Origin of the sequence: Luteolibacter sp. LG18 (genome assembly GCF_036322585.1) — a bacterium.
In the GTDB taxonomy this organism is placed as follows: Bacteria; Verrucomicrobiota; Verrucomicrobiia; order Verrucomicrobiales; family Akkermansiaceae; genus Luteolibacter.
The window spans coordinates 3,339,186-3,800,558 of record NZ_AP024600.1; the positions used below are offsets into that span (position 1 = coordinate 3,339,186).

At 64.4% G+C, this 461,373-nt stretch carries 325 protein-coding genes, 5 tRNA genes, 3 rRNA genes and 1 other RNA gene (2 of these 334 running past the window's edge); 201 read left to right on the forward strand and 133 right to left on the reverse strand.

Annotated features, from left to right (window positions below):
* A protein-coding gene (locus tag llg_RS13555) for a transporter (protein ID WP_338285210.1) crosses the window boundary here: on the reverse strand, positions 1-7 show its 5' end (the start). It extends 869 nt beyond the left edge of the window; only the first 7 of its 876 coding nucleotides appear in the window; it begins with the start codon at positions 5-7; the stop codon falls past the left edge of the window.
* Between the two features lie 476 nt (positions 8-483).
* On the opposite strand from llg_RS13555, the gene llg_RS13560 reads away from it, so the two are divergent.
* From llg_RS13560 to llg_RS13620, 13 genes are all read left to right on the forward strand, one after another.
* The gene (locus llg_RS13560) at positions 484-2,949 is read left to right on the forward strand and encodes a S8 family peptidase (protein ID WP_338285211.1); all 2,466 of its coding nucleotides are present in this window, start codon (positions 484-486) and stop codon (positions 2,947-2,949) included.
* 302 nt (positions 2,950-3,251) lie between these two features.
* Positions 3,252-3,863, forward strand: coding sequence for a hypothetical protein (locus llg_RS13565; RefSeq protein WP_338285212.1), 612 nt, complete (start codon positions 3,252-3,254; stop codon positions 3,861-3,863).
* Positions 3,864-4,016: 153 nt separating this feature from the next.
* On the forward strand, positions 4,017-4,814 hold the full coding sequence (locus llg_RS13570; protein WP_338285213.1) for a hypothetical protein: 798 nt from the start codon (positions 4,017-4,019) through the stop codon (positions 4,812-4,814).
* Positions 4,815-5,190: 376 nt separating this feature from the next.
* Entirely contained in the window at positions 5,191-5,559 is a 369-nt protein-coding gene (locus llg_RS13575; protein ID WP_338285214.1) for a hypothetical protein, read from the forward strand.
* A 686-nt stretch (positions 5,560-6,245) separates the two neighbouring features.
* Positions 6,246-6,497, forward strand: coding sequence for a hypothetical protein (locus llg_RS13580; protein ID WP_338285215.1), 252 nt, complete (start codon positions 6,246-6,248; stop codon positions 6,495-6,497).
* Positions 6,498-6,815: 318 nt separating this feature from the next.
* Positions 6,816-7,073, forward strand: coding sequence for a hypothetical protein (locus tag llg_RS13585; RefSeq protein ID WP_338285216.1), 258 nt, complete (start codon positions 6,816-6,818; stop codon positions 7,071-7,073).
* A 62-nt stretch (positions 7,074-7,135) separates the two neighbouring features.
* A complete protein-coding gene (locus llg_RS13590; RefSeq protein ID WP_338285217.1) occupies positions 7,136-7,639 on the forward strand; it encodes an ankyrin repeat domain-containing protein in 504 nt (167 codons plus the stop codon).
* Between the two features lie 61 nt (positions 7,640-7,700).
* Complete coding sequence (locus llg_RS13595) at positions 7,701-8,207, forward strand: hypothetical protein (RefSeq protein WP_338285218.1); 507 nt, start codon at positions 7,701-7,703, stop codon at positions 8,205-8,207.
* 180 nt (positions 8,208-8,387) lie between these two features.
* Complete coding sequence (locus llg_RS13600) at positions 8,388-8,606, forward strand: hypothetical protein (protein WP_338285219.1); 219 nt, start codon at positions 8,388-8,390, stop codon at positions 8,604-8,606.
* A 15-nt stretch (positions 8,607-8,621) separates the two neighbouring features.
* Positions 8,622-8,846: a hypothetical protein gene (locus llg_RS13605; protein WP_338285220.1), complete on the forward strand. Its 225-nt coding sequence runs from the start codon at positions 8,622-8,624 to the stop codon at positions 8,844-8,846.
* A complete protein-coding gene (locus tag llg_RS13610; protein WP_338285221.1) occupies positions 8,843-9,079 on the forward strand; it encodes a hypothetical protein in 237 nt (78 codons plus the stop codon). Before llg_RS13605 ends, llg_RS13610 begins: the two co-directional genes overlap by 4 nt.
* Positions 9,080-9,103: 24 nt before the next feature.
* A complete protein-coding gene (locus llg_RS13615) occupies positions 9,104-9,376 on the forward strand; it encodes a hypothetical protein (RefSeq protein WP_338285222.1) in 273 nt (90 codons plus the stop codon).
* 118 nt (positions 9,377-9,494) lie between these two features.
* Positions 9,495-9,980: a hypothetical protein gene (locus llg_RS13620; protein ID WP_338285223.1), complete on the forward strand. Its 486-nt coding sequence runs from the start codon at positions 9,495-9,497 to the stop codon at positions 9,978-9,980.
* A 46-nt stretch (positions 9,981-10,026) separates the two neighbouring features.
* Here the strand turns inward: llg_RS13620 and llg_RS13625 are convergent, their stop codons facing one another.
* Positions 10,027-10,341 carry a hypothetical protein gene (locus llg_RS13625; RefSeq protein ID WP_338285224.1) on the reverse strand — a complete coding sequence of 105 codons (315 nt, stop codon included), beginning with the start codon at positions 10,339-10,341 and terminating at the stop codon, positions 10,027-10,029.
* Positions 10,342-10,466: 125 nt separating this feature from the next.
* Here llg_RS13625 and llg_RS13630 point away from each other — a divergent pair, with 125 nt between their 5' ends.
* Both llg_RS13630 and llg_RS13635 read left to right on the forward strand, forming a co-directional pair.
* Positions 10,467-10,952 (forward strand): GNAT family N-acetyltransferase, encoded by a 486-nt coding sequence (locus tag llg_RS13630; protein ID WP_338285225.1) that lies wholly within the window; start codon positions 10,467-10,469, stop codon positions 10,950-10,952.
* A 249-nt stretch (positions 10,953-11,201) separates the two neighbouring features.
* Positions 11,202-11,519, forward strand: a complete 318-nt coding sequence (locus tag llg_RS13635) for a hypothetical protein (protein WP_338285226.1) — start codon at positions 11,202-11,204, stop codon at positions 11,517-11,519.
* Between the two features lie 62 nt (positions 11,520-11,581).
* Here the strand turns inward: llg_RS13635 and llg_RS13640 are convergent, their stop codons facing one another.
* The 6 genes from llg_RS13640 to llg_RS13665 form a co-directional block, all read right to left on the reverse strand.
* On the reverse strand, positions 11,582-12,184 hold the full coding sequence (locus llg_RS13640) for a hypothetical protein (RefSeq protein WP_338285227.1): 603 nt from the start codon (positions 12,182-12,184) through the stop codon (positions 11,582-11,584).
* A complete protein-coding gene (locus llg_RS13645; RefSeq protein ID WP_338285228.1) occupies positions 12,181-12,315 on the reverse strand; it encodes a hypothetical protein in 135 nt (44 codons plus the stop codon). The genes llg_RS13640 and llg_RS13645 overlap by 4 nt, the downstream gene beginning before the upstream one ends.
* Positions 12,316-12,348: 33 nt before the next feature.
* Positions 12,349-12,741, reverse strand: coding sequence for a hypothetical protein (locus llg_RS13650; RefSeq protein ID WP_338285229.1), 393 nt, complete (start codon positions 12,739-12,741; stop codon positions 12,349-12,351).
* Positions 12,742-12,835: 94 nt separating this feature from the next.
* Entirely contained in the window at positions 12,836-13,645 is an 810-nt protein-coding gene (locus tag llg_RS13655) for a hypothetical protein (protein WP_338285230.1), read from the reverse strand.
* 153 nt (positions 13,646-13,798) lie between these two features.
* The gene (locus tag llg_RS13660; protein WP_338285231.1) at positions 13,799-17,497 is read right to left on the reverse strand and encodes a hypothetical protein; all 3,699 of its coding nucleotides are present in this window, start codon (positions 17,495-17,497) and stop codon (positions 13,799-13,801) included.
* Between the two features lie 93 nt (positions 17,498-17,590).
* Positions 17,591-19,156 (reverse strand): hypothetical protein, encoded by a 1,566-nt coding sequence (locus llg_RS13665; protein WP_338285232.1) that lies wholly within the window; start codon positions 19,154-19,156, stop codon positions 17,591-17,593.
* 409 nt (positions 19,157-19,565) lie between these two features.
* Here llg_RS13665 and llg_RS13670 point away from each other — a divergent pair, with 409 nt between their 5' ends.
* Together llg_RS13670 and llg_RS13675 are read left to right on the forward strand one after the other, a co-directional pair.
* Positions 19,566-21,035: a hypothetical protein gene (locus llg_RS13670; RefSeq protein ID WP_338285233.1), complete on the forward strand. Its 1,470-nt coding sequence runs from the start codon at positions 19,566-19,568 to the stop codon at positions 21,033-21,035.
* Positions 21,036-21,433: 398 nt separating this feature from the next.
* Positions 21,434-21,865 (forward strand): type II secretion system protein GspG, encoded by a 432-nt coding sequence (locus llg_RS13675; RefSeq protein WP_338285234.1) that lies wholly within the window; start codon positions 21,434-21,436, stop codon positions 21,863-21,865.
* Positions 21,866-22,392: 527 nt separating this feature from the next.
* Here the strand turns inward: llg_RS13675 and llg_RS13680 are convergent.
* The 3 genes from llg_RS13680 to llg_RS13690 form a co-directional block, all read right to left on the reverse strand.
* Positions 22,393-23,490, reverse strand: a complete 1,098-nt coding sequence (locus llg_RS13680; RefSeq protein ID WP_338285235.1) for a glycosyltransferase — start codon at positions 23,488-23,490, stop codon at positions 22,393-22,395.
* Between the two features lie 26 nt (positions 23,491-23,516).
* The gene (locus tag llg_RS13685) at positions 23,517-24,311 is read right to left on the reverse strand and encodes a hypothetical protein (RefSeq protein WP_338285236.1); all 795 of its coding nucleotides are present in this window, start codon (positions 24,309-24,311) and stop codon (positions 23,517-23,519) included.
* Between the two features lie 1,383 nt (positions 24,312-25,694).
* Complete coding sequence (locus llg_RS13690) at positions 25,695-26,549, reverse strand: rhamnogalacturonan acetylesterase (RefSeq protein ID WP_338285237.1); 855 nt, start codon at positions 26,547-26,549, stop codon at positions 25,695-25,697.
* A 588-nt stretch (positions 26,550-27,137) separates the two neighbouring features.
* On the opposite strand from llg_RS13690, the gene llg_RS13695 reads away from it, so the two are divergent.
* Together llg_RS13695 and llg_RS13700 are read left to right on the forward strand one after the other, a co-directional pair.
* Positions 27,138-30,755: a hypothetical protein gene (locus llg_RS13695; protein WP_338285238.1), complete on the forward strand. Its 3,618-nt coding sequence runs from the start codon at positions 27,138-27,140 to the stop codon at positions 30,753-30,755.
* A 109-nt stretch (positions 30,756-30,864) separates the two neighbouring features.
* On the forward strand, positions 30,865-31,653 hold the full coding sequence (locus tag llg_RS13700) for a hypothetical protein (protein WP_338285239.1): 789 nt from the start codon (positions 30,865-30,867) through the stop codon (positions 31,651-31,653).
* 684 nt (positions 31,654-32,337) lie between these two features.
* On the opposite strand, the gene llg_RS13705 is transcribed toward llg_RS13700, so the two are convergent.
* The gene (locus llg_RS13705; RefSeq protein WP_338285240.1) at positions 32,338-32,898 is read right to left on the reverse strand and encodes a hypothetical protein; all 561 of its coding nucleotides are present in this window, start codon (positions 32,896-32,898) and stop codon (positions 32,338-32,340) included.
* A gap of 384 nt (positions 32,899-33,282) precedes the next feature.
* On the opposite strand from llg_RS13705, the gene llg_RS13710 reads away from it, so the two are divergent.
* Positions 33,283-33,368: transfer RNA gene (locus tag llg_RS13710), tRNA-Tyr, on the forward strand.
* Between the two features lie 54 nt (positions 33,369-33,422).
* The gene (locus tag llg_RS13715; protein ID WP_338285241.1) at positions 33,423-33,665 is read left to right on the forward strand and encodes a hypothetical protein; all 243 of its coding nucleotides are present in this window, start codon (positions 33,423-33,425) and stop codon (positions 33,663-33,665) included.
* Here the strand turns inward: llg_RS13715 and llg_RS13720 are convergent.
* Genes llg_RS13720 through llg_RS13740 form a run of 5 tightly spaced genes read right to left on the reverse strand, consistent with a single transcriptional unit; the run spans position 33,662 to position 41,013 of the window.
* Complete coding sequence (locus tag llg_RS13720) at positions 33,662-35,572, reverse strand: cation-translocating P-type ATPase (protein WP_338285242.1); 1,911 nt, start codon at positions 35,570-35,572, stop codon at positions 33,662-33,664. The two genes, llg_RS13715 and llg_RS13720, sit on opposite strands and share 4 nt — an antisense overlap.
* A gap of 6 nt (positions 35,573-35,578) precedes the next feature.
* On the reverse strand, positions 35,579-36,694 hold the full coding sequence (locus llg_RS13725) for a protease modulator HflK (protein WP_338285243.1): 1,116 nt from the start codon (positions 36,692-36,694) through the stop codon (positions 35,579-35,581).
* Positions 36,691-37,611: a protease modulator HflC gene (locus llg_RS13730; protein WP_338285244.1), complete on the reverse strand. Its 921-nt coding sequence runs from the start codon at positions 37,609-37,611 to the stop codon at positions 36,691-36,693. The genes llg_RS13725 and llg_RS13730 overlap by 4 nt, the downstream gene beginning before the upstream one ends.
* A gap of 14 nt (positions 37,612-37,625) precedes the next feature.
* A complete protein-coding gene (locus llg_RS13735) occupies positions 37,626-39,362 on the reverse strand; it encodes a protease modulator HflK (protein WP_338285245.1) in 1,737 nt (578 codons plus the stop codon).
* 10 nt (positions 39,363-39,372) lie between these two features.
* The gene (locus llg_RS13740) at positions 39,373-41,013 is read right to left on the reverse strand and encodes an immunoglobulin domain-containing protein (RefSeq protein WP_338285246.1); all 1,641 of its coding nucleotides are present in this window, start codon (positions 41,011-41,013) and stop codon (positions 39,373-39,375) included.
* A gap of 247 nt (positions 41,014-41,260) precedes the next feature.
* Between llg_RS13740 and llg_RS13745 the strand changes: the two genes are divergently transcribed.
* Positions 41,261-41,716 carry an alpha-L-fucosidase gene (locus llg_RS13745; RefSeq protein ID WP_338285247.1) on the forward strand — a complete coding sequence of 152 codons (456 nt, stop codon included), beginning with the start codon at positions 41,261-41,263 and terminating at the stop codon, positions 41,714-41,716.
* 290 nt (positions 41,717-42,006) lie between these two features.
* Positions 42,007-44,862 carry an RICIN domain-containing protein gene (locus llg_RS13750; protein WP_338285248.1) on the forward strand — a complete coding sequence of 952 codons (2,856 nt, stop codon included), beginning with the start codon at positions 42,007-42,009 and terminating at the stop codon, positions 44,860-44,862.
* A gap of 302 nt (positions 44,863-45,164) precedes the next feature.
* Here llg_RS13750 and llg_RS13755 read toward each other — a convergent pair whose 3' ends face one another.
* Complete coding sequence (locus llg_RS13755; protein WP_338285249.1) at positions 45,165-47,948, reverse strand: hypothetical protein; 2,784 nt, start codon at positions 47,946-47,948, stop codon at positions 45,165-45,167.
* A 213-nt stretch (positions 47,949-48,161) separates the two neighbouring features.
* Here llg_RS13755 and llg_RS13760 point away from each other — a divergent pair, with 213 nt between their 5' ends.
* The 8 genes from llg_RS13760 to llg_RS13795 all read left to right on the forward strand — a co-directional run bounded on the left by llg_RS13760 (position 48,162) and on the right by llg_RS13795 (position 64,934).
* Complete coding sequence (locus llg_RS13760; RefSeq protein ID WP_338285250.1) at positions 48,162-48,728, forward strand: sigma-70 family RNA polymerase sigma factor; 567 nt, start codon at positions 48,162-48,164, stop codon at positions 48,726-48,728.
* Positions 48,725-50,320 carry a LamG-like jellyroll fold domain-containing protein gene (locus llg_RS13765; protein ID WP_338285251.1) on the forward strand — a complete coding sequence of 532 codons (1,596 nt, stop codon included), beginning with the start codon at positions 48,725-48,727 and terminating at the stop codon, positions 50,318-50,320. Before llg_RS13760 ends, llg_RS13765 begins: the two co-directional genes overlap by 4 nt.
* A 92-nt stretch (positions 50,321-50,412) precedes the next feature.
* Positions 50,413-56,064, forward strand: coding sequence for an autotransporter-associated beta strand repeat-containing protein (locus llg_RS13770; RefSeq protein WP_338285252.1), 5,652 nt, complete (start codon positions 50,413-50,415; stop codon positions 56,062-56,064).
* Between the two features lie 384 nt (positions 56,065-56,448).
* On the forward strand, positions 56,449-57,315 hold the full coding sequence (locus llg_RS13775; protein WP_338290184.1) for an AraC family transcriptional regulator: 867 nt from the start codon (positions 56,449-56,451) through the stop codon (positions 57,313-57,315).
* A gap of 193 nt (positions 57,316-57,508) precedes the next feature.
* Entirely contained in the window at positions 57,509-61,018 is a 3,510-nt protein-coding gene (locus llg_RS13780) for a hypothetical protein (RefSeq protein ID WP_338285253.1), read from the forward strand.
* A 22-nt stretch (positions 61,019-61,040) separates the two neighbouring features.
* Complete coding sequence (locus llg_RS13785) at positions 61,041-61,727, forward strand: hypothetical protein (protein ID WP_338285254.1); 687 nt, start codon at positions 61,041-61,043, stop codon at positions 61,725-61,727.
* Between the two features lie 2 nt (positions 61,728-61,729).
* Positions 61,730-62,137, forward strand: a complete 408-nt coding sequence (locus tag llg_RS13790; RefSeq protein WP_338285255.1) for a hypothetical protein — start codon at positions 61,730-61,732, stop codon at positions 62,135-62,137.
* Positions 62,138-62,405: 268 nt separating this feature from the next.
* Positions 62,406-64,934 (forward strand): hypothetical protein, encoded by a 2,529-nt coding sequence (locus llg_RS13795; RefSeq protein WP_338285256.1) that lies wholly within the window; start codon positions 62,406-62,408, stop codon positions 64,932-64,934.
* Between the two features lie 323 nt (positions 64,935-65,257).
* Here the strand turns inward: llg_RS13795 and llg_RS13800 are convergent, their stop codons facing one another.
* The 6 genes from llg_RS13800 to llg_RS13825 all read right to left on the reverse strand — a co-directional run bounded on the left by llg_RS13800 (position 65,258) and on the right by llg_RS13825 (position 79,174).
* A complete protein-coding gene (locus llg_RS13800; protein WP_338285257.1) occupies positions 65,258-67,447 on the reverse strand; it encodes a PQQ-dependent sugar dehydrogenase in 2,190 nt (729 codons plus the stop codon).
* Positions 67,448-67,466: 19 nt separating this feature from the next.
* Positions 67,467-70,184, reverse strand: coding sequence for a hypothetical protein (locus llg_RS13805; RefSeq protein WP_338285258.1), 2,718 nt, complete (start codon positions 70,182-70,184; stop codon positions 67,467-67,469).
* 530 nt (positions 70,185-70,714) lie between these two features.
* A complete protein-coding gene (gene gnpA, locus llg_RS13810) occupies positions 70,715-72,925 on the reverse strand; it encodes a 1,3-beta-galactosyl-N-acetylhexosamine phosphorylase (protein ID WP_338285259.1) in 2,211 nt (736 codons plus the stop codon).
* Positions 72,926-72,930: 5 nt separating this feature from the next.
* Complete coding sequence (locus llg_RS13815; protein WP_338285260.1) at positions 72,931-75,882, reverse strand: LamG domain-containing protein; 2,952 nt, start codon at positions 75,880-75,882, stop codon at positions 72,931-72,933.
* 38 nt (positions 75,883-75,920) lie between these two features.
* A complete protein-coding gene (locus llg_RS13820; protein ID WP_338285261.1) occupies positions 75,921-77,906 on the reverse strand; it encodes a hypothetical protein in 1,986 nt (661 codons plus the stop codon).
* Positions 77,907-77,911: 5 nt separating this feature from the next.
* Entirely contained in the window at positions 77,912-79,174 is a 1,263-nt protein-coding gene (locus tag llg_RS13825; protein ID WP_338285262.1) for a Gfo/Idh/MocA family oxidoreductase, read from the reverse strand.
* 132 nt (positions 79,175-79,306) lie between these two features.
* Here llg_RS13825 and llg_RS13830 point away from each other — a divergent pair, with 132 nt between their 5' ends.
* From llg_RS13830 to llg_RS13845, 4 genes are all read left to right on the forward strand, one after another.
* A complete protein-coding gene (locus llg_RS13830) occupies positions 79,307-80,215 on the forward strand; it encodes an AraC family transcriptional regulator (protein ID WP_338285263.1) in 909 nt (302 codons plus the stop codon).
* Positions 80,216-80,576: 361 nt separating this feature from the next.
* Entirely contained in the window at positions 80,577-84,443 is a 3,867-nt protein-coding gene (locus tag llg_RS13835) for an autotransporter-associated beta strand repeat-containing protein (protein ID WP_338285264.1), read from the forward strand.
* A gap of 773 nt (positions 84,444-85,216) precedes the next feature.
* Complete coding sequence (locus llg_RS13840) at positions 85,217-88,783, forward strand: hypothetical protein (protein WP_338285265.1); 3,567 nt, start codon at positions 85,217-85,219, stop codon at positions 88,781-88,783.
* Positions 88,780-89,484: a hypothetical protein gene (locus llg_RS13845; RefSeq protein ID WP_338285266.1), complete on the forward strand. Its 705-nt coding sequence runs from the start codon at positions 88,780-88,782 to the stop codon at positions 89,482-89,484. The genes llg_RS13840 and llg_RS13845 overlap by 4 nt, the downstream gene beginning before the upstream one ends.
* A 10-nt stretch (positions 89,485-89,494) precedes the next feature.
* Here the strand turns inward: llg_RS13845 and llg_RS13850 are convergent, their stop codons facing one another.
* The 5 genes from llg_RS13850 to llg_RS13870 all read right to left on the reverse strand — a co-directional run bounded on the left by llg_RS13850 (position 89,495) and on the right by llg_RS13870 (position 96,639).
* A complete protein-coding gene (locus llg_RS13850; RefSeq protein WP_338285267.1) occupies positions 89,495-90,166 on the reverse strand; it encodes an oxidoreductase in 672 nt (223 codons plus the stop codon).
* 9 nt (positions 90,167-90,175) lie between these two features.
* A complete protein-coding gene (locus llg_RS13855; protein WP_338285268.1) occupies positions 90,176-91,174 on the reverse strand; it encodes an AraC family transcriptional regulator ligand-binding domain-containing protein in 999 nt (332 codons plus the stop codon).
* 88 nt (positions 91,175-91,262) lie between these two features.
* Positions 91,263-92,108, reverse strand: coding sequence for an oxidoreductase (locus tag llg_RS13860; protein WP_338285269.1), 846 nt, complete (start codon positions 92,106-92,108; stop codon positions 91,263-91,265).
* A 177-nt stretch (positions 92,109-92,285) separates the two neighbouring features.
* Positions 92,286-95,243 carry a two-component regulator propeller domain-containing protein gene (locus tag llg_RS13865; RefSeq protein WP_338285270.1) on the reverse strand — a complete coding sequence of 986 codons (2,958 nt, stop codon included), beginning with the start codon at positions 95,241-95,243 and terminating at the stop codon, positions 92,286-92,288.
* Between the two features lie 193 nt (positions 95,244-95,436).
* Entirely contained in the window at positions 95,437-96,639 is a 1,203-nt protein-coding gene (locus llg_RS13870) for a substrate-binding domain-containing protein (RefSeq protein WP_338285271.1), read from the reverse strand.
* A 764-nt stretch (positions 96,640-97,403) separates the two neighbouring features.
* On the opposite strand from llg_RS13870, the gene llg_RS13875 reads away from it, so the two are divergent.
* Together llg_RS13875 and llg_RS13880 are read left to right on the forward strand one after the other, a co-directional pair.
* Positions 97,404-99,509, forward strand: coding sequence for an Ig-like domain-containing protein (locus llg_RS13875; RefSeq protein WP_338285272.1), 2,106 nt, complete (start codon positions 97,404-97,406; stop codon positions 99,507-99,509).
* Between the two features lie 236 nt (positions 99,510-99,745).
* Complete coding sequence (locus llg_RS13880) at positions 99,746-104,185, forward strand: DUF6531 domain-containing protein (protein WP_338285273.1); 4,440 nt, start codon at positions 99,746-99,748, stop codon at positions 104,183-104,185.
* A 23-nt stretch (positions 104,186-104,208) separates the two neighbouring features.
* Here the strand turns inward: llg_RS13880 and llg_RS13885 are convergent, their stop codons facing one another.
* Genes llg_RS13885 through llg_RS13895 form a run of 3 tightly spaced genes read right to left on the reverse strand, consistent with a single transcriptional unit; the run spans position 104,209 to position 106,610 of the window.
* A complete protein-coding gene (locus llg_RS13885) occupies positions 104,209-105,810 on the reverse strand; it encodes an IS66 family transposase (RefSeq protein WP_338285274.1) in 1,602 nt (533 codons plus the stop codon).
* A gap of 51 nt (positions 105,811-105,861) precedes the next feature.
* Positions 105,862-106,215 (reverse strand): IS66 family insertion sequence element accessory protein TnpB, encoded by a 354-nt coding sequence (gene tnpB / locus llg_RS13890; RefSeq protein WP_338285275.1) that lies wholly within the window; start codon positions 106,213-106,215, stop codon positions 105,862-105,864.
* Positions 106,209-106,610, reverse strand: coding sequence for a hypothetical protein (locus llg_RS13895; protein WP_338285276.1), 402 nt, complete (start codon positions 106,608-106,610; stop codon positions 106,209-106,211). The genes tnpB and llg_RS13895 overlap by 7 nt, the downstream gene beginning before the upstream one ends.
* A 92-nt stretch (positions 106,611-106,702) precedes the next feature.
* Between llg_RS13895 and llg_RS13900 the strand changes: the two genes are divergently transcribed.
* The 10 genes from llg_RS13900 to llg_RS13945 all read left to right on the forward strand — a co-directional run bounded on the left by llg_RS13900 (position 106,703) and on the right by llg_RS13945 (position 125,602).
* On the forward strand, positions 106,703-109,420 hold the full coding sequence (locus tag llg_RS13900) for an RHS repeat-associated core domain-containing protein (protein ID WP_338285277.1): 2,718 nt from the start codon (positions 106,703-106,705) through the stop codon (positions 109,418-109,420).
* A gap of 2 nt (positions 109,421-109,422) precedes the next feature.
* On the forward strand, positions 109,423-109,863 hold the full coding sequence (locus tag llg_RS13905; protein WP_338285278.1) for an SMI1/KNR4 family protein: 441 nt from the start codon (positions 109,423-109,425) through the stop codon (positions 109,861-109,863).
* A 185-nt stretch (positions 109,864-110,048) separates the two neighbouring features.
* Entirely contained in the window at positions 110,049-110,501 is a 453-nt protein-coding gene (locus llg_RS13910; protein ID WP_338285279.1) for an SMI1/KNR4 family protein, read from the forward strand.
* A gap of 113 nt (positions 110,502-110,614) precedes the next feature.
* Entirely contained in the window at positions 110,615-112,159 is a 1,545-nt protein-coding gene (locus llg_RS13915) for a putative Ig domain-containing protein (protein ID WP_338285280.1), read from the forward strand.
* Positions 112,160-112,222: 63 nt separating this feature from the next.
* Entirely contained in the window at positions 112,223-115,192 is a 2,970-nt protein-coding gene (locus tag llg_RS13920; RefSeq protein WP_338285281.1) for a two-component regulator propeller domain-containing protein, read from the forward strand.
* Between the two features lie 12 nt (positions 115,193-115,204).
* Entirely contained in the window at positions 115,205-115,831 is a 627-nt protein-coding gene (locus tag llg_RS13925; RefSeq protein ID WP_338285282.1) for a response regulator transcription factor, read from the forward strand.
* A gap of 71 nt (positions 115,832-115,902) precedes the next feature.
* Complete coding sequence (locus llg_RS13930) at positions 115,903-117,288, forward strand: polysaccharide lyase 6 family protein (protein ID WP_338285283.1); 1,386 nt, start codon at positions 115,903-115,905, stop codon at positions 117,286-117,288.
* 140 nt (positions 117,289-117,428) lie between these two features.
* On the forward strand, positions 117,429-121,913 hold the full coding sequence (locus tag llg_RS13935) for an autotransporter-associated beta strand repeat-containing protein (protein ID WP_338285284.1): 4,485 nt from the start codon (positions 117,429-117,431) through the stop codon (positions 121,911-121,913).
* Between the two features lie 189 nt (positions 121,914-122,102).
* A complete protein-coding gene (locus llg_RS13940) occupies positions 122,103-123,266 on the forward strand; it encodes a glycoside hydrolase family 88 protein (RefSeq protein ID WP_338285285.1) in 1,164 nt (387 codons plus the stop codon).
* 5 nt (positions 123,267-123,271) lie between these two features.
* The gene (locus tag llg_RS13945) at positions 123,272-125,602 is read left to right on the forward strand and encodes a beta-L-arabinofuranosidase domain-containing protein (RefSeq protein ID WP_338285286.1); all 2,331 of its coding nucleotides are present in this window, start codon (positions 123,272-123,274) and stop codon (positions 125,600-125,602) included.
* 102 nt (positions 125,603-125,704) lie between these two features.
* Here the strand turns inward: llg_RS13945 and llg_RS13950 are convergent, their stop codons facing one another.
* The 3 genes from llg_RS13950 to llg_RS13960 all read right to left on the reverse strand — a co-directional run bounded on the left by llg_RS13950 (position 125,705) and on the right by llg_RS13960 (position 129,579).
* The gene (locus llg_RS13950) at positions 125,705-126,799 is read right to left on the reverse strand and encodes a sugar kinase (RefSeq protein WP_338285287.1); all 1,095 of its coding nucleotides are present in this window, start codon (positions 126,797-126,799) and stop codon (positions 125,705-125,707) included.
* 93 nt (positions 126,800-126,892) lie between these two features.
* Positions 126,893-127,942, reverse strand: a complete 1,050-nt coding sequence (locus llg_RS13955; protein WP_338285288.1) for a LacI family DNA-binding transcriptional regulator — start codon at positions 127,940-127,942, stop codon at positions 126,893-126,895.
* 536 nt (positions 127,943-128,478) lie between these two features.
* On the reverse strand, positions 128,479-129,579 hold the full coding sequence (locus tag llg_RS13960) for a GntR family transcriptional regulator (protein ID WP_338285289.1): 1,101 nt from the start codon (positions 129,577-129,579) through the stop codon (positions 128,479-128,481).
* A 179-nt stretch (positions 129,580-129,758) separates the two neighbouring features.
* On the opposite strand from llg_RS13960, the gene llg_RS13965 reads away from it, so the two are divergent.
* The 12 genes from llg_RS13965 (at position 129,759) to llg_RS14020 (ending at position 161,390) form a co-directional block, all read left to right on the forward strand.
* Entirely contained in the window at positions 129,759-134,816 is a 5,058-nt protein-coding gene (locus llg_RS13965; protein WP_338285290.1) for a LamG-like jellyroll fold domain-containing protein, read from the forward strand.
* A 309-nt stretch (positions 134,817-135,125) separates the two neighbouring features.
* Positions 135,126-137,549, forward strand: coding sequence for a discoidin domain-containing protein (locus llg_RS13970; RefSeq protein ID WP_338285291.1), 2,424 nt, complete (start codon positions 135,126-135,128; stop codon positions 137,547-137,549).
* A 653-nt stretch (positions 137,550-138,202) separates the two neighbouring features.
* Positions 138,203-141,634, forward strand: a complete 3,432-nt coding sequence (locus tag llg_RS13975) for a LamG domain-containing protein (protein WP_338285292.1) — start codon at positions 138,203-138,205, stop codon at positions 141,632-141,634.
* A gap of 43 nt (positions 141,635-141,677) precedes the next feature.
* Positions 141,678-145,106, forward strand: a complete 3,429-nt coding sequence (locus tag llg_RS13980) for a hypothetical protein (RefSeq protein WP_338285293.1) — start codon at positions 141,678-141,680, stop codon at positions 145,104-145,106.
* 18 nt (positions 145,107-145,124) lie between these two features.
* Positions 145,125-145,826, forward strand: a complete 702-nt coding sequence (locus llg_RS13985; protein ID WP_338285294.1) for a hypothetical protein — start codon at positions 145,125-145,127, stop codon at positions 145,824-145,826.
* A gap of 19 nt (positions 145,827-145,845) precedes the next feature.
* Complete coding sequence (locus llg_RS13990) at positions 145,846-147,720, forward strand: sulfatase-like hydrolase/transferase (protein ID WP_338285295.1); 1,875 nt, start codon at positions 145,846-145,848, stop codon at positions 147,718-147,720.
* Between the two features lie 99 nt (positions 147,721-147,819).
* Complete coding sequence (locus llg_RS13995) at positions 147,820-150,411, forward strand: PSD1 and planctomycete cytochrome C domain-containing protein (protein WP_338285296.1); 2,592 nt, start codon at positions 147,820-147,822, stop codon at positions 150,409-150,411.
* Between the two features lie 21 nt (positions 150,412-150,432).
* The gene (locus llg_RS14000; protein ID WP_338285297.1) at positions 150,433-151,797 is read left to right on the forward strand and encodes a DUF1501 domain-containing protein; all 1,365 of its coding nucleotides are present in this window, start codon (positions 150,433-150,435) and stop codon (positions 151,795-151,797) included.
* Between the two features lie 248 nt (positions 151,798-152,045).
* Positions 152,046-152,624: an ECF-type sigma factor gene (locus llg_RS14005; protein WP_338285298.1), complete on the forward strand. Its 579-nt coding sequence runs from the start codon at positions 152,046-152,048 to the stop codon at positions 152,622-152,624.
* A 23-nt stretch (positions 152,625-152,647) separates the two neighbouring features.
* A complete protein-coding gene (locus llg_RS14010; protein ID WP_338285299.1) occupies positions 152,648-154,786 on the forward strand; it encodes a serine/threonine-protein kinase in 2,139 nt (712 codons plus the stop codon).
* Positions 154,787-154,886: 100 nt separating this feature from the next.
* Entirely contained in the window at positions 154,887-156,686 is a 1,800-nt protein-coding gene (locus tag llg_RS14015; RefSeq protein ID WP_338285300.1) for a glycoside hydrolase family 30 protein, read from the forward strand.
* 159 nt (positions 156,687-156,845) lie between these two features.
* Positions 156,846-161,390, forward strand: a complete 4,545-nt coding sequence (locus tag llg_RS14020) for an autotransporter-associated beta strand repeat-containing protein (protein ID WP_338285301.1) — start codon at positions 156,846-156,848, stop codon at positions 161,388-161,390.
* A 110-nt stretch (positions 161,391-161,500) separates the two neighbouring features.
* On the opposite strand, the gene llg_RS14025 is transcribed toward llg_RS14020, so the two are convergent.
* The 7 genes from llg_RS14025 to llg_RS14055 form a co-directional block, all read right to left on the reverse strand.
* Entirely contained in the window at positions 161,501-163,255 is a 1,755-nt protein-coding gene (locus llg_RS14025; RefSeq protein WP_338285302.1) for a glycoside hydrolase family 43 protein, read from the reverse strand.
* 66 nt (positions 163,256-163,321) lie between these two features.
* Positions 163,322-164,431: an endo-1,4-beta-xylanase gene (locus tag llg_RS14030; RefSeq protein ID WP_338285303.1), complete on the reverse strand. Its 1,110-nt coding sequence runs from the start codon at positions 164,429-164,431 to the stop codon at positions 163,322-163,324.
* Positions 164,432-164,459: 28 nt separating this feature from the next.
* Positions 164,460-165,974: a glycoside-pentoside-hexuronide (GPH):cation symporter gene (locus llg_RS14035; protein ID WP_338285304.1), complete on the reverse strand. Its 1,515-nt coding sequence runs from the start codon at positions 165,972-165,974 to the stop codon at positions 164,460-164,462.
* Positions 165,975-166,322: 348 nt separating this feature from the next.
* Positions 166,323-172,376, reverse strand: a complete 6,054-nt coding sequence (locus llg_RS14040; protein WP_338285305.1) for a LamG-like jellyroll fold domain-containing protein — start codon at positions 172,374-172,376, stop codon at positions 166,323-166,325.
* 109 nt (positions 172,377-172,485) lie between these two features.
* A complete protein-coding gene (locus llg_RS14045) occupies positions 172,486-174,036 on the reverse strand; it encodes a glycoside hydrolase 43 family protein (protein WP_338285306.1) in 1,551 nt (516 codons plus the stop codon).
* A gap of 51 nt (positions 174,037-174,087) precedes the next feature.
* Complete coding sequence (locus llg_RS14050; protein WP_338285307.1) at positions 174,088-176,085, reverse strand: autotransporter-associated beta strand repeat-containing protein; 1,998 nt, start codon at positions 176,083-176,085, stop codon at positions 174,088-174,090.
* 375 nt (positions 176,086-176,460) lie between these two features.
* Positions 176,461-177,483, reverse strand: a complete 1,023-nt coding sequence (locus llg_RS14055) for a LacI family DNA-binding transcriptional regulator (RefSeq protein WP_338285308.1) — start codon at positions 177,481-177,483, stop codon at positions 176,461-176,463.
* 118 nt (positions 177,484-177,601) lie between these two features.
* Here llg_RS14055 and llg_RS14060 point away from each other — a divergent pair, with 118 nt between their 5' ends.
* The 5 genes from llg_RS14060 to llg_RS14080 all read left to right on the forward strand — a co-directional run bounded on the left by llg_RS14060 (position 177,602) and on the right by llg_RS14080 (position 183,554).
* Entirely contained in the window at positions 177,602-179,266 is a 1,665-nt protein-coding gene (locus llg_RS14060; protein WP_338285309.1) for a ribulokinase, read from the forward strand.
* A gap of 7 nt (positions 179,267-179,273) precedes the next feature.
* Complete coding sequence (gene araA, locus llg_RS14065) at positions 179,274-180,794, forward strand: L-arabinose isomerase (protein ID WP_338285310.1); 1,521 nt, start codon at positions 179,274-179,276, stop codon at positions 180,792-180,794.
* Between the two features lie 5 nt (positions 180,795-180,799).
* Positions 180,800-181,495, forward strand: coding sequence for an L-ribulose-5-phosphate 4-epimerase AraD (araD, locus tag llg_RS14070; protein ID WP_338285311.1), 696 nt, complete (start codon positions 180,800-180,802; stop codon positions 181,493-181,495).
* Between the two features lie 156 nt (positions 181,496-181,651).
* Entirely contained in the window at positions 181,652-183,016 is a 1,365-nt protein-coding gene (locus tag llg_RS14075; protein ID WP_338285312.1) for a hypothetical protein, read from the forward strand.
* Between the two features lie 169 nt (positions 183,017-183,185).
* Positions 183,186-183,554 carry an AraC family transcriptional regulator gene (locus tag llg_RS14080; RefSeq protein WP_338285313.1) on the forward strand — a complete coding sequence of 123 codons (369 nt, stop codon included), beginning with the start codon at positions 183,186-183,188 and terminating at the stop codon, positions 183,552-183,554.
* On the opposite strand, the gene llg_RS14085 is transcribed toward llg_RS14080, so the two are convergent.
* Complete coding sequence (locus llg_RS14085; protein ID WP_338285314.1) at positions 183,542-184,594, reverse strand: LacI family DNA-binding transcriptional regulator; 1,053 nt, start codon at positions 184,592-184,594, stop codon at positions 183,542-183,544. The two genes, llg_RS14080 and llg_RS14085, sit on opposite strands and share 13 nt — an antisense overlap.
* 638 nt (positions 184,595-185,232) lie before the next feature.
* Here llg_RS14085 and llg_RS14090 point away from each other — a divergent pair.
* Genes llg_RS14090 through llg_RS14100 form a run of 3 tightly spaced genes read left to right on the forward strand, consistent with a single transcriptional unit; the run spans position 185,233 to position 188,847 of the window.
* Complete coding sequence (locus tag llg_RS14090; RefSeq protein ID WP_338285315.1) at positions 185,233-186,324, forward strand: ABC transporter permease; 1,092 nt, start codon at positions 185,233-185,235, stop codon at positions 186,322-186,324.
* 23 nt (positions 186,325-186,347) lie between these two features.
* Positions 186,348-187,343, forward strand: coding sequence for a substrate-binding domain-containing protein (locus tag llg_RS14095; protein ID WP_338285316.1), 996 nt, complete (start codon positions 186,348-186,350; stop codon positions 187,341-187,343).
* A 7-nt stretch (positions 187,344-187,350) separates the two neighbouring features.
* Positions 187,351-188,847 (forward strand): sugar ABC transporter ATP-binding protein, encoded by a 1,497-nt coding sequence (locus tag llg_RS14100; protein ID WP_338285317.1) that lies wholly within the window; start codon positions 187,351-187,353, stop codon positions 188,845-188,847.
* Positions 188,848-189,872: 1,025 nt separating this feature from the next.
* Here llg_RS14100 and llg_RS14105 read toward each other — a convergent pair.
* Entirely contained in the window at positions 189,873-191,543 is a 1,671-nt protein-coding gene (locus tag llg_RS14105; RefSeq protein ID WP_338285318.1) for a glycoside hydrolase family 43 protein, read from the reverse strand.
* A 345-nt stretch (positions 191,544-191,888) separates the two neighbouring features.
* Here llg_RS14105 and llg_RS14110 point away from each other — a divergent pair, with 345 nt between their 5' ends.
* The 6 genes from llg_RS14110 to llg_RS14135 all read left to right on the forward strand — a co-directional run bounded on the left by llg_RS14110 (position 191,889) and on the right by llg_RS14135 (position 199,414).
* Complete coding sequence (locus llg_RS14110; protein WP_338285319.1) at positions 191,889-194,069, forward strand: rhamnogalacturonan lyase B N-terminal domain-containing protein; 2,181 nt, start codon at positions 191,889-191,891, stop codon at positions 194,067-194,069.
* A 36-nt stretch (positions 194,070-194,105) separates the two neighbouring features.
* Positions 194,106-195,728 carry a rhamnogalacturonan lyase B N-terminal domain-containing protein gene (locus llg_RS14115; RefSeq protein ID WP_338285320.1) on the forward strand — a complete coding sequence of 541 codons (1,623 nt, stop codon included), beginning with the start codon at positions 194,106-194,108 and terminating at the stop codon, positions 195,726-195,728.
* Between the two features lie 19 nt (positions 195,729-195,747).
* Complete coding sequence (locus tag llg_RS14120) at positions 195,748-196,671, forward strand: alpha/beta hydrolase (protein ID WP_338285321.1); 924 nt, start codon at positions 195,748-195,750, stop codon at positions 196,669-196,671.
* Between the two features lie 8 nt (positions 196,672-196,679).
* Positions 196,680-197,498, forward strand: coding sequence for a sialate O-acetylesterase (locus llg_RS14125; RefSeq protein ID WP_338285322.1), 819 nt, complete (start codon positions 196,680-196,682; stop codon positions 197,496-197,498).
* A 13-nt stretch (positions 197,499-197,511) separates the two neighbouring features.
* Positions 197,512-198,252 (forward strand): SGNH/GDSL hydrolase family protein, encoded by a 741-nt coding sequence (locus llg_RS14130; RefSeq protein ID WP_338285323.1) that lies wholly within the window; start codon positions 197,512-197,514, stop codon positions 198,250-198,252.
* A gap of 184 nt (positions 198,253-198,436) precedes the next feature.
* A complete protein-coding gene (locus tag llg_RS14135) occupies positions 198,437-199,414 on the forward strand; it encodes a polysaccharide deacetylase family protein (protein WP_338285324.1) in 978 nt (325 codons plus the stop codon).
* A gap of 591 nt (positions 199,415-200,005) precedes the next feature.
* Here the strand turns inward: llg_RS14135 and llg_RS14140 are convergent.
* The 3 genes from llg_RS14140 to llg_RS14150 all read right to left on the reverse strand — a co-directional run bounded on the left by llg_RS14140 (position 200,006) and on the right by llg_RS14150 (position 203,721).
* Positions 200,006-202,351, reverse strand: coding sequence for a beta-galactosidase (locus tag llg_RS14140; protein ID WP_338285325.1), 2,346 nt, complete (start codon positions 202,349-202,351; stop codon positions 200,006-200,008).
* Between the two features lie 187 nt (positions 202,352-202,538).
* Positions 202,539-203,069, reverse strand: coding sequence for a hypothetical protein (locus llg_RS14145; RefSeq protein ID WP_338285326.1), 531 nt, complete (start codon positions 203,067-203,069; stop codon positions 202,539-202,541).
* Between the two features lie 34 nt (positions 203,070-203,103).
* Complete coding sequence (locus llg_RS14150) at positions 203,104-203,721, reverse strand: alpha-ketoglutarate-dependent dioxygenase AlkB (RefSeq protein ID WP_338285327.1); 618 nt, start codon at positions 203,719-203,721, stop codon at positions 203,104-203,106.
* An 89-nt stretch (positions 203,722-203,810) separates the two neighbouring features.
* Here llg_RS14150 and llg_RS14155 point away from each other — a divergent pair, with 89 nt between their 5' ends.
* The gene (locus llg_RS14155; RefSeq protein WP_338285328.1) at positions 203,811-204,449 is read left to right on the forward strand and encodes a hypothetical protein; all 639 of its coding nucleotides are present in this window, start codon (positions 203,811-203,813) and stop codon (positions 204,447-204,449) included.
* A 264-nt stretch (positions 204,450-204,713) separates the two neighbouring features.
* Positions 204,714-205,979: a substrate-binding domain-containing protein gene (locus llg_RS14160; protein WP_338285329.1), complete on the forward strand. Its 1,266-nt coding sequence runs from the start codon at positions 204,714-204,716 to the stop codon at positions 205,977-205,979.
* Positions 205,980-206,048: 69 nt separating this feature from the next.
* Here the strand turns inward: llg_RS14160 and llg_RS14165 are convergent, their stop codons facing one another.
* Positions 206,049-206,921: an AraC family transcriptional regulator gene (locus llg_RS14165; RefSeq protein WP_338285330.1), complete on the reverse strand. Its 873-nt coding sequence runs from the start codon at positions 206,919-206,921 to the stop codon at positions 206,049-206,051.
* A 153-nt stretch (positions 206,922-207,074) separates the two neighbouring features.
* On the opposite strand from llg_RS14165, the gene llg_RS14170 reads away from it, so the two are divergent.
* The 8 genes from llg_RS14170 (at position 207,075) to llg_RS14205 (ending at position 215,352) form a co-directional block, all read left to right on the forward strand.
* On the forward strand, positions 207,075-208,064 hold the full coding sequence (locus tag llg_RS14170) for an aldo/keto reductase (protein ID WP_338285331.1): 990 nt from the start codon (positions 207,075-207,077) through the stop codon (positions 208,062-208,064).
* A 13-nt stretch (positions 208,065-208,077) separates the two neighbouring features.
* Positions 208,078-209,571: an altronate dehydratase family protein gene (locus llg_RS14175; protein ID WP_338285332.1), complete on the forward strand. Its 1,494-nt coding sequence runs from the start codon at positions 208,078-208,080 to the stop codon at positions 209,569-209,571.
* A 208-nt stretch (positions 209,572-209,779) separates the two neighbouring features.
* Complete coding sequence (locus tag llg_RS14180) at positions 209,780-210,883, forward strand: tagaturonate reductase (protein WP_338285333.1); 1,104 nt, start codon at positions 209,780-209,782, stop codon at positions 210,881-210,883.
* A complete protein-coding gene (locus llg_RS14185; RefSeq protein ID WP_338285334.1) occupies positions 210,880-211,899 on the forward strand; it encodes a zinc-binding alcohol dehydrogenase family protein in 1,020 nt (339 codons plus the stop codon). The genes llg_RS14180 and llg_RS14185 overlap by 4 nt, the downstream gene beginning before the upstream one ends.
* A 67-nt stretch (positions 211,900-211,966) precedes the next feature.
* On the forward strand, positions 211,967-212,596 hold the full coding sequence (gene eda, locus llg_RS14190) for a bifunctional 4-hydroxy-2-oxoglutarate aldolase/2-dehydro-3-deoxy-phosphogluconate aldolase (protein WP_338285335.1): 630 nt from the start codon (positions 211,967-211,969) through the stop codon (positions 212,594-212,596).
* A 22-nt stretch (positions 212,597-212,618) separates the two neighbouring features.
* Positions 212,619-213,497 carry an ROK family protein gene (locus llg_RS14195; RefSeq protein ID WP_338285336.1) on the forward strand — a complete coding sequence of 293 codons (879 nt, stop codon included), beginning with the start codon at positions 212,619-212,621 and terminating at the stop codon, positions 213,495-213,497.
* 260 nt (positions 213,498-213,757) lie between these two features.
* Positions 213,758-214,588, forward strand: coding sequence for a 5-dehydro-4-deoxy-D-glucuronate isomerase (gene kduI, locus llg_RS14200; protein WP_338285337.1), 831 nt, complete (start codon positions 213,758-213,760; stop codon positions 214,586-214,588).
* Positions 214,585-215,352, forward strand: coding sequence for an SDR family oxidoreductase (locus llg_RS14205; protein WP_338285338.1), 768 nt, complete (start codon positions 214,585-214,587; stop codon positions 215,350-215,352). Before kduI ends, llg_RS14205 begins: the two co-directional genes overlap by 4 nt.
* Before the next feature lie 107 nt (positions 215,353-215,459).
* Here llg_RS14205 and tnpA read toward each other — a convergent pair whose 3' ends face one another.
* Entirely contained in the window at positions 215,460-215,894 is a 435-nt protein-coding gene (gene tnpA, locus llg_RS14210; protein WP_338285339.1) for an IS200/IS605 family transposase, read from the reverse strand.
* Positions 215,895-216,286: 392 nt separating this feature from the next.
* Between tnpA and llg_RS14215 the strand changes: the two genes are divergently transcribed.
* The 5 genes from llg_RS14215 to llg_RS14235 all read left to right on the forward strand — a co-directional run bounded on the left by llg_RS14215 (position 216,287) and on the right by llg_RS14235 (position 220,388).
* Positions 216,287-217,312, forward strand: a complete 1,026-nt coding sequence (locus llg_RS14215; RefSeq protein ID WP_338285340.1) for a tyrosine-type recombinase/integrase — start codon at positions 216,287-216,289, stop codon at positions 217,310-217,312.
* A 333-nt stretch (positions 217,313-217,645) separates the two neighbouring features.
* Positions 217,646-217,957, forward strand: a complete 312-nt coding sequence (locus llg_RS14220; RefSeq protein WP_338285341.1) for a hypothetical protein — start codon at positions 217,646-217,648, stop codon at positions 217,955-217,957.
* 42 nt (positions 217,958-217,999) lie between these two features.
* On the forward strand, positions 218,000-218,536 hold the full coding sequence (locus llg_RS14225; protein ID WP_338285342.1) for a hypothetical protein: 537 nt from the start codon (positions 218,000-218,002) through the stop codon (positions 218,534-218,536).
* Between the two features lie 161 nt (positions 218,537-218,697).
* Positions 218,698-219,942, forward strand: coding sequence for a hypothetical protein (locus llg_RS14230; protein ID WP_338285343.1), 1,245 nt, complete (start codon positions 218,698-218,700; stop codon positions 219,940-219,942).
* Complete coding sequence (locus llg_RS14235; RefSeq protein WP_338285344.1) at positions 219,939-220,388, forward strand: hypothetical protein; 450 nt, start codon at positions 219,939-219,941, stop codon at positions 220,386-220,388. The genes llg_RS14230 and llg_RS14235 overlap by 4 nt, the downstream gene beginning before the upstream one ends.
* A gap of 107 nt (positions 220,389-220,495) precedes the next feature.
* Here llg_RS14235 and llg_RS14240 read toward each other — a convergent pair whose 3' ends face one another.
* On the reverse strand, positions 220,496-221,047 hold the full coding sequence (locus llg_RS14240; RefSeq protein ID WP_338285345.1) for a hypothetical protein: 552 nt from the start codon (positions 221,045-221,047) through the stop codon (positions 220,496-220,498).
* A gap of 1,529 nt (positions 221,048-222,576) precedes the next feature.
* On the opposite strand from llg_RS14240, the gene llg_RS14245 reads away from it, so the two are divergent.
* From llg_RS14245 to llg_RS14265, 5 genes are all read left to right on the forward strand, one after another.
* Complete coding sequence (locus tag llg_RS14245; RefSeq protein ID WP_338285346.1) at positions 222,577-223,023, forward strand: Hsp20/alpha crystallin family protein; 447 nt, start codon at positions 222,577-222,579, stop codon at positions 223,021-223,023.
* 141 nt (positions 223,024-223,164) lie between these two features.
* Complete coding sequence (locus llg_RS14250; protein WP_338285347.1) at positions 223,165-223,506, forward strand: hypothetical protein; 342 nt, start codon at positions 223,165-223,167, stop codon at positions 223,504-223,506.
* 74 nt (positions 223,507-223,580) lie between these two features.
* Complete coding sequence (locus llg_RS14255) at positions 223,581-224,024, forward strand: hypothetical protein (protein ID WP_338285348.1); 444 nt, start codon at positions 223,581-223,583, stop codon at positions 224,022-224,024.
* 696 nt (positions 224,025-224,720) lie between these two features.
* Complete coding sequence (locus tag llg_RS14260; RefSeq protein WP_338285349.1) at positions 224,721-226,067, forward strand: hypothetical protein; 1,347 nt, start codon at positions 224,721-224,723, stop codon at positions 226,065-226,067.
* A 436-nt stretch (positions 226,068-226,503) separates the two neighbouring features.
* Positions 226,504-230,328 carry an SIR2 family protein gene (locus tag llg_RS14265; RefSeq protein ID WP_338285350.1) on the forward strand — a complete coding sequence of 1,275 codons (3,825 nt, stop codon included), beginning with the start codon at positions 226,504-226,506 and terminating at the stop codon, positions 230,326-230,328.
* A gap of 107 nt (positions 230,329-230,435) precedes the next feature.
* Here the strand turns inward: llg_RS14265 and llg_RS14270 are convergent, their stop codons facing one another.
* The 3 genes from llg_RS14270 to llg_RS14280 form a co-directional block, all read right to left on the reverse strand.
* Positions 230,436-230,654 (reverse strand): hypothetical protein, encoded by a 219-nt coding sequence (locus llg_RS14270; RefSeq protein WP_338285351.1) that lies wholly within the window; start codon positions 230,652-230,654, stop codon positions 230,436-230,438.
* Between the two features lie 550 nt (positions 230,655-231,204).
* Positions 231,205-231,834 (reverse strand): response regulator transcription factor, encoded by a 630-nt coding sequence (locus tag llg_RS14275; RefSeq protein WP_338285352.1) that lies wholly within the window; start codon positions 231,832-231,834, stop codon positions 231,205-231,207.
* 337 nt (positions 231,835-232,171) lie between these two features.
* Positions 232,172-235,087, reverse strand: coding sequence for a two-component regulator propeller domain-containing protein (locus llg_RS14280; protein WP_338285353.1), 2,916 nt, complete (start codon positions 235,085-235,087; stop codon positions 232,172-232,174).
* 81 nt (positions 235,088-235,168) lie between these two features.
* Here llg_RS14280 and llg_RS14285 point away from each other — a divergent pair, with 81 nt between their 5' ends.
* The 7 genes from llg_RS14285 (at position 235,169) to llg_RS14315 (ending at position 250,091) form a co-directional block, all read left to right on the forward strand.
* Complete coding sequence (locus llg_RS14285) at positions 235,169-238,642, forward strand: hypothetical protein (RefSeq protein WP_338285354.1); 3,474 nt, start codon at positions 235,169-235,171, stop codon at positions 238,640-238,642.
* Between the two features lie 79 nt (positions 238,643-238,721).
* Positions 238,722-240,785 carry an alginate lyase family protein gene (locus llg_RS14290; RefSeq protein WP_338285355.1) on the forward strand — a complete coding sequence of 688 codons (2,064 nt, stop codon included), beginning with the start codon at positions 238,722-238,724 and terminating at the stop codon, positions 240,783-240,785.
* 6 nt (positions 240,786-240,791) lie between these two features.
* Complete coding sequence (locus llg_RS14295; RefSeq protein WP_338285356.1) at positions 240,792-242,456, forward strand: hypothetical protein; 1,665 nt, start codon at positions 240,792-240,794, stop codon at positions 242,454-242,456.
* Positions 242,453-243,076 carry a ThuA domain-containing protein gene (locus llg_RS14300; RefSeq protein WP_338285357.1) on the forward strand — a complete coding sequence of 208 codons (624 nt, stop codon included), beginning with the start codon at positions 242,453-242,455 and terminating at the stop codon, positions 243,074-243,076. The genes llg_RS14295 and llg_RS14300 overlap by 4 nt, the downstream gene beginning before the upstream one ends.
* A gap of 121 nt (positions 243,077-243,197) precedes the next feature.
* Complete coding sequence (locus llg_RS14305) at positions 243,198-245,090, forward strand: hypothetical protein (RefSeq protein WP_338285358.1); 1,893 nt, start codon at positions 243,198-243,200, stop codon at positions 245,088-245,090.
* A gap of 370 nt (positions 245,091-245,460) precedes the next feature.
* On the forward strand, positions 245,461-248,949 hold the full coding sequence (locus llg_RS14310; RefSeq protein ID WP_338285359.1) for a hypothetical protein: 3,489 nt from the start codon (positions 245,461-245,463) through the stop codon (positions 248,947-248,949).
* 65 nt (positions 248,950-249,014) lie between these two features.
* Positions 249,015-250,091: a glycoside hydrolase family 43 protein gene (locus tag llg_RS14315; protein WP_338285360.1), complete on the forward strand. Its 1,077-nt coding sequence runs from the start codon at positions 249,015-249,017 to the stop codon at positions 250,089-250,091.
* 16 nt (positions 250,092-250,107) lie between these two features.
* Here the strand turns inward: llg_RS14315 and llg_RS14320 are convergent, their stop codons facing one another.
* A complete protein-coding gene (locus llg_RS14320) occupies positions 250,108-251,883 on the reverse strand; it encodes an alginate lyase family protein (RefSeq protein WP_338285361.1) in 1,776 nt (591 codons plus the stop codon).
* Between the two features lie 296 nt (positions 251,884-252,179).
* On the opposite strand from llg_RS14320, the gene rnpB reads away from it, so the two are divergent.
* The 8 genes from rnpB to llg_RS14360 all read left to right on the forward strand — a co-directional run bounded on the left by rnpB (position 252,180) and on the right by llg_RS14360 (position 262,687).
* Positions 252,180-252,564, forward strand: an RNA gene (rnpB, locus tag llg_RS14325) — RNase P RNA component class A.
* A gap of 404 nt (positions 252,565-252,968) precedes the next feature.
* Positions 252,969-255,449: a c-type cytochrome gene (locus llg_RS14330; RefSeq protein WP_338285362.1), complete on the forward strand. Its 2,481-nt coding sequence runs from the start codon at positions 252,969-252,971 to the stop codon at positions 255,447-255,449.
* 961 nt (positions 255,450-256,410) lie between these two features.
* Positions 256,411-257,948 (forward strand): 16S ribosomal RNA (locus tag llg_RS14335).
* Between the two features lie 187 nt (positions 257,949-258,135).
* Positions 258,136-258,211: transfer RNA gene (locus llg_RS14340), tRNA-Ala, on the forward strand.
* Positions 258,212-258,240: 29 nt separating this feature from the next.
* Positions 258,241-258,317: transfer RNA gene (locus llg_RS14345), tRNA-Ile, on the forward strand.
* Between the two features lie 229 nt (positions 258,318-258,546).
* A 23S ribosomal RNA gene (locus llg_RS14350) occupies positions 258,547-261,376 on the forward strand.
* A gap of 229 nt (positions 261,377-261,605) precedes the next feature.
* Positions 261,606-261,721, forward strand: a 5S ribosomal RNA gene (rrf, locus tag llg_RS14355).
* The 16S, 23S and 5S rRNA genes sit together here with 2 tRNA genes alongside, the layout of an rRNA operon.
* A gap of 573 nt (positions 261,722-262,294) precedes the next feature.
* Positions 262,295-262,687: an RNA-binding protein gene (locus llg_RS14360; protein ID WP_338285363.1), complete on the forward strand. Its 393-nt coding sequence runs from the start codon at positions 262,295-262,297 to the stop codon at positions 262,685-262,687.
* A gap of 73 nt (positions 262,688-262,760) precedes the next feature.
* Here the strand turns inward: llg_RS14360 and llg_RS14365 are convergent, their stop codons facing one another.
* The 4 genes from llg_RS14365 to llg_RS14380 form a co-directional block, all read right to left on the reverse strand.
* Positions 262,761-264,953, reverse strand: coding sequence for a sulfatase/phosphatase domain-containing protein (locus tag llg_RS14365; protein WP_338285364.1), 2,193 nt, complete (start codon positions 264,951-264,953; stop codon positions 262,761-262,763).
* A gap of 105 nt (positions 264,954-265,058) precedes the next feature.
* Positions 265,059-266,228 carry a hypothetical protein gene (locus llg_RS14370; protein ID WP_338285365.1) on the reverse strand — a complete coding sequence of 390 codons (1,170 nt, stop codon included), beginning with the start codon at positions 266,226-266,228 and terminating at the stop codon, positions 265,059-265,061.
* Positions 266,225-266,848: a hypothetical protein gene (locus llg_RS14375; protein ID WP_338285366.1), complete on the reverse strand. Its 624-nt coding sequence runs from the start codon at positions 266,846-266,848 to the stop codon at positions 266,225-266,227. The genes llg_RS14370 and llg_RS14375 overlap by 4 nt, the downstream gene beginning before the upstream one ends.
* A gap of 131 nt (positions 266,849-266,979) precedes the next feature.
* Positions 266,980-268,428 carry a phosphatidylserine/phosphatidylglycerophosphate/cardiolipin synthase family protein gene (locus llg_RS14380; protein ID WP_338285367.1) on the reverse strand — a complete coding sequence of 483 codons (1,449 nt, stop codon included), beginning with the start codon at positions 268,426-268,428 and terminating at the stop codon, positions 266,980-266,982.
* Between the two features lie 85 nt (positions 268,429-268,513).
* On the opposite strand from llg_RS14380, the gene llg_RS14385 reads away from it, so the two are divergent.
* A complete protein-coding gene (locus llg_RS14385) occupies positions 268,514-268,825 on the forward strand; it encodes a Dabb family protein (protein WP_338285368.1) in 312 nt (103 codons plus the stop codon).
* 180 nt (positions 268,826-269,005) lie between these two features.
* Here llg_RS14385 and llg_RS14390 read toward each other — a convergent pair whose 3' ends face one another.
* The 5 genes from llg_RS14390 to llg_RS14410 form a co-directional block, all read right to left on the reverse strand.
* Complete coding sequence (locus llg_RS14390; protein ID WP_338285369.1) at positions 269,006-269,917, reverse strand: metallophosphoesterase; 912 nt, start codon at positions 269,915-269,917, stop codon at positions 269,006-269,008.
* Between the two features lie 151 nt (positions 269,918-270,068).
* On the reverse strand, positions 270,069-271,913 hold the full coding sequence (locus llg_RS14395; protein ID WP_338285370.1) for an SLC13 family permease: 1,845 nt from the start codon (positions 271,911-271,913) through the stop codon (positions 270,069-270,071).
* Positions 271,914-272,071: 158 nt separating this feature from the next.
* Positions 272,072-272,671, reverse strand: coding sequence for a hypothetical protein (locus llg_RS14400; RefSeq protein WP_338285371.1), 600 nt, complete (start codon positions 272,669-272,671; stop codon positions 272,072-272,074).
* A 148-nt stretch (positions 272,672-272,819) separates the two neighbouring features.
* Positions 272,820-273,857 (reverse strand): sulfate ABC transporter substrate-binding protein, encoded by a 1,038-nt coding sequence (locus llg_RS14405; protein WP_338285372.1) that lies wholly within the window; start codon positions 273,855-273,857, stop codon positions 272,820-272,822.
* Between the two features lie 175 nt (positions 273,858-274,032).
* On the reverse strand, positions 274,033-274,899 hold the full coding sequence (locus llg_RS14410) for a hypothetical protein (RefSeq protein ID WP_338285373.1): 867 nt from the start codon (positions 274,897-274,899) through the stop codon (positions 274,033-274,035).
* A gap of 401 nt (positions 274,900-275,300) precedes the next feature.
* On the opposite strand from llg_RS14410, the gene llg_RS14415 reads away from it, so the two are divergent.
* The 8 genes from llg_RS14415 (at position 275,301) to llg_RS14450 (ending at position 283,143) form a co-directional block, all read left to right on the forward strand.
* Entirely contained in the window at positions 275,301-275,501 is a 201-nt protein-coding gene (locus tag llg_RS14415; RefSeq protein ID WP_338285374.1) for a hypothetical protein, read from the forward strand.
* 141 nt (positions 275,502-275,642) lie between these two features.
* Positions 275,643-276,044: a hypothetical protein gene (locus llg_RS14420; protein ID WP_338285375.1), complete on the forward strand. Its 402-nt coding sequence runs from the start codon at positions 275,643-275,645 to the stop codon at positions 276,042-276,044.
* Positions 276,045-276,067: 23 nt separating this feature from the next.
* Positions 276,068-276,550, forward strand: a complete 483-nt coding sequence (locus llg_RS14425; RefSeq protein ID WP_338285376.1) for a transcriptional repressor — start codon at positions 276,068-276,070, stop codon at positions 276,548-276,550.
* On the forward strand, positions 276,547-277,437 hold the full coding sequence (locus llg_RS14430) for an AraC family transcriptional regulator (RefSeq protein WP_338285377.1): 891 nt from the start codon (positions 276,547-276,549) through the stop codon (positions 277,435-277,437). The genes llg_RS14425 and llg_RS14430 overlap by 4 nt, the downstream gene beginning before the upstream one ends.
* A gap of 452 nt (positions 277,438-277,889) precedes the next feature.
* Positions 277,890-278,567 (forward strand): PEP-CTERM sorting domain-containing protein, encoded by a 678-nt coding sequence (locus llg_RS14435; protein ID WP_338285378.1) that lies wholly within the window; start codon positions 277,890-277,892, stop codon positions 278,565-278,567.
* 532 nt (positions 278,568-279,099) lie between these two features.
* Positions 279,100-280,041: a DUF6607 family protein gene (locus llg_RS14440; protein WP_338285379.1), complete on the forward strand. Its 942-nt coding sequence runs from the start codon at positions 279,100-279,102 to the stop codon at positions 280,039-280,041.
* Positions 280,038-282,314 (forward strand): TonB-dependent hemoglobin/transferrin/lactoferrin family receptor, encoded by a 2,277-nt coding sequence (locus llg_RS14445; RefSeq protein ID WP_338285380.1) that lies wholly within the window; start codon positions 280,038-280,040, stop codon positions 282,312-282,314. The genes llg_RS14440 and llg_RS14445 overlap by 4 nt, the downstream gene beginning before the upstream one ends.
* Before the next feature lie 4 nt (positions 282,315-282,318).
* Positions 282,319-283,143: a DNRLRE domain-containing protein gene (locus tag llg_RS14450; protein ID WP_338285381.1), complete on the forward strand. Its 825-nt coding sequence runs from the start codon at positions 282,319-282,321 to the stop codon at positions 283,141-283,143.
* A 120-nt stretch (positions 283,144-283,263) separates the two neighbouring features.
* Here llg_RS14450 and llg_RS14455 read toward each other — a convergent pair whose 3' ends face one another.
* Entirely contained in the window at positions 283,264-284,292 is a 1,029-nt protein-coding gene (locus llg_RS14455; protein WP_338285382.1) for a serine protease, read from the reverse strand.
* 168 nt (positions 284,293-284,460) lie between these two features.
* Positions 284,461-285,462, reverse strand: a complete 1,002-nt coding sequence (locus llg_RS14460; protein WP_338285383.1) for a hypothetical protein — start codon at positions 285,460-285,462, stop codon at positions 284,461-284,463.
* Between the two features lie 222 nt (positions 285,463-285,684).
* Here llg_RS14460 and mgtE point away from each other — a divergent pair, with 222 nt between their 5' ends.
* The gene (gene mgtE, locus llg_RS14465) at positions 285,685-287,613 is read left to right on the forward strand and encodes a magnesium transporter (protein WP_338285384.1); all 1,929 of its coding nucleotides are present in this window, start codon (positions 285,685-285,687) and stop codon (positions 287,611-287,613) included.
* A gap of 71 nt (positions 287,614-287,684) precedes the next feature.
* Positions 287,685-288,182, forward strand: a complete 498-nt coding sequence (locus llg_RS14470; RefSeq protein ID WP_338285385.1) for a hypothetical protein — start codon at positions 287,685-287,687, stop codon at positions 288,180-288,182.
* A gap of 463 nt (positions 288,183-288,645) precedes the next feature.
* Here the strand turns inward: llg_RS14470 and llg_RS14475 are convergent, their stop codons facing one another.
* The gene (locus llg_RS14475) at positions 288,646-288,915 is read right to left on the reverse strand and encodes a hypothetical protein (RefSeq protein WP_338285386.1); all 270 of its coding nucleotides are present in this window, start codon (positions 288,913-288,915) and stop codon (positions 288,646-288,648) included.
* 203 nt (positions 288,916-289,118) lie between these two features.
* Between llg_RS14475 and llg_RS14480 the strand changes: the two genes are divergently transcribed.
* The 5 genes from llg_RS14480 (at position 289,119) to llg_RS14500 (ending at position 292,938) form a co-directional block, all read left to right on the forward strand.
* Positions 289,119-289,652, forward strand: coding sequence for a hypothetical protein (locus llg_RS14480; RefSeq protein WP_338285387.1), 534 nt, complete (start codon positions 289,119-289,121; stop codon positions 289,650-289,652).
* 3 nt (positions 289,653-289,655) lie between these two features.
* Positions 289,656-289,964, forward strand: a complete 309-nt coding sequence (locus tag llg_RS14485; protein WP_338285388.1) for a hypothetical protein — start codon at positions 289,656-289,658, stop codon at positions 289,962-289,964.
* A gap of 156 nt (positions 289,965-290,120) precedes the next feature.
* The gene (locus llg_RS14490; RefSeq protein WP_338285389.1) at positions 290,121-290,624 is read left to right on the forward strand and encodes a hypothetical protein; all 504 of its coding nucleotides are present in this window, start codon (positions 290,121-290,123) and stop codon (positions 290,622-290,624) included.
* 124 nt (positions 290,625-290,748) lie between these two features.
* Positions 290,749-291,261 carry a hypothetical protein gene (locus llg_RS14495; protein WP_338285390.1) on the forward strand — a complete coding sequence of 171 codons (513 nt, stop codon included), beginning with the start codon at positions 290,749-290,751 and terminating at the stop codon, positions 291,259-291,261.
* A gap of 45 nt (positions 291,262-291,306) precedes the next feature.
* The gene (locus llg_RS14500) at positions 291,307-292,938 is read left to right on the forward strand and encodes an NAD+ synthase (protein ID WP_338285391.1); all 1,632 of its coding nucleotides are present in this window, start codon (positions 291,307-291,309) and stop codon (positions 292,936-292,938) included.
* Positions 292,939-293,098: 160 nt separating this feature from the next.
* Here the strand turns inward: llg_RS14500 and llg_RS14505 are convergent, their stop codons facing one another.
* Entirely contained in the window at positions 293,099-293,641 is a 543-nt protein-coding gene (locus llg_RS14505; RefSeq protein WP_338285392.1) for a hypothetical protein, read from the reverse strand.
* Positions 293,642-293,793: 152 nt separating this feature from the next.
* Complete coding sequence (locus tag llg_RS14510) at positions 293,794-294,747, reverse strand: alpha/beta fold hydrolase (RefSeq protein ID WP_338285393.1); 954 nt, start codon at positions 294,745-294,747, stop codon at positions 293,794-293,796.
* A gap of 65 nt (positions 294,748-294,812) precedes the next feature.
* On the opposite strand from llg_RS14510, the gene llg_RS14515 reads away from it, so the two are divergent.
* Positions 294,813-297,119, forward strand: a complete 2,307-nt coding sequence (locus tag llg_RS14515) for a right-handed parallel beta-helix repeat-containing protein (protein ID WP_338285394.1) — start codon at positions 294,813-294,815, stop codon at positions 297,117-297,119.
* 23 nt (positions 297,120-297,142) lie between these two features.
* Here llg_RS14515 and llg_RS14520 read toward each other — a convergent pair whose 3' ends face one another.
* Positions 297,143-298,597 (reverse strand): AlkA N-terminal domain-containing protein, encoded by a 1,455-nt coding sequence (locus tag llg_RS14520; protein ID WP_338285395.1) that lies wholly within the window; start codon positions 298,595-298,597, stop codon positions 297,143-297,145.
* 132 nt (positions 298,598-298,729) lie between these two features.
* Here llg_RS14520 and llg_RS14525 point away from each other — a divergent pair, with 132 nt between their 5' ends.
* The 5 genes from llg_RS14525 (at position 298,730) to llg_RS14545 (ending at position 303,591) form a co-directional block, all read left to right on the forward strand.
* Positions 298,730-299,230: a methylated-DNA--[protein]-cysteine S-methyltransferase gene (locus tag llg_RS14525; RefSeq protein WP_345789201.1), complete on the forward strand. Its 501-nt coding sequence runs from the start codon at positions 298,730-298,732 to the stop codon at positions 299,228-299,230.
* A gap of 80 nt (positions 299,231-299,310) precedes the next feature.
* The gene (locus llg_RS14530) at positions 299,311-299,973 is read left to right on the forward strand and encodes a hypothetical protein (RefSeq protein WP_338285397.1); all 663 of its coding nucleotides are present in this window, start codon (positions 299,311-299,313) and stop codon (positions 299,971-299,973) included.
* Positions 299,974-301,057: 1,084 nt separating this feature from the next.
* Positions 301,058-301,915: a formyltetrahydrofolate deformylase gene (purU, locus tag llg_RS14535; RefSeq protein WP_338285398.1), complete on the forward strand. Its 858-nt coding sequence runs from the start codon at positions 301,058-301,060 to the stop codon at positions 301,913-301,915.
* A 619-nt stretch (positions 301,916-302,534) separates the two neighbouring features.
* On the forward strand, positions 302,535-303,371 hold the full coding sequence (locus llg_RS14540; protein WP_338285399.1) for an energy transducer TonB: 837 nt from the start codon (positions 302,535-302,537) through the stop codon (positions 303,369-303,371).
* A 129-nt stretch (positions 303,372-303,500) separates the two neighbouring features.
* Positions 303,501-303,591 (forward strand) — tRNA-Ser (locus tag llg_RS14545).
* Between the two features lie 201 nt (positions 303,592-303,792).
* Here the strand turns inward: llg_RS14545 and llg_RS14550 are convergent.
* The 5 genes from llg_RS14550 to llg_RS14570 form a co-directional block, all read right to left on the reverse strand.
* Positions 303,793-304,065 carry a hypothetical protein gene (locus llg_RS14550; protein ID WP_338285400.1) on the reverse strand — a complete coding sequence of 91 codons (273 nt, stop codon included), beginning with the start codon at positions 304,063-304,065 and terminating at the stop codon, positions 303,793-303,795.
* Between the two features lie 43 nt (positions 304,066-304,108).
* Complete coding sequence (locus llg_RS14555; protein ID WP_338285401.1) at positions 304,109-304,543, reverse strand: DUF2752 domain-containing protein; 435 nt, start codon at positions 304,541-304,543, stop codon at positions 304,109-304,111.
* On the reverse strand, positions 304,540-305,466 hold the full coding sequence (locus llg_RS14560) for a bifunctional riboflavin kinase/FAD synthetase (protein ID WP_338285402.1): 927 nt from the start codon (positions 305,464-305,466) through the stop codon (positions 304,540-304,542). Before llg_RS14560 ends, llg_RS14555 begins: the two co-directional genes overlap by 4 nt.
* A 209-nt stretch (positions 305,467-305,675) precedes the next feature.
* A complete protein-coding gene (gene truB, locus llg_RS14565; RefSeq protein WP_338285403.1) occupies positions 305,676-306,410 on the reverse strand; it encodes a tRNA pseudouridine(55) synthase TruB in 735 nt (244 codons plus the stop codon).
* A 178-nt stretch (positions 306,411-306,588) separates the two neighbouring features.
* Positions 306,589-307,575, reverse strand: a complete 987-nt coding sequence (locus llg_RS14570; protein WP_338285404.1) for a bifunctional oligoribonuclease/PAP phosphatase NrnA — start codon at positions 307,573-307,575, stop codon at positions 306,589-306,591.
* Between the two features lie 216 nt (positions 307,576-307,791).
* Here llg_RS14570 and llg_RS14575 point away from each other — a divergent pair, with 216 nt between their 5' ends.
* Positions 307,792-308,313: a PH domain-containing protein gene (locus llg_RS14575; protein ID WP_338285405.1), complete on the forward strand. Its 522-nt coding sequence runs from the start codon at positions 307,792-307,794 to the stop codon at positions 308,311-308,313.
* Positions 308,314-308,475: 162 nt separating this feature from the next.
* Here the strand turns inward: llg_RS14575 and llg_RS14580 are convergent, their stop codons facing one another.
* Positions 308,476-308,982, reverse strand: a complete 507-nt coding sequence (locus llg_RS14580) for an ACT domain-containing protein (RefSeq protein ID WP_338285406.1) — start codon at positions 308,980-308,982, stop codon at positions 308,476-308,478.
* A gap of 193 nt (positions 308,983-309,175) precedes the next feature.
* On the opposite strand from llg_RS14580, the gene trpE reads away from it, so the two are divergent.
* Together trpE and llg_RS14590 are read left to right on the forward strand one after the other, a co-directional pair.
* Positions 309,176-310,678: an anthranilate synthase component I gene (gene trpE / locus llg_RS14585; RefSeq protein ID WP_338285407.1), complete on the forward strand. Its 1,503-nt coding sequence runs from the start codon at positions 309,176-309,178 to the stop codon at positions 310,676-310,678.
* A 90-nt stretch (positions 310,679-310,768) separates the two neighbouring features.
* The gene (locus tag llg_RS14590; protein WP_338285408.1) at positions 310,769-311,332 is read left to right on the forward strand and encodes an aminodeoxychorismate/anthranilate synthase component II; all 564 of its coding nucleotides are present in this window, start codon (positions 310,769-310,771) and stop codon (positions 311,330-311,332) included.
* A 27-nt stretch (positions 311,333-311,359) separates the two neighbouring features.
* On the opposite strand, the gene llg_RS14595 is transcribed toward llg_RS14590, so the two are convergent.
* Entirely contained in the window at positions 311,360-311,869 is a 510-nt protein-coding gene (locus llg_RS14595) for an N-acetyltransferase family protein (protein WP_338285409.1), read from the reverse strand.
* Between the two features lie 154 nt (positions 311,870-312,023).
* Between llg_RS14595 and llg_RS14600 the strand changes: the two genes are divergently transcribed.
* The 3 genes from llg_RS14600 (at position 312,024) to llg_RS14610 (ending at position 320,278) form a co-directional block, all read left to right on the forward strand.
* Complete coding sequence (locus llg_RS14600; protein WP_338285410.1) at positions 312,024-315,311, forward strand: hypothetical protein; 3,288 nt, start codon at positions 312,024-312,026, stop codon at positions 315,309-315,311.
* 5 nt (positions 315,312-315,316) lie between these two features.
* Positions 315,317-315,967, forward strand: a complete 651-nt coding sequence (locus tag llg_RS14605; RefSeq protein WP_338285411.1) for a hypothetical protein — start codon at positions 315,317-315,319, stop codon at positions 315,965-315,967.
* 195 nt (positions 315,968-316,162) lie between these two features.
* A complete protein-coding gene (locus tag llg_RS14610; protein ID WP_338285412.1) occupies positions 316,163-320,278 on the forward strand; it encodes a choice-of-anchor tandem repeat GloVer-containing protein in 4,116 nt (1,371 codons plus the stop codon).
* 452 nt (positions 320,279-320,730) lie between these two features.
* Here llg_RS14610 and llg_RS14615 read toward each other — a convergent pair whose 3' ends face one another.
* Both llg_RS14615 and serA read right to left on the reverse strand, forming a co-directional pair.
* A complete protein-coding gene (locus tag llg_RS14615) occupies positions 320,731-321,159 on the reverse strand; it encodes an exosortase system-associated protein, TIGR04073 family (protein WP_338285413.1) in 429 nt (142 codons plus the stop codon).
* Positions 321,160-321,329: 170 nt separating this feature from the next.
* On the reverse strand, positions 321,330-322,925 hold the full coding sequence (gene serA / locus llg_RS14620) for a phosphoglycerate dehydrogenase (protein WP_338285414.1): 1,596 nt from the start codon (positions 322,923-322,925) through the stop codon (positions 321,330-321,332).
* A 407-nt stretch (positions 322,926-323,332) separates the two neighbouring features.
* On the opposite strand from serA, the gene llg_RS14625 reads away from it, so the two are divergent.
* The 3 genes from llg_RS14625 to llg_RS14635 all read left to right on the forward strand — a co-directional run bounded on the left by llg_RS14625 (position 323,333) and on the right by llg_RS14635 (position 326,701).
* Positions 323,333-324,172: a hypothetical protein gene (locus llg_RS14625; RefSeq protein ID WP_338285415.1), complete on the forward strand. Its 840-nt coding sequence runs from the start codon at positions 323,333-323,335 to the stop codon at positions 324,170-324,172.
* A gap of 163 nt (positions 324,173-324,335) precedes the next feature.
* Positions 324,336-325,442, forward strand: coding sequence for a hypothetical protein (locus llg_RS14630; protein ID WP_338285416.1), 1,107 nt, complete (start codon positions 324,336-324,338; stop codon positions 325,440-325,442).
* Between the two features lie 140 nt (positions 325,443-325,582).
* On the forward strand, positions 325,583-326,701 hold the full coding sequence (locus llg_RS14635; RefSeq protein ID WP_338285417.1) for a hypothetical protein: 1,119 nt from the start codon (positions 325,583-325,585) through the stop codon (positions 326,699-326,701).
* A 3-nt stretch (positions 326,702-326,704) separates the two neighbouring features.
* On the opposite strand, the gene llg_RS14640 is transcribed toward llg_RS14635, so the two are convergent.
* Complete coding sequence (locus llg_RS14640; RefSeq protein ID WP_338285418.1) at positions 326,705-327,190, reverse strand: hypothetical protein; 486 nt, start codon at positions 327,188-327,190, stop codon at positions 326,705-326,707.
* Between the two features lie 106 nt (positions 327,191-327,296).
* Here llg_RS14640 and llg_RS14645 point away from each other — a divergent pair, with 106 nt between their 5' ends.
* From llg_RS14645 to llg_RS14685, 9 genes are all read left to right on the forward strand, one after another.
* On the forward strand, positions 327,297-327,785 hold the full coding sequence (locus llg_RS14645) for a hypothetical protein (RefSeq protein ID WP_338285419.1): 489 nt from the start codon (positions 327,297-327,299) through the stop codon (positions 327,783-327,785).
* 145 nt (positions 327,786-327,930) lie between these two features.
* Positions 327,931-329,631, forward strand: a complete 1,701-nt coding sequence (gene ilvD, locus llg_RS14650) for a dihydroxy-acid dehydratase (RefSeq protein WP_338285420.1) — start codon at positions 327,931-327,933, stop codon at positions 329,629-329,631.
* 58 nt (positions 329,632-329,689) lie between these two features.
* The gene (locus tag llg_RS14655; RefSeq protein WP_338285421.1) at positions 329,690-330,238 is read left to right on the forward strand and encodes a hypothetical protein; all 549 of its coding nucleotides are present in this window, start codon (positions 329,690-329,692) and stop codon (positions 330,236-330,238) included.
* 94 nt (positions 330,239-330,332) lie between these two features.
* Positions 330,333-330,944, forward strand: coding sequence for a hypothetical protein (locus tag llg_RS14660; RefSeq protein WP_338285422.1), 612 nt, complete (start codon positions 330,333-330,335; stop codon positions 330,942-330,944).
* Complete coding sequence (locus llg_RS14665) at positions 330,937-331,482, forward strand: hypothetical protein (RefSeq protein WP_338285423.1); 546 nt, start codon at positions 330,937-330,939, stop codon at positions 331,480-331,482. Before llg_RS14660 ends, llg_RS14665 begins: the two co-directional genes overlap by 8 nt.
* Positions 331,479-332,045, forward strand: a complete 567-nt coding sequence (locus llg_RS14670; RefSeq protein ID WP_338285424.1) for a hypothetical protein — start codon at positions 331,479-331,481, stop codon at positions 332,043-332,045. Before llg_RS14665 ends, llg_RS14670 begins: the two co-directional genes overlap by 4 nt.
* Before the next feature lie 39 nt (positions 332,046-332,084).
* Positions 332,085-333,794 carry a DUF3160 domain-containing protein gene (locus tag llg_RS14675; RefSeq protein WP_338285425.1) on the forward strand — a complete coding sequence of 570 codons (1,710 nt, stop codon included), beginning with the start codon at positions 332,085-332,087 and terminating at the stop codon, positions 333,792-333,794.
* A 20-nt stretch (positions 333,795-333,814) separates the two neighbouring features.
* Complete coding sequence (locus tag llg_RS14680; RefSeq protein ID WP_338285426.1) at positions 333,815-334,312, forward strand: hypothetical protein; 498 nt, start codon at positions 333,815-333,817, stop codon at positions 334,310-334,312.
* 85 nt (positions 334,313-334,397) lie between these two features.
* On the forward strand, positions 334,398-336,140 hold the full coding sequence (locus tag llg_RS14685; RefSeq protein WP_338285427.1) for a beta-1,3-glucanase family protein: 1,743 nt from the start codon (positions 334,398-334,400) through the stop codon (positions 336,138-336,140).
* Positions 336,141-336,291: 151 nt separating this feature from the next.
* Here llg_RS14685 and llg_RS14690 read toward each other — a convergent pair whose 3' ends face one another.
* The 24 genes from llg_RS14690 to llg_RS14805 all read right to left on the reverse strand — a co-directional run bounded on the left by llg_RS14690 (position 336,292) and on the right by llg_RS14805 (position 360,997).
* On the reverse strand, positions 336,292-340,899 hold the full coding sequence (locus tag llg_RS14690; protein WP_338285428.1) for an autotransporter-associated beta strand repeat-containing protein: 4,608 nt from the start codon (positions 340,897-340,899) through the stop codon (positions 336,292-336,294).
* A gap of 255 nt (positions 340,900-341,154) precedes the next feature.
* Positions 341,155-342,516, reverse strand: a complete 1,362-nt coding sequence (locus tag llg_RS14695) for a hypothetical protein (protein WP_338285429.1) — start codon at positions 342,514-342,516, stop codon at positions 341,155-341,157.
* Positions 342,513-343,058: a sigma-70 family RNA polymerase sigma factor gene (locus llg_RS14700; protein WP_338285430.1), complete on the reverse strand. Its 546-nt coding sequence runs from the start codon at positions 343,056-343,058 to the stop codon at positions 342,513-342,515. The genes llg_RS14695 and llg_RS14700 overlap by 4 nt, the downstream gene beginning before the upstream one ends.
* An 81-nt stretch (positions 343,059-343,139) precedes the next feature.
* Positions 343,140-343,697 (reverse strand): hypothetical protein, encoded by a 558-nt coding sequence (locus llg_RS14705; RefSeq protein ID WP_338285431.1) that lies wholly within the window; start codon positions 343,695-343,697, stop codon positions 343,140-343,142.
* Positions 343,694-344,566: a hypothetical protein gene (locus tag llg_RS14710; RefSeq protein ID WP_338285432.1), complete on the reverse strand. Its 873-nt coding sequence runs from the start codon at positions 344,564-344,566 to the stop codon at positions 343,694-343,696. The genes llg_RS14705 and llg_RS14710 overlap by 4 nt, the downstream gene beginning before the upstream one ends.
* On the reverse strand, positions 344,563-345,342 hold the full coding sequence (locus tag llg_RS14715) for a hypothetical protein (protein ID WP_338285433.1): 780 nt from the start codon (positions 345,340-345,342) through the stop codon (positions 344,563-344,565). The genes llg_RS14710 and llg_RS14715 overlap by 4 nt, the downstream gene beginning before the upstream one ends.
* Positions 345,339-345,875, reverse strand: a complete 537-nt coding sequence (locus llg_RS14720; RefSeq protein WP_338285434.1) for a hypothetical protein — start codon at positions 345,873-345,875, stop codon at positions 345,339-345,341. The genes llg_RS14715 and llg_RS14720 overlap by 4 nt, the downstream gene beginning before the upstream one ends.
* Positions 345,872-346,282 (reverse strand): type II secretion system protein, encoded by a 411-nt coding sequence (locus tag llg_RS14725; RefSeq protein WP_338285435.1) that lies wholly within the window; start codon positions 346,280-346,282, stop codon positions 345,872-345,874. Before llg_RS14725 ends, llg_RS14720 begins: the two co-directional genes overlap by 4 nt.
* A 60-nt stretch (positions 346,283-346,342) precedes the next feature.
* Positions 346,343-346,759: a hypothetical protein gene (locus llg_RS14730; protein ID WP_338285436.1), complete on the reverse strand. Its 417-nt coding sequence runs from the start codon at positions 346,757-346,759 to the stop codon at positions 346,343-346,345.
* Positions 346,760-346,773: 14 nt separating this feature from the next.
* Positions 346,774-347,925 (reverse strand): type II secretion system F family protein, encoded by a 1,152-nt coding sequence (locus tag llg_RS14735; protein WP_338285437.1) that lies wholly within the window; start codon positions 347,923-347,925, stop codon positions 346,774-346,776.
* On the reverse strand, positions 347,918-349,615 hold the full coding sequence (locus llg_RS14740; RefSeq protein ID WP_338285438.1) for an ATPase, T2SS/T4P/T4SS family: 1,698 nt from the start codon (positions 349,613-349,615) through the stop codon (positions 347,918-347,920). The genes llg_RS14735 and llg_RS14740 overlap by 8 nt, the downstream gene beginning before the upstream one ends.
* Positions 349,612-350,196 carry a hypothetical protein gene (locus llg_RS14745; protein ID WP_338285439.1) on the reverse strand — a complete coding sequence of 195 codons (585 nt, stop codon included), beginning with the start codon at positions 350,194-350,196 and terminating at the stop codon, positions 349,612-349,614. The genes llg_RS14740 and llg_RS14745 overlap by 4 nt, the downstream gene beginning before the upstream one ends.
* 12 nt (positions 350,197-350,208) lie before the next feature.
* On the reverse strand, positions 350,209-352,080 hold the full coding sequence (locus tag llg_RS14750) for a secretin N-terminal domain-containing protein (protein ID WP_338285440.1): 1,872 nt from the start codon (positions 352,078-352,080) through the stop codon (positions 350,209-350,211).
* Positions 352,081-352,114: 34 nt separating this feature from the next.
* The gene (locus llg_RS14755) at positions 352,115-352,858 is read right to left on the reverse strand and encodes a hypothetical protein (protein ID WP_338285441.1); all 744 of its coding nucleotides are present in this window, start codon (positions 352,856-352,858) and stop codon (positions 352,115-352,117) included.
* Positions 352,846-353,379 (reverse strand): hypothetical protein, encoded by a 534-nt coding sequence (locus tag llg_RS14760; protein WP_338285442.1) that lies wholly within the window; start codon positions 353,377-353,379, stop codon positions 352,846-352,848. Before llg_RS14760 ends, llg_RS14755 begins: the two co-directional genes overlap by 13 nt.
* Before the next feature lie 128 nt (positions 353,380-353,507).
* Entirely contained in the window at positions 353,508-355,292 is a 1,785-nt protein-coding gene (locus llg_RS14765) for a hypothetical protein (RefSeq protein WP_338285443.1), read from the reverse strand.
* A gap of 140 nt (positions 355,293-355,432) precedes the next feature.
* On the reverse strand, positions 355,433-355,870 hold the full coding sequence (locus llg_RS14770) for a prepilin-type N-terminal cleavage/methylation domain-containing protein (protein ID WP_338285444.1): 438 nt from the start codon (positions 355,868-355,870) through the stop codon (positions 355,433-355,435).
* A 56-nt stretch (positions 355,871-355,926) separates the two neighbouring features.
* A complete protein-coding gene (locus llg_RS14775; RefSeq protein WP_338285445.1) occupies positions 355,927-356,367 on the reverse strand; it encodes a prepilin-type N-terminal cleavage/methylation domain-containing protein in 441 nt (146 codons plus the stop codon).
* Between the two features lie 86 nt (positions 356,368-356,453).
* A complete protein-coding gene (locus llg_RS14780) occupies positions 356,454-356,894 on the reverse strand; it encodes a prepilin-type N-terminal cleavage/methylation domain-containing protein (protein WP_338285446.1) in 441 nt (146 codons plus the stop codon).
* Between the two features lie 63 nt (positions 356,895-356,957).
* Positions 356,958-357,377: a type II secretion system protein gene (locus llg_RS14785; protein WP_338285447.1), complete on the reverse strand. Its 420-nt coding sequence runs from the start codon at positions 357,375-357,377 to the stop codon at positions 356,958-356,960.
* 16 nt (positions 357,378-357,393) lie between these two features.
* Positions 357,394-358,674: an ATPase, T2SS/T4P/T4SS family gene (locus tag llg_RS14790; protein ID WP_338285448.1), complete on the reverse strand. Its 1,281-nt coding sequence runs from the start codon at positions 358,672-358,674 to the stop codon at positions 357,394-357,396.
* A 5-nt stretch (positions 358,675-358,679) separates the two neighbouring features.
* The gene (locus llg_RS14795; protein WP_338285449.1) at positions 358,680-359,567 is read right to left on the reverse strand and encodes a hypothetical protein; all 888 of its coding nucleotides are present in this window, start codon (positions 359,565-359,567) and stop codon (positions 358,680-358,682) included.
* Position 359,568: 1 nt separating this feature from the next.
* Positions 359,569-360,336: a hypothetical protein gene (locus llg_RS14800; protein WP_338285450.1), complete on the reverse strand. Its 768-nt coding sequence runs from the start codon at positions 360,334-360,336 to the stop codon at positions 359,569-359,571.
* 4 nt (positions 360,337-360,340) lie between these two features.
* The gene (locus llg_RS14805; protein WP_338285451.1) at positions 360,341-360,997 is read right to left on the reverse strand and encodes a hypothetical protein; all 657 of its coding nucleotides are present in this window, start codon (positions 360,995-360,997) and stop codon (positions 360,341-360,343) included.
* A gap of 407 nt (positions 360,998-361,404) precedes the next feature.
* On the opposite strand from llg_RS14805, the gene purM reads away from it, so the two are divergent.
* The 5 genes from purM to llg_RS14830 all read left to right on the forward strand — a co-directional run bounded on the left by purM (position 361,405) and on the right by llg_RS14830 (position 367,321).
* The gene (gene purM, locus llg_RS14810) at positions 361,405-362,400 is read left to right on the forward strand and encodes a phosphoribosylformylglycinamidine cyclo-ligase (RefSeq protein WP_338285452.1); all 996 of its coding nucleotides are present in this window, start codon (positions 361,405-361,407) and stop codon (positions 362,398-362,400) included.
* A gap of 22 nt (positions 362,401-362,422) precedes the next feature.
* Complete coding sequence (locus llg_RS14815; RefSeq protein ID WP_338285453.1) at positions 362,423-364,348, forward strand: amidophosphoribosyltransferase; 1,926 nt, start codon at positions 362,423-362,425, stop codon at positions 364,346-364,348.
* A 523-nt stretch (positions 364,349-364,871) separates the two neighbouring features.
* Positions 364,872-365,426 (forward strand): hypothetical protein, encoded by a 555-nt coding sequence (locus llg_RS14820; RefSeq protein ID WP_338285454.1) that lies wholly within the window; start codon positions 364,872-364,874, stop codon positions 365,424-365,426.
* Between the two features lie 482 nt (positions 365,427-365,908).
* On the forward strand, positions 365,909-366,859 hold the full coding sequence (locus llg_RS14825; RefSeq protein WP_338285455.1) for a hypothetical protein: 951 nt from the start codon (positions 365,909-365,911) through the stop codon (positions 366,857-366,859).
* Between the two features lie 210 nt (positions 366,860-367,069).
* A complete protein-coding gene (locus llg_RS14830) occupies positions 367,070-367,321 on the forward strand; it encodes a hypothetical protein (RefSeq protein ID WP_338285456.1) in 252 nt (83 codons plus the stop codon).
* Here the strand turns inward: llg_RS14830 and llg_RS14835 are convergent, their stop codons facing one another.
* Positions 367,322-368,317, reverse strand: a complete 996-nt coding sequence (locus tag llg_RS14835) for a LacI family DNA-binding transcriptional regulator (RefSeq protein WP_338285458.1) — start codon at positions 368,315-368,317, stop codon at positions 367,322-367,324.
* 221 nt (positions 368,318-368,538) lie between these two features.
* Here llg_RS14835 and ptsP point away from each other — a divergent pair, with 221 nt between their 5' ends.
* From ptsP to llg_RS14855, 4 genes are all read left to right on the forward strand, one after another.
* The gene (gene ptsP / locus llg_RS14840; RefSeq protein ID WP_338285459.1) at positions 368,539-371,010 is read left to right on the forward strand and encodes a phosphoenolpyruvate--protein phosphotransferase; all 2,472 of its coding nucleotides are present in this window, start codon (positions 368,539-368,541) and stop codon (positions 371,008-371,010) included.
* A gap of 20 nt (positions 371,011-371,030) precedes the next feature.
* Complete coding sequence (gene pfkB / locus llg_RS14845; RefSeq protein WP_338285460.1) at positions 371,031-371,984, forward strand: 1-phosphofructokinase; 954 nt, start codon at positions 371,031-371,033, stop codon at positions 371,982-371,984.
* Between the two features lie 357 nt (positions 371,985-372,341).
* Entirely contained in the window at positions 372,342-373,664 is a 1,323-nt protein-coding gene (locus llg_RS14850; protein ID WP_345789202.1) for a fructose-specific PTS transporter subunit EIIC, read from the forward strand.
* A 126-nt stretch (positions 373,665-373,790) separates the two neighbouring features.
* On the forward strand, positions 373,791-375,017 hold the full coding sequence (locus llg_RS14855; RefSeq protein WP_338285462.1) for a carbohydrate porin: 1,227 nt from the start codon (positions 373,791-373,793) through the stop codon (positions 375,015-375,017).
* Between the two features lie 129 nt (positions 375,018-375,146).
* Here llg_RS14855 and llg_RS14860 read toward each other — a convergent pair whose 3' ends face one another.
* Complete coding sequence (locus tag llg_RS14860) at positions 375,147-376,307, reverse strand: rhamnogalacturonan acetylesterase (protein WP_338285463.1); 1,161 nt, start codon at positions 376,305-376,307, stop codon at positions 375,147-375,149.
* A gap of 197 nt (positions 376,308-376,504) precedes the next feature.
* Here llg_RS14860 and llg_RS14865 point away from each other — a divergent pair, with 197 nt between their 5' ends.
* Entirely contained in the window at positions 376,505-377,632 is a 1,128-nt protein-coding gene (locus llg_RS14865; RefSeq protein ID WP_338285464.1) for a hypothetical protein, read from the forward strand.
* Positions 377,633-377,639: 7 nt separating this feature from the next.
* Here the strand turns inward: llg_RS14865 and llg_RS14870 are convergent, their stop codons facing one another.
* Genes llg_RS14870 through llg_RS14880 form a run of 3 tightly spaced genes read right to left on the reverse strand, consistent with a single transcriptional unit; the run spans position 377,640 to position 379,548 of the window.
* Positions 377,640-378,629, reverse strand: a complete 990-nt coding sequence (locus tag llg_RS14870) for a metallophosphoesterase (protein ID WP_338285465.1) — start codon at positions 378,627-378,629, stop codon at positions 377,640-377,642.
* A gap of 50 nt (positions 378,630-378,679) precedes the next feature.
* Positions 378,680-379,231, reverse strand: coding sequence for a DUF6036 family nucleotidyltransferase (locus tag llg_RS14875; RefSeq protein ID WP_338285466.1), 552 nt, complete (start codon positions 379,229-379,231; stop codon positions 378,680-378,682).
* Positions 379,213-379,548, reverse strand: a complete 336-nt coding sequence (locus llg_RS14880; protein WP_338285467.1) for a hypothetical protein — start codon at positions 379,546-379,548, stop codon at positions 379,213-379,215. Before llg_RS14880 ends, llg_RS14875 begins: the two co-directional genes overlap by 19 nt.
* Before the next feature lie 89 nt (positions 379,549-379,637).
* Here llg_RS14880 and llg_RS14885 point away from each other — a divergent pair, with 89 nt between their 5' ends.
* A complete protein-coding gene (locus llg_RS14885; protein WP_338285469.1) occupies positions 379,638-381,884 on the forward strand; it encodes a tetratricopeptide repeat protein in 2,247 nt (748 codons plus the stop codon).
* Positions 381,885-381,911: 27 nt separating this feature from the next.
* Positions 381,912-382,349, forward strand: coding sequence for a VOC family protein (locus llg_RS14890; RefSeq protein WP_338285470.1), 438 nt, complete (start codon positions 381,912-381,914; stop codon positions 382,347-382,349).
* 73 nt (positions 382,350-382,422) lie between these two features.
* Here llg_RS14890 and llg_RS14895 read toward each other — a convergent pair whose 3' ends face one another.
* From llg_RS14895 to llg_RS14905, 3 genes are read right to left on the reverse strand one after another with little or no spacing between them, the layout of a single operon-like run.
* Positions 382,423-383,064: a hypothetical protein gene (locus llg_RS14895; RefSeq protein ID WP_338285471.1), complete on the reverse strand. Its 642-nt coding sequence runs from the start codon at positions 383,062-383,064 to the stop codon at positions 382,423-382,425.
* Positions 383,065-383,070: 6 nt separating this feature from the next.
* The gene (locus llg_RS14900; protein WP_338285472.1) at positions 383,071-383,805 is read right to left on the reverse strand and encodes a L,D-transpeptidase family protein; all 735 of its coding nucleotides are present in this window, start codon (positions 383,803-383,805) and stop codon (positions 383,071-383,073) included.
* 30 nt (positions 383,806-383,835) lie between these two features.
* Positions 383,836-384,834 (reverse strand): SAM-dependent methyltransferase, encoded by a 999-nt coding sequence (locus llg_RS14905; protein WP_338285473.1) that lies wholly within the window; start codon positions 384,832-384,834, stop codon positions 383,836-383,838.
* 74 nt (positions 384,835-384,908) lie between these two features.
* On the opposite strand from llg_RS14905, the gene llg_RS14910 reads away from it, so the two are divergent.
* Positions 384,909-385,346, forward strand: a complete 438-nt coding sequence (locus tag llg_RS14910) for a hypothetical protein (RefSeq protein WP_338285474.1) — start codon at positions 384,909-384,911, stop codon at positions 385,344-385,346.
* Entirely contained in the window at positions 385,343-385,687 is a 345-nt protein-coding gene (locus llg_RS14915; RefSeq protein ID WP_338285475.1) for a hypothetical protein, read from the forward strand. The genes llg_RS14910 and llg_RS14915 overlap by 4 nt, the downstream gene beginning before the upstream one ends.
* Positions 385,688-385,885: 198 nt before the next feature.
* On the opposite strand, the gene llg_RS14920 is transcribed toward llg_RS14915, so the two are convergent.
* From llg_RS14920 to llg_RS14930, 3 genes are all read right to left on the reverse strand, one after another.
* Positions 385,886-386,674: an HPP family protein gene (locus llg_RS14920; protein ID WP_338285476.1), complete on the reverse strand. Its 789-nt coding sequence runs from the start codon at positions 386,672-386,674 to the stop codon at positions 385,886-385,888.
* A gap of 198 nt (positions 386,675-386,872) precedes the next feature.
* The gene (locus tag llg_RS14925) at positions 386,873-387,142 is read right to left on the reverse strand and encodes a PF20097 family protein (protein WP_338285477.1); all 270 of its coding nucleotides are present in this window, start codon (positions 387,140-387,142) and stop codon (positions 386,873-386,875) included.
* A complete protein-coding gene (locus llg_RS14930; protein WP_338285478.1) occupies positions 387,139-388,299 on the reverse strand; it encodes a class I SAM-dependent rRNA methyltransferase in 1,161 nt (386 codons plus the stop codon). Before llg_RS14930 ends, llg_RS14925 begins: the two co-directional genes overlap by 4 nt.
* Positions 388,300-388,744: 445 nt before the next feature.
* Between llg_RS14930 and llg_RS14935 the strand changes: the two genes are divergently transcribed.
* The 14 genes from llg_RS14935 (at position 388,745) to llg_RS15000 (ending at position 405,468) form a co-directional block, all read left to right on the forward strand.
* Positions 388,745-390,073, forward strand: a complete 1,329-nt coding sequence (locus llg_RS14935) for a DUF1501 domain-containing protein (protein ID WP_338285479.1) — start codon at positions 388,745-388,747, stop codon at positions 390,071-390,073.
* Entirely contained in the window at positions 390,070-392,481 is a 2,412-nt protein-coding gene (locus tag llg_RS14940; RefSeq protein WP_338285480.1) for a PPC domain-containing protein, read from the forward strand. The genes llg_RS14935 and llg_RS14940 overlap by 4 nt, the downstream gene beginning before the upstream one ends.
* Positions 392,478-395,279, forward strand: a complete 2,802-nt coding sequence (locus tag llg_RS14945) for a PSD1 and planctomycete cytochrome C domain-containing protein (RefSeq protein ID WP_338285481.1) — start codon at positions 392,478-392,480, stop codon at positions 395,277-395,279. The genes llg_RS14940 and llg_RS14945 overlap by 4 nt, the downstream gene beginning before the upstream one ends.
* A gap of 96 nt (positions 395,280-395,375) precedes the next feature.
* Positions 395,376-397,769: a c-type cytochrome domain-containing protein gene (locus llg_RS14950; protein WP_338285482.1), complete on the forward strand. Its 2,394-nt coding sequence runs from the start codon at positions 395,376-395,378 to the stop codon at positions 397,767-397,769.
* An 80-nt stretch (positions 397,770-397,849) separates the two neighbouring features.
* Positions 397,850-398,113 carry a hypothetical protein gene (locus tag llg_RS14955; RefSeq protein ID WP_338285483.1) on the forward strand — a complete coding sequence of 88 codons (264 nt, stop codon included), beginning with the start codon at positions 397,850-397,852 and terminating at the stop codon, positions 398,111-398,113.
* Positions 398,114-398,187: 74 nt separating this feature from the next.
* The gene (locus llg_RS14960) at positions 398,188-398,583 is read left to right on the forward strand and encodes an NYN domain-containing protein (protein ID WP_338285484.1); all 396 of its coding nucleotides are present in this window, start codon (positions 398,188-398,190) and stop codon (positions 398,581-398,583) included.
* Positions 398,584-398,645: 62 nt separating this feature from the next.
* Positions 398,646-398,933: a hypothetical protein gene (locus llg_RS14965; RefSeq protein ID WP_338285485.1), complete on the forward strand. Its 288-nt coding sequence runs from the start codon at positions 398,646-398,648 to the stop codon at positions 398,931-398,933.
* A 38-nt stretch (positions 398,934-398,971) separates the two neighbouring features.
* The gene (locus tag llg_RS14970) at positions 398,972-399,718 is read left to right on the forward strand and encodes a TIGR02206 family membrane protein (RefSeq protein WP_338285486.1); all 747 of its coding nucleotides are present in this window, start codon (positions 398,972-398,974) and stop codon (positions 399,716-399,718) included.
* Between the two features lie 43 nt (positions 399,719-399,761).
* Entirely contained in the window at positions 399,762-401,102 is a 1,341-nt protein-coding gene (locus tag llg_RS14975; protein WP_338285487.1) for a dipeptidase, read from the forward strand.
* Positions 401,103-401,135: 33 nt separating this feature from the next.
* On the forward strand, positions 401,136-401,513 hold the full coding sequence (locus llg_RS14980) for a GxxExxY protein (protein ID WP_338285488.1): 378 nt from the start codon (positions 401,136-401,138) through the stop codon (positions 401,511-401,513).
* A 98-nt stretch (positions 401,514-401,611) separates the two neighbouring features.
* On the forward strand, positions 401,612-403,279 hold the full coding sequence (locus llg_RS14985) for a glutamine--tRNA ligase/YqeY domain fusion protein (RefSeq protein WP_338285489.1): 1,668 nt from the start codon (positions 401,612-401,614) through the stop codon (positions 403,277-403,279).
* A 59-nt stretch (positions 403,280-403,338) separates the two neighbouring features.
* Positions 403,339-403,665 (forward strand): hypothetical protein, encoded by a 327-nt coding sequence (locus llg_RS14990; protein ID WP_338285490.1) that lies wholly within the window; start codon positions 403,339-403,341, stop codon positions 403,663-403,665.
* Between the two features lie 79 nt (positions 403,666-403,744).
* A complete protein-coding gene (locus tag llg_RS14995; RefSeq protein ID WP_338285491.1) occupies positions 403,745-404,158 on the forward strand; it encodes a VOC family protein in 414 nt (137 codons plus the stop codon).
* 71 nt (positions 404,159-404,229) lie between these two features.
* Entirely contained in the window at positions 404,230-405,468 is a 1,239-nt protein-coding gene (locus llg_RS15000; protein ID WP_338285492.1) for a M20 family metallo-hydrolase, read from the forward strand.
* Here llg_RS15000 and llg_RS15005 read toward each other — a convergent pair whose 3' ends face one another.
* The 6 genes from llg_RS15005 to llg_RS15030 all read right to left on the reverse strand — a co-directional run bounded on the left by llg_RS15005 (position 405,469) and on the right by llg_RS15030 (position 413,885).
* Complete coding sequence (locus llg_RS15005) at positions 405,469-406,272, reverse strand: DUF3108 domain-containing protein (protein ID WP_338285493.1); 804 nt, start codon at positions 406,270-406,272, stop codon at positions 405,469-405,471.
* Positions 406,273-406,347: 75 nt separating this feature from the next.
* A complete protein-coding gene (locus llg_RS15010; protein ID WP_338285494.1) occupies positions 406,348-407,376 on the reverse strand; it encodes a hypothetical protein in 1,029 nt (342 codons plus the stop codon).
* Between the two features lie 164 nt (positions 407,377-407,540).
* Complete coding sequence (rpoD, locus tag llg_RS15015; protein ID WP_338285495.1) at positions 407,541-409,595, reverse strand: RNA polymerase sigma factor RpoD; 2,055 nt, start codon at positions 409,593-409,595, stop codon at positions 407,541-407,543.
* A gap of 237 nt (positions 409,596-409,832) precedes the next feature.
* Positions 409,833-411,377 carry a PDZ domain-containing protein gene (locus llg_RS15020; protein WP_338285496.1) on the reverse strand — a complete coding sequence of 515 codons (1,545 nt, stop codon included), beginning with the start codon at positions 411,375-411,377 and terminating at the stop codon, positions 409,833-409,835.
* Positions 411,378-411,418: 41 nt separating this feature from the next.
* A complete protein-coding gene (locus llg_RS15025) occupies positions 411,419-412,876 on the reverse strand; it encodes a trypsin-like peptidase domain-containing protein (protein ID WP_338285497.1) in 1,458 nt (485 codons plus the stop codon).
* A gap of 76 nt (positions 412,877-412,952) precedes the next feature.
* The gene (locus tag llg_RS15030; RefSeq protein WP_338285498.1) at positions 412,953-413,885 is read right to left on the reverse strand and encodes a hypothetical protein; all 933 of its coding nucleotides are present in this window, start codon (positions 413,883-413,885) and stop codon (positions 412,953-412,955) included.
* A 136-nt stretch (positions 413,886-414,021) separates the two neighbouring features.
* On the opposite strand from llg_RS15030, the gene mqo reads away from it, so the two are divergent.
* Entirely contained in the window at positions 414,022-415,518 is a 1,497-nt protein-coding gene (mqo, locus tag llg_RS15035; protein ID WP_338285499.1) for a malate dehydrogenase (quinone), read from the forward strand.
* A gap of 112 nt (positions 415,519-415,630) precedes the next feature.
* Here the strand turns inward: mqo and llg_RS15040 are convergent, their stop codons facing one another.
* From llg_RS15040 to llg_RS15050, 3 genes are all read right to left on the reverse strand, one after another.
* A complete protein-coding gene (locus llg_RS15040; protein ID WP_338285500.1) occupies positions 415,631-415,891 on the reverse strand; it encodes a hypothetical protein in 261 nt (86 codons plus the stop codon).
* 52 nt (positions 415,892-415,943) lie between these two features.
* On the reverse strand, positions 415,944-416,924 hold the full coding sequence (locus tag llg_RS15045) for an alpha/beta fold hydrolase (RefSeq protein WP_338285501.1): 981 nt from the start codon (positions 416,922-416,924) through the stop codon (positions 415,944-415,946).
* Between the two features lie 68 nt (positions 416,925-416,992).
* Complete coding sequence (locus llg_RS15050; RefSeq protein WP_338285502.1) at positions 416,993-417,574, reverse strand: SLBB domain-containing protein; 582 nt, start codon at positions 417,572-417,574, stop codon at positions 416,993-416,995.
* A 152-nt stretch (positions 417,575-417,726) separates the two neighbouring features.
* On the opposite strand from llg_RS15050, the gene llg_RS15055 reads away from it, so the two are divergent.
* The 4 genes from llg_RS15055 to llg_RS15070 are packed head-to-tail and all read left to right on the forward strand — an operon-like array spanning position 417,727 to position 420,852.
* Positions 417,727-419,019 (forward strand): aminopeptidase P family protein, encoded by a 1,293-nt coding sequence (locus tag llg_RS15055; protein WP_338285503.1) that lies wholly within the window; start codon positions 417,727-417,729, stop codon positions 419,017-419,019.
* Complete coding sequence (locus llg_RS15060) at positions 419,016-419,744, forward strand: purine-nucleoside phosphorylase (RefSeq protein WP_338285504.1); 729 nt, start codon at positions 419,016-419,018, stop codon at positions 419,742-419,744. Before llg_RS15055 ends, llg_RS15060 begins: the two co-directional genes overlap by 4 nt.
* Positions 419,745-419,752: 8 nt before the next feature.
* Complete coding sequence (locus llg_RS15065) at positions 419,753-420,208, forward strand: hypothetical protein (RefSeq protein ID WP_338285505.1); 456 nt, start codon at positions 419,753-419,755, stop codon at positions 420,206-420,208.
* A 14-nt stretch (positions 420,209-420,222) separates the two neighbouring features.
* On the forward strand, positions 420,223-420,852 hold the full coding sequence (locus tag llg_RS15070; RefSeq protein WP_338285506.1) for a hypothetical protein: 630 nt from the start codon (positions 420,223-420,225) through the stop codon (positions 420,850-420,852).
* Between the two features lie 136 nt (positions 420,853-420,988).
* Here llg_RS15070 and llg_RS15075 read toward each other — a convergent pair whose 3' ends face one another.
* On the reverse strand, positions 420,989-422,449 hold the full coding sequence (locus llg_RS15075; RefSeq protein WP_338285507.1) for a PilT/PilU family type 4a pilus ATPase: 1,461 nt from the start codon (positions 422,447-422,449) through the stop codon (positions 420,989-420,991).
* Between the two features lie 114 nt (positions 422,450-422,563).
* Here llg_RS15075 and llg_RS15080 point away from each other — a divergent pair, with 114 nt between their 5' ends.
* The 3 genes from llg_RS15080 to llg_RS15090 are packed head-to-tail and all read left to right on the forward strand — an operon-like array spanning position 422,564 to position 424,170.
* Positions 422,564-423,295 (forward strand): L,D-transpeptidase, encoded by a 732-nt coding sequence (locus llg_RS15080; RefSeq protein ID WP_338285508.1) that lies wholly within the window; start codon positions 422,564-422,566, stop codon positions 423,293-423,295.
* A gap of 15 nt (positions 423,296-423,310) precedes the next feature.
* The gene (locus llg_RS15085) at positions 423,311-423,772 is read left to right on the forward strand and encodes a hypothetical protein (RefSeq protein WP_338285509.1); all 462 of its coding nucleotides are present in this window, start codon (positions 423,311-423,313) and stop codon (positions 423,770-423,772) included.
* Positions 423,769-424,170, forward strand: a complete 402-nt coding sequence (locus llg_RS15090; RefSeq protein WP_338285510.1) for a hypothetical protein — start codon at positions 423,769-423,771, stop codon at positions 424,168-424,170. Before llg_RS15085 ends, llg_RS15090 begins: the two co-directional genes overlap by 4 nt.
* A gap of 18 nt (positions 424,171-424,188) precedes the next feature.
* Here the strand turns inward: llg_RS15090 and llg_RS15095 are convergent, their stop codons facing one another.
* The 4 genes from llg_RS15095 to dnaX form a co-directional block, all read right to left on the reverse strand.
* Complete coding sequence (locus llg_RS15095; RefSeq protein ID WP_338285511.1) at positions 424,189-424,620, reverse strand: Minf_1886 family protein; 432 nt, start codon at positions 424,618-424,620, stop codon at positions 424,189-424,191.
* Between the two features lie 114 nt (positions 424,621-424,734).
* Positions 424,735-425,742 carry an endonuclease/exonuclease/phosphatase family protein gene (locus llg_RS15100; protein WP_338285512.1) on the reverse strand — a complete coding sequence of 336 codons (1,008 nt, stop codon included), beginning with the start codon at positions 425,740-425,742 and terminating at the stop codon, positions 424,735-424,737.
* 87 nt (positions 425,743-425,829) lie between these two features.
* Complete coding sequence (locus llg_RS15105; protein ID WP_338285513.1) at positions 425,830-426,135, reverse strand: YbaB/EbfC family nucleoid-associated protein; 306 nt, start codon at positions 426,133-426,135, stop codon at positions 425,830-425,832.
* Positions 426,136-426,240: 105 nt separating this feature from the next.
* A complete protein-coding gene (gene dnaX / locus llg_RS15110; RefSeq protein ID WP_338285514.1) occupies positions 426,241-427,878 on the reverse strand; it encodes a DNA polymerase III subunit gamma/tau in 1,638 nt (545 codons plus the stop codon).
* Between the two features lie 54 nt (positions 427,879-427,932).
* Between dnaX and llg_RS15115 the strand changes: the two genes are divergently transcribed.
* A complete protein-coding gene (locus tag llg_RS15115) occupies positions 427,933-428,403 on the forward strand; it encodes a GAF domain-containing protein (protein ID WP_338285516.1) in 471 nt (156 codons plus the stop codon).
* Between the two features lie 269 nt (positions 428,404-428,672).
* On the forward strand, positions 428,673-430,337 hold the full coding sequence (locus llg_RS15120) for a glycoside hydrolase family 75 protein (RefSeq protein WP_338285517.1): 1,665 nt from the start codon (positions 428,673-428,675) through the stop codon (positions 430,335-430,337).
* Between the two features lie 6 nt (positions 430,338-430,343).
* Here the strand turns inward: llg_RS15120 and llg_RS15125 are convergent, their stop codons facing one another.
* Together llg_RS15125 and llg_RS15130 are read right to left on the reverse strand one after the other, a co-directional pair.
* A complete protein-coding gene (locus llg_RS15125) occupies positions 430,344-430,952 on the reverse strand; it encodes a hypothetical protein (RefSeq protein ID WP_338285518.1) in 609 nt (202 codons plus the stop codon).
* A gap of 82 nt (positions 430,953-431,034) precedes the next feature.
* The gene (locus tag llg_RS15130; protein ID WP_338285519.1) at positions 431,035-431,442 is read right to left on the reverse strand and encodes a hypothetical protein; all 408 of its coding nucleotides are present in this window, start codon (positions 431,440-431,442) and stop codon (positions 431,035-431,037) included.
* 86 nt (positions 431,443-431,528) lie between these two features.
* Here llg_RS15130 and llg_RS15135 point away from each other — a divergent pair, with 86 nt between their 5' ends.
* The 4 genes from llg_RS15135 (at position 431,529) to llg_RS15150 (ending at position 435,763) form a co-directional block, all read left to right on the forward strand.
* The gene (locus tag llg_RS15135; protein ID WP_338285520.1) at positions 431,529-432,365 is read left to right on the forward strand and encodes an aminotransferase class IV; all 837 of its coding nucleotides are present in this window, start codon (positions 431,529-431,531) and stop codon (positions 432,363-432,365) included.
* A gap of 73 nt (positions 432,366-432,438) precedes the next feature.
* The gene (locus llg_RS15140; RefSeq protein ID WP_338285521.1) at positions 432,439-433,482 is read left to right on the forward strand and encodes a sugar phosphate isomerase/epimerase; all 1,044 of its coding nucleotides are present in this window, start codon (positions 432,439-432,441) and stop codon (positions 433,480-433,482) included.
* 97 nt (positions 433,483-433,579) lie between these two features.
* Positions 433,580-434,740, forward strand: coding sequence for a Gfo/Idh/MocA family oxidoreductase (locus llg_RS15145; protein ID WP_338285522.1), 1,161 nt, complete (start codon positions 433,580-433,582; stop codon positions 434,738-434,740).
* Between the two features lie 111 nt (positions 434,741-434,851).
* Positions 434,852-435,763: a ThuA domain-containing protein gene (locus llg_RS15150; protein ID WP_338285523.1), complete on the forward strand. Its 912-nt coding sequence runs from the start codon at positions 434,852-434,854 to the stop codon at positions 435,761-435,763.
* Positions 435,764-435,946: 183 nt separating this feature from the next.
* On the opposite strand, the gene llg_RS15155 is transcribed toward llg_RS15150, so the two are convergent.
* Both llg_RS15155 and llg_RS15160 read right to left on the reverse strand, forming a co-directional pair.
* A complete protein-coding gene (locus llg_RS15155; protein ID WP_338285524.1) occupies positions 435,947-437,215 on the reverse strand; it encodes a GDSL-type esterase/lipase family protein in 1,269 nt (422 codons plus the stop codon).
* Between the two features lie 246 nt (positions 437,216-437,461).
* Entirely contained in the window at positions 437,462-438,784 is a 1,323-nt protein-coding gene (locus llg_RS15160) for an SGNH/GDSL hydrolase family protein (RefSeq protein ID WP_338285525.1), read from the reverse strand.
* Between the two features lie 209 nt (positions 438,785-438,993).
* Here llg_RS15160 and llg_RS15165 point away from each other — a divergent pair, with 209 nt between their 5' ends.
* The 9 genes from llg_RS15165 to llg_RS15205 all read left to right on the forward strand — a co-directional run bounded on the left by llg_RS15165 (position 438,994) and on the right by llg_RS15205 (position 446,088).
* Positions 438,994-439,515, forward strand: coding sequence for a MarR family transcriptional regulator (locus llg_RS15165; RefSeq protein WP_338285526.1), 522 nt, complete (start codon positions 438,994-438,996; stop codon positions 439,513-439,515).
* 50 nt (positions 439,516-439,565) lie between these two features.
* Complete coding sequence (locus tag llg_RS15170) at positions 439,566-439,979, forward strand: hypothetical protein (RefSeq protein ID WP_338285527.1); 414 nt, start codon at positions 439,566-439,568, stop codon at positions 439,977-439,979.
* A gap of 24 nt (positions 439,980-440,003) precedes the next feature.
* Positions 440,004-440,489, forward strand: a complete 486-nt coding sequence (locus llg_RS15175) for a hypothetical protein (protein WP_338285528.1) — start codon at positions 440,004-440,006, stop codon at positions 440,487-440,489.
* 4 nt (positions 440,490-440,493) lie between these two features.
* Positions 440,494-440,982 carry a DUF393 domain-containing protein gene (locus tag llg_RS15180; RefSeq protein WP_338285529.1) on the forward strand — a complete coding sequence of 163 codons (489 nt, stop codon included), beginning with the start codon at positions 440,494-440,496 and terminating at the stop codon, positions 440,980-440,982.
* Positions 440,979-441,977, forward strand: coding sequence for a TIGR01777 family oxidoreductase (locus tag llg_RS15185; protein ID WP_338285530.1), 999 nt, complete (start codon positions 440,979-440,981; stop codon positions 441,975-441,977). Before llg_RS15180 ends, llg_RS15185 begins: the two co-directional genes overlap by 4 nt.
* 60 nt (positions 441,978-442,037) lie before the next feature.
* Positions 442,038-443,051 carry a COX15/CtaA family protein gene (locus llg_RS15190; RefSeq protein WP_338285531.1) on the forward strand — a complete coding sequence of 338 codons (1,014 nt, stop codon included), beginning with the start codon at positions 442,038-442,040 and terminating at the stop codon, positions 443,049-443,051.
* Between the two features lie 85 nt (positions 443,052-443,136).
* Positions 443,137-445,431, forward strand: a complete 2,295-nt coding sequence (locus tag llg_RS15195) for an autotransporter-associated beta strand repeat-containing protein (RefSeq protein WP_338285532.1) — start codon at positions 443,137-443,139, stop codon at positions 445,429-445,431.
* Between the two features lie 81 nt (positions 445,432-445,512).
* A tRNA-Thr gene (locus tag llg_RS15200) sits at positions 445,513-445,587 on the forward strand.
* Positions 445,588-445,602: 15 nt separating this feature from the next.
* On the forward strand, positions 445,603-446,088 hold the full coding sequence (locus llg_RS15205; RefSeq protein WP_338285533.1) for a hypothetical protein: 486 nt from the start codon (positions 445,603-445,605) through the stop codon (positions 446,086-446,088).
* Here llg_RS15205 and llg_RS15210 read toward each other — a convergent pair.
* The gene (locus tag llg_RS15210) at positions 446,085-447,182 is read right to left on the reverse strand and encodes a site-2 protease family protein (protein ID WP_338285534.1); all 1,098 of its coding nucleotides are present in this window, start codon (positions 447,180-447,182) and stop codon (positions 446,085-446,087) included. The genes llg_RS15205 and llg_RS15210 overlap by 4 nt on opposite strands.
* Before the next feature lie 469 nt (positions 447,183-447,651).
* Here llg_RS15210 and llg_RS15215 point away from each other — a divergent pair, with 469 nt between their 5' ends.
* Both llg_RS15215 and llg_RS15220 read left to right on the forward strand, forming a co-directional pair.
* Positions 447,652-457,053: a Calx-beta domain-containing protein gene (locus tag llg_RS15215; RefSeq protein ID WP_338285535.1), complete on the forward strand. Its 9,402-nt coding sequence runs from the start codon at positions 447,652-447,654 to the stop codon at positions 457,051-457,053.
* An 886-nt stretch (positions 457,054-457,939) separates the two neighbouring features.
* On the forward strand, positions 457,940-461,373 hold the start of the coding sequence (locus llg_RS15220) for a Calx-beta domain-containing protein (protein ID WP_338285537.1). 6,211 nt of this gene lie beyond the right edge of the window; 3,434 of the gene's 9,645 nt are visible here — the first part of the coding sequence; its start codon is at positions 457,940-457,942; the stop codon falls past the right edge of the window.

Consider the following 461,373-nt stretch of genomic DNA (forward strand, 5'->3'; position numbering starts at 1 on the left):
TCTTCATACAGGTTGCGTATGTTAGATCAGCCGGAAAGCCCCGCGGCGGGAAAGCCCAAAATGCCGCGCGCGGAGGGCCACTGGTCCGCCCTCTTCCTCCTGTAGCCGCGTTCGTGAGAACGTGGGCGGCGAAGATCCCCGAACACCCCCGCACGGCCAGTCCGCCAAGTAGCGCGAGGCTCCCGCCTTGCGTGCAGGGAAGACCCGCGAAGTTCCTCGCACGGCCAGTCCGCCCTTGAGTGGCCGGTTGCCAGTGGCCGGTGGTCAGTGAAGAGAGGGAAGAACCAGAGAAGCACTCTTCCTCTTCACTGGCCACCAACCACCAACCACCGGCCACTCAAAGGCCGACCCCACCCCCACACGACTCCGCGGCTACCTCCCCTTAACCCCATCTTCATCCCCGCCGCGCTACACCCTTCACCAATCCTCGACCTCGCCCGAAAAAAACATTACCTTCCCCGATGCCCGGGTCCCATCCCCGCCATGCCGCCCCCCGTCTCCAGAACCCACGGACTGCTCCTCGCCGGCCTCCTCGGCCTCGCGCTGCTCCTTTTCACCTGCTGGCCGCGCCCCTCCACCACGGCCCCCGGTGAAGGCACCGCGCCCGCGCCTCCGGCTCCCGCCGTTTCCGCAACTGCCGCCGCCCCCGAGGCCCTCCCCGAGCCCGGCCCGCCCCTCCCGCTCACCTGGCACCTCCCGGATGGCGGCCCGCCGCGCGCCTTCACCCTCGCCCTCGATGAAATCGTCCTCCGCGATGCCTCCGGCGACGATCACCCGCAGCCGCTCGATCCCCCCGCCACCGCCGCCACCTACCGCGCCCGCCTCGCCGCCCTCACCCTGGCCGGAAACACCCCGCTCCCCGTCCTCTACCCGGACGAGGCCGACCGCAGCCCCGGCCAGCGCCGCCTCCTCACCGCCGAGGTCCTCATCCTCGCCACCCCCGGCACCGACCGCACCCTGCTCCCCGGCCGCCTCCGCCTTCCCATCGCCTCCCTTCCCGCGGCCTCCCCCCAGGCCATCGTCCTGCGCGCCGCCAGCCCGCTCGCCGCGTTGGACGGCCTCGCCGCCTGGCGCGCCACCCCCGGAGTCGCCGCCGCGGACGTCCAGCTCGCCCGCCAGCACACGCCCCGCACCATGCCGAACGACACCCTCGTTCCCAACCAATGGCACCTCAAATACCAGAGCCAGTCCGGCGCCGTCGCCGGCACCGATGTCAACATCGAGTCCGTCTGGAACTACCCCTCCGGCGTCTCCGGCACCACCGCCTGGCGCGGCGCCGGCATCCGCATCGGCATCGTCGATGATGGCCTCCAGACCGCCCACCCCGACCTCTCCGCCAACTACGAGGCCACCTACAGCCACGATTGGAACGACAACGACGCCGACCCCAATCCCCACGCCGCCGACGACCACGGCACCGCCTGCGCCGGAAACGCCGCCGCCCGCGGCAACAACTCCCTCGGCGTCTCCGGCACCGCCCCCGAGGCCACCCTCGTCGGCATGCGCCTCATCGGTGCCGCCACCACCGATTCCGAGGAGGCCGATGCCATGTCCTGGAACAACGCCCTCATCCCCATCAAGACCAACTCCTGGGGCCCCTCCGACGATGGCAAGACCCTCGAAGGCCCCGGCCCGCTCACCCAGAACGCCCTCGCCAATGCCACCGCCACCGGCCGCGGCGGCCTCGGCACCCTCATCACCTGGGCCGGTGGCAACGGCCGCGCCAACAACGACAACGCCAACTACGATGGCTATGCGAACTCCATCCACGTCATGGCCATCGGCGCCTTCGATAGCCAGGCCCGCGTCTCCTACTACTCCGAACCCGGCGCCAATCTCCTCTGCGTCGCCCCCTCCAGCGGCACCTCGCCCGCCCTCGGCATCACCACCGTCGATCGCACCGGCAGCTCCGGCTACAACAACAAATCCAGCGCCAATGGCGGCGACTACACCTCCACCTTCGGCGGCACCTCCTCCGCCACCCCCACCGCCGCCGGCATCGTCGCCCTCATCCTCCAGCGCAATCCCAACCTCGGCTGGCGTGACTTCCGCGAAATCCTCATCCGCTCCAGCAAGAAAGTGAACCCCGCCGACACCGGCTGGACCACCAATGCCGCCGGCTTCCACTTCCACCACGACTACGGCGCCGGCCTCATCGACGCCACCGCCGCCACCACCCTCGCCGCCACCTGGACCAATCTCCCCGCCGCCGCCGCCCCCATCGTCTCCACCCAGTCCGGCCTCGCCCTCGCCATCCCGGACAACAACGCCACCGGCATCACCCGCACCTTCCTCCTCCCCGCCGCCACCGCGCTGCGCGCCGAGCAGGTCACCGTGAAGCTCAACATCACCCACACCTACCGCGGCGACCTCGCCATCACCCTCACCTCGCCCTCCGGCGTCGCCGACACCCTCGCCGCCAAGCACACCGACAGCGGCAACGACTACGCCGACTGGACCTTCTCCTCCCTCCGCCACTGGGGCGAATCCACCGCCGGCACCTGGTCCCTCAAAATCGCCGACCTCACCGCCAGCGACACCGGCACCCTCAACTCCGCCGAGCTCACCGTCCGCGGCACCGTCCCCGACTACCCCGCCTGGACCGCCAATTTCCCCGGCCTCCCCAGCACCGCCGCCACCGCCGATCCCGATGGCGACGGCCTCCCCAACCTCGTCGAATACCACCTCGGCCTCCTCCCCAACGCTGTCAATACGGCAGCCACCGTACTTGGGCGCACCGCCTCCACCGCCACCCTCACCTGGCGCCGCCGCAAGGGCACCGCCGCCACCGGCCACGCCGAATGGTCCGACAACCTCGCCACCTGGTCCACCGCCGGCATCACCGAATCCATCGTCGAGGACAACCCCTCCGACCAGCTCATCACCGCCACCCTCCCCATCACCCCCGCCATGCCACGGAAGTTCCTCCGCCTCCGCGTCACCCTCTGAATACATGGCTGGGAGTAGGGACATTCCTGTCCCGTTCTTCCTCTTTGTAGCCGCGTTCGGGAGAACGTGGGCAGGGCAACCGTCCGCCCGCCCTCCGGCTCCCATCCGCTCCGCCACTCCCGCCACTTCCTCCCATGGGTCCTATGGGTCCTATCCGCATTCTCATCTCCCCGCCGATCTTCCAAAACCGCCACCTTGCCCGGGTGGGAATCCCCTTGCGTCCCCATGGCCTCCGGAGTTGAATCAACGTGTGGTGAGGTTGATCAAACCTCTATCTCCTTTCCATCTCGCCCACGCGCGTCATGAAAACTCTCCCCCTCCTGCTCGCCCTCCTCACCCCCGCCTTCGCCGGCGTGACCGAAGACTTCGAGGCCCTGAAGCGCCAGCGCGACGACGCCAAGGCCCGCGCCATCGAACCCATCGACAAGCTCTTCGTCCAAAGCGCCGAGAAACTCGCCGCCAAAGCCATCCAGGAAAACAACCCCGAGGCCGCCGCGAAAATCCGGGGCGAGCTGGCAAGCCTCCAGAAACCCGGCTCCCCGGCGGCCGGTGCCGATGCCTTCCTCTTCGAAAACACCTGGAACTGGCTCGTCCCCAACAACCCCGAATGGAACGAAACCGGCATCCGGTTTCTGCCGGGCGGAACCTTCTCCACCCCCAACAGCGAAACCAAATTCGTCAAGTGGGAGAAGGCCGGTGCCGACACCATCACCATCCAATTCAACAACAACAAGACCTACACCGCCAAACTCTCACCGGGAGAGAAGAAGATCCTCATCGACAAGAAGGACTGGTGGGACGGCAAGCCGCGCCTCCTCGAGATCGACACCGGCAAGCCCCCGGCCGGGACCGCCAAGAGCCCCGAAAAACCCTCCTCCCCATCCTCCAGCGTCTTCGGCACCCCCGTCCGCTGAGGCGCACCGCACCCGTTCGGTCCCAGTTCCTCCTCTTCCTCTTGTAGCCGCGTTCGTGAGAACGTGGGCGGGGAAGACATCCATCCGCTCTTCCACCTATGGGTCCTATGGGTCCTATGGAGCCTACATACCCACCCCGCCTCCCCGCCGGACATGCAGCGATACCTCGAACTCCTCGAAACCATCGGCTCGCCCCGGCTCGCGGCCTGCGCCGCGGGGTTGGCCGGTGTCCCGCTGCCCGCCTACCGGGCTCCCGCGGAATGGTATGGCTTTCCCCCGGCCCTGATTCCGATCTGGAGCGATGGCTCCGGTCCGAACTACCTCGGAATCTGGAAACATTGGTTCACCCCGCGGCCCCCGTCCTTCGTGGAAACCTCCGTCGATGCCGGGCACCGGACCGTGGAAATCGCCCGCACGGAGGAGCAATTCCTCGCCTACATCGCCATCGCCTCGATGACCGTCCACGATGGCGTCCATGCCGGGCTCCAGGAGTTTGCCCGCCGCACCGGGATACCCAATCTCCAGGAGCTCGATGAGGGGACAGCCACCAGCGGGGATGACCCGGCGGCCTTCCCGCACCTCTCCACCTTCGCGTCCGCCATCCCGTTGGAATCCGCCTCGGCTTCCTCCTACGACGGAACGTTTCCTGTTCCCGGTTCCGCCTCCACGGCCATGGCGTCATCGTTCGAATTCAAGGAAACGCTCTTCCCTGTTCCCCCCCGGCTTCCGCCGTGGCTGGATCGCCACCGTGACAAACCCTCCTTGTTCGAGAGCTACCTCCGCGATGGCGGATGGCAAGCCGCGTGGCTGACCTTGAATTCCACCGGTTGGACCTACCGCGATGCCGCGCGCGCCGCCCGATCGCTGGCGGCCCGGAGCCCCGATGCACTCTGCCGGCGCGTGCTGGAAACCTGGTCCGCCCTCGCCGCGCAGCACCGCGGGGGCTACTAGATCAGATGTGGAGTGAGGCGATGCCTCCTGCCCTTTACCCACATCTTTCCGGGTCCTGAAGGGACCCCTCATCAAAGCCTGGGACGAAGTCCCAGGTTGGCCATTGGCAGGGGATCGCGTTCTGAAGGAACGCCTTATGCGGGGAGAGCGTCATCGGTAGGACGAACCCATCGGCGTCCCCCCCGCGGAACGCTTGAAGCTCGGAGAATCCCTCTCTGCCCCTTCCGGGGTAAAGAACACCGAATCTCCATTCGTCTGGAAAGATGTGGGTAAAGGGCAGACGTATCCAGGAGGGAAATAGCAAGTCGGAATCCTCCAATGTGATCCCCAAAAATTCATTTGTTGAATTGATCGGTGATAAAATACCTATTGAGTGATGAATGATTTCATTTCGGAATTGAAATACATTGGGGATCGCCAAGGGCTTGAGTGGTTCTTTGAACGAGCGCGTCATCAGCTTGATTTTGAGCATCAAATAGTGGCAGTCCTTCTTGGGTCAGGACGCGGCATTTTGGTGGTCGAGCCAGCAAGTGATGATGCACCTCATAATGCAATCATTTATGATGCTGTTGGTGCCATTCGGAGAAGGATGCAAAACCCGGAAGCTGGAAACGGGGCTATCTGTTTCTGTGATGCATATTACATCGGGGATGATTTGGCGCTTACAATAGCGTTCTCTTCTTGTCAGATGAGATGCTTCATTGACGAGGCTGGCGAAGTTTTGAAAATCGTTGAGTCGCGCTGATTTGAAAATAAAAAATGAACCCACGCGCCAACGCGGCCACGGTTTGCACCGGAGATGTGGGTAAAGGGCAGGAGGCATCGCCGCTTTCAGCGGAGGCGAGACATCGCCGGGGGCGGCACCTGCCTTCGTCAACCCGCTCCCTCGTTCCAGAAAACCACCCCCTCTCTGGTTCTCGCTCCTCTTCCACGGCTCCACTGCACCTCCCGTCGATTCAACCTGGATGAATGGCCCGCAGGGGGGAGGGAACCGCCGGGCCGGAGCCGATCCCGTGTTGATCGCGCATCGGGTGTCCCGGATGCCACGCGCCAGCTCAGACCCGCGGAGCGGGCACGGCATGCACCACGAGCGGGGCTTTGACGAACTCCATGCGATCCCGGTTGCCCTCCGGCCTCGATTCCGGAAGGATGGGGAAGCCTCCGGTCCGGAGCAACGCCATGTACTATCCTGATCTGGTGCCATATCAGTATTTCACGGTTCCCGAGGAGCCCTTGCCTCGGGCGGTCGGGTGGCTGGAACCGGAATATGCCTTCGAACGGGGTCCCACCTCCGAGGAGTTCAGGTCAAAGCTGTTCGAGCTGTGCAGTAATCCCGTCGAGCTCACCCGCGGCTTCCACAAATGCCCCTTTTGCCCGCGTCCGCCATTTCATCCACCCGAGGTCACCCACCATCACGTGCCAGGTCGGGGGATGGTGCCCACCCCTGAATACACACGGGCCATCATTCTCTCGATGCCGAAACAGGTCCGGGAATCCCGCGATGGCTGCGAGCATAGCCTCGGTAACGGGGAGATCCGCGTCCGGGGTGCGGATGGCGTCATCTACGGCGCGCCGACCTTGATCTACCACTACGTGGTCGCCCACGACTACCTCCCGCCCGCCGCCTTCATCGAGGCCGTCTGCCGATGGGAACCGCCACAGGACGCCGGGGCCAAACGCTGAGGGGCGACCGGGTCTAACACTCTCATTCGTTCCCACCGGCCCGCCCCATCCCCCGATCAGGGAAAAGTTCCAAAACAGGCCAGCCATTCCATGTCGGAAGAGTGAGCGATTTCGACGTCGCGCTCGCAAGCCATTGGGCATTCCGCAGCGTTCCAGTGGAACTGGATCCGCACCATTGTTGCCGGATCATCTGGAGCAGCTTGGTTTGTCTGACCTCGCTACGCAGATGAGCGCTCAAGCTGGCAGGCCGGTAAACTTCATGATATATGGAACGAAGAAATTCGCCGCATCACGGGTGCCGGGCATATTGTTCACGCGATGAATGCTTTTGATCTAGGGGCAAGCTTGGTCGATGCACGGAAACGGGTGGAAGCGACGCTCGGGCTGAGTTTGGCCGCGCACGAGAGTTCGCATCACTGTGGCGATTGCCGGCGTCTTGATCTGCCGGCAGGCGCGAGCTTCATCCTGCAAAATAACCGCGGCCCATTTGACGACGAGTGGACCGAAGCTGACTTTAAGAGCTTGCCGTTCCTGTCCTACATAATCAAGCATCCTTGCACGGATGACCTGCGCTAACCCTCGTCAATTCCGCATCCTTCATCACCCATCTCAGGCGTCGGATTATTCCATGAGGATCAATGACGAAAGAAACACTGATAGCAAAGGAAATGCGGTCGGCCATCAAGCTGGGTGATTTCCCACGCGTGCGTGACCTGACAGCTTTGCATCCTGAATGCATTCATATGCACACCCCTTTTGGTGGTTGGTTGCATGTCGCTGCTTCTTTCGGTCGGGATGAAATGGTCGATTACTTCATCGAATCCGGAGTGGATGTTAATGGCAGGGGCGGCATTTTAAATGGAGCGCCAATGAATGAGGCAGCTTCCGAGGGCTATTTGTCAATTGTGCAAAAGCTGCTGGATGCTGGTGGCGAGATGGACGTGACCGGACCTGACAGGAATCCCCTTTTTGGTGCGATTTACGGAGGTCACCTCGAGATCGTGAAATTGCTTGTCGAGCGCGGCATGGATCATCGTGTGCGATACACCGGCGAATCCATGAAGGACATGGACGCCTTGGCGTTTGCACGGGAGCGCGGGCAGACGGAGATCGCCAATTATCTGGCCGGACTGGAAAAGTAGCCGGATACGTGCGAAAAGAGCGGGACATTCCCGCCGCTGAACCCACCCGCCGACCCACGCCATGTACATCCCCGAATTGGAACCTTATCCGGACTGGGAACCGATCGAAGGGGAGCCCGATCCTCTGGCGGTTGGCTGGCTGCATCCGGATCATCCTGGCGCGCGCGGCCCCACCTCAGAGGAATTCCGGTCGAAGCTGTTCGATCTGTGCAAGCACTTCGTCCAGCCCACCCGCGGCTTCCACAATTGCCCCTTCTGCGAGCGCCCGCCACTTCATCCACCCGAGGTCACCCACCATCACGTCCCTGGCCTCGGCATGCAGCCCACGCCGGAATACATCAAGGCACTCACCCTTTCGATGCCGGATAAGGTGAGGGAATTCCGCGATGGCTGCGAGCAGAGCTTCGGTTCCGCGGAGATCCGCGTCCGTGGCGCGGATGGCGTCGTCTACGGCGCGCCCGATTTGATCTACCACTACGTGGTCGCCCACGACTACCTCCCGCCCGCCGCCTTCATCGAGGCCGTCTGCCAATGGTCTCCCCCGGAGGGAACCCGAGACGCCGGTTGACCATCCGCCCACGAGCTTTCCCCGCCGCGAACACCGCGGCGCGCGCGTGATTCCTCCGCGGTGTTTGCTCTGGACGGGTGCGTTTCCAGGCCCTACTCCCTCCGACGAGGGATGTGGAGGAACGGGACGTCCGCCGCCCGAATCTCTCCCCGGATGCTTCCACCCTGGGTTTGGAAAGGGATGAACACCGCGTTTACCGACCAACAGATCGAGACCTACCTGACCGGCGACGGTCTCAAGGTTGAGGATTACTGGCTTGAGCGGGATTCCGATGTAGTCACCATCTGCTATACCTTTGCTGGTCGTGAGATGTATCTCTTGATCGAACTTGACTCGTTGCATCAGGCCGTCGTCGAATATCTCGAACGATTTGGCGGGCGCCCACCGGGGTCGGACTGAACCTGCCACCCCACCATGGACTACCTCGTGTACCAATCCGATGCCGCGTTCCTGAGGAAGATCTGGACGCTCCCAGAGGAGGAACTGGTCCTGCGCTGCCCCGTGTGCCACGCCCGCGTCCTCTTCGCGCCCACCTGGGAACGGGCCCGCCGGCTGGGCGTCCATCCCGGCACCCACTGCTCGGCGGACCGGAAGCACCTGATGGTCCTGTTCGAGCTCGATGCAGAGCCAAGCCCGTGAAACACGTCGATCTCCACATCCTGGTGCTTGCGGTCATCGGTTTCTCGATCGCGGCCCTGCTCCGGCAGCCGCCCGTCTTTGCCGCGTGGCTGGTGGTGCTCCAGTTTCCGATCTTCACCCGCCATCCCATCCGGCGGGCAGGGGAGGGGAAACGGATCGCCTGCCAGGAGGCGGTCGTCGCGATCGTCGCCGCGGCCGCCTGGTGGAGCATGGGAGGGCCCGGCGAAAGGTAGGCCCGCATCACCGGGGAGACCTGGGTGGAGAAGAAACCGTCCATCGACAAGCGCATCCAAATCCCGGAGGCGGGCTATCAGCAGTTCCTCCGCGAGGCCCGGGAAACCGGCGTGCTGGAAATCCCGTCCCAGCTCGACCGGGTTGCCTACACCCATCACGATGACTGGGTGGGGCTGAAGGCGGATGCCGCCACGGAGGCCCATTGGTTCCAGACCGTGGGCGGCGTCCATCGGGACCAGCGGTTCGGCGTCCTGCTCCAGAAAGTGTTCATTGCCCTGCCGCGGTTGTGGCCGTAGCATCCCCCCAGCTCTCATCCCATCCTCCGGGCCCGTCCAAATGGCATTCTAGATCACCCGCCACTGCACCGTGACGGAGATCCGCCCACCGTGCTGGTGAAAGATGAATCGATACCCGATGAAGCGAAAGAGATTGGCTTGCCTGTTGGCGGTGGTGGCCCTGGTAGTCGTTTACGCGGTCACGGCTCACATTTCCGCCTCGTATGGAACCCGGAGCACGGGAGTAGATGGCGTCGGCATCCGGCTCTTCCGGCCGTTGCTGAGAGAGGTTTTGAATGTCCACTCGTCCGATCGCTACGCGTTGAAGATCGGCGGGAAGGATTATCCCAATGTGGAGGGGAACTATCCGTATTTCCTCAGCGTGCCGGAGATCGATTCGGTTGTGTTCCGTTTCGACCGAAACAACGATCGGGATTTCACGACCGTGGTGAGGAATTTGCGGGATGGCCGGGAGTTCCTTTTCCATCACGACCTGACGTACCTGCCCTTCGGCGATCCGTTGGTAACGGTGAAGAAAGCCGACCAGGAAGTCATCGTCGTGTCTTGCCGTGGAAAGGATTACACCCTCGATCTGGAAGCCGGCCGGATTCGGATCGATCTGTGAGAAAGTTTCCACAGGCCGCCATCCGCGCGGGAGCACCAGCCCTCCATCACCCCCGCTGGATCGTGATCCGGTTCGCCAGCCACCCGGACACCGTCACCACCAGCAGCCCCACATAGAGCAGCGGCGGAATGTCGGAAAACCAGTCCACCACCATCACCACCGGCAGGGTCCAGATGCCCCACCACGGATGTCGCCGCCTCTCCCGCTCCGCGAGCTCGCCGGGCGTCACCCGCTGCCCCTTCGCCCGCACCCGGTAGCCCACCCGCTCCGCCAAGAACACGCACACGAACCCGACCAGCACGAGAGAGACCACTTCCCCCACCGATGGCAGGGGCTGTGCCGCGACAATCCATTTGCTCATCTTCATCCATGGGCCTTTCCGGACCCGCTTCCATCCTGTCCCCGCGGCCCCTCAACGTCCAGCCCCTCCCCATTCCAATCCACCTTCGGGTTTCCATCCCTTCCTTTCCGCGCCACACTCCCGGCATGGACATCCGCCGCGCCACCGCCGCCGATCATGACGCCGTTTGGGAAATCTTCCGCAGCGTGATCGCCGCGGGGGACACCTACGTCTTCGATCCCGCCCTGCCGCGGGAGGACGCGCTCGCCTACTGGTTCGCCGTCGGCACCCACCCCTACGTCGCCGTGGAGGACGGGCGCGTGCTCGGCACCTACATCTTCAAGGCGAACCAACCCGGCCTCGGCTCCCACGTCGCCAATGCCAGCTACATGGTCTCCGCCGCCGCGCGCGGAAAGGGCGTGGGCTCCGCGCTCTGCGCCCACTCCCTGGAGGAGGCCGCCCGCGCCGGTTTCCTCGCCATGCAGTTCAACATCGTCGTCAGCACCAATGAGGCCGCCATCCACCTTTGGAAAAAGCACGGCTTCCGCATCCTCGGCACCGTCCCGCGCGCCTACCGCCACCGCCAGCTCGGCCTCGTCGACGCCCACGTCATGTTCCGCGAGCTCGCGTGAGGGCGGGGGACCCTCTTCCCGTGGCGGAAGTGGTGACACTTCAGGCTGGGTCAACCCGCACCCGCTCCTCAGCGTCCATCCGCTCCTTTACTCCCGACGCCCAACTTCGTAGACCTCGGTGCCTCCACCCGTGGTCGCGCGGGTGGCGTCCCCGGGGCGCTCGGCCGCTTGCTATCCGGAGTCCGGAGGTCAGTGGACCGAATGAAGGAGGATGATTGAAGCGCGCATCAAATCATGACGGGGACTGCCATGGAAATAATCGAAATGTTGCGGGATGACATGGTTGGCAGTGGATTCCTCGTCCAATGGATCACGCATCATCAAGGAGCCGGTGAATCGCTCCAGGATTGCGTGAATCGGACTCTTGGAGAGCTGCTGTCATCAGGGCAGGTCGAAATTGGGGTCGCTCAATCGGCTGAGCCCGATTACGTGGAGTTTGTGGCTTGGAGGGGCTCTGTTGAAGAGCGTGTTTCCAGGGCGATGGAAACGGTTCTCGCTGCGGCTGATCGGGACAAAGCATTCGCTTACTGGCTTTGCCTTCGAGAGAATGTTGACCGCTTTGAATAGCTGTTGCGGGCCGCGGAAGGGGGCGGTCGTTGCATTTGAACATTCCTCCTGGATGGACCCGCTCACCCCTCTTCCATCGCCCGCTGCGCGGTCGGGTACCAAGTCTCCGGCGGCCATGTGTACTTCCGGAAATCGCTCGTCATCGAGTCGAGAGAATCGAGCGGCGTGAAACTGAAATTCGAAAAGTCTCTCGCCTTGGCTAGCTCGACAAACCGGCGGCTGCAGAAAAATTCCCCGAACACCAGCACCCCGTTGTCCGCGCCGGGAACCCGCATGAAGTCGTCCCCGGGTATATCCCGGTTCATTCGCACGCGTTGGATGTGGGGGATGAAGCCATCCTTGCGGAAGAATACCTTGCAGCGTTTGTCGTTCTGCTTGTCCTGGGTTTCGAAGCGAAACACGTATTGTTCATCCACCTTCTCAAAGACGCGGTATGTGAGAAGTGGTGCCGCCCCCTCTACATTTACCCGGTAATAGGGCTGGGGAGGGAGGACTAGATCGCCCGTCATCGGTGCATAGGAGAAATCGACGGGGGTACAGGTTAGACCGGTCAGGTCTTGGGAAATAATTGCCTCGATCACCCGCTCGCTGAAGATGAGCGGCATGTGGGACACCGCCGGACTGAGGCAATCCGGCCACGTCTTCACCTTACGGGTCAGCTTCACCCTGGGCCGCTCCAGATCCGGGAGGTGGGGACGCCTTCCATGCGCGGCCCCCGCAGGGCGTGGATCGCATCGTAGGACGGCGCGCCCACCGCCCTGGCGCTGCCGATGAAAAAATCCGTCACCCTCTTCATTCAGGCTTTGGTTTAAACCGCTCCGCCATGTCGTCAACCGGGGTTGCCCGCATCGGGATCCTGCTTCGGGAGCAGCACTCCGACGATCATGCCGGAGACGATCGCCGCGGCGCACCCGCCGCGGATTTCCCGGAAGAGGCCCAGCATCACCAGCGGCACCACCGCTCCGATCGCTCCTCCCAGCAGGGCCTTCCGGCCCAGGGACCACCGCCGCAGGCGATCGGGAGCCCACACGTAAACGGGGAGGATCACCATCACGCAGGTCACCGCGAGCGCGATCCCGGTCCAGATGCCAACGAACCTGAGGGTGCGCCATGGGTCGATCGAGCCCCAGGTGTAGGCCATATCGCAGCCCAGCAGAATGCCGGCGCTCGCCCCCCAGGCCAGCAGCCCGCTCACACCCGCTCTCCCAACCGTTCTCGCCATGGCTCCTTCGATCATCGTCGCCGCCTTGAATAGCCGGAGGGGGAAGAGGAAGGCAATGCCCGGGATCGCCAGCCCGCCGTTCCAGTGATCCTCATCAGCCGCGGCCGCTGCCCGCACGGCGCTTCGCGAGCCATGCCACCACGAGCAGGACGAGCACGCCTCCGCCCACGGCCAGACCGGTGAATCCCCCGGGCGCGGCCGCTGGCTCATTCTCCGGAACTTGGTGGGCAGGAGCGGCTTTCCCTCCGGCCGGGGTGGCGTCCCTTGGCGTGCCCGCTGCTCCGGAGGAAGGAGCGGTGGGAGTGGCAGGGAACGGGGCCACGCTGTTGGCCGCGGTGATTTCCAGGGGTTTCGGTTCCGGCAGCGGCTGTCCCTCCACGGTGGGCTTGAACTCCGTGCCCCGGGCATCCAGCAGGCGGCCGTCCGGAGTGACCGTCGCCGGTTGCTCCGCTCCATGGCGGTCCGTCAGCACGATCTGGTCCGGGGCTTTCACCGCGAGCTTCCCGCCGGCCAGTCCCACGGCCCGTTGCAGCGGGGCGAACCCGGCGATCTCGATATCCTCGGTCCCGGCTCCCTCCGGGCGGTGGCGGATGAACCGCAGGAAGCCGAAGCTGTCCTCGATCAGCACCGCGACCGTGCCGTCCCTCGCATCGGCGGAGTCCAGGGTCCATGCGCCGCCATTCGTGATCCTGCGGCGGTTGGTCCAGAAGGTGGTCGGCTCCTGGCCGTCCCGCCGGTAGGCCAGGGTGAAGAGTGCCTCGTCCTGGTCGTCCTGGATGGAAAGCGTCACGGCGGCCCCGCCAGGCAACCGCTGCTCCTCGGTGCGGGCGCGGGCGTTCTGGAAGCCGCCGGCGAGAAGACCCAACAGGGCGGCGGGCAGGACGAGGAAGGGACGGAAGCGCATGAGGGAGGGGAGGATGGAAATCGGTCTAACAACGCCATCGGCGCGCCGGTTTGTTTACCCATGATGTCGCCGGATCGAACCACTCCGCCTCACCGCCCATCCCACCCCACCTCCTCGGTTTACCGCGGAGGTGAGGCCGGAGGTCATGGAATCTCAATCGAGCGATGTGGCCTTCAGCCTCACCTTGCCGCAGTCCAGGCGGCCGGACACGTTCGGCAGCGTGACCTCCAGGCGGAAGTCCAGATAGCCGCTGAAGGTGCCGTCCGACAGGGTGCCACCCTCGATGAACATTCCCTGGGAAAGGATGCCTTCAAGCCCGAGCGTGTAGGTGCCGGCCTCGATGGTGTAGGAGGGCTCCGGATCAGGGAGCGCGCCATTGCCGGGCGGGGTGGAGTTCAGCCAAGGGGTGATCTCGATGTCCAGCGGTTCCTGTCCGCCATCCGTCCACGGCACCGCGCTGGTGCTGGTGGCGGCCCCCCAGATCGCTTCCCGGTCCACCGCGATGCGCCCGAAGAGGTGCATCGCATGGAGCTGCTCCTCGGCGGCCAGCCGCAGGTGGATCTGGGAACCGGCGGGCAGCGTCGGCACGCGGACCTGGAGCGGGGTGATGTCCGGAAGATCCGCGGTGGTGCCGATCACGAAATTTTCCGAGGTCGGCGTGCCGGGAGTGCTGGACCAGACGACGGAGTCGTTCCCGGAGGACGCGGCATCGTCGTTGTCGAAGTTCGTGACGTGGTTGGCCCCCAGGGTTTCGGTCCAGTCCTCCTTGCCCGCCTCGTCCGCCGCGGTGATGGAGCTGTCCCGGTTGGTGTCCACCAGGAGCTCCACCGGGGTGAGCGTGGCGCTCAGGCCGATGGTGAGGTCGGTGCCGTCTCCCTGGCGGTCGGTGGTGAGCAGGCCGTCCGTATTGGTGGCGACCCAGGCAGCGGTATGAAGGTCATGCGTCGCCCGGATCGGGATGTAGGCGTTCTCCGGTTCGGTGCCGAGGCTGGTGGGTAGGCCGCCGACCTGCGCGGTCCAGTCATAGTCCGGCTGTTCACGGTATCCTGGCAGCGAGTCCCGGTGCTTGACGGTGATCGTGTAGGTGGCCCCGCGGCGGAGCTTGAGCGAGCAGGTGTCCACCTCGGAGAAATTGCGGCCCTCGAGGTCGAATTTCCGCGTGTCCCCATTGCTGCCCACGATCTCCATGCGCCAGCGCTCGGAGTGGCTGCCGCTGTCATCACCGATGGTGAACGGCATGTCGAAGACGGTGTCCGCGGACGGGGGCGTGCCGTCATCGGCATCGTCGTTCGGATCGCCGCCCACGGCGACTTCCGCGCCATCGGAAACGCCGCCGCCATCGGTATCCGCCACCAGTGGCTGGGTGCGGTGGATCATTTCCTCGAGGTTGTCCAGGCCATCGGCATCGGGATCGCCGGCGGTGCCGTTGTCGCCCGCCGCGCTGAGCGGATCGAGCCCGGTGGCCACCTCCCATTCGTCGCGGAGGAGGTCCCCGTCCGTATCCCGCTCGAAGGGACTGGTGCCGGCGGCGGATTCCGCGAGGTTGTCCAGGCCGTCCCCGTCCTCGTTGTCCAGCGGGTCCGCCATCAGGAGGTTCCCGTAGTAGCGGTATTCCCAGAGGTCGCTCAGGCCATCGGCATCGATGTCGGTGGTGGTGTCATCCGAGTGGGGATCGAAACCGTGGAGATACTCCTCCAGGTTCGTGAGGCGGTCGTGATCCGGGTCCAGTCCGGCATCGGCGCTGTCCAGCGGCAGGAGGCCGTGCTGGATCTCCCAGCCATCCGGCATGCCATCGGCATCGCTGTCCACCGAGGTGGGGTCGGTGCCGGCCTGGTATTCGGCCAGATTGGTGGCGCCATCGTTGTCGTAATCCCCCGCGGCATCGTCCACTTCCCAATCGAGGCGGCGGGTGGGCACGTTCGGGGATTGCGGGGTGGCGCGGCTCCAGGTCACCCAGCGGACTTCCCAGGCATCCGGCATCCCGTCGCTGTCCCGGTCCGCGAGGTTGTCGAGGGTGCCGGGCACGGTGGAGTAGCTCTGTGGATCGAACCCGAGCAGATACTCCTGGATATTGGTCACGGTATCGCCGTCGGGGTCCAGGTTCCTGCTCCCCGCATAGAGGGCATCGGTGGCGTTCCGGACCTCCCATAGGTCCGGCAGATCGTCGTCGTCCGTATCCGCCTTGGTGGGATTGGTGCCGACGGAGGGTTGGGATTCCTCCAGGTTGGTGAGGCCGTCGTTGTCGTAGTCCGCGGCGGCATCGTCCACGTCCCAATCGAGGCGGCGGGTGAAGACGTAGGCGTTCTGCAGCGGATCCCACGCCCAGCTGACCCACTGGACTTCCCAGCCATCGGGCATGCCGTCGTTGTCGCGGTCGACGAAATAGTCGGTGAGGACGCCGCCAGCGCTGTGGGTGTCCAGCGGGTGGGTGCCCAGCAGATATTCCCCGATGTTGGAAATGCCATCGAGGTCATAATCGTAGTCCCGCTCTGGATCGCTGGCCACCAGGTTCTCCGCCACCTCCCAGGCATCCGGCAGCATGTCGCCATCGGTGTCGCCCTTGGTGGGATCGGCACCGTAGGTGTACTCGTTCAGATTGGAGAGGCCGTCCCCATCGTAGTCCGCGGCGGCGTCATTGGTCTCCCAGTCGATGACGGGGGTGAAGACGTAGTGTTTGGTCACCGGGTCCCATTCGCGGTGGGCCCACTTGAGCTCCCACGGGTCGGGCATGCCATCGTTGTCGCGGTCCGTGAGGTAGTCGTTGAGGCCGGGTACGGTGGAGGAGTACATCGGATCGAGGCCGAGGACGTACTCCGTCAGGTTGTCGACGTGGTCGCCGTCCGGGTCCGCGTCCTTGTCGTCCACCAGCGGGTTGGTGAAATGGGTCACCTCCCACTCGTCCGGCATGCCGTCCGCATCGGTGTCCGCCAGCGTGGGATTGGTGCCGGCGACGTACTCGCCGGCGTTGTCGAGCCCGTCGGAGTCGTGGTCCGCGGTGGCGTCCGCGACTTCCCAATCCAGGGTGCGGGTGACCACCGTGCGCTGGAGCATGGCGCTCCAGGTGGCGGTGGCCCACTTCGCCTCCCAGCGGTCCGGCATGCCGTCGCCGTCCGTGTCACGGGAAGCATCCGGATTGCCTCCGGTGCTGGTGGACTGGGGATCGGTGCCGATGAGGTATTCGATGAGGTTGGAGATGCCGTCGCCATCCGGATCGCCGCTGGCATCGTTGCCGCCCGGATTGAGGCCGTGGGCGATTTCCCAGGAGTTTGGGATCAGGTCGCCATCGGTATCGGCGGCCGGCAGGGTTTCGAAACGGAGAGAGAAGACGGCCTTGAGCTGGCCCAGGGTGGCCGGGGCCTTGTTCGTGTCATCCTCGGTGGTGTCCGTCCACGGATGGTGTCCGCCGGTGGCCGGGATGCCATTGGCGGTCATCTCCGCGGCGAGCCAGGCCGGAGCATCGGCGTGGAGGGCATCGTAGAAGGGAGCGGAGAGCGCCTTGAGCTGGCCGAGCAGGAGCGGGGCCTTCAGGGCATCCTTCTCCGCCTGGGTGGCGGGGGCCGCCCAGGAGGGCACTGGCTTGCCGGTGCCGGTGAGTTGGGCGTCCACCAGGGCGGCGAGGTCCGGCCGCTGGGCCTGCAGGGCGGCCAGCGCGCGGTTTGCCATCCATTTGGCTTGGCCGACGTTCGCCACGCTCTTGTTCGCCGGGGTGGCGGCGGGGTCGATGGCGGGCTGGGTGCCCTGCGACCACCACGCCGGCGGCGCGGCGGTGGCGAGCATGGCGGGCATCAGCACGCCGATGGAGGCGGCGCGCAGCGTGAGACTGCGGAAGAACGTGAAGCGGGAACCGTACATGGGTAGACGGGGCAGGGAGGTGGGCGGGAAAACGGGTGGGCCGCCGGACATCGGGTCCGGCGGCATGGGTGGCATTCGGCGCTGGCTACGGGATCACTCGTAGATGCCCATCGAGATGTCACCCTGCGGCTGGTCGAGGATCACCTCGCCCTTCAGGCGGGTCTTGCCGCCCACCGTGACATTGCCCTTCAGCTCGCTGTGGCCCTCCGCCACCAGCGCCTCGCCGCTGGAGGCCGCGGTGGAAGATGGCACGGCGGCGGGCGTGGAGCTGACCCAGTACTTGTTCGTCAGCGTGGTGCGGCCGTTCTTCAGCGTGGTGATGGCGTTGGAGAACTGGTAGGGGGTGATTCCCGGCTTGCCGTTGCCCAGCTCGAAGAGGGCCTCGGTTTCCACCCACTCGTCGAAGGTGGAGGAGAGGATGTTGCCGCGGGTGAGGTTGCGTGAACCCAGCGAGGTGGCATACGCGGCGTAGGCTCCGACCTCGTAACCGGAGGCGAAGGCGTAGTTTCCGACCGCGACGCCGTAGTAGCCGCCAATGGCGGTGGAACCCTTTCCGAGGGCGTTGTTCGATTGGTATTCGTCCTCATCGAAGCCACCGATCGCCACCGAGTATTTCCCGCTGGCGAAACCACCGCTCATGCCGATGGAGAGGTCTCCCTGGGCAGAGCCCCAGCCTGTCGCGAACGCGTGGTGGCCGGATGCGCCGGATTCCCCGAAGGCGGTCGAGTAGTCTCCGGAAGCGGATCCTATCCCCGCCGCGAAGGCATAGTCTCCTTCCGCAGTGCCGCCGCTGAGGGCCACGCTGTAGACGCCGGAGCCGGTGCCAAAGTTGCTCTTCAGGTAATGGTTCGTACTCAGATAGCTCCCCACCGAGGTCGGCGTCAGCGCGCTTTCCGAGCCGATCGTCAGCGTGCCGTTTGGGATGACGACGTTGCCGTTCTTCAGCACCACGAGGGCGTTGGAACGTGCTCCATAGACACCGTTGCCGACGATGAGCGAGGCGCTCGAGACGGTGTTGTTGTAGGAGCCCAGCGTCACGGTGCTGGTCTGCCCGATGTTGCCCTCGCCGATGGCGATGGCCTGGTTGGCTGTGGTCTCATTGCCCGCACCGATGAGCACCGATCCCTGGATGGCATACCCGGAGGGATTCGAGGTGGTTTTGTGGAGCAGGTTGTTCTGCCCGAGGACGATATTGCCGTAGCCCCCGAGCGTGCCCGTGGTGGTGATGTTGTTGCCGCCCCCGGCTACGAGGGATCCCATTTCATAGGCGGCACTGTTGTTGGAGCCGAGGACCACCGTCCCACTTGTGGAAAACTGATGGTTGGTGTCACCGGCTAGGAAGGAGGACTCGCTGGTGCTGTTGGTCGTATTGCCGCTGCCGAACGCCGCGGTGGCCCAGCCCAGCAGGATGTTTCCCTCGCCCCCGGCGATACTGAGCCCAGCCGCCTCATTGCCGGAGCCTACCGCGAGGCTGGAACCGGTGGCCGTGTTACCGTAGCCGATCGCAGCGGATTGCTCGCCCACCACCACCGTGTTGCTGGTGCCCACGTTCACGCCGTCGATGGGGTCGACGGGAGTTGGAGGGGGGGGATCGTCGGCCTTGGCGGCGGCGGAGAACGCGATGAAGGCGAGGGGGAGGAGAAGGCGGCGGGGTTTCATGGGAGGTTGGGAAAAAGGAATATCTAAGCCGATTCGAGGCGGCTCGTTTAGATGGTGGTTTCCGGGTTGTGTCAAGTAATGCATAGTGAAATTCATGTGAATTCATGATGTGTGAAGGTGCAGGTGATGGTGCAGGTGATGGTGGATCTGGGTATCAAAATCGGACATATGTTGTCCCCCGCGTGATGCCGGGAAGACGGCAGTCCTCCCGGTGGCCCTTCAGACCGCAAAAACCCATCCCCGCCCTCCGGGAAACCCCTTACGTAAAGATCCGAGTCCGCGCCCGATTCACGGATCACGGGGTGGGGGATATACTCGGCGTTCCCGTGGGGGGACTGATGGCGTGGCGAGACGTCCGCCACCTGCCGCCCGACGATCCATTCCCCCAATCCAAACCCACCACACGGCCATGAACGTCCTCGACAGCGCCGGTGGCATCCGGAACCACCGCGGCGCCCGGTGGTTCTCCTCACCGGCCCGATCTCTCTTTTCGGCGGTCCTCGGTCTCCTGATCGCGTCCACCGCCATCGTCCACGCCCTCACCGGCGCGATTTTCACCACCACCCCCACCGGCCTCACCGTCAATGGCAACATCTATGACGACTGCGAGGACGTGTATCTCAATGGCGGCCCTCAGAACCAGAATGCCAGCGGCCTCCCGCCCGGCACCTACTACTTCCAGGTCACCGATCCCTCCGGCAGCGTCCTGCTGTCTTCCGATCCCATCGCCGCGCGCCAGATCATCGTCAATGCCAGCGGCCGCATCTTCGGCGTCCCGCTCGTCGGCGGCCCCTACCACCTGGAGGGCAGCCTGAATCCATTCAACGGCTCGAAGCCCGTCCAGCTCTGGCCCTTCAACGCCACGCCGAACCCCGGCGGCGAGCACAAGGTCTGGATCACCCCCGTCGCCAGCTACGTGGCGGACTGGGACACCAACCCGCTCGCCCCGAACAACACCTTCGGCTTCGTCAACAACGACAGCAAGACGGACAACTTCAAGTGCCGCCGCCACGATGACCAGGAGCCCCTCCAGAGCGCCATCGGCGGCTACAAATACTATGACGCCAATGCCGATGGCGACTACGACGCCGGCGAACTCCCCATCCCCGGCTGGCGCATTGTCATCGATGTCACCCTGCCGGACCAGACCCAGGCCACCGTGGTCACCTACACCGATGCGAACGGCCTGTGGTCGCTCGTCTTCCCGCAGGGCACCACCTTCCTCGCCTGCGAGGCCCATCCCATCGAGGACCACTGGTTCCAGTCCGGCCCCGTGCCCGCCACCGTCACCGGCCTCGCCACCGCCGTCTTCCAGCCCGGGGATGGCTTCTGCTGGCAGGGCAGCGTCGGCGGCAGTGACAACTTCGGCCTCTCGTTCTTCAACTTCTGCATCGGCGCCGGCGGCGGACACACCCTCGGCTACTGGAGCAACAAGAACGGCCAGGCGACCATGAACGACGGCGGCACGCTCAACCCCGAGCTCGCCCTGCTCGTCTCCAAGAACCTCCGCAACGCCAATGGCAGCCACTTCGATCCCGCGAACTACGCCGCCTTCCGTACCTGGATCCTCGGCGCCACGGCCACCAACATGGCCTACATGCTCTCCGCCCAGTTCGCCGCCATGGTTCTCAACGTCGAGGCCGGCTTCGTCAATGGAGCCGCCCTGCTCTACGACGTGGAGAACAACGAGGTCGTCTCCGTGTCCGATCTCCTCACCGAGGCGAACGGCGAACTGGGCCTCCATCCCATGACCACCGTCACCGGCCTCCACAAGGCCTACCGCCCGCTCCAGGAGGACCTCAAGGACCTCCTCGACGACGCCAACAACAACCTCAACTTCATCCAATCCGCCCCCTGCCCGTTCAGCTTTCCTCCGTAGGGTTTTGGGGGAAAAATCCGCCTGGCTTTGCCCAGCGGTGACGAAGGGCCCCGGTGAAAGCCGGGGACCCTTCCGATCGTTCAGTGTAGCTGAAAGCTCCGCTTTCAGAATGTAGGGGGAAGCTCCAGCTTTCCCTCTGTGGGGAGGGAGTTCGTTCGGCCTTCGGGCCCCCGCCAACTGGAGCTGGCGGAGACGATTCGAAAGCGGAGCTTTCGACTACTTTCATCCCCCCGATGGGAATTTCCGCCGGTCTTTCCAACAGACAAACGCCGCGCCGCGTGACGTTATCCCTGTGGACCTTGGGACCGGAGCATGATGGCGCGCCGCGCGTCGTGAATCGGCATCAGGGCCCCGCTTTTCCACCATCCATCCACCAGCTCCCGCCGCCTTCGCCGCACATGAACGTGCTCCCGTCCCTCGTCCGTTGGAACGGGCATCCGAGGCTCTGGCCGGGCGCGGGCTTCTGCGTGTTCGCGCTGCTGCTCTCCGGTGTCAGCGTCGGCATGGTGTGGGCCCTGCACCACCTCGTCTTCGTCGATGCCCTGCGCGAGCAGGCCGAGCTCGACATGGTCCGGCTCGATGGCGCGCTGGAGGACTACCGCCTCCGCACCGGCCACGAGATTCCTGCGGAAACCGGGCTCGCCGCGCTGCTGGAAACCCCGCCCGGACCGCCCGCGCCGGCGCGCATCCTCCCGCGCGATCCCTGGGGCCGGGACTACCTCTGCGTCGTCGCCGCGCGCGAGGACGGCACCCGCATCACCCTCCGCAGCCGCGGCCCGGACCCGCTCGATCCCGCCGATGACGTCGTCCACCCCTGCGCCCCGCGGTAGGGCCCGGAAGTAGCGCAAGTTTCCAACTTGCGAATGGGAAGACTCGCGAACTCCCTCGCACGTCCAGTCCGCCCTAGAGGGGCCAGGATTCAGGGGCTGGGGGCTAGGAAGAGAGTGAAGCACCAGAGCAGCACCTCTTCCTTCCTCTTCCTCTTCCTAGCCCCTAGCCCCTAGCCCCTAGCCCCTAGCCCCTAGCCCCTAGCCCCTAATCGGCGGACTGGACCTGCATGCGCCTCCGCGAATCCCCCCGGCCAAAAAAAGAGGCCGCTCCGGAAGGAAGCCCTTCCCCCGGAGACGGCCATGGGGTTTTTGGAGCCGCAGTCTCTAACTGATACGCATCGGTTCCGCCACCCCCTCATTCGGGTGGGAATGCTTTCGTAGCCGCGTTGTAGCTGAAAGCTCCGCTTTCAGAATGTAGGGGGAAGCTCCAGCTTTCCCTCTTCGCGGGGTGGGCGTCGATTGGCCTCCCCGCCCCCGCCAACTGGAGCTGGCGGAGACAATCCGAAAGCGGAGCTTCCGGCTACATCCTACCGCACGGTGTCCAAAATCCGCATCCACCTCTCCACGAAGGTCGCCTCGTCCCGGTCCGCCAGCAGGTGTCCGCACGCGCGGTGGAGCTCCGCGGCCTCCATCGTCCCGTGGCCATCGCACGCCATCCGCGGCCACGCCCGGCGCGCGCGGTCGATCGCCGCCGCCAGCCCCGCCACGTCGCCCGGCGCCGCCAGCAGCGCGTGGCCCGCCGCCACCTCCGCCACCGCCCCGGCGGCGAAGCTCGCCACCGGCGTGCCGCATTTCAGGGACTCCAGCAGCGGCAGGCAATACGTCTCGTGGCGCGTGCCCAGCACCGTCAGGTCCGCCGCCGCGTAGCGCCGCGCCAGCGCCTCCCGGGACTCCGGCGGACCGCTGAAGCGCACCCGCCCCGCCAGCCCGCTTTCCGCCAGGAACGCCCGCACCCGCGCCTCGTGCGCCGCGTCCGCCGTGTGCGGGCTGTGGATCACCTCCAGCTCCCACGCCGTGAAACCCTCCCGCTCCAGCATCTCCAGCGCCTGTAGTACTTCCAGCAGCCCCTTGTTCGGCACCAGCCGCCCCACGTGCAGCAGGCGGAAAATCCCGTCCGCCGCGCGCGCGGGGCGGGGGACCACCGGCAGGTCCACCGCCAGCGGCAGCCGCGCGAACCCCGGCCGCGTCACCCCCATCTTCCTCGCCTCCTCCCGCGAGTAATCCGTGGCGTGCAGCACCGTGTCCGCCCGGTCCGCCAGCCGGAATTTCCGGTGCGCGTGCGTGAGCCACCCGCGCGCCGATTCATGCGCCAGCGCCAGCGGCATCAGCCCGTGGAAATACACCAGCCGCCGCCCGCGCCGCGGCACCCACGGCACCAGGTTGAAAAGATCGTAGCTCGCCCCGAAGTGGAACACATGCGCGTCCGCCTCCCGGAACCGCCGCCATTCCCGCAGGTGCGCCCGCGGCCCCGCCAGCACCCGCACGTCCGGCCGCGCGATCCTACTGTCATCGCAGTAGATCACGCTCTCCATCCCCCGTGCCAGGCACGCCCCGTGCATCGCCAGCACCGCGTGGCCGATCGCGTCCTGTGCCGCCAGCAGGCCGGTGTAGTGGATGATTTTCAAGGGGCGGACGGTTTCCTGGTCCTGCCTCACCCGACCAATGCCGCCACCGCCGGCAGGAAGTGCTCCCGGTAGGTGATCGTGCGCTCGATCGCGCCCTCGTCCTTCAGCACGTTCGCCCGCCACTCGTAGCGCAGCACCCGGCCGCTGGACGCCGCCTCCGGGAAATCCCCCGCGGCATCCGCCAGCTCCTCCAGCGCCAGGTGCTCCGGCGTCACCACCAGGAATTCCGGCCCCGCCTGCTCCCGCAGGTTCAGATAGATGTGGTCGCGCGCGTGTGTCTTGTGCGCCAGCTCCTCCGGCGTCAGCCGGTACTGGAAACGCCGGTCCACGCATGCCTCCGGCACCCGCTGGATCTCGTAGCTCTCCGTTTCCGCCGGCTTCTGATAGACCAGCGGGATCTCGTAGAGCGGCACCTCGCCCAGCCCCTCCAGCGCCCGCAGCACGATCGGCCGCGTGATGTCGTGCACCGGATTGTAGAACTCGATCGCATCGCAGAACACCTGGTCCGGCTGGAGCCGCTCCAGCACCGCCCGCAGGTCCGCCGCCACCCGTGCGAAAAGCGCGTCATTCCGGTCCAGCAGGCCATCGTAGAACGACGCCTCGCTGTAGCCCAGATACGTCGCCCGCTCCAGCAGCCCGATGCGCTCCAGGCCCTCCTTCGACTGCCGCTCGCGCTCCTCGCCGCCGCCATCCGTGATCACCACCACATGTGGGCGGTGGCGTTGCAGCAGCCCGTAGATTGCCAGCTCGTGGGCCGGGTGGCCGATGACGATGACGCGGCGCGCGCCCTGCACGGAAAAAGGATCGGTCTTCGCGGACATGGGAGGATGGAAAGGGGAACCGCCGCGGATGCTGGCGGGCCCGTCCGTCCCTAGCAAGGCTTCGTAGCCGCATCTCTGGAGGTAGGGTCATCTCGCGGAGATGACCGGGCGGTGGGCGTTGTCCGCGAATGGAACTCCGCCCCCACAGACACAGGGAAGGGGACGTTCCACTGGCAGCGGACGTGACCTTTTCTCCCCGGTCGCCCCGGCGGTGCGACCCTACCTTTGCGGCCCGCCTCCGGAGGTAGGGTCATCTCGCCGAGATGACCGGGCGGTGGGTGTTGTCCGCGAATGGAACTCCGCCCCCACAGACACAGGGAAGGGGACGTTCCACTGGCAGCGGACGTGACCTTTTCTCCCCGGTCGCCCCGGCGGTGCGACCCTACCTTTGCGGCCCGCCTCCGGAGGTAGGGTCATCTCGCCGAGATGACCGGGCGGTGGGTGTTGTCCGCGAATGGAACTCCGCCCCCACAGACACAGGGAAGGGGACGTTCCACTGGCAGCGGACGTGACCTTTTCTCCCCGGTCGCCCCGGCGGTGCGACCCTACCTTTGCGGCCCGCCTCCGGAGGTAGGGTCATCTCGCCGAGATGACCGGGCGGTGGAGATCGTTCGCGAATGGAACTCCGCCCCCACAGACACAGGGAAGGGGACGTTCCACTGGCAGCGGACGTGACCCTTTCTCCCCGGTCGCCCCGGCGGTGCGACCCTACCTTTGCGGCCCGCCTCCGGAGGTAGGGTCATCTCGCCGAGATGACCGGGCGGTGGAGATCGTTCGCGAATGGAACTCCGCCCCCACAGACACAGGGAAGGGGACGTTCCACTGGCAGCGGACGTGACCCTTTCTCCCCGGTCGCCCCGGCGGTGCGACCCTACCTTTGCGGCCCGCCTCCGGAGGTAGGGTCATCTCGCGGAGATGACCGGGCGATGGGTGTTGTCCGCGAATGGAACTCCGCCCCCACAGACACAGGGAAGGGGACGTTCCACTGGCAGCGGACGTGACCTTTTCTCCCCGGTCGCCCCGGCGGTGCGACCCTACCTTTGCGGCCCGCCTCCGGAGGTAGGGTCATCTCGCCGAGATGACCGGGCGGTGGGTGTTGTCCGCGAATGGAACTCCGCCCCCACAGACACAGGGAAGGGGACGTTCCACTGGCAGCGGACGTGACCTTTTCTCCCCGGTCGCCCCGGCGGTGCGACCCTACCTTTGCGGCCCGCCTCCGGAGGTAGGGTCATCTCGCCGAGATGACCGGGCGGTGGGTGTTGTCCGCGAATGGAACTCCGCCCCCACAGACACAGGGAAGGGGACGTTCCACTGGCAGCGGACGTGACCCTTTCTCCCCGGTCGCCCCGGCGGTGCCATCCTACCTTTGCGGGCTCAAAAAACTCACTTCGCGATCGGATTGTCCTCCGGCTTCGTGTCCGCCTTCGCCTGGGCGGGCACGGCCATCGGCTGGAGCTTCGCCACGGCCTTGCCTTCCGCGCTCAGCCACGCGTCGAAGGGCGCGCCGGGCAGCGCCTTGAGGCCCGCCACCACGCAGCCGGCGTTGCGCTTCGCGCCTTCCTGCGAGGTGTGCGTGCGCGGGTCCGCGAAGTAGGCCGCGGCCTTCTCCTCGCCGTCCTGCTGGTAGGCCGCGCGCACCAGGTTGGTCAGGTCGATGAACGTCGCGCCGGTGGCATCCGCGCTTTCCTTCGCCCACTTCCCGTAGTCGATGAAATCCGGGGCGATGGTGCCGTTCTCCCACTTCTTGTGCGGGATCGGCGAGCACACCGTCACCGCCGCGCCCTTTGCCTTCGCCGTGGCGGCGTAGTTCCGCAGGTACCAGCCGTAGGTATGTACGGTTTCCGTCGTACCATCCGCCTTGGTCACGTCCCGGGTCTCCTCGCCGGTGCCCTTCAGCGTGCCGCGGTAGCGGCTCTTCTCGCCGGGGGAGCCCACGTCGTTGTGGCCGAACTGGACCAGCACCCGGTCGCCCGGCTTGATCCCCGCCAGCACCTCGTCCCAGCGCTTTTCGGTGAGGAACGTCAGGCTGCTGCGGCCGCCGATCGCCTTGTTCACCACCTTGACCTTCGCAGGATCGAAGAAGGCCGGGATCTCGTCGCCCCAGCCCTTCAGGGCCAGCTCGCCGTTCTTGCCGGTGTTGTGGACGGTGGAGTCGCCGATGATCCACAGCGTGGGGATCTCCGCCCAGGAGGCGGCGGCGGTGAGGACGAACGCGGCGAGGCAATGGAGCAGCTTCATGATCGGAAAGAGGTGGGGATTACGGATTTCAACCCCTGACCGGTGAGCCGGTTTCACGCAATGGCATTGTCCCCCCGGGTTGCGACTCATGGCCGCGGGAGGCGTGGGCGGATTTCCCCGCACTGCGGCGGGGCGCGGAAGGGGAATGGATGGCCATTTTCGCACTGATACGAATCAGGAGAAAACCGCGCAAACCCTTGATGTATGGACATTTGAAATCGATCGTCCACGTTGCGACAGTGGGGACCTGACCGATTTTGAGCGGTCTTCCCGAGGTCCGGAAATCGGGCCTGCACCCGCGTTTGCGACCCGCTTCCGCGCCCAACCCTTTCTAATTCAATCCCGCCTCCGGTGGCCAAATACCCCCGGTAGTTCAGAGAAAAAACGCGGTTCGTTCCTCAATCCGACGGAATCCTACACAAAGCGAACCCTTCGATACAAGCGATCCTCCGGAAGGGGGGTATGGTGTTTGCATCGTAATGGCGCGACTCGCTTAAACCCGATCTTCCCGGCGAGCTGCAAATCCACCGCATATCTCTTGTAAATGCATCGTCCCTGAAGCCCATGAAAACCATTCATCCAAATCGCGTGAGGCAATTAGCGCGGCGCAAGCGGGGATTCTCCCTGCTGATCTCCCTGCTGATGATGGTCTTGCTGGCGACGCTCGCCCTCGGCCTGCTCGGCCTGTCCTCGATCACGCTGCGGGCCAGCGCCGCGGACCAGGCGCGCCAGGAAGCGCGTGCGAACAGCCGCCTCGCCCTCATGCTGGCGATCGGCCAGCTCCAGAAGAACATGGGCCCGGACCAGTCCATCAGCGCCCGCTCCTCCGCCATCAATGGCCAGAAGGGCGAGATGAACGCCCTCGGTGCCTGGGAAAGCTGGCACTGGAAGCCCACCTCCGGCTCTCCCACCTACACGGACAAGGCGAAGAAGTTCCGCGGCTGGCTCGTTTCCACCCCCAGCGAGCAGGACCGCCTGAATCCCGCCTACACCGCCGCCAGCTACTCCGATCCGGTCTGGCTCATCAATCCCTCCACCGTCGGCACCCGCGATACCTCCACCGGTGAGAACGGCGCCGGCCTGCGCGCCCAGAAGGTCGCCGTGACCATCAACCAGCAGAAGGGCAACTTCGCCTACGCCGTGATGGATGAAAGCCAGAAGGCCACCATCAACCTCCCGGAAACCAAGCCCGCGGACAATGGCGCGAAGCTCGCCCAGCGCACCGCCCCGCAGCGCCCGCGCGTGGAAAGCGTGCTCCCGGAGCTGGCCCCCGCCACCGTCGGCGAACCGCGGAAGCTCGTCTCCGTGAACACCGCCTCCGCCGCCACCGGTGGCAAGCGCGACGTCGTCGCCCTCCAGGGCGATGTCACCGTCGATTCCCTCGGCCTGCTCACCAATGCCGCGGATGGCGGCCTGCGCGTCGACTTCACCACCCTCTTCGAAGGCAGCTCGAACGGCTTCGCCCTCAACTCCGTCCTCGGCGGCTTCGGCCCGTATGGCTCGGTGGTCAATCTCCAGCCCGGTATCACCGCCACGGACAGCGCCATGAGCTGGGAGTACCTCGCCTCCCACTACCGCCTCTACAAGGGCCCGAACTCGTTTGGCACCTTCTCCGGCGCCACCTCCGGCGAGCCCCTGTTCAAGTACAACAGCGACCCGGCGAGCCTGGCGAGCAACCTCAAGGTCGGAAACCCGAGCTCCAGCGGCTATGGCAACGGTGCCATCCCTTCTCCCGCCGTGGAGCGCCTGCTGCCGGTGATCTCGAAGTTCCAGCTCATGTACTCCGCGGTCACCCACTGGCCGCACATCACCGACCGCGTCAATTACTACAACACCTCCGGCCAGCCGCAGGGCTATCAGAACTACTACTGCCCGCACCTCGTCTACGATCCGGTCGTCACCCTCTACAATCCCTACGACGTCGCGCTGGAATTGCCGCAGCTCCGCGTCCGCATCTGGGATGCCCCCGTGCTGTTCGGCTTCCAGAAGAACGGCGTGAACCTCCGCAACGGCTTCGCCTCCGCCTACCAGCCGCTCAGCCGCTTCTACCTCGGCAATGAACGGAAGGACACCGCCGCCGATCCCGCGCGGAAGAGCTTCACCCTGCTGCTGCGGGAAATGAATGGCTCCTCTCCCGGCAAGGCCATCCGCCTCGCCCCCGGTGAGGTCCGCGTCTTCGGCACCTGGGTGCAGCCCGGCTGGACCTGGGGCGTCGAAACCGCCGGCCAATACACCGTGGGCACCTTCTTCGACTTCGATACCAACCAGGCCAACAACTGGAGCAACAAGGACAAGCGCACCAACAACCAGTTCGGCGTGGAAACCGTGCCCGGCTGGGATGCGCGCGCCGGCTTCCAGACCGACCACATCGCCTCCACCTACGATCGCCCCGCCGCCTCCGTTTACTCCTGGGACACCAAGAGCAGCGCCGGCACCGGCTGGGTGGTGATCAAAAAGGACGACACCCTCTCCGTCCACGCCGAGGCCGGCCGCCCGTTCCCCTCGGGCGTCTCCGACCCGGACTTCCAGTTGGACCTCTATGCCGGCGTCAATGCCACCGTCACCTCGGACACCCTGCTGCGCTCCTACAGCTTCAAGCTGAAGAACCCCGCCACCGAGCTCGCCCTCAATGGCGTGAAGCCGGTCGTCGACCGCCTGTTCAAGGCCGGGGACATTTTCCAATCGCCCACTGACCAGACCGTCGGAGGCAAGACCCCCTTCGCCATCTTCACCATGGCCGCCAAGACCACCGGTGACACCAATGACAACGCCCGCCCCTGGGTCAGCAACCACCCGGTGGTGGACGGCTCCATGCAGGACTCGAACAAGGTGGCCAACGCCCTCGATTCCTACGACCTCACGCTCAACCCCGTCACCGACTTCAACCAGTCCCCGGGCATCGAGATCGAGCCCGGCACCTACCGCGGCTTCTACGGCGCCAGCGTCAGCGCCGCCAAGGGCGTCTCGAACGTCCCGATGTTCCACGTGCCGGTGATGCCCACCACCAGCCTCGGCGATCTCGTCAGCGCGAACCTCGTTCCCGGCTCCGTCCTGCCGCGCGTCACCCACGCCTTCGGAAACTCCCGTGCCCATCCGCTGCTGCCCTCCGCTTCCGTGCTGACCAGCAATCCGATGGGCGGCAACCTGCTGGACCACTCGTACTTCCTCAATGACGCCCTCTGGGACCGCTTCTTCTTCTCCACCGTGGGGAACTTCAACAGCGGCATCGTCAACAGCGGCACCCGCGTGGCCCTCCTGAAGTCCTTCCTCAGCGGTGAGAAGCAGCTCCTCAACCCGCGCTACACCCCGCTCGTCTCCGCCTCCACCGATGTGAAGACGCTCTCCACCCAGCTCGACCAGACCGCCGACGCCGTCCTCTGCAAGAAGATCGCCGCCAACATCGGCGTCCGCGGTGCCTTCAACGTGAACTCGGACTCCGTCCCCGCCTGGATCGCCCTCATCTCCTCGCTCCGCGATGCCTCCATCCTCGGCTGGGCGAACAGCGACAAGACCACCTCCAGCAAGACCGGCTTCCCGCGCTTCGGCCTGCCCATCGCCGGTGCCGCCGAGGATTCCGCCCCGAACTCCTCCGTCAATGTCCAGGGTGCCCTCCGCTGGGCCGGCTTCCGCTCGCTCAATGACGACCAGATCAAGAAGCTCGCCACCACCATCGTCACCAAGATCCGCGAGCGCGGAAAGACCGACCAAGCCCCGTTCCTCACCCTCGGTGAGTTCGTCAACCGCCGCGTCGCCTCCACTTCGGACACCGGCTCCCTCGCCGGCGTGCTCCAGCAGGCCATCGATGAATCCGGCGTCAATGACTCCTACCGTAATCTCGACTCCCGCACCCTCACCAGCAGCGGCAGCCTCGTGGGCCTCGCCAACGGCGCCGCCCGCAGCGGCTACACCAACGAAGGCGCGCCCACCATGCTCACCCAGGGTGACCTCCTCAGCGCCCTGGCCCCGGTCATCACCGTCCGCGGCGATACCTTCCGCATCCGCGCCTACGGCGAGTCCCTGAACAAGGACGGCACCGTGGCCGCCCGCGCCTGGTGCGAGGCCGTCGTCCAGCGCATGCCCTCCTACGTCGATCCGAAGGACGCTCCGGAAATCCTCCCGGCCAGCACCACCGCCGCCGTGAACAAGACCTTCGGCCGCCGCTTCGAGATCGTCTCCTTCCGCTGGCTCGAACCCAAGGAAGTCTGATCCCTCCCCCGGGAATCCGCCCCGCCGCGGATTCCCGCCCACTCTATCTCTTCTCTTAAAGCATCGTCCCCGCAGCATCCCACCCCGCAGTCCCAAGTCCCTCGACCCGATGAAAGCCCTCGTCACACCACTCCTCGCCCTCGGTCTCGCCATCGGCACCGCCGGTGCCCAGCAGGTCAGCGCCAATGTCGCCCTCGGCTCGTCCGGCCGCGGCAGCGTCGTCCAGAACACCCTCGGCCAGACCGGCGAGGCCCAGCCCGGCATCCACGGCCGCTCGCTCCTCTTCCTCATCGAGTCCCTGCCGGAGAAGGTCTTCGCCTACGATGCCGCCGTCGCCAACTCGGACAAGCCGCTTCCCGGCATGCCCGTCCATGCGAAAGGCTACCTGAACCACGAGTTCGACAACCTCCCGATGGGCGCCAAGGAGATCGTCTTCACCAAGAGCGAGGACCCCGCCAGCGTCAAGGCCGCCGACCAGCGCATCGCCCGCGCCGTGGTTCCGGAAAACCTCAAGTCCGGCATCTTCCTCTTCCTCCCCGGCACCGGCAAGCCGGGCGACGACCTCGCCCGCGTCATGGTCCTCGATGACTCCGCCCAGAAGTTCCCCGCTGGCTCCCTGAAGGTCATGAACCTCAGCCCGCAGCCCATCCGCATCCAGCTCGAGAACAAGGACTTCGACTTCAAGATCGGCGAGCAGCGCAACATCGAGAACCCGCCGGTCAATGAGAACCAGATGTCCGGCATGCGCGCCTTCGGCTTCCAGGACAACCAGTGGCAGCGCATCGGCGCCAGCATGTGGCCGCACCCCGGCACCAAGCGCGTGCTCCAGATCATCTTCATGAACCCCGCCACCCAGCAGGTCGAAATCCGCGGCGTCCGCGATGTGACCAGCCTCTGATTTTCATTCACACTTTCATGGGTCCCCGTGCGATGGGGAAAAAGGCGTCCTGCAAGTCGCATGCAGGGCGCCTTTTTTTTTGCGCCCGCGTTCTGCCGCCACAAAGGTAGGGTCGCACCGCCGGGGCGACCGGGTCGAATAGCTGCGTCCGCTGCCACCGGCTCGCCCCATCCCTTCATCCGCTGGGACGGCGTCTTCCTTGCGAATGCCGTCCACCGCCCGGTCATCTCGGCGAGATGCCCCTACCTCCGGAGGCGCGCCACAAAGGTAGGGTCGCACCGCCGGGGCGACCGGGGAGGGGAGATGCATTTGCTCCCGATGGCGCGTCCCATTTCGTCCTCCAACGGGACGGCCACCCTCCGCGACTGCCCCCACCGCCCACTCATCTCAGCGACCGCCACTTCCTCCGGTAAACAGCGCCGCCAGATCCTGGAACGTCGCCACCCGCGCCGCCGCGTTCGCGTCCACCTCCATCACCAGGTCGATCTCCAGATCCTCGATCAACCCCGCCTCCGTTGTCCACGTAGCGGAAGTGGTGACACTTCCGGCAGGGCAACCTCACGCCCACCCACCAATCCCCAGTCCCTCTCCCACCTCCGCCCGCTCCTCTTCTCCTCCCGTCCCCCCACCAACCCACGCCAGGGTAGGGGAGTATCCACCCCGCCTGCGTTGTCACCAACGCAGCTACGCCCCTTTTCTCGACGTCTCGCGATTGTGGATCGTCCAGAACCTCCCCCAGAACCCCTCGACCCGCGGATCGAGATCGGGGTATCCCGCCACCACGCTTCCGAGCGCCTCCCATTCCCGCCAATCCGCCACCAGCCCGCCGCGCTGCGGATTCCGTGCGATGTAGAGGCAGGTGTCCTCGAAAGCATCCGGATTCCGCTCCGACTCATCCAGCACATGGTCGTATGCCTGCCGTTGGAGTTCCGAGCCTCGCGAGGCGAGCAGCTCGTTCCAGTGCCGACGGAAAAACTTCGCGGCCGTGCGCTGGTCGCAGCCATCGCCATGCCCCAGCCACAGGAAGTGCGCGTGATCCGGCATCAGGCAATACATCGCGCACGACAGCGAATGCCGTGCGGAAACATGCCCCAGCAGCTCGCGCATCTGGAGATGCATGCGTGTGTCGAGCCAGCCGGTTTTCCGCCCTTTGATCGTCATGGTCCAATGAACCCACGCCCGGCCTCTGTACCAACTGTCCGACAATCGTTTCAGGTAATCCGGCGGTTCATCGCGGAGAGGCATGATCCCATGCTCGGTTTCCGCGCTCTCCGCAGGCAAGCGTGAATGCGTCTTCGTCTTCGTCCACGTAGCGGAAGTGGTGACACTTCCGGCAGGGCAAACTCCCGCCCACCCACCAACCCCCAGCCCCTCTCCCACCTCCGCCCGCTCCTCTTCTCCTCCCGTCCCCCCACCAACCCACGCTAGGGCAGGGGAGTATCCACCCCGCCTGCGTTGTCACCAACGCAGCTACGCCACCGCACCCCGTTTCCCGCATCCCATTGGCCCTCAATCGCCACCTTGAATCGCGCGAAAAAATTCCGGAAAACCTTCCGGTTTCCACTTGCAAACCCGCAGCCCGCTCCCTAAACAGTCGGCCCCGCCGCGAGGCGGGAAACACAAGTGAATGGGTAGATGCCCGAGTGGCTAAAGGGGGCAGACTGTAAATCTGCTGGCTAACGCCTACGCTGGTTCGAATCCAGCTCTGCCCACCATCTTGTAAATCAACAGGCCCGGAGAAATCCGGGCCTGATTTGTTTCCGGGCGGCATGCCCGGCGTGACCTTCAACCGGCTCTACATCGTCACCGACCCGCTCGACCAGGTGGTGGCGCTGCAATACTGCTGCGAAGCGCCGCCGAACCACTCGGTGCGCGACATGGGCATCGGGATCTTCAACTTCGTGCAGTTCCGTCGCAAGGGCAGCACCACCGCGCGGGTGGAGTATGAGACCAAGCCAAAGGAATCCCGCCACGCCGCCGGAGGAAACTCCGGCGGGATGGCCGCCTTTTAGCTATTGTCGGCGGGGTCGAAGCGCAGGAGCCGGGCACTGTTGAAGATCACGAGGAACGCGGAGAATTCATGCAGGCAGGCCGCGGCGATCGGGCTGACCAGGCCGAGCGAGGACACGACGATCATCACCACGATCAGCACGAATCCCCACAGCAGGTTCTGGTTGATGATGCGCAGCGTGCGGTCGGAGAGCTGGATGAATCCGGCGAGGTGGCGGAGGTCGTTTCCCATCAGGGCGATGTCGGAGGTCTTGATGGCCACGTCGCTGCCGAGCGCGCCCATGGCGATGCCGAGGTCACCGGCGGCCAAGGCGGGGGCGTCGTTGACGCCATCCCCCACCACCATGACCTTCCGGCCCGCGGCCTTCAGGGCGCGGACTTCCTCCATCTTTTCCGCGGGCAGGCAGGAGGCGCGGTAGTGGTCCACGCCGGCCTGGCTGGAAATGGCGGCCGCCACGGCGGGGTGGTCGCCGGTGAGCATGACCAGCCGCTCGATCCCGAGATCGCGGAGCGCGGCGACGGTCTCCGGGGACTCGGGTCGCAGGGTGTCCGCGAGCAGCAGGCATCCGGCGTGGCGACCGTCGCGGGCGACATGCAGGGAGGAGGCGGAGGTTTCCGGGGCGAAGCCCGCGGGAATGGTCACGCCCTGCGATTCCAGCCAGCCGCGGCGGCCGGCGAGGATGCCGCCGCCGCCCACGCCGAGGCCGGGAAACTCGGTCACCTCGATGCCGCGGTCCCATGGGAGGCCGCGGCGATCCGCTTCCGCCAGGATGGCGCGGGCCACCGGATGGGTGGAACCGGTTTCCAGGGCGGCGGCCAGCGCGAGCAAGTCGTCTCCGGTGAAGCCCTCCGCCGGGTGCGTGCCGGTGACCTGGAGGCGGCCGGTGGTGAGCGTGCCGGTCTTGTCGAAGACCACGGTGTCGATCTCCCGCGCGACCTCGAAAAAGCGCGAGCTTTTCACGAGGATGCCCATGCGTGCCGCCACCGCCAGCGCCGCCACCATGGCGGAGGGGCTGGCCAGCACGAAGGCGCAGGGCATGGCCACGATGATGACCGAAATGGACCGCTGCACGTCCCGGGTGAAAAACAGGACGAAGCCCGCGATGATGAGCACCAGCGGCATGTAGTAGCGGGTGTACTGGTCGATCAGGCGCATGACCGGCGCGCGGGAGGATTTCGCCTCCTCGATGATCGAGGTCACGCGGCCGAGCACGGTATCGTGGCCGGTGGTGGTCACGCGGGCCTCGATCGCGCCGGTGAGATTGGTGGTGCCCGCGTAGATGCGGGTGCCGGGGGCGGCGTCGACGGGCAGGGACTCGCCGGTGATCGAGGCCTGGTCGAGCGTGGTGGTGCCGAGGAGGATCTCGGCATCCGCGGGCACGGTGTCGCCGGGTCGCAGGCGGATGGTATCGCCCGCCTGGAGCAGCGCGGCATCGATGGCTTCCTCGGTGCCGGAGGCGAGCATCCGCCGGGCCTGGGTGCGGGTGATCCGGGTGAGGGCCTGGATGGCTTCCTCCACGCCGAGGGTGGCCCGTTCCTCGAGGATCTGGCCGATGATGAGGATGGCGGCGACGAGGGTGCCGGTGGCGTATTGGGCGGTGGCGAAGCAGGCGAGGATGGCCAGCGCCACGAACTGGTCCATGTAGTACTTCGTGGCTTCGAAGCCATCGGCCTTCAGTGAGGTGAGGCTGTCGATGAGCACCGGGACGGCGGCGAGCGCCAGTCCGGCCATCGCCCACAGCTGGTGGAGATCGGCCTGCCCCGGTTGCAGCCATCCGGCGAGGCGGGACAATCCCAGCAGCGCCAGCCCGAGCGCGACGAGGATGGCGCGGACATGGATGGCCCCGGGCTGGAGCGCGGGGAGCGGGGCGGGGGAATCGGGAGCGGCGGAGGTGGCGGTGCCGTTCATGGGATCTCAGGGGTTCGCGGGGAGATACAGGTCGATGGTGCCGCGGTCGTCCGGCAGCACGGTGGAGGTCTTGATCTGGGAGAACACCGCCTCGGTGGTCTCGGCCCTGAGGCGGGTTTCGAGCACCTCCGGGGACTCGCGGTGGCGCTGTTCCAGGGCGGTGAAGGAACCGGCTTCCGCCGCGGCGCGGGTCACCAGGCGGCGGGCTTCCGCGTCCGCCTCGCTGCGGATGCGGTAGGCATCCGAACGGGCCAGCGGGAGGACGCGGGCGCGGTAGGTGCGGGCGTTTTCCAGCAGCGTGCTGGACTCCACGCGGGCGCTGGTCACCTCGGCGAAGGCGGCCACCGTGGCCTCCGGTGGTGTGAGCGTGTTCACCTCGAAGGCCACCAGCGTCACGCCGAGGCGCAGCCGGTCGAAGGAGCGCTGGGCCAGCGCCAGCACCTGGGAACGGAACTGCTCCAGTCCGTTGCCGAGCGCGTCATCCACGTTCATTCCCGCCAGCGTGCGGGTGGCGGCATCGAAGATCAGGGACTCGACCAGCTTGCCCATCTCCGCTTCCGGTGCGGCGCTCACCCAGGCGATGGGATCGGAAATGCGGTAGCGGGCGATCAGGCGGGCCTGCACCAGGTTCACGTCCCCGGTGACGGTGTAGCCGTGGTGGTAGGGATGCAGGCCGGGGCCGGGCGGCTTCGGGAAATCCGCGGCGGCGGCCTGGTCCGCGGACATGGCGGCACCTACGGCGTTTCCAGTAATCACCGGTCCGCCCGCGTTGCCGGTCTCGGCCGATGGCCCGACGACGACGCCGCCCGAGAGCACGGCGCGGTCCTCGTCCGGTGCCCAGGCGCGCAGGAAAAGCTCGTGCTGGGTGCGGGAAGACACGCGCACCACCCGGTCGATCGGCTCGGGCAGGGCGAACAGCAGGCCGGGCGGATGGACCTCCGGCTGGAGCCTGCCCAGCCGGTAGATCAGCGCGTCCTCGTTCGGCGCCACGCGGGTGATGCCGGAGCAGAGGTAGAACACGGCGAGGCCGCCGAGCAGCCAGCGCAGCACGCGGATGGTGGAGGCGAAGGCATTGAAAAGCGCCTGCCCTCCATCGGCCCGGGAACGTTGGCGGCGGTTCATGGCTTTCCGGTGATGAGGGCCGGGCGTTCCACCGCGGGGGCCCGCAGTTGGGTGAAGGGGGAGGTGTCCGTGTCGAGGATCAGCGTGGTGTTCGCCTTCGTGACCTTGCGGAGCGATTCCAGCTCGCGGGTGAACTGGTAGAAGCGCGGATCGCGGGCGTGGGCCTCGGCATAGATGCGCGCGGTTTCCGCCTCCGCCTGGCCGCGGGTCTCCTCGGCGTGGCGGCTTGCCTCCGCCAGCAGGGTGGTGCGCTCGGCATCGGTGCGGGCGCGCAGTTCCTCGGCTTCCTGGCGGCCCTCGGCCCGGTACTTCGCGGCGTATTGCCCGCGCTCGGCCCGCATGCGGTCGAAGACATAGGTGGTGTTCGCCTCCGGCAGGGCGATGCGGAGGAAGCCGGTCCGCTCGATGACGATGCCGAAGGTTTCCCGTGCCTGCGGTTGGATCGCGGCGGCGAGGCGTTCCTCGATCTCCGCGAGTTTCAGCTGCGCCGGATCACTGGAGACGAGCTGCTGGAAATCGTAGCCGCCCAGCAGCGCGTTGCGCGCGGAGGTGGCCAGCGAATCGAGCTTCGAGGGAGCGGCCTCCGGCGTGCCGAGCGCCTGGATGAACTTCAGCGGGTCCTCGATCCGCCACGCGATGAACAGCGGCAGGATCACGTTGCGCTTGTCCCGGGTGAGGGCTTCGGAAACACGGGTGTCATAGAAGCGCAGCCGGCGGTCGAAGCGCGTGACGGTATCGACCGGCCAGGGATACTTCGGGAACATGCCCGCCTCGGTCACGGTGCGGACCGGCGAGCCGAAGCGGGTCAGCACCGCGCACTCGTCGGACGAGACCGTGAAGCTGCACATCGCGAATCCGAGGAACGAGATCACCATCAGGGCGATCAGGACGCGGACGAAGGTTTGGAACGTGGACATGGGTGGTGGGCGGTTCAATTCCGGGCGGGTAGGACCGTGGTGCGGATCACCGGGTTCGGCGGGCGGACCACGGGGGCGGGCAGGCCGTTCGCGGCGGGCAGGGCGGCGGGGTTTCCCAACAGGAAGGTGCTGTGCCGGTGGGCACCGGCGGGAAGGATGTAGAGCTGGCGGGTTTCGGCGAGGGCGCCCTCCAGCGTGTCCAGCCGCAGGCGGGTGGTGAACACGGCGGGATGGAGGGCCCAGGTTTCGAGCGGCGCGAGGAACCGCGCGGCCTCTCCGGTGGCGCGCTGTTGTCGCTCGGTGGCGGCGGCGTCCGCCCCCACGGTGGCCTGCACCGCGGCGATCCGCGCGTCCGCCAGACTGGCCACGGAGGCGGTGCGGGCCTGGTCGATCAGCGAAAGGCGCTGCTCTTCCGCGCTGACCACGTCCTGGAATGCCGGGGCCACCTCCACCGGCGGGTGCACGTCCTTCAGGCCGACGAAGACGATCTCGATGCCCAGGTCGAGGCGGTCGCACGATTGCTGGAGCCGTGCCTTCAAGCGGTCCGCGACCTCGTCCCGGTCCGTGATCATGAGCTGGAAGGAATCGTGGCTGCCGGTGATGGCGAGCAGCTCGTGGTAGCCGAGCGAGGCGAGGCATTCGCGCGCGCCGGTGCCGTGGCGCAGCCAGGCCACGGCATCGCGGATGCGGTAGTGGACCGGCACGTTCACGGTGAGGAGTTCCTCGCCGCCGCCGACCAGCAGGTTCTGCTCGCCATCGAAGTGCTTCTCCGCCCACAGCACCGGGCGGGAGAGGTCGCGCTCGAAGCCCAGCGCGAGTTCCTCCACCCGGCCGGTGTTGACCAGCCGCACCTCGCTCCACGGCCACGGCGGATGGAACGCCAGGCCGGGAGCGAGCGCCCGCTCCCGGAACACGCCGCGGTCCACCCGCACCCCATGGCTGTCCACGGGGATGCGGGTGAGTCCCGTGGACAGCCAGAGGCCGAGCAGCACGAGGAGCGCGAGCGGCGCGGCCATTCTTTTCCCCAACAAAGCGAGCCAGGACTCCTCGATCCTCACGCCGAAGATCTTCTCCATGGTGGCGGCCAGCGATTGCAGCGGCCCGGAGTGGCCGAACACCGCGGGCAGCAGCACGCCGTGGCCGAAGGGGTGGTCCGCCCGCAGCCGCCGCGGCAGGTACATCCGCGCCACCGCGCGGACCACGGCCTCCGCCACCAGCGCGGCGGTGGCCAGCGCGAACGCCACCTCCACCTGGCGGACCCACACCTTCTGGAAAAACACCAGCGCCACCAGCGTGGCCACCGTCACCGCCAGGGCCGCGGCCACCAGCCGGGCGAGCGGCACCAGGGTGTCCAGCACCGGCCCGGGAACCTCTTTCCTACGATGGCTGCCGTAGGTGGCGAGGAAATGGACGACGAAGGTCACGATCGAAAGCACCACCGCGATCTGCCGCGCGCGGTCGTCCGTGAGATCCGCCGTGACCCCCTGGCCGGGCAGGTAGAAGCGCCCCGGCACCGCGATCACCGCGATCCCGCCCGCCGTCAGCAGCAGGCCCCGCAGCCACCCCGGAAGCCGCGGGAACAGGGATGCCACCGCGACCAGTCCCGCCCAGCCGAGCAGCATCGCGAGCGGGCGGAAGAACACCAGGCCGGCGGTCCGCGCCAGGTGGCAGCCCGCCGCCGCGCAGGTCACGAAGACGACCGCGCAGACGACGGGGAATGCCCCCGGAGCCTTGCTTTCCTTCTGGTCCATGGCCGCGGGGTCAATTGGTGGGAGGCGTCACCCGCAGGCGGGCGAAGAGCTTCGTCTGGGTGGTGGGGATCCTCACGGTGACGTAGCTGAGGCCCGCCGTCTCGGTGTCCTGGGTGGTGATCGTGACCCCGTTCGTGCCCGCCACCGCGGTGGTCCACGAGGCGGCGTCGCTGGACAGAGCGGTGTTGTACTCGACGGCCCAGGTGGCGGTCCCGGTGTCCTTCACGACGTAGAACGAATACACCAGCGCCGAGGAGCCGTTCACGGTGGTGAACTGCGAGGTGGGCTGGATGCCGGTGCCGGGCACCGAGGGATTCCCGCCCAGCAGGAACTCGAGCAGGTTCGGGATGCCGTCGTTGTCCGGATCGGCGGCGGCCGTGGACGAGGAGATCCCGTAGTAGGCGAGGAAGGTCTTGAACGGCTCGTTGACGGTGAGCGTGGCGGTGCCGCTGGTGTCGGTCCCGGCGGTGTTCGAGACGATGACGTAGAAGCTGCCGGCATCGCTCAGCTTCGCGGAGGCGATCGAGTAGGTGGCGGCGTTCGCGCCGGAGATCGAGCTGCCGCCCTTGTACCACTGGTAGTTCAGCGAGGTGCCGGTGGCCACCACCTGGAAGGCCACCGCGGCTCCCACGTCCACCGTCTTCGAGGCCGGATCGGTGGTGATGTCCGGGGCCGTCACCGGCGTGTTCACCGTGAGCGTGGCGGCATTGCTGGTGGCCGTGCCCGCGCCGTTCGTCACCTTGCAGGAATAGCTGCCCGCGTCCGAGGTGGTGGTGGAGGAGATCGTGTAGCTGGCGCTGGTGGCGCTGCTGATCGCGGTGGTGCCCTTGTACCACTGGTAGGTGAGCGGGGCGGTGCCGCTGGCGACGACGGTGAAGGTCGCGCTCTGGCCCGCGGTCACCGTGAGGCTGGACGGGCTGGTGGTGATGCCCGGCGCGGTGACCGTGTAGCTGACCACCAGCTGGCGGTCCGAGACGATCTGGCCGCTGTAGGTGCTGCTGCCCCAGGTGATGGTGCCGGTCGTCGGCGTGTAGGTGCAGCGGGAGAGATTCGAGCCGAGGCCGGAGACCACGTTGTCCGAGGGCGTGGCCGCGGCCTCGTCCGCGGGCATGAGCTGGGTGGTCAGGTACTCGGTGCCGCCGATCCGCACCTTCAGGTGGTAGTGGCGGATGCGGCCGGTGTAGAGGCCCGGCTTGATGGTGAGGAACGACCAGGCCCCGGAGGAGTCCGTCGTGCACTTGCCATACCCCTGGAAGTTCTTGTCCCGGTTCGCGAAGTTGTTGGTGCCGCTGGACGATGACACGTACCAGTAGATGCCGTTGTTGTCCGCCACCCACAGCTCGACCACCGCTCCGGCGATCGTCGCGCCGGAGGTGTTCACCAGCGTCCCCGAAACCTTCGTCACCGTGCCGGTGGCCTGGGTGCTGGAGGAGTAGATGTGGATCATGTCATTGTCCGTCCCTTCCGTGGTGAAGAGGTGCGGGGCGTAGTTCGAGCTGCTGGAGCTCAGGATGGTGTTGGCCGAGCTCATCGTGTAGTACGGCCCCTCGGTGGTGCTGGGGGTCACGGTGAGCCCGAAGGCCGGCATCAGCGGGGCGGAGGCGACCAGCGCCAGTCCGATGGCTTTCCTGCGTTGGGTGGATGGATTCATGGCAATGTACGAGCGAATGATTGGAAAAAGGATTCCGCGTGGCCGGGGACTGCCGGGCCCGCATCCCCCGGCCAAACAGCCTCCTTTGATTCACCTCCCATCGTAGGAGGCGCAGGATTAAGTTCGGGTTAAGCGGCGGAGAATTCGGATTCCGACGCGGCCGGAATCTCCAACTTGTTGGCATACGCAGCAGGTAACTATCCCGCCGTTCCCTGTTCCGAAGTGGCACAACGGCCAGCAGCGTGGGGTGATCTTCGGAAAGATCCTCAGCGATGAGCAGCAGAAAGCGTTGGTATGGGACATCGGGCGCGGCGTTCCCGGCACAGCGTTGCCGCGAGCGTGGCAGACGGACACCTGCATCGGCGGCTGGCACTACGATCGCAGTCTCTACGACCGCAATGGCTACAAGAGTGCGAAGGCGGTTGCCCACATGCTGGCGGACATTGTTAGCAAGAACGGCAATCTTTTCCTCAATGTTCCCGTGCGCGCCGATGGCTCGATCGACGAGAAGGAGGAGGGAGTGCTGGAAGGCATCGCCGCATGGATGGGGGTGAACCAGGAGGCCATTTTCGGCACTCGCCCGCGGGCGGTCTTCGGTGAAGGTCCCGCCAGTGATGGTGCGCCTGAGTTCCACCGCGCTGGCCTTCCTGCTCGGCGGCATCGACATGCGCGACGGATGCCAGCGGCCGATCGAGAGGGCTGACGATCTTCCGCTTCTTGTCGAGGTAGTGGGCTGCGGTGATGCGGATGTCGGCGTGGCGGAGGAGGCGGCTGGCCGCGGACCTGGTCCATGTCCCCGGCGTCGAGTGTTGTCCGATCGGCTTCATGTCTTCCTACGAGGCATCTACCACGGTAAACGGCAAGAGGGTGGTTTCGATCCATGGACCTCCACAGGGTTTCCGATGCTGCATCATCGGATGGAACCCAACGATTCCGGTGAGGCGGTGGGATGGCGGTAACGCCGCCGTTCCCAAACCCATCCAAAACCCACCAATGAACAAACGCTTCCTGGCGTCCGTGCGGACGCTTGCCGTTGTCCTGTGTCCATGGGCTGCGCCACTCGTGGCCGAGGCCTACACCCACCCGGGTCTTCCGCTCACCTCCGCCGATCTGGCCACGCTCAAGGCCAACCTCGGCCGCGATCCCTGGAAGAGCGGCTATGCCGCCCTCTCGGCGGACTCCCATTCCCAGCTTGCCTACGGGATGCAGGGACCGTTCGCCACCGTGAGCCGCAATCCCGATGTGAATCTCAACCCGTGGCGCAATGACATGATCGCCGTCTGGAACCTCTCCCGCATGTGGTATTTCACCGGCAACACGGCCTACGCCCAGAAAGCGCACGACATCCTCCTGGCCTGGGCCTCGACCCAGACGACGTTCGGTGGCGGGGAATCGCCGCTCGACATCGGAGACTACGCCTACCGGTTCGTGGGCGGTGCGGACATCCTGCGCGGCACCTGGCCGGGATGGACGGCGGCGGATACCACCACGGTGAAGGCCTACTTCGGGAATGTCCTCCTGCCCGCCACCAATCCGGTGGGGGAGAACCTGTTCGGTGCGGCCAACAAGGGCGCGCTCTCGTTGGTCGGCGGCGGTCTCCTCGCTCTGTTCAATGACGACACCGCCAAGGTCGATTCGATCGTCTATCAGTATCGCTCGCTCGCGCACATCGGCCTGCGGAATTCGAATGCCCTCGGCGAGCTCGGCGATTCCGGCCGGGACCAGGGGCACGCCCACGGGCAGTTCCTTTCGCTCGCGATGTTCGCGGAGGCGCTGTGGAAGCAGGGGATCGACCTTTACTCCGAAAATGACAGCCGCTTGCTCGCCGTGGGCGAGTACTATGCGCGGGCGAACTACCTCGCTCCCACGCCCTACCTGCCCTTTGGCACCACCGATGCCTACTACACCAGCGATGGCACCAACCGCGGATGGAACGGCGGCCGTCTGGCGCTCAACTTGATCCACGGCGCGTATGTCGTGCGGAAGGGGATCAAGGCACCCTACACCGAGTTGAGACGGCAGGGCCTACCCTTGGACATGGACAGCTTCATGTTCGAGAAAGCGGCGGATCCCTCCACCGCCTCCCCGCCCGCGGCGATCTCCTTTCCCGCGACCGCTTCCCTCACCACCGGCGTGAGCAATGCGGACATCGGCAACGCCACCCCCGCGGGTTCAGGTTCCTATTCCGGAGGCCTCTGGACCGTGCAGGGCGCGGGCAGCGACATCTGGAGCACCAATGACAACTGCCACTTCACCTACAAGGCGGTCACCGGCGATTTCTCGATCGTCGCGAAAGTCGAGTCCATCACCGGCCCGAGCGCGAGCGGGAAGGCCGGGGTGATGCTGCGGGAGAGCCTCACCGCCGGAGCGAAGCGCGCGTGGATGGCGGTGACGATGAAATCCACCGTCGAGCAGAACATCCAGGGGCTGGCCGTTTACGGCGGGACGAACTACGGCAACAAGTCGCTGGCCATCACCCAGTCCACCTACTGGGTGAAGCTCGAGCGGCTCGGCAACATGGTCACCGGCTACCTCTCGCCGGATGGCACCAACTGGGCCGCCACCGATGTGGGCCGCTACGACAGCATCCCCGACACGCTCTACGTGGGTCTGGTCGCCTGTTCGGTTTCCAATGGCACGCTCGGCACCGCCACCTTCAGCAACGTGCAGATCACCGGTGGCGACGGTGGGGCGCCGGTGGTGACTCCCTCGGCTCCCGTGGCGCTGCTCGCGGCCCCCGGTGCCTCCGCCGTGCCGCTGCGCTGGCAGCCGTCCTTCGGCGCGGCCAGTTATGCGGTGAAACGCGCGGCCACCAGCGGTGGTCCCTACACGACCCTCGCCTCCGGTATCGCCGGCACCAGCTACACGGACACCACCGCGGCCGCGGGCACGACGTACTACTATGTGGTTAGTGCCACGAATTCCGCGGGCACCAGCGCGAACTCACCCGAGGACGGCGCGGTGCCGGCGGCCCCGATGGTGAACGTGGCATTCCTCGCATCCGCCTCCGCGAGCGCCAATGGCTCATCCTCCACCGAAGGCGCGGCCCAGGGCATCGACCTCAATCCCGGCACGAAGTGGTATAACGGTGGAGCAGGCACCACCGGCTGGCTCCAGTGCGATTTCGGCGCGGGCGTCACCCAGACGATCAAGCGCTACGCGGTGAGCAGCGCGAACGATACCCCCGGGCGGGATCCGAAGGACTGGCAACTCCAGGGCTCCGCGGATGGATCGAGCTGGACGACGCTCGACACCCGCACCGCCCAGGCCTTCACCAACCGTTACCAGGCGATCAACTGCGCCATCGCCAGCCCGGCGGCCTACCGCTTCTACCGGCTCAACATCACCGCGAACAATGGCGACACCGCCGGCCTCCAGCTCGGGGAACTGGCCCTGCTCACCGATCAGGGCCGCACCGTGCCCGATGGCCTCTGCCGCCTCCTCAACCGCAGGAGCAACAAGGCGCTCGAGGTGCAAAGCGGTTCGACCGCCAATGGCGCGCCGCTCGACCAGTGGTCCTTCAATGGCGGTGACAACCAGAAGTGGACCCTCACCGATACCGGCAACGGCCAGTACCAGCTCATCGGGCTCGCCAGTGGCAAGGCCATCGATGTTTCGGGAGGCAGCACGGCGAACGGCGCGGGCCTGCTGATCTGGCCCTACAGCGGCGCCAACAACCAGAAGTGGACCATTACGCCCACCGGCGACGGCTTCTTCAAGCTCACCGCCGTGCACAGCGGGAAGGTGGCGGACGTGAATGCCGGCAGCACCGCCGATGGCGCGTCCATCATCCAATGGCCGTATGGTGGCGGTGACAACCAGCAATGGTCGGTCACCACCTCGCCCTGAAGCATCCGAATCCAGGCCGCGCCGTGATGCGGCGCGGCCATCCTTTCCGGGAACATGAAACGATGGCGCTTTTCACTGGCGCTGCTGTTGGGCGGGAGGGTGCTGTCCTGGAGCGCCCTTCGGGGTATGGGGCTCATGCCAAGGTGGTAAGGGAACCCCACGCGCCAACCAATGGCATGGCGAGTGCCACCCATTTGGGAACCGTGGCAGGAATGGCTTCTTGGGAACCGAACGCTCTCTGGCAGTGACTCCTTGAGAGATTTGGAGGGTGGACGATGTGGTGCAATGGAAGCGCCCGCTCCTCACTCGGTGAAGACGAGGCAGGTCCGGCCTTGGGCGGGGATCTTCACTTCCAGCACGGCTTCGTTCGCGGTGTTGAGGGTGAGCCCGCGGGGGGCGCCGCCGTCGATGGAGAGGTGTGCCGTCTTGCGCAGGCCGGTGTAGTGGAGCGGCAGGCGGATCTGGCGGGTGATTTCCCCGCCGAGTGGATTGTAGAGGAAGGCGAGGCCTTTTTCGCGGCCGGCCGGGTTGGCGTGGAGGATGCCGTCCCAGTCCTGTCCGTTCGGGCGGCGGAGGTGGAGGATGTCGCCGTTGTCGAGCACATCACGGTGCTGCTTGTAGAAGTTCACCCACTTCACCACCAGCGCCTTGGTCTCGGGGGTGTCATACAACTGCGGGCCGCGGTAGCAGGCCTGCACGCCGTAGCCGAGCAGGTTCGCGAAGCGGGCCTCGTAGTGCGGCAGGTGCTGGGCCAGCGGCTCGATCGTGGCGTCCGCGCCACCTCCATGGTACTGGGAGAGCGGCACGAACATCCATCCCATGCTCTGGGTCTTGTTCCAGGTGCCATCGTACATGTTCTGGCGCTCGATGATTTCCTGTTCGGCGCGTGGCAGGCTCCAGTTGGTTTCCCGGTAGCCCATGCCGCACTTGTTCGCCCCGGTGAGGAAGTACCAGTCCGGGACATTGAGGAAGACGCCGTCCCCGCGCAGGGTGCGGTATTGATCGGTGATGGCGCGCCACATCGTCCACTGCGAGTCCTCCTTGCCGTGGTGGAAGGGATGGTCGGTGGCGGCGCAGAGGTCGCCGGGGTAGGAGCCGTCGTTCTCGAACACGCCGAGTCCCGCGTGCCGCGTGAACTTGACGATGTTGTCGAGGTAGTCCCGCCCCCATTGGGTGCCGAGGCAGGGCATCACGCCGTAGCGCGGCGGGCTGCCCTGGGTGTTGTCCTTGGGATTGCGGGCGCCCCGCGAGGCGAGCAGGGAATAGCCGCCGAGCGCGATCTTCTTGCTCCGGGCATAGTCGGCCAGCTCCTTGTACTGGTTCCAGTAGGCCGGGTCGCGGCTCTCGAAGTTGAATCCGGAGCCGAATGACATGATGACCATCTCGAAGCCGGTGTCCGCCGCCTGGTCGATCGCCTCGCGGATCGTCTTCGGATCGGACTGCACCTTGTGGAACATCAGCGGGTTCTCATTCGTCCACGGGGCGATGAGGCGGTACATCTTGCGCCGTGCCAGCGAGCGGCGCTCGCGTTCGGTGGAATCCAGCAGCAGCTCGAACACACGGAACGATTCGAAGGGCCGGTCCCGCGTCACCTCCTGGTCCGGGCCGAGCGGCGGCTGGCAGCGCAGCAGGCACGGCGTCTGGCGGTCGTAGTGGACCTGGGTCGGATACTCCGGATCGGAAACGATCTTCACGGTCGGGTTGGCGTAGTCGGCGGCCATGTCGCCGAAGGCCATGTCGGACTCGACCCAGAGGTTGTATTTCTCCGTGACCGGCGCGGTGTTCACCGAGGATTCGGTTTCGGCGAGCTTCAGCTCGTCGGCGACGAACGCGTTGAGGCGTGCCGGCTTGTCGCCGTTCACGCCCACCGTCAGCCATTTCGAGAACAGCGGGATGCCGTCGTAGAGTTCGTAGTGGACGGTGATCTCAGGCAGGTCGGTCCTCGGTGCCAGCGGCTTCGCCGGTTCCGCGCCGCGGAGAGTGAGGTTGAGCAGGTGGCAGCGGATCAGGTTCGCGTTTGCATCGGCGCCTTCATAGTCGCCGCCCTTGCCACCGCGGCCGACCTTGCCGACGCGCAGTTTCACCGGTGGCTTCGCGAAGGGGACGGTGGCGATGGTGTCGTAGGAGTCCCCGGTCTGGGTGGCCTCGAACACCACCGTGTCCTGGCGCAGGGTGGCGCGCAGGCGCACCGGCTTCGCGCGGTCGAACTTGCCCGCGAGACCGGAGGTGGTGTCGAAGACCTGCTGGTTCGGGCGGAGGATGAAATGGACCGTGGTGCCATCCGCGGCGGCGAGCGCCAGCCCGGGTCCCCAGGCGTTCGAGTGGGTGTCGTCGCCGGCGTCCAGGAACAGCTCCACCGAGGTGGCCTTCTCCGGCCACGGCCGCTCCGCGAACACCGCGGTATCCGGCAGCGCCATGATTTCGCCGGACTTTCCTTCATTGGAGAACGACGAGCGCGCGTGGGCCTTGCTGGCGGTGAGGGTCCAGCCTGGCTTCGGTTGGGAAAAGCCGCCGAAGGTTTCCTCATACAGCACCTCGCCGGTGAGCGTCGTCGAGGGAACCGCGGGCGGGCTGTAACGCATCACCAGGTGCTTGCCCGGCGGCGGCCACGCGTGATCCTTCGCCAGCCACTCGGGACGTTTCTTCCACTCCAGGCGCTTTGAGACCGGCAGCTCCTGCCAGCCGGTGAATTGATAGGCCCCGGGCAGCGGCCGGAGACCCTTGATCCATTCGTCCTTCAGGTAGTTCTGGATGCGCTGGCCGGTCAGGCCGCCCACGGGATACTCGGTGCCGTTGATCGTGACCCGCGCCTCGGGGGCGACGGCGCGCAGCAGATGCTCGCCGCTGACGAGGTTTTCCAGCGAGACCGTGGAGGCATTCGGGGCCAGGCGGATGACGCGCCGTGCCAGACCGTTCTCCAGCGTCAGCGTGCCGGATGGGCTTTCGGTGATCCGCGCGCGGTAGGGGGCGGGATGGACCAGCCAGTCGGTGGTGGAATCCGCGGTGGCATCGGCGGATTGGGCCGCGGCGGGAAATGCCAGCGCCACGCATGCGGCGGCCAAACAGGGAATCGGGATGGAATGCATCGTCACCATTTCTCAAGGTTCAAACAAAAGAGACGGGGCCCATACGGAGGCGATCGTCCGACACTATCCGCGATTTTGCCCCGGCGGCCTCATGCCGTGTCGACAGCGGGGGCGCGGCGGGGGCGCGGCGGGCGGTTCCGGGGATTTGGAAAAAAATGTGAAATAGTCCGCTAAAACGACCTGGGGTAGGCTTATACCTTACAGAGGGCCATTATGCATTTCCCCCACGACGACGAGCAGACGCGCGAGTTCCTCTCGCTGATGGTGCCCCATCAGCCGAGCATCCGGAACTTCGTTCTGAGCATTCACCCGCAGCCGGGTGATCTCGACGATTTGATGCAGAACGTCGCGATCAGCCTGTGGGAGAAGTTCGCCACCTTCGACAGGACCCGCGAGTTCCTGCCGTGGGCCAATAGCCTCGCCTATTTCGAAGTGCTGCGGTTCCGCAAGAAGTGCAGCCGGGACCGGCTGGTGTTCTCGGGGCTGGTGCTTTCGGAGGACCTGGTGGCGATGCTGGCGGAGGAGGCTTCCTCGCGGAGCCTGGCGGAGCCGGTGCGCGCGGCGCTGGAAACCTGCCTCTGCAAGCTGGACGAGAAGTCCCGCGAGGTGGTGATGGCGCGCTATGCCAGCGGCAACTCGATCGCGGACCTCGCGGCCAGCCGGAAGGAGTCGGTGCACCGCCTCTACCGCATCCTGGAGAAAGTGCGCTCCCTGCTCGTCACCTGTGTCCACCGCCAGCTTTCGGCCAGCGGTGTGACCTCCATCCGATCGATTTCATGACACCGTCCCCCCGCCTCGATCAGTTGCTTTCCCGTCTCAGCGACGGCTTGCTGGAACCCGCGGAGGCCGAGGTGCTGGATGGCATCCTGCGAGGCGATCCCGCGGCCCGGGAACATTACCTCGTCCACATCGCCGTGCACATGGCCCTGGCGGATGAGGAAATGCGGCGCCGCATCGTCATGCTGCCCACAGCCCGGCGTCCGCAGCGCTGGCCATGGTTGGCCGCGGCCGCCGCGGTGGTCCTGAGTGCCGCCGCCCTGTGGTACCGGCCAGCACCCATCCGGCCCACGGAGCCACAGATGGCCGACCATGAGGTGGAGGTGGTGCCTGCGGCGGTGGCGATTGTTTCGGCCCAGGATGGGGTGAAGTGGAATCTCGCGGCACCGCCGGCGAATGGCATCGGCTTGCCCGTGGGAACGATCCAGACAACCGCCGGAGACCTTTCCATCTCCATCCTGGATGGGCCCGCCATCACGTTCCGGGGTCCGGCGGAGTTCCGCTTGGAAGGCCGTTCCCGGATCCGCGTGATCCGGGGGCAGGCGGCCTTCCGCAGCGATGAGCCACACCGCATGTTCCTCGTGGAGGTCGGGCACGGATCCGTGACCGATACCGGTGGGGAGTTCTCGGTGATCGCGGAAGAGGGGGGGGACGCGCGGCTCCATTGCTTTACCGGCCGGGTGAGGGTGTCCTCCACCGGAGATCAGGACGGGACTTTCGAGGATTGGGATGTTCAGGCCGGGCGCGGCCTGTTGGTCGCCGCCGCCATCCAGCGGACCGATGAGGAGGGGGACGAGTTTCCCCGGGTGCCTGCCGCCATTCTGCCCGGCCCTTCGCTCCGCTCGGAGGCCTACCCCCATGCGGTCATGGAGTCCTCGCCGCTGGCCTACTGGCGTTTCGAGAAGCTCGGGTCGGAAGGCTTGGTGGCGGATGAAACGTCCGGCGGCCATCCGTTGGCGCTTCGCGGACAGGCCAGGTTGGAGGGCTCCTCGCAACGGTATCTGTTCGTCGATGACAAGGATGCTTCCGGGTTTGCCGACAGTAACTCCGGCATCCAGGGGCTCGATACCCGGAAGGGCCGGAGCATCGAGTGCCTGCTCTACTCGAGTGGTGAATCGTTCGCCACGGCGGTCGCCCTGGAGTTGGACACGCCCATGCCGGACGAAGTCCCGCGGCGCGGCATCGCCAGCCACGCGCCCGATGCCTCCCTTCTGGAGATTTTCGGGAGGCAGAGAAATCCCCGGGACGCCACTCCCGGTCATGTGATCCGGGCGCTCTACCGCTCGCCAGCGGGATATGAGGGTGGAACCAATCTCACGTCATCGCAGGGGAATTTGCTCCACCGCTGGGTGCACGTCGCCGCCACCTTCGGTCAGGACGGGATCTACCTCTACATCGATGGCGAGCCTTCCCGCGAGATCATCGCTCCATTGCAACCGAAGGGTATCGCATTGCGCGCCATCGTCGGCCGGTTGCAACCCGGACCCCGGGACGCATTCCGGCAGTGGTCCGGCGGCATCGATGAACTCGCCCTCTATGACCGGCCGCTTTCCGCTGCGGAAGTGAAGGCCCACTACCAGGCCTCCCGTCGCTGAGGCCTGCCACGCTCCCCCATCCACGCCGGGCCGGTCCACCGTGCCCCCGGGTGACCTGTCTCTCCATCATTGCCTGATCGCATTTAGTACCCATGAAAAAGACCTACCGTTTCCTTCAGCTCTCCGTCTTCTTCGGAGCCACGCTTCTCCGGGCCCATGCCGCCGACGGCACCTGGATCGCCACGGCCACTTCCGGCAACTGGACCGATGCCTTCAGTTGGTCCGGCGGCACCATTGCGGACGGCTCCGGGTCCACCGCCTATTTCACCAGCGACATCAGCGCGGCCACGGCGGTGTCCCTCGGCGGAGTGAACCGCACCATCGGCAACATCGCCTTCTCCGACAACGGCGGCGCGGGCAGCGCCTGGAGCGTCAGTGGAAACGCACTCATCCTCTCGGTTCCCAGCGGTTCGCCGACGATCACCGCCGACACCACTGCCACGATCAGCTCGATCCTCACCGGCTCCGCGGGATTGATCAAGGCGGGCAATGACTCGCTCGTTCTGACCGGGGCGAACATCTACACCGGTGGCACCGCCATCAACGCCGGCACCCTGCAGATCGGCGATGGCAGCACCAACGGGACGATGAACGGTGCCTATACGATCGGCGCGTCCGGCATCCTCCGCTACTTCCGGACCGCCGACACCACGGCTCCGGCGTGGGCAAACATCCAGGGAGCCGGCGTGTTGTCCGTGATGACCAACCGTGCCAATAGCGGGACGACCAACGATTGGGGACAGGCCGCGCTGCCGGCCGGGTTCACCGGAACCGTTCGGATCGAGCGGGGCCGGATTTCCACCAACACCCAGACCTCGCTCGGCAGCGCTTCCGCCGTGGTCGTTCAATCCGGCGGACAACTTGGCATGTGGAACGGTGGGACGTTCCCCCAGAACTTCACCATCGTGGGCACGGGCTATGGGGAGTCCGGGTATGAGTCCGCCCTGCGTCTGGCAAACAGCGCTGTGAGCACCACCGTCAGCGGCACGGTGACCCTCACGGGCAATGCCGCCATCGGGGCATCGGGCACGGGTACTCTTTCCAACACGATCTCGGAGACGACCCCGTCCAGCCTGACCTTCGGCACCGGCAGCCAGGGGGGCACCATCATCCTCGGCGGCACCAATACCTACACGGGGGTGACGACCATCGCCAACGGGACCGTGTCCGTTTCCACCATCGGCAATACCGGTGTCAGCGGGAACCTCGGCACCAACGGCACCATCAACCTGGGTGGCGGTGGATCGCAGGGCATCCTGACCTACACCGGAGCGGGGGAGACGATTGACCGCCTCTTGAATTTCTCCGGCACCACCGGCGGCGCGACGGTGAACAACAACGGCGCGGGTCTGCTCCGGTTCACCACTCCCACCACGACCACCGGCTCCGGTGCCAAAGGCCTGGGATTCGGCGGCACCGGCAACGGCCAGCTCGATGGAGGCATCACCGCCCTCGGCGGGCTGATGAACATCACCAAGTCCGGCGCGGGGGCATGGACGCTCGTCGGCGATCTCAGCACGGCGGGCGGCTCGATGACCGTGAACGCGGGCACCTTGGTGCTTTCCGGAAACAACAGCTACACCGGTGTGACCCGGGTGAACACCGGTGGCACCTTGAGCGTGGGCACCCTGGCCAACAGCGGTGTGGCGAGCAACATCGGTGCGGCCACCAATGCAGCCGCCAATCTGGTCTTCGGCGGTGGCACCTTGATCTACACCGGGGGGACCGTTTCGACCGACCACTCCTTCACCGCCACGGCGGCCAGCACCCTGGAGGTGACAAGCGCGGCGACCACGCTGACCATCGCGAACACGCTCAACGCGGTCGGTGGTAGCTTCGTGATGACGAAGACCGGCGCGGGCACGCTCGTCTTCGGCGGCTCCGCGGACAATTCAAGCCTCTACATCGCTGTATCCGCAGGCAACCTCGAGCTTGCCAAGAGCGGCACCACCAGCCGCGCGGTGGCGGGGATCAACAGCGTGGCCGTCGGCACGACCGTCAAACTCACCGGCACCGGCGGCGATCAGATCTATGGCGGCAGTGCGGGCACCAACTACGGGGTGAACGGGCTGGCCGGGACGCTCGACCTCAACGGCCACTCGGAAAACACCAGCAATTTCAACGGCGTCGCGGGCGGCGTGCTGACCAACTCGGCCGCTGCCACGAGCGTCGTTTGGACGGTGGGCGAATCCAACGCGACCGCCACCTTCGCGGGGGTGGTGGAGAACGGCGCTGGCACCGTCGCACTCGCCAAGACCGGCACCGGGACGCAGACGCTCTCGGGGACGAACACCTACACCGGGGGCACGATCCTCAACTCCGGCACGCTGGCGCTGGATTACAACACGCAGGACAGTTCCAAGCTCTCCGACAGCGGGCCCCTGATCCTGAACGGCGGCACGCTCCAGATGGCTGGCGTGCTCGGTACTCATGTGGAAGCAGTGGGGCCCGTCACGATCAATGGCAATGTGAGCATCACGCGGAGCGGGTTCAATTCCGCCGTGCTGGCCCTCGGCAGCTACACCAACAACGGCGTGCTGAATGTCACGGCCACCGGACTTGCCACCACCACGGTGCCGAACAATGCCGCGGGCTACCTCGACAATGTCACCCTCGCAGGCAACCAGCTTGCCATGAACGATGGCACGCTCGGCGGTGGATTGGGCAACATCGTTGCCGCCAGCGTCACCTATGCGGATGTCAATCGCGCGACGGGCACGAAGACCATCACCAACAGCGCGGGCTCCATCGTTCGAATCATCGAAGGCTTGGGAGGAGCTTCTACAAACATCACACTGGGTGCTGCCACCACCGACATCGCGACCCTCTTCCAGACCGCCACGGGTGGCACCACGGTCGTCGATCTCGGGACCAATATGCTGCGTCTCGATGCGAACGGCCGTATTTTCTCCGGAGCTGGTGCCTCGGCGCTGACCCTCCAGAGCGGAACGCTCACGGCCGGTGGCGCGGACAACACCGCGGGAACCATCGACATTCACAACGGCAGCACGAACCTCATCCTCGTCACTTCCCCAATCACCAACAACGGCACCGGTGCCGTGGCGTTGCAGACGGTCGGCAATGTCACGCTCACCGGCGCGAACACCTATACCGGAGGAGTCACCGTCAACGGCGGCGTTCTCTCCGCGGGTAACAACACCAGCAATCTCGGCGCGACCGCGCTGGGCACTGGCACGGCCACCGTCAATACCGGCGCCACGCTCCAGTTCTGGGTGAACACCAATACCACGGGAACGACCTTCGCGAACAACATCACGCTCAACGGCGGCACGCTGCTCAGCCAGGACGGGCTGAACAACCTGAGCGGCAACATCGTGATCGGTGCCTCCGGCGGCACCTTCAAAAGCCAGTGGGACACGAAGAACCTCGTGATCAACGGGGGCGTCTCCGGCAGCGGGCCGGTCACGATTGACAAACTCACGGGCAACGGCGGGAGCAAGGTCATTTTCGCCGGAACCAACACCTACACCGGCACCACCACCATCAACGGCGGTGCGCTGCAACTCGCCAAGCGGGCCTCGCTTTACAACAGCACCACGGCCTCGTGGACGGCGGCCAACCTGACCGTGGCCTCCGGAGCGGTCGCCGTCTTCAATGTCGGTGGTAGCGGTGAGTTCACCTCGGCGGACATCGATACCCTCCAAGGCCTCACGAACGTGGGCGCGGTCACGGCCACCCAGGGCTTCAAGAGCGGCTCGATCCTCGGCCTCGACACCACCAACGCGGGCGGCACTTTCACCTACAACAGCGCCATCGCGAACCACGTCGGCACGGTGACCGATACCCTCGGGCTCACCAAGTATGGCACCGGAATCCTCACGCTCACCGCCGCGAACACCTACACCGGCGCGACCGCGGTCAATGGCGGCACGTTGTCTATCGGTGGGGCGGGCTCGCTGAATTCCGGTGCCTATCCCGGCACGATCTCCATCGCCTCGGGGGCCACGTTCAATCACGACTCGTCCACCGCGCAGACTCTCTCCGGTGCCATCTCCGGTTCGGGCGCGCTGACCAAGACCGGGTCGGCCACGCTCACGCTCGGTGTCCAGAGCAGCTACACCGGCGGCACCACCGTCAGCCAGGGCATCCTGGATCTCACCGGCGGCGGCGGTGCCAACGGCACCATCCGCGGCACGGCCACCGTGAACGCCGGCGCGACCTTGCGGCTGAGCACCGGGGATGCGACCGGCTCCGATGCGACGACCCGCCTCAGCACGATCAACCTGGTGGGCGGCAATCTCGACGTGAACTCGACCAGCAACCAGACGCTGGGCAGCGCCACGGTCAACATGACCGGCGCGAGCATCACCGGCATCGCGGGTTCGAACATCGATTTCTTCGCCGGAGCTTCGGCGTTGAAAACATTCGCCTCGTCCACAACCTCGGTCATCAGCGGCACGGCGATTTCCCCGATGCGCCAGGGCAACACCACCTTCACCATCGCACCGGGCACGACGCCCTCCGGCATCGATCTCGACATCCAGGGGGTGATCAAGAACTCGGCGGCCGGTGACGCGGCCACCGGCTTGTGGACCATCACGGGCGGTGGCACGGTGGCCTTCTCCGGCACCAACACGATCACCGGCAGCGCCACCAAGTATCTCACGGTGACGGGCACCGGCACCACGCTCATGGTTGGCAACGGCGGCGCGACCGGCACGCTCAGCAGCCTGACCGTGACGAACAATGCGATCGTGTCCTTCAACCGCTCCGACGCGGCCGGCAGCTTCTCCAACATCATCTCCGGAACCGGGCAGGTGAAGCAGGTTGGCACCGGCACCACCACCCTGACGGGGGTGAACACCTACACCGGTGCCACCACGGTGAGCGCGGGTGCCTTGCTCGCCAACAACGCCAGCGGCTCCGCCACCGGCACCGGGGCGGTCACGGTGAAGACCGGCGGAACCTTCGGTGGAACGGGCGCGGTCACCGGCAGCGTCACGGTGGAGTCCGGCGGCACGCTCGCTCCGGGAGCCGGAGGCATCGAGTCCCTGGGCTCCGGTGACCTGGGCCTGCTTGCGGGCGGCACGCTCGTCGCGGAGATCCGCTCGTCCGGCACACCGGGCGCGGACGTGGTGAATGTCACCGGCAATGTCTCGCTCGCGGGCAATCTGTCGCTGGTGGACATCGCCGCGACACCGGTCGCGCTGGCCGCCGGAACAAAGCTGACGGTGCTGACCTACACCGGAACCCTGACGGGGACCTTCGCGGGTATGGCCGAAGGCAGCATGGTGACGCTCGGCTCGAACAGCTTCAAGATCCGTTACGCGGACAACAAGGCCGTGACGCTGGAGATCCCGCTGGTCGGCTACGAGGCCTGGGCCTCGGCGCAGGGGCTCACCGCCGGGAACAACGGCCGGACCCAGGATCCGGATGGCGATGGTGTGAACAACGCCATGGAGTTCTATCTCGGGACCAATCCGCTCGCGAATGCGTCACGGAGCCTTCCGACGATGTCCGCAACCCCGACCCACTACCTCTTCACCTTCAAGCGGGATGACGTGGCGGAATCCCTCGCGACGTCCCAGAGCGTGGAGTTCTGCGACAATTTGCACGACTGGACCGGTATTCCGATCCCCGCCACGGACAGCGGTCCGGATGGCAATGGATTGAGCGTGACGGTCGTGGAGAATGGCAGTGCCGCCGATGATGTCACGGTCGCCATTCCGAAGACCTTCTTCGTCGGTAACGGTGCTTTCGCCCGCCTGAAGGTGAACTTGTGAGCGCGGGACCTGGCATCCGTGTCGTAAGGAACCCTCTCCACTGGTCCCGGAACCTTCGGGTGAATTCCTGATCCGTTCTCCGGGTAGTATGCAAAGAACGGGCGGTCGGGGGAAAAACCCGACCCTGGCCGCCCATGCTTTGCTGAAGGTCCTAGGGTTCGATCCGGTCATGTATTTCACGAAACAGCAGGATCCCAGGCCGGGTTTTCCGGTTTCCGCCGGTCCATTCATGGCCCGGCCATGGGTTCAAGCAGTGGAGTTCCCACGATAGCCATGATAAATACAGTTTTGAGATCCTATACGCCCTCGGTTTCCCGGGAGTCCGGCGGCGATCCGGTGCTCTCTTCGAATTGCCCGCGTGGCGATTCGCATGAGGTTTCAGACATGCTTTCCGCGGGGCGATCTCCAGTTCATGAGGTGAATCCCGGCACGCTGGTCCGGAGTTTCACCGCCCAGGGGCACCGTGCGTCCGGTCGATGGTCCGAATGGCACTACCACCGGGAATGGGAGCTGGTGTTCGTCCAGAGTGGCTCCGGCGTCAGATGCATTGGAAGTTCCGTGGAAAAATTCTCCACGGGGGATCTGGTGATCATCCCGGGGGATCTCCCGCACGCCTGGCATTGGCACGGCGGGAAGCCCCTCCGGTGCACGGTGCTGCACTTCTTGCCCCAGGCTTGGGGGGATGCCTTTTGGGAGATCCCGGAGGTCCAGGCATTCCGCATGCTCTGTGGGCGGGCGGCGGGAGGCGCGCGCTTCGCCGGGCGTGAGGTGGAGAAAATCGGGCGGGGGATGGAAGAGCTGTCGGCAACCGATTCGGCCACGCTGGCGTCGCTGTCCAAGTTGCTCGGCATCTTTTCTCAAATGACCACCCTCGAGTGCTTTCCTCTGAACGCGGTGGAAACACGAACCGGGGGACGGCAGAATCGCCTCCTGGATGACCTGCTGGCGTGGGTGGCGGCCAACTTGAAGGAGGATATCACCCAACAGGAAGCCGCCGACCGGGTGAGGATGAATCCGAGTTCGTTCTGCCGGTGGTTCAAGGCGCAGACCGGCTGCTCCTTCAAGCACTACCTGAACGAGATCCGGGTGGCGAAAGTCTGCGCCGCGATCGCCCGGGGTGGCCAATCGATCACCGAATCCGCCTTCGAGGCCGGGTATAACAACCTCTCGAACTTCAACCGGCGGTTTCTCAAAGTCACCGGAGTGACCCCGTCGGCGTTTCGGAAGCAAGTCAGGATGTCCCTCAGGTAATCGTGCCCGCCGCGGCAGATGGTTCCGGGACGCCCGGGGGAAATTTCATGAAATAGTCCGCTAAAACCGCGGAGGTACGGCTTATGTCTTGCAGAGGGCCATCATGCATTTCTCCCGCGGGTTACAGCTTTGTTTGGTCAGTTCAGTTTTCATGTATCAACCGTAAGATGGCCGTTGGTGCCTCCATTTCGAAATGAAATTCCCGAAATTCTCCCGGACCGGTTCCCACCGATCTGGATTCTCGCTCGTCATCACGCTGCTGATGATGGTGCTGCTTTCCACCATCGCGCTGGGGCTGTTGTCCCTTTCCAGTATCACGCTCCGCACGTCCACCCGCGGCGAGGCGATGCAGGTGGCCCGCGCCAATGCCCGCATGGCCCTGATCATGGCCATCGGCGATCTCCAGAAGAATCTCGGCCCGGACACCCGCATCAGCACCACCGCCGACCAGATCCAAGGCGATTCCGCGGATGAATCGAAGGTGCCGGCCGCCCAGCGCAATTGGGTGCGCGCGTACAAGTCCTGGGGCTCCGGCACCCCCGGTAATCCCCGTCCCGCTCCGGGGTTCCTGCAATGGCTGGTTTCGGGTAATCCGGAACAGCTCTCCGATCCCGACTTCGCCGTGTCCCCCGTGACCGGTGAGTCGATCGAAATCGCCACCGCCAACACGGTGGGCACTACCGGCCAGCCCGTGCGCGTGCCGCTGATCACCCGCAAGGACACCTCCGCTGGCAAAGGCAACGACCGCCTCGGCTGGTGGGTCAGCGATCTGGGTACCAAGGCCCAGGTGGCTCCTGCCGCCAAGGTTCCCACCGCCCTTGCCGAAGTCCGCGCCGGTCAGCAGGCCGCCCCGGCCTACGCTCTGAAGAACGCCGGCACCGGCATCACCAAGCCCTTCGCCAACGTCGCCGCCACCGATCCGAAGCTCGGCCGCCTGCCGACCTGGCAGAGCAGCGCGCTCATCGCAGACAAACCGGAGAACGTCCGCGGCCTCTACCACGATTTCACCACTCAGAACCGAGGCCTGCTCACCGATGTCCGCGCCGGCGGTTTCCGCCTGGACCTCTCGATGGAACTGGAGCGTGCCTCCGCACAAAAGCCCGACTCCACCGGCACCGCCCTCTATCAGGTCGGCGGCGAGACCGGCATCAACCTCCAGGAGCTCTGGAGCTACTACAACCTCTACAAGGATGTGAAGCGCGGTGGCACCTTCACCTACACCACCGGCGGCTCGATGCCCTCCGGCACTCCCTATCTCCAGATTGGAGCCAACCCCACCGAGTGCGCCGCGGACGAGAACTTCTTCCTGAAGCAGCCGGTCTTCGTCAGCTACCAGATGGCACTGTCGTTCAAGACCCTGCCGGTCACGGTCAGTGGGGCCACGGTGAACCGCCTTTATCTTTACGCGGATCCGATCGTCACCCTCTGGAACCCGCTGGACATGCCGGTGGTGCTCCCCGCCACGAATTTCCTGACCGTGAAGTACTGGCAGATCCCCTACGACATGGTGATCACCAAGAGCGGCACCACCTTGAATTGCCCGCTGGCCGCGTGCCTCTACGATGCCACCGCTACTTCCGATGGTGACTCGAACTTCCTCAGCATGCGCATGGGCGTTCTGCAGCAGATCGTGCTGAAGCCCGGCGAAGTCGTGAAGATGTCCCAGGTCGGCGCGGCCATCGCCCGTGCCGCCATTACCGGCGGCGTCCACAAGCTCGATGCCAACAAGGGCTTCAACTACGGCGGCGGCGTCTACATGCCGGTCCGCAACCGCGCCGGCCAGACGATCGATCTCGCCGCCACCGACTCGATCACCTATTCGCTCCAGCCGAACGAGTTCACCGCCGGGGCCACCCCGCAGAGTGGCCACACCGTGAACTCCAATGGTTATGCCCAGACCCGGCACTTCTCGCTGACCCACCACGAGGTGTTCGTCGGCGAGGACCGCGGAGCCTCCTCCATCAGCCTCGGCTACGGCAACATGGCCATCGACTGGGACTTCGGCGACCGCCGCCTCAAGGCCTCTGCCCCGACCCGTCTGGTCAACGACCCCAGCACCAAGGACATGGCCAATGTGGCCGACCGCCTCTACGCGAACATGCCCCGCCTCAGTGGCATTTTCCGGCCCATCTCCGGAGCCTCGGAGACCCGCAGCCTGTCCGCCAGTGCTCTTGAAGCCCAGAAGCAGCCCTTCGTTCTCTTCTCTTTCAACGCGAAGACCGAAAAAGGTGGCGACCGCGGCACCCGCAGCCTCGCCCGCTTCAACCCGAAGGCCCAGCATGTCGACTTCTACGACCTCAGCGACAAGGAGCGCGACCTGCTGCCCTACGAATACACCGTTGAACCGCTGCTGAGCTGGAAGAACACCAAGCTCGAAGTCAGCACCACCGGCAATGCATACTTTGGTGGGGGATTCGATGCCGCCAGCGGTTGCAGCACCGTGATCACCCACTCGATCCCGCGCGAACCGCTCGTCTCGCTCGCCGCCTTCCAGCACTCCTTCGCGAACGGCTTCGATGTCCTCAAGCCGCGCTACGGATACGCCACCCTCAACGCCCGCGAGCCGCTGCTGCCGCAGATCGCCCACGCGATCGGCAACTCCGCCGCCTGCCCGGTGCTCCCGGCCGGCAAGACCGAAGGTGCCCTCTCCGGCGGTCGCCCGCTGGCCGACCACTCCTACCTCGCCAACGAGATGCTGTGGGATTCCTGGTTCTGCTCCGGCATCGCACCCCAGACCACCGAGGGCTACACCCGCAGCCGCACCCAGAAGCAGGTCGCCCAGGAGTTCTTCACCGGCACCACCCCGCTGCCGGTGGCGGCCTACAAGGCGGAGCTCCGCGGCCAGCAGGCCACCCAGCTCGCCTCCACCTACTTCCCCGGCACCACGCCCACCATCGAGGCCAGCGTCGCCATCGCCAGCCTGATCCGCGTGGATGGCATGTTCAACGTGAACTCCACCTCCGTGGAGGCTTGGAAGAGCCTGCTCGGCGCCCTGCGTGACCGCCCGGGCGTCGTGGCCGACGCCAGCGGCAAGGAATCCCTCAAGACCGAAAGCGGCACCACTCTGGTGGGTGGCCTGCGCGTGCCGCAGGACATGGTCATCCAGCCCTCCGCCGACGTCCAGGCCCCCGACCAATGGTCCGGTCGCCGCACGCTCACCGACGAACAGATCGAGGCGCTCGCCCGCGACATCGTCCGCGAAGTCCGCAAGCGCGGCCCGTTCCTCTCGCTGGCCGACTTCGTGAACCGCCGCGTGGGATCCAATGAAGAGCTCGCCCGCAGCGGTGCGATCCAGAGCGCGCTGGACTTCGGCTCGAACACCATCAACAGCGACTACCGCCAGAGCCGTGCCGTGTCCTCCGCCGCCAGCGGCCGCTTTGCCTTCCCGAAGGCCGAGGATGGCCCGATCTCCACCGGTGCCCCGGGTGTGGTCAGCCAGGCCGACATCCTCACCCCGATTGCCCCGGTGCTCTCCGCCCGCTCGGACTCCTTCGTGATCCGCGCCTACGGCGACCGAACCGACGCCGATGGCAAGGTGATCGCCCGCGCCTGGTGCGAGGCCGTCGTCCAGCGCTCGCCCGAGTTCGTCGATCCGGTCGACGCCGTCGACAAGGACTACATCAAGATCAACGCGCTCAACCAGCGCTTCGGCCGCCGCTTCGAGATCGTTTCCTTCCGCTGGATTGATTCCCGTGAAGCCTGAGATCTCCCCGACCACTCTTGTCATGACCAAACGTCTGCTCGGATTCCTGCTGTTGATCGCCCAGCCTCTCGCCGCCCAAGCTCCCGCCACCTCCAAGAAGGAAGAAGGTCCACAGGTCCGTTTCCTGGCCGAACGCGTGCCGCCGAACCTCGGTGACGTGGTCATGCAGGTGGGGGACAACAAGTCCACGCCCTTCCCGCTGCCGGTCAACCAGCTCTCCGAGCCCCAGGCCGCGTCCGCCCGCGCCTTCACCCTGAAGACCGCGGACAAGGGCGCGCCCCTGTGCCCGGTGACCCTGCCGGAGGATGGCAAGTCCTTCGCCGTGATCCTCGTGCTGGCCCCGCCCTCCGGCTACACCCCGGTGGTGGTGCGCACCGACGATCCCGATTTCAAGTCCGGCGACGTGTTCTTCATCAACCGCTCGGCGCAAACCGTGCTCGGCAAGGTGGGCGACACCAAGGTCGGCCTGCGCCCCGGCGAAGCTCGCAAGGCCCGCCCGACCAACCCGGTGAACAACACCTACTACGACGTGGCCTTCGGAGTGCAGGAAGGCGACAAGAACCGCGTCATCAGCACCACCCGCTGGCCGATCGACAACCTCCAGCGAAGCTACGTGTTCTTCTTCACCACCACGGACGGCACCACCACCTTCCGCGCGGTGGACGAGTTCCTGCCTCCGCCGACGGAGAAAGCCAGAGCTTCAAATTGAACATGGTTCCCTCGCATCCCGGACCGGTGTGGCTCGTCCTCTCCATCTTCGTTCCCGAGTCGGCAGGGTATGGCGTGCGCGCCATCAATCTGGTGGCCTCCGATTTCAAGCCGGGTGCGACCATGCTGTTCAACACCGCCCCGACGGAGGTCGCCGTCAAACTGGACGGAGTCAACCCGGTCGCCGTGCGGCAGGGCTCGAGCCAACTGCTCACCGTCCCACCCGGGTTCAAGGAGAACATGATCTCCGTGCAGATCTACGACCGGAAGAGCGCGTCCGATCCATGGCGCATCGCCCAGAGCACCCGCTGGCCGGTGGACAACCGGTTCCGGTCCTATCTGTTCTTCTACAATCTCCAGGGTTCCAACCAGCTCTGCCTCCACGGCATCACCGAACGGATTGGGCCGTGATGGGCCAGGCGGGATGAGCCAGGGCCCGCGTGCTTCCGATTTCCTGGATACAATGCAATGAACGACGGTCATCCGCCTTTCTCCCCGTGGGAAAGGCGGATGACCACGTTTCAGGAGGTCGCGCGGGGATGTTAAGTGGGTATGTGCATTTCCGGATGCGGGTATCGAAGCGAATGGATGTGCGTTCGTAACAGGGGTAGTGTCGGAGATCCGGGCGGGCATGGGTTTGCCGGTCCGGGCTCCGGGCTCGAACCGGCTTCCTTCCTTCATGATCCCACGTGCTTCCATCCTGATACTCGCGACCTTGTCGCTCATGCCCCGTTGCCCCGGCGAACAGGTCCTCCAGACCCGCCATGCCGGGTTGAAAATCGATGATCGCGGGTTCGTGACCTCGCTGACCGCGCGGCCATCCGGAAAGGAATACAGCCCGGCGGGCCATCCCTCCGCGCTGCTCAGCCTGCATGAGGAGGGCAAGCCGAACACGGAGCTGCTGCAACCGCAGTCCGCGGTGTTCCGGGCGGACCGCCAGGAGGCCGTGCTGAAGTTCCCGAACGACGTGGTGGCGACGCTCAAGGCCGAGGCGAAGGACGGCTACTTCCGTTTCCAACTCGTCTCGCTTTCGAACCGCGGGAAGATCGACAACATCGTGTGGGGGCCGCTCAACACGACCATCAAGGGTCGGATCGGCGACATCATCGGCGTGGTCCGCGATCCCGACTTCGCCATCGGGATGTTCGGCCTGGATGACAACACGATCACCGGCGCGGTCGAGGAGGGGGATTGCTACGAGATGGGCTACTACATCCACTCGGCCGATCCGGTGAACCACCCGGTGCCCGAAACCTACAAGGAAGGCCAGTGGTTCAACATCGGTGGCGACGGGGTGGGGGACGTGGCCTTCTATTCGCACCCGGAGGAATACTTCAACCAGATCTTCGGCAGCGGCGCGAAGGTGCAGCCCGCCTTCGGTTCCTCGGTCTCCTACTACTCGCGGGACCGCCGCCGCTCCTACGTGCACCACTACTCGCTGTTGCCGGGATTCAAGATCCACGAGCGGAAGCACATGATGAGCGATCCGATTCCCGGCGTGGATTACATCGGCTCATCGGTGGCGCTCTACGCCTGTCCGGACGACCTCGGCATTGAAACGCTCCGCACCATCTTCCAGGCGGAGAAGCTGCCCTACATCACCGACCGCGAGGGCAAGTGGGTGCGCGATCCCGCCGCGGCGCGTCCCACGCTCTACTGGAACGGCCCGGTGGACAAGGCGATCGATTACGCGAAGGCGATGGGGTTCCGGGACATCTCGCGGGACACCGGCGAGTTCTACTCCACCCTGCCGACCACCTGGGTCGGAACGGTGAACCTCGGCGGCAAGAACATCTCCTACAAGGAGTTCGCCGCGATGTGCCACAAGGAGGGGCTCACCCACGGCGGCCTGCACACGCTGTGCATGTTCCTCCAGGGCGGGAAATCGAACTCGGTGACCCCCGTGCCGAGCGAGAACCTCCAGACCGTGTGCCGCACGAAGCTCGCCAAGGCCATTTCCGACACGGATACCGAGATCGAGGTCACCGAGCCCTCGTTCCTCGCCGAGATGGGGAACTGGCCGACGAACGGTGACGGCAAGAACTACATCCGCGTGGGCGGGGAGATGATGATGTACACGGGGATCAGCTCCTCCGCGCCTTGGATTCTCACCGGCGTCAAGCGCGGTCATGCCTCCAAGGCCCTGAAGCACCAGGCGGGGGACGAACTCGTGAAGCTCCAGCGGAACTGCTACAACGGCTTCGTCCCGGACATGAAGCTCATGCTTTCCTACGCGGACGATTACGTGGACCTCATGATCCGCAATGGCATGGACACCATCAACTACGACGGCTACGAGGTGATGTCCTATACCAACCACGGCTACTACGCCTTCAAGGTCTTCAACCGCCGCTTGTTCGAGGGCTACCACGCCAAGACCGGGAAATGGCCGCGGGTCACCGGCTCGAACGTCTTCGCCGGAGCGTGGGAATACATGAACGTCTGCGACCTGGGGGGCGGCAACAACATGTTCAACGCCGCCTCGGGTCGCCGCGCCACGGAGGGCAAGGACATTGGCAACGCGTTTTCAGCGAGCTGGTTCCCCGGCACCTTCGGCATCCAGAAGTTCCACCCGGATTGGTCGCTCTACGAGGCCGAGAACCTCATGGCGAAGGCCATCGGCTGGGAGGCCACCTTCGCGCTGAGCACCGACCAGAAGGCGCTCGAAAGCTGCGGCGAGCGTGAGCCGATCTTCACGGCCTACAATGCATGGCAGGAGGCACGGGGGCGCCAGCTCTTCAGCAAGGCGCAGAAGGAAGCGCTGCGTGATCCGGCCTCCAAGTTCCACCTCGTGAAGAACGGGACCGCTTTCACCCTGTATACCGTGAAGGAAACGAAGGTGACGGAGGAGGCCGGGAGCGGCGGGAAGCCGGTGGCGTTGTCAAACCCCGGCCCGGAGCAGGCCCTGCAATTCGCCCTGAAGCTGGAGGGAGCCGCGAACGGCTGCGTCATCACCCTGCCCGGCGGCGGCGAGATCCGGTGCACCGGCAAGATCGAAAAGGGGCAGTACATTCTCTGCCGCGGAAAGGAAGCGATGCTGGCCGATGGCAACCGCGTGAAGCTCGCCGACCTGCCCATCAAGGGCGGGGCCAACCTGCCGAAGGGGGACTCCAGGATGGAGGTCCGCGTGACGGCGGACGGCAATTCCGGCGTCCGCTTCACCCTCGCCCACTGGGTGATGGAGAAGTCCGAGAAGCTCGGCAAGTGACAGCGGACGGTTCATGCGCCATCCCCGGATCCTGTTGTCAGGGAGGCGATGCCGGTCAATCGGGTATCGTTCTTCCGGCAAGGCGGTGGAAGACCGTGGGGGAGATGGATGGCAGGGTGGTGCCTGCCTCCGGTGACCGTCGATCCAAAGCCCACCAAGCGAGGGTCGCCGGGGAGTGAAATGAGGCCATCATCCCTGCACCATCGGTTTGTGGTGCAGGATGTGCGGCGGTCGGGCTTCCGGCCGCCGCACAGGGATGGCTCCCATGGCGGAGCGGAGGATCAAGCAGGAGCCCCGTGCGGAACCAGGGCGGGAGACCGCGCTCAGCGGCTGGGGAGGCGGAGCTTGGCCGGGAGATGGCCGCCCGCTTCCGCGGAGATCTCCCACTCACCTCCCGCCGGGAGATCCGGCGTGAGGGCGGGCAGGGTGATCTCGCCTTCCAGGTTGCCCTTCACCGCGGCCATGCCATCGGCCAGGCCGAGGATGGCGCGGACGATGGTGTCCGCCTCGTCCTCGCCGATCGCCTGCGGCGGCATCGGGACCTCGCCCCAATCGCCGGTGCTGCCTTTCAGGACGCGTCCTTTCAGGTAGTCCACCGCATCGGGGCGGGAGTGGAGGCGGAGGGCGACATCGAGATAGCGCGGCCCGACCGAGGCCTGGTCGACCTGGTGGCAGGCGAGGCAGGACCGCTTCGTGACCAGCTCCCGGATGGCGGTGCTGAAGTCCGGGCCACCGGCATCATGGCCGGTGGGCGGGATGTAGCGGACTTTCACGGAAACATCCTTCGCCTCGGACGGGACCGGGGCGGTGACCTTGTAACGGAGCGCCGTCGAGGGGCTCAGCGACTTTGGCTGGCCGGGGAGTTCCAAGGCGAGGGCTGGCAGCGCCTTTTCGTGGGTCAGCGGGAAGCGTTTCACGGCGAGGGCACCCTTCGCATCGACGGCGACGGCGCGGAGTTCGGTGCCGGCACCGGGCTTGACCGAAACGGTCAGGGCCTGGCCGAGGTCCTTCTCATCGGTGCCGGTGGTGAGGAACCAGCGGAACGCGACCTTGTCCCCATCGGGATCGACGGGCGGCTGCGCGGTGAAGGTGCCGTCAGTGTTTGCGGCGGCGGTGAGTTCCGGCGGACGGTTGCCGGTGGCGGGACGGAGGGCGCGGATGCGTCCGTCCTTGTTGAAGTACCAATTGGTGCCGTATTCCAGCACCCACAGCGTGCCATCGGCGGCGGGCTTGAGGTCGATGGGATGCACCAGCTTCTCGACGAAGGGCTCCACGGACTTGAGGGACTCGTCCGGATTGAGGCGGGCCTTCCAGATCTTTCCACGGGCCCAGTCGTAGTTCAGCAGCGTGTGGTCGTCCTCCGCGGGGAGCAGGTTCCATTTACGATGGGAGTCGTAGTAAAACACCGGTCCGGCCATGGCATTGCGGGAGCCGGAGCCCAGGGCGGGGAACTCCTGGCTGGCGGCGTAGGGATACCAGATGAAGGCGGGCTGGGCGGGTGGCAGGGTGGCGAGGCCGGTGTTCCGGTCGCCGGGGTTCTTCGGTGCGGCGGCATCGGTCATGTCGCCGGGCTTGCCGGTGGCGAAGTCCATGACCGGATACGTCCGGTTGTCCGCGATCACGAAGGGCCAGCCGAAGTTTCCGGCCTTGCGGGCCTGGTTCACCTCGTCATAGCCGCGCGAGCCGCGGTTGCCGTCGCCATTCGCATCCGGTCCCACCTCGCCCCAGTAGAGGGTTCCCTTGCGGGGATCGATGGAGATGCGGAAGGGATTGCGGCAGCCCATCACGTAGATTTCGGGACGGGTTTTCGGCGTGCCCGGCGGGAAGAGATTGCCGGGAGGAATCTCGTAGCCGGTCTCGGTCGGGCGGATGCGGAGGATCTTGCCGCGGAGGTCGTTGGTGTTGCCCGCGCTGCGCTCGGCGTCGAAGTGCTCGCGTCCCGGGCGGTTGTCGAGCGGCGCGTAGCCGCCGCTTTCGAACGGGTTGGTGTTGTCACCGATGGCGAGGTAGAGCAGTCCATCCGGACCGAAGGCCATCGAGCCCGCGAGGTGGCACACCTTCTTGTCCCGCTCGATGGGGATCTCCAGCATCACCAGCTCGCTGGCGGGATCGAGGACGCCGTTCTTGAGCGTGAAGCGGGACAGGCGGTTGCGCGGGGTTCTCGGCACGCTGTAGTGCAGGTAGAGGCGCTGGTTCTTCTCGAACTTCGGATCGAGGGCGATGCCGAGCAGCCCCTCCTCGCGCGCGGAGGGGCTGTTCGAGTCTTTGGCGTGCAGCGTGGAAACGTCGAGCTGTCCGATCTCGAAAGTGCCTCCCGTGAGCGGATGGACCCGCAGGATGCGCCCCTCCCGCTCGATGACGATGAGCTTCTGGTCCGGGGTCACGGCCATGGCCATCGGATCGTGAAGTCCTTCCGCGACGGGCGCGGAAAGGTCGGAGGCGGGCGCGCCGCCCGCGGAGGCGGACGGCAGGGCCAACAGGGCGCTGGCGAGGAGCGGATGCGTGCGGTTCACGGGAGGTGGGAACGAGAGGTCAGCAGGCGGCGTATTTCCAGAGCTGGTGGAGCGGGGAGGGCGCGCCGTTGGATTTGGGCGAGGTATCGGTGAGGATGCGGAGGATGCGCGTGGCCCGCGGTGCCAGGGACACGTGGAACAGGGCGGCCTTGCCGATTTCTTCGCCCATATCACCCAGAGCGTTCGATTCCACGATCCGGCAGACCAGTTGCTGTGGTAACTCGATGTGGGTGCCGGCGGTCCGGTCGGTCACGTTCTGGAGGATCAGCATGAGGTGTCCGGAACCATCGTCACAGGGGGCGAACTGGAGCGGGACGATCGCGGGATTCTCGACCCGCAGGAAGCTGCGGGCCGGTGGGGCGGCGGCCATCACCGGATGGACCTCTACCGGGCTCGCGGTCTGGAGACCGGCGTGGGAGGAGAGCACCGGATCGAAGGCGCCGTGGGTGCGGAGTTCGTAGCGGAAGCGCATCGGCCCGGGTTGGCTGGGGCGGAAGTTCGTCATCCAGTAGTTGTTCACCGCCCAGCTCAGCAGCAGGGGCTTGGCGCGATCGCGGGCGAATCCCTGCGGGCGGCCGAAGCCGAAGTCGCCGAACTGGACCAGCGGCGCATCCGGGGTGGAGAGGGTGACCCCGGCGGTGGGATTGTGAACGCAGGCCCAGGAACCGGTGGTGACCCAGTTCTTGCACGAGCCTTCCAATTGCTCGGTGTCCCAGCGGGTGGGCACCCCGGCGGCATCGTAGTGGGCGGACCACTTCGGGAGATCGAGCGGGAAGGCGAAGTAGATCGCCTCGGCCGAGCGGCTTTCGTCCTTGGTGAAGGTGGCGGTGAGTTCCACCACCGGCGCCAGCGCGCTGAGCTTGATCCTCTGGATCAGCGCACCCGGCAGGTGGGCGAAGAAACCGCTGGAAGGCCGGGTGGCCCCGCTGTCGTGGCGGATGCCGGGAGCCTCGCGGCAGGTCACCAGCGAGATGCCGTCCGGATGCTGCTCCACGTGCAGGCTGATCAAGGCACCCGCGCCGCGGCGCTTCGCCTTCCAATCGTATTGCCAGCAATCGACATCGGCGTGGAGCAGGTCCCAGATGCTATGGTAATAGGCATCCCGCCCCAGCTCGCCGGTGGTGAGGTCATGGTGATCCGGATCGGGCTGCTCGTGGACGAGGCCGAAGAACGGCCACTCCGCGTCCGGATCGATGAACTCACGGCAGAGCTTCCTGTCATACAGGCTGGTGACGTGGCCGGTTTCCGGATCGAAGGTGAGGCGGTGGAAGTTGGTCTCGATTGTGGTTTCCGTGGCCCGCAGGCTGGGAGCCGCGGGCGCGGGCGGGAGGGTCTCGATCGGGAACGGGGTGAGGCTGCACGGAGCGAGCTGTAGCGGACCGGCGAGATAGGAGTTCGAATCATCCCACAGGCACTGGTCGACCTCGAGGCGGGCGACATTGCTGGAGCAGTGGCGCCAGCTTCCGTCCGCCCACGAGTGCGGGATGCGGACGAAGCACTCGCGCGGCTGCGCGGAGGGATTGAAGCAGAGCACGGACTTTGGTCCCGGGAGATTGGTGGGATTCCCGGAGAGGTGGTCCAGGGAATCGCGGACCAGCAGCCCGGTCTGTGAGCGGGCGCGCCAGGCGTAGGCGGCATCGAGCATCCACTGCTCGTCGATCGGATCGGACTGGCTCGATTGCACCGTGCGGTCCGGGCCCCAGGTGTGCTCGTCGAAGAGGATCAGGTTCCGCCACGCGTCGAGCGAGCGGACGGTGACGTCGTCCGATTTCGGGATGGAGGTCCGGAGCATGCCGGCGGAGAGCAGGCGGCGCGCGGTGTTCCGGTTCACGCGGGTCTCGGTGGCGGAGCTGGCGGAGCCGAAGTTCCAGTAGTCCGACCAATCGCCATGCACATCCGGGACCTGGATGCCGGGAGTGGCGTGGAAGTGTTCCACCAGGCTCTCCGGGGTGACGAAGCGGATGGCGGGGAAACGTCCCTCGCTGTTCCACCGGGCGATCATTTTCGCCAGCAACGGATCCGGCGGATAGTTGTCGCTGTAGACCGGATGGGTGGAGGTGAGCATCACGAAATCGGTGGGATGGCCGGCGGCCTCCAGCTTGCCGATGTAGGTGTCGAGCGCCTGCTGCATGATCACCGTCGAGCCTTCGGCATAGCGGCTTTCGCGGCCGAAGGTGTTGTAGTGCATCCCATTGTAGGTGAGCAGCGGGCGGCCGTCCGGGCTGTGCCAGTTCATCCAGCGGGGGCGCTCGTAGGGGAAACCGCCGCTGTGGACATTGATGCCCATGAGGAAGGAATCGATGCCGGAGTCCAGCAGGAGATTGGTGAGCGGCCACGGCACTCCATTGACATCGTGGCTGATGGCGGAGCGGATCGGCACTCCGAGCTCATCGCGGAGCAGGCGCACCGCTTTCAAGCCATGGGCGAACTGCGGGGTGTGGGCCAGCGGGGAGAGGTGCAGTGGCATCGCGCCCACCGCGATGCGGCCCGCCTTCGCGAGCGCGCGGAAGCGCTCGATCTGTGACGATGGCGCGCGGTTCAGCCAGTGGAGCACCGGCCAGGTGGTTTCACACGTCCAGCGGACGGCGGAGGCATCCGGTTGATCCGCGGTGTCCTCGCAGAGATCGATGGCCTGGTCGATGATGCGGCGCTGGAGCTCCCAAAAGGCGGGCTGGGGATGGGTGTAGCCGACGTCCGTGTGGGAGTGGTGGAGCAGGAGGATCTCGCGGATTTGCATGATGGTGGTGGGATCGCTCCGATCGGGTTGCCGCCGGTGGCCGGAGCATGCAGTCCTTGGACAGTAGCCCGCGCGCGGTTCTCCGGCTTTGCCGCAGTTGCAGAAAAATACATACGGATTTATGTCCTCCGGGGACGCGTTGGAGGTGGATGGTGGAGGCGATTCCGCGCCGGAGGGGGAAGAGGGGGAGCCGGTTTCAAAGGGTGGCCCGGTCAAACCGATACCAGTGTTTTGTGAAGTGGATGGGAGAAGGCGCGGGCAGGATGTGGAAGGGTGGAGCAGGCGATCGGCAAACGACGATGCCACCGTGATCCGCCCCTTCCTTCCTGGGTACATGCAACATGCGGGATGGTGGTCGGTGGGGGTGCTCCCGACCGCCATTCCATCCCGGGCCACGTCTTTCCTTGCGGATGAATTGGGGAATTTCCGCCCGGCATGGTTTCGCCGGACGTAAGGAGGAAAATCCCGCCGCTTCCTTTCCCGAGGGAAATGGAGCGGCGGGAACATCCCGAGGAACCGCGCAAGGCGGATCAGGTCGAGAACCAGACGCTGCCGAAGGGAGCGAGCTCGACCGAGGTGCCACGACCGCCGCCGTCCAGCACGGTGGTGGTGAGCGGGGAGGGGGAGTTGTTCACGATCACCAGCCGCCGGGTTTCCGGATACCACGCGCAATCGGTGTGCGGGTGGGTGGAATGCCAGCGCTCGAGCGCATCCTCCTTGTGGGCGGCCCACACCAGCGCGCGCAGCAGCAGGCGGTAGTTGTCCAAGGTGGCGGGGAGACCGGCGAAATAGACGGCGCGGCCCTGGCCGCAATCGCGGGCGGAGGCGAGGACATGGCCGCCGGGGCCGGTGGCGAGCACCTGGGTATCGTGGAGCACGGGCGCGACGTGGCTTTGGGCGGTGCCGAAGTCCAGCTCCAGCGGTTCGCCGCCAAGGATGAAGTGACCGGGGTCCGCGCTCCATTCGGCGACGGGCCGCTGGCCCGGGGACTGGCCGGTTTCCTGATCGACGCCGAGCACGTCCGCGAGCTGGAACACGCGTCCGTTCGCCAGGCAGGCGGAGGGTTCGCGCACGCCGATGAAGCCGCCGCCCTGGTGGACGAAACGGCGGATCGCCGCGACGATGGCGGGCTGCAACCAGTGGTCGCCACCGGACTGCGCGGTGCCGGTGTCGCCGTCGTTGATCACGACGTCCACGTCGCCCGGAATGCCGTGCGCGAGCACATCGTCGAACGACAGGAAGGCGACGTCCACCGGCAGTCCGGCCAGGCATTCCAGCAGGTAACTGCGGGCCAGCAGGAACATGTTGTCGCTGTAGGGGACGGCGAATTTCTGGTCGCGGCCCTCCATGGGAATCCAGGACCGGCACGCGCCCCAGGCATTGAGGATGGCGACCTTCACGGGAATCCGCCACGACCGCGTGCCGCCGGTGACCTCCAGCAGGGTGCGGAATTCCCGGGCGATGTCCGCGACGTGGTCGACGAAGGCCGGGAAACGGGCCGCGAGGCTGAGGTAACCGCCGTAGCCGATCCGGTCCACCAGCCCGCGCAGCAGCCCGCGGCGGACGTTCGCCCAGAACAGTTGCGAATCCCGCAGCGGTTGCCCGCCGTGGTCGTTGAAGGTGTCCGGGAACAGGTACGGGTAGAACCGTAGTTCCTTCACCTGCGGGCCGGGGGCCTCCGCGCACCGGCGGGCGACCACACCGCCCTCGCAGGCGTTGATGTGGATGTCGATGCCCATCTCCTGGAAGCCCGGCAGGTAGGGTTCCATGCCGATCCAGTGGTCTCCCCAGAAGATGGCGGCCTTCTTGCCCGCGCGGTGGATGCGGTCGGTGAGATCGCGGCCGAAGCGGACGATGAACGCGTGGATGTGGTCCATCCACTGGCGCTGGCGGACGGTGGGCACCCGGTGGGTGTTCCGGTAGTAGCCCGCGTCGACGAAGTCCTCGCTGGTGGGGCGGTAGCCGTGCTTCGCCTCGAAATCGAGCAGGGCGGGAATGCTGACGGTGTCGGCGTAGCCCTGGCCATCGAAGTAGCGGGTCTTGCCATCGGCCCCGCTGTCGATCGGGAAATGGTAGCACAGCGTGGTGAGGCGGACCACGGTGGTGGCCGGGTGCTCCTCCAGCCAGCGGTCGAACCACCGCATCAGGTGATCGTAACAGGCGGGGTGCCACGGATCGACGCTCATGATCGGATCGCACGTCCAGCCGTTGGTCAGATGGTTGTGCATCGAGGTCGAATCCCAGATCTGCTGGACCAGGAAGTTCACCGTGTACTGGTGCCAGGGCGTGATGTCCCGGAGCGTCACCGTTCCGGCGGCGGGATCGAACGACCACTGCGGGCCGGGGACCTTTTCGCCGGTGGTGCGGTCGTGCACCTCCCACCAGGTGGCGGGATCGTTGAGGGTGTCGATCCGGTACTTGCGCGCGTCGAATCCCGCCATCGGCACCAGCACCAGCGTGTCCGAAACCGCGGTGGCGGGATCGGAGCGGAGGAACTTCCGGATCAGGAACTCCGGGTGAGCGCGGACGAACTCCTGATCGGCGCGGGTGAGGCAGACGGTCGAGAAAATGTCGAAGCCCAGTGCGGTGAGGGACGGGGACAGCTCGGTGCCGTCGGAATCGCGGATGGTGTCCGCGCCCCAGCGGGTGGCGAGCTCGAGCACCAGGTCGTCCTGGCCCGCTTCCGTCGGCAGGGTGAAGCGACCGGTGGCGGGGATGTCGGGGATGAAAGGCTGGATCATGGGAGTCATTCGATCACGTGCCAGGTGTAGCCGTTCGGCGGGAGCTCGACGGTGACCTTGAGGTTGCAGTCCCGGTCGAGCGGGACGGTGCGCGCGTCACCGTCCTCATGGCGGATCGAGGCGGTGTCGCTCAGGCCGGTGTAGTAGAGGGGGACGCTGATCTCCTTTTTCACCGGCTGGTCGAGCGGGTTGAACACGATCAGCATGCCCTTCTCCTTGCCGCCGGGATTGACGTGCAGCGTGTAGTCGAGGTCGCGGCCGTCGGGACGGCGGAGATGGATGATGTCGCCGAGGATGACCTCGCGGTGGCGCTGGTACCAGGCCATCCATTTCAGCAGCATCGCGCGGCTTTGCGGGCCGTCGTAGAGCCTGTGCCCGCGCACCCACACCTGGGCGCCGGAGGAGAGCATCACGAAGAAGGTCCGCTCATACTTGTCGAGGCTCTTCTCCATGCCGCCCGGCAGCACGCCGGTGTTCAGGTTCACCCAGCCCATCTGCGCGGTTTTCTGCCAGGTGGCGTCGAAGATGTACTGGCGGTAGATGACGGTCTGGAGGGCGATGTCGATGTTGTCGGTGGCCTCGCGGTAGCCCATGCCGGTGCAGGCCTGGCCATTGAGGAAGTACCAGTCCGGCACGGTGAGGTAGAGGTTCCGGCGCTGGCCTTCGTGCAGCACCTTGCACATCCACGACCACTGGGCCCACTGGGAGTCGGCAAGTCCGCGGTGGTGCGGATGGTCGGTGGCGGCGCAGGGGTCGCCGTGGTAGGGGCCGTCCGGCTTGAAGGCGCCCATGCCGGTGGCCTCGATGGTCTTCCACATGTTGTCGTAGTACATGTCCGCCCACGCGCTGGCACCGCAGGCGCTCTGGCCGAACATGCTGCCGGGCTGCTTGCTGACCGGATCGATGCAGTTGTAGTTGTCCTCCTTCGATCCCCAGCCGTGGGAGGCCATCAGGAGCTGGTAGGCACCCACGCGGATGCCCTTGGTCTTCGCGTAGTCGCAGATGGCCTTCATCGACTGGACGTTGCCTTCGGAGGTGTCCGCGTAGTTGAAGCCGCCGGGGTGCTCGGGGGCCTGGAGTTGCTCGAAGCCGATCTCGGCCATCTGGTCCATGAGCGGGCCGAGGATCTTCATGTCACGCGTGACCGGCGCGTGGACCTCGAACATCTTCTCGTTCGTCTGTGGCGCGAGCTTCCGGTAAAAGCGGCGCAGGGCGAGCAGCTTGCGTTCGCGGTCGGTGGAGTCATTCAGGATCTCGAAGGTGCGGAAGGCATCGAACGATTCGCCCGGCTTCACCAGCCAGTCCGGTCCGGTGGGGGGCAGGCTGAGGAGCAGGGCGTTCTCCGGATCGTCCAGCACCCCATCCTCGGCCTGGTTGAGCGTGGCCATCGATCCCCACTGCGGATCACGGAGGAAGCGGGTGGTGCCACCGCCGTGATAATATTCTTCGAAGTCGGCCTTGGTGCCGCCGGTATGGATGCCGAGGGCGCTGCCGCTGGCACGGGAATTGGCCAGGGCGAACGAGTAGTCGCTCTCCACGTGCAGCATCGCCGAGTTCGTGGGCTGGACGGCGAGGTGCTCGCCTTCGAAGCGGGTGACCACGACATCCCGCCCGGTGCGGTTGATGAAGCGGAACGTTTTCATCATCACCGGAATGCCGTCGTAGATCTCGTAGCTGACGGCGACGCCCGCGCCCTTGTAGGGGCTTTCCTCCGGGGCGGTGAACTGGAAGGTGATGCGGCGGCCCTTCGCGGGCCACGCGATGTTTTCCGGGGCATTGCATTTTGGTCGCCACTCGTAGGGCTTCACGCACGCGCCGGTTTCGATGCCGGTGAGCCGGAAGCTGCCCGGCTTGGCATGGAGCATCGGCAGCCACGACGGGCTGAGGAACGCCTGGTCGGGCGCGCCGGTGAGGCCGCCGATCTCGATCCAGTTGCCATCGAGGCAAATGCGGGCCTCGGGTTTGACGGCGCGGATGAACTCGATGTCCCGGTCGACGCGGCGCATGCCGATGCAGCCGAGACTGCCATCCGCGATCAGGAAGGTGCGGTTGACGATGCCATTGGTGAGGAGCACCTGCGCGCTGCGCCCGTCCTGGGCGGGACGGATCTGGAGCGAGGACGGCTGGTCCGGGGGCGAGATCAACCAATCGGTGCCGGTGGGCTTTTCGATGAATGCCGGCACCGATTGGAGTCCGGGCGTTTTGACGAGATCGCTCACGAATTGGGTTTGTTTCGCGATCTCGGCCGCCTGGAGAACTTTCATTTTCCCTTCATCGAGGAGTAGGTCGGTGGGGGCGAACTTGCCCGGCTCGAAGGAGGAGACCCGCGCCTCGGAGATCCAGCCCTTGAACGGCTCTTTCCCCGGTGCGGTGGCACCCAGGGAGAAGTTCGGCTTGCCGCCGCCGACGTTGGGGAGCTGGCAGACCTTCACGCCATCGACCCAGCCGCTGCATTGCCCGCCATCCCGCACGATGGCGAGGTGGGTCCATTTCCCGGCGGTGACTTTGCCAAGCGTGGTGTCGCCGGTGCCTCCGACGAGGACCTTCCACTGGTCGCCGTTCTGGGCGATGAGGAAGCCGCTGCCGCCATCGCCATTGGCGAGGACGGTATGCCAGCCGCCGTCATTTTCCTTCGTGGCGTGGGCCCAGACCTCGATGACGAAGCGGTCGCCGGAGGCGAGGTTTTTCGGGGCGTTGTAGCATTGGTCGTCCGCCTCGAAGTTGAGCGAGGAATCGGACACCTGGCGCCGGGGCTCCGGGCTGTCCGACATGATCTTCGGAGATCCCTGTCGGGTCAGGATCGGGGCGTCCTTGATTTGGCCTGCCAAGGTGGGCGGAGCGGCGGTATCGCGGATGCCGCCCTGGCCTTGGAGATTGTAGTGGGCGAGTGGCTGGACTTCGGCGGTGGCGGCCTGGACGCAAGCGAGCAGCGCCGCGAGGGAACAAACGGACTTCATGGGGCAATGCGTGGGAATCGATTGGACAAAGGAAAGGGTCAGGCGGCGTCGGAGCGGTCGGTGGCCACGGAGCCATCTTCCGCCGTATCGGCGGAACCGGTGCGGAGCAGGTGGAACATGGTCTTCAGGTCCCTGATCCCGCCGATGCCGAGCCAGGCGGTGGTGAAGACCAGCAGGCCGAAGAGGGCGCAGAGGTAGATTTTCCAGAAACCCGCCCACTCGGCATTGCCGATCCTGCCGGCCACCGCGAAGGCGATCATCACGACGCAGGCGGCGAACCAGACGAAGATCCAGCCCATGAGCAGGTAGACCGTCAGCCGGTCGCGGGTGGTGAACTCCGGGGTGATGCCGCAGATGCGCTTCCACAGCGGGATGCGTTCATCCGAGGCGGCGGTGGACTCGCCGCGGTGCAGGAGCCGGTCCAGATCGAAGGACACGCCACGGCGGGTGGCGAGGGACACGCCCACGTAGGCCAGAGTCGAGACCACCATGGTGAAGAGCAGCCACCACTGCGGATTGAGCTCGAAGGCATGTCCGGCCACGGAGAACCGGAGCGGGGCGCCGAACCATTTTTCCCAGCCCTGCATGATGGCGAAACCGCCGAGGCCGAGCACGGCACCCACGCCCATGGCGGCATAGGCGCCGCGGGTGTTGCCCTTTTTCCAGTAGAGGCCGCCGATGAGGATCGCGCCGGAGCCGCCGAGCCAGAGCGTGTTACTGAGGGCGAAGTACATCAGGATGCTCTCCGTCTGGCGGTAGAGGCAGCCGAAGAGAATGGCGAAGGCGGTGACGCCGAACATCGAGAGCCGCAGCCAGCGCAACTGGCGCTCCGGAGCGGGCGCGGTCTTGCGGAAGGGCATCACCACGTCCTGGACGAAGATCGAACCGAAGGAGTGGATGAAGGCGCTTTTGCTCGAGATCATGGCCGCCACCATGATGGCGAGGAAGAGGCCTTTCCCGCCGACGGGCAGGATGAAGGCCAGCGCGGTGCTCACCGTCATTTGGCCGCGGACGGCCGCGCCGTGCTGCTGCTCCAGCACGTCCAGCCAGGCCTGGATCGAGTGGCCGAGCGTGGCGTGGGCCGGGTGCTTCAGCGCCGTCTGGGCGGCCAGCACCATCACCATGAAGAACAGGCACAGCGTGTGCCAGCGAAGTTGGGCCAGCACGTTGCCCATGCGGCCCTCGTGGGGCGTGCGCGCGGCGGCATCGAAGGCCTGGCCCTGGAAGTTCGAGAGGCGGGTGTAGAACATGCCGATCGAGCCGATCAGGAAGTACCAGAGGTTGAAGTCCCTTACGTTCGACGTGTGCACGGGATCGAGCAGCGAGGCATCGGCGGGAGCCTGGTTGAGCACCGCCAGCACTTCCTGCCAGTTCAGCCAGGTGAAGCCCACGACCAGCACCAGCAGGATGGCGGCGACGTTGATGAAAAGGCCCTGGCAGAAGTCCATCACCAGCACCGTGACATGGCCGCCGTGGAAGACGAACAGCAGCGTCACCGCCATCATCACCGCCATCAGTAGCGGAAACACCGGCATTTGCATGCCGCCGAGCGCGAGGTGCGCGGGCAGCCCGCAGAAGCACGAGATGAAGTGCGCGCTCACCGCCGGATAGATGCCGAAATTGATCATCCCGGCCGTCCACGCGACGATGCCCGCGGTGACACGCACGCCGCGGCTGTAGCGCATCTCCAGGTACTGCGGCACGGTCATGGCGCGGGTTTCGCGGAAGCGGTACACGGCCCAGCCGGAGACGGCCATTAACACGGCCAGCGGCGGCTGGATCATCAGGCCCCAGCCCATTCCCGGGAAGCCGCCGACGTAGTAGAGCTCGAACATGCCGACGATGTTGATCGCATCGATCCAGACCATGCCGGCGGCGATGGTGAGGAGGTAGCGTCCGGCGCAGCGGCCGCTGACGAGGAATCCGGAGACGCTCTTCGACTGGCGTCCGCTCCAGATCGCCATGCCCGCGAAGAGGACGAAGGCGGCGATGACAATGAACCAGTCCGGGCTTTGCAGATGCATGGAGGTCAATGGGGCGTGGGATGGGAAAGATAGATCGCCAAGCCGGTCCGGGCCGCGGTGTCCGCGGCGAAGGCGATGAGGTGGCCGGCCATGAAGTGATGGTTGTCGTACGGGCCGGGAGCGGTGAATTGTTCATGCAGGGTGGCGATCAGCGCGTCATCACCCCCACCGTGCCCCACATAGCCGTTTCCGCCTGGATCTTCCACCTCGATCTCTTCCACGCGGCCGTCGTGGTGGCGGAGTTCGAGACGGTGTTCGATGCCATCGGCGTGCATGGATCCCTGGAGGACGGCCTCGGTGCCGTGGATGCGGATGCGGCGGCCCTGGTCGAAGGCGGTCATCAACAGTTGCGCGGTGACACCGGAGGCGAAACGCAGCGATACGACCTGATGGTCCGGCGTGTCCTGATCGCAGTGGTAAACGCAGCGTCCCCAGTTTCCCTGGCGCAGCCACTCCAGGATGTCCGTGTCGCTGGCGGACGCCCAGCCCGACATCACCTGTGGCAGCCACGGTTGCTTCTTGTCGGTGAGGTAGCGTTGGGCCGCGTAGGCGCAGCCCCCGTTGGCATGGGGGCACGGATCGGTGCAGCGGGCGGTGGCTCCGGCCGGGGCATTTTCCGGGCGGAACCACTGGTTGCCCGCGAAGCTGGAGACCTCCACCCATTCCGAATCCACCAGCCAGGACAGGATGTCGGTGTCGTGGCTGCACTTCGCCACGATCATCGGCGTGGAATCGGTGCTGCGTGACCAATGGCCGCGCACGAAGGAGTGGGTGAAGTGCCATGGCTCCACGCCTTCGGTGGCCTGGATGCTCACCAGCTTTCCGAGCGCGCCGCTGTCGATCACCTCCTTCACCTTCCGGTAGAAGGGGGTGTGGCGGAGCACGAAGCACAGCACGATGCGACGGCCGAGCGAGTTGGCGAGCTCCACCAGCTCGTGCACTTCCACGGCGGTGCAGGCGGCGGGTTTTTCGAGGAGCAGATCGTATCCGGCGTGCAGGGCGAGCTTCGCCTGGCGGTAGTGGAAACGGTCCTGGGTGGTGATCACGGCCACGTCCCCGAGCTTGCCCGCGGCGAGGAGTTCCTCACCGGTATTGAATTCCATCACCGCTTGGTCCGGGACCAGTGCCAGGACGTCCGCGCGCTGGCTGGCCACCGGGTCGGCCACGGCGGCGGTGGATAGGGCGGATGGGTGGCGCGCGGCGGCCTCGGCATATGCCTTTGCCCGGGCCCCGCAGCCGATGAAGCACAGGCGCAGGGGTGGTGCCACAGTTCCTCCTGGAGAGGTTGCCGGGGGAGCGGGGGATTGGGCGTTCTGGAGCATCCGTCGATCCTACGAAGATGCGGGGTTCAAACACTGCTACAGACTTGCATAGGCTTGCATACGCATTTAACAAAGGGAATGCAAGGAACGAGTCTGAACGCTGGCTATGGACAGCCGAGCTGCACGGTGATCCCCGTCACCAAAACGCGGGCGTTCACAGCGCGCAGCTATTGCGAGCCCAGCTATCGGTTCCTGTGGCACTACCACCCGGAGTGGGAGATCACGTTCAACCGCAGCGGGCGCGGCACCCGGCATGTGGGGACCTCGGTGGAGAAATTCGGAGCGGGTGACCTGGCGATGTTGCCGGGGAATGTCCCGCACACCTGGTTCTCGAGCAAGAACCAGACCGAGGAGACGCGCTGCACGGTGATCCACTTCCTCCCGCAGGTGTGGGGCGAGGCTTTTTGGACGCTGCCGGAGGTGCAGGCGTTCCATGACCTGTGCCAAAGCGCGAAGCGCGGCGTGCGCTTCTCCGGCAAGGGCGTCGAGGAGGTGGGACGCATGATGGAGGCGCTGGCGGAGAACGATGCTCCCAGCCTGGAGACCTTCGCCGACCTGCTGCGGATTTTCTCGAAGCTCGCGGGCCTCACCGTCCATTCGCTGCATGCGGTCGACGAGGGGAAGTCGGCGTGGCAGAACCCGCGCCTCGACGACCTGCTCGCATGGATCGAAAGCCGCATGGCCGAGCCCATCACCCAGCAGGAGGCGGCGGAACGCGTGAGGATGTCGCCCGCGGCATTCAGCCGGTGGTTCAAGATGCACATGGGCTGTGTCTTCAACCGGTATCTGAACGAGATCCGGGTGGCCAAGGTGTGCTCCCAGATCGCCCACGGCCGCCTTTCGATCACCGAGGCGGCGTTCCAGGCCGGCTACAACAACCTCTCCAACTTCAACCGGCGTTTCCTGGAGGTCACGGGGCTGACCCCGAAGGCCTTCCGCACCCAGATCCAGGGCCAGCCGGTCATCGAGAGGATCCGCAGTCTCTGAGGTGTCTTTGGGTGATCCGGGGCTGAATCGACATTCAAAGAGGATGTCGGGTGCCTTTCTGCCAAAGCAATACGAAGGTCGATTCAATCCGGGTGGGCGAAGTGGGCTGTTGAATGGGTATTGGATAAGATGCGAGAAATGGTTTGGTTTGTGGATGTTTCGGATGGGTCCGGTTAACTGAGTATTGAGTTTATTTCAATGAAGTAGGAGTGGGGAAATGAGGAGGCGTGCATAGTTCACGATAAGCGGGACATCCATTCCCCACCTGTCGGGCAGGTGTTCCGCGGTCCAATTGCGTTGAACTCATCGCCTCCCATACTCAATGAAACCCCGCGTATTCCGTGATCTGATTGCCCCCCGAATGGTCTCCTCCGCATTCGGTTCCGCCCTCATGCTATGTGTCGCCAACGCCGCATCCTTGACCTGGGATGGCAACGGCTCCACTGCCCCGAACCCCAATGGCGGCACCGGCACCTGGGATGTGGGCACGAACAGCAACTGGTGGGATGGCTCCACCAACACGATCTGGCCCGCGAGCGGCACCGACAATGATGCGGTGTTCGACACCACCGCCGGCACCGTGACCCTGGCCTCCGGCGGCGTGACGGCGAACGATCTGACGTTCAATGTGACCGGTTACACGGTCACCGCCAATGCCCTGATCCTGAACGGCACCACGCCCACGCTCACCGCGGCCAATGGCGTGACGGCGACCCTCAATTCGCTGATCGTCGGCGGTGGCATCGTGAAGTCCGGTGCGGGCACGGTGGTCCTGGGCGGCGCCAACTCGGCGCTTTCGGGAGTCACGTTGAGCCAGGGAACCTTGCAGTCGAACAATCTCGCTTCGCTCGGCACCGGCACCGTGACGCTCGGTGACGCCAATACCGGAGCGAACGGCCTGACTCTCTTTTACAACGCCGGGAACACCTCCGCCGTCAACGTGGTGGTGTCGGCGAACGGCACCGGCACGGCGCTCATCAAGTGGTCGCAGGATGTGCTCGGATCGAGCGGCAAGACGACGAGCTCCGCCAACGATCTGCAGTTCACCCTGAACCGCGCGGTGACCTTCCAGTGCACCTCCGGCGGCAAGCAGATCACGCCGTTCATCACCGGTGGAGTCGGCGCGGGCAACACCGCGATCACCGTGAGCGGTGGTACCCAGGTGACCCTCACCGCGGCGATGAACGCGGCCAACAACGCGGTCCAGGTGAACAACTTCACCGGCAATATCCTGGTGACCGGCAACACCAAGCTCCAGCTCCAGAACCGGGCCTACCAGGTGGACAACGCGTCCTACTGGAACGGTGCGATCCCGGACACCTCGTCGGTGACCATCGATACGGGTTCCACCCTGTTCCTTGCCCATGGCAATGAAACCATCGATGGCCTGAACGGCAGCGGCACGTTGACCCTGGATACCCAACAGAACGGCCACGTGTTTTCGGTCGGCGGTGGCAATGGCAACGGGGTCTTCACCGGCAGCTTCTCGACCTCCAGCACCAAGACCGCCATCGGCTTCGCAAAGGTGGGCACCGGCACGCAGGAGTTGTCCGGTTCCGGGATCTCCTTCAACCCGCCGACGACCCTGACCAATGGCACGCTGAAACTCACCAACACCACCGGTTGGGCGAGCAACGTCGCGCTCAACGCCACCAACGCGGTCACGCTCCAGGTCAATGCCGCGCTGGCGGCGGATTCGTGGACGTTTTCCAAGCTTCTCACCGGCGGCTCCACCTCGGCAAAGATCGAGAAGACCGGGGCGGGCACCGTGGTGCTGAATCCGGCGGCGAGCAGCACGTTTGTCGGTGGCGCGAGCGACGCGCTGACCGTGACCGGCGGCAAGCTGTATGTGAACGCGCCGTTCACCACCGCACCAGCCGCCACGGTGGCGTCCGGCGGCCTCCTTGGCGGCAGTTCGACCGTGGCCACGGTTTCCGTGGCGGCGGGTGGCGCGGTCGAGGGCGGGCAGGCGGGCACCGGCGTGCTGACCGCGGACAACCTGGTCTTTAGTGGAACGGGCACCGTGGTGTGCAATCCCTCCGCCACCACGGCTCCCGTGGCGGTGACGAACACGCTGGCGACCGGCGGAGGCGTCGGCTCGGTGGTCGTCAGCCCTTCGACCATTCCCGCGGTGGACGGGGCGTACCACTTGGTCCAGTTCGGTACGTTCGGAGGTTTGGCCACGGACTTCCGTTTCTCCTCCCCGCCGCGGGCGATGACGATCCAGCAGAACGGCAACTTCATCGACCTGGTGGTGAGCAACGCCGGAGCCGGCTATCCGGTCTGGACCGGCACCGGCAGCGGCGAGTGGAGCTACGCCTCCGGCCTCTCCAACTGGAAACTGTCCACCACCAGCGCGGCGACCGATTTCCTCTTGTTCGACAATGTGCTGTTCGATGACTCGGTGGGCGCGGGCAACACCAATGTCGATGTCTCGGTGGCCGATCTCCAGGCCGGCACGATGACCTTCAACCACAGCGCCGTGAACTACACGCTCGGCGGCACCAAGGACATTGCGAGCGGAAGCCTCGTCAAGACGGGCACCGGCAAGCTCACCATCACCGGTGCCTACACCTATCCCGGTGGCGTGCTGTTCGGCGGCGGCCGCGTTTCGGTGGCCGCTGAAACCGCGCTGGGCACCGGCGCGCTGACCTTCGATGGCGGTATCCTGGAATACACCGGCGCGAATGCGACGTGGAGCCGCGGCGCCACGATCAACGCGGGCGGCGGTGCCCTCGATGTCACCAGCTCCGGAGCCACGGTGACCCAGTCCGGCGTGCTGGCAGGCACCGGTTCCTTCACGAAGCTCGGCGCGGGCACGCTGACCCTCACCGGGGCGAACGCCTACACCGGTGGCACCGTCATCGGCGGCGGCACGCTGGCGGGGACCGTCAATGGCCTGAACGGCGGCGCGATCAGCGTCGCCAGCGGCGCGACCCTGACCTTCACCGGGAACAGCCAGACCACCACCAGCACGGTGACCGGCGCGGGGGCGATTCTCCAGAATACCGCGAACACCGTCCTCATCACCGGCGACCACACCGGGTTCACGGGCACGTTCACGCACACCGCGAGCGGCAACAACACGCAGTTCAACTCGGCGGTGTCCGCCAGCGAGAACGCGGCCTACTCGATCACGGCGGGTGAGCTGATTTTCGCGGGCACCGGCGACTACACGGTGAAGTTCGGCTCGCTTTCCAGCACGGGCGGCAACATCCGCGGCTCCGGCAGCGGTACCGGCACGGCCACGCTGGAGATCGGCCACCTCGGCACCAGCACCTCCATCGCGGGCAACGTGAACAATGCCACCGCCAAGATCGTGGCGCTGCGCAAGGTCGGTGCGGGCACACTCACCCTGACCGGCTCGAACAGCTACAGCGGCGGCACCACCATCGCCGGTGGCACGCTGCGCCTCGGAAACGGCACCACTGATGGCATGCTCACCGCCGCCACCGGCGTGACGAACAATGGCGTGCTGGCCTTCAATTGGACCACGGCGCACACCGTGGCGAATGTCATCAGCGGCACCGGCAGTGTGACCAAGGATGGCGCGGGCACGCTCACGCTCACCGGCACGAACACCTACACCGGCGGCACCACCGTCAATGCGGGCAAGATCGCGGTCAATGGCTCCTCGCTCGCGGACAGCGGCACGCTCGTCATCACCGGCGGCCAGGTCGATGTCACCGGCACCGAGGTGGTGGACAAGTTGTTCATCGGCACCACCGCCGCGGCGGCCGGCACCTACGGTGCCACCGGCTCCGGCGCGGCCTTCATCGATGACGCGCACTTCACCGGCACCGGCGTGATCAGCGTGACCACCGCCGGCAGCCCGTACGATGGCTGGGCCGCGGGCAAGGGACTGACGGCCACGAACAACGGTCCCACCCAGGATCCGGATCATGACGGCGTCCCGAACCTGATGGAATACGTGCTCGGCGGCGATCCGCTGGTTTCGCTGGCGTCCATCCTGCCGGTGCAGTCGGATGACGGCTTCAACATCGTGCTCACCTTCTCCCGCAGCGATGCCTCGGAGTCGGAAGTGGCGTTGAATGTCCAGTGGAGCACCGACCTGTCCACGTGGACGGACATCCCGGTGCCCGCCACCACCTCGGCGGACGCCTTCATCCAGGAGAATGGTTCATCCGACGACACGGTCAGCGTGGCCGTTTCGAAGAGCCATGCGGTGAATGGAAAGCTGTTTGTCCGCCTGAAGGCGACGAAGTAAGGGATCGTTTGATCTCGTTGTGGAAGGCATCAGCCGCCGGATGGTGGCTGGTGCCTTTCCGCGTGATGGGCCCGGGTTGAATCGGCTCTGATGTGGAGTGCGGCGAGTCATCGCCGCTTTGAGCGGAGGCGAGACATCGCCGGGGGCAACATCTGCATTTGCCAACCCGTTCCCACGTTCCAGAATCACGTCCTCCCTGGTTGCCGCTCCTCTTCCGCAGCTCAGCTGCAAATCCCGTCGATTCTCTCCGGCACCCAAAGCGGCGATGCCTCGCCGCTCTCCAAATCCAGAGCCCTCCTTGGAGGATTTTCCACCCCGAATGAATGATGGCCGGGGAGCAAGCCCCCCGGCCATCCTCGTTCATTTATTGCATCATGTACCCAGGAAATCTTGTCCGTGAGCATCCCGCAGGTTCGCCCTTGGAATGATGGGAGAGTGTCATGGAATCGGGTTGCATGCATCCACTGGATTGATTCAATACGGATACCAATTTAACAAAGTGTCCGGTTTGAGGTCGTTCGGGTCTAGCGGTGTGGTGGGAGGTTGATTGCGGTTGGGATACCGATGGTTCTTGAGTGGCGAGCGGTATTGATCGTTTTTTGCTTTTTGGGAATGGGGGTGTGGGATGGAAGGCGGGTGTGGGGCGTTTAGTGGTATTGGATTGATGGATTTGGTGGTGCTGGTTTGATGGAAATCGGGGGGTGTGGAAGATAGTATCATAATGAAATCAAGCGCGGAGAGGTGCGGGGGGGGGATTTGGTTATCGTGGGAGCATGATTTCCCGGATATCTTCCCGGCTGTCGCGGGAGCGGCGTGGATTCAGCCTGATGGTGGTGCTGGTGATGATGGTGCTGCTCGCGGTGCTTGCACTCGGCTTGCTGCAATTGTCCGCGATCACCCTCCGCACCACGGAGCAGCAGAAGTGGCGGGCGGAGGCCCGTGCCAATGCCAGGGTGGCGTTGATGATGGGCCTGGCCCAGCTCCAGAAGGAGATGGGACCGGACCAGCGGGTGAGCGCTCCGGCGGGAGTCCTGGATACCGATCCCGAGACGCCGGAGGTGGATGGAGTTGCCAATCCCCGGTTCACCGGGGTGTGGCAGTCGGGCGAAGAGGTCACCGTGGACAACATGGATGCCCGTCCGAAGAACCGGACGGAGGCCTTCCGGTCCTGGTTGGTGTCCGCACCCGATCCGACCGATTTCAACTATGCGGCCAATACTTCGCTGGCGAGCGATGCCACCGCGCGGATCGCGGCGGGTGGGGGCTCGGTGAGCGATCCGGCGGACCAGGTGCGGGTGCCGGTGATCCGGAATGACCAGGGTGGATTCGCGTGGTGGACGTCCGACAATGGCCAGAAGGCCACGCTGCGTGCCCCCGATCCGGAAAAGAACGGCGGAGCCCGTGACGTGGCCGATACCCTGGCGGGTTCCCGGCGTTTCAATCCGCTGGGCCACCACGTCTCGGATCCGGTGATGCCGGACACCCTGGAGAAGCTCGGGAAGCTCCCGGACATGTCCACGATCGACGTGGCCGGTGCCACCCCGGGCAATGGCGACCTGGCGTCCCGGCGCTATTTCCACGACCTCACCACCCAGAGCGAGTTCCTCCCGGTGGATGTCACCTCCGGAAAGCTGAAGCGCTGCATGAACCTGTGGCTGGAGTGGCTGGAGGAGCAGGGGCAGGCGGAGGCGGCGCGGGCCGGCACCCTGGGGCCGAATGGCGGCGTGAACCGTGACTACCGCTTGTTCTCGTGGGACCAGCTCCGGAACGCGATGAGCTACTCGAAGAACCCGGCGATGCTGGCCTTCGATCCGAAGGGCCGCCCGCGGGTGACCGCCTACCGGCAGACCGGGTTCAGGGGTGGCCGCGATGACATCGAGGCGAATCCCTCGATCGAGCGGGACCGCTGGCGTCTCCAGCCGGTGCTGCTCAAGAACCTCTACGTGGTGAGCTACTCCACCGTGCAGATGACCGCGCCCACCGATCCGAACAAGCCGCTCGCGCTGCGCCTCCACATCTATCCGATCGTGGTACTGTGGAATCCGTACAACGTCGACCTGGTGGTGCCGGAGTACAACGCCGGTTCATCGCCCATTCCGGTGGTGTTCAACATCGATGCCGGCGGGCAGACCACGACGGTGGACTTCGTGAAGCGCAACGCGACGATCTATCCGGCCTTCGGCCCGGAATCGCCGCAGAAGTCCGCTTCCAACCTGGTGATCCCGGCCGGTGCCACCCGTGTGCTGTATCCCGAGAAGTTCGACCCGTCCCATCCGGAGTACCACCGCAACCGGTTCCCATACGACTTCTACTTCTGGATGCAGAACAAGGCGTTCGATTGCGGGGCGAATGGCAACTACGGTGGTCCGTTCTTGAACCTGAAGAACGCCGGCAACACCTCCTTCCAATCCAGTCCAGGCAGTGAAATCGCCGGAGGCGGGGGGGATTCGCTGCGGATTTCCGTGGTGCCGTCCGTCTCCACTCTCGGCAGCAATACCGGCGGCATCAGCCTGCAGATGGGGGGCGAGCACACGGACTGGCATGGCAACAACGGAACGGGGACGGATGATCTCAATACCGTGCTGCGGTTCGGCACCAGCACGGTGACGGGCTTCCGCTTCACCGCGACCAGCCCGCAGATCAGCGTGATCCCGGAGAGCGAGGTGCCGGTGCGCACCTTCGGGCAATTGCTGAACAGCCCCACGCCGCTGTTCATTTTCGAAACCTACCGGAAGCCGCTGGACGAGGAGCTTTTCCCCTCGAAGGACTGGTCGTTCTCGATGCCGTCCCATCCGGTCCACGCCAGCCCCTCGTCCCTGGCGACCGATCAGGTGACGCCGTGGTTCGAGGACGGGTTCACGTTCCGATTCAAGGCGGTGACCACGTGGATCGATGTCTCGAAGCGCATGCAGCTTCCTCCCAATCGCGATGACGAGATGTACTTCGGCACCAGTTATACCCCGGCGGGGCAATTGCGGGCGATCGCGCAGGAGATCCCGCTGGTGCCGCCGGTTTCGCTGGCGCAGCTGCAGCATCTGCCGCTGTTCGATTACCGGCCGGAGCCGAAGATTCCCGAGAATCCGTTCGGCATGAATGTGGACTTCAAGTTCCACCGCGGCCGGATCACCCAGTTCCCGCAGAACAACGCGATCGGGAACTCCTATGCCAGCCCGGGCATCCCGGCGCTCGCGATCACCGCGAAGGGCTGGCCCTACTGGGCTCATGACATCAGCCACCCGGACCCGGTCCGCTTCGACCGCTCCTACATCGCGAACAAATTGCTGTGGGACGGCTGGTGGTGCTCGTCGCTGTTCTCGCAGGATGGACTGTTCTTCCGGCAGTATGGCCGGTCGCGGAATCTCCAGGCGGTGGCCAACCAGTGGCTGCAGGGGAACCGCGCCCTGCCGGACGAGGCGTGCCAGCTTCGCACCGCGGAGCCTCCGGAAAGTGTCCTCGCCTCGCTGTTCGGCGCGGGAGGAAAGCTCAAGCCCGATGCCGCGGCGCGGTTGGCGGCCTTCGTGCGGATCAATGGCGGCTTCAACGTGAACTCGGTCTCGGCGAAGGCCTGGGAGCAATTCTACTCGCAGATGCTGTCCCGCCCGGTGGTGGTGATGGACTCGACCGAGGGCACCGAGAAGCCGGAGATTTCCCCGGCCCGCGAGGACGCGTTCACGGTCTCGCGCTTCACCTTCCAGGGCGGGCTGCCGGCCGAGCGGGCCAGCGGCAAGGAGATGGAGGACCGGTGGTGGAACGGCAGCCGCGAGCTGACCGCGGACCAGATCCGCGGCCTGGCCGAGGCGACCGTGCGCCAGGTCAAACGCCGCGGGCCGTTTCGTTCGCTGGCGGATTTCGTGAACCGCAGTCTCGCCGGGGATTCCACTCTCGCGTTGAAAGGCACCCTGCAAGCGGCGCTGGACGACACGCGTTCGAAGGTGAACCAACCCCTCGCCGGGATGTCCATGAACTACGCGTCCGGAGTGCCGCGGCCCCAGTATGCCTTCCCGGCGGCGGCGGAGGGTCCGCTGCGGCAGGGCATTCCGGGCTGGGTGACCCAGGCGGATCTCCTGCAGGTGGTGGGCCCCGCGCTGGCCCCGCGTTCCGATACCTTCACGATCCGCGCGATGGGTGAGGCCGTCGACTCGAAGGGCGAGACCCGGGCCGTGGCGTGGTGCGAGGGCGTGGTGCAGCGTGGCGCGGACTACCTGTCCCCGGCGGATCCGCCCGATCGGGCCGCGAAGGATCTGACCGACGCCTCCAACAAGATCTTCGGCCGCCGGATGGAGCTCGTTTCGTTCCGCTGGCTGACCGCCGAGGAAACCCGCGAAATCAAGAAAGCATGAACCCGATTCCGATTGTTGTCCGATGGTCCCTGTCCGCCTTGGCCTGCCTGTTGTGTGCAGCCGGCCAGGCACGGGCGGTGGAGGAACCCGTGGCGAGCATCCAGATGCTGGCCTTCAGCTACTCCGGGCCGGAGCGGTCCGTGCTGGTGGCGGACCCGAAAGGAGTCGCCCAGACCAAGGAGCCCGTTGCCCTGCCCACGAACCAATGCTCGCCGCTGCTGCGGGTCACCTCCCGGAATCTGGTGATCACCCCGGTGATGGAAGGGCAAGGCGGGAAGCAGGGGAAACCCGCGAAGGTGACGTTGCCCGAGGGTGGTCGTGAGTTCGTGCTGGTGTTCCTGCCGATCCCGGACGACCAGGGCGGTGGCTACCGGATCCAGGCGGTGGACCTGCCGGCGGAGCGCTTCAAATCCGGCAGCTATGCCTTCCTGAACTACTCGGACACGGAGATCTACTGTGGCCTGGACAACCAGAAGACCATCGTGGCTCCGGCCAAGGCGGGAATCCTTTCGCCCCAGCGGGCGGAGGGAATCGTCCGCGCGGCCTGCTACGAGAAATCCGGCGAGGGCTGGGGCCAGCAGCCGTTCTTCTCCGGCCGGGTGCCGGTGCAGGACGGGGTGAGGAATCTCGTGCTGGTGAGCCGTAATCCGCAGAACAACCGCATCGATTTCCGCGGGGTCGCGGACTACGTCACACCCTGACAGGCCGCGATCAGTAGCGTTGCAACTCCCCTGAGGAAAGGATCCGGGTGCCCTCGCTGGCGGGCACCTCGGCCAGCAGCGCGCGGGCGACTTTCTCCGCGGCGATCGGGCGGTAGTCACGCGGCAGCATCCAGCGGAGGGGTGTCATGATCGCCTGCGCGATCTTCTCGCCGGGGCGGCCGGGTTGGGCCAGCCGCTCGCGGTCTCCCAGCAGCAGGGAGGGCCGCGCGATCACGGTGGCGGTGGTGGCCAGGCCGGTGAGGGCGTCTTCCAGCTCGCCTTTGACGCGGTTGTAGAAGACCCGTGAATCCTTGTCGGCGGCCATGGCGCTCACCAGTCCGAACCGGCGTGCGCCCGCCTCGAAGGCGGCACGGGCCACCGCGAGGTTCGCATCGTGGTCGATGGCGCGGAATGCCTCGCGGCTGCCGGCGACCTTGATCGTCGTCCCCAGCGCGAGATACGCCTCATCGGCCGACGGGAGTTCCGGGAGCATTGCGAGATCGACGACATGCATCCGGAGCTTCGGATGTTGGAGAGGGAGGGGCCGCCTCGCGATGCAGTGGAGCTCCACCACCGATTCATCGCTGAGCAGGCCATTCAGCAAGTGCCCGCCGACGAGTCCGCTGGCTCCGGCGAGGATGATCCGGCGGTGCGCGCCGGGGATGGCTGGGGTGGGTGGCATGGGTGGAGTCTAGGAGGTGGCGAGTTTCCGCGCTTGTTCCGGAGTCTGCCCGGTCCAGTCATTGAAGGCGCGGAAAAAGGAACTCGGTTGCCCGAAGCCGATCAGGAAGGCGATTTCGGCCCCGGAGAGCCTGGTGGTTTTCAGATAGTGGCGGGCGAGCTTTTCGCGGGTCCGGTCGAGCAGTTGCTGGTAGGGCTGCTGTTCGTCGGCCAGCCGGCGCTGGAGCGTGCGCGGGCTCATGCCGAGCTTTCCCGCCACCGCGGCCATGGAGCTTTCGCCCGCGGGGAGCAATTCCAGCAAGGCCCCGCGCGCTCGCTCGGCGGTGGTCGCGGCTCCGGTCAGCGACCCGAGGTTCCGGCGCAGCTCGGGTTCGAAGAACCGCCACATCTTCTCGTTCACCGTCAGGAACGGCCGCGAGGCATCCTCCGGCGAGAAGACCAGGGTGAGGGACTTCGCCCGCTGCACGGCCCGGCCGAAGTAGCGGGTGTGCTCCTCCTCCGGCTCCAGCGGTTCGGGCGAGGCGACGTGCAGCGGATAGACGAGCGAGCGGGTGGCGAGGCGCGCCAACTGGACATGGAAGACCAGCTCCGCGGTCATGAGGCTTTTCGGCGGGGGCGTGCTGCCTTGGACGAACAGGATCTCCACCCGCGTCCCTCCGGTGCCCGGGGTGACGTGCAGTTCCACGGGGCCGATCAGCCGCTTGTAGCGCGCGAGGCGGCCCAGGGCGGTGGTCAGGTCCGGGCTGCACAAGGCGGCGAACAGGGGAGGATCGAACCACTCGACGGAAGCGGCCTGGCCGATGCGCAGGCCGAGCAGCGGATCCGCGGCCTCTTCTTCCAAGCCCCGCCAGAGCGCGAGGTAACCCTCGGCGGTGGTGGTGGCATCGGCCCGGACGAACAGGTCCTGCGGCAGACCGGCCCGCCGCAACACGCGGGAGGCATTGATGCCCAGGTCGTGCAACAGGAGCCGCCAGCCTGCATGCACCGGAAACAGATCGGATTTTCTCATGACAGGGAGGAGGCGCCGGAAAGGGATTCGCGGTCCCTCCGGAGTTATAGCCGCGGCACGGGCCCGCGCCAAGGGCGGGGAGGCCGGACTACTTCACCATCGACATGACCATGCGGTCGAACACCCGGTCGCCGAACCACTTGCGGATGAAGAGGGTCATCTTCGCGTATTGGCCGGCCGCGTAACGGGTCCTGGGGCGGCGGGCTTTGACGGCTTTGAGCACCACGCGCGCAATCACTTCCGGCGGCGATCCCGCGCCGTCGCGGGTGAACTTGTCGGTCGCGTCCGCGACGGTCCGCGTCAACTCCGCGTAGGAGGTCCGGGGCAGGTGCTTGCGCAGGCCCCCGGACATCACGCTGCCGAATTCCGTGCGGATGGTGCCGGGCTCGACCACCACCACCTGGATGCCCTTGGCGGCGAGTTCCAGCCGCAGGCAGTCCGACCAACCTTCCAAGGCATGCTTGGTGGCATGGTACCAGGCACCGAGCGGGGTGTAGACCTTGCCGCCCATGGAGGTGATGTTGATGATCCGGCCGGTGCCCCTGGCGCGCATCGCCGGGAGCAGGAGCTGGGTCAATCGGGCCAGGCCGAACAGGTTCACCTCGAACTGGCGGCGGGCGTCCTCGAGCGAGACGTCCTCGACGGCCCCGTAGAGGCCGAAGCCGGCGTTGTTGACGAGCACGTCGACCGCTCCGAACCGGGCTTCGATCTGCGAGGCGGCTGCCCCGATGCTGGCTTCCTCCGTGAGGTCCAGCCGGATGACGGTGGCCCCGAGTTGTTCGAGGCCGGTCATGGCTCCGGTGCGGCGGGCGGCGGCGATCACGTGGTGGCCGCTGGCGAGGAGCTTCTCGGCGATGATCTTGCCCATGCCGGAGGAGCCTCCGGTCACGAGGGCGACGGGTTGGCGGGTGTGGTGGGTGTGGTGGGTGTTCATGGCGGGCGCGGTGATGTCCCACCTTTATCCCCGGCGGGATCTCCGCGAAATCGCCCATGGCGCCAAACGAGTGCCAAATCACGCCATCCCATGGTCATCGGCTGCCAGCGCCGCATCCACGCGCGGACGCGGAGGGGAAACGCTGGGTCCGCGCCACCGCGCCACCGCGCCACCGCGTTACCCCTGTTCCCAATCCATCGGGATGCGCATTTCCACGGCGGTGCCTTCGCCGGGCGCGCTGGTGCGGGTACAGGTGCCGTGGACCTGCTCCAGGCGGCTGCGGAGATTGAGCAGGCCATCCGCGCCCACCGCGGCCGGGGTTTCGATGAACCCGGCGCCATTGTCCCGGATGACGATCATGCAGTGGCCGTCATCGATGATGACCTTCAGCGATACCTCCGAGGCCTTCGCGTGCTTGATGACATTGTGGAGGATCTCCTTCGAGGCGAGGTAGAGGTGGTGGCGCACGGTGGGCGGCATCGCCAGCGCGGGCACGGTCCCGGGCACGTCGAAGCGGCTGCGCAGGCCGGCGCTGCGGGCATAGTCCTGGACAAACGCGCCGAGGAACGAGACGAAGTTGTCGAGCGTGTCCTGGGTGGGATTGACCGCCCACACGATCTCATCGAGCGCGCGGGTGGTCTCGCGCGCGGTCTTGAAGATCTCCTTCAGATATTCGCCGGCGCGCTCCGGGCGGCGGGTCAGGTTCCGCTCCACGAGCTGGCTTTGCAGGGCCACCTGGGTGAGGCTGGCACCCACGTCGTCATGCAGGTCCCGGGCGATGCGGGCGCGCTCGTTGTCCACGGCCTGGCGGCGTTCGAGCGCCTCGATGCGGCGGGCGGAGCGCTTCCGTTCGGCCTGCCTCGCCAGGAACACGATCGAGCCGGCGAAGGCCAGCACCGCTCCGGTCATGAACCACCACGTCTGCCAGAAGTGCGGCGCGATCACGATCTGCACCGCGGCCGGGGTCTCGCTCCACAGGCCGTTGCCAGTGGAGGCCTCGACTTCGAAACGGAAAGTGCCCGGGCCGGGGTGGCGGTACTCGGCGGTGCGGCTGGTGCCGGCCTGGATCCAACCCGTGTCCAGGCCGTGCAGGCGGTTGCGGAATTTCAGGCGGTCCGGATCGCGGAAGAACAGGCCGGAGAACTCGAACTCCAGCCGCTCGATGCCCGGCGGCAGCTCGATCCGGCCATCCTTCACCGGGACCGGCGTGCCATTCGCGAGCACCTTTTCCAGATAGACCGTCGGGCGGGTGGTGTCCGGCTGGAAATCGTCCGGATAGAGTCGGAAGAAGCCGCGGATGGTGGCGAAGGCCCACGAGCCATCGTGGGTTTTCACGGGTGGCACGATGGTGCACTCCTCGGAGATGAGGCCGTTGGTCCGGTTGATGAGCAAGGGATGGAGATCGTCCACGGTGCCCGCGGCGAGGTTGGCGACTTCCTTTCCATCCACCACGGCGAGGCCCCGGTGGGTGCCCAGCCACAGGCGGCCCTGATCGTCCGAGGCGATCTGCGAAATGCTGTCGCTCGGCAGGCCTTCACGGCTGGTGACATTGATGAAACGATCGCCGAGACGCAGCGCGAGCCCGCCGCCATCCGTGCCCACCCACAGGTGCCCCTGTGGATCGCGGTAGAGCGTGCGGATCACCTCGCTGAGCAATCCGCTTTCCCGGCCGAGGCGGGTCCATTGTCCGCCGCGCATCCGGAACAGGCCATTGCCGCGGGTGCCCACCCACACGGTGCCATCGGGCTCCGCCAGCAGCGCCTTGATCGGCTCGCCGCCCCCGCCGTAGTCGACATGGGTCACCGAGTCGCCCTGCAACCGCAGGAGGTAGCCGTAGCCGGTGCCCAGCCACAGCCCGTCCGCCGTTTCCGCCATCGCCCAGACCGGGGCCTGGTGCGTGTCCGGGAGATCGTGGCGGCGGATCGGCTGGCCTGGCTCGGTGGGCCTCCACTCGTAGAGCCCTTTGGTATTGCCCATCCAGATCGCCCCGTCCGCCGCCCGGTATTCGAGGTTGGCGACGGTGCCTTCCATGAGATCCGGATCGCCGTTGAGGCGTGTGGCTTCTCCGTCCCGCCAGAGGAAGAAACCATTGCCCTGGGTGGCCAGCAGGAATTGACCGGGCTCGATCTCCAGCAGCCCGCCGAGATCGTTCGATACGCGGGAGGCGGGAACATTCACCGTGCCGAAGCGGATGGGCTGCTCGGCCATCCAATAGATGCCGTTGGAGGAAGTGAGCCAGATCTGGCCGTCGCGGGTGGCCCAGACGGTTTCCACCAAATCCGGGCTGTAGCCATTGGCGGCACGCGGGGCAATGAACGCCCCGTTCCGGAAGCCGAGGATGCCTTTCCGGAAGTAGGTGACCCAGATCGTGCCATCCGGGGCCGCGGCGATGGTGTTCACGGTTCCTTTCCAGCCGTCCGGCATGGGATGGGGCTGCCACTTGCCCTCCTCGCGGTGCCACAGGTGGCCGTCGCCAAAAACCCACGGACGGCCCGCGCCATCCAGGCAGAGGGCGGTGGTTTCCGTGGGGCCCCCGGGGTCGCCCAGCCAGCGGTTGTCCTGCCACTTCCGGAGCTGTCCCGAACCGAGGGCCCACAGGATGCCGTCCTTGTCCCTCGCCTGGGGCACGACGCGATCGGGGTTGGGTTCATTCTCCCCGGCGCTCACGATCCGGGTGCCATCGAAGTTAGCCACGCCGCCCAAGGTGGCCACGACGAGGTTCCCCGCGTGGTCGATGCCGAAACCGGTCACCCAGTCCGAGGGCAGGCCATCGGCCTTCATGTAGGTGCGTTCGATCCGGCCGCCCCTCAGGACGCTCGCGCCGCCCCCCACGGTGCCGATCCAGATCGCACCGTCCGCGGTTTCCCGCAAGGCGGTCACCACCGGGGCCTTCAGTCCATCCCGCAGGCCGTAGGTTTTGAACGTCGCACCATCGAAGCGCACCACCCCGGCATCAGTGGCGAGCCACACGAAACCATCCCGGGTTTGCAGGACGGAGCGGACGCGGTCGTGCGGCAGGCCGTCACGCGTGTTCCAATTGCGGAACAACATGTCCACCGGAACCACCGCGGGGCCCGCGGCGATGACCGAATGTGCCCCCATGAACAGGAGGAGCACCAGCAAACGGAAGGACATTGTGAAAAGATCGCAAAAGAACACGGTCCTTTGCAAGCCGGTCGTGGCGGCAACGTCCATGGGCAGTTTTACCAACCACCTGCCCCACTGCGGACGTGCAGGCTCCGGGCCTCCGTCACTTGGACACCGCCGGCGGAGGAGGGCGGGGGAGTAATGATTGCCTTCCCCTCCCTCCATGTATCTCCGGATCGACTCAGGGCGTGGGGGTGGAGTCTCGGTTGGCGGGGCTGGTTCCGGTCAGCTTGTGCATGCTTCTCCGTTTGGCATGGCTCCATTTCCGCGGTGACACGCCGTGGTATCGCTGGAAGAGCCGGCAGAGGTTCTTCGCGTCGCCCAGGCCGGTGCGCCGTGCCACCTCGTGCAGCGGGAGTTCCTCGTCGTCGAGGAGCTGCATGGCCGCCCCGAGGCGCAGGCGGGCGATCTCCTTCACCAGCGTGAGACCGGCCTCATGGAGCAAAGCCTTCTGGAGACCGCGTGGCGACATGCCGGCGGCCGCGGCGATCTCGGGGATCCGGATGGGCTTGGGAAGGTTCTCACGGATGAAGGTCAGCGCGCGGCTCACACCGGTGTGCGGACCGATGTAGAGCGAGGTCGAGGTGCGGGGCTCCACCTGGACTGGCTGCACCAACCGCGGGCGGTCCGGCTTTTTGCCACCATCGACGAGATCCGCCAGCAGCGCCGCCGCCGAGCGGCCCACCTCCTGGAGGTTCACGTCCACGGAGGAAATTTCCACCGGCGAAACCTCCAGCAGGTGAAGCTGGTTCTGGCTGCCGAGGATCGCCAGATCCCTGGGCACATCCAGGCCGATGGCCTGGGCCGCGGCCATCAGGTCCAGCGCGCAGCGGTCGTCATCCGCCATGATCGCCACCGGCAGCGGCAGCATCCGGAGGTTCCCGACCATCCACTCGTGGACCAGATCGCGCGGTGCGGGGTGGTTCCGGGACAGCTCCGGATGGTCCTTCATGAAATCGAGCACCACCGGCTCGCGGCCGGACCCGCGGATCGTGCGGACGAATCCCCGCTGCGTCGCCAGGGAATCGGCTCCGGTCGATTGGCGGCAGAACACGAATGTCGGGCGACCGACCGTCAGCAGGTGTTCCGCCCCCAGCCGGCCGGCGGCCTCGGCGTCATAGTTGACGGAGGGGTAGTGCGTGGTGGCGCGGGCGAGTTTCGGAAAGGTGGCGTCCAGCATGCGGACGACCGGACACTCCAGGCGGGCGAGCCAATTGGCGATCCTCTGGCTGCTCACGGTGGCGAGCACGCCATCGAATCCGGAGGCGGGCGGCAATTGCCCGTGGCGGACGCTGGAGAGGTCCAGGTCCCAACGGTTGTCGCGGGCCCACCCGGTGATGCCTTCCAGCAGCGCCGGATCCTGGATGCCGAGGGCGAGCAACATGACCCGCCGCCCGGAGTGGAACGTAGGGTGGGGGGCACGACCGCCGGGCCGTGGTCCACGGGCTAAATGGTGCATCGTGGCGGAGGGTTGGCGGTGGAGCGGAGTGGGCCCGCGAGCCGGTTGAAAAAGTGCCTGCCGATGGCAGCGGATGCCGGGCAGTCTGTGCAGGCCATCGCGTGGCGGGAGAGGAGGAGTTTCGGTTTCATCGTCAGGAGCAATGGGACCGTTGGATTATCTCCGGTGATGTGGCTCCAGCCAGTGGGCAGTCCTGCCCACTGGCTGGAGCGGTGTTTCGGGACGGCCGTGGGCGGGTGCTCCCATGGGCCCGATCCACTGGATTTGTCGTAGATCGTCGGGGCCATCCGCCCCGCGTTTCCGGCGGGCGGCGGGGTGGAGATTCCCACCCATCCCACCCCGGATGGTGAGGGGGCGGGCAGTTGCGATCCAGTGGCGGAATCCTCCCTGAGGCCGTCCGTGGCTCCTCGGACCGAAAATGCGATGTCACGTCAGTTTGATCATTTGGGTTGTGAGTTTTTCATGTGTCACGAATTCACGAATTTTTCACAAAACGCGAATTATTGGTCGAAAACATGTGATGTGTCTAAGTGTGGGCGTAGATAATCAATGGGTTGTGGTTGGTTGAGTGATTGGTGATCTTAAAATTCACAAATGAAGCGTTGACCTATCGAACGCCATGATGGCTTAACCCGCTCGTAAAATCGGCACCGCACCTAACCGTATCCTCGGTCTTCTATTGCTCGGCATTGGTTTTCGGGAGCGCCAATGCGATCACGGTTTCCACCCCGGTCTTCAATCCGCAAGAGGCTGATTCGGCCACGAAATTCACCGTGGTGGTGTCCTGCGCCACCTCGGGATCGGTGATCCACTACACGCTCAACGGCGCGGAACCCACTATCTATGATCCGGTTATATCTTCCGGTTCGACGGTGTTGATTGATCGTGATCTGACATTGAAAGCGAAGGCGTGGGTGACCTCGGATTCGAGCGCCACCGCGACCGCCGGATTCGCGGTGACCGGTGCCGTTTCCGCCGGAGCGGTACACGCCCAAGCATTGAAATCGACTGAAGCGGTTTATGCATGGGGTTCCCAGTATTACGGCAAACTGGGCAACAACGTCGTCACGAATTCGAATCTGGCAACCCCTACAACGCCCTCACGCTCTGCCGGAAATCCGATTGCGGATGCCTGGGCCATCGCCTCGGGCGTCAACCAAAGCATCATTCTGGACCACTCCGGAAATCCCTGGTGCTACGGATATGGCGTATCTGGTGAAATGGGAAACAACGACAACGCCACCCAAGGCTACGCCGTCCGGGTCGTGAAGAGCACAACCGCCGGTGATTGGTTGACCGGATGTATCGGTGTCGCCGCCGGCCAGTTCTTCAACGGAGCCCTGACTTCCGATGGGAAGGTCTATACATGGGGCTCCAATACCGGCACCGGGAGATTGGGCGGCGGGAACCCAACCGGTTCGCGCCTTTATGCCGGACTGGTGAAAAAACAGGTCTCCGGAAGCCCACAGGACCTCACCGGCATTACTCAAATCGATTTCGGTGACGGCCAAGGCTTGGCAAAGGATTCCAACGGCCATCTATGGAGCTGGGGCTCCAACAGCAACGGCCAGCTTGGGAACGGCGGCACCAGCGGCTACCAGGTCTACGCCGCTCCCGTGCTGTTGAACTCAACTCCCACCGAGCTTTCGGACGTTTGGGATATTTCATCAGGGGACCTGCACTCGGCCGTCGTCCGGTGGAACACGTCCGTCTCGGGCCTGCTGGGGAGCGTGTGGTGCTTCGGAAACCAGGCCAGCGGACGTCTCGGCAACGGTGTCACCACGAATTCCGACGTTGGATATCCCACCCAGGTTAAAATCGACAACGCTCCTACCTACCTCGGTAGCATCGTCCGGGTCAGCGCCGGTTCCTCGCATACCCTGGCAATGGACAACACCGGACACGTTTGGGCCTGGGGATACAACGGTTACGGGGCACTTGGGGACGGAGGCACGGCCAACAGCGCTTTCGCCGTCAAGGTCAAGAAGCCCGCTGTCGCGGGCCCTGGCACGACTGCAGGGGACGACTACCTCTCCAACGTGGTGTGGATCTCCGCCGGAGGCTCCGGTAACAACAACTTCAGCCTCGCCGTCACCAAGGACGGAACGATCTACGCATGGGGCATCGACACCTCCGGACAGATGGCGTCCGGAAGCACCTCCAGCGGTGCCCACTCCCTGCCGGTGGCGGTTCCGACCCTCAAACTGCTGCCGAATTTCCCCGAGATCAGCTTGGTTTCCACCGTCAACCAACCGAATGCCCCGGGTTCGGTCAGCCTCGTTGCAACCGTGACCGACCAGGATGGTCCCTCCGACATCCAGAAGGTGGAATTCTACCGCAACGGTTCGCTGGCGGGAACGGTGACCGCGTCTCCATGGACCTACACGCTGACCAATGTTGCGGCAGGCACCCACCACATTTATGCCGTTTCCACGGACCAAGCGGGCAACACCTGCTACTCGCTGCCTTCCGACATCACCATCAATTCCACCAACAGCGCCGACACCGACGGCGACGGGCTGCCCGACTGGTGGGAGATGCAATATTTCGGCGTCGATTCGGAGCATCTCTCAAGCGTCAACCCCGATGATGACACGGCGGATCACGATGGGGTGAGCAACCTCGACGAGTACCGGATGGGAACCAATCCCACGGTCTACAATGACTTCGGCCCCGGGACGACTGGATATGAGTCCTACGGCTACGATGACCTGGACCGCCTGATCCAGGTCACCGGCCCCCAACCGCGGTCCTATGGCCTCGATCCCGCCGGAAACATCGAAAGCGCCAACTGAACGCGAAGCATCATTTCTAGAATACAAATTTCATGAATTCGTTTTTCTTCCGCAAGCTGGTCTTCAATGCTTTAGCCAGCCTGGTTGTTCCGTGTGTCACATTCGCACAGAGTTCCGAGGATCCGGTCGTTGAAAACCCCACCGGTTGGAACATCGCAACCATTCCTTATCAGAGCTCGGGTGGGGAAAATGTCAGCGAATACTTCAGCGGTCAGAAGATCCATAGTTCTCTGGCCGTGGGGGAATCTTCTCCGAACCCGGCTCCCGCGATCGTGGAAATCGGCCCTGAACTCCGCGAACTGGCCAACGGTCTGCGGAATGATCCGCTCAGGATCTTCAACTATGTCCGCAACGAGATCGAGTCCCAGCTCTACTTCGGCCTGAAAAAGGGTCCGCAGGTCACCTTTCATGAAGGAAGTGGCAACGATCTCGACAAGGCGTTCCTTCTTGCCGCACTGCTTGAATCGGCGAAAGCCAATGATTCTTCCGCGAACATAGGCACCCTCAGTTTCGCCACAGGATGGCAGGAGCTTCCCTACTACACCGGTGGTCTGAATCTTCCCGACGTGTGTTCCTTGTGGCGGATCTCAGGGAGCGCCAATCCCAGCGGCACTAACGCCGGTCGCTATTTGTATCATCCCACGGTACCGAATCCAACCAGCCTCGCCTCGAAGCAGCTTGCTCTCGCTGCCAACGTTGCGACTGACCAAGGTTATTGGAATGCCTCCCGGCTCGTTGTTTCGAACGGCAATATCAAGATACGCCGCTTCTGGCTCCGCATGGGTTCCCAGAACCTGGACCCGTGGTCGGTGGTCTATCGCCAGGCGCCTCGCAGGGAATTGACCGAGTCACCTTGGGCGCAACCCGACCCGGCAGACCTCTTGCACGGAACCACCGCAGTGGATGACACCGACCCGGCAAACGAATCGACCCGTATCGGTCTCACATGGACCCCGACGCCGGGTGATTCAGTGGCCACCGAAATGCCTATTTCCTCCTCCTACAAATATGATCTCTGCGGCTTTCTCGGAAACAGGACCACCTTGGGCCTGCAGAATATCAAAAAACAGGAGAACCTCGGGAAAATTTCCGCGGACAATCTTCTTGGACGCTACAAACTCGTCAAAATCGCCTATTCGGCTTTGCCTGAAGCGGGGCTGACTTCCGATAGCAGTGGCTCGCTCCTGTCCGCGAAACTGGCCGCCCGCATGGAGATTTATCTGGGGGCGGGAAGCTACACGGTCTCCGGCACCACCACAAACAACACGTGGTCCGTCCTCACTCCGACCCTCAATGAACGGCGTGTATGGGTCGAGTTTGTCGGCACGGCGGCCCAGTTGAATGCGGAAGGATCGAGCGTTCCGCTTTCCACCTACACCTTCCCGACCGTCAACACCAAGAAGGTGATTCTTGCCACGAAGTTCGTCCTGCCGATGTCGGGATACCCTGCGAACGCCGAGGTTAAGGCCGATGTTCTTGTTGACCGCAGCTCCGATTCTCCTGCGGTTCAGCTAAGGGCCTACCATACGCTCTTCTACGGCTTCAATCCCAAGAAGGGCACCCTTCGTTATCGGCAGGAGAAGCTGGATGAACTCATGCATCAAGCGGAGCGCCGCTTTCCGGGCTCGGTTTCGTCCGATGCGGGGATCTTGTGGCTTCAGATTTCGGACCTGGATCTCCGGAAGGAAATCGTTCTCGAAATGCTCAACGTCCAGGGTCTCACCTGGCTTTCCCAGACTGCCTCCGCACGGCGCACTCTCGGCGATGTCTTCGACGCCAACCTTGAGAAATCCTTCTCACTGGGACGGATGAGCCAGAACAACGCCTACTTCGTCGACGCCTTCCTGCAATTGACCGCCGCCAGCAGCAGGCTCGGACAATACCAAGGGGCGGGTGGTGAGATCGCCGCGTCCATGGCCTCCATGCTCGTGGAGAGCGGTCTGGAGCACAGCTTGATCGAACAGGTGGGTAAGGTAAACACAAGTAACGGCAAGGACAAGCCTCCGTATGGAAAGTCCACCGTCAATCAACTCGGCTACAACACCGTTCCGATGTGGGTGTTGACCCAAGGATACATCCCCGGAACCGAGTCGGGCTTCTGGGGTGGATCGCCCAACAATACCCACAACCAGCGGGTAACTCTGAAGAACGATTTCACCGCCAGGCTGGTTGCTGCCGATAGCGCGATCGACAACACCCAACAGTCCCTCTGGAGATATCCCGCCATCTCCCTGCGAGGCTATAGCGACCAAGCCGAGGCGTTCATCTCCATGAACCAGATCCGGATGTCGGTGGGAGACAGCCAGGGTGGCTACTCTGTCGCCGGTGAGCTCATCGACCCGAATCTGATGTTGAAGCAGATCGTGACTCCCGCTGGCTACAACCAGGTCAGGGTTGTGCCCGGAGAGGTCACCATCAGCGAACCGACCTGCAAGGTCGTGGACAGCCATGGTGCGGATCCCGTCAACCTTTACAACGGCAGCTTCGATTATGCGGACGTCGACTTGAAAATGGGGAGCGGCGAATTCCCGCAGGGCCTCACGTTCCAGCGCTATTACTCTTCCGCGAACGCCCACCGTGCATCCGCCGGCATGGGCTTCGGATGGACGCACAATTGGAACCTGTTCATTACGGAAACCTCCGCCGCCGACCTTGCTCTTGGTGATGGTTCCGCCCGCCAGATGGTTCCATTCCTGGTAACGGCAAAAACCCTGAAGGAGTATCTCATCCCTCCTGCCTACGCCAGCGCCGGCGTGGCCGATCCTGCCACGCTCAACCCCGTCCGCTGGCACATGTGCGTGTGGTTGGGAAAGTGGGCCGCAGACCAGCTCACGCACAATGCCATCGTCGCTACTCTCGGCAACGAGTCCGAAACCTTCGTCCTCATGCCTGACGGCTCCTACGAGTCCGGCAGCGGATCAGGAATGGTTTTGAGCCGCGACGCCACCAGCCGGGAATTCACCTTGGTCCAAAAGGGCGGGAACACGATCGTCTTCAATCCCTTGTATTCGGGCTATTACTACAATCAGGGGCGTGCTAGCTCGCTGACCGGTCCGGACGGCCAAACCCTCAACTTTTCCTGGAATACGAATGGATTGCAGAAAGTAGAATCCACGGTTGGCGGCAAGAATCGCGGTATTTCTTTCACCTACGCCACCACCGGCTCGCATCTGATGACGAACGCCAAGCTGTATTACGGGACGGATTCCGTGTCCACCCTCTACGGCTATGACGGAAACGGGAACCTCAAGGAGCAGACCGATCCGGAAAACCTCACTCCCGTCCAGTCGGAGTATGCGAACTCCAACAACAAGACCCGCTATTATTATCGGGAGGATGAGGTCTCGTCTCCGTCCGACACGTTCCGGGCCCGGATGACCAAGGTGGTCAATCCCGAGAACCAGGTCACGGCCTTGAATGCCTACGACCAGATCGGGCGGGTCAGCAGCCAGTATCAGAACGGGGATACGGCTAGCCAACCGTGGCTCTTCTTTTACAACGGTATCCGTAACGAAGAGCAGGATCCAGCCAACGGAATCAAGCAGTACCTCTACAGCGATCGAGGCCAATTGTGGGGCGAGGTCGATGCGCTGGGCTACACCACCACCCGCGTCTTCGACGACGAGGGGCGGATCATCAAGGAGACCGATCCCGCGGGGGGCTGGGTGCAAACAACCTACGATGTCAACAGTAACCCCATCCTCACCAACCGCTATGCCAACTCCGGGCAAACGGTTCCCTGGACCACCGCGGCGACATTCGACTCCCTCAGCCGGCCGCTGAACATCACCGACGAGCTGGGACGAACCACGACGTTCACCTACTTCCCCGGCAGCACCAGCCGCTCCGCCCAGACGATGACTCTGGACGGCAAGACCACCACCTACACCTTGATGGGTTCCGGGTGGGCCAAGGGCATGCCCGCGACCATCACCGACCGCGACGGTTATGTGACCACCTACACCTACAATGAAGCCGGTTGGACCGCGTCCATTGTGGAGCGGAACGCCCCGGCCAAGACCTTCAGCAATTACAATATCTTCGGCTCCCCCGGCACGACGGTCGATGAAAACGGCCACACCGATACGGCTACCTACAACAACCGGGACCAGGTGATTTCGGCGACCCGCGTTGACCCGAACAATTCGTCCTACTCGCACGTCGGCCGCACGATCTACGACGCCTGCGGCCGCATCGTCCGGGAGGAAACGGATACCGGTCGCTCCGGTGGCAAGAAAATCGTGGCCACCACCTATTCCGCTTCCGATCTGAAACTTGTGGAAACGTCGGCCGGAGGGGACGGAGTAGTGGGCACGTCAGACGACGTGGCCCAGACGTGGACCTACGATGCACGTGATTTCCTGATGTCCGAAACGGACATCTATGGAAACACCACCACCCACGAATACTTCGCGAACGGCAAGGAGAAGAAGAGCAACCTTCCTGCCGACCCCGTGCATGGTGCCCGTGCGCACAACTACCTGGTCGACAACCTCGGCCGCGTGACCGACGCCTCGGATGTTCTGAACCGGAACACCCACACGGCCTACGGCGATCACGAGGTGTTCTCGATGTCCACCGGGGGAAGCATCCGCGGCTCCCGGTCCACGGCGACGGACCCGATGAACTTCAACATCGTCCGTTACAGCGTAAGCGCTCCATGCGGCCTCTCTTGACCGAGGATGCATGAAGCCGCTTTTCAGGACGCAGCTTGGATCGGCACGAGCACCTCGTTCGTAGGCTGCCAGTTCTTCGGGAGCAAGGCGTCGATTTCCGAGGCCTTCATCCCGGGCAGGCGTTCGAGAACGTCCCGCAGGTAGGCATACGGTTCGTGGCCGTGTCGCTTCGCGCTCTCGATGAGCGTGTAGAGGATGGCGCTGCGGTCCCCGGTGTCCTCGCCTCCGACGAACATCCAGTTCTTCTTGCCCACCGCCGTCGGACGGATCGCGTTCTCGGTGAGGTTGGTGTCGATTTCCGCTTTTCCGTGGCGGACGAAGGTTTCGAGCTTCTGCCACAGCGCGAGGGTGTAATCGATGGCTCGTCCCAGCGGACTCTTCGGCAACACGGACACGTTGGCACGCAGCCGCTGCAGGTCGAGGCGGAAGCCTTCGAGGATCGGGATGCTTTGCTCCCGACGTATGGCAGCCCGTTCCTCTGGCCCTGCCCGGGTTTGGCGTAGTTCCTTTTCGATGGCGTAGAGGCCGCCGATGGCTTTGAGCGGTCCGGCCGCGAGGGTCTGCCCGCTTTGATACGCTTCGTGGAACTTGCGCCGGGCGTGGGCCCAACAGGCGGCCTGCGTGATCTCCGGATGCCGGGCGGCGTAGGTGTCGTAGGCGCGATACCCGTCGCTCTGGAGGATGCCGCTGAACCCGACGAGCAGATCATTCAGGCAAGCGCTGCCGCGGCTGGTGCGCCACTGGTAGAGGACATCGCCGCCAGGGCGGTGCAGGGTCCAAAGATAGCCGAGACCGGTTTTGCCGGTGCCGGGGGCGAGGTATTTGACCGGTGTCTCGTCGGCCTGGAGGTAATCGCCCGCGAGCAGGTCTTCATGGATGTGCCGGTAGAGCGGCTTGAGCCAGAAGGCGGCGAGTTCCGCCCAGCGACACAGCGTGTTGCGCCCGATGGCGACGCCATGTCGACGGGCGAGGATCTGTTCCTGACGGTAGAACGGCAAGTGGTCGCAGTATTTCGAGACGAGGGCGTGGGCGATGAGCGCCGGCGTGGCCGTGAGGCCGTCCTGAAGCCGCGGCGGGAGTTTGGCGGTGACGGGGGCCGCATCGCGGTCGGCGACACGGACGTAGGTGGGCCGGATCAGGCGGCGGATGAAGATCCGGCCGGGCTGGTAGTCGAGTTGGTCGCTGCGTTCCTCTCCAATCCTGCGCCAAGCTTCCGGGCAGGCTTTGACCGGCTCGGGCAGCAGCACTTCCTCGACAACGGGCAGATGGTCGGGGATGCGCTCGCGGCGCGGCTTGCGATCAGGACGGGCGACGCTTGCTGCGCTGGCCTCCACCACCGGTGCGTCGCCGAAGGTCGGGGAGGCCGGGGCTTTTCCCGGCGGTTCACCCAGCAGGAGTTCGAGCTGGGCCGGGTCGAGCGCCTCGCTGCTCTTGCCGAAGAGTTTGCGCAACACCAGGTCAAGCTTCTGGCGCAAAAGGCCGATGAGTTCCTCCTGGTTGCGGAGCTGCTCGCGCTGGCTGTCGATCAGCTCGGCCTGGAGCTGATTCTGCTCGCGCAACAGCCCGAGGGTCTCCCGCAGGGAGGAGTTTTCCTCAAGTGGCTGTTGTTCGCGCTCGGGTGTCATCGGACGCGCACATGCTACGATGGATGGAGTAGTCCCCGGCAAGCCGGATGTTCACTCCCGCTCATACCACGGACGCATCCGCGCTCCCTTCAGGTCGATACCGTCGGTGAGCATGGCAAGGGCCTCCGGGGCGAGCTTGAGCTTGCCTCCGCGGCCATCCGACGGCTTCGGCCACGAGAAGGTACCCTTTTCAAGCCGTTTGGCGTGAACCCACAGGCCGGTGCCATCCCAATGGAGGAGCTTGATGCGATTGCGCGAGCGGTTCGAGAAGACGAAGACCGCTCCGCTGCGCGGGTCCTCGCCGAGCTGGCCTGTGACCAGCGCGTGGAGGCTGTCGAAGGACTTCCTCATGTCGCACGGCTCCAGCGCCAGGAAGACGCGCAGGCTGCCGGAGAGAGTCAGCACGGGCGGGTGGAGGTAAGATGGCGGAGCAGCTCCGCCACCCAGGCGAGGTGCTTGCGGTTGGCCACCTCGATGCGGGTGCCGTCGGCAAGCGTGACGCGCAGGGGCTCGGCGACGGCTGCCTGGACCGAAGGCTCCATGGGCGCGTCCACCACAACTTCGGCAAAGGAGTGTTGAACGGGTTCCGGTTCCTGCTGATCCCGGCGACGCTTCTGCACCCAGGTGGCGAAGGTCGGATACTTCAAGCCGTGTTGGCGGCAGAAGGCCATCGCCGACTGTCCGCCGCGCTCGAAGGCATCGAGCAGGGCCTCGCGTTGGGAGGGCTCGATCAGCACGCGGCCGCGGGAATCCGATCGGATCAAACCCGGCCCGCCACCGGGATCTACGATAGAGGTCATTCATGCCTATGTATCACCTCTATCGTAGGTCCGGGAACGGGGGGCGTGTGGAGCGCTTACGTTACAGCGACGCGGCCGGACGCCTGCGGAAAATGGTCGACCGCCGTGGCAAGGTCTACGAGTTCGATCACGACACCTTCGACCACGAGACGGCGACCCGCACTCCGGATGGCAAGGTCTTCGCCAAGACGTACACCGCGGAGGGACGGGTTCTCACGGACAGCCAGAATTCCACCCAATTGATTTCCTACAGCTATGAGTCCGGCACAGGCCGGGTTCACGGCACCACCTATCCGGATGCCTACGTCGAGAACGTCGAGTATGACGGCAAGGGCCAGCTCAAGCGTTCGGTGGAAGGCTCCAAGGAGGTCAAGCGCACCTACGACGTCTTCGATCGTGTCCGCACCTACACGAACAGCGAGGGGTGGACCATCGGCTACGAGTACTACAACGACGGGCTGATCAAGAAGATCTACTATCCGGAGAAGGACTCCAACCCCTTCGACAACCCCTGCTGGGTCAGCTACCAATACGATCAGACTGGCAAGCTGACGCAGGTCACGGACTGGAACAACAAGGTTACCAGCTACGCCTGGCGGCCCGATGGCAAATTGCTGACCGTCACCCGCCCGAACGGCACCAAGCGCACGCTGATGTATGACAGCATCGACCGTGTGGCCGGTTTCGAGGAGCGCTCCAACAACGCACTGCTTCTCTTCAACCGCTTCAATTACCGCAAGACGGACGACCTTTCCGGCCGCTACAACTACCCCAGCTTGCCAGCGAACCAGACGCTGACGCCGATCACCTCGGCCACCTACACGTCTGACAACGCCTTGCTCACCGTCAACGGTGTCGGCTGCCAGCATGATGGCCGGGGCAACATGACCCAGGGGCCTCTCAGCCTGGCATCTCCCGCCACCGCCCAGAGCCTGACCTTCGACTGGCGCAATCGCCTCACCGCGATCGGCACGGCCGCGAGCTACACCTACGATCAGGATGGCCACCGCGTGAAGATGCAGCGGGGCTCGGACGTCACGGAGTACGTCTTCGACCCCCACGGCGGAGCGCTGACCCGCATGCTGCTCCGGAAGGATGCCAGCGGCGCCACCGTGCGCTGCGTCTATGGCCTGGGTCTCGAATACGAGGTCGAGACTCCCTCGGGTGGCGGCACCGCGGCGATGCGCTTCCATCACCCGGACCACACCGGCTCCAGCGTCGTGATCACCGATGGCACCGGTGCCGTCACCGCGCGCCAGTCCTATGATCCCTACGGCCGTGTCATCCACTCCAGCGGTATCTGGAACAGCGCCTTCGGCTACGCGGGCTATCTGGGGGTGATGACCGATCCGGACGGTCTCGTGTGGATGCGCGCCCGCTTCTACAGTCCCGTTCTCGGTCGATTCATCTCCATGGACCCGTCCCGCTTCGAGGGCGGCATGAACTGGTATGCCTACGCCGGAGGAAACCCAATCCAGTTCGGGGACCCGACGGGGCTCGGCCCCATGTCCACCTTGGATGCGATCCAAACCGGGCTCTCCATTCTCGGGATGCTGCCGGTCATCGGTCCGGCCTTCGACCTCGTCAACGCGGGCATCAGCATGGCACGTGGCGACTTCGTGGGAGCAGCCGCCCATGCCTTTGCCGCGCTTCCGGGCATTGGGGACATGGCGGGAGCGGCCATGCTCGGCGGCCGGGCCATCGCCATGGAAATGCGGATGGGCGGTGAGATCGCCGCCGAAACCGCGAGTCTTGGCAAGAGCCTGCGCTGCACGGCTCCCACTCCTTGGAAGGGCGGCAGCGGATTCTGCTTCGTCGCCGGGACCCCCATCGCCACCGCGGAGGGCTCCGAATCGATCGAGAACCTGCATGTCGGTGATCGGGTCCTGACCACCTCGGGCAGCTACTCGGCCACCGAAGTCGATCCCGCCACCTGGCGCAAGATCACCGTGACCTTGGCCTGCGACGACCTCTCGAAAGAGCAGGTGAAGATGGAGCTTCTCCGCTCCAACCACTGGATCACGAACACCGGCTGCGCCTCCGGCAAGCGGATCTGGATGGAGATTGGCGACCTAGGCCTGCAGGGCTGGGCGGATGTCCACCAGATCGAAGCCTGCCCGCCCATCCAACCCGGCACCGGGCGGGTCGTGCTCAGCACGATGACGCGCACGGGGGCTTCAACGGTTGATCTCAAGCTTGAGAACGGTACCGAAATCGAAGCCACCCCCACCCACCCGCTCTACTCGATCACCCGTGGCGAATGGACGGCGATCTCGGATCTCCAGGAAGGCGAAGTCCTCGCCAGCAAGGATGGCCAGGCGATCGTCGACTCCGTCACCCCGGACCAGGCCGGCACCCAGGTCTTCAACCTTGAAGTCGAAGGTGACCACTGCTACTTTGTGGGACGTGATCAGCTTCTTGCACACAATCAATGCTTTGAATTAGAGGGTGTTAAGAGAGGTGCAAAGATTCCGAATCCCAGCACCTCGACAGGCGTGGGGTTTGGGGTTAATGATTCGGCAGCCCGTATTCAAGGACCATGGACCAAGAGCGATCTATTCAACGGTCTGTATGGTCGTTCCCCGAAAAGCCTAGGACGACCAGACCTTCACCATGCTCAGCAAATGCCGGGTTCCGCGATCCATGAGATAGAACCATCACTGCATCGCGGCAATGCTGCTCTTCACCCCAATAAATTCAATCAAGGGGTAACCAATGAAATGCGCATGCAGGATCGCCAGTTGCATTGGTGGTATCGTGCTCGCGAACAAGGCGCCGAAAAGCTCTACCCTAACCATGTCTACGATTGAAAATGACTAAATCGGAATTCCACCAAAAGCTCATTGAAGCAAAACAGCAACGGCCCAAGGTATTCGGGTCAACCACACCGGATCCACTTGCTTCCGATGATCAAATTGATACTCTAGAAAATATTATTGGATGCAAATTGGAGGGGTCTCATCGCGAATTCCTCCAAGAATTTGGAGGCGGCGATTTTGGATTTGGTGTACTATTTTGCGCCAATCCAGAAAGCGAATGGTTCCTCGTTTCACATCTCAATCAGAGGAGCCGCGATCTATCATTCATTCCGGTTTCAGATGATTTCGCGGGAGGGGTCTATGGCTTCTTGGCGAAAAACGGCAGATGTGAACCGCCTCTTCTTGTTCTGGATCATGAATCCGGTGATTTGATTAAAACGGATTTCCATAACGTTTTTGACTTTATGGATAGATATGCTCTTAGGCCTGCTTGATGCGCGAGAGTCCTGGTTATTCAGATGAATGATGGCCCGCTGGCGGAAATGACGGCGACATTTCACTAGCAGAATTCCAGTGTTATTCATATCAATCCTCAAACAATTCCATCCGGTATCAACCGCAAAGCGTTCGACTCTTTCCGTCGAGGCTATTGGAGGAATAGAGCAACTGATTTTTCACAATGAGTATACAAGGTTATCAATCCGCTAAATCCCTGATCGAAGAAGCTGGTGGTGACTTCGAGGGGGAAAAGGCCGAATCTTTGGTCGGAATGGCCGAACAAGTGCTGAATCTCAAATTCCCGCCCAGTTATCGCCGGTTCTTGCTGGAAATGGGGTGCGGAGACATCAATGGTTTGGAAATATACGGTATTATTGATGACGAGTTCGAGGACTCCTGCGTCCCCAATGGTATTTGGCTAACGCTGAATGAGCGCCGCAATATAGGCCTTGGTCTCGGCTACATCCTAATTGGGGATGGGGGTGATGGTAGTTACTATGCAATCGACGTCAGTAAGGTTGACGAGTTTGGGGAAAGTCCTGTAGTGAGGATTGCTGCCGACGGAAAGGAAGGCGAACCCGTGGCAAATAACTTCGGGGACTACCTTCTTCATGCTGTGGAAGAGGTTGTCTAGAAGTGCTTTGAAAGCATGTTGAAGGCGGATGGGCTCCCGCTTTTCCGGCCTACTCATCCGGGTAGCTGGGTAATTTTGCGATCCGGGGTACCATGGGAGACCATTCCATTCCCATGCAGTCGTCACGCTTTGCCCTGGTTCTGTTCAGCTTCGGTTCGATCGTCCTGCCGGTGGTTTCCGCCTCCGGGCAGGATGCCGCCGTGGCACCCATTCTCACTCCTCCTGCTCCCGCGCAGCCGCGTGTGAACGGACCGAAGGCATTCGGGGTCCGGCCCGGGGTGCCATTCCTCTATTCCATCCCGGCCACGGGGGAGCGGCCGATGACCTTCGCCGCCACCGGCCTGCCCGCGGGGCTCACGCTCGATCCCGCCACCGGACGCATCACCGGCAGCGTGAAGGAACGCGGGACGTATGAGGCGAAACTGCTGGCCCGCAACGCGAAGGGCACGGCGGAGAAGCCATTCCGGATCGTGGTGGGGGACAACATTGCCCTGACGCCGCCGATGGGCTGGAACAGCTGGAACTGCTGGGGTTCGAATATCGACCAGCAGAAGACCCTGGCCGCGGCGCAGGCCATCGTGCGCCACGGCCTCGACCGCCACGGGTGGAGCTACGTGAACATCGACGACGCCTGGCAGGGGAAACGGGGCGGGTCCTTCAACGGCATCCAGCCGGATCCGGCGAAGTTCCCGGACATGAAAAAGCTCTGCGATGACATCCACGGCATCGGCTTGAAGGTCGGGATTTATTCGTCGCCGTGGGTGACCACTTACGCCCGCCGCATCGGCGGCTCCGCGGAGAATCCGGAGGGCGATTGGTCGCCGCCGGGAAACGGGCCGAAGACGGTGAACAAGAAGATCCTCCCGTGGGCGATCGGGAAACACTCCTTCGCCACCCAGGACGCGCGGCAGTGGGCCGCGTGGGGGATGGACTACCTGAAGTACGATTGGAACCCGATCGAGGTGCCGGAGACCGCGGAGATGGAAAAGGCGCTCCGCGGCAGCGGTCGGGACGTGGTCCTGAGCCTGTCCAACAGCACGCCGTTCAACAGCATCGCGGAGCTCAGCCGCATCGCCAACTGCTGGCGGACCACCGGTGACATCAAGGACACGTGGGAGAGCATGAGCAAGAAGGGCTTCACCCAGGACAAGTGGGCGCGCTACGCCTCGCCGGGGCACTTCAACGATCCGGACATGCTCGTGGTCGGCCATGTGGGCTGGGGGAAGCCGCATCCCACCAACCTCACGCCGGACGAGCAATACACCCACATCAGCATCTGGTGCCTGCTCTCCGCGCCCCTGTTGCTCGGCTGCGATCTGGAGAAGATGGATGATTTCACGCTCGGCCTGCTCACGAACGACGAGGTGCTGGCGATCGACCAGGACGTGCTCTGCAAGCAGGCGGTGAAGGTGGCGGGCTCGGATCTCCTGCCTGTCTTCGCCAAGCCGCTCGAGGATGGATCGAAGGCGGTGGGGTTCTTCAATCTCGGGGATTCGGAAGCCGAGGTGGCGGTGACGTGGAAGGACCTCGGGCTGGGAGGAAAACAAACGGTCCGCGACCTGTGGCGGCAGAAGGACCTCGGGGTGTTTCCCGAGGGCTACCGGGCGAAGGTGGCGTCGCACGGGGTGGTGCTGGTCCGGGTGATCACGGAGCTGTAGAAAACGCGGTGCCATGCACGGGTTGTTGCTGACTCATGCCACCGGAGACCCTAGCGTGCCGTGATGGTGGGGATCCGGTGGTTGGCCGCGGTGGCGCTGGTGTCGGGCGGTGTGTCCGGCCCGGCGGCCCGCGCCGTGGAGCCGGAGGTGCCGTTTTCCTCGCGGGCGTGGGAGACCGATGACGGGTTGCCGCACAACAGCGTGAATGCCGTGGTGCGCCGGGACGACGGGTTCCTGTGGATCGCGACCCAGGGCGGGCTGGTGCGTTTCGATGGCCTGGAGTTCGTCCAGAGCCGGTCGCCGCTGCTTTCCGATCCACGGTCCTCGCGGGTGATCGATGTCATCGAGGAGAACCCGCGCGCGCTTCTGGCCGCCTGCGACACCTCCGGCCTGGTGCGCTTGGAGGAGGGAACGATATCGGTTCACCCGCTCAGCGGGATGCTGGGGGCCGGGCGCCGGATCCTTTCGCTGTTCCATGAAAGCGCGGATGTGTTCTGGGTCATGTGCGCGGACCGGGAGGTGTGGCGGTGGGATCACGGGAAGGTGGAGCGGTTTCCGGTTTCCTCCGGTGCGGCGCTCACGGCTCCCACTTCGTTCGCCCGGGCGATGGATGGGACGGTGCTGGTGACCCGTGGCGACGGGGTCGAGCGGTTCCGGGAGGGTGCCCTCACGCCGGTGGCCGCCGTGCCCGAGCGCGGAGTGGTGGTGGCGGCGGCGCGGGATGGCGGCGTGTGGGTGGCTTCGTCCGATCGCCTTTCAAAACTGGAGGGAGATGCCATCACCCTCTCCGAGCCGGTCATTCCCTGGGCCGCCACGCCTCCGGTGGTGATGCTGGAGGACCGTGAACGCGGGCTCTGGATCGGCACCCGCTTCCGCGGCCTTTTCCGCCGGGAGGGGGAGGTGATCCGGCCGATGTCCACCTCGCACGCGCGCATCACGTCGCTGGCGCAGGATGCGGATGACAACGTGTGGGTGGGCACCTCGGGCGGAGGGTTGAACCGTTTCCAGCATGCGAGGTTCCGGCTTCTCGGGGAGAAGGAGGGCTGGATGTCGGACATCGTCGGCAGCGTCAGCGAGGATGGAAAGGGCCGGCTCTGGTTTGGCAACACGAACCTCGGCCTGCGGCAGGTGGAGGCCGGACGTTTCCTGCCCGCGCCGCCATTCAATGCCTGGCCGCGCCGGGCGATGCCGGTGCATGGCGACCCCACGGGGGCGGTGTGGGTGGCGGTGAACAACCGGCTCGGCAGGCTCGATCCGGAGAGCGGGGAGATGGAATGGACCGGCATTCCGCCGCTGGGCTCGATTCACCTGCTCTTCCTCGATCGAGCGGGGCGGGTGTGGGCGGGCGGGGAGAGCGGAGGGCTGGTCTGCCGGGAGGCCGGAGGCGGCCAGCGTGTCTATGGGACGGCCGATGGGTTCACCGGCGCGCAGATCCGCTCGATGGCGGAGGATGCCGTGGGAACGTTGTGGATCGGCACGGAGCAGGGGGAGATCCATGAGTTCAAGGGGGGGCGTTTCACCCGCTATGCGGAGGAGCAGGGACTGCGCGGCAGTGCGGTCCGGTGTCTGGTGGCGGACGCGGATGGAACGCTGTGGGTCGGGACCGGTGGTGGCGGCCTGGCGGTGGGAAAAGGCGGACGGTTTGTCTGCCTCGGCGAGGAGCAAGGGCTGCCGGATGACGTGATCTCCCAGATGCTGGATGACGGCCAGGGCGCGCTTTGGTTTGGCGCGAGCCGGGCTCTTTACCGCGTGCGGAAGAGCGAGCTGCTGGATTGCGCGTCCGGCCGGGTGCCCCGTGTCTATCCGGTGCGGTTCGGGGAGGGAGATGATCTCGCGGGGTTCTCCGCGGCGGCGAATTACCAGCCCTGTGCCTGGCGCACCCGCGCGGGAACCTTGTGCTTCGTTTCCCGGAAGGGCCTCGTGCTGGCCGATCCCTCCGCGGGGGCGAAGGGCCCGCGCGCGCTCCAGGCACACCTCGACACGCTGGTGGTGGATGGCCGGGTGCTGCCACCCTCGTCCGCCAGCGTGCCGTCCTCGGTGAGGAAGCTCGAGTTCCGGTTCACCGCCCCCACGTTCACCTCTCCGGAGAAGGTCCGTTTCCGCTACCGGCTGGTGGGGCTCGATGCCGAATGGTCCGAGCCCACCGCCACGCGCTCGGCCTCCTACTCGCCGTTGAAGCCGGGCCGCTACCGTTTCGAGGTGGCCGCGTGCGACAGCAACCTGGTGTGGAGTCCCTTGGTCGCGGCGGTGCCCATCGAGATCGTTCCGGCGTGGTGGGAGACCTGGTGGGCGCGCGCGCTGGCGGTGATCGCGTGCGGGGCGATGCTCGTGCTCGTGGTCCGCCATTGGTCGCAGCGGCGGCTGCGAGCCAGGCTGCAACAGCTCGAGGCAGGGCGCCGCCTGCAGAACGAGCGGGCGCGCATCGCCCGCGATCTGCACGATGGTCTGGGCGCGGGCCTGACCCAGGTGGGGATGATGGCGGAGGAGCTCTCCGAGGAGGGCGGGGGGGTGGAGGAGATGAAATCCTACTCCGCCCGCATCGCCGGCCGCGTCCGCGATCTCGCCCGCGATCTCGACGCGGCGGTGTGGAGCGTGAGTCCGAAGAACGACACGCTGGCCGCGCTCTGCGCCTACATCTGCCAGTATGCGCTGGAATACTTCCGGGAAACCGGCGTGCGCTGCCATGTCCACGTTTCGCAGGAGATCCCGGAGGTGGCGCTTTCACCGGAGGACCGGCACCACCTTTTCCTGATCGCGAAGGAGATCCTGAACAATGTGCTGAAGCACGCCGGGGCCTCCCAGGTCACCCTCGCGATGGGGCCGGAGGACAGCCACTTCGTGCTGGCGTTCGAGGACGACGGGCGCGGGTTTCAGGCGAGCACCGCGCCCGAGCGCCACGGCATGGAGAACATCCGCGAGCGGGTGGCCGCCATGCGCGGCGAGCTGCAGGTCCAGAGTTCCGATCGTGGCACCACCTTCCGCATCCTGCTGCCGCCTTTCCCGGAGTCGGAAAACCCGCTATCTTCCCACTGAATCCGTCCAGCCATGCCCATCAGCGTCGCCATCATCGAGGATGATCCCGGTATCCGGGAAATGCTCACCCGCACCATCGAGCGTGCGGCCAGCCTTCGTTTCACGCGGGCCTTTCCCTCCGCGGAGGAAGCGTTGGCGGAGCTGCCGGAGCTCAAGCCGGACGTGGTCATCATGGACATCCAGCTGCCGGGCATCAATGGCGTCGATTGCACGCTGCGGCTCAAGGAACTCGTGCCGGGGACGCAGGTGCTGGTGTTCACCGTGTTCGGGGATGATGACCTGGTGTTCAAGGCGCTCGAGGCCGGGGCCAGCGGCTATCTGCTGAAACGCACGCCGCGCCAGGCGGTGATCGACGCGGTGCGGGATGTCTGGCACGGCGGCGCGCCGATGAGCGGTGAGGTCGCGCGCAAGGTGGTCGAGTCGTTCCGGAAGCCGCCGAAGGCGAAGCTGGAGGACGCGGAGCAGCTCACGCCGCGCGAGGAGGAGGTCTTGGCCCTGCTGGCGAAGGGCTACATCACCAAGGAGATCGCGGACCAGATCGGCATCAGTTTCGACACGGTGCGTTTCCACCTGAAACACATCTATCGGAAGCTCCACGTGCGCTCCCGCAGCGAGGCGCTCATCAAGTATCTGAGGTAGGCGCGGACGCCCGTTTCCTACTCATCCGTGTAGCTGTTCCTCCGGAGCCATCCGGCCGATGATCCGGCGTCATGCGTCCGTTTGTCCTGATCGTTTTGTTTGTTTCCACGTCCATCGCGCTCGCCCGCGATTTCACCGTTTCCTCCGCCGGGGACCTCGGCAAGGCCATGGCCGGTCTGAAACCCGGCGACACCGTCATTCTCGCGGACGGGGAATGGCGGGACCAGGATCTGGTCTTCCAAGCACAGGGGACCGAGGCGAAACCGGTCACCTTCCGCGCGGCCACCGCGGGGAAGGTGATCCTGGTGGGGAACTCGTCGCTGGTCATCGATGGCAGCCACGTGGTCGCAGGCGGGCTGTGGCTGAAGGAGTCCACCACCAGCGGCCGTGCCATCTTCCTGCGGGGCGACCACTGCCGGCTCTCGTCCTGCGCCGTCACCGGTGGCAATGCCCGCAATTTCCTCGATATTACCGGCACGGACCACCGCATCGACCACTGTTACTTCGCGGACAAGACCACCGATTCCCCGACCATCCAGGTGCAGGTGGAGGGCAGCCCGAACCGCCACCGGTTCGACCACAACCATTTCGGCCCGCGGCCGCCGCTCGGGCGGAACGGCGGAGAAACCATGCGCATCGGCTACAGCGGCCAGTCCATGCGATCGTCCGGGACGGTGGTGGAGGATAATCTCTTCGACCGCTGCGACGGCGAGATCGAGATCATCTCCAACAAGTCCTGCGACAACGTCTACCGCTCCAACACCTTCCGGGACTGCGCCGGCATGCTCACCCTGCGGCATGGCAACGGATGCCGGGTGGAAGGCAACTTTTTCTTCGGCGGCGGGAAGAAGGGCGCGGGGGGCATCCGCATCATCGGGGAGAACCATGTCGTGGTGAACAACTACCTCGACGACGTGGTGGAAGGGGCCTTCTGGATCACCGCGGGCATCCCGGAATCGCCGCTCAACGGCTACTTCCAGGCCCGCCATTGCACGATCGCCTTCAACACCGTGGTCGCCAGCCGGGGCGTGTGCATCCAGACCGATGCGGGCATGGGCACCTCGGGCCGCACCTTGCTGCCGGAGGACATTGCCATCGCCGGCAATCTGCTGAACCTGCCGCCCGGAAGCGTTCCGGCGCGGGGCAAGCAGGGACCCGGTTTCGTGTGGGCGGACAATCTGACCAACCTGGCCGCGCCGGGTTTCCGCACCGTGGAGCCGGGCTTGAGCCGCGGGCCGGACGGTGTCTGGCGGCCCTCCACGGGCAGTCCGTGCATCGGTGCCGCGAAGGGGTTGGCCGGGATCGCCGCCGACATCGATGGCCAGCCGCGCCCCGATCGTGCCGATGCCGGATGCGACCAGGTGTCCAGCGCGCCGGTGGTCCATCGAGCGCTTTCCGCGGCCGATGTCGGACCGGCCTGGATGAACCGTTCCGTGCCGGTAAAGGCCGCGCCATGATCGATCGCTCATCACGCGAGCGGTGGCTTATGAAGGCTACTCATTCGTGTAGCTAACACGCTCCCGACAGGCGGCGCACATTGGCAAGTATCCGGAGAGAACCCATCGCACTCCGGGCACTCCCAAACCGATAGCCCATCATGAGCCCACGTATTGCAGGCCGTCCGATCGTGACACGAGCCTCCCTCCTCGCCACCGCCGCCACCCTTTTCCTGGCCCCGCTTCCGGCCACCGCCGCCACCAAGACCTGGGACGGCGGCGGCACCAACGATACCTGGCTGAACGGTGTCAACTGGAACGCGAACACCGCTCCGGCCGCCAACGACACGCTGGTCTTCGGCGGCACGGTCCGCCTCACGCCGGTCAATGACTTCGCCGCCGGCACCGTCTTCACGGGGCTCTCCTTCGCCGCCGGCGCGGGGGCGTTCAATGTCACCGGCAATGGCATCGTGCTCAACCGCTCCACGATCGCGAACAACGCCACCAACGCCGTGACCGTGGGCCTGCCGATCACCATCGGCAGCGGCCTCACCACGCTCACCACCCCGGCCACCGGCGGCACGATGAACCTCTCCGGAGCGTTCGCCCGCTCGACCGGTTCCACCGTCGTCGTCAACCGCGTGGGAGGGAACATCAACCTCGCCGGTTCGGGACTCGCCAACGATGCCAGCGGCATCCTCGGCGGCTGGGCGGTGATCGGCAACGACTGGGCCAGCCTCGATGGCAGCGGCAACACGGTGCCGTACACCGCCTACACCAACATCCCGTCCGGTGCGATCACCACGGGAGCCAATCTGAACTACCGCTACACCGCGGATACGGCCAACATCACCGCCGCCGCGGGCACCGCCATCAACAGCCTGGTCACCACCATCGGCACCGGTCGCACGCTCACTCTCGCCGGGGCGCTCCGGCTGGGGGCCCGCGGTGGCATCTACCGGACCGGCGCCTCGTCCGCAAACAGCGTGATGCTCGTGACCGGCGGGAGTCTCACCGCCAGCGGCGGCGGTGAGATCACATTGCTGGACGCCACCACCACGGCGGCCAATTTCACCGCCACCAACAACAACCTGCGGATCGATTCCACCATGACCGATGACGGCGCGAATCCGGTGGCGGTCAACATCGTCGGCTACCTCGACATCCGCGGTACCAACACCTACTCCGGCGGCACGTTCATCAACCTCGGCCGCGTCCAGGGGAGCAACACCTCGGTGTTCGGCACCGGACCGGTCACGATTTACACAGGTGGGCAGGCGTTCCTGAACAACAACGGCACCTTCGCCAACAACTTCACCATCGCCGGCACGGGATCGACCGAGACCAGTGGCGGGCAGACGATGGGCGCGATCCGCATGAACACCGGGGCGACCACGCTTTCCGGGACCATCACACTCGCGGAGAATGCCCGAATCACCGGTGGCTCGGGTGGAACGAACGCCATCACCGGAAAGATCACCGGCTCCGGCCGCCTGGAGTTCACCGCCGCCACCGGCAACGTGGGGAGCATCACGTTGAACAACGCCGCGAACGATTGGAATGGCGGCCTGCTCCTCACCGTCGGCGGCGCGGGCCGCCAGGTGTATGTGAAGCTCGGCGCGGACGAGCAGATCCCGAATGGAGCGGGGAAGGGGAGCGTCACCATCGCCGGTGCCTCGGACATCGCGCGCCTCGACCTCTCCGGTCACAACGAGACGATCAATGGATTGAATGCGGCGGTGAACACCTTCAACCAGGTGAAGAACACCGCCGCCACGCCATGCACCCTCACGCTGGGCGCGAACAACGCCGCCGGCGACTTCGGCGGCACGCTCGATGACGCGGGTGCCGGGGCGGTCAGCCTGGTGAAGACCGGCACCGGCACCCAGATCTTCCGTGGCACCACCAACCACCTCGGCACCACCACGGTGGATGGCGGGCGGCTTGAGTTCGTGGGTGATCTCGCCGCCACCGGCCTGGTCACGGTGAACAGCGGGGCGACGCTGGCGGCGAATGCCCAGCTCTCGCCGGATGTCACCATCGCCACCGGCGGCCTGCTGGCCAGCAATCCCGCCGCGGGAGCCGGCATCACCTTGAAGAAGGATCTCAACCTCGCCGAGGGCTCCGCGATCCAGATCAACACCGCGTCCTTTCCCGCCGCTCCGGTGCAGGTGCTCGGCACGCTCAATCCCACCGGCGGCGAGGCCACCGTCTCGATCAACCTGACCGGCGTGGCACCCGCGGTCGGCCAGTATCCGGTCATCAGCTACGGCGCGCTGGGCGGCGTGGGCCTGACCGCGTTCAAGCTCGGCACGGTGCCGCTCCGTTTCCAGGCCCAGCTCTACAACGACACGGTGAACAAGGTGATCGTGATGGACGTGATCTCCAGCGGCGATTTTCCGGTGTGGTCCGGGGCGCTCGGCAACGAGTGGAGCACCGCCGTGCTGGCCGCTCCGAAGAACTGGGTCATGAACTCCAGCGCGGCGATCACCACCGATTACCTGGATGGCGAGATCGATCTTTTCGATGACACCGCCGTCCACGCCACGCCCGATATCAGCAACGGCCCGGTGAGTCCGCTGGAAGTCCGCTTCAACAACAACGTGCTCGATTACGTCGTCACCGGTTCCCAGGGCATCACCGGCACCGGCATTCTCGTCAAGAACGGCAGCGCCGTCTCCACGCTCGCGACCAACAACAGCTATTCCGGCCAGACCACGGTCAATGCCGGCACCCTCAGGATCGGTAACGGTGGAACTTCCGGCACGGCGGGCAGCGGACCGATTGCGAACGGTGCGACGCTTGAGTTTTTCCGGACGGACAATCCCACGGTGGCCAATGTGATTTCCGGAAGCGGGGTGCTCCGGCAGTCCGGCACCGGCACCCTCACCCTCTCCGGAGCGAATACCTACACCGGCGGTACGACGGTTTCCGCCGGAACCCTCCGCGCCAGCTCGAACGCCTCGGTGGGCGTGCTGCCCGGCGGCGTCGTCACCGTGGCGGATGGAGGTGCCTTCGACCTGGGCGGGAATGCCACCGCCAACAACGCCAACTTCGGGCAGAAGTCGTTCGTCATTTCCGGTGCTGGCCCGGCCGGTCATGGAGCGATTCTCAATGGCAGCGCCTTGAACCAACAGAACGCGTTCCAAAGGGTGACGCTCGCCGCGGATGCCAGCATCGGTGGAACGGGGCGCTTCGATATCCGTGCCACCCAGGTCGGCGGGGTCAACCAGGCCGTGCTGGATCCCGCCGGTCACACGCTCACCAAGGTGGACGACAATTACGTCTGCCTGGTGTCCGCGGATGTCGGCGATGGCAACATCGTGGTCAATGGCGGCACCTTGAGCCTGGAGACCACCACCAGCGTTCCGGACTACGGCACGGGCAAGACGGTGACCTTCAACGCGGGGACCAACGCCCAGTTCTATTCGAACACCGCGGCCGTTTCCACCATCACCCGTCCGTTCGTCTTCAATGGCGAGGGGTGCAAGATCGCGAACGCGAGCGCCGTGGCATCACTCGTCGGCAGCCCGATTGAACTGCGCGGCGATGTCGCCCTCACCACCTTGCTCACTGTGTCCCCGGGGGCGCTGACGCTGGGCGGCAACATCACCGAGGCCGGCGGGGCACACGGGTTGACGAAACTCGGCACCTGCACCTTCGTCCTGGCGGGCACATCTTCCTACACCGGACCGACCACCGTCTCGACGGGCACGCTGCTGGTGAACGGGGCTCTGGGTACGACGGCGGTGACCACCGCCACCGGCACCACCTTCGGAGGCGCGGGATCGCTATTGGGTCCGCTGGTCGTGGGCGGCACGCTCGCCCCGGGCAATGCCGGCATCGGCACCTTCACCGCGGCGGGCGTGACCCTTTCGTCCACCGCCACACTCGCCATCCAGCTCAATTCCGGCTCCTCCGCCATCGACACGCTGGTGGCCGGAAATCTCAATCTCGGCGGGGCCGCGCTCGCGGTGACCGATGCGGGAACGACCGTGCTGGCCACCGGCACCAAGCTGCTGTTCGCCCAATACTCGGGTGCCCTCACCGGCACGTTCTCCAACGTCGCCGACGGAGGCACGCTGGTGGTCGGGCCGAACACGTTTCGGGTGAACCTCCACGACACGGTCGCGGGCCAGGCCGCGATCACCCTCACGGTGCCCGCCACCGGATTCAGCCCGGGTTATGACAGCTGGGCCACCGCGATGGGGCTGGATGGCACCAACAACGGCCCTGACCAGGACCCGGATGGCGATGGCCGTTCGAACCTGCTGGAGTTCGCGCTGGCCGCCAACCCGCTCTCGCCCGCTCCCGATGGCAGCCTGGCCAACCGCGTGCTGGAGATCGACCCGGGCACGGGTGTCGAACGCGTGCTCACGCTCACCCTTCCGGTTCGCTCTGGCGCGGGTTTCTCAGGTCCGGGTGACCTGGTGTCCGGAGCGGTGGATCGCATCATCTACACCGTCCAGGGATCGGTGGACTTCACGGATTTCACGTCGATGAATGTCACCGAGGTGGTGCCCGCCGTGACCTCCGGTCTGCCGGGGCTGCCCGGTGGCTGGAGCTACCGCACCTTCCGCGCGCCGGGGAACGTGGCCACCTCGTCCCGGGCCTTCCTGCGGGTGAAGGTGGCTGCTGAACCATGATCGCTTTCGGGTTTTCCAGGGTAATGCAATAGAGAAGTGCCCGCCAGCCCCTCAGTCCATGGGGCTGGCGGGCATGGCTGGCTGGGTCGGAGATAAACAGTGAAACCACGGCGGCGTTTGTGGTGGCCGTGGTGGCGGGACTTAGATCGCGGCGTCTTCTTTCCGCCCCTTTCTCCAAGGCCCTCCGTCATGAGCACCGCCCATCTCACCCCCGCCAGCCAACTGTCCCCCGCGTGGAAACTGGCCTACGACACCCTGGTCGCGAAGACCCGCCGCAACATCGCGGGCATGGCCGCTCAGCCCACCACCTGGTCGTGGGACGCGGACGGCGATTATTCGAAGTGGAACGAGGGTTTCCACGAGATCGGGAACTGGACCAGCTCCTTCATCACCGGCATGGCGCTCATCGCGTGGGGTGAGACGGAGGACGACCACTTCATCCGTCATGTATTGGAGCTCGATCCCCACTACCGGGAAAAGCTCGGCCGCCATGCGGTGGACACGATGCACGATCTCGGCTTCCTCTACTCGCTGCACTCGGTGGCGCTCCACAAGCTCACCGGCGGAGAATCGCACCGCGTGCTCGCGCTGCGGGCCGCGGAGGTGCTCGCAGCGCGCTTCATCCCGGAGGGCCGCTACATTCGCGCGTGGGGGCGCATGGACGACACGGGCGGTGAGTGGGATGCCATGGCGATCATCGACTGCATGATGAACCTGCCGCTGCTGTATTGGGCCTCGGTGGAAACCGGTGACCCGCGTTTCAAGGAGATCGCCACCCGCCATGCGGACACCACGCTGGCCTGCTTCATCCGCGGCGATGATTCCGTGTTCCACGCCTACCGTTTCGATCCCGTGACCGGCGCGCCCACCACTGGGGAAAACTACTGCGGGCACGGCAAGGACAGCCATTGGGCGCGCGGCACGGCGTGGGCGATCTACGGCTTCGCGATGAGCCACCGCCACACCGGGGATGAACGTTACCTCGATGCCTCGCTGCGGGTCGCGCGCCGGTTCGTTTCGCTGCTCGATGCCGAGGTGGTGCCGGTGTGGGACTTCCGTCTGCCGGACGATCCCGCGCTGCACATCCGGGATTCGTCCGCGGCGTCGATCGCGGTGTGCGGCATCCAGGAACTGGAAGCGCTCGGCCACGCGGATGAAACGCTTTTGGCGGCGAAGCACGCGTTGCTCGACCGGCTGTGCACAGCGGACTACCTGGACACGGACCTGGCGGTGCGCGGCACGCTGAAGCACGGCCAGGTGGGCAATCCGGTGAAGGCTTACACGAGCTGGGGCGACTATTACCTGATGGAAGCGCTGGCCCGTGAGAGCGGCATGATGATCCCGTGGTGGTGACCTTTATGAGCCTTTCTTCCTTCTCCCTCGACCGGGTCCGCCTGACGGGCGGGCCGTTCCATGAACGCCAGGAACTCCACCGCGGCTACCTGCTGGGTGTGGAAGTGGACCGGTTGCTCGCACCGTTCCGCCTGCAAGCCGGGCTCGATCCCCGCGCGTCGCGCTATGGCGGCTGGGAGTCCCGGGACATCAGCGGGCACAGCCTGGGGCACTACCTCTCCGCGATCAGCCTGATGCAGGCGGCCACCGGGGATGCGGAGCTGCTGCGCCGTGTCCACCACACCGTGGCGGAGCTGGCGCTGTGCCAGGCGGCGAATGGCGATGGCTACGTGCTGCCGGTGGACAAGACCGCCTTCGAGGGCGTGCGCACGGGGAGGATCGAGGCCACGCCGTTTTCGCTCAATGGCGTGTGGGTGCCGTTCTACACGCTGCACAAGCTGCTCGCGGGATTGCGCGATGCCCATCGCCTGGCGTCGAGCCACGATGCGCTGGTGGTGGCGGCAAAGGTGGCGGACTGGTTGGACGGCGTGCTGTCCCCGCTCACCGCGGAGCAGATCCAGGAGATGCTGCGCACCGAGCACGGCGGCATGAACGAGGTGCTGGCCGATCTTTCCGCCGACACGGGAAACCCGCGCTACCTGCGGATGGCGGAGGGGTTTTTCCATCACCAGGCGGTCCTCGCGCCGCTGCTGCGCGGCGAGGACCGGCTCGATGGCCTGCACGGGAACACGCAGATCCCGAAGATCGTGGGGCTGGCCCGCGAGGCCGAACTCGGTGGCGATCCCGCCTACCGGGAGGCCGCGGAGTTTTTCTGGGACCGGGTGGTGAACCATCGCTCCTACGCCACCGGTGGCCACGGCGAGAGCGAGCACTTCTTCCCATTGGAACAATTCCCACGCCGTCTCACGCCGAACACCTGCGAGACCTGCAACACCTACAACCTGCTCAAGCTCACCGGCCACCTCTTCCGGCACCGGCCGGACGCCGCGCGGATGGATTTCGTGGAGCGGGCGATGATCAACCACCTGCTGGTGAACCTCGGCCGACAGCCCGGCGAGTTCGGCTATTTCCTCGGGCTCGGCTCGGTGGGCGTGAAGGTGTTCTCCACGCCCTACGATTCATGGTGGTGCTGTGTCGGCACCGGCCTGGAAAACCCCGCGCGCTACGGCGAGCAGATATACGCCCGCCACGCGGACATGCTGTGGGTGAATCTCTACCTGGGCAGCACGCTCGATTGGCGTGAGCGGGGCGTGATCGTCCGGCAGGACACGGTTTTTCCGGAAGAGGACACGGTGCGGTTTTCCTTCACCTGTGAGGAGCCGGTGCGCTTCGCCTTGAAGCTCCGCCACCCCGCGTGGTGCGCCGGACCGGAAATCGTGCTGAATGGGGAAAAGCTGGAAGTGGAATCACGGCGTTCATCGTACTTCACCCTCGACCGCGAGTGGCGCTCCGGCGACACGCTGGTGGTGCGGCTACCGATGGCGCTGCGGGTGGAGTTCCTCCCGCAGGTGGAGGAGGGGAGCGGGGCCTTCCTGTTCGGCCCCACCTTGCTCGCGGCGATCGTGCCGGACGAGGAGGGCGTGCCGAATCCCTCGAAACGCCGCTTCAGCGAGCACCTCGATGCCCGTGGCAAGACCGATGCGTTTCCCCCGCATATCGTGGCGGAGTCTTGGGATGCGGCCTTGCAGGGCATGAGGCCTACCGGCTTCGCGTCCTTCCGGAGCGAGGGCGTGGTGAAGCCCGCGGACCTGGTCCTCGTGCCCTTCCACCGCATCTACGAGGAGCAGTATGCGGTCTATTTTCCGCGTCTCACCGCCGCGGAGTGGGCGGAGCGGGAGAGCGGCATCCGTGCCGAACGCGAGCGCCAGCGGGCGATCGAGGCGGGCACGCTTGATTCGGTCACGCCCGGCTTCCAGCAGCCGGAAGTCGAGCACGGCCTGTGCGGTGAGAACAGCGCGATCGAGGATTTTTCCGACCGGAAATGTCGTCTTGCCCGCGATGGCGGATGGTTCTCCTACAGCTTGAAATGCGATCCCGTTGAACCGTTGTCGCTGGTGATCACCTACTGGGGCGGCGTTTGGCACAAGCGGATCTTCGAGGTCCGCGTGGACGATGAACTCATTGCCACCGAGGAACTGCTGGCGAACCGGCCGGGCGAGTTCTTCGACCATGTGCACGAGCTGCCCGCGCACCTGACCGCGGGCAAGAGCCGCGTGACCGTCCGTTTCCAATCGCGCCCCGGCGACATCGCGGGGGGCGTGTTCGACCTGCGCCTGATGCGCCGCGAGGTGGCCCCCGCGGCCTACCGCCAGGAGTTCGTGTTCAAGGACCACTGAGGTCCCGGTGGACATCACCGGCTCCCGATTGCGGAGATCGAAAAGAAGGGCCGCCATCGCGATGCAATGGCGGCCTTTGGAAATACCGGATGTCGGGGAGGATCAGCGCACCACGCGGGCGCCGCCGCCGGTGATCTGCTTCTCCACTTCCTTGCGGGTCGCCATCGAGGTGTCGCCCGGGGTGGTGGAGGCCAGCGCGCCGTGGGCCGCGCCGTAGTCGACCGCTTTCTGCGCGTCATTGAACTCGAGGAAACCGAACTGCACGCCGGAGGCGAAGCTGTCGCCGCCGCCGACGCGGTCGAGGATCTCGAGCTTGTCGTACTTGCGGCTCTCGTGGAACTTGCCGTCGTGCCAGAGGATGGCGCTCCAGTCGTTGATGGTGGCGGTGATCACGCCGCGCAGGGTGGTGGCGGCGACCTTGAAGTTCGGGAACTCCTTCACGGCGGTCTCGATCATCTTCTTGAAGGCGTCGGTCTCGATGTTGGAGATGTTGTGGTCCACGCCCTCCACCTCGAAGCCGAGGGAGGCGGTGAAGTCCTCCTCGTTGCCGATCATCACGTCGACGTACTTCGCGATCTCGCGGTTGACTTCCTGGGCCTTGGCGAGGCCGCCGATGGTCTTCCAGAGGGACGGGCGGTAGTTGAGGTCGTAGGAAACGACGGTGCCGTACTTGTTGGCGGCCTTCACGGCCTCCACGGTGAGGGCGGCGGTGGTTTCGGAAAGCGCGGCGAAGATGCCGCCGGTGTGGAACCAGCGCACGCCGAGTTCACCGAAGATGTGGTCCCAGTCGATGTCGCCCGGCTTCAGGTGGGAGGCGGCGGTGTTGCCGCGGTCCGGATTGCCGACCGCGCCGCGGATGCCGAAGCCGCGCTCGGTGAAGTTCAGGCCGTTGCGGACCTTGCGGCCGATGCCGTCGTCCTCGCGCCATTGGATGAAGTCGGTGGCCACGCCGCCCTGCATGATGAAGTCCTCCACCAGGTGGCCGACCTCGTTGTCGACGAAGGCGGTGACGACGCCGGTCTTGTAGCCGAAGACCTTGCGCAGGCCGCGGGAGGTGTTGTACTCGCCGCCGCCTTCCCAGGCGGTGAACTGGCGGGCGGTGCGGATGCGGCCCTCGCCCGGATCGAGGCGGAGCATCACTTCACCGAGGGAAATCTGGTCGAACGCGCATTCGGACTTGGGCTTGATCTGGAGCATGGTGGTGGGAGGTGAATCCTACACGTGTAGGGTTTTGTCAATCAAAAGGCCCCGGAGACGGGCATCCGGTCGCAAAACGGGGGCTGGCTGCCGCTATCCGCGGGCCGGGGCGGTGGAGTTCCGGACCACCAGCCGGGGCTGGACGGTGAGGCTGCGGCCGGGCGAAGGGGCGGCGCCGGGTTCCAGCCGGTCGAGCAGGCCGCGCACCGCGAGGTGCATGAGGCGGTCGGTCTGCTGGTCCACGGTGGTGAGCGGGGGATGGAAATGCTCCGCCACGGCGATGTTGTCGTGGCCGACCACCGAGACGTCCTCCGGCACGCGGATGCCTTCCTCGCGCAGGCGGTTGATGATGCCGATGGCGATGCGGTCGTTCAGGGCGATGATCGCGGTGGGCAGCTTGCCTTTCGCGGTGGCGATCAGCTTGGCGGCGAGCTCGCGGCCGTAGTCGAAGGATTGGCGGGTCTCGCCGGGGTGGAACACGGAGAGGAAGTCGCGCTCGAAATCGAGGCCCACCTTCGGCGCGTGGCGTTTCAGGCCGGGCATGCGCAGCGAACCGAAGCGGTCGAGCGGGTCGATGCCCAGCAGGGCGATCCGGCGGTGGCCGAGTTCCGCGAGGTGCTCGAGGACGAGCTTCATGGAGTGGGAGCGGTTGAGCGTCACCTTGTCGCCGGGCACGGCGTTCTCGGGGTCGACCCAGAAGGAGGGGATCTTCTCGCGCTCCAGCAGCTCCAGGACGGGATCGTCGGACGGCAGGCGGGAGAAGATCAGGACGATGCCATCGACATGCTGGGCCACGAAGCGGCGGAGCGCGTGGCGTTCCAGGTCCGCGCCGGCACCGGAAAGCTCGATGACGGTGTGGTAGCCCTGCTCGCGCAACTGCTGTTGTAGGGCGGCGGCGCGCATCGCGAGGATCGGGGAATCGAGGTCCTGGAAGCACACGCCGATGGTGGCGGTCTGGCCGCCGCGGAGGCCGCGGGCGAGGGCGCTGGGTTGGAAATCGAGTTCCTCGATGGCCTGGCGCACCCGGCGGACGGTTTCGGGCTTTACTCCCTCATGGCCGTTGAGCACACGGGACACGGTCCAGCGGGAGATCCCCAGATGTTTGGCGAGGGCTTCGGTGGTGTTGAGCCGGGAGTCGGGCATCCGGGGCGCAGGATGGGGAGGATAGGCACGGTTGGCAACGCGCGTGTGGGGGGAGTGTGGATTGGGGTAGCCGCGCTCGTGAGAGCGTGGGCGGGGTGGATTCACCCGTATCCTTGCGCGCCCAGTCCTCCCTCAATTTGCCCCTTTTCAAGCCCGGAGGGCGACGCTCCACCAGGCGGTGGCGCAAGCCACCGGTACGGGACGACATGAGTTCCAAGCCCTGTAGGGGCGACGCAAGCGGAGGCCAGATGGCATTCCCAATGGGAGTTCGCGTCCGACGTTTGAAGAGTTCCGGATTCTTCCGAACCGCTGGAATGGTAAGTTTGCAGAAATAGCGCAGGCAGCGTCGTCCCTGCCGGGACTTGAATCACTCCTGGATCTGGTCCGGTGGCTTGCGCCACCGGCTAGTGGAGCGTCGCCCTCCGGGCTCAGACACGACGGTTGCGAATCCAGGGCTCGGGTTGCATGGGCAATGGCGAATCCATTCAACCCACGCTCTCCCGAGCGCGGCTACGACGCCGAATGGCTGGAGCGAATCACGGGGAAGGGGCGCGTCCCTTTGGGGCGACCGCGCCGAGGGTGCCGCCGGGGATGAACTCGGGGGTCACGGGGATGTTCCGGGCCTTGCCGGGGCCATGGCGCATGAGGTCCAGCAGCATGCGGCCGATGTGGCGGCCCAGGGACTTTCCGCTGGTGTGATAACGCGCGATCGCCGGGTGGGTGTGGGCCAGGAAGTTGTCGTCCCAGAGTGAGATGACGCTCGCCTGCGCGGGAACCTTGATGCCACTGGCGAGGAGGTGGCAAAGCAGGGTCAACGCCATCTCGGGGGCCGCGCACAGGTAGGCGGTCGGATTCGGGCGGGTGGCCAGAAGGTTCCTCACCGCGCGGCTCATGGTTTCCGGACCGGTTTCATAGGTCGCCACGCGCGCGCGGATGCCGAGGCGACCGGCTTCGGCGAGAACGGTTTCGGCGGCGATGTGGTCGTTGAGGCTGGTGTGGTTTGCCTGGATGTAAACGAGGTCGCGGTGGCCGCGGGTGTGGAGCAGTCCAGCCGCGTGGCGGGCCGCGGCGACGATGTCGGAATAGATGCCGGGGAGGGGGAGTCCGTCATACACGCGTCCGGCGACCACCACCGGTGTGCCGCAGTTGGCGAACCACTTCTGGATCGGCTCGGTGGCGTAGAACAAGACCCACGCCGCGGTATCCGGGAGGGAGGTGAGCTGGGAGAGTTTCTTCGGCAGGCGGTCCTCGAAGAGCCGCGGGTGGACCTCGATCTCCACGCGGTAGCCGGAGGCGGAGATGATTTCGGAAATGGTCTCGTGGAGCGTGTAGTCGATGGACCCCATGCTGGCGGGAGCATAGGGGGTGAGCATGCGGATGGTGCGGGCCTCGCTGCGGGCCGGTTTCCGCGGGCGCTTGTGGATGACGTGCGGCCTGCCGCGTCCCCCGAGGGTGATCCAGCGTTCGGCGGCGAGCTGGGCGAGCGCCTTGCGGACGGTCACGCGGCTGACCTGGAACTCGCGGCAAAGTTCGGCCTCGCTGGAGAGGTGGTTTTTCCACCGGGAGCCGAGGATGCCTTCCCGGAGCAGGGCGACGAGTTGGTCGTGGATCGAGATCTTGCGGGGAATTTCAGCCATGGGCGGAGGCGGGTTGTATGCTCAGGATACACGTTGGTGGGGGGCTAACACCATTGCGAACCGGACCGGTGATCGCGAGTGTATGGCACTGTCCGGGCTACCGATGGCAAGACGATTTCGTCCTCTGGCCGGTGCATCCGGGCGGGATTCCGCCGTTGAACCCCATGGAACCCTTTGGAATGACCCGCACGATTGCGAGCCGGGGCCGGATGGCCGTCGCGCCGCTCGCCGCCCTTGTGTTCGCCTGTTTCGCGCCCGCCGCGCAGGCGCAGAATTTCACCCTCAACTCCGGCGTGCGTTCCAGCGTGATCGTGCCGCAGGGTGGATCGGGCAGCTACACGATCAACGTCGCGCCGACGGGCGGGTTCACCGGCAGCGTCACTTTCACGGCCAGCGGCCTGCCCACCGGGGTGACGGCGTCGTTCAGCCCGGCCTCTTCCACCACGACGACCACTCTGACGCTCACGGCGAACGCCACCGCGACCACCGGCACGAAAGACATCACCGTGACCGGGACCAGCGGCAGCCTGGTGAAGACCGTGCCGGTCGCCGTGATGGTCACCGCCGCGGACACCGCCGCGCCCTTCACGTGGTCCTCGTACAACCCGGACCTCAACTACGATTTCCGCACCAGCTATCCCTCGCTGCCGACTCCCACGGCGCTGCTCAATGATACGGCGAACATCGTGGATACGCGAACCTCCGGCTTCTGGAGCTTCCGCTATGGGCCGAACAAGAACGCGCTGGTGACCTCGGCGGCGTGGGTGCCGATGCTCAACCGCCTCAACAGCGACTTCGCCTACTTCCGCGACAATATGGGCTGGCCCGCGGACCTGCGCGCGCGCAGCGGCTACTTCAGCGGCGTCTATCTCTTCGGCTCCGGCCTGGGCACGGACACCGCGTCGAACACCGACCTCGGCGGTTGGCAGAGTGCGACCAACTACCAGGGCACGAACTGGCCGATGATCCTGATGTCGTATTACCCGGTCTATTCGTTCGACCCGAACTGTCCCTATAGCGACCGCGTGGCGCAGCAGGGGGCGACGGTGCACGAGGGCATCCACGCGGTGCTGGCGGATGCCCCGGGCTGCAAGAACGCGGCGTGGATACAGGAGAGCGGCAACACCTGGCTGCAGGGCGAGATGACCGCGCAGCTCACCGGAAACTACAGCGGCATGGGCTGGCTGAGCGCCACCTCGATGCTCGCGCCGTTCCTGCCGATCGAGAACTACAGCGGCTGGTTGCAGGATGGCAGCTTCGGCGGACCGTCCGCGGAAGGGGTGGATCAGGGCACTGGCTATGGTTCGACGTGGCGGCAGCTCTTCGGCGGGGTTCAGTACAGCGAGGCGTTCCCGCATTTCATGGGCGAGATCGTGTCGCCGGGCAGCGTGGCGTGGATCTGGCAGAACGCGGTGGGCCGCGTGCTGGAAGGCATCGCCACGGCCAACGGCGGGCTCGGCCAGGCGCAGACGCGGCGATTGATCATGGAGTACCGCGCACGCGCCGCGATCTGCGATCTGGGCAAGTGGTCGGGGGCCTACCAGAAGCTGCTCAATGACAACTGGAATGCCAGCCTCGGTCCGGAGTACACGCCGTATTGGATCGCCTGCGATCCGTGGACGGCGACCTGCTACCAGCCGACGACCAACAACGCCGGGGTGCTCACGCCGGTTTCGCGCACGCTGCCTGGATGGTCCGGCGCGAACTTCGTGCCGCTCACGGTGTCCGGCACCGGCACGGTGAGCGTGGACTTCCAGCCGCTGGGCAACAGCATGGCAATCACCGCGAACAGCGGCACCTCCAGCACCCCGGAGGCCACCACCGCCACCAGCAACAACATGACCTGCCAGCTCGTCTACCGCGCGGCGGACGGCTCGGCGGTCTACAGCCAGCCGGTGTCCAGCGGCACGTGCAGCCTGCGCCTCGACAAGGCGGTGCGGAACAACGTGGTCATCGCCGTCATTTGCAGCACCGATTACGTTTACAACGGCGAGTCCTCGCGGAAGACGAAGTTCGACTACCGACTGACGCTGGGCAGCGGTGTGACCGGCACCGCGAACGTGAACACGAAGTGGTACCAGACCGTGACCCAGCCGGGGCTCAAGGCGATCGCGGGCAATGGCGAGAACCACGTGTTCTGGAGCGGGGTGACCGGAGCCACCAGCTACACCCTGAAGCGAGCGACCGCGCCGGGCGGCCCCTACACCGATGTCGTCACCCAGGCCGGGCTGAACTACACCGACACCGGCCGCACCAATGGCACGCCGTATTACTACATCGCCACCGCCGCGAGCGCCACGCAGACCAGCGTGCCCTCGAACGAGGTGACCGGCACGCCCGTGGCCCCCGCGGTGACACTGGGCAACTTTGGCTTCGAAACGCCGGTGGTGGCCTCCGGGGCGGTGTCCCACAATCCGACCGGGGCCTCGTGGACGTTCTCCGGCATGTCCGGCGTGTCCGGATTGAACAGCGCGTATGTGATTGGCAACCGTGCCGCGCCGCAGGGCACGCAGGTGGCGTATCTTCAGAACACCGGCTCCATTTCGCAATCGATCACCGGGTTCACGCCCGGATCGTTCTACACGGTGAAGTTCCTGGCCTCGCAGCGGCAGAGCCTCTACCAGCTCGGCTCGACCTTCGACCTGCGGATCGACGGACGCACGATCAAGAGCTTCTACCCCAGCCAGCAGGGGTCGACCTACGGCGAGTTCACGGCCACCTTCACCGCCACGGCGGCGAGCCACGTGCTGTCGTTCGCGGGTACAAACGCGAACGGCGGCACCAGCATGGTGATGCTGGATCGCGTGATCATCGCGCCCGCCAGCTCCGCCGCCGCTCCTGCCGCACCGATCAATCTCAGCGCGGGCGTCACGCCCACGACGGTGAAGTTGACCTGGGATGACACGCCGCTCACCGCCAGCTACACGGTGAAGCGATCGACCACCAGCGGCAGCGGCTACGCCACCATCGTCAGCAATGTCACCGCCGCCAGCTACACGGACAGCACGGTGACCACCGGCACGGTTTACTACTATGTGGTCACGGCGACCAATTCGCAGGGCACGAGCGCGAACTCGAACCAAGCGGTGGCGCAGCCATCGGCGGACCTCCTGGTGCACCTGAAGTTTGATGAAACCAGCGGCGCCACGGCGGCGGATGCCAGTGGCAACGGTCGCAATGGCACGCTTTCCAACGCCACCTGGGCCGCGGGCAAGACCAACAACGCGGTGGTGCTGAATGGCACGAACGGCTACGTCACGCTGCCGACCGGGTGCGTGAAGGCGCTGAACGACACTACGATCTCGACGTGGGTGAAACTCAACTCGGTGAGCACCTGGTCGCGCATCTTCGATTTTGGCTCGGGCACCGGCACCTACATGTTCCTCACGACCCAGTATGACGCGGCCAAGCCGAGGCGTCCGCGTTTCGGCATCAAGGTGCCGGGATTGTATGAGCAGGCGATGGACAGCGCGGTGGCGATCCCCACCGGGACCTGGACGCACGTCGCGGTGACCATTTCCGGACCGGTGGCGAACCTGTATATCAACGGCGCGCTGGCGGCGACCTGTCCGGCGATGCCGTTGCGGCCGTCCAGCATGGGCAGTACCACCGCGAACTACATCGGCAAGTCGCAGTTCTCCGATCCGTATCTGAATGGCAGCGTGGATGACTTCCGGATCTACAACCGCGCGCTGAGCCAGAGCGAGGTGGCGGTGCTGGCGGGCACGACCTTCACGCCGTCGCACGCGGTGGCGTGGTGGAACTTCGAGCAGGGCACCGCGGACACCTACGTGCCCTACAGCCCGTCCTCCTCGAACCAGTTCGATGGCAGCATCAAGGACCAGTCGGGCAATGGCAACCACCTCTCGGCCTACGCGGCGAGCTGGGATTGGTACCGTGCCCAGGTCGCGACGGCCACCACGCCGCAGAACGGCGCGGCGAACACCCTGAGCATCCAGAACGCGAACGCCACCAACGCGCTCTCCGCGATCAACACGCCGCTGACCACCTGGAGCCCGCAGGCGTGGACGATCGAGGCGGCGATCCGTCCGGATGACGCGACCAATGGCTATCAGACCTTCATCGGCCGCGACAGCCAGGGGGCCTATGCGGGCAACACCGCGTGGTCCGCGCTGTATTTCTCGGTACGTCCGGCGGGGAACCTGATGATCCAGTTCACCGATGCGGCGGGCAACAACTGGAAGCTGGAATCGGCGGCGAACGTGGTGACCGACGCCAAGTGGCACGCCGTGGCGGCGACCAGCGATGGCAGCACGCTTTCGCTCTACCTGAAGAACATCACCAACGGCGACCCGGCCTACACCCTGCTCGGCACGCTGGACATTTCATCGAGCGTCAACCCCGCGATCTCGGTGGGATCGGGAGATGGGGCGACGTGGGACGCGGGTGTGTTCTCGGTGGGGCGCGGGCTCTACGCGGGCAGCTACACCGACCGCTTCAACGGCTACCTCGATGACATCCGGTTCTCCGATGTCGCGCTCGCGCCGGACCAACTCCTTTACAGCACCCCACCGCCGGTGCCGTCCGGGGTGTCGTCGTCCGCGGTCTCGACCAGCCAGATCAATGTCGCCTGGACCGCGACGCCGGGTGCCACCAGCTACAACGTGAAGCGGGCCACCTCGGGGGCCGGTCCTTTCACCACCGTGGCCAGCGGCTTGAGCTCCCCGGCCTACAATGATGCGGCGGCCACCGGCAGCGGCACGACCTACTATTACACCGTGAGCGCGCTCAACGCGATGGGGGAGAGCGCGGCCTCGGCGCAAACCAGCGCCTCGCCGCTCACCGCGAGCCAGGACTGGCGGCGGACCCAGTTCGGCACCACGGCGGACGCGGGCAACGCGGCCTCGCTGGCGAACCCGGATGGCGACGCGCTGCCGAACATCGTGGAGTATTTCCACGGCACCAATCCGAACGCCACCACCGCCAGCCAATTGCAGGCGCAGCGCTCCGGCAGCCGCTACGTGATGAAGTTTCCGCGCAGCACGGCCGCGGGCGACTTGATCGTCACGGCGCAGGGAGCCGACACGCCCGCGGGCCCGTGGGCCGATCTGGCGCGCAGCACGAATGGCGCTGCCTTCAGCGTGGTCACGGCGGGCGCGACCGCCACCGAGACCGGCACGGGAGGCAGCCGCAACGTGGAGGTTCGGGATCTCTACGACGTTTCCGATCTCGCCCATCCGAAGCGTTTTTTCCGCCTCAAGCTCCAGGCGAATTAGTGAACGGATTTCCCGGATACCTGTAATGCAATAGCGGCGTCCCCCGTGCATCCCTCGGTGCACGGGGGACGCTTGTTTTCGGCGGAAAGGGAAGGGGAGGTTTTTGTTAGGGTATCTTCCTGTGGCGGGGGATGTCTTCATAAAAGACATGTTGGAAATCTTCATGCAACTAGCCAATGGGATGATGGGTCTTCATAAGCGATCCTCCTACATGGGTGGAAATCCATGTGTGAAGAACCCAAAACCCAAATACCAAAAGTGAATCGAAATTCGCCCGGGTCGGACCACCGTCCCTCACGAAATGGAACCTTGAAGCGGTGCCGAGGAGCCCGCCAGCTACTCCTCATCCTTGGCGGCCTGCTGCCGGTGGCCGCCAACGCCGCCATGACCTGGCATTGGAACGCGACGCCATCGGCCTACGGTGACCAGATCACCGCTTCGATGGACGGCTGCGTGTCCAGTTGGAACAGCTACGCCACCTACAACTATGACATCGGTGTGATCTACTCGTCCGGCACGCCCACCGCGGACGCGGGTTATCTCGGACAGATCCGGTTCGGGGGATCGCGGAATTACCGCACCGCCATGCACGAGTCCTGTCACTGGCTGGGCACGGGCACCGGTGCGGGCTGGGATGGTTTTTTCCGGAACGGCCGCTGGACCGGCACCTATGCCTACAACCTGCGCTGCGCCTACGCCGGTCCCGGCGAGCGCATGAGCGGGGACAGCGCCCACTTCTGGCCCTACGGTGCCAACCAGGATGCGGAAGGCGTGGACGCGCCGCGGATGGTGGGCATCGTCGGTGGTTTCCGCCGCGACATGAACCTGGCGCAGGGCGACCAGACGATCGGCATCGCCTCCGGCACCTACCGGCTGCGGAACCGCCAGACGCTGGGCATGCTCGGCGGCAGCGCCACCGCGTCGTCCGGCACCGCGGCGTGGCAGGAGGTGAACGGCTCCGCGACCACCCAGCAGTGGGACGTGAGCTTCGTGACGGGCACCACCCATTTCACGATCCGCAATGTCCAGAACGGCTTGTATCTCGACTCGGCGGGCGGAGCTTCCGGCAGCGCGGTGGTGATGACCTCGCTCTCCGGCAGTCCGACGAATTCGCAGTTGTGGCAGATCAACGCCACGGACTCGTTCTTCTTCAAGATCGTGAACAAGGCCACCGGCCTGGTGCTCGACAACCTCGACCAGGCCGCCTCCGGCACCGGTGTCTATTCGATGGCATCCGGCACCGCCCGTGGTCAGGAGTGGACCTTCGTGCATCCGCTGGTGCAGTACGCGCCCGCCGCGGGAGTGATCTCGCAGGGGCGGCCGACGACCGCGAGCACCACCGAATCCGCGAACTATTCGTGGAAGGGCAACAACGGCGTGCCCGGCGACCGCTGGACTGCTTCCTCCGGCACGTTTCCGCAGTGGTGGCGCACGGACCTCGGTTCCGTGCAGCCGATCACCAAGGTGGCGGTGGATTGGTATGGCGATGGCACCCGCACCTACCGCTACCAGATCCAGACCAGCAACGACGATTCCACCTGGACCACCGTAGCGGATCGCAGCGCCAACACCCAGGCCGGGGCCACCGAGGACAGCCTGAGCAACGTCAGCGCCCGCTATGTGCGTGTGAACGTCGTCGGCGCGTCCGCCGGCTACGCCGCGTTCTACGAGTGCCGCGTTTCCAACCAGGTGCTGCCGCTGCAACTGGTCTCGCAACACCGGCCGACCACCGCCAGCAGCCAGCAATCCGGAAACCTTGCGGTGAACGCGAACGACGTGGACTCCGAATACACCCGCTGGACCGCCTCGACCGGTACGTTCCCCCAGTGGTGGCAGGTCGACCTCGGATCGGTGATGCCGGTGGATAAGGCCGTGATCGAGTGGTACGACCGCGGAAACCGTTCCTACCAGTACCGGATCGAAGGCAGCACCGATGGCACCAATTACACCACGCTGGTGGACCGGACCGGGAATACCTCCACCGACACCTCGGTCGATTCCATGAGCGGGGTCGCGCGCTATGTGCGGGTGGTGGTGACCGGTTCCTCCACCGGCTATGCCGCCTTCTACGACGTGCAGGTTTACAGCGCCTCGCCGAACCTGAAGACGTTCCTCGCCTTCAATGAAAGCAGCGGCACCACCGCGGCGGATTCCAGTGGCGGAGGGAACACCGGCACGCTCGTCAATGGCCCGCTGTGGGCCACCGGCGTGACCGGCAACGCGGTGATGCTGGACGGCGTGAACGACCACGTGACGCTGCCGACCGGGGCCGTTTCGACGCTCGGCGATTGCACGATCTCCACGTGGGTGTTCCTGGAAACGGTGGGCACCTGGTCGCGGATCTTCGACTTCGGATCGAGCACCACGGTGAACATGTTCCTCACGCCGAAGAGCAGCACCGGCAAGCCGCGCTTCGCGATCACCACCAGCGGCGGCTCCGGCGAGCAACGCATCGACGGTGCCTCGGCGCTGGTGGCGAACCAGTGGAACCACGTGGCGGTCACGCTGTCCGGCACCACCGGCACGCTCTATGTGAATGGGGCGGTCGCCGGGACCAACACCGCGATGACGCTCTACCCGGCGCTGCTGGGCAGCACCACGAAGAACTACATCGGGCGCTCGCAGTATGCCGATCCGTACCTCGATGGCAGCGTGGACAATTTCCGCATCCTCGACCGCGCCCTGTCGGCGGAGGAAGTGGCGGCGCAGATGAACCGCGACCTCGGGAACTGACGGCACCGTTCGTTTCCCGGATGGTTTGAACCAGCCCCTGCCGCGGCCCCCGTGCCCGGCAGGGGTTTTTCATTTTGGAGCCCCCGGAAAGATTTTCCTAAAATTCCACTTGAACTCCCACCTGAAAGTAGGCATTAGTCCGCCCGTCAGCCGCAAACGGGGTTCCCACGGGAGCTTCGGAGACCCGGCCACCCCTCGCAGAGGGGAGCACGTTGACAGGTGGTCCGGAATCCAGGCACGAGGCATTCACCTCGACCGGTTCCGGAGAGTGCAACCCATGCGAGTTCCGATCCCATGATCCATTTCCTGTCATCCCATCGCTTTCACGCTCCAGCCGTCCCATCGGTCCGTCATCGGATGATGGATGGCTGTTGTTGATGGGAAGACCCGTCGGCAGGGCATCCCGATCGCGGGGCCCGGCCAGACCGCCGTGGTGGCAACCGGACGTCCCGGATGAGCCGCCCCGGCTTCGCGGCGCATCGCGTTCGCTCGCCTCCTGATCCTCCAAAAAAATTTTGGCCTTTTCGGATACATTACCAAAAGGGGCGTCTAAATAATGTTTCTTCCGGCTTTCCGACTTTGCTTCTGAAATTTCGTTGGAAACGAATCTTTAAAACCTAATTGCAATCCTCCCGATTTCCATGATTTCCAGAATGATACGATCTTCTCATCGCTGGCTTCCGGCCACGCTGGGCCTTGGCTGGGCCGCCGCCCACGGGGCCATCCTGGTCGACCTCGACCCGGCCACGGCGCTCTATGACAGCAATGTCAAAGGCCTCGTCGATGACGGTGGCACCGCGGGCAGCAAGTCCGGCATCCCGGCCCTCGGCGATCCGGAGCACCTGAAAGGGGCGACCTTCAACATCGCCTTCACCCCGGTGGCGGCGGACCTGGAGCGGGTCACGCCCACCGCCGCGAAGACGGTGCTGCTGTTCGAAATCGGCGGCAGCTCGAACGGTTTCGGCCTCTACCTGATCGATGGCGTGCCGACGGTGCTCTCGAAGCAGGGCTCGAACGACCAGACGGTCCCGGCGAGCCTGAACGACACCACGCTGGCGGCGATCGCGGTGCAGAGCCCGATCGGCGCGCTCACGGCGGGCACGCCCTATTCGTTCTCCGCGTCCTGGGACCAGAAGGGCACGCTTGAGCTGAAGGTGCAGCCGGACAGCGGCAACGTGGTTTTCTCGTCCCATTTCATCAGTGGAACTCCTTCCAATTGGTCGGGGAATGACACGCTTTCGGTGGCGAAGATCACCAGCGTCGGGTCGGTGGGCGGTCTTTCGGGCAGCAATGCCGCCAACGTGCTGGGCCCGCCTTTCGACGTCCACAATGCCTACAGCTTCACCGGTTCGGTGAGCCGCGCGGTGTTCTGGAACGCGGCCTCGGTGACCGCCCCGGTGGCGACCGCGCCCGCCGTGCTCGGCTTCGAGGCCACCATCTTGCCCTCCACCGGGAAGGTGCGTCTGCACTGGAAGGTGACCGAAGGCGGCGCGCCGAACCCGACCACGCTGGTGCTGAAGGCCGGTGCCACGGTGGTGGCGACTCCGGCGTTCACCGACACCTTCGCGGACATCGATCCGGCGGGGGAGACCTCGTTCTCGATCATCGCCACCAATGCCACCGGAGTGACCCAGAAGGCCGCCACGCTGGCCGCGGAAACCGCGTTCTCCGCCGCGGTGCGCGCGGATGCGCCGGTGGCGTGGTTCCGTTTCAACGATGCCGCCGGTTCCCAACTGGTGGCGGATTCCGCGGACAACGCCACCCCGCACGACGGCCGGGCCTACGGCCAGTCCGCGAGCGGTGGCACCGGCTTCCTCGATGGCGCGGGCGTCTTCGACGGCAGCCGCGGCATCCTCACGAATTCGATCCTCGATCCCGGCAACCTGAGCTCCGGCTTCACCGTGGAGGCCATCGTCCGCCGCGGTCCGGGCGTGGTCGGCGCGAATCCGGTGGTCATCGGCCAGCGCGGCTCCACCGGACGCTTGTTCCTGGCCTCCCCGGCCGGCGGCAAGATCCTCACCGACATCGGCGGCGGCATCGAGAAACAGGCGGACGTTCCGCTTCACGACGATGCCTGGAGCCACATCGCCGTGGTGGTGGACGCCCTCCACACCGAGGTCCGCTGGTATGTCGATGGCGTCCTCGCCGGAAGCAGCGCCGACGGCCTGAACCCGGACGGCTCCACTTTCGACCCGAACTTCCTGCTCGAGGCCGCCACCGGCGACTGGATCATCGGCCTCGGCAAGGCCCTCACCGGAAACTACTGGAAAGGTGGTATCGACGACATCGCCGTCTACAACAGCGTGCTCGACGATCCCAACGGCGACGAGGACCACGCGGACTCCCGCATCGCCGCGCACCGCGACGCATGGTGGGGCACCACCGCGGGCATCCTGGAATACAATGCCTCGAAAACCACGGTCAGCTCCGGCGACCCGGTGCTGCTCACCGCCCGCCTCGGCGCGGACATCACCTCGGTGAGCATTGATCACGGCGTGGGCACCGTTTCCATCGTCCATGGCACGGCCACGGTCACGGTGAACCCGTCGGTCACCACCACCTACCAGCTCACGGCTACCGGCCCGGGCGGCAGCGTCACCGGCAGCCTCACGGTCACCGCCCTGCAATACCAGGCCCCGACGGTGAAGTCGTTCCACGCCACGAGGCTGGCCACCCCCGGCCATGTCCGGTTCCACTGGCAGGTGTCCGAGGGCGAGGCCCCGAACCCGGTGACGATCGAGTTCAAGGCCGGTTCGACCGTGCTGGCCACCTCCTCCACGCTGTCGTCCTTCACCGATGTCGACGCGGGCAGTGAAACCTCCTTCACGCTTTCCGCGGTGAACTCCACCGGCACCGCCACCGCGACCGCCGTGCTGGACGCGGAAACGAACTTCTCCGCCGCGGTCCGTGCGGATGCTCCGGTGGCCTGGTTCCGCTTCAATGAAGCCGCCGGTTCCCAGGTCTTCGTGGACTCCGCGGACAATGCGGCTCCGCACGACGCGAAGGCCTACGGCACCCCGGTGAGCGGCGTGGCCGGGATCGTTGATGGCGCGGTTTCCCTCGATGGAGCCAGCGCCGTGGTCAGCGATTTCATCCTGAATCCCGGCCAGCTTGAGAGCGGCTTCACCATCGAGGCGGTGGTGCGGCGCAATCCCGGCACCGGCACGGCGAACCACGCGATCGTCGGCCAGGGGGATCTCAACGGCACCGGCCGGATCCTGCTTTCGGTGACCGATGACGGCACGCCGCGCACGCTGCTCGGCCAGGCCGTGGCGAAGGATGCCGACGTCAAGTTGACCGCCGACACCTGGGCTCACCTCGTCATCGTGGCGGATGCTTTGAACACCGAGGTGCGCTGGTATCTCGATGGCGTGCTGATCGGTTCCACGCTCGATGGCACCAACCCCAGCGGCAGCACCTTCGATCCGAACTTCATTTTCGAGGCATCGGAAGGCGTCTGGAACATCGGCGCGCAGAAGTCGCTGACCTCCGACCTGTGGAAGGGCCGCATCGATGAGGTGGTGGTTTACAACGGCCTGCTCGACGACCCGGATGCCGATGGCAACACCACCGACTCCCGCATCGCCGCCCACCGCACCGCGTGGTGGCAGGACGCGAAGGGGCCGCTTTACGAGGGCGTTGCCGCCAGCACCATCACCGATGGCGGCTCGACCAACCTCACCGTGAAGGTGGGCGCGGACGTCACCTCCGTGAGCGTGGACCACGGCGTGGGCGAGGTGCCGCTGGTGAATGGCAATGGCGTCATCAGCCTGAGCCCCACCACCACCACGACCTACACCGTCACCTACACCACCGCCGCGGGCACCACCACCCACGCCTTCACGATCACGGTCAACGCCGTGCCGCTCAAGGTGACCTCGTCCACGATTGAGTCCGGTTCGTTGGTCCTGCACTTCACCGGCAAGCCGTCCACCACCTATCTCGTCCGCGGGGGGCTCGATCTCACCACCTTCGACCAGGACCACGGCACGGTGACCACGGAAGCCGATGGCACCGGCACCGCCACCGTGACGCTCGATCCGGCGAAGCCCCGCGGGTTCTTCCGCATCGAGACCCAGCCGTGAACCGTCCGGCCCCGCGCAGATCCCACCCACTTCCTCCGCTCCCATGAACTCCCGTCCGATCCTCCAGCCACGCCGGAATGGTTTCGCCCTCGTGGCGGTCCTCCTGATGGTGGTGCTGCTTGCCGTGGTCGGCCTCGGCATGCTCTCGCTCTCGACCATTTCGCTGCGCACGTCATCGCGGGAGAGCGCGATGCGGCAGGCGCGGTCGAACGCGCGGCTGGCCTTGCAGATGGCGGTCGGGCAATTGCAGGAGCTCGCCGGTCCGGACCGGCGGGTGACCGCGTCCTCGTCGATCCGCGCGGAAGGGGACCTGGGCCAATCCAATCTCACCGGCGTGTGGGAGGGCTGGAAGTGGAACGGGGAAGGGAACGTGCCGGATTGGAAGCAGGAGAAGGCGAACCGTTTCAAAGGCTGGCTGGTGTCGTCTCCCGATCCCGCAGCTACCCAAGCCGAGGAGTTCGTGAGCACCGCTGCTCCCGGCGAGACGGTGGACTTGGTGGCAGCCACGGCTGACCAGCGCGCGGTGAAGGTCCCGGTGATGCCGGTGGCGGGCGATCGCACCGGCGAATCCGGCAAGCTGGCGTGGGCCTCCTTCGATGAATCGCAGAAGACCTCGATCAACGTGCCGCACGAAACGAAGGCCGCGACCTTCGCCAGCCAGTATGACCGCATGGCCTCCGCGGCCCGGCCCGGCTATGCCGCCGTCACGGCCCGCGATTGGAAGGTGCTGGCCAGCCGCAATACCGACGTCCGCAAGCTGGTGACCACCGGCCAATCCGCCCTGGTGGGCATTCCGGAAAACAGCCGCGGGTTCCACGACATCACCACCGGCACCCGCGGCCTGGTCGCCAACGTCGCGGACGGCGGATTCGCGGGCGACCTGTCGCGCTTGTTCGATACCGAGGACCTGCCCTCGGACTTCGCCCGCCGTTTCCTCTACTCCGGCACCGATACGCCGAAGGTCGATCCGCCGGTGCGTTTCTCAGGGGCGAACCCGATGCCGAGCCCCGATCCGAGCTGGGCGCTGCTGCAATCCTACTACCGCGCCTACACGAAGATCAGCGGAGACACCCAGCCGACCATCGCCACCGCGGTCACCGCGCGCCCGGCTGCGGGCACGCCATCGTCCCAGACCCTGCGCCATGCCGCGTTCAATGAGGTCCAGATCGCGCCGGTGATCGCAAAGGCGCAGTTTGTCTTCAGCATCGGCTTCGGCTACTCGAACGGCCTGCAGGACATGTATGCGAACGGCACGGCCCGCTCGACCCCGGCCGACCAAAAGGACAAGTACATCACCTGGCTGGTGATCGATCCGGTGATCACGCTGTGGAATCCCTACAATGTCCGGTTGAAGTTCACCGGCGGCCGCGTGGATCTCCACCGTATCCCGCTCGGCTTCCGCCTCTACAAGAACGGCACGCTGCTCAACACCGAGCCGACCAGCTTCTCGAACGCCTACACGGTGGAGGACTTCAAGACCCGCGAGGACCGCTACTACCGCCTCAACATCCTCCCGGAGTCGGGCAAGAAAGAGCTGATCCTCGACCCCGGCGAGCACGTCGTCTTCACCGCCCACAACCACGTGAAGCACTACCGCCACGAGTACAACCTCACCGGTCTGACGCTCCGCCCGGGCTTCCATCCGCCCGCCGGAAACGACAGCGATCCGCAGGTCGGCGGCGTCACCACGATGAACCTGTTCGTCGACGGGAACGGCAAGGCCGATGGCAAGGACTATGGCAAGACCGTGCGCACCGTGGCGGTGAAGGCCGGCGATGAGATCCAGGTCGAGGTGATGCCGGTGCGCTCGGATGCGGACGGCCACAGCGAGACGGGCGGGAAGGTGACCACCGGATTCCTGCGCTACTACGCGGGCGGCCCGAATGTCACGCGCCTCACCGGCGGCATCGAGCTCGACTACGGCTCTCGCGAGAAGGAACTGCTGCCGTCGTTCTCGAAGGACGAGCTGCCGACCATCGTGGTGAACCCGGCGATCCCCACCAGCGCCGCGGCCGATGATTACCAGGGCATCCTGCCGCCGCCCGCGGTGCGCTTCAAGGAGCCATTCCTGATCGCCACCTTCCAGGAGAAGACCGAGCGGGATTCGCGCTTCCCGTCGCGCTCGTGGCTCCAGAATGGCGCGGGCAATCTGTATGCCTCCGCGGGCATCGACCAGAAGGAGGACTTCGAGCACCAGCAGTATGAGTTCCGCTGGGAGGCCATGACCGATTGGCCGCCGAACAGCCCGACGATCGAGATCAGCAACGATGGCAACCGCGGCTACGGCGGCTCCGGGGTCTATGCCCAGACCGGCACCGAGTTCGCCACCTTCTCGAGCCTGCCGCTGGCCCCGGCGCACTCGCTGGTCCAGCTCCGCCACGCGCCGCTCAATGTCGGTGGCCAGCTTCCGCTCACCGACCAGATCGTCGGCAACTCGTTCCTGCCGCCGCTGCTCGGCGAGAACCAGGTGACCGCGGATGCATCCGGCCGCACCTACCTCGACCACTCGTATCTCGCGAACAACGCGCTGTTCGATTCGTGGTTCTTCTCCTCCGCGGCGGACCATCCCGCGCTGGCCGGTGAAAGCGCGCGCTCCGTGAGGTCGCTGCTCTACGGTTTCTTCACCCGCGACCAGCCGCTGCCGAATACCCGCTTCCAGCCATGGACCGGCGGCGAGAAGGCCGACCAGCTCGCCACCCGCCTGGCCCAGCCGGAGTCTTACAAGGAGGTCGCCGCGCACCTGCTGATCGATGCGCCGTTCAACGTGAACTCCACCCGCGTCGCGGCATGGCAGGCATTGCTCGCCTCGAATTTCGGCGCGGCCGCACCGGTGTCGGAGGAGGGCACGCTGAAGCTCCACCCCGGCGATGGCCTGCCGGTCCTCCGCCATTCCCATGCCACCGCCGGCGATGCCGGGTCCGGGGCGGGTGCGGTCGCCGCGGATCACGCGAAGTGGAATGGCTACCGCCGTCTCGATGAAAAACAGATCGCCCGCCTCGCCGAGGAGATCGTGGCGGAGGTGAAGCAGCGCGGCCCGTTCCAATCCGTCGCCGAGTTCGTTAACCGCCGCCCGGGCAGCGGAGAACTCGCCCGCAACGGCGCTCTGGAGGCCGCCATCGCCCGCTCCGGCATCAACCAGACGGTGCTCGATACCGCCCACGTGCTGCCAGGTTCGCCCGATGCGAACACGGCGGATGGCGCGCCCGGAATCATCAACCAGGCCGACCTGCTCACGCCCCTCGCGCCGCAGCTCGTCGCCCGCGGCGATACCTTCCGCATCCGCACCTATGGCGAGGCGGTGAGCGGCGGGGTGAAGGCCCGAGCCTGGCTGGAGGCCACCGTCCAGCGCGTGCCCGAGTTCGTCGATCCCTCGGAGGCTCCCACCGCCACCGCCCCTTCTCCCGTGAACCAGACCTTCGGTCGCCGTTTCGAACCCGTGTCCCTCCGCTGGCTGAAGCCGGAGGAACTCTAACACCCGCATCCCGATCCCATGAAAGCATCCGTTGCCATCGCCGCGCTCGCGCCGCTCGTTGCCCTCGTCTCGCCGCTCCACGCGGCCCCGGAAGTCCGCACCGTCGAGGCATCGTTCTACTGCTTCCAGTATGCACCGGGTGCGGAAACGCTGGAGATCGTCAGCAGCGACCACCAGCAGCCGGTGCGCCTCTCCACCGCGAACATCTCGAAGCCCGTGATGCTTCAGGTGAGTGGCGACGAAGCCGTGATCCAGCGCCGGGTGGGGGACCAGCTCGTCCCCGCCGCGCGGGTGAAGGTTGCCGCGGACATCGCGAAGGCGCTCGTGGTGCTGGTGCCCGCCGCCTCCGGCAGCACCGAATCCTACCGCGCCCGCGCGATCGATTACAGCCAGGACCGATTCCCGCTCGGCACCTACCAGCTCCTGAACATCTCCGGCACGCCGGTGCGCGGCGCGATCGGGCCCAGCTACGCCGAGGTGAAACCCGGCGCCATCGGTGGCATCGCGCTGCAGGGTGAGAATGGCACCGTGCAGGGCGTGCGCTTCGAGTTTCTCGAAACCGGGAAATGGAGCCGCCTCACCGAGACCCGTTGCGCCGTGCGCCGCGACCGCCGCTGGCTGGTCTGCGTCTATCAGGATCCGTCCACGCAGCGCATGAACATGCGCAGCATCCCGGACCGGTCGTTCGCCCCGAACACCGCCGTTGCTCTGTCTGAATAATCTACCAACCAATCGACCTATGAAAACAACCCGTCTGTTTGCCGCCTTCCTCGCGGCCGGTACCTTGTCCGCCCATGCCGAGCGGAAGCCGAACATCCTCCTCATCGTGGCCGATGACCTCGGCTACGGCGAGCTTGGGACCCAAGGCTACACCAAGGACATCCCGACACCGAACATCGACAGCCTGGCCGCGAATGGCACGCGCTTCAGCAACGGCTACGTCAGCGGTCCGTATTGCAGCCCCACCCGCGCGGCCCTGCTCACCGGCCGCTACCAGCAGCGCTTCGGCCATGAGTTCAATCCCGGGCCACCTGCCGAGGCGAATGCCGCCGTCGGCCTGGACGTGAACGAGAAGACCATCGGCGACCGCCTGAAGGCCGCGGGCTACGCCACCGGCTGGTTCGGCAAGTCCCACCTCGGCACCGCGCCGCAGTTCCACCCGCAGAAGCGCGGCTTCGATGAGTTCTACGGCTTCCTCGGCGGGGCGCACAGCTACGTCAACGCGGGCAACGGCGTGAATGGCATCTTCCACGGCACCGAGCCGGTGAGCGATCCCGGTTACCTCACGGAGGCCTTCGCTCGCGAGGCCGCGTCCTTCATCGAGAAGAAGAAGGACGATCCGTGGTTCGTCTACCTGCCCTTCAACGCCGTCCACGCGCCGCTGGAGACGCTGGAGAAGTACGACAAGAAGTTCACCGCCATCGAGGATCCGAAGCGCCGGAAATTCGCCGCCTTGCTGGCCGGTCTCGACGACTCCGTCGGCACCGTGCTCAACAAGGTCCGCGACTTGAAGCTGGAGAACGACACGCTCGTCTATTTCATCAGCGACAACGGCGGTCCGACGCCCTCCACGACCTCCGGCAACGGACCGCTGAAGGGTTACAAGGCGCAGACCTCCGAAGGCGGCATCCGCGTGCCGTTCATCGTGCAGTGGAAGGGCAAGGTGGCCGCGGGCAAGACCGACGACCGTCCGGTGATCCAGCTCGACTTCCTGCCGACCTCGCTCGCCGCCGCCGGTGTGCCCGTCGATCCGGCGTGGAAGCTCGATGGCGTGAACCTGCTGCCCTACCTGAAGGACGGCAACACCGCCCAACCGCACGAGGCGCTCTACTGGCGATTCGGCCAGCAGATCGCGATCCGCAAGGGCGATTGGAAGCTGGTGAAGTCCGCCGGGGATGGTGGTGTGGCCGGTGCCGGCACTGCCTCCACCGAAGGTGCCCACCTTTACAACCTGGCGAAGGACATCGGCGAGAAGAACGATCTCGCCGCTCAGGAGCCGGAGAAGGTGAAGGAGCTGGCCGCGCAGTGGAACACCTGGAACACGTCGCTGGTCGCGCCGAAGTGGACCCCCGGTGGTCCGCGCCGCGCCGCCCGCCTCACCACCGCCAAGGCGGAGGAGAAGGACGATGACAACGCGCCCGAGCCCGCGGCCTCCGCGGCCGGTCCGTGGAAGTCCGGCGACTCGTTGACCGGTGCCCAGTCGCCCGACCTCACCGGCAAGCCCTTCGCCATCACCGCCGAGCTCGATGGCAAGGATCAGCCGCAGGGCGTGATCGTGGCCCAGGGCGGCAATGCCCAGGGCTACGCGCTGCACGTGAAGGACGGGAAGCTCGCGCTCTCCCTCCGCCGCGGCCGTGAGTTGACCTCGGTGGTGGCTACCGAGCCGCTGGCCGCCGGTGCCCACAAGGTGGAGGCCGTGGTGGCCGCGGATGGCGGGGCGACGCTCAAGGTCGATGGCAAGTCCGTCGGCCAGGGCAAGCTCGCCGGTTTGCTGGCCCGCAAGCCCGGCGAGGGGCTCACCGTCGGCAATGACGGCGAGGCCGCGGTGGGCGAATACACCGCGCCGCACGCCTACAACGGCAAGGTCGCCAACGTCACCGTGAGCGCCCGCTGATCCATTTGGCGGAAAAAATGGGCGGAGCCGGGTTCGTGGTGATCCCGGCTCCGCCCGACCTCCGCCCTTTTCTCTTCGATCCCCGATTTCATTCCGCCCATGTGGTTCCGTTTCCTTCCATCCTTCGCGCTGCTCACGTCCTCGCTGTCCGCGTCGGCTCCCGATCCGGCGGAGCTCGAGTTCTTCGAGAAGAAGATCCGTCCGATCCTTTCGGAAAGCTGCTATGGCTGCCACGCGGCGGACACCAAGGCCGCGGGCGATCTGCGCGTGGATGATCTCAATGGCCTGTTGACCGGCGGCAAGACCGGCCCGGCGATCGTGCCCGGTGATCCGGAGAAGAGCCTGCTGGTGCAGCGCCTCGTCCATCCCCAGGAGCGCCTGCGGATGCCGCGCGAGAGCGATCCGCTCAGCGCCGACAAGATCGAGGATCTCAAGATCTGGATCGCGAAGGGCGCGGCCTGGCCGCCTGAAAAGATCCCCGCCAGCATCGGCCGGGTCACCGAGAAATACGAGGGATTGAAGAAGAGCCACTGGTCCTGGCAGCCGCTCGCGCATCCGCAGGTGCCGTCTCCGAAGCGTGCCGATTGGGCGAAGGGGGATGTCGACCGCTTCGTGCTCGCGAAGCTGGAGTCCGAAAACCTGCCGCCGGTCGCGGACGCCGATCCCGTCACCCTGATCCGCCGCCTGACCTTCGACCTCACCGGCCTGCCGCCGTCGCCGGAAACCATCGCCGCGTTCCAGTCCGATTCTTCTCCCGCCGCCTACGAGAAGGAGGTGGACCGCCTGCTGGCCTCGTCCGCGTTCGGGGAACGCTGGGGCCGCCATTGGCTCGATGTCGCCCGCTACGGCGAATCGACCGGACCCTCGCGGAACATCCCGTATCCGCACGCGTGGAAGTACCGCGACTACGTGTTGGACGCGGTGAACCGCGATGTGCCGTTCGATCGCTTCATCCAGGAGCAGGTCGCCGGTGACCTGCTGCCCGCGTCCGGAGACGCCGAGAAGGACCGCTTGCTGACCGCCACCGGTTTCCTCGCGCTCGGCGTGAAGGACGTGAACCAGCGGTTCAAGGTCCGCTTCCAGATGGACAATGTCGACGAGAAGATCGACACCGTCAGCCGCTCGGTGCTCGCGCTCACCGTGAGCTGCGCCCGCTGCCACGACCACAAGTTCGATCCCATCCCGACCACCGATTACTACTCGCTCGCCGGCATCTTCACCAGCACCGACGATGGCGCGGGCGTGCGCAACAAGATGGGCGGCGGGGGATTGGATTACTATGACCCTAAGAATTTGGTCCGCCTTTCGACCAACACCCCGCCACCGCCCGCCGACCAGGTCGCCGAGTTGGAGGCCAAGGTGGAGGCCGCGAAGAAGGAGTGGGACGAGATCCGCGGCACGCCCGAGGGGCTGAAGCGCGGCCCGAACGGCCAGCCCGCCCAGCGTGCCTTCCGCGTGAAATACGAGCGCCTGCAGGGCGACTTGCTGGCTCTCACCGATCCCGCCGCGCGCGGCGAGGCGGTCCACGGTGTCCGCGAGGCCTCGGTGATCGCGGATACCCAGGTGCGCATCCGCGGCGAGGCCGAGCGCCTCGGCCCGGCGGTGCCGCGCGGGTTCCTCACCACCTTCGAGGTGCCCGGCGCCTCCGCCATCGATCCTGCCCACAGCGGCCGCCTCGAGCTCGCGAACTGGCTCACCAGCCCCGCCAATCCGCTCACGCCGCGGGTGCTGGTGAACCGCGCCTGGCTCCACCTCTTCGGCCGCGGCCTCGTGGTCACGGCGGACAATTTCGGCGTCACCGGCGACACGCCCTCGCATCCCGAGTTGCTCGATTACCTCGCGAACCGCTTCGTCGCCGAAGGCTGGTCGTTGAAGAAACTGGTCCGTGAACTGGTGCTCAGCCACGCCTATCAGCTCGGTTCGGATGCCCCGGAAGACCATCGCCTGAAGGACCCGGGAAACCGTTTCGTGTGGCGTCACTCGCCGCGGCGGATGGATACCGAGGAGATCCGGGATGCGATCCTCGCTTCAAGTGGTCGTCTCCAGCAGACGCCGTCCGAAGCGCCCGCGGTGAAGAAGCTCCGCATGGTGGAGCTGCGCGACAACGGCGCGGAGGCGAAGGGTGTCTATGATCAGGCCGACCGCTCGCTGGCCCGCAGCGTTTACCTGCCCCTGCTCCGCGGCTTGGTGCCGAAGTCGCTGGAGGCCTTCGATCCGGTCTCGCAGACGCTCGTCACCGGCCAGCGCGAGGCGACCACCGTGCCGACCCAGGCGCTGTTCTTCCTGAATTCCCCGTTCGTCCGCGAGCAGGCGCTGGCCTTCGCCCGCAAGCTGAACGAGGGGCCGCTGTCCTCGGCGGAGTCGAAGATCGGCGAGCTCTACCTGCATATCCTCGGCCGACCGGCCACGGCCACCGAGATCGCCCGCGCCAACGGGTTCCTCGCGGACTACGCCGCCGGTTGGCAACCGGGCGGGATCGAGGAAGGCCCGAAGCCCGAGATGCTCGCGGCCAATACCACCACCGACGGCAACAACACCGGGGCCGACCAGACCGTGAATCCCGATGACATGCCGCGCAATGACCTGACCGCCATCCAGAAGACCGTGGCCGCCTCCGATGGCACCACCGCCTCGTGGCTGGCCCTCGTCCAGGCGCTCTACGCATCCGCCGAGTTCCGCTTCATCCGCTAAACCCACCCACTCATCATCCCTATGTCCGATCCTTCCTTCCTGCGGCCGTCGCGGCGCTCCATCCTCAAGTCCGCCGGTGCCGGCTTCGGCTACCTCGCGCTCGCCGGGCTGCTCGGCAAGCCCGCGTTCGCGGACTCCGCCGTCAATCCGCTGGTGCCGAAGATCCCGCGCTTCAAGGCCCGCGCGAAACGCATCATCTTCATCTTCATGGAGGGCGCGATGTCCGGCATCGACACCTTCGAATACAAGCCCGAGGTCCAGAAGAACGACGGCAAGACCGGGCCCGGCGGCGGTCGTGTCACCGCCTCGAAGTTCGCCTTCAAGCAATACGGAGAAAGCGGCTCGTGGTTCTCCGAACTGCTGCCGAACATCGCCACCCACGCCGACAAGTTCTGCTGGCTGCGCGGCCTCCACACCGACACCCCCGCGCACCCGCAGGCCGTCGTCCAGCTCCACACCGGCAGCGCGAACGCCGCGCTCACCCGGCCCAGCATGGGCGCGTGGCTGCTCTACGGACTCGGCACGGACAACCAGGACCTGCCCGGCTACATCACCATCAATCCCTCGCCGAACTTCGGCGGCGCGGTGAACTACGGCAGCGCCTTCTTGCCCGCTCACTTCCAAGGCACCCGCATCACCGACCAAGGTTTCCTCGCGAACCTGAAGGCCTCGTCGCAGGCCACGCAGCAGCGCCGCCAGCTCGACCTGCTGCAATCGATGAACCGCGATCTCGGCGCACGGCCGGGCGCGCCCGATCCGGTGGATGGCATCATCGCGTCCTACGAGCTGGGTTTCCGCATGCAGGACAAGGTGCCCGCGCTGCTCGACATCTCGAAGGAACCGCAGCACGTCCGCGAGGCCTACGGTGTGAAGGACGGCCCGGCCGGGGCCTTCGCCCGCCAGTGCCTCATGGCCCGCCGTCTCACCGAGGCCGGTGTGCGCTTCGTCGAGATCTGCCAGCCGGGATGGGACCACCACAACAACCTGCACAAGGGGCTCATCGAACGTTGCGGCAATGTCGACCAGGCCACCGCCGCGCTGCTCACCGATCTCGACCAGCGCGGGCTGCTGGAGGACACGCTGGTGCTCTTCGGTTCCGAGTTCGGCCGCCAGCCGACCGCGCAGGGCAACGACGGACGCGACCACAACATCACCGGCTACTCGATGTTCCTCGCCGGCGGCGGCGTGAAGGCGGGCTACACCCATGGCGCGACCGACGAGTTCGGTGTGAGGGCGGTGGAAGGCCGCATGCACACCAATGACCTCCACGCCACGTTGCTCGCGCTGATGGGCCTCGATCACGAGGAGCTGACGTATCCGTACGGCGGTCGCGATTTCCGCCTCACCGATGTGGCGGGCAAGGTGGCCACCGATATTTTCGCCTGACGCCCGGCGTGCAGGCTATCCGATTTCCCGGGTAAAGCGACAGAGCTCCTCCCCTTGGTTTCGATCGAGGAGAGGGGAGGAGCGACTTCGCGGTTCCGGCGGTGTGGAATTTGGGAAGAGCGCGGGGGATTCGCGGTGAATCCGCATGGTCCCGGCCCGGCGGCGGATGCGCAAAAGCTTTCCGAAACTCCGGAGTGGGCCTACTCTTCCACCATGCGGATTCCGGCCCCCGTCCTTTCCCGGTGATCATGAATGACATCCGGGAAATCCTAGAGAAAGCCACGGCGAACGACCAGCAGGTCGCCGCCGAGCTGTTGCCGTTGTTATACGACGAGTTGCGGATGCTGGCCGGTGGTTACTTGTCGCGGGAAGCTCCCGGCCAAACCCTGCAACCCACTGCGCTGGTCCACGAGGCGTGGTTGCGTCTGGGAAAGGACAGCGACCGCTCGTGGGGCGATCGCGCGCAGTTCTTCCGCGCTGCGGCCAAGGCGATGCGGCTGATCCTCGTCGACCGCGCCCGTGCGAAGCTCGCCCAGAAGCGCGGCGAAAAGCCGAAGATGGTGGCGCTCCACCACCTCGACCTGGCGGAGGCCCCCATGAGCGAGCGGGTGCTGCTGGTGGATGAAATGCTCACCCGGCTCGAGGAGGAGGATCCGGAGAGCGCGCGCCTGATTTCGCTGAAGTTCTTCGGTGGCCTCACCAACCAGGAGATCGCCCGCATGCACGGCGTCACCGAGCGCACGATCGAGCGCCAGTGGGCTTATGCGAAGGCGCGCTTGTTCGACATGATCACGGAGGAAACGGAGGGCGAGATTCCGGGAGACTGAGTGTTTCCACCGGGCCGATGCGCATGAATCCGTCGATCGAGAAACTGTATTTCGCCGCGGCCTCCGGTCTCACCCCGGAGGAGCGGGAGCGGTTTCTGGACCACGCCTGCCGGGAGGAACCGGCGTTGCGGCGGCGGCTCGAGCGCCTGTTCACGGTGCTCACCTCGGCGGACACTTTCTTCGAACTCCAGCCGGAGGTGGAGCCCGATCCCGGCGGGGTTCCGGTGGAAGAGGGACTGGGCGCGCACATCGGCCGATACCGGTTGATCGAGCGGCTCGGCGATGGCGGCTACGGGGTCGTCTACTTCGCCCGCCAGCAGGAGCCGGTACAGCGTAACGTGGCGCTGAAGATCATCAAGATCGGCATGGACACCGAGTCCGTCATCGCGAGCTTCGACATGGAACGCCAGGCGCTGGCGATGATGGATCATCCCAACATCGCGAAAGTGTTGGACGCCGGAGCCACCGCCGCGGGCCGCCCGTATTTCGTGATGGAGCTGGTGGATGGCGAGAAGATCACCGAGTTCTGCGACGCGAACCGGCTTTCCATCCGCCAGCGGCTGGAGTTGTTCACCCAGGTCTGCCGTGCCATCCAGCATGCCCACCAGAAGGGCGTGATCCACCGCGACATCAAGCCATCGAACGTGCTCGTGCGCTGGGATGACGGCGTCGCCACGCCGAAGGTGATCGACTTCGGCATCGCCAAGGCCACCGCCGCCACCGAGGGCCACCGTGAGATCGCCGCGCCCGGCGGCCATTTCGTCGGCACTCCCGCCTACATGAGTCCGGAGCAGGCGGAGGGAAGCCTGGATGTGGACACCCGCAGCGATGTCTACGGCCTCGGCGTGTTGCTTTATGAACTCCTCTGCGGTCGCACGCCCTTCGATGCTCTGCGCTGCACCGAATGTCCGGCGGACGAGGTGCGGCGCACGATCCGCGAGGAGAAACCGAAGTGGCCCGGCGCGGCTTTCAAGTCCATGCCATCGGACGAGCGAGCCTTGGTCGCCGCGAACCGCGGCACCACCGTGGCCGGGTTGGAGTCCGATCTCGCCGGTGACCTCGATTGGATCGTGGCGAAGGCGATCGAAAAGGATCGCACGCGCCGCTACGAGACCGCCACCGGCGTGGCCATGGACGTCGAGCGGTTCTTCCACGATGAGCCGGTGATCGCCCGGCCGCCGCTCCGCCTTTACCGTCTCGGCAAGCTGCTGCGGCGGAACAAGCTGACCTTCGCCGCCGGTTCGGTGGTGGTGCTGGCCTTGCTCGCGGGTTTCGGCACCTCCACCTGGATGTACTACCGGGAACGCCACGCCCGGCAGGAGCAGGCGCGTCTGCGCCAGGTGGCGGAGTTCCGTGAGCGCATCGCCCAGGCCGCGGTGAAGATCAAGTATGGCGACCTCGCCGCCGCCGACCGCATCCTGGCCGAGATCCCCGTCCATGAGACGCCTTCCTCGCTGGAGGCGGCCAGTGATTTCGGCACCGTGGCGAACTGGCATGTGCAGGCGGAGCGTCTGAACGAGGCCGCCCTGCGTTTCGCCTCGATGGCCCGCGCGATCTCCAGCGTGGATGACGCCGACCTGCCCAGCGTATCGTTCGAACTGCTGCCAGTGGCCGCGACCGTGGCCTACACCCAGCCCCCGCAGGCGTATGAGGAGATCCGCGCGCTGGCGATCAAGCGTTTCGGGGCCACCTCGAACGCCGTGGTCGCGGAGCAGGTGTTGAAATCCTGCATCCTGCGTCCTCCCGATCCGGATACGCTGCGCGCGCTCGCCCCGCTCGCCGCCAGCGTCGAACGCGCGATTCCGGCGAAACCGCCCGCTCCCAACAACCACAATTCCGCGTGGTCGACCTTCGCGATGTCGCTCTGGTACTACCGATCCGGAGACCTCGCCACCGCCACCGCGTGGGGGAAACGCTGCCTGAGCTCGTCGAACCAGAACGAGGCCCGTGCCGCCAGCGTGCTCGTGGTTTCCGCGATGATCGAGAAGCGCGCCGGACGCACGGAAAGCGCCCGCGCCGCGTTGGCGGACGGGCGGGGGAAGGTCCAGGCCGCTCTCACCGGCAAGCGCTGGCTGACCGAGAAATCCTCCGCCTACTGGTTCGATTGGCTGAATGCCGCGGTGCTGCTTTCGGAGGCTGAGAGCGTGGTAGGGAACCCGTAGCGGGCCCTCGCGGAAAAAAATCCGCGGGGCCATGTCGGGGTGCGGGGAAAAATTGCGCCTTAGGCGGATGGCGGCTCATCGGCCGCCTTCCGAAAACCCCATGTCCCTCCATTGTCTTCGCATTCCGGCCGCGGTTTCCGCGATCGCCGTCCTGGCCGCCGCGTCCCTCCACGCGCAGGATTCCCTCCAGTGGAAACGCAGCACCCAGGCCGCCCCGTGGACCGACCAGCCCGCCGTGGCGCTGGGCTCCACCGTGCCGCTGCCGACTTCCACCTCCGTCTTCCGCGTGTTCGTCAATTCCGCGCAGACCTCCCAGACCATCGATGGCTGGGGCGGCTGTTTCAATGAACGCGGCTGGAAGGCGATGGAGGTTCTCTCCGCCGCCGACCGGGACACCGTGATGCGCGCGCTCTTCGACCCGCAGACCGGGTTGAAGCTCAATCTCGCCCGAACGCCCATCGGGGCCAGCGATTACGCGATCTCTCCCTACTCGCTCAATGAGACCGCGGGCGACTACGCGATGGCGAACTTCAGCATCGCCCGCGACCAGCAGCGGCTCCTGCCCTACATCAAGGCGGCGCTCGCCCTGCGCCCGGACCTTTACCTCTGGGCCGTGCCATGGAGCCCGCCCTCGTGGATGAAGAGCAACAACAGCCTCATCAACGGCGGCAACATCAAGGACGACGACCAGACCCTCGCCGCGCTCGCCAAGTACTTCACGAAATACCTCCAGGCTTACGAAGCCGAAGGCGTCGAGGTCGCCATGGTGATGCCGCAGAACGAGCCGAACATCACCAACAACTACCCGACCTGTTCCTGGACCGGCGTGCAGTTCTCGAAGTTCATCGGCTACCACCTCGGCCCCGCGCTGGCGAATGCCGGGCTGGACACGAAGATCTTCCTCGGCACCTACAACGAGACCAGCCGCGGCGGCTATTCCTACTGGGTCGCGCCCTCGATGCAGGACCCGCAGACCCGCCCCTACATCAGCGGCATAGGCTGCCAGTGGAGCGCGGATGGCACCATGAACGAAACGCGCATGGTGCTGCCGAACCTGAAGCTGATGCAGACCGAGACGGAGTGCAACCACCCGAACTCGATGACCACCAACACCAACGACTGGACCTACGCGGAGTATCAGTACCAGCTCGCGAAGAAGTGGTTCACCGCCGGTGCCAGTTCCCACATGCTGTGGAACCTGGTGCTCGATGAAACCGGCCTCAGCACCGGCGGCTGGGCCCAGTGTTCACCCATCGTGGTGAACTCCAGCACCAAGGCGGTGACCTACACGCCGTTCTATTACCTCTACAAACACTTCTCGTTCTACATCCAGCCCGGTGCCCGGCTGGTGTCCTCCTACAGCTCGTGGGGCGACAAGATCGCCTTCGTCAATCCGGACGGCAGCGTGGTGGTCGTCATGGGAAACAGCGCCGGATCCTCGTTCCAGGTGACGCTGAATATCGATGGCCGCCAGTCCGATGTCGTCACCCTGCCGGCCCATTCCTTCAGCACCTTCTACATGCCCGCCCCGCTCACCGCGCTCCAGAAGTGGCGGCTCCAGTATTTCAATGTCACCTCGGACTCCGGAATCGCCGCCGACGCCATGGATGCCGATGGCGACGGGATGGTGAACCTCCAGGAGTTCATCTCCGGCACCGATCCCACCAACGCGGACAGTGTCCTGCGCGTGAGCCGCGTCCAGTCCGGCCAGCCGGGCATGCAGGTCACGTTTACCTCCGTCAGCGGCAAGACCTATGACGTGGAATACACCGATGACCTGAACGCCGGGGTGTGGTCGGTCCTGCGCATCCATCTCGTGGGAACCGGCGGCCCGATCCAGATCGTCGACCCGAACGCCGCCACCGTCTCCCGCCGCTTCTACCGCATCGTCGCTTACTAAGCGCGCGAAGGCCGTGCCCCGCGGGCGCATGGGGGACGGATTTCAAAATATCGAAAAAAAAATCGCGATCGCGTGTCGGGATTTTTCCGGTCCTTCCGCCTTAGGCGTGCAGGGGAAATCCACTGCCCCTCTCCCGAGTCATTGCCCCCGAAGAAACACATGAAACCCAAGTTCAGAACGTCCCGGTTCCTCACCTCGATCGCCATCAGCTTCCTGGCCACTCAGGCCGCGCGGGCCATCACCTGGCAGGGCGACACCGCGCCCGACCTCCACGCCTGGACCACCACCGGGAACTGGGACACCAATGCCCTGCCCGGCACCGGCACGTCGATTTTCATCAATACCACCACGGCGGCGAACTATCCGGTGCTCTCGACCGGTGCCCAGAACGGCAGTGACATCTACGTCGCCTCGTTCAGCGGAAATCCGAGCCGCCTCGACATCACCGGCGGCAGCCTGACGTCGAACTCCACGAACACCAGCAACACCGCGGGCTCGTTCATCGTCGCGCCGGACGCCGCGTCGGTGGCCACTCTCAACATCGCCGACACCTCGGTGACCGGCACCGGCCTCACCGGTTTCGGCCAGGGTGCAGGCAGCGTTTCGTCGAAGGGCATCTTCCTCGTCGCCCGCACGCTCGGCGCGACCGGCACGGTGAACGTGAACACCAGCGGCACGGTGGCCGTGGGGGATTCCAATGCCGATGAACTCCAGGTCGGCGTCCGCGGCGCGGGCACGTTCAATCTCGAGAACGGCACCGTCAATGCCTACAGCGCGGTGGTCCTCGGCTACATCAGCGGCAGTGTCGGCACGATGAACGTGTCGGGCGGTGCCATGAACGTCGCCACCACCGAGGCGGGTAAGCCGCTCATCCTCGCGGTGAACTCGGGTTCGCAGGGCAATCTCAATGTCAGCGGCGGCACCGTGACCATTGCCACCGGCAAGGAGTTTCTCATCGGCAACAGCGGCACCGCCACCGTGACCCTCAGCGGCGGTACGGTGAGCGCCACCAACACCACCACCGGCACCCGCCTGGGCAGCCTCGGCGGCACCGGCACGCTGAACCTGAACGGCGGAACGCTCGCCACCACCTTGGTCACGAAGGGCACCGGCACCGGCACGTTCAATTTCCACGGCGGCACGCTCAAGGCCGCCGCCGCGAGCACCACCTTCATGACCGGCCTCACCAATGCCTTCGTGAAATCCGGCGGCGCGGTGATCGATTCGAACGGCTTCGACATCACCATCGGCCAGGCCCTGCTAACCGACACGGTCTCCACCGGTGGCGGCCTGACGAAGAACGGCAGCGGCAAGCTCACCCTCTCCGGCACCAGCACCTTCACCGGTGGCACCACCGTCAATGCCGGCACGCTCCAGTTGACCGGCACGCTTGGCTCCGCCGGTGGCACGGCCATCTCGTCCGCCGCCGCGTTGACCGAGTCCTCGACCGGCGTGATCGCCGGCACCTCGTCGCTGGCCGTCAGCGCGGGCACCACGGATCTCGCGGGCGACAATTCCTTCACGGGAGCGACCTCGGTCACCGGTGGCACTTTGGTTCTCAGCGGCAGCGGCGATGTCGACAGCAGCAGCGGCGTGACCGTCAATGGCGCCACGGCCAAGCTGGTGCAGACCAGTTCCATTGCGATGGCCGCGCCGGTGACCCTCACCAGCGGCAGTGTCGATGGCACTTCCCGCATCAACAGCCTCACGGTCGCCGGTTCCGCCTCCAACGTGGTGGCCAACGGCAACGGCGGAAACGCCACGCTTTCCATCGGCACGCTGGCCTTCAGCGGGGCCGCGACGCTCAATCTCAATGTCGCCGCGAACGCGCCCGCGCTCATGGTGGACGCGATGACGACGAATGCCGCGGGCACGGTGACGATCAATGCCAGCGCTCCATCCTGGAACACCGGCAGCACCTACGATCTCATCAGCTACGGACTGCTCGGCGGTGCCGGTTTCCCGCAGATCGCGAAGGGAACCATCGGCGGCCTCGGAGCGCGCCAGGTCGCCACGCTCTCCGACACCGGAGCCGCCATCCGCCTCGCCATCACCGGGGATATCGCCGTCTGGAGCGGAGCGGTGAGCGGCGAGTGGAGCACCGCCACCTTGGCCGCGCCGAAGAACTGGACGCTGCAATCGGCAGGCACTCCCACCGATTTCCTGAACAACGATGGCGTGGTCTTCAATGATGGCGCGACCGGGACGTCCGCCATCACCATCACCTCGGCCAATGTCAGTCCGAGCAGCATCGCGTTCTTCAACACCAGCGGGAAGGACTACTCGTTCTCCAGCCCCGGAGGTTTCGGCATCGCCACCGGTTCGATCCAGAAATTCGGCGATGGCGGAGTGATCCTGAACACCAGCAACGCCTACGCCGGTGGCACCACGATCTACGATGGCCTGCTGGCGATCAACAACGCCTCGGCCATCGGCACCGGCCTCCTCGATCTGCATGGCGGCTCCATCGACAACACCAGTGGCGGCGCGATCACCCTCACCACCAACAATGCCCAGGTTTGGAACACGGGAACCATCGTTTACGGCGGAACCCAGTCGCTCAACCTCGGCACCGGCACGGTCACCCTCACCGCCGACACCACCGTCACGGCCAATGGCTCCGGCACGCTGACCCTCGGTGGCGTGATCGGCAGCGGCTTCAAGCTGACCAAGCAGGGAACCGGCGGCCTCGCCCTCTCCGGCGCGAACACCTACTCGGGCGGCACCGTCCTTGAGGCGGGCACGCTCGATCTCAACAGCACCACGGCCATCGGCACCGGCGCGCTCACCCTCAATGGCGGCACGCTCGACAACACGTCCGCCGCCGCCATCGTCATGACCGCCAACAACGCGCAGGCGTGGCAAGGCGACTTCACCTTCACCGGTACGCATGATCTCGATCTCGGCAGCGCGCAGATCAACATCGGCGGCACCGGCTCCGACCGCGTGGTGACGATCTCCGGCGGCACCCTCGCCGGTGGCAAACTGGTCGCCCTTTCACAGGGGTTCGTGAAACAAGGCGCGGGCAAGCTGGAGGTCGGCAGCGTGGGCATCGGCAACGGTGGCAGCCTTGTCACCGGCGCGCTCAACGTCGCGGCCGGCACCTTGCAGATCAACCGCACCGGCACGGTGGTCGCCACCAGCGGGGATTTCACCGCGGCGGGTCTCACTGGCGGAGGCGCGCTCGTCAATGGTGCGTCCGTCGAACGCTGGTTCTTCACCAATCCGGCCAGCGGATCGTTCACCTTCACCGGCAGTGTGGCCAATGGCAGCACCGGGCCGCTCGGTTTCAACAAGAGCGGCGCGGGCACCCAGGTGCTCTCCGGCGTGAACTCCTACACCGGCGTCACCACCGTGGCCGGGGGCGAGCTGGTGCTCGCTGGCAACAACACCGGCGCGGGTACCGCCGTCACCCTCAGCAGCGGACGTCTCACCCTGGCTACGAACCAAGGACTTGGCCTGGCCTCGCTGATCACGCTGTCCGGCACCAATGTCGCCTCGCTCGCCTTCGCCAGCGATGCCGATGGCACCGCCTATTCGCTCGCCATGGGGTCGGGGACCGCGGTGGAGATCATCTCCGGTCGCGCGACACCCGGCGCAGGGATCAACCACACGGTGACCAGCGCGGCCACCGGGGCCGCCCTCGGCGGTGGCACGCTGAATTTCACCAGCGGGGCCAATGTCACCTCCGGCCTGGGCCGCATCACGATTCCCCACCTCGGGTTCTCCGCGGGCAGCGTCCTGACCACCACGCTCAATCCGACCTCCGCGAACGTGACGGTGGGTGACGTTTCGAAGCAGCTCAACAACTTCTCGCAGACCCTCGGGCTCTCCGGCACCACCACCGACAACCTGGTCACCGGCGTGATTTCGAACGGCTCCGCGCTCAGCGGCGCGAACAATGTCTCGGTGCTCAAGACCGGCTCCGGCACGTGGACGCTTTCCGGCGCGAACACCTACACCGGCACCACCACCGTCTCGGCGGGCACGCTTGCCATCACCGGCAACCAGTCCACCGCCACCGGAGCCGTCACCGTCTCCACCGGGGCCACCCTCGCGGGCAATGGCAACCTCGGCGGCACGGTGACCATCGGTGCTGGTGCCCACCATGCCCTCGCCGTGGCCGCCACTTCCGGAGGCCAGGTCACGCGTCTCATCGGTGGCTCGCTCGACCTGAGCGCCGCCGGGGATATCCTCGACCTGAGCGCCACCGCGAGCCCCGCGGCCGGCTCTTACATCCTGGCCACCGCCACCGGCGGCATCACCGGCACTCTCGCGGACACGGTGGTGAACTACACCGGCATCACCGGCGGATCGGTGGCGATCCAGGGCAACAACCTCGTGCTGACCATCGCTGGCGCGGGCTACTCCGGCTGGGCCACCACCCACGCCGGGGGACAGGCCGCCGACCTCGATTTCGATGGCGATGGGGTTCGCAACGGAGTGGAGTATTTCCTGAACGCGGCGGCTGGCATCACCGTCAATCCCGCGGTGGTGGGTGGCGTGGTCACCTGGCCGAATGGCGGCAACATTCCCGCCTCCGCCTACGGCACCCAGTTCGTGGTCCAGACGTCGCCGGATCTGGTGACGTGGACAGCGGTTCCCGCCGGTAGCCTCACCGCCAACACCGACTCCACGCTCAGCTACACGCTTCCCACGGGTCAGGGTAAACTCTTCGTCCGCCTCGTGGTAACGCCGAACTGATCTCCCGATGCTACCGGCCCTCGTGGGCCCGGGACTGCGGCTGTGCTCCGGAAGTTAAAGGTTTCTTCCGCGGGTGCAGCCGCTTTCGTTTGGTGGCATGTCGCCCGTGATCATCGCGTGCTCCGCGCGTACATTCCCAGGGTGGCTCCCACGAAGCCGCCTGCGGAGCCGGTGCTCAGGATGCTGCCGTCCACGCCCGCTTTCAGGACCTTCCACTCGCCGTCTTTGGTGACGCGGTAGGAGAAGGTCTGGTCCTTGCCATCGCCTTCCATGCGGAAGGTGATCGCCTTCGCGTTCTCCGGCAGGGTTTCACTGGCCAGCGTTTCAGCGGAGGTGTTCTTGGTGCGCTGTTCGAGGAAGACGCTGCGCGGCTTGCCGGGCTCGGTGTGCACTCCGAGGAAGAAGTAGTTGGTGTCGTTCTGCAGCGCGGCCAATCCGGCATCGCCAGCCGTGGCGGCGGGGTTCAGCACCAGCGTGGTGGAGGCGCTGTAGCGGACGTGCTGCAAGCGGCGCGCGACGAACGACGGATTGCCGTTCGCGGCCGGGTCGGGTTTGTCGATCGAGTGCAGCGCCACCGGGCGTGGCGCGATCATCAGCGAGCCGGGCTTCGCCGTGAGCGACCACCACGGCTCGCGCGGCGTGCGCAGGAAGAACCACTGCTGGCCGAGTTCCTTGCCGTTGAAATCGTCATGCACGGAGAAACTGCCATTGAGCGGTGTCTTCGCGGGTGCGGAGGGTGGAAGGTTCGGGCGCTTCACGTTCCGCGGCAGCGGCACGCCGGGTTTCAAGATCATCGGCCAGTCGTTCTCCCAGGTGACGGGGAGCAGGTAGGTTTCGCGGCCGAGATTCGAGTAGCCACCCCCGTAGGGCCGCACACCGAGGAACACCGCCCACCATTCGCCATTCGGCGTTTCCACCAGATCGGCGTGGCCGAGGCAGGTCACCGGGTCCGGGCGATTCGGATCCATGTCCCGCTGGGTGAGGATCGGATTGCCAGGGAAGGGGACGAAGGGTTCGGCGAGGGATTTGGTCCGGAGGATGACCTGCGAATGGTTCGGGCCGGTGCCGCCTTCCGCGGCGCAGAGGTAGTACCAGCCGTTGCGCTTGAAGAGGTGCGGGCCCTCGATCCACGCGGGCTTCTTGCTGATGTCGACGCCGCCGTTGACCACGATGCGGCCGTTCTTCACCGATTGGGTTTTCGCGTCGAACTCCCACAGCCAGATCGCGCGGTGGCCGTCGTAGAGCGGCTTCTTGTCCGGCGGGTTGCCGTTGTGGACGATGTAGGCGCGGCCGTCGTCGTCGAAGAAGAAGGACGGGTCGATGCCGTCGAGCGGCAGCTTCACCGGCTCGGACCACGGGCCCGCCGGGTTCTTCGCGGTGACGTAGAAGTTGCCGATGCCGTACACGTTGGTCGTGATCATGTAAAAGAGACCGTCGTGATACTGGATGGCGGGAGCGAAGATGCCGCAGGACACCGGCAGGCCGTCCACGTCGAGCTGGGACGGGCGATCGAGGATGTGCCCGATCTGGTTCCAGTTCACCAGATCGGTGCTGTGGAAGATCGGCACGCCGGGGTAGTAGGAGAAGGTGGAGTTGATGAGGTAGAAGTCCTTGCCCGCGCGGCAGATGCTGGGGTCCGGATAGAAGCCGGTGAGGATCGGATTGTGGAACGCGCCGGGCTTCGGCGGGGTCTGGTCGAAGACCGGATCGCTGCCCTCGTAATCGAACGAGGTGAACTCCGCCCAACCGGCCACCGCGCCGCCTTTGGTGGTTTCCGCCAAGACCGGTGGCGTGAATGGCACGATGACCAGCGCCAACGCGAGCGACTGGAGGAGACGGTGGGTGGGGAACTTCGGGAAGATCATGGAAATCGAAAAATGGCTTGAATGGAACGTTTAATGATCGGGTTTGCCGCAAGGCGGTGCCGGGACTCAGCGGCGGGGGGCCACCAGCGCCTGGAACGCGGGCTTCGGCTTGCACGCGCGGTCGAACAACAGCGGGTGGCTGGTGCGGCCCCGGATCGGCCAATCGTTCAACCACGATTCGCCATCGCACAGTCCCCAGAGGGTCACGCGGGTCACCACACCGGGATGTTTCAGATACACCGCGAAGAGCTCGGCGTAGCGGCGGGCGAGCGCCTCCTGGACGTTGGCAGGCAGCCCGTTGGTGTAGGGATTGAGCGCCGGGTCGGCGGCCTCGTTGCGGGAAACATCGGCGCTGGTGTTGTGGCCGCGCGCGGGCAGCACATCCACGTCCAGCTCGGTGATCATCACCTTGAGCCCGGCCTGGCCGAAGGCGGTGATGGTTTCATCGAGCATGGTGGCGGGCGGCCAGGTGAGGCTCACGTGATCCTGGATTCCCACGCCCGTCACCGGCACTCCGGCGGCCTTGAGCTTCTTGAGCAGGGCGATCGCGCCGTCGCGCTTCTTGCCGCCCTCGATGCCGTAGTCGTTGTAGTAAAGCTGAGCCGCCGGATCGGCCTCGTGGGCGAATTGGAAGGCCTTCGCGAGGTAGTCCTCGCCGATGATCTTGAGCCACGGCGACTGGCGCAACGTGCCGTCCTCCTCCAGTGCCTCGTTGACCACGTCCCAGCCTTTCACGCGGCCCTTGTAGCGGCCCACCACCGTCTGGATGTGCTTTTTCATCCGCGCCAGCAGCGTCTCGCGGTCCACCGGATTGCCGGCCGCATCCTTGAACAACCAGCCCGGCACCTGCGAGTGCCACACCAGCGTGTGGCCGATGGTGAACATCCCGTTGCGGGTGCCGAAGTCCACGTAGCGGTCGGCCTGCTCGAAGTGGAACTCGTTTTCCCGTGGCTGGAGCGCGTCCCACTTCATCACGTTCTCGGGCGTGATGCTGTTGAACTGGTTCGCGATCAACGCGGCCTGGGTGGCATTGGCCCCCGTGAACTGGTGCGGGCGGACCGCCACGCCCACCAGCAGGCGGTTCTTGAAGGCATCCTTGAGCGTGGCCTGCGCGAGCGCGGGCATGGCGGAGAGGCCCAGCCCGGCGGCGGCCATCATGACGACGTGGATTCTCATGGGGAGGTTCGGGAAAGGGGAGGGGCGATCAGGCGGCGGCGGGCGCGGCGTCTGCGCGGCGGCGCGCGAGTTCGTCGGCCATTTCCAGCGTGGCGCGCTTGTTCAGCCGGTAGGCCAGCAGCAGCGCGGTGCAGAGGGTGAACATCACGCCGACCGCCAGGGTGGAGGTCACATGATAGCCGGTCACGGCGTCCGTGGCCTCCGGGTGCTTCGTGTCGTAGTGGAAGACGCCGGACATGATCCACAGGAACGAGGCCGAGCCGAGCGCTAGCCCCGCCTTCAGGCAAAAGCCGATCGTCGCGAACACCATGCCGGTGAAACGCCGGCCGGTGACCAGTTCCGAGTAGTCCGCCACGTCCGCGAAGATCGCCCAGATCAGCGGGACCGTCGGCGCGTAAACCAGCGAACCGAGCACCGTGAGCACCAGCATGCCGGTGACCTGGTCCGGCTTGAGCAGGTAGAACGCGAAGGCGTTCACGGCGGAGAGCGCGAACCCGGCCACGGCCACCGCCTTCTTGCCGAAACGGCGTGCGAAGGAGGCGGAGGCCAGGATGCCGAGGATCATGGTCAGCGTGCCGATCATGTTCGCGAGGCTGTTGAAGACGTCGGCGATGTTCGAGGCGGCGAGGTTGTCGCGGGTGCCGTGGACGATGTAGCCCAGCGATTCCAGCAGGCCGCCGGGTTTCGGCGCGCCCTCCGCCAGCGCGGGCGCGGTGAGGCCGAGGCGGGCGAGGAAGTCGAACATCGCCGCCTTGTCCGTGAACTGGTGGTAGTAGTTGTAGAGCGCGCCGCCGCGGAACGAGAGGATGGCGAAGTGGACCAGTGTCATCAGCGCCATCACCCGCCACGGGCCGTTCTTGAGCAGGTCCACGAAGTCCTGCTTCGGCGGCGTGTGGGTTTCCGCCACCGGCTGGATGCGCTCGCGGGAGGTGAAGAAGGTGATCAGGAACAACACCAGGCACACCACCGCCCAGATCGTCATCGTGACCTGCCAGCCGTGCTGGCGGTCATGGCCCTCCGAAAACCGCGCCACCAGCGGCAGCGTGAAGCCGCCGACGATGAACTGGGCGATGTTCACCGCGATGAAGCGGAACGAGTTCAGTTTCGCGCGCTCGTTCAGGTCCGCCGTGATCACGCCGCCGAGCGCCGAATACGGCATGTTGTTCATCGAGTAGAGCGTCATCAGCAGCATGTTGGTGATGACGGCGTAGGCCACCAGCGGACCGGCCTTCCAGCCGGACGGGGTGGTGTAGGCCAGCACCATGACCACGGCCCATGGCACGGCGGTCCACAGGATCCACGGCCGGAATTTCCCCCAGCGGGTGTTCGTGCGGTCCGCCAGCACGCCCATGATCGGATCGAAAATGGCATCCCACAGCCGCGGCCACAGCAGCACCGAGGCCGCCGCGCTGGCGGTGAGCCCGAACACATCCGTGTAGAAGTTGAGCTGGAACAGGATCATCGTCATGAAGACGAAGTTCGCAGCCGCGTCCGCCGCGCTGTAGCCGGCCTTCTCGATGAAGGTGAGTTTCGGGGTGCTCATGCGTGGGTTTGAAAAAATCGGAACGAACGTCGACGCCCTGCCATCATGGATCGAACGGCGCGCCAACGGAAGCCGGGATGACTACGGCTATTCCGTGTTTTGGCCGGTCGGCGCAAGGAAAAATAAAACGTTTAATTTGCGGGCGATCTTTCATGGGGAGAGGTAGCGCGAAGCTTGGCTTCGCGTGCGGGTTGCAGTCCTTGGCGATGAAGGGCGTCCCCCTTCCCCATCGGGCCGCCCGCCGCACACGAAACCAAGCTTCGCGCTACAAAAAGAACCGCCATGGAGCAAACCTACCAGCTCCATGGCGGTCCGGGCTTCCCACACTCGTGGGAAATCATCGTCTTTTCAGGGAATCACGCGGATCCGGTAGAACCGCTGCGGGGCCTCGGGATCGACGGGCATGGTGAGCGTGAGGTCGCCGCCGGTGCCAGCCACCGGGCTGCCGTAATCCAGCCAGACCGCGAGGTCGCCGCTGTACTGGAGCTGGTAGTGGTGCGCGGGAGCCGAGTCCTTCATCGTGACCCCGGCCTGACTGCTGGCAAGGGCCAAGCCTGGAGCGAGCAATTCTCGGGCACTGATGGCCACCGGGGGTAGCGCCGCTAGCGCCGCCTGCGGCCCGTGGCCGGACAGCACCGACACCGCGGACGCGCTCAGGGCCGTACCGTAGATCCGGAACTCATCGAGCGCCCCATCAAGGTAGGGATCGGGCCACTGCGACTTGCCGAGGTAGTTCGCGGTGGTGTTGCCGAGGCTCGACGGGCTGAGTGTCATGGCGGTGTTCGTGCCCACGGCGGTGCCGTTCACATACAGCGTGCCGGTGTTGCCGGAGCGCGTGACCGCGAGGTGGGTCCACGTGCCGGTGGCGATGGCGGCGTTGCCGTCGATGATCTGCTCGCCGGTGGATGGCGTGCGAATCGCGAAGCGCGGCGCGCCCGCGGGTCCGTTCGGGGTGAGGAACAGGTAATTGTTCGTGCCGGTGCCGATGTCGAACACGCGCGCCCAGGTGGAGCCGGTATCGAGCTTCACCCATGCGGCGAGCGTGAAATCGCCGAGTCCGTTCACCACGCCCGCGGGCAGGGTGACGTGGTCGTCGCTGCCATCGAGGTTCACCGCGTTGCCACTGTTGCCCGCGATCCACGCCGGTCCATTGACCAGCGTCCCGTTCCAGCCATTGCCGGTGGTGTCCGACGCGGTGGTGCCGCTGGTTTCATCGAAGGCCAGCCGCGCGCGCAGGCCCTGGGTGGTTTCCAAGACCTCGGTGGCGCTGAAGGCCCGCGGATAGACGCGGAACTCATCGATCGCACCGTCGAAATACGGATCGGCCCACTGCGACCTACCGAGGTAATTCGCGGTGGTGTTGCCGAGGCTCGACGGGCTGAGCGTCATGCCGGTGTTGGTGGCCACCGCCACGCCATTGACATACAGCGTGCCGGTGTTGCCGGAGCGGGTGATGGCGAGGTGCGTCCACGCGCTGGTGGAAAGGGCCGCCGCGCCATCGAGGATCTGCTCGCCGGTGGAGGGAGTGCGGATTGCGAAACGCGGCACGCCGCCGGGTGTGGCCGCCGTCAGGAACAGGTAATTGTTCGTCCCGGTGCCGAAATCGAACACGCGTGACCACGTGGCCAGCGTGTCCGGTTTCACCCACACCGAGATCGTGAAGTCGGTGAGGCCGCCCACCACGCCGTTCGGCAGCGTCACATGGTCGTCGCTGCCATCGAGGTTCACCGCGTTACCGGATCGCCCCGCGCTCCACGCCGCGCCATTCACCAGCGTCCCGTTCCACAGGCTGCCGAACGTATCGGCCGCGGTGGTGCCGCTGCCCTCATCGAACTTCAGCCACAGCGGGCGAGGTTGCAGCAGGCAACTCCCCGCCGCGACCAGCGATGGCGATCCGGTGCCGGTGGAATTCTCCGCCGCCACCGTGTAGTAATACACCACGCCCTCCGTCACCGCGGTATCGGTGAAGGTCGTGCGCGGCACCGCGCTGGCGATCACCGTGAACGGTCCACCGCTGGTGGTCGCGCGCTGCACCGTGTAGCCGGTCGCCCCCGTCACCGCGGGCCAGGTTAGGACGACCTGAGCGTTCCCCGCGGTGGTGCCCACGCTGGCCGGGGCATCCGGCAACGGTGGGTGTTCGGTGAGGTGGCGGACATCGGCGGGAGTCAGCGCGTTGCCGTAGAACCGGAAGTCATCGACGCGCGCGTTGAGGTAGGGATCGGAATACTGCGACCGTCCGACGTAATTCAGCGTGGTGGTGCCCAGCATCGCGGGCGTCAACGTGATGGCCCCGTTGTTGCCCGCTTCCTCGCCGTTGATGTAGAGGCTGCCCTTGCCGTTCTTCAGGGTCACCGCCACGTGGGTCCAGGTGCCGGTGGGAATCGCCGCGTTGCCCTCGATGACCTGCTCGCCCGTGCCGGTGGTGATGGCGAAACGCGGGCGGTTGTTCGGCCCGGTGGGGGACAGATACATGTAGTTCGTCGTGCCGGTGCCGAAGTCCAGCAGGCGCATCCAGCCCGAGGACCCGTTGAGGTAGATCCATGCCGCCGCGCTGAAGTCGGTGACGCCGCTGGCGATCCCCGCGGGCAGGGTGACGTGGTCGTTGCTGCCATCGAGGTTCACCGCGTTGCCGATCGTGCCGGTCGTCCAGATCGGGCCGTTGACCAGCGTGCCGTTCCAACCGTTGCCGGTGGCATCCGCCGCGGTGGTGCTGCTGGTTTCGTCGAACTTCAGCCGCGCGATCAATCGCGCCGCGGAGGCCTCCATGCTCGGCAGGCTCTCGCCTCCAGCGCCTACCGCCGTGACGACGTAGTAGTAGGTCGTGCCGCTGCTCACGGTTGTGTCCGTGTAGCCGGTGGTGGTCACGCCGGTGGCGAGGGTCGTGTAGGGACCGCCCGAGGTGGTCGAGCGCTTCACGTTGTAACTGGTCGCGCCGGGAGCCGCCGACCACGTCAGGCTCACCTGGGTCGAGGAAACCTGCGTCGCGTTCACGTTGGCGGGAATCGCGGTGGCCGCGGGGGCCAACACCGCCCATTGCTGGTTCGGGCTGGTGAAGTCGTCATGGAGCCGTGCCTGCACGCCATCCGCGGTCGATCCGCCGGGAATGCCGACCGGCACGCCGCTGCCCGCGGGCGCGATGGTGAAGTAGCCGTCCGCACCGGGCGTGACCAGGTAGCGCTGCCAGTTCGCATCCGCGGCCCACCACCAGGTGAACCCGACCGCGTCGCCGTTCAAGCTGCCGCCGCCATTCCAGCTCCAGCCGTTGGAGGCCGCGGTGATCTTGTACTCGCCACCGCCGAGGTGCTGGAGCGTCCACTGTTGGCTGGTCGTACCGGTGTAGGCATTCTGCACCACACCCACCGAGGTGTTGCCCTCCAGCGCCTTGCCGGTGGCCCGGTTCAGGAACTTGTAGGTGCCATCGGCGATCGCACCGGTGGACGACGGCGTGAATTCGATCCAGTTCAGGTTGAAGCCCGCGCCGGTGAAGCTCACGCGGATCACCTGCTGGCCCGCGCTGAGGCGCACCGTCTTGTTCACCGTGCTCCACGTTTGCCAGCCACCGGTGTTCGGCACCGCGATGCTGCCGCTCACGTCCACGCCGCGCGCGGAGACCTGCATCGTCGAGGTCGTCACGCTGGCCACGCGCAGGCCGAGGTTGTAATCGCCGGCTTCGGTGACCAGCACCGTGTATTCCAGCCACTCGCCGTTGTTGGTCCAGCCGATGTCGTATCCGCCGCCGGTGTCCGCGGTCGCTTCGATGTCCACGCCCTCCGCGCGGTACTGGCCGCCCCATTGGGTGCCGTTGTCCGCGTCGTGGTAGCCGACATCCTGGCCGCCGGTGTCGAACTCCTCGGCCTCCAGCCGCAGGGTGCCGACCAGCGTGTTGCCGGTGAAACCGGGCGTCGCCCGAGGCACGCCGCCATTGCCATGCACGCCGCGCAGCTTCGGCCAACTGCCGAAGTCGGGAACCCACGAGATCCCCGCGCGATCGACCGGTGTCTGGTAGCGCGCCGTTTCCAGAAACTCCTGGCCGAGTGGCAGGAAGGTCAGCCACGATATGCCGAGCCGCTCCAGGTTCGCGGTGAGCTCCACGTCCTGCGACCAGAGCGATCCGTTGCCCCACGGCATGCCGGTGAACTCGGTCATGAAACACGGATAGCCCGCGGCCCGGATCGTTTGCAGGGACTTGGTCGTGGTCGCGCTGCCGGCGTAGCCATGGAAACCCACCGCCGTTTTCGTCCAGTCGACATTGGCCGCCGTGGACACCGTCTGGATGTCCGCCACGGCCTCCGCGCCGCCGCCGAGCACCGCGAAGGTGAACAGCAGCACCGGCGTGTCAGGCGCCGCCGCCCGGATCGTGTTGTAGGCGTCCACCTCCATGTTCAGCGTCGCCTGCGAATACGGTGCGCCCCACGCGTAGGGCTCGTTGTGCACCTCGTAGATCACGTGCGTCTCGTTCTTGTAACGCGCCGCGTAGAAGGCCCAGAAATCATGGGCATACTGGGCGTTGTTCGCGCCGTTGTTCGCCCCGTTGCCGATGGTGAGGATCAGATAGAGACCGGCGTCCCGCGTCATCTGCACCATCTGGTCGATGCGGTCCACTGCGTAGCCCGGCGCGGTGCTGCCGGTGGCCGGATAGTTGATGTCGAAACATTCGCCGTAGAGGTGGATGGCGTTCGCGCCGAGATACTTCACCGCCTCGATCTGGCCGGACGATGGGGCCGGGCCCCACTCGGTGGAGGCGAAGGGACCGCGCAGCAGGTGGCCGTTGTCCGCCACGAAGGTGGAGCCCGCCGGATTGAGCTTCGGCCGACCGCGCTGCGCGCCGAGGAATTCCGCGCTGCCGGTGAAGGTGAATGAATCCACGTCCACGTAGCCGCTGCTCGACGCGGTGTTCGGGTTGTAACAGAACATCGCGAACTGGTCGCCCTGGAACGTGCCCGAGCCACCCCAGCCCCACTCCAGCGCATACTGGCCGCCGAGCTGGGTCCAGGTGGTGCCGTCCCCGCTGTAGGAGCAGACCGCGCGGTTTGTTTGGAAATCCAAGTCCGTGCGCAAGTAGAGCGTCGTCCCGCTGAAGGGCACCGAGGTCACCCGGGTGTCCGGCACCAGCGTGGCGTCGAGGTTGGTGACCACCTCCATGTTCAGGAAGCGGTTGCCGCTGCCATCGGTGGTCACGTAAATATGACCGTTGTGCATGCCCAGCGTGCCGAAACCGCAGATGTCCCCGGCCTGCAGGTGGCTGAGATCCAGCTTCACCACGCCTCGGCTCTGCGGGCCCTGGCCCTTTTGCGTGAGGGTGTTCCGCGCCGTCCAGAAACCGGCGGCCTGGGTCGGCTTCAACCGCAGGTAACCGCTGCGCTCGGTCAGCGACCAGCGCGTGTTGTCCGGGTTGTGGTTCCACAGCCACTGGAGGCCAAGCGTGGAGCTGCTGAAGTCATCGGACGTCGCTGGTTGCATCAGCGGCTTGCCCGCCACCGGCTTCGTCGCCGTGGCCGGGACTTGGTTCGGTGCGGCGGGCGTGCCCCACACCGGCCAGTTGTTGTCCCAATACACCGGGCTGATGTAGGTCATGCGGCCGACCGCGCCGGAGTCCCGCATGATGAAGCCCTGCCAGGTGCCGTCCGCCATGTCGACGATCGCCCCCTGGTGACCGCCCTGCGACTCGGTCAGGTTCACGATCGTCTCGTAGGGGCCGTAGATGTTCGTCGCCCGCGAGCACAGCAGTTGGAACGGCCACACCGACGGCTTCGCGTTGAAGACGTAGTAGTAGCCGCCACGCTTGATCATGTGCGATCCCTCCGCGCCCGAGGCCAGCACGTTGTCCGTCTGCGAGACCACCTGCGAATAGGTGGAGTTCAGCTTGAGGAGCGTCTGGTTGCCGCCGCCGCAGATGATGTAGCCGGTGCCATCGTCATCGATGAAGAACCCCGGATCGTAGGCCGGCCGGTCGAGCTGGTAATACTGCCACGATCCTGCCAGGTTCGTGGTGTAGTAAACCCGCGCGTTCGCATACGTCGGGTTCACCACCACGTAGAAGGTCCCGTTCCGGTAGCGGATGCTCGGGGCCCACATCCCGCCGCGGTAGGCGGCGCCGTTGACCAGGTTGAAGGCGTCGCCGCCGTCCAGCGTGGACGCCACGTGCGAGGCGATCTCCCAGTTCACCAGGTCCTGCGAGTGCAGCACGTTGATGCCCGGGGAATTCGCGAACGTCGAGGACACCAGGTAGAAGTCGCTGCCTACCCGGATGATGTCCGGGTCGGGGTAGTCCGCGTACAACGGCGGATTGGTGTAGGTGCCGTTGCCGTTGTCCGGCTGCCACGCGAGGGCAGGGTGGAGACAACCTAACAGCACGACGAGCGTGGCAAGGAGGGCGGGGATGAGCCCGCGGTGGGTTTTCATTCGGGTGTTTTTGGGTTCGGGTGAAAAAACAAAACGGCAACCGTCGTCCACCGTGGGGGGAGGGGACGGTTGCCGGTGTTGTGGGGATGGGGCGCGTGCGGCCGCGCGGTCAGCGCTGGTCGGAGAAACGGAACGCGTCCACGTCCACGAAGCCCGCGCCGGGCTTCGGGTTGAAACAGAAGAGGGCGAACTGCGGCCCCTGGAAGGTGCCGGTCTGCCAGTCATAGGTGGCGTCGAACTCGCCACCGAGGGTCTTCCATTCCTTCGCATCCAGGCTGTAGGCGCACATCGCCTTGCCGGACTTGAAATCGAGCTCGGTGCGCAGGAAGACCTCCTTTGCCCGGAACGGCTGCGGTGCCACGCGCACGTCCGTCTTCTGGCCCTGCGTGGTGTCCTCGATCACCTGCATGCCGAGCGCGAGCGCGCCGTCCGCGCCGCAGGTCACCGCGATGTGGCCGTTGACCTTGCCGAAGGTGCCGAAGCCGCAGGTGTCGCCCGGCTTGAGGTTGCGCAGGTCCAGCTTCACATCGCCTCGGCTCCACGGTCCCTGGCCCTTTTGCGTGAGCGTGTTCCTCGCCGTCCACAGGGTGCTGGCCTCGGTCGCGTGGAGGCGCAGGAAACCGGGGCGCTCGATGAGCGACCAGCGGGCGGTGTCCGGATTGTGGTTCCACTCCCACTGCACGCCGAGGGTGGCGGAGTTGAAGGTGTCCGAGGTGGCGGGCTGCATCACGGGCCCGCCCTTCACCGGCTTCTCCGCGCGCTCCGGCACCTTGCCCGGCGCCTCCTTCGTGCCCCACACCGGCCAGCCGTCTTCCCAGAACACCGGGCTGAAATTCGTCATCCGGCCCGCGAAGCGGTTGTCGATCATCACGAAGCCGAAGTCCCGGCCGTCCGGCAGGTCCACGATCGCGCCTTGGTGGCCACCGGTGCGGTCGTCGATCTGCTCGCGCGTTTCCCACGGCCCGTGCAGGCTCTTGGCGCGGGAAACGGTGAGCGCCAGTCGGCCGGGGATCGCGTTGAAGAGATAGTACCACCCGCCGCGTTTCACCAGCTTCGAACCTTCCGCGCCCTTGTTGAAGTGGACCTTTTCCTCGGAGGTGACCTTGGTGTAGTCCTCGTTCAGGGTGAGCAGCGTGGCGGTGCCGTCCCATCCGCCGGAGGTGATGATGTAGCCCTTGCCATCGTCATCGATGAAGAACCCGGGATCGAAAGCCGGGCGATCCAGCTCGTGGCAGGTCCACGGGCCCTTCGGGTCCTTCGTCTGATAGATCCGCGTGTTCTGACCCACCGGCGTGACCACCACGTAGAAGACCCCGCCGCGGTGGCGGATGCTCGGCGCGAAGATCCCGCCGCGGTAGGCGTTGCCGTTTTTCAGGTCGAATTTCTCGCTGCCTTCGAGGCGCTCCACCACGTGGCCGAGGATTTCCCAGTTCACGAGGTCCTTCGAATGCAGGATGCGCAGGCCGGGGGAGTTCGCGAAGGTGGTGGTGACGAAATAGAAGTCATCGCCCACCCGGATCACGTCCGGATCCGGGTAGTCCGCGTACAGCGGCGGATTCGTGAACGTTCCATCGCCGTTGTCGGATTGCCATGCGTGCGCGGGAAGGGAGGCTGCCGCCGAGCAGAGGGCGGCAGCCAGGACGGGAAGCAGTCGGGACATCGGGATCATGGAGCGGTGGAAGGGATGGAACGCCACGGCAGCACGGGGAGGTCAGGGTTGCTGGATGGCCACCGCGCGGAGGAATGCCCTGGAGCTGAAGGCGAGGGGAGCTCCAATGGAGAAGCTCCGGTAGCTCCAGCCGCTGTGCAGCGCCGGCATCGAGGCCTCCGCGGCCGCCTTGTCGGCACCCAGCACCTCGACCACCGAAAGGTTCCACGCCGCGAGGTCCATGCTGCCTTCGATCCGGTAGCGGATGCCGTCCACCGTCGAGGACGTTTGCTCGGCCGATCCGCTGAACGTCGCGCCGTCGCGCACCGGCAGCACCAGCACGTAGGACTGCTCGCCGTCCACCATGGCGGTTTTGCCCACCATTTTGCCGGCGGTGGTGGCGGAGGCCGGGCTGTCGTCGAAGGCGAACTCGTTCAGGTTGGTTTTGCCGTCGCCATCCGGATCGGCCGTGACGTCCACCACCGCGGGGTTGGTCTGGCCGGGGAAGTAGCTGGCGATCCAGGTCTCATAGGCCTCGCTCACGGGGTTGGTCGTCACCTGCAGCTTGCCGGTGCCGCTCAGTTCGGCCAGCACCGTGCCGTCGCCACTGCCATCCGCGGAGCGGTAGAGACCGGCGGCGAGCTGGGTGCCGTTGACGTAAAGCTTGCGGATCACGTCGGTCGCGCCATGGGTGAGTGCCAGCGTGGCGCCGCCGCTGATGCGCACCGTCGAGGCATCGGCCAGGAACGCCGAGCTGAGGGTCAGCGAGCCGGCCAATACCTTGGTCTCACCGGTGTAGGTGTTGGCACCGGTCAGGGCCAGGTCGCCCGCGCCCGTTTTGGTCAGGCCACCGCCGGTCGAAACCGTGTCGGTCAGCAGTGCCTGCGGGATCACGAGATTGAAACCGGCCGAATCGATCACCGCGCCGCCCGCCTTCACCCACGTGTGGCTGATGCCGGCCACGAAATCGGAGCGCGTTTGGGTGCCCTTCAGTGTGCCGCCGTTGAAGTTGAAGGTGCCCGTGCCGTTGCCGTTGGTGACCACCGGCGTTTCAAGCGTGCCGCCGTTGAGGTTGACGATGCCGTTGGTGCCGCCGTTCACCGCCATCCGCACGCCATCGGTGGTGTTGCCCACCTTCACCACGCCGCTGCCGGAGAGGTTCAGCGTGCCGGTGCCGGAGCCGCCGTAACCTTCCGCCACCCACAGCGCCGCCGGGGTGTTGAAGAGGCCGCCGCTCACGTTGAGCGTGCCGCTGCCGCCTTCCGAAACGAGCGGTACATTGCCGTAGCTGGTCGCCGCGTTCACGGTGCCGCCGGTCAGGTTGTAGGTGGAGGTTGCGGTGTTGTAGCGGCTCAGCACCAACCAGCCCGTCGAGTTCACCGTGCCGCCGGATTGGTTGAAGACCCCGGTGCCGTTGCGCGCCACCCACAGTTCCTGGCCGATGTTCACCGTGCCGGCATCGAGGTTGACCGTGGATTGATACAGGTTCGGCGCGCCATTGAGGCCGAAGGTGATGTTGAGCGCGCCGGTGGTGTTGATGTTGAGCGTCGAGGTGCCGGCCTGGGTGTTGTCACCGAAGGGCTCGCCCAGGAACACGGCGTCGGTGATGTTCAGCGTGCCCGATCCGGTGCCGTAGCCGGTGAGAGTGCCGCCGGTGGTGGCCGTGTTCGCGAGGTTGTAGGTGCCGTTGCCGTTCACGCCGAAACCGACCAGCAGCCAGCCCAGCGGCCAACCGGCGTGGACCGTGCCCAGCGTGCCCGCGGTGTGGTCCACCCGGCCGGTGTTGAACCAGCCGCCGATCACGATCTCGGTCGGTGTGTCAGTGACGTCCGCGGAGATGGTGGCGATGTTGCCGGTGCTGGTGTTGACCACGGCGTTCACCGTTGCTCCTGGCACGCTGCCGCCGGTCCAGTTGCCGGGTGTGCTCCAATTCGAGTCGGTCGCGCCGGTCCAGTCCGCGGCGTTCACCGTGCCGAGTGCGAGCAGCAGGGGGAGGCTACACGTGACGGGCAGGGGGGCGCGGAAGGACAAACGGGGTTTTTGGATGGCAAGCGGGTTCATGGGTTGTCGAGGGGGCTTCGGATTTCGCGTGGGGTCCGGTGTGGGGAAGCGTGGAAGGGTTCCAGATGGCCGGTCGCTCCTTTCGGGGCGACCGGCCACGGGGTGGTTGCGATGGTGTGCCGATAAAACGATTAATTGATCAGGCCGGAATACTCTGGGTGAGCGGCGTGGCGGACGAGCAACGAACCGGTGGAACGGGAAACCCCGATCCAATCCGTGTATGAACGGATGGAGTACATCCCTCGCTTCGGCAAGAAAAAATTAATCGATTAATTTGAAAGACGAGGAGACGAGGCACGAGGGCTTGCCGGTGAAAGGGAAACCAAGCCGATGCCCATGCGTTTCCGGCCCGTTTGTGCGCAGGCGGCAAGGGGGTTATCCCTTGGTGGTCCCGCCCTCGATCCACTGGCTCCCGATCAAGGTCGCCACCGGGTAATCCGGCACGCCGTGGGCGTTGTGGTGGATCATCGAAACCAGCATGTCCACCGCCGTCGCGCCGACGAGGTCGTTGCGCTGATCCATGCCGGTCCAGGCACCGTGGTCGGCGCGCCATTCATACTGGATCAAGCCCACGTCCTGCGGCACCCGCAGTCCCATGTCCTGCACCCAACGTTTCACCTCGTGGTAGAGGGTGAAGATCACATCCGGTCGGTTGCGCTTGAACCAACGGGTGAACACCTCCCGTTCCTTTCGCGCCGCCTCGACATCGTAGAACGGCCGCGTGCGGTGGCGGATCGGAATGAGGCGGCTCTGGCCAGTGAGGAAACCGGCGGTGAACCGGCCCTCGATCAACTCGTCGATCACCCGGTCCAGCACCAGGGCCGGGCGTTGGTAACCGAGTTCGACCGCTTTCTCGAAGGCTTTCAGGGCGAGCGTGTGGTGGTCGCTGCACGTGTAGGACAGCTCGGGGTCGCGCGTGCGCACGCCGGTCACCAGCGTGGGGAACTCCTCCCACAGCGGCGCGAGCCGCGATGGCAGGCGGTTGCCGCGCATCAGCCCCACGATCAGCAGACCGCGGATGTTGCGTGCGCGGAAGATCGATTGCCAGCGTCCCACCGGCATGTCCGGCTCATGCATCCAGAATTCATCCAGCTTGTAACCCAGGTGTTTCGCCCTCTGGCGGCAGCCTTCCACGTAGATCGGGATCGTGGGGTGGGTGGTGAAGGCGTCGCGGGTCTCGTGCGCGTTGATCATCGCCAGCGTCGCCTGAAAACCCACCGTGCGGTTCTGGCGCAGCTCCGCCATCAGGTGGGCCACGGTGGGATTCAGGCGGTAGCCCAGCTTCCGCGCGGCCTGCTCCACCCGCTGCCGCGTGTCCTCCCGCACCCGGCTGCTGCCGCGCAACGCCAGGCTCACGGTGTTCTTGGAAACGCCGGTGATTCTCGCGATGTCGGCCATGGTCGGCTCTGCCATAGAGCGCTTGTTTAACACGGAAATCGCTTTGTCACGATCGTAATATGACGGTCATACGGCAAGCCGCTTCCGTGAGGCGGACCGCGGGTGCATCAAACGCTCCATGCCTTACACGATCGGTCTCGACTATGGAACCAACTCGGCCCGCGCGCTTGTCGTCGATTGCGCCGATGGCCGCGAGATCGGCACGGCGGTGGTCGATTACCCCTCCGGTCACCAGGGCATCCTGCTCGACTCAGCCGATCACCACCTCGCCCGCCAGAGTCCGGCCGACTACCTTTTCGTGCTGGAGAAGTCGGTGCTGCTCGCCCTTGAGGCCGCCCGCGCCGAGGACCCCGCGTTCAGCCCGGACCAGGTGGCGGGCATCGGCATGGACGGCACCGGCTCCAGCCCGCTGCCGGTGGACGCCGCCAATGTTCCGCTCGCGTCCGATCCCCGCCACGCCGCGAACCCGAACGCCCAGTGCTGGCTGTGGAAGGACCACACTTCCATCCCGGAGGCCGCCGCGATCACCGCGAAGGCACGGGAACTACGACCGCAGTATCTCGCGAAGATCGGCGGCACCTACTCGTCCGAATGGTTCTGGGCAAAGCTCTGGCACTGCCTGAAGGTCGATCCCTCCGTCTTCGAGGCCGCGTATTCCTGGGTCGAGCTTTCCGATTTCATCCCCGCCGTGCTTGCCGGGATCTCCGATCCGCGCCTGATCCGCCGCGGCGTGTGCATGGCCGGGCACAAGGCGCTCTACGCCGAGGACTGGGGCGGCCTGCCGGACAAGGAATTCCTGTCCGCCCTCGACCCGCGCCTCGCCGATCTCCGCGACCGCCTCTACGAGCAGGCGCACGATGCCTCCGTGCCCGCTGGCCACCTTTGTCCGGAGTGGGCCGAGAAGCTCGGCCTGCCCGCGGGCATTCCCATCGCCATCGGCGAGATGGACGTCCACTACGGGGCCATCGGCTGCGGGGTGGAGGAGGGGACCTTGGTGAAGATCATCGGCACCTCCACCTGCGATTGTGCGGTCGTTTCCGCCGACAAGGAGGTGGCGGATATCCCCGGGATCTGCGGCATCGTGAAGGGTGCGATCCTCCCCGGCTACCACGGCATCGAGGCCGGGCAATCCGCCGTCGGCGATATCTTCAAATGGTATGTGGAAGGCGTGCTCGGCGATGTCTCGCTGCACGGACCCCTTACCGGCGAGGCCGCCTTGCTGAAGCCCGCCCAATCCGGTCTGCTGGCCTTGGATTGGAACAATGGCAACCGCACCATCCTCGTCGATCAGAGCCTCACCGGCCTGCTTCTCGGCCAGACGCTCTACACCACCCGCGCCGAGATCTACCGCGCGCTCATTGAGGCCACCGCCTTCGGCGCCCGCGCCATCATCGACCGCATCCGCGACTACGGCGTGCCCGTCGAGCGCATCGTCTGCTCCGGCGGCATCGCCGAAAAGAACGCCCTGCTCATGCAGATCTATGCCGATGTCACCGGCTGCGAGATGCGCCTGTCCCGCTCGTCCCAATCCTGCGCGCTCGGTTCCGCCATCGGCGCGGCGGTCGTCGCCGGGGTGCACGCGGATTTCGCCACCGCCCAGGCCGCAATGACCGGCCTGAAGGACACCGTCTACCAGCCGATCCCGGAGAACCGGGAAACCTACGACGAACTCTACCGGCTCTACCGCGACCTCCACGACTCCTTCGGCGGCGTCGCGCCGGACCGCGGCCTCGGCCACGTCATGAAGGACCTCCTTTCGCTGAAATCCAAACACCGGAACTGAACCACCCATGTCCGCCATCAATTCCTTCGACCACCTTGAAGTCTGGTTCGTCACCGGCTCCCAGCACCTCTACGGCCCCGAGGCACTCGCCCAGGTGGATGTGCACTCGCAGGCCGTCGTCGATGCCCTGAACGCCTCCGGCGCGCTGCCGCACAAGGTCGTCTTCAAGCCGGTCCTCAAGTCCTCCGCCGAGATCACGCAACTGGCGGTCGATGCGAACTCCGCGCCCAACTGCATCGGCCTCATCGCCTGGATGCACACCTTCTCCCCCGCGAAGATGTGGATCGAGGGCCTCCAGATCCTGCGCAAGCCGCTGGCCGACCTGCACACCCAGTTCAACCGCGACATCCCGTGGGAGTCCATCGACATGGACTTCATGAACCTGAACCAGACCGCCCACGGCGGCCGGGAGTTCGGCCACATCGGCGCGCGCCTGCGCCTGCCGCGGAAGGTCGTCGTCGGCCACTGGCAGGACCCGGACGTCCACGCGCGCCTCGCCGCGTGGTCCCGCGCCGCCCGCGGTTGGCACGCCTCGCGGAACCTGAAGCTCGCCCGCATCGGCGACAACATGCGCCACGTGGCGGTGACGGAGGGTGACAAGGTTTCCGCCCAGATCCGCTTCGGCTGGGAGGTGAACACCCACGGCATCGGCGATCTCGTTGCCAAGGTGGACGCCGCCACCGCGGAGCAGATCGATGCCCTCTGCGCCTTGTATGAGGAGAAATACCGCGTTGCTCCCGAGTTGCAGAAGGGTGGGGCCCGCCACCAGTCGCTGCGCGATTCCGCCGCGATCGAGATCGGCCTGCGCGCGCTGCTGGAGGAAGGTGGCTTCACCGCCTTCACCACCACCTTCGAGGACCTTCACGGCATGAAGCAGCTCCCCGGCCTCGCGGTGCAGCGGCTGATGGAGGATGGCTACGGCTTCGCGGGCGAGGGCGATTGGAAAACCGCCGCGCTCACCCGCGTGATGAAGGTGATGGCCCACGGCCTGGAGGGCGGCACGTCCTTCATGGAGGACTACACCTATCACCTCGATCCCGCCGATCCGCTCATCCTCGGCGCGCACATGCTGGAGATCTGCCCCTCGATCGCCAGCGAGGTGCCGCGGATCGAGATCCACCCGCTGGGCATCGGCGGGAAGGAGGATCCCTGCCGCATGGTCTTCGATTGCGGCGCGGGTGCCGCCGTGAATGCATCCGTCATCGACCTCGGCAACCGCCACCGGTTCCTCGTCAACGAGGTCGAGTGCGTGGCCCCGTGCCACACGTTGCCGAAGCTCCCCGTGGCCCGCGTGCTGTGGAAGCCGCAGCCCGATCTCAAGACCGCCACCGCCGCGTGGATCCACGCCGGCGGAGCGCACCACACCGTGCTCTCCTACTCGCTGACCACCGAGCACCTCGAGGACTTCACCGAGATGGCGCGGATCGAACTCAGCGTCATCGATGCCGGCACCGGCCTCCGTTCCTACAAGACCGAGCTCCGCCAGCAGGACCTCTACCACCACCTCGCCCAAGGCCTCCAGGGCTGACCGCCATGAGCTACCAATCCATCAAGGAGGAATGCCTGGCCGCGAACCTCGCGCTGCCGCGCACCGGCCTCGTCGACCTCACCTTCGGGAACGTCTCCGTCGCCGATCCGGAGCGCCGGGTGTTCGCGATCAAGCCCAGCGGCGTGGCGTATGACGCCCTTACGGTGGACGACATGGTGGTGCTCGATTACGACGGCAACGTCATCGAGGGCACCCTGCGGCCGTCGTCGGACGCGCCCACGCACCGCTGCTTGTTCCTGCATTTCGCGGGCATCCGCTCGGTGGTCCACACCCATTCCCGCTCCGCGGTGGCCTTCGCCCAGGCGGCGCTGGACCTGCCGGTGCTGGGGACCACTCACTGCGATTACTTCAATGGCCCGGTGCCGGTCACCCGCACCATGACGCCGGAGGAAGTCGGTGGTGCCTATGAATGGGAGACCGGCAAGGTGATCGTCGAGCGCTTCGCGGGGATCGATCCCATGGATGTGCCGGCGGTGCTGGTGCGGAACCACGGGCCCTTTGCCTGGGGGGCGTCCGGGGCGAAGGCGGTGGAGAACGCGCTGGCGCTCGAGATCGTGGCGGACATGGCGATCAAGGCGCTGTCGCTGAACCCGGCGGCTCCGGCGGCTCCGGGGCATCTGCTGGAGAAGCATTTCTCGCGGAAACATGGTGCCGGGGCCTATTACGGGCAGGCCGGTTGACGGTTTTATCATGGTTTATCACCCCTGCGGGGGTTTTTCAGTCGCCTGCAATTAAACGGTTAATTTTAATCTTGAAGCGGTGCCGGGGGAGATGCATGGTCGCGTTCGTTTCACGATCGGCCCGCGCCCTCCGGCTTCATCTGACTCCCTTTGCTCATGAACGCGGACTCCCACCTCGATTCGTATCCCGTCACTGAAACCACGCCCCGGTCGAAACCGGCCCGGGCCTCGTTCTGGAAGAAGATCGGCGGCGGCTCGCTGTCGATTTCGATCATGGTCCACGCGGTCCTGCTCGCGATCGGGGTGGTGTGGATTTTCCAGATCATCCCGGAGAAGAAGAAGGACGTGGTGGACTTCATGCCGCGCGGTGGAGGTGGGGGCAGCAGTGCCGCGGAGAAGGTGGCGGTGAAGAAGCAGCGCGCGCCGATGATGCACACCGCGGACATGCCGCGGCTGGTGTCGAAGGGCACGGCGGGCAGCTTCACGCTGCCCGAGCCGGAGGCGTCCGCGTCGATGTCCTCGGTGGGGGCGCTCAGCTCGGGGCTCTCGGGCGGTCTGGGCGGCTCGGGATCGGGCGGTGGCCGCGGCGATGGCAAGGGGCCGGGGTTCGGCTCCGGCAACGGCCCGGGTCTCGGCGGCGGAGCCGGCACCATGAGCCCCTTCGGCATGATCACGCCCGGGGCGACTGGTTTGGTCGGAACGTTCTACGACCTCAAGCAGGACCCGAAGCGCAATCCCACGCCGCTGGGCAAGAAGACGGAGTGGGGGGAGATCATCCCGGCCACCCGCGAGATCATCCACGGCTTCGTGTCGCGAGGCTGGAACGAGCGGTCGTTCGAGGCGAGCTACTACAAGGCCCCGCAGAAGCTCTATCAGACGAAGATCTACATGCCGCACATGAGCGCGGACGACGCGCCGAAGGCCTTCCAGTGTGAGAAGGAGGTGACCGGCTCGCGGTGGGTGGCGATCTACCGCGGCACCGTGCGACCGCCGCATTCCGGGAAGTTCCGGTTCGTCGGCGCGGGCGATGACGTGGTGGTGGTCCGTTTCAACAACCGCAACGTCTTCGACTACGGCTACGAGGGCCCGACCGGCAACATCGGCCTGGCCGGGCAGTTCGACCGCCTCACCGGCAAGGTCGAGGACCGCGAGTTCGAAAAGGCGCGCCGCGATCTGGCGATGCCGAAGCCGCTGGTGATCTATCCGTATGACAGCATGCCCGGTGCCTCGAAGGAGGCGCTGCGCGGCCTGGGCGTGGGCATGGAGTTCGAGGCCCGCGACAACACCGACTATCCCATCGAGATCCTCGTCAGCGAGGTGCCCGGCGGCTTCTTCTTCGCCTACCTCATGATCGAGGAAATTGGCGCGAAATACGACAAGGACCCGTCCGGTTCGCCGATCCTGCCGGTGTTCCGCATCGACGGCGGCATGCCCGCCGCGGGCGAAGGACCGCCCTACGACACCTCCTCCCCGGCGGCCGCGCCGTGGAAGCTGTCGGCTGGGAACCGCCCCGGCATCTGAACCCCTCAACCGATCCATTGCTATGATCGATTCCTCTTCCATCTTCATGGCCGGATCCGCGTTGGAACCGGCGGTCGCGGGCGCGGGTCCGCATCGAAACGATTACCTGGGTAATGCAATAGAGCCTGGTGGCCGGGAACCTCATGTCCCGGCCACCAAGTTGCCCGGGGTGCGTGGCGCGGTCGAGTACCTGCTCGGCCACTACACCCAGTCCCTCGAGCTGCCGGAACTGGCGGAGCGCTGCGGCTTGTCGCCGAAGGGGCTCCGCGGCCAGTTCAAGCGTTTCATGGGGATCACCCCGATGGAGTGCCTGATCCGCATCCGCGTGGAGAAGGCGAAGCGCCTGCTGGCGGGGACCAACACGCCGATCAAGGACATCGCGGTGGAGGTAGGGTTCTACGACCACAGCAGCCTCAACCGGCACTTCATCCGGCTGGCGGGCATGCCTCCCTCGATCTATCGCGACCAGAAGCACGCCGAGATCCTTTCGAAGTTCGGCGTGCTCACGGAGGGGGCGGGGGCCCGTCAGGTGGTTTGACCCACGACCAATTCCGGCCGGCAAGCGATCGAGGGCAGGGTGGTGTCACCTTCGCCGCTCACCAATTTGAGGGCCATTTCCGCGGCCATACGGCCCATCTCGTAGGAGGGGATGCGCACGGTGGTGAGGTGTCGCCAGCCGCTGAGCGAGGCGTAGTCGCCATTGAAACCGGCCACCGCGAGGTGATCGGGGACGCGCTGGTCGCGGTCGTAGGCGGCGCGGCAGATCAGGTTGGCCAGGTCGTCGTCGTAGGCGACCACCGCGTCGAAGGCGGAGATCGCCTTCCAATCCTCCTCGGAGAGCAGGACGTCGGAGCCGACCACGCCGGTGGTGCGGGCGACGTGGCAGGCGGCCTTGCGGCCGGCGGCGCGCATCGCCTTGCGGTAGCCCTTCTCGCGGTCCGCGGCGCTGTAGTGCATGCGGGCGACGGTGGGGCCGCCGATCACCTCGCGGTGGATGAAGCCGATGCGCTGGTAGCCGCGTTCGAGGAGGTGCTGGGTGACCTGCACCGCGCCCCACTCATCGTCGACGTAGACGGAGTTGGTCTTGTGGCGGTCGTTGACGAAGACGACGGGCATGCGGTTGGCCTGGATGCGTTTGTAGATGTGCGCGGCCAGCTCGCTGTAGCTTTCCACGACGAGGGCATCGAGGTTGCGCTCCTTGAAGACGCCGGGCATCACCTCGTCGATGTTCTCGAGTTCCTCGGCGTTCCGCGGCAGGCGGATCATCGTCATGCGGTAGCCCTGTTCCTCGGCGACGTCGTGGACGCCGGCCATGTAGCCCTGCGGGGAGCTGGTGAGCAGGCCGGTCTTCGCGACGAAGTAGCCGAGGTTGTTGAAGGTGTTCGAGCGGATCGAGCGCGCGCCGGAGTGCGGCTGGTAGTTCAGCTTGCGGGCGGCCTCGCGGATGCGTTCGGCGGTGTCCGCCTGGAGCTTGATGTTGGAGTCCGAGCGAGGACGCAAGGCCTGCGAGACGGCCGCGGTGCTGAGCCCGACGCTGCGCGCGATGTCCTTGATGGTCACTCGATGGGGTGTCGTCATTTCCGGTGGTCTGGGGTCGCGGATCGGAGCGGCGCGCCGGGCCTGGACGATGGCCAAGCCTTGCCGCGAGGCATAGTCGGGCCGGGAGCAGGGCGACGCAAGGCATTAAGAAGCTGTCTGAAGACGCGCGGAGCTCGCTTGAGGCACGAGTGGCGAAAGCGGGAGAAAGAATTTGAACCGCAGATGGACGTTAAAAACGCAGATGGAAGAGGGGATTTTGTTGGGTCAACGCTCCTTCCGAAGCCGACCCTTTCTCCTTTGATCCACGTCCATGCCTGTCCACCGGTGGGTGAAGTTGTTTTTTCGACGGCTTCCGAGTCCAATCCGTCTTGTTGGAGGACGCGTGCCCCGGGTCGGAATCCTCGACGGCGATCGTTCCGGCGGGGAGGTGTTCATGGATGGGGTCGTAATATGACTGTCAAATTGCAGCGGTCTTTCCAACTCCAAGGCGATCCTGTCGAGTGCTCATGCCCCTTTTCCGTTAGCCCTGGCAGGTCCGGATCTTCCGCCGTGCCACTGGACTTCGGTTCCGGCTTTTGCCTATCTTGGGATAAGTGTCGGAGCCACGATGAACGACCGTCTTTCCTTCATTCGCCTCCGTCCTTCGTTCCGGGCGGGGAGAGAACCCCTTCCGCACCATGAATCCCATGCCAACCGTGGCCACCATTGAAAAACCCTCGCCCGCACGCGCGGGCATGTTGACATCCATCAGGCGCTCGCTCGGCCAGGAGCTGGGGCTGCTGCTGGTCGTGCTGTTGATCGGCACGGTCCTCGGCATCCACGGCTGGAACGAGGCCGCGCCGGGGCGCCCGAACACCTTCCTCAACGCGGACAACCTCATCGATGGCATCGCCACGCCGATGTCCTACTATGCGATCATGGCCGTGGGCCTCACGCTGGTGATCATCACCGGCGGGATCGACATCTCGGTGGGTTCGGTGATGGCGCTTTCCGCGCTCGGCACGGCGGCGGTGCTCCAGAGGCTGCCCGCGGACGCGCCCGCGATCCAGGTGCTGCCGCTGGCGGTGTGCGTGCCGCTCGGGATCGGCCTGCTTTGCGGGTTGATCAACGGCGGGCTGATCGTCGGACTCTCGCTGCATCCCTTCATTGTCACACTCGGCACGATGAGCATCTTCCGCGGACTGGCGAACGTGTTGCCCGCGGAGAAGACCCTGCCGGCCGCGGGCAAGCGGTTGCCGCAGGCGTTCACGACGGACTTCATGCGCATCGAGGTCGGCGGTCTCCAGCCGATGCCGCTGGTGATCATGCTGGTCTGCATCGTGGCGGGCGCGTTCTACCTGCGGATGCTGGTGGCGGGCCGCGAGACCTACGCGATCGGCGGCAACGAGGAGGCGGCGCGCTTCAGCGGCCTGCGCGTCGGCTGGATCAAGCTGCGGACCTACGCGCTGGCCGGGTTGTGCGCGGGCATCGCCGGGATGGTGTCGGTGGGTCGCTTCGGCACCGCTTCCACCAGTACCGGCACCGGCTACGAGCTGACCGTGATCGCGGCGGCGGTGGTCGGTGGCGCGAGTCTCCTGGGCGGGCGCGGCACGGCGCTTGGCGCGCTGCTGGGCACGCTGGTCATCGCGCTGATCGAGAACGGCATCATCATCCTGCGCCTGGCGCAGGAGTACCGCCTGGTGATCATCGGGCTGGCCATCATCGTGGCCGTCTCGCTCGACCGCCTCGGCTCCCACCTGCGCGCGCGCCGCGCCTCCGCCAAACACTGAACCTCACTCCCATAAACCCCACCATGATGAACACCAAATCCCTTCTCGCCTGCGCGATCGTTGCCGCGGGCTGTCTCACCTTCACCGGCTGCACCAAGAAGGCCGCCACCGGCGAGGGCGGCAAACGCAAGGTCCTCATCGGCTTCATTGGCAAGAGCCTGACCAACGACGTCTTCCAGGCCGCGCAGACCGGAGCCAAGGACGCCGCCCGTGAATACTCCGCCAGCCACGACGTGGAGGTGGAGATCGAGATCCGCACGCCGAACGACGAGGACGCCACCAAGCAGGCCGAGGCGATCGAGGCGCTGGTCCGCCAGGGCGCGCAGGGCATCGCGATCTCCTGCTCCGAGGCGAACACCGTGCAGCCCGCGATCGACAAGGCGGTGGCCAAGGGCGTGGCGGTGATGTGCTTCGACTCCGATGCTCCCGGCAGCAAGCGCTTCGCCTACTACGGCACCGACGACAAGTCGTGTGGCGAGCGCACCGTGGACGAACTGGCGAAGGCGATGGGCAACAAGGGCAGCATCGCGATCCTCGGCGGCAACCAGAGCGCGCCGAATCTCCAGAACCGCGTGGCGGGTGCCAAGGCGGCGCTGGCGAAGTATCCGGAGATGAAGCTCAACGAGCCCGGCGTGTTCTACCACGTGGAAACGCCGGAGAAGGCGGCGGAGGCGGTGCAGTCCGCGCAGAACGCCAACCCGGGCATCCAGGGCTGGGCGTTCATCGGCGGTTGGCCGCTGTTCACCGCGGACGCGCTGAAGTGGCCCGCGGGTTCGATCAAGGTGGCGTCGGTCGACGCGCTGCCGGCGCAGCTCGGCTACCTGAAATCCGGCCACGTGGAGGTGCTGCTGGCTCAGGATTGCTACGGCTGGGGCACGAAGTCGGTGGGCATCCTGCTCGACAAGGTGCTGGACAACAAATCGCCCGCCGACGCGCGGGTGGTCGATCCGCTCACGAAGGTGACGAAGGAGAATGTCGATGGGTTCGGCAAGAACTGGGAGAAGTGGCTCGCCAAGTGATTTTGCCATGAACGACTCCGGCTTCATCCGTTTCGACGGCATCACCAAGGTCTTCGGCGGGGTTACCGCGCTGAAGGACGTCTCCCTCGCGATCGGCCGCGGCGAGTGCCACGGCCTGATGGGGGAGAACGGCGCGGGCAAGTCCACGCTGGGCAAGGTGCTGGCGGGCATCCACCGGCCGGACGGCGGCGGGCTGGAGATCGACGGCACCGCCCATGCCTTCTCCTCGCCGCGCGACGCGCAGGCGGCGGGGGTGGCGATGGTCCACCAGGAGCTGGCGTTCTGCCCGGACCTGAGCGTGGCGGAGAACCTGTGCATGGGCCGCTACCCGCGCCGCCGGGGGATGCTGGACCGGGCGGCGATGGCGCGGGAGGCCGCGCGGCTGCTCGGCGACATCGGCATCGAGCTGGACGTGTGGCAGCCGATGCGCAGCCTTTCCACCGCGCAGGAGCAACTGGTGCAGATCGCCGCGGCGGTGGGCACGAACCCGCGGATCATCGTCTTCGACGAGCCGACCAGCTCGCTGGCGGAGCCGGACGCGCAGAACCTCTTCCGGCTGATCGAAAGCCTCAAGGACCGCGGGATCACGACGATCTACGTTTCCCACCGGATGCCGGAACTGTTCCGCCTCTGCGACCGCATCAGCGTGCTACGGGACGGACAGTATGTGGGGACGCTGGCGAAGGCCGAGATGACGCACGACGCGGTGGTCTCAATGATGATCGGGCGCAGCGTGCAGGACTACCTTCCCGCCCACGGCGACCGCCGGGTGGGGGAGGTGGTGCTGAGCGTGCGCGACCTGAGCTCGCCGGGGAAATTCCGCGGCGTGTCGTTCGACGTGCGGGCCGGTGAGATCGTCGGCTTCGCCGGGCTGGTGGGCGCGGGCCGCAGCGAGATCGCGCAAGCGATCTTCGGGCTCGATCCACGCGCGACCGGCACGGTGACGATCGGCGGCGAGACGCTGAAGCTCGGCTCGATCCGGGCCTCGCTCGCGGCCGGGGTGGGGCTGGTGCCGGAGGACCGGAAGCGCCAGGGCTGCGTGCTGGGGATGTCGTGCCGCTCGAACATCGGCATGGCCATCCTCGACCGGTTGCGGCGTTTCGGGGTGCTCGACCACGCGGGCGAGAAGCAAGTGGCGGAGGAGTATTTCGCGAAGCTGCGGGTGAAGGCGGCGTCGCTGGACGCGCCGGTGAACTCGCTGAGCGGGGGCAACCAGCAGAAGGTGGTGCTGGCGAAGTGGCTGGCCCGCGGTGGGAAGTTCCTGATCGTGGACGAGCCGACGCGCGGGGTGGATGTCGGCGCGAAGGCGGCGATCCACGCGCTGGTGGACGACCTGGCGCAGCAGGGGCTGGCGGTGATGCTGGTGTCCTCGGAGTTGCCGGAGCTGCTGAACCTTTCGACGCGGGTGCTGGTGATGCGGGAGGGCGACCTGGTGGGCGAGCTGCCGCATGAGACGGCGACGCAGGATGCGGTGCTGCGCCTGATGGCGGGGGTGGCGGCGTAGGGTGTTGTGTGAAAGATTATTTTAACCGCAATCGAGCAAAGCGAGATGGACCCACAGTCTCATTCCTAAAAGCATGGGTCAAATGAACGCAGATGGACGTTAATGGAAGAGGATGAGGATGGCTTTGGGAGGAGCTCAGGCCCTTTTGGACAGAATTAACAGAATTTTGCAGGATTAACAAAATGGAGAAGAGAGGCTGGCTCGTGACGGCATCGGTGTTTGTCCTCTTTTGTTCATTCTGTTTGACCAAGGCGACGACATCTCGGGGAGGGTGATTCGATCTTGGAGGGGAGCGCGGCCGGGTGCGGAGGCCTGCGGGATTTCATTTCCGATTCCTTCCGTGGAGCCGGGGTGGATTTCTCGCCTCCCTCCGGGAGGCATTTTATTCCGCGGGGTGGGTCCGGTGGCGGCGTCGCTACGCTCCTTGCCGACCGGCTAATTTCTGCTGCCCCTGCCGGGGCGAAAGAGTGCCCACTCTCGATAGACGATGTGTATAAGGAATGAGGGCGATGTCCTGGGCTATCGCATGACGCCCCTTTGGGGCTGGTGGAAGGTCGGTTCGGTCGAGCGGGGCATCATCCTTGAGGCGTGCGAATCCGGAGCTTGTTGGGGCGGATTTCTCTCCCGCGCACGGCGTCCACCGCCCGGTCATCTCGGCGAGATGCCCCTACCTCCAGGGGTGGGCTGCAAAGGTAGGGTCGCACCGCCGGGGCGACCGGGTCGAACGGTTGCGTCTGCCGCCACGGGCGCGTCCCATCGCTTCGTTTGGTGGGACGGTGTCCTGTTTGCGCACGGCGTCCACCGCCCGGTCATCTCGGCGAGATGACCCTACCTCCAGAGGCGGGCTGCAAAGGTAGGGTCGCACCGCCGGGGCGACCGGGTCGAACAGTTATGTCCGCTGCCACGGGCGCGTCCCGTCGCTTCGTTTGGTGGGACGGTGTCCTGTTTGCGGACGACGTTTTTCCGCCCGGTCATCTCGGCGAGATGACCCTACCTCCAGAGGTCCGGCTTCCGGGGGGGATTTGTTAGAGAGCGGGGGCGGTGGCGTGGTCGAGGGCGAAGGCGGAGGCGGAGGCGGAGGGGGGCTTGATGGCGTCCTGCTCGAGGTAGAGGAAGTGGGGGAAGTCGGCGTGCAGTCCCCGGCCGGTGAGGTCCTGGCAGCAGAGGCCGACGAAGGCACCGGTGAAGCCGAGGTGGGAGTGATCGTCCGAGAGGATCGCGCCATTGAGGACGGGGCCGATGGGTTGCCAGTCCCCGTCGGCGACGGCGTATTCGAATTGCAGGGCCGCGCCCTTCAGGGTCAGGCGCATGTCGATCCCGCCATGGGCAGGGACGGGGATGTCATGCTCGAGGAGCTCGCGGCTTTCCGCGGCATCGGTGGCGATGATGTTGAGCGTGCGGCCGAGCTGTTCATCGTGGCTGAGGCGGAGGTAGTAGTGGTTCTCGGTATCGTAGTAGGCGATGAGGCCGGCCATCTGCTGGAAGCTCTCCGGCTGGAACTCGACCGAAGTTTCGACGCGAATGTCGAAGGACTGCACGCGGCGGGCGATGAGGCTCTGGCGGAAGGTGCTGACGGTGGGTTCGCCGCCTTTCAGCCGCAGGTAGCCGGAGCGGTCGCCGAGACTCAGCCAGTCCTCCGTGATCGGGCGGCGGAGGCTTTGGAAATGGAGATCGAGCACCGGGGAATCGAAGCGGCCATCCCATGGCTCGTCCTCGAAGGGGGCGGGCGGGAGGCCGAGGGGGGCGGCGGTTTCCACGAGGGGGAGGATGCCGCCGTGGGCGAGGCGCAGCCAGCCATCGTCGTGCCACTCGCATTTCTGGAGGGCGGTTTCGCGGCCGAGCGTGCAGTGCCGGCCATCGATGGGGCGGCCGCAGAGGTGGGCGAGGTACCACTCGCCGTGCTGGGTTTCGACCAGCGAGCCGTGGCCGGCCTTTTGAAGCGTGATCTCGGGATGGCCCCAGGAGCTGAGGAGGTGCTTCCCGGGCAGGAGTTCATAGGGCCCCTCGATGGTGCGGGAGCGGGCGAGGGTGGCGGCGTGGGCGTACTCGGTGCCGCCCTCGGCGGTGAGGAGGTAGTAGTAGCCGTCCCGCTTGTAGAGGTGGGGACCTTCCACGAGTTTCCGATCGGTGCCGGTGAAGATGTTTTTGATGGGGCCGATCAACTTGCGGGTGCGCGGGCAGTATTCCTGGAGCAGGATGCCGGCGAAGCGGTTGTTCTGCTTGCGGTGGTCCCACAGCATGTTGAGCAGCCACTTGCGGCCGTCGTCATCGTGGAAGAGGGAGGGGTCGAAGCCGCTGCTGTTCAGGAACACCGGATCGGACCACGGGCCGGTGATGTCCGGGGCGGTGACGAGGTAGTTGTAGGCGACCTTGTAGGGCTCGCGCTTCCAGTATTTGACGTCGGTGTAGATGAGGTGGAAGAGGCCGTCCGAGTGGGTGAGGCAGGGAGCCCAGATGCCGCCGGAGTCGGGATTCCCGGTCATATCGAGCTGGCCGGGGCGATCGAGCACGCGGGTGAGCAGCCGCCAGTTCCGCAGGTCGCGGGAGTGATGGATCTGGACGCCGGGGAACCACTCGAAGGTGGAGGTGGCGAGGTAGTAGTCATCGCCGACGCGGAGGATCGACGGGTCGGGATTGAATCCCTTGAGAACCGGATTCTGGATCGGCAACGAGGAGGCGGAACGCTGGGAGGTCATGAAAGGAGGCGTTCATTTGGCGCGGCGGGCCGGGAAATGCCCGCCGCCAAAGTGAGGCTGGAAGGACGGATGCGGCTCCGTCCGGAAGGGGATGGCAGCGGCAACCACGTTGAATGCAATCGCATCTGGAGGGGGCGGAGGCAAGGAAAAATAAAACGATTAATTGAGGGGGTTGGAGGGGATTCGGCGAAGGGGAGAGAGGGGGGTGGATGGGAGAGTCCGAAACGGTTTACTCCGAACGGGTTATTGTCCGCGCGGCGGTAATCGCGAAAATGATCCGACCCGGGTCCACGCTGCCGCGCCGATGGCGGCAGGCCGATGGGATGTCCGTGCCACCGCCCGCAGTTGAAAACCCAGTCCAATCCGATCGACCTCCACCGGCCCGGACGTGCCTTCCGGCTGCCGTGGCTGGCCGCGCTGTGGGGCGGGTTCCTCGGGTCCGCGACGATGGCCTTCGGTGCCTTCGGGGTGACGACGACCAGCACCTACTACACGGTGGACAGCGGGGCGGGGCTGGTGTTCCGCGTGGTGAGGGCGAATGGCGGGATCGACTCGATCAAGCTGGACGGGACCGAACTGAACAACACCACGAAGGCCTCGGTGATCGCGTCCGGCCTGGGCTCCACGGGGACGACCACGAGCGTGTGGTCCGATGCGAACACGGTGATGGTGACGGCGGCGACGGATGCGAGCAACGGGGTGGTGGCGGGGATGACGCACTACTACATCGTCCGTAAGAACGAGAACACGATCTACATGGCCACCCATTCGCTGAACGAACCGGGGGTGGGCGAGCAGCGGTGGGTCACGCGGTTGCAGAGCGCGCTGTTCACCGGCACGCCGGTGGAATCGACCGTGCGGGACAGCACGGGGGCGATCGAGTCCACCGACGTTTTCGGAATGGCGGATGGCACCACGCGCAGCAAGTACTACGGGAACCAGCGGGCGAAGGACCTGCTGCTGCGCGGCGTGACGGGCACCGGGCGCGGCTTGTTCGTGGCCTATGGCAACCGTGAGAGTGCCTGCGGCGGCCCGTTTTTCCGGGACATCCAGAACCAGAGTGGATCGGACACCGAGGTCTACAACTACATGAACTCGGGGCACAACCAGACGGAAGCCTGGCGCACCGGGGTGCTGCATGGTCCCTATGCGCTGATGTTCACGGATGGCTCGACGCCCGCGGTGCCGGACATGGGCTTCATCGCGAACCTGGGGCTGACCGGCTACGTGCCCGCCAGCGGTCGAGGTGCCGTGAGCATTCCGGCGATCACCGGCCGGGATGCGAGCCACGCCTACACGGTGGGTTTCGCGAACGCGCCGGCGCAGTATTGGTTCGATGCCGATCCCACGAGCGGCGCGGTGAACTGCACGGGCATGAAGCCGGGCAGCTACACGCTCACCGTTTATAAGAACGAGCTGTCCGTTTACTCGGCCACGGTCGGTGTGACGGCGGGGCAGACGACGGCGCTGTCCGCCATCGCGCTGACCGGCGATCCCTCGCGCACGGTGCCGCTGTGGCGGATCGGGAACTGGGATGGAACGCCGCTGGAGTTTCTCAACGGCGGGAACCTCACGTGGATGCATCCCTCGGATGTCCGCCAGGCGTCGTGGACGCCGGGGACCTACACGGTGGGCACGAGCACGGCGGCGACGGGTTTCCCGGCGTGCCAGTGGAAGGACGTGAACGGCACGATGAACGTGAGTTTCAACCTCACGGCGGCGCAGTTGAACGCGTGCACGGTGCGCATCGGCATCACGGCGTCCTACGGCGGGGCGAGGCCGCAGATCCGGATGAACACGTGGTCGTCGGCGATCCCGAGTCCATCGTCGCAGCCGGACTCACGCAGCCTCACGATCGGCACCTACCGCGGGAACAACACGCTCTATACCTACGCCGTGCCGGCGAGCGCGCTGGTGGCGGGGACGAACACGCTCACGATCTGGGCGGTGAGCGGATCGGGTGGCACGGGCTACCTTTCGCCCGGCTACGCGGTGGATTGCGTGGACGTTTATCCGACGAGTCCCGGTACGGTGCTCGATGTGCCCGCGATTCCCGGAAATGCGGTGGCGCTGGGCTTGTCCGGGCCGGGTGGCGTGTTTCTCCACTGGGGCGCGGTGGCGGGTGCGGCGATGTACGAGATTCGTCGTGCCTCGTCCGCGCAGGGGCCGTGGAGCGTGGTGGCGGGCGGGCTGACGTCGACCTCGTGGACGGACACCGACGTGGCGGCGGGCGGTGGATACCTGTATCGCATTTCGGCGGTGAACACGAGCGGGACGGGGATCGCGGCGGCGCTGGCGATTGATCCATCGGACCGCGGAACCCTGTTCGCGGCCAGCGTCGCGCGGGTGCCGCAGGGCTTCACGCTCACGTGGCCGTCCGCCACCGGAGTGACTTTCGAGATCCGCCGTGCCACCACCTTGGACGGGCCGTGGGCGGTGATCGGCAGCGTGACCGGCACGGGCTCCTTCACCGACACCGCTCCGCCCGCGGCGCGGGCTTTCTATCGCGTGGCCCTGGTGCCATAGTTTCCCATTTTGAACCACCGACTCCATTCCCACGACATGAAACCAACCGGACGCCTCGCGGTCCTTTCCAGCCTGCTCGTCCTTTCCGCCGCTCCGCTCCACGCGGAGTTCGGAGTGGTCACCGATGCCAAGGCCTACACCGTGGACAGCGGGGCGGGCCTCGTTTTCCGAGTGAACCGCTCCACCGGCAACCTCGAGTCGATCAAGCTGAACGGCACGGAGTTGAACGGCAAGAAGGCCTCGGGCATCGCCTCCGGGCTGGGTCCCCAGGGGACGACGACCGCGGTTTGGTCGGACGTGAACACGGTGAAGATCACGGTGGCGACGACGGCCGAGAACCAGGTGGCCGCGAACTTCACGCAGTACTACATTGTCCGTAGGAACGAGAACACGATCTACATGGCCACCCATGCGGTGAACGAGCCGCGGGTGGGGGAGCTGCGCTGGATCACACGCCTGCAGGGATCGCTGTTTCCGAACACGCCGGAGGATTCCACCACCCGTGGGACCACCAAGGGGGTGGAGTCGAAGGATGTCTTCGGGACCGAGGACGGGATCACGCGCAGCAAGTACTACGGGAACCAGCGTGCGAAGGACCTGTCGATCCGCGGTGTGAGCGGTTCCGGGCGGGCCGCGTTCATGGTGTATGGGAACCGCGAGAGCTCCAGCGGCGGGCCGTTCTACCGGGACATCCAGAACCAGAGCGGGTCGGATTCCGAGGTCTACAACTACATGAACTCCGGCCATGCCCAGACGGAGGAACGGCGGCTCGGCGTGCTCTTCGGGCCGTATGCGCTGATGTTCACCACCGGGGCCACGCCGCCGGTCCCGGACATGGGATTCATCGCGAACCTCGGGCTCACCGGGTATGTGCCGGTTTCCGGTCGTGGCAAGGTGGTCGTGCGCGGGATCGGCGGTCGGGATGCAAGCATGCCCTACACGGTGGCCTTCGCGAATGCGACGGCGCAGTATTGGACGGATGCCTCGCGCACCGATGGCTCCGCCACCTGCGCGAACATGAAGCCGGGCAGCTACACGATGACGGTCTACAAGAACGAGCTGGCGGTTTACACCGCGCCGGTGAGCGTCGCCGCGGGCCAGGCCACCACGTTGCCGCCGATCACCATCACCACCGATCCGGCCGCGAATCCGGCGTTGTGGCGCATCGGGGTGTGGGATGGGACGCCGCTGGAGTTCCGGAACGGCCCGAACCTCACGCGCATGCATCCGTCGGACAAGCGGCAGGCGCCGTGGTCCGGGGGGGTGTTCACGGTTGGGAAAAGCAAGGTGTCCGATTTCCCGGCGGTGACGTGGCGTGGCGTGAACGAGCCGGTGACGGTTTCCTTCACGCTGACCCCGGCGCAGGTGAAGGACTGCACCATCCGGATCGGCACCACGACTTCGTTTTCCGGCGGCAGGCCGGCGATCACGCTGAACTCGACATGGAGCGCGCCGATGCAGAAGCCGGTGGGCCAGCCGGATTCGCGATCGCTGACGATCGGCACCTATCGCACGAACTACGGCTTCTTTAGTTTCCGGGTGCCGGCGAAGGCGCTGGTGGCGGGGGAGAACAAGCTGGAGATCAAGATCACGTCCGGGAATGGCGGCAGCGGTTTCCTGAGCCCGAGCTTCGCGATCGATTGCGTGGACTTCTATTGAATCGAGCCTCGTCCGATCCATGCGCGCGCTGTTGTCATCCATCCTGCTTTCCTTGCCAGCGGTTCTTTCCGGGGCTGATTCCAATCCACCGCCGACCTTCGCGAATGTCGCCTACGGGACGCATCCGCGGCAGGTGATGGACGTGTGGAAGGCGGAGTCGGCGAAGCCCGCGCCGGTGGTGTTCCACATTCACGGCGGCGGCTGGGTGAAGGGCGACAAGAGGGAGGTGAAGGAGGTTTCCGCCTACCTCACCGCGGGCATTTCGGTGGTCTCGATCAATTATCGGTACAGCACCCAGGCGCAGGAAACCGGAGTGATGCCACCGGTGGAGTGGCCGGTCCATGATGCGGCGCAGGCGCTCCAGTTCGTGCGCTCGAAGGCGGGGGAGTGGAATCTCGACAAGAAGCGCATCGCCGCGACCGGGGCCTCGGCGGGTGCGTGCTCCAGCCTGTGGCTGGCGTTCCATGATGATCTGGCGGACCCGTCCAACTCTGATCCGGTGGCGCGGGAGTCGACCCGGCTGCTGTGCGCGGCGGTGGAGATCGCGCAGACGTCGCTCGATCCGCTGCTGCTCAAGGAGTGGACGCCGAACAGCCGCTATGGCGGCCACGCGTTCGGGCTGATGGACCCGAAGGACCTCAAGACACGGGACACGCGCTTCGCCGAGTTCCTGGAGCGCCGTTCGGAGTTCCTGCCGTGGATCCGTGAATACTCGCCGATGGAGCACGCCAGCGCGGGCGATCCGCCGGTGTATTTGTTTTATCCCGCCGCGCCCTCGATCGGGCAGGACCAGAGGGATCCGACCCACACCGCGAACTTCGGGGTGAAGCTGAAGGAGACGCTCGATGGCCTGCACCTGGCCTGCGAGCTGGTCTATCCCGGTGCGCCGGAGGTGAAGCATCCCACCGTGGAGTCCTACCTCATCGATACTTTGACCCATTGATAACCACCATGAAACCATCCGCTCTTTTCGTTTCCCTCCTTCTCGCCGGTCCTCTGCTCCACGCGAAGGAACCCGTGGCTCCCGAGAAGGAAGCCGCCGCGCCGGAGCGCACGATCGTCCAGCCACCGGCGAAGGAGAAGCTCCGTGTCTACCTGCTGATGGGGCAATCGAACATGGCCGGTCGCGACACCCGTGAGCTGGACAAGCAGAAGACCAGCCCGCGGGTGATCGCGATCACGCCCGAGGGCCAGTGGTACGTGGCGAAGGATCCGATCCACGAGAAGCACGGCCGCACCGAGTCCGGAGTGGGCCCGGGCATTCCGTTCGCCATGGAAATGATCAAAGCCGATCCGGCGGTGACGATCGGGCTGGTACCCTGCGCGGTCGGCGGCACGCCGCTGAAGCGCTGGGTGAAGGGCGGCGACCTCTACCAGCAGGCGCTGGAGCGCGCGAAGCCCGCGCTGCAGGCCGGAACGCTCGCCGGGGTGCTGTGGCTCCAGGGTGAGAGCGACACCGACAAGCAGCCGTGGGCCGATCGTTATGAGGCCGAGCTGACGAAGATGCTCAAGGACCTCCGCGCCGACCTGGGCGCTCCGGAGCTTCCCATCGTGGTCGGGCAGATCGGCGATTTCCTCCAGAAGGAAAAGTATCCGTATGCCGATACGGTGCGCGCCGCGATCAAGAAGATCGGCACCGGCACGCCGAACACCGGCTATGCCGATTCCGCCGGTCTCGGCGACAAGGGCGACCATCTCCATTACTCCGCCGAGGCCCAGCAGCAGATGGGCGCCCGTTTCGCGAAAGCGATGCAGTCGTTGAAAAAATAACCCGCTCCCCGTCATGAAATATCTCTGTCGTTTCCTGCTGTGCTGCTCGCTCGTGTCCGCCCTGGGGGGGATCGCGCCGCGGGCCACCGCCGCCGAAGAACCCGCGCCCCTGCCCGTGAAGGTCTTCAAGGATCTGAAGGCGGGGCAGAAGAAGAACGTGGTCGTGTATGGCACCAGCCTCACGATCAAGGGTGCGTGGGCGCAGGCGCTGAAGGAATACTTCGATGCGAAGTTCCCCGGCCAGGTCACGTTCGTGAACGCCGCCAAGGCGGGCATGCACTCGAACTGGGGGGTCGAGAATTTCCAGAAGCGGGTGCTCGATGCCAAGCCGGACCTGCTCTTCATCGAGTTCTCGATGAACGACGCCGCCACCCCGAACAACGTCCCGCTGGAGAAGTCGAAAGCGAACCTCGACACCATGGTGAAGGCGGCCCGCCAGCAGAATCCGGACGTCGACATCGTGCTCCAGACGATGGACATCGCGTGGGACTCGCCGCGGGTGCCGGAAAAGAAATACGGCAGCGACCGCCCCGAACTCCCCGCCTACTACGAGGTGTACCGGAGCTACGCGCGCGATCACAAGCTGCCGCTGGTGGACAACTATCCGAACTGGCTGAAGATCCAGAAGGAGGAGCCGGAGCGCTACCAGAAGGCCGTGCCCGATGGCATCCACCCGAGCAGCACCAGCAGCCGCGGCATCACCTGGCCCGCCGTCGAGGCGCTGCTCGAAAAGGCCCGTGCCGCGGCTCCTTGACCAACCATTCCTCTCGAGGGTTGTTCGGACATTCTTTGGACAGAATGAACAGAATTTTCAGAATTAACGGTTGGCCGCTTCAGCTTTGAGGGCATCGATCCATTTCGATGCTTCATGTTAATTCTGCCAATTTTGTCAATTCTGTCTCCAGATGGCTCGATGTATCCATGACTCCCGCTTTTCGATGAAACCGTTCCTTTCAGTCGCCGCCCTGGTGGCGCTCATGTCAGTTGCCTCCGCCGAGGCCCCGCGCATCGCCCGATTCTCCGGCGACCGGGCCGCGGCGATCAGCTATACGTTCGACGATGGCCTCCGCGACCAATACACGCTGGCGGTGCCGATGCTCAACGAGGTCGGGTTCAAGGGCACGTTCTTCGTCATTCCGAAATCCGTGGCCGCCACCGTGGAGGACGCGGAGAAGCGGAAGGACGACAAACGCGCGTGGGGCACCATCACGTGGGACGAACTGCGGAAGATGGCCGCGCAGGGCCACGAGATCGGCAGCCACACCTGGTCCCACACCGGCGTCACCAAACAGACGCCGGAGCAGGTGGAGGAGGAACTGGTGAAATCCCGCGACGCGATCGCGAAGGAGATCGGCCGCCCGCCGCTCACGCTCGCTTTTCCTTTCAACCAGACCACGCCGGAGATCACTGCCGCCGCGTTGAAACACTACATCGCTTGCCGCGATTCGCAGCTCGGGGTCGGTGGAGAGCGGTCGACCGTCGAGTGGCTCGACAAGTGGACCGACCAGCAGGTGCGCGACCACAAGTGGGGCGTGGTGATGGCCCATGCGATCGGCAGCGGCTACTCTGCTTTCACCGATCCGGAGATCCTGCGCACCCACCTCCAGCACGTGAAGGCGCGGGAGAAGGAGATCTGGGTCGACACCTTCGCCAATGTGGCGCGCTACACGCGGGAACGTGATGAGGCGAAGCTGGTCCTTGCTGCCAGCGGCAAGGGGAGCGCGACGTTCACGCTGACCTCGGGGCTGGATGCCGCGGTGTTCAACGTGCCGCTGACGATCGTGCTCGATGCTGCGGGCGCGACGAGCGCGAAGGCGGAGCGGAAGGGCGGGGCACTGCCCGCAAGGGTGTCAGGAGGCGTGGTTCAGGTTGATGTCACGCCCGGGGCGGAGCCGGTGACGGTGACGTGGAAGTAAGTGAGGCCGCCCCATTGGACGATGAGATGGGACGGGCCGTTGGGAGCGGACGGGGGTGTGAGACCCGGTCGCCCCGGCGGTGCGACCCTACCTCTGCGGTGTGCCCCTGGAGGTAGGGTCATCTCGCCGAGATGACCGGGCGGTGGAGGTCGTTCGCGGGAAGGAGGCCGCCCCATCGGATGAAGGGGATGGGACGCGCCGGTGGGAGCGGACGGGGGTGTTAGACCCGGTCGCCCCGGCGGTGCGACCCTACCTCTGCGGTGTGCCCCTGGAGGTAGGGTCATCTCGCCGAGATGACCGGGCGGTGGAGGTCGTTCGCGGGAAGGAGGCCGCCCCATCGGATGAAGGGGATGGGACGGGGCGTTGGGAGCGGACGGGGGTGTTAGACCCGGTCGCCCCGGCGGTGCGACCCTACCTCTGCGGTGTGCCTCTGGAGGTAGGGTCATCTCGCCGAGATGACCGGGCGGTGGAGGTCGTTCGCGGGAAGGAGGCCGCCCCATTGGACGATGAGATGGGGCGGGGTCGTGGGAGCGGACGGGGGTGTTTGGGGAGGAAGAACGGGACAGGAATGTCCCTACTCCCAGCCAAGGTTCACTTCACCAGGGCGTCGCCGATGTAGATGCGGTAGTCCTTGATGCGGCCGCCTTCGTTGCCGGAACCCTGGCGCGGGGTGTAGCGGAAGCCGCCGATGGTGGCGGAGGCTCCGAGGTCGATTACCAGGCGGTGCGGGTGCGCGGGCTGCGCGTCCTTCCACTGGGTGTGCCAGAAGTTCGCGGACTGGCCGTCGATGGCGTTGGTAGCGGAGCCGTCCTCGGCCTTCTTCTCCTCGCTGTCGGCATAGCCGATGGTCCACGATTGGTGGGAGATTGAGTTGCCCGCGGGATCGACGAGGTCGAGCTCGGCGATGGCGGCGAACTGCTTGCCATCGTGGGCGCTGAGGCTCTCGATGCAGAACTGCTTGCCCGTGGCGGGAGCGGGGAGTTTCACGAGCTGGACATCGCCGCCGGGGGCGAAGCTGCCGGAGAACGCGGGCTTCACGCCATCGAGCGCGAGCTTGCCGTAGGCGGTCGCCTGGTTGGCGAAGTCGAGCTCGGGACGGAGTTGATCGAGCACCGGCTTCTCCAGACCGGCGAGCACCGGCTGGGTCGGTCCGAGCAGGTCGAGCATGACCACCTCGTTCGCACCCTTCTTCAGCCACGCGCCGGGCAGGAAGGCGGTCTGGGTGGGCCCGATGTTCCAGAAGCGGGACAGGCAGTGGCCGTTGATCCAGATCACGCCCTTGCCCCAGGTGCTGAGGTCCAGGAAGGTGTCCGCCTGTTTCTCCACGGTGAAGGTGCCCTTCCAGAAGGCCGGGCCTTCCGCCGGGCCGGTCTGCCATTTCAGGCCGCCGAGCTGGGCGTCATCGAGGCGCAGCGGATAGACCAGCCATGAGCCGGGGAGGGCGGTTTCCTTGCCATCCGCGCCGACGAGTTGGACGCCATCGTAGAGGCCCTTCCGGTCGTGCACTTCCTTGCCGAAATTCACGTGGCCCATGGCCTCCACCAGGATGTCGAGGCGGCCGGGCTTCTCGCGGGCCGGGAGCTTCACCGAGTAGTTGCGGGTGCGGCGGTCCATGAAGCCGACCTTCTTGCCATCCACGAACACCCAGGCGAAGTCGTGGACCTGGCCGACCTTCAACGTGGCGGCGGGGCCGGCGGGGAGATCGGAACGGTAGACGGTGCAGCCGTGGCCCTGGTCGTAGTACTCCATGCAGTGCACGTCACAATCGGCCACCGGCTCCGGAAGGTTGGCGAAGACCGGGGCGGTCTGGGTGAGCTTGAAGGACGGGATCGCGGCGACGGGGATCGGTGCGGGCGGGTTGGTGAGCTGTTCGCCGGGCTGGAGGTAGCGGCCCATCAGCTCGCGGGTGCGGTTGAACTTGTCACCGGTCCAGCCGGCCTCGCCGATCGGGGCATCGTAGTCGTAGCTGTTGGTGTCCGGCTTGAACGGGCGATCGGTGCCCGGCCACATGCCGAAGGTGGTGCCGCCGTGCGCCATGTAGAGGCTGAAGGAGGCCTTCGCCTTGAGCATGCTTTCCAGCTCCTTGATGTAGCGGTCGGTCTCGCCCTTGTGGTGCGGGCTGCCCCAGGTATCGAACCAACCGGGGTAGTACTCGCCGCACATCAGCGGACCCTTCGGCTGGATCTCGCGGAGCTTCTTGAACGCGCCTTCCGGATCGCGGCCGAAGTTGACCACGTTGAAAAGATCCGGGCGCGCACCGTTGCGGAGGTCGCCGGCGGGATTGCAGGCGAAGAAAGGGATGTTGAAGCCGGCGTCGGCGAGGGCTTTCTTCAGCTCGCCGATGTACTCGGCGTCCTTGCCGTAGGAGCCGTATTCGTTCTCCACCTGGGCCATCAGGATCGGGCCGCCCTTTGTCACCTGGAGCGGTCCGAGCACCCGCCCGACCTCCTTGAACCAGGCAGTGGAGGCTTTCATGAAATCGGCATCGCGGGTGCGGAGCTGGATCTTGTCATTCTTCAGCAGCCACCACGGCAGGCCGCCGCCATCCCACTCCGCGCAGACGTAAGGGCCGGGTCGCAGGACGACCCACAGGCCCTCCTCCTGGGCCATGCGGCAGAACTCCGCGGCATCGGCCTGGCCGGACCAGTTATACTTGCCCGGCTCGAACTCGTGGTAGTTCCAGAATAGGTAAGCGCAGACCGCGTTCATGCCCATCGATTTCAGGAGTTGGAGGCGGTGCCGCCAGTATTCCTTCGGCACGCGGGCGAAGTGCATCTCGCCGGTGCGGATGACGTAGGGCTTCCCGTCCAGCAGGAAAGCCTCGTCCCCGATCGAAAACGTGTGCTTGGCCTCGGCCGGGGCGGCGTGGAGGGTGGAAGCGAACATCCCGGCGGCGATGGCGGCGGGCATCAGGCGTTGGAAGAGGGTGGTCGACATGGGAATGCAATCGAAAGGAACCCCGGATCACCGAACGATCCGGCTGGGAGAATCACGCCAAAAGCAGGCGCCGCCACGGAGTGGAACGGGTGGCATGGAACAAAAGAAACAGCCCCGAGTAAAGAACGCGGGGCTGGGAAATCGAGCGGAAAAACGAACCCGCCCAAATGGGTGGGGTGGATGTGTATTATTTCGACTTATCGGCTTCCGCGGCCTTTGTGGTTGCAACGCCCAGCGCGAGCTTCTGCGCGCCATTGGCGTAAATCTCCACAGGCTTGTCGCCGGTGCACAGGACCGTGCCGCTGAAGGCGAGGCTGCGGTACTGGGAGTTGTTCCCCGACTTGACCTCCACCTGCAGGCCGAGGCTGTAGTTCACGAGGGTGCCCTTGTCGGTCTGGGTGACGTCGTAGCGGACGGTGAGGAGACTGCCGTCCGCGAGCATCGAATCGGACTCGAAACGCGGGCCGGTGCCGGTGAGGGACACGTCGATCTCGCGGTTTTCCCCGACCTTGCCGGTGAGGGCGATCGAGAGGTTACGGTCGGCTTCGCCCGGTTGGCCGGGGTTGTTTTGGAGGCGGATGCGCTGGCGCGGGACCGGTTGGGCCGGGATCGGCTGGACTGGAACCGACGGTGCGACCGGTGGTGGCACCGGCTCCGCGCTGGCGACCGAAAGCGGGAGGGTCAGGATGCCTAACAACAGGAGGATGGAGGATCTCATGGTGGTGATCCGACGCTTATCATGCGGAGGATATTCAAAGAAGTGAATCCTGCGGCTGCATCACGCGGAAAGTCAGGTTGATCCGCGGGGTGGTGATCCTGGCGGCTTTCGGCAGGGCATGGAGCCAGTGGCGCTGGGTGCTGCCCGCCATCACCAGCAGGCTGCCGTGTTCCAAGACCCGCTCCACCTTGTCGCCGTCCCGCTTGTGCTTGAAGACGAACCGCCGCTCCGCGCCGAAACTCAGCGAGGCGATCGGGCTGTCCCGCGCGATCGAGGACTCGTCATCGCTATGCCAGCCCATGCCTTCCTGGCCGCTGGGATAAAGGTTCAGCAGGCAGGAGTTGAAGGAGGCTCCCGCCAGCGGTTCCACGCGGGCCTTCAACTCCAGCAGGGCGGGCGTCCATGGCAGCGGTTGCTTGGTGGTGCCGGAGTAGGTGTAGGCGAGGCCTTCTCCGCCGAACCACGCCACCAGTCGCGCGGTGACGACGCGTTTCCCGAACATCACCACTTCGTCGTGCCGCCACGGCACGGTGTCCCGGAGCTCGTGGAAAAAGCGGTCCGCCTCCGCGGCGGGGAAGACGGGGCCATGGTAGCGGGCGATGCCATCGCGCGGCAGCAGGTTGTCCGCGGGATCGGGGGCGAAGAGGTCCATGGGGTGAAGGAAGGTAGTGTCAGGGAAGGTGAGGAGGCAATTCGCGGCTGGCGGTTTCTTCCTAGCCTTGCATAGCCTCCTGTCCGCCCATGGACACTGTCATCGTCTGCTTCACCACCCGCCAGCGTGGGCTGCCGCATCTGGAGCGGCTCCAGCGGAGCAATCCGGGGAAGCGGATCATGGTGTTCGAAGGCCGGGACGCGAAGCCGGGGCTCGACCGCTACCGGGCGTGGAGCAATTGCGACAAGATGATCCTGGGCTGGTGGCAGGAGACCGGCCGCCACCTGGAGTTCGACCGCGTGGTGTTCCTCGAATGGGACGTGGTGTGCGATGCGGACGTGGACGAGGTTTTTCCCGCCGAGGGGGATTTGATCGCCAAGGAGATCGTCTACCCGGGCCAGAAGTGGAACTGGTGGTGCTACCGGTGGAAGCTGCCGCGGCGTTTCCGGAAAGTCCGCTGCGGGGTGATCCCGCTGGCGGTGATGGCGGTGAGCCGGCGTTGTTTGGACACCATGTTCGCGGATCCGGAAGTGCTCCGGTTGTATGACAAGCATATCTTCTGCGAGCTGCGGTTCCCCACCGCCGCCCGGGCCTGCGGCTTCGAGCCGCAGCCGTGCCCGGCGCTGGAACATGTGTTCTGGGACAAGATCGATGGCGACGCCACGCGGCCTGGAATCTGGCATCCGGTGAAGGCGGCGCTGCCGGTGCCGGTTCCCGCGGGTGGATGATTTCGAAGGAGTCGTGCCGGAGACGGTATGCAATTGTTAGATATTCCCTCGGAATGGGTTTATCCCAAGGGTTTACGGGGATTGCGGAAAATCCTGCTAATTTCTGGTGACAACCGAGCGAATTTTGGTTCAATCCGCCTGTCTTTTTAGGTCCCGTCTGGCCCCCTTGTTTGTCCCTCGTCTGCAGGCAGATGTTTTTTCCTGCCGCCCGTTTTAGATCGGCCCCGCATTGCGCCGATCCGAACCAAGGAACCAGACCCCGATATGTACCTAAATACCTCTACCGTACCCACGAACCTGCTTGCCCAGGACCAGGCTGCCGCTTTCGCGACGCCGGGTCGTATCGGCCGCCGGCCGGTGATGCTGCTCGCCCTCGGCATCCAGGACCCGGCGCTGCTGGAAGGGATCACCGAGTGGGCTCGTGCCAATGAATGGGACGTGGACCTCTCCAGCGTCCGCCATGGCCAACTGCCGCCCGCCTCCGGATTCGACGGCGTGCTCACCACCGTGAGCAACCAGAAGATCGCCAACTGGCTGTCCCGCCTCGATTGTCCGGTGGTCCGGATGCTGGACGCCACCTTTCCGAAGCTTGCCCGCGCCACCGCCCAGTACCCCGCGGTGAACTACGACGCCGAGGCCGCCGGTCGCTTGGGGGCGGAACACCTGCTTACCGTCGGTCGTCCGACGTTCGTGTTCTGCCGCCAGTCGGTCGGGTCCGAGTCCCTGGCGACGAAGCGTGGCTTCGTCCGCGCGATCCGCGAGTCCGGCCGCGAGCCGGTGGTGCTCGATTTCATGAAGGACAACCCGGAGCTGTCCCGGAACCACGCCGCGCCGCGCGACCTTGTCCGCGAGTGGATGGTGGCGAAGCTCCAGGCGCTGCCGCTGCCGGTGGCGATCATGGCGGATGACGACCGCTGCGCGCTGGACCTGATGGCCGCGGCGCGATCGATCGGCCTGAGCGTGCCGGGGGATCTGGCGATCCTCGGCAGCCAGAACCAGCGCCACCTCCTCGGGGTCTCGCCGGTGGAGATTTCCTCGGTGGATGTGAACCTGCAGGAAGTGGGTCGCTCCGCGGCGGCGCTGCTGGCGGATCTGGTCAATGGCGCGAAGAAGCCGGGCCGCCCGCTGCTGGTGCAGCCGGTGCAGGTGGATGCCCGCGCCTCGACCTCTCTCTACATCGGGCCGCACCGTGGCGTGCGCCGCGCGATGAGCTTCATTCGCGAGAATTTCGCGCAGCCGCTCACCGTGGCGGATGTGGCGAAGCAGGCGGGTCTGACGGCCCGCGGCCTGCAGAAGGCGTTGCTCCAGGAAGCCGGCCTCACGTTGGTGAAGGAGATCACGCGCCTGCGCCTGGAGGCGGCGATGCGCCTGCTCGGGGAGACCGCCTACAATCTCAATGAGATCGCGGAGCGCACCGGACTGGGCGACGCGAAGAACCTCTGCCGCCTGTTCCAGAAATACCACGGCGTGACCCCGCGCAAGTGGCGCGATGGCAAACGCCAGAGCCTGGAAAACATGGCCGCCTGCTGAGGCCGATCCATTTCACCATGGCAACCACGGCCGCGTTGGAGACAACGCGGCCGTTTTTCGTGGCGGGGATCACTTCGTCTTCACCTCGCGGCGGTTGGCGAAGTCGGAGGGGCTGACGCCGAGCGTGCGCTTGAAGACGCGGGAGAAGTGGAAGGGGTCCATGCCGAGGTCGCTGGCGACCTCGCGGACGATGCGCTTGCCGTTGTCCAGCAGGTCGGCGGCGTGGGTCATCTTCCGGTGGAGGAGGTAGCGGTAGGGGGATTCGCGGGCGTGGCGGGCGAAGAGGCGGGCCAGATAGGCCGGGTCCACGTGGCAGGCGGTGGCGACTTCCTCGGCGGTATTGAGCGTGAAGTAGTGCTCGTCGATGTATTCGCGGCAGCGCAGGAAGGTCTGGTAGGACTGGGTCTGGCCGGGCGCGGCGATGCGGTGGTCGGTCAATTCCAGCAGCAGGCACTCGAGCTGGAGGGCGGCGATGCGGGTCTGGTTCGTGCTCGGGGTGGCGCCGGCCTCGAGCAGGCGGGCCAGGGCGGACTCGATGCGGTTCGGATCCCCGGCCTCGAGGATGGTGCCGGGGGCGATGCCGCAGCTTTCCAACAGGGCGAGCGCGCCGTGGCCGCTGAAATCGAGGAAGTACTTCGAAAGCGGGCGCTTTTTCTCGGTGGTGATGAGGTGGGGGCAGCCCGGGCCGTAGGTGAAGGCGATGCCGCGGCGCAGCTCGTGCTTGTTCCCGCCGGTCACGACCTCGCCGTAGCCACCGACGACGAATTCCAGGCAGTAGTAAGGGAAATCCTCGCGCTGGATCACGAAATCCGGAGCGCACTGCTCCCACCCGCCGCAGACCACCGCCAGCGGGGTGTCCGGGTGGGGATTGAGGTCCAGGTAGAAGCGGCGGGCTTCCGTGACCTGGCTGGAAACGAAGGAAGGAGTTTCAGGTTGGCTCATCGGGGTAGGCATGCGAAGGGTTTTAAAAGGTCAAAAATCGTCATTCATTCGTCAGAAAGGGCCATGGTTTGTTGGGCTTATTTGGGTATGTTCGTGAGGTCTCTTCTGACGAGTGGGCGGAAATGCCCGGGTTTTTGAAAGTCTTAAAGCGCCATGGAATATCGCAAATTGGGCAACACGGGATTGGACGTGTCGGTCTTGGGATTCGGAGCATCTTCCTTGGGCTCCGTCTTTCGTGAGGTCAGTGTGGAAGATTGCATCGCAACTGTCCATGCGGCGCTCGCGGGAGGAATCAATTTCATCGACGTGTCCCCGTCCTACGGCCAGACGCTGGCGGAGCTGCGGCTGGGCCGGGCGCTGGAGGGGGTGCCACGGGAGAGTTATCTGCTGGCGACGAAAATCGGCAGCTATAGCGAGGCACGGGGAGATTACGATTTCTCCAAGGCCAGCACCGAGCGCAGCGTGGAGCACAGCCTGATGCGGTTGGGGGTGGATTATCTGGACCTGATCCAGTGCCATGACATCGAGTTCGCCGATCACGACCAGATCGTGGAGGAAACCTTGCCGACGTTGTTGTCCTTGAAAGAACAGGGCTTGGTCCGCCACGTGGGCATCACCGGGCTGCCGCTGGGAATTTTCCGCTCGATCCTGGACCGGGTGCCGGCGGGTACGGTGGAGACGATCCTTTCCTTCTGCCACTACGAGTTGAACGACACCTCGCTGGGCGAACTGCTGCCCTACTTCAAGGAGAAGGGGGTGGGGGTGATCAATGCCTCGCCGACGGGCATGGGGCTGCTGACCCGCCGTGGCGCGCCTTCGTGGCATCCGTCCTCGCCGGAGATCCAGGCGGGCTGTCGCAAGGCGGTGGATCACTGCAACGCGAAGGGCGTGGACATCGTGAAACTGGCGGTGCAATTCTGCTGCGTGAATCCAGACATCGCGACGACGCTGGTGGGTACCGCGAATCCCGCGAACATCCGGGACAACATCGCCTACGTGGAGGAGCCGATCGACGAACAGCTTCTCGCGGAGGTGATGGAGATTCTGGAGCCGATCCGGAACTTCACCTTTACCCGCGGCCTGCCGCAGCACCGTGATCCGGCCGAGGTGTTGCGTCCGCTGGCGCTGGCCGCCCGAGCTTGAATCGCTGTCGACGATGAAACGTCTGGTCCAGGTCCATCCCGATGACAACGTGGCCGTCGCGCCGGAGGCCATTCCCGCGGGGACGGTGGAGGGCACGCTGGTGCTTGAGGAGATCCCCGCCGGGCACAAGGCCGCGCTGCGCGATCTCGCTACGGGTGAGCGCGTGATCAAGTATGGCTTTCCCATCGGCATCGTGACCGCGCCGGTGAAGGCGGGCGGCCATGTCCATTCGCAGAACCTGAAGACCGGGCTCGGCGAGGACACCGCGCTGGAGTGGAAGCCCGGGGTTTCCGCGCCCTCCGCGAAGGTCGGCGAGGTGCCGGTGTTCATGGGTTACCGCCGTCCCGATGGCCGTGCGGCGACGCGCAACGAGATCTGGATCATCAACACGGTGGCGTGCGTGAACGTGCCGAGCCAGCGCATCGCCGAGGCCGCGGCCCGCGAACTGGTGGTGCCGGGCGGCGCGATCGATGGCATCCATGCCTTCACCCATCCCTACGGCTGCTCGCAGCTTGGCGACGACCTCGGGTTCACGCGGAAGATTTTATCGGGCCTGGTGCGCCATCCGAACGCCGCGGCGGTGTTGATCCTCGGGCTGGGCTGCGAGAACAACACGCTGAAGAGCTTCCTCGGCGAGGTCGGCACGCTCGATCCCGAGCGCATCCGTTGGTTCAACGCCCAGGAGGTGCTCGATGAGGTCGAGGCCGGGGTGGACGCGGTGCGCGAGCTGGCGGCGATCGTTTCAAAGGCGAAGCGCGAGCCGATCCCGGCCTCCGAGCTGGTGCTGGCGATGAAGTGCGGCGGCAGCGATGGCTTCAGCGGCATCACCGCGAACCCGCTGGTGGGCCGCATCGCCGACCGGCTCACCGGCTGGGGCGGCACGGCGGTGCTCACCGAGGTGCCGGAGATGTTCGGCGCGGAGGCACCGTTGTTCTCGCGCTGCGACACCGGCGAAACCTTCGACCAGGCGATGGCGATGGTGAACGAGTTCAAGGACTACTTCCGCCGCCACGATGAGCCGATCTACGAGAACCCGTCGCCCGGCAACAAGGACGGCGGCATCACCACGCTGGAGGAGAAGTCGCTGGGCTGCATCCAGAAGGGCGGTCGCGCGCCGGTGAAGCAGGTCGTCGGCTACGGCGAGCAGGCGCGGCAGGGGCTGGGCGGGTTGTGCCTGGTGCAGGCTCCGGGCAACGACGGGGTGTCGGCCACGGCGCTGTCGGCGTCGGGCGCGCACTGCGTGTTGTTCACGACGGGCCGAGGTACGCCACTCGGCGTACCGGTGCCGACGCTGAAGATCGCGTCGAACCACGCGCTGGCGGAGCGCAAGCCGGGGTGGATCGATTTCGACGCGGGCCAGCTCCTCGATCCGGGCGCGGATCCGGATGAAGTCACCGGTGAGCTAATGAAGGTGATCCTCGATGTGGCCAGTGGCCGACGCCAGGCGCGGAACGAGGTGAACGGCTTCCGCGAGATCACGATCTGGAAACAGGGTGTGACGTTGTGAGCATTTCAAACCGCGAATGAACGCGAATGGACACGAATGAATAGAGGCGCTCTTCGTATGTAGTTCCTCCTTTGGGGTCGCTGCCGGGTGCTTCCGATCCATGCTCTCTTCATCCGTGTCCATCTGCGGTTCAATTGCTCTTCCGTTGCTCGCTAGCCTCCGCCTCCCTCTGAAGACCCTCCTCGGCTAAAGCCTCAACTCCTTTCGCATGTCACTTCCTGAAACCATCCTTCAATTCGGCGCGGGGAATTTCCTGCGCGCCTTCGCCGACCTGTTCATCGCGGAAGCGAACCGCGGCGCGAACCCGCCGGGCAGGGTCGTCGTCGTACAGTCCACCGGCATCGAACGCGCCGAGGCGATCAATCGCGCGGGCGGGTGCTACCACGTGGCGGTGCGCGGCGTGCAGGATGGTGAGGTCGTCGATGAAACGGTGGTGGTCGATTCCATCTCACGTGCCCTCCACGCGGGCACGCAGTGGGACGAGGTGCTGGCCTTTGCCGCGGCGCCGGACTTGAAGTGGATTCTTTCGAACACCACCGAGGCGGGTTTCACGCTCAACGACGCGGATGCGGTGCGCGGCGACGATGCACCGGTGTCGTTTCCGGCGAAGCTGCTGGCGGTGCTGCTGGCGCGCTACGAGGCCGGGCAGGCGGGCGTGATCGTGCTGCCGTGCGAGCTGATCGAGAACAACGGTGGACGCTTGCTGGAGCTGGTGAAGCAGCAGGCGGCGCGATGGTCGGTGGAGGAAGCCGCGCTGAACTGGATCACGGACGAGTGCCGGTGGCTGAACAACCTGGTGGACCGCATCGTGCCGGGTCCGCCGCCGGAGCATCCCTTGCTTGGCGAGGACCCGTTGCTACTGGCGGCGGAACCGTTCGCGTTCTGGGCGATCGAGGATCCGCGCGGTTGTGGCTTCGAGCATCCGGCGATCACGGCTACAAATGACATCTCCTCCTACTACCTGCGGAAGGTGCGGATCCTGAATGGAGCGCACAGCGCGTTGGTGTGCCGCGCGTTGCCGCTGGGCATCGAAACGGTGCGCGAGGCGGTGGAGCACCCCGAGGTCGGACCCTGGCTGGAGCGGCTCCTGTCCGAGGAAATCGTGCCGGTGCTGGAAGGCCGCTGCGAGGACCCCGCGGGCTTCGCGCGGGCGACGCTGGACCGTTTCCGCAATCCGTTCTTCGAACACCGCCTGTCGGCGATCGCGCTGAACCATGAAGCGAAGGTGGCGGTGCGCCTGCTGCCGACGCTGGCCGACTACCGCGAGCGCTTCGGCCGCGAACCTGAACTCCTTTCCTCGATCCTCTCATGAAGACCCTTGTACTCCGCGAACCGGGCCAGATCGCCCTCGATACCTCCGCCGAACCATCCGCGCCCGGCGCGGGTGAAGCCCTTGTCCGCGTCCACCGCGTGGGCGTGTGCGGCACCGACATCCACGCCTTCCGTGGCAAGCAGCCGTTTTTCAGCTATCCGCGCGTGCTCGGCCACGAGCTCGGCGTGGAGGTGCTGGCGGTGGGCGAGGGCGTGGCGAACGTGAAAGCGGGCGACCGTTGCTCGGTGGAGCCCTACATGAACTGCGGCACCTGCGTGGCCTGCCGGAAAGGGAAGGGGAACTGCTGCACGCGCATCGAGGTGATCGGTGTCCACAAGGACGGTGGCATGCGCGAGCGCTTCATCCTTCCCGCGCGGAAGCTGCATCCGTCCGCACAGCTCAGCTACGACCAGCTCGCGCTGGTGGAGACGCTCGGCATCGGCGCGCACGCGGTGGAACGCTCGGGCTTGAAAAAGGACGAGTTCGCGCTGGTCATCGGCGCCGGCCCGATCGGTCTGGCGGCGATGCAGTTCGCCGTGGAGGCGGGTGCGAAAACGATCGTGCTCGATATCAATGAAGCTCGCCTGGAGTTCTGTCAGAAGCAGCTCGGCGTGCAGCACGCGATCAATGGCAAGACCGAGGACGTGCTGGAGCGCCTGCTGGAGATCACGAACGGTGACCTGCCGGACGTGGTGTTCGATGCCACCGGCAACGCGGCCTCGATGATGAAGTCGTTCGAGTATCCGGCGCACGGCGGCAGGCTGGTGTTCATCGGCCTGTTCGTGGGCGAGGTGACCTTCGATGATCCGAATTTCCACCGCCGCGAGCTGACGCTGCTCGCCAGCCGCAATGCGAACCCGGCGGACTTCGGCCGCATTATCGGGCTGATCGAAAGCGGCCGGATCGACACCCGCCCGTGGATCACGCACCGCGCCGCGGTGGAGGAGGTGCCGGGGCTGTTTGAATCCTGGACGAAGCCGGAGACCGGCGTGCTCAAGGCGATGATCGGGTTTTGATAACCCTGTCTTTTTGTTCAGTAGGACCGTGTGCGGGAATCGTGCACGCTCCACCACCATCACCGTCATGATCGACCGCATTCTCGCCAAGCGCATCGTCCCCGTCATCGTGCTCGATGACGCCGCCTCCGCCGAACCCCTCGCCGAAGCCCTGCTTGCGGGCGGGCTGGACATCATGGAGATCACGTTCCGCACCGCCGCCGCGGAGGAAAGCATCCGCCGCATCGCGAACCGTTTCCCGGAAATCCTGGTGGGCGCGGGCACGCTGCTCGATGCCGACCAGGTGAAGCGGGCGAAGGACGCGGGCGCCCAGTTCGGCCTCGCGCCGGGCCTCAACCCGAAAACCATCGAGGTGGCCCGCGAGGTGGGCCTCCAGTTCTCGGCGGGGGTGATGACGCCGAGCGACGTCGAGCGCGCGCTTTCCGAAGGCTGCAAGCTGCTGAAGTTCTTCCCGGCGGAAACGGCGGGCGGCGTGCCGATGCTCAAGGCGCTGGCCGGTCCCTACGGCCACACCGGCGTGAAGTTCATCCCGACGGGCGGCATTACCTCCGCCAACCTCGCCAGCTACCTGAAGGTGCCGGTGGTGGCCGCGATCGGTGGTTCGTGGTTCGTCGACAAGGCCCTCGTGGCCGCTGGAAACTGGAGCGAGATTACCAGGCTCACCAAGGAGGCGCTTGCCGCCGCCGCGGAGGTCTGATCATGCTCCGGCTTTCATTCCGATGAGCGAGTCGAAAGCATTGCCGGTGGCGGGGATCGAACTGGGCGGCACCAAGACGGTGGTCGCGTGGGGTCTTTCCGATGGGACGATCCACGAGGAGCACCGTTTCCCCACCACCCGGCCGGAGGAGACTTTCGCCACCGCCACCGCTTGGCTCCGTGAACGCGGCACGCCCGCGGGCATCGGCGTGGGAGCCTTCGGGCCGGTGCGGGTCAATCCCGCGGCTCCGGACTTCGGCTCGCTGCTCGCCACTCCAAAGGATGGCTGGCAGGGCTTCTCGATCACTGGCGCGCTGGCGGCGGCCTTTCCCGGTGTGCCGCTCACGCTCGATACCGATGTGAACGCGGCGCTGTGGGGCGAGGTCGCACTCGGCGCGGCGCAGGGGGCCACGGACGCGGCTTACATCACCATCGGCACCGGCATTGGCGCGGGGATTCTTTCCGGCGGCAGGCTTGTCCATGGAGCGGTGCATCCGGAGTTCGGTCATTTCAAGGTCGCCCGCGCGCCGGGCGATTCGTTCGCGGGCCTGTGTCCGTTCCATGGTGATTGCCTCGAAGGGCTCGCCAGCGGCCCCGCCATCGCGGCGCGCTGGGGAAAGGCCGCGGCCGATCTGCCCGCCGATCATCCGGCGTGGGACATGGAGGCGTGGTATCTCGCGCACGGCATTCTCGCGCTGCTGGCGATCGTTTCGCCCTCGAAGGTGATTGTTGGCGGCGGTGTCTCGCAGTCGGCCGGACTCCACGCGAAGATTGCCGCGTGCCTGGAGAAGATCACCGCGGGCTATTTTGGCGAGGGGGATTTCACCGATCTGGTGGTGCCGCCCGCGCTGGAGCAGGAAGCCGGTATCCGCGGCGCGCTGCTGCTGGCGTCGAACCATTGAGAGGCTTCGGGCCAAGTCGGACAGAATTGACAGAATTTGCAAAATTAACAGAAGGGGACAGCGGGGGAGGTTGGGGTGTTGCCTCTTTCCGTGAATTCTGGAAATTCTGTTAATTCTGTCTCAATCGGGCTATTCATTCGGATGAATCCCCTTTCCGAATGGATTGGGTTTCCACGGTAACCTCGCGCGGATTGTTCCCTTTCCGCCGCGGGTGACACTCTGCCTCGCCGGAGCCACCGGACCTCCCGATTTCCCAAGACATGAAAGTCATCCACGCGCCCTCGCCGAACGAAACCTCGATGCTCGACACCGAAGGACTCCGCGATTCCTTCCTCCTCGAGGAGCTCTTCCAGCCGGGGGAGATCACCCTCGTCTACACCGACCTCGACCGCGCGATCGTGGGCTCCGCCGTGCCGGGCGCGGCTCCGTTGAAGCTGGACGCGGGCGATGAACTGCGCGCGCAGTACTTCTGCGAACGCCGCGAGATCGGCATCCTGAACTTCGGTGGCAAGGGCACCGTGACCGTCGATGGCACGGCCTACGACCTTGAAAAGTGCGACTGCCTCTACATCGGCCGCGGCAGCCAGGAGGTCGTCTTCGCCAGCGCCGATGCCGCGAAGGCCGCCGAGTTCTACCTCATCAGCTATCCGGCCCACGCCGCCTACCCGACCACCAAGGCGACCCCGGCCGACGCCACCCGCGTGGAGCTCGGCACCAAGGAGGAGTGCAACGAGCGCACCATCTGCCAGTACATCCACGAGAACGGCATCAAGAGCTGCCAGCTCGTGCTCGGCTACACCGAGTTCAAGCCGGGCAGCATCTGGAACACGATGCCTTCCCACACCCACCTCCGCCGCAGCGAGGTGTATTGCTACTTCGATGTGCCCGTCGGCCACGCCGTGCTCCACATGATGGGCGAGCCGACCGAGACGCGCCCGCTGTGGGTGCATGACAAGCAGGCGATCCTGTCCCCCGCGTGGTCGATCCACAGCGGCGTGGGCACCTCCGCCTACCGTTTCGTGTGGGCCATGGGCGGTGAGAACCAGGCCTTCACCGACATGGACAAGATCAACATCTCCGACCTGCGATGAGCGTCCTTTCCTCCTTCGATCTCAGCGGCAAGACGGCGCTGGTCACCGGCTGCAAGCGCGGCATCGGCTTCGCCATGGCGGAAGCGCTCGCCGAAGCGGGTGCCGACATCATCGGTGTGAGCGCCACGCTCGAACCTGGCAGTGACATTGAAAAGGCTGTCACCGCGCTCGGCCGGAAGTTCACCGCGTACCAGTGCGATTTCTCGGATCGGGAGGCCGTGAAGGCCTTCGCCGCGAAGGTGCTGGCGGAGCAGGGGACGCCGGACATCCTGGTGAACAACGCGGGCACCATCAAGCGCGCGCCCGCCGCGGAACATCCGGATGAGTTGTGGTTCGAGGTGATCGACGTGAACCTCAACGCGCAGTTCCTGCTCAGCCGCGACATCGGCGCGAAGATGATCGAGCGTGGTTCCGGGAAGATCATTTTCACCGCGTCGCTGCTCACGTTCCAGGGTGGCATCACGGTGCCGGGTTATGCGGCGTCGAAGGGTGGCATCGGCCAGTTGACCAAGGCGCTCGCGAACGAGTGGGCGTCGAAGGGCGTGAACGTGAATGCGATCGCGCCAGGCTACATCGCCACCGACAACACCGAGGCGTTGCGGAACGATGCCGTCCGCCAGCAGCAGATCCTCGCCCGCATCCCGGCCGCGCGCTGGGGCGAGCCCGCGGATTTCAAGGGCCCGGTGGTGTTCCTCGCCAGCGCGGCGTCCAACTACGTCACCGGCGAGGTGCTGGTGGTGGATGGCGGTTGGATGGGAAGGTGATTTTTTCAAGCCCCGCCAGGGGCGACGTAACGTAGCCGGTGGCGCGAGCCACCGGAATTGCGTTCGTCGGCGGATCAAGTCCCGGAGGGACGACGCTGCCTGTGCTCTCATGGCTCTGGATCAGCACCGATCTTCTTCAGGAAATCACGGAACTCTTCTTCCGCGGTGCGCTTGCGGTGGTGATCCTCCTGATTGGCGATGTAGGCCCTCACCGCATCCACATTCGTCGGACTCACGGAAAACGCACCATAACCTTCCTGCCAGCCGAACAATGGCTCGAATCGTTCCTTCCGGATCCACTTCGAGGAAACCGCTTTCAGCTCACGCACCACCACCGCAGGAGCATGGACCGCTTTCAATCTCATCAGAATGTGGACATGATCGGCCACACCACCGATGGCGATCGGAATCACCTCCCGCTCCTTCAGAACAGCGCCAAGATGGGAGTGAAGGCGTTCCCTCCAACGGGATTGAATGAGAGGCAGGCGATCCTTCGTGGAAAAGATCACATGCACATACAAAGCCGAGAAGGTGGAAGGCATGGTGCATGTTAGACGGGCATCGAAACGAAATGCCCGTCGATTTTTCCGCTCGATTGGAACCAATCGCGGTTCATGCCTCTCCGCTCCAAGAGCGGAGGCTGCGTCGTCCCTCCGGCACGGAATCACAAAATGCTCAAGTCATTGAAAATGAGCACTAAATGTTTCCATGAATGCGGGACGGTATGAGCATTGATCAAAAAATTGTCACTGTCTCAACTGCACTGCTTGAACCTGTCATTGCCCCGCGATGACAGGGGCTAGCAAGGCAAAGCGAGGCTCACGGCATCTTTGAGCAGCGATTCTTCCGGGGCTTCCTGAATCACCATTACCCCGCCATGAGGCGGTCAAGGCTCTCTAACGGTTCTGCGCGGAAACGTGAACCATTAGAACCGATGAAACCAAATAAGACAGCCCCGCTCGTCGTCTCCGGCAACTACACCTTGATCCGCCGCACCAACGGCACGTTCTACAGCCACAACAAGGTCACCTTGCAGCGCCAGTCTCTCAAGACGCGGAACAAAAACGAAGCCATTGAATTAATCAATGCCCTCAACAAAGAGGATGGGGACCGGAGGTTCGCTGAACGAATGGTGGAAATCTACCAAGAAAAGGCAGGCCGAGCGGTCAGCAAGATCACATGGGCCGAGGCCATGGAGGAATGCTCCAAGGTGGCAGGAAAGACAGAATCCACCCGTCTCCGTCACCGGCAAGCCTACACTGGAAAGGATTTCAATTCCCTCCGTTCCATGACCATCTGCCAGACCTACCCGGAACACTTTCGGCTGATCGTCAAATGCGGAAAGCCTTCGGTAATTAAATACCTCCGCAAGCTCCAAAGTTTCTCGATTGAGCAAGGATGGCTGACTACTCCCATTTTGGCATCCAAAAGCCTGCGGGTGATCAAATTGAAGGAAAAGCGGGCCATCAAACGGGAAGAATACCTTCGGGTGATCGAGAACGAACCTGATGCCGAAAAGAGAGCCTTCTACTCGATGCTGTGGGCCACCGGCGCATCACAGGTAGATTGTGCGAACCTCCGCGTTGAGAATTTCGACCGAGAGGCCCGCACGCTGGTCTACACTCGTCAGAAGACCGCCTGCGTGTGCAGGCTGAAATGGAACGGCGGCGTTGAGAAGCTATTGGATTCGCTTCCCCAACAGGGCTTTTTGTTTCCCAAGCTCCAAAAGCTCACCAGTTCGGCGCGAGCAGCCGAGTTCCGACGTCGTTGTCGAACCAAAGGCGTGAACGTCGAAGGAACCAGTTTGCACAGTTTTCGTTACTCCATGGCTGAAAGGCTGGCAGAGGCGGGCTTCTCCATTCGGGAAGCCAGTGCGGCCCTTGGCCATCGTTCGGAGGCTGTTCACCTCGCATACGCTAAAAAGGCGGAAATCTTCTGCTCCGCGATCCCCGAAGAATAATTAAAATAGAAAATCATAAAAATAATTAAATCGGCGGCCTCCATATGGGGGCCGCTTTTTATTTTGGGGATCGGCTTTGCGTTGTCTTGATGTCACAATCTCGAAACTTTATTTTCATGGCGGCTGCTATTTGCGCTTGAATCTTCATAAGTCGCTAATTCTGAAGACTAATTTCCAAAACTTTTTCCTTTTATCTTTTTAAACCACTTGAAATAAGTCTAGAAGGGCCATTATACTCGTCGCCGCTTTCCCCAAGAAGCCACTATTTCACAGTGAAATAAAAAGGTGAATCGGGAAAAGTTACACAAAAAATAGAACAATAAAGTTCCCTCCATGAGCCACAAAGCAATCGAATTCCTGTCCCTCCTCCGTCTCCCTGCGCGCCTGACCGCCGAGCAAGCCGCATGGCTCCTTGGGTGCCAGCCTGAGCAAATGAGCCTTCTGGTTGCAAAGAAGGTCATCAAATGGCTCGGCAAACCGGTGCAGTCTGCCACGAAGTATTTTGCTCTGAGTGAAGTCCAAGCCTTGGCCAACGACCCCAAGAAAATGGATCAAATCTCGGACATCCTTTACCGATATTGGCAGGAGAAGAATTCCCGTCGCAAGAAGGGCTTTGAGGAAATCGAATACCGCGAGGCAGCTTAATTAGTTGCTCGTAGGAATTCCCGCTGTTAGTTCGTGCCCATCATGAGCAAAATTAGCAGCGGGAATCTTCCCAAGGTCTTGGAACTTCGTAAGAAGAACGGTCTGGAAGCCACGGAGGAAGCGGCTAATGCCGATTTGGAAGCCAGCAAGGCCAAGTGGACGGAAGAAGACACGCCGCGCTATCGCCGGGCCGGTGAATCTCCAATCTTCATCAGCGGCAAGTATTTGACCAAGGCCGGTGTTGATCCTTCAACAGGCGAACGAGATGCCGGACGGGTCGGTGCCGCTCCTGTGGGGGCAAAGAAGGCTCCTAAAGCGCCAGCCAAGGGCGGCGAGGTGAACGAGAAGGACTTCTACCTCGCCCTGCACAAGAAGGGCTTCAAGGTTGCCATCCTGCGGAATGAAATCACTGGCGAGCTTACCAGCGAGATTCCCGCTGCCATCAAGGCGCTAGACCTCCAATTCGGAGGCGTTCCCGGCAAAAATGAGGATTCTGTGCACGTCACCCAAACGGGGCCGCAGGTTCTGCTCACTCTGACTTTGGACAAGTTCTTGGAACTGGCCAAGATCAAGCCCTAATTGGCAATTGAACTCGTAAACAAAAGCCCCGCTTTCAGATGGACGGCGGGGCTTTATTTTTTCACCTCTAAATCTATCTTTGTTTTTCCATCTAACCCGAACTTGACTTTTGAGCCGCAATTGGAGTAATCATATCGACGACATGTATTATTAATGTCGACATGAAAAAATTATCTTCATCTGCCATTTTCGCCTTCTACCTATTGTATGGGCTATCAAGCGCATTTGCGCAGCAACATCAAATCTACAAAGGGCCGGAGATTGTTGGGCCGGGCTACGATGAACAAATATATGATTTAACGTGGTCTGGCAAAAAAATCAATGGCGTAATCAAACCGCTGGCGTTCGCAAAAGGGGAAATATGTTCATTTGAGGGGACGAATGACTCCGAAGGGAAAATGAACTTTATTATTCGTGACTCGGCTTCAGCTATCGTGGCTCGCGGAGCTTCCATTAAACAGTTAGGCAAAAACGACCGCGGCCAAACGGAAATAACATGGCTCAGCCAAATTGATTTCGAAGGCAAACTCAGAAGCAAAGGCCATTCTGAGGATCAACAGATATTTCGATACTCAGTGCCATTCACTGATATCCAGCTAATGCATCCTACCAAAGTGGACGGCCCTATTTATATGGGGCAGCTCGGATGTTATGTTAGCAAGCAAAATTTGAAAAATGCTGAAAAATTAATCAAATCTGATCCGGAACTGAAAATCGAAAGAATCGAAAGCAAAGACGATAAAAAGGGCTGGGCAAGTGGCCCCAACCTAGAAACTAACCAATGGCGAATGTTTCATGTTCACGCTATTGATTGCGATCCATGGATGAAAATAGTGTTGCTCAGAAAAAGCGGTTTTTTCGAAGTGGTGGATATGATTCACGGTGACGCGGGAGCAGATTGTGAGGATATCGCAGAAATCAAAAGCAATCTCATCTGTGAGGAAGATAAAGTATCTCAAGAAAAAATTAAAGCGTGTTTAGCAAAAGGCCTCGAGAAATTCCAAAAAACTCATGCCTCCGATGTATTTCAGCCACAAATAAGAGCCATTAAAATAAATAAGTTTTCCGGGAAAATAACATTACAAGGACAAGCTTCATCAATTAGCGGCTCTAAATCCAAAGCTTTATATTTGATTGACTACAGCTTCGTGGTAGGGAAAACAGAATCGACACCATCCGGATCACATGCCATCACCATTTCTTATGTAGATGGAAAGTGGGCTGATCCTCCTTTTGGTGGAAATCAATTTCCCGCCGACAAATGGTTTAAAGATGATATTAACGAAGAGGAGTGTGTTAGGGCTTCAGGTATTTTAACGAAATGTATTGCAGAAGCCAGTGGCGGAAAGGTAAAATATTCCTCCATCTCTCCTTTCTTCGCGAATCATGGAAACGAAGAGCAATGAAATTGTCCAAACTAAGAATTATTGTAGGATGGGTATTCCTGATTGGACATTTTTCGGGAATTGTAATTCTATTCCTTTGGGGTTTGCTCTGGTCGCAGAAAGGATTTGCTGCGATTTCTGATATTGTAGCGCTCCTTATGCCTCTTACGGGAGTCGCCGCAGTAAGCGCATTCAAATCGTTTTGGCAAAAGCCGAATAATTCCACCCGAGTTTCCCAAAGTGCAGCTATTTCCACGATAGCAATCCCAGTTATCCTAACTTCTCTTACGATGTGCCTAATATTGGCTCACATAATGCAAATAGCAGAAAGCCCTGAAACTATCAAACATGGAATCGCCCTCTGCGAATTGATTTTTGGAGGAACGATGACTTTTATTCTGGATAAATTATTTCAAACAAAGCCACCTCTTCGAGATTCGAAAAAAATCAAGGAGACCTCGTCCTAATTGCGAATCTCTGTCCGTTTCAGCACCACGCCAACAATTCACAGAATATCGATTCAGTCTAACACTCAATAAGATTTTCAGTCTGCACAGGTTTTCCATAGTTTAGTTTACTTTCCCAGTGGCGTGGCTGGCTTTGCGCGCTTCGGAATCCTCACGAAGGTATTGTTTCCGCCGCCTTTTTCCACGAGAGCCGAGAAGTCCGGTGTCGGCGTCAACGTGGTGTGTTCGCCGGATTTCCAAGACATGGCCACCGTGCCGTTTGGCTGAACTTCAAAGGTGGCGGAATAGATGGATGCTGCCGCGTTTCCATCCTCTTCAAAGTTGAGAATCAAGTCTCGGTTCGCCACCCAAGAGTAGAACAGCAGGGTTTTCCGGATTTCCTCGATCTTGGCTTGGGACGTCACCGCCAACAGTTCCCTTTTGATCCTCTCGGCGGTGGCCATGTCGCCACTCTGGATCGCCTTTCCCAAGAGTTGGTTGGCGTTCTCGGTGAACTTCTTTTCGATGGGTGCAAGGGCCTCTTGGCGGGCCTTCTGACGCTGCTTCAAAAGGGCTTCGAAGTCGGCACCAATGGACGTTCCCGGCGTTCCGGTTCCAAAAGGATTTTGGGCGAAGAGCGGGAGCGTGGAGAAGGCGAAAGCCGCGATCAGGTATTTCATGGTTCTTTGGAGTTGATGGGAAAATCACGAACCCTTCCGAACGAGAAATGCGCACACGGTGCCGCCAATGTGGGACGGAAACGACAACCGTTGGACTGCTGCGAGGCATGCGGAAGGGGAACTTGTCCTTCCGGTGGTTCGGGGGCTTCGTAAGCCGCACAGAGTCGGCCGCTGCAACCTTTAGTCCCTCCTTGCGAAGGCACCTCTTGCATACGCGGCAGCGCCCCCAAACCATTGGTTAGGGTGCGTCGTTTTGCGGTAATCAACGCTTACCGCTCTGTGTGGATGGGTTACGAAGCCCACGCTTGCCCGGAGGGGCGAAGCAGATTCATCCAACAGCAGGAACCAAGGCGGCTCAAGGCAATTTCCCCGACCTCCATAGGTCCCGCGCCGTGACACGGGCAGGCAGAACCAGCGGAAACCAGCTCATCCACCCGCGCTAAGCGCGGAATAAAACAAAAAATTACATTCATCCTGTCGGTAATTGCTCCCAGACGAGGTTGCCAGTTTTTTGGCAGATAGATCGGGTAAAGCGCATCGTTAGAGGGGATTCCTGCACTGCGCGACGTTGGCCAACCCTTGATCTACCAACGAAAGTGGCTTGGAACGCTCGCTGCTCATAGTTCCTTGCGCTTGCTCATGATCCCGTTGCGCCGAGCTATGGTTGCCAAAAGGCGCAGCGGGATACCCCGGACAATCTCCCAATGAGCCTACGCTGGAATAGGCTCACTGAGCACAGGAAAGCGGCGGGCATCAATGGGTGCCCGCCGCCATTTACTCAACGGTCTAGGGCAATGCGGCGGCGGCAACTACACAGAGGCTCGAATCGGCCAAAATCGGTAGCCTGATCTCGGACCATGCTTTGATAGCCATCCTGATAGCTGATCGGGCTTGGGGAAGCCTGTTTAGGCGCACCTCCCGTTGAGCCAGAGATTTGAAAAACATTGCGGCAGCGCGGCGATCTTTGGGGCCGCCACTTTGCAGAATCGTGGCAAAGACCAAACCAACGGCCCACCCGTCCAGTTCGGCGCAACAACGCAACCGGAGGCGAAGAACGCGAGGCTGCCCCTGTTGGTCGGCAGGGATCAGCTCCAAAGTGTTCCATGCCTCTTGCCACATCCCATGATCGGCGTAGCAGGTTGCGATTCCCAGTGTCATCCAGAATGACAGATGGACATATATCAGGGGACAAGTGACAAGCTTCGAATCCCCATCGGGCGAATTGTTCACCGAAGCAAAAAGGGATTCGAGGAGAGCGGTTGCGGAAGCTTGGTGCTTGGAAAGAATGACGCGCGAAATGGACTGCAAGTGGGAAAAATTGACGCGGCCTCCGTTCTGCAGAATTGAGCCAGCAATTGAAAATCAATGCCTTAAGCGCGAACGGATTCGGGAATGAAAAATGCTTGGGCACGAATGGAACCGCTGGCTCAAGGAAGCTTTGGCGGAACGCCCCCAAGCGACATCCAGATACGGCGGATGGATGGTTCGCTGGGCCAACAAAACCATCCGCCGTTCTGAAAGGAAAACCTATGAAACATGCATTGAGTGCTTGGAGCCCACTGCGCGAATTGGAGGACTTCCAGAACCGCATCCTTCGCGCATTCCATCCCGTCAGCCGTGACGTTTCCCAAGAATCCGGCCACTCGGGATGGACGCCACTGGTCGATATCAGTGAAGATGACGACTCCTACCGGCTTGCGGTGGACTTACCCCAGATCCAGAGGGAAGACGTGAAAGTAACCGTTGAAAACGGTGTGCTCACCATCTCCGGAGAACGCAAGTTCTCAAAGGAGGACGGAAACGCGAAATACCACCGCATCGAGCGAGGCTATGGCAGTTTCGTCCGGAGCTTTGGCCTTCCGCCTGATGCGGCCTCATCCGGAATCGAAGCGAAGTTCGCCGATGGCGTGCTTCAGATTCGGGTCCAGAAGAATGAGAACTCGAAGCCGAAGCAGATCGAGGTGAAAGTGGATTGAAGAAGTGTTCCCCGGCTCCCGGCGGTTTTTCGCCGCTGGGGCCCTTTCTTCGTCGAAGGCTCCGGCAATGGTCAGGGCCTAGCGACCGAAAAAAGGAGAGAGCCACTGGAAACCCAATTTGGAAAGGAAGGTAAATAAATTATGTCAAACGATCCTGCTGAAATCCGCAAGAAAGCCATTGAAACGACAATGGCACAGTTTGATTTTTCAAAGGTGGCGCTGGCAGCAACCGCGGCAGGCTGGAATGTTCGAACGCGACCTCTCCAAGCGGGAGGTGTTCCCGTTCCGGAAGAAATGCGCCGTATCGCCCGCGAACTCCTCGAAAAGGCGTGGGACGATGAAGACGCGCAAAATTGCGAATACTGTCACGGGGGGCTGAGAGCGAACCGGACCGGCGGCTGTCTTACCCTCCAATTTGTTATCGAAGAGTCGTATTTCGTCGAGGCTTTGGACGTTCCGTCCGCTGGCGTTGACTCTGATTAGGCGGTCAGGCTGGCACGGGAATTCGCGTTCAGGAGGGGGTTCATGCACCGGATTCCCGTGCCGAAGCCACTGCATTGCGGTGGATCGCCCCTTTTGAGATAGTTTCTATCAGCCGGGCAAATCAGTTTCGATCTGCGAGAGTTCCAATTGTTCGGGATGGCAAAAAATATCATTTCATTTCCTACAATTTCGATGACCCCAGCATTAGAAGGCTTTTGAAACGGGCTATTGCGCTCACTCCGGTCAAGGAAGTTCAGGCCAAGGAGAGCTTTAAGGAAGTATTGGACGGCGGCATGTGGGACACTTGGAGAGTGAATCGTAGCGAAACCGAACCGCCGCCCGAACTGCTGCCATGGTCCGTCCCTCCGTTCCTATTCAAGCACGAGATCAAGCGGGCGGCCATCTGGGTTTTCCTTGGGTTCGCCATCCGCAGCGCGTGGAAGACATGGCGCAAAAGGAAACATAAAGAAGAATTGCCGCGCTTCCGGCTCTATCCGCCAAGCCAGACAAGGGGCTGACGTGTTCATGGGCGCGGGATTCCAAATGGTCCATTTGTCCCGCCCGGCCCGTTTAGCTTTGAAATACAAAACAAAAGTATTTGGCGGGCGGAAGATCGGAAAATGCCGACCACTCTATACTAGTGAGTTACAGAAAATGGGCGGCGGGGAGCGCTTTTACCTGTTGGCGGGGTCGGCTATAGAGGAAATGCGTGAGCCGACAGGGAGCGGAATAGTAAATAATACTTATTTTTTGTTATTCTAGGAAAGCGGGGCGAAAACGTGGATTCCGAATTGTATTTTAATACAAAACAAAAGTATTCGCGGCCGACTTTGAAGGACACGGCGGCGGGTTTGAGTTTAACGCAGGTTCGGGCAATTTAAAATCGCGGGAGACGAGTTTGAGAATAATTCAAATTCCCGCAAATCGCTGAAATTAAGCGCCCGAAGCCTCGTTTTTAATATCTCCCGCCGCATCTAGCATGTTAAAATAGCGTATCGGATAGTTCGATTTTCGAAAAATAACCTTGACAATCTCAGAAATATCTCTATTCTTGTCCCCGTTGGTAGGTTTCCTAGGCCGCATTGGCTCATAAAAAGGAAACTGGAGGGCTGTAACTAAGGGGAGAACTAAGAGAATGGCTAGGTGGAACTGTGCCGTTTTCTCAAATGGATGTCTTCCCAAGGTTTTTTTAAGGAAAGAAGAATATATAAAGGATGAAGAAGGAAGAAAAGAAGGAGAAAAAGAAAAAAGGGAATAGAAATGACACTCATACTCTTGGGGTGCCAAAAACCACAAAAAGACAATACTTCAAGGCTATAGGGACAGAGGAGCGTAAGTTTTTTATTCCGGAAAATAGGATTGGGGGAATTCAGAATATCCCCTTTAGAGGAAAACCACTTATCGAAAGTAAGCCCGGCTACCGTGCCGCCGTGTTCCTATTGGGAGCCTGTTATTTGAAATATTACGACAGAAGCAGGGTCAACAGGGACGCGCCAATTGCGAGCCAATACACCCGCCCCTTTGCCAAGGATGGCAAAATCTGGAAGGAAGTGCGTGAACTTCTGGTGGGCATGGGTGCGGTCACTTGCGATTACAGCTACACTATTGGGTCGAAGTGCTACTACCACACGTTGACGGCGGCTTGGGCGGGCGAAACTTGGAAGCTCCAAGGAGTCTTTGAAGACTGGCCGATCATCGCGGGAAGTCTGTCTTCTCTTCCATACTTGAGCATCGACACCGAAGAAGCCCTTGGGCTTTTGGACCGCTCCTACGCCATGCGTTCGGTCAAGGCCAAGAAGGTGTTCCGAAGGACCAAGAGAAAGGGCAACTATTGGGACACAAGCACGTGGGGAGAAGACGAACGCCAGATTTTCGAGCACTACATCCAGACGTTCGACAACCGCTTCAGCGTGTCCAAAACGGGCAGGCTCTACACCATGGCCAATGCGTTGCCAAAGGAGCTGCGCCACGCGCTCAGAATCCACGGGGAGCGCACTGAGGAGCTAGACGTGAAATGCTGCCAGCCTCTTTTGCTCGTCACGCTCTACCCCCGCCAGACTCTCGAAAAGGCCAAGTTCCAATCCTTGGTAGAGCACGGAGACGTTTACGCCGCTGCGAGGGATACCATTTGCGGCACGATGGATCGCAACGAATTCAAGAACAACCATTTCATTCCTTGGCTCTTTGGGTCCAAGGAAGGGTTTAATCCGTATGCCCCGGCGATTGAAGCATGGTTTGCCATCCAGTTCCCGGAGCTGATGGCCGAGATTCGCCGCATTGGCAAAGTGAAGAACGCGAAGGACGAGACGGCTCGTAACCCGAAGGCTCTTCCTCGTCACCTCCAGCGATTGGAAAGCAAATTGATCTGGAAGACCGTTGAAGCGGCAGGCATCCCGGCGGTCTCCATCCATGACGGCGTGCGTGTGCGTGTAGGCGACCTTGAAAAGGCGCGCGCTGTGTTGATGGCTTCCTTTTGGGATTCCTACCAGCTCACCCCGCAGATTGAGGTTTCCGACGTTCTCAAGAACCTCAGGACGTTTGAGGAAGAGAAGGCGGCATGATGCTGCCATGATGGTTGAGACGGCGAAAGCTGCTCTTCCATCCCATTCAATGAGTCGCGACATTCAGTTCCTCGACAGAATACCACTGAGGGTGCGGCTGTGCTGATGGACTCCTTTGGGACCTCCTACGAGTTGACGCCCACGATTTTGGAAGCGGACGTTCTCAAGAATTTGAAAGCATTTGAGAAGCGAAAGGCGGCGTGATTCCTGCCACGGTGGTTGAGGCTGCGAAAGCTGCACTTTCATTCCATCACTAGGCAGCAGGGCCGGAAAAGTTTAGGCTCACGCCTCATCTCGTTATAGAATGACAAGGTTGCGTGAGCATGCCGGAATGTGTTAGGAATGCTTAGCAATCATTCGGCGAAGCGCCCCTACCCCTCCCGGGTTGAACGCATATAACGCCTTTTCCAAATTAAATAATTCCCAAAATCATATCATGAACACCTTCCCCGACCTACCACATTTATTTCAGCTTCAAGCAGATTTGTGGAAATGGCCCAAATCCCGAGCCGCAATTATGGTAGGTGCAGGCCTCAGCCTCAACGCCAATAAAATTCCTTGTGCCAGTCAAAAATTTCTCACTTGGCGTGAATTGACTCGTTGCATGTATGACGAACTTCATCCGATAACACTAACGAATGACGAACTAGGAAAAATAAAAAGAGAGAATCATTTTCTTTCATGCGACTCATTGCGGTTAGCCAGCGAATATGAAGCAGAGTTCGGGAGGGGAAAATTAGATAATTTAATAAGAAGTAGTCTACCTGACTCCGAGTATCAGCCCAGCGAGCTACATGAGCTTTTGTTAGCGCTTCCTTGGGCCGACGTATTCACAACCAATTATGATACTCTTCTAGAGAGAACGGACATCCTCGGGAAATCATACCAAACAGTCACAAAAGCCGAAGATTTAACAAGGGCATACCAACCTAGAATTGTTAAATTGCACGGATCGTTTCCTAATCAAACACCATTCATTATTACTGAAGAGGATTTTCGAACATATCCTCATAAATTTTCCCCTTTCGTGAACACCGTCCAACAATCGTTGACCGAAAATTCTTTTGTTCTTATAGGGTTTTCGGGGGATGATCCTAATTTCAAATCGTGGACGGGTTGGATACGAGACAATCTCAATAATCACCATGCCCCAATATATTTAATTGGGCTATTAAATATAAGCAATGCAGAGAGAGCCTTATTGAGCGCCCGTGGAGTTACGCCAATTGATTTGGCTCAAATTATCACGGGGAAAATTAAAGGCAATCCACATGAAGTTGCATTGCAGTGGTTCCTTAATTTTTTGCATTCGGCGCGCCCTCCCAGACTGGAGGACTGGCCCAATATTAGCAAAAAAAGAATCAAAGACCTAGCTGGGACATCTAGAATACCTGCAATTCAAATAAGCAGCCCCCCTAAAAATGATTCATATCCAACCGGGGATTTCACTGACGACATGGCTGCACAGACAATATACAGATGGAGGTATGAGCGCACAAATTATCCCGGTTGGATTATCTTGCGATCAACTAAGAGGGAAAATATTTGGGATGAGACATCCCGAATGGAAAATGCAATATGGAGGCTGGCTCAAAATTGGGTATATTCTGATAAAATTAGGTTCTTGTATGAGTTAAATTGGCGATACGAGATTTCTTTAATGCCTTTGTTTTCTGATACAGCAGACAACATATTAACCATTTTGGAGCAAAATCGGGAATCACAAAGCAGCGATGAACTTAAGCTGCCTCTCACAAAAAAAATGGGGTCTATTAACGACCAAGAACTTGATGAGGTTTGGATGTCCTTAGCTCTCGGCGTGCTCCGAGAGGCTAGAGAAACTTTTAGAGAAGATCGCTGGAATCTAATATCGGCGAAAATTGATCAACGATTTGGGGAGGCATTAAATTCCCATGATCGATATCAATATGAAAAAGCGCTATGGAGCCTCAGGAAGCTCTCAAGAAAAATGACTAACGCCGTTTTGAATAGTTGGAATCCCTCTCCTCGGAACCCACTTGCTAAAATGTGGAAATCGTCCATCCTATCTGAAATAGGGCAATTGGTTGACGCTAGAAACTTATTGCTGGGTGCGCTCAACGAAATAAGACGTTCCTTTACGATCCAAGGCCGTAATACCGAATTATTCTCGTTGGAGGGATGGTGCAGCTTTTCTTTGGCTAATATAGAAGCCAATGGAGCTTCTGATTACGATTCGAAGCGCATAAGTGAATTCCACGAGCGTTGGGATGAACTAAAGGCGTGGGATTGCGACCCGAGAGTATTGGGTCAGTATTTTTTACATGAATTGGCAAAACCGATGCCAGAAATGGCACCTGCTGTATCTAAAGTTACTCGCTCCTTCGATCCGGGTATTACCACCTATCAAAGAAGCTGGAGATCGGATATATTAGTGGATTTTATGCCTGCCTTTGGGTGCTTGCGATTATTTGAAAACGCAGGCCTTTCGATGCGGAATGCTTACGCGGGATGGAAAGATGCTGTTATAAAAGCTTGTAAGTGGACCGCCCCTTTTAACAGCTTTGGTTCAACCGTCATAATAGCATGTTTAATTGACGCTAAAAAATTAGATGAAGAGGGTTTTCTCACCCGGATAGAAGTCGCGAACATGACCGATGATGATATCGGGAAATTTTACGATTGGGCGTTTAATGCATTGCGGGATGAATTATCAGACCTCCAAAAAACGGACACCCAGAAACGTAATAGTTTGGCGGTTGTTCAGGCACTGGTAGAGATATTGTCCCGCATTTCATTCGGTCTTTCTGAAGATAAATTAAACAATGTCTTTCGTCTAGCCATTGACTATTTTTCAAACCCTCAAATAAGAGCGGATTCGTCAGCACTGAAAGTAAATCACACTTTATTCAAGAGAGTTTTCTATGCCGCGGATAACAGCTTGCTCGAAAATTGGTTGATGGAGGTGATGAAATTGCCTCTGAACCCGATTATCGATGTTTATCAACGAAATCGACTCGATCCTATTGATGTCTTCCCCGATGGAAGGTGTAAGTCGTCTAGCGAAATTCCAACGGAATCTTTCAAGAAAATATTTGAAGATTTACTTAAAGTGGCAGCAAGTAGAAATAGGCCTCAAAGCGATGATGCATTTAAACGCCTTTTTTCGCTCTCGGCAGTAGGAAAAACTACCAGCGATCAAAACGAGGTCTTGGGCCGGGAAATATGGCGAGAAGTGGATGATGACGGATTGCCAACTATCCAAGTTTATGGTAGATCTAATTTTCTTTTTTACCCGGCTCCTTTTAATGTTGATGTGGCCGACATTGTTCGGAAAAATATTTTAAATCAAATATCCAAAATTAATGGAGCTTTTGATACGGGCGAAGTTAGGGATATGCTGCAAAGCATTGCAGATAGCCCATGTGTTTTTGCGTCGACCGACAGTAGAGTTAGACCTATAGATTGGACTGAAAAAGATTCCGAGATTTTATTCGAATTCATCGAGAATTGGTGGAAACAGGCAAAAGCACCTCTGGAAGGATATTCAGGAGACTGTCCAATGCCTGATGATTCATTTAACCCTCTCACGGAAGCGATTGGTGCTTTGTCTATTGTTTTGGCCAGAGTAATCGTGCCGAAAATGACATGGGCTGAAGAAGCAGATTGGGATAAGGTTTATTCCCTTTCAAGCGACGTGGAAGCGACGGGGAAATACATTTATATTTGCCTGCCATTCATTTTGATGCATAGACCGCAGGACTGCGAACGAGTTCGATTGATTATAGAAGAGAATTTGAATTCTGTTTCTGAAAAACGAGTAAAGGCAGGAGCTAGGGCGGTGGGGTGGTGGGCGTGGGGGAGAAATATCGCTACCTTGCCACCCATTCCCTCGACTTTGATCCAATCGCTTGTAGATAGGGTTTGCCATCGAGAATCATTGGGACTCTCAGCGGTTGTGAATATATTAGCCGACATTTTAAACAGCCGCGCGCAAGAGATTAATAGTGAAATCGTTAGTGCTTTGGCGCGCGCTCTGATTTCGTGGCAACGTGGGTTATTTGAGAAGCTGGAGAATGGTGATTTCAAATTCAATTCGGATGCCGATCTTAGTCAATGCTGCGCGTTAGGGGAGCTTGCTTCTTCCATCAGAAAGTGGTTATCTCACCAAGGCTTGAACACCGCTGATTATCCGGGAATTCTTCTTTGGCAAGAGACCTGCGAGAAAAATAAACTCCCAGAACTTAAGCGATGCTTCGCGGATTTTAATTCAAATGACTGAATATTCTGGTTATATTTCTTGGCCATCCTTCGGGTTATCGGAATTTGGCAGGTCCAAAAATCTCAACCGATGGTGCGGGAGAATGTCCCAGCTCATGCGCCAAAGCCCTAGCTAGAGCGGCGTTTCTCCGATTCCTCCGCCGCATCGTAATCAAGCGCCCATGCAAGGCTATACGCATGCTTTTCGATCTTGTGCACTCGATCCATGAACGCTGCCTTACCCCTGTAGGAGGGAATTTTTTCCAAAGCGGGAATCAGATTCTTCACCAACTGCTCCAATTTCTTTGCGGCGGCCGCCCGCTGGGCTGCCCGAGATTTTGCTGCCATTCCCTAGCAAGAACACCCGGCCCTGCCGCCGTCCATTCGATTCGCGATGGCGGACGAGTCTAAATACTCCGCTGCGGAGGCTGGCGCTTTCGGGGCTGGGGTCCCCCAAGCGGTTTGGGGAAATGACAAGTTCAAACTTTTGAGAAATGGCGGCGGGGGTATTTTCCTGCCGATCCACCCGCCCGGCTGTCATTTATTTGTCATTAGCTTTGCAATGGTTTGTTGCCACTGGTAATGACGGTGTGACGCGCAAGTAACTCAATTAGAGAATCTTGGGTGTTCACGAAACCCTAGGGGAATCGACCTCCTATCGTCCCTCCGGGACTTGGGTCTCCATCGGGCCGTTTCCGGTGGCTTGCGCCACCGGCTGGGTTACGTCGCCCCTGACGGGGCTTGGAAGAGCTGAAGAAGATCGGAGCCGATCCAGGGCCGTGAGAGCGGAGGCTGCGTCGTCCCTCCGGGACTTGGGTCTCCATCGGGCCGTTTCCGGTGGCTTGCGCCACCGGCTAGGTTACGTCGCCCCTGGCGGGGCTTGGGAAGGGAGAAGTAATTACCCCTGAAGATACTTCACCACCGCTTCCGTCCGCGATTGGACGTGGAGCTTGCCATACACGGCGTGGAGGTGCGCGCGGACGGTGCTGACGCTGATGCCGAGCTGGTCGGCGATTTCCTTGTAGAGCAGGCCTTTCGCCAGCCGTGCCAGGATTTCCTGCTCGCGGGGGGTGAGCGATTGCATCTCGGGGGTGGCGCGGCGCTCGGGGTGGAAATAGGTCACCACCTTGCGCGCGATGTGCGCGGACATCGGCGAACCGCCGTCGATCGCCACCTCACGGATCGCGGGCAGCAGCTCGGTGGCGGCGCTGCGTTTCAGGAGGTAGCCGCTCGCGCCGGAGCGCAGGGAGTCGAAGATCGAGTCGGTGTCGTCGTAGGTGGTCAGCATGATCACCTGCATTCCCGGATGGGCGGCCTTGAGGGTGGCCACGCAGGTGATGCCGGAGGCACCGGGCAGGTTGATATCGGTGAGCAGGATGTCCGGCACCTGCTTCGGCAGCTCGGCGATCGCGGCCTCGGCGGAGGCCCACGAGGCGATGCAGGTCATGTCCGGCGCGCGGTTGATCAGGGCGACCAGGCTCTCCCGGGTGACCGCATCATCCTCCACCACCGCGACTCGGATATTCATGGCCCGAGTTTGAAGTAAGAGCGCGGGATGAACAGGTTTTTCGAGCGCTCCGTGGAAACCGGGCAAAGGAGTTGAGGCTTTAGCCGAGGAGGGTCTTCAGGGGGGCGGAGGCCTGAAGAGTTTGCTGGTTTTGCCACACCGCGGCCATGCCAGTCAGGAGCTTCGCTCAGATGAGAGGGTCGCTTTCGCTCCCACCGCATTCAGTGTTCAGTTTTCAGGAAAGAGGAAGAGAGTGTTTCGAGAACGAAGGGCTTTTCCGTTTTGCGCCCTTCTTGCGGATGAAATCTCTCCAGACTCCGCCCCCCTGAAGACCCTCCTCGGCTAAAGCCTCAACTCCTCACGGCCACGGGAGTTCGAAAGCCACCGCGGTGCCTTTCCCGGGTTCGCTCGTGATCGCGCAGGTCCCTTGCAAGCCGGCGGCGCGGTTCCGCATGTTGCCGAGGCCATCGCCGGTGAGCTTCGCGGCTTCGAAGCCCTGGCCGTTGTCGGTGATGCGGATTCCCAGTTTCGCGGGAGCGGGATCGATCTCCAGCACCACCTCGGTCGCCCCGGCATGTTTGGCGGCGTTGTTCACCGCCTCGCGGATCATCAGGAAGACCTGGTGGCGGAAGTCTGCGGGCAGCGGCCGCGGTTCGATATGGTCGGGCCATTCCAAGCGGCAGCGGATGCCCGCGGCCTGGAGCAGTTCGCCAACCTGCTCGGCGGTGTAATCGAGGAAGCTCGCGAGGTTGTCGTGGCGTGGATTCACCGCCCACACGATCCGGTCGAAGGAGGTGATCGCGTCGCGCGCGGCTTCGGAAAGTTTCGCGAGGTGTGGCGACGGTTGCTCGCTGGTGGCGGAGAGTTCGGATAGCAGCGAGATGCGGGTCAGGCTCGCGCCGACCTCGTCATGCATGTCGCGGGCGATGCGCGTGCGTTCGCGCTCCAGCGCCGCCTGGCGTTTCACAAGCGCCGTTTCACGCCGCGCCTGGCGCAGCGAGAACCATCGTGCGATCCACGCCGTGACGCCCAGGCACAGCAGTCCGAGCGCGATTTTGAACGTCAGCGTCTGCCAGAAGAACGGCAGCACCGTGATCTCCATTTTCACCGGCTTGGCGCTCGGCACGCCGTCGTTGTTCGCGCCGGTCACCTCCAGCGCGTAGTGTCCGGGCGCGAGATGGTTGTAGGACGCCACGCGTTCCTCGCTGCTGTCCACCCAATCGCGGTCGAGGCCGATGAGGCGGTGTGAAACGCGGGCGTTCTCCGGTGCGGTGAAGGAATACACGCCGAGCGCCACCCGCAGGCTGTCGACGCCGGGGCCGATCTCGATCTTGTTGGCTGGCGTCACCGTCGCGCCGTTCACCGTGAGGTCCGTGATCGCCACCGGTGGTGGCACGGTGTTGGTGCCGGTGGCGGCGGGATTGGCGATGGCGATGCCCTTGCGCGTGGCGATCCAGATCCGGCCGTCCGGCGCGATGAAATCGTTCGGTTGGTAGCCGCTGTTGGCCTGCACGCTGGAGAGGGCTTCGCTCGATCCGAACACCTTGCACGGCACGGTGGCTTCCTTGCCCTCCGCCACGGCGGTGAGCTGCTTGAAATCGCACGAGAAGATCCCGCGGTCGCTGCCCGCCCAGATGATTCCTGCATCGTCCAGCACGAGTTGGGAGACCACGTCGTCCCGAAGTCCCTGCGCGCTGGTCACGCTGCTGGAGCGGCCATCGGCCAGACGCAGCAGCCCGTTGTTCACCCGCGAGATCCACAGCGCGCCATCCGGCGTGGCCAGCAGCGTGCGGATGCCGCGGGTGTTGCCGTCGATGGCTTGTTCGCGGAAGCCATCGGCGGTCGATCGATACAGCGGCCCGCTGAGGATCGCCGCCCAGATGGTGCCGCCGTTGTCCTCCGCGAGGGATCCGATCTCGCCGTCCGATCCGATCGCGTGATTGGTGACCGTGCCGTCCTTGAGGTGGAGCAGCGTGTGTCCGCGGGCGATCCACAGCGAACCATCGCGTGCGGCCAGCAGGGCACGGATGCGGATGCCGGTCCCGGCTTCGGGCAACGGGATGTTCTGGAAGGTGTCGTCGCGGAGTCGGAACAGCGATCCGTTCTCCGTGGCCACCCACACCGAGTCGGCGGTGGCGAGCACCGTGGTCGCGATTTCGCCGGGCCAGTCCTTGCCCGCGTCGAGGGCCTTCCAGGTTCCCTTCTCCCGCTTGTAGAGGCGACCGCCTGTCTGCATCACCACCCAGATGGTGCCGTCGGGTGCGCAGCTCATGGAGCGCGGGGTTTGCCCGGCGGGCAGGCCGGCTTCCGAGAGCATGGAAACGGCGCGCAGGCGGACGCGGTTGATGCCGCCGCCGCCGGTGGCCGCCCATAGATTGCCCTCGCGGTCTTCTTGAAGAGACCAGATGTCCGCGTTCGAGGTGGCGACGCGGGTGGTTTCGCGGCCGATGTTGACGAACAGTCCGTCGCCGAACGTTCCGATCCACACGCGGCCCGCGCTGTCCTCCAGCATGCACGACACGCGGTCGCCCGGGCCGGTCGGCAGCTCCGCGACGCGTTGCAGTTCCTCGCCCTCGCGGGAACGGAAAAGCGTCCCATCCATCACCAGCCACAGGCCGCCCTCGCTCGCGCCGCACGCGCTCACCTTGGAGCCCGCCAGGCTTTGGCGCAGCGTGAAGGCGCCATCCTGGAAGCGTGCCAGCGCGTGGTCGCCCACCGCCCAGATCGTGCCGGTGCCATCCTCCGCGATGCAGTCGGCGAAGCTCGGGGCGAGCCCGCCTTCCGTTTTCGGCACCGCCAGCACGCCGTCGTGGACGCGGTAGCACTGGCCGTTTCCAAATCCGAGCCAGATGTCGCCATCGCGGCTTTGGAAAAACGCGGTCAGGTGGCTGTAGCGGTCGCGGTCCACCAGCGGGAAGGTCGCCGCATCCCGGCCCTCGCGGCGGTTCACGAGGCCGCGCGCCGTGACCACCCACAGCGACCCATCGCGCGCGGGGAGCACGCCGCCGACCCCTTCGCCGCGCGTTTCGGGGGCACCTGTCAAAACGTTCGAGAGGCGTTTTCCGTCGAGGCGCGCCAGCCCGCGGTGGGTCGCCGCGAGGATCGAGCCATCGGCATCCTGCGCGATGTCGTTGACGTCGTTGCTCGGCAGGCCGTCATCGGTCTGCCAGGAATGGGCGATCCACGCCCGCGGGGCCTCCGCGCACCACGCGCCCGGCACCGTCCCGGCGAGGGAAACGAGGCTCAGGAAAAGCGCGGTCGGACGGCGGGGCATGGGGCGTTGTGCAAGGTGGCCAAAGGGTTTAGAACGTTCATCCGATACCGCGGACGGCCTTTGCCAGAGATAGTCCGCACGATGAAGTTGCTTGTCAATGCGGCCCGGGTGGCATGCGGGTCCGCCTGGTTGTTCCTGGTCACGACAGCCGCCGCGCAGGTGGTGCCGACGGCGCCGGTGGTCGCCGTGGGAGCCCCGGATATGCACGATTGGAAGGGCCTCGGCGAGGAGGGAATGGCGGTGCCGGGGGAAATCTCGTTCCACTATCCCGAGGGAACGAAGGGGTGGTATCAGGAGGGCTTCCGGGTCAGCCACGATGGCACCGCGGACTGGCGCGCGTATCAGGGACTCCAGATCGACGTCGAGTTCGCGGACGAGCGGCCGGTCGAACTGACCGCCCGCATCAACATCCCGCCCCAATTGCAGCGGGCCGATTATGTGGAGACCACCGCCGCCACCGTGACGGTGGGCGGGAAGGGGAGTCGCACGCTTTCGCTGCCATGGAGCGCGTTCGATTTCCAGCAGGCCCAGCCCGCGTTCCTCAAGTTCGCGCGTGAGCTTGTCATTTCCGCGAAGCCCGCGTCCGGCGGTGCGGCGGGCAAGCTGCGGATCAAGGCGGTGCGCCTCGTGAAAGCCGCCGCCGTTTCGCTGGAGGCTGAGGTCCGCGGCCGCTCCGCCGAGGGCGGCGGGAAGGTTTACTATCCGGTCACGGTGGGCAACACCACGGGAGCCGAGCAGAACGTCACGCTGCGCATCGCCGGTCATGGCTGGCAGAGCATGAAGGCCACCGTGGAGCCCGCGTTGCTGCGGATCGCCGCGGGCCAGACCGGGCAATGCGTGGTCGCGGTCGAGGTGCCCGCTGGTGTCCCGGCCGGTGGCCGTGAGGAGCAGGTGCTCCAGGCGGTGGCGGATGGCGATGGCTCCCGCGCCCCGACGCTGGCCTTCACCACCACCCGCCGGATGGCACCGCCCTACATCCTCCACACGCCGGAGCGTTGGGACGAGGTCCGGGAGATGGTGAAGAACCGCGATTGGGCGAAGCGCGAGCAGCAGACGTATGTCGAGACCAGCAGCCGCTGGCAGGTGCCGGAAGTGGCGAAACCGCCGCGGAACACCACGCCGGACAGCTTCGGGGCCTACCTCTTCGTCACCCCGGAGGAGAACAACATGATGGCGGCGGCCTATTCGTGGCAGCTCACGCGGGAAAAGGCCCATGCCGAAAAGGTCGCGCTGTTCCTGCGCCGTCTGTCCGATCCGGTGACCGGCTATCCGGCCACGCTGCGCGGTTGCAACCAGTCGCTGGTGCAGGAGGGGCATTTTTTCCAGCACCTCGCCATGGCCTATGACATGATCGGCGACAGCGGCGTGCTCACCGCCGCCGACCACGCCGCGATCGAGACGACTTTCCGCGCCTACATCACCACCGACCTGCTCGATCTCAATGGCGGCGCGATCAGCAATTGGACGGTGTCCCAGCACACCGGCGCGCTCTACGCCGCGCTCGCCTTGCAGGACCTCGCGCTGGTTGACCGCCTGCTCAATGGTCCGGCCGGACTGATCGACCACATGCGCCATGGCATCATGGACGATGGCTGGTGGTATGAATGCTCGATCAGCTACAATGTCTGGGTCGCCACCGAGTTCTCGCAGTTGGCCGTGGCGATGCGGCCGTGGGGCGTGAACCTGGTCGAGGGCTGGGTGCCGTCCGGTTACACGCGGAACTACGGCATACGCCCGTGGGAATCAAAGGATGGCCTGTATGGCATGAGTTTCGAGAAGCAGGGACCGGTGCGGCACAATTATGTCGACCTGAAGCGCTTCTGGGACGCCCTGCCGGTGTTCGCGGACTACCGCGGGATCATGTTCGGGATCAACGACACCACCGAGCGCGCGCTCGGCGGCGCGGGCTATGAATTGGCCTACCGCCTGTTCCGGGATCCGGCCTACGCCGCCATCATCAAGCGCGACGGCAAGCGCGACCTGATCTACGGCGTGCCCGACCTGCCGGAGGAAACGCCCGACCTTTCCGGCCAATCCGCGCACGCGGACAATGTCGGCGTCGCGATGCTGCGTTCGACCCAGCAGGATCCCGCCGAGCGCATCCAGGCGGTGCTGCATTACGGCACTCATGGTGGCTTCCACGGCCACTTCGACCGCGGCGGGCTGCTCTCGCTGATGCGTTACGGGAAGAGTTTCTACAACCCGGAGATGATCTGGTATGGCTACCAGTGCTTTCTCTACAAGTTCTACGTCCAGACCTCGATGTCGAAGAACATGGTGGTGGTGGACCAGAAGATGCAGGAACCGGTGGAATCCGACCTGCTGCTGTTCCACACCGGATCTCTGATGCAGGCTACCGCGGTCGAGAGCAACGCCCGCTGGTCGGACCCGCCCTTCGGCGGCATGCGCTACCCGGAGCTGATCGGTCTCCCGCTGGCGGACAAGCTGTGGATGGAAGGGCGTTCCATTCCCATCCCCGCGGACGCGAAGCCATATGGTGAGATCGGTGACTACAGCGACCGGGTCCGCCAGCGCCGCGCGATGGTGGTGATGGACGATTACGTGGTGCTCGCCGATTCGATGCGGGCGGAGAAGGAACACGTTTACGACAGCCTGCTTCAGATCAAGGGCTACGAGGGATTTTCCGGCGAGGTGAAGCCGCTGCGCCACGACGCCCAGATGACCACCGATGGCAAGAGCGCCGCGCAGTTCATCACCGATTGCGATTGGTTCACCGCCCGCGGCGACGTCACGGCCCGTTTCAATTCCGATGGCCTGAAGCTCGATGTCCGCCCGCTGTGGCCCGCCGACAAGCAGATCATGATCGGCGCGGCTCCGGAGAACCAGCCGGTGAACAAACAGCTCCACTACGCCGTGCGCGGCGGTGGCAAGGTGCTCGCCGAGGGTAAGTTCGGCGCGTGGATTCTCGGCCAGGCGGAGATCGACGTGCCGGTGGCTGATCTCGACGCGCTGGAGTTGGAAACACGCGTCAACACCATCGAGGGCAAGTCGGTCTTCTGGGGGGACGCCCGCATCGTGAAGGACGACGGCAGCGAGGTGCCGCTCTCGAAACTCCCGTTGAAGAACCGCGGTGTCGAGGTTCCTACACAGCCGGGGCGGGACTATCTGGGCGGCCCGGTGAAGATCGCCGGTCTCGCTGCCGCGACGTCGGTGGGCGGCCAACCGTCGGCGAAGGACACGCCCGGCATCGTCGAGGTGGATCTGCGCGGCAGCGGGGCGAAGCGGTTCAAGGCCCGCCTCGGCAGCGATTTTCCGCTCGGCGATGAAAGCGCGTTGCGGAAGACCTGGTCCGTCCGCCAGCAGGGGAAGGACGCGCGCTTCCTCACCCTGATCGAGCCGCGCCAGTCCGATCCGAAGGTGAAGCGCGCCACCGCCGACGGCCCGGACCATCTCCGCGTCGAGCTCGCCGATGGCCGGGTGCACGACATCACCTTCAAGCAGGTTGCCGGCACCGGCTCCTCCGTGGAGGTGAAGGTGGTGGAAACCAAGGACGGCAAGGTCTTGCGCGAGGAAACCTCCGTGCACCGGCCCTAAATGAGCTACCATCCCAGTTGATACGCATCACCCGGACCGACCTTCCCACGCCACCGATTTCCCAAACAGATCCCTCATCGTGATCCTTTCCATCTTCCACCGATCCATCCTGGGCACGTTCGCGCTGGTCGCCAGCGTCCTGCCTGTGCATGCCGATGCTCCGCGCCCGGTGCCCGCGCTCGAAACGCCACCGCCTTACCAGAAGGGTGCCTTTGTCCATCCCGGCGGCCTACACACCCGTGCCGACCTCGACCGCATGAAGGCCAAGGTGGCTGCGCGCGAAACCCCGTGGATCGAGGGCTGGGAACGCTTGCTCAAGGACCCGCTGGCTCAGCTTGAGTTTCGCGCCCACGCCCGGCCGAACCTCGGCGACAGCCGTCAGAACGCGTCCACCGACGCCCATGCCGCCTACCTCAATTTCCTGCGCGGCTACATTTCCGGCGACGACCGTTACATCGACCACGCCATCCAGATCTGCAACGATTGGTCGCGGGCCGTGAACAAGGAGCCGAGCGGCGGCGACATCCCCGGCCTCTCGGCCATTCCGATCGCGGAGTTCGCCATCACGGGCGAGGCCCTGCGTGTTTCCCAGCGCTGGAAGGCGGAGGACATCGAGCGCTTCCAGCGGATGCTCACCGGTTATTTCTATCCCAACTGCCACCATTTCCTCACCACCCACAACGGCGCTCCGATCTCGAACCACTGGGCGAACTGGGACATCGCCAACATCGGCGCTTTGCTCGCCATCGGCGTGATGTGCGATCGCACCGACATTTACGACGAGGGCGTGGCCTACTACCTCCGCGGCGAGGGCATGGGCTCGATCATGCACGCCGTTTACAAGATCCATTCCCCTGGCCTCGGCCAGTGGCAGGAGAGCGGCCGCGACCAGCCGCATGCCCAGCTCGGCGTCGGCATGCTGGCGCAGGCTTGCCAGATCGCCTGGAACCAGGGGCTCGATCTCTACGGCGTGGCGGACAACCGCCTGCTCGCCGGGGCGGAGTACGTCGCCCGCACCAACCTCAACCACCCGGTTCCGTATGCCTTCTACACCAATAGCCAGCCCGCGAACAATTTCTGGCTTTCGTCGAATGGCATCAACCGCATCGACGAGCGACCGCTGTGGGAGCTGCTCTACAACCACTACACGGTGGTCCGCGGCCTGCCCGCGCCGAACACCGCCGCCATGGCCCGCCTGACCCGCCCCGAGGGTGGCAGCAAGGACCACTTCGGCTACGGCACGCTGACCTTCACGCTCGATGCGAAGGCCTCGCCCTATCCGCCGCTGCCGGTGCCCGCCGCACCCACCGGCCTCGCCGCCGTGTCCGGCCTCGGCCGAGTCGACCTCCGCTGGGCTGCGCCGCCGGACGATACCGCGCAGGGCTACGAGATCCGCCGTGGCACGGCCGCGGATGGAACCTTCGAAAGCGTCTTCCGCACCTCCACCAACACCTCCACGACCTGGGTCGACACCAAGGTGACCGCTGGCACCCGCTACTTCTACGAGGTGGCGGCGATCAACCAGGTTGGAGCCAGCGGCTTTTCGAAACGGATCGATTCCACTCCGGTGGCGGCGGGCAGCCTTCCTGCCGGATGGACATTCACGGACATAGGTGGCGCGTCGCCCGCCGGTTCCGCGGCCTGCGCCCAGGCCGATACCGACACCGTGCAGGTCACGGGTCCCGGCTCGGGCATCGGCGGACGCGGTGAGTCGTGCGGTTTCGCCAGCCGCCAGGTGGAGGGCGACTTCATCCTCAGCGCCCGGCTTTGCAATCTCAGCGGCAAGTCTCGCCGTGTCGGCCTGATGGTGCGCGAAAGCGCCGATCCGGATGCGAAGGCTGCCTTCATCACCCTCGGCGACAATGGCAACCGCCAGACCCGTTTCGGCTTCCGCGCCGCGAAGGGCGACAAGGCCGGGCAAAAGAGCGGCAACGACTACACCTGGGTCCCGGTCTGGTTCCGCCTCCAGCGCGTGGGCGACAAGGTCACCGCCTCGCACTCCGGCGATGGCATGACCTGGTTCGAGGTCGGCAGCGAATCGGTGCCGATGTCCGCCAGCGTCCAGCTCGGTTTCGCCGCGTGCTCGGCGGACGCGAAGCAGCCGGTCACCGCCCTTTTCGATCACGTCACCTTCTCCCGCTGACATCCCATGCCCTTCAAACTCCGTCTCCTTTCCTCCCTCGCGGCCCTCGCGCTCGCTGCGCCGTCATTCGCCGCCCCGGTCCCGAAGCCCGACTGGCAATGGTCGGTCGAGGCCCCTGGCGTCACGTCGAATGAAACCCAGGCCGCGCCCCGCGCCTTCCTGTGGATCCCGCCCGGTTGCCAGCGCGTCCGCGGCGTGGTGATCGGCCAGCACAACATGGAGGAAGAAATGATCTTCGAGCACCCGGTGTTCCGCCGCGCCCTCGCCGATCTCAATTTCGCCGTCGTGTGGATCACCCCGGGCATCGACCTGTTCTATCGCTTCGATCAAGGCCATGCTGAATCCTTCGATGCCACGCTCAAGCAGCTCGGCGAAGAGTCCGGCTACAAGGAGCTGCCGCTCGTGCCGGTGGTGCCGCTCGGCCATTCCGCCGCGGCCAGCTATCCGTGGAACTGGGCGGCGTGGGCCCCTCAGCGCGTGCTCGCCGCCATTTCCGTGAGCGGCCAGTGGCCCTACTACAAGGACACGAACACGCCGGAGTGGGGCGACCGCAAGATCGACGGTGTGCCCGGGCTGGTCACCATGGGCGAATACGAGAGCGCGTGGAGCCGTGCGGGCGTCGGCCTGAAACAACGCGAGGAACACCCGCAACTCCCGCTCGCCATGCTCGCCGAACCCGGCGGCGGCCACTTCGATGCCTCGGATGCGAAGATCTCCTTCATCGCGCTCTACTTGAAAAAAGCCGCGCAATACCGGCTCCCCGAATCGTGGCCGATTCAGCAGGCCCCGGTGTTGAAACCCATCGACCCGACCACCACCGGCTGGCTGGTCGACCGGGGTCGCGCCGATGGCAAGCCGACCGCGCCCGCGGCTCCCGTCGGCCAATACACCGGCAAGACCGGCGATGCGTTCTGGTTCTTCGATGAGGAGCTCGCCAAGGCCGCTGACACCTTCCAAAGCTACCACGCGGGCAAGAAGGTCGAACTTCTCGGCTACGTCCAGAAGGATGGCATCGTGCCGGAGAACCCGAAGCTTCACGGCCAGGTGGCGTTGAAATTCGAGCCGGAAGGCGATGGCCTCACCTTCCGCTTGCGCCCGTCGTTCGTGGACACCGTGCCGGAAGGTCGCCCGGAAGGCTGGAGCGGGCTGCCGAAAGGCTCGCCGATTCCGCACGGCAGCGATCCGCAGAACATCACCATCAACCGCATCTGCGGCCCGGTCGAGCGCACCGGCCCCGATACCTTCGCCATCCGGTTCTATCGCATGGGCATGACCAACACCAAGCGCTCGAACGACATCTGGTTCTTCGCCAGCCATCCCGGCGACGCCACCTACCGGCGCTCGGTCCTACAATCGAACCTCCGCTTCCCGCTGACCAACACCAACGGTGCCGATCAAACGATCACCTTCGAGTGCCCGTCGGAACTGTCCGCCCGCCCCGGCACCACCTTGCCGCTGAAGGCCGCCAGCAGCGCGAACCAGCCGGTGCACTTCTACGTCCGGGAGGGTCCCGCCTACCTCGATGGCGACACCCTCTGCGTCACGCCCATCCCGCCGCGCGCGAAACTGCCCGTGAAGATCACCGTCGTTGCATGGCAGTGGGGGCGCTCCATCGACCCGAAGGTGAAAACCGCCACGCCCATCGAACGCACCATCCTCCTCCGGAAATGAAACGCCTCGCCCTCATCGATGACGTCTGGCACCCCGGCGAGATCCCGCGCGCCGGGCTTTCGAAACTCGCCGACTTCGATTGGTTCGAGGACGGCAAGGACTGGACGCCGGAACTCCTCGGGGACTACCCCGTGGTAGTCCTCGTGAAGGCGAACCAGATCGGGCCGGAGGACAAGACCCCGTGGGCCGATGAAGCCGCGGGCGATGCCTTCACCGACCACGTCCGGCGGGGCGGGGGACTCCTTGTGGTCCACTCCGGCACCTCCGGCTATGACGACGTGAAATCGCTGCGCGCCCTCATCGGCGGCGTTTTCGCCCACCACCCGCCGCAGTGCCCGGTCACCGTCGAGCCGCGCCTCGGCCACCCGATCTGCGAGGGCGTCCCGCCGTTCACCGGCGTCGATGAGCACTATTTCATGCACTTCGATGCCACCGATGCGGATGTTTTCCTCCAATCCCGCTCGGAGGCCGGTGTTCAGCCCGCCGGGTGGACCCGCCGCGAGGGCGCGGGGCGCGTCTGCGTCATCACCCCCGGCCACACCGCCGCGGTCTGGCAACACCCCTCGTTCCTGCAATTGCTCGCCAATGCCCTCGCCTGGATCACGCCAAAAACCCCGTAGTTACCAAGTTTAGCACGCTCGCGCTCGTTGCAGCGCGCTTCCCATGGAAGATGGAATCCTATCTTCCGATTTCTCCCTTTCCCGCTTTGCCATGGATGTTGAACCCCGCCCCGAAAACCCGATGACCCGCCTCTCCTTGTTCCAGAAATCGAAAGCCCTGCCCGCGCTCCTCGCGCTGCTGGCCATGGCTCCGCGGGCCTTCGCGGCGGATGCTCCCGTCTCCTCGGGCGGGATCTCGACCTACGATTACTTCATCATCGCGGTCTATCTCGTGTTCATCGTCATCACCGGCCTGGTGTTCCGCCGCATGAGCAAGAACACCTCGGACTACTTCCGCGCGGGCGGCTCGATGCCGTGGTGGATCACCGGCACCTCGAGCTGGATCGCCAGCTTCAGCGCGTGGACCTTCACCGGGGCCGCGGGCATGATCTACGAGACCGGCACGCTGGTGCTCGTTCTATATTATAGCGCCGCCATCGCCCTCGCGCTGGTGCTGTGGAAAACCTGCGTGCTGTTCCGCCGCATGCGCGTGGTCACCTGGATGGAGGCCGTGCGGCTGCGCTTCGGAAAGGGCTCCGAGCAGTTCTACACCTGGGTGAAGGTCCCGCTGCTGCTCTTCCTCAGTGGCATCAGCCTGAATGCGATCGGCGTCTTCATGTCCTCCGTCTTCCACGTCGACATGAACCTCACCCTCGTGGTGCTCGGCGTGATCGTCACCATCGTCGCCTTCGCCGGTGGCGCGTGGGCCATCCTTGCCAGTGACTTCGTCCAGATGTTCCTGGTGGTCACCATTACCGTCACCGCCGCCGCCCTCACGCTGAACCTCCCGGAAATCGGCGGACTTTCGAACCTCCTTCAGAAGGTCGAGGTCCCGATCTCGCCGTCCAACTGGGGTTCCATCGCCCAGCCCTTCACCATCATCATGTGGGTGATCGCCATCTCGTGGATGCAGTTCAGCACCATGAACAACATGGAGAACTCCGTGATGTATCTGATGACCAAGAGCGACCGCGATGCGCGCCGGATGGTGCTCATCCCGCTGATCGGATCGATCCTCGGTCCGCTCATCTGGGTGATCCCGCCGCTCGCCGCCACCCTCCTGCACCCGAACCTCGCCGCCGAGTTCCCGGCGCTGAAGCACCCGAACGAAGCGTCCTTCGTGGCGATGTGCATGCACGTGATGCCCAAGGGTCTGCTCGGCCTGCTGATCTGTGCCATGCTCGGTGCCACCCTCACCAGCATGGACGCCGGTCTGAACAAGGGCGTCGGCGTCTTCATCCGCAGCTTTTACCTGCCAGTCCTCAATCCGCAGTGCCCGGAGAAGAAGCTGCTCGTGCTCAGCAAGGTCTGCACGCTGGTCTTCGGTGTCCTGATCATCGGCTTCGCCCTGCTCGTGAATGCCTTCCGCAGCGGCGACCTCTTCACCTTCGTCAACCAAGTGGCGGGCAGCCTCACCATTCCGCTGGCCTTGCCGCTGGCGCTCGGCCTGTTCTTCCGCCGCACCCCGGCCTGGTCCGCGTGGAGCACCGGCCTCGTCGGCTTCATCGTTTCGCTGGTGGTGAACTTCGGTCTAAGCCAGCACCTCGACAAGTTCTTCGGCCCGCTCACCCCGCGCGAGCACGGTCATGTCCTGCTCGGCGTCACCACCGCCAGTACCGCCATCCTCGGTACCATCTGGTTCTTCTTCACCGCCCTCTTCTACGAGCGCCAGCCGCAGGAGGACAAGGACCGCGCCGAGGAGTTCTTCCAGCGTCTCCGCACTCCGGTGGATGTCCACGGCGCGAAGGAAGTCCACGAGCACCTCTACCGCCTGCTCGGCCTGCTGTGCCTCGTCTACGGCCTTTTCATTGTCGGCCTGTTCTTCATCCCGAATTCCTTCAGCGGCCGCCTGTCCTTCGTCTTCTGTGGCGGCGTGATCTTCCTCGTCGGCCTGATCCTCTGGCTCATCAGCCGCCGCAAGGTGGTGGAACTCCGCGAGGAAGCCGCCATCGAGCAGCAGCCCGGTCATTCGTGATGCTGGCACCGCGTTTACTTCCGGACTCGATCTCCCCAGCCCCGCCAGGGGCGACGTATCCCAGCCGGTGGCGCAAGCCACCGGTAGCGGCAGGAGAAGAGATCAAGTCCCGGAGGGACGACGCGACGGAGTCGGGGGACGTCCCGGGCAAGCCGAGCATCCGCCGTTCAGAAAAGCCGTATTTCCCGAAAACACTGTTGGGCCGACTGGCGTCCACCCGCATGGGCAGCGCCGTCCCTCACGGGACTTGATTCACCGCCATTCGCCCAACCGGTGGCTCCCGCCACCGGCTATGCTGCGTCGCCCCTGCGGGGCTGAAGAGTCCCTTTCGATCAATGTCGATGGTGTCCAATCCGCGCCCTGTCTCTCCATGAAACTCCTCCACCTCGTCCTCGCGCTGATCGCTGGAGCCGCCTCCGCTGCGGAACCGCCACGCGTTGAGTTGCCGCTCACCGCCGGAGCCACCGCCACTTGGCGCGCGCCGCAGGGCGAACGCGGCCGCTACAAGCACGGCTTCCGCGTCTACGACGACCGCACCGTGGACTGGCGTGGCTACCAGGCACTGGAAATCGCCGTCGAGGCCGAGCCCGGCCGCGAGGTCGCCGTGGAGACCACCATCCTCGCCCCGGCCGGCCTCAGCGCGGACGAGCGCACCGTGTCGAAGACCACCCTCACCGGCGCGAAAGTACTGCGTCTGCCGTGGTCGTCATTCGATCACCCGCAGGCGCGCACCTCGTTCCTGAAGTTCGTGCAGGGCCTCGACCTCGCCGCGCGCTACACCGATGGCCGCCCGGGCGCGATCCGCTTCACCTCGGCCGCCGTGGTGAAAGGCTCGGCCGTTTCGCTGGAGAGCCCGGTGCTCGGCCGCTCCGCACCCGCCGGTGGCTCGGTCACCTACCAGCTCACAGTTGGCAATTCCTCGACCTCCGAGCGCGCCATCACCCTCGATTTCGAATCCCCCGGCTGGGCGTCGCTGCGTCCCGTGGTCGAGCCCGCCACCCTCCGCCTCCAGCCGAATGAAACCCGCGCCTGCACGGTGACCGTCGCCGTGCCCGCGGGCCTGCCGCCCGGCGCGCATGAGAAGCAGGTGATCCGCGCCACGCCCGATGGCGATGCCGCCCTCGCCAGCCGCCTCACCTTCATCACCGGCTGCCAGGTGCCATCGCCTTACATCCTCCACACGCCCACGCGCTGGGACGAGGTCCGGGAGAAAGTGAAGCGCTACCCGTGGGCCAGCGACTCGCTCGCGGGCATCGTGAAGCGCGCCAATGCCTGGAAAGTTCCCGAGGTCGCCCGGCCGCCGGGCAACGACCCGGACGACACCATGGGGCCGTTCCTTTTCGCCACCGCCAACGAGCACGAGCTGATGAGCTGCGGTGTTTCGTGGCAGCTCACACACGACAAGTCCCACGCCGAAAAGGTCGCCCTGTTCCTGCGCCGCCTTTCCGATCCGGCCACCGGCTATGTGAAGACCCTCCGCGGTTGCAACCAGGGCCAGGTCCAGGAAGGCCATTTCTTCCAGCACCTCGCCATGGCCTATGACATGGTCCGTGATTCCGGTGTCTTCAGTGTCGACGATCACGCCCGCATCGAGACCGCCTTCCGCCTGTTCATGGAAAGCATGGACCGGCTCAACGACGCCGGCTCGATCAACAACTGGAACGTTTCCCAGGTCACAGGGGCATTCTACTGTGCGCTCGCCCTCCAGGATCTCTCCGCGGCCGAGCGTTTCTTTTCCGGACCGAATGGCATCGTCGAGCAATTGGCGAAGGGCACCATGGACGATGGCTGGTGGTACGAATGCTCGATCGGTTACAACACCTGGGTCGCCTCCGAGTTCACCCAGGCCGCGCTGGCCTATGAACCGTGGGGCGTGAACTTCCGGGACATGCGCGTGCCCGCGAATCTCTCCGGACAGGTGCTGCTCGTCCCGGAGCTCAATGGCGGCAGCCCGTTTGCCACCGATGATCCGGAACAGCGCGCCAAACCCTTCGGCATGGATCCGGCGATCTACGGCCCGAACCGCCGCCCGTGGCGGGAGATCCGCCAGATGTGGAACGGCCTGCTGCCTTTCCTCGATTGGCGCGGCGTGATGTTCGGCGTGAACGATTCCACCGAGAGCAGCGTGGTCGCTTCCCGCGGTGGCGTCGATCCCTCGGCCTACGAGCTGGCCTACTACGTTTATCGTGATCCGGCCTACGCCTCGGTGGTCAAGCGCGGCACCACCCGCGATCTCCTCTACGGCGTGCCGGAGCTGCCCGCGGAAACGCCCGAGCCGTTCCGCGAGTCCGCCGCCGCGGACAATGTCGGCCTCGCGATGCTGCGCTCCCGCACCGCCGACCGCCCGGTGTCCGATCAGATCCAGGCCACCCTCCACTACGGCACCCACGGTTGGGCCCACGGCCACTACGACCGCACCAACCTGCTCTCGCTGATGCGCTACGGTCGCAGCTTCTACAATCCCGAGATGGCCTGGCACGGCTACGAGCCGTTCATGTACAAGTTCTACGTCCAGACCTCCGTGTCGAAGAACATGGTGGTGGTGGACCGGAAGATGCAGAAGGCCGCGCCCGGCGAGAGGCTGTTGTTCCACACCGGCCCGATGATGCAGGCCGCCGCGGTCGAGACCGTCACCCCGTGGTCGAATCCGCCCTACGGCGGCATGGTCTACGATTACGTCCCGGTGAAGGATTTCGCGGGCAAGACCTGGCGCGAGGGCCGCTCGGTGCCGATCCCGGAAAACGCCCCGGGCTACGGCGCGCTCACCGGCTACACCGAGCCGATCCGCCAGCGCCGCCTGATGGTGGTCACCGACGATTACGTGCTGCTCGCCGACGACACCGCCGGCACCGCCGCCCATGAATACGAAAGCCTGTTCCAGATGAAGGGCTTCCTCGGTCTGGACGCCGCGTCGAAGAAGTTCCTCCGCCACGATGGCCAGTGGGACACCAATCCGGTCGGCAGCGCCCAGTTCGTGACCGATTGCGACCGCTACGAGGTCACCGCCCCGGCGGTGGCGAGGTTCGAGATGAAGTTCGGCCCCGGCGCGGACAATGAAGGCACCCGCGCGCTGTGCAGCGAGGACGGCGTCTTGAAGCTCGATGTCCATTCGCTCTGGCCCGCGAAGCAGGAGATCATGATTGGCTCCGTGCCCGAGGACCACGGCCTCGGGCAGCGTTTGTTCTACAACGTCCGCGGTGATGGCCGCACGCTTGCCGAGGGCAAGTTCGGCGCATGGACGCTCGGCAAGGGCGACGTCGATGTGGCGGTGGAGGGCGTGAAGACCCTGGAACTCGAAACCCGCGTGGAGTTGAAGAAGCGCCCGACCCTGTTCTGGGGCAGCGCCCGCGTGGTGACGAAGGATGGCCGAGAGATCCCGCTCTCCGATCTGCCGGTGGAGGCCGAGAACGTGGTGCTCGTCGAGCATCCGAACACCGACTACGACGGCGGCCCGGTGAAGATCCAGGGCGAGCCGCAGCCGTTCTCCACGCCTGCCCAGCCGCAGGAGGAATCCCAACCCGCGATCGTGAAGGTCGATCTTTCGAAGGTCGAGGCCGTGCGATTCGTCGCCAGCGTCGGCAGCGATTTCCCGCCCGGTCCCGAGGCCCAGCGCCGGAAGACGATGGCCGTGAAGGCCGCCACCGCTCCCACGGCGCGCTTCCTTTCGATCATCGAGCCCTACGAGGACCAGCCGGTGGTGAAGTCCGCTGCCGCCGTGTCCGCGGACAAGATCCGCGTCGAACTCGCCGATGGCCGCGTGCAGGAGCTGACGCTCCACGATCTTTCCGGAAAGCTCTCGGTGGACCTCGTGGAAACGAAGGATGGCCGGGAACTCCGCCGCGAATCGACGTCACGATGATTCCGCGTTTCCCCATCCGCTTTCTGAACCGCTTCTGATACGCTCCCATCACGGATCCCCATCCCATGTTCAAACCCGGCGAACTCTGGCCCGACACCCACGGCACTCCCATCAACGCCCACGGCGGCGGCATCCTTTTTCACGGCGGCACCTATTGGTGGTTCGGCGAGCACAAGATCGAGGGAGAGGCGGGGAACCGCGCCCACGTCGGCTTCCACGTCTATGCGTCCGAGAACCTGGTGGACTGGCGCGATGAGGGCATCGCCCTCGCTGTCGATGACTCGCCCGGCAGCGAGATCCCGGGCGGCTGCGTAATGGAGCGCCCGAAGGTGATCCACTGTCCCGCCACCGGGAAATTCGTGATGTGGTTCCACCTCGAGCCGAAGGGCGGGGGATACTCAGGAGCCCGCTGCGCCGTGGCCATCGCCGACACCCCCGCCGGTCCCTATCGCTACCTTCACAGCCTGCGTCCCAATGCCGGGGTCTGGCCGGAGAACGTGGCCGAGGAAGACAAGCGCCCGCTGTCCGCGGAGGAGGCCGCTCACTTGGAATCCCTCGCGCTCGGTGGCGCGCCCTTCCCGTGGTATCCGAAGCACCTTTGCTACCGCCGCGACCACGAGGGCGGCCAGATGTCGCGGGACATGACGCTCTTTGTGGACGACGATGGCAGCGCCTACCACATCCACGCCGCGGAGAACAATGGCACCCTTCACATCTCGCTGCTGGCCGACGATTTCACCACCCCGGCGGGTCGCTACGTCCGCGTGATGCCCGGCCGTTTCCATGAAGCCCCCGCGCTGATGAAATGGAACGGCCGCTACTTCCTGTTTTCGTCCGACTGCACCGGCTGGTCGCCGAATCCCACCCGCCTCAGTGTCGCCGATTCGATCTGGGGGCCGTGGGAGGAGCTCGGCAACCCGTGCATCGGCAATGGCGCACAGATGGCCAACAGCTTCGAATCCCAACCGACCTTCATCCTGCCCGTGCCGGGGAAACAGGACGCCTTCATCTACATGGCCGACCGCTGGCGTCCCCGCAACGCCATCGACGGCCGCCACCTCTGGCTCCCTATCGTCTTCAAGCACGGCTGCCCCGTCATTGAGTGGCACGACCAGTGGGACCTCGGCGTCTTCGACGTGTAGTCGATCAGACGTCTTCCTACCGGCGCGGCGGCTTGGCGGGTGCCTTGTTGTCGAGGGTCGCGGTGAACGTGCCGAAGCCAAGGGTATCGTAGCCTCCGCTGTTGGGACCGTAGTCACCCACGCCGCCCTCGGGACTGGATTTTTCCACCATCTTCGTCAGCCATGGGGCACTCAGCCCCTTGCGCTTCACGTAGTGGTTGTAGGGGAGTTCCCAAACCGGCCGGGCCATTCCCCGGCCGCCCCCGCCGACCTCGGTGAAAGTGCCCTGCACGCTGTTCACGTACTTTTTGAAGGGAACTTCCTCCCCCAGATTGTACTTCGCCACATATTCGCAGGCCGCCAGAAACCGGTTGTTGTCGTATCCGTAGAGATCGTCGCCTTGCTTCCAGGCCATTTCGCAGATCGCGGCCATCAGGCCGATCCCCATCAGCGTGTGCCCCTGATCCCGCGCGGATTCGACCCATTGGCCGAGCCCGTCCGGATGGATGTGGTAGACGGCGACCTTGATCGCCCCGTTTCCGTCCCCCGTCTTCATGTAGCGAATCGCTTCGTTGTAGATTTTCCGTTCGTCACAGACCACGCCGATCGCGACCAGCGAGGCGAGGTTGCAGAGCTCCCAGTTGGGCCAGAAGTGGTCGATCTTGCCAGGGCTGTCACCGTGCGTCTCCACGAAGTGTTTGTTGATGGGATAGAAGATGGTCAGCATCATCTTCTGGAAGCGTTTGAAGTCCTCCGGTTTCCAGCCGCTGTAGGTGCGCATGATCTCGGCGGCATTGGCGATCTCAAACCCGTAGATGCCGGCCGCGAGATTCCGGTCATAGTTGCCGCCGAAGCTTTTCAAGGTGGAGGACCAGGCATTGAGGATCTCGATGGATTTCTCCGCGTAAGCCTTCTTGCCGGTGACCCGCCAGTTGACCGCGCAGACATAGGCCGTCGCGATATCGCGATAGAAATCCGCATAATTCTCACCCGTGCCACCGCGGACCACGATGTCGGCGGGACGGGGCTTCCAGTCGAGGTTCGCATGCCGGCTATTGGTCATTTTCTCCCACCCGGACCTCCAGGGCTGCACGCCCTTGTAGGTTCTCATTCGCTTGAAATCCTCCTCGTTGTGCAGCAGGCCGGGATGGACAAAGCTCCCGCGGGAGGATCCGGAGACGGCCAAACCCTCGGGCTCTGAAATTTCCGGCACCTTGGCGGCCACCGGCGGAGTGATCGCGGGTGGCTCGCTCACCGGGGCGGGGGTGGTCTCCTCCAACAGCTTCGCCGCTTTCGCTGACATCTCATCGGCCAGCGCGCGGGCCTGGGCATCCTTGGCTGCCGCTTCTTCCGCGGCCTTGCGGGTCGCGGTTTGATCGGCCGCGATGCGTGCGCCATCGATCAGTCGGCTCAGCTCGTCGCTCTCGGCAGACGGCGTGCCGGGCGCGGTGGCGTTGGCCGGTTGCGGTGGAACGGTGGCAACCGGGGGCTCCGGCGCTTTGCCACGCGGTGTCGGAAGCGGTGGCCGCAGCAGGGCATAGCCGACGGCCGCCAGCGCGAGCACACCACAGACGAGCCACAGGCCGGACTTTGAAGATGCCTGGCGGGGAACGACGATCGCTCTCCGTGGTGGTCGGGCGCTTGGCGGGGACTTCGCCCGTCCCACCGGCCGGGAAGGTGTGGCTGGCAGGGGACGGGAAGGCGCCGCCGGCACCTGGAAGGTTCCGGCGCACGACGGACAAGCCAATGCCTGCCCAGCGAACAGATCGCTTATTTCAATAGGCTGCTGGCAATGGGGGCAGGTCGTCTTCATCACGTGTGGTTGGGATAGGAGGGGTGGAATGCAATGTGCGCCTGGATTCCTGAAGCAGGAGCCCAAGGGTCGAATGGAATGACTAGGGAAGGAGGGAGGAAGCAGAAGTTTGGTTACCAAGGTGAACAGCGGTGGATTGATCCAGATCGGGACAGTGCCGCACGGCCCCCGAGCGAAGGTCCCGTGGCGGCCGTCGGGTGTTCGATCCACCCGGAGAGGGGTGAATCCATGCTTCAGCTCTCCGCTTCCGCGCAATTTCCCTTGGCCCGTCCCATCATTTGTTGCACGGTCCGCCCGCCGCTCCCCGGACGGTCGCTGCGGGGCGCAAGCCTCGTAGAGGAAAGTCCGGACACCATAGGGCAGCGTGCCCCGTGAAAACGGGGGACGGAAGCGTCAAGGCTTCCGGACGGAAAGTGCAGCAGAGAATAAACCGCCGATGGCCCGCAAGGGATCAGGTAAGGGTGAAACGGTGGGGTAAGAGCCCACCGCCCGAAGGGCAACCAACGGGGCACGGCAAACCCCACGTGGTGCAAGACAGAACAGGGGAAGGGCGGCCCGCCCGTTAATCTCCGGGTATTAGTCGCACTCCGCGCAAGCGGGGTCCTGCGAAAGCAGGAAGAGAAATGGCCGTCCAGTCCCTCCGGGGATGGACAGAATCCGGCTTACAGGGGAGCGGCACCTCCTCATTTTCCGGCATTTAGACGGATTGTGGCCGTTTTTGCGGCCTCATGTCCGATTTTAGGGACACGAAATGCTTTTACTTCTGAAAAGTTTGGTGCAATGTAACACCAACGAATGGCGACAGCGTGCTTCGGCTAGCTGAAAACCACTCCCACATATTCCTTTGTGTCAAACGTTGGCCTTCCGAGGTCGATCCGGGGGGAGCAAGCCCGGAAAGCCGACAGATGACCTTTTGGGGGGAATATGATTTCACAAGGGCGCGGATCCGAATTGCTATCCCGGATTCGCGCCCTTGCTGTTTTTCCGGTGGAAGCGCCACCCGAGCATCGAAAAAATGCCGGCATGTGGTGAAATGACTGAAAATGTCTGAAATTGGCGGAACTTGTGTCCGTATCTGCTCACGCATGAAAGTTCATTGCTTGCTATTGTCATTCCTCCTCCTCGGGCGGGTTTTCGCCCAAGGTCAGGATCCCACCAGCGGGATCACGGTCGCCAAAGGGTTCCAGCTCGACCGTATTTATGAAGTTCCCAACACCCAAGGCTCCTGGGTGGCGGTGACCCGCGATGACAAGGGCAACCTCATCTGCTCCGACCAATACGGGCAGCTCTATCGCGTCACTCCCGGAGCCGCCCTCAAGGTGGAGCCCCTCGGGCTAAAAATCTCCGGAGCCCATGGTCTGCTCTGGCACCAGGGCACCCTGTTCATCGTGGTGAATGAAGACGCGCCCAAAAGCGGCGTCTGGACCGCGAAGGCGAAACCGGATGGCGGTTACGAGGACCCCGTCCAACTCAAGGCCTTCAAGGGCCAGGGCGAGCACGGTCCGCACCAGATGGTGCCGTCCCCGGATGGGAAATGGATCTACGTCGTCGCCGGCAATTTCACCGAGGTCCCGCAGATCGATGGCTCGATGCAGGCCCGAGTTTGGAAGGAAGACCAGCTCCTGCCCCGCGTCACCGATCCCCGTGGCCACGATCCGAACCAGATGGCGCCCGGCGGCTGGATCGCCCGCTTCAAACCGGATGGCACCTCGTGGGAACTCTACGCCAGCGGCCTCCGCAATACCTACGACATCGCTTTCAACAACCGCGGCGACCTGTTCGGCTACGATTCCGACATGGAATGGGACTTCGGCACGCCGTGGTACCGCCCGACCCGCCTCTGTGAGATCCTGCCCGGCGGCGAATACGGCTGGCGCAACGGCAGCGGCAAATGGCCGGTGGAATACGAGGACAGCTTCAACTCGGTGATCGATTTCGGCCCGGGCTCCCCGACCGGCGTGGTCGCTGGACGTGGCGCGAAGTTCCCCGCGAAGTACCAGCAGGCCTTGTATTTGCTCGATTGGACCTTCGCCACCGTGCGGGCCATCCACCTAGAGCCCTCCGGCTCCGGCTACAAGGCCGTCAGCGAGGAATTCATCACCGGCAAGGGCCTGCCGTTCACCGATGCGGTGATCGGCGCGGATGGAGCGATGTATGTGCTCACCGGCGGCCGCAAGACCGGGTCCGCCCTCTGGCGCGTGACCTACACCGGCAGTGAAAGCACCAGCCCGGTGCGGATCGAGCCCGCCGCCGACCCGCTGGCGAAGCTGAAGGAAGTGGTGGAAAAGCCGACTCCGGCAGCAATCGATGGCCTGTGGCAGCGTCTGGGTTCCACCGAGCGCGCCGAGCGTTTCCTCGCCCGCACTGCTCTGGAGAAGCTTCCCGTCGCGAGCTGGGCCCCGCGCCTCGATTCCGAGAAGGACGCCTGGCGCGTGATCGACGCCTCGATCGGTCTCGCCCGTGTTTCGACGACGGAGGACCGCGCCCGCGTGCTCGGCGCCCTCGACCGCCTGGCGTGGGAATCCCTGACGCCGGTGCAGAAGACCAATTGGCTCCGCGCCTGCGGTCTGGAGTTCGCCCGCGGCGGCCAACCGACGCCCGACGAAACCAAGGCCATCCTCGCCAAGGTCAACAAGGCCTTCCCGAGCGGCGATGAGCTCGTGGACCGCGAGCTTTGCCGCCTGCTCTGCTACCTCCAGGCTCCCGGCATCGTGGGCCGCACCCTTACCGCCATGGACCTCGCCGGTCCCGGCAAGCCGCCGGCGTGGACCGAGCTCGCGTCGCGTAATTCCGGTTACGGCAAGCCGATCCTGGCCATGCTCCAGAACCTGCCGTCCGGCCAGGTGCTCCACTACGTCTATTGCCTGCGCGCGGTGAAAGGTCCGTGGGCAGCCGGTGAACGGGAGCGTTTCTTCAGTTGGGTCGACCGCCTCGCCTCCAACAGCGGCGGATCGAGCTACGCCGGCTTCGTCGCCGCGCTGCGGAAGCAGGCCCTCGCCAATGCCACCCCCGAGGAACAGGAGAAGTTCGACAAGCCCGCCGCCGCGGGAGCGAACCCGATGGCGAACCTGCCGCCGGTGAAAGGCCCGGGCAAGGACTGGTCGGTTGATGAGGTCGCCGCCCTCGCCGCCGGTGGTTTGACCGGCCGCAACAAGGAAAACGGCCACAACATGTTCAAGGCCGCCCTTTGCGCGACCTGCCATAGCTTCAATGGGGAAGGGGGCTCGGTCGGTCCCGATCTCAGCACGCTTGGGGGACGGTTCACCGCCCGCGATATCGCGGACGCCATCATCAACCCCAGCGCGGAGGTCTCCGACCAGTTTGCCTTCAGCACCGTGACCAAGAAGGACGGCACCTCGCTGTTCGGTCGTCCGCTGGGCGAGGAGAACGGCAAGCTCAAGCTCGCGACCAATCCCTTCGACCCCACCCAGACCACGGAGGTTCCGAAGGACGAAGTCGTTTCGGTGGAGCGTTCCCCGGCCTCCCCGATGCCGGGCGCACTCATCAACCGCCTCAATCCGGACGAGCTGAAGGACCTCCTCGCCTTCCTCACCGGCGCCAAATAACAGGGAAGGGGATTCCTCTTCGACCTTCTCTCTTTCCCAAGCCCGTCGCCCTCCGCGACGGGCTTTTTCTTTTTGGGGACTCCTCCTCTTCGTAGCCGCGCTCGTGAGAGCGTGGGCGGGGTCAATTCCCGCTCACCTTCACGCTCCCGAAGCTCACCCACCTCCGAACGCGCCAAGTAGCGCGAAGCTTGGCTTCGCGTGTGGGGACGAGCCGCTTGATCGAGGGCGGATCGTTTGGCTTTCGGGCCGCCCACCGCACGCCGGGCCAAGCCCAGCGCTACTTCGGATGCCGCTCTCTAACAGACAGCGTGTTGCGGTGTTCCGGTGACCTTCGGGAGGGCCTGTTAGAGGCGGGTTGAATCGATGTGACCGGAGTGGGGGATGTGTATCGTAAATGATTTATCCACAATTCCTTATCCGCTTCAAAATCCCTCCCGCCACACCCTCTAACAGTCCTCTGTTAGCTATTCCGGCCGGTTTCAGCCCCATTCCGCCTCGAAACCTGCTTTTGGAGCCCGTTTTGACGTCCGAATCGGCGGTTTCGGTGACCATTCCGTCAGAAAAAACCGGATTTCTTCCTGTTGATTTTGAATGGTTTGGGGTAATCTTGCGGGTTCGTCGTGAAAAAACATCACGAAAGGCATTGACCCGCGGGGTCCGTTCAGGGTAGCTTGCGCCCGTCGCCGCTACGAAGCGCGACACGAGAGACCGACAGCCGGTCGCGGTGGAAACACCCGATCGGCTTCTTAGTCCCCTCGAAACGGATCTTTGACAATGCGGCTCAGCACGAACGGTGCCAACACTCTGCAAAGAGTCTCTGGTGCGGCGGTTTGAGGCTGAGCGGAAAAGAAAAAGGCTAAATTGTGTGCTGCGCGCCTTGAGAGGTGCGCAGGCTGAACCAGGGAAACCTGGTCAGTAGGTCCAATTTAAGCAGGTTCTTTATAGAACCTAGCACTATATTTTTACGGAGAGTTTGATTCTGGCTCAGAACGAACGCTGGCGGCGTGTTTAAGACATGCAAGTCGAACGGGGAGAATGAGTAGCAATATGATTTCTCTTAGTGGCGCACGGGTGAGTAACACGTGAGTAACATGCCCTTCAGTGGGGAATAACCCAGGGAAACTTGGATTAATACCCCATGGTCTCGCAAGAGTAAAGGCGGCCGCAAGGCTGTCGCTGGAGGATTGGCTCGCGCCCTATCAGCTAGTTGGTGAGGTAACGGCTCACCAAGGCAACGACGGGTACCTGGTCTGAGAGGACGATCAGGCACACTGGAACTGAGACACGGTCCAGACACCTACGGGTGGCAGCAGTCGAGAATAATTCACAATGGGGGCAACCCTGATGGTGCAACGCCGCGTGGAGGATGACGGTCTTCGGATTGTAAACTCCTGTCATCCGGGAGTAAGACCTGGCTGTGAATAGCAGACAGGGTTGATAGTACCGGAAGAGGAAGGGACGGCTAACTTCGTGCCAGCAGCCGCGGTAATACGAAGGTCCCAAGCGTTGTTCGGAATCACTGGGCGTAAAGGGTGCGTAGGCGGTTAGGTAAGTCAGATGTGAAATCCCGGGGCTCAACCCCGGAACTGCATCCGATACTGCTTGACTTGAGGACTGGAGAGGTGACTGGAATTCTCGGTGTAGCAGTGAAATGCGTAGAGATCGAGAGGAACACTCGTGGCGTAAGCGAGTCACTGGACAGTATCTGACGCTGAGGCACGAAGGCCAGGGTAGCGAAAGGGATTAGATACCCCTGTAGTCCTGGCAGTAAACGGTGTGCGCTTGGTGTGAGGGGATTCGACCCCCCTTGTGCCGGAGCTAACGCGTTAAGCGCACCGCCTGGGAAGTACGGCCGCAAGGCTAAAACTCAAAGAAATTGACGGGGACCCGCACAAGCGGTGGAGTATGTGGCTTAATTCGATGCAACGCGAAGAACCTTACCTAGGCTTGACATGCATCTCTAATCTCGTGAAAGCGAGTGACCCTTCGGGGGATTTGCACAGGTGCTGCATGGCCGTCGTCAGCTCGTGTCGTGAGATGTTGGGTTAAGTCCCGCAACGAGCGCAACCCTTGTGACTAGTTGCCAGCGGGTAATGCCGGGAACTCTAGTCAGACTGCCCAGATCAACTGGGAGGAAGGTGGGGACGACGTCAGGTCAGTATGGCCCTTACGCCTAGGGCTGCACACGTACTACAATGCCCAGTACAATGAGAACCGAGACCGCGAGGTGGAGGAAATCTATAAAACTGGGCCCAGTTCGGATTGGAGGCTGCAACTCGCCTCCATGAAGCCGGAATCGCTAGTAATGGCACATCAGCTACGGTGCCGTGAATACGTTCCCGGGTCTTGTACACACCGCCCGTCACATCATGGAAGCCGGTCGCACCCGAAGTGTTCGCGCCAACCGCAAGGAGGCAGAGCCCTAAGGTGTAGCTGGTAACTGGGATGAAGTCGTAACAAGGTAGCCGTAGGGGAACCTGCGGCTGGATCACCTCCTTTCTACGGAGAATCTCAAATGGCTAGTCCATCCCTGAGAAGGTCGACTCCCACCAGCATGCAAATGTTGGCTTGGGAGCGAGAAGCGAGCAATCGCCCTCACAACATTCAAATCCTTTAACCTGAGCAAACCAGCATGGTTCGCAGCATACGATTTGGCTTTTTTCTTTTCAATTCGCACCTCCAGAGAGGGGGTATAGCTCAGTTGGTAGAGCGCCAGCTTTGCAAGCTGGATGTCCAGGGTTCGAGTCCCTGTGCCTCCACCAACTTCAATTGGGCATGAGTCCAATACTTTGGGCCTGTAGCTCAGTTGGTTAGAGCACGCGCTTGATAAGCGCGGGGTCGCTGGTTCGAGTCCAGCCAGGCCCACCACCTCTTGCCTAGCAAAGGAACTGGGAGAAGCGAGTTTAGCATTGTAGAAGAGAGTCCGCTCTTTGACATCCGCATGGAGAAATAAGTTTTTCCTGACTGCATATTGATTGCTCATATGAGCGCTCTTTACGTGGTCTTGGAATACTCTAAATTCCCAATTAATGTTTATGGCAATTTTGTTGAACACTCAGAAATGAGTGAAGACTCAACGATGGCTGATTTCGAAAGGAATCAAGCTACGAAGGGCACACAGTGGATGCCTTGGTGCTAACAGGCGATGAAGGACGTGATAAGCTGCGATAAGCTTCGGGGAGCGGCAAATACGCTTTGATCCGGAGATTTCCGAATGGGGTAACCTGGTGGTGTTAATACGCCATCGTTTCTTTCTGAATCAAATAGGGAAGAAGACGCGATACCCGGTGAAGTGAAACATCTCAGTAACCGGAGGAAAAGAAAGAGAATCGATTCCGTCAGTAGTGGCGAGCGAAAGCGGAAGAGCCCAAACCGGGGACTTGTCCCCGGGGTTGTAGGACCCCGACGTGGGAGTGGTGACGATAGGAGAAGTGCATGGAAAGGCACGACACAGAGGGTGACATCCCCGTATCCGAAATCCGATCTGCCCCTAGGGTGTTCCTGAGTAACACAGCACACGTGGAACGTTGTGTGAATCTGCGCAGACCACTGCGTAAGGCTAAATACTAGTTAGCGACCGATAGTGAACCAGTACCGTGAGGGAAAGGTGAAAAGAACCGCTGTGAGCGGAGTGAAATAGAACCTGAAACCGTGTGCCTACAAGGTGTCAGAGCCCATTCGTGGGTGATGGCGTGCCTTTTGCTTAATGAGTCTGCGAGTTAGTATCTGTGGCGAGCTTAAGTTCTTCTGGAACGGAGGCGAAGCGAAAGCGAGTCCCAATAGGGCGAATTAGTTGCAGGTGCTGGACCCGAAGCGGAGGTGATCTACCCTTGGCCAGGTTGAAGCGTAGGTGATACTACGTGAAGGACCGAACCGGTGAATGTTGAAAAATTCTCGGATGAGCTGAGGGTAGGAGTGAAAGGCTAATCAAACCCCGTGATAGCTGGTTCTCCTCGAAATGCATTGAGGTGCAGCGTTATGTGCTGATGAGTGGGGGTAGAGCACTGAAAGGGCTAGGGGGCATACCCGTCTACCAAACCCTATCAAACTCCGAATACCACTCAATGGAGCATAGCAGTGAGACGGTGGGGGATAAGCTTCATCGTCAAAAGGGAAACAACCCTGATCAGCAGCTAAGGTGCCTAAATTACGCTAAGTGGAAAGGATGTGGAATTTCACAGACAGTGAGGATGTTGGCTTAGAAGCAGCCACCATTTAAAAAGTGCGTAATAGCTTACTCATCGAGAGATTCTGCGCCGAAAATGATCGGCGATAAGCGTAATACCGAAGCTCTGGGTGTCATTCTTTTGAATGGCGCGGTAGAGGAGCATTCTCAGTGCCTTGAAGCAGGAGGGCGACCGACTGTGGAGTGCTGAGAAGAGAGGATGCAGACATAAGTAACGATAAGACCGGTGAAATCCCGGTCCGCCGTAAACCCAAGGTTTCCAGGGCTACGTTTTTCGTCCCTGGGTTAGTCGGGACCTAAGGTGAGGCCGATGGGCGTAACCGATGGACAGCAGGTTAATATTCCTGCACTTGCGAACCTTAAGCTAGGATGACGCATGGATGGAGGTAACTAAGTAATTGAATTCCGAGGTGAGGCTACGGCCGATCCGCATTACCGAAGTCTGTGCCTAGAAAAGCCCTAGTGCATGCTAAGCAACCCGTACCGCAAACCGACACAGGTGGGTGGGTAGAGTATACCAAGGCGTAAGAGTGAACCCTGGTTAAGGAACTCGGCAAATTGGCCCCGTAACTTCGGGATAAGGGGTGCCTGATTTCCAGGCCGCAGTGAAATGGCCCAACCGACTGTTTAGCAAAAACACAGCATTGTGCCAAGACGTAAGTCTACGTATACGATGTGACACGTGACCAATGCGGAAAGATTAAGGTAAGAGGTTAGCCGCAAGGCGAAGCTTTGAGCCCAAGTCCCCGTGAATGTCGGCCGTAACTATAACGGTCCTAAGGTAGCGAAATTCCTTGTCGGGTAAGTTCCGACCTGCACGAATCGTGTAACGAGTTGGGCGCTGTCTCAACCAGGTGCTCAGTGAAATTGTAATGGCGGTGAAGATGCCGCCTACCCGCAGAAGGACGGAAAGACCCTATAGACCTTAACTGTAAGCTGTCATTGGTTTTTCGATTTTCATGCTCAGCATAAGTGGGAGGCTTTGATGTGGTCCTTTAGGGGATCGCGGAGCCGCCAGTGAGATACCACCCTTGGGTGTTGGAAGATCTAACCTCGACCCGTGAATCCGGGCGGGGAACAGTGTCAGCCGGTCAGTTTTACTGGGGCGGTATCCTCCTAAAGAGTAACGGAGGAGCGCGAAGGTGGGTTCAGCACGGTCGGTAACCGTGTGTCGAGTGCATAGGCATAAACCCGCCTAACTGTGAGGCCAACAAGCCGAGCAGATACGAAAGTAGGCCTAAGTGATCCGGCGGTAGAATGTGGAATTGCCGTCGCTCAACGGATAAAAGGTACCTTAGGGATAACAGGCTGATTTCGCCCAAGAGTTCATATCGACGGCGAAGTTTGGCACCTCGATGTCGGCTCGTCGCATCCTGGGGCTGGAGAAGGTCCCAAGGGTCCGGCTGTTCGCCGGTTAAAGCGGCACGCGAGCTGGGTTCAGAACGTCGCGAGACAGTTCGGTCCTCTATCCTCTGTGGGCGCAGGAAAATTGAGGGGTTCAATTCCTAGTACGAGAGGACCGGAATTGACGCACCTCTGGTGCACCAGTTGTTCTGTCAAGAGCATGGCTGGGTAGCTAAGTGCGGAAGAGATAAGCGCTGAAAGCATCTAAGCGCCAAGCTCCTCCCAAGATGAATTTTCCCTGAAGGATCGTGGAAGACTACCACGTTGATAGGCTGGAAGTGCAAGTGTAGTAATATATTCAGCTTACCAGTACTAATCATCCGTTCGGCTTGATTCCATCGGAATCGTTGCCGTTGTTGAAAGGGATTTGGATCCCGAGGCCATAGTGAGAGGCTCGAGTGGATCGGTTAAGTTAGGAAAATGAAGTTCTCCGTGTGGATGTCAGGGAGCGGACCGTGTTGAAGGTCCGCTGCTCTAATCCTTTACTGAAATGACGAAGCTGAAGCTGTTCGTCCTCAGAGTCCCAGTTTTGATCATCATCAACGAGTGATGAACCAAGATTGCCCTCTGGTGACCACAGCGCGGTGGAACCACCCGGTCCCATTCCGAACCCGGAAGTGAAACGCTGCAGCGCCGATGGTAGTTGGACGATAGGTCCTGTGAGAGTAGGTCGTCGCCAGGTATTTGCCCGTCCTTGTCGAAAGATGAGGACGGGCTCTTTTTTTGTTTGGGGGTGGGGTGTGGATGGGTGTGGGTGTGAGGTGGTTAGCGGCCCGTGGGGTGTGGCGGAGTGTTTTGGGGGATAGGGCGTATAGGTCTTATAGGACGTATAGGACCTATGGGAGAGGGGGACGCGTGCGGAGGCGGCCGTAGGGTAGCGCGAAGCTTGGCTTCGCGGACGGCGTGTGCCCCGCGCAGAGGGAAAGCGGAGCTTCCCCCTACACTCTGGAAGCAGAGCTTTCAGCTACGTTCAGCTACGATGGGGGGCGTTGCCTGAGGACTGGCCGGTGGTGGGATTGGGGTGAGTGCCCCCACTCACAAGCAGGAATACTTGTGCTACTTGGGGCCGCGGAGACGATTTTTGAGGATTGTCTCGATTTTTGGAAAACAGCAGCCCATGCTGGTCTTCGGGTTCGTGCCCAGCCAGACGAAGGGTTAGAGTATTGCCAAGTGAGTTTTCAATTCGGTGGTGATCTGAGACGCGATAAACGCGAACTGCTACTTTAATGAACACCGCGCGGACTCACTTTGAAAAATGAAAATGTACGTGGGGAATCTCCCCTTTGACACGAACGAGAGCGATCTGCGCACCGTCTTCGGCGAATATGGCCAGGTGACCGACGTTCATCTCCCGATCGACCGCGAAACCAACCGCCCGCGTGGCTTTGCGTTCGTGACCATGGATTCCAAGGAAGCCATGGAAGCCGCGATCAAAGCCCTCGACGGCCAGGATTTCCACGGCCGCAATCTCCGTATCAACGAAGCCCAGCCGCGTGAAGAACGCGGTGGTGGCGGCGGCTACGGCGGCGGTGGTGGCGGCGGCTACAAGGGCGGCGGCGGTGGCGGCTACCGTGGTGGTGGCGGCGGCGGTGGCTACAAGGGTGGCGGCGGTGGCGGCTACAAGGGTGGTGGCGGCAATCGCTACTAAGCCCCGCGACTGACGATCTTTCCAAAACCGGCACTCCGAGAGGGGTGCCGGTTTTTTCGTGGAGAGCCGCGGCTTATTTCGGCAGACCGAGCTTCACGAGGACGGGCTCGAGGGCCTCGGCCCAGCGCTTGTAGCCTTCGCCCTGCGGGTGGAGGAAGTCGGGCATGAGGTCCTTCGGCAGGGTGCCGTCCGGGGCGAGGAAGCGGTCGTTGACGTCGAGGTGGACGATGTTGGTGCCATCGGCGAACGACTTGATGCGCTGGTTGATCTCGCTGTTGCGGACGCGCATCTTGTCATCGGGCTTTTCGCTGCGGGGGAAGATGGAGAGCAGGACGATCTTGGCGTTCGGCTTGCGGGTGCGGAGGATGTCCAGGATGCGGCGGACGCCGGAGGCGGTGTCCTCGGCGGAGTCCATGCGGTGGCCGGTGTTGTTGGTGCCGATCATCAGGACGAAGGCCTTGGGGTCGACGTTGTCGATTTCGCCATTCATGAGGCGCCAGATGACGTGCTCGGTGCGGTCGCCGGAGAAGCCGAGGTTGAGGGCCTTGCGGTTGCCGCCGTAGTATTCGGTCCAGAGGTCCTTGCCGAAGGTTTCCCAGCCCTGAGTGATGGAGTCGCCGACGAAGACGAGGTCGTGCGGGCCTTCCTTGGCGAGCTTGAGCTTTTCATTGTGGCGCTGGCGCCACCAGGGCGTGTCCTCACCGCGCTGGGCGGTGGTGGTGGCGGGGTTGATGCCGTAGCCGGCCTTGAGCTCGGCGAGGCGCTTTTTGAGGCCTTCGAGGATGGTGGCGTAAGCGGGGTCCGCCGCCACGGATTTCATTTCCTGCGGGTCCTTCTGGAGGTCGAAGAGGTTCCACTGCTTGGTCCTGGGGAACCACATGAGCTTGTAGTTCGCATTGCGGACGCCCTCGTGGGGGGCGACGGCGTGGGTGCCTTCGCCGCTGTAGAAGTAGTAGATGGCATCGCGCCAATCCGCCGGGGTCTGGTCGCCGGCCTTGAGGACGGGAACGAGGCTTTTGCCCTGCATGTCCGCGGGGACGGGGACATGGGCGGCATCGAGGAAGGTGGGGGCGTAGTCGATGTTCTGGATGAGGGAGGCGTTGTGGCCGCCGGGCTTCACGACGCCGGGCCAGCGGACGAGGAAGGGCATGGCGAGGGATTCCTCGAACATCCAGCGCTTGTCGAACCAGCCGTGCTCGCCGAGGTAGAAGCCCTGGTCGGCGCTGTAGATGACGATGGTGTTCTTCGCGAGGCCGGACTTGTCGAGGTAATCGAGGACCTTGCCGACGCCTTCGTCCACGGCGCGGACGCAGCGGAGGTAGTCCTTCATGTAACGCTGGTATTTCCAGCGGACGACGGCCTTCTCATCGAGCTTGCCGTCCTTCATGTCGGCGAGGAACTTCTGGTTCTCCGGCTCGTAGGCGGCGTCCCAGGTGCCGAGCTGCTCCGGGGTCATGCGGCGGAACTCGCCGTTGCCATCGGCGCCGGTGAAGAACTTCGGATAGAGGTTCGGGCCGTGGAGTTTCATGTCGTTCTCCCACGAGAAATCCTTGGCGATCTGCATCGCCTGCTTCTTGAGGGATTCATCGCGGTTCGCGTAATCGTCGAAGAGGGTCGGTGGCTCGGGGATGGTGACGCCATCGAAGAGGTGCATGTGGCGCGCGGCGGGCGACCAGTTGCGGTGCGGGGCCTTCTGCTGGAACATCAGCAGGAAGGGCTTCGACTTGTCGCGGTCCTTGTCCAGCCACGTGAGGGCCTTGTCGGTGATGAGGTCGGTGGTGTAGCCGGGTTCGCGCCTGGTGCCGGAGGCGGTGATGAACTCCGGGTTGTAGTACATGCCCTGGCCGTTGAGGATTTCCCAATGGTCGAAGCCGGTGGGGGTGGACTCGAGGTGCCACTTGCCGATGATCGAGGTCTGGTAGCCGGCCTTTTGCAGGAGCTTCGGAAAGGTCTGCTGGGTGCCGTCGAAACGGGAGCCGCTGTTGTCGATGAAGCCGTTGGCGACGGAGTGCTTGCCAGTGAGGACGGTGGCGCGGGAGGGGCCGCAGATCGAGTTTCCGCAGTAGGAGCGGGTGAAGATGGCGCCTTCCTTGGCGATGCGGTCGATGTTCGGGGTGGGGGCCACGTCCTTGAGCGGCCCGCCGTAGGCGGAAATGGCATTGAGGGCGTGGTCATCGGAGAAGATGAACACGATGTTCGGCCGGTCCTCCGCCCGGACGGCGGCGAGGGACAGGGCTGCTGCTGCAAACAATAAGGACAAACGCATCGCCGCCCATACGAGGGAAACGGGGGGATGTTTCAAGATCAATGGTGGCCGTCTGGTCCGACCGGCGGGCCGGGGAAAGGAGGCTTTGCGCCCTGCTTCACGCTGCTAAGGGCCTTCCAATTCCTGCCGGCGTGTGAGTCTGTGTCCCACCTCGGTGCGGAGGGTTGGGTCGCCGATCGCGTCGGCGAAAGCCTGGGCCTGTGGAAGCCAGATGCCGGAACGGGCGGCTGCCGCGGCGGCGGCGTCCCGCTGGGGGCCATCCGGGAGGGAATCGAGCCAATCCACGTAGGTGGTGGGGCTGCGTTCGCACCAGGACTGGAGGGGGCATTCGAGCGGGCTCCAATCCTGCCGCTCCGGATTGCGCTGGAGATAGCCGTCCAGAACCCTGCGGGAGTCGTCGTCCGTGGCATCGCGGAGCAAGACGGCGGTCATGCTGGTATCGGCGGTCCGTCTGATGTTTTCGGGGAGTTCCCAGGTTTGGAGCAACCGCAGAGCTTCCACCGGATTCTGGATGGCGATCACTTCCACGAGCTGGGCCCGGACTTCCTCCATGGCCTCGGGCGGGAGAGTGGAGGAGAGTCTGAGGACCTCGGCGAGGGTGGTCCTCGTTTCGTCGAAGTCGGACAGATTACGCAAGATTCTGGAGCGCCGGGTGTCATCCAGCGCGGCGAAGCGGGTGCGGAACGTGTCGAGATCGATTTCCGCGAGATGCTCCAAGGCCGTGTCGGATAGGAATTGCCGGATCTCCTGGTGCTGCTCGCCCCAGGTGTCCGCGAGTTCCAGTGCGCCGCGAGGCTCCAAGATCGAGAGAGTGATCAATAGGGATTTCAGAACGGAGGATTCGTATAGCGGAGGCGTTTTGATCTCGGTGGACAAATCGCGGAGGAAGGCCTTGGCCAGTTCCCGGTCCGTGCGAGCGAGTTGGCCGAAGATCATGCTCAAGGCGGTGCGGCCGTTGTCGCCGGGAGTGGCGGGATCGAGATCGCGGGCGAGGATATCGAGTTCTCCGGCGTTGAGATCCTTCAGGAGCCGTTCGATGTCGGCGCGGGCTTGCCAGTCGTCCCAGCGGAGCAGCTTGGCGGTGAACTCGGGGAGTTGTTTGCGGGCGGCGGTGAGCCGGGTGGTTTCCGGTGGGCGGACGATTGAAGGGGAGTTGGAAGCGAGGCGGGTCGGTGGTTCACGACGCTCCCGCTCGATGGTGCCGCGCCAATGTCCCGCGCCTGCCGCCGTGATAACGGCGAAGGTGGCAATGGCGAGGCGGGAGGTGGCTTTCATTGGAGGCCGGGGTCGGAGTCGAGAGAGAAGGGGTCGATAGCCGGATCGGGCTTGGGGGCCGGAGGCGGGGGCTCGGGCTTTCGTGGGTGAAGGACCTGGGGAAGAGGGGCGGCGCGTGCGTTGGCTTCCTGGCTACGGGTCTTTTGTTGGATCTCGGCGGCAGCGGCTTCGGCGGTGTGAGGCTCTTGTTTGAGCCACGCCAAGGTGGCGGGGCTGGGACGATCAGGATGCCCGGCGGGCAGGGTGGAGCGGAGGGAATTGAAGCCACGGCGTTCTTCCGAGGCCACGGCTGCCGGCGGGTTCAATTGTCCCCAGCGGTAGTAGAGCTGGGAGACGAGCATCTGAGCACCTGGCGCATCCGGGGTCTTTGCCACCGTTTCCAAGGCGGCTTTGACTCTGGCTTCGGAGTAGCCGGAGATGACCGTCCATTGATCGTGGGTATCCCCGGAGTGGGCGAGGGCCAGGGGAATGAAATCGCGATCCTCGGGAGGGCTGGTTTTGACCGGAGCAACCGCCGGTTGTTGGCTCTGGATCGAGAGAGACCGCTGGGATTCCGGTGAAGCGGCTGGAACGGGTGAAGATAGCGCCTGCCGGTAGCCGCACCATCCAGCGAGAGCCATCGCGGCGGAAAGGAGAAAACACTCGGCAGACCTAGGGAACATTCGTCATCAGATGACATCACCGCGGTGGCGGGTGTCAATGCGGACGATGGATAGGTCCTATAGGCTCCATAGGCCTGATAGGAGGGCTCTCACAACTGGTCCGCGATGGATTCCGCGAAGGGGGCGATCATGCTGTCGGTGTCGGACTTCAGCATGCGGGAGGAGTGGCGGAAATCGGGGGTGAAGACGGCGTTTTCGAGGGCCTTCACGGTGGCGGGATCGTTGGTGGAGAGGTTCAGCTCGCGGTTGATGCGCAGGCTGAGGGTGTCGAGGTTGGCGGAGCCGAAGGTGGCCCAGCCATCGGCGATCATCACCTTCATGTGGGTCATGCGCGGGTAGCGGTAGACCTTCACCCCGGCGGCCATCACCTCGCGGGCGGTGGCGGCATTGCCGGCGTCCATGATGGTGGAATCGCCGCGGCTCGGGAGGATGACGCGGACATCCACGCCGCGGCGGGCGGCGGCGATGAGTTCGTCCGCGATGTCATCGGCGGCAAAATAGGGGTTCTCGATCCAAATGCGCTTGCGGCTGGCGTTGATGGCGAGCCGGATGGCTTTCAGCACGTCGTAGGTGCCCTCGGAGGGATCGGTGCGGAGGATGCGGAAGGCGGGGCCGGTGCCGGGCTGGGTGGGGCGGTACCAGGCGGGCTTCCGGAACAGGGCGAGATCGCCAACGGGGCCGGCCTTCCGCCAGGCGCGGGTGAACTCGAGCTGGAGGGGTACGGCGATGGGGCCCTCGATGCGGACCATCAGGTCGTGCCACTCGGATTCGTATTCGCGGCCGAGGTTCATGCCGCCGAGGTAGGCGCGCTTGGCATCGAAGACCATGAGCTTGGTGTGATCGGAAACCAGCCAGGGATCGAGGATGCGGCGGACGCGGACCTTCGAGCCGTCCTTGAGGTAATCGTGGATGTTTCCCGGCGGGGAGAAACCGCGGGGGCCGGGGGTCTCCGGCGGGGCGGCCTGGGCGAAGGTGGTGCCGACGTCATCGAAGAGCACGCGCACGCGGGCGTCGTGCGAGCGGGCCTTGAGGGCATCGGCGCAGGCGATGGCGGTGTCGTCGTTGTCGAAGATGAACACCTGGACGTCGATCGTCTTCCTGGCCTGGGCGATCTCGCGGCGGAAGTCGGCGAAGAACGCGGGGCCGTCGACACGGAAGGTGGCCTTGCCGGGTTCGGCGCGGCGGAGGTGCTTGCGGTCCAGCAGGCGCTCGAATTCCGGGGTGCCGGGGACCTCGGGCGGCGGGGGATCGGCGAAGTCCGCGAGCGAGACGTTCGAGCGGAACATCGTGCGGATACGCTGGTAGGCCAAGGCGAAGCCGACCTTGGTGGTGGTGACCGGCTGGCGGACGGCGGAGATGGCGGTGGAACGGAGCAGCGTGAGGCCGATCTCGCGGCCGCTGTCGAGCGGGTCGGCGGCCTGGGGCTGGCGCTCGGAGGAGCGGCGGGCGTTCAGGCTGAAGCTGCCGCAGGACGCGAGCAGCAGGCCGGGAAGGATCAGGGTGCCCAGGTTCCGCGCGCGCGCCGCCGTGCTCATCATCGTGCCACCATGGCGCAGCGCGGGGGGATTGGCAAGGTGCGGACTATTGCTTGCGGAGCGCCTGTTAGCGTTGGAAACTCCGGGCATGGCGATTGAACACCACGTTTATTTCTGGCTGAAGGACGAGTACAAGGGCGAGGCCGAGCGCGCCGCGTTCGAGGCCGGCCTGGAGAAACTTTTCGACATTCCGCAGGTGGTCGAGGGCGTCTGGGGCACCCCGGCGCCGGTGATGGACCGCCCGGTGATCGACAAGTCCTGGGACTACGCGCTCTCCATGACCTTCGACACCATCGCGGAGCAGGACATCTATCAGGAAGACGCCGACCACCACGTGTTCATCGACACGTTCAAGGACACCTGGGCGCGCGTGCAGGTGATGGACATCCAGCCGCATTGATTCAAACAGGCCGGGCCTCCTTGGGGGAGGCCCGGTGGCCATTGTAGCCGGAAGCTCCGCTTTCGAATCGTCTCCGCCAGCTCCAGTTGGCGGTGGCGGGGAGGCCAAACGATCTCCCCCCCCGAAGAGGGAAAGCTGGAGCTTCCCCCTACATTCTGAAAGCAGGGCTTTCAGCTACATTCATGCCCGGAACGGCAGGTCGCGGGAGACTTCGCGGCCCTTGCCTTCGATGACGAGGCGGTCCGGGTGGACGGTGACGATGGCCCAGGCATTGACACCGGGGCGCTGGAGGATCGAGCGGAAGGTGATGAAGTGGATGCCCTCGTGGAGGGCGTAGTCGCCATCGTGGTTGTGGCCGTTGAGCCAGGCCTTCACGCAGCGGTGTTTCACCAGCAGGTCGAGCAACGGCTTGTGCTGCCAGAGCTGGTGGGAATCCGCGGGGAGGATCGGGTGGTGGGCGCAGACGAGCACGGTTTCACCGGCGGCGGTGGCACCCTCCAGCTCGCGCTCCAGCCAATCGAGCTGGACGTTGTCCACGCCGCCGTTCCACGGCTGGGCACCGGGTTCGCCGGCGGCCTTGGTGGCCTGGAAGACGGCTTCGGAGGCCTTCGCGCCCTTGCTGTCAGCGGGGTACTTGTAGAGCGAGCGGCCGTTGGTATCGAGGACGATGAAGCGGATCTTGCCGCGACGGAAGCTGTAGTAATCGTGCGGCATGCCCAGCGTCTGGACCACGCGGGACTTCTCGGCATCGGTGATGGAGTAGTCGTGGTTTCCCAGCAGGTGGTAAACCGGGTGGCCGAGCGGCTCGAGCAGTGGCAGGAGGGTGGCGAAGGACTTGAAATCGCGGTCGATGAAATCGCCGAGGTGGAAGGTGAAGGGGAGCTTGCGCGCGGCGAGGTCTTCCACGGCGGCCTTCAGTTTCTCCGGGGTGGTGCGGTAGTGACGTTCGCCCTGCGGCTCGGCGTCGGTGTATTGCGCGTCCGTGATCAGGCCGAAGGTGAGCGGACCGCTGGCGGCGGGAGCTTCCGCGGCGAGCGCGGGGACGGCAAGCGATCCGGCCAGGGTGGAAGTGATGAAATGGCGGCGTTTCATTCTGGGTTTCCGTGACGATGCAGAAGGCACCGGCGGATGGGAATGGGAAAGTAGGGGGCGTGAAATTAGAATCACCGGCGGTGCGGGGCGGACGTTCCAACCTGGGGAACAATCCGCCCGTCCCACTCACAAGCAGGAATGCTTGTGCTACTCAGAACGGCCAGAGGAAGGGGATGATCAGGCAGGCGGTGACCCAGCAGATGATGTTCAGCGGGATGCCCACGCGGAGGAAGTCGGAGAACCGGTAGCCGCCGGGGCCATAGACCATCATGTGGGTCTGGTAGCCCATCGGCAGGGCGAAGGCGGTGGAGGCGGCCACGGTGACGGCCATGACGTAGGGCCAGTGGCTCACGCCGAGGCTGTGGGCCAGGGTGACCACGATCGGCACCATCATCACGGCGGTGGCGTTGTTCGAGAGCACCTCGGTGAGCAGCAGGGTCATCAGGTAGATGGCCCAGAGCATCACGATCGGGAGCATTTCCGCCGGGACATGGCCACGGGCGAGGCTCACCAGGCTGTTCGCCAGCCATTTCGCGGTGCCGGTGTCCTTCATTGCCATGCCCAGGCCGAGCAGGCCGTAGAGCATGAGCAGCACCTGCCAATCGATGCTGGCGTAGGCATCGCGCGGGGTCACGACCTTCAGCCACAGCAGCAGGAGCGCGCCGACGAGCGCGGCGTAGTGGATGGGGATCTGCGGCAGCCATGGCAGCGCGCCGCCCTTTCCGCCGAGGAAATCGGTGAGGGTGGCCACGGCCACCACGCCGATCAGCACGGCCCACGAGAGCCAGATGTGGTGGAGGGGCTGGCGCGAGGCAGCCTCGTCTTCGGGCGCGTCGTCCGGGGAATCGGTGAGGATGAAATCGCGGGTGGCCTCGAGGTCGTCCAGGTTGTTGAGGGCGGTGATCACCAGCAGGGTGTCGCCCTGTTCGAGCGTCACATCGGAGATCTGGCTGGTGATGTTCACGCCATTGCGGTGGAGGGCAAGGACCACGCAGTTGTAGTGCTGGCGGAAATCGGAGGCGGCCAGGGTGCGGCCGATCAGCGAGGACTCGTCCTTCACGACCAGCTCGGTGACGATGCCATCGACGGTGGAAAGGGTCGTCGCGCCGATTTCGGAGAACAGGGCTTCCGGTTTCACGGCCTTGCCGCGGCGGCGGTGGAGGGCGATCAGGAAGCGGTCGTTCTTTTCGACGGTGAGGGACTTCAGCGACTTCATCACGCGCGCGCCCTTGCGGCGGACCTCCATGATGTGGATGCCATTGGCGCGGTCGAAGAGGGGCGTTTCGGTGAGTTTCCTGCCGAGCATCGGCGAGTGGTCGCCGACCAGCAGGTGGTAGAGCGGGGTGGTGCGCTGGGTGATCTCCAGGGTGCCGGAGATCGAGGTGCGGGCGGGAATGAGCTTCGGCCCGAAGATGGCGAGGTAGGCGATGCCGGCGATGGACATCGGGATGCCGAGCGGCGCGAGCTGGAACATCGACATCGGTTCCAGCTTCATGTCCTTGAGCGTGCCATTCACCAGCAGGTTGGTGGAGGTGCCGATGAGGGTGCAGCAGCCGCCGAGGATGGAGCTGTAGGACAGCGGCATCAGCAGGCGGGAGGCCGGGATGTCCTTCGAGCGGGCGAGACCGAGCGCCACCGGCAACAGGATCGCCACGATGGCGGTGTTGTTCATCCATGCGCTGAAGAAGGCGGTGAGAACGGAGAACGCCAGCATCGCCAGGCGGGTGTTGTTCGGCAGGCGGTCCCGCAGCACGCGGCCGATGTGGTCCACCGCGCCGGATTTCTCCAAGGCTCCGCCAATGATGAAGAGGGCGGCGATGGTGAGCGGGGCCTCGTTCCGGAAAACGTCCGTCATCTTGTCCGCGTCGACCAAGCCGAGCGCGACCACGGCGCAGAGCACGGTGAGGGCGATCACGTCCGGTGCCGCCCATTCGCGGATGAAGGCGATGAGCGTGATGACGATGACTGCGAGGGTAAGGGCGATCGGCGCGTCCATGGTCGGGGTGGCACCCCGTGTGGGGAAGCCGGGCGATTCCATGACCTTGTCGGGCAGGTTTGGCAAGAATCGCGGACTCTCAAATGCCGGATAGCCAAGTCCCTACAAAAAGGCCCCGCCTCCCGGCCCGCAAGGGGAGGGGAGGCCGGGAGGTGGGGCTACCTCACCGGCAATCCGGCTTTCTCGCATGCATCGGAGTCGAGGATCTCCCAGTCGCGAGGTTCGTTCACAAAGATTTCGAAGCGAGAGAAGTCCGGGTAGAAAGTTCGTCCGGGCATAGTGTCCGATTCCGGGATCACAAAAAAACCCGGGTCGTCGGTGTAGATGACGACCGATGCTCTGACATCGTGCGAAATCTTTTCCAGGTTCTCGAAGTCTTCCCATGCAAGGTCGGGGGAAGGCATCAGGAAGGTGACGGTCATGTTGAATCTGGCAATCACGCGGGAGACGCGTGCGCGGTGTTCATCCAGGAGTTCGAAGAAGCGATCGAACGCCAGCTCTTCATCGCCACCGGACTTTTCGAGGAGCATGTTTCTCCATCCACTTGTGGATTCACTGAACCGGGCCCGGTAGGCCACCCAGTCGTCGAAATCATCCGGCAGGGGGAGCGATTGGCTATCTCCTTTCGCTCCGGCGATGAACCCGGTGCGGTAGAAATAGAGCCCGGAGATCGATTTCTCTCCGAAGTAGAGTCCGGGCCGGCGGCGGATCTCGGCGAGCAGGTTTGGCTGTGGGAGGAGAGCGGAGTCGGATTCCATTTGATGGTGGGAGTCGCCACCAAGGTAGGTGGCCAGTGCATGGGGACCGAACGGAAAAGAGCCTAGAATCGACAAAAAGCCCCACCTCCCGGCCTGCAAGGGGGGGCCGGGAGGTGGGGCGAACCACCACGAAAAAGAGGCGAGGGCGTCAGGGGGCGTAGATCTGGTCGAAGATGCCGCCGTCGGCGAAATGGGTCTGCTGGGCGGTGGCCCAGCCGCCGAACTCCTCATCGACGTTGTAGAGCTTCAGCGCGGGGAAGTCGGCGGTGTGCTTCGCCAGCACCTCGGCGGAACGCGGGCGGAGCTTGTGCTTCGCGGCCAGTTCCTGGGCGGCGGGGGTGTAGAGGGCGTCGAGGTAGGCCTTCGCCAGCGCCTGGGTGCCGTGCTTGGCGGTGTATTTCTCGACGACGGCCACCGGGGCCTCGGCGAGGACGCTGGAGGTCGGATAGACGATCTCGGTCTTGTCCGCGCCGAGCTCGCGGATCGCGAGATGGGCCTCGTTTTCGAAGGTGAGCAGCACGTCGCCGATCTCGCGCTGGGCGAAGGTGGTGGTGGCTCCGCGCCCCCCGGCATCGAGGACTGGCACGTTCTTGAAGAGCTTCGTCACGAAGTCCTTCGCGGTGGCGTCGCTGCCGCCGGGGGCGTGCTTGGCGTGGGACCAGGCGGCGAGGTAACTGTAGCGGCCGTTGCCGGAGGTCTTCGGGTTCGGGATGATGACCTGCACGCCGGGTTTCACCAGATCGTCCCAGTCCTTGAAGCCCTTCGGATTGCCCTTCCGCACCAGGAACACGATGGTCGAGGTGTAGGGCGAGGCTTGGTTCGAGAAACGCCCGGCCCAGTCCTTCGCGACGAGGCCGTTCTTGGCGAGGATCTCGATGTCGGTGGACTGGTTCATGGTCACCACGTCGGCTTCGAGGCCATCGAGGACCGAGCGGGCCTGCTTCGAGGAGCCGCCGTGGGACTGGTCGATCTTCGGGGTTTCACCGGTCTTGGCCTTCCAATCGGCGGCGAAGGAGTCGTTGAACTCCTTGTAGAACTCCCGGGTCACGTCGTAGGAGGCGTTCAGCAGCGTGGGCGCGGAGAGCGCGGTGCCGCTGGAGACGAGCAGCAGAACGAGGTGGGATGAGAGGCGGCGCCAGACGCGGCGGCGGGTAGGCAGGGACTTCAGGATGGAATTCGGGGTCATGGCCGATGGAGAGCAGGATGCCAAAAGGCAAAGGGGACCGGATGGGGCCGGGACTCGTGTCCGTGGGGATCCGGGCGTGGGTGGGTGGTGCTCCCCGTGTGGGGTGGCCGTGGGCCCGCAGGGGCTTGGGTTTTGAATGTAGATTAAATGGTGGGAAATCAAGCGGGAAATTTCCTCACAGCCCGGTATCGGCGCGGTAGTGGGTGCTGTCGCCTTCGCAGATCAAGCGCCAGCGGGCTTCCAGAGCGGGATCCGGGCTGGCGATTTCGAGGTTGAGCTGGCCCATCATGTCGTAGACGCGGATGGCGGACCAGGTTTCGCCATCGATGCGGATCGGCAGGACCCAGAGCGAGTGGGCGTATTCGAGTTTGATCTGGAGCAGGCCGTGGCGGCTGGCGTCGATCGTTTCGATGCAGCCGTCCCGGATCTTCACGCGGCCGGGGATGAGGTTGGTGACCATGCCGAGGTGTTGCGACTGGAGGCGGCACAGCAGCGGCAGGTGGAGAACCACGGCTTCCTCCAGGATGGCGGTGAGCGGGTGGCTGGCGGCGTGGGCGAGACGGCGTTCCGCGGCCTGGCTGCAATGCGGGCAGAGGCAGGGCGGGGGATCGAGGTCGGAGCGCCACTGGGTGAGATCGGCGGCGGTGATGCGGGCCTCGGTGAGGGCGTGGAGGCTTTCCACGAAGCCGCCGCCATCCGGGGATTCATCGAGCGCCACCACGCTCAGGCCATTGGCGCGGTCCTGGAAATCGAACTCCACGGCGAGGGCTGGGCGGACCAGCTTGTCGATGCGCACGGCGTGGATGGCGGCGAGGCGTTCGAAGGACAGGTTCAGTCCGCCTTCGGGAAAGAGCGCGGTTTTCCCGTCCTCATCCATCGCCGCGATGCCCAGCGATTGGATGGCGGCGAGTTCCGCGCCGGTGTTGCGGGCGTGCAGGTAGAGGCGCTGGATCGGCGAGAGCAGGTCGAAGACGGCCGAGGGAACCGGGCGGAGCCGCAGCACCTGGTGGGTGGAGGCGAAGGGTGAGCTGGAGTTCATCATTTCGGCTCCATCGTGGGCTGGAACCCGCCGGGCCGCTGCCTGTGGATTGTCGAAGGATGACGGTGGGTTGTCGGAGCGCGGTATCGCGACGATCAGGGCCTTTCTGCGTAGCCGCGCTGGTGACAGCGTGGGTCGGACGGATTCACCCGGTCCCATGCAACCCCGGCTGGAGGAGCGCCGCCCTACCGGGCTTTGAGATGGGGGGATCAGATGAGGACCGAATCTGCGAGGGAGATCGCGGACAAACCCAACCCACGCTGTCACCAGCGCGGCTACGCGGAAACCTAACAGCCAGCTGTTGAGACTGAATTGCATCAACAAGTCTCATGATTCTTTGATCTAACTTGAGTTGGGAAGGAATCGATGCTTCTGTGTTACCTGACTCAACCACCTTTCATCCCATGAAAACCGAAGCTCAAACCAAGACCGTCGCCTGCTCGAATTGCCAATACTGGAGCAGCGATGCCAAGGCGAAGAAGGGCGAGTGCCGCCGCCACGCGCCGCAGATGCTCGTCTTCAACGTCGACAACGACCTGAAGTACAAGTCCCACTTCCCGGCCACCGCCGCCGCCGATTGGTGCGGTGACTTCAAGGCGAAGTGACCGATCCCGCCTGAACCTGCTGATTTCCCAGCGCAACCCGCATGGCCCGGAGCCCCCCCGGCCACGCGGGTTTTTCATTGCGGGGCAAGGGCTGGAGGATTTTCTCTTGCTATTGAGAATCATTCGCATTAGTTGTCGCGCATGTCCCACACGGCGACGCTCGATACGGTGCTGGCTTCCTTGGCGCGTCCTTTCCAGAGGCGCGCGGATACGCTCTTGGATCTGCGTGAGTGCGCATGTGACGAAAGCCGGGTCGGCACCTGCGTGAAGGCCTACTTCGATCTGCATGAGGATGCCCCGGACCAGCGCGAGGCGCGGACCGGTTTGAACGGGTTCCGCCACTGGCTGGAAGATCACGTGGAGATCGCGGTGCTGGATGGGAAGAGCTCGGTGTGTCTCGAAACCTGGCCGCTCACGCTGGCGGGCGAGACCGATCTGGAGGCTTTCTGCCAGAAGGCGATGAACCGCCTGCGCGAGGACCGGTGCCACCGCGCGTCGGTGATCCACCTGGAGTTCCGGTTCCGTCCGGCGCTTGCGGCCTGATGGGCGACCGGAGGGTTGAGATCATGTCGGATGCCGCCGAGTTCGCGATCCGTGCCGCCGCCTTTTGGCGCGAACGGGGTGGCCGGATGACTCCCGTGCGGGAGATGCTTTGCCGGGCCATCGAGCACAGCGAGGGCGCGTTCGTGGCCGATGAGCTGCTGGAGCGCGCCCGCAAGCTGGACCGTGGCATTTCCAGCGCGTCGGTCTACCGCGCGCTGTCCGATCTGGTGGAGGCGGGCCTGCTGCGGGAGATCCGCGGTCCGCGCGACCAGAGGTCGTTCGTGCGGGCGGGAACGCCGCAGGCGAAGGTGGGGCACGTGGTGTGCACGGATTGCCACCGGGTGATCCCGCTGGAGGACGAGTGCGTGCCGTTGCGGGAAGCCGCGATGTTGAAGCGCATGGGATTCGCGGCGGGCGGCATGCACCTGCGGATCGAGGCCGCGTGCGAGTCGATGAAACGCTGCGGCACCTGCGAGAAGCGGTGCCCGTCCCCTGATTCGGAATGAGCGTGGACGTCGGCTGGTGGCGGAATGGCGGAGGCATCCGCTGCGGGGCCATGACGGGGCGGGTGGCCTCGGCGGGCTGCCGGTTCCGCGAGGCTTCGGATGGCGACGTGTGGCTGTGGTTGAACCGTAGCGGCAGCGGCCTGGTGTGGGGACCGGGTGAACGGTTTCCGCTCCAGCCCGGGATGTATGCGCTGACCGGAGGGGTGCTGGAGGACGAGTGGACGTGCATCCGCTATCCCGGCACGCACCGCATGGAGATCGTGCGGCTTTCCCGTGAATGGCTTTCGGCGCATCTCGGCAAGCAGCCGGAGTGGCTGCATCCGGATCTGGCGAAGTGGTTGCGGGAGGGGGGGCGGCTTTCGTTCTGTGGACTGATGGGGCTGTGGGAGGAGGATCTTTGCGAGGCGCTGGCAAAGGGCGCGGAGGAGGGCGGCGGCGCGGCTTTGCTGGCGGAGGCGCGGATTTTGGAATGGGCGGCGGTGCGGTTGTACCGTGGCAAGACCGGTGGCGAACCGGGCGCGGGCTTCTGCTCGTCCGTGCGCGGGCGTGATCCAGTGCGCAAGGCGCTGGAAACGGTGCGCGCACGTTTGGACCAGCCGCTGGATCTCGGTTCGCTGGCGAAGGAAGTGGGGCTGGCTCCGCATTATCTTTCGCGCCGCGTGAGCTCGGAAACGGGTGTCACTCTTCAGCGTCACCTGCGTCGGATGCGGATCGAGCGCGCGTGCGAGTGGCTGGCGTCGGGGCGCATGAACGTTACCGAAGCGGCGCTGGAGGTGGGCTATCAGAGTTTGAGCCATTTCGCGAAGGCATTCCGTGAGGAGACGGGGCATGGCCCGCAGGATTGGTTGAAGATGCAGAAGGGCGGCGTGGCGGTGGGGCGGGGGTGAGTATTCTGCTTTCGGCTCTTACCCGGGGTTGTGGACTCTGTATCCCCGAAGGGGATGACAGCCCAAGTAGCCGGAGGTTGAGGAGCCTTGGCGACGACACCTCCGGTTGGGGCGGGAAGGTGATTCGATCCCGAACGGGATCGCAGCCGGGTTCGAAGGCCTGCGGAATTCCATTTCCCATTCTACCCACGGAGCCGGGGCACGTGGCTGGCACGCCCTTCGGGGTGCGGTTCCTGATCCGGGCTGTCCGGTGGTGTCGTCGCCAAGGCTCCTCAACCACCGGCTACCGGAGCTGCGATCCCTTCGGGATCCGGAATTCTCCAGTGACGGTGACAGGAAGTACGATGCGCATCGCCATTCACCGCGACAATTGAGCGTCACGTTTCCGCAACCGGCCGGGAGCGGATCGGCGGGGGAGCGGGCATGGTGGTGGCGTGATCGAACCTGACACGATGAAACCGAACCTCCTTGCCCGGACCCTCCCCCTGCCGCGCGTTTGCGCCCTCGTCGCCGTGCTCGCCACCCTCCCGGCCCATGCGGCGCTGCTGGCGGACTACAACCTGGGAGTTGACCAGAACACCACCGTCTGGACGACCCTCAGCAACGCCAATCCGACCCGCACCGCGGACGCGGGCAGCGATGCCGGTAGCTTCACCATCGGCGCGCCGGGTTACCAGGCCAGCGTGGGCACCTACAGCTACTCCACCGATTACTCGATCACGGTCACGCAGACCTCCACCTTCGATCTTCAGACGGCGGTCTTCCAGGTGGATATCGCGATGAATCCGGCCTACACGCTGCCCTATGGCACCGGCCCGCTATTGAGCTACAACGGGGGCACGCAGAATCTCGCGGCCTCCCTTTTCACGACGAATGGCACCGAGAACCGGAACACGTCGTTCGGTCCGATGACCTACACCGGCGGCGCGTGGCAGTGGGATCTTTCCTCGATCGGCGAGGAGATCACCTCGCTGACGATCACGATGCCGGTGTCGGTCCACTCCTCGATCTCCGCGGCCCGGATCGACTCCGGTTCGTCGAACCTGGCGGTGGTCCCGGAGCCGTCGATGGGGTTCCTGGCTTTGCTCGGTGGCGGCATGTTGGTTGCGCGCCGTCGCCGTGCGGTCTGATCCAGAGCCGGGGATGGTGGGCTGCCATCTCCTGGATCAGACCGTGCCCCGCGTGGTCCCCCGGGATCGCGCGGGGCATTTTTGTTGGGGGGATGTGGAAGGTAGCCGCGTTCGGGAGAACGTGGGCTGGGGGGGCACGCATTTCGATTCGAATCCCAGTCCTGAGTTCGCGATCGGCGTTCGAATTGTGCCGGATCGTTCCAAATCGCAGGAATTGTAGCTCCGCCGGGAGAGCGCAGGCAGCGTCGTCCCTGACGGGACTTGAATCTTCTCCCCGGCGTGGGCCGGTGGCTGGCGCCACCGGCTAGAAGAGCGTCGCCCTCCGGGCTCGGAAGCGAGCGAGAACCAGAGAGGAGATGGTTCTGGAGCGGGGGCAGTAGTTTTCCGATCGCAGGTTTTCTTTCCGGCGATGGCTCGCCTCCGCTCAAAGCGGCGATTGCTCGCCGCACTCCAAATCCAGAGAGCAAGGCAGCGTCCATCAATCGCAAGCGGTCGGGAGCGGGCGGATGAAAAACGGCCATGCTGGTGGCCGATGAAGTTGCCAACGATGTTGCTGGCCGTGGGCGCGATGCTCGCGGGGACGTTCGCCCGGGGAGCGGAGGAGACGGCCTTCGAGAAGGACCGCCGCGCGATCCTGCAGATGACGGGCGATTTCAAGGTCACCTTCCATTTCCATGAAACGCTTTCGCTCCACGCGGGCTACACGGTGAAGGACCGCCCGTACGACGAGGAGGCCTATGAAACGGTGAAGGTCGCGGAGGACGATGGGAAGCGCATCGTCCTCCAGCACCTGCTGCAGGTGGAGGGCGAGGTGGTGAAGCACTGGTCGCAGGTGTGGACCTACGAGGACACGGAGCTGCTGGAGTTCCAAGGGCAGCGGACGTGGGCGAAGCGCGGGATCGATGCCGCGGTGGCGAAGGGCACGTGGACGCAGCGCGTCACGGAGGTGACGGATGAACCGCGCTACGAGGGCTATGGCCGCTGGGTGCACCACGAGGGCGCGAGCGAGTGGACGAGCAGCCCGACGAACCGCCCGCTGCCGCGGCGCGAGTATACGAAGCGCGACGACTACGACCTGCTGCTGGTGACGAACCGCCACACGGTGACGCCGCAGGGTTGGTTCCACGAGCAGGACAACACCAAGCAGGTGCAGCGCGAGGGCGCGGCCTACCCGTTGTGCCGCGAGGTGGGTTTCAACACCTACACCCGCGTGGCGGACCATGATTTCGCGCTGGCGAACGACTATTGGTCCCGTACCAGCGCGTTCTGGAAACTGGTGAGGCAGGCGTGGGACGGGGCGCTGGGGGAGAACTCCCGGATCGGCCTGCGCGACAAGGTGGAGGACAAGACGCTTTCCAAGGCGGTCGGCGCGCTGGCCGGTCGCGTGAAGAAGGGTGAGGCGGTGACGGCGGAGGAGATCCGCGGGACGCTGAAGCCCTACCTGATCCTTTCCGCCAAGGCCGACCGTTCATGAGGATCGCCATCACAGCGTGCGGGCTCGCCGCGCTCGCGGTCGCCGCGGCGGCCGATGCTCCTCCTGCCGCGCCGCAGGAGGAGAGGGCTCCGAAGGAGCTGGATGACATGGTGGTGGTGGCCACCCGCACCGAGAAGGACTGGCTGGACACCGCGGGCACGGTGGCGCGCCTGGACAGCGGTGAGATGGTGAAGCGCGGGGTGGAGGATCTCGGCGGGCTGGTGAAGTATGATCCGTTGTTGTCCGGCCCGTTCGATTTCGCCAGTGGCGACGGGGCCTTCGCCTACGGGGGCAGCGGCTACAGCGGCTTCAACATCCGCGGCGTGGAGGGCAACCGGATCGCGGTGGAGCTGGATGGCATCCGCCAGCCGCCGCAGTATGTGTCCACCTCCTTCGACATGGGCGCGGAGAGTGGTTCCGGCGGCAGCGGCCGCGATTACTTCGATCCGGCGATGTTCGACCTGGTGGAGGTGATGAAGGGCGGCGGCAGCGCGCTCTACGGCAGCGACGCGCTCGGCGGCGTGGTCTCGATGAAGACGCTGGGACCGGATGACCTGCTGGCGAAGGGGAATGCGGGCGGGTTACTGCGGACGCAGTATTTCTCCGCGAACGAGAGCCTGGCGGTGCAGGCGGGCGGGGCGATCCGCCGCGGCGATTTCGAGGCGATGCTGCTCTATGCCGGGCGGGAGGGACACGAGACGGTGAACAATGGCACGCTGCCGCCGAATCCGGTGGATTTCACCAGCGGGGCGGTGCTCGGGAAACTCGGCTACCGGCGCGGCGAGAACGCGCTGCTGCTCACGCTGGAATCCTACGAGCGGAACACCGGCAGCAATGCCCGCAGCGCGGTGATCTCGGATTTCCCGGTCTTCAACCGCAACGTGCTGAACGCCCAGCTAATGACCCGCCAGCGGGTGGGCTTGGAATGGGATTACGAACCGGCGGGCGGTTGGATCGACCGGCTGGAAACGCACGCCTACTGGCAGGGCTCGGTGAGCGGCAGCGACAACCGCAGTCGCTCGAAGGACGTCACCATCGGCGGAGTCACGATTCCCGGCCGCCTGCGCAGCCAGTCGATCCGTTTCGACACCGGCCTGCTCGGGCTGACCTCGATCGCGCGGAAGGAAATCCAATCCGGCGGGGTGACCCACGGCCTGCTGGCGGGGATCGACGTCTCGCATGAGGACAGCGAGAACACCTTCGTCCGGCTGGATACGGGGATGCCGTGGGAGCGGGACAAGGTTTCGTTCGCGCCGAGCACCACGCTGCGGCTTGGCCTATTTGCGCAGGATGAGATTGCAGTCGGGCGCTGGACGGTCACGCCGGGCCTGCGCGTGGACTCGACGGCGATCCGCCCGGAGCCGAGCCCCGGTTATCTGGCGCGGTTGGCGGCGCTGGATCTCCATGAGGTGGACCCGCCGACGGACTACGACAACGCCACGCCCTCGCCGCGGCTCGACGTGAGTTTCAAGACCACCGACCGCACGCGCCTCTACGCCGCGTGGTCGCACGGCATCCGCAATCCCACGGCGGAGGAGCTTTCGATGATCTTCGAGCACCCGGCGTCGGGCGGCAGCCCGGTGGGTTCGATCACGGTGCCGAATCCCTCGCTCCAGGAGGAAACCAGCGAGGCGTTCAAGGCGGGGTTCAAAGGCGAGTCCGATGCCGGGAAGATCGGCGTGGAGGGCTTCTACACCTTCTACCGGAACTACATCGAGAACGGCGTCCGCACCGGTCGTCAGGACGACGAGGGGCGCGACATCCTCACCACGCTGAATCGCGGGGAGGCGGAGATCTACGGCTTCGAAGCCAGCACCGAATGGCAGGCGCGGTCGTGGAACCCCGCGCTCGATGGTTGGTCGCTGGGCGTTTCCACCGGCAAGGCGATCGGCATCAACCGCACCGACGACACCTGGCTGAACTCGGTGGAGCCGTGGAAAACCGTCGGCTGGCTCGGCTACGACGCGCCGGACCAGCGCCACGGCGTGCGCCTCACGGCGGTCCATTCCGCGGCGGTGACGCACGTGGACGACAGCACCAGCCAGGGCCGGTTCTTCCGCCCGCCGGCGTGGACCACGCTGGATCTCTCCGCCTACTGGAAACCGACCGAGACGCTCACGGTGAACGCCGGGGTGAACAACCTCTTCGACGAGAAATACTGGTCGTGGAGCTCGGTGCGGCGCGGCAACGGCCACCTCGGCGGCAGCGCGACGGACGACCGCAGCACCGCGCCGGGCACGAATTTCCACATCAGCATCACCCGCACCTTCTGACCCGATGAAACCGATCCTCCTCCCATTCGCCGCCTCGCTCTCGCTGGCTTCCGCCGGTGTGGTCCTCACGCCGACACAGGACACCGACGTCTATCAATTCACCACCTATCCCACGAGCACGACCTATTCGCTGGGTGTGAACTCGAGCGGCGGGCAGGGCCATTCGCAGAAGTCGCTGGTGAAGTTCAATCCCACCACCGCCACGCTGGCGATGACCGCGGCGGAGATCGGCACGGCGAAGCTGCGGCTCTACGTGCTGCCGGATGGTTCGCCCTCCAGTGGCTACGGCGGCACGTTGGTGCCGGGATTCGTGACGGTGCACGCGCAGGGCACGGCGTGGACGGTGGCGGCGGCGCGCTGGAGCACGTTTTCCCCGGGCACCTCGCTGGGGACGATCGGGATCTCTCAACCCTCCACGGAGACGGTGGCGGTGTGGGTGGAGCTCGACGTGACCGCCCAGGTGAAGGCGTGGGTGGCGGGCACGGCGGCCAACAACGGCTTCGTGATCCAGGCGGCGGACGAGACGAGCACGCCATCGCTGAACGTGTCCTTCGCCTCGATGGAGACCGGTTTCCCGCCACAGCTGGTGGTGGAGAAGGTGCAACCGAAGCCCTTTCAGGTGACCGGCTTCAGCAACAGCGGCGCGAACGTGACGGTGGGCTGGAATTCCGAATCCGGGAAGAGCTACCGGGTGCAGGAAAGCCCGGACATGGTGACGTGGACGACACGCCAGACGGTGGTGGCCACCGGCACCACCAGCAGCGCCACGGTGGCGAAAACGGTGTATGCGGACGGGAAGGGGTTCTTCCGCGTGGTGGTGACGCAGTAGCGCGAGGCTCCCGCCTTGCGTGCTTCTCCACGCCCGCTGCCGCTGGGATTTCGATTCACCCTGGAAGCACGCTTCTGTCAGCCCCGATCCTCCAGAAGCACGCAAAGCGGGAGCCTCGCGCTACTTCTCGATCAGGTTGAGGATCTTCGAGGCGGGGACGCAGTTCTTGATCATCATCTGCTGCTCGTTGCCCTCGGGCTCGGGGACGGGCTGGCCTTTGGGGGAGGGGGCGTCCTTCGGCGCTTCCTTGGGAACATCCTTCGGCTTCGGCGTTTCTTTCTTCGGCGGAGTGGGAGCCTTCTTGTCCTTGCCGGCCTTCGGGTCGGCGGGTTTCGCACCCTGTTCGACGGGGCGTTTCGGATCCGGGGTTTCCGTGGCGGGTTCCTCCTCGCCGATGTGGTTGATCGCCTCGACGTTCGACACCATGCCGACCACCACGCCATCCGCATCGATCACCGGACCACCGGAGGAGCCTTCCGCGAACTCGGCGGTGACGGATTGCCAGAGGGTCTCCTTGCTATCGTCCTCCAAGGTACGATCCATGGAGTAGCGGGACACCTCGCCGCTGGTCTGGAAATAGAAGTGCTCGCCGGGGTGGCTGAGGATGCGAACCTTGGTGCCGACGTCGGCATCGGTGCCGAGCTTGAGCGGAGTGAGCTTCGCGCCCGCGGGGTCGATCTTGAACAGGACGGCATCGGCCTCCGGATCGGAGGCGAGGATGGCGGTGATCTTGTAGATCTTTCCGTCCACGCCATAGACGCCCCACGATTCATCCTCGGGGGCGAGGAAGACATGGCGGTTCGTGACCATCACGCCGTCCTCGGTGAGGCACCAGGCGGAGGCGGTGCCGCCGTTGTGCCACTCATCGCAGTCGGCGCATTTGTAGGCGGAGGCCACCACGAACACGCTCTTCACCAGATCGTTGTAACCGGCGGGTTTCGGCGGTGTGGCGGGCAGGGCGACGGCGGCCTTCTTTGGGGCCTTCTCCAGCTTCGCCATCAGGGTCTTGCCATCGGTGGACTCATGCTTCTCCGCCAGTTCGCCGAGCTTCTCCCGCATGGTCTTGAGAGCGGCCATGTCATCGATGACCACCGGCGCGGCGCTGGCGGTGAGGGCCGGGAGAACGAGGGCGAAGACGAATGGCTTCATGCGGGTCGGCTTCCTTGATGACGGGAGCTGGGACTGTTTGAAACCACGAAAGACACGAAATTTCACGAAAGGGGAGGCGTCTGTTGGCCACGGAGCGAAAGGAGGAAAGCCCGCGCGTCCCTCCTTTCGTGAACCTTCGTGTCTTTCGTGGTTCCCTCTCCCTGACGGTTACTTCGCCCGCTGATCCAGCTTGCACGGCTCCGCCGGAACGGCCTTGCCGGTTTCCTCGACGGGGCTGGTGAAGAGGTAGCGCCAGACGTCCTCGTAACGGTATTGGCCCCCGGTTGTCTTCGGTGAATTGCCTCCGGGGAGGACGGCTCCGTGGGCCTTGTCCGGGTTTCCGCCGACATCGGCGGCGGAGGTGAGGCGGCGGGTGTGGCCGTAGGGCGGGGAGGTGGTGTCGACGTCCACGATCGGGCCGTAGTCGTTCAGCTTCATGAGCTGCCACGAGCGTGGGTAGTGCTCGCCGGTCCAGCCGGCGTCCTGGACGTGGCTGAAGGCGAAGATGCGGTTGCCCGGGGTGGCGGACGGGAGTTTCTGCCAGACTTCGAATTGGTCGCGGGGGCCGCAGAACAGCACGGCGCGGTCGACGGCCTTGTATTTCGCGAAACGGGCGGCGGTGGTGGACCCATGGGAGCTGCCGGAGACGATCACCTTGTCCCAGCGCAGGTCGGTGCCATCGGCGGTGAGGAACTGCTTCCAACCGCCATCCGGGTCCTTTTGGTCGAGCCATTTCACGAACTGGAGGGCGCGTTCCATCATGCCGTCCGGCTTCGGGATCTCGATGGCCGGGCTGTGGTCCTCGCCGGTGGCGGCTTCCAGGCGGACATTGGACAGGAACAGGTCGTCGGCGGGCGGCGGGCCGGAGTAGAGCTTGGTGAACCAGCCATTGGCGTAGTGGACCTGGATGGCGTGGAGGCCGTAGCCGGAAAGGCGCTCGAAGAGCCCGCCATTGTAGCCCATCAGCCAGATGACGAGTTTCCTCTGGGAGGGGACGCGGGTGTCGACGCGGGCGTGCTCGGTGTCGGCGGGTTTCCCATCCTTGGTGAAGACGAAGCCAATCTCCGGATGCTCGCGGGCGCGGGGATCGATCTCGCTGGCCCGGGCGGTCAGGTCGTGGACCCGGCCGGCGGCGGCGGGTTCGGCCCGGGCGATGGCCGAGGTGCACAAGAGGCTGAGCAGGAAAGGAAAACTTCGTTGCATGCACCCTTTACTGGGGGCGGGCGGGAGTCCTGTCGAGGGCCTGGGAAAGTGCGACGATTTCGCCCCATTCGCGGGGATTTCCGCGGTGGTGGGAGGGGATCGAGGGAGGGCGGATGAAACTTCTTTGAAACTCGCCGCCATTGGGCTTGCGGGGCCGCTGGCGGAGGGTTAATCGCCGCTAGGCCCACCATGCTTTCGGAACTGCAAGATCAGCTCGTGGAGCGCCTTCAGAGCGGGGATTTCTCCGGGCTGAAGCAAGTGCTCGGCACGCTCGCCCCCGCGGACTTCGCGGAGGCCATCGAGCCGTTGCCTGCGGAGGAGCAGGCGGTGCTGTTCCGGCTGCTGCCCACGGGCTCCGCGGCGGAGGTCTTCGAATACTTGCCGGTGGAGGCCCAGGAGGAGCTGATCCACGCCATGAGCAGCCGGGATGCCGCGCGCATCCTGGAGGCGATGTCGTCCGACGACCGAACCGCGCTGCTCGAGGAGCTGCCGACCGCGGTCTGTGCGCGCCTGATTGAAATGCTTTCCCCCGAGGAGCGGCGGGTGGCCCTGCGGCTGCTCGATTATCCGGAGGATTCGATCGGACGTCTGATGACCTCCGAGTATCTCACCATCCGCGACGAGTGGACGGTGAAGCAGGTGCTCGACCACATCCGCTCCCGCGGCAGCGATTCCGAGACCCTGAACGTGCTCTACGTGGTGGACGACCACGGCAAGCTCATCGACGACGTCCGCATCCGCGAGTTCCTGCTCGCGCCGCTGGACCAGAAGGTGGGTGACCTGCGCGATGGCAAGATGACCCTGCTGCACGCCGCCGACCACCAGGAGGAGGCGGTGAAGGCGTTCCAGAAATACGACCGCACGGTGTTGCCGGTGGTGGATGGAACCGGCGGGCTCGTTGGCATCGTGACGGTGGACGACGTGCTCGACGTGGCTCAGGAAGAGGCCACCGAGGACATCCAGAAGCTCGGTGGTATGGAGCACCTGGACGAGCCGTACATGGACATTTCCTTCGGCCGGTTGGTGCGGAAGCGCGCCTCGTGGCTGATCGTGCTGTTCCTCGGCGAAATGCTCACCGCCACGGCGATGGGGCACTACGAGGAGCAGATCGAGAAGGCGGTGGTGCTGGCGCTGTTCGTGCCGCTCATTATTTCCTCCGGTGGCAACAGCGGCTCGCAGGCGGCGACGCTGATCATCCGCGCGATGTCGATCGGCGAGGTGGGACTGCGCGATTGGTGGCGCGTGATGCGCCGCGAGATTTTCTCCGGATTGGCGCTTGGGGTGATCCTCGCCATCATCGGCATGATCCGCATCGCGGTGTGGGCCGGGGTGTTTCCGAATGTCTATGGGGCCCACTGGAACCTGGTGGCCTTCACGGTCGGCTTCTCGCTGATCGGGGTGGTGCTGTGGGGTTCGCTGTCCGGGTCGATGCTGCCATTCCTGCTGAAGCGCTGCGGGCTTGACCCAGCGACCTCTTCCGCGCCTTTCGTGGCCACGCTGGTGGACGTCACGGGCCTGGTGATCTATTTCGCGGTGGCGGGCCTGGTCTTGCATGGCGCGCTGGATTCGCCGGTGCCCTCGCTGCCCGGTCCGGTGGCGATCCATGAATCGGTGGCGAAGCCGGTCGGCGGGCTGAAATTCTCCGCGGTCACCCAGGGGGATTGGCTCGCGCCCCAGGACTCCAGCCATCACATCCCGGTGTCGATCCAACTGCGTGTCACCAACGAGGGTGCGACCGACCTGGTCTTCCCGGTGACGGACACGCTGCGGCTTTCCATCGAGGATTCCAATGGCAAGGAGATGATCGCGGCGGGGGAGAAGGCCGCCGAGCCGGTCATTCCGCAATCGATCATCGTGCCCGCCCACGGCAGCTACACCGTGGCGCGCAATGCCTATCTCGATTGGGACCGCGGCACGAACCACTCGGTGCTCCGCTATTCCGACGACCGCGGGACCGAGCAAGCCACGGTGCCGCTGGCTCCCGGGGACTACCGGCTGAAATTCACGCTCGCCGGGGATCTGCTGCCGCAGCCGGAAGGGGCGGCGGCCACCTGGTCTGGAAACGGGGCGACCGATGCCGTGGGTTTCCGCGTGGTGGAGCAGCCGGCCGGGAAGTGACGCCGGGTCACGCGATGACGTTTCATTCCGCTCTGGCGTGCCAAGGCCCGGCCGGTGCAATCTCGGGCAGGATGGACCCTTTTCGCAAACGCCAGCTCATCGCCTACGGGCTGCTCGGGCTTGGCATTCTCCTCGCCGTGGTGGCCGAGTTCCTGCCGTGGATGATCCTCCATTACTCGGAGTTTTCCCGCAGCAGCATGCCGGTGGGGGACATCCACATCTATTTGCTCCAGATTCTGAAACAGAACGCCGTGGAGGTGGGGCATGATACCGTTTACATTCCCTCGCAACCGTTCATGGCGGCGGGGGCGTTGGCGGTTTGGGCGCTGGTGTTCCTGCTCCTGCTGGCGTCGCCGCGGCTGGTCCGCTACGCCTCGAAAACCTCCACACTGTTGTGGGGGGCACGGAGCATTGCCGTGGCTTTGTGCGTGCCGTTCGTGCTGTGGGCGGGATTCATCGTCCGGTCTTCCTATCAATCGGTGGGCGCCGGGATGGGGGTATTCATCGCCGCGCTCGTGCTGCACGCGGCGGGCTGGTTCGTATTCCCGAGGTCGGGAGCGAGGGATTGATGGCTGTCCTTGGCGTAGCCGCGCTCGGGAGAGCGTGGGTGGGGTGAATCCACCCTCATCCTTGTACGTCCAGTTCTCCGCCGGACTGCCCCTTTCTGAGCCCGGAGGGCGACGCTCTGCTAGCCGGGGCGCGCCAGCCCCCGGAATAGGGCGGCCATGAATTCCAAGCCCCGGCAAGGGGCGACGCAATCGGAGGCCGGGTAACATTCCAGATGGTGGCTCGCGTTCGATGTTCGAAGAGTTCCGAATCGTTCCAAACCGCGGGAATGGCAAGTCCGCCGAAAGAGCGCAGGCAGCGTCGTCCCTGACGGGACTTGAGCTTCTCTCGCCAGGGTCCGGTGGCTTGCGCCACCGGCTAGCAGAGCGTAGCCCTCCGGGCTCAGAGAGGGCGATTGCAAACCGGAGACTACATGGGAACGGGTAAATCCACCCCACCCACGTTCTCCCGAACGCGGCTACACGACTACGGCGTGCGTCGTATTTGCATGGCGGCGGTTTCGGGGGCGGCGTCGAGGCCGGCTTCGGCCGCGGCATCGTCGAGGTCCTGGTCGGCGGCGGTGAGTTCGGGGTCGGGATCCAGGAGGCCTTCCTGGGAGGATTCGTGGGTGTCTTCTTCGGCCACCTCCATGCCCTCGTCCACCAGCTCCTGGTTCGGGTTTTCGTCGAGATAATCGGGGCCGGTTTTGATGTCCGGAGCCCGCGGCACCGGCTCGGAGGGATCGTACGTGGTCATGACCCTGCAGGATAGCATCGCTCGGGGGGGCGTGCCGGATTTATCGGGAGGGGAAAATCGCTCGATCCGGGGTTCTCACGAGTGCATCCTGCAAACTGCGGAGGGTTCGGGATGAGAGGGGTTGGTTTGTAAGTTGCTGATGTTGAGTGGTGGTTGCGGCGGGTGAAGCACTTGGTATGGCAGGTGCAAGAAGTATCCCTGTCATGATCAAGCCAGCATCCCACATCAAAGATCAGGCCCGCGAAGCCCTCGACGACGTCAAGGACCACGCCCGCCAAGCCGCCGATGATGTCCGCGGCCACGCCCGCGAAATCGCGGACGAGTTTCACGATGGAGCGGGTTCCCTGCGCGAGCGGGCTTCCGGTGCCATCCAGCGCGCGACCGGCGCGGTGCGCGACACCGGTGCGGAAATCCGGGCCCGCGGGCTCGACGCCGCCGACCACGTGCGCGATTTCGTCCGCGACCGTCCGGTTTCCGCCATCATCGGCTTCACCGCCTTCGGGTTCGCGCTCGGATATCTGTTGCGGCCCGCGCCGAAAAAGAGCGGCTGGTTCGACTCGTCCGACCTCGCCGACGTGCTCACGCCGCTTCGCAAGCAGGCCCGCTCCCGTTTCGAGGACCTCCGTGGCCGCGGCTCGGATGTGATCGGCGCGGTGCAGGGCCACCTGCCGGACCACCCGCTCGATGCCGCCATCGACCGCGCCCGGTCCTTCGGGAAGAACCTCAAATTCTGGTAACCCATGAGCGCCTCCATCGTCGGCCCCACCTTGTTTGAGCCTCCCACCGTGGAGGAGGGCGTGCAGGCCCTCTTCGATGATGGGAAGACCTACGTGCGCCGGAAATACGAAGCCTGCCAAGAACGGGTGGTGAACCATCCGGCCCAGGCGGTGATGATCGCGGCGGCGGCGGGATATCTGATCGAGAAACTGCCGCTGCGTTCCATTTTCATCACCAACATGCGGCTCCTTGCCGCGCTCACTCCGCCGATCCTTTTCGCCGTGGGGGCCGCCAAGGTCTGTGAGTATCTCCAGACCAAGGCCCGACAGTGATGCCACCACGGCCCGCCATTTTGGGGGGAATACAAGACGAAGGAAAGAAGGGTCCGCCACCGCCGTTCATGCGCGGGGACGGGCCCTTCATTCGTGTGGGTGGAGGTTGACCCCGCGCGGCTGCCCGGGTGAGGATGGCGGCCGATGAATGTCTACATGGATTGGGGAATTCTGGCGGCGATCGCGGTGGCCACCATCGCGGGGCTGGTCCTCAGTTTCAAAATCCAGGTCCAGCCCTCTTGGAAGACCGGCTTCCGGGTCCTGTCCTGCGTGGTGGTGCTGCTCACCGGGGGCCGTTTGATGAGCCGCCAGTGCGCGGCGATGTATGGGAAGTATCTGGTGGGGTATATGCAGCTATTGGGGCGGGAAGGTTTCCGGGATACTGCGGATTTCCGAAAGACGACTTCGGTGTATCCATTCTCCACTTACGAGACGGGCGCGAAGGTGTTCGGGATCGTGGGAGGTGGAGGTGCCACGGGCATCGCGGAATTGAAGGCGGGCTTCATTTACTATGCGGAGCAGGATTCCCTGCCGGCCGAGCAACGCTTTGCCTCGCCACCGAAGTTCGAACTGCTGCATCCCGATTTCAGCGATCGCTCGGACCGGGGTGTGCTCAATGGCGTGTTCGGGTTGTTGCAGGAATTCCGCGAGCGGTTTTGAGCTGCGGAAGGCGGGGGCTTCATTTCATAGGGCCGGGGGGGGCGTTCGGTTCCTCATCTCGCTCCGGTAAGTTTTCCGCAAGAAGCACCCGATCGGTCGCGTACCTGCCCCGCATCCCTTTGTCATGAAAACTCCCCTGATGCTCCTCGCCTTGTCCATTTCCTCCCTTTCGGCCAAGCCCGAGGCCCGGGCGATTTCAGCGGAGACAGCGAACGGAAACGTGAAAGTTCACTTCGATGACAGGCACACGGAAATGTGGACCCGTAAGGGGCAGGTCATGTTGGCAAAGGTGGTGGGACCGGGGATGGTGGGGTGGACGTATTACACCCGCTTCAATGACCACCATGAGCCGGTGAACAACACGCTCCGCCTGTGTCTCCGGAACGGCCGGGCCATCCGGGATTTCAAGGCAGGGGGCAGCGGACCTTTCATCGAGGGCTGGGCGCTCGTGGATCAGGACCGCGCGGTGGTCATTGTTTCCTGCGGACGCCACGGGCAGCACTACTATGTCAAATACGACGTCGCCACCGGTCGTCAACTGGCAGAAGCATGCGAGGGTGAGCTTCCGGAAGGGACCGATCCCTATGCCTTCGATCGGGCCGTGAAGACGGCCGGGGATGCGCTTGTTCCTCACTGACCCTCTTCTCTTGCCTACCGCAGGCCGATTGCCGACGCTCCGCCCATGCGCATCGGTATCGCCCAGATCAACGCCGTGGTGGGGGACTTCCCCGGCAATGTGAAACGCCTCGTGGCCGCGTATCGCGAGTGTCTGGACGCGGGGGCCGATCTGGTGGTGACCCCGGAAATGTCGCTGGTCGGCTATCCGCCGCGGGACCTCGTTTTCAAGAGCCAGTTCGTGCCAAAGTGCCTGCAGGCACTCGACCACCTGGCCGGTGAGATCCGCTCGGTGCCACTTTTGGTGGGCTACGTGGATCACCACGCCGAGGGCCGGGGCAAACCGTTCCGCAATGCCGCCGCCTGGCTTCAGGATGGGGAAATCCGCCACCGCATCTGGAAGACCCTGCTGCCGACCTACGATGTGTTCGACGAGCGCCGCTATTTCGAGCCGGGTTCCGTCTGTGAGCCGATCGAGTGGAACGGCCACCGCATCGGCGTGACGATCTGCGAGGACATCTGGACCGAGGATTACCTCCAGCGCCCGTTCTACGATCGCGACCCCGCCGCCGAGCTGGCCGGGCGCCGCATCGACCTGCTGGTGAACCTCAGCGCCTCGCCCTTCCATCTCGGCAAGCCCGCCGTGCGCCGCGCGCTCATCACCGATGTCGCTTGTGAACACGGCGTGCCCGTGGTGTACGCGAACTCGGTGGGAGGCAACGACCAGCTCGTGTTCGACGGCCACTCGCTCGCCGTGTCCGCCGATGGCAAACTGCTCGCCGCCCTGCCGGGGTTCAGCGAGGCGGTGACCGTGGTGGATTTGGAACAGGGCGGGGAGGTCGAAGCCCCCGCCACCGATTCCGCCGAGGATCTCTATCAGGCGCTGGTGCTGGGACTGCGCGACTACGTGACGAAGTGCGGGTTCAGCGGCGTTTGCCTTGGACTCAGTGGCGGCATCGATTCCGCGCTCACCGCGGTGATCGCCGCCGACGCGCTCGGGCCGGCGAACGTCCACGGCCTCACCATGCCCAGTGGGTTCTCGTCCTCGGGCAGTGTGGACGATTCGATCGCGCTGACGGAAAAGCTCGGCATCCGCTGTGACACCGTGCCGATCCAGGCCACTTTCGAATCGGTGAAGGCCGCGCTGAAGCCCGTCTTCGGCAACCTGCCGGAGGACGTCACCGAGGAGAACATGCAGGCCCGCATCCGCGGCCTCTACCTGATGTCCCTATCGAACAAATCCGGCGCGCTGCTGCTCACCACCGGCAACAAGTCGGAACTCGCCGTGGGCTACTGCACCATCTACGGCGACATGTGCGGCGGCCTCGCCGTGATCTCGGACCTGCCGAAAACGAAGGTCTACGAGGTTTCCCGCTGGGTGAACCGCGAGCGCGAGATCATCCCGTGGGCCACCATCGACAAGCCACCGAGCGCCGAGCTGCGTCCGGACCAGAAGGACCAGGACACCCTGCCGCCCTACGATGTGCTCGATGCGATCCTGGAAGGCTACGTCGAGCAGCACTTGTCCGCCGATGAAATCATCGCGCAGGGTCACGAGGAATCGCTGGTGCGCTGGATCCAGCGTCGCGTCGACCTCAACGAGTGGAAGCGCCAGCAGGCCGCCCCGGGCCTGCGCGTCACCACCAAGGCCTTCGGCATCGGCCGCCGCATGCCGATCGTCCAGCGGTTCGTGGGGTAGAGGGCGACCGCCCATTGTGGCTGAAAGCTCCGCTTTCAGGATGTAGGGGGAAGCTCCAGCTTTCCCTCGCCGGGGGAGGAGGTCGTTTGGCCTAACAAGCCACCGCCAACAGAGCTGGCGGAGACAATCCGAAAGCGGAGCTTCCGGCTACAATGATGCTCTATCGCTCCGGCCCAGCGTTTCCAGCAATAGGGTCGACCGTGTAGCGGTATCCGGTGCCGTACTGTTCCTCCACGATCCTCGCGGCCTCCGCGTCGTCGACGGCGACCAACTGGAGCTCCTGGGGTGGGTTGTCAGGGCCCTGGAGCCAGATTTGGCCCCGGTAGGTCTTCCGCGGATCTTCGAACCGCTCTGAGTGGTACCACCTGTAGATGCCGGTCGGGATCTCTTTCTCACCATAGACCTGTAGGAAACCCCAGGTGAGCATGATGGGGGCGAACCATAGGATGAAGACCCCGGCGAACAGATTGAGAATCAAGGTCAATCCTAGTAGGGAAAACAGGAGGAACTTCAGAACTCCGCGGTGCTTGCCGCCCATGAAATTGAACACGGCCATGACGAGCCCCATCGTTCCGATCAAGCCGCAACTGATCCCCGTCAGAAGCGGTAGGTGCTGGATATTGGTAAAGAAGAACTGCCCCATCAGGGCCAGGAAGAATCGGGGAAAACCGGCTGGTATCATCTTGAACGAGCCTCGGAACATCCGCAGCAGGACGAAGATCTATCAGGGACCGTATCCCTTCTCAACTGCAAGGCGCGCTGGATTCTGGAATGGCGCGTTGCTGGCGGCCCGATGATGAAAAGGCGCGCTCCTCACCAAGCGGCTCGTCCCCGCACGCGAAGCCAAGCCTCGCGCTACTTGCCCGCGGCCTTCACCAGGAATGCGACGGCCTGATCACCTGCGGTTTCCGGCAGGTCCCACATCACCGATCCGTGGCCGAGGCCGAGAAGGAGCAGGCGCTTGCCTTGGCCGGGGCGGCAGGCGTCGAGGAGCCGGGCGGATTGCACCGGCGGCACGGTGCCGTCGTTCGATCCATGGATGAAGAGCAGCTTCGCGTCGGTGTGCCTCACCGCGTCCACCGGACGAATGGAGCGCGGATCGAAACCCGCCTGTTGGCGCACGCTGGTCCTCACCACCGGCAGCAGCGCGGTCATCGCGCCGCTGTAACGCTTTCCGGCTTGGTAACGGAGGATGCCTTCCAGATCGGCGATCGGGGCGAGCAGCACGGCGGCCTTCGCCTCCGGCCATGAGGGGAGGGCTTGCAAGGCGACGGCGGTGCCCATCGAGTAGGCCCACACGGTTTCCACGCCGCCGGGTGTGGTATCGATCTTTCGGGCCGCGGCGGTCACGCGGCGGGCATCGTCCACCTCGCGGGTGCCGTAGGTGGCGCGGTCGCCGCCGCTCTTGCCATGGCCGCGGCTGTCCCAGGCCACGCAGCGGAATCCGGCGGCGGAAAGCTTCTTCGCGGTGGGAAGCATCTGTTCCTTCGAATTGCCGAAGCCGTGGAAGAGATAGCAGGTTCCCAGCTTCCGCACGTGCGGGGAGGCCTCCACCACCAGCGCGGAGAGCCGGATGCCATCGCCCGCCGTCACCTCGAAGCGGACCGGGCGGATCCGGGTTTCCTTCACCCAGTGGTCGCCGTTTTCGACCCGCCGCGGCAGGGTGAGGAAGTCCGTGGCCCGGCGCGTCACGCACGATCCACAGGAAAGGCCCAACAGGAGCAGGAACTGGAGCCGGAACGCCTTCGTCATCGCCGTCATGCCATGGCCGGGCGGGCCGGGAGTCAAGGGGAAGGATCGCGGGTTCATCTCCTGCAAAATCCTCCGACGGAACACTTTCCCCGCGCGGCAACCATTGCTAGGGTTTCCGGCAAATGACTCTCGACGACGCCCGCCGCATTCTCGGACTGGAAGCCGGGGAGGATCCCGCGACCCACCTGAAGGACTTCAGCGAGGCCCGGGACCGGATCGCCGAACTGGTGCGCACCGCGCCGAACCCGGTGATCGCCGCGCGCTATCAGGCGGGGCTTTCCGAGTTCGATGCCGCGCTCAATGTGGTGCGCGTCCATCTGGCGGCTCCCGAGATCAATCCGGTGGTCCCCGCTGCGGAGGCGGCCTCGGTGCCGGTGGAAACGCCCGAGATTGAAGAAGGGGAACCCGCCATCACACCGGTGGAATCCGTGCCCGCCGCGCAACCGGATCCGGTGCCCGTCGCCGAGACGACCGCTCCGGTGATTCTGGAGCCGCTCGCGCCGGCGGAACCGGCCACCCCGGTGGAAGCCGCGATCCCACCGGTGGTCACTGCGCTGCCAGAGCCGGAACTGCCCGCGCCCACGGCCACCGCGCCGACACAGAACCTGCCGATCGATCTCGCCACTCCCACCACCAAGCTCGCGCCTGCTCCCGCGGCGGTCGTTTCCACCCCGGCTCCTGCTCCTTCTCCGCGGCGTGGCGGCAGCGGGTTCATGGTCACGCTACTCATCCTGCTGCTGCTCGGCGTGGGCGGTGGCTATGCGTGGCTGCGGATGGAGCAGGAGAAGCGCCTGTCCCGCACCGGTGATATCGCGGAGTTGGAAAAGCAGGGCGCGAAGTTCGTGGAGGATCGCCTGTGGGACGAAGCCCGCCAAGTGCAGGCGAAGATCGAGGGCATCGATCCCGGATCGGATGTCGCCGCCTCGCTGCGCCGCGGAATCGAGGCCGGGATGAGCGAGGAGTCCCAGCAGTTCATCCAGCACTGGAATGACCGCGCGCTCGCCGACTTCGAGGCGAATCACTTCGATGCCGCCGCGGAGGCGCTGCGCGAGGTGTTTTCGAAGGAACCGAAGAACGCCCAGGCGCTCGAGCTGCAAGGGAAGATCGAATCCGCCCGCAAGGCTGCCGCCTTCCGCACCGCGAAGGAAAGCATCGTCGCGAAATCCCAGGCCAAGGATTGGGATGGCGTGCTCAAGGAGATCGCGGCCTTGCAAGCGGCTGGCAATTTGGACGCCGCGCAGACGGCCGAGCTGGCGAAACTCTCCACCGACGCCCGCACCGGCAAGCAGGAGGCGGAGGACCGCTACCTGAAGGCCCGCGATTTCTACGCCCGCGCCAAGGAGCGGGACACCGGCAAGTATGACGCGCAGGGGCTGGAGCTGGCCCGCGAGGCGCAGGCGCTCGCGCCCAATGACGCGGAGATCAAGGCGCTCTTCGAGAAGTTCGCGTCCTACGTCCGCACGCTGCACGTGCCGGGCGATTTCGCCACCGTGGCCGAGGCGCTGGCGGATGCGCACGACCGGGACCGCGTGGTGATCGGGGAAGGCGCGTGGCAAGGCCCGCTGGTGGTCAATGTGGCCGTGGAAATCCAAGGCGCGGGAGCTGACAAGACGATCATCACCTGCGCGGCGGCCGATGGTTCCGTGCTCACCGTGGGTCCGGCTGCGAAGGGCGCGCGCGTTTCCGGAATGACCTTCCGCCACACCTCGCTGGATGCCGCGGCGGAACGTTTCTCCGCGGTGCTCGTCCGCGGGGGACAGGCGTCGTTCGCGAACTGCCATTTCCTCGAAGGCGCGGGTCATGGGCTCGCCCTGATCGCCGGCGGCCGCGGCTCGGCCAGCCACTGCCGCTTCTCCAGCAATGGCTGGGATGGTGTCTCCGCCAGCGGCGCGGGCAGCTCGCTGGAGGTCACCGATTCCGATGTGACCAACAACATCGAGCACGGCCTGGACCTGTGGGACGGTGCCACCGGCACGCTCACCGGCAACCGCTGCGATGGCAACAGCCGCAATGGCATCCAGGTGGACGCCGGAGCCGGCCAGGTGGCGGTCACCGGGAACCAGCTCCGCAACAACCGCGAGTTCGGCCTCGTCCTCACCCGTGCCGCGTCCGGCAAGGTCGCGAACAACACTCTGACCGGCAACCTGCTCGGCGGCATCATGGTCCGCACCGAAGCCAGCAAGGTGGCGGTGGCTGGGAACAAGATCCAGTCCGACACCTGCCCGGGCCTGGCCCTGGAGAAGGGCGTGTCCCGCGATGCCTACGCGGGGAACCAGATCACCTCCGCCGTGCCCGCGAACCCCACGGTGATCGAGAACGTCGACTTCAACGCCCAGCCCGCGCCCGAGCCGGAAGTGGTTCCCGCACCCGAGCCGATGCCTGCCCCGGCTCCCGCTCCGGCACCGAAGCCGCAGAAGAAGAAAAAGTGAAGCCGGCCCGAGCTGGAGGTGATCTATTTCTCCGAAAGGCTGCGCCACAGATGGATCACGGCATAGCTTCGCCACGGCCGCCAGGCTTGTGAGAGCGCTTCGGCTTCCCGGCTGCTGACCCCGCCGAGGCTTTTCCGGAGGGCGATGTCTTCCTTCGGAAACGAGTCCGGCCAGCGCAGGGCGCGCATGGCAATGTAGTGGGCGGTCCACGGGCCAATGCCGGGGAGGGCCACTAGCCGCGCGATGGCGTCGTCCGGATCGCCACCGGGATCGAGCCGCAGCGAGCCATCCCGGAACGCGCGGGCCACGGCGATGAGACTGGCGGCACGCGCCCCGACCACGCCGAGGGCGGCGATGTCGCCAGGATCCGCTTGGGCGATTGTTTCAGAGCGTGGAGTGAGATGGGTGAGTTCCGGGAACGGGGTGGCGATTTCTTCGCCGAAGGCCCGTGCGAACCGACCTGCCAAAGTGGTGGCGGCCTTCACCGTGACCTGCTGGCCGAGGATGGCGCGGACCGCGAGTTCGAAACCGCCGAAGGCACCGGGCACCCGCAGTCCAGGCGTGGCGAGGACGGCCTCCCGGAGTCGCTCGTCCTGCGCGAGGTGACCGGCGATGAGGTCGGGGCGGGCGGTCAGGTCGAAGAGGTTCCGCAGTCGATCGAGCAGGGTGGGGAGAACCGGGGCCAGGGTGTGGGTGAACTCGACCCGCAGGGCGCGCTTCGCCGGATCGTGGGTCACCGTGATCCAGCCTCGGTGGTTTCCGAGCCGCACCGTGCGCGAGTAGGCGGTGTCCGTCACCAGCTCCACGCCGAGGATCGCTCGATGCCGCAGGAACCCGAGCGTGCCTTCCCAATCGTAGGGCGGGCGATAGGTGAGCAGCAGGGTGGAGGTGTCGCCGGGTCGCGGGATTTCGTCTCCGGCGGCTTCTTTCCGCAGCCGGGTGGGGGGCATGCGGTAGTGGCGGAGGAAGGCGTCGTTGAAACGGCGCAGGCTGGAGAAGCCGCTGGCGAAGGCGATCTCGGTGACGGGTAGCCGGGTTTCGGTGAGGAGTTGTTTCGCCAGCAGCAGGCGGCGGGTTTGGAGCAGCTCGATGGGGGAGACGCCGAGTTCCTGTTGGACGATGCGCCGGAGCTGGCGGGAGCTGAGGCCGAAGCGGCTGGCGATTTCCTCGAGGCTCGCACCTTCGTCCGCCAAGCCCTCATGGATGCCGTGGACGATCCGGTGGGCGATGCGCTGGGCCTTGTCGACCGGGGCGTGGCCGGGAGCCAGCTCAGGACGGCAGCGCAGACAGGGGCGGAACGCCGCCTTTTCCGCCGCCTCGGCGCTGGCGAAGAAGCGGCAATTGGCGGCCACCGGCGTCTTCGCCGGGCAGACGGGGCGGCAGTAGATGCCCGTGGAGGTGACGCCGACGAAGAAGACCCCATCGAAACGGGGATCGCGGGCGGCGAGGGCTTGGTAAGCGGCGTGCGGGTCAATCACGGTGGTGCCACCCTACGCGTGTTCCGGCGGCACGCTCGCCATTTTCGGACATGGAGTGATTTCGGTTTCCCTGTCCGGAAATGGCCGGACGTTTTCCGGAAACGAGGCATGGTGGTGATGAATCCGAACACGATGACCTATCGCTACAAACACATGGACTCGCCCGTGGGCGTGCTGACGCTGGTGGCCCGCGGGGAGAAGCTCTCCGCGATCCTGTGGGAGAACGACGACCCGGAACGGGTGCGGCTGGGGGAGCTGGTGGAGGATGCCGGGCATCCGGTGCTGGTGGAGACCGAGCGGCAGCTCCGGGAGTATTTCGCGGGGCGGCTGGAGACGTTCAGTGTGCCGCTCGATTTCGCCGGGACCGAGTTCCAGCGGAAGGTGTGGATGGCCCTCACCACGATCCCCTTCGGCGAAACCCGGAGCTATGCGGAGATCGCCCGCCAGATCGGCAGCCCGCAGGCGGTGCGGGCCGTGGGTGCGGCCAATGGCCGGAACCCGATCTCGATCATCGCGCCCTGCCACCGGGTGATCGGGGCGAATGGGAAGCTCACCGGGTTCGCCGGTGGCTTGGAGGCGAAGGCGTTCCTGCTGCGGATCGAGGCGAAGGGCCAGCGGGACTGGTTCGCGTGACCTTCCGGGAGCTGGGAAGCAGGTGGATTCCGGGTATTAGCCACTCATTCTAACAGACATCCGCGGTTAGTTTGGAAACATTGAACATTGACAATTTTCGACAATTAACCCAAATAGGGGGCAACGTAGCCAACAAACCCATGTTCCCCCTTGGATTGGCCCCACTCCCCATTACCCGTGCCGAAGGTGAAACGCCCGAAAGCGCCGGCTGGGATGACTTTGTTTCCGCCGAGGCGGTCCGCGAGGTGCTCTCCGGGGCCTGCTCCGGTCGGCTTTCCGTGAGCCCGCTCGACATGGGGCTTTCGTCGAGTGACGAGGACTTTGCCTCGCTGTCGATGCCCCTCGATCCGGAGCCGCGGGTGTTCGCCCCGGTGGTCTGGCCGGAGGCTATCGCCGAGGACGCCGCGTTTTCCCGCCGGATCTTCACGCCGGTTTTCGATCCGGTGGAGACCCGGGCCACGCCGCCGCAATTGCCCGCGTGGGAAGGGGCCGAGGCTGGGCTGGCCTCACGGGCTGGCTACCAGTGGTGGATTCCTGGCATCGTGGGCATCGCCGCCACCTTCATGCTTTCGGCCATTCTGTTTCTGTTCTCGCAGCAAGCGGTGCCGTTTCAGCGTTCGCTTGAAACAACCGCTCCAGCGCTGGTGACACCCTTGCCAGCAGCGCCCGATACCGCCTTGAAAGCTTCGGAGCAGCAAGGCAAGGAGCCGGAGATGGCGGCGATGGACTTTGGCAATCCCTGAGCAACTCTGCTCATCCCTTACATCCAAGATCCAAGTGTCTCCAGCAGGCGCTTGGATCTTTTGTTTCAAGCGAATAACTTGTGAACAACGTGCGGGCCATGAGGTTGGCGGGGTACCTTGGCTGATCCTCCGCCTGCGATGGGGATGTAGCCGCGCTCGGGAGAGCGTGGGCAGGGTGGACTTCCCCTCAGCCTTCCGGCCTTGTTGCTCTGGAGTCATCCGGGGGATTCTGGATCCCGCAGGGATCGCAGCTCCAGTAGCCGGTGGTTGAGGAGCTTGGGCGACGACACCACCGGACAGCCCGGATCTGGAATCTCACCCCGAAGGGCGTGCCAGCCATGTGCCTGGCTCCGCGGGTGGGGAATTCCGCAGGCCTTCGAACCCGGCTGCGATCCCGTTCGGGATCGAATCACCCTCCCACCCCAACCGGAGGTGTCGTCGCCAAGGCTCCTCAACCTCCGGCTACTTGGGCTGTCATCCCCTTCGGGATCCAGAGTTCAAGAGGTGGATAAGGACCAGGGTTTCACCACCGGCTGGGATGCGTCGCCCTTTGAGTTCAGCGACGCCGGGCGCAAACAGTGGATCGAGACTGTGTGGGAATGGAGGAGATCCACTCCATCCATGCTTTCCCGAGCGCAGCCACATCGCGTTTCCGGAGAGACTTATAAACAGATTATTCACAAGTTATTCCCTTCAATCGATCGATGGGTATTTGGGCCAATGGTTAGTTACTGGATTTGAGTAACTGAATTCGATCCTTTGATTTGAAACTTCCCACTGAATCCTGAGATTCCGGGAAAGTAGACGCAGAAAATTCGTTTCAGAATGATAGCCTTTGGAAACCATGTCGCCCGATTTCAAGGGATGGAGGAGTGTTTAGGACGATCCCTGCCTTTTCAGAGCCATCTCGAATCGTACGTTTGAGGCAAATTCCGTGTCAAAGTGGCACAGCACAAAAGGCGCTGCTGTTGGACGCGTCGAGTTGCCGGTCAGGGACGGGGAAGGCAGTCTTCAATTTTCGCCAATCATCTAGGCATTTTGGCCGATTGCACTTGGTCTAACGGCCCGCCATGCTCCGCGGACCATGGCCCGTGCCGGATTGATCCTGAAATTGAGCTGCCCCGACCAACCGGGGATCGTCGCCAAAGTCGCCAGCTATGTCGCTGCCCACCACGGCAACCTCGTCGAGTTCGCCCAGTTCTCGGATCAGCTCGGCGGGAAGTTCTTCGCCCGGCTGGAGATCGAGACCTCGGAGCTGGATGTGGAGGTGCAGGATTTCATCGATGGCTTCGGGACGCTCGGGCGGTCGATGCGGGCCACCTGGCACTTCCGCCGCCTGCCGTTTAAAATGCGCACCGCGGTGCTGGTGACGAAGACCGACCACTGCCTGCAGGAGATCCTGTGGCGCACCGAGCTGGGCGAGATGCCGGTGGAGATCACCTCGGTGATCGGGAACCGCGAGACCTGCCGGGCGGTCACCGAGCGGGCCGGGTTCGACTTCCGCCACGTGGAGATGGACGGCCGCCGCGAGGAGGGTTTCCGGGAGATCCGCGAGCTGCTGGTGGAGCAGAAGGTGGAGCTGGTGGTCCTCGCCCGTTTCATGCAGATCCTGCCGGACTGGTTCTGCGAGGAGTTCGCGGGCCGGGTGATCAACATCCACCACAGCTTCCTGCCGGCCTTCATCGGGGCGAACCCGTACAAGCAGGCGCATGAGCGCGGGGTGAAGTTCATTGGCGCGACCTGCCACTACGTCACCGGGGAACTGGATGCCGGTCCGATCATCGAGCAGGAGGTCGAGCGGGTACAGCATTTCCACGGCCCGGCGGATCTGGTCCGCCTCGGCCGGAACTGCGAGCGGGCGGCGCTGGCGAAGGGCATCCGCTACCACGTCCACGACCGGACGATCCTCGACGGCCACCGCGCGATCGTGTTTCCGGATTGACCAACGGCGATGGAAGTTTATCCCGCAAGGTGATCCATCGGGATTCACCTCGTCGCAAGGGAGTGGAGCCAGGCTGGGACCGCGAGCGTCCCGGCTCGCCGTGGAGATCAATCGGGCGAGGCCCGCGCTTTCCCCGTGGTCTTCGATCCTGGTCACTTGGGCATCCAGCTCATCGAGATCTCCATGCGGGCTTCGCCCGGTCGTTTTTCAAAAGCGAGCCGGGACGCTCGCGCTCCCAGCATGGCCCCATCAAGTGATTGCCTCATCGCTGTCCTTCGGTTAGGTATCGATGGAAGGATGCTTTGAGGACACGCGATGGTGGCTGGATGGCGATTCCCTGTTCCAGAGGGATGCGATGGCGGAAAGGACCGCTCATTATGGGGCGATCGCCTACGACCTGCGGGGAAACATTCCGGTGCCGGAGATGTCTGTGCCCTGGGGTTCGAGGAGGGAGAAGCTGCTCGGCCTCGCGGAAAGCGACGGATTCACATTCTCTCCCTAGAGCGGGGAAGGTCAAAAATAGGGCGAGGACGGGGAGGCGCGGAGAACAACGGGAGATTATAGGATGGCCCGAGCTCCCGGGCCGCCCTATCTCCGCTGCCGCCACCCACTTGTTAGAATGACTTTCCGCATCCCTCCGATCACCGCGCTGTCGTTTGCCGCGGCCTTGCTTGGCTCCTGCCAATCGAGATTCGAACCTCAGAAACTGGACGCGTTCGATGTCGGCAAGACGAACTCGGTCCTAGACCATCAGCACGCCTCGGGGCAGAACAAGGATCTGCTGAAGCCGCTGCACCTGGTCTCCGCCGAAAAACCGGCCTATCCTGCCGAACTGCAGGACGCCGGTGTGGGCGGAGCGGTGGAGGTCTTCTTCACCGTCGGGGAAACGGGCAAGGTGGAATCGGCGCGGGTGCTGAAATCCAGCGACCGTCGTTTGAATACCCTGGCCTTGGATTCGGTGCGCAAATGGAAATTCCAGCCGCCGGTGGGAGCGAACGGTCCGCGGAAGACCGACGCCACCCAGCGGATTCTTTTCACGCCGGGGAAAGGGGACAATGGCCTCCAGGATGTGGTCGAGGGTCTGGGGAGCCATGTGACCCCATTCCACTATCCGAAATCCCGATACCAGAAGCTCTGGGCCGACAAGCCCGCCTATCTGCCGCTCCTGGAGCCCCGTCCGTTGGTCAAGACCCCGCGGACGCTGAAGACCCTCAAGCCGGGGTTTCCCACTTCCTTGTATAGCCAGGGAGGAAAGGCGGCATTCGATGTCTCCTTCGTGATCTCGGAAGACGGATCGATCGAGGACGTGCGCACCATCGAATCCACCCATCCCGATTTCAATTCGTTGGTGGAGCGTGCCGTCCGCGATTGGAAATACGAACCAGCAAGGACCGCCAAGGGACCGGTGAAGGTGCTGTGGGAAAAGCGGTTCGTCTTCTCGTCCTCCTACCGCTGAACCACCGGCGCGGTTTCCTCCGGGATGTCGCCGGTTCCACCGTGTGTGTGGGGCTCCAGTCCGGGCGGATTTGATAAATTGAGCGCTTTACAACGCGGGACCGGTTGCTAAGTTGCCGCCCCCAACCAAGGACAGGTGGCTGAGTGGTTGAAGGCACTCGACTCGAAATCGAACGTAGGCTAATACCCTACCGTGGGTTCAAATCCCACCCTGTCCGCCATCATTTTCCGATCAACCGGTTCCGCTCAAAACGGAGCCGGTTTTTTATTGGGCGATATCTTGTGAGCCTGGCGGGGGTGAGGCTGGCAGGTGAACTCCGTCATCCAGCCGCTCATCTAGCAGAAGAATACGTTTCCCGCGGGCAAAAAAAATCCGGAGCCGAGGGAGGCTCCGGATTTGGGAGAGTAGATGGAAAGGTGGTTCAAGGGGAAGTCCCCACATGGGCGCTGGCCGAGAACGTGCCAGTCATGATCGCTCCAATGATGTAGAGAATCCAGCAAGCCGTCCAGATCAGCATGATTTTCTGAAGGCCATGTTTGCCGGAATTCATCCAGCCCCAGATGTAGGCCCACAGGCCGCAAAAAATACCGATGATGCCGAGCAAGGGCTTTTCGGTTTTGAACATTTTGATGAGGACGATGATCCAACAGGCCAAGAGCCCAAGGCCACCCAGAGAGAGAAGAAGAATGCCCATGATGTGTTTTGATTGAGGGTTAAAACATCGGCTTCCCACCGATCTAACACGAATAGCAGAAACCGAGCCAACGGGTCAAGCTATACGCTATCAGGAGGCCGCCGACCCAGAGAGGCCAGCGGATCGTGGCCTCGATCTTCTCTAGGCGGCAGACATATCCATTCCGCCAGCGGGGCGGGCAGGCGAGGCCGAGGCCGACGGCGGTCCAGAACAGGACGAAGACCGGCGCGAGGGGGTGGAATTTCACCATGGTGGTCCAGTCGCCGCGCAGCATTGCTAGGGTGGCGCGGGTCATGCCGCAGCCGGGGCAGGGGAGGCCGGTGAGGGATTTGAAGGGGCAGTGGAACCAGTGCAGGCCAGCCAAGGCGGTGAGGCCGTAGAGCCCGCCGCCGAGGGTCATGGCGAGGCCGAGTTTCCGCTCCCGGATCAGGTAGCTGGCCACCGCCCAGCGGGATTCCGGGGCGGCATCCGTGCTCATGGCGCTTCGGCGAGGATCTTCCGGGCCGCCTCGGCATCGAGGGCGATCTGGTTTTTCAGCGCGTCGAGCGAGCCGAATTTCTGCTCGTTCCGGAGGTGGGAGAGGAAGGTGACTTCCAGCGTGCGGTCATAGAGGTCGCCGACGAAATCGAAGAGGTGGACTTCGAGGGCGTGCTGGACGCCATCGACGGTCGGGCGCACGCCGAGGTTGGCCACGCCTTCGAGTTTCTCGTCATCGAGGGCAGCGCGTACGGCCCACACGCCATCGGGTGGGAGCTGGACCTCGCCGGTGGCGACGTTCGCGGTGGGGAAGCCGAGCTGGCGGCCGAGCTTCCGGCCTTCCATGACCTGGCCTTCCACGCTGTAGGGGCGGCCGAGCATGGTGGCGGCGGCGTCCAGGTTGCCATCACGGATGGCCTGGCGGATGCGGGTGCTGCTGATGCGCTCGCCATCGCCCATGACCGGTGGGACGGCTTCGAGGCGGAATCCACGCTCGGCGGAAAAGCGGCGGAGCATCGGCACGTCGCCGCGGCGGGCGTGGCCGAATTTCCAATCCTCGCCGATGGAGATGGTGCGGACCGGTGCCATCAGCAGGCGGTCGAGGAAGGCCTCGGCTTCCAAGGTGGCGAAGGCTTCGTCGAAATGGATCGCGAACAGGAGCTTCACGCCCAGCTCGGCGAGCAGGTGGGCCTTGTGGTCGAGCGTGGCCAGCAGGGCGCGCGGGGCCTTGTCCGGCGCGAGCACCCGGATCGGGTGCGGATCGAAGGTGACCACGCCGGCGGTGCCGCCCTCGCGTTCCGCGGCCTCGAGCGCCCGGGAGATGACCGCGCGGTGGCCGAGATGGACGCCATCGAACACGCCCAGTGCGAGATGCAGCGGGCTATCGATGGCGGCGAGTTCCTCGAATCGGGTCAAACGGAGCACGCCGCTAGAGTCTGCCCGTGGCGGGCATTGGTCAACGGGAAGATTCCCGCAACTGGCCGGGTGGCGAGGGGGGGGGCTCCAACTGGCAGGTGGAAGGGGCTGGTGAATCCGGAGCCCTCGAGTGGCCCATTGGGGGGCACTCGAGGGCGGGCTGGATCTTCAGGGAACTGCGTGAGTGTTCCCGCTCACAAGTTGAAAACTTGTGCTACTTAGGCGCCGCGCATGAGCGAGATCTCGGCGAGGGTGACCATCGCCTTCATGAGGTCCTCGCGCGGGCCGTTCTTCAGGGCGTCCACGGTCACGGCGCGTTCGAGGGTGAACTTGCCGGAGCGGGTGCGGCGCAGGGCGCTGAGGTGCGCGCCGCAGCCGAGGAGCTGGCCGATGTCGTGGGCGTAGGTGCGCACGTAGAAGCCCTTCGAGCAGTTCACGGTGAAGTCGATCTCCGGGAGTTCGGTACGATGAACCTGGTAGCTGGTGACGTGGACCGGGCGCGGCTCGCGCTCGATCACCTGGCCCTTGCGGGCGAGCTTGTAGAGCGGCACGCCGTCCTTCTTGATGGCGGACACCATCGGCGGGATCTGTTCGAAGGCGCCGGTGAACTTGCCGAAGGCGGCATCGATCTGCGCGGCGTCGAGGGCCGGCACGGGCTTCTCTTCGAGCGTTTCGCCCTGGCGGTCCTGGGTGGAGGTGGTCGAACCGAGGGTGAGGGTGCCTTCGTATTCCTTGTCCTCGCTCATGAGAAGGTCCTGGATCTTGGTGGCACGGCCGATGACGAGCATCAGCAGGCCGGTGGCCATGGGATCGAGGGTGCCGCAGTGGCCGATCTTCTTGGTGTTGAGCGCGCGGCGGGCGATGGCCACGACGTCGTGGGACGTCATGTCCGGTGCCTTGTCGATGAGCAGGACGCCGCTGGGGCCGAGGGGTTCGAATTCGTGTTTGGGCATGTCAGTCGGGAAAGGAGTTGAGGCTTCAGCCGAGGAGGGTCTTCCGCGGGGGCGGAGTCTCCGGATTTTTTAGCCGCAAAGAGGCGCAAAAATCGCAAAAGGAAGAGGAGTTTCCGGGCTGTCCGGGAGGATGGGGCTGGCCCTCTTCCTCTTCCGTTTAGGATTTAGTGCTTTGAATTTAGTGCTTCGCCTCCACGGCGCTGTGGATGGCGCCGAGGACCTTCGGCTTGGCTTCGGCCAGCGGGCCGGCCATGCGGATGCCGGCGGCGAGAGCGTGGCCGCCGCCGCCGAATTCCAGGGCGATCTTGCAGACGTCGAGGGCGCGGTCCTTCGAGCGCATCGAGACGCGGATCTTGCCGTCCGGGAGTTCCTCGAAGAAGACGGCGATCTGGACGCCGCGGATGGCGCGGATGATGTCGATGAGACCCTCGCTGTCCTCGGGGCGGAGGTCGAGTTTCCGGCGGGTGTCATCGAGCATCTCCCAGTGGGCGACGATGCCGTTGTCGGAAAGTTCCAGCGTGTTGAGCAGGGCGCGCATCAGCTCCACGCGGCGGAAGGGGTGGCTGTCGTAGGTCAGTTCGTTGATCTTGCCGACGTCCAGGCCGCGGCGGATCAGGTCGGCGGCCATTTCGTAGGTCTTCGCCGTGGTGTTCGGATACTGGAAGGAGCCCGTATCGGTGGAGACGGCCACGTAGATGGCGTCCCGGGTCTCATCGGGGAAGGGGAGATCCAGCTCGGTGATGAGGTTGTAGAGGATCTGGCCGGTGGCCGGGCTGGTGGCGTCGATCAGGTTGAGATCGCCGTAGCGCGGGTTGGAGATGTGGTGGTCGATGTTGATCCAGATGTCCGCGGCGGAGGCGGCGTGCAGGGCGGCATCGCCGAGGCGCGGCTTGGTGGCGGTGTCGAGGGCGATGGCGACCTCGGCATCGACCGGATCGGCGGGCGGCACCTCGATGCGGTGGGAGCCGGGGAGGAAGGTCAGGTTGTCCGGCAGGCCGTCCTCATTGATGAGGCGCACGCGCTTGCCCGCTGCTTCCAGCGCGAACCCGAGGGCGATCTGGGAACCGATGGCATCGCCATCCGGGCGCACGTGGCTGAGGATGACGAAGGACTCGTGGCGACGCAGGATGTCACCGATGTCTTGGAAAGTGGCGTTCTCGCTCATGGGGTGGAACCGCGGCGCGGGGCGCGGATTCTGCAAACGGCCCTCCCCGGCGCAAGGACGAAAACGGGGGGGGAAACCGCGAATGAACGCGAATGGACACGAATCAAGAGAGGGCAATGGGGTATTTGCTCCGGTGGTTCCTTTCACTCGGACGACTACAAGAATGTCATCGCTTTTCCATTTACCCTAACGGAACGGCGGGGCAACATGCGTGGCGTGAGTTCCGAAGAAACGACGTTGTGGAAGGGCAGCCCCTCGCAGTGGCTGAACCTCGGTCCGTTTGCGATCACGTTCCTGCTGCTGGGCGGCGTGGTGGCGCTGGCGATCCCGTTTCCCTTCGCGTGGGGGTTGATCGTCATTCCGTTGCTCTATGCGGTCTGGCGCTTCCTGCTGGTGAAGAGCCGCCATTTCGAGCTGACCACCGAGCGCCTGCGGGTGACGGAGGGCGTGTTCAACCAGAAGATCGACGAGATCGAGCTCTACCGCGTGAAGGACATTTCGATGGAACGGCCGCTGTGGATGCGCATGACCGGCTTGGCTTCGGTGAATCTCCAGACTTCGGACCGCTCGCTGCCGTTCCTCACCATTCCGGCGATTCCCAACGGGGTCGAGCTGCGGGAGAAACTGCGCAAGCAGGTGGAGGTCATCCGCGACAGCAAGCGCGTGCGCGAACTGGACATGGACGATCACCACGAGCCCGGCGATCTGGAGCACGCGCTGGATGGCGGGGCGCAGTGAAAGTGATCAGTAAACAGTGATCAGAGAGGAGAAAGAGTTCTCGTTAGGCTCTTTTCCTCTCTTCACGGGCTACTGGCCACGGGCAACCGACCACTCGGGGGTGGACTGGGGCTGCTGGGGAGTTCGCGGATCTTCCGATTCGCAAGTTGGAAACTTGCGCTACTACTTGACCTCCACGGAGAGGTCGGGGCCGAGCTTTTCGATGGCGGCGACGATGGCTTCCACGGCCGCGCCTTCCGGCAGGGCGACGGTGCCGCTGGCACGGAAAATCGGGTGACCGCTCATGGCGGCGCTTTCGAGGCCGGTGACGAGTTCCTCGACATTGCCGCCCGCGCCATTGATGGCGGCGGCGAGCTGGCGGACGATGCCTGGGCGGTCGTTGCCGACGACATCGAGGGAAACGGTCTTGCGGGCCGGGGCTTCGGCGGCCTGTTCACGGGCGAACTGGATCGAGATGCCGTCCTTTTCGAGGGTCTTCAGGGCCGCGGCGAGGCCCTCGGCCTCCGCTTCCGGGCACTCCACGCGCAGGATGCCGGCGAACTGGCCCGCGAGGCGCGCCATGCGGCTTTCCAGCCAGTTTCCACCATGATCCGCCACCACCGCCGAGAGGGATTGCACGAGGCCCTGCCGGTCCGGGCCGAGGACGGTCATCACAAGATAGCTTTTCATAAAGCCCCATCCCACACCCGTTCCCTGCGGGTTTCACGTCTTTTCCGATCACGGGACGGAAAAATCACGCGGGTAGCGACGAAGCGGGGAGGGGAACCGCGAATGAACGCCAATGGACGCGAATGCGGAAGAGGGGTGGTGGATGGCACTCCGCCCTTGCGCTGAGGGGCCATCCGGCCATGCTCCGGGCGCAGTGAATTCCATTCCGGTCGAGCCTTCTTTCGAGTCCTTTGCCCAGCTGGCGAAACAGGGGAACGTGATCCCCGTTTACACCCAGCTCGCGGCTGATTTCGAAACCCCGCTGTCCGCCTATCTGAAGATACGCGACAGCCGGCACGCTTTCCTGCTGGAGAGTGCCGAAAGTACCGACAAGAGCGGGCGATGGTCGATCCTCGGCTCGAATCCGCGCCGGGTGTTCGAGGCCCGCGGGAAGGAAATCACCGTGCGCCAGGGTCTGAACGTCCGCCGCTTCACCGCGGAGGACGACGTGCTGGCCGCGCTGGAGCGTGAAATGGCCCCGTTCAAGCCGGTGCGCCATGGCAACCTGCCGCCGTTCTGCGGGGGCATGCTCGGCTACCTTTCCTACGACGCCGTCCGCCAGTTCGAGCCGACCATCGGCGCCGCGCCGAAGGACGAGCTCGGCGTGCCGGACGCGGTCTTCATGCTGGCGGACACGCTGATCGTGTTCGACCAGCGCCTGCGCCGCCTCCAGATCGTGGCGAACGCGTTCCCGGAGGAACATGCCTCGCTGGAGGAAGCCTACACCGAGGCCCGCGGCCGCATCGCCGCGCTGGTGGAGATGCTGAACCGCCCGCTCCATGTCCCGGCCCTCAATGGCCTGGCGACCGTGGATGCCCCGCAGGCGGAGAGCAACACCACCCGCGAGGAATACGAGGGCATGGTCTTGGAGGGGAAGGAGTTCATCGCCGCCGGTGACATTTTCCAATTCGTGCCGAGCCAGCGGTTCCAGACGCCGTTCCACCGCTCGCCGGTGGATCTTTACCGCGCGCTGCGCCACGTGAACCCCTCTCCCTACATGTTCATCCTGGAACTGGGGGATTTCGCGCTCGTCGGCAGCTCGCCGGAGGTGCACGTCCGCTCGATCGGCGGCCGCATCGACATCCGCCCGATCGCCGGGACGCGCCGCCGCGGGGCCAACCCGGAGGAGGACGACGCCCTGGCCGCGGAGCTGATGGCGGACCCGAAGGAGCGCGCCGAGCACCTGATGCTCGTCGACCTCGCCCGCAACGACGTCGGCCGGATCGCGAAGCACGGCAGCGTGCACGTGGATGATTTCATGATCGTGGAGCGTTACAGCCACGTCATGCACATCGTGTCCAATGTGACCGGCCAGCTCGATCCGGAACACAGCGCCTATGATGTGCTCCGCGCCACCTTCCCGGCCGGGACGGTGAGCGGTGCGCCGAAGATCCGCGCCATGCAGATCATCAACAGCCTGGAGAAGAGCAAGCGCTGCGCCTATGCCGGTGCGGTGGGCTATTTCGGCTTCGATGGCAGCCACGATGGCTGCATCACCCTGCGGACCTGCCTTCTGAAGGACGGCATGGCCTACGTCCAGGCCGGCGCCGGTGTCGTGGCCGATTCCGTGCCTGCCTCGGAATACGAGGAAACCGTGAACAAGGCGAAGGCCGTGCTCCGCGCGGTGGCGCTCGCGAGGACGTTGGAGGAGGGTTAAACGTGATTTGTTATTCGTTATTAGGAAGAAACACAAAAGGGCGCGTTGGCGGCAACCCCAATAACCTCTAACCCTTAGCCAATAACTAAAATGCTTCTCATCATCGATAACTACGATTCCTTCACCTACAATCTCGTCCAATATTTCGGCGAGCTGGGGGCGGAGATGAAGATCGTGCGTAATGACGCGATGACCGTGGACGAGGTGAAGGCGCTCGCTCCTTCCCGCATCTGCATCTCACCCGGTCCGTGCACGCCCACTGAGGCGGGTATCTCCTGCGAACTGATCGCGGCGATGGGGCGGACCACGCCGATCCTCGGCGTGTGCCTCGGCCACCAGTCGATCGGCCAGGTGTACGGCGGTGATGTGATCCGCGCCCCGCGCCTGATGCACGGCAAGACCTCGCCGATCTTCCACAACAACAGCAGCGTCTTCGAGGGGCTGCCGAGCCCGTTCGAGGCGACGCGCTACCACTCGCTGATCGTGAAGAAGGAAACGCTGCCGGATTGCCTGGAGATCACCGCTTGGACAGCCGAGGACGAGATCATGGGCCTACGCCACAAGGAGTTTCCCGTGCACGGCGTCCAGTTCCATCCGGAGTCCATCCTCACGCAGGATGGGAAGAAGATCCTCGAGACGTTCCTGAGGCTCTGATCCGGCGGGAGATCACCGCCCTCCACCTCAGAGCTCGTCGTCGGAAGCGAGCGTGAGCTGGAGGAAGACGAGGTCGAGCCACGAACCGAACTTGGTTCCGACCTCCTTGAGATATCCGGCTTGCTCGAAGCCCAGCTTTTCGTGCAGCCGGATCGAACTGGTGTTCCCGGCCTCGATACCGGCGACCATCACGTGCTTGCCGAGGGCGCGTGCCCGCTTGATCAAGGCCTGCATCAGCGCCTGGCCGATGCCCTTGCCGCGTTGGTCGGAGCGGATGTAAACGGAGTGCTCGACGGTGTGGCGATAGCCCTCCCAAGCCCTCCAATCGCCGAAGGAGGCGTAGCCCAGCACGTCTCCGTCCTCGCCGGTCGCGACCAGGACCGGATAGCCGGCACGCTGCCGGTCGGTGAGCCAGGCTTGGCGGTTGGCGATGTCCACCGTGGTGTCGTTCCAGATCGCCGTGGTGTGGAGGACGGCATCGTTGTAGATCGCCGTGATCCCTTCGATGTCGTCGCGGGCTGCGTCGTGGATGTCCATGTGGTTCCAGAGTCGATCATCCCCGGGGTGGACCGTCCACCCCATTGCCGCCGTCGGCTCTTGGGAGATCCCGTTCGTTCGTGGGGAGTGGGGGATTCTTTCAAGAAATTCCCAAAATCGCGTCAGGATCACCCCGGTTTCGGAACTAGGGAATATGGTTCCTTTTGTCTTGGTCGGTTCGAGGCATCGTCGTGGCTTCAGCTTGCTCGTCACGCTGTTGATGATGGTTCTATTGAGCACGCTGGCGCTGGGGCTGCTTTCCCTTTCGTCCATCACGCTCCGCGGTTCCACGCAGGAAGCGGCGCGGATGAGGGCCCGGGCGAATGCCCGCTGCGCACTGATGCTGGCGATCGGGCAGCTTCAGAAAAATCTCGGTCCGGACCAGCGGATCAGCGCCCCGGCCGCGCTGGCGGGAGGAGAGGTGCCATCCGCGCATCAGAGCTGGAGCGGGGTGTGGAAGTCGGATGTCACCACGCCGACGTCGTTTCCGGCTGGGCGGCAGGACCGCTTTGCCTCGTGGTTGATTTCCGCGCCCCAAGGCCAGGAGGGAGTCTTGGGAATGGTGGGCGCGATGAGCGGCCCATCCGTGGCGCTGGAGCGCCTGCCGGACGGGCGTGAGACCCGTGTGCCGCTCCTCGATGCGCCGGAGGGCAGGATCGCGTGGTGGACGGCGGATGAGGCGCAGAAGGCCACCGTGGACCTTGCCGAGCCGACGGTTTCCTCGGACAGCGCGCAGCTCGCCGCGCGGCATGCGCCGCCGCGGTTCGCGCCCGAGGCGATCGCGTCGATGGGGGCGTTTCCGAAAGACGCGGCGACCGCCAACCGGCTGGTGACGACGGAGCAGATCGAGCTGACCGGCATTCCTCCGGTCCCGGACCTCGGGCGCACCTGCACCGTGGGCGCACGCACGCTGCTGACGGACGTGCGGAAGGGTGGTTTCAAAAAGGATTTCTCCAGCCTCTTCGAGATGCCGGAGGCGGATATCTCCGGCTACGGCCAGTGGAGCGGCTCGAACTCGATCAACGACGCGCAGGCGTATGTGTATGGAAACCCGGGCGTCGCCATCGGCGCTCGCTGGAACCACCTCCACGCCTACTACAACCTCTACAAGGACGTCAGCCTCTCGAACAACGAGCCGCGGATCGAACTCGCCTCGAAGCCGCTGATTGACTGGCATCTGGCGGACCAGCAAAAGGACTACGGCGACAAGCAGGGCGGCTTCCGCTATCCCCGCATCTCGCGCATCCTTTACGTGTTTTCCTATTCGGCGGTGCCGCCCACGGGGACCAGCACCGAGTTCACGCTGCGCCTGGGGGTGGACGTCTATGTGCTGTTGTGGAATCCCTTCGACGTCCGCATCACCTGGCCCGCGAACACGAACTTCCTGTGCAAGTTCAGCAGCGGCCTGCCGTTCAAGTTCAACTGGTTCGTCAACGGGGCCCAGCGCGGGGCGGCGACCCGGCTCGGCGACGTCATCGGCACACCGGGCGGGCTGTTCCTCCAATCGCAGTTCCAGATGCCGGGCGAGTCGGTGTTCAACATGGCGCCGGGCGAGACGCGGCTGTTCTCGCTGGCTAAGACCACCAGCACCTTCCAGGGCGGGAGCTATCCGGACTTCACGCCCGGTCTTTACTACAACGACCTGCTGTTCTACGACAAGGTACTGGGCTCCGGCGGCAAGGTGACCGGCGTTTCCTCGGACCGCATTTCCGTGGGCATGGAGCCCTACAACGAGACCTCGGCCTACAACAACAAGGCCCAGTACGTGGACTTCTGGATCTATGACCGTGCCCGCGGCTGGCCCTACTATGAACACCGTGGCGAGATCATCGCCGAGGGGAACACCCAGTTCACCCAGAACCTGAAGCCGCTTCAGCAGAACGTGCTGCCCTCCGTGACCATGGCGGAGGCCGCCTCGAAGAAGAAGCCCTTTGCCGCCTTCATCATGGAGATGAAATCGGCGGGGGACTCGACCCTGGGCACGCCCTCATTCCTCTACAGCGGGGCGGGGCGGCTGTCCTCCCGCCTGAATAACAGCAACGAGGACTTCTCGCTGGATCGCTTGGAATACAAGCTGGAGAAGATGGAGTCCTTCCAGAGCGACCTGCTCCAGTGCTCGCTGCCCGGAGACCCGAATGGCGAGAACCACGGCTACGTCGGCTCCGGCCGGCTGCCGATGGACGGCCGCACGCACATGACCTCGCTCTCGATTCCCTCGATGCCGCCGGTCTCGATCGCGAACCTGCGGCACGCCAGCGTGGGCGATGGCGCGGCCTGCCTGCGCTCCACCCTCTGGGCCCCGCAGAGTGTTTCCTGCACGCCGTCCCCCAGCTACACCGACCAGGCTGTGGGCAACGCCTACGCCCACCCGCGGGTCCCTGCGAACGCGACCAGCGCCGGCAGCTCCGGTTCCACGCTCTACGACCATTCCTATCTCGTGAACGAGGCACTGTGGGACGGCTGGTTCTTCTCCTCGCTTTCGTCCCGCGCGGCGGACGGGGCCGCGATCCAGCCGAAGACGATGTGGAGCGATTTCGTCGATGGGAAGAAACCGCTGCTCAACCCGCGCTTCAGCCTGTGGAAGGGGACGGATACCCCAGAGAAGCTGCGCACCGAAGTTTTCGATGGCAGCAAGATCCGTCTCGAGGCCCACCGCTCGATCGCGGCCCGGCTGCTTCTCAACGGCGGGTTCAACGTCAACTCGACTTCCGTGGACGCGTGGACGGCCTTCCTTTCCTCCACGCGGGCGAGGTCGATCCGGAAGCTGAACCGCACCGGTTCGCCCGGCGGTGAGTTGATCCAGGCAAAGGGAACCTTGTTCTCGCGCGGGGATTTCGTGCTGGATGACCCGGTCGAAGGTGGGGGTGACGACAGCCAGTACTCCGGCTTCCGCGACCTGAGCGATGACCAGGTGCGGAAGCTGGCGGCGAAGGTGGTGGACGAGGTCAAGAAGCGCGGCCCGTTCCTGAACCTCTCCGAGTTCGTGAACCGGCGTGTGGGCGGCGACGCGGAGCTCTCGCTGCGCGGCACGCTCCAGGCGGCGATCGATGCCACCGACCTCAATGACAAGCTCAAGGCGCTCGGCAAGCCGGGCATCAGCTCGCCGCCGAGCGGTTCCTTCGCCAACACCAAGGCCGCCGAACTCAACACCTCCACCGGCGCTCCCGGCTGGCTGATGCAGGGCGACATCCTCGATCCGCTCGGGCCCCTCATCACGGTGCGTGGCGATACATTCCGCATCCGTGCCTACGGCGAGTCCACCGATCAGCAGGGCAACGTGCTGGCGCGCTCGTGGTGCGAGGCCGTGGTGCAGCGCACGCCGGACTATCTCGATAAACAGGAAACCGCCCAAACCAACCCGCCCGTGCGCCCGGTGAACCTCCAGTTCGGACGCGAGTTCCGGATCGTGGGTTTCCGCTGGTTGAACGGTCCCGAAGCCTGAGTCTCATGACGTCCCGCCTCATTCCCCTCGCTCTCATCAGCCTGCTGCTCGCCGCGCCTTCCGCCTGGGCGCACAAGCTGCGTTTCGTCGCCTTCGACCTGCCGGTGGCGGCGGGCAATTGCCAGCTCATCCCGGCCACCGATCCGAAAAAGACCACCGCCGTGGAGCTCGGCATCAGCCGCTTCTCCGCTCCGGTCGATCTCGTCCCCGGTGCCTACAAGCTGGTGCTGCCGGATGGCAAGACCACCGGCACGCTGGCGTTGGAAGGCGATGCAGGGCGCAAGCTGATCGCCATCGTGCTGCCCGGGCCGGAGGGCACCGTGAGCGTGCTCACCGCTCCGGATGAACCGGCCTCGTTCGCCGGAGGGGATCGATTGTTCATCAACGCGACGCGGTCCGAGATCCGGGTCCAGATCGGCGACCGGAACCTGGTGTGCAAGCCGGCGTCCACCCAGCTCGTGAAGCCACCGGGCAAGAGCGTGGAAGGGCGCTTCGCGGTGCGCATGGGCGTGCAGAAGGAGGACAAGTGGGTGGTTTTCAACAGCACCTGGTGGCCGGACGATCCGACGTGCCGCTCGCTGGTGCTGCTCTATCCGAATGCCACCACCGGCGTTCCCGGCGTGAAGACCATCGAGGAAATTCCGGCGAAGGAGTGAGCGGAGAGCTGTCGGGGGGGGACAAAAACGGCCACGAGGGGCGGTGTTTTTTCCGGGATCGATTCACCATCAGGAAGCGGTGAATATTTTGTTAGATTGAGGTTACGGACTGGACGATTTGTTAGAGTTTCTCCTAGGGTAGGTACTGTCCCAACCCTTATGAAACCACACCCATCGCGTCCCCTTGCGACGTTCATGTTACTGGGCTTCCTCGGTCTCCCCCTGGCCGTTCGTGAAGCCCTGGCCATCCCCACGTTCGAGTCCATCCAGAGTCTTGTCGTGGGTCCGAAGCAGCCCTCCACCGTGTTGCTCCGCGACGCGGGCGGAAACCTGTTTGGTGTTTCCAACGGCGGCGGAGAAGGCTCCGGCACGATTTACAAGGTCGCGCCGGACGGCACGGTGGCCACGCTCCATTCGTTCGATGGGAGCGGCTGGGGTTGCCCCGGTCTCACGGCGGGGCCGGATGGGAACTACTACGGCGTCACGGGGAACAGCGCGCAGGGCCGCGGCTCGGTCTTCCGGATCACTCCGGCCGGGGTCTACACGGTGATCCACACCTTCCCAGGCGGAGCGGGAGGCGGCGTGCCCGTGTCGCGCCTGTTGCTGGGCAACGACGGGAATTTTTACGGCACCACCAATGAAGGGGGCGCGCACGATCTGGGCACGCTCTACCGGGTGACTCCGGCAGGCACGGTCACCACGCTGTTGAGCTGGGGGCAGGATGCCATCGGCTGGCAATCCTATGGCCAGCTCATCCAGGATGCGGCGGGGAACATCTACGGCACCACCACCGACAACCTGGTGTCGGGCGAGAACAAGTGCGGCTCCGTTTACCGGGTGACTCCGGGTGGGCAGGTCACCGCGTTGGCGAATTTTGATGCACTCCCCGGCATGGCCGGTGCCTCGCCGCGGGGCGTGACCCTGGGCTCCGACGGGAATTTCTACGGCGTCACCCCGTATGGCGGCATCAACGGCGGCGGCACGGCCTTCAAGCTCACCCCGGCCGGTGAAATGACGCTGCTGAAGGAATTCGGATGGCCCGGGTCCTCCGAGCCCTTCGGGACCTTGGTGGAGGGGCCGGACGGTGCGTTCTACGGCACCGCGAAATCCGGGGTCGCGGGCGGTGAGTACTTCAAGATCACCCCCACGGGGGATTACACCACGCTGGCGTATCCCGGCGTCTGGGCGGGAGCGTCTCCGCAGGATGGATTCACCCTCGGGGCGGATGGCGATTTCTACATCGCCACGCTGGAAGGCGGTCCCTGGGGAGGCGGCACGGTGATGCGCATGACGGCGTGGGGTGAGTGCACGGTGCTCGCCAATTTCGATGCCAATCCGGACAGCCACGTGGACTCGGCGTTGGTGCAGGCTCCGGATGGCGGCTTCTTCGGCGCGACCCTTTTCGGCGGCGCGGGATACGGCAGCGTGTTCCATATGGACCCGTATGGTCAGGTCGACCGTTTCTCGCCCTTCGCGAGCGGTCTCCAAGACGCCTACTCCACCCGGAACCTGCTGATGGGTTCGAACGGGCGGCTCTATGGTGTCCACCCGCAGGGCGGGCTCTTCCAGACAGGCAGCATTTATTCGGTGAACGAGGCGGGCGTGATGTCGGAGATCAAGACGTTCGACGGCGATTCCGGCGGCTTTCCCACGGGGATCGTCGAGGGTGCGGATGGAAACTTCTACGGCACCGCGGGCTTCGGCGGCCTGTATCAGGGTGGGACCGCATTCCGAATGACTCCGTCGGGAAGCGTGTCGTATATCGGTGGCTTTGGTGGCTCCGGCAGTTCCGAACCGCAGGGATCGATGGTCCTCGCCACGGACGGGAATTTCTACGGTGTGGCGGCCAGCAGCTCGGCTCCGAATGGCGGGGCGGGCACGGTGTTCCAACTGACTCCATCCGGGGTGGTCAGCACCTTCGCCTCGTTCTCGTCCGCCCCCGGAGCGGCACGCGCTCCGCAGTCCGCCTTGATCCAGGGCAGCGATGGCAGCTTCTACGGGGTATCCTCCGGTGGTGGTGCTTCGGGCCAGGGCGCGGTCTACAAGGTCACGTCCGGAGGCGCGGTGGTGACGCTTGCGAACTTCGATGACGCACAGAACGGCCGGCTTCCGGTGGGAACGCTGGTTGAAGGACCGGATGGCGCGTTCTACGGTGCCTGCGCGAACGGTGGCAGCCAGAATATCGGCACGATCTATCGGGTGACTCCGGCGGGCCAGAAAACCCTGGTGCACGAGTTCATCGGTTCCAGCCAAGGGAACACTCCTCTCGCGGGCTTGGTGAAAGGCCCGGATGGAAACCTCTACGGCTCGGCTTCCCAAGGCGGCACGACGCTCGATGGGCGGGCCGGGGGCGGCGGCCAGATCTTCCGCATCCGGTTCGGGGCGGAGGTGGCCACCGATGCGGCTTCGGAGATCGGTATCTTTTCCGGAAAGCTGAACGCGACGGTCAATCCCGGCGGCTATGACACCGCGGTGAATTTCCAATACGGCACCAGCCCGGGGCTGGATTCCTTCACGACGTTGAGCGGTGGCACGCTTCCGGCGGGCACCTCGCCGGTGGCGGCCTCGGCCACGCTGGGAGGTTTGGCTCCGGAAACGACGTATTACTTCCGGGCGGTCGGCACGAACGCGGAAACGCCCGTGCCGCAGTCCGGGGAGGTGCGCAGCTTCACCACCGCGGCGGTGGTTCCCGCGCAGGTGGCCACGCTGCCCGCGTCTGGAATCACCCTCACGACCGCCAGCCTGAACGCCACCTCGACTCCCGGCACCTACGCGGCCGCGGTGAGCTTCGAGTACGGCACCAGCGCGACGCTTGAGAACAGCACCATGATCGGAGCCGGTTCGGTTCCGGCCAATGCCACGGCGACGGGAGCGCAAGCCACTCTGACCGGCCTCACACCCGGCACGACCTACTACTACCGCGCGCTTTCCCTGTCCGCGGAAAACCAGGTCACGCAGAGCGGCGAAATCCTGAGCTTCACCACCATCGCGGTCACCCCGGCCTTGGTGGTGACCCAGTCCGCTGCGGACGTGACCCTGACCGGTGCGACGCTGACCAGCCAGGTGACCCCGGGCACCTACGCGGCCACGGTGAGCTTCGAATACGGCACCAGCCCGATACTTGAAGGAAGCACCACGGTGGCCGCGGGCTTGGTTCCGGCGGGAGCGGTGATGACGGCCGCGCAGGTTCCCCTGACCGATCTGGCTCCGGGCACCACCTACTACTACCGTGCGATCTCCGTGTCCGCGGTGAATGGGGCGATCCAGGCGGGCAGCATCCAGAGCTTCACCACCAATGCGGTGATCTCGGCCATGGTGGTGACCCAGTCCGCCACGGGCGTTTCCCTGACTGGCGCGACCCTGAACGGTTCGGTGACTCCTGGCACCTACGGGGCCACGGTGAGCTTCGAATACGGCACCAGCGAGACGCTGGAGGGCAGCACCACTGTCAGCGCGGGCTCGATCCCGGCGGAGACGGCGGCCACGGCCACCCAGGCTTCGCTGACCGGTCTGGCTCCGGGCTCGACCTACTACTTCCGCGTGATTTCCGTGTCCGCGGTGAATGGCGCGGTTCAGACCGGCAGCACCCTGAGCTTCACTACTCCGGCGGTGGTTTCGGGAACGGCGACGACGCAGGCTGCCACGAGTGTGACGACCAACAGCGCCACGCTGAATGGAACGGTCGCCTCCGGCACCTATGCCGCCACGGTGAGCTTCGAATACGGCACCAGCCCGACGCTGACGGGCAGCTCGACAGTATCGGCCGGGGCGATCCCGGCGAACACCTCCGCCACCGCGGTGCAGACCACGCTGACCGGTCTGTCCCAGGGTACGACCTACTACTTCCGCGTGGTGTCCACTGCCGGGGGGAGCCAGGCCGGCCAGATCCTGAGCTTCACCACCGGGACCGCGACTCCGCCGGCCACCGGCACGGGCCGTCTCAAGGTGTTTGCCTCCGGTTGCCACGCGCTCGATAACGGGGACGCGGTGTCCTATGAGACCACCACGACCGGCACCAGCGACAGCCTCACGCTGACGCTCCGCAACACCTCCTCGTCCGCCGCCCTGACCGGGGTTGCCGCCTCGATTTCCGGCAAGGACGCGTCCCAGTTCTCGGTGACCACCGCTCCCGCCCAGACGGTGGCCGCGGGTGGCACGACGACCGTGGTGGTGCGTTTCGCGCCGACCTCGAACGGCAACAAGAAGGCGACGCTCACGCTCGTCAGCAGCGATCCGGCGGCCAGCCCGTTCACGATCCAGCTCAATGGCATCGGACGTCCACCCCAGGCGGGAGGAGGGCACCGCCGCTAAGAGGCGGTCGTCGTCACGACCTGAATTCACAACGCTGCTGGTGGTTCGCCGCCAGCGGCGTTTTTCGTGCGAATAGGGCTTCTCTTCAAAAAAAGAGATCGGCGGATGTCGGAACGGGGGGATTCCGACGTCCGCCGATCTAAACTGGTCGGGGGGGAGTTATCTTCCGGGGGAGAAGGTCGGCGTTCGATCGGGGGGTATCTCGCGCTGACAGGGATAGACTGTCACAAAATCGGCCACAGGAAAATCACGTGATCGCGTTTGCGTGAACGGGGGAGGGGGGCGGGAGCTTGGGCGCTTTCGTTTTCGTGCGTTTGAGGAATGGTAGCGGGCGGTGGAGAGGTCGCGGATTGTCCCACTCACAAGCAGGCATGCTTGTGCTACCAAAACAAAAATCCCGGCAGCGACGGGCGCGGCCGGGATTTGGGAAAAGGGGCTTTTGCCGGGAGAGCTTAGTAGCTCTGGGTGCGGCTGTAGCGGAAGGCGGTTTCGAAGCCGAGTTCCGGCGGGAACTCCGAGAGACCGTCGGCGACGTTCATCTCGATGCGGTTGTCCTCACCGCAGCGCTGGTACGGGGGCTTGAAGGTGCCGCGATAGGTCGGGCAGGTGAAGGTGAAGACTTCATAGAAGCCGTAGCCGAGGCGCTTCAGGGCGCGATTGGTGCCATCGACGGCACCGTAGGACCACTCCGCCTTGCGACCGAAATCGTCCTGCTTGCGGACCATCTGCTCCGGGATTTCCATCACCCCGTAGAGAATGTTGCTGAGACCGCGACCGAGCTTGCGGATCGAGGTGTACTGGGACTGCGGCGGCGCCTGGATATCGGCGCTCGCCATGCCGGTGAGGACGGCAAGGGTAGCAAGGACGGCGAGTTTTTTCATGCTGCAGGGATGCTAAGGAGGGGAGACGGGGGTTGGCAACGGATTTTTCTGATAGGCGGCGGAGTTTTTCACAATCCCGTCACCCGGCTTTCCGGCCCGGGTGGACACGAAAAAAGCCAGCGCCCGTGCAGGACGCTGGCTTTCATGAACTTTCGGGACCTTCGAAGGAATCAGAGGCCGAAGGAGAGGACGCGGAGGATGCCCGGGGTGGCCCGGAGCTGCTCCAGCAGGCTCACCGGCGGCTCGGAATCCACCTCGATCACCGTGACGGCGCGGGAGAGATCCTTGTTCCGGCTCAGCGACATGTTGGCGATGTTCACGCCGGCGGTGCCGAGCGAGGAGCCGAGAAGGCCGACGATGCCGGGGCGGTCGTCGTTTTCCACGAACAGGAACTGGCCGGTGGTGTTGGTTTCCACGTTGTGGCCGAGGAGGTGGACGATGCGCGGGGCATTGCCGAAGAAGGTGCCGGCCACGGTGAAGGTCTCACCGCCCTTGACGGCGGAAACCTCGATCAGCTCGGTCCAGTTGGTGGCGATGGCCACGGTGGACTCGGTGATCTGGAGGCCGAGGGCCTTGGCGACGGCTGGGGCATTGACCAGGTTTACCTGCGCCTCGTGGTGGGCTCCGGAGAGGTAGCCGGTGAGGACGGTGCGGGTGATGAGCTGGGTGTCCAGCTCGGAGACGGGGCCCAGGTAGGAGACGCGCAGGGCGTCCACCTGGCCGGGTCCGATCTTCGCGAGAAGCTTGCCGAGGCCGGTGGCGAGGTCGAGGTAGGGGCCCACGCTTTCGAGGGTCTTCGCGTCGAGGTTCGGCATGTTCACCGCGTTGCGGATCTCGCCGCTGACGAGGAAGTCCTTGAGCTGGTAGGCCACCTCGATGCCGACGTTTTCCTGGGCTTCCGCGGTGGAGGCGCCGAGGTGCGGGGTGAAGACGGTCTTCTTCGCCGAGAACAGCGGGTGGTCGGCGGGCGGCGGCTCGACTTCGTAGACGTCCAGCGCGATGCCGCCGATGTGGCCGGCGTCGATGAGTTCCTTCGCGGCCACCTCGTCGACGAGGCCGCCACGGGCGCAGTTCACGACCAGCGCGCCTTTGTTCATCGAGGACAGGCGGGCCTTGTTGAGGATGTGCTTGGTCTCGTCGGTGAGCGGGATGTGGAGGGTGACCACGTCGGCACCGGCCAGCGCTTGGTCGGCGGTTTCAGCCAGCTCCACCTTCAGGCCCTGGGCGCGGGCGGCGGTGAGGAAGGGATCGTAGGCGACGACGTGCATGCCGAAGGCCTGGGCGCGCTTGGCGAACTCGGTGCCGATGCGGCCCATGCCGAGAATGGCGAGGCGCTTGCCGTTCATTTCCACGCCTTCGAAGGACTTCCGGTCCCATTTCCCGGCGATCACGGTGGCGTGGGCCTGGGCGATGTTGCGGGCGAGGGAGAGCATCAGCGTGAAAGCGTGCTCGGCGGTGGAGATGGTGTTGCCGCTGGGGGTATTCATCACCACCACGCCGTTGTCGGTGGCGGCGTTGCGGTCGATGTTGTCGACACCCACGCCGGCGCGGCCGATCGCCTTGAGGTTCTTGGCGGCGGCGAACACTTCCGGGGTCACCTTGGTTTGAGACCGGACGACCAGACCGTGGTAGTCGCCGATGATGGCGAGCAGTTCGTCGGGCTTCAGCCCGGTGTTCACATCAACCTGGATTTCCGGGGCGGAACGCAGCGCGTCCACGCCTTTTTCCGAAATCGGATCCGAAACAAGCACTCGGTAAGTGGCCATGAGGCGGGCGAGAAAAGCGTACCACCCCCCTCATGGCAAGGGCGGGTGAGAGGTTTGTTTGCTTTGGTTCGGTTGGAATCCGCTGGGATTCGCGGATTTTCGCCCGTTGTTTCACCGGTTGCGCTCGTTCGGGCGGGATGCCGCCGCTGCATCGGATGTCGTGGCGGAAACGGGCCGGCGTTTTCCAAGCGGAGGCCTGTGAACCCATCGCATGCCCTGCCGCCGGATTGTCCGGCGGCAGGATGTCGCCACATCTGGTGTCAAGGCTGGTGGAGGGAGATGGATGGGTAACCAATTTGTTTCCGATATGTAAGAGGGTGCGTTTTTTGGTTATTGTTATCTAATGTTCTTGAATGGGTGGAATGTGGTCTGTTAGGCGTCGGATGAAGTTTGAATTTGATAAAGCCATGTCACCTGATTCTCGTCGTAACTTTGTTAAGAAATCGTTGGTCGCTTCCGTGCTTTTGGCTCAACCCACCATCCTGGCAGGACTGGTGAAGGCCAGCGGAGGGGGCGATGAAACCACCACAGGTCCGGAAACCACCGTCGATCCGTGGGAAACCACCGGTGCCACCACGGCCGATCCATGGGAAACCACCGCCGCTACCACGGCTGATCCGTGGGAGACGACGGCCAACACCACCGGGGACCCGTGGGAAACCACCGCCACCACGGAATTCACCGAGACGACGGCCACCACGGACTACACCACCGAACCGGTGACCACGACTCCGCCGATCCTCATGAGCTGCACGGATGTCACCGAGACTCCCGCGAGCAATCTCACGTTCACGCTTGATGGAACCACCTTCACGGCGAGAGCCGAGCTGACATTGGAGGGTATCGAGAAGTCCGATGAGAAGTTCCCCACGGCTGAGTATAAGATCACGGCAAACATCGTCCGCGTCGGAACCGGGTTGACCAGTCCTGCCACGAAGGTCCTCAAATTCAATGCCTCGTGCCATCCCGTCACTGGGATCATCGGCCAGGGCGCGACGGGGGGCGGCGAGGTGGTGGGCCAGTATCAGACTTCGCCGAATAACAAGTTGTACCGCCTGGTGGGAACGCCGACCATTGTGTCCGACGGGGCCTACACGAATGCCACCAAGGTCAAGGCGAAGGTGGTTTTCGCAGTGAATGTCCAAGTGAAGGACAGCAATGGCCAATGGACCAACCTTGCGGGGAGCTCGGCTTCCACCGCCACCACTTCGGTGACGCTGCAATCGGAGAACCACCAGGAACCCTGATTGTTCTTCCGTTTGCTGCCGTGGTTGCCGCGGCAGGGCGGGGGACGACCCCGGAAGAGTTCCGCGGGATGACATGCCATTGGGTGTGTCATCCCGCTTTTTCATCGCGGGATGATGAGTGGGGCGTTCAAATCCCCTTGACGTTTTGGTAAACCCGGAAAGCGTGCTGTTGATTCGTGTTGCAGGTATAATTATGACAACCAAGCATCTGTTGTTGGCCATCGGAGGCGGCGTGTGCGTTTGTGGTGCGGTTTTTTTCGCGGTTTCGGGACCATGGCGGGATGGCGGAAAGGCGGATGCTTCGGTGGCGGTGCCAGGTTCCGCGCCGGTGATGGCGGGACCAAGGAGGCAGGATGGAGGGGCTGGAAACCATGAAACAGTCAAAGATGCGCCGAAGGGGGCGTTCGGAGCGGTTACGGATCTGATCGCCCGCAAACAGGGCAAGCCGGGTTACGACGAGACCGAAAAACTCCTGCGATCCGATCTGATGGCCCGCCGTTTGAGCCAGGAGGAACAGCTCCGGATACTGGACGCGCTGAAGAAAGCCGGCATGGACCCCGGGCAGTGGGAAAAGGTGGTTGGCACATTTTCCCATTATGCGACCGATGCCGCGTTCCGGCTGGAATTGGCCTCGATGCTCGATTCCGGGGCGACAAAATCCAAGGTGCTGGGCGAGGGGTTCAAGCTGGCGACCAAAGACAATCTCCCGCTCTTCACCAAGGCCCTCGAATCCATCCACAACGACGGGGAACGCAAGAAGCTGGTGGACACGGTGCTGGAGAAACTGGTGGACAAGGACAGCATCGGCAGTTCGCTCGATTGGGTGAACGGGGTGGCCGATCCGGCCGAGAAGGAGGGCTTCACGCAATTGGTCGCGGATCGGGTCAGTTCGTATTTGGAGGATCCCTCCCACGGCTACGGGACGGTGTCCTATCAGGACCTGAAGCGGCATTTTACCGCCCAGCAGCTGTATAACCTCGGGCAGGCCTACGGGCCTTACTACGCGTCCCAGGGTGACATGGAATCGCTCAAGGCGGTCTTCGACGGCTACTCCGCGCGGGGAGCGCTCCTGGATGTCACGATTTCCGGGGCCTCCGGCATCACGGCGAGGGATGCGGTGGAAATCAAGGGGCTCATTCCGGACAGCGATAAGAATGACCTGCTGAAGCAACTCGTCGCGAAAGTCCGTGCCACGGAAGGGGATGCGGCGGCCGACCGGTTCATCAGCCAGCAGTTGACCTCTGAACAGCAGCAAGCGATCCGCCAATGAGGCCGTTCCAGAACATAGCGCCCTTCCTCGCGTCCGCCGCGCTCGTGCTGTCCGCCTGTGACCGCCATGCCGGGGAGGATGCCGCAGCGAATGGGAAGCTCCGGCCCAATCACCCGGGCGCCACCCGGAACGACCGGACCGTGTCCCGGGATCCCGCCCGGTGGATCCCCGAGCTGCGGGAGAATTTGAAAACCGGCTTGCCCGAAAAGGAGAGGGCGGCGCGGGTGGCATCCGTGCTGCGGGAATTGTTCCGCTCCAAGGACGAGGCGCGCCTTCGGGAGCTGGAGGAGATGCTGCGCCAATCGGGGGAGAACAATATCGCCATCGGGGCGGAGTTTTTCTCGATGCTGGGGCCTTCTGAGTGGAAGGACGGTCTTGTCTTCCTCGATGGCATCCAACTGCGGGAGCTGAAATACGAGGCGCTGGGTGCGGTGTTCGCGCGGATGATCGTACTCGATCCGCAGGCCGGAACCGGGCTTTACGAGGAGTTCTCCGGCGGCTTCCCGAGGGACCTGAAGATCCACGGGATGTTGTCCTATGACATGAAGACCGTGGTCTGGAGCGGGGTGGGTTCGCTGGTGGCCAACGGAGGGAGTGATCCGGCGGCAGGAGCGAAATTCCTGTCCGCGGCTTCGGGGGACCGCGAGGCGCTCCAAGCTTATCTGGACGGATTGGGGGGCGGCTACGTGCAATCGATGTCCGCCGGGACGAGCCGGGACCTCGGCGGGCTGCTGGCATCCTTGTCCGGGGAGCAACGTGTGGCGGTGATCGAGCGGATCACGCGGTCGTTGGAGACCGCCGCCTCGAAAAACGCCGCGGCGCTCGGAGGCTTGATCGGGGAGATGGATCGCACGCCGGGGCTCGGCGAGGACAGCTACCGTTCGCTCGGCCGTGCCATGGACCGGGCGGTGTTCGAGCAGCAGTTCCTCCGGGAAGCGGATGCCTCGTCGCCCGCATGGCAGGCCTTGGTGCAGGGGTGGGCTGCGGCCCGGCCGAAGGCCGCGGTGGAGGCGATCGTTTCGAAAACCGGCAGCGCGGAGCTCGCCCGGCCGGCGTTCTCGTCGTGGACGGAGGCGGATTCCATGGAGGCGTCGAAGTGGCTGCTGGCACAACCCTCCGGGAAGATCAAGGAGGCCTGCACCGAGGAGCTGTGCGGGTTCCTGTTGAAAAAGGGCTCCACTGCGGAGGCGGAGGATTGGCTCACGCGGTTGTCTCCGGAGGCCCGGGAGCGGGTGATGGGAGCTCTTCGCGACAAGTGATCTTCACGCCTGCCATTCCCACCGGTCGCTTTCGAAGCCATGGAGAAAGGTTTCCAGCGGGGAGAGCACGGTTTGCCGCTGGCCGTCCATGACGGCGTGGACCCGGTAGTGGCCGCTGGATTCGGTGGGGCCATCGGACGAGTGGAGGGTGGGCTGGTGGTAGTGGACCTCCACGGTTTGGAAAGGGAGTTGGCGGGGGCGAATCGGCAGGCCGGCGATCGTCAGCCGCTTGGTCAGGATGCCGTCCTCCGTGGTGATCCGCAGGGAATGGGTGAGGGTGAAGACCGAGGCGGCGGCCACCCCGGCCAGGAGAGCGAGGACCAGCCAATCGGCTTTCAACTCGAAAAGGGAGAGAACCAGGCTGCCGAGGAGGGCCAGGAGGAGTCCGAGCAGGCCCAGCACCACGCAGGCGATGAGGCGTCGGACGACCAACCGGAAGCTGAAACGGGTGGCAAAGCGGAACTGGGTGTCCCAAGGATCGGCGGTCATGGCGCGGGCGGAGAATGGTGGGAGCAATGCCTGGATGCAAACTTGATGCGGTGGCGTGTTGGCATTCAATGGTGGTGGAAATTCGACCATGGCGAGAATCGTAACGATGACCTTCATCGGCACCTGGAGGAGCGGGGCGGACCCGGCCCGGCAACTGGTGGATTTCATCGCGGAGAACGGCGGCAATCCCGGATACGATGGCCGCCTTCTCGGCATGGCGGGGACGGGCGACGAGGTGGAGGTCGTGGAGCACGCATGGGGAGACGGAGATCCATGGGAGGTGTTGCTGCGGCTTTTCCGTGACGAGGGCTGGAACCTGCTCCATTGCCGGTTCGTGATTCAGGGCGTGGAGCGATACTATGCTCTTTCTCCGTCCAATAGCCGCCTGGAGCTGACCATTCTGGCGAACCGGGAAGTATTGGCTGACGGGACGCTGGACTTCAATTGGCACTATTCCCACTGGAAGCCGCGCGTGGCACGGCTGATGAACGTGGAAGCCGCGCGTGGCACGGCTGATGAACGTGGAGGCCGTGGAGTTTCTGGACGCGGTGTAGGGAGGGACGCTGGATCGCGACCGGGCCGGGGATTTTCATGATCCCCGTGGTTGCCCGGAGCTTTTCCGTCGCGGGGCGGTTTTCGGGAATCGTCGCAAGTGCCTCCGTCCGTGGCCTTCGCGGGGTTTTCAAATCCGGAAACCCTCCGTCTTGACGCCGCGCCCGCCGCGGGGAAGCATCCCGCCGATGTCCGATTCCACCCGCACGTTCTCCAGTTTGATGCTCGACGGCCCCGACCGCGCGCCCAGCCGCGCGATGCTGTATGCCGTCGGATTCGAAAAGCAGGATTTCCAGAAGCCCATCATCGGCATCGCCTCCACCTGGAGCGAGGTCACCCCGTGCAACATCCACATCAACAAGCTCGCCGAGGAATCCTCGAAGGGCGCGGATGCGGCGGGTGGCAAGGCAATCATCTTCAACACCATCACCATCTCGGACGGCATCTCCATGGGCACCGAGGGGATGAAGTACTCGCTGGTGTCCCGCGAGGTGATCGCGGACTCGATCGAGACCGTGGTCGGCTGCGAGGGCATGGACGGCTTCGTGGCGATCGGCGGCTGTGACAAGAACATGCCCGCCTGCGTGATGGCGATGGCCCGCCTGAACCGCCCGTCCGTGTTCGTCTACGGCGGCACCATCCTTCCCGGCTGCGCCACCATCAAGGGCGACAAGAAGAACCTCGACATCGTTTCCGTGTTCGAAGCCGTGGGCAAGCACGCCAACGGCGAATACTCCGATGAGGAGCTGGAAACGGTGGAGTCCTGCGCGATTCCCGGCCCGGGTTCCTGCGGTGGCATGTACACCGCGAACACCATGGCCTCCGCCATCGAGGCGCTCGGCATGTCGCTGCCGAACAGCTCGTCCCAGGCCGCGATCTCGGACGACAAGCTGCGCGATTGCTTCGACGCCGGTGCCGCCGTGCTGCACCTGCTCAACAACAACATCCGCCCGCGCGACATCATGACCAAGGAGGCGTTCGAGAACGCCATCACCGTCCTCATCTCGCTCGGCGGTTCCACCAATGCCGCGCTGCACCTTCCCGCCATGGCCCACGCCGCCGGGGTGGACATCTCGCTGGATGACTTCGAGCGCATCGGCAAGCGCGTGCCGCTGCTCGCGGACCTGAAGCCATCCGGCAAGTACTCGATGGCCGAACTGGTCGCCATCGGCGGCACCCTGCCGCTGATGAAGATGCTGCTGGATGCCGGACTGCTCCACGGCGATTGCCTCACCGTCACCGGCCGCACGCTGCGCGAGAACATCGAGAAGCTCGCGAAGCCCTATCCGGAAGGGCAGGAAATCATCCGCCCGCTCTCCAACCCGATCAAGAAGGACAGCCACCTGCGCATCCTCTACGGGAACCTCGCCGAAGGCGGCGCGGTGGCGAAGATCACCGGCAAGGAAGGCGAGCTCTTCACCGGCAAGGCCCGCGTGTTCAACTCCGAGGACGACGCCATGAAGGCCATCCTCGCCAAGCAGATCAAACCCGGCGACGTGATCGTCATCCGCATGGAGGGACCGAAGGGTGGTCCGGGCATGCGCGAGATGCTCGGGCCGACCAGCGCCATCATGGGCCTCGGCCTCGGCAAGACGGTCGCCCTGATCACGGACGGCCGTTTCTCCGGCGGCAGCCACGGTTTCGTGGTGGGCCACATCACCCCGGAAGCCTTCGTCGGCGGCACCATCGCCCTGCTCAAGGACGGTGACGAGATCACCATCGACGCGCAGAAGAACCGCCTCGACGTGAAGCTCAGCGCCGAGGAACTGGCCACCCGCAAGGCCGCCTGGGTCCAGCCGGAGCCGCGCTACCGCCGTGGCGTGCTGGCGAAATACGCCAAGCTCGTCACCAGCGCCAGCGAAGGCGCCGTGACCGACAAGGGCCTCTGAGTCCTTCATTCCACCGCCCCGCGCCATGGGAAAGGCAACCGATCCTCTTCCCTCTGGCGTGCGGGTGGCGGTGGTGGGGCTCAGGATCTTTTCCTGGGCCATCATCGGCCCCATCACCATGATGGGGCTGGTGCCTTTGGTGGGCCTTTTCCTTTTCGGCCCCACCGATCCGAGCCATCCGTGGTGGCTATTGGACGCTTCCGCGCTGATCGTTCTGCTTCCGATCCTGATCGGATTTTCCATGCAGACCTTCGCGGACGGGCTGGAACAGGCCCATCGTCATCACGGCGGTATCACGGATGCGGTGCGGTGGTGGAAATTTGCCACCACGGCGGCCAATTGGGGGATGTGGATTTCCTTGGGACTGGTCGTCACCGGGCTCCGCGAGTTGGTCTCCGGGGGACGGTACGATCCGGCAGCCATCGGCGTGTGGATTGGCCATCTCGCGTTGTTCACCGGAGCGATCTTCCTCTGGCGTTGGCTGAAACGGCGCTTTCGCGAAGAATTCGCCTTGCGACCGTTGGCGAGCCCCATCCGATCGCGGGGAGAGGCTCCGCCGATGATTCGAAAGCACGTGAAGCCATCCGGCGATCCGAAGGAAGAATAGTCCGTGTTTGACCCTTCTGGTGGAGGCGCAGGGAATCGAGTCGCCAACCGGCGATAGGGATGATGGAATGGGCTTGGAAGGATCGTCTTGGAAGATGAATGGCAACTTCCCAGCAAGGCCGGATCGCGCGGAGCTTCCCCTGGGGGTCTGGGTGGCAGTGGGGTTTCTCAGGATTTTCTCTTGGTGCATCGTTGGGCTGACCTGCTTGGGTGGGCTTGCGCTGTTTCTGAGCTGGTGCTTTTTCGGGCTGGAGTGGGAAAAGGGTTGGTGGGCCGTGGATCTGCTGGCGGCTATCATTCTGATCCTGTTGTTGATCGGGTGTTTCGTGGATGCGTTTGCGACCGGGCTTCTGCACGCGCATCGTCACCGGAGTGGAGTCGTCGATTCTCTCCGCTGGCTGAGGTTCGCGTCCGCTGCTGCGGGACGGGTGAAGTGGTTGGCCCTGGTGCTCATGTTGGCATGCATGTATCTGGTGGTGGCTTGTTTGGGCGTGGACAACGGCCCGCCGTTGCCCACGGTGATCGCGGTCCTGACCGGGCATGCGGCCTTGCTCGCGGGAATGATCTTCCTCTGCCGTTGGCTGAAAGAATGTGTCCAGAAGGAGCTGGCGTTGCGGCGGCTTGTGATTCCGGGAGCGGCCATGCATGATGCTCCACCGACGGGAGGGACGACGCCTGTTCCTTCCCCGGACTTGAAGGATGAGTAGGGTATGGCTCAACAACCCAGGTGGCTACCGGTTTCCGCGCCTCATGCGGGCGCTGGTGCTGCCTCTGCGGGTGGTGTCGGTCTTGTTCGTGACCGCGGCGCTTGTCGTGCCGGTGGTGATGTGGGCGAAATCGTGGGCGGGAATGTCGTTCTCCGAATGGTTCGTGCCGGTGCAGGGCGGGGTGGTTGGTTCGGTTGTGGGAGTGGTGGTGGGATGCGTGATGTGGAGATGGGCCTCGTCCATCGAGCATCGCTTCAGCTCCCTGAAATCCGCCATGATCTGTGGTGGCTTGAACTGGTTGAATTGGTGGTCGCTGGTGTTGGTCCTGTGTTGCGGGATTCTCGGCGGGCTCGCGCTGTTGTGTGTGGCCGCGGTGATCTGCCATTTCATCGGGATGCCAGGACCGTCCTTGACTGTCGCCACGGTTTCGCTGGGCGGTTATCTGGTGGTCTTCATGGTGGTGGGTTTGAGGGCGTGGATTCTCCATCGCATTCTTTCCCAGATCGGATCCGGGCAAAGAACCAGCCATGATCGGTGAAAGAGAAGTCCACAACGACGTCAGGAGAGAAACCGCTGGCTCTCGGAGTCTGGTGGGCGCTGTGGATCGTGAGGGCTTTCGCGATGCTCCTGAATTGGAGCGCGATCGTGGTGATGGTGATCCTGTCCGTGACCGTGCTCGTCATGGCCGGGATGGAGAACCAGCCGCCTTGGTTGTTTGATGTGGTCCTTGCGGGTGGGGGCTTGCTGCTGCTGTTAGGGAATGTGATGCTCGTCTTCGCGGCGGGGATCGAACGCGCGCAGAGGACCAGTGGCGACGCTGTCCCCCAAATGTCCGGGGGAGTATGGTGGCGGTTCCTGCGGCATGCGGTCGGTGATGTGCGCGACGGACTTTTCGGAGGAGTGGTCGCCGGGGGCATCATGATCGGGTTCCAGATGTTCCTAGGGAGAGCGGTTGGACATCATGCATCCTATGTCATGGTGCATCTGATATCTGCGATCGGCATGGTGGCGGTCCATCGGCGGCTGGTTGCGTGGCGGGAGAGGGGGATTGAATCCCAAGGCGGATCAGGGATGTCCCGCGACGCCGGGGACGTCCCATAACCTTGATTTTCTCCACGGAACCCGCACCGTGGGATGAAGATGAAATGGATGCTCGCCGCCGCCTTGCTCGTTGTCCCGTTGCAGGCTCAGGAGAAAAAAACGTGGAGCATGTCGGCGGAGGACGAGAAGCAATTGGAGCGCGAGAAGATCCTCATCACGCCCAACACCTACAAGCGGATCGATCACGCCTACCGTGGGACGGGCGGGGAATTCATCACCAGTGACACGGTGATCGCCGCTTGGAACGTGCTGCTGGGGCAGTCGCTGCAACTGCTGGACCGGCGTTGCGCGGCGGTCCTGGCGGAGGATTTGGATGTTGCCTTGAAATCCCTGCCCACCGAACCGCCGGAAGTGATGAAGCGCGAGGATTTCGACGCCGCCTTGCGCAAGGCGAGGTTGATTCTGGGAGTGGCCTGCAGGTTGGACGGAGGGGCTTGGAAAGCGGGGGACGCGGAGCTCGATAACCTGATTGCGGAGGAGGCGAAGCGGATCGAAAGCGCGCAGGGCTCAACCTTGCCGGGCTGGCTGACACAGGGGGAAGCCACCCCTGTCCGGGCGTTCGATTATGCGGTGTTCAAGCCGATGGCGGCTTATGCGGGTGTCGAGGCAATGGAGCGTCACTACCGGACGGTACGATGGTTGCAGTATGCGTCCTTGGCACCCAGCAACACGGTCAACCAGATCACGAACAAGCTGCTTCAGGAGGCAACCAAGCGGCGACAATCATTCGAGGTTTTCTCCGGAACCACGGAAATGCTTTTCGGGCCCATGCTGGAGGACGAAAAGGAATTCGCGAGACTCTCGGTGATTGCCCCGGGGAGAGGGCTGGATGTCAGGCTTTTCGAGATGAGCACCACGGTCCAGCGTCCCTGGCCCGATCCCGTGGAGGTGATGGCACTGGCGGGCATGCCTGCGGCCGGGAAGATGCTTGCATCGGAGGCCACCGTGACGAGCGCGATCGCGGTGGTCCGGTCCAATTCCGAGTCCTGGCCCGTGCCGCTTGTCCAATCCTACCTCGGCGCCATGGGTGCCTTGTCGGATACCGCGGCGGACGATTTGCCCGCGTTCATGAAATCGGAGGCATGGCAGAGGAAGAGTCTCAACACCGGGTTGGCCGGCTGGGCGCAGTTTTGCCACGCGACGGCGTTGAACCGCGGTATCGCGATGAGTCCGTTCGGCATGGTGCAGGATCCTCCCCGATCCTTCGTGGAGCCGAACCCCGAGTTCTTCCATCGATTCGGGCTGTTGGTTTCAGAGGCGATCCAAGGGGTTCTCCGGCTCGAAGGTCAATCCCGCAAACCGGAAATCACCGATGAGATCGAATTCCAAATGACGGTCCAAAAATGGCTGGGATTGAAAGACCTCTGCCAGGATCTGGAGAACCTTGCCCACAAGCAGTTGAGGGGGCTCGACCTTTCAACGAGGGATCAACAGCTTCTCGACGGGTTTGGGCCGCGCTTGGGTCACTATTTGGAGCGGGGCCAGGAAGCTGACGATGAGGCCCCGCGGGTGGCGGTGGGATACAGCCGGCCCGGTGTCGGCGTCCTGCTCGTGGGCACGGGACGTCCGCAGCAGATCCTCGTCCGCTATCCATGGAAGGGGAAGGAACTCGTCTGCCATGGCGCGGTGCTGCCGTTCCGCTCGATGCAATCGGACCGGGTGCTTTCCGACCAGGAGTGGAAGGAGTTGCTCGACAGCCCGCAGGCTCCGAAGCCACCGGAGTGGTTGAAGCCGATTCTGGCGAAATGATGGCAAGGGGGCATCGGGAGGTGGAACCGTGGGACAGGAATCCTCTGCCCCGCGGCGTGCGGGTGGCGGTGTGGTTGCTGCGGTCGTGCGGCTTGCTCTTCAAGGGGCTCGCGATGTTCACGGGGATGGTTTCCATCCCCTCGGTGTTGGTCGCGATGTGGATGGAACAGGTGCTGATCTGGTGGTTGGATGGCGTGTTGCTGGTGGCGGGGGGATTGTGGGGGATCGGGGCCGCGATGCGGTTTTTCGGGCGGTCGATCGAGGACGCCCATCGGCGCCTGACACATGGGGCCACGGGAGGTGGGGCGATTGATTGGCCGCGCGTCTTCCTGACGAGGGGGCTGGGTGTGGCTTCCGACGCCATCGGTGGTCTCGGAGTCGTGCTGGTCCTGTATGCGGTGGTGCTCTGGATCCAACGGGAGGATGGTTGGCTGGAGGGGGGCTGGGGTTTCGTTCACGTGGCGATCGGCGGGGGCTTCGCGTGGCTAGGGGAGAGGCTGGAGCGCTCCGCGACGTGACTTTTCTGAAAAAGCGGTAACGCGGGCGAGGTATGGCGACACTGCTTGTTGTCCGCTCGGGTTTCCGTGCCGTGGCTTCTTGAACATGATTCTTTCCTTGAACGCGTGGTGCCGGTCCGTCTGGGGACTGGCGATGGTGTCTCCGGCCTTGGCGGGGGTGGACCTGACTTTCGACAACCTCAGCGGCCTGCCGCCCGCGGAGGTGCATGTGATGTTCGGCGGGATGAGCACGGCGGATTTCTCCGGCACCTGCCATGGGCAGGCGCTGGAGGTGAAGCGGGACTACACGCTGGCGGACTTCGGCGGCCAGCCGGTGACGATCTCGCGGCTGTGGGGAGGGAAAATCTTCATCTCCTACGGAGCCGGGCTGATCGCGGGATCGCCGCATCCCGGCTACCCGGACTTCCAGCCGCTCAGCGGCGATCCGGCGACGAAGGTGCGCTGGGACAAGATCGAGCTGTCCTACTGGGACGGCCACCACAGCGGCGTGAACCTGTCCGCGGCGGATTTCTACAGCATCCCGATGGCGGTCACCACCACCCGCGCGGGCGCGCCGGTGAAGTCGATCGGCTGGAGCAAGGTCACGCCGAGCCGGACGGTTTACCGTCGGCTGGTGGAGCTCACGGATGGCTCGGCGACGCAGTCGAACTGCCTCGTCGAGGCCGCCGGGACGGCGATTCCCTATGGCGTGTCCGTGCCGGTGAACGGGGTGGAGAAGAAATTGGTGCGGATCATCAGCCCGGCGAACGTCCGACTCGATCAGCCGAACCCGTATCCGGCCATCGCCGTGCCGGTGGGCTCCACCGCGTGGATCACCGGGACCTATGGCGGTGTGGGAGGAAACGCCACCGCCACCCTGCCGGGCATCGCCTATGCCTGGCAGACCTACGACTTCACCTCGCGGGTGGCGGCCAATGGCGACCTGATGCTGACCGGTTCCGGCAGCCTGACCGGCAACGTGGTGCTCACGGTGAAGGCGGGGGATGTGGCGCAGGGGATGTATTCCAGCGCGCCTCCCTACTATCTTTCCAGTACCGGAAGCCTGGCGCACGACAACACCAACTGCGTCTACGACGCCGTGCTTTCGGACGTGATCGCGGCCTACAATCTGGGGTTGGTCAGCACCACCACCCCCGATCCGCGGCCGCAGGCGAACGTTTCCGGCCTGCCGATGGGCACGATGACGAGCGATGCCTGGTTCAGCCGCGGGCCGCAATACGGGCTCAACCCGCAGTTGAAACCGGCGTGGCTGTTCGGCTTCCTGCAGGCCGATCCGGCGCGCTACAACCGCTACGCCTCCTACCTTTCCAGTGTCACGGACGCGTATTCCTTTCCCTACACGGACAAGACCGCGGCCCCGTTCCTGGAGCTGCTCACGCCGGGGCAGGAGGCCACGGCACCCACCGGGATGACCATCACGCTGCTGCCGGACGATCCTTCCACGCTGACGTATGAGGGATGGAAGACCGCCCATTTCGGAGCGGCGGTTGCGACCCCGGCCACTTCAGGAGATCTGGCGGACCCGGACGGGGATGGGTTGGAGAACCTGCTCGAGTATGTGCTCGGGACCGATCCTTTGGTCGCGGGTCCCGGTTTCGCGGCATCTTCCTACTTCTCCAGCGGTACGGTGGAATGGACCTGCGACTTGAACGCCGGTGCCACCGGTATCCAGGTATCGGTGGAAGGGAGCGCGGATCTGCAAACGTGGACCGACGTTGCGGCGGAGTGCGCCGTTCTTTCGAATCAGGATGGCGTGAAGAAGGTGAAATTCACCGTGCGCACCGGCGGAGCCCTGCGCCAGATGTTCCGGCTGAAGGCGAGGCGGTGAGGCCGGGCAATGGTGGAGAGGCTTGGGAATGGATGGCTCGGTCCAGCCGTCGCCATTTCAATCCACAAACCTCTCCACGCTCGTCCATTGGGCGGGGATTGTTGCATGTCAACCCCCGCTTTGGTCATTGCATCATACCCGGGAAATCACCTCAGGGGGTGTCCGAAACGGTGGCGCGGATGAACACCCGGCTGTTGTCGATCGGACTGGAGAATGGAATGTAGAAGGACCGGTAGCTCCAGCCGCCATCCAGCGGCTTGTCCACGGGCAAGGTGCCCTGGACGTTGGCGATGTCGGTGGGATTGGTGACCGGGTCCACATTGACGGACCAATCGGTCAGGTCGATGCCGCCTTGGATGCGATAGACCACGCCATCCTGCATGGTGGAGGTTTCTTCACCGGGGCCTCCGTTGAAAAGGGTGCCATTGCGCACGGGGAGGGTGATGGTGAGCACCGATTGCGAGCCCACCGTCGCGACCTTGGTCACGATCCGGCCGTCGTTGGTGGAGGACATCGGATTGCCATCGAACGCGAACTCATACAGGTTGTTGCGACCGTCGTGGTCCGGGTCGTCGGACAGGCCATTGTTGGTGCCCGCGGTGAGTCCTTTCGTGGATGCCCAGACGGCGTAAGGCGAGCCGCCCGCGGTCACCTGCAGGATGCCGGTACCGGTGAAGCGGGCGTCCTTGTGGTCCGCGGTGGAGGCAGGCGAACCCCAGGTGCCGGATGCCTGCTGGACACCGCCGATGAAGAGCTGTCCGACGGTGTCGGTGCCGGTGAAGTTCAGCTCCACCGTGGCACCGGAGTCGGCGACGTTCAGGATGGAGGAGTCCGCGAGCGTGGGATTGGTGAACGACAGGATGCCGGCGTTCACGGTGGTGTCACCGGAGTAGGTGTTCGCACCGGAGAGGATCGTCTTGCCCACGCCGTTCTGGATCACGGTGCCGGTGCCGGAGATGGCACTGGCCACGGTGAGGTTGGTGGTCGCGTCGCGGTTGAAGACGAGCACGCCGTTGTTCACCACTCCGTTTGAGCCGAGCGAGCCAGTGGCCCCGCCATTGCCGACCTGGAGGGTGCCCGCGGCGAGGGTGGTGAGGCCGGACCAGGTGTTGGCGCCGGTGAGGATGGTCTTGCCCGCGCCGTTCTGGGTGACCGTGCCGGTGCCGGTGAGATTGCCGGCGATGGTGATGGTGGAGGTGGCGTCGCGGTTGAGAACGAGGGCGGCGTTGTTGGTGATGTTGCCGGTGCCCGGGGTGCCGGAGGCCCCGCCGTCTCCGATCTGGAGGGTGCCCGCGCTGATGGTGGTGGTCCCGGACCAGGTGTTGGTGCCGGTGAGCAGGAGGGTGCCGGTGCCGGTTTTGGTGAGGCCGCCGGTGTTCGAGACCGTGCCGCTGATCGCGAGGTCGGCGGCGGTGTTGGCGGTGACATCGGCGACGTTGAAGTTGCCGGTGTTCACGAGGCTCACCTTGGCGCTGATGGTGGTCGCGGTTGTGCCGGTGATGGCGATGTTGCTCGCCGCGCTGGTGCGGAATTCATTTACGCCGTTTACCGTAGCTCCGTTGAACGTGACCACGTTGAAATACTGCTCGCGGGTCAGGGTGAGGGTGCCGCCGTTGATCGTGACCGAATCGTTGAAGGTGACGTTGTCACCACCAAGCGCGTGCGGAGATGTGACTTCGAGAGCCGCTCCCGCGTTCACGGTCACCGAGCCGGTGCCAAGGATCTTGTCGGTTCCGAACGCACCCGCTCCGACCTGGACGAGTCCCTGGTTCACGATGATGGTGGTGGGCAGCATGTTGGCGGCCGCCCCGCCATTGAGGACGAGAGTGCCCGCGCCGGTCTTGGTGAGGGTCTGCCCCGTGCTCACGGAGAGGGCGGAGCTGAGGGTCAGGCTTCCGGCATCGCTCTGGATCTGGGTGGAACCGGTGAGGGTCACCGCGCCGCCATAGATGTTGGTGCCGCTCACATTCCGCAGCGCGCCATTGCCCGAATCACCGGTGCCGGCGATGGACAGGGTTTCGGCTCCGATGGTGATGCCGCCCTGGATTTCGAGCGCCGCGCCGGACGCGACCGTGGTTCCCGCGGCGGTGGTGCCGAGGGCGGTGGCGCTTTGGATGTTCAGCGTGCCCGCTCCGATGACGGTGGCTCCGGTGTAGGAATCGGCACCGGTGAGGGTGATAGTGCCGATGCCGGTCTTGCTGACGCTCACGCTGCCGGTGCCGTTGTCGGCGATGATGGAGCTGATCGAGGCCGGTATGGTGGAGGCATTGCCGAGGGCGAGGGAACCGGCGGTGTTGTCCGCGCCGCCCGCGGTGAGGGTGCCATCGGTGAGGGTGAGTCCGGCCGTGCCGGTGGCCGCGCCGATGCTGCCGGAAGGTCCGACCCGCAGGGTATTGCCGGTGCCGACCGAGACGGTGGCGGCACCATCGGTGGAGGTATTGTTCAGCGAGCTGATGTCGGTGGTCCCGGTGGCGGCCAGGATGACCGGACCGGTGGTGCCACCATTGAGGATGCGGATGTTCCGGCTGGCATCCGAGGTGATGATGCCACCGAGACGGAAGATATCGGTGAAGGCGGAGTAAACGATGATGTTGCCATTGCCATCGTTCGCGGCCTGCTGGCCGAGGATGGTGACACCGGGGAGGATGCCATTGACGTTCGGCGAGGTGGTGGTGGCGATGCCGAGGCCGCCGATGTCGAGCTGGCCGCTCACGCGGGTGATCGTGCCGAGCGCGATGGTCGCGGTGCCGGAGGTGCGGGTGAGCGAGACGGAGCCGTTGATGGTGGTGCCGGCGACGATTTCGTTGTGGCTGCCACCGGAGAGATCGAGGGTGCCCGCGGTGAGGATGAGCGTGCCTCCGTCCGGGAGCTTCGAGGTATTCGACGAGGAATAATCGAGCGTGAGGGTGTTCGAGCCGGCCTTGGTGACGCTGCCATTGCCGGTGATGGTATTGCTCAGCGTGACGGCATCGGAGCGGTTGATGGTCACGTTGCCGTTGTTGGTGATCGGCGTGTTGAGCGAGCCGGTGGTGCCGCCATTGCCGATCTGGAGGGTGCCGCCGTTGACGGTGGCGGTGCCGGACCAGGTGTTGGGACCGGCGAGGACCAGCGTGCCCGCATTGACCGTGCCACCGGCGATGGTGTTGGTGCCGCTGAGGGTGAGAGTGCCGGTTCCGCTCTTGGTGATGAGTCCGGAGCCGTTGGCCGCCAGGTCCGCCGCAGTGAGTGTGTAAATGTAGGCTGTGGCGGCGGTGGTGGAACCGCCGCCGGAGAAGGAGAAGGTGACGGTGTCCCCGGCGAGGTAACCCTTGCCCGGGCAGGTGAGAGTCACGCCGGTCACCACTCCGCCGGTCACCACCGCATTTGCCATCGCACCGGTGCCGGTGCCGCTGGTGGTCACGGCGACGAGTGGCGCTCCGATGTAACCGGCACCTCCGGCGGAGGGAACGGAGATGGTGCCTCCGCTTGGATAAATGCCGTTTCCAGTAGCGGTCTGGAGATTGCCGGAAATCGTGGCGGTGAAGGTCTGGCTGTCCACCGTCAAGCCGCCGTTGTAGACGTTGATGGTGTTCATCGTGTTGTCGATGAGCGTGAGGCCGGCGGCATTCGCCTTCAGGGTGCCACCATTGAGATTCAGGGTGCCGGTGGCGGTTCCGGTTCGGTTGATGCTGCCGGCGTTGAATTGAACCGTGCCGCTGTTGAGGTTCAGGATACCGGTCGGGGTTCCCGCACCTCCGGTTTGGATTCCGTTCGCGCTGTTGGCCACCACCGTGCCGTTGCCACCTGCGGCAGTGCCGATGTTCATCACACCCTTGGCGGTGCCGCCGTTGCCGAGGATGAACCAAAAGCTGCCGGAGGGCCCGTTCAAGGTTCCGCCGGTGATGGTCGCCACACCGGAGGGTGCGGTGCCTTGGTTGCCGCCGACGACGAAATAGCGGGTGCTGGTCACCGTTCCGCCGCTCTGGTTGAACACTCCGAGACCAGCGGTGTTGTCTCCAACCCGGATGCCCGAAGAGCCCGGGATATTCATCGTGCCACCGGAGATGGAGTAGGAGCCGTAGCCGCCGTTGCCGACCATCAGGTAGGCCGCGTTGTTCATCCAACCCGTGGAACCGGAGGTCTGGTTGATCGCGCCAGCTCCGTTCGCGGAGGCTCCGGTACCGCCGAGGTTGACCGAGCCATAGTGATTCACGGTTCCGGAGGAACCAAGGTTCAGGACCGCACGGCTGCCGGAAGCGGTGCCCAGGTTCAGGCCGCCCGCCGTAGCGGTGCTGGTGAGGGCACCAGAACCCGTATAGGCCACCGTGCCAGCACTGATGGTGGTGTAGCCCGTGTAAGTGTTTACGCCTGACAAAGTCAGGGTGCCGGTGCCGGTTTTGGTGAGGCCGGTGGCGGCGGTGGTACCAAGGGTGCCGACGAGCGCCGAGGAGATGGAGGCATCGGCGTTGGCGACGAGCGCCGGAGTGGTGCCGGAAAGAGTGATGGTGTTGCCGCTGATCGTATAGCCCGCGTTGTTGAAGGTCAGGGCGTTCGCGTTGACCGCGGTGGTCAGCGTGATGGTGCCGATGCCGGTCGCGCCGAAGACAGCTTGGTCACCGGTGGCATTGCCCCAGATGGCGGCGGTCCAGTTGGTGGTGGTGGTGTCCCAGTTCGAATTGGTGCCGGCGTCCCAGGTGAAGACCGTGGCGTGGAGCGAAGGGGCGAGCAGCGCGAGGCAGATGAGGGTGGACGCGCGGGAGAAAAGACGGTGGGCTTTCATGGGTATGTCAGATGGTTCAGCAATGAACGATCGGCCGTATGAATGCGGGGCCGACCCATGCGAACTGCCGGCCGACTCCCCAGGTTTAGTCGGGAGCGAAATTTTTTTCGCCCGGCGCGTGTTGTCACAGACCGGCACGGTGGCACCCACCGGGGGCCGTGCAGCCTGGAAAGAAAAAGGGGCCGTCGGATTTGACGGCCCCTGTGATTCGGTGGCCCGCGGCGGGGCCTGGACATCCGCGCGTGCGGCGGTCGCTCACGGATTGACGATCCGGACGGAAATGCGTTTCACCGCAATATCACCGCCATCCAGATTATCAATCGCCAGGGAGGCCGGGGTTTTGTCGGACTGGAAGGGAAGCTCAGTGAGCTGGTGACCATCGGCGTGGAAGGAGATGCGCCCCGCGATGGGATCACAACGCAGCACGATGCTCCTTTCCTCGAACACGGTGATCCCGGTGGCGGCGGATTCCTGGCCGGTGATATCGTTGCGGAGCTTCCAGCGGTGTCCGTCTCCCGCGGTGGCGAATGCCGTGCAGAGGGAGGTGCCGTCGGTTGCCTTGAGAGTGATGCCTTCGATGCCGCCCAGCCGCTCGCGCTTGTCCCACATTCTTGCCGGAGGCACCGTGAGCGCGGTCAATTCGGTGACATGCCGCGTGTTCCTGGTGGCAGCCGGAGCGAAGTCGGCCCGGATGTTCTTGAAGCCTTCGGAGGTATCGAGCCTGCCATTGCCGACCTTGGTGGGGAGAAGCTCCCCGATGACCTTCCACGGGCCTCCCGTGTCGGCGGGTTTTCCGTCCAAGGGGGTGCCAGCGGGATCGCTGAAGTCGTCCTCGAAGACAAGCGTGCCGGTCGCGGCCGGGGTGGTGGAATCCCGGCTATCGAGGGTCTCGTTTGCCTGCAGGATCGTCATCCCCTTGCCGTCCTGGCGGTCCACTTGGACCTGGCCGCTTGCCACCGAAATCAGGCAGGTGTGTGGTCCACTGAACTGAACCGTGAAATGGCTCACAGCGGGCTGGATGATCGCTCCGGCGGCCATGACCCTCAGGCCGGAATTGTCGGAGGTGGTGATGAACCCGGCCTGGCCATGGCGGACGATCACGGTGCCGTCGGCATCAGCCAGGGTCATTCCGGCAGGGGCCGTGAGACTGGCCTCGCTCGAGGAGCTGAAACGGACGGTGACCTGGCCGTCGGTGACGTCGAGGCGCTGGCCCGGCTTCAGCCGCACGGCGGTGGAGTCCGAGCCATCGATGGTGAAATGGCTGCCCGGTGATGAAGATAGGGCGACGGGATAGGGCCGCGAGATCTTCCAGACAAGCCCCGCCGCGCAGAGCACGAGGGCCGCGGCGGCCGCCTGCCAGATCCGGTGGCGGCGTGGTGGCGCGGCGGGAGTGAAGGGGACGGTCTTGTCCGCGGAGGCTTCTTCAGGCGCAGCCGCTCGCCCGGGTGTGCCGTGCAGGTCCACCAGCATCTGGTCGGTGCACAGCAGGTCGTAGTAGAGCCGCCGGGCTTTCGGATCCTCAAGCAGGACTTCCTGGAGCTTGGCCTGGATCTCGGCGGTGATGGAGCCATCGAGGAGCTCGTGAATCCATTTTTCGGTTTCTCGCGATGGATTCATGGCAGTTCCGGTTGGAGTTTGCTTTCGATGCACCGCTTCAGCGATGCCCGGAGCTGGTGAAGGCGGGCCTTCAGGGTGCCGACGCTGCGGTTGGTGCTGCGGGCGAGATCCTCCAAAGACTGGCTCGACCAATAGCGATGGCGGATGAGTTCGGAGTCTTTTTCGGTCACCTGCGACAGGCAGTCCGTCAGCGCCCGACGGCGCTCGGGGAGTTCGTCGACGACGGCGGGAAACTCCGTGGCGAAGAGGTCAAGGAGGGCCTCATCGAATGCGACGACACGGGACCGGCTGCGGGTGCGGAGGTAATGCTTCACTTCGAACCGGGCGACTTGGAAAGCCCAGTTTCTGAAACTTGAACCCAGGGTGAACTCGCTGCGTTTTTTCCAAAGCACGATGTTCACCGCCTGCCGGATATCGGAAGCGGCATCGAAATCCCCCGAAAGGGTCCGGATCAAATAGAACAGGTCGACCTGGCAATGGGTCAGCTCACGGACGAATTCGTCCAGGCTGTCCTCTTCGGGTGCTGCGAGGTCGGTCTGCATAGCGGCAGACCGCTTTAGCAGCCTCCCGGAAAATGCGCCATGGGATTTCGCGCGGAAAAAACCGGCGCGTGGTGGGGCGTGTCACTGCACGGGCAGTTCATCCGCCGGGACCACCGCGCGGGGTGGCAGGACTCCGTTGTCCTGGCGCGGCAGCGGATCGAGCACGGACGGCCCCGCGTCACGGGTGGCGGAGGGCTCGTCGTTCTTGAGCTTCAGCGGGCGGAAGGACTGGGAATGGGTGTCGAGCCGGAACTGCATCTCCATCAGGTCGCGGTTGGTTTCCGCCACCTGGTCGCGGAGGTCGCGGTTCTCCTGCTTGAGGGATTTGAGCTCCTCGAGCATGCCTTGGAAGAATTCCTTTGCGGGAGCGGAGGTGGTGTTGACGGGCCCCTGAGCCGGAGCGGCCGGAGCGGGACGGGCGGCGAGTTCCTGGGCCGGGGCCGTGGGTTTCGCTTTCGGCACCTCGGGCGCTGGCGCGGGCGCAGGCTTGGAAACCGGCGGGGTGACGACCACTTCCGGTGCGTGTTCCGCCTGCCAGGCGGTAACCTGCTGGTGCACGGTCCACCAATGCTGGCCACCGATGGCGACCATGGAGGCGAGAGCGAGACCGCAGAATCCGGGGACAAGGGAGGATTTCATCGCTTCTTGGGAGAGGTGGGCTCTTTGACGGGCGTCGCAACCGGGGGCACGGGCTCCGGCTCGGGCGCGGGAAGGGAGGCGAGCAGTTGCTGGAGACGGTCGATGGCGTCACCGAGATGCTTCGAATCGTCGTCGAGCTGGGCGACGGATTTGGCGAGGATGCCGCCGACCGCGCCGGGCTGGCTGTATCCCAGCGCGGGATCGAAGCCCGGCTCGTTCACGCTGAAGACTTCCTTGCCGTCCGCCAGCGGCACGAGGACGTGCGGGCGGATGTTGAGTGCGATCTTGGTGCCGGGCGCGAGTTCGACCTCTTTGTTGAAGGCGGGGGCGTTGCCCGAGGCATCGAACACCCAGCCGGTCGGCGGCGCTGCCAGCGGTTTGGCGGGGAAGGGGAACTTCAGCTTGATCTGGTTCGGGTCGATCGGACCCTTGCCGCCCTGCACGTCGACGACGCGGACGGTGACGCCTTTCTCCGGCTTTTCGGGGGCCGGGGGCAGCTCGTCCACCAGCAGCTTGGCGTCTTCCGGCGGCTTGCCGGTCACCAGCACGGGCGTGCCGTTGGCGTCTTCGACCGGTTTGTCGACCTTCGGCTCGGAGGGCTTGGGAGCCTTTGTTTCGACGGGCTTGGACATTGCCTCGTCGTCCAGAGGTTCGCCCTGGGGCTTGACCACGGGCGGGATCGGTGGGGTTTCCGCATCGTCCAGCACCACGGTGACCTCGTTGGTCTTCGGGCGGTTGCCGGAGTCGAGCCGCTGGAAGGCATCGATGGCCCGGTCGCGCTCGCGGTCGGCCGGTTTCGGCTTGAGATCCTGGGCGAAGCACGTCGGAGCGCCGAAAAGCAGGGTGCAGAGGATCAGGCGCGGCTTCATTTTCCGGAAGGTTGGAGGTTGATCGTCTCGGACGTGCCACCTGTGCCGATGGGGGCGTTGCTACCGGGGCGGTCCTGGTTACCGAGCAGGGACGGGCTGTCCGCCTGGAGGCCGAGCACGGGAGTAGAGCGCTCCAAGAGCTGGTTCCACGCATCTTCCAAGGCCACAGCCTCGGCACGCAGGGCGCGGGTCTTTTCCTGGTAGTCGGCGAGGCGGTTGAGCAGGTCGCGCGCGGTGGCGACTTCGGTCTTGGTCCAGCGCAGGTTGCGGCTGCGGTAGAGGACGGGCACCTTGAAATCGAGGCGCTTGATCACGCCGTTCGGGGCCTCGGCGGTCACCACGTGCTGGACGCTGTAGTTGCTCTCCTCATAGGTGCCGCTGGTGGACACCGGCGGTTTCGCGGAACCGCGGGACTGCACCACGGCGGGATCGCCCGGCAGGCGGTCGCTGGCCGGGCCGATGGAGGCGATCGAAGGCGAGGTGCCGGCGGGAATCAGCGGGGCCTTCACCACCGCCGGGCTGGGGCCGGAGGCTGCAGGGCTGCCCGCGGGCGGGGCGATGATCACCGGCTTGGTGAGGTAGAGGTAGCAAAAGGCACCCGCCACCGCGGTGCTGGCCAGCAGCATCCAAGGATACACCCCGCGTGCGGGCGATGCGCTGTTCTTCCGGTTCGAGTTCGAACGGGGGCCACCGGTCTGGGGCAGGGCCGTGGGAAGGACGGAGGGACCGGCGGGGTGCCGGTCGAGCATGCTGCCTTCTGCTGGAAGTGGTTTCATCGAGTCGCGGATTCAGGGCGAGGGGATTTCGCGTCAGGCGCGGCACCCTCGGATTTGGGGACGTTGGCTTGCTTCGGGGGGGAGGTGTTTTCCGGGGTGGGTTCGACGCCGATCGCCGTGGTGACGATGGTTTGGTCGGACACTCCGGGAAACGAAGTGATGGTGAGCGACTCGCGGGAAAGCCGCAAGTGGCGAAGCAGTCCACCGCTGTTGCTGGTGGCCTGGAGGCCCGGGATGACCTCCAGCGCGCCGCCGGGCGTGCGTTGGCGGCCGATGCCATCCGAGCGATAGATGGAAAAGGTGGAGCGTGCGTCTTCGTCGCCCTCCGCGGTGACGCGGATATCGATGCCATCCGTGTAAACGTGCAGCAGCATCGGCTTGATCGCGATGGGCGTGGCCTTTTCGCCGGTGAGTTTCAGCCGGGATTTCACCAGATAGTCGCCCACATGCCGGAATTCTTCCGCGATGCTGGTGCCGCCCGAGATCCACCAGAGGCAAGCAGCCAGCAGGGATGGGAAGGCGCGCTTCATCATGGGCCGGTGTCCCAGAGCAGGTCGGTGGTGCTTGCGGAAGGATCGTAGTAGCCGCCCGAACCGTTGTTGATCTTCGGAGGCGAAACCGTCACCGCGATGGTCAGGTTCGCACCGGTCAACGAGGTGACCGTCGGCATCGTTGTGGCTGCGTTCGGCAGATAGGGGATCAGCTTCGCGTTGGTCAGCGAGGCGAGCGTGGCGGTGGGATTGTCCGCCAGATACATGCGCTGGGCGGAATACACCGTGCGGAGCGTTTCGGAAGCCGTACGGCCGAGCTGCCAGTCCTTGATCTTGTTGTTGAAGAACAGGCCGGTGAAGGTCAGCGCCATCAGGATGCAAAGCACCATGGTCAACTCCAGCAGCGTGAAGCCGGAGGTGGCGAAACGGACTGGGCGGCGGGATCTCATCGCTGCAAAATACAATATGGTGTTTCCGTAGGCCTGAAAAGAAGGAAATCAGGATCGTACCTATCCCTTAAGGATCTTGAACGAGTCGAGGATGTTCGCCCGCATGTCGGGGTCCTCCCACAGCCGGATCAGGATGCCGACGAGGAAAAACAGCCCGGCCGCCATGCAGATACGGGTGATGACCAGCCAGGTCACGGAGCGGTTGTCCTTTGGCGCGATGTAGGGGACATACCAGGATTCCCGGTCCACCACGCGGGTGGTGAACATCTGGCCGTTCTGCTTGAGGACGCGGATCAATTTGTCCGCGTTCCTGGATTTCTTCGCCCGGTAGCGGTGTTTGAATTTCCGCCCGGGTTGGTCCGGGAGTTCCTCGTGACGCAGTCCACTCGGCAGGTCCTCCACGGGACGCATCGTGTAGACGTGCGTCTCGTGGACGAAGCTTTCGCGAAGCCAGCGGTCGAAGCGGGTGAGCTGCATGGCCGGGAAGGGGATCAGATTCCGCTCTGCATCATCTTCGGACCCATCAGGAAGATCGGAAGGAAGGTGCCGATGAACACCGCGGCGATCAGGCCGACGGCGATGAGCAGCACGATGAAGCTGATGGAGGCGGTGAAGGTCGCCATGCAGTTCGTGGCGTCCTCCTCGTACATCTCGCAGAGCATCTGGAGCTGGCCGTCGAGCGAAGCGGACTTTTCACCGATGGAGAGCATGTGCACCACCTGGGAATCCACCGAGGTGTATTTCGAGAACGCGGTGGAAAGCGGCACGCCGGAGCCCTCATACTTGTCCGCCGCTTCCAGCAGCTCGCGGTAGAAGGGGGTGCCCTTCACGCTGTTTGCGGAAACGCGGATCGACTTGGCGAGGTTGATGCCGTTCGAGTGCAGCAGCTTGATCGTCGAGAGGAACGTCATCTGGCGCAGGCTCATGATCATCTGGCGCAGCAGCCGCCACTTCGACATGGCGAAGCCGAGGATGAAGTTACGGACCTTGTCCGATTGCCAGATGGTGATGGCCGTGCCGATGATGCCGAGGATCACGAAGGGCCACACGGCCTGGGTGGTGTGGCTGACGTTGAAGGCGATGGCGGTGAGACCGTCCGGCTTCTGGTTCACGCCCTTGAGCATGGTTTCCACCTGCGGGACGATCTTGCACTGGGAGACGATGAAAGCGGTGGTGAGCACCGCGATGATCACGGAGGGCATCACGGTGGCCTTCTTGATGGCCTTGTTGAAATGGGCCTCGCTGGACAGACGGGTGGCGAGTGCGCCGAAGGCCTGGTGGAGCTGGCCGGCATCCGCACCGGCCTGGATCAGACCCACGATCATCTCGCTGAAACGGCCGCTGCGGCGGAAAGCCTCGTGGACGCTCACGCCAGCCCCGATTTCCTCGCGGATCTTGAAGAGCGCGTCCGCCATGCCCTTGTTCGGCAGGCCTTGGCCGTAGTATTTCAAGGCGTCCGCCGTGTTGATCTGGGCACGGAGCATCGAGCCCAAGCCGCGGAACATGTGGATGAGCTCCTTCTTGGTGAACTCCTTCGGCTTCGCCGGGGCGCTCAGGAAAGAGAGAGCCTTCGGCGGCAGGGGAGCAGCCTTTCCGGCGGCGCCGGGCTTGCCGATGGTGGCGGATGGCGCGGGATTACTCATCGGTGTAAGTCATGTCGATGACCTTCGCCACGGCGTTGAGGTCGGTTTTTCCCTCCCGCAGCAGGCGCAGGCCGCTGCGGCGCAGGTTCGGCAGCTTGCCCTCCTGCTGGATCTTGATTTCCAGCTCGTAGGGGGAGATTTCGCCCTTCGAGAGCTGGTCGGAGATCTTCGGGGTGATCGGGATGATCTCAAGGATCGCCGTGCGGCCGCTGTAGCCCGAGTTCCGGCATTCGGAGCATCCACCGGGCTTTGCGGCGAAAACGGGAACATCCGCCCACGAATCATCCAGGCTGAAGGTGCGGCGGTCCAATTCGCTGACACCCGTCTGTGGTTCCTTGCAGTAGGGGCAGAGCAGCTTCACGAGACGCTGGGCACAGGCGGCCTTCAGGGTCTGCGCGATCTTCCAGCGCTCCAGGCCGAGCTGCTCGAATCGCTCGATGATCTGGGACGCGCGCGGGGTGTGGATGGTGGTGAGCACCTTGTGCCCCGTCACCGCGGCCTCGATGGCGAGCTCGGCGGACTCCGTGTCACGGACCTCACCCATGAGGATGATGTCCGGGTCGCTTCGCATGAAGGAACTGATCATCGGCTTGAATTCCTTCGGGCTCTTCAAGTCGCAGTGGGTGATGCCGGCCACCTCGTCCTCCACCGGGTTTTCCAGCGTGAGGATGTTCACCTCCGGGCGGTTGAGCTCGCGGAGGATGGCGTTGAGCGTGGTGGACTTGCCCGAACCGGTGGGGCCGGACATGACGATGATGCCCGCCGGGATCTTCATCACGCGGGCGAGTTCGAAGAGGGTCTCCTCGTCGAAGGCCAGCGTGCCCTTGCCCAGCGTCACGTTGATGTGGCTCTTGTCGAGCAAACGCATCGTCACGTGGTAGCCGCGGTAGGTGCGGTGGCGCTCGTAGCGGATGTCGATCGGGCGGTGGAAATAGGAGATGGTGAAGCGTCCCGAGATGCCCGGCGTGGTGTTCCGGATTTCCGTCGGCAGCTTCATCAGGTTCAGCAGGAAGGCATCCAGGCGGTCCTTCAGCTTCATCGGGATTTCGACCTTGTCGCCGAGGTCGCCGTCCACACGGAAGGTGTAGTAGAAGACTTCCTTCTCCACCTTGAAGTGGATGTCGGACGCGCGGATCTTCACCGCGTCCGCCATGATGGTGGCCACGAGCTGGGCCATCGGCTCGGAGTAGTCGGTCGTGACGTCGAAGTCCCGGATGCCGTCATCCATGTCCTCCACGTCGATCGCCTCCAGCTCGGAGCGGCTCGGACCGTTGTTGGTCCCCACCGATTCGATGGCGCGGCTGATCTCGGAGGCCAGCGTGACGATCTTGACGATCTCAAGGTCCGGGAAACGCGGCGCGAGGTATTCCTCCGCCAGCGGGCTCCAGGGGTTCGCCACCGCCACGATCAGGCGGTTCCCGGGGGAAAGGCAAAGCGGCGTGAAGAAGCCGCGGGTCATCACCGTGGGATCGCAGTAGGTGTGGAGCGCGGCGTCGCAGAACTCCGCCACCTTCGGGAAAAACGGCAAGCCGTTGATCCGCGCGATCGCCGCCATGAAACTGTAGCGGGTGACGCGGTTCGGGACCTGGTCATGCGCCAGATCCGCGTAGGAAGGATCGTGGATCCCCAGTGCGGCCATGATCCGCCGGCTGATCGATTCGTTGAAGGAGATGCCGTCGAACTCGATCATAAGCCGAAGTGCTTGCGGGTAAGGAAGGTCCAGCTCTCGTAGTCCATGCGGGCCACGGTCAGGAAGGGCTTGATGTCGAAACGGCGGTCCACCGCGGTGAGCACCTCCTCGGACATCAGCAGGGCCGCGATCGGGTTGATCGAAGCCACGCCGACGGCATCGGTGTCCTCCGCGAAGATCACGGGGGACAGCAACACGCGGGCGAGCTTGTGCAGGCTTTCGAAGGACTCGTAAAACGCGGACGGCGCGATCAGCTTTCCGGCGAAGGGGATCAGCGGCGGCGCGGGGCTCAGCGTGGAGGCCACCGCCTCGGAGAGCGATCCGATCACCGGGCCGAGGAATTCCTCGTCATACCCCTGCGCGCGGGCGACGCATTCCAGGAGTTCCACCGGGCGGTCTTCGGAAAGCGCGTTGTTGGCCTGGGTGAAGGCCGCCGAGATCTGGGCGTCGGTGGCGGCTCCGGTCGAGCGGAGCGCCTCGGCGGTGCGCCTGGCGCACTCCACCAGCAGGTCGTGGTGAGTGCGTGGCTTGCGTTCCTCACCCTCGCGGATGGGGTGGAACGGCGTGGAAGCGGGCTGCATGGTCACGGTGGTTCAGCGACGTGCGCGGCTGAAACGGGTGGCGGAGTCGCTGGTGTTGGAAGTGCTGGTCGTGCCGCCTTTGGACTCCGTCACACGGGGAGCCGGTGCGGGAGCCTGGGCAGGCGGGCAGAGGACGCTCTGCTCCTCGATTTCGCGGGGATAGAGTGGGGCCTGGTAGGGCTCCAGCCCGCGGATGCCGCGGCACAGGTTCGGCTCGTGGGCCGGACCCGGGTTGAGCTCATCGACCCAATCGTGATCCGGGGTGAGGGCCAGCTTGCGCTTGAGGGCCGCGTTAGTGCTGTTGGTCGCGGAGCGGGCGCGCGGGTTGTAGGAGGTCGGGGTGACGATGAAGACCAGGCTGGTCTGTTCCTTGGACTGCTCCTTGCTCTTGAAGAAGAAGTTGATCACCGGCACGTCGCCGAGAAGCGGCACCTTGTTCTTCTTGTCCGACTTGCTTTCGCCGTAGAAGCCGCCGACGACGAGCGAGTTGCCATCGGGCACGCGGGCCAGCGATTCGACCATGGACTCGGTCACACGCGGATAGACGTTTCCGGAAAGGGCGCTCTTGATCTGCTCGGTGATCTGGGCGGAACGCGGGCGCAGTTTCATGCGGACCGTGCCATCCGGAAGCAGGGTGGGGGTGACCACGATCGAGATACCGATTTCGCGGTGGTGCTCGGGGTCCTTGTCGATGGTGGAGTCACCCTGGTCGATCTTGTAGCGGACTTCTTCCGTGGCGGTGGTGCCGCCGGACCCGGCGCCGACGCTCTGGGTCGCCGTCACGATCGGCACGCGGTCGATGATGGAAATCGTGGCCTGCTCGTTGTCCTCGGTGATGAGGGTCGGGTTGGAAACCTGGGAAGCCAGGCCGCCCTCCGCGAGCGCGCGGAGCACGCCGCTGAGCTGCACCGGGCTGAGAACCAGAGAAGTGTTGCCGATGGTTTCGGCCACTCCGGTGTGGGATGTGACGTCGCCATCGCCGAAATCGGCAGGGATGCCGAAGATCGCGTTCAGGCTCTTGGCGAATTCCAGCTTGGTACCGGCGGAGCCGAGTGAACCATTCCAATCCACGCCTTCACGCTTGGCGGCGGTGCTGTTGACCCGGAGGATCTTGGTTTCCACCACGATCTGGCCGCGCGGCTGGTCGATCTTGTGAAGCAGGCCGCGGGCAGCCTCGATCTTCTGCGCGTTGTCGATGATGACCACGGTGTTGGTCTTCGGCTCGAACTCGACGACGCCGGACGGACTGAGCATCGGTTTGATCAGCGCCTTGATCTGGTCGAGATCGGTCGGGCGGAGATAGCGGAGCTGATACTCGAACTCGGCGCTCGGAAGTTGGGCGAGCTGGGCCTGGGTCAGCGCATAGACGGTGTTGCCCTTCGTGTAGAGGGTGAGGCCGTACATGAACGACAGCTCCTCCATCTGCTGGAGCGGGTTGCCGTCATTGAGATGGCCCGTCACGCGGTATTCGGGCGAGGCGATCTTGGCGTTGTGGAAATACTGGCGTCCGGCCTTTTTGGCGAGGAACTGGAAGATGTCGTTGAGGTTCGCTTCCTTGATCAGGTAGCCCTCCTCGGCCTGCTCCATGTCCTTCTTCTGCTGTTCCAGCGGACCGAAGCTGTTGTTGCCGGCGGCGGGGGCGGCCGGGGCATTCGGATCGGCGGGAGCGGTCGGCGCGATGTCCGGTGCGGTACCTGGCACGGCGGAGGGTGGTCCCTCGCCCGGGATGGTGCGGGCGGTCGGCGGCGCGGAGAAATTCGGCGGCACTCCGTTGTCCACGGGAGGCACCTGCTCAATGAGCGGGTCGCCACCGGTCTGGGCGTGCAGCCCGGCCGTGCACATGGCGGCGGCGAGCGCGACGAGGGAAAAGCGGTTCGGTTTCATGGCTGGCAAGGGAATGGGAACAGCGGGGAATCAATCAACGGGTGGTGCCACCGGTTTGGAATGGCGTATCGGGTCCGCCCACGGGGGATGGGAAATCGGAGCCACCAACTTCAAGGGGAGAATCGGGACGGTTCGGCTGCATGCCGGGAGCGATCCGGTTCACGCTGCCGCCCTTGCTCATGCCCGCGGGGAGCATGTCGAGCTTGATGGCACCGGTTTCGGAGTTCTCGACGTTGCGGAGCGTGATGCGCTCGGCGGAAACGTCGACCACTTCGCTCGGATAGTTGCGACCGCGATAGGAGAGCGGGAATCGGTCGCCTTTTTTGAAGGTGCGGGTGCCCACCAGAAAGCGGCCTTCGCCCGGGATGACGGTCGTCACCGGGATTTGGGCGACGATTTCGGAATACGGGGTCACCGGAATGGCGGCGGGCCGCGGGGCCGCGACGTGTTGGACCTTCGGCTTGATCGGCTTGGCCGCGGTGTCCTGGGCCTGGGCGAAGGGATCGGTGGTCCGGGTGCGGATCGCGAAAACGGTGGCGAGCGCCTCCACATAGCCGCCGACGTCCGAACCGGCGTATCGTGAGGGCAAGTCACTGACGGGGCCGACGGTCTCCGTCGGAGACTTCTCCATCGGCGGGACCACGGCGGTCTTCGCGCCCCCGTGGGTGTCCCCCTTGGCGGGTGGAGCCGGGGCGGGTTCCGCGGGCACGATGGTCTGGGCCGCCAGCGACATGGGCAGCAGGGCGGCGGCACCCAGGAGATGGATCAGTTTTCCCATGCCGTGTAGGTGACGTCGAAGTTGAGAAGGGAGGTCTGGCTCATGCTCGGGTCCATCTTCAGCTCGGTGAGCTGGAGCTGGGGCATGCGGGTTTCCAGTTCCAGGAAAGCGCGTTGCACGGTGCGGAAGGTGCCGCGCAGGCCGAGCCGGATCTGGGAGGACTTCTGGGCGGACACCGCGCCGAAGCCGCCGGAGCTGCTCACCGCGTCGAAGGCGGTCGGCTGGAATTCCTTGCCTGGCAGGGTTTCCTGGATCTTGCGGAGGTTCGCGGAGAGCGCGCTCTTGGTTTCTTCCGCCAGCTTGGCCTTCCACAGGTCCACGTGCTGGCGCTTGCGGCTCACTTCCGCCTCCACGCCCAGCGCGCCGATGCGGCTCTGTTCGTAGTTGGTGAACTTCTTCTGCTTGTCCTCGAAGTCGGTTTTCATACCGTTCGCGACGTAGAAGGCAGCCCCCACGACGATCACCGCCACCAGCAGGGGCAGGACGATTCCGAAGAGGGCGATGGATTGGCGGTAAAACATGGAAGGTGGGGTCGGAGGCCGGAAACGGATGCGTAACTGATTGATTCGGGCCGTATGACGATTAACAAATCGAAATAAACCACAAATGGGCGCAGGTTGTCCAGTTCGGGCGAAGCGGGCGCGGGAATTTACGGAACCTTGGCAACGCTGATGGCCATCGGGTCCGCGGATTCGAACCGCTGGGTGATGGTCAGGTCGAAGGTGAGCGGGTAGGTGTTCGGATCGTCGTCCTGGATTTCATCCGCCGGCCGTGGCTTGAAGGCGGAGTTTTCCTGGGTGCGGACGTTCGGCACGATGCTCCGGTTTCCGATATCGGTGCGGAACGCAGGGTTCTGCGTGATCCGCGCCAGTTCGGAGAAGATTGCGGAAATGCCTTCGCGGCTGTTGATCAGGTTCAGGCGATCAAGCGCCTCGTCGCGTGCGAAGCCGGTGATTTTCCATTCCTTCACGAAACCGGCCTTCGGTTGTCCCGGAGCCAGCTCTGTTTTGACGTTGTGGCTGAACCCCTTGATGAGGAAGCCACCGCGCTCGGGGAAGAGGCGGCACAGCAGCTCCATCGAGGTCCACGCCTTCGAGCGGTCGTCCAGCAGGTTGTCCCAGTGATTCACACGCTGGCGTTCGGCATTGAGGCCAGCCAGGCGCTGTTGCACGGCCTGGGCGGACTTCGGATCAAAGCCCCATTCGGGACGGCGGATCACGGTGAAGGCTTCCAGCAGTGCCCAGGTGAGGGCCAGCACCGCGCAGGCGGCGATGCCGAGGCGGATCATGCGGATGGCCCGAAGCAAGCGCATTTCACTCCGGCTCGGGTAGATCTCCGCGATATCGCGCGGGGTGGGCAGGAAATTCTGGAAGACCCACTGCTCGTTCTGGAAAACCGTGAAGGTGTGGCTGAGCGGCGCTTCCTCCGGATTGAGCGGCGGCGCGAGGGAGACCAGCAGTTCCGGCGTGTGGACCGGGAGCGCGGCGTGGGTGAGAGGGGTGACGGCCCAATCGACCTCTTCAACGAGGCTGGATGGAAACACCACACGCAGGTCCGCGGTGAGGCCGGGCTCGGCCTGCGGACTCAGGTTCAGCACGTAGACCTCGGGATCGATCAACTCCAATGCCGCGGTGGTCGTGGAGGCGGCGTGGCGGAGGTTCGAGGGGCGGCGCTGGCCGCGGTGCTGGAGCGTGCGCAGCAGTTGCAGGTCCGAGTGTTCGTTGAAGAACGCCAGGACGGTGAAATTCGAATAGTGCAGCACCGCCATGTAGGGGCGGCCTTCGGAGGGGCGGATCACCCGCGGGATCGCCAGCAGGGCGACCAAAGGCGCGCTCACGGCACGGGTCACCACCGGAAAGTTCGCGACTTCTCCGGCCATCCGGAGTTGGTCGAGGAACGGGCCGTACAGCCGCGTCAGCGAAATCACCGTGGCGATGGTCTCGCTGCCAGCGGCGGGGTAGGGGAGCACCCGCCAGGAGTTCTGGTCTGAAGGAATCGAGGTGTCGTCGAGGATCGACGCCGGATCGTTTTCCGCGGCGGCGCGCAGGTCGTTCAGCGCGCCGGGATTGTCGAAAGTCGGTTTGAGTTCGGTGGTGGCGAACTCGTCGGCCACGTGAAGGACCACGCCCACGGATGACGCACCCGCCTTGCGGGTGAACGCGATCACTTCGGACGCGAAGACCGCGGCCTTTTCCGGGTTCCTCAGCGTTTCATCATCGAGGTCCGGGCCGGGCAGCCATTCGCCGGTCTTCCGGTTGTAGGCGCGGGAAAGCACCCCGGAGCCTTCGGCCCGGAGGTGGAGTTGGAAATCGAGATCGAGGGCGTCCTGATACCAGGCCTCGTTACGGGCGCGGCTCGTGGAACGAAGGACGGAGCAGGCCTGCGAATAGCGCTGGAGCGGATTGAGGGCGCTCGGATGTTGGAAAGTGGCCAAGGGACCGGGGTGTCAGGGATTTCACAGCAAACCGGGGGGACAGCGGGGGAGATGCGGGGGAAGAAAATCGGCCCGCCCGCGAACGGGCGGGCCCGAGGTTAAGGGATAGACGTTCCGGGATTCCGGAACGGCTTCAAGGATCACCAATCCTTGATGTCTTCAGCCTTCGGGTTGAAGTCGGCGGCGTCGGAACCACCGGTGGTCACCATGTAGAGGGTGCCGATGTTCGGGATCACCGTCGGAGCGGAGATCGAGAAGCTGTAGGTGGTGCCGGCCGGGTGTGGCTTGGCGCCCACGCCGGTCGGATCGACTTCGATGAACTTGCCGGAACCGAACACGTCGGCCTGGAGCGTGGCGACGGTGTCACCGGCGTTCTTGCCGTTCATGTTGGAGTAGGAGCGCACGGCCTGCTGAACGTTGCGGATCTGCAGGATGGAGGCGGCACGGTCCGAACCCCGCTTCCAGGCGCGAGCGCCGATGAAGAGGATCGAGATGAGGGAAAGAAGGACGAGGATGACGACGGTCAGCTCGAGCAGCGTCATGCCCTTCTTGGTCTTGGCGATTGCCTTGGTTTTCATGTGGGTCAGGTATTGCAGTTGTTGGTTTACTTACGAATTGGGGGAGAGTGTTGGGATTACCAGTCCTTGATGTCGGCATCCTTCGGGTTGAAGTCGGCGAAGTCGGTGCCGCCGGTGGTCTTCATGTAGAGCACGCCGATGTTCGGGATCACCGTCGGAGCGGCGATCGTGTAGCTGTAGGTGGTGCCGGCCGGGTGCGGCTTGGCGCCGACGCCGGTGGGATCCACTTCGATGAACTTGCCGGAGCCGAAGACTTCGGTCTGGAGCGTGGCGACGGTGTCACCCGCGTTCTTGGCGTTCATGTTGGAGTAGGAGCGCACGGCCTGCTGGACGTTGCGGATCTGCAGGATCGAGGCGGCACGGTCCGAGCCGCGCTTCCAGGCACGGGCGCCGATGAAGAGGATCGAGATGAGGGAAAGAAGGACGAGGATGACGACGGTCAGCTCGAGCAGCGTCATGCCCTTCTTGTTCGTGAGGCGGAGGGTGTGGGATTTCATGTTGGGTGGGGTAGTGGGGTGTTTTTTATTTTGTATGGCTCAGGGGGTGGCGGAGGGAGCGGACTCCCTCCGCCTGAGAGGGGGTATTACCAGTCCTTGATGTCGGCGTCCTTCGGGTTGAAGTCGGCGAAGTCGGTGCCACCGGTGGTCTTCATGTAGAGCACGCCGATGTTCGGGATCACCGTCGGAGCGGCGATCGTGTAGCTGTAGGTGGTGCCGGCAGGGTGGGGCTTGGCACCGACAGCGGTCGGATCGATTTCGATGAACTTGCCGGAGCCGAAGACTTCGGTCTGGAGCGTGGCGACGGTGTCACCCGCGTTCTTGGCGTTCATGTTGGAGTAGGAGCGCACGGCCTGCTGGACGTTGCGGATCTGCAGGATCGAGGCGGCGCGGTCCGAACCACGCTTCCAGGCGCGGGCGCCGATGAAGAGGATCGAGATGAGGGAGAGGAGGACGAGGATGACGACGGTCAGCTCGAGGAGGGTCATGCCCTTCTTGTTCTTGAGACGCAGGGTATTCGATTTCATGTGTAGGGGATCTAGGGGATCAGTGTTGTTGGGGTTGTGTTGGTATTCAGCAGGAGAGGGATATCACCAGTCGCCGTGCTGGGGTGGCACGTGGTCGGTGGAGTTGGGCTGCGTGATGTTCGGGCACGTCAGGTAGAGCACGCCGAGGTCCGGGATCACGTCCGGGGCGCTCGCGGTGTAGAGACCGGCGCCGGCGGGGCAGACGGGTTCGTTTTCCATGTATTTTCCGAAGCCGATGATCTGGCTGCGGAGGCCCGGGGCCGGGGTATTGGGGTTCAGGCCATTGAGATTCGAGTAGGAACGCACCGCCTGCTGGACATTGCGGAGGTTCAGGATGCAGGCGGCTCGGTCGGAACCCTTCTTCCAGGCGCGCGCGCCGATGAAGAGAACCGCGATGAGCGAGAGCAGGACGAGGATCACGACGGTCAGCTCGAGGAGCGTCATGCCGGTCTTGCGTTTCGCGTTGTTGGAGATGTGCTTCAAGGAAAGGGGGAGTCGGTTAGAGCACCTCGGAATCGGAGCGGTTCATCCGGGCACTTTCATAGGTGGCCTCGGTGATGAGGCCCTGGCGGAGGAGGCGGCGCAGGTTGCCGTCCCATTCGATGTTGCCGGCGCGGCGGATGACGTCCTCCAGGGAGCGTGCGCCGCCGTCGTAGTTCGCGATCGCGCTGGCGACCGCGTCGTCGTTGTTCTGGAGGAACTCGTAGGTGAGCACGCGGCGTTGCGTGCCGTTGAGGAGACCCTGGGAGTGGATGAAGATCAGGATTTCGGAAAGGCGGCTCAGCACCGCGGTGTGGCTTTCCCGTGGATACATTTCCAGGATACGGCCGAGGGTTTTGACCGCGCCCGTGGTGTGCAGGGTGGAGAGCACGAGGTGACCGGTCTGGGCGGCCTCCATGCAGGTCTCCATCGCCTCGCGGTCGCGGATTTCCCCCAGCAGGATCACGTGGGGCGCCTTGCGCAGCACGTCCTTCAGACCCTGGCGGTAGGAGTGGACATCGCGTCCGACTTCCTGCTGGGTCACGATCGAGGGCGAGGGCATGCGGTGGCCGGCGTACTGCGGGTCCGGCATGTCGTCCGGGTATTGGTACTCGATCGGGTCCTCGACGGTGACGATGTGCTTCGGGTGGTTCCGGCGCAGCCAGTCGATGAGCGCGGCGAGGGTGGTGGACTTGCCGGAACCGGTGGGGCCGGTCACGAGGCAGAGGCCGGCGCGCTTGAGCACGCCTTGGCGCAGGGTCTCGGTGGTGTCCAGGTCGATGCCGAGCGTTTCGAGCTCCGGGATGAAATCGTTGAGGATACGGCAGGTGACGCCGAGGCCGGAGGAGCTGAGGTGGGCCTGGATACGCAGGCGGCCGGAGCGTTCGCCGTTGTCGCCCATCGGGATGCCGTCGCAGGAGAAGTCCGCCACCTTGGTCCTGGCGAAGTCCTCCATGGCCAGCGCGATCTTGTCGCCCACGCGCTCGTGGACATTGTCGTGCTCGCCGAAACCATGGCTGGCGCTTTCGCGGTTGCGGATGAGTTCCTTGAGGATCTCGTCCATGTTCATCGCGGAGAGCACGCCGAGGAAATCGAGTTTCTCCATGCCCTTGTTGGTGTGGATGTACACCGGGCGATCCGCGCGCATCTGGATGTCCGAGACGCGGAGCTCCTTGCAGAGGCGGAAAATCGTTCCCAGCAGGGCGCGACCATCCATCCCGTTGTGGAAACGCACCGACATCGCCGGGTTCGAGGAACCGGGCAGCGGCGGGGGCGCGGGGATGGTGGCGGAGACGGACATGGCGATCAGTTGGAGACCTGGACGGTGCCTGGCTTGCCTTCCAAACGGAGAATGGTGGCTTCCGCGGAGTTGCGGATGTTGACGACGAACTTGTATCGTTCGGTGATCTCCTCGCGGCGGAGAGGGGAGACGAGTTCCCAGTTGCCGGTGGCCGTCCACAGGTCGGCAAGTTGCCGGTGGCGGGCGAGGCTGTAGTCGATCACCCCGAGCACCTGGCGCATCTGCGCGGTGGTGAAACGCTGGGGTTGATTGAACATCAGCAGGATCTCGTTCTCTCCGGCGGAGGCCGCGGTGAGAGACGGGCGCGGGTCGTCGGAGACCTGCAGGCAGTATTGGATCGTTTTGTCTGCCAGCTTGGCCGCCATCGGCGTGAGCTCCGGGCGGGTGCCGAGCTCAGGCTCGGTCAGGAAAAGGTGATACGCGTTGTAGTTCGCGTAGTGGGAGGGATCGAGCTCGTAGGCGAAGCGGAGCTTGTCTTCGATCTCGCGGCGGATGGCGAAGCGCTGGGCCGGGCTGGCGGGCTTCGGATTGGTCCGCTGCTCGGAAACCTTGCTCAGGCGGTCGAGCCAGGCATGAAACCGCTCGGCCCACGGGCGGTCCGGAGTGGAGGAGGGGGCGGCGGCAGCCACCGGCATCGAGGGATCGATGTGGTGGTGCTCCGGATTGGTGCAACCCGGATCGTGGCAATCCTCACCACCGTGCCAGTAGGTGTCGATCGGTCCCTGCATCGCCATCGCGAACACTTCGCCGTAGGGGCTGCGTTTCACGCCGAAGGGATTCGAAGGAATGCACAGCGAGTCCTCCCCGACCAGCGGCCGCGACGTCACGATCCATGCCGCGGCACCCGTGCCGAGCAGGAGGTAAGTCAGGGTGTTGGACGAGGGGCGTCGCATGTCAGGCGAGGGACTTGGTCCGGAAGCAGAGGCGGGACAGGCCGCAGGAGAAGACGAGGATGGCGCTGAAGTAGGCCACCAGTTGCCAGAACTGGCCGGAGGCGATGGCACCTTGCTTGAAGTAGAGGCGCTGCGTGAGATCGGCCCAGCGGTACTGCGGGGAGAACTGCCAGATCGCGCGCAGGAACGGGTTCGGCTCCAGCTTCAGCATGTTGTCGAGGTAGCCGACGCCCCACAGGCCGTAGACGGCGAGGCAGAGGGTGAGGGCGTAGCCGGCGATGCCGCCGAAGCGCGAGGCGATCGCCACCGCGAGGCCCAGCAGCGGGGCCATGGCGAGCAGGAACAGCGCGAGGTATTGGAAATTCATCGTCCACCACATGCCGTGTTCGGCGGGATCGTTCGGCATCGCGAACAGCACGCACACGCCGGTGCCGAGCAGGGCGACCGGAATGATGAAAACGAGGATCGCCAGCCAGATTTCCAACCATTGGCGGGTGGCGGAAACCCCGGTGGTGAGGAAGTAGTCGCCGAGGCCGGACTTGGTGTTCGCCTCGCCTTGGCGGGAGGCGGTGAAGAGTCCCCACAGCAGGGTGCAGGCCCACACCGCCGTCCACGTGGCCTGGATGCGGGCCGGTTGCAGCACCAGCGGACGCTCGGTGGCGGTGGAAATCATCGGCAGCAAAAACGGCAAAACCACCACGGCGAAGGCGCAGATCGCCCACGCCTTGCGGCGAAAAATCGTCGATGCTGTAAGACGGAAGAGGCGCATGGGTTCAGTTCAGGCGGGCCTTCAGGCTGCTCCAGGTCTGGTCGGGTCCGGTAAAATGGGAGATCTGGCCCTGCTCGATGACCACCGCGCTGGGCATGGGCATCGAGTCGTAGTCCGGATGGCAGCTCACGAGGCGCAGCACATGGTTGCGGCTGCCGGTCCACAGTTCTTCAAAGCTCTCGCGGGCGTAGGCATCGAGGCCGCTGAAGGGCTCGTCGAGGAGCAGGATGTTGCCTTCGTCCGGGCGCACGGAGAATTCCGCGAGGATCAGGCTGGTCTTGCGGCGGTTGCCGGTGGAGAGACGGCCGTAGGGCTTCTTGATGTCCAGCTCGATGCGCTCGGCCAGTTCCAAGGCTGGCTTGAGGACGTCTTTGGACAGAAGGGAGCGGAAAATGGCGCTCACCGGGATCTCCAGGTCGAAGCGGAGGTCTTCCGGGAGATATTGCATGTAGCCGCGTGCTTCGAATTCGCCGTTCAGGCGCTTCAGCGTGCGGGCCAGAGTGCGGAGCAGGGTGGTCTTGCCGCGTCCATTTCGTGCCAGCAGGAAATGCGTGCCGCTGGTCAGCGAAATCTCCTTCTCGTTGCGCGCAAGCGGCCGGGTGTAACCGATCTCAAGACCGGCACCCAGGCGAATCAGGGGCGTGGACGAGGTGGATGTCATGCTTTTTGCAAGATCAGGCCGGGTTCTAACGATTTTGGGTAAATATTCAAGAAAAATTAAATATTTGCCGTTCGTTTACGTTCAGACGGTAGAAATATTTAGGGAATCAGGCAATAAATTTTTGAACGGTTAGGATTACCGATTGTCTAATTGCTTTACGCACTGTGTGTTCATGCGCTTTGCAATTTTTGCCGTCTTCCCCCTTTTAAGGCATCTTGAAGGTCTGGGCTAGTGCGTGATCGCGTAGGTTCAGGGGCACGCGAATCGGGAGCCGGCAGGTCTGGATTCGCCATTGGGGAGGGGCTGAAAACCGCGTGACTCCGGGGTTTCCGACCCCCGGAATGAAATTCGCGGGTTTTTCCGCGTGACGGGCGGGGGTGGGGTGTTAAACACCGGCCATCGGCAACATGGCGGGCAAGCTCACGTATCAACAGGCAGGGGTGGACACGCGCAAGGCGGCCGCTCTGGTAGGGGACATCAAGACACACGTGGCTCGCACCCAGGCGAACCGCAAACTGTTCGGCGCGTTCGGGCTCTTCGCGGCCTGCTACGACCTGAGCTCCTACAAGGAGCCGGTGATGATGACTGGATGTGACGGTGTCGGCACCAAGCTGGAATTGCTCCTGGAGCACGACCTCCTCGAAACCGCGGGCAAGGACCTGGTGGCGATGAGCGTGAACGACATCCTCACCACCGGCGGCGACCCGCTGCTGTTCCTCGATTACATCGGCATCGCCGCCCTCGACGAGGACAAGATCACCCGCCTGATCGGCGGCATGGCCGACTATCTGGAGGCCTGCAATTGCATCCTGGCTGGCGGCGAGACCGCCGAAATGCCGGGCATCGTCCCCGTGGACGTGATCGAACTTTCCGGTTTCTGTATCGGCTGCGCTGAGAAATCCGACCTCATCGACCCGACGACTGTGGCGGTGGGTGACGTGCTCATCGGCTACGCTTCGGACAGCATCCACGCCAATGGCTGGTCGCTGGTGCGCCGGGTCCTCAAGGACCACGCCCCGGACGTGACGGAAGAAGAACTCGGCGCCTGGCTCCAGCCGACGCGCCTATACCACGATGTGGTGAACGACCTGAAGGCCTCCGGCGTGAAGCCCAAAGCCATGTCCCACATCACCGGCGGGGGACTGCCGGAGAACCTCGAGCGCCTCTTCGTGGGAATGGGCGCCGATCTGGAGATCCCGAAGTGGGAGCTCCCGGGCATCGACAAGCTCCTCGCACACGTGGACGCGGAAGACCGCTTCCACACCTTCAACATGGGCATCGGCTGGGTCGCCATTGTTGCCGAGTCCGACGTGGAATCCGCCCTCAAGGCGGGCCCCGGCGGAACAATTATCGGTCGCATGGTTGACGCGGAAGGAGTCCGTGTAAAGGTGCGGGGCGAGTGAGGCCGAGCCAAACTTCCGGTAAATGAGCGACTTCCTGAAACACGAGTGCGGGATCGCCGCTGTGCGACTCCGCAAACCCCTGGCGTATTATCTGGATCGTTACGGCTCCTGCCTATGGGGCTTCAACAAGCTGTTCCTCCTCATGGAGAAGCAGCACAACCGCGGACAGGACGGCACCGGCATCGGCTGTGTCAAACTGGACATGCCGCTGGGCCAGCCCTACGTCCAGCGCCGCCGCGGTATTGAAAAGGACGCCCTGGCCCGCATCTTCCAGAAGGAGGTGAAGAGCTTCCACAAGATGGCGCGGAAGGGGCTCCTGGATCCGAAGGACCCCGCCAGCGTCAAGGAGCGCTACGATTTCGGCGGTGAAATCCTCGTGGGTCACCTCCGCTACGGCACCTCCGGCGAGTTCGACGAGGGCTCCTGCCACCCGTATCTGCGCCGCAGCAACTGGCCGACCCGCACCCTGATGGTGATGGGGAATTTCAACATGACCAATGCCGGGGAGCTGAACCAAGTGCTCATCGAGCGCGGCCAGCACCCGGTTTTCGGCACCGATACCCAGACCGTTCTCGAGGAGATCGGCTACCATCTCGACGAAGCCCACACCGACCTCTACCGGAAGCTCCGGGACGCGGGCGTGGACGGCCGCGAGATGCCGGCCCGGATTTCCGCCGAGATGGACATCCCCCGCATCGTCGGGGAGTCCGCCCAGCCATGGGACGGCGGCTACGCCATCTGCGGCGTGGTGGGGAATGGCGACATGTTCGTGATGCGTGATCCGCGCGGCATCCGCCCCTGCCACATGCTGGTCACGGACGAGGTGATCGCCTTCGCCTCCGAGCGGGTGCCGCTCATGACGGTGTTCGAAGCCTCCGCCGACCAGGTGAAGGCGGTCGATCCGGGCTCGATCATCACCATCAAGGCGGACGGGTCCTTCAGCGACAGCGCGTTTTCCCCGCCGCAGCGCTACACCCCGTGCTCCTTCGAAAAGATCTACTTCTCCCGCGGCAATGATCCCCAGATCTACCGCGAGCGGAAGGCGATGGGCGCGGCCCTCGTGTCGCAGGTGGTCGATTCCATCGACGGTTCCTTCGACAAGGCCGTCTTCTCCTTCATCCCGAACACCGCGGAGACCGCCTACTACGGCCTGATGGACGGCCTGCGTCTCTACCGCCGCCAGGAGGTCCGCTCGGAGATCCTGAAGGCTGTGGATGCCGGCAACCTCACCGCCGAGAAGCTGGACGAGCTGATCCTGCGGAACTGGCCGCGCGGCGAGAAACTCGCCCACAAGGACATCAAGATGCGCACCTTCATCTCCCAGGAGAAGGGCCGCGACCAACTGGTATCCCACGTCTACGACATCACCTACGGCATTGTGAAGAAGGACGACGTGCTCGTCGCGCTGGACGACTCCATCGTCCGTGGCACCACGTTGAAGAAGTCGATTCTGAAGATCTTGGCCCGCACCGAGCCGCGGAAGATCGTCGTCTGCTCGACCGCCCCGCAGATCCGCTACCCGGACTGCTACGGCATCGACATGGCGGACATCGGCAAGTTCATCGCCTTCCAGGCCGCCGTCTCGCTCCATCGCAAGGCGGGCCGCCAGTCGCTCCTCGACCGCGTCTATGACGAGTGCCGCGAGGAGATGAAGAAGCCTGCCGCCGAGCGGATCAACCGTGTCCAAGGCGTCTACGCCGACTTCACGGATGAGGAAGTCTCCGAGGAAATCAGCCGCATGGTCTATCCCGAGGACATCGACTGGAACGGCGAGGTGCAGGTGATCTTCCAGACCATCGAGAACCTCAAGGCTTCCATCAAGGGTGACAGCGGCGTCTGGTACTTCACCGGCGACTACCCGACCCCGGGTGGCTACGCGATGGTGAACAACGCCTACATCCGCTGGTACGAAGGCGTCGGCGGCCGCAGCTACGACCTGCCGCTCTAACTCTGCGTAGCCGGAGTCGTAAGACTTCGGGTAGGGGAGATCCCCGCCCATCCCTAGAATTCCCAACGCTCTTCATCTCCCGCAGATGAAGAGCGTTTTCGTTTTAGAAATGTAGCTGAAGGCTCCAGCCATTCGGAATGGATCGGATGGCCCCAGTCGTCCGCCTCGGGCATGGAGATCGCTTGGTCGATGAGGCATCGCCAGATGGAATCATGATGAGTCGGGAGCCCCGTCTTCCTCCATTCCGCCGCGACGGATTGCGGGGTCGATCAGTGGGCTCCCACTCTTAAGCCTCTAACGAAAATCACATCGGCGCATGCTTGGATCGATAGGGTGTGGTGAGATCCGGATGCGGAATAAAGCTTTCATCCTTGCTGGTGTGATTCTATAAAAAGTTCGGATTAAAAGATATATGAATTGGATCCCGTTATTCCTAATTGCTCTTTCGCTCCCGCTGCTCGCTTCTTGTGCGGCGGGAGGGGCGAACTCACCGAGGTCTCGCGATGTCAATAAACCCTCGGAAATGGGTGTCGATCCGACTGGCGAAAGCAAGCGGGTGATGAACGCCCGTATATTGATCCCGTCGGCGGATGGGAGCATCAATGTAAGGCTTGTCACCTCGTCAGGCGAGGAGATCAAGGCTGCGTGGCCGGGATGGGATCATGCAATGTTCGTTAACACGCGTCGGCATGGAAAGGATTGCGTGAGCTTGCATGATCAAAAAGTCCTGAGGAACCGGGCGGCTGCGAGGATCGCTTCTTCTCAGGAATACCGGGTCGAGATACTAACTCAAAATCGTGTCGATTTCTGTAATATTTTGCAGATCTCGAAGGATGATCACATCGTGATTGATGCCTCTGTTTGCCAAGTCCACAAACTCCCCATGAAGCGTCAGATGGAGGAGATATACTCGGCGGAAGATTATCCCGAATCGTTTTTCCCACGACAAAAGAGAGAATTTCCAAATGATGGAAATTTCTATTCCGCGTGTAGTTCTCGGAGCGATCCGACCTGGATGTGTCCTGGATGCCGCCATGGCTATGACCGTTGGGCCAAAAGGCATGATTTGAAGCAATGAAATTTGCACCAGCGTGAATGGGGCATGGACGTAGAGCGGTTTCCCAACCTTGGTGCCGCGCTTCATGAAATCGATGGTCCGCAGCTCTTGCGTCCGGTTGTGAGCTCGGGCGCAACACGGATCGTGTGGGAGAATAAAGGCGGACGTTTTCCGCAGGGTGGTGGCTACGCCGTAGTCTTGGGCTACGATACGCAAACACTTCGGGGCAAATAGGTCGTGCGGGAAGGCATTCTTCTTTCAATTTCCCGTCGGGGCCATGATGGAGGCAGGAGGTGCGGACGGTGGCACGGACCAGCTGCCGGGCATGTCCGGTTTCGCGGGATCGAAGGTCGCCAGATTCGGGACCTGCGTGCGGATGCCTTCCGCCACGCACCTCGCCCAGCAGCCAGGTGCCGAAGGTATTGAAATAGTAGAATACTTCGGGGCAATCTATGACAGGAGCGGAACTTGATTTGCGTTTCATCTTTCTGACATCGAGCTTCATGAAGTTTCTATTCCTCTGCTGTTTCGTCTTTCTCGGGCAAGGCCATGCGGAGGTCGCTTTGTCCCGGCTGCCGTCGGCCTTGCGAACCTATGTCGAGCGGCGCAATGCGGAGGCCAAGGCTTTGATCGAGTTGGATCAGAAGACCATGCCGTCCTTGAGATACGAACCCCGAATCGTGGCGGCGCGGAATTTGGGGAGGGATGGTTGGTTGCTGGCGCTGCAATTCGGATTCACTGGAGAGAGGGCGCATGTGAATGTGACGGACGTGGTGTTGGTCACGGAGCAGGGGAAGGTGCTGAGGAAGTATCCATCGGTTTCCTACATGGATGACAGGATGCCGCATCTGAGGTTCGCGGTGCTCGGCGACTTGGTAGGCGCCACCGCGGTCCGGTTGGGGGGCGACGGGCTTTGGATCGTGGTGGCGGTATCTGGGTCGCGATTCGGTGCAGGTCGGGTGATGATGGTCTCCGCGGAGGGGGATGTCGTGCAATTCGCGCGTGAGAACGAGGGCTATGCGTGCTTTTCGGAATCGATGATCTATTTCGATGATGTGGACGGCGATGGTAGGAAGGAAATCCTGATCAACCGCCGCATCCATACCCGGTTGCCGCACGGGCCATACGACGGGATCACTCCTTATCAATATGAGAATCAGAAGCTGGTGTACCGGATCGGGAAGCGGGGAGTGGGCATCAAGCCTCTCGATTTTTCCAAGGAGCAGCTTTTCCGGTGTATCTCTTATTGCAAGCGGCACCCGGAGATTACGCACATCGCCCAATATGGCTTGCCTTACGAAACCAGTCGTCATCCGGATCTGGGGGAAGCGATTTTTCCCCGTGATGGTGAGTTTGGCGGTTGGCAATACCGGCGCAGTGCGCGTCCTGATCTCCTGCGCCAGCCGGATGACGAGCCGCCAAAATTGATGCCGCGGAAACCGGAGCCGCTTTGATGGGGGCGTTGTAGCCGAAAGCTCTGCTTTCGGATTGTCGCCGCCAGCTCCGTTGGCGGTTGCCGGTTGGGCCAAGCGACGTCCACCCCGCCGGACGACAGAGCCGTCCGATACACTCTGAAAGCGGAGCTTTCAGCTACGTTGGGGGACGAAAGCGATCCTCCCTTTGTAATATCCACGGGTGCGGGGCTGCGCTAAACCGGAGCCGTCATGAAGCGCTTCCTCGACCGTTTGCTGGAAACCGGCGCGATCTGTTGGTTCGGGATGGCGGGGCTGATGTTTCTCGGCTCGCTGATGGTCGGCACGATGCGTGGGACGCTGGTCGTGGGTGGCCACATGGGGGTTCACGACAGGCAGGGGATGATCTCCCTGCATGACGCCTCGTGTTTCTGGTTCGGAGTGGCGGCGGTGATGGCGGGCATCGGTGTCGGCGTGATGCGCACCACAGGAAAGAAGCGGTGATCACGCTTCCTTGCGGCTCGAGGCCCGCTCCACCAGCTCGCCTAACAGGCACACCTCACTGACCGGGCGGGCGGGGTCTTCGATCCGTTTCATGAGCAGCTCGGCTCCGGCCTGGCCGATGGTGGCGGCGGGTTGGCGGATCACGGTCACGGGGGGCTCCACGAAGCTGGCCCAGGTGGGGTCGTCGAAGGCGGCGAAGCCGATTTCCGCGGGCACGCGGATGCCACGCTGGCGCAGGCGCTTGAACGCGCCGCTGGCGAGCAGGGCACTGCCGCAAAGGACGGCATCGATCCGGGGTTCGAGCTTCAGCAGCTCGTCGATCATGCGTTCGCCCTCGGCTTCGAAGGCGGGGGCTTGGAGGGCGGCGGCGGGTTCGAGGCCGGTGCCTTCGAAGGCGGCGTGGAAACCGCGCATGCGCTCCATGGCGGTGTAGCTGCGCAGGCCGAAGAGGCCGGCGATGCGGCGGTAACCGCCGTCGAGGAGGGTGCGGGTGAGCTTTTGGGCGGAGTCGAAGTTGTCGAGCACCACCGAATCGAGGCCGGAGTCGGGAAGCTTGCGGTCGAAGAGAACGATCGGCGGAAAGCCCATGCCGCCGTCGAGGGCTTGCTTGAAGCCCGCACGGGTGGGAGAGAGCAGGATGCCAGCGACCTTTTCATCGGCCATCAGTTGCAGGTAGCGGGCTTCCTTCTTCGGGTCCTCGTCGGTGTTGCAGATCACGACGCTGTAACCCGCCTCCATCGCCACGGCCTCCACGGCGCGGCTGATCTCGCTGAAGAAGGGATTGCGGATGTCGGAGAGGATCAGGCCGATGACGCGGGATTTCTGCTCGCGCAGGCTGCGGGCGAGCCGGTTCGGGCGGTAGCCGAGGGCTTCCACGGCGGCCATCACCTTTTCCCGCGAGTCCGGGCTGATGTAGCCCTTGCCGGACAGCACGCGGGACACGGTGGCGGTGGAACAGCCGGCCTTTTCGGCCACGTCTTTGATCGAAACGGTCATCAGAAATGGAAACGATTGCAGATCGAGGCGACAAGCGCTCACGAACCCGGGGCCGTTGTAAGGCTATTCTTTTAAAAGGAAAAGAAAGGAATTCATGCAGCGATGGGGGTGACTTGAAAATTTTTCAAAAAGCGATTTGACGATCCGGTGTTTAATCGATTACATATTCCCTCACGACCGCGTTGGTCGCCTGTTTTCCAACCCGAAAACCCCGCGCATCCATGTTCGCCATCACTGCTCAGGACATCCGGCTCGGTGCCTATGTCGCCTCGAAGGAAGCCGCGATCCGGGTCGTCGCCGGGATTCTCAAAGGCGAGGGGGCGATCGAGTCCGGCTACGCGGAGGGCATGCTGGCCCGCGAGGCGGCGGCCACGACCTATCTGGGCAACGGGGTGGCGATTCCGCACGGTCGTCCGCAGGATGCCGCGTTGATCCACGATACCCGGGTGGCGGTGCTCCAGATCCCGGAGGGGGTGGAGTGGCTGGACGGCAAGCGGGCGCACCTGGTGTTTGGCATCGCCGCGAAGTCGGACGAGCATATCGGTCTGTTGCGGCGTCTGACTGGTATCGTCGGCGACGAGGTGCTGGCGGCGCGCTTGGCCCACACGACCGATCCGGAGGAAATCCTGGCCGCGATCGCCGATCCGGCGGAGGTGCCGGGCGCGGAGGCGAGCGATGATTTCGAGGGCAGCGAGGCGGTGATCGAGTTCAGCAATCCGCGCGGTTTCCACCTGCGCCCGGCCGGGAAGTTCTCGCGGGCGGTGAAGGCCTACGGTGGCAAGGTCACGCTGGTGGTGAAACGCCGCGAGATCGAGCCGGACAGCCCGTCGCGCATCCTCGCGCTCGGCATCGCCGCGGGCGACACCATCCGGCTGCGGGTGCAGGGCGAGCATGAGACCGACACGCTGTCCGACCTCGCCGCCTTGCTGGAGGAGATCAACAACGAGCCGCAGGAGGAACCGGAGGACGGCGCGGCGGTGCCTGCCTGGGCTCCGCAGGAGCAGGCGGGTGAGGGACATGCGCCGCTCGCCGGCACGATGGCGGCTCCGGGGCTGGCGGTCGCGCCGGTGTGGCGCTGGGTGAATGTCGAGCTGGCCGAGCGCAAGACAGCGGTGGGAGACACCGCCACCGAACTGGCTGCGCTTTCCACCGCCATCGCGACGGCCCGCAAGCAGTTGCTGCGGCTCACGGAGGGCAATCTCAATCCGGTGCAGCGTGGCTTGTTCGAAGCCCATGCCGCGCTGGTGGAGGACGATGAAATGCACCGCGCGGCGGAGGCCTTGATCCGCGAAGGCGATGACTCGCTTGTCGCCTGGAACGTGGTGGTGGAAGAGCGTGCGCGGCGGATCGAGCAAATGGACGACACCCATCTCGCCCAACGCGGGATCGACCTGCGCGACGTGGGCCAGCGAGTGCGGAAGATTCTGCTTGGCGTGGATCTCGATCCCCTGGCCGCGATCACCGATCCGGTGATCCTGGTGGCGGACGATTTGGAGCCGTCGCAGGCGGCGCAGCTCAAGGTGGAGAAGATCAAGGGCATCTGCCTGAAGAAGGGCAGCCCGAATGCCCACGCGGCGATTGTCTCCCGCTCGCTCGGCATTCCGATGCTGGTGGCGGTCGGCTCCGCGCTGGACCATTTGAACGCCACCGGGCCGGTGATCCTCGATGCCTCGGGCGGTCGCCTGATTCCCGAGCCCACCGCCGCCGATCTGGAGTCGGCGCGGATCGCGATCCAGCAGGTCGGGGTGCGCCGCGATCAGGACCGTGACCATCGTTTCGAACCGGCGATCCTGAAGGACGGTCACCGCGTGGAGGTGGTGGCGAACATCGGTCAGACTTCCGAAGCCCATGCGGTGATCGATTCCGGCGCGGAGGGTGTGGGTCTGGTGCGCACCGAGTTCCTGTTTCTCGATCGCTCGCACGCGCCGGATGAGGAGGAGCAGTACCACGCGCTGCGTGAGATGATCGAGGCGCTGCAGGGGCTGCCGATGATCGTGCGCACGCTGGACATCGGCGGCGACAAGCCGGTGTCGTATCTCGGCCTCAGCGACCACGACCTTTCCTTCCTCGGCCTGCGCGGATTCCGCCTCAGTCAGGCGCGGCCGGACCTGGCGGTGACCCAATTGCGGGCGATCTTCCGTGCCGCCGAGCACGGGCCGGTGCGGCTGATGTTTCCGATGATCGCCACGCCGAACGATTTCCTGCGCGCCCGCGAGATGACGGAAAAGGTCCGCCGCGAGGTGGGTGGCCGGAAGGTCGAGCTCGGCGTGATGATCGAGGTGCCGTCGGCCGTAACCTTCGCGCCGGAGCTGGCGGAGCTCGCCGACTTCTTCTCGATCGGCACCAATGACCTCACTCAGTACACGCTGGCGGTCGACCGCACCCACCCGCTGCTGGCGAAGCGCGCCGACAGCCTGCATCCGGCGGTGCTGCGTCTGATCGACGCCACGGTAGAGGCCGCGCATGAGAAGGGGAAATGGGTGGGCGTGTGCGGTGGCCTCGCCGCCGATCCGCTCGGCGCGCTGATCCTCACCGGGCTGGGCGTGGACGAGCTGAGCATGCCGCCCGCGCTGGTGCCGCAGATCAAGGCGCTGCTGCGCCGTGAGGAACTCGGCCACCTCTCCACGCTCGCCGCGAAAGCCCTGCGCCAGCGCGATGCCCGCGCCGTGCGCGCCCTGCGCCCCGCCCACTGAACTCCGTTTTTCGATCCGCCATGGACCCCGACATCGTCACCATCACGCTCAATCCCGCGATCGACCAGACCGTGTTCCTGGAGCGCTTCACGCCGGGAACGGTCAACCGCGCCCGGCTTCGCACCGTCCAGGCGGGGGGCAAGGGCGTGAACGTCTCCGCCATGTTGGGAAGCTACGGCATTCCCAGTAAAGCCACCGGTTTCGCGGGCAAGGCGAACGCCTCGGTCTTCAGCGCGCTGTTCCGCGAGCGCGGGGTGGAGGATGCCTTCCTGCGGATCGATGGGGAGACGCGGGTGGGGATCAAGATCGTGGACGACTCCACCCGTGCCACCACCGACATCAATTTCCCGGGGTTGGAACCCACGCTCGCGGACCAGGCGCGGTTCGAGCGCAAGCTCCGCCTGCTGGTGAAGCCGGGGCGCTGGTTCGTGCTGGCGGGCAGTCTGCCCGCGGGGGTGAGCGTGGATTTCTTCGAGGAGCTGCTGGCGCTGATGAAGCGTGGCGGCGCGAAGGTGGCGGTGGACACCAGCGGCGAGGCGCTGCGCGTGGCGATCGAGGGCGGGGTCGATATCGTGAAGCCGAACGAGCACGAGCTCGCGGAGATCCTTGGCCACGAGCTGCCGGATTTCCCGAGCCGGGTCGCGGCGGCGATCGAACTCCAGAAGACGAAGGTGCCGCACGTGATCCTCTCGCTTGGCAGCGAGGGCGCGCTGTTCATCACCCCGGAGCAATCGCTGATGGCCGCCGCGCCGCCGGTGAAGGTGGTCAGCACGGTGGGCGCGGGCGATTCGCTGCTCGCCGGTTACCTCGCGGGACTTGTCACGGGTTTGAAGCCCGCGGACCGCGCGCGGCTCGCCACCGTTTTCGCCTGGTGCGCGCTGGAGGACGTGCGGCGCGTGCTGCCGTCCGCCGCCGAGGTCCGCAAACGGATGCCGCGCATCACGGTCCAGTCCCTTTCGAAAATGAACGCCTGAAAACCCCAAGTTCCCACCCCGATGAAAACCCTCCAAGTCATGGTCCATTGTCCGCCGGACGAACCGCTCACGCGCCTCGCCCTGGGCGCGCTCGCCGCCGAGGCGCAACTGCGCGGGATCGAGCCGGTCGTTTCCTTCGATCGCGCCGCGGCCGATGGCGAGGCGTTGGTGATCGATGACGCGGGCGCGGTGACCCGGCCGCGCTTGATCCGCGACACGGCGGCGGTCCTCGATGCCATCGCCCCGCGGCTCAAGGCGGCACCGGCCCCGGTGGTGGCGAAGGAGGAGAAGCAGGAACCTACGACGAAACATCTGATCGGCGTCACCTCCTGTCCCACCGGCATCGCGCACACCTTCATGGCGGCGGAAGCGTTGCTGAAGGGCGCGGCCGCGCTGGGCTACACCATGAAGGTGGAAACCCGCGGTTCGGTGGGGGCGAAGAACGAGCTGACCGCCGAAGACATCGCCAAGGCGGACGCGGTGATCGTGGCCGCGGATGCGAACGTCGAAACCACGCGTTTCGCCGGCAAGCGCCTGCTTCAAACCGGCACCAAGCCCGCAATCCACGACGCCCAGTCCCTGATCCGCGAGGCGTTGGCGATGGAGCCCGCGACGGCGGTGACCTCCGCGAAGACCGCGGCGAAGCCGGAGCGCACCGGCCCCTACAAGCACCTGATGACGGGCGTGTCCCACATGCTGCCGCTGGTGGTGGCGGGCGGTCTGCTCATCGCGCTGGCCTTCGCGGTGGGAGGAATCTACGCGGGTGACCAGCCGGGCACCCTCGGATGGGCGTTGATGCAGATCGGCGCGAAGTCGGCCTTCGCCCTGTTCATCCCGGTTTTCGCGGGCTTCATCGCGTTTTCGATCGCGGACCGTCCGGGTCTCACACCGGGGTTGATCGGCGGCATGCTCGCGTCCAGCGTGGGTGCGGGATTCCTCGGCGGCATCGCGGCCGGATTTTTAGCCGGCTATTTCACCCGCTGGCTGAACCGGACGCTGAAGCTGCCCGACCAGCTCGCGGGATTGAAGCCGGTGCTGATCCTGCCGCTGGTGTCCTCGCTGGTGATCGGGTTGGCGATGATCTTCCTGATCGGTCCGCCGGTGAAGGTCATCATGGACGGCGTGTCCGCTTGGCTGAACAGCCTGCAAGGAAGCAGCGCGCTGCTGCTGGGGCTGATCCTCGGCGGCATGATGGCCTTCGACATGGGCGGGCCGATCAACAAGGCGGCCTACACCTTCGCGGTGGGGCTGGTCTCGACCAAGATCTACGGGCCGATGGCGGCGGTGATGGCCGCGGGCATGGTGCCTCCGCTGGGCCTCGCGCTGGCTGCCACCTTGTCCAGGAACCGTTTCTCCGCTGATGAACAGCAGGCCACCAAGGCCACCGCCGTGCTTGGCATGGCCTTCATCACCGAGGGGGCAATCCCCTTCGCCGCGGCCGACCCGCTGCGGGTGATCCCGTGCACCGTGCTCGGCTCCGCGGTGGCGGGCGGGCTTTCGATGTTCTTCAGTTGCAAGCTGGTCGTGCCGCACGGCGGGATCTTCGTGCTGGCGATTCCGGGGGCGATCTCGCAGCCGCTGGGTTACGTGGTGGCGCTGCTGGCCGGAACCCTGGTCACGACCGCGGCGCTCTACGTGATGAAGAAGCCGGCCGCGGCGCTGGTGCCGGTGGCCTCGTAACCGCGGGGCCGGGAGGGGGAAGATAGGGCACGTAGGACCCATAGGACCCATGCGGGGAGGCTTCACACGTCCATTTTGCCAAAATTTACTGAGAATATAGTAATAAAATCCATTGCATTGCCATCCATGAAAAAACACATCCTGTTTCCGCTCCTGCTATCCACCGGCCTCGCCTCTGGGGAGGAGGCGTCCTGGCTCGAAGGCAACCAGCTTTCCGGTGATTGGCACGGCGTCCGCACCCGGTTGAAGGATTCCGGCGTGACCGTGTTCGCGAACTACAACGCGATCGTCGCCGCGAACGTGTCCGGCGGCCTCAAGGACGACGAGGCTTTCGCCGGTGACCTCTACGCCGGGGTGAAGTTCGACCTGGAGAAAATCCTCGGTTGGGACGACACCGTGTTCACGATCTCCGGCGTGGAGCGCCACGGCCGCAGCGTGGACCGCGCGGTGGGCGGGCAGTACAGCGTGATGCAGCTCGTCGGCGGTCAGACCGCCTTTCTCTACGAGCTGAACCTGGAGAAGAAGTTCCTGGACGACACGCTTTCGGTGAAGCTCGGGCGCATGAGCGCCACCGACGATTTCGTGGGCTCGCCCTATTACTCCTACTCGCTGAACAACGCGGTCGACGGCCAGATCCGCGCGGTGCTCTTCGACGGCGTGATGACCTCGTATCCGTTCCCGGTGTGGGGCGGGCGGGTGAAATACGAACCGTGCGACGAGTTCTACGTGTCGGTGGGGGCCTACCAGCTATCCGACAACATCTTCGACCCGAAGGACCACGGAGTGGACTTCAACATCCGCGGCGACGACGGGATTTCGATCTTCACCCAGGTGGGATGGAATCCGGTCTTCGATGGTCGGCCCGCGCATTTCTTCGCGGGCATGAACAACGCCTTCCACCGCATCGACCAGTTCAACACCGCGCAGGACACGCACCACTTCACGCGCTTCTACGGCCACGGCGACTACCAAGTCTACAGCGAGACGCCGGGGAGCGACCAGGGCCTGGTGGTGTTCGCCACGCTGGCCTACACCGCCCGCGAGGAGGTGGCGATCATGCCGGTGCAATCGACGCTGGGGCTGCACTACAAGGGCCTGTTCCCCGGGCGCGACAACGACCGCACCGTGTTCTTCGCAACCTATGGCGGCTTCAGCGATGACTACGCCGCGCAGCAACTGGCGGTAGGCATGGGCAAGCCGGAGTATGAGATGGTGCTGGAAGCGGGCCACCGTTTCCAGATCACCCCGGCGCTCTACGCCCAACCGGACATCCAGTACATCATCCGCCCCGGCGGCACCGGCAAGGTGGACAACGCGCTGGTGCTCGGGATGCAGTTCGGCGCGACGTTCTGAGAATGCCTGCGACGGGAGCCCGGGGAGAGGTTCCGGAATGGATGGGCCTGCGCGCGTGAGCGAGACGCGCGGGGCGATTTCCAAGGAAGGCACGGAGGCCGTCGCTCCCGTCGCAAGCGAAAGGGAGGCTCAGCTTCCGGCGGGAACGGTGAGCGTGGCGGGCGGCGGGGAAGCGGGCACGGACCAAGAGCCGGGTTTGTCCGGCTTGGCGGGATCGAAGGTCGGCAGGCCGGGCTCAAGGTGCTTGGCCAGATCGGGCACGCTGGCGCGGATGCCTTCCACCATGCACTTCGCGAGCAACCACGAGCCGAAGGTGTTGAAGTGGGTGTTGTCGGCCAGCTCCTTGTCCTGACCGGGGAAAGTATTGGCCGGATAGAAGACGAAGGCCTTCGTCGAGTCTTGGGGGCCGAGCGCCTTGAAGACCGAGTAGCTCATCTGGTGGAGGTCGATCAGCGGAACGTTCTTCTCCTTCGCCACCAGTCGGACCGCCACAGGGTAGTCGCCGTGGGTGTCTTCCAGGTTGCCGCTCTTGTCGAAGCGACGGCGGTACATCGGCGTCACCAGCACGGGCTGGCCCTTCTTCTCACGGATCTTCGCGACGTAGTCTTCGAGATCCGCCTTGTAGGTGGTGAGCGGGCCCACGCCTTCGCCCTTTTCCTTCTCGTCGTTGTGGCCGAACTGGATCAGGACGTAGTCGCCCTGGTGGATCTGGCTGAGAATCTTGTCGAGGCGGCCTTGGTAGCGGAAGCTGCGCAGGGCGAGGCCGGACTCGGCTTGGTTCGCGATGGCCGTGCCGGGCTGGAAAAACATCGGCAGCACCTGGCCCCAGGCGCCCCAGGGTTCGTTCTGCTGGTCAGTGACGGTCGAGTCGCCCGCGATGAAAACGGTGAGTGGATTCTTGGCGGGCTTCACATCCACGGAGGTGACGCCCGGCTGGCTGCCGCTGAACTCGAGGTCGAGCGTCTTGTTCCAGTTGAGGTGGTTTTCCTCGCGCTTGTTCGTCTTCACCCGCTGGCCGTTCGGCAGGGCGGGGGTGCGGACGTTCACGGTGAAGGTCCGGGTGACGGTCTTGCCGGGCTCGGTCTTCAGGTTCGCGATCATCAGGCGGCGGGCTTCCGAGCGGACCGTGGTGTCGGTGGCGGTCTTGCCGCCGAAGGTCACGGTGACGTCATAGTCGCCTTCCGGCACCTCCGCGGACCAGGTGGCAGGCGTGCCGTCACGGAAATCGGCGTGGGCCTGCTGGGCATGGAGCGGAGCGGCGAGGAGAAGGAGCGGCAGGAGAGGTTTCATCGGTCCGGGGAGGTGCGACTGCGGTCGCGTTCGGAGAACTTACGCGCATCGCGTCAATTTTGGACATAGGACGTTTGAGGTATTCACCGGTAGGTTTCCGACGTGAGGGAGAGAATCCTACAGACGAACCGGCGAGGGGAGGCTGGCGAACGAAAGATCGGATCGCGGGGAGCGTTCGGATGGTCTTCAACTTTACCATGATCACCCGCTCTTTCGCGATGTTTCTCGTTTCAGCCCTGCCCGCGTTGGCAGGGAAGACTGCACCCGGTTTTGCCTCGGTGGAGGCATATGGCATGAAGGGCACCACTGGAGGCGGGGACGCGGCGGTGGTCACAGTCCGCACCGCGGAGGAGCTCCAGCAGGCGGTCGAACGGCTCGATGTGAAGGACAAGCGCCAGCGCGACACCACACCTCGGGTGATCCGCCTGGCGGGGGATATCGACCTCGCGCCGCTGGCCAATGAGAAGCCCGGCCACGAGATCAAGCAGGTGGGGGTGGTGAAGCCGCGCTCGAACACGACGTTGGAGGGGCCGCCCGGCGGGGCGTGCCTGAAAGGCGGGATCGTCGAGCTGAAGGGGGTATCGAACGTGATCCTGCGGAACGTGAAGTTCGAGGGACCGTGGGAATTCGATCCCACCGGCGAGTATGACCAGATGGGCTGGGACTGCGTGCGGGTCACGAATTCCGGGCAAACGCGCAGCCATCACATCTGGGTGGACCATTGCGATTTCGGCCGGGTCTACGACGGCCAGCTCGACATCGTCCATGGCTCGGACCTGGTGACGATCTCATGGTGTCATTTCCACGGAGCTCCCGATGCGCCGCAGAAGAAGGGGCTGCTGTTCGGTTCCTCCTCGTCCGAGAAGGCGGTGGCGAATGACCGCGGTCGGATCAATGTCACGATCGACCACTGCTGGTTCCAGGACATCAAGTCGCGCAGTCCGAGGTTGCGCGCGGGGAACGTGCACGTGGCGAACTCACTGGTGGAGCACGCGGACAGCGGCACCATCTCAGTGACCGGTGGGGCGACGCGGGTGGAGCATTCCGTTTACCGCGATTGCAAGGTGGCGACCACCTGGTCCCACGCGGATGACTCGGTGGCGAAGGGACGCGCGGGAAGGATGATCCTCGAGGGCAATCTCCGCTTGCCCGAGGGCACGAAACCGGGGCACGAGTGGGATTTCACCAACTCACCCGGCGCGTTCGCGTTCAACGCGCCGGAGTGGTCCGGGTGGAACGATCTGACGAAACCGCCCTACACGCTGCCACTGGAGAAAGTGGAGGCAGTGGAGGAGTTGGTGAGGAAGGGCGCGGGAGTGAAGTAGAACCCGCTCACACCGTCTTCCACTTGAAGTCCGGCGTCTTCTCGAAGGCGTGGAGGAGCTTGCCGTTCGCGTCGATATGGCGGAGCACAAGCTTGTCCGTGGTGATGGAGAGGTGGGAGAAGCCGAACACCGCTTGGGCGAACTCGGCGGAGTGGTTCTCGTGGATGTCGGTCAGGCGTCGGCCACCGCCGCCGGAGATCACGAAGCTGGTTTTCTTGCCCTGGATCTCAAGGTGCTGGAGGTCGTGGTCATGGCCGCCGAGGTAGACATGCACGCCGTGTGTTTCCAGCAGCGGCGCGAGTTCGTCGACGAGTTCCTTGGTGTCGTTGTGCGGGCCGTTTGAATACACCGGGTGGTGGCCGACCACGGCGGTGAAGGGCGCGCGCTTCGATTGCAGCTCTTTTTCCAGCCAGGCCATCTGGGCCTTCTTCTCCTCGTCGGTCATCCAGATCGGGCGCTGCTCGGCGAGCTTGGCGTGGATGGCACGGTTGATCGGCTCCCAGTCGGTGTCGATCATGAGCAGGGTGATGACCGGGTTTTCCTTCGGCAGGTCGAGGCGGTAGTACTTCGCGGGCATCGTCCAGCGGGTGCCCTCGGGGCGCTTCGCGTAGTCGAGCTCGGCCTTTTCCTGGCCGGCGGTTTCGGCGTAGTCGTGGTTGCCGAGGATGGCCCAGCATGGGCCGGGGAAAACCTCTTTTGGGTAGCAGTCCTCGAAGCCTTTTTTCCAGCGCGGTGAGTCCACACTGCCCATGCCGCCGCCGTAGAAATTGTCCCCGAGCATGAGCATGCCGTGGGGCGGTTTCGGGAGGGCCTGGGTGTAGCGGGTCATGCCGCGGGCGACGGCCCACTGGGATTCCTCGGCGCTACCGAAGTCACCGATGGCGAGGAGTTCGAGGCTGCCCGCCGGGGTGTCCGGGGCGGCTTCGGAGCGGCGGAGGTTGAGCCCCAGGGCGAGGCTCGAGCAGAAAGCGGTCTTGAGCAGGCGGCGGCGGTTCATGACGGCTAAGAAAAGAGCAGGTCGGGGCCGCGCGGCCTATGGAAATTTCGTTAAACTTCCGGGCCATTTGCCCGGGCCAACGCCTCCCGCAGGGTCCGGTGGGACTGGACGATCAGCGCCTCCCGCATCGCCACCTCCATCAGCCGTGTCTTTACCACGGCGGGATCGAGACGGTCTGATGAGAAGAGGTAGGCCAGCAATTCAATGTCCTTGGGGCGCCCAGCTTGGCATTTGGCGGCGGCCATGTCGTGGGGTTCCAAGCACCAGGCGCGCTCGACTCCCTGCAGGGGAATCAGCCGTTCTTCCCAGCCTTTCGGAAACTGTTCGGTGACGATTGGCCGGATGATGTCGGCGTAGTAGCCGAAATGGGCGTGGAAGGGCTCTTCGTTGCCGAGAACGTTGTCCAGTAATACTCCGATATCCTCTGCCCATGGTTCCACGATGAAGTCCGCGTCGTGGGTCCGCTCCAATGGGCCGCCGTGGTCGTCTCCGAGCTCGGGAAATGATGGCAGAAGCGATGCGGAACCGAACACGATCACTTTGCCCGTTTCCATCAGGGCCAGGGCGGTTTTCGCCAGATGCGTCAGTGAGTCCAGGCGCATGAGAATCTTCTTCGTTCTTCTTTCGAGAGGACACCCGGAAACGGCGAGCAGCTTTTCAGAAAGCGGGCGTTCTCATCGTCCCGGCGGAGGAGGTCCAGAAGGGTGGCGAATCCAGCGGGGGTGGAGCGGGCGGTTTCAATCAGGCTCCGCCAGGCCAGCAGGGGGCGGACGTCGCCGAGCCGGTCCATTTCGATCCAACGGGCGATGTTGCGGAGCGGAATCTCCAACAGCTCCGGCTGCCGTTCGATCTTGTCGGCCGTGAACAACCAGCGCTCGTGGATGAGCGGGTTCAGCCAGACATGGTCTTCCGGGATCACGGTGGCACCATACCTCCCGCCCGGGATCAGGGCAAGCGGCTCCAACGGATGGCATCGCTCAATTCTGGCTTTTTCCCCGGAAGTGGTTCATGCTGCGCGGACACATGGGGCAGGCACGGACACGGCATCAGGGGGCGGGAAACGCGGCGCGGGGAGGAAGCGGGGCCGTTTGGCTGATCGTGGTGCTGTCGGTGGCCGCGGTGGCGGGCGGGGCGTGGTGGTGGATGCAGCGGAAACCGGAAACTCCGGTGGCGACCGTGGTCACGAAAACCGCCCCGCAGCCGGTGATCCCGCCGGATGACAAGGTGCACGCGGGCTACGCCGGATCGGCCACTTGCAAGGAGTGCCACCAGACGGCGCACGAGAAGTGGATGACCTCGAACCACCATTTCGCGGAGCGGATGCCGGACCCGAAGCTGGACAAGGTGGCGTTCGATCCCGCCCACCCGATCGCCCACGGCCGGCAGTCATCGGAGGCGAAGCTCGACGTCAACGGGCTGATGCAGCTCATCACGCAGGGGCTCGACAAATCGAAGCAGTCGTTTCCGGTCCGCCGGGTGATCGGGCACGATCCGCTGCGCCAGTTTCTCATCGAGGGCCCGGGCGGCCGGATGCAGGCGGCGGAGCTGGCGTGGGATCCGCACAAGTCGGAGTGGTTCGATGTCTACGGTACCGAGGACCGTCAACCGGGCGAATGGGGCCACTGGACCGGCCGTGGCATGAACTGGAACGCCCAGTGCGCGAGCTGCCACAACACCCGGCCGCGGAAGAACTACGACCCGGCGACCGACTCCTACCACACGAGCATGGCGGAGATGAGCGTGGGCTGCGAATCGTGCCACGGTCCGATGAAGGCCCATGTCGATTGGCAGGCGACACGATCCGTGGGCGCGAAGGACCCGACGCTGAAACCGTTCAGCCGCGACCAGATGCTGGAAACCTGCGCCGCGTGCCACGCGCGCCGCGGCGAGATCACCGGCGACCTGGTGCCCGGCGAGTCGTTCTATGATCACTTCACGCTGAGCGTGCCGGACGGTAGCGATATCTTCTATCCGGATGGCCAGGTGCGGGAGGAGGACTACGAGTTCACCGCCTTCCTCGGCAGCAAGATGCACGCGGCGGGCGTGCGCTGCGTGGATTGCCACGATCCCCACACCGGCAAGCGCGTGCTGGAGGGCAACGCCCTGTGCATGCAGTGCCACACCGGTGGCGCGCCGCGGCCGGGGGGGACCAAGCCCGCGCCGGTGATCGATCCGGTGGCGCACAGCCATCATGCCGAGGGCAGCACCGGGAACCTGTGCACTTCGTGCCACATGCCGGTGACGGATTACATGCAGCGCCACCCGCGCCACGATCACGGCTACACCATTCCCGATCCGCGGATGACGAAGGAATACGGCATCCCGAACGCGTGCAGCCGCTGCCATGTGGACAAGGACGTGAAGTGGGCGATGAAGGCGACCGACGAGTGGTATGGCGAGAAGATGAACCGCCCGACCCGCGAGCGGACCGATCTTTTCGCCCGCGCCCGGCTGGGCGACCCGGCGTCGCGGCAACAGCTCATCGAGTTTTTGAAACAGCCGAACGAACCGCTGTGGCAGACCTCGGCGGTCCATTTGCTGGGCACCTGGGCGGGTGAACCGGCCGCCACGGCGGCGCTGTTGGCGCAGTTCAAACACACCAGCCCGATGGTCCGTGAGGCCGCGGTGCGGGCGGGGGGCGTGCTGGCACAGGAAGGGGATGCGGCCACGATCGCCGCGGTGAAGCCGCTGCTGGACGATCCGGTGCGGAGCGTGCGCGTGGCCGCGGCGTGGATGCTGCGGGACAGCGTCGATCCGGCATCGAAAACCGGCACCGAGCTGCTGCACATGCTCAAGATCGGTGCGGACCAGCCCACGGGCCAGATGCAGCTCGGCCAGTATGAATTCGCGCGGAAGAGCCCGGCGGTCGCGTTGCAGCATTTCCGCAAGGCGGTCGAGTGGGATCCGAACTCCGCGCCCTTCCACCACGATCTGGCGGTGGCCCTCAGCGCGACCGGAGACACCACCGGGGCGATCCGTGAGCTCCAACAGGCGGTGAAACTCGCGCCGGAAATGGCGGAGTATCACTACAAGCTGGCACTCGCGTGGAACGAGGCGGGTTCGCTCCAGAACGCCATCGCCTCGCTGGAGGAAACCGTCAGCCGCGATCCGGAGATGGGCCGCGCTTGGTACAATCTTGCGGCGGCCTATGTGCAGGCCGGTCGCAAACAACAGGCGCAGGAAGCCGCCCAGCGCGCCGCGGCTCTCAATCCCCAGGACCCGCGGGTGCTCCAGTTGCTGCGGTCGCTGAGGTGAGGCCAATCATTCAAGCCTCGGAAACACATGAAAGTCCGTCGAATCGATCACATCGGGATCAACGTCAACGATCTCGCCGCTGCCAAGGCGTTCTTCCTCGAGCTGGGGCTGGAGGTGGAAGGCGAATACCAGATGGAGGGAAAGTGGCTGGACGGGATCGTCGGGCTGGAAGGCGTCCGAACCGAGATGGTGATGCTGGGCACACCGGACGGTGAGACCAGCCTGGAACTGGTGAAGTATGTCTCGCCGGTGGATGAAAGCGGGCTCCAGCCGTCGTCCGCGAACACCCTGGGTATCCGGCACATCGCCATCGCGGTGGACGACATCGAAGGGGTGCTCGCCCGATTGAAGAAGGTGGGAGCGGTGCCCTTCAATGAGATCTACAACTACGAAGGCATCTACAAGCTGTGCTATGTGAGGGGCCCGGAGGGGATCATCCTGGAGCTGGCGGAGAAGATTTCCTGAGGCTCGCAAAATATAGGGGCTCGGTGCTGCTCGTCGTCCCAACGGGACGATGGGTGGCCCGGATCTCCAAATTTTATCGGGCGACCTTGCCCTTTTGAAAATCGATCAAGTCCTGTTCTTCGGCCGCTCCAACCGGATCGAATTTCTTCCAGATCGAAAAATCGGCTTCCGGCATTTCGCGGATGGGAAGGGTTTCTGGCTTGAGGAGTTCCATGAATCGCTCCTCCTCCGCGGAATACCGGCCGTTCGCATCCGGTTTGCCGAGGTTCACGCCGAGCTTGGAAGAGGTGCCTGCATGGCATGCGATGCTCGCGATACCGTCGAGTCCGGCGAAATCGGGACCGCCTCCGACGAACACGATCACGTGATCGCCGATCTTGAGTTTCTCGCAGCCGCCGGTGGAGAGCTTTTTGACGCCCCTGACATCACAGCCGTCCGCGGGGGAGAACAACACCTTCGTCACCACGAGGATGCCCGGTCTGGTGGGACTCGGCGTGTCTTCCGTTTTCTTCGGAGTCGTGCCGAGGCTCTCGACCCGTGTCAGGAACACGTAGTGCTCCCGGTCCATTCTCAGGGAGAGTTTCTCGTTCGGGAGAAATGGAACCTCGAGGACTCCTTCTTTATCCACCGGAGCGGTCCAATGCCGGGGCTCCTCACCGTAAACCGGCGAGGAGAGCAGCAGACACGAAGCAAGCAGTGGGAGAGCGTTTCTCATGAAGCTTCACGGCAGCTTCCACTCCGTACGCTTCGCTTGGTATTCGGCGGCGGGGAGGAGGACGTAGACCGGGTTGCGGGAGGGATCGATGTTGGAGATCAGCCAGCGCAGCTTGTCCTCCTGCATGGTGGTACAACCGGCGGTTGGCTTCGCGCCATCGGCGCGCCAGATGTGGAAGAAGATCGAACTACCGCCGCCGGGGACGATGCGCGGTGCGGCGTTGTGGGCGATGAACAGCTTGATCTTGTGGGCGGGGTCGTCCTGCTTCATCTGCTGCTTTTTCTCCCACGGCGTGGACGGCTCATGATCGAGGATCACGTTTTTGTTGTAATCCTTCGAAGTCGGGTCCTCGACCCACAGGTCGCGGCTGGTGACCTGGCGGTAGAACTGGCCGGGCTTCTTCTTGATGGCGGCGTCATTGCCCCAGGCACCACCGATGGAGAACACCCCGGCAGGGGCGCGCCAATCGCCCTCGCTCTTCAGGCGGGCACCGGCGGGGGCGGGGCTCATGCCACGGCCCCAGACCAGGCCATCGCGGCCGAGGCGTCCGCTCCAGGTCGGGCCGACCTGTTTCCACGCGCCACCGCCATCGCGCTGCCACAGGGCGAGGATGACGTAGGAGGTGTTCCAATCCTTGGCGGTGCCGACCACGCACTGGGTCGAGGACGCCGGGATTTGGAAGGCGGACGCGGTGGCGAGGGTCATCAGACCACAGGCGAGAAATCGGAGCAGGCGCTGCATGTGCCTATGAGACTCCAATCCGCCGTTTTTTCAACTCCCGGTCCTGGTGACGATTTCGAGCACCTTGAACGCATCGCCCGCCCCGGCGGGATCGACCATGGCAGCATCGGTAGGATTCGCCGGGTCCACGTGGGGCTGGAGGAGCTCACGCTGGGTGATCAAGCGGCTGCCCTTGGCCCACGGACGGGCCCATTGCTCCAAGTCGGTGAAATTGACGTCGGCGGTGAGGTCCTGTCGGCCCGGGTTCCGGTAGGCGTCGGGGCCTTCGAGCCGCTGCTGGAGCAGGTAGGCCCGGAGGGTGCCGCGGGGGCGGCGGTGATGGAGCCGGTCCGCGGTGTCGCCGTAGTCGATGACCAGCATCCGCCCGGATTGCCACGTGCCGGGCCAGCTTTCCGGTGAAAGCCACCGTGCCACCGAGTCGTGGACCTCGATGATCTGTCCGGCCGGGTGGGGCTGTTGGAAAGAGGTCGAGTCCGGAAGGTCGTCGGCCTCCCGCCAATCCTCGCGGGGTGGATCGCCGGGAAACAGGTAAAGCTCCTGCCAGCCGGTGGCGGACTTTCGGAAACGGCGGACGGGGAAGGCGTCGATTAGTTCGTTGGAATAGATCGCGGCCCGTTGCCCGCAGGCGGCGAGGGCGTCTTCCATCGTGTCGTGCCAGGTCACCTTGTTTCCCAGTAGGGCCCGCTGTTTCTCGCGGAGCGGGGCGGAGCGCTCGACCAGATGGAGCTTCGTCCGCAGCCGGGACCACCACGGCAGGGCCTTCCTCACGTCCGCGGCCAGCCGTCCCTCGCCCGGGCCGATCTCGATCACCTGCCGCTCGCCGGTTTCCACGATCCAGGCGGCGATCGCCCGGGCGAGCGCCCCGGAGAGCATCGGGGTGGTGGTGAAGTCTCCACCTCGTCCCACTCCGCGGATGCGGCGGGCATAGTAGCCGCGCCGGGGATCGTGGAGGGCGCGGTCCATGAAGTGGTCGAAGCGCAGGGCTTCACCATCGGTCCAGGGCCAGGGCGGGGTGGGGGACTCGTTCAAATGCTCAATCGGGTGCGGCTCCACGGAACCCGGAGACGGCGGCGGAGGCAAGCCGCGGGAATCCGCTCCGTCCGGTGAGGCGGCTGCTTGACGATGCCCGGCATCCGGCGGAGGATGGCAGGATGAAGGAGTTGTTAGCCGGGTGTGTCGGCCTGTTGGGCCTGGCCGCCTGCAAGAAGGAGGAAACGGCGCCGCCGGAGGGCGTCGGCCGGAAGGTCGCGGAGCGGTCCGCGGCGTCGCCCGGCGTGGAGGTGGGGAAAGCGACTCCCGAAGGCGAGCGCCGGCAGGCCGTGCCGCGTCCGAAACAGGAAAAGAAATCCGAATACCCGGTGGGGAAGGTGGTGCAGGGCCAGCCGGGTTTCGTGACCAGTCCTTTCAACAAGCAGATCGTGGACGTGCGTGGCGTGCCGCCCGGCACCCTCGTCCAGGATCCCTCGTTTCCCGCCGCGGAGCGCCGGTTGTTCCGCGTGCCCGATCCCTCTCCCAATCCGAACCCAACCGTATCCAAATGAAAACCATCCGTCGTGTGTTTCCGCTGGCCCTGCTGCTCGCCCTGCCGTCGTGCGTGCCGAAGAGCGAGATCGTGCTGGTGCCGGACAACGTGCCGCGGCAGTTCCGCAACCGCTCGGTGCAGGCGGTGTCCCTCGCCAGCCAGTATCCCGAGGCCACGCCGGTCAATTGCTGCCCGTGCTACGTCCGCAGCCCCTACACCGGACGGCTGGTGAAGGTGAAGTCGGTGAAGCCCGGCTACCTCGCGAAGGACCCGACCGTCCGCTGCGCGACCCGCTATTTCCGTGTGCCGCAGGATCCGGGCTTGGCGATTCCCCAGGAAGTATACGCCCCGTCGAAATGAAGGCTCTCCGTCTTGTCACCCTGATCGCTCCGCTCGTCGCGGTTTTATCGTCGTGCGGTCCCTCCCATGCCGTGCAGGGCCGGGTGACCGACCGCACGGTGGCGAACCGGACCTACGCCGCCGAAGCGAAGGGCTATCCGCTGCCGGGAAAACACTATCCGGTGGCGGAGGTCTTGGCGGGAAACCCGGACTTCATCGTCAGTCCCTACACCCAGCAACCGATCCATCGCGGGCGGCTGAAGGTGAAACGGGGACCGCTGGTGGAGGACCCGACGGTGCACTTCGCGGTGCGCTATTTCCTGCTGCCGCGGGGCTATTGATGGACGCGCCGGTTGGCTGGCCGAGCAGACCGACCAGCCGGACGAGGTCATCCTCGGTGATGTCCACGAAGGAATCGAGGCTCCGCAGGGCGGCCACCACCGCCTCGTGGCTGGGGTGCGGGTTCGTCGGCTTCCCGCGCCGTGCCACGAAGGCCGGGTAGCGCCGCCAGGCGAAGCAGGCATTGAAGACCACCGCGAGCGCCACCATCACCAGCGCGTTCGCCAGCACCGGGTAGAGCACGAACTTGAAACCGAGGTCGTGGATCGCTTGGCCGCCGAGCACCGCGGTGAGGCCGGTGGCTCCGCCCGGCGGGTGGATGCACTTGAACTGGTGCATCGCGCCGATGGAGAGCCCCACCGCGCAGGCGGCGGCGATTTCCGGGGAGGGAATCCATTTCGCACAGGCCACCCCGATCAGGGCGGAGAACCCGTGGCCCGCGATCACCGGCCAGGGTTGGGAAAGCTGGCCGTGGGGCACGGCGAACAGGAGCACCGCGCTGGCTCCCATCGAGGCGATCACCGCCGCCGAGCCGGAGAGGTGGAGGACGCTGCGGCTGATCAGGACCAGCGCGAGGAGGGAAAGAAACCCGCCGAGCAGGGAGAGAAGTTTCTCCTTCACGCTCACCGCACTCAGCTCAATGCCCAGCCAGGATCGCCAATGTTCCATACGCGGGCGGCGAAATGGATCGTGTGACGATATAAATCAAGCCTCTCATGCATCTTATCGAAAATGATCATGGAGGCGCCGGCAGGAGGTCGCCACACGCCGGTTGGCGGGAGTTCCCGAAGGGGAGTGAAGAAGCGGATGCCTCGCTCAGGGAAGTTCTTCCGTTGGAGGCCAAAAGGACGCATTTCGGTACGCCCTCTACCGCTGCAAGACGATCGTGAGCCCGCAGTAGGGACAGTGGAATCCCGGCCGGACGGCGGCTCGGAACCCGATCGAAAAAGCCGGGTGGCCGACGATCCGCTTGCCCTGCGAAGCGAAGATCTCCCAGAACGTGCGGCCCTCGCGCTGCCAGTGGAGCCGGCCCTGGACATGGCCAATTTCCATCAGCACCCCGCAGTCCGGGCAGAGCCGGGAGCTGCCTGCTGGGGGAGGTGCCGCTTCCGGCGTCTGGTAGGGATTGGAGCTCACCGCCCCGCCATCACTTCGACGGTGACGCCCTTGAGATACTCCGTTTCCGGGATCGAGAGCACCACCGGGTGGTCCGGGCGCTGGCCGTGGTTCGCCAGCAGGCGCAGGGCCTTTTTCGCGTCCACCGAGGCGTCGACGATGTTGTCCACGAACAACTCGCGGCTGGCGTGGTGGGAGCAGCAGAAGGAGGACATGATGCCGCCCTTTTCCAGCAGCTTCAGGGACCGCAGGTGGATCTCCTTGTAGCCGCGCATGGCGTCCATGAGCGTCTTCTTGTTCCGGGTGAAGCTCGGCGGATCGAGGATGATCAGGTCGTAGTCCGGCGTGGCGTGCTTCAGGAAATCGAAGACGTTGTGCTCGATCACCTCGATCTCCAGGCCGTTGAGCTCGGCATTCCGCTTGGTGGCCTCACAGGCGCTGGCGGAGATGTCGACGGCAGTGACCTTGGCGGCCCCGGCCTTGGCGCAGGCGAGCGCGAAACCGCCTTGGTTGGTGAAGCAGTCGAGCACGCGCTTGCCCTTGGCGAACTTCGCCACCTCGGCGTGGGACTGGAGCTGGTCGAGGTAGAGGCCGGTCTTCTGGCCGTCGAAGAGGTCGACTTCGAAATCCAGATCGTTCGCCCGGACCGTGAACGGGCCGGGGTTTTCGCCGTGGATGATTTCGATCGCGGGTTCCAGCCCCTCGGCCTTGCGGACCGGGGAGTCGTTGCGGAGCAGGATCGACTTCGGCTCGATCACCGCCACCAGCGCGTCGCGGATCAGGTCCTTCCGCTGGTCCATGGCCAGCGTCAGGGTCTGGAGCACGAGGTGGTCGCCGTAGCGGTCCACGATCACGCCGGGCAGGCCGTCCGACTCGCTCCACACCAGGCGGCACAGGCGTTCGTCCACGCCGGACGTCTGGCGGAGCAGAAGAGCCTGGCTGATGCGGCGGGTGAAGAAATCGAGATCCAGGTCCTGGCGGCGGCGGGAAAAGCGCCGCGCGACGATCTGGGACGCGGGATTGTAGATCGCGGTGCCCATCGGCCGGTCGCGGAAATCCTTCAGCGTGATCACATCGCCGGGCTGCGGATCACCGAAGGTCTTCTTCACTTCGGTGGCGTAGACCCACTCGTGTCCGTGGAAAATGCGGGCGCGGGGAGCGATGATGAGGCCGGGCATGGGGGAGAAAGAGAACAGCCCCGGGCGACGGGACGCAAGGCTCGCTTTCCGAGGGGTTGAAAACCGCGAATGAACGCGAATGGACACGAATATGGATGCGGGGAGGGACGATCGATGAACCGCGCGTTCTTTCTTTTGTGGCTTTCGTGCCCTTTCGTGGTTGATGGAGAAGCAGCGCTTTCCCCCGGAGAACCACCAAAAGCACGAAGGTTCACGAAAAGGAGAGGTGGGGAAGTCCAACCCGAATCTTCATTCATTCGCGTGCATTGGCGTCCATTCGCGGTTTCCATGGGGCGAAAGATTTTTGCGGAAAGAGAACACAAACTTTCCGAATCGATGAAATACCTTTGCATGCGGATTCGTTTCGGTGGGTAGCGATGGGGATCATGTCGTTGTTTGTCCTGTAAGATCCGCCGTCGGAGCACACCCAACCCTGCCTTCCGCCATGAAACCTTGTTGCCCTGGCAATCCGCTCGATCGCTACGCCTCCCGCCGTGAGTTCCTTTACGTGGGCCTGCTGGGAGGCCTCGGGATGACGCTCCCGGGGTTCCTGCAACGGGCGATGGGAGCGCAGAAGGACTACCCGCTGCGGGACGGCGTTGCAAAAGGCATCATTCACATCTTTCTCCCCGGCGGATTGGCTCACCAGGAGTCGTTCGACCCGAAACCGTTCGCTCCGGCGGAGTACCGCGGACCCTTTGGCGCGATCGATACCAAGCTGAAGGGCGTCCAGTTCGGCCAGCACATGAAGGACCTGGCCCAGATCGCGGACAAGTTCACCGTGATCCGCTCGATGTCCCACGGCGAGGCGGCCCACGAGCGCGGCACGCACAACATGTTCACCGGTTACCGGCCGTCGCCGGCGGTCGAGTATCCGTCGATGGGCTCGATCATTTCCCACGAGATGGGGCCGCGGAACAACCTGCCGCCGTATGTCTGCGTGCCGTCGGTGCCGAACGAGTTCGCGAACTCCGGGTTCCTGTCGTCGGCCTACGGTCCGTTCGCGCTCGGGTCCGATCCCGCACAGGGCAATTTCCAGGTCCGCGACCTGTCGCTGCCGAAGGGTGTGTCCGACGAACGTTTCGCGCGCCGCCGCTCGCTGCTGGAAACAGTGGACCACCACTTCCGCACGCTGGAGAAATCCGACGCGCTGGACTCGATGGACGCCTTCTACCAGCACGCCTACAAGCTGATCTCGTCCCAACAGGCGCGGGAGGCCTTCAACCTCGCCGCCGAGCCGGACGCGCTGAAGGATGAATACGGCCGCACCCAGGCCGGGCAGCGGATGCTGCTCGCCCGCCGCCTGATCGAGGGCGGGGTGCGCTTCGTGTCCCTGACCGCGGGCGGTTGGGACCATCACGACAATCTCAAGGCGGGGATCGAAAAGGAGCTGCCGCCGGTGGACAAGGCGCTTGCCACCCTGATCCGGGACCTCGAACGGCGCGGGATGCTCGATTCCACGCTGGTGGTGGTAACCTCGGAATTCGGGCGCACGCCGAAGGTCAATCCCACCGGCGGCCGCGACCACTGGCCGCGGGTGTTCTCGGTGATGCTCGCGGGCGGCGGCGTGAAGGCGGGCTACGTCCACGGCGCGTCCGATGCGCTCGGCGGCGAACCCGAGCAGGACATGGTGACCGTGTCCGACCTCGCCACCACGATGTACAACCAGATCGGCATCACCGCGGACAAGGAGCTGATGTCGCCGGGCAACCGCCCGATCGAGATCTGCGACGGCGGGCATGTGTTGGATTCCATCCTCGCGAAAAAGGCATGACCCGTGCGGTTTCCATGGCCCTGGCGTTGCTGCCCGCGGCGCTGCACGCGTTTTCCCCGGAGCTTTCGCTGATCGTCCCCCGTGGCGGCCAGCAGGGCACGGAGGTGGCGGTGGAGTTCCGTGGCGATCGCCTGGAGGAGGTGCAGGAGGCGCTGTTCTACGACTCCGGGATCGCGCTGAAGGACCTGGAGGTGAAGGACGGCAAGAAGGCGGTGGCGAAGCTGGTGATCGCTGCTGATGCCCATCTCGGCCAGCACGTGCTGCGGCTGCGTTCGCCGGGTGGCCTCACCGAGCTGCGGACGTTCTGGGTCGGACAGTTTCCCACGGTGGCGGAGGTGGAGCCGAACAACAGCTTCGACCAGCCGCAGAAGGTGGACCTCAATGTCACCGTCGCCGGGGTGGCGGGTAACGAGGACGAGGACTACTATGTGTGTAGTTTGAAGAAGGGCCAGCGGCTGTCGGTGGAGGTCGAGGGCATGCGGCTGGGGCGGACGATGTTCGATCCCTACGTGGCCATCCTCGATCCGCGGAAGTTCGAGGTGGCGTCGTGCGACGACGCTCCGCTGCTGAAGAACGACGCCTTCGCCACGATCATCGCGCCGGAGGACGGCGATTACCGCGTGGTGGTCCGGGAGGCCGCGTATGAGGGCACGGACCAGTGCGACTACCGCCTGCACATCGGTTCCTTCCCCCGGCCATCGGCGGTGTTCCCACCGGGCGGCAAGCCGGGCGAGACACTGGAGTTCCGCCTCATCGGGGATCCGGCGGGTCCGATCGTCAAGAAGGAGACGCTGCCGCAGAACACGGAGCGTTTTCCCTTGTTCGCCAGCGTGGACGGGTTGCTGGCTCCCTCCGCGAACCAGGTGGTGGTGTCACCGCTCGAGCATGCGGAGGAAACCGAGCCGAACAATTCACGCGAGCAGGCCACGCAGCTTCCCGCGATCCCGTGCGCGGGACAGGGGATTCTGGAACAGAAGGACGACGTCGATTGCTACAAGTTTCATGCCGCGAAGGGCGACAACCTCGTGCTGAAGGTGATGGGCCGCGCGCTGCGCTCGCCGATCGACGCCGTGCTGCGGCTGCGCGCCGCGAAGGACGGCAAGCAGCTCGGCGAAAACGACGACCAGGGCGGTCCCGATCCGCTGCTGGCGTGGACCTGCCCGGAGGATGGCGACTATGTTTTCGAGGTGCGCGACAAGCTCGGTCGCGGCGGGCCGGATTATACCTATCGCTTGGAAATCCTCCGCAAGGAGCCGGCCATCGCCGCCGCCATGCCGGTGGTGGAACGGAACAATTCCCAGAAATGGAAGACCTTCGTGGTGCCGCGCGGCAACCGCTATGCGGCCCTGATCAACGTCACCCGCGAGAACGTCGCCTGCGACATGGTGCTGGAAGCGGCGTCGCTGCCAGCAGGGGTGACGATGAACGCGCCCGGCGTGCCGAAATCGACCAGCAGTTTCCCGGTGGTGTTCGAAGCGAAGGCCGATGCGCCGGTGGCGGGCGCGCTTTACCATCTCGGCGTCCGCTCGACCGGCGACGGTCCCGCGCTCAAGGGCGAGCTGGGAGATGCGATCCACCTCGTGGATGTGAACAACCAGGGCTCGTATCATTCCGTGCCGCTCGACCGCATCGCGATGGCGGTGATCAACGAGGCCCCGGTGAAGATCGAGCTCGATCCGCCCGCGGTGCCGATCGTCCGCAACGGCATCCTCCAGCTCAAGGTGCGGGCGATCCGTTCCGAGGGTTACAACGACGCCATCACCGTGCGTTTCCTGTGGAGTCCGCCGGGCATCGGAGCGCCGACCACGATCCAGATTCCCGCGGGCCAGTCCGAGGCGATGTATGAGATCAATGCCAATGGCGACGCGCCGGTGGCGGAGTGGAAGGTCTGCGTGCTGGCCGAGGCCCCGACGCCGAAGGGCACGGTGCTGGTTTCCTCCGCGCTGGTGCCGCTGAAGGTGGTCGAGCCGTATTTGACGATGACCATGGACATGGCCGCGACCGAGCAGGGCAAGGCCGCGCCGATGACCTGCAAGCTGGAGGTTCAGCATCCTTTCAATGGCGACGCCACCGCCGAGTTGCTCGGCCTTCCGGGCGGCGTGACCACCACGCCGGTGACCTTCAACAAGGACAAGACCGAGATCGTCTTCCCGCTCACCGTCGCGGGAGATGCGCCGGTGAACAAGCACGGCAACCTCTTCTGCCGCGTCACGGTGCCGGAGAACGGTACGACCATCCTGCACCAGGTGGGGCAGGGCGGCACGCTGCGCATCGACAAGCCGAGCCAGCCGGTGGCGAAGGCCACCCAGCCCGAAAAGCCTCCCGAGCCGGGAGCTCCCGCCGCTCCAGCCGCCCCGGCGGCGAAACCGCTTTCCCGTCTCGAACAACTCCGCCAGCGCACGCCATGATCCGACCGATCCCCATCGCAAGGGCCGCGGCTGCCCTGCTTGCCTCCACCCTTGTCTCGCAGGCCGCGTCCTTCGAGAAGGTGCAGGACATTCTCGAAACCCGCTGCGTGGAATGCCACCAGACCGGCAAGACCAAGGGCAACCTGCTGATGGAAACCCGCGAGGGCTTTCTCAAGGGCGGCGATTCCGGCGCGGCGATCGAACCGGGTAACGCGGCGAAATCCGAGCTGCTCAAGCGCCTCCACCTTCCTAAGGACGACGAGGACGCGATGCCGCCGGCGAAGTCGGGCCCACCGCTCACCGAGGAAGAGCAGACGCTGATCCGGCAGTGGGTGAATGAAGGCGCGCCGTGGCCGGATGGGCTGACGCTGGCGTCGCGGTCGAAGAACGCCCTGCCGCGCTGGGATGCCCCGTCCGACCCGCAGCTTGCGTCGATCGAGGCGTTCCCGAAATCGGTGAGCCTGGAGACGGCGGCGGACTTCCACCGCGTGATCGTCATCGCGCGTTTCAAGGATTCCGCCACCCACGACATCACCCGCCAGTCGAAGCTGACGCTCGGCGATCCCACGCTGGCCACGCTGACCGGGACCACGCTGCTGCCGAAGAAGGATGGCACCACCACGCTCAAGATCGAATACCGCGGGCTGTCCACCGAGGTGGAGGTGGCGGTGAAGGATGCCACCAAGCCGCGGCCGGTTTCGTTCCAACTCGATGTGATGCCGGTGCTCACGGCGGCGGGGTGCAATACCGGCTCATGTCATGGTTCCGCGCGCGGCCAGGATGGCTTCCACCTTTCGCTCTACGGATTCGATCCAAAGGGCGACTTCCAGCGGCTCACCACCGAGATGGCGGGTCGCCGCATCAACCTGGCGATGCCGGAGGATTCGCTGATGCTGACCAAGGCCACCGGCGCGGTGCCGCACACCGGCGGCAAGTTGTTCCCGAAGGACAGCGCGTCCTACAACACGCTGGTCGAGTGGATCCGCAATGGCGCGGAATACGATGCAGACGGGATTCCGCAGCCGACCGGCATCTCGGTGGAGCCTTCGGAAATGGTGCTCAAGGGCGGCGATATCCGCGTGCCGCTCACCGTCCGCGCGACCTACTCCGATGGCACGGACCGCGATGTTTCGACTTTGTCCGGCTTCTCGACCTCGAACGACAACTCGGTGACGATCGACAAGCACCAGGGCGTCGCCGCCTCCAAGAACCGCGGCGAGGCGTTCCTGCTCGCACGCTTCCACACCTTCACCGAGGGCTCGCAGACCATCGTCGTCCCCGCCGATCTGCCCTACACCCGGCCGGAGGTGGCGGAGAACAACTACATCGACAAGCTGGTCCACGACAAACTGGACAAGCTCCGCATCGTGCCCTCCGGCCTGTGCTCGGACGAGGAATTCATCCGCCGCGCGTTCATCGACATCGTCGGCGAGCTGCCGAGCGTGCCGGAGCGCGAGGCCTTCCTTGCCAGCAACGATGCGAAAAAGCGCGAGGTGCTGGTCGATCAACTGCTTTCCCGCAAGGAGTTCACCGAGATGTGGGTGATGAAGTGGGCGGAGCTGCTCCAGATCCGCACCTTCCAGAAGGGCGGCAGCCAAGTGAGCTACAAGGCGGCGCTCGGCTACTATAACTGGCTGCGCGAGCGCATCGCCGCGAACATGCCGTTCAACGAACTCGTCCGGCAGTTGCTTTCGGCGGAGGGCGGCACTTTCACCAATCCGGCGACGAATTACTTCCAGCTCGAGGAGGAGCCGCTGAAGACCAGCGAGAACGTCGCGCAGGTGTTCATGGGCACCCGCATCCAGTGCGCGCAGTGCCACAACCATCCCTTCGACCGCTGGACGATGGAGGACTACTACGGCTTCGCGGCGTTCTTCGCGCAGGTGAAGCGGAAGCCCGCGGAGGACCCGCGCGAGCGCATCGTCTTCGATGGCGGCGGCGAGGTGCAGCACCTGGTCACGAAGCAGAACGTCGCGCCGAAGTTCCTCGGCGGGCCGCGCCCGGAGATCAAGAACGAGACCCGCCGCGAGGAGGTGGCGAAATGGCTGACCTCGACCGACAATCCGTGGTTCGCCCGCAATGTGGCCAACATCGTGTGGGCGCATTTCCTCGGCACCGGGATCGTCGAACCGGTGGATGACGTCCGCGTATCGAATCCACCGTCGAACCCGGCGCTCCTCGATGAACTGACGAAGAAGTTCGTGGCCTACAACTACGACTTCCGGAAACTGGTGCGGGACATCTGCACCTCGCGGACCTACCAGCTCGCCAGCGCCACCAACGAGACGAACGTCACCGATGACCGCAATTTCTCCCACGCCGCGATCCGCCGCGTGCGCGCGGAGGTGCTGCTCGATTGCATCTCGCAGGTCACCAACACGCCGAACAAGTTCAAGGGACTGCCGCTCGGCGCGCGGGCGGTGCAAATCGCGGACGGCAACACGACGAACTACTTCCTCACCACCTTCGGCCGCGCGTCACGCGCCACCGCCTGCTCGTGCGAGGTGAAGATGGAGCCGAACCTGTCGCAGGCGCTGCACCTCCTCAATGGCGACACCACCCAGCAGCGCATCCGCAATGGCAAGATCGTCGAGACCTACCTCAAGGACAAGAAATCGCCGAGCGAGGTGATCACCAACCTCTACCTCTCCACGCTCGGCCGCGCGCCCACCGATCCGGAACTCACCAACCTGCTCGCCGCCACCAAGGACGTGACCAAGCCCGAGGAAACGCGCGAGGTGCTGGAGGACGTCTTCTGGGCGCTGCTGAACTCGAAGGAATTCATCTTCAATCACTGATTTTTCCAACCACGCATGGTCACGAATCTCCACGAGTTGAAAAAGATCTTGGGCCGGTTTCTTCCTGCGAAGAACCGCCTCCATTCGCGTTCATTCGTGTCCATTCGCGGTTTCCAATTCCTTCTCCTTGCTCCGGTAGTTGCTTTCGCGGAGGACAAGATCACGTATGACGACCAGATCTTCCCGCTGTTCCAACAATCGTGCCTGAACTGCCACAACCCGGACAAGACCAAGGGCGGGCTCGACCTTTCGACCTACTCCGGCGCAATGAAGGGCGGCTCCGGCGGCAAGATCGCCGAGCCCGGCGACAAGGGCTCGAAGATCATTGCGGTGTGCCTCCAGACCACCGATCCGAAGATGCCGCCGGAGGGTGAGAAGCTCGGGGCCGCGCAGATCGATTTGTTGAAGGGATGGATCGAGGGCGGCCTGCTGGAGAACAAGAACTCGACCGCGAGGAAGCCCTCGAAACCGAAGTTCGAAACCGCACTGAAATCCGATCCGGGCGCGAAGCCGGAAGGACCGCCGCCGATGCCCGAGCACCTGCGCCTGGAACCGACGGTCACCACCAAGCGGGCGTCCGCCGTGCATTCGATGGTGGCCTCGCCGTGGGCGCCGCTGATCGCTATCACCGGGCAACGGCAGGTGTTGCTCCATCATGCGGAGACGCTGGAACTGGTGGCGGTGCTGCCGTTTCCGGAGGGCGATCCGGTGTCGCTGGCGTTCACGCCGGATGGCCGCTACCTGATCGTCGGCGGCGGCACGCCGGGGAAATCGGGCGTGACGGTGACCTTCGACGTGAAGACCGGCGAACGCGCGCTGACGGTGGCGAAAGAGTTCGATTCGATCCTGGCCGCCGATATCCGGCCCGGGTTCGACGTGGTCGCCACCGGCGGCCCCTCGAAGTTGCTCAAGCTCTGGAACAGCCAGACCGGCGCGCCGATCGCCTCGATCAAGAAGCACACCGATTGGATCACGGCGCTGGATATCTCCCCGGATGGCATCCTCGTGGCCTCGGGCGACCGCAATGGCGGCGTGTGGGTGTGGGAGGCGGAGAGCGGCAATGAGTTCCACACCCTGCGTGCCCATCAGGCGGCGATCTCCGCGGCGGCGTTCCGGACGGACTCGAATCTCCTAGCGACGGCCTCCGAGGACGGCACCGTCCGGTTCTGGGAAATGAACGGTGGCTCCGAGGTGAAGAAGCTCGACGCGCACCCGGGCGGGGTGACCGCGTTTGCGTTCGCACGGGATGGTTCGTTCGTCACGACCGGCCGCGACAAGAAGGTCCGGCTGTGGAAACCGGATTTCAGCCCGGCCAAGGAGCTGGCGAAGGACTTGCCCGCGCTGCCGACGGCGGCGGTGCTGTCCGCGGATGGTGGCCGGGCGTTCGTGGCGGACTATCAGGGGACGATCCGCGTTTACACCACCGCTGATGGGAAGCAGGCCGGGGAGTTCATCGCCGCGCCGCCATCAATCGCCAGCCGCCTTGCGTCGCTGACGGAGCAGATCCAGAGCGCGGCCGGCGCGATCACTGCCGCCGAGGCCAAGGTGGTGGAGGCCACCAAAGCCTTCGAGGGATCGAAAAAGGCCGTGGTCGATGCCGAGGAGGCGGCCAAGCAGGCAAGGATGATCCACGAGGCCGCGAAGAAGGGGGAGGCCGAGGTCCGCGGGAAGCTGGAGCAGCTCCGGCAGGGCATCGGAGCTCGCCGTGCGGAGCTCGAGCGTTTGATGGCGGAGGAAAGCAACGCCGTGAAGGAGCTGGAGGCGAAACGGCAGGCCCTGGCCGCCCAGCCCGAGGACCAGCGGAATCCTCCGGAACTGGCCGCGATGGAAGGAAAGCACCGCGAGCTCGGGGAGAAGCTGGCGAATCTCCGCCAGCAGCTTGACGGCTTGGAAGCCGAGGAGAAGACCTTGCCGGGTGTGCTGGAAGGCAGTGCCCGCGCCGCCTTGGCCGCCGGGGAGCGGATCAAACCGGTGGATGAGACCCTGGCCACCCGCAAGAAAGAGGTGCCCGCGTTTGAAAAGGGGCTCAATGACGCCCGTGCCGAGCTCGAGGCCGCGAAGGCCCGCGTGCCCACCCTTCAGAAAGCCGAGAAGCATTGGCAGGCCGCGGCCATCAATACCCGCGCTCTCGACGCTCGTGACGGTGCCCGCCAGCTCACCCAGACCGCCACCGACCAGCAGGCGGAGTTCCGGGATTTGACGGAATCGATCGCCGCCCAGACCGCGGCCCTCGCGGCGAAACGGACGGAGCGCGCCGCCTTTGCCGCCAAGCTCGACGATCCCGCCGCCAAGGCTCACCGCGAGGAGGGGCGGATCACCCTCTCCGCCCTCGATTCCAGCCTCGCCAGCCGGGCGGAAACCCTGGCCGCGGACGAACGGAAGCTGGTGGCGCTGGGGGATTCCATCGAGTCGTTGACCGTGAAACTGTTGGCCGGTTCCCTGAAGGCGGACGACCTCAAAGCCGCCTATCTGACCGCCCTGCGGAAGTGATGGATTTCCATTTCTGAAATCCACCGTCGATTTCGCCTTGCCCCCGGGCTGCCAGCAGGTTAGACCGCCCGCCACCAACCATGGGACAGCAATCCAACAAGGTCATCAAGCGCAAGCGCCGTTCGGACTATCTGAAGCGGAAGAAGGAACAGGCGAAGCTCGGAGGCATCGTGAAGAAGAAGTCCTCCACGAAGAAGGCTGCTTCCACCGAGGAGAAGTCCGCCGCCAAGAAGGCTGCTCCCGCCGCGAAGAAGGTGGCCGCCAAGAAGGCTCCGGCCAAGAAGGTCGCCAAGAAGGAAGCCGAAGGCGAGGCTCCTGAGACCGGTGAAGCCGGCGAGGAGTAATCCCCCGGGATTTCCAAACCATTTTTTGAAACAGGCCGGTTGCCAGGCGCATCCGGCCTGTTTCTTTTTCAGGCGTGGAGCGTCTCCTGATTGTCGATGGCCACAGCGCGATTTTCTCGATCCCGCGGTTCGCCAGCCTGCACCGTGGTCCCACCCGCTACCTCGCGCGGCTGGAGCTGGTGAAGTGGCTCCAGCGCTTCGGAGATGCCTCGGATTGGAAGGTAGTCGTCGTGTTCGATGGCAAGCAGGCGGAGCGGGGGATCGAAGGCGGCAACGAGGACGGCATTCTCATCCTCTACTCCCGCGACGGTGAGACGGCCGACACGGTGATCGAGCGGCTGGCGGCCCGTTTTGCCACCCGCGACCAGGTCCGCGTGGCCAGTGACGACCGGATGGTGCTGATGACTTCCTCGACCTTCGGCGCGGAGACGATGCGGATCGCGGCGCTGGAGATCCTGATGGAGGGGTAGGGGCGCTGTTGCGTCGAATTCGCTGGTCCGGGCGGACGGTTTCGTCGTCAACTTTCCCGGTCATGTCGGAACGCAAGGTCAGTTGGATCGTGGTCATTCTCGGGCTCGCCCGTGCGATCCTGCACGACCGTCCGATGCGGCGCCGGATCCTCGGCCGGATGCTGATGGTGGCGCTGGGCATGATGGCCATCGGCCTGTGGTTGATCGCGGGTTGGCTGTCGAAAAACATCCTGTGGTTCACCGCCTGGTGGGGTTCCTGCGCGCTGCTCACCTCCGCCGTGATGATCTTCGCGCTCTACGACGCGCTCGCCGTGATCCGGGAGGAGCGCGAAAAGATCGATCGCGAATGAGTTGCTAGAAAAGCAGCCGTTCGGCAGTATCGGCGCACATGGATTCCCGCGAGTTTGTTTCCTACGGCCTGTCGCACTGGACGGCCCTCGTCGCCACCGCCGTGGCCTCGGTCGGCATGATCCGTTTGAACCGCTCCACGAAGGTGTCGGACGCGGTGAAACAGCGGGCGAACACGATCCTCGCGGCCCTGCTGGTGATCGCGGTGTCGCTCGATCCACTGCTGACCTGGCTGCGCTACCGGCACGATGAGGACGTGGCCTTGGCCGGGCGCTTGGTCCGGGAAACGGCGCTGCCGTTGTATCTCTGCGACGTGGTCTCGCTGGTGCTTGCCGTGGCCCTCGTCACCCGCCGCCAGCGCTGGACTGAGATGGGCTATTTCTGGGGGCTGGCGGGGACGGTGCAGGGGCTGCTGACGCCGACGCTGTATTTCGATTGGGACACGCCCGAGTATTACGCGTTTTTCGTCCAGCATGGCGGGGTGCCGGTGGCCGCGCTGGCCTTGGTGTTCGGGGCCGGGATCCGGCCGCAGCCCGGCGCGTTCAAGCGGGCCGTGTTCTGGAGTTGGGTCTACATGGCGGTGGTGTTCGGGCTGAACGTGCTACTGGAATCGAACTACGGCTTCCTCAACCACAAGCCCGCCGTCGGCACGCTGTTCGATTACATGGGGCCGGAGCCGTGGTATCTGCTCACCCTGCAAGCCGTGGCGTTCACCCTTTACGGACTGCTGCTATTGCCATTTGCACGGCGTTCCGGACCAAGGATTGTGGCAGAACCGGCATTGTAAATACAGACATTCGTCTTGCGGCGGCGACGCTCTGTTAGTCACCATGATGATCGTGACGCCCGAATTAAAAGACCTGTTCGAATTTCTCCGTTTTCCCAGTGTTTCCACCGATTCCCGCCATGCGGACGACGTCCGTGCCTGCGCCGGGTGGTTGATCGAAAAGCTCAATGGCATGGGCCTCCAGGCCTCTCTCCACGAGACGGCGAAGCACCCGATCGTGGTGGCGAAAAACGAGCACGTCGCCGGTCGTCGCACGGTGCTCATCTACGGTCACTACGACGTCCAGCCGGTCGATCCGCTCCACCTCTGGACCACTCCGCCGTTCGAACCAGACATCCGCGATGGCAAGATCTGGGCCCGCGGTTCCGCCGACAACAAGGGCCAGATGCTCGCCCATGTCCTCGGGGTCGAGAAGACCCTCCGCGAGAAGGGCGAACTGCCGGTGAACCTGACCTTCCTTTTCGAGGGCGAGGAGGAAATCGGCAGCCCGAACCTGCTGCCGTTCCTGCGCGAGAACGCCGAGCTGCTGAAATGCGACGTGATCGCCATTTCCGACACCGGCATGGTCGGTCCCGGCGTCCCCACCTTCAGTTACGGCCTGCGCGGCATCGCGTGCTGCGAGGTCACCCTGCGCGGTCCGAAGGCGGACCTGCACTCCGGCATCTTCGGGGGCGCGGTGGCGAACCCGGCGGCTGGCATCGCCCGGCTGATCTCCAGCCTCCACGAGCCGAACGGCAAGGTGGCGGTCGATGGTTTCTACGAGGACGTCCGCCCGCTGGAGGCGTGGGAGCATGAGATGTGGGCGAAGATCCCGGGCGTGACCGATGCCCAGTTCCTCCACTTCACCGGCTCCCCGGCGCTCTACGGTGAACCCGGCTACAGCTCGGCCGAGCGCACCTGGGCCCGCCCGACCGCCGAGGTCAATGGCATCGGCGGCGGCTACCAGGGCGAGGGCTCGAAGACCGTCCTGCCCGCCGAAGCTTTCGCGAAGCTGTCCTTCCGCCTCGTGCCGGACCAGGACCCCGCCGACATCATGGAAAAGGTCCGCCAGCACCTGGAGTGGAACTGCCCGCCGGGCCTGACCATGGAGATCGAGGTCGGCCACGACGGCAAACCCTACGCCACCGACCCGCATTCCAGCTTCGGCCAGGCCGCCCAGAACGCCCTGCGCAAGGCTTTTGGCTCCGATCCGGTGCTCATCCGCGAGGGTGGCAGCATCCCGATCGTCCAGTCGTTCCGCAGCGTGCTCGGGGTCGACACCCTGCTGCTGGGCCTCGCGCTGGCCGATTCCCAGGTCCACGCCCCGGACGAGAACTTCCCGGTGGAGAACTTCGAGGCTGGCATCCGCCTCAACCAGTTGCTGCTGGAGGAGCTCGCTGGTTGATTTTCAACCACGAAAGGCACGAAATTTCACGAAATGGAGGAGTCTGGCTTGCTGCTCAAGGAGGAGGTCGGCCGGATTCTGGATGCCGCCATCGAGGTACACCGGGTGCTCGGCTATGGCCTTCTAGAGAAACCGTATGAGAATGCCTTGTTCCGGGAATTGGGGCTCCGCGGCATCCCGTGCCAGCAGCAGCCGCGCTATCCGGTGGACTACAAGGGATTTCGGGTCGGTGAATTTGTTCCGGATCTGGTAGCCTTCGGGTCGGTTATCGTGGATACCAAGACCATCGAACGCATCACCACCCACGAAGTCGGGCAAATGATCAATTATTTGCGCATCACCGGCTTGCGGGTGGGGGTGATTCTCAATTTTAAAAATCAGAAAATCGAAATCAGAAGAATCGTCCTCTGAAATCCTGACGATCGCCAATCCTCCTTCTATCCACCCGAATCCCGACGGCAAACTTTCGTGCCCTTTCGTGTTTTTCGTGGTTCCAGTCTTTTCCCGTTATGTCCGATTCTCCCAAGCTCGACTTCATCCGCGAGATCATCGCCGGCGACCTCGCGTCCGGCAAACATGAGACCACGATCACCCGCTTCCCGCCGGAGCCGAACGGGTACCTCCACATCGGCCACGCGAAGTCGATCTGCCTGAACTTCGGGATCGCCCAGGAACACCCGGGCGCGCGCTGCCACCTGCGCTTCGACGACACCAACCCGGAGAAGGAGGAGACCGAGTACGTCGAGAGCATCAAGACCGATGTGAAGTGGCTCGGCTTCGAGTGGGGCGAGAACCTCTACTACGCCAGCAACTACTTCGATTTCTACTACGAGTCCGCCATCCATCTCATCAAGAACGGCAAGGCCTACGTGGACCATCAGACGTCCGAGGAAATGCGCGCCAACCGCGGCAACCTCACCGTCCCCGGCACGCCCTCGCCTTACCGCGACCGCAGCGTGGAGGAGAACCTCGACCTTTTCGCCCGCATGAAGGCGGGCGAGTTCAAGGAGGGCGAGTGCATCCTGCGCGCGAAGATCGACATGGCGTCGCCGAACCTGAACCTCCGCGACCCGGCGCTCTACCGCATCCTGCACGCGGAGCACCACAACACCGGCGATGCGTGGCACATCTACCCGATGTATGACTTCGCGCACCCGCTGGAGGACGCGCTGGAGCACATCACCCACTCGCTTTGTACGCTGGAGTTTGAGAACCATCGCCCGCTTTACGACTGGTTCATCGACAACTGCCCGGTGCCGTCGAAACCGCGCCAGATCGAGTTCGCCCGCCTCAACCTGACCTACACGGTGATGAGCAAGCGCAAGCTGCTCCAACTCGTGAAGGAAAACCATGTTTCCGGTTGGGACGATCCGCGCATGCCGACGATCTCCGGCATCCGCCGCCGCGGCTACACGCCGGAGGCGGTCCGCAATTTCTGCAAGCGCGTGGGCATCACCAAGTACAACGGCACCACCGACGTGGCGCTGCTGGAATACGAGGTCCGCGACCATCTCAACAAGACCGCGCCGCGCCGCATGGCCGTGCTCGACCCGCTCAAGCTCGTGCTCGCCAACTGGCCCGACGGCCACGAGGAGGACGTCGAGGTCGTCAACAATCCGGAGAACCCGGAGGATGGCACCCGCAAGATCGCCCTCACCCGTGAGGTGTGGATCGAGCGCGAGGATTTCATGGAGGACCCGCCGAAGAAATTCTTCCGCCTCGGGCCGGAACGTTACGTCCGCCTGCGCGGCGGCTACATTGTGAAATGCACCGGTTACGAGAAGGCGGAGGATGGTACCATCACCGAGGTCCGCGCCGAGTTCCTGCCCGGCACGATGGGCGCGGATACGCCGGAAGGCGTGGTCTGCAAGGCCGCGATCCACTGGGTCAGCGCCACCCACGGCGTGGACGCCGAGGTTCGCCTCTACGACCGCTTGTTCACCGTGGAGGATCCGGATGGTGCCGAAGGCGGCTTCCTGTCCGTGATCAACCCGGACGCCCTCAAGGTGGTGGCCGCGAAGGTGGAGCCCTCCGCCGCCACGGTGGAGCCCGGTTTCCGCTGCCAGTTCGAGCGCACCGGCTATTTCATCGCCGATGCCAAGGACCACGTTGCGGGAACGAAGGTGGTGTACAATCGCACCGTCCCGCTCCGCGATTCGTGGGCGAAGCAGAAGTAAGCTCGCCTGCAAACTCGTCCTGTTTCCAGTCACGATCGTATGCTAGCCATGCGGTCGTGATGGCCCTCGCGCTTACCCCGCACATCGTCAGTGTCCTCGTCGGGACTGTGACGGGGTGCATCCTTTACTGGGGGATGTTCTGGTTCCGTCGAGCGTTGGCACGCGCGGCCTTGGTCCGCTGGTCGATCCGTGAAGGAGTGCAACTTACCCAGATGGAACGCGGTGGTTTTTTCACCAGTCCCTTTATCTGGGGTGGTTTCGGCGCGCACAGTTTCCGGGTCACTGTCCTCGATCGCGAGGCGAGGGTTTTGAAGGCATGGGTGCTGGTTCGCTGGTTGACCGACAAAGCCGAAGTTCGGTGGGACGAGGGGGATGAACCGTCGTGACGGAGTGTTGGCGGGCGAGAAATATAGAGCTGTCCTTTCGAGGCTGCATTGCGTGCCGATCCGGTCTAGACTGACCGGTATGCCGCTTCCCAGTGCGATCCTGGAAACCTGCCTGTCGGTCGAGGACATCGGCCGGGCCCGGGATTTCTACCACGGGCTGTTCGGGTATCCGGTGATGGCGCAGGACGCGCGCTTCTGCGCGCTCGACGTGGGCGGGAAACAGGTCCTGCTGCTGTTCCGGCGGGGGAGCGATCCGGAGGGCAGCCATCTGCCGTTCGGGTTCATTCCGCCGCATGGCACGAACGGGGCGTCGCACCTCGGGCTCAGTATTCCGGCGGAGAGTCTGGCCGATTGGGAGGCGCGGCTGGCCGACTCCGGGATTGTCGTCGAGAGCCGTTTCACCTGGCCCCACGGCGGCACCAGCCTCTATTTCCGCGATCCCGACGGCCACCTCCTCGAGCTGCTGACGCCGGGCGTCTGGCCGACCTACTAACCGGGGCTTCGCCTCGCTTCCATCTTGCCTCTTGTCCGTTAGGGCGGCAGGATGGGGGATACCGGAATCCCATGAGCGAAGCCGCGGATAACACCCTCCGTCTTGCCCTTGAGCGGATCAAGGAACTGGGGAATCTCAGCGAGGAAAAGGGGCGGCTTACCCGCACCCTGCTCTCGCCCGCCAGCCGCGAGGTGGCCTCGCGGCTGATGGCGTGGATGGAGGAGATCAAGATGCAGGTGTCCCACAATGCGATGGGCACGGTGCGGGGCGTGCTGCCCGGCACCCAGCCGCGGGCGCTGCCGCTGCTCATCGGCTCCCATTTCGACACGGCGGTGGGCGCGGGCAAATACGACGGCGTGCTCGGCATCGTGGTCGGCCTGGCGGCCTTGGAACGGCTGGCGGCGGACGGCATCGTGCTGCCGGTGCCGGTCCATCTGCTGGGATTCGCGGACCAGGAAGGTGTCCGTTTCCACACCACCTACCTGGGCAGCCGGGGCGTGTGCGGGGACTTCGACGAGGCAACTTACGCGCTGCGGGATGACACGAACACGACGCTTTCGACCTTCCTCGCGCTGGCGGGTTGGACCGAGGATTCCACTGACATCGAATATGCACCGGGCAGCGCGCGGGGATTTCTGGAAGTTCACATCGAGCAGGGGCGGGTGCTCGAGGAGGCCGGGCAGCCCGCGGGATTGGTCACGGCGATCTGTGGTCAAAGCCGGGTGGTGGGGTCCGTCCGGGGCAGGGCCGAGCACGCGGCGACCACGCCCATGGAGCTGCGCCACGACGCCCTCACCGGCGCCGCCGAGTGCCTGCTGGCAATCGAGAAGATGGCCCGCGAGAACCCACCGCTGCTGGCCAGCGTGGGCAAGATGCAGATCGATCCCGGCACCAGCAATTCGGTCCCGGGAGTCGCCTCCTTCACCTTGGACCTGCGCCATCCCGAGGATGCGGTCCGCGCCGAGTTTCTGGAAAAACTCCGCGCCCGCTGCTCCGCCATCGTCACCCAGCGTGGCCTGAAGCTCGAGTGGCGGGTGGTCCTGGATCACGATGGCGTGAGCTGCGATGTGGAACTCGGCCGCCGTTTGGCCGGGGCGCTCACCACCGCCACCGGTGCGGTGCCGCGCCTCGCCAGCGGTGCGGGTCATGACGCGGTGATCATGGCGCAGGTCGCCCCGATCGCGATGCTCTTCGTCCGCTGCCGGGGCGGCCTCAGTCATCATCCCGACGAGTTCGTGGCGGAGAAGGACGTCGGCGCAGCCATCGAGGTGGTGTTCCGCTTCCTCAAGTCCTTCCTCGTGGGAGGCTGATCAATACTTCGCCTGTCCGGCCAAGGTGACTCTCACATCACCGATGAACACGCCCGCGCGGATTTCCAACGGGATGCGATCCGCATCGTCGCTGAGCCAGAGCGTGGCCTCCTTGAGCTTCTTGTAGGGCAGCAGCGCCAGGCTGGTGGTGTCGATCTTTAGCATCTTCACCGTGAGACGGATGGAGGAACGGCCATCGTGGGCCTCTCGGTTGTCGACATGGGCGTTGACCAGATAGGGATCGTCACCCGGCTGGATCACGAAGGATACGGTGTCCCCATTGTCCAGCTTCCGCCCGCGGACGAAGAGCATCGACGAGAACAGGTCGTGGACGGGGGTGAAGGCGAAGGCGCCCTTGGTGTCATACTGGAATCCGGTCGCGAAGATGCGGGTGTTGCGGCTCCAGTCCACGCCCTTCGGCGAATAATCGAGGTGATAGGTGACCCGGCGCTTCTCCAGATCCTCGACACTGTGGAAGATCTTCGGACGGAGCGATCCGGACTCCATCTCGGACCAGTACCAACTTTTGAAATCGAACAAGGCCGAGGCCGGGCCGGTGCTTTCGCCGTGGGAAGTGGCGACGAACGAACCGCCCTTGGCGTTCGCGGGATTGCCGAACTCGATCCGGATCTTCCCGGCATCCAGCAGGCCCTTCCAACTGGCCCGGTATTCCAGCGCGCAGGGCGCGAGCCGGGGATGGGCGGGGGAGTTGAAGGGAGTGAGTCCTGCCTGCCACGCGGGGGCGGCGGCCAGGGCGGGAGCGAATGTCAGGCCCCAAGCGGCCACGGCGGGCAGGAAACGCATGGCCGCTAGCATGCTCCGGTCGTCCAAGACTGCAAACGTAAATTACGTTACTGTCTGATTGAGAAAAATAGAAAATTATTTATTCTTGGCTGCAGTTAATACCCTTTCTATGACGGTGTCTCCCCAGCCGAACGATTTAAGGTAATTCTTGGTGAAGCTTTTGGTGTATTTGTCTATCATTGCTAATATTAAAACGAAGGATCTATTGACTATCCAAGGGTCGGTGAATATTTCTTCAAAAAACTGCAATCGGAAATTTTTTGCAAGATCCTCTATTTCGGCCATGCTTTTCAGATTTAATTTGTCAGCGTGCTCAACAAGCTCACTTTCCAAACCTTTAATGTCATCGAACTGAAAGCCCATCATTTCCAGTGTTTCTTGCATTTGCGCTGCTGCGTGGGAATCTGCAAGAAAACTTATTATTGTAGGTATGTCGATTTCGACTAAGCTTTTATCACCTCTTAATGCAGTTTCAGATTCAGCTTGTAATGTTGAGGCTTTATCGCGAATAGCCACAAACTCTTCGTCGGCGAGTTCAAATAGTCCTGCTAATCTGAAAAGTTTCCGTCTGAGGCTGCGGGGAACATCGGCTTCTTTTTTATACTGAAGTGCATGAGAGACTGCCGCCCAAGAATGTTGCAAAACTGTTCGAATTTGGATTTCCGCCTTCATGTCTGCATAGATTTTCCATTCCGGTAATGCAGACCGAGCTTCATTTAGGGAAATGATAAAATGTAGTGACAGATACCCGAATTGATCTGGTGAGTATCCGTCTGGTTGATGTGTTTCTTCTTTTTCGACAATATTGAACTCTTCTCGGATTACTTCTCCAGCTCGAGGCACATCGTCTTCGTAATAAAGAACGATCCTGATGCCGGCCAAATCAGGAACTGAAGATAAGTTTCCTTTGTAATTCTTGCCTGGGCGGTTGATTTTTTCTCGTAGGCTGTCGAGAGATTTAGCTCGGGATTCTGAGAAGTGTCTTCGAATTGATCGAGTGTCGAGCAAGTCTCTCAAGAGTGCCTCTAAGCGAGATGAAAATGATTCATATCGTGTGTGCAATGCACTATATTGATTAATTAAATCGTCATGAGGAGATGGCATCTTGGTGCTCTGAATGAAGGTGTAAAATTAAAGTCGCCAATTGGTTCCAAATATTCGTGTCAGAGTAAAGAAGCTTTTCTATGATGTGATAAAGGTATATTGATATAGCGTTGGAGCAACGAAAAAGCCCGCCGTTTCCGGCGGGCTTTGAAAGGGGAGTCTGCTTACGCTCCCGGCAGCTCGATGAAGCCTTCGAGCTTCCGGATACGGGTGGGGTGGCGCATTTTGCGGAGGGCCTTGGCCTCGATCTGGCGGATACGCTCGCGGGTGACCTGGAACTGGCGGCCCACTTCCTCGAGCGTGCGGCTGTAGCCGTCCTTGAGGCCGAAGCGCTGCTCCAGCACCTCGCGCTCGCGCTCGGTGAGGGTGTCGAGCACGTCCTTGATCTTCTCCTTGAGCATCGAGAAGCCGGCTTCCTCCATCGGGTTGTCGGCGGTCTTGTCCTCGATGAAGTCGCCGAACGAGGTGTCGTCCGAGTCGCCCACGGGAGCCTGCAGCGAGATCGGCTGCTGGGCCATCTTGAGCACGGCGCGGACACGCTCCACGGGAAGGTGGATTTCCTCGGCGATTTCCTCCGGGGAGGGCTCGCGGCCGTATTCCTGGACCAACTGCTTCTGCACGCGCATCAGCTTGTTGATCGTCTCGATCATGTGGACCGGGATGCGGATCGTGCGGGCCTGGTCGGCGATCGAGCGGGTGATCGCCTGGCGGATCCACCAGGTGGCGTAGGTCGAGAACTTGTAGCCGCGGCGGTATTCGAATTTCTCCACCGCCTTCATCAGGCCCATGTTGCCTTCCTGGATCAGGTCGAGGAAGGAGAGGCCGCGGTTGGTGTATTTCTTCGCGATCGAGATCACGAGGCGGAGGTTGGCCTCCACCATCTCGGTCTTCGCCTTGAGTGCTTCCTTCAGCCAGTGGCGGAGGCGCTTGTTGGTCTCATCGAAGTCCTCGGCGGTGTGCCACACCTTCTGCTGGAGTTCGCGGAGCTTCGTCTGGAACTCCTTGTTCTCCGGGTCGGCCTGGAGCTTGCGGGTGTATTTCCAGAACAGCTGCTGGTACTCCTCGACCAGCTCGCAGAAGTCCTCGGTCACCTTTTGCTTGAAGTAGAAGCGGGTGTAGAGGCGGTGCAGGGTCTGGAGGTTCTTCGCGAAGTCGTCGTCGAGCTTCTTCTTGCCGCGCGGGTTCTTCACCGAGAGCTGGCGGAAGATCTCGTCATTCTCCTCGTGGAGCTGCTTGAGCTGGTCGCACTGCTTCGGCAGGATCTTCATGTAGCGCTCGCGGGACTCGATCTTCTTGTCGAGGATCACGCGGTCGAAGCGCTCCTTGCCCTTGTTGAGCTTGTCGGCGAGTTCCAGGTAACACTCGGCGGTGAAACCGAAGAGGTGGAGCTGCTTGGCCACCTCGATCTCGGCATCCTCGATGCGCTTGGAGATTTCGACTTCCTGCTCGCGGGTCAGCAGCGGGACCTGGCCCATCTGCTTGAGATACATGCGGACCGGGTCGTCGAGGATGTCCAGCTTCTGGTCGGACTTCACGTCCTCCTCGTCGTTGTCGGTGTCGTCGCGTTTCTTGTCCTTGTAGCGGTCGACTTCGGAAGCATCGATGATGTCGAACTCCATGTTGCGCAGGCGCTCCATGATCGCTTCGACGTCCTCCGGATCGACCAGGTCGTTCGGGAGGATTTCGTTGATGTCATCGTAGGTGAGGTACTCCTGCTCCTTGGCCAGCTTGATCAGCTCGCGGATCTTTTCCTGGATCTCGGGAGTGTCGATGCGGCGCTTGGACTGCTCGGAGATGACCTTGGCAGGGGCTTTTTCCGTGCCAGTGGACTCGGCGGACGCCTTCGCGGCACCTTTGGCGGGAGCGGCGGGTTTCGCGGCGGCCTTCGGTTCCGGCTTGGCGGGAGCCTTCGCCGGGGCGGCGGGCTTCTTCACTTCCTTCGGTTCCGGCTTGGCCGGGGCCTTCGAGGCGGGTTTGGCCGGAGCGGGCTTGGCGGGAGCTTTCGGCGCGGCCTTCGGAGCCGGCTTGGCGGCCTTGGGCGCGGTTTTCGGGGCCGGTTTGGCAGGAGCTTTGGGAGCAGCCTTCGGAGCCGGCTTGGCGGGCGCTTTGGCCGGGGCGGCCTTCGGAGCAGGCTTTTTCGCCGCGGGTTTTGATTTCGCGGGGGCCGGCGCTTTGGCTTTCGCCGCGGGCTTCTTGGACGAGGCTGTCTTTTTCGCCATGGTGGAACGCTAAGGAAGGCTGGAAAGGGAAATTCGGACCGTGTGACGGGAAATCAGGGCACAATTCGACTATTATAGCACAACAGAGGGTCCCCGCTGCGGGCGCGAATGATGCGTCGCAACCTCAACCCGTCAAGGTTTTGTTTAATACTTCCGTCTAACCGCTTTATGGAAGCTTTTTCGCGTTCCGGAGGATGAAGATTTTAGGCCGGAACCGCGCCCGGCGAGGGGCGCGGTTCATTCCACCCGGGAGAGGCGGGGAAGGCCGCGCTGCATGAGCTGTTCGTCCACGGCGCTGGAGGCGGCTTCATCGAGGAAAACGGTGAAGTTTTCCTCGTCGAACTCGATCGAGTGGAGGCCGCCGAGGTTGCTCTTGAAGGCCGCGGCGAGCGTCTTCATGTCCCGGATGTCCTTGCCGTTCACCTTGCGGACGATGAGGTTCCGCAGCGGCTCGTAGCCGATGGTGGCCGGGGTGGCGATGACACCGCTGAGGAAGACGATGTGATCGGCCTTGTCCTCGTATTTCTCCGGGTTCTCGAAGGCATCGAGGAGGTTCAGCGGGGCGCGGGAATGCCAGTCCTCGCCGAAGGACTCCAGCAGCGGCTTGGTGAGCTCCTGGAAGACCAGGCCGCCCTTCACGAGGTAGCGCGGGGCCTTGCCGAAGGTGTAGGCGGGCACGAGCCGCTGGGTGTCGTCGGTGAGGGTCAGGGTGACATCGAGGTCGAGCGGCTTGCCCTCGCGCAGCAGCGAGACCTTCACCACGTCGCCGGTGTTCTTTTCGCCGCGGACGAGGTGGCTCCAGAACAGGTTGCCGTAGATCGGATGGTTGTAGTAGCCGCGGCGGTCGATCGGATGGTCGCCCACGGACAGGAGCACGTCGCCCTTTTTGATGCCCGCGGCGGCGGCGGAGCTGCCCTTGCGGACGGAGGAAACATAGAGCCCGCCCTTGTCGTCCGGGATCTGGAGCCATTTCCGGAACGAGGGATCCTCGGTGCGGGCGGTGGCGATGCCGAGGCTCGGGAACCCGGCGTAGTGGCCGCTGGTGGCGGACTTCAGGAACCGCGAGAGGATCTCGGTGGAGGTCACGTCGCTGACCTGGTCCTTGGCATTGTAGCTGGCCAGCAGGCCGACCAGCTCGCCGTGGCGCAGGACTGGCAGCGAGAAGCTGCTGGCCGCGCTTTGCATCGAGGCCTTCACCTCGAAGGTGAGGAAGAACTGCCCTTCGAGGAAATTCGTGATCACATCCACTCCTTGGAGATTGCCCGGGGTGATGAGCGGCATCCCGCTTTCCTCCACCTGGAGGATGTCCAATTGGTCGCCGATGCGCGGGGCGGCGCCGATCTCCAGCGGGCGGGTGCCCTTGAAGAATTCATCGGCCTTGCTCTCGTCGTCCGCGCCGAGCAGGGCGAGGTTCGCCTCGTAGTCCACGGCGAGCACCTTGGCCGGCAGCAGCCGGGTGCCATCGGTGGTCTCGAACTCCAGGTAGGTGGAGTCGGCGATGAGCTCGCTGGTGGTGAGAATCTGGTTCTTGCCGACGATCGGGCCGAGCGCGCGGCGGCGGCCGGGCGGGTTCTTTTCCCACGGCTGGCCCGCGTTCCATCCCTGCTGGGTGGAATTGATGCGGACCACCGATTGCTTCAGCTCGGGCGCGGGCTCGACCGGGGCGGCCGGAACCGCGGGCGCGGTGGCGGCGCTGGCTTCCGGGGCGGCGATGGCGGCCACCTGCTTGGAATCGCACGAGGGCAGGGCCAGCGCGAGCAGGAGAAGGGCAGAACGTTTCATGGAGGAACGGGAAAGGCGGAGAAGGGTGGAAAGGGGAGGGATCATTCCTCGACGCGGGAGAGGCGCTTGATGTCGTAGCCGAGCTGGATCCGCTTGTTCGCGGCCTCCACTTCGGCGGACGGGATGACCACCGGGCGGTCGGCACCGAAGAGCTCGATCACGAAGAACTCGGGCTTCGTGGCCGGGTTGAGCAGCTCATTGGCGTGCTTCAGGTCCTTCACCTCCACGCCATTGATCTTGTCCACTGCGAACCCGGTGAACTCGTCCATCTGGCTGGTGAGGGGATCGCTCTCGATGCGGGTGAGCACCACGATGTCCTGGCGTTTCTGGAAACCGCCCTTCGGCACGTAGTCGGCGTAGAGTCGGCGGACGTTGATGTCGTCCATCTTCATCGAGCGCAGCAGGTTGGTGTCCAGGGGCTGGAACACCAGGCCCGCGAAGACGATGTAGCGCGGCTTTTGCTCATACTGGATGGCATACATCCGTGCCTGTGGAAGCGGCTTGAGGGTGATCTCGACGTCGTTCGGCTTGCCATCGCGGAGGAAGCGCAGGGCCACCTTGTCCCCGGCGAACTTGCGCTCGACGATCTCGTTCATGTTCACCTCCTCGCCGTCGATGGTGACCATGCCGGCGCTGTCGACCTCCTTGCCATCGAGGGCCATCAGGATGTCGCCCGGTTTCAGCACGCCATCGCAGGAGCCGGTGGGGGTCACGGTGCTGATGAGCACGCCATTGCCATCGTCCGGAAGTTTGAAGGCCTTCCGCATCGCCGGGTTGAAGAGCGGAAAATCCGCCACCCCGAGGTCGGCGTAGGAATCGTAGCGGCCGTCCTCGATGTCCTTGAGGAAGCGTTTGATGACCGGCGTGGGGATGATGTAGCCGGTGTTGTCGGCCTGGCGGAGGCCCTGGAAGGCCACGCCGACCACCTTGTCATCCTGCACCACCGGACCGCCGGAGTTGCCGGGATTGATGGCGGCATCGATCTGGACGATCAGGTGGGAGTCCGCCTGTGAGTGGGAGTAGGTGCTGAAATCGATGCGGGAAACCACGCCGCGGGTCACCGACAGGCGCTCGCCGCCGATCGGGTAGCCGATCACGCGGACCTGCGATTCCAGCGCCGGGACGTCACCCAGCGAGAATACCGGGAGCTTCTCGAAATCAGAGAAGTCCTCCACCGAGAGCAGCGCGAGGTCGCAATCGTGGGCCACGAACTCGACCTTGGCGGCGTATTTCTTCGGGCTGCCGTAGATGTTGAGGAGGATCCGCCGGGAGTTCGAAATGACGTGGGCGTTCGTCAGAATCTTGTTCTTCCCGATGATGAAGCCGCTGCCGATGCCGCCGGTGAAGCGCCCGGAATTCCAAGGCGTGGCGTAGTCGGGAACCTGGGAGGCCACCTCGATGCGCACGACCGACTTGTAGATGCCGGACGGGGCGGATGGCGTTTCCTGGGCGGAGGCGAGAGGGAGCGTGAGGGCGAGCGCGAGTAACCAAGACCGCATGACCTGCTAGGCTAGGAGGAAAACCGGTTCCCGCAAGGGAGGAAACGGTGTGCCGCGCAGGAAAATCGCGGGTATGTCAGCGGACCTCGGGCGCGGGAGGCGGGGCCTTGTCCGGCGTCGGCAGGTCGGGAAATTGGCCTGCGATGGTTTTCCGGTGGGCGGGGTTGTCCTGGAGGCTGTCGTTCAGCTTCACCAGCAATTCTTGATCGGGTTTCACCATGCGCGAAATCCACTTCGCCGCGTCGACGCAGCGCTTTTCGGCGAGGCATTTCCGGGCGAGGGAGCCGTAGGCTGGATCGAGCTTCTCGCGCTTCGGGTGGGCGGCGAGGTAGTCGGTGAGCAGGGCCATGTCCTTGCCGTCCGCGTTGCAGACGAATACCTCGAAGGCGGCTTCGCACTTGGCGCAGTTCTGCACCGTGCGCATCATGTTCAGGGAGAACACCGTGTCCTCGGTGGCGCGCTTGCCGGGGGCGATGCAGAGGTTGGCGAAGAAGAGCTTCTTGTCCGGAGTCGGCTCATGGGTGCCATAGACTTCCCAGGCCCGGCCGACCCCGCGGGCTGACTGGATCGCGATGAGGCGCGGGGCGGTGACAGCCCGGACGGCCTCGTCCTCGCGGTGGGCACGGTAGTCCTGCCAGGCGGCGGTGAGGTCCTTGGCGTCGAGGGTGCGGGCGAGCTCGGCGACGTAGGCGGAGCGCGGGTGGCCGGGGCTGAAGCGGTCGTAAAACTCGATCGCCTGGCGCGGATCGGCTTTCACGACCTCGGAAACGAAGGCTTTCAGGAGCGGTTCGCCGGTTCCCGGTTCGTAGCCGCCGTTTTCACCGAGCCACTGGAGGCCCTTCGCGGGATCGGCCTTGGCCTGGGCGGCGGCGTCCTCCGGGGTGGCGGATTTCGCATCCGCCGGGCGGGCCGGGAAGGTGGCGGGCACCTTTTCCATAGGGGCCGCCGCGATCGGATCCGCGGCCGGGCAGACCGCCGTGAGCATTCCGCATAGGAACAGGGCACGCATCCGGCAGGGATATCGGATGTCGCGGCGGAAATCAATCCACGAGGAGGCCGGGCGCCATTTGAGAACCACTCCCCGTGCCTTTGGGCTTCCCGTACCCGGAAATCGGGCCCACGCTGGCGCCGGGACAGCCACAATCATGAGCAGCAAGAAGAAGGTCAACGAGAGTCCGGACGCGGTTTTGGTGGGAGCGGGAATCATGAGCGCCACCCTGGGCGTGCTGCTCAAGGAGCTCCGCCCGGACATGAGTCTCGTGATTTTGGAAGGCCTCGGCGAGGTCGCGAAGGAAAGCTCCAGCGCCTGGAACAACGCCGGTACCGGCCACGCCGCCCTCTGCGAGCTGAACTACACGCCGGAGAAAAAGGACGGCTCGATCGACGTCTCGAAGGCGATCCAGATCAACGAATCCTTTGAACTTTCCAAGCAGCTCTGGGCGTCGCTCGTCCAGCGCGGCACCCTCGGCCAGGCCGGTGGATTCCTCACCCGCGTGCCACACCTCAGCTTCGTCCACGGCAAGAAGAACGTCGAATACCTCCGCAAGCGCCACGAGGCGCTGAAGGACCATCCGTTCTTCCGCGAGATGGAATACACCGAGGACCCGGCCACCATGGCCGAGTGGATGCCGCTGATCATGTCGGACCGCGATGGCAAGGAGCCGCTCGCCGCGACCCGCGTGGAGTCCGGCACCGACGTCGATTTCGGCGCGCTGACCAAGGCGATGATCGAGCACCTCAAGAAGCTGCCCGGCGTCACCGTCCACACCGGCCACCAGGTCGCGAATGTTTACCGCACGGATGAGGACTGGACCGTGGAGGTCGAGCCGGATTTCGCGCCGCGCTACTCGCTGCGCACGAAGTTCGTCTTCCTCGGCGCGGGCGGCGGCGCGCTGCCGCTGCTCCAGATGTCCGGCATCCCGGAAGGCAAGGGCTTCGGCGGCTTCCCGGTGAGCGGCCAGTGGCTGCGCTGTGACAATCCCGACTTGGTGGAGCGCCACTTCGCCAAGGTCTACGGAAAGGCCTCCGTCGGTGCCCCGCCGATGTCCGTGCCGCACCTCGACACCCGCATCATCAACGGCAAGCGCTCGCTGCTGTTCGGGCCGTATGCCGGTTTCACCACCAAGTATCTCAAGAGCGGATCGTTGCTCGATCTGCCGCTGTCGTTCCGCCCGGACAACTTCATCCCGATGATCGCGGCCGGCCTGGCGAACTTCGACCTCACCAAGTATCTCATTGGCCAGGTGATCCAATCGCCCGAGGAGCGCCTCGAGGCCCTCAAGGAGTTCGTGCCGGACGCGAAGATGGAGGACTGGCACCTCGCCTACGCCGGCCAGCGCGTGCAGATCATCAAGAAGGACAAGAAGAAGGGCGGCATCCTCCAGTTCGGCACCGAGGTGGTGTCGTCGGAGGACGGTTCCATCGCCGCGCTGCTCGGGGCCTCGCCGGGGGCCTCCACCGCGGTGGGCATCATGCTCCAGCTCATCGGCAAGTGCTTCCCGCAGGAAATGAAGTCGAAGGAATGGAAGGAGAAGCTCAAGGCGCTCATTCCGGCCTACGGCGAATCCATGGCCGGAAACCCGGACCTCTACCGCCAGACGCGCGCCTGGACCGCGGAGGTGCTGGGGCTGAAGGTGGGATAAGTAGCGCAAGTATTCCCTGCTTGTGAGTGGGGGCGGCCGAGCGCCCCTAGGACATCCGAACGGTCGCCGGAAGGCAGCGATCTGTCGACCGTGTGTCCGGATGATCTGGTGGTTATGGATAGGGAAGGGGCTTCAAGTCCGGAGGATTTTCCCACCAATTTGAGTCGCCTCCGAAATACACGAGGTTTGCCCAAAAAACCTCGTCTTCGTGGTAGATGAGATCATCGGGGCCGACGAAGCTCTGTCCTTTCCACAATCGGTTCATGCGACCCACGGCTTCTTCAGCGTCGATTCCGAACAGCGCAACCATCTGTTCCGCGATTCGATCGCAGAACGCCTTGCTCATCTCGTCCGTTTCAAAGGTGTAGTCCATGTAACGAGATCGTGGCGGGTCGTTCCGCACCTCGGGAACATGAGGGGCGGATTTACTTCCGCAACCCATCCACCCACTTCTCGACGTCACGGATGACTTCGTCCTTGAGGGTGTCATACATGAGGAGGTGATACGCGTCCGGGTAGATCCGGGTGGTCACGGGCGTGCCCTTCGGGATACTGCCGGTGAAGCTGCGGATCGCCTCCTCGTCGGTGAAGAAGTCCTTGCCGCCATGGAGGACCAGCACGGGCACCCGGAAAGTGGTGGCGCAGGCGTCCATGCTCTCGATGTGGCGGCCGAGCGTGGAGAGCAGGCGGAGCGTGTTCTTCTCGACGTGCCAGGCATTGGTCTCGGCCTGCTCGGTGTGCTTGGTGGTGTGCGTCATCTGCACGTCCTGGCCACCGGAAAGCTGTTCCAGCGAAAGCCGGGCCGTCGGCGCGATTTCGGCGGCCGTGTTAAGCAGACCGACCTTCCACGGCGGCACGTCCTTGCGGATCTTCACCACCGGGGAGGAGAAAATGAGGGCATCGCACGGCTTCCGGTCGAGCGGGGCCTGTTGCCATGAGTGGGCGGTGATGAGCGCGCCCATGCTTTCGCCCATCCACACGATCTTCGCGTGCGGGTGGCGCTTCCGGATGATGCCGGTGAAGGTGTCCAGGTCGCGGTACCAATCGGCCGGATCGTCGATGTCGCCGCGGCGGACGCGTTTCGGGTCGCTGCCCTGGCCGCGGACCTCGTAGGCGTAGAGGGCGGTCTTCGGCTGGTTCTTGAGGATGTCCTTGCCGAGGTTCTCGTAATCGATCGAGGCCCCGTCGAAGCCGTGGAGGGCGATGATCACCACGTCCGGATCGGCGTCTTTCGCCAGCCATTTGCGGTAGCCGAAGGTCTCGTTCTTCCGCTCGACGAGGGCCTGGTCCTTGTACGCCACCAGTGTTTCATGGTGAGCGCATTGCGACAAAAGGGCGACCCCGGCCAAGCAAACGGCAGGCCGGAGATACGTCAGGGTGCGACGCAGCAGGCCCATATCGATCATGGGAAAAGTGTCGCCGGTATCCGCCCTGAGGGCAATCCGCAACGTGGGGTGGAGAGGATTTTTGTCCTTTAGCCGCGATTCACCTCGAGAGCCCCGGCTTGCTCGACGGTGATGACGTCCTCCGGTTCCACGATCGTGTTCTTGTCCTCCTGCTTCCGGAAATCGAGGCGGGTGGCCTTGCCCTTGCGGGTGAGGACGATGTTGCGGCCACCGAACTCGTTGCGGTCGCCGGCGGTCTTGAGGGCTTGGAGAAGGGTCATGCCCTTCGTGTAAGGGACCGTGCCGGGTTTCCGGACCTGGCCGCCGACATAGACCACGGCTTCCTCGGGGCGCTTCTCGATGCCATTCATCACCTGGGTCTCGATGGCGGGCTTCTGGTACACCCCGGCGTCCCGGTAGGCCTTCTCGGCGGCGCGGGCGAGCTGGTCGCCGGTCAGGCCGGTGGCGGCCAGCGGGGTGTCAATCATCGGCAGGCGGATGGTGCCGCTGTCGCCGATCCGGTACTCGCCGTTGACCTTCTGCTGCTCCTCGTTGGGCACCCCGCGGAGGGTGATTTTCACGGTGTCGCCGATCGCCAGACCGGCCAGCGAGAGGGCGGGGGACAGCGGCAGGGCGAGGGCCACGAGGGAAAGAACGGTGCGCGATTTCATGGTGAAATCCGGTCTAGCAGTCGATTAGCTTTGTGTCAAAAAGTTAATGGCGGAGGGTGGCTTTGACCGAAATCCGCGCCAGAACCACCGGGTTCGGACAAAACGGCGAAATGCCATTGCCGAGCCCGCGAAATGAGGTGCAGTTTGGACCCGTGCGCTACGAACCGATCGATCCCCAGCTTTTTGTCCGCAATCGTGAACGCCTCCGCTCGCTGCTGAAACCGAACAGCATCGTCATCGTCCATTCCAACGACATCTATCCGACCAATGCGGACGGTTCGATGGCCTTCAAGCAGAACGCGGACCTGATGTACCTGACCGGCGTGGATCAGGAGGACACGATCCTGCTGCTGATGCCGGACGCGAAGGACCCGAAGCAGCGCGAGATCCTTTTCGTGAAGGAAACCAGCGAGCTGATCGCGATCTGGGATGGCGACAAGCTCACCAAGGAGCAGGCGAAGGCCGCCACCGGCATCGAGCGCATCGAGTGGGCCCATTCCTTCGAATCGCTGCTGCACTCGCTGGTGCCCCAGGCCGACCACATCTACCTGCCGACCAACGAGCACCTGCGCGCTTCCGTGATCGTGGAGACGCGCAACGACCGCTTCATCAAGCAGTGCCAGCTCCGCTATCCGCTGCACTCCTACCAGCGCCTCGCGCCGCTGATGCACCGCCTCCGCATCACCAAGGATCCGGTGGAAGTCGACATCATCCAGAAGGCCTGCAACATCACCGAGAAGGGCTTCCGCCGCTTGCTCGGCTTCGTGAAGCCGGGCGTGGGCGAGTGGGAGGTGGAGGCCGAGTTGCTCCACGAATTCGTCCGCAACAAGTCCCGCGGCTTCGCCTACGGTCCGATCATCGGCAGCGGCAAGAACGCCTGCGTGCTCCACTACATCGAGAATTCCGCGGTTTGCCAGGATGGCGAGATGCTGCTCATGGACGTGGCCGCGGAATACGCCGGTTGGGCGTCCGACCTCACCCGTACGATTCCCGTGAACGGCCGCTTCACCCAGCGCCAGCGCCAGGTTTATGACGCCGTGCTGCGCGTGCTCCGCGGCGCGAACCAGATCCTGCGTCCGGGCAACAACCCGATGGACTACCAGAAGCAGGTCATCGAACTCATGGAGAGCGAACTGGTCGGCCTCGGCCTGATCGACGCCAAGGCGGCAAAGGAGCAGGGCCCGGACAAGCCGCTGGTGAAGAAGTATTTCATGCACGGCACCTCCCACCACATGGGCCTGGATGTGCACGACGTCGCCCCGCCGAACGAACCGTTCGCCGAAGGCATGGTCTTCACCATCGAGCCGGGCATCTACATCCGTGAGGAAGGCATGGGCATTCGCCTGGAAAACGACGTGCTCATCGGCAAGGACTCGAACTTCGACCTGATGGGGAACATCCCGATCGAGGCGGAGGAAATCGAGGAACTCATGAACGCCCGATGAGTCGGACGGCGCTGGTCCTGGGTTCCGGGCTCGGTCCGCTCGCCGACGCGGTGACGGTGGAGGAGATCGTCGGCTTCGCGGAAACGGGGCTGCCGGTGTCCTCCGTGCCGGGGCATGCCGGGCGTTTCCTGATCGGGACGCTCGGCTCGGCGCCGGTGATCGTCATGCAGGGCCGTGTCCACCTCTATGAGGGGCACGACGCGTCCACCGTGACGGCCGGTGTGCGCTGGATGGCGTCGCAGGGCGCGGACCGGTTGATCCTGACCAATGCCGCGGGTACCTTGAACCCGGCTTTCGAGCCGGGTTCGTGGATGGCGCTTTCCGACCACCTCAATCTCACCGGCACCTCGCCGCTGCGGGGCCCGGAGTTCATCGACATGAGCACGGCCTACGATCCAGAATGGCGGGCCGAGTTCCATGTCGCCGCGGCGGAAACCGGAACCGTGCTGCATGAAGGTGTCTATGCCGGGCTACGGGGACCGCAGTACGAAACGCCCGCCGAGATCCGGATGCTGCGGACGATCGGCGCGGATGCCGTGGGCATGAGCACCGTGCTGGAGACGATCCAGGCGCGGGCGCTGGGCATGAAGGTCGCGGCGTTTTCCTGCCTGACGAACTGGGCCGCGGGGATTACCCCGGCGGCGTTGGATCATCATGAGGTGCTCGCTACGGGGAAGTCCGCGGCGGACACGATGGTGCGGTTGTTGAGGAAGGTGCTCGGGTAATCGTCCGCATGCCGACCCTCGAACTGGTATCCATCGGCTGTCCGGAGATTCCGGAATTGCCGCGCTATGAGTCTTTCGCCTGGCGGGCCGAAACGGAGCTGGTGTCCCACCGGGGGATTTTCCAGCCGGTCTTCCACATGCTCAGCGGCGTGATCGTCCATTTGGCCAACAAGGACCTGGAGGACGGTGAAGGTGGATGGTATGCCGGGGCGCTGATCGACTGGGGACGGGAGGGAGAGTTGGTGGCATTCCTGTCTCCGGCCCGGGCGGATGTGGAGGATCTGATGAGGCGATTGATCGAGGCCTCTCCGCTGCGGGAGATCACTTTTTCAACGGACGCGCAGGGGTTCGGGGAGATTGGACGGGAGAGGGGGACGCTGACGTTTGGTGAGTTCCTCGGGTTGCTGGATGGCGGCTCTATCTTGTTCAACGAACTGTGGCGGGTGCGGGGTATTGCTGGGTAAAAGTCCGGTGAACCATGAAGGCGATTGGCTATTGGATGGGAAACTTGCACCAGTGGGACCTTCCATTGCCCCAGGAACTGGTGGGTAATATGGAGGCCTCCTTGCGGGAGGAGATTTGCCGTTATCTGGAAAGCGGGCATTTGTTCGCTCAATACCGCGGGTGCTCCTGGTGCCGGTTCCAATGCGGTGTGGCCGACGAGGCTATGGGCTCCGGGGAGTTCACCGATGGCACGTGGGTGTGGCCGGAGGGGTTGGTTCACTATGTCCGGCACCATCGGGTGGTTGTGCCGGAAGAGTTCGTTGCCTCGGTGAAGGCGGGAGGGATCAAACCCGAACCAACGGAGTGGGGGAGCCCGTCTCTCGATTTTTGGCGGGAGTGGTCGGGACAGCGGCAATCCCCGGAGGTTCGCCAGCGTTTGCGGGAGGCCTTGGAGATCGCTCGGGTCGAGGAGCCGAAAAGGATCGAACGGTGGGTCGAGGAAATCCGCGCGAAGGAGGGCGAGGGAGTCGCTATTTGCCAATGGGCAGGGTGCGGGATGCCGGTGCTGGCCGGGCGGGGGATTTGCGCCCGCCATTTTCTGGAGCCTGAAATGAAATCGCGGATGATGGATCTCTATCGGTTGCCTGATCTGTCGGGAGTGTAGTCGAAAGCTCTGCTTTCGAATTGTCTCCGCCAGCTCCGTTGGCGGTGGCTGTCAGGCCAAAGGACATCCTCCCCCGCAGAGGGAAAGCTGGAGCTTCCCCCTACATTCTGAAAGCGGAGCTTTCAGCTACATTGGATCACCCCATCTGATTCGCCAGCGCCTGTGGGTCGGCGGCGTGGCGCATGGCGGTGTCGAGGTCGATGGTGCCCTTGCGGACGAGTGTGGCCAGCGAACGCTCGAGAGTGATCATGCCTTCGTCGACGCCGGTGAGCATGGCGTTGCGGAGGTAGTGCTCGTGGCCCTCGCGGATGCCATTGGCCACCGCCGGGGTGACGAGCATCTTCTCGATCGCCGGGATCATGGCACCCTGTCGGGTCGGGACCAGCCGCTGGGAAACCACGGCACGCAGCGAGGAGGAGAGCTGGGTGCGGATGTGCGGCTGCTGATGTCCGGGGAAGACATCGATGATGCGGTTCACCGCCGAGCTGGCACTGCCGGAGTGAAGCGTGCCGAGCACCAGATGTCCGGTTTCCGCGGCGGTGAGCGCGGCGGAAATGGTGGCGAGATCCCGCAGTTCGCCCAATAGAATGACGTCCGGATTCTCCCGCAGGGCGGCGCGCAGGCCGGTGCTGAAGCTTTCGACATCCGCGCCCACCTCGCGCTGGTGGATGAGGCACTGGACCTCGCGGTGCTCGAACTCGATGGGGTCCTCGATGGTGATGATGTGGCGGGCCCGCGAGCGGTTGAGATGGTCGATCAACGCGGCCAGCGTGGTCGATTTTCCCGAGCCCGAGGTGCCGGTGACCAGCACCAGCCCGCCTTGGAACGAAACCAGATCGAGCAGCGAGTCGGGTAGGTTCAGTTCTGCCAGCGAGGGAATGCGCTGGCGGATGGGGCGCACGGCGGCGGCCACACCATCGAGGTGCCGGAAGACATTGATGCGGAAGCGGCGGCTGCCCGCGGGCAATTCCCAGCGCGCGGCGAAGTCGACGCTGCCGGTGGTTTCGAAATCGTTCCGTGCGGCCTCGTCCGGGATCAGGCGAAGGAGCTCCGCGCTTTGCGGTGGGTGGGCGTCGAGGCGGGCGATCAGGCCTTTCACGCGGGCACGCGGCGGTTTGCCGGTGGAAAGGAAAATGTCCGAGGCATCCATGGCCACGGCTTTGTCGATGGCGAGGAGCAGATCCGGATCGGGCTGGGATGAAGTGGTGGAGGTGATCGGAGCGGGAGCTTCCACAGGCGGCGTGGGCCGGGCCATCGCGCGCGCGACAGCTTCCTCGACGACCGGGTTCTCGACCGGAGCCGGGGCATCGAGGGTCTGGATTTCGATCCGGCGGGCCGGGCCGGTGGCGTCGATGAGATAGCCGAACTCGGCGTGGTCGGTGGCGTGGAAGGTGCCCTCGCGGCGACCGTGGACCGGTTCCTGCGTGCTACTGATTTCCGAGGACAGGCGCTTCAGGATTTCCTCGCCCAGCGAGGGCATGGACAGCGGGAGAGTCTCGCCCGCCTTCAGCAGGAAAGGCACGGCGTCGGCGACGAGCACCAGCCGCTCGGCGCGCTTTTCCACCATCAGTTTGAGGAAGGTATCGATCAGGGCCATGGGTTGAAAACTGCGTTCTCCTCTTGCCAATACCGGTGGAAAGCGAATTTGTCTCCCGATGTCGTTGCAAACTTGGGTCTTCCGTTCCGCTGCGGGGAGTTGTATCGTTGGATTGTGGAAAAGTATCCGGGCTGCCCTGTCCGTCTCCGTCGTTTGCTGCGGGTGGTGCTTTGCGCGACCGCCGTGGCCAGTGCCTCGCCGCTATCCGCCACCACGGTGGATGGGATCACCTTCGATGGCGCTCCCGAGGTTTACCTGCCGGTGAATGAAACGGCGCGCCGGCTGGGCTGGAACGTGGCCCGCGACAAGAAGGCCAATCTCAGTCTGAACGGCGTGGCGCTGACACCGAAGACCGGCAGGCGTTCCTTTTACGGCGCGGAACTGGTGTCGATCGCGAAGCTGGCTGAGGCGGGCGCGACGCTCTTTCCGGGCGAGAATCCCGGTGAAATCGAGGTGTATTCCTGGACCCGCCATTTCACGGTGACGGTGTCCCCGAAGCGCGTGGAAGTGAGTCTGAAGCGCCAGCGGCTGCGCGCGTGGCAGGGCGACCGGCTGGTGCTGCAAACCAAGATCAGCTCCGGCCGCAGCGGGCGCTCGACTCCCGCGGGTGAGTTCAAGGCGGGGCCCAGCAAGGAGCGGCTGCACCGGTCCCGGCTCTACAACAACGCGCCGATGCCGTGGGCGGTGCAGATCAATGGCCACGTGTTCATCCACGGCTTCACCTCGGTGCCGGATTATCCGGCATCCCACGGCTGCATCCGCATGCCGCTGGGCGGCAAGAACGCGGCCCGTTGTTTCTACGAGTGGGTGGTCCGCGGCACGCCGGTCTCGGTGGCACGGGGGTAGATGGAAGCCGTCGTGATGAAAAAGGATTGGCTGATCGGATGGTGTGTCGCGGTGGGCCTCGCGTTGGTGGGGACGATGGCTGGGTGGTTTCTCAATCGTCCGGACGCGTATCACTCCCCAGTCCGGCGGGATACCAAGGAGGCGATGATTGCGGCGGTGTCAACGCAGGTGGCGAATGGTAAAAGGCCTCCGGAACCCGTAGCGGATTGGCTGGATGAACGGACCATCGTGTGTGCCAACGGGGATTGGCTGGCCTACCGGGCGAGCTGCGAAAAGCAGGTGCCCGAAATCAAGGATCTCTTCATCGCCCGTGCCTCGGATGGGCGATGGTACTACTCGACCTTCCACTTCTGTATCGGTGCGATGGTGCTGCGGGATGACGGCCAGCCGGAATCCCTGCCGGAGTTTGTGAAGCGGTATGCGCTGAGGGAGTTCGACGGGCATTCGGATGCCGCGTTGATGCCGACCTGGCCGTGAGAGGCGGATCGTTCTGGACCGCCTCGCTCGACTTCTCCCACCATCCGGCCATGAAGCTGGTGGCCATTCTGGGCGTGATCGCGTTGATCGGGATTTTCTTCACCGCGGGCACGTGGACCGGGATGAGCCTGCGGGATGCCACCGCGGGTGCGCCGAACCGCAATGAGTTCCGGGTGCACCTGAACAACCTGCAGCGGAAGGATCTCACGCCGCAGCTCCGCGAGTATCTGAAAAGCCGGATCTATTACCTGGCCAGCATCATGCCGAAGAAGGATCTGCCGAAGGAAAACTTCGACTACGGTCCGGTGGACGAGGTCGTGCTGGCCGGTGCCAGCGGCATCAAGGATGCGTCCACGCCCAAGGAGGTCTACGACCGGGCGATGGAGAAACGGAAATGAGCCGCCGTCTGGGGCGGGTTACTTCCGGACCTTCTTGGTCGGGGTCGGCTTGACCGCGGGGATCAGGCGCTTCGGCAGGAACGGGTGGGTGAGGGCCTCGGAGAGGGTGAACTTGCCGGTGAAGTCCTCCTTCGAATCGGAGTCCTGTTTGCCGAACATGCCTTCCTCGATCAGCAGGAAGACCATTTCGCCCACGTCGCTGCACTCGCGGATGCCCCATTCGCCCATGAGGGTGGCTCCCATCGGGCCGAATTGGTCCAGGGCGAGGTCCCGGAAGCCATCGAGCAGCTCCTGGCCGCTCACGTGGCGGGCGCTGCCGGTGTTCCCGTCGGCGACCCGCTTGAGTGTGAAATCCAGTGCGTCCTTCAGGAAGAAGAAGCCGTGGGGCTCGTAACGCTTGTCGCGTCCAACGATCGCCAGGACCGCTTGTTCGAACTGCACCGGTTGCATGGCGGGGAAACTAGGGGAAAGGGGTTGAGCCTGTCAAAGGAGTTAGAATGGCCCGCGGGAACGGACCCCGGAAAGTCGGTGGGGAGCGGGTGACAATTCCGCCATCCGCCGTCGTTACCCGTTGAGAAGCAGAAAGTCTGCCACCACCAGGCGATGATCGGTATTCCGGCTGGTGACGGCCTGGCAGCGGACCGCTTTGAGCTGGTGGGTGGAGTAGAGGCAGTCCAGGCGGAGGATCGGGACCCGGCGCTGGAAGGTGTCCCCCCAGCCGGTGCCGGCGGCGGAAAAGGCATCGGTGAAGTCCCGCGCCAGCAGCAGGTGGACCGGGTCGCTGGCGGGGGAATTGAAGTCGCCCCCGAGGAGGGTCGGACGGCTGGGGAAGGGGGCCGTTTGTTCCAGCAATTGCAGCGCTGTGGAAAGCTCCTGGCGGCGGGCCTGGCGGACCTCGCGGTGCGTGCGCCAGGCCGAGCGATTCCATAGGCGCAGGTCGGTGGCGGCGCTGGTGAGGTGGATGTTCACGACCTCGATCTCCCGGCCAGTGGGAGTCAGCAGGGTGAGCTGCTGCTCCCGGAAGGCGGGATTCCGCACCTCGCGCTTGATTTTCCAGCGGGTGACGATGCCGTTCGATTCGTGGAACCGGTAATCGCCATGGCCGTCGTAGAGGGCGTCCGCCACGCTTTTGACCTCGGCGGGCGACACCTCCTGAAGCAGGACGACATCCGGTTGCCAGGCGGCGATGTCCGGCACGGGGTTCCCGAACTCACTGTGGGCGCAATTGATGGTCATGACGCGGACCACCGGCTGGCCCTTGTAGGGGGCCGCGGCCCCGGGAGCGGGGGCTTGCTTGGCGAGGTTCACCAGCACCTGGGCCTCATCCGCGAAAAGGAGGACGGTGACCGCCCAGATCCCGGTGACGATCAGCGACAGGGAGGCGCGGAGAAACAGGAAGGCGCTGCACGACAGGGCCAGTCCGATCAGTCCCCAGATCCAAATCGGTGCCACCGTGAAGGCCGCCAGCCGGTCCGGCTGGCGGGAAAAGGCGAACATGGTCACGAAATGCAAGCCCAGCGACGCACCCACCAGGGCCCATCCAAGACGGCGGCGGGTGCGGGCGGCATTCATGACCCGAGCATTATCTAACAGTCCGCGCGGAAATCCAGCGTCTTGTGCCCCCGAGAGGGGGCGGCGGCCACGCGCGGCGAAACCGGCTCAGAGTCCCGGGATGCCCAGGCCGCCGGTGAGCTTCTTCATTTCAGCGGCGGCGAATTCCTTGCCCTTGTTGACGGCTTCCTGGACGCCCTTGAGCACGAGGTCCTGGAGGAACTCGACATCGGACGGATCGACGACGGACGGGTCGATCTTGATCGAGAGCACGTCACCGGCGCAGGTGGACACCACGGTCACCTTGCCGCCGCCGACGCTGGCCTCGACGGTGCGCTGGGCGAGTTCTTCCTGCTTGGCGGCAAGCCCGGCCTGCATCTGCTGGGCTTGTTTCATGAGTTTCTGGATGTTCATGGGAAAGGAGAGTGAAGATTTGAAGACGTAAGACTCAAGACTGGAAAACGACGGGATCGAGGGGGCTCTTCTCTTGCGTCTTGTGTCTTTCAGTCTTGTTTCTGTTTAGCCCACCACCCGGCCTTCGAGGGCGGTGAGGGCGTGTTCGATGAGCGGATCGCGGTGGAAGCTTTCGTCCGCTTGCGGGCGGGCGGGCTTCGGTGGCTCGGGCGGAGCCGCCGGTTCGGCGGATTTGAACGGCGGCGGCTCGACCAGTGGCGGAGGCGGCTCGCTGTGTTCGGGGGCCGCGGCGATCAGGGAATCGAAGCGGCTGGTGATGGCATCGTGAGTGCGCTTCGGCACCGAGGAAACCGGGGCCGGGAAGTCGCTTTCGACTTCCGGTTCCCAGACCTTGGCCACGGGCGGTGGTTCCGGCTCGGGTTCGCGGATGGGCGGGGCCTCGTAGGCGGGCTCGTAAACCGGCTCCGGAGCGGGCTCGGGTTCGAAGACAGGGGCGGGCTCGGGCTCTGGTTCCGATTTCCGGTCGGGTGCCGGGGGCGGAGCGACGGGGACCGCCGGGATGGCGGTGGCTGCCGGGGCGGGAACCGGGAATCCGGCGTCGCCGATGGCATCGGCTCCTTTGGCGAGCACCTTGATCACGTCGGACAGGCGGACTTCGCCAAGGACCTGCACGGCCTTGATCAGGCCGAGTTCGAAATGGAGGCGCTTGTTCGTGGACCACTTCATGCGGCCCTCGGTTTCGGCGAAGACGTCGATGGCGGAGAGGATCCGGTCCGCCGGGTAGGGGTCGGCCGCGGCGAGCAGGCTCTGCCACAGCTCGGCCGGGATACCATCGCCATCGGCGGAGGAATCGAGCTTCGCGACCAGCAGGGCGCGCATCGCGCCGACGAGTTCACCGAGGAGCTGGCCGAGCTCGCGGCCGGATTCGGCTTCCTTCTGGATCAGCGAAAGCGCGGCCGCGGTCTGGCGGGCCAGCAGCGCGGAGGCGAGCTGGGCGACCTTTTCGCGGGAGGTGAAACCGAACACGTCGAGGACGTTCGCCTCGGTGATGTGGTCACCGCAGAAAGCCACGAGCTGGTCGAGCATCGACTGGGCATCGCGCATGCCGCCGTCCGCGCCCTTCGCCACGGCCCAGGCCGCGGCGTCATCGAGCTTCACGTTTTCCTCGCGGGCGATGTGCAGCAGGTGCTTGGCGATCAGCTCGGTCGGGATCGGGCGCAGGTCGAACCGCTGGCAGCGGGACAGGATGGTCGGCAGGATCTTGTTCGCCTCGGTGGTGGCGAAGATGAACTTCACGTGCGGCGGCGGCTCCTCGAGGGTCTTCAGCAGGGCGTTGAAGGCCGCGTTGCTGAGCATGTGGACCTCGTCGATGTAGTAGATCTTGAACTGGCCGCGGGCCGGGGCGAAGCGGACGGACTCGCGGAGGTCGCGGACCTGCTCGACGCCGTTGTTCGAGGCACCGTCGATTTCCAGGACGTCCAGCGAGCGGCCTTCGGCGATCTCGACGCATACGTCCTCGTCCGGATTGAAGTCCGCCTTCGGGCCGCCGGTGCAGTTCAGGGCCTTGGCCAGGATGCGGGCGGTCGAGGTCTTGCCGGTGCCGCGCGGGCCGACGAAGAGGTAGGCGTGGGCGAGGCGCTTTTGCTCGATGGCATTGCGCAGGGTGCGGACGACGTGGTCCTGCCCGAGGACGTCATCGAAGGTTTTGGGACGGTATTTGCGGGCGAAGACCTGGTAGCTCACGCGGCGACTGTATTGGAGTTTGCGGGTTTGTCAGTTTTCAGTTTTGCAAAGGGCATGCGAATTCCCGAACGCGATGAAAAACAACGGCTTTACGAGGACGCCCGGCTGCGGATCAGCGGCCTGACCGCCGGGGAACCGGACCGGATCGCGCGGATGGCGGGCATTGTTTCGGTCCTCCACGGGCTGATGCCGCACTATTACTGGACGGGATTCTACCGCGTCTTGGGCGGCGGGCTGGTGATCGGGCCGTATCAGGGCACGGTCGGCTGCGCACGGATCGCCTGGGGCCGGGGCGTGTGCGGGGCGGCATGGCAGACCGGCGAGACACAGGTGGTGGCGGACGTCCACGCGTTCCCGGGCCACATCGCGTGCGACGCGCTTTCGGAAAGCGAGATCGTGGTGCCAGTGCGGGACCGGGATGGCCGGATCGTGGCGGTGTTCGATGTCGATTCGACCCTGCCCGGCGCGTTCGATGACATCGACCGGATTGGCCTTGAATGGATCTTCTCGGCGTGGGGGGAGTGAACCGCGCGCCATTCGATGGTGGGGAAGAGATTCAACCACGGATGAACGCGGATGGAAGAGGGATGGATTTGGATTTCCGTTTCCGGACAGCCAGCCGTTCATCACTTCTTATCTGTGTCCATCCTGTTCATCCGTGGTTGAATTTCTGATTCGGGGCCCTCGGATCTTCCGGCCCGCCTCCACGTTCTGCCCTCCGGAACCAATAAACCCGCATTCTCATGATCGACGGAGGTTGCTGGCAACGTTGACGCTGCTAGATTGTCCCCGAAATGTCCGACCGGAAGGATTCCAACCACATCTCAGGAGTGAAGCGCCGGCAGGTCGGCCAGTTCGGCAAGACCGCGCCGCGCTGGGCGCTGCTGCTGTTCGTGCTCGGGCTGGTGGCGGCGGGGTTCCTGTTCACTCCGGTGCCCGGGAAGATCAAGCGGGGCCTGCGCGAGGTGTTCGCGCCCAAGGGCGGACCGGTCGGTAAATCCCAGCAGGAGGTCGAGGAACTGCTTCAGAGGGAAGGGGACCGCATCCGTGCCGAGAAGGACGCCGAGGCCCAGCGGGAGATCGACGATCTCCGCAAGGATCTGGAGGCCGCCCGCAAGGTGACATCCCGCCCGGACACGCCGGTGAATCCGCCGCAGAACCAGGTGCCGGACGAGCCGCTGGGGCCGGAAACCGATGTCCGCCAGTTGCGGTCCGGGATTCCCTTCAAGGTCGAGCTGAAGTTCGATCACGGCACGCTGGCCTCGAAGGAGCGGGTGACGCCGGACAGCTATGCCGCGCTCTACACCTTGAGCGTGCGCCTGCCCGCTCCGGCCAAGACCTTGGCGGAGCTCCAGACTTCGAACCCGAAGCTCGGTGCGATGCTGCCGGGGCTGGAGGAGATCCTGAAAAAGGGTGAGGTCTCGAAGTGGTACTACACCCTTTACGACAACAAGACCGCCCGCATCAAACGGGACGCCACCGCGCTCAATGAACTGCTGACCAAGCACAACTTGTTCGACTGCGAAACGATCCTGAACCTCAAGACCGAGGCCGGTCGCCGCGCGATGCTGCTGCAGGCGGACATGGACGTGGTGTCGGATGGCTCGGATGGCGACCGCCTGCCGACGATGCCGGAGGAGATCGTCAATTCCCCGAACTACCAGCCATTCACCAGCTACGGTTGGGCGAAAAAGTCCCAGGTTCCGAACCCGATCGTGGCCGGCTGGGAGCGCCGCGTGACCGCCGGTGAAAAGGAGCTGGCGGACAAGAACACCACCGCCGACCGCAAGAAGTGGCTGAAGAGCCGCATCGCCATGCTCAAGCGCGGGATCACGGACATGAAGGGCCGCTCGTTCCTGATCGCCGAATACGATCCGTTCATCGTGATCCCCATCAATATCCTCGGGGCCACCGGCGATCCCTTCGCGCCGAACGTCGGCGACTACGCGCTGGTGATCTACGGGGACAAGATCCTGCCCGCGATCGTGGGCGACGGCGGGCCGAACTACAAGGTGGGCGAGGCCTCGCTGCGGATCGCCAAGGAGCTGAACGTGAGGGCCACGCCCTACAACCGTCCGGTATCCGACCTGAAGGTGACCTACCTGGTGTTTCCGGGAACCCGCGAGACGGCCGGTCCGCCGGATTACGATGCGTGGCGTAGCAAGTGCGATGCTCTCGTGAAGGAGTTCGGCGGCCTCGGGGAAAGTTACAAGATTGGCGAGTGGAAGAACCTGCTCGCGCCGCCCCAACCGCCACCGGTGGTGGTGCCACCCGGCGGCCAGCCGGTGCCGACCTTGCCGGGAGGGGCGCAGCCACCCGCGCCGACGGCTCCGGCGGTGCCCTCGTCGCCGAGACCGGGACCGGCGATTCCGCCGACCACCACGCCTTCGGCAAACCCGGCTCCGGCACCGCCATCGGTGCCACCGGGTGTGACCGCGCCGAAACCGAGCGGGAATTGAGTCCGATCAGGCCAACGCCTGCCGCCGTTCCTCGATGATCTCGGGGAGTTCGAACAGTTCGATGTAACCCGCTGGCTCGGGTGAGCGGGGGAGTTGGACGACTTCGAACGAGAGGATGTCCTCCGCCAGCGAGCGCTCGCCGATGGCGGTGGCGAGGACTTCGCCCACGGCCGCGCGGGCGTGGGAGGGAGAGGTGGAGGTGAAATTGGGAATGCCCACCCGGATGGCGATGCGTCCGGCTTCGGATTGGTCTTCCAGCGTTAGGAACCACATCGCCTGGGGCTCGAAACGGATGCCCTGATGGTTGGTGGTGAAGGCGAAGCCGTAGGCGGGCTTCAGGGCGGTGAACTTCCACCCGGGGAGGGAAGGGGCGGCGGCCACGAGCGCCTCGGCCAGCGGCTTGCTGGGGGCGTGGGTGCCGATGGTGACGATCAGTTCCTGAATGCCGCCGCGGGATTCGGGCGTTTCGAGGCCGAGACGGGGGGCGAGGGCCCTGAGCTGGGCGAGGGTCTCCTTGCGGATGGCTGAGTCCGCGTTGGGGAGGGACGCGAGATCGGTCAAATGGTTCTGGAACCAGTTCCAGAACCCTTGGATCGCTTCGGGGGAGGTGTTCATAAGGGGTGGGACAGACGACAGGCCGGATTGGCATGTCTCTTCCAACCAACTACACCCCCGCCCCCCGGGCAAGGGGGACTTGTCATATTTTGCTGTCCGCCCCGTGGTCCTCGTCGTCCTCTTCGAGCAATTTGCGCTGTTTTTCCGCCGAAATGGCCTTGATGACGCCCAAAAGCAGGAACAGGCAGATGACGGTGACGGCTGCTTCCAGGATCGGCAGCGGGCCGTGTTCGGCTTCCCCTTGGAAGAACCGGACGAGGCCCATGATGTTGAAAATGCCGCGTCCGAACCCGAGCAGGGCGATCACGCCGCCGCCGATCAGGCCGTGCCAGAACCAGCGGATCGAGAACATGCCGCAGATGATGAGGCCGCCGCCGAGGGCGAGGGCTCCGTTCAGGAAACCCATGGCATCGGCCTGTTCCAGTGCCTTGAAAGCAGCCCCGGCGAGGGAGAGGATGGCGAATCCGCACAGGAAAAAAAGAAAGCGCATGGCGGCAGCATTTCCCTCCGTGCGCTCGGGTCAATCCTGAAGCGAGGGGCATTGACACACCGGCCCGGTCAGGGCGTGGTGGGCGCATGGAGCGGCAGATATGGTGCGATGACGGGCTGATCGCGGCGGAGGATCTCCGGATCTCCCCGTTTGACCGTGGGCTGACCGTGGGACTCGGCTTGTTTGAGACCATTCTGGCGGTGAACGGGCGGCCGGTGTTCCTGGAGCGACATCTGGCCCGGCATCGCGTGGGTTGCGGGCGTCTGGGCTGGGAAATGCCTGTACTGGAAAAAGTAGCAGTGGCGATTCGCACGGTGGTCGAGGCGAACGGTTTGAGCGCTGGAAGGGCGCGCGTGCGCCTGTTCCAGACCGCCGGGGAAGGGGGCTTGGACGATTGTGCCGCTGGCTTGTATCGCAAGTTTCTTGTGAGCGCGGTTCCGGCGGCCCCAGCATTGGAGAACGTGAGTGTCACTTTCTCGAAATGGCCGCGCAACGAGCGCTCGGCGCTGGCGGGCTTGAAATGCGCCTCCTACGCCGAGAACCTGCTGGCGCTGGCGGAGGCCCGCCGCCAGGGCTACGACGAGGTCTATTTCCTCACGACCCGCGGCGATGTCTGCGAGACCGCCACCGCCAACCTCTTCGTGGTGAAGGGCGGGCGGATCACCACGCCGCCGCTGGCCGCCGGATGCCTGCCGGGCGTCACCCGCGGGTGGCTGTTGGAGAGCGGCCCGGAACTCGGGCTCGAGGTCAGCGAGGACCGGGTGACCCGGAACGATCTATTGGACGCGGACGAGGTGTTTCTAACGTCCGCCACCCGCGGGCCGGTGCCGGTTTCCCGCCTGGACGGCCGGGAATACGGACCTGCCCCGGCCTCGGCCCGGTGCCGGGAGGCCTGGGAACAGGCGGTCCAACGAAAGGATTAGAACCACCCCTGCGTTTTTGCTTCCGCGTACGCGGGAACACTCCCTAGCGTCGATTTTATTCCATCCCATTGCCATGCCACGCCCTGTCACACTCTTCACCGGCCAGTGGGCCGACCTGCCCCTCGAAAAGCTCGCCGCTCTCGCGCAGCAAATGGGCTATGAAGGCCTCGAACTCGCCTGTTGGGGCGACCATTTCGACGTTGAAGCCGCCGCGTCCTCCGCGACCTATGTCAAAGAGAAGTGGGAACTGCTGGCCGACCACGGCCTGACCTGCTTCGCGATCTCGAACCACCTCGTGGGTCAGGCGATCTGCGACAACATCGACGAGCGCCACCAGTCGATCCTGTCCGAGGAGATCTGGGGTGACGGTTCCCCGGAAGGTGTCCGCCAGCGTGCGGCCCAGAACATGGCCACCGCCGCGAAGGCCGCCCGCGCGTTCTTCAACGCCAAGCCGGGCCGCCAGGGCAAGGACGACTTCCCGGCCGTGGTGAACGGTTTCACCGGCTCCTCGATCTGGCACTCGATCTACGCCTTCCCGCCGACCACGCAGGCCTATTACGAGAAGGGCTTCCAGGATTTCGCAAAGCGCTTCCTGCCGATCCTCGACACCTTCGAGCAGAACGACGTGAACTTCGCCCTCGAGGTGCACCCGACCGAGATCGCCTTCGACATCGTCTCCGCCCAGCGCGCGATCGAGGCCGTGGGCGGCCACAAGCGTTTCGGCTTCAACTTCGACCCGTCCCACCTCGGCTACCAGGGCGTGGACTACGTGAAGTTCATCCGCACCTTCGGCAGCCGCATCTTCCACTGCCACGTGAAGGACGCGTGGTGGGGCCATGGCGACGGCAGCGTGGGTGTCTTCGGCGGCCACACCGATTTCGGCGACGCCCGCCGTTTCTGGGACTTCCGTTCCCCGGGTCGCGGTGACGTGAAATTCGAGGACGTCATTGTCGCCCTCAACGACGTGGGCTACCAAGGCCCGCTCTCCGTCGAGTGGGAGGACATCCGCATGGATCGCGTCCACGGTGGCACGGAGGCCGCGGCCTTCGTCCGTAAGATCGATTTCGCGCCGAGCAATGTCGCGTTCGACGCGGCCTTCGACAAGGCGAAGCAGTAAATCGCGGGACGTTATGGGTTAGAGGTTATTGGGGAAGAAATCCCCATGCGCGCCTCTGACCCAATAACCTCTAACAAATAACTTATAACTTCATTTCATGAGCCGTAAAATTCGCATGGGCATGGTCGGCGGTGGCCGCGGTGCCTTCATCGGCGCCGTGCATCGCATGGCTGCCAATCTCGACGGGCAGATCGAACTGGTCTGCGGTGCTTTCTCCTCCGATCCGCAGCGCTCGAAAGACTCCGGCGCGGATTTCTTCCTGCCGGCGAATCGTTGTTATCCGGACTGGAAGACGATGATCGAGTCCGAGGCCAAGCTGCCGGAAGGCGAGCGCATGGACTTCGTGGCGATCGTCACCCCGAACCACGTCCATTTCCCGCCGGCGAAATACGCGCTGGAGAACGGTTTCCACGTCCTGTCCGACAAGCCCGCGACCTTCGACCTCGCCGAGGCCAAGGAACTCCAGGGCATCGTCGAGAAGTCCGGCCAGCTCTACGGCCTGACCCACAACTACACCGGCTATCCGCTGGTGAAGGAAGCGCGCGACATGATCGCCGCGGGCAAGCTCGGCAAGATCCGCAAGGTGGTGGTCGAGTATCCCCAGGGTTGGCTGTCCAGCCGCGTCGAGGAGAGCGGCCAGAAGCAGGCCGCGTGGCGCACCGATCCGAGCAAGAGCGGCGCCGCCGGTTGCATCGGTGACATCGGCACGCACGCCGAGAACCTCGCCGAATACATCACCGGCCTGGAGATCGAGGAACTCGCTGCCGACATCACCGCCTTCGTGCCGGGCCGCCAGCTTGATGACGATGGCAACGTGCTGCTCCGTTTCAAGGGCGGCGCGAAGGGCGTGCTCCACGCGTCCCAGATCTCCGCGGGCGAGGAGAACAACCTCAACATCCGCGTCTACGGCGAACTCGGCGGCCTTGAATGGCGCCAGATGGAGCCGAACACGATGATCGTGAAGTGGCTCGACAAGCCGACCGAGATCTACCGCACCGGCCTCGGCTACCTTGGCAAGAACGCCGCCGCCGCCGCCCGCATCCCGGCCGGTCACCCCGAGGGCTATCTCGAGGCCTTCGCGAACATCTACCGCAATTTCGCCGGCCACATCCGCGCCACGCTGGAAGGCCGTGAAATCGCCAAGGATGAGCCCATCCTCGATTACCCGAAGATCGCCGACGGTGTCCGCGGCATGGCGTTCATCAACGCCGTGGTCGCGTCCTCCCAGGCGAACGCCACCTGGACGCCGCTCGACTGAGCCGGTAAACCCTCTCGAAAAGGCGGAGTTGGACGGCTCCGCCTTTTCTTTTCCCCTCCGTCGCGGTTTTCCGGGATGGAGGGATCCAGTCCAAACCATCGCATGCCATCCATGAAAACCGCCCTGACCCTCCTGTCCGTTCTCGCGGGCTTTTCGCTGTCCGCCGCGCACGCCGCGCCGCCAGCGGATGCCGCGCAGAAGATCGCCGCCGCCCTTCCCGAGAAGGCCTACGCCAAGCCCGCCAAGGCGCGGAAGCTGCTGGTCTTCTCCGTGACCAACGGCTTCCACCACGACTCGATCGAAACCGGCCACATGGCCTTCACCGAGCTCGGCAAGAAGACCGGCGCCTTCGAAGCGGTGGTCAGTGACGACTTGGAGAACTTCGAAGTCGAGAAGCTGAAGGGCTTCGACGGTGTGTGCTTCCTGAGCACCACGCTGGAGGTCTTCATGCCGCATCCGGACAAGCTCAAGACAATGAGCCCGGACGAGGTGAAGCAGGCCGAGGAACGCTGCGCCCGCCTGCAGAAGAACCTGCTCGATTTCATCAAGTCCGGCCGGGCCTTCGTGGGCATCCACGCCGCGACCGACACCTTCTACAAGTGGCCGGAATACGGTGACATGATCGGCGGCCAGTTCGACGGGCACCCGTGGACCGCTGGCACGCTGGTGAGCATCAAGGTGGAGCCGGGCCAGGAGAAGAACCCGCTGGTGGCGATGTTCGAGGGCAAGAACATCGAGTTCAAGGAGGAGATCTACCAGATGAAGTCGCCGCCGTATGACTCGAAGAAGCAGGACGTGGTGCTGCGCCTCGACACGGACAAGTCCCCGATGGACCTCAAAGGCATCAAGCGCACCGACAAGGACTTCGGCATCTCGTGGGCGAAGCACTTCGGCAAGGGCCGGGTGTTCTATTCCTCGCTGGGCCACAACCACGACATCTACTTCAATCCGCTCGTGCTGAAGCATTACCTCGCCGGCATCCAGTGGGCGCTGGGTGACTACCAGGTGGATGTGAAGAATTGATCGATCGAGAAATCCGGCGATCAGCGCACGTTTTCGACAAGGCAAAGCTCTGGAAGGGGCTTTGCTTTTTCGTTTGTTGCAGGATCGCCGTAGCCGTTGGCCGGAAATCGTCGTTTGGCCGGTCGGCACCGCCAACTGGAGCTGGCGGATACCATCCGAAAGCGGGAGCTTCCGGCTACAATGCTACGGCTTCACCTCGGACTTGAGGCGATAGAAGCCTTTGCCGCTGCCGGAGGGGCTCACGGTCCGTGAGCCGTCACCGGCGATGGTGATGCGGTTGCCGGGCACCGCGGTCCAGGTGCTCAGGTTCGCGGATTCCATCACCGTGAGGCTGGCGTAGCGCAGGCCGGTGGCGGAGGGCGTGAACTTCATCGTGCCATTGGCGGGCAGGGTGAAGGTCCATGGATTGGAGCGCGATTGCGGCGAGGTCCCGAGCGTGTATTCCACGAGGTTGGGGAGGCCGTCCTTGTCATCGTCCGCGGTTGCCGCGCCGAGCCCGGGATAGGTCGCTTGCCACGTGTTGTAGGGAGCGTCCGGGTTGAAACCGAGATCGGTGAGGATCTCGCGGTTGGGGAACGAACTCAGTGGCTGTCCGGTGGCGGTGGTGCAGGCGGCCAGCACCTCGTTCAGGATCAGGAATTGCCCGACGGTGGCGGGGTGGAAATTGTCCTGGCTGAAGACGCGGCCCGCCGGGTTTCCGGAGGCTCCGGCGAGGGTGAAGACGGTGCCGTTGAGATTGAACGGGATCTCGTCGTAGGCGCGGTCGGTGAGGCGGTCGATGCGGGCTACGGTCGCGCCCTTGCCCTGGGTCATCGTGATGATGGACTGGTTGAAGGCGGCGATCTTCGCGCGGGTGGTGAGGCGTTTCGCCGGATCGCTGTAGGTCGCTGCCTTGCTCGGCGTCGCGCCGATGTCCGCCACCGTGCAGATCACGATCGGGATCGCGGCTTTGTTCGTGCGGATGAAATCGTGGATCGTCGCGAGGCGGGTCACGATGTCACTGAGGGCAGTGGCGGACTCGGTGTTGTTGAAGACGCTGCCGTAGACATCGCTGAGGTCGTTCGCGCCGAGGAAGATCACCGCCACGTTCGAGGTGGCCAGCTCGGTGAGCATCGCCTTGCGGGTTTTGCCATCGTAACTGGTGGTCGACGTGGTGTTGATGATCCGCAGCCAGTCGGTGGTGGTGAAACCGGGGAAGGCGAAATTGGCGGAGGCTCCCTTGGTGCGCCAGTCGAGGTAGCTGCTGGTCTTGAAGGTGCCGAGATTCGCTTGGGTGGAGCGGTAGGTGCGGATCAGCTCGGTCCAGTTGTGGATATTGGTGCCGATGCCCGCGATGGTGGCTTCGTCGGTGTATTCCTCCGTGAGACTGTCGCCGATGGCGAAGATCTTGACCGCGGCCTGCACCGGCGCGGTCACCAGCAGGAGCGGGATCAGCCATCGCACGGGTCGCATGAGGCGGACGGTAGCGGAAATCCCGCGGCTGTCACGGGTGGAGAGGCGTTGAGCCTTTAGGCGAGGAGGGTCTTCCGGGAGGCGGAGGCCTGAAGAGTTTGCTGGTTTTCAGTGTTCAGGAAGAGAAGATGGGTTTCGCCGTGTGTATCCCGGGGCTCAAACTCTTCCTTTTTGCGCCTCTTTGCGGCTAAAATCTCCAGAGACTCCGCCTCCCGGAAGACCCTCCTCGGCTGAAGCCTCAACTCCTTATGGGAGGGGCGAGGCGGTCAGGCGGTAGAACGTTTTCGAGGCGCCGGAGGGGGCGATGGTCCAAGTGCCGTCGACGCCTACGGTGATGCGGTTGGTGGGGACGGGGGACCATGCGGTGAGATTGGTGGATTCCGTGACCGTGAGCGAGGCGTAGCGCAGCGCGGGGCTGGAGGTGCCGAAGCGCAGGGTGGTGGGGGTGGGAAATTGGAACGGGGACGAGGTCAGGCGCGGCGAGGTGCCGAGGGTGTATTCCACGAGGTTCGGGATGCCATCGCGGTCGTCGTCGGCGGTTTGCGCGCCGAGGCCCGGCCAGGTGGCGGCCCAGGTGTTGTAGGGGGCGTCCGGGTTCAGTCCGAGGATCTGGAGGATCTCGCGGTTCGGAAACGGGGTGGTGGCCCGGCCGGTGATCGTCGAACAGGCTCCCAGGATCTTGTTTGTGATCAGGGCTTGCGCGACGGTGGCGGCGTGGAAGTTGTCCTTGCAGAACACGCGGTCCGGCGGGTTCTCGGGGTTTCCGGCGAGGGTGAACACCGTGCCGTTGAGCTGGAAGGGGATCTCGTCGAAGACTCGGTCCGAGAGCTGGTCCAGCCGGGCGACGGTGGTCAGGGTCTTGGTGCCGGCGAGGTTGATGATGTTCTGGTTGAGGGTGGCGATCTTGGCGCGGGCCGAGGCGCGGCGGACGGGATCGCTGTAGGTGTTCGCGATCACCGGGGTGGCACCCACGTCCGGGATGGTGGCGATCACCATCGGCACGGTGGGGCGGCGCTGGCGGACCCAGGTGTGGATCGCGGAGAGGCGGTTGGTGATGTTGGTGTAGAAATTGGCGGGCTCGGTGCCATTGAAGATGTCATTGTAGTCCTGTTTCAGGTCGTTCGATCCGAGAACGATCACCACCACCTCGGCGGAGGGAAGTTGGTCGATCAGCGCGCTACGGGTGGCGTAGTAGCCGTAGCCGAGTGCTTCGCCGGAGGGGGGATTGAAGGGATCATCGGTGCCCAGCAGGATGACCCAGTTCCGGATGGTCATGCCGGGGATGCCGAAGTTCCACTCGTGCCCGGCATTGCGGAGGTCGGCGTAGGAGAAGCCGGTGGGCTCGTAGGGACCGAGGCTGGCCTCGGTGGGGCGGTAGATCCGGAGTAGCTCGGGCCAGTTGCGGACGTTCGCGTTCGTTTGGTTCGAATCCGGCGCGCTGAAGGTGAGTTCGAAGGCGTATTCCTCGGTGAGGCTGTCGCCGATCGAGAGGATGCGCAGCGGCAAGCCCTCTGCGGGGAGGGCGACCATCGCGGTTGCGGCGAGCATGGAGATCCATTTGCCGGACATGAGGGAAACCTACGTGGGTGTGGCGGGAAATCCACCGTGGCGCGGCGGGAGAAATGCACGGTGGAACCGCGCAAGTCGCATCGCGGGGAGCGGATGATTGTCTGGACACTTCGACGTTGCCCCGCGGATTTTCTTCAATCCGCCGCTCCATCCCCATGATGGAACATTTTTCTTGTTTGTCGGAATTTTCAGTAAATAGTGAAAACAAGATGAGTGCCGAAGCCGAAACCCTGAAGCAAGCCCGCGAGGACTTCGTGACGCAGTGGGGCGCGCTCGGCACCCAGTGGGGGATCAACCGCACGATGGCGCAGATCCACGCGCTGCTCATGACGGCGATGGATCCGCTCACCACCGACGAGGTGATGGAGGAGCTGCGCATCAGCCGCGGCAATGCCCACACCAACCTCAAGGAACTGGTGGCCTGGGGGCTGGTCCGCATCGTGGCGAAAAAGGGGGAGCGGAAGGAGTTTTTCGAAGCGGAGAAGGATGTGTGGCAGATTTTCAGCATCGTGACGAGGGAGCGGAAGCGCCGCGAAATCGATCCCGCGATGGCCCTGCTCGCGAAGTGCTCGGAAAGCACGGTCGACATGAAGTCGGCCGAGGGAAAGGCGTTCCACGACCAGATCCGCCAACTCGAGGAATTCATCGGCTTCGCCTCCAAGGTGGCCGACAAGGTTTCCCGCATGAAGCATGGCTTCGCGGTGCAGATAGCCGCCAAGCTGCTGGGATGAGCTTTTTATTTGAAGTAAAGTTTCAGAAAATACTGAAAACACAAAAACAAATGAATCCGACAATCGCCACCTACGCCACTTACCTCGTCATCGCGGTGCCCTTGACGATCTGGGTCGCGCGCACGCTGTTCCACAATGGCCGGGTGTTCCTGGTCGAATGCTTCAAGGGCAACGAGCACCTCGCCGACAGCGTCAACCGCCTGCTGGTGGTGGGCTTCTACCTGGTGAACCTCGGTTTCGTTTCGCTCTACCTGCGTGTCACCGGCGACGTGAACGACACCCGCGGGATTTTTGAAACGGTCAGCTCGAAGATCGGCATCGTGATGCTGGCCCTCGGGGTGATGCACTTCTTCAACCTGCTGGTCTTCACTCGCATGCGGAAGCGCGCGGCCTGGGAGCAGGCTCCGCCGCCGGTGCCGCATGTGGGTGTGGTGCAGCAGCCTCCGGTGATGCCGCAACGCTGATAACCACACAACCTGATGTGAGCCATGAATCTCCGAGCCGCCATGACCCCTGATCCTCAACTGATCGCATGCCTGCGCGAAACCGGCAGGGGAAGGCGGGTGAGGCATTCATTCCTCGGAATGGTTGTCGCCTGGTTCACGGGTTTTTGCGTGGTGGCGGCCTTCAACCTCGGCGACCTGGATCGGGCGATAAAATTCCTGCCGGCGTGGGCGGCCATCACTGCGCTGGTTTGCGGAGTTGCCTGGGTGTTGCTGGCTCTTCCCGTCTATTGGTTCTGGCCCCGTAACCGTCGCTGCTGGGGCTGGAGGCGTGTGGGCTTGATCGGTTTGGTCATGGGGACCTTTCCCGCGTGGGTGATGGTTCACGGGTCGTTGGGGTGGCAGATGCTGATGGTGATGATGGTGCCCGGCCTCCATGGGATCATCACGGCGCTGGTGGCTTGGATGCTGGAGGAGAGTCAGTTGCGCCACATGGCGGAGAACCGGACCGATCTGTTGAACCCTGCTTGAACCTATGAACACGCTCACTGTCTTCTTCGATGCCCGCTGCGGGCTGTGCTGTCGGTTCCGCCGGTGGCTCATGACCCAGCCCGCGCGGGTGTCGATCCGCTTCGTGCCCTACAACTCGGAGGAGGCCCTGCAGCTCTTTCCCCGCATCCGCGAGGTGCGGGCGGACCGGGAGGTGGTGGTGCTCGCCGACGATGGCCGCTGGTGGCAGGGGCCGGGGGCCTGGCTGACCTGCCTGTGGGCCACCCGCGACTACATCGCTTGGTCTTACCGGCTGGCGGCTCCGGTGTTCCAGCCGTTGGTGGTCAAGGCCGTCGGCCTGATTTCGGAGAACCGCCTGCGACTCTCCACCTTTCTGAACCTCTCCACGGATGACGAACTGGAGGATTTCATTCGCCAAACCGTCACTCCGGATTGCGATCAAGGCGGATGCGGCTTGCCGCCCGCGCTGCCACGCGTTTCCTTTCCCGAACCCCTCACTCCCGTCGATCGATGAAACCTGCTGTCGTGATTTTTGGTGCCAATGGCTTCCTGGGCCGCTATCTGGCCCGCCATTACACCCGCCAAGGCTACGAAGTGGTGGCGATCGCGCGCCACAAGCGGGGCTGGAGCGGCGATGGGGTGTTCTTGGAATGGGACGGCCGCACGCTGGGGCCGTGGGCGCTGGCGCTGGAGGGCGCGGAGATGGTGATCAACCTCGCCGGGCGCAGCGTGAACTGCCGCTACGATGAGGCGCACCGCCGCGACATCCTCGAATCGCGCCTCGCCTCGACGCGGATCATCGGCCAGGCGATCCGCGGGTGCCGGGTGCCGCCGAAGTTGTGGATGAACTCGTCGACGGCGACCTACTACCGCCATGCCGAGGACGCCCCGCAGGATGAATGGCGCGGCGAACCGGGCGAGGGGTTCTCGGTGGACGTGGCGCGGCGCTGGGAGCTGGCGTTTTTCGATGAGATGGTCCCGGGCGAGACGCGGAAGATCGCGCTGCGCACGGGCATGGTGCTGGCGAACGAGCCCGAGACCGTGTTCGAGGTTCTGCGCGGTCTCGTCCGTGCCGGGCTCGGCGGCACGATGGGGAAGGGGACGCAGCGCGTCTCGTGGATCCACATCGGGGATTTCCTGCGGGCGATCGATTTCCTACGTCACGAGCAGTTCATGGACGGGGTGGTGAACCTGACGGCTCCGGAGTTCCCGACCAACGCGGAGCTGATGCGCCATTTCCGCGAGGCCGCCGGCATGCCGGTGGGTCTGCCCGCGGCGCGTTGGATGCTGGAAATCGGCGCGAAAGTGCTGCGGACGGAGACCGAACTGGTGTTGAAAAGCCGCTGGGCCGACCCGCGGCGCTTGCGCGAGGCCGGGTTCCGCTGGCAGCACGGGCACATCGCCGAGGCGATCGCGGACCTGCGGGCGCACGAGGGCATGGAGGAGTTTTTCCGTCCCATCGGCTCGCGGGCGATCGGTTCGCGGGCGTGGTTGCCGGGGCGGATTTGAGCGGGGGCTTCGAGCCACCTTGTCCTTGCCTCGCGCCGGGCTCTTCCCGACTCTCCGCGCATGCCTCTGGCACGTTTTCAAAAAGTGGCCGTCGCGGCGCTGTGTTCCCTGGTGCTGCTGATTGTCGCGGGAGCGGTGGTTCGGGTCAGCGGGGCGGGAATGGGCTGCCCGGATTGGCCGACGTGCTGGGGCTGCCTGGTGCCGCCGACCAAGGTCGAGGACGTCGATTTTTCGAAGCTCAAGATCGAGAAGTTCAAGGACAAGGCGGCGCGGGAGGGGCGCGATCCGGCCACCATTACGCCGGCAACGCTGCGGGCGGAGTTCAATCCGCGTCTGGCCTGGACGGAGTATCTCAACCGGCTGTGCACCACGCCGCTGTCGGTGTTCACGCTGGCGACGTTCATCCTGTCGTTCTGGCAACGGGAGAAGCGCCCGCTGGTTTTTTGGGCGGCCTTCGGCAGCCTGGTGCTCATCGGCGTGAACGCGTGGATGGGTGCGCGGATTGTTTACAGCGGCTTGAAGCCCGGGATCATCACGACGCATCTGGCGCTGGCGATGGCGATGTTTGGACTGCTGGCGTATTGCGCGTGGCGTGGCACGGACCAACCGTGGCGGGTCGCCATCGCACCTGCGGCCCTGGGGAAACTCCGTTGGGCGCTGCTGCTGCTGCTGGCGGTGGTGGTGGGGGAGGGGATCATGGGCGCGCAGATCCGCGAGATCACGGATGAGATGGCGAAGGCCCATCACGCGGCGCCGAAGGAGGAGTGGATCGGGGAGCTGGAACACGCGTGGATTTACCTGATCCACCGCAGTTTCTCGTGGGTGGTGCTGGTGGTGACGCTGTGGGTGTTCACGCTGGCGAAACGCCACGGTGATCCGGGTCGCGTGGGGCGTGCGGTGCTTGGCATTGTGCTCGCCCAGATGGTGCTGGGCGTCATCATGTCGCAGGTCCATCTCTATGCATGGGTGCAGGTGGTACACGTCGTGTTGGCTGCGGTGCTGCTTGTCTTTATTTGGCTCTGGCTCTTTGGTGCGTGGAGCAAGCGGGTGGAAGAACCACCTGCCGAGAGCTGATCCGCATCAGCGGCGGGGGCGTTGAAAGCGAGAGGCCGGATCGGCCAATGAACGGGGTCCCATGGACTGGGACGCCCTCATTGCCATGCGCCCCCAGATCTCCTCCCGACCGTTTCCCGTCCGGATTTTCCTTTCCGCCATCGCATTCGCGGGAATCTCGACCCAGCACGCCGGGGCTGCCGCCCAGACGTGGGTGGGCGACACCAGCACGGATTGGAATGATCCTCTCAATTGGACGACGGACGCGTTTCCAAGCGCCGGGAATGCCGTCATCAACACCAATACCGGTAACATCGCCACGATCACCGCGGACTCGGCTTTCACCCCGGTGGATATCGTTCTCGGAAGTGTCACCGGCACCAACGGCCGCGTGGACCATCGGGCGGGCACGTTGACGACCGGGCTCGGCAACTGGATGTATCTCGGCAATGCCGGGACCGCGACCGGCACCTACAACCTGGCGGACACTTCCACGACCGGAGCCGGCATCACTGGTTTCGGAACGGGCAGCGGCAGCCTGACGATCGGCGGAACGTCCACCACCAGCGGCCGCTTGCTCCTCGGCAACGGCGGGACGACGAACGGCGTGTTCAACATGAACACGACCGGCACCCTGACCACGAAGGACACCACCATCGGCATGCTGATCGGCACCAACGGCGGCGATGGCACGTTCAATCTCGAGAACGGCACGGTCAACACCGGCATCGTCTGGCTCGGCGACAACAACGTGGGCAGCGATGGTCTCATCCGCGTGTCGGGCGGCACATTCAATGGTACGAATCTTTATGCGGGCCGCAACGGCGGCAACGGTACGTTCACGATCACCGGCGGCTCCGCCAGCTTCACCGGCACCCAGTATTGGGTGGGCTACAAGACCGGCACCGGCGTGGTGAACGTGAACGGCGGCACGTTCACTGCCGCGGGTGAAATGCGTCTGGGCGGTTCCGATGCCAACGGCGCGATCACGGCCAGCGGCACGCTCAACGTCACCGCCGGCACCGCCACCATCAATGGCATCACGCTCGGCCGGACGAACAACAGCGTCGCCTCCACGCCCTCCGGCTTCGTCAATGTCAGTGGGGGCACCCTCAATTCCCAGAGCTTCGTGCTGGTGGGGTGGCAGGGCAACGGGGCCACCGGCACGGTCACGGTGAACGGCGGCACGTTCAATGTCGGCACGGTGACCGCCGCGTCGAACATGGACATCGGCACCTTCGGGACGGCCGCGGGCACGGTGAACGTGAGCAGCGGCGCGCTGAACCTCTACAACAACTCGAAGGTCCGCTTCGGCGCGGGCGCGGGGAACACCGGTATCAACACCTTCACCCAGAGCGGCGGCAACGTCTCGTTCTTCAGCGACGCGGGCACGACCTCCGGCGGCACCGGCTACCTCGACATGCAGGTGGCGGGCTCCGGCACCTACACCTACAATCTGGATGGTGGCACCTTGACCACGCCCAAGGTCCAGTCGACGGCGAACGGGGGCACGCGTGTGTTCAACTTCAACGGCGGCACGCTGAAAGCCACCACCGCGACCACGACCTTCTTCGATCTGAACCAGACCGGCAGCCATCGGGCGAACGTCCGCAACGGCGGTGCGATCATCGACACCAACGGCGTGAACGTCACGGTGGCGGAAGCCCTCGTCCACAGCAACGTCAGCGGCGACAATGCCACCGACGGCGGTCTCACCAAGAAGGGCACGGGCACGCTCACACTCACCGGTGTGAACAGCTACACCGGCACCACCACCGTGCAGGGCGGCACGCTCGCGCTCGGGGTGAGTTCGACCATCAGTAATTCCCTGGTGCTGGGCACGAGCGGCGGTGCCACCGGCGTGCTGGATGTCACGTCGAAATCCGCGTTCACCCAGAGCAATATTTCCGGTCGGGGAACGATCAATATCGGCGCAGGGAAGACCCTCACCGCGGATGGCAACGTCGGTCCGGGATTCAGCCCCGGCACCCTCAACGTCACGGGCAACCTGGCCTATGCTAGTACGACGATCACCACGCTGGAGCTGGCGGGGAACGGTGGAGTCGCGGGGACGGACTCGGACTACATCAATGTCACCGGCACCTTTTCGCTGACGGGGGCTCTCAACATCGTCAGCTACAACGGCTACGACATCACCCAGACGGGCGTTTACAACCTGCTCGACGCAGGCACGTTCACGGGCGACTTCACCTCGGTGAGCGTGGGTGGCAACAGCCTGACCTACAACCTGCCGACGGACGACTGGACCGGCACGTTCGGCGGGACGAGCTACACCTTCACCGAAGGGACCGGCGTGCTGAGTGTGGTGCCCGAGCCTGCCAGCCTGCTGCTCGGCGCGCTGGGTTCGTTGACGCTGCTGGCCCGCCGACGCCGGGCTTGAACGGGCCCGGTGCGGGGGTGAAATTTCTCTTTCCCCCCGTGCTCCGATAGGGATACTCCCCGCGTCGCCGCAAGGAGGCATGCCGGTTTAGCTCAGTGGTAGAGCAGTTGATTTGTAATCATCAGGTCATCGGTTCAAGTCCGATAACCGGCTCCAGTTTCCCGTGTATCCATGAGTCCGGATTTCGAAACCGAGTTGGAACGATTGGAGAAGGAAGGGTGGAGACGGGTCTCGAACGAAACAAAGCGTCCAGTTCCCGCAAGTCTTCTCGCCCGGTATCCGTGGCTACCTGCGGAAATACTCGAGGTGTTGGAAGAGGTTGATGAAATGATCTCTGGCGATGCCACATGCTGGTTGCTCACCTCGAAGGACTATGCAGGAGAGGGGGATTCCGCTTTCGCGTGGAATGAGTGGGAACTCCAATCGCTGGAAGGTGCCGGAAGTGATGAGAGCTGGGCTGAAGAAATCCGTGCCTTTTGGGACCGCCATTTGCCTGTCGGGTTGTCGTTGGATGGTGGCTACGGATTTCATGCCATAAGGGATGACGGAGTGATTGTTTGGGGGAATGAGCCGGAATTCGAGGAAACCACGGAGGTTCCCGGGGGCTACCTAGGCCTTTTGAGGGCGATGGGGGCGGGGCGTTCCGGTTGTGCTTAATGTGTTTTCCATTCTGCTAGTGCGTGCCGGAGCAGGAGCAACTCGCCGATGTTTTCCGCGCTGAGCAGGCCCACCACGGCGTGCTCGCGGGAGTCCCGGACCGGTAGCACCTCCGACGGGATCGAGCGGAGCACTTCGAAAGCCTGCTTCAACGGGGTGGCGGGGAAGACCTTGGGGATGTCCGTCAGGATCAGGTCCGCCAGCGGATGGTCCGGACCGTGGTGGGTGAGCCCCTCGACCAAACGCCCACGGGTGAGAATGCCCGCCAGCGATCCATCCGCCGCGAGGATCGGGAAATCGTGCTGGGACCCCGCGATCAGGGCGTCGGCGGCATCTTGCAGCCGACCTTCGAGCGGCAGGGTGTGGAAATCGGTGATCATCGCGTCGGCGAGCGTGAGGTCGCGCATCGCCTCGCTGGTCTGGACCGACTCGTTTTCGCCCCGCGCCGCGAAGAAGATGAAGACCGCGATCAGGAAAAACATCGGGTGCAGCCACATCAGGGCGAGGATGACTCCGAGGCCCGCCAGCATCTGCCCGATGGCGGCGGCGATCGCCGTGGCCTTCGCGTAGGGCAGGAACATCGCCAGCAGGGCGCGCAGCACCCGGCCACCGTCCATGGGAAAGGCCGGGATCATGTTGAAGACCACCAGCCAGACATTGATCACCATCAGCCGCTGACCGAGGCTCGCGGCGGACGAGAAATCCATCGTTTGGGGCATGTTCGGGTCCGGCATGCCGAGGATGGCGATCAGGATGGCGGCGATCACCACGTTCACCATGGGCCCGGCGAGGGCCACGATGAGTTCCTGGACGGGGCGCTCCGGGATGCGCTCCAAGCGAGCCAGACCGCCGATGGGGAGCAGGGTGACATCCGGGGTGCGAATGCCGAAGGCCCGGGCCGCGAAGATGTGGCCGAACTCATGAAGCAGCACGCACAGGAACAACGCCCCGGTGAACACCAGTGCTCCGGCGGCCACGGCGGGCCCTCCATTGGCGAAGAACATCATGCCGACCGCCGCGAGCAGCAGCAGGAAGGTCACGTGGACCTTCACCACCGTGCCGGCGATCCTCGCGATGGGAATCGACCATTTCACACCTCATTCTAACACAGATGGGCGGGGAGGACACGCGGCTTTTGGTGACAGTGGGGGGATCGGGGATTTCGCCGATGGCGGCCCCGGGAGTGGGGGATTTTACGCAGGGGATGCCTTGGTTTTAGATCGATTGCGCGCGAATGGCGGTCATTTCGGTCAAATCCATCGAAATTACTTTCTAACCCGGCTTTGCGGGAGTAATGCCCGCATTGTTCTAGGGTGGGAAACCGTCCGTGAACCACTCGTTCGTCTGCATTAAACCCAGAAACCCAAGAACCCAGGGCCGGTGATCGCACCGGCCATTCGACAGGGCCGCCGCGTCCGCGAGATTCTCCGTTTTTTTGTCCGATTCGCTGTTTGATTCGACAGGTGTCTTCGAGCCGTGGGGGACCTTTGCCATGACGCAGGGGGCTCAATTTCGGCCGTAGACCGCTGTTTTTGTTTGTTTTCTCTCAGGCTTTCCAAACCCATGTCCCGTCGTTCCCGGCTTGTTCCAATGCTCGCCGCCTGTGGCGCGTGCGCCCTCGGCTTTTTGATTTTCGAGCACTCGAGATCTTCCTCAGATCGTTTGGAACGTCATGCCGCGGCAGAGCGGAAGGCGCTGGCGAAGGAGCCGGTGGCGCTGGCCGCCGAGGGTCCGGTGGATTTCTCGAAGATCGAGGCATTCGCGGCGTGGTCGCGGGGTTACAGGATGGCGTCTGCCGATGAGCGGTCGGCCAAGGTGGACGAGGGGCTTGCCCTGGCGAAGGCCCGCCGGCCCGAGTTTCTGAAGCTGATCAAGGCCGATCCGGAGCGGGCGTTGAAGGAAGCCGTGCCGATGGTGGTGCGGCAGGACCTTCCGGCGAGGCTGGTTGCGCAGCTCGAGGAGCGGGTGCGCGGGGTGGGGGCCCTCCGGACCTATGCGAACACCGTGCTGCCGGGTTCGCCGGTGGTGCCCTCGGTGCATTACCTGGAGCTGAACGACGGCGTGACCTACCAGGCCTACACCTCGGGCCGCGAACAGTTCCTGATGGATTACAAGCCGAACCGCTCGGTGAACGGCGTGGCGATCCGGCCGGAGGGAGGCATGGCCCAGCTCGCGCTGGATCCGAGTCCGGTGCGTCCATTGGAGGTCGGCGAGCGTCCCGACCCGGCCTTGCCGAAGGTGGAGGTCTGCCCGGTTTCGGGAAACTCGACCGCCCTGCCCGCGGATCAGGCGAATGCCGCGGTGAAGGAGAATGAGCCGGTGGTGGAGGCGCAGGGCCAGGTCGTCTACCTCTGCAACGGTTCCCACACGACGATCTACGAGAACCAGCTCATCGCCGGGGAAGGCGTGGGTGGCGGTGGGGTGGGCTACAACGGCCCGCTGCCCTACGTTTCGACCAAGGCGCTCGGGGTGATGCGGGTGCTCTACATTCCCGCGACCTTCCCGGATGAGAACGTGGCCCCGACCACGGAGGCGAACGCCTACAACACGATGAAGGACATCAGCGACTACTACAACAAGTCGTCCTTCGGAAAGCTGATGATCGCCACCACCGTCACGCCCTGCGTGATGATGCCGCACGACGGCAAGTGGTACCAGGCGAACGATTCGGCGAACGGCGGCAGCATCGACTGCCTCGGTCTCACCCACAGTGACGCCCGCGCGGCGGCGAAGGCGCTCGGCTACGATCCGGCGAACTACGATTGCATCATCGTGCTCCAGTCCTACGCCTACGGTGTTTCCCGCGGAGCGGGCGGCTGGGGCTCGGTCGGCGGCAACAGCGTGTGGATCTATAGCTCCACCTGGCGCGAGGTGGTGGCCCACGAGATGGGGCACACTTTCGGTCTGGCGCACGCGAACTTCTGGGATTCCACCGATGGCTCGAACGGCACCGGCAATGGCGCGAACCAGGAGTACGGCGATGACTTCGACATCATGGGCGGCGGCAGCATTTCCACCGGCCACTACAATATTGCCGCGAAGGAGCAGATCAAGTGGTTCACCGCGGACAACCTGACCAGCGTGGCCGCGAGTGGGACCTACCGGGTGGCAGCGCAGGATTCAAATGTGCTCGACCCTGCCCGCAGCTACGGGCTGAAGATCGTGAAGGACCCGCTGCGGACCTACTACGCCGAGGTGCGGCAGCTTTCCGACGCCGATGCCAACCAGCCGTGGCAGGCCAATGGCATCCGTCTGGAATGGAAGTATCCCTCGGGGGGCGGCAGCAACAACCAGCTCATCGACACCACTCCCGGGTCGATCAATGGCAAGGCCGACGGCAACATCATCGTGGGCCGCACGTTTTCCGATTTCGAGTCCGGCATCCACCTGACCCCGGTGGCGGTGCAGCCCGCCGCGAACGGCAATCCGAAGACCGTGGACGTGGTGGTGAATCTCGGCCAGTTCCCGGCGAATCAGGCACCGACTTTGGCTCTCAATGCCTCGGCGACCAATGTGCCGGTCGGCGCGAGCGTCACGTTCAACGCCACCGCCAGCGATCCCGATGGCGATGCGCTGTCTTACTATTGGAGCTACGGCAACGGCGACAAGACGGCCCTGCCGAATGCGTCCTCGATCACCCGCACTTTCAGCTCCGCCGGCCAGTATCAGGTGACCTGCACGGTGTCCGACATGAAGGGAAAGACGACGGTGCGCAGTGTCGTGATCAATGTTGGCACCAACACCACCTTCAGCATCGGTGGCCGGGTGACGAAAGGCGGCCAGCCGGTGGCGAACATCCCGGTGGCGACCACGGGTAAGGAAACCATGACCGATTCGGACGGCTACTACACCTTGGTGGGGCTCGCGGCGGGCAACTACACGATCACTCCGCGCCTGGACGGCTACACGTTCAATGGCAGCCTCGGTTCCACGATCACGGTGGGACCGAACACGGCCGATGCCAATTTCGAGACGGTGGCGGGCACGGTGGTGACCCTCACCGCCTCGGTGCCGACCTGCACCGAGGATCTGGCCGGATCGACCGGGAAATTCACTCTGACCCGCACCGGCCCGACGGGGAGCGCGCTGGCGGTGACCATGCAATCCGTCACCGGCACCGCGACGAGTGCGGACTACACGCTGGCACCGGCAATCTCGTCGAACACGCTGACCATTCCCGCCGGAGCTTCCTCGCTGGATGTGACCGTGACGCCGAAGACCGACACCTCGGCCGAGGGTCCGGAGACGGTGCGGCTGCTGATGGCGCAGAATGCCTCCTATGTCATCGGAGGCTCTCAGGAGGCCACGGTCACCATTCTGGACAATGACACGACGGTGCCGAAGGTCAGCATCGTGGCGGCCGTCCCGACCACGGTGGAAAACTCCGGATCTCCCGCGCTGCTCACCGTGAGCCGCACCGGCAGCACCGCTGCGGCTTTGACGGTCAATTACAGCGTCACTGGCACGGCCACCAGCGGCAGCGACTTCACCGCTCTGCCGGGTTCCGTGACCATTCCGGCCGGTGCGTCTTCCGTGGACATCCCGGTGGCCACGGTGAACGACAACGCCTCGGAGACGAATGAGACCGTGGTGGTCACGCTGGCGTCGAACGCGGCGTATCTCATCGAGGCTTCTCCGCTCAACGCGGCGACCGCAACCCTCGTGGACGACGATCTCCAGATCATCACTGTTTCCGCATCCGATTCGATCGCTACGGAAGGGGCGAGTCCCGCTGACAACGGCACTTTCCTGGTGACTCGCACGGGTGACACCTCGCAGGACCTCACGCTTTATTACAGCGTGGCCGGCTCCGCGTTGCAGGGTGTCGACTACGTCATCCTGCCCGGCTCCGTGACGATCCCGGCGGGACAAAACTCTGCGGCGGTGACGATCGTGCCAATCGATGACGGCATCCTGGAGGATGACCAGACCGTCACGCTGCTGCTCGGATCGCTTGGCAGCAACTATAAGCTCGGCAGCAATGCCACCAGCACGCTCACCATCAAGAGCAACACCACCAACAAGCCCTTCGTCTCGGTGGCCGCGGCGGAGGATGGTTTCAGCGAGTCCGGTACCGCGGGGATTTTCCGTTTTGCGGTCAGCGGGGTGGTGACCACGCCGTTCACGGTGAACTACACGCTGGGTGGCAGCGCCACGTCGGGCGTCGACTACGTTACGCCCAGCGGTTCAGTGACGATCACGGCGGGCAGCGGCAACCGGACCTTCGACGTGACCCTCACTCCGACCAACGATGGCACCGCGGAGGATCTGGAGGATGTCACTGTTTCGATCACGCCTTCCGCGTCCTACGTGACTTGGCCGTCCAGCGACCGCGCGGCGATGTGGCTCTACGATGGAAGCCTGCCGACCGTGTTCGTGGATGCTTCCAGTGCCACTCCGGCCGAGCCTTCGACCGGTAGCAAGTTCACGCTGCTCCGCACCGGTGCGACCACCGATCCGCTGGTGGTGAACTACACGATGGGCGGCACGGCCACCAATGGCACCGATTACACCACGCTCAGCGGCACGGCGACGATTCCGGCGGGAGCCTCGTTCGTCGATGTGGCCATCACGCCGATCAATGACACCACCGCGGAAGGCACTGAAACGATCATCATGTCGCTGGCTCCGGGGACGTATTCCCGGTCGCCCTTGCCCGCCACGCTTTACCTTGGGGACAACGACACCTCCACGGTGACGGTGGGCTTCAACGTGGCGGCCAGCACCACGTCGGAAGGCGCGGGCACGGTGAGCATCCCGGTGAGCCTCTCCGCGGCGTCCGCGAATCCGGTGACAGTCGGCTACGTGGTGGGAAGCGGTTCGTTGAGCGCTTCCAACAACGACAGCTCCGGGCTCACCGCACCGTATTGGGTGCGGATGGTCCGCGCCGGCAGCACGGTGGCCGCTTATCGTTCGCCCGATGGCACGACCTGGACGCAGCAGGGTTCCACCCAGACGGTGGGGATGGGGAACACGGCCTTCGTCGGGCTGTGCCTGGGCACGAACAACAGCAGCGCCTCGCAGGTGACCGCCACCTTTGACAACGTCACGGTGACCCCGGCGGGCGGATCCTTCACCGGCACCGACGTGGGCTACACGCCGAAGCCGGGCACGTGGTCGGTGGCCTCCGGGACCTACACGCTCAAGGCGCAGACCAACAACATTTCCGGAAGCGCGGATTCCTGCTACCTGGTGTCCCAGCCGGTCACCGGCGATTGCACGATCACGGCACGCGTCACCGGTATCACTGGCGGCGCGTCCTCGACCAAGGCCGGCGTGATGATCCGTGAGAGTCTGTTCGATGACGCGCGCCACGGCACCTGCGCGCTGACCTCGTCGAGCGGCACCACGTTCATCTGGCGCTCGGGATCGGTGACCAATGCCGCGGGCAGCGGGGTGGATTTCACCCTGGCGAGCGGCACGCTGACTTTCCCGGCGGGAACGACCACGCTGAACATTCCTGTTTCGATCACCGATGACGCGATCGTGGAGACCACCGAGGCCGTGGTGGTGTCGCTGGTGAACGCGGGCAATGCCGGACTCGGCTCGATCTCGCAGCACATCCTTTCGATCTCTGACAACGATGTGCCGCCTTCCCAACCGACGCTGGGCTTCGCCGCCACGGCATCGTCGGGTCCGGAGGCTTCCAGCCCGGTGAACATCCCGGTGGCGCTTAGTTTCGCGCCCACGGCTCCGGTCACGGTGGATTATGCGGTCACGGGAGGCACGGCTGCCGACGGGGCGGATTACACGCTCGCCAGCGGCACGCTGACCTTCAATGCCGGGGAAACGGTGAAGTCCATCGCTCTCGCCGTGGTGGATGATGTGGTGATCGAGGCGAACAAGACGGTGGTCATCGGGCTTTCGAACGCCACCGGCGCGGTGATGGGTGGAAATTCGTCGCACACCTACACGATCCTCAACGACGACACGCCCACGGTCACGGTGGTGGCCACCGATGCCACGGCTACCGAAGGTCCCTCGTCGGTGGATACGGGCACCTTCACGGTGAGCCGCACCGGGCCTGCGACCGATCCGCTCACGGTGAACTTCACCGTTTCCGGCACGGCGACCTCGGGCAGCGACTACACGGCGGTCGGGACCTCGGTGACGATTCCCGCGGGGGCCTCCAGCGCGCCGCTCACGGTGACTCCGCTGGACAATGCCACCGCCGAGTCCTCGGAAACCGTGATCGTCACGCTCGCGGCGAACGCAGCCTATACCGTGGGTTCTCCTTCCGCGGCCACGGTGACGATTGTCGACGACGACATGCCGGTGGTGACGCTGGTGGCGACCGACGACACCGCGACCGAGACCGGGACGACGACAGGAACGTTCACCGTGACCCGCACCGGCGCGACCACCAGCGCACTCACCGTGAACTTCACGGTGGCGGGGAGTGCCACCAGTGGCACGGATTACACCTCGATCGGCACCTCGGTCACGATCCCGGCGGGCTCCGCCAGCAAGACGATCACGCTCACGCCGGTCAACGACCTGGCCAGCGAGGGGGATGAATACGTGCTGGTCACGCTTTCGACGAGTTCCAGCTACGCGCTGGGCGCGTCCTATTTCGCCTCGGTGACCATCGAGGACGACGACTTCGCGCCGTTCGTCCAGATCACCAGTCCGGTGAATCCCGGGGTGGTGTTGCCCACGGGTGCCGGGTTGCTGCTGGAGGCTACTGCCACCGATGATGGCCTGCCATCGCCGATGACCTACTCGTGGACGAAAGTGAGCGGGCCGGGCACGGTGACCTTCGGAACCGCGGCGGCTCTCAATACGACCGCAACCTTCTCCGCGACAGGCACCTATGTGCTGCGCTTCTCGGCTTACGATGGAAACCAGACCTCGACCGCGGACCAGACGGTCAATGTCGGCGGAACGGACACGCTGGTGGCGAAGGACATTGGCAGCAGCGTGAGCGCGGGGACCTATGCCCTGAACGAGGGCACCGGCGTGCACACGCTGGCGTGCCGGAGCGGCGATCTTTGGAACAGCGCGGACTCGTTCCGGTTTGCGTTCGAACGTGCGCACGGCGATGTGGCGGTGACGGCGCGGGTGCTTTCGGTGACGAACACCTCGGGGTGGGCGAAGCCGGGCGTGATGATCCGTGAATCGCTGGCCGCGGGGTCGAAGCACGCGTTCATGTCGGTGACACCGGGAAACGGCACCGCGATGCAATGGCGCTCGTCCACCGACGGTAGCAGCAGCAACAGCAACACCGCCGGACCGGTGGCACCGTATTGGGTGCGGATCTCGCGGGTGGGGAACGTGCTCACCGGTGCGTCCTCGGCCGATGGCGTGACGTGGAGCGACCAGTCCACCGCCACCATCACCATGGGCACGGACACCTACATCGGTCTCAGCCTATGTGCGAACAACACCAGCAGCACCTGTACGGCGACCTTCGACAGCTTCTCGGTGACGCCGCTGGCGAACAAGGGCGCGCTGGTGTCCGCCGGTTCCGATCAGACCGTGGCTACCTCGTCGGTGAATCTCGCGGGCACCGTCAGCGATGACGGACAGCCGCTTTCTACCCCGCTGCTGGCGTGGTCGCAGATTTCCGGCACCGGCACGACGACCTTCGGGAATGCGGCGATCGCCGCCACCTCGGCCACCTTCTCCGCCTCCGGCACCTACGTTCTCCGCCTGACCGCGGACGATGGCTGGGTGAAGACCTTCGATGATGTCACGGTGAACACGGCGATCACCACGGTGAGCCTCGCGACCACCGATGCGAACGCGGCCGAGGCGGGGCTGAATACCGGCGCGTTCACGGTGACGCGGGCCGGTGGCTCCACTGCGTCCGCCCTCACCGTGTTCTATACGATTTCCGGCACGGCGACCAATGGCACCGACTATCAGACGCTGTCCGGGTCCGTGACCATTCCGGCAGGCCAAACCAGCGCCACCATCACGGTGACTCCGATCGATGACTATCTCCAGGAGACCGGCGGTGAAACGTCGATTGTCACCCTCACGGCTGATCCGACCTACGGCCTCAACGGAACCGTGACGGGAACGGTTACCATCGCGGACAACGATGTGAACCCGGTGGTGACGATCACGTCGCCGACGGTCGCTAGCACGAGTATTCCCGCGGGCGTGGGAATGCTGCTGGAAGCCTCCGCCAGCGACGACGGCCAGCCATCCGCGCTGGTGACGACATGGAGCATGGTGAGTGGTCCTGGCACCGTGACCTTCGGTGACACGCACGCCTTGAACACCACGGCGGTGTTTTCCGCAAACGGAGCTTACGTCCTGCGGCTCTCCGCCTACGACGGCGGCGTCACGACCACGGCGGACGTGACGGTGAATGTCGGCGTGGTGGCGGGCGGCAGTTTCACGAATGCCGGGATCGGCTCGCCGCCGCTGGCGGGATCCGGATCGGTGTCGAACGGCACCTACACCGTTTCGGGCAGCGGTGCGGACATCTATGGCACCAGCGACCAGTGCAATTTTTACTACCAGAGCCTGACGGGGGACTTCGACGTGAAGGCCCGGTTGGTGAGCAAATCGCAGTCCTCCAGCTCCGATCACACCGCGCTCATGGCCCGCGCCAGCACCGCCGCTGGTAACGTGCAGGCGACGATGACGAACGAGAGCGCGACGTCGTCGAGCTTCTCCACCTATCTGATGTCCCGTTCGTCCTCCGGGGCCAGCATCGTGACCGGTTCGTCCGTCAAGAAGGCGGCTCCGGTGTGGTTGCGTCTCCAGCGCGTGGGCAATGTGTTCTACGGCTATTACTCGGACGATGGTCTGACGTGGACGGGCAGCGGGTCCTACACGCTGGCATCGATGCCGGCCACGGCGCTGGTGGGTTTCGCGGTGTGCAATGGCAGCAGCAATTCGAATACGGCGCTGAACACGGCGACCTTCGACAGTGTCAGCGGCTTCGGCTACGCCGGGAACATCGGACCGCTGGTGAACGCGGGAGCCGATCAGCCGGTCTTGCTGCCAGCCAATGCCACGCTGGCCGGCACCGCGGCCGATGACGGCAAGCCGGTGTCGCCGGGCGCGCTCACCACCACCTGGAGCCAAGTGTCCGGGCCGGGCACGACGAACTTTGGCAATGCTTCCTCGCCAAGTACCACCGCATCCTTCAGTCAGGCGGGTATTTACACGCTCCGCCTCATCGGTTCCGATGGCGAGGTGAAGACCTTCGACGACATGGTGGCCACGGTGACCTCGCCACTGCCGGTGGTGACCGTTTCCACGCCGCTGCCGAATGCGGCGGAGAAGGGACCGGTGGCTGGGAAGTTTACGGTTTCACGCAGTGGCTCGACCTTGTCCGCGCTGACGGTGAAGTGCTCGTTGTCCGGCACCGCCGGCAATAGCACCGACTACAGCTCCATTGGCTCGTCGGTCACGATTCCCGCCGGGGCTTCCTCGGTGGACGTGATGGTGACACCGGTGGTGGACGCCACGGCGGAAGGGGATGAAACCGCGATCTTCACCGCGACTTCCGATGCCGCCTACACGTTGGGAGCCACGGTTTCCGGAACGGTGACCATCGCCGATCTGCCGGTGGATGCGTGGAAGAAGACGAAGTTCGGGGCCTCGGCCAACGATCCGCTGGTGGCTGGGGACGCGGCTGATCCGGACCACGACGGGGTTTCGAACCTGATGGAGTATGGCCTGGGGACCGACCCGCTCGATGGCAAGACGGCGATGCCCGCCTTGAAGCCGGGGGCGACTCCGATGGCGCTGCACCTCGACTTGCCCGATCCCACGCCCGCCGATCTCACCTACACGGTGGAGGGCACGGGGTTGCTGGGTGGTTCGTGGTATGCCTTGGCAGGGAAGGCGGGCACGGCGGCATGGACCTGGCAGGCGTCCGGAACGCCGCGGCTGACGGTCGGGACTCCGTCCGGTGGCCGGGTCGGAGTGGATGTGGGTTGCCCGGATTCCGCGGCAGGCAGTGCGAGTTATTTCCTCCACCTCAAGGTACAGAGGAATTGAGGACCAGCCCTTCGGAATGATGCCGCGCCGATGGCGCGGCGGTACCTTTGGAGGGTTGTGGATTCGCTAAAAGCGAATTTGTGAAATCATGATAAATTGAATGAAATTTTCTTGGCCGATGCGCGTCTTGAAATCGTGGAAAGGATGCATGATTGCGACTTCTCGAGTGGAGGAGTCTACCAGGTGGGGCCAAGGTGGTTTGAAGGATTTTTGGGGTCGGAACTTTGGAAATCCGTAGGTGTAATGCCAATTTTTGTAGCGGTAATGCCTGGTCGGTTACGGTTGCATATGGAGAGATGAGCTGGCGTGGATGATGCGGAATCATTGAATGGATATAGGATTGGGTCGCTTGATCGGTTGGGGGTTTGACTCGAGCGCAACCAAGGTTGGCTAAATCGCAAATGGGGAATCGGGTTCGGGATATTTTTTTACCCGACAAACTCAACAACCACGCTGATCGGGCGCGAACGGACCAGTTCTCTAACGTTTTGCCATTGACCCTTTGCGACAAAACCGCCATTTGCTTCCCTGAATTGGAAATCGTTTTGGTTTCCATTTTGGGGAATGGAAATTCCCCGTTTGCGTAGGTGCTCAAAACCCAATTTTGGACGCCGCACTATTGCATTTGGAAACCCAAGCTGTCCCGTTCCCGTGCGAAACCTGATCCGTCCCCACTCGATCCCTATACGGGTGTCGTTTGACAAATGGCGGATTTGTGTGGGGGCTGGTGGTCCGATCCTCTCCGTGACCCTGGTGGTCCCGGATCGGGTCGCCCTGGGGCAGGTTGGAGGAACAGGTGCTCGCCTGCATCAGTGAGTCGCAAGCCGCGGACGGGATCACCTGTTTCGCGGCTTTTTCGTTCATTCCATACCTCGCATCTAAACCCATGAAACCCCGCCGATCCTCCGTGATCTGCCTTGGCGCGTTGCTTGCCGCCGGAACGGCTGTTGTCTTCCGGCCGCATTCACCCGGCAACGCCACCCCGACCACTCCCGCTGCTTCAGCCCGCGCGAAGGCGCAGGCGGAGCAGGTCAATCCCGCCGCCGATCCGGTTTCCGGAGCCGTCGCCGCCGTTCAAGAGGTGGCCGCCGACGTGGCGAATGTCGAACCCGCCCGCGATTTCGGCGCGTGGGCTACCGAGAAACCCCGTGAGCCGGACTTCGCGAAACTCGATGCGTTCGACGCATGGAAGGTGAAGTGGAAGAACGCCACGCCGGAAGAGCGGCAGGCGCTGGTGGAGGAGGGGAGCCGGCTGGCCGGTGAGCGCCGTCCGGAATACCGCGCGCTGATCTCCTTCGATCCACGCCAGGCGGTGGACCGCGCGGTGACCCGCGTGGAGCGGCAGGATCTTCCCAAGGAGATCGTGAGCCAGCTCGAGACCCCGGTTTCCACCGTGGGCAGTTTCGAAGTTTACAAGGGCCGTCCGCAACCGGGAGTCGAGATTCCCGCGGAGGCGCTGACGATGCGCTATTTCGAAGCCAATGGCGTGAGCTACAAGGCGCACGTTCCGGAGGAGCTGAAGGATCTGTCCTCGCTGCCGAACACCCCGCTGCAGGGCTACGCGGATGGCCGTGAGTTCGCGGTGGCATCGAACGCGGTGCGCGCGCTGGATGTCGGCGAGAAGATTCCCGCGGGAGCCACGGTGCAGGAGACCTGCCCGGTGTCCGGGAAGACCACCGAGTCCGTCTCGACCGGCGCGGCGGTGACCCAGGACACGCCGACTGTGCAGATCGGCGAGACGATCATCACGCTTTGCAACGGCTCGCACGTGGCCGTGCTGGAGGACAACTACCGCACTTACGTCCAGGCCAGCGGCTCGGGTGGCGGCGGCTTCTTCATGGACAATTACCCCGGCACCTCGTCGCGCTCGATCGGCGCGTTCAAGTGCCTCTACATCCGGGTGATCTACCAGGAGCAGACGAGCCCTCCGAACACCGAGGAGGGCGCGTACAACGACATGCGCAACAACGCGCGTTACTACATCGAGAGCTCCTACGGGAAGATGACCCAGACCACGACGTTCACGCCGCTGGTCACGCTGCCGCACACGCAGAAGTGGTACATCGACAAGGACAGTGAGGTGAACGGCCTGGGCCTTGTTCACAATGATTCCCGGGCCGCGGCGAAGGCGCTCGGATATGATCCGGGGCAGTTCGACTGCATCATCGTCCGCGTCAACGGCGGCCCGCGTCTCGGCGGTGCCTCGTGGGGTGGCGGCAGCAGCGTGTGGGTGAGCTGGGACGGCATGGACGTGCTGAACCACGAGTGCGGCCACTCGCTCGGACTGAGTCACGCGAACTACTGGAGCACCACCGACGGCACGGCCTACGGCACCGGCGCGAACCAGGAATACGGTAACCCGTATGACGTGATGGGCGGCAGCGGTGGTTTCTCCGCGCACTACAACACGATCAGCAAGCGCCAGCTCGGCTGGCTCCCATCGAACTATTTCCACTCGCCGAAGACCAGCGGCCTGTACCGCATCTACGCCTACGACCAGCCGCAGCTGGAGGAAGGGAAGCGCTACGCGATCAACGTCGCGAAGGACAGCATCCGCGGCTACAACATCGAGTACCATCCGGCCCGCGGCGGTTTGCTCGCGGACCAGGCGCTGGTGCTCTACAACGGCATGGGTAGCAACGCCGGCCATTTGGTCGACACCACGCCCGGCACGCCGAGCGGCAAGAGCGACGCCGGCATCGCGGAGGGGCGCACCTATTCCGACTGGGAATCCGACCAGCACTTCACCGTGGTGGCCGAAAACGCGACCACGCCGCCGTCCCTGGATGTCGTTTACAACCGTGGTCCATTTCCGGGCAATGTGGCGCCGACCGCCACGCTCGGTGCATCCGCCACGACGATCTCGGCGGGTGGCAGCGTGACCTTCACGGCCACCGCCTCGGATGCCAATGGCGACCCGCTCGCCTACTTCTGGCAGTTCGATGACGGCGTCTACGGCACGAACACTTCCACCTTCACCCGTACCTTCAGCACCGCCGCGCAAGTCAACGCGATGCTGACCGTTTCCGACATGAAGGGCGGCTCGGTGCGGCGCTCGGTGGTGATCAACGTTGGCTCGCACGGCAAGCAGGCGATCACCGGCACGGTGACCGACGGCACCAACCCGCTGGCGGGCGTGATGATCGGCAACGGCAGCAAGTATGCCTTCACCAATGCCGACGGCACCTACTCGCTGCCGGGGCTGGCCACCGGCTCCACCACGCTCACGGCTTCGCTGCCTGGCTACACCTTCACCCCGTCCACCGCGAATCCCTACACGGTGGTCGCGGGCACGAACACGGTGAACTGGACCAGCGCCGTGCCGACCTTGGTGACGCTGACGAAGACCGCGGACCCGACCGAGGGTGGCTCGAACGGAAACTTCCGCCTGACCCGCACCGGTGACACTTCCGCGGATCTGGTGGTGCTCGTTTCGCCCGTGGGCGGCACGGCCACCATGACCACGGACTACACCTTCACGCCGGCCTACGTGGCGTCGGGTTCCTACAAGTCGTTCACAATTCCGGCCGGTTCCGCCACGCTCGATGTGGCGGTGGCCGCGGTCAACGACACCGCCGCCGAAGGCCCGGAAACCATCACCCTCCAGCTCGCCTCGTCCGCCGGTTATGTTTCCGGCAGTTCGAACTCGGTGGTGATGACGCTCAATGACAACGACACCACGCTGCCGCTGGTGGCCGTGACCGCGCCCGATCCTTACGCGACGGAAGCGCCGTCCAGCACCGACACCGGCAAGTTCACCTTCACCCGCACCGGTTCGACGGCGGCGGCGCTGAATGTGACTGTCGCCTGGAGCGGTGCCGCCACCAATGGCACCGATTGCACCACGCTGCCGACCACGGTGACGATTCCCACGGGCCAGAGCTCGGTGGATGTGGTGGTGACTCCGACCAACGACAGCCTCATCGAGGTGCCGGAGGACGTGGTGGCCACCATCAGCACGAACGCCGCCTACCTCCGCGATGCCAGCGCCACCACGGCCAGCGTCATCATCACCGATGACGACACACCGGTGGTGACCGTGAGCGTTCCGGATCCGGATGCGTCGGAAGGGAGCCAGGATACCGGCACCTTCCTTCTCACCCGCACCGGCGACACCTCGGCTCCGCTGACCGTTTACTACGGCCTCACCGGCACCGCTTCCTACGGCACCGACTACATGGCCCTCACCGGCCAGGTGACGATCCCGGCCGGGGCCACCAGCGCTCCGGTGGTGATCACGCCGTATGACGATGACATCGGCGAGCCGGCGGAAACCGTCGTGCTTTCGCTGAGCACCTTCAACAACGCCTACAGCATCGG

Excerpts from the sequence above, each read along its gene's own strand:
- llg_RS15010 (WP_338285494.1), bottom strand. The coding sequence starts at position 407,376 with ATGCCATCTCCTCATGACGATTTAATTAATCAATATAGTGCATTGCAC.
- llg_RS14490 (WP_338285389.1), top strand. The coding sequence starts at position 290,121 with ATGGATTGGGGAATTCTGGCGGCGATCGCGGTGGCCACCATCGCGGGG.
- llg_RS14780 (WP_338285446.1), bottom strand. The coding sequence starts at position 356,894 with ATGAAATCGAATACCCTGCGTCTCAAGAACAAGAAGGGCATGACCCTC.
- araA (WP_338285310.1), top strand. The coding sequence starts at position 179,274 with ATGTCCGCCATCAATTCCTTCGACCACCTTGAAGTCTGGTTCGTCACC.
- llg_RS14755 (WP_338285441.1), bottom strand. The coding sequence starts at position 352,858 with ATGGGAAAACTGATCCATCTCCTGGGTGCCGCCGCCCTGCTGCCCATG.
- llg_RS13840 (WP_338285265.1), top strand. The coding sequence starts at position 85,217 with ATGATTTCCCGGATATCTTCCCGGCTGTCGCGGGAGCGGCGTGGATTC.
- llg_RS14720 (WP_338285434.1), bottom strand. The coding sequence starts at position 345,875 with ATGATGAAGCGCGCCTTCCCATCCCTGCTGGCTGCTTGCCTCTGGTGG.
- llg_RS14665 (WP_338285423.1), top strand. The coding sequence starts at position 330,937 with ATGAGTAGGGTATGGCTCAACAACCCAGGTGGCTACCGGTTTCCGCGC.
- llg_RS14740 (WP_338285438.1), bottom strand. The coding sequence starts at position 349,615 with ATGATCGAGTTCGACGGCATCTCCTTCAACGAATCGATCAGCCGGCGG.
- llg_RS14790 (WP_338285448.1), bottom strand. The coding sequence starts at position 358,674 with ATGTCCGTCTCCGCCACCATCCCCGCGCCCCCGCCGCTGCCCGGTTCC.
- llg_RS14800 (WP_338285450.1), bottom strand. The coding sequence starts at position 360,336 with ATGCGCCTCTTCCGTCTTACAGCATCGACGATTTTTCGCCGCAAGGCG.
- llg_RS15065 (WP_338285505.1), top strand. The coding sequence starts at position 419,753 with ATGCCGACCCTCGAACTGGTATCCATCGGCTGTCCGGAGATTCCGGAA.
- llg_RS14570 (WP_338285404.1), bottom strand. The coding sequence starts at position 307,575 with ATGAGCGAGAACGCCACTTTCCAAGACATCGGTGACATCCTGCGTCGC.
- llg_RS14485 (WP_338285388.1), top strand. The coding sequence starts at position 289,656 with ATGAGCGCCTCCATCGTCGGCCCCACCTTGTTTGAGCCTCCCACCGTG.
- llg_RS15175 (WP_338285528.1), top strand. The coding sequence starts at position 440,004 with ATGAATCTCCGAGCCGCCATGACCCCTGATCCTCAACTGATCGCATGC.
- llg_RS13655 (WP_338285230.1), bottom strand. The coding sequence starts at position 13,645 with ATGCGCTTCCGTCCCTTCCTCGTCCTGCCCGCCGCCCTGTTGGGTCTT.
- llg_RS14725 (WP_338285435.1), bottom strand. The coding sequence starts at position 346,282 with ATGAGATCCCGCCGCCCAGTCCGTTTCGCCACCTCCGGCTTCACGCTG.
- llg_RS14150 (WP_338285327.1), bottom strand. The coding sequence starts at position 203,721 with ATGGACCTCTTCGCCCCCGATCCCGCGGACAACCTGCTGCCGCGCGAT.
- llg_RS13985 (WP_338285294.1), top strand. The coding sequence starts at position 145,125 with ATGAAAGCATCCGTTGCCATCGCCGCGCTCGCGCCGCTCGTTGCCCTC.
- llg_RS14075 (WP_338285312.1), top strand. The coding sequence starts at position 181,652 with ATGAACGCGGACTCCCACCTCGATTCGTATCCCGTCACTGAAACCACG.
- llg_RS14775 (WP_338285445.1), bottom strand. The coding sequence starts at position 356,367 with ATGAAATCCCACACCCTCCGCCTCACGAACAAGAAGGGCATGACGCTG.
- llg_RS14865 (WP_338285464.1), top strand. The coding sequence starts at position 376,505 with ATGATCACCCGCTCTTTCGCGATGTTTCTCGTTTCAGCCCTGCCCGCG.
- llg_RS14980 (WP_338285488.1), top strand. The coding sequence starts at position 401,136 with ATGGAGGAGTCTGGCTTGCTGCTCAAGGAGGAGGTCGGCCGGATTCTG.
- llg_RS14250 (WP_338285347.1), top strand. The coding sequence starts at position 223,165 with ATGTCAAACGATCCTGCTGAAATCCGCAAGAAAGCCATTGAAACGACA.
- llg_RS14195 (WP_338285336.1), top strand. The coding sequence starts at position 212,619 with ATGAGCGAGTCGAAAGCATTGCCGGTGGCGGGGATCGAACTGGGCGGC.
- llg_RS14270 (WP_338285351.1), bottom strand. The coding sequence starts at position 230,654 with ATGGCAGCAAAATCTCGGGCAGCCCAGCGGGCGGCCGCCGCAAAGAAA.
- llg_RS14020 (WP_338285301.1), top strand. The coding sequence starts at position 156,846 with ATGAAACCCAAGTTCAGAACGTCCCGGTTCCTCACCTCGATCGCCATC.
- llg_RS13570 (WP_338285213.1), top strand. The coding sequence starts at position 4,017 with ATGCAGCGATACCTCGAACTCCTCGAAACCATCGGCTCGCCCCGGCTC.
- llg_RS13865 (WP_338285270.1), bottom strand. The coding sequence starts at position 95,243 with ATGTCCTTCCGTTTGCTGGTGCTCCTCCTGTTCATGGGGGCACATTCG.
- gnpA (WP_338285259.1), bottom strand. The coding sequence starts at position 72,925 with ATGATCCAGCCTTTCATCCCCGACATCCCCGCCACCGGTCGCTTCACC.
- llg_RS14970 (WP_338285486.1), top strand. The coding sequence starts at position 398,972 with ATGGATTCCCGCGAGTTTGTTTCCTACGGCCTGTCGCACTGGACGGCC.
- llg_RS14215 (WP_338285340.1), top strand. The coding sequence starts at position 216,287 with ATGAAACCAAATAAGACAGCCCCGCTCGTCGTCTCCGGCAACTACACC.
- llg_RS14730 (WP_338285436.1), bottom strand. The coding sequence starts at position 346,759 with ATGCAGCTCACCCGCTTCGACCGCTGGCTTCGCGAAAGCTTCGTCCAC.
- llg_RS13685 (WP_338285236.1), bottom strand. The coding sequence starts at position 24,311 with ATGTCCGCGAAGACCGATCCTTTTTCCGTGCAGGGCGCGCGCCGCGTC.
- llg_RS13855 (WP_338285268.1), bottom strand. The coding sequence starts at position 91,174 with ATGAGAAAATCCGATCTGTTTCCGGTGCATGCAGGCTGGCGGCTCCTG.
- llg_RS14705 (WP_338285431.1), bottom strand. The coding sequence starts at position 343,697 with ATGAAATCCTCCCTTGTCCCCGGATTCTGCGGTCTCGCTCTCGCCTCC.
- mqo (WP_338285499.1), top strand. The coding sequence starts at position 414,022 with ATGAGCAGCAAGAAGAAGGTCAACGAGAGTCCGGACGCGGTTTTGGTG.
- llg_RS14645 (WP_338285419.1), top strand. The coding sequence starts at position 327,297 with ATGACCTTCATCGGCACCTGGAGGAGCGGGGCGGACCCGGCCCGGCAA.
- llg_RS14035 (WP_338285304.1), bottom strand. The coding sequence starts at position 165,974 with ATGAGCACCCCGAAACTCACCTTCATCGAGAAGGCCGGCTACAGCGCG.
- llg_RS13675 (WP_338285234.1), top strand. The coding sequence starts at position 21,434 with ATGAACGTGCTCCCGTCCCTCGTCCGTTGGAACGGGCATCCGAGGCTC.
- llg_RS13560 (WP_338285211.1), top strand. The coding sequence starts at position 484 with ATGCCGCCCCCCGTCTCCAGAACCCACGGACTGCTCCTCGCCGGCCTC.
- llg_RS14450 (WP_338285381.1), top strand. The coding sequence starts at position 282,319 with ATGAAACCGATCCTCCTCCCATTCGCCGCCTCGCTCTCGCTGGCTTCC.
- llg_RS15005 (WP_338285493.1), bottom strand. The coding sequence starts at position 406,272 with ATGCGTTTCCTGCCCGCCGTGGCCGCTTGGGGCCTGACATTCGCTCCC.
- llg_RS15085 (WP_338285509.1), top strand. The coding sequence starts at position 423,311 with ATGAAAAAGGATTGGCTGATCGGATGGTGTGTCGCGGTGGGCCTCGCG.
- llg_RS14135 (WP_338285324.1), top strand. The coding sequence starts at position 198,437 with ATGAAACCGTTCCTTTCAGTCGCCGCCCTGGTGGCGCTCATGTCAGTT.
- llg_RS14935 (WP_338285479.1), top strand. The coding sequence starts at position 388,745 with ATGAAACCTTGTTGCCCTGGCAATCCGCTCGATCGCTACGCCTCCCGC.
- llg_RS14830 (WP_338285456.1), top strand. The coding sequence starts at position 367,070 with ATGAAGCGCTTCCTCGACCGTTTGCTGGAAACCGGCGCGATCTGTTGG.
- llg_RS15040 (WP_338285500.1), bottom strand. The coding sequence starts at position 415,891 with ATGGACTACACCTTTGAAACGGACGAGATGAGCAAGGCGTTCTGCGAT.
- llg_RS14500 (WP_338285391.1), top strand. The coding sequence starts at position 291,307 with ATGCGCATCGGTATCGCCCAGATCAACGCCGTGGTGGGGGACTTCCCC.
- llg_RS13975 (WP_338285292.1), top strand. The coding sequence starts at position 138,203 with ATGATACGATCTTCTCATCGCTGGCTTCCGGCCACGCTGGGCCTTGGC.
- llg_RS14040 (WP_338285305.1), bottom strand. The coding sequence starts at position 172,376 with ATGAAAACCCACCGCGGGCTCATCCCCGCCCTCCTTGCCACGCTCGTC.
- llg_RS14185 (WP_338285334.1), top strand. The coding sequence starts at position 210,880 with ATGAAGACCCTTGTACTCCGCGAACCGGGCCAGATCGCCCTCGATACC.
- llg_RS15215 (WP_338285535.1), top strand. The coding sequence starts at position 447,652 with ATGTCCCGTCGTTCCCGGCTTGTTCCAATGCTCGCCGCCTGTGGCGCG.
- llg_RS14390 (WP_338285369.1), bottom strand. The coding sequence starts at position 269,917 with ATGAAACGCCGCCATTTCATCACTTCCACCCTGGCCGGATCGCTTGCC.
- llg_RS14180 (WP_338285333.1), top strand. The coding sequence starts at position 209,780 with ATGTCACTTCCTGAAACCATCCTTCAATTCGGCGCGGGGAATTTCCTG.
- llg_RS14240 (WP_338285345.1), bottom strand. The coding sequence starts at position 221,047 with ATGAAATACCTGATCGCGGCTTTCGCCTTCTCCACGCTCCCGCTCTTC.
- llg_RS14835 (WP_338285458.1), bottom strand. The coding sequence starts at position 368,317 with ATGACCGTTTCGATCAAAGACGTGGCCGAAAAGGCCGGCTGTTCCACC.
- llg_RS13935 (WP_338285284.1), top strand. The coding sequence starts at position 117,429 with ATGAGCCCACGTATTGCAGGCCGTCCGATCGTGACACGAGCCTCCCTC.
- llg_RS14030 (WP_338285303.1), bottom strand. The coding sequence starts at position 164,431 with ATGAGAATCCACGTCGTCATGATGGCCGCCGCCGGGCTGGGCCTCTCC.
- llg_RS13755 (WP_338285249.1), bottom strand. The coding sequence starts at position 47,948 with ATGCATTCCATCCCGATTCCCTGTTTGGCCGCCGCATGCGTGGCGCTG.
- llg_RS14125 (WP_338285322.1), top strand. The coding sequence starts at position 196,680 with ATGAAACCATCCGCTCTTTTCGTTTCCCTCCTTCTCGCCGGTCCTCTG.
- llg_RS14050 (WP_338285307.1), bottom strand. The coding sequence starts at position 176,085 with ATGAACCCGCTTGCCATCCAAAAACCCCGTTTGTCCTTCCGCGCCCCC.
- llg_RS14405 (WP_338285372.1), bottom strand. The coding sequence starts at position 273,857 with ATGACCCCGAATTCCATCCTGAAGTCCCTGCCTACCCGCCGCCGCGTC.
- llg_RS13960 (WP_338285289.1), bottom strand. The coding sequence starts at position 129,579 with ATGGCTGAAATTCCCCGCAAGATCTCGATCCACGACCAACTCGTCGCC.
- llg_RS14975 (WP_338285487.1), top strand. The coding sequence starts at position 399,762 with ATGATGATCGTGACGCCCGAATTAAAAGACCTGTTCGAATTTCTCCGT.
- llg_RS14945 (WP_338285481.1), top strand. The coding sequence starts at position 392,478 with ATGATCCGACCGATCCCCATCGCAAGGGCCGCGGCTGCCCTGCTTGCC.
- llg_RS13915 (WP_338285280.1), top strand. The coding sequence starts at position 110,615 with ATGCAGTCGTCACGCTTTGCCCTGGTTCTGTTCAGCTTCGGTTCGATC.
- purM (WP_338285452.1), top strand. The coding sequence starts at position 361,405 with ATGGCGGGCAAGCTCACGTATCAACAGGCAGGGGTGGACACGCGCAAG.
- llg_RS13565 (WP_338285212.1), top strand. The coding sequence starts at position 3,252 with ATGAAAACTCTCCCCCTCCTGCTCGCCCTCCTCACCCCCGCCTTCGCC.
- llg_RS15205 (WP_338285533.1), top strand. The coding sequence starts at position 445,603 with ATGAGTCCGGATTTCGAAACCGAGTTGGAACGATTGGAGAAGGAAGGG.
- llg_RS13720 (WP_338285242.1), bottom strand. The coding sequence starts at position 35,572 with ATGAACGGCACCGCCACCTCCGCCGCTCCCGATTCCCCCGCCCCGCTC.
- llg_RS14440 (WP_338285379.1), top strand. The coding sequence starts at position 279,100 with ATGAAGTTGCCAACGATGTTGCTGGCCGTGGGCGCGATGCTCGCGGGG.
- llg_RS13955 (WP_338285288.1), bottom strand. The coding sequence starts at position 127,942 with ATGCCCGACTCCCGGCTCAACACCACCGAAGCCCTCGCCAAACATCTG.
- llg_RS14260 (WP_338285349.1), top strand. The coding sequence starts at position 224,721 with ATGAAGAAGGAAGAAAAGAAGGAGAAAAAGAAAAAAGGGAATAGAAAT.
- llg_RS15095 (WP_338285511.1), bottom strand. The coding sequence starts at position 424,620 with ATGCAACCGGTGCAGTTCGAACAAGCGGTCCTGGCGATCGTTGGACGC.
- llg_RS13665 (WP_338285232.1), bottom strand. The coding sequence starts at position 19,156 with ATGAAACCCCGCCGCCTTCTCCTCCCCCTCGCCTTCATCGCGTTCTCC.
- llg_RS14515 (WP_338285394.1), top strand. The coding sequence starts at position 294,813 with ATGACTCTCGACGACGCCCGCCGCATTCTCGGACTGGAAGCCGGGGAG.
- llg_RS14105 (WP_338285318.1), bottom strand. The coding sequence starts at position 191,543 with ATGACCTCCCAGCGTTCCGCCTCCTCGTTGCCGATCCAGAATCCGGTT.
- llg_RS13635 (WP_338285226.1), top strand. The coding sequence starts at position 11,202 with ATGGAAATAATCGAAATGTTGCGGGATGACATGGTTGGCAGTGGATTC.
- llg_RS14430 (WP_338285377.1), top strand. The coding sequence starts at position 276,547 with ATGAGCGTGGACGTCGGCTGGTGGCGGAATGGCGGAGGCATCCGCTGC.
- llg_RS15170 (WP_338285527.1), top strand. The coding sequence starts at position 439,566 with ATGAATCCGACAATCGCCACCTACGCCACTTACCTCGTCATCGCGGTG.
- llg_RS14510 (WP_338285393.1), bottom strand. The coding sequence starts at position 294,747 with ATGAACCCGCGATCCTTCCCCTTGACTCCCGGCCCGCCCGGCCATGGC.
- llg_RS14525 (WP_345789201.1), top strand. The coding sequence starts at position 298,730 with ATGACCTATCGCTACAAACACATGGACTCGCCCGTGGGCGTGCTGACG.
- llg_RS14045 (WP_338285306.1), bottom strand. The coding sequence starts at position 174,036 with ATGTCCCGACTGCTTCCCGTCCTGGCTGCCGCCCTCTGCTCGGCGGCA.
- llg_RS14555 (WP_338285401.1), bottom strand. The coding sequence starts at position 304,543 with ATGAGCACGGATGCCGCCCCGGAATCCCGCTGGGCGGTGGCCAGCTAC.
- llg_RS14435 (WP_338285378.1), top strand. The coding sequence starts at position 277,890 with ATGAAACCGAACCTCCTTGCCCGGACCCTCCCCCTGCCGCGCGTTTGC.
- llg_RS15120 (WP_338285517.1), top strand. The coding sequence starts at position 428,673 with ATGTCCGACCGGAAGGATTCCAACCACATCTCAGGAGTGAAGCGCCGG.
- llg_RS13750 (WP_338285248.1), top strand. The coding sequence starts at position 42,007 with ATGAACAAACGCTTCCTGGCGTCCGTGCGGACGCTTGCCGTTGTCCTG.
- llg_RS15075 (WP_338285507.1), bottom strand. The coding sequence starts at position 422,449 with ATGGCCCTGATCGATACCTTCCTCAAACTGATGGTGGAAAAGCGCGCC.
- llg_RS13620 (WP_338285223.1), top strand. The coding sequence starts at position 9,495 with ATGAAGCGAAAGAGATTGGCTTGCCTGTTGGCGGTGGTGGCCCTGGTA.
- llg_RS14495 (WP_338285390.1), top strand. The coding sequence starts at position 290,749 with ATGAAAACTCCCCTGATGCTCCTCGCCTTGTCCATTTCCTCCCTTTCG.
- llg_RS13830 (WP_338285263.1), top strand. The coding sequence starts at position 79,307 with ATGCAAGGAACGAGTCTGAACGCTGGCTATGGACAGCCGAGCTGCACG.
- llg_RS14310 (WP_338285359.1), top strand. The coding sequence starts at position 245,461 with ATGAAACTCCTCCACCTCGTCCTCGCGCTGATCGCTGGAGCCGCCTCC.
- llg_RS13700 (WP_338285239.1), top strand. The coding sequence starts at position 30,865 with ATGAAAGCCCTCGTCACACCACTCCTCGCCCTCGGTCTCGCCATCGGC.
- llg_RS14940 (WP_338285480.1), top strand. The coding sequence starts at position 390,070 with ATGACCCGTGCGGTTTCCATGGCCCTGGCGTTGCTGCCCGCGGCGCTG.
- llg_RS13790 (WP_338285255.1), top strand. The coding sequence starts at position 61,730 with ATGGTTCCCTCGCATCCCGGACCGGTGTGGCTCGTCCTCTCCATCTTC.
- llg_RS14000 (WP_338285297.1), top strand. The coding sequence starts at position 150,433 with ATGTCCGATCCTTCCTTCCTGCGGCCGTCGCGGCGCTCCATCCTCAAG.
- llg_RS14700 (WP_338285430.1), bottom strand. The coding sequence starts at position 343,058 with ATGCAGACCGACCTCGCAGCACCCGAAGAGGACAGCCTGGACGAATTC.
- llg_RS15060 (WP_338285504.1), top strand. The coding sequence starts at position 419,016 with ATGAGTCGGACGGCGCTGGTCCTGGGTTCCGGGCTCGGTCCGCTCGCC.
- llg_RS14285 (WP_338285354.1), top strand. The coding sequence starts at position 235,169 with ATGAAGTTGCTTGTCAATGCGGCCCGGGTGGCATGCGGGTCCGCCTGG.
- llg_RS14115 (WP_338285320.1), top strand. The coding sequence starts at position 194,106 with ATGAAACCAACCGGACGCCTCGCGGTCCTTTCCAGCCTGCTCGTCCTT.
- llg_RS14640 (WP_338285418.1), bottom strand. The coding sequence starts at position 327,190 with ATGACCGCCGATCCTTGGGACACCCAGTTCCGCTTTGCCACCCGTTTC.
- llg_RS14915 (WP_338285475.1), top strand. The coding sequence starts at position 385,343 with ATGAAAACCATCCGTCGTGTGTTTCCGCTGGCCCTGCTGCTCGCCCTG.
- llg_RS13860 (WP_338285269.1), bottom strand. The coding sequence starts at position 92,108 with ATGAACACCCACCACACCCACCACACCCGCCAACCCGTCGCCCTCGTG.
- llg_RS14870 (WP_338285465.1), bottom strand. The coding sequence starts at position 378,629 with ATGAACCGCCGCCGCCTGCTCAAGACCGCTTTCTGCTCGAGCCTCGCC.
- llg_RS14900 (WP_338285472.1), bottom strand. The coding sequence starts at position 383,805 with ATGCAGCGCCTGCTCCGATTTCTCGCCTGTGGTCTGATGACCCTCGCC.
- llg_RS14890 (WP_338285470.1), top strand. The coding sequence starts at position 381,912 with ATGAAAGTCCGTCGAATCGATCACATCGGGATCAACGTCAACGATCTC.
- llg_RS14760 (WP_338285442.1), bottom strand. The coding sequence starts at position 353,379 with ATGTTTTACCGCCAATCCATCGCCCTCTTCGGAATCGTCCTGCCCCTG.
- llg_RS13690 (WP_338285237.1), bottom strand. The coding sequence starts at position 26,549 with ATGAAGCTGCTCCATTGCCTCGCCGCGTTCGTCCTCACCGCCGCCGCC.
- llg_RS14225 (WP_338285342.1), top strand. The coding sequence starts at position 218,000 with ATGAGCAAAATTAGCAGCGGGAATCTTCCCAAGGTCTTGGAACTTCGT.
- llg_RS13740 (WP_338285246.1), bottom strand. The coding sequence starts at position 41,013 with ATGAATCCATCCACCCAACGCAGGAAAGCCATCGGACTGGCGCTGGTC.
- llg_RS14860 (WP_338285463.1), bottom strand. The coding sequence starts at position 376,307 with ATGAAACCTCTCCTGCCGCTCCTTCTCCTCGCCGCTCCGCTCCATGCC.
- llg_RS15185 (WP_338285530.1), top strand. The coding sequence starts at position 440,979 with ATGAAACCTGCTGTCGTGATTTTTGGTGCCAATGGCTTCCTGGGCCGC.
- llg_RS13730 (WP_338285244.1), bottom strand. The coding sequence starts at position 37,611 with ATGTCCACGTTCCAAACCTTCGTCCGCGTCCTGATCGCCCTGATGGTG.
- llg_RS14275 (WP_338285352.1), bottom strand. The coding sequence starts at position 231,834 with ATGAATATCCGAGTCGCGGTGGTGGAGGATGATGCGGTCACCCGGGAG.
- llg_RS14895 (WP_338285471.1), bottom strand. The coding sequence starts at position 383,064 with ATGAGAAACGCTCTCCCACTGCTTGCTTCGTGTCTGCTGCTCTCCTCG.
- llg_RS13775 (WP_338290184.1), top strand. The coding sequence starts at position 56,449 with ATGCTTTCCGCGGGGCGATCTCCAGTTCATGAGGTGAATCCCGGCACG.
- llg_RS13815 (WP_338285260.1), bottom strand. The coding sequence starts at position 75,882 with ATGAAGTCCGTTTGTTCCCTCGCGGCGCTGCTCGCTTGCGTCCAGGCC.
- llg_RS14375 (WP_338285366.1), bottom strand. The coding sequence starts at position 266,848 with ATGGCTCTCGCTGGATGGTGCGGCTACCGGCAGGCGCTATCTTCACCC.
- llg_RS13765 (WP_338285251.1), top strand. The coding sequence starts at position 48,725 with ATGACACCGTCCCCCCGCCTCGATCAGTTGCTTTCCCGTCTCAGCGAC.
- llg_RS14605 (WP_338285411.1), top strand. The coding sequence starts at position 315,317 with ATGACGTCCCGCCTCATTCCCCTCGCTCTCATCAGCCTGCTGCTCGCC.
- llg_RS13660 (WP_338285231.1), bottom strand. The coding sequence starts at position 17,497 with ATGTACGGTTCCCGCTTCACGTTCTTCCGCAGTCTCACGCTGCGCGCC.
- llg_RS14715 (WP_338285433.1), bottom strand. The coding sequence starts at position 345,342 with ATGAAACCACTTCCAGCAGAAGGCAGCATGCTCGACCGGCACCCCGCC.
- llg_RS13895 (WP_338285276.1), bottom strand. The coding sequence starts at position 106,610 with ATGACCTCTATCGTAGATCCCGGTGGCGGGCCGGGTTTGATCCGATCG.
- araD (WP_338285311.1), top strand. The coding sequence starts at position 180,800 with ATGAGCTACCAATCCATCAAGGAGGAATGCCTGGCCGCGAACCTCGCG.
- llg_RS14120 (WP_338285321.1), top strand. The coding sequence starts at position 195,748 with ATGCGCGCGCTGTTGTCATCCATCCTGCTTTCCTTGCCAGCGGTTCTT.
- llg_RS14415 (WP_338285374.1), top strand. The coding sequence starts at position 275,301 with ATGAAAACCGAAGCTCAAACCAAGACCGTCGCCTGCTCGAATTGCCAA.
- truB (WP_338285403.1), bottom strand. The coding sequence starts at position 306,410 with ATGCCCAAACACGAATTCGAACCCCTCGGCCCCAGCGGCGTCCTGCTC.
- llg_RS13785 (WP_338285254.1), top strand. The coding sequence starts at position 61,041 with ATGACCAAACGTCTGCTCGGATTCCTGCTGTTGATCGCCCAGCCTCTC.
- llg_RS14170 (WP_338285331.1), top strand. The coding sequence starts at position 207,075 with ATGGAATATCGCAAATTGGGCAACACGGGATTGGACGTGTCGGTCTTG.
- ptsP (WP_338285459.1), top strand. The coding sequence starts at position 368,539 with ATGTTCGCCATCACTGCTCAGGACATCCGGCTCGGTGCCTATGTCGCC.
- llg_RS15165 (WP_338285526.1), top strand. The coding sequence starts at position 438,994 with ATGAGTGCCGAAGCCGAAACCCTGAAGCAAGCCCGCGAGGACTTCGTG.
- llg_RS13590 (WP_338285217.1), top strand. The coding sequence starts at position 7,136 with ATGACGAAAGAAACACTGATAGCAAAGGAAATGCGGTCGGCCATCAAG.
- eda (WP_338285335.1), top strand. The coding sequence starts at position 211,967 with ATGATCGACCGCATTCTCGCCAAGCGCATCGTCCCCGTCATCGTGCTC.
- llg_RS15115 (WP_338285516.1), top strand. The coding sequence starts at position 427,933 with ATGCGAATTCCCGAACGCGATGAAAAACAACGGCTTTACGAGGACGCC.
- pfkB (WP_338285460.1), top strand. The coding sequence starts at position 371,031 with ATGGACCCCGACATCGTCACCATCACGCTCAATCCCGCGATCGACCAG.
- tnpA (WP_338285339.1), bottom strand. The coding sequence starts at position 215,894 with ATGCCTTCCACCTTCTCGGCTTTGTATGTGCATGTGATCTTTTCCACG.
- kduI (WP_338285337.1), top strand. The coding sequence starts at position 213,758 with ATGAAAGTCATCCACGCGCCCTCGCCGAACGAAACCTCGATGCTCGAC.
- llg_RS15025 (WP_338285497.1), bottom strand. The coding sequence starts at position 412,876 with ATGCGGTCTTGGTTACTCGCGCTCGCCCTCACGCTCCCTCTCGCCTCC.
- llg_RS14160 (WP_338285329.1), top strand. The coding sequence starts at position 204,714 with ATGTACCTAAATACCTCTACCGTACCCACGAACCTGCTTGCCCAGGAC.
- llg_RS13595 (WP_338285218.1), top strand. The coding sequence starts at position 7,701 with ATGTACATCCCCGAATTGGAACCTTATCCGGACTGGGAACCGATCGAA.
- llg_RS14850 (WP_345789202.1), top strand. The coding sequence starts at position 372,342 with ATGGCGGCGGAAGCGTTGCTGAAGGGCGCGGCCGCGCTGGGCTACACC.
- mgtE (WP_338285384.1), top strand. The coding sequence starts at position 285,685 with ATGCTTTCGGAACTGCAAGATCAGCTCGTGGAGCGCCTTCAGAGCGGG.
- llg_RS13965 (WP_338285290.1), top strand. The coding sequence starts at position 129,759 with ATGACCCGCACGATTGCGAGCCGGGGCCGGATGGCCGTCGCGCCGCTC.
- llg_RS13600 (WP_338285219.1), top strand. The coding sequence starts at position 8,388 with ATGAACACCGCGTTTACCGACCAACAGATCGAGACCTACCTGACCGGC.
- llg_RS14505 (WP_338285392.1), bottom strand. The coding sequence starts at position 293,641 with ATGTTCCGAGGCTCGTTCAAGATGATACCAGCCGGTTTTCCCCGATTC.
- llg_RS14615 (WP_338285413.1), bottom strand. The coding sequence starts at position 321,159 with ATGAAAAAACTCGCCGTCCTTGCTACCCTTGCCGTCCTCACCGGCATG.
- llg_RS13845 (WP_338285266.1), top strand. The coding sequence starts at position 88,780 with ATGAACCCGATTCCGATTGTTGTCCGATGGTCCCTGTCCGCCTTGGCC.
- purU (WP_338285398.1), top strand. The coding sequence starts at position 301,058 with ATGGCCCGTGCCGGATTGATCCTGAAATTGAGCTGCCCCGACCAACCG.
- llg_RS14025 (WP_338285302.1), bottom strand. The coding sequence starts at position 163,255 with ATGATCTTCCCGAAGTTCCCCACCCACCGTCTCCTCCAGTCGCTCGCG.
- llg_RS15130 (WP_338285519.1), bottom strand. The coding sequence starts at position 431,442 with ATGCGCTTTCTTTTTTTCCTGTGCGGATTCGCCATCCTCTCCCTCGCC.
- serA (WP_338285414.1), bottom strand. The coding sequence starts at position 322,925 with ATGGCCACTTACCGAGTGCTTGTTTCGGATCCGATTTCGGAAAAAGGC.
- llg_RS14610 (WP_338285412.1), top strand. The coding sequence starts at position 316,163 with ATGTTACTGGGCTTCCTCGGTCTCCCCCTGGCCGTTCGTGAAGCCCTG.
- llg_RS15135 (WP_338285520.1), top strand. The coding sequence starts at position 431,529 with ATGGAGCGGCAGATATGGTGCGATGACGGGCTGATCGCGGCGGAGGAT.
- llg_RS14315 (WP_338285360.1), top strand. The coding sequence starts at position 249,015 with ATGTTCAAACCCGGCGAACTCTGGCCCGACACCCACGGCACTCCCATC.
- llg_RS14745 (WP_338285439.1), bottom strand. The coding sequence starts at position 350,196 with ATGCAGCCCGCTTCCACGCCGTTCCACCCCATCCGCGAGGGTGAGGAA.
- llg_RS14445 (WP_338285380.1), top strand. The coding sequence starts at position 280,038 with ATGAGGATCGCCATCACAGCGTGCGGGCTCGCCGCGCTCGCGGTCGCC.
- llg_RS14690 (WP_338285428.1), bottom strand. The coding sequence starts at position 340,899 with ATGAAAGCCCACCGTCTTTTCTCCCGCGCGTCCACCCTCATCTGCCTC.
- llg_RS15195 (WP_338285532.1), top strand. The coding sequence starts at position 443,137 with ATGCGCCCCCAGATCTCCTCCCGACCGTTTCCCGTCCGGATTTTCCTT.
- llg_RS14280 (WP_338285353.1), bottom strand. The coding sequence starts at position 235,087 with ATGCCCCGCCGTCCGACCGCGCTTTTCCTGAGCCTCGTTTCCCTCGCC.
- ilvD (WP_338285420.1), top strand. The coding sequence starts at position 327,931 with ATGTCCGATTCCACCCGCACGTTCTCCAGTTTGATGCTCGACGGCCCC.
- llg_RS14750 (WP_338285440.1), bottom strand. The coding sequence starts at position 352,080 with ATGAAACCGAACCGCTTTTCCCTCGTCGCGCTCGCCGCCGCCATGTGC.
- llg_RS14360 (WP_338285363.1), top strand. The coding sequence starts at position 262,295 with ATGAAAATGTACGTGGGGAATCTCCCCTTTGACACGAACGAGAGCGAT.
- llg_RS14220 (WP_338285341.1), top strand. The coding sequence starts at position 217,646 with ATGAGCCACAAAGCAATCGAATTCCTGTCCCTCCTCCGTCTCCCTGCG.
- llg_RS13580 (WP_338285215.1), top strand. The coding sequence starts at position 6,246 with ATGGTGCCCACCCCTGAATACACACGGGCCATCATTCTCTCGATGCCG.
- llg_RS14015 (WP_338285300.1), top strand. The coding sequence starts at position 154,887 with ATGTCCCTCCATTGTCTTCGCATTCCGGCCGCGGTTTCCGCGATCGCC.
- llg_RS14010 (WP_338285299.1), top strand. The coding sequence starts at position 152,648 with ATGAATCCGTCGATCGAGAAACTGTATTTCGCCGCGGCCTCCGGTCTC.
- llg_RS14305 (WP_338285358.1), top strand. The coding sequence starts at position 243,198 with ATGACCCGCCTCTCCTTGTTCCAGAAATCGAAAGCCCTGCCCGCGCTC.
- llg_RS14710 (WP_338285432.1), bottom strand. The coding sequence starts at position 344,566 with ATGAAGCCGCGCCTGATCCTCTGCACCCTGCTTTTCGGCGCTCCGACG.
- llg_RS14300 (WP_338285357.1), top strand. The coding sequence starts at position 242,453 with ATGAAACGCCTCGCCCTCATCGATGACGTCTGGCACCCCGGCGAGATC.
- llg_RS14130 (WP_338285323.1), top strand. The coding sequence starts at position 197,512 with ATGAAATATCTCTGTCGTTTCCTGCTGTGCTGCTCGCTCGTGTCCGCC.
- llg_RS14685 (WP_338285427.1), top strand. The coding sequence starts at position 334,398 with ATGATTCTTTCCTTGAACGCGTGGTGCCGGTCCGTCTGGGGACTGGCG.
- llg_RS14580 (WP_338285406.1), bottom strand. The coding sequence starts at position 308,982 with ATGAAAAGCTATCTTGTGATGACCGTCCTCGGCCCGGACCGGCAGGGC.
- llg_RS14385 (WP_338285368.1), top strand. The coding sequence starts at position 268,514 with ATGGCGATTGAACACCACGTTTATTTCTGGCTGAAGGACGAGTACAAG.
- llg_RS13945 (WP_338285286.1), top strand. The coding sequence starts at position 123,272 with ATGAGCCTTTCTTCCTTCTCCCTCGACCGGGTCCGCCTGACGGGCGGG.
- llg_RS14985 (WP_338285489.1), top strand. The coding sequence starts at position 401,612 with ATGTCCGATTCTCCCAAGCTCGACTTCATCCGCGAGATCATCGCCGGC.
- llg_RS14930 (WP_338285478.1), bottom strand. The coding sequence starts at position 388,299 with ATGCCCGGCCTCATCATCGCTCCCCGCGCCCGCATTTTCCACGGACAC.
- llg_RS13575 (WP_338285214.1), top strand. The coding sequence starts at position 5,191 with ATGAATGATTTCATTTCGGAATTGAAATACATTGGGGATCGCCAAGGG.
- llg_RS15100 (WP_338285512.1), bottom strand. The coding sequence starts at position 425,742 with ATGAATGCCGCCCGCACCCGCCGCCGTCTTGGATGGGCCCTGGTGGGT.
- llg_RS13950 (WP_338285287.1), bottom strand. The coding sequence starts at position 126,799 with ATGCTCCAGATCAAGCCCAAGTCCGAATGCGCGTTCGACCAGATTTCC.
- llg_RS14380 (WP_338285367.1), bottom strand. The coding sequence starts at position 268,428 with ATGATGAGCACGGCGGCGCGCGCGCGGAACCTGGGCACCCTGATCCTT.
- llg_RS13585 (WP_338285216.1), top strand. The coding sequence starts at position 6,816 with ATGAATGCTTTTGATCTAGGGGCAAGCTTGGTCGATGCACGGAAACGG.
- llg_RS15105 (WP_338285513.1), bottom strand. The coding sequence starts at position 426,135 with ATGAACATCCAGAAACTCATGAAACAAGCCCAGCAGATGCAGGCCGGG.
- llg_RS14235 (WP_338285344.1), top strand. The coding sequence starts at position 219,939 with ATGAAATTGTCCAAACTAAGAATTATTGTAGGATGGGTATTCCTGATT.
- llg_RS14855 (WP_338285462.1), top strand. The coding sequence starts at position 373,791 with ATGAAAAAACACATCCTGTTTCCGCTCCTGCTATCCACCGGCCTCGCC.
- llg_RS13770 (WP_338285252.1), top strand. The coding sequence starts at position 50,413 with ATGAAAAAGACCTACCGTTTCCTTCAGCTCTCCGTCTTCTTCGGAGCC.
- llg_RS14425 (WP_338285376.1), top strand. The coding sequence starts at position 276,068 with ATGTCGGATGCCGCCGAGTTCGCGATCCGTGCCGCCGCCTTTTGGCGC.
- llg_RS13870 (WP_338285271.1), bottom strand. The coding sequence starts at position 96,639 with ATGTTGCTCGCCCTCGGCATCCAGGATCCGGCGCTGCTGGAAGGCATC.
- llg_RS13725 (WP_338285243.1), bottom strand. The coding sequence starts at position 36,694 with ATGAACCGCCGCCAACGTTCCCGGGCCGATGGAGGGCAGGCGCTTTTC.
- llg_RS14470 (WP_338285385.1), top strand. The coding sequence starts at position 287,685 with ATGGACCCTTTTCGCAAACGCCAGCTCATCGCCTACGGGCTGCTCGGG.
- llg_RS14265 (WP_338285350.1), top strand. The coding sequence starts at position 226,504 with ATGAACACCTTCCCCGACCTACCACATTTATTTCAGCTTCAAGCAGAT.
- llg_RS14230 (WP_338285343.1), top strand. The coding sequence starts at position 218,698 with ATGAAAAAATTATCTTCATCTGCCATTTTCGCCTTCTACCTATTGTAT.
- llg_RS13930 (WP_338285283.1), top strand. The coding sequence starts at position 115,903 with ATGCGTCCGTTTGTCCTGATCGTTTTGTTTGTTTCCACGTCCATCGCG.
- llg_RS13705 (WP_338285240.1), bottom strand. The coding sequence starts at position 32,898 with ATGCCTCTCCGCGATGAACCGCCGGATTACCTGAAACGATTGTCGGAC.
- llg_RS14400 (WP_338285371.1), bottom strand. The coding sequence starts at position 272,671 with ATGGAATCCGACTCCGCTCTCCTCCCACAGCCAAACCTGCTCGCCGAG.
- llg_RS14370 (WP_338285365.1), bottom strand. The coding sequence starts at position 266,228 with ATGAAAGCCACCTCCCGCCTCGCCATTGCCACCTTCGCCGTTATCACG.
- llg_RS13995 (WP_338285296.1), top strand. The coding sequence starts at position 147,820 with ATGTGGTTCCGTTTCCTTCCATCCTTCGCGCTGCTCACGTCCTCGCTG.
- llg_RS15140 (WP_338285521.1), top strand. The coding sequence starts at position 432,439 with ATGCCACGCCCTGTCACACTCTTCACCGGCCAGTGGGCCGACCTGCCC.
- llg_RS14060 (WP_338285309.1), top strand. The coding sequence starts at position 177,602 with ATGCCTTACACGATCGGTCTCGACTATGGAACCAACTCGGCCCGCGCG.
- rpoD (WP_338285495.1), bottom strand. The coding sequence starts at position 409,595 with ATGGCGAAAAAGACAGCCTCGTCCAAGAAGCCCGCGGCGAAAGCCAAA.
- llg_RS14090 (WP_338285315.1), top strand. The coding sequence starts at position 185,233 with ATGAATCCCATGCCAACCGTGGCCACCATTGAAAAACCCTCGCCCGCA.
- llg_RS14875 (WP_338285466.1), bottom strand. The coding sequence starts at position 379,231 with ATGCGCCTGGACTCACTGACGCATCTGGCGAAAACCGCCCTGGCCCTG.
- llg_RS14145 (WP_338285326.1), bottom strand. The coding sequence starts at position 203,069 with ATGAGATCCTCCATCCTCCTGTTGTTAGGCATCCTGACCCTCCCGCTT.
- llg_RS14095 (WP_338285316.1), top strand. The coding sequence starts at position 186,348 with ATGATGAACACCAAATCCCTTCTCGCCTGCGCGATCGTTGCCGCGGGC.
- llg_RS15000 (WP_338285492.1), top strand. The coding sequence starts at position 404,230 with ATGAGCGAAGCCGCGGATAACACCCTCCGTCTTGCCCTTGAGCGGATC.
- llg_RS13645 (WP_338285228.1), bottom strand. The coding sequence starts at position 12,315 with ATGAAGAGGGTGACGGATTTTTTCATCGGCAGCGCCAGGGCGGTGGGC.
- llg_RS15070 (WP_338285506.1), top strand. The coding sequence starts at position 420,223 with ATGAAGGCGATTGGCTATTGGATGGGAAACTTGCACCAGTGGGACCTT.
- llg_RS13760 (WP_338285250.1), top strand. The coding sequence starts at position 48,162 with ATGCATTTCCCCCACGACGACGAGCAGACGCGCGAGTTCCTCTCGCTG.
- llg_RS13990 (WP_338285295.1), top strand. The coding sequence starts at position 145,846 with ATGAAAACAACCCGTCTGTTTGCCGCCTTCCTCGCGGCCGGTACCTTG.
- llg_RS14885 (WP_338285469.1), top strand. The coding sequence starts at position 379,638 with ATGCTGCGCGGACACATGGGGCAGGCACGGACACGGCATCAGGGGGCG.
- llg_RS14100 (WP_338285317.1), top strand. The coding sequence starts at position 187,351 with ATGAACGACTCCGGCTTCATCCGTTTCGACGGCATCACCAAGGTCTTC.
- llg_RS13900 (WP_338285277.1), top strand. The coding sequence starts at position 106,703 with ATGGTCGACCGCCGTGGCAAGGTCTACGAGTTCGATCACGACACCTTC.
- llg_RS15020 (WP_338285496.1), bottom strand. The coding sequence starts at position 411,377 with ATGAAACGTTCTGCCCTTCTCCTGCTCGCGCTGGCCCTGCCCTCGTGC.
- llg_RS14920 (WP_338285476.1), bottom strand. The coding sequence starts at position 386,674 with ATGGAACATTGGCGATCCTGGCTGGGCATTGAGCTGAGTGCGGTGAGC.
- llg_RS13920 (WP_338285281.1), top strand. The coding sequence starts at position 112,223 with ATGGTGGGGATCCGGTGGTTGGCCGCGGTGGCGCTGGTGTCGGGCGGT.
- llg_RS13905 (WP_338285278.1), top strand. The coding sequence starts at position 109,423 with ATGACTAAATCGGAATTCCACCAAAAGCTCATTGAAGCAAAACAGCAA.
- llg_RS14795 (WP_338285449.1), bottom strand. The coding sequence starts at position 359,567 with ATGCGACGCCCCTCGTCCAACACCCTGACTTACCTCCTGCTCGGCACG.
- llg_RS14550 (WP_338285400.1), bottom strand. The coding sequence starts at position 304,065 with ATGGGCATTCTTCTTCTCTCTCTGGGTGGCCTTGGGCTCTTGGCCTGT.
- llg_RS15125 (WP_338285518.1), bottom strand. The coding sequence starts at position 430,952 with ATGAACACCTCCCCCGAAGCGATCCAAGGGTTCTGGAACTGGTTCCAG.
- llg_RS14085 (WP_338285314.1), bottom strand. The coding sequence starts at position 184,594 with ATGACGACACCCCATCGAGTGACCATCAAGGACATCGCGCGCAGCGTC.
- llg_RS13805 (WP_338285258.1), bottom strand. The coding sequence starts at position 70,184 with ATGCAAATCCGCGAGATCCTCCTGCTCCACCACTCCCACACGGACGTC.
- llg_RS14055 (WP_338285308.1), bottom strand. The coding sequence starts at position 177,483 with ATGGCCGACATCGCGAGAATCACCGGCGTTTCCAAGAACACCGTGAGC.
- llg_RS14995 (WP_338285491.1), top strand. The coding sequence starts at position 403,745 with ATGCCGCTTCCCAGTGCGATCCTGGAAACCTGCCTGTCGGTCGAGGAC.
- llg_RS14805 (WP_338285451.1), bottom strand. The coding sequence starts at position 360,997 with ATGACATCCACCTCGTCCACGCCCCTGATTCGCCTGGGTGCCGGTCTT.
- llg_RS14770 (WP_338285444.1), bottom strand. The coding sequence starts at position 355,870 with ATGAAAACCAAGGCAATCGCCAAGACCAAGAAGGGCATGACGCTGCTC.
- llg_RS14395 (WP_338285370.1), bottom strand. The coding sequence starts at position 271,913 with ATGGACGCGCCGATCGCCCTTACCCTCGCAGTCATCGTCATCACGCTC.
- llg_RS13980 (WP_338285293.1), top strand. The coding sequence starts at position 141,678 with ATGAACTCCCGTCCGATCCTCCAGCCACGCCGGAATGGTTTCGCCCTC.
- llg_RS14165 (WP_338285330.1), bottom strand. The coding sequence starts at position 206,921 with ATGAGCCAACCTGAAACTCCTTCCTTCGTTTCCAGCCAGGTCACGGAA.
- llg_RS14590 (WP_338285408.1), top strand. The coding sequence starts at position 310,769 with ATGCTTCTCATCATCGATAACTACGATTCCTTCACCTACAATCTCGTC.
- llg_RS13925 (WP_338285282.1), top strand. The coding sequence starts at position 115,205 with ATGCCCATCAGCGTCGCCATCATCGAGGATGATCCCGGTATCCGGGAA.
- llg_RS14625 (WP_338285415.1), top strand. The coding sequence starts at position 323,333 with ATGTCACCTGATTCTCGTCGTAACTTTGTTAAGAAATCGTTGGTCGCT.
- llg_RS14675 (WP_338285425.1), top strand. The coding sequence starts at position 332,085 with ATGAAATGGATGCTCGCCGCCGCCTTGCTCGTTGTCCCGTTGCAGGCT.
- llg_RS14735 (WP_338285437.1), bottom strand. The coding sequence starts at position 347,925 with ATGAGTAATCCCGCGCCATCCGCCACCATCGGCAAGCCCGGCGCCGCC.
- llg_RS14820 (WP_338285454.1), top strand. The coding sequence starts at position 364,872 with ATGGGTGTCGATCCGACTGGCGAAAGCAAGCGGGTGATGAACGCCCGT.
- llg_RS14660 (WP_338285422.1), top strand. The coding sequence starts at position 330,333 with ATGAATGGCAACTTCCCAGCAAGGCCGGATCGCGCGGAGCTTCCCCTG.
- llg_RS14365 (WP_338285364.1), bottom strand. The coding sequence starts at position 264,953 with ATGCGTTTGTCCTTATTGTTTGCAGCAGCAGCCCTGTCCCTCGCCGCC.
- llg_RS15155 (WP_338285524.1), bottom strand. The coding sequence starts at position 437,215 with ATGCGACCCGTGCGATGGCTGATCCCGCTCCTGCTGGTGACCGCGCCG.
- llg_RS14955 (WP_338285483.1), top strand. The coding sequence starts at position 397,850 with ATGGGACAGCAATCCAACAAGGTCATCAAGCGCAAGCGCCGTTCGGAC.
- llg_RS14540 (WP_338285399.1), top strand. The coding sequence starts at position 302,535 with ATGACTTTCCGCATCCCTCCGATCACCGCGCTGTCGTTTGCCGCGGCC.
- llg_RS13670 (WP_338285233.1), top strand. The coding sequence starts at position 19,566 with ATGAACGTCCTCGACAGCGCCGGTGGCATCCGGAACCACCGCGGCGCC.
- llg_RS14480 (WP_338285387.1), top strand. The coding sequence starts at position 289,119 with ATGATCAAGCCAGCATCCCACATCAAAGATCAGGCCCGCGAAGCCCTC.
- llg_RS13630 (WP_338285225.1), top strand. The coding sequence starts at position 10,467 with ATGGACATCCGCCGCGCCACCGCCGCCGATCATGACGCCGTTTGGGAA.
- llg_RS14005 (WP_338285298.1), top strand. The coding sequence starts at position 152,046 with ATGAATGACATCCGGGAAATCCTAGAGAAAGCCACGGCGAACGACCAG.
- llg_RS13625 (WP_338285224.1), bottom strand. The coding sequence starts at position 10,341 with ATGAGCAAATGGATTGTCGCGGCACAGCCCCTGCCATCGGTGGGGGAA.
- llg_RS14595 (WP_338285409.1), bottom strand. The coding sequence starts at position 311,869 with ATGGACATCCACGACGCAGCCCGCGACGACATCGAAGGGATCACGGCG.
- llg_RS14205 (WP_338285338.1), top strand. The coding sequence starts at position 214,585 with ATGAGCGTCCTTTCCTCCTTCGATCTCAGCGGCAAGACGGCGCTGGTC.
- llg_RS14330 (WP_338285362.1), top strand. The coding sequence starts at position 252,969 with ATGAAAGTTCATTGCTTGCTATTGTCATTCCTCCTCCTCGGGCGGGTT.
- llg_RS14140 (WP_338285325.1), bottom strand. The coding sequence starts at position 202,351 with ATGTCGACCACCCTCTTCCAACGCCTGATGCCCGCCGCCATCGCCGCC.
- llg_RS15190 (WP_338285531.1), top strand. The coding sequence starts at position 442,038 with ATGCCTCTGGCACGTTTTCAAAAAGTGGCCGTCGCGGCGCTGTGTTCC.
- llg_RS14455 (WP_338285382.1), bottom strand. The coding sequence starts at position 284,292 with ATGAAGCCATTCGTCTTCGCCCTCGTTCTCCCGGCCCTCACCGCCAGC.
- llg_RS13795 (WP_338285256.1), top strand. The coding sequence starts at position 62,406 with ATGATCCCACGTGCTTCCATCCTGATACTCGCGACCTTGTCGCTCATG.
- llg_RS14420 (WP_338285375.1), top strand. The coding sequence starts at position 275,643 with ATGTCCCACACGGCGACGCTCGATACGGTGCTGGCTTCCTTGGCGCGT.
- llg_RS13835 (WP_338285264.1), top strand. The coding sequence starts at position 80,577 with ATGGTCTCCTCCGCATTCGGTTCCGCCCTCATGCTATGTGTCGCCAAC.
- llg_RS15145 (WP_338285522.1), top strand. The coding sequence starts at position 433,580 with ATGAGCCGTAAAATTCGCATGGGCATGGTCGGCGGTGGCCGCGGTGCC.
- llg_RS15160 (WP_338285525.1), bottom strand. The coding sequence starts at position 438,784 with ATGTCCGGCAAATGGATCTCCATGCTCGCCGCAACCGCGATGGTCGCC.
- llg_RS14245 (WP_338285346.1), top strand. The coding sequence starts at position 222,577 with ATGAAACATGCATTGAGTGCTTGGAGCCCACTGCGCGAATTGGAGGAC.
- llg_RS13820 (WP_338285261.1), bottom strand. The coding sequence starts at position 77,906 with ATGCATCTGCAAAGCCCGGACTGGTTCATTGTCATCGCCGCCTTCGTC.
- llg_RS14295 (WP_338285356.1), top strand. The coding sequence starts at position 240,792 with ATGCCCTTCAAACTCCGTCTCCTTTCCTCCCTCGCGGCCCTCGCGCTC.
- llg_RS13735 (WP_338285245.1), bottom strand. The coding sequence starts at position 39,362 with ATGGACCAGAAGGAAAGCAAGGCTCCGGGGGCATTCCCCGTCGTCTGC.
- llg_RS13605 (WP_338285220.1), top strand. The coding sequence starts at position 8,622 with ATGGACTACCTCGTGTACCAATCCGATGCCGCGTTCCTGAGGAAGATC.
- llg_RS14695 (WP_338285429.1), bottom strand. The coding sequence starts at position 342,516 with ATGAATCCATCGCGAGAAACCGAAAAATGGATTCACGAGCTCCTCGAT.
- llg_RS14155 (WP_338285328.1), top strand. The coding sequence starts at position 203,811 with ATGGACACTGTCATCGTCTGCTTCACCACCCGCCAGCGTGGGCTGCCG.
- llg_RS14475 (WP_338285386.1), bottom strand. The coding sequence starts at position 288,915 with ATGACCACGTACGATCCCTCCGAGCCGGTGCCGCGGGCTCCGGACATC.
- llg_RS14600 (WP_338285410.1), top strand. The coding sequence starts at position 312,024 with ATGGTTCCTTTTGTCTTGGTCGGTTCGAGGCATCGTCGTGGCTTCAGC.
- llg_RS13715 (WP_338285241.1), top strand. The coding sequence starts at position 33,423 with ATGCCCGGCGTGACCTTCAACCGGCTCTACATCGTCACCGACCCGCTC.
- llg_RS15030 (WP_338285498.1), bottom strand. The coding sequence starts at position 413,885 with ATGCGTGCCCTGTTCCTATGCGGAATGCTCACGGCGGTCTGCCCGGCC.
- llg_RS14175 (WP_338285332.1), top strand. The coding sequence starts at position 208,078 with ATGAAACGTCTGGTCCAGGTCCATCCCGATGACAACGTGGCCGTCGCG.
- llg_RS13885 (WP_338285274.1), bottom strand. The coding sequence starts at position 105,810 with ATGACACCCGAGCGCGAACAACAGCCACTTGAGGAAAACTCCTCCCTG.
- llg_RS15180 (WP_338285529.1), top strand. The coding sequence starts at position 440,494 with ATGAACACGCTCACTGTCTTCTTCGATGCCCGCTGCGGGCTGTGCTGT.
- llg_RS13910 (WP_338285279.1), top strand. The coding sequence starts at position 110,049 with ATGAGTATACAAGGTTATCAATCCGCTAAATCCCTGATCGAAGAAGCT.
- llg_RS15045 (WP_338285501.1), bottom strand. The coding sequence starts at position 416,924 with ATGATCGATATGGGCCTGCTGCGTCGCACCCTGACGTATCTCCGGCCT.
- llg_RS13780 (WP_338285253.1), top strand. The coding sequence starts at position 57,509 with ATGAAATTCCCGAAATTCTCCCGGACCGGTTCCCACCGATCTGGATTC.
- llg_RS13850 (WP_338285267.1), bottom strand. The coding sequence starts at position 90,166 with ATGCCACCCACCCCAGCCATCCCCGGCGCGCACCGCCGGATCATCCTC.
- llg_RS13650 (WP_338285229.1), bottom strand. The coding sequence starts at position 12,741 with ATGGCGAGAACGGTTGGGAGAGCGGGTGTGAGCGGGCTGCTGGCCTGG.
- llg_RS14965 (WP_338285485.1), top strand. The coding sequence starts at position 398,646 with ATGTCGGAACGCAAGGTCAGTTGGATCGTGGTCATTCTCGGGCTCGCC.
- llg_RS14320 (WP_338285361.1), bottom strand. The coding sequence starts at position 251,883 with ATGAAGACGACCTGCCCCCATTGCCAGCAGCCTATTGAAATAAGCGAT.
- llg_RS14990 (WP_338285490.1), top strand. The coding sequence starts at position 403,339 with ATGGCCCTCGCGCTTACCCCGCACATCGTCAGTGTCCTCGTCGGGACT.
- llg_RS14825 (WP_338285455.1), top strand. The coding sequence starts at position 365,909 with ATGAAGTTTCTATTCCTCTGCTGTTTCGTCTTTCTCGGGCAAGGCCAT.
- llg_RS14410 (WP_338285373.1), bottom strand. The coding sequence starts at position 274,899 with ATGATGAACTCCAGCTCACCCTTCGCCTCCACCCACCAGGTGCTGCGG.
- llg_RS13940 (WP_338285285.1), top strand. The coding sequence starts at position 122,103 with ATGAGCACCGCCCATCTCACCCCCGCCAGCCAACTGTCCCCCGCGTGG.
- llg_RS15150 (WP_338285523.1), top strand. The coding sequence starts at position 434,852 with ATGAAAACCGCCCTGACCCTCCTGTCCGTTCTCGCGGGCTTTTCGCTG.
- llg_RS15050 (WP_338285502.1), bottom strand. The coding sequence starts at position 417,574 with ATGAAATCGCGCACCGTTCTTTCCCTCGTGGCCCTCGCCCTGCCGCTG.
- llg_RS14815 (WP_338285453.1), top strand. The coding sequence starts at position 362,423 with ATGAGCGACTTCCTGAAACACGAGTGCGGGATCGCCGCTGTGCGACTC.